378 protein-coding genes and 6 pseudogenes (2 of these 384 only partly in view) are annotated in these 461,373 nt (G+C 71.6%); 213 read left to right on the top strand and 171 right to left on the bottom strand.

The window, feature by feature from the left end; translation table 11 throughout:
- On the bottom strand, nucleotides 1-523 hold the beginning of the coding sequence (locus O1Q96_RS34655; protein ID WP_269251922.1) for a helix-turn-helix domain-containing protein. 1,007 nt of this gene lie to the left of the window's left edge; the window shows 523 of its 1,530 coding nt (coding positions 1-523); its start codon is at nucleotides 521-523; the stop codon falls past the left edge of the window.
- A gap of 63 nt (nucleotides 524-586) precedes the next feature.
- Nucleotides 587-793: a DUF4236 domain-containing protein gene (locus O1Q96_RS34650; protein ID WP_269251921.1), complete on the bottom strand. Its 207-nt coding sequence runs from the start codon at nucleotides 791-793 to the stop codon at nucleotides 587-589.
- Between the two features lie 369 nt (nucleotides 794-1,162).
- On the opposite strand from O1Q96_RS34650, the gene acnA reads away from it, so the two are divergent.
- On the top strand, nucleotides 1,163-3,880 hold the full coding sequence (gene acnA / locus O1Q96_RS34645) for an aconitate hydratase AcnA (protein ID WP_269251920.1): 2,718 nt from the start codon (nucleotides 1,163-1,165) through the stop codon (nucleotides 3,878-3,880).
- A 308-nt stretch (nucleotides 3,881-4,188) separates the two neighbouring features.
- Nucleotides 4,189-5,280 (top strand): lytic polysaccharide monooxygenase auxiliary activity family 9 protein, encoded by a 1,092-nt coding sequence (locus O1Q96_RS34640; RefSeq protein ID WP_269251919.1) that lies wholly within the window; start codon nucleotides 4,189-4,191, stop codon nucleotides 5,278-5,280.
- A 278-nt stretch (nucleotides 5,281-5,558) separates the two neighbouring features.
- Here O1Q96_RS34640 and O1Q96_RS34635 read toward each other — a convergent pair whose 3' ends face one another.
- A complete protein-coding gene (locus tag O1Q96_RS34635; RefSeq protein WP_419586997.1) occupies nucleotides 5,559-9,395 on the bottom strand; it encodes a GH92 family glycosyl hydrolase in 3,837 nt (1,278 codons plus the stop codon).
- Between the two features lie 594 nt (nucleotides 9,396-9,989).
- Here O1Q96_RS34635 and ngcE point away from each other — a divergent pair.
- The 9 genes from ngcE to O1Q96_RS34590 all read left to right on the top strand — a co-directional run bounded on the left by ngcE (nucleotide 9,990) and on the right by O1Q96_RS34590 (nucleotide 22,408).
- Complete coding sequence (ngcE, locus tag O1Q96_RS34630; protein ID WP_269251918.1) at nucleotides 9,990-11,438, top strand: N-acetylglucosamine/diacetylchitobiose ABC transporter substrate-binding protein; 1,449 nt, start codon at nucleotides 9,990-9,992, stop codon at nucleotides 11,436-11,438.
- 256 nt (nucleotides 11,439-11,694) lie between these two features.
- Nucleotides 11,695-12,624, top strand: a complete 930-nt coding sequence (locus O1Q96_RS34625; RefSeq protein ID WP_217453930.1) for a carbohydrate ABC transporter permease — start codon at nucleotides 11,695-11,697, stop codon at nucleotides 12,622-12,624.
- Nucleotides 12,625-12,661: 37 nt separating this feature from the next.
- Nucleotides 12,662-13,582: a carbohydrate ABC transporter permease gene (locus O1Q96_RS34620; protein ID WP_269251917.1), complete on the top strand. Its 921-nt coding sequence runs from the start codon at nucleotides 12,662-12,664 to the stop codon at nucleotides 13,580-13,582.
- A gap of 195 nt (nucleotides 13,583-13,777) precedes the next feature.
- The gene (locus O1Q96_RS34615; protein ID WP_217453928.1) at nucleotides 13,778-14,977 is read left to right on the top strand and encodes an ROK family transcriptional regulator; all 1,200 of its coding nucleotides are present in this window, start codon (nucleotides 13,778-13,780) and stop codon (nucleotides 14,975-14,977) included.
- 133 nt (nucleotides 14,978-15,110) lie between these two features.
- Nucleotides 15,111-16,217, top strand: coding sequence for a sugar ABC transporter substrate-binding protein (locus tag O1Q96_RS34610; RefSeq protein ID WP_269253850.1), 1,107 nt, complete (start codon nucleotides 15,111-15,113; stop codon nucleotides 16,215-16,217).
- Nucleotides 16,218-16,423: 206 nt separating this feature from the next.
- Complete coding sequence (locus O1Q96_RS34605; RefSeq protein WP_269251916.1) at nucleotides 16,424-17,215, top strand: ATP-binding cassette domain-containing protein; 792 nt, start codon at nucleotides 16,424-16,426, stop codon at nucleotides 17,213-17,215.
- Nucleotides 17,212-18,504, top strand: coding sequence for a sugar ABC transporter permease (locus tag O1Q96_RS34600; RefSeq protein WP_269251915.1), 1,293 nt, complete (start codon nucleotides 17,212-17,214; stop codon nucleotides 18,502-18,504). The genes O1Q96_RS34605 and O1Q96_RS34600 overlap by 4 nt, the downstream gene beginning before the upstream one ends.
- 323 nt (nucleotides 18,505-18,827) lie before the next feature.
- Nucleotides 18,828-20,747, top strand: coding sequence for a 1-deoxy-D-xylulose-5-phosphate synthase (dxs, locus tag O1Q96_RS34595; RefSeq protein ID WP_269251914.1), 1,920 nt, complete (start codon nucleotides 18,828-18,830; stop codon nucleotides 20,745-20,747).
- A 137-nt stretch (nucleotides 20,748-20,884) separates the two neighbouring features.
- Nucleotides 20,885-22,408, top strand: a complete 1,524-nt coding sequence (locus tag O1Q96_RS34590; RefSeq protein ID WP_269251913.1) for an amino acid permease — start codon at nucleotides 20,885-20,887, stop codon at nucleotides 22,406-22,408.
- 92 nt (nucleotides 22,409-22,500) lie between these two features.
- On the opposite strand, the gene O1Q96_RS34585 is transcribed toward O1Q96_RS34590, so the two are convergent.
- On the bottom strand, nucleotides 22,501-22,875 hold the full coding sequence (locus tag O1Q96_RS34585; RefSeq protein WP_269251912.1) for a PIN domain-containing protein: 375 nt from the start codon (nucleotides 22,873-22,875) through the stop codon (nucleotides 22,501-22,503).
- 69 nt (nucleotides 22,876-22,944) lie between these two features.
- Here O1Q96_RS34585 and O1Q96_RS34580 point away from each other — a divergent pair, with 69 nt between their 5' ends.
- Nucleotides 22,945-23,964, top strand: coding sequence for a PLL family lectin (locus O1Q96_RS34580; RefSeq protein ID WP_269253849.1), 1,020 nt, complete (start codon nucleotides 22,945-22,947; stop codon nucleotides 23,962-23,964).
- Between the two features lie 89 nt (nucleotides 23,965-24,053).
- On the opposite strand, the gene O1Q96_RS34575 is transcribed toward O1Q96_RS34580, so the two are convergent.
- The 4 genes from O1Q96_RS34575 to O1Q96_RS34560 all read right to left on the bottom strand — a co-directional run bounded on the left by O1Q96_RS34575 (nucleotide 24,054) and on the right by O1Q96_RS34560 (nucleotide 31,082).
- Nucleotides 24,054-26,180 (bottom strand): 3-hydroxyacyl-CoA dehydrogenase NAD-binding domain-containing protein, encoded by a 2,127-nt coding sequence (locus O1Q96_RS34575; protein ID WP_269251911.1) that lies wholly within the window; start codon nucleotides 26,178-26,180, stop codon nucleotides 24,054-24,056.
- Nucleotides 26,177-27,403, bottom strand: a complete 1,227-nt coding sequence (locus tag O1Q96_RS34570) for a thiolase family protein (RefSeq protein WP_269251910.1) — start codon at nucleotides 27,401-27,403, stop codon at nucleotides 26,177-26,179. The genes O1Q96_RS34575 and O1Q96_RS34570 overlap by 4 nt, the downstream gene beginning before the upstream one ends.
- 251 nt (nucleotides 27,404-27,654) lie before the next feature.
- The gene (locus tag O1Q96_RS34565; RefSeq protein WP_269251909.1) at nucleotides 27,655-28,689 is read right to left on the bottom strand and encodes a LacI family DNA-binding transcriptional regulator; all 1,035 of its coding nucleotides are present in this window, start codon (nucleotides 28,687-28,689) and stop codon (nucleotides 27,655-27,657) included.
- Nucleotides 28,686-31,082, bottom strand: a complete 2,397-nt coding sequence (locus O1Q96_RS34560; protein WP_269251908.1) for a glycoside hydrolase family 2 protein — start codon at nucleotides 31,080-31,082, stop codon at nucleotides 28,686-28,688. Before O1Q96_RS34560 ends, O1Q96_RS34565 begins: the two co-directional genes overlap by 4 nt.
- 158 nt (nucleotides 31,083-31,240) lie before the next feature.
- On the opposite strand from O1Q96_RS34560, the gene O1Q96_RS34555 reads away from it, so the two are divergent.
- Genes O1Q96_RS34555 through O1Q96_RS34545 form a run of 3 tightly spaced genes read left to right on the top strand, consistent with a single transcriptional unit; the run spans nucleotide 31,241 to nucleotide 34,364 of the window.
- Nucleotides 31,241-32,557 carry an ABC transporter substrate-binding protein gene (locus O1Q96_RS34555; RefSeq protein WP_269251907.1) on the top strand — a complete coding sequence of 439 codons (1,317 nt, stop codon included), beginning with the start codon at nucleotides 31,241-31,243 and terminating at the stop codon, nucleotides 32,555-32,557.
- Nucleotides 32,557-33,507: a carbohydrate ABC transporter permease gene (locus O1Q96_RS34550; protein WP_269251906.1), complete on the top strand. Its 951-nt coding sequence runs from the start codon at nucleotides 32,557-32,559 to the stop codon at nucleotides 33,505-33,507. The genes O1Q96_RS34555 and O1Q96_RS34550 overlap by 1 nt, the downstream gene beginning before the upstream one ends.
- Nucleotides 33,504-34,364, top strand: coding sequence for a carbohydrate ABC transporter permease (locus O1Q96_RS34545; protein WP_269251905.1), 861 nt, complete (start codon nucleotides 33,504-33,506; stop codon nucleotides 34,362-34,364). The genes O1Q96_RS34550 and O1Q96_RS34545 overlap by 4 nt, the downstream gene beginning before the upstream one ends.
- Nucleotides 34,365-34,433: 69 nt before the next feature.
- Here O1Q96_RS34545 and O1Q96_RS34540 read toward each other — a convergent pair whose 3' ends face one another.
- The 3 genes from O1Q96_RS34540 to O1Q96_RS34530 all read right to left on the bottom strand — a co-directional run bounded on the left by O1Q96_RS34540 (nucleotide 34,434) and on the right by O1Q96_RS34530 (nucleotide 37,685).
- Nucleotides 34,434-35,726: a ribonuclease D gene (locus O1Q96_RS34540; RefSeq protein WP_269251904.1), complete on the bottom strand. Its 1,293-nt coding sequence runs from the start codon at nucleotides 35,724-35,726 to the stop codon at nucleotides 34,434-34,436.
- 145 nt (nucleotides 35,727-35,871) lie between these two features.
- Entirely contained in the window at nucleotides 35,872-36,534 is a 663-nt protein-coding gene (locus O1Q96_RS34535) for a response regulator transcription factor (RefSeq protein ID WP_269251903.1), read from the bottom strand.
- 524 nt (nucleotides 36,535-37,058) lie between these two features.
- Complete coding sequence (locus O1Q96_RS34530) at nucleotides 37,059-37,685, bottom strand: DUF3000 domain-containing protein (protein ID WP_269253848.1); 627 nt, start codon at nucleotides 37,683-37,685, stop codon at nucleotides 37,059-37,061.
- Nucleotides 37,686-37,909: 224 nt separating this feature from the next.
- On the opposite strand from O1Q96_RS34530, the gene hemE reads away from it, so the two are divergent.
- On the top strand, nucleotides 37,910-38,977 hold the full coding sequence (hemE, locus tag O1Q96_RS34525) for a uroporphyrinogen decarboxylase (RefSeq protein ID WP_269251902.1): 1,068 nt from the start codon (nucleotides 37,910-37,912) through the stop codon (nucleotides 38,975-38,977).
- Nucleotides 38,978-39,076: 99 nt separating this feature from the next.
- Here hemE and O1Q96_RS34520 read toward each other — a convergent pair whose 3' ends face one another.
- A complete protein-coding gene (locus O1Q96_RS34520) occupies nucleotides 39,077-39,895 on the bottom strand; it encodes a rhomboid family intramembrane serine protease (RefSeq protein WP_269251901.1) in 819 nt (272 codons plus the stop codon).
- 102 nt (nucleotides 39,896-39,997) lie between these two features.
- On the opposite strand from O1Q96_RS34520, the gene O1Q96_RS34515 reads away from it, so the two are divergent.
- Nucleotides 39,998-40,339 carry a hypothetical protein gene (locus O1Q96_RS34515; RefSeq protein WP_269251900.1) on the top strand — a complete coding sequence of 114 codons (342 nt, stop codon included), beginning with the start codon at nucleotides 39,998-40,000 and terminating at the stop codon, nucleotides 40,337-40,339.
- Between the two features lie 113 nt (nucleotides 40,340-40,452).
- On the opposite strand, the gene O1Q96_RS34510 is transcribed toward O1Q96_RS34515, so the two are convergent.
- Together O1Q96_RS34510 and O1Q96_RS34505 are read right to left on the bottom strand one after the other, a co-directional pair.
- Nucleotides 40,453-41,850, bottom strand: coding sequence for an FAD-dependent oxidoreductase (locus tag O1Q96_RS34510; RefSeq protein WP_269251899.1), 1,398 nt, complete (start codon nucleotides 41,848-41,850; stop codon nucleotides 40,453-40,455).
- A gap of 47 nt (nucleotides 41,851-41,897) precedes the next feature.
- Nucleotides 41,898-42,905, bottom strand: a complete 1,008-nt coding sequence (locus O1Q96_RS34505; RefSeq protein ID WP_269251898.1) for a DUF4349 domain-containing protein — start codon at nucleotides 42,903-42,905, stop codon at nucleotides 41,898-41,900.
- Nucleotides 42,906-43,076: 171 nt separating this feature from the next.
- On the opposite strand from O1Q96_RS34505, the gene hemG reads away from it, so the two are divergent.
- A complete protein-coding gene (hemG, locus tag O1Q96_RS34500; protein ID WP_269251897.1) occupies nucleotides 43,077-44,603 on the top strand; it encodes a protoporphyrinogen oxidase in 1,527 nt (508 codons plus the stop codon).
- Between the two features lie 4 nt (nucleotides 44,604-44,607).
- Nucleotides 44,608-45,339, top strand: a complete 732-nt coding sequence (hemQ, locus tag O1Q96_RS34495) for a hydrogen peroxide-dependent heme synthase (protein WP_269251896.1) — start codon at nucleotides 44,608-44,610, stop codon at nucleotides 45,337-45,339.
- Nucleotides 45,340-45,379: 40 nt separating this feature from the next.
- Here hemQ and O1Q96_RS34490 read toward each other — a convergent pair whose 3' ends face one another.
- From O1Q96_RS34490 to zapE, 13 genes and pseudogenes are all read right to left on the bottom strand, one after another.
- Nucleotides 45,380-46,948, bottom strand: a complete 1,569-nt coding sequence (locus O1Q96_RS34490; protein WP_269251895.1) for an alpha/beta hydrolase — start codon at nucleotides 46,946-46,948, stop codon at nucleotides 45,380-45,382.
- A gap of 128 nt (nucleotides 46,949-47,076) precedes the next feature.
- Nucleotides 47,077-47,850 carry a TIGR04222 domain-containing membrane protein gene (locus O1Q96_RS34485; RefSeq protein WP_269251894.1) on the bottom strand — a complete coding sequence of 258 codons (774 nt, stop codon included), beginning with the start codon at nucleotides 47,848-47,850 and terminating at the stop codon, nucleotides 47,077-47,079.
- Nucleotides 47,851-48,118: 268 nt separating this feature from the next.
- Nucleotides 48,119-48,880 (bottom strand): annotated as a pseudogene (locus O1Q96_RS34480) (DUF4142 domain-containing protein); the annotation flags it as partial.
- Between the two features lie 376 nt (nucleotides 48,881-49,256).
- Entirely contained in the window at nucleotides 49,257-50,579 is a 1,323-nt protein-coding gene (locus tag O1Q96_RS34475; RefSeq protein ID WP_269251893.1) for an MbnB/TglH/ChrH family RiPP precursor modification enzyme, read from the bottom strand.
- A gap of 167 nt (nucleotides 50,580-50,746) precedes the next feature.
- Complete coding sequence (locus O1Q96_RS34470) at nucleotides 50,747-51,541, bottom strand: DUF4142 domain-containing protein (protein ID WP_269251892.1); 795 nt, start codon at nucleotides 51,539-51,541, stop codon at nucleotides 50,747-50,749.
- A gap of 241 nt (nucleotides 51,542-51,782) precedes the next feature.
- The gene (locus O1Q96_RS34465) at nucleotides 51,783-52,514 is read right to left on the bottom strand and encodes a peptidyl-tRNA hydrolase (RefSeq protein ID WP_269251891.1); all 732 of its coding nucleotides are present in this window, start codon (nucleotides 52,512-52,514) and stop codon (nucleotides 51,783-51,785) included.
- Nucleotides 52,511-53,473, bottom strand: coding sequence for an aldo/keto reductase (locus O1Q96_RS34460; protein WP_269251890.1), 963 nt, complete (start codon nucleotides 53,471-53,473; stop codon nucleotides 52,511-52,513). Before O1Q96_RS34460 ends, O1Q96_RS34465 begins: the two co-directional genes overlap by 4 nt.
- 291 nt (nucleotides 53,474-53,764) lie before the next feature.
- Complete coding sequence (locus O1Q96_RS34455; protein ID WP_269251889.1) at nucleotides 53,765-55,126, bottom strand: PhoX family protein; 1,362 nt, start codon at nucleotides 55,124-55,126, stop codon at nucleotides 53,765-53,767.
- A 95-nt stretch (nucleotides 55,127-55,221) separates the two neighbouring features.
- Entirely contained in the window at nucleotides 55,222-56,037 is an 816-nt protein-coding gene (locus O1Q96_RS34450) for a slipin family protein (protein WP_269251888.1), read from the bottom strand.
- 126 nt (nucleotides 56,038-56,163) lie between these two features.
- Entirely contained in the window at nucleotides 56,164-57,615 is a 1,452-nt protein-coding gene (locus tag O1Q96_RS34445; RefSeq protein ID WP_269251887.1) for a SulP family inorganic anion transporter, read from the bottom strand.
- 53 nt (nucleotides 57,616-57,668) lie between these two features.
- Nucleotides 57,669-58,259 carry a carbonic anhydrase gene (locus tag O1Q96_RS34440; protein ID WP_269251886.1) on the bottom strand — a complete coding sequence of 197 codons (591 nt, stop codon included), beginning with the start codon at nucleotides 58,257-58,259 and terminating at the stop codon, nucleotides 57,669-57,671.
- Nucleotides 58,260-58,409: 150 nt separating this feature from the next.
- Nucleotides 58,410-58,784: a hypothetical protein gene (locus O1Q96_RS34435; RefSeq protein WP_269251885.1), complete on the bottom strand. Its 375-nt coding sequence runs from the start codon at nucleotides 58,782-58,784 to the stop codon at nucleotides 58,410-58,412.
- Between the two features lie 216 nt (nucleotides 58,785-59,000).
- The gene (zapE, locus tag O1Q96_RS34430) at nucleotides 59,001-60,101 is read right to left on the bottom strand and encodes a cell division protein ZapE (RefSeq protein WP_269251884.1); all 1,101 of its coding nucleotides are present in this window, start codon (nucleotides 60,099-60,101) and stop codon (nucleotides 59,001-59,003) included.
- A gap of 37 nt (nucleotides 60,102-60,138) precedes the next feature.
- Here zapE and O1Q96_RS34425 point away from each other — a divergent pair, with 37 nt between their 5' ends.
- The 5 genes from O1Q96_RS34425 to O1Q96_RS34405 all read left to right on the top strand — a co-directional run bounded on the left by O1Q96_RS34425 (nucleotide 60,139) and on the right by O1Q96_RS34405 (nucleotide 63,977).
- Entirely contained in the window at nucleotides 60,139-60,951 is an 813-nt protein-coding gene (locus tag O1Q96_RS34425; RefSeq protein WP_269251883.1) for a pyrimidine reductase family protein, read from the top strand.
- A 133-nt stretch (nucleotides 60,952-61,084) separates the two neighbouring features.
- A complete protein-coding gene (locus tag O1Q96_RS34420; protein ID WP_269251882.1) occupies nucleotides 61,085-61,558 on the top strand; it encodes an indole-3-glycerol phosphate synthase in 474 nt (157 codons plus the stop codon).
- Between the two features lie 122 nt (nucleotides 61,559-61,680).
- Complete coding sequence (gene murC / locus O1Q96_RS34415) at nucleotides 61,681-63,069, top strand: UDP-N-acetylmuramate--L-alanine ligase (RefSeq protein ID WP_269251881.1); 1,389 nt, start codon at nucleotides 61,681-61,683, stop codon at nucleotides 63,067-63,069.
- A 28-nt stretch (nucleotides 63,070-63,097) separates the two neighbouring features.
- Nucleotides 63,098-63,511: a peptide-methionine (R)-S-oxide reductase MsrB gene (gene msrB, locus O1Q96_RS34410; protein ID WP_269251880.1), complete on the top strand. Its 414-nt coding sequence runs from the start codon at nucleotides 63,098-63,100 to the stop codon at nucleotides 63,509-63,511.
- Between the two features lie 10 nt (nucleotides 63,512-63,521).
- Nucleotides 63,522-63,977 (top strand): RpiB/LacA/LacB family sugar-phosphate isomerase, encoded by a 456-nt coding sequence (locus O1Q96_RS34405; RefSeq protein ID WP_269251879.1) that lies wholly within the window; start codon nucleotides 63,522-63,524, stop codon nucleotides 63,975-63,977.
- Nucleotides 63,978-64,020: 43 nt separating this feature from the next.
- Here the strand turns inward: O1Q96_RS34405 and O1Q96_RS34400 are convergent, their stop codons facing one another.
- From O1Q96_RS34400 to O1Q96_RS34365, 8 genes are all read right to left on the bottom strand, one after another.
- Nucleotides 64,021-64,635 (bottom strand): GTP-binding protein, encoded by a 615-nt coding sequence (locus O1Q96_RS34400; RefSeq protein WP_269251878.1) that lies wholly within the window; start codon nucleotides 64,633-64,635, stop codon nucleotides 64,021-64,023.
- Entirely contained in the window at nucleotides 64,622-64,978 is a 357-nt protein-coding gene (locus O1Q96_RS34395) for a DUF742 domain-containing protein (RefSeq protein WP_269251877.1), read from the bottom strand. Before O1Q96_RS34395 ends, O1Q96_RS34400 begins: the two co-directional genes overlap by 14 nt.
- Nucleotide 64,979: 1 nt before the next feature.
- The gene (locus tag O1Q96_RS34390) at nucleotides 64,980-65,408 is read right to left on the bottom strand and encodes a roadblock/LC7 domain-containing protein (RefSeq protein ID WP_217455787.1); all 429 of its coding nucleotides are present in this window, start codon (nucleotides 65,406-65,408) and stop codon (nucleotides 64,980-64,982) included.
- 11 nt (nucleotides 65,409-65,419) lie between these two features.
- Complete coding sequence (locus O1Q96_RS34385; RefSeq protein WP_269251876.1) at nucleotides 65,420-67,840, bottom strand: sensor histidine kinase; 2,421 nt, start codon at nucleotides 67,838-67,840, stop codon at nucleotides 65,420-65,422.
- 204 nt (nucleotides 67,841-68,044) lie between these two features.
- Nucleotides 68,045-69,064, bottom strand: coding sequence for a substrate-binding domain-containing protein (locus O1Q96_RS34380; RefSeq protein ID WP_269251875.1), 1,020 nt, complete (start codon nucleotides 69,062-69,064; stop codon nucleotides 68,045-68,047).
- A 491-nt stretch (nucleotides 69,065-69,555) separates the two neighbouring features.
- Nucleotides 69,556-70,371 carry an SAM-dependent methyltransferase gene (locus O1Q96_RS34375; protein WP_269251874.1) on the bottom strand — a complete coding sequence of 272 codons (816 nt, stop codon included), beginning with the start codon at nucleotides 70,369-70,371 and terminating at the stop codon, nucleotides 69,556-69,558.
- Nucleotides 70,372-70,443: 72 nt separating this feature from the next.
- Complete coding sequence (locus O1Q96_RS34370) at nucleotides 70,444-70,656, bottom strand: DUF397 domain-containing protein (protein WP_217455811.1); 213 nt, start codon at nucleotides 70,654-70,656, stop codon at nucleotides 70,444-70,446.
- Nucleotides 70,657-70,681: 25 nt separating this feature from the next.
- Entirely contained in the window at nucleotides 70,682-71,557 is an 876-nt protein-coding gene (locus tag O1Q96_RS34365) for a helix-turn-helix domain-containing protein (protein ID WP_269251873.1), read from the bottom strand.
- 307 nt (nucleotides 71,558-71,864) lie between these two features.
- On the opposite strand from O1Q96_RS34365, the gene O1Q96_RS34360 reads away from it, so the two are divergent.
- Both O1Q96_RS34360 and O1Q96_RS34355 read left to right on the top strand, forming a co-directional pair.
- A complete protein-coding gene (locus O1Q96_RS34360; RefSeq protein ID WP_269251872.1) occupies nucleotides 71,865-72,443 on the top strand; it encodes an ATP-binding protein in 579 nt (192 codons plus the stop codon).
- On the top strand, nucleotides 72,421-72,879 hold the full coding sequence (locus O1Q96_RS34355) for a hypothetical protein (protein ID WP_269251871.1): 459 nt from the start codon (nucleotides 72,421-72,423) through the stop codon (nucleotides 72,877-72,879). The genes O1Q96_RS34360 and O1Q96_RS34355 overlap by 23 nt, the downstream gene beginning before the upstream one ends.
- Before the next feature lie 156 nt (nucleotides 72,880-73,035).
- On the opposite strand, the gene O1Q96_RS34350 is transcribed toward O1Q96_RS34355, so the two are convergent.
- Together O1Q96_RS34350 and O1Q96_RS34345 are read right to left on the bottom strand one after the other, a co-directional pair.
- A complete protein-coding gene (locus O1Q96_RS34350; RefSeq protein WP_269251870.1) occupies nucleotides 73,036-73,488 on the bottom strand; it encodes a MarR family winged helix-turn-helix transcriptional regulator in 453 nt (150 codons plus the stop codon).
- Nucleotides 73,489-73,689: 201 nt separating this feature from the next.
- Nucleotides 73,690-74,733 (bottom strand): zinc-dependent alcohol dehydrogenase, encoded by a 1,044-nt coding sequence (locus O1Q96_RS34345; RefSeq protein WP_269251869.1) that lies wholly within the window; start codon nucleotides 74,731-74,733, stop codon nucleotides 73,690-73,692.
- Nucleotides 74,734-75,235: 502 nt separating this feature from the next.
- Between O1Q96_RS34345 and O1Q96_RS34340 the strand changes: the two genes are divergently transcribed.
- From O1Q96_RS34340 to O1Q96_RS34295, 10 genes are all read left to right on the top strand, one after another.
- Complete coding sequence (locus tag O1Q96_RS34340; protein ID WP_269251868.1) at nucleotides 75,236-75,778, top strand: MarR family winged helix-turn-helix transcriptional regulator; 543 nt, start codon at nucleotides 75,236-75,238, stop codon at nucleotides 75,776-75,778.
- Between the two features lie 169 nt (nucleotides 75,779-75,947).
- On the top strand, nucleotides 75,948-76,721 hold the full coding sequence (locus O1Q96_RS34335) for a response regulator transcription factor (protein WP_269251867.1): 774 nt from the start codon (nucleotides 75,948-75,950) through the stop codon (nucleotides 76,719-76,721).
- Nucleotides 76,722-76,926: 205 nt separating this feature from the next.
- Nucleotides 76,927-78,168 (top strand): cytochrome P450, encoded by a 1,242-nt coding sequence (locus O1Q96_RS34330; RefSeq protein ID WP_269251866.1) that lies wholly within the window; start codon nucleotides 76,927-76,929, stop codon nucleotides 78,166-78,168.
- Between the two features lie 51 nt (nucleotides 78,169-78,219).
- Complete coding sequence (locus O1Q96_RS34325) at nucleotides 78,220-78,417, top strand: ferredoxin (protein ID WP_269251865.1); 198 nt, start codon at nucleotides 78,220-78,222, stop codon at nucleotides 78,415-78,417.
- A complete protein-coding gene (locus O1Q96_RS34320) occupies nucleotides 78,414-79,592 on the top strand; it encodes an NAD(P)/FAD-dependent oxidoreductase (RefSeq protein WP_269251864.1) in 1,179 nt (392 codons plus the stop codon). The genes O1Q96_RS34325 and O1Q96_RS34320 overlap by 4 nt, the downstream gene beginning before the upstream one ends.
- A gap of 144 nt (nucleotides 79,593-79,736) precedes the next feature.
- The gene (locus O1Q96_RS34315; RefSeq protein ID WP_269251863.1) at nucleotides 79,737-81,566 is read left to right on the top strand and encodes a flavin-containing monooxygenase; all 1,830 of its coding nucleotides are present in this window, start codon (nucleotides 79,737-79,739) and stop codon (nucleotides 81,564-81,566) included.
- Complete coding sequence (locus tag O1Q96_RS34310) at nucleotides 81,563-81,712, top strand: hypothetical protein (protein WP_269251862.1); 150 nt, start codon at nucleotides 81,563-81,565, stop codon at nucleotides 81,710-81,712. Before O1Q96_RS34315 ends, O1Q96_RS34310 begins: the two co-directional genes overlap by 4 nt.
- Nucleotides 81,713-81,872: 160 nt before the next feature.
- Nucleotides 81,873-83,639 carry an ABC transporter ATP-binding protein gene (locus O1Q96_RS34305; protein WP_269251861.1) on the top strand — a complete coding sequence of 589 codons (1,767 nt, stop codon included), beginning with the start codon at nucleotides 81,873-81,875 and terminating at the stop codon, nucleotides 83,637-83,639.
- Between the two features lie 446 nt (nucleotides 83,640-84,085).
- Nucleotides 84,086-85,828, top strand: a complete 1,743-nt coding sequence (locus O1Q96_RS34300; RefSeq protein WP_269253847.1) for a S8 family peptidase — start codon at nucleotides 84,086-84,088, stop codon at nucleotides 85,826-85,828.
- Between the two features lie 224 nt (nucleotides 85,829-86,052).
- The gene (locus O1Q96_RS34295; RefSeq protein WP_269251860.1) at nucleotides 86,053-86,730 is read left to right on the top strand and encodes an AIM24 family protein; all 678 of its coding nucleotides are present in this window, start codon (nucleotides 86,053-86,055) and stop codon (nucleotides 86,728-86,730) included.
- 163 nt (nucleotides 86,731-86,893) lie between these two features.
- Here O1Q96_RS34295 and O1Q96_RS34290 read toward each other — a convergent pair whose 3' ends face one another.
- Nucleotides 86,894-88,366, bottom strand: a complete 1,473-nt coding sequence (locus O1Q96_RS34290; RefSeq protein WP_269251859.1) for an LPXTG cell wall anchor domain-containing protein — start codon at nucleotides 88,364-88,366, stop codon at nucleotides 86,894-86,896.
- A gap of 32 nt (nucleotides 88,367-88,398) precedes the next feature.
- Nucleotides 88,399-88,956: a hypothetical protein gene (locus O1Q96_RS34285; protein WP_269251858.1), complete on the bottom strand. Its 558-nt coding sequence runs from the start codon at nucleotides 88,954-88,956 to the stop codon at nucleotides 88,399-88,401.
- Nucleotides 88,957-89,185: 229 nt separating this feature from the next.
- Between O1Q96_RS34285 and cyc2 the strand changes: the two genes are divergently transcribed.
- Complete coding sequence (cyc2, locus tag O1Q96_RS34280; RefSeq protein WP_269251857.1) at nucleotides 89,186-91,372, top strand: germacradienol/geosmin synthase Cyc2; 2,187 nt, start codon at nucleotides 89,186-89,188, stop codon at nucleotides 91,370-91,372.
- 140 nt (nucleotides 91,373-91,512) lie between these two features.
- The gene (locus O1Q96_RS34275; protein WP_269251856.1) at nucleotides 91,513-92,217 is read left to right on the top strand and encodes a PDZ domain-containing protein; all 705 of its coding nucleotides are present in this window, start codon (nucleotides 91,513-91,515) and stop codon (nucleotides 92,215-92,217) included.
- Nucleotides 92,218-92,229: 12 nt separating this feature from the next.
- Here the strand turns inward: O1Q96_RS34275 and O1Q96_RS34270 are convergent, their stop codons facing one another.
- Complete coding sequence (locus O1Q96_RS34270) at nucleotides 92,230-93,021, bottom strand: metallophosphoesterase (protein ID WP_269251855.1); 792 nt, start codon at nucleotides 93,019-93,021, stop codon at nucleotides 92,230-92,232.
- A gap of 135 nt (nucleotides 93,022-93,156) precedes the next feature.
- On the opposite strand from O1Q96_RS34270, the gene O1Q96_RS34265 reads away from it, so the two are divergent.
- The 3 genes from O1Q96_RS34265 (at nucleotide 93,157) to O1Q96_RS34255 (ending at nucleotide 96,061) form a co-directional block, all read left to right on the top strand.
- Nucleotides 93,157-93,780, top strand: a complete 624-nt coding sequence (locus O1Q96_RS34265) for a LysE family translocator (RefSeq protein ID WP_269251854.1) — start codon at nucleotides 93,157-93,159, stop codon at nucleotides 93,778-93,780.
- Nucleotides 93,781-93,937: 157 nt separating this feature from the next.
- Nucleotides 93,938-95,062, top strand: a complete 1,125-nt coding sequence (locus O1Q96_RS34260; RefSeq protein WP_269251853.1) for an aminopeptidase P family protein — start codon at nucleotides 93,938-93,940, stop codon at nucleotides 95,060-95,062.
- A 69-nt stretch (nucleotides 95,063-95,131) separates the two neighbouring features.
- Nucleotides 95,132-96,061, top strand: coding sequence for a phosphotransferase family protein (locus tag O1Q96_RS34255; protein WP_269251852.1), 930 nt, complete (start codon nucleotides 95,132-95,134; stop codon nucleotides 96,059-96,061).
- Nucleotides 96,062-96,129: 68 nt separating this feature from the next.
- Here the strand turns inward: O1Q96_RS34255 and treZ are convergent, their stop codons facing one another.
- Nucleotides 96,130-97,875: a malto-oligosyltrehalose trehalohydrolase gene (treZ, locus tag O1Q96_RS34250; protein ID WP_269251851.1), complete on the bottom strand. Its 1,746-nt coding sequence runs from the start codon at nucleotides 97,873-97,875 to the stop codon at nucleotides 96,130-96,132.
- A gap of 180 nt (nucleotides 97,876-98,055) precedes the next feature.
- Here treZ and O1Q96_RS34245 point away from each other — a divergent pair, with 180 nt between their 5' ends.
- The 3 genes from O1Q96_RS34245 (at nucleotide 98,056) to O1Q96_RS34235 (ending at nucleotide 100,673) form a co-directional block, all read left to right on the top strand.
- Nucleotides 98,056-98,613: an FHA domain-containing protein gene (locus O1Q96_RS34245; RefSeq protein ID WP_269251850.1), complete on the top strand. Its 558-nt coding sequence runs from the start codon at nucleotides 98,056-98,058 to the stop codon at nucleotides 98,611-98,613.
- A gap of 275 nt (nucleotides 98,614-98,888) precedes the next feature.
- Complete coding sequence (locus tag O1Q96_RS34240) at nucleotides 98,889-100,196, top strand: M14 family zinc carboxypeptidase (RefSeq protein WP_269251849.1); 1,308 nt, start codon at nucleotides 98,889-98,891, stop codon at nucleotides 100,194-100,196.
- A 42-nt stretch (nucleotides 100,197-100,238) separates the two neighbouring features.
- The gene (locus tag O1Q96_RS34235) at nucleotides 100,239-100,673 is read left to right on the top strand and encodes an SSI family serine proteinase inhibitor (RefSeq protein WP_269251848.1); all 435 of its coding nucleotides are present in this window, start codon (nucleotides 100,239-100,241) and stop codon (nucleotides 100,671-100,673) included.
- A gap of 79 nt (nucleotides 100,674-100,752) precedes the next feature.
- Here the strand turns inward: O1Q96_RS34235 and O1Q96_RS34230 are convergent, their stop codons facing one another.
- The 3 genes from O1Q96_RS34230 to glgX form a co-directional block, all read right to left on the bottom strand.
- Nucleotides 100,753-102,003: a M14 family zinc carboxypeptidase gene (locus O1Q96_RS34230; protein WP_269251847.1), complete on the bottom strand. Its 1,251-nt coding sequence runs from the start codon at nucleotides 102,001-102,003 to the stop codon at nucleotides 100,753-100,755.
- Between the two features lie 172 nt (nucleotides 102,004-102,175).
- Nucleotides 102,176-104,575, bottom strand: a complete 2,400-nt coding sequence (treY, locus tag O1Q96_RS34225; protein ID WP_269251846.1) for a malto-oligosyltrehalose synthase — start codon at nucleotides 104,573-104,575, stop codon at nucleotides 102,176-102,178.
- Nucleotides 104,576-104,734: 159 nt separating this feature from the next.
- Nucleotides 104,735-106,843 (bottom strand): glycogen debranching protein GlgX, encoded by a 2,109-nt coding sequence (gene glgX / locus O1Q96_RS34220; protein WP_269251845.1) that lies wholly within the window; start codon nucleotides 106,841-106,843, stop codon nucleotides 104,735-104,737.
- 179 nt (nucleotides 106,844-107,022) lie between these two features.
- On the opposite strand from glgX, the gene O1Q96_RS34215 reads away from it, so the two are divergent.
- From O1Q96_RS34215 to O1Q96_RS34200, 4 genes are all read left to right on the top strand, one after another.
- Nucleotides 107,023-107,847, top strand: coding sequence for a Tat pathway signal sequence domain protein (locus O1Q96_RS34215; RefSeq protein WP_269251844.1), 825 nt, complete (start codon nucleotides 107,023-107,025; stop codon nucleotides 107,845-107,847).
- Nucleotides 107,848-107,930: 83 nt separating this feature from the next.
- Nucleotides 107,931-109,277 (top strand): copper amine oxidase, encoded by a 1,347-nt coding sequence (locus O1Q96_RS34210; protein WP_269251843.1) that lies wholly within the window; start codon nucleotides 107,931-107,933, stop codon nucleotides 109,275-109,277.
- A gap of 102 nt (nucleotides 109,278-109,379) precedes the next feature.
- Nucleotides 109,380-110,612: an SAV2148 family HEPN domain-containing protein gene (locus tag O1Q96_RS34205; RefSeq protein WP_269251842.1), complete on the top strand. Its 1,233-nt coding sequence runs from the start codon at nucleotides 109,380-109,382 to the stop codon at nucleotides 110,610-110,612.
- A 144-nt stretch (nucleotides 110,613-110,756) separates the two neighbouring features.
- On the top strand, nucleotides 110,757-111,479 hold the full coding sequence (locus O1Q96_RS34200) for a 3'-5' exonuclease (RefSeq protein WP_269253846.1): 723 nt from the start codon (nucleotides 110,757-110,759) through the stop codon (nucleotides 111,477-111,479).
- Nucleotides 111,480-111,494: 15 nt separating this feature from the next.
- Here the strand turns inward: O1Q96_RS34200 and O1Q96_RS34195 are convergent, their stop codons facing one another.
- Entirely contained in the window at nucleotides 111,495-112,007 is a 513-nt protein-coding gene (locus tag O1Q96_RS34195; RefSeq protein ID WP_269251841.1) for a YbaK/EbsC family protein, read from the bottom strand.
- A complete protein-coding gene (locus O1Q96_RS34190; protein ID WP_269251840.1) occupies nucleotides 111,962-112,966 on the bottom strand; it encodes a DMT family transporter in 1,005 nt (334 codons plus the stop codon). Before O1Q96_RS34190 ends, O1Q96_RS34195 begins: the two co-directional genes overlap by 46 nt.
- A 115-nt stretch (nucleotides 112,967-113,081) precedes the next feature.
- Here O1Q96_RS34190 and O1Q96_RS34185 point away from each other — a divergent pair, with 115 nt between their 5' ends.
- Both O1Q96_RS34185 and O1Q96_RS34180 read left to right on the top strand, forming a co-directional pair.
- On the top strand, nucleotides 113,082-113,978 hold the full coding sequence (locus O1Q96_RS34185) for a LysR family transcriptional regulator (protein ID WP_269251839.1): 897 nt from the start codon (nucleotides 113,082-113,084) through the stop codon (nucleotides 113,976-113,978).
- A gap of 688 nt (nucleotides 113,979-114,666) precedes the next feature.
- A complete protein-coding gene (locus O1Q96_RS34180; protein WP_269251838.1) occupies nucleotides 114,667-115,230 on the top strand; it encodes a peptidoglycan-binding domain-containing protein in 564 nt (187 codons plus the stop codon).
- A gap of 417 nt (nucleotides 115,231-115,647) precedes the next feature.
- On the opposite strand, the gene O1Q96_RS34175 is transcribed toward O1Q96_RS34180, so the two are convergent.
- A complete protein-coding gene (locus O1Q96_RS34175) occupies nucleotides 115,648-116,499 on the bottom strand; it encodes a phosphotransferase enzyme family protein (protein ID WP_269251837.1) in 852 nt (283 codons plus the stop codon).
- A gap of 239 nt (nucleotides 116,500-116,738) precedes the next feature.
- Between O1Q96_RS34175 and O1Q96_RS34170 the strand changes: the two genes are divergently transcribed.
- The 5 genes from O1Q96_RS34170 (at nucleotide 116,739) to O1Q96_RS34150 (ending at nucleotide 122,559) form a co-directional block, all read left to right on the top strand.
- On the top strand, nucleotides 116,739-117,674 hold the full coding sequence (locus tag O1Q96_RS34170) for a carbohydrate ABC transporter permease (protein ID WP_269251836.1): 936 nt from the start codon (nucleotides 116,739-116,741) through the stop codon (nucleotides 117,672-117,674).
- Nucleotides 117,671-118,504, top strand: coding sequence for a carbohydrate ABC transporter permease (locus tag O1Q96_RS34165; protein ID WP_269251835.1), 834 nt, complete (start codon nucleotides 117,671-117,673; stop codon nucleotides 118,502-118,504). The genes O1Q96_RS34170 and O1Q96_RS34165 overlap by 4 nt, the downstream gene beginning before the upstream one ends.
- Nucleotides 118,504-119,796 carry an ABC transporter substrate-binding protein gene (locus O1Q96_RS34160; protein WP_269251834.1) on the top strand — a complete coding sequence of 431 codons (1,293 nt, stop codon included), beginning with the start codon at nucleotides 118,504-118,506 and terminating at the stop codon, nucleotides 119,794-119,796. The genes O1Q96_RS34165 and O1Q96_RS34160 overlap by 1 nt, the downstream gene beginning before the upstream one ends.
- A 235-nt stretch (nucleotides 119,797-120,031) precedes the next feature.
- Entirely contained in the window at nucleotides 120,032-121,264 is a 1,233-nt protein-coding gene (mgt, locus tag O1Q96_RS34155) for a macrolide-inactivating glycosyltransferase (protein ID WP_269251833.1), read from the top strand.
- A 251-nt stretch (nucleotides 121,265-121,515) separates the two neighbouring features.
- Nucleotides 121,516-122,559 carry a CDP-alcohol phosphatidyltransferase family protein gene (locus O1Q96_RS34150; RefSeq protein WP_269251832.1) on the top strand — a complete coding sequence of 348 codons (1,044 nt, stop codon included), beginning with the start codon at nucleotides 121,516-121,518 and terminating at the stop codon, nucleotides 122,557-122,559.
- Between the two features lie 105 nt (nucleotides 122,560-122,664).
- Here O1Q96_RS34150 and O1Q96_RS34145 read toward each other — a convergent pair whose 3' ends face one another.
- Entirely contained in the window at nucleotides 122,665-124,944 is a 2,280-nt protein-coding gene (locus O1Q96_RS34145; RefSeq protein ID WP_269251831.1) for an MMPL family transporter, read from the bottom strand.
- Between the two features lie 409 nt (nucleotides 124,945-125,353).
- On the opposite strand from O1Q96_RS34145, the gene O1Q96_RS34140 reads away from it, so the two are divergent.
- On the top strand, nucleotides 125,354-125,911 hold the full coding sequence (locus tag O1Q96_RS34140; RefSeq protein WP_269251830.1) for a DUF1697 domain-containing protein: 558 nt from the start codon (nucleotides 125,354-125,356) through the stop codon (nucleotides 125,909-125,911).
- Entirely contained in the window at nucleotides 125,904-126,299 is a 396-nt protein-coding gene (locus O1Q96_RS34135; protein ID WP_269251829.1) for a nuclear transport factor 2 family protein, read from the top strand. The genes O1Q96_RS34140 and O1Q96_RS34135 overlap by 8 nt, the downstream gene beginning before the upstream one ends.
- Here O1Q96_RS34135 and O1Q96_RS34130 read toward each other — a convergent pair.
- Nucleotides 126,271-127,197 carry a transglutaminase-like domain-containing protein gene (locus tag O1Q96_RS34130; RefSeq protein WP_269251828.1) on the bottom strand — a complete coding sequence of 309 codons (927 nt, stop codon included), beginning with the start codon at nucleotides 127,195-127,197 and terminating at the stop codon, nucleotides 126,271-126,273. The genes O1Q96_RS34135 and O1Q96_RS34130 overlap by 29 nt on opposite strands.
- A gap of 164 nt (nucleotides 127,198-127,361) precedes the next feature.
- Here O1Q96_RS34130 and O1Q96_RS34125 point away from each other — a divergent pair, with 164 nt between their 5' ends.
- Entirely contained in the window at nucleotides 127,362-128,399 is a 1,038-nt protein-coding gene (locus O1Q96_RS34125; protein WP_269251827.1) for a ketopantoate reductase family protein, read from the top strand.
- Between the two features lie 10 nt (nucleotides 128,400-128,409).
- Nucleotides 128,410-129,024 (top strand): TIGR03086 family metal-binding protein, encoded by a 615-nt coding sequence (locus O1Q96_RS34120; RefSeq protein ID WP_269251826.1) that lies wholly within the window; start codon nucleotides 128,410-128,412, stop codon nucleotides 129,022-129,024.
- Nucleotides 129,025-129,120: 96 nt separating this feature from the next.
- Here the strand turns inward: O1Q96_RS34120 and O1Q96_RS34115 are convergent, their stop codons facing one another.
- The 20 genes from O1Q96_RS34115 to O1Q96_RS34025 all read right to left on the bottom strand — a co-directional run bounded on the left by O1Q96_RS34115 (nucleotide 129,121) and on the right by O1Q96_RS34025 (nucleotide 152,620).
- Nucleotides 129,121-129,861 (bottom strand): sirohydrochlorin chelatase, encoded by a 741-nt coding sequence (locus O1Q96_RS34115; protein WP_269251825.1) that lies wholly within the window; start codon nucleotides 129,859-129,861, stop codon nucleotides 129,121-129,123.
- 6 nt (nucleotides 129,862-129,867) lie between these two features.
- Entirely contained in the window at nucleotides 129,868-130,758 is an 891-nt protein-coding gene (locus O1Q96_RS34110; protein ID WP_269251824.1) for an ABC transporter permease, read from the bottom strand.
- Nucleotides 130,745-131,533 carry an ABC transporter ATP-binding protein gene (locus O1Q96_RS34105; RefSeq protein ID WP_269251823.1) on the bottom strand — a complete coding sequence of 263 codons (789 nt, stop codon included), beginning with the start codon at nucleotides 131,531-131,533 and terminating at the stop codon, nucleotides 130,745-130,747. Before O1Q96_RS34105 ends, O1Q96_RS34110 begins: the two co-directional genes overlap by 14 nt.
- Nucleotides 131,534-131,569: 36 nt before the next feature.
- A complete protein-coding gene (locus tag O1Q96_RS34100) occupies nucleotides 131,570-132,658 on the bottom strand; it encodes an ABC transporter substrate-binding protein (protein WP_269251822.1) in 1,089 nt (362 codons plus the stop codon).
- Nucleotides 132,659-132,941: 283 nt separating this feature from the next.
- Nucleotides 132,942-134,297 (bottom strand): sulfate adenylyltransferase subunit 1, encoded by a 1,356-nt coding sequence (locus O1Q96_RS34095; RefSeq protein ID WP_269251821.1) that lies wholly within the window; start codon nucleotides 134,295-134,297, stop codon nucleotides 132,942-132,944.
- Between the two features lie 2 nt (nucleotides 134,298-134,299).
- Nucleotides 134,300-135,241, bottom strand: a complete 942-nt coding sequence (gene cysD, locus O1Q96_RS34090; RefSeq protein ID WP_269251820.1) for a sulfate adenylyltransferase subunit CysD — start codon at nucleotides 135,239-135,241, stop codon at nucleotides 134,300-134,302.
- Nucleotides 135,238-135,789, bottom strand: a complete 552-nt coding sequence (gene cysC / locus O1Q96_RS34085; RefSeq protein WP_269253845.1) for an adenylyl-sulfate kinase — start codon at nucleotides 135,787-135,789, stop codon at nucleotides 135,238-135,240. The genes cysD and cysC overlap by 4 nt, the downstream gene beginning before the upstream one ends.
- Nucleotides 135,790-135,833: 44 nt before the next feature.
- Complete coding sequence (locus O1Q96_RS34080; RefSeq protein WP_269251819.1) at nucleotides 135,834-136,577, bottom strand: phosphoadenylyl-sulfate reductase; 744 nt, start codon at nucleotides 136,575-136,577, stop codon at nucleotides 135,834-135,836.
- The gene (locus tag O1Q96_RS34075) at nucleotides 136,574-136,753 is read right to left on the bottom strand and encodes a hypothetical protein (protein WP_269251818.1); all 180 of its coding nucleotides are present in this window, start codon (nucleotides 136,751-136,753) and stop codon (nucleotides 136,574-136,576) included. The genes O1Q96_RS34080 and O1Q96_RS34075 overlap by 4 nt, the downstream gene beginning before the upstream one ends.
- Complete coding sequence (locus O1Q96_RS34070) at nucleotides 136,750-138,447, bottom strand: nitrite/sulfite reductase (RefSeq protein ID WP_269251817.1); 1,698 nt, start codon at nucleotides 138,445-138,447, stop codon at nucleotides 136,750-136,752. Before O1Q96_RS34070 ends, O1Q96_RS34075 begins: the two co-directional genes overlap by 4 nt.
- A 150-nt stretch (nucleotides 138,448-138,597) precedes the next feature.
- Nucleotides 138,598-138,681, bottom strand: coding sequence for a putative leader peptide (locus O1Q96_RS44695; protein ID WP_349817346.1), 84 nt, complete (start codon nucleotides 138,679-138,681; stop codon nucleotides 138,598-138,600).
- Nucleotides 138,682-138,809: 128 nt separating this feature from the next.
- Nucleotides 138,810-139,379 (bottom strand): GNAT family N-acetyltransferase, encoded by a 570-nt coding sequence (locus tag O1Q96_RS34065; RefSeq protein WP_269251816.1) that lies wholly within the window; start codon nucleotides 139,377-139,379, stop codon nucleotides 138,810-138,812.
- Between the two features lie 94 nt (nucleotides 139,380-139,473).
- Nucleotides 139,474-140,880, bottom strand: a complete 1,407-nt coding sequence (locus tag O1Q96_RS34060) for a hypothetical protein (protein ID WP_269251815.1) — start codon at nucleotides 140,878-140,880, stop codon at nucleotides 139,474-139,476.
- A gap of 216 nt (nucleotides 140,881-141,096) precedes the next feature.
- Complete coding sequence (locus tag O1Q96_RS34055; protein WP_419587080.1) at nucleotides 141,097-142,413, bottom strand: GAF domain-containing protein; 1,317 nt, start codon at nucleotides 142,411-142,413, stop codon at nucleotides 141,097-141,099.
- A gap of 377 nt (nucleotides 142,414-142,790) precedes the next feature.
- Nucleotides 142,791-144,425, bottom strand: coding sequence for an acyl-CoA dehydrogenase family protein (locus tag O1Q96_RS34050; protein ID WP_269251813.1), 1,635 nt, complete (start codon nucleotides 144,423-144,425; stop codon nucleotides 142,791-142,793).
- A gap of 79 nt (nucleotides 144,426-144,504) precedes the next feature.
- Nucleotides 144,505-145,491, bottom strand: coding sequence for a 2,3-diaminopropionate biosynthesis protein SbnA (sbnA, locus tag O1Q96_RS34045; protein ID WP_269251812.1), 987 nt, complete (start codon nucleotides 145,489-145,491; stop codon nucleotides 144,505-144,507).
- A 60-nt stretch (nucleotides 145,492-145,551) separates the two neighbouring features.
- A complete protein-coding gene (gene sbnB, locus O1Q96_RS34040; RefSeq protein ID WP_269251811.1) occupies nucleotides 145,552-146,619 on the bottom strand; it encodes a 2,3-diaminopropionate biosynthesis protein SbnB in 1,068 nt (355 codons plus the stop codon).
- Nucleotides 146,616-147,620: a TauD/TfdA family dioxygenase gene (locus O1Q96_RS34035; RefSeq protein WP_269251810.1), complete on the bottom strand. Its 1,005-nt coding sequence runs from the start codon at nucleotides 147,618-147,620 to the stop codon at nucleotides 146,616-146,618. Before O1Q96_RS34035 ends, sbnB begins: the two co-directional genes overlap by 4 nt.
- 104 nt (nucleotides 147,621-147,724) lie before the next feature.
- Nucleotides 147,725-150,085, bottom strand: a complete 2,361-nt coding sequence (locus O1Q96_RS34030) for an amino acid adenylation domain-containing protein (protein WP_269251809.1) — start codon at nucleotides 150,083-150,085, stop codon at nucleotides 147,725-147,727.
- Between the two features lie 39 nt (nucleotides 150,086-150,124).
- Entirely contained in the window at nucleotides 150,125-152,620 is a 2,496-nt protein-coding gene (locus O1Q96_RS34025; RefSeq protein WP_419586996.1) for a Pls/PosA family non-ribosomal peptide synthetase, read from the bottom strand.
- A gap of 781 nt (nucleotides 152,621-153,401) precedes the next feature.
- On the opposite strand from O1Q96_RS34025, the gene O1Q96_RS34020 reads away from it, so the two are divergent.
- A complete protein-coding gene (locus tag O1Q96_RS34020; protein WP_269251808.1) occupies nucleotides 153,402-154,559 on the top strand; it encodes a YihY/virulence factor BrkB family protein in 1,158 nt (385 codons plus the stop codon).
- 193 nt (nucleotides 154,560-154,752) lie between these two features.
- Here the strand turns inward: O1Q96_RS34020 and O1Q96_RS34015 are convergent, their stop codons facing one another.
- A complete protein-coding gene (locus tag O1Q96_RS34015; protein WP_269251807.1) occupies nucleotides 154,753-155,589 on the bottom strand; it encodes an NmrA family NAD(P)-binding protein in 837 nt (278 codons plus the stop codon).
- 80 nt (nucleotides 155,590-155,669) lie between these two features.
- Here O1Q96_RS34015 and O1Q96_RS34010 point away from each other — a divergent pair, with 80 nt between their 5' ends.
- Complete coding sequence (locus O1Q96_RS34010) at nucleotides 155,670-156,605, top strand: AraC family transcriptional regulator (RefSeq protein ID WP_269251806.1); 936 nt, start codon at nucleotides 155,670-155,672, stop codon at nucleotides 156,603-156,605.
- 10 nt (nucleotides 156,606-156,615) lie between these two features.
- Complete coding sequence (locus O1Q96_RS34005) at nucleotides 156,616-157,338, top strand: helix-turn-helix transcriptional regulator (protein WP_269251805.1); 723 nt, start codon at nucleotides 156,616-156,618, stop codon at nucleotides 157,336-157,338.
- 4 nt (nucleotides 157,339-157,342) lie between these two features.
- Here O1Q96_RS34005 and O1Q96_RS34000 read toward each other — a convergent pair whose 3' ends face one another.
- Nucleotides 157,343-157,744, bottom strand: coding sequence for a VOC family protein (locus O1Q96_RS34000; protein ID WP_269251804.1), 402 nt, complete (start codon nucleotides 157,742-157,744; stop codon nucleotides 157,343-157,345).
- Between the two features lie 137 nt (nucleotides 157,745-157,881).
- Between O1Q96_RS34000 and O1Q96_RS33995 the strand changes: the two genes are divergently transcribed.
- Together O1Q96_RS33995 and O1Q96_RS33990 are read left to right on the top strand one after the other, a co-directional pair.
- On the top strand, nucleotides 157,882-158,568 hold the full coding sequence (locus O1Q96_RS33995) for a hypothetical protein (RefSeq protein ID WP_269251803.1): 687 nt from the start codon (nucleotides 157,882-157,884) through the stop codon (nucleotides 158,566-158,568).
- 106 nt (nucleotides 158,569-158,674) lie between these two features.
- Entirely contained in the window at nucleotides 158,675-159,373 is a 699-nt protein-coding gene (locus O1Q96_RS33990) for a ThuA domain-containing protein (protein WP_269251802.1), read from the top strand.
- A gap of 52 nt (nucleotides 159,374-159,425) precedes the next feature.
- Here the strand turns inward: O1Q96_RS33990 and O1Q96_RS33985 are convergent, their stop codons facing one another.
- Nucleotides 159,426-160,457: a LacI family DNA-binding transcriptional regulator gene (locus O1Q96_RS33985; RefSeq protein ID WP_269251801.1), complete on the bottom strand. Its 1,032-nt coding sequence runs from the start codon at nucleotides 160,455-160,457 to the stop codon at nucleotides 159,426-159,428.
- Nucleotides 160,458-160,869: 412 nt separating this feature from the next.
- Here O1Q96_RS33985 and O1Q96_RS33980 point away from each other — a divergent pair, with 412 nt between their 5' ends.
- The gene (locus O1Q96_RS33980) at nucleotides 160,870-162,429 is read left to right on the top strand and encodes a carboxylesterase/lipase family protein (protein ID WP_269251800.1); all 1,560 of its coding nucleotides are present in this window, start codon (nucleotides 160,870-160,872) and stop codon (nucleotides 162,427-162,429) included.
- A gap of 222 nt (nucleotides 162,430-162,651) precedes the next feature.
- Here the strand turns inward: O1Q96_RS33980 and mmuM are convergent, their stop codons facing one another.
- Nucleotides 162,652-163,590 (bottom strand): homocysteine S-methyltransferase, encoded by a 939-nt coding sequence (mmuM, locus tag O1Q96_RS33975; protein WP_269251799.1) that lies wholly within the window; start codon nucleotides 163,588-163,590, stop codon nucleotides 162,652-162,654.
- Nucleotides 163,591-163,715: 125 nt separating this feature from the next.
- Between mmuM and O1Q96_RS33970 the strand changes: the two genes are divergently transcribed.
- Nucleotides 163,716-165,143, top strand: a complete 1,428-nt coding sequence (locus O1Q96_RS33970; RefSeq protein WP_419586995.1) for an APC family permease — start codon at nucleotides 163,716-163,718, stop codon at nucleotides 165,141-165,143.
- A gap of 16 nt (nucleotides 165,144-165,159) precedes the next feature.
- Here O1Q96_RS33970 and O1Q96_RS33965 read toward each other — a convergent pair whose 3' ends face one another.
- Nucleotides 165,160-167,331 carry an autotransporter gene (locus O1Q96_RS33965; RefSeq protein WP_269251798.1) on the bottom strand — a complete coding sequence of 724 codons (2,172 nt, stop codon included), beginning with the start codon at nucleotides 167,329-167,331 and terminating at the stop codon, nucleotides 165,160-165,162.
- 283 nt (nucleotides 167,332-167,614) lie between these two features.
- Between O1Q96_RS33965 and O1Q96_RS33960 the strand changes: the two genes are divergently transcribed.
- The 4 genes from O1Q96_RS33960 (at nucleotide 167,615) to O1Q96_RS33945 (ending at nucleotide 173,191) form a co-directional block, all read left to right on the top strand.
- Nucleotides 167,615-168,715 carry a glycoside hydrolase family 43 protein gene (locus O1Q96_RS33960; RefSeq protein WP_269251797.1) on the top strand — a complete coding sequence of 367 codons (1,101 nt, stop codon included), beginning with the start codon at nucleotides 167,615-167,617 and terminating at the stop codon, nucleotides 168,713-168,715.
- Complete coding sequence (locus tag O1Q96_RS33955) at nucleotides 168,715-170,127, top strand: RICIN domain-containing protein (RefSeq protein ID WP_269251796.1); 1,413 nt, start codon at nucleotides 168,715-168,717, stop codon at nucleotides 170,125-170,127. Before O1Q96_RS33960 ends, O1Q96_RS33955 begins: the two co-directional genes overlap by 1 nt.
- Nucleotides 170,128-170,257: 130 nt before the next feature.
- Complete coding sequence (locus tag O1Q96_RS33950) at nucleotides 170,258-171,301, top strand: rhamnogalacturonan acetylesterase (RefSeq protein ID WP_269251795.1); 1,044 nt, start codon at nucleotides 170,258-170,260, stop codon at nucleotides 171,299-171,301.
- 162 nt (nucleotides 171,302-171,463) lie between these two features.
- The gene (locus O1Q96_RS33945; protein ID WP_269251794.1) at nucleotides 171,464-173,191 is read left to right on the top strand and encodes a DUF2264 domain-containing protein; all 1,728 of its coding nucleotides are present in this window, start codon (nucleotides 171,464-171,466) and stop codon (nucleotides 173,189-173,191) included.
- A 9-nt stretch (nucleotides 173,192-173,200) separates the two neighbouring features.
- Here O1Q96_RS33945 and O1Q96_RS33940 read toward each other — a convergent pair whose 3' ends face one another.
- A complete protein-coding gene (locus O1Q96_RS33940; RefSeq protein ID WP_269251793.1) occupies nucleotides 173,201-173,641 on the bottom strand; it encodes a hypothetical protein in 441 nt (146 codons plus the stop codon).
- 93 nt (nucleotides 173,642-173,734) lie between these two features.
- Nucleotides 173,735-175,174 (bottom strand): hypothetical protein, encoded by a 1,440-nt coding sequence (locus O1Q96_RS33935; protein ID WP_269251792.1) that lies wholly within the window; start codon nucleotides 175,172-175,174, stop codon nucleotides 173,735-173,737.
- A 312-nt stretch (nucleotides 175,175-175,486) separates the two neighbouring features.
- Here O1Q96_RS33935 and O1Q96_RS33930 point away from each other — a divergent pair, with 312 nt between their 5' ends.
- Together O1Q96_RS33930 and O1Q96_RS33925 are read left to right on the top strand one after the other, a co-directional pair.
- On the top strand, nucleotides 175,487-176,296 hold the full coding sequence (locus O1Q96_RS33930; RefSeq protein ID WP_269251791.1) for an isocitrate lyase/PEP mutase family protein: 810 nt from the start codon (nucleotides 175,487-175,489) through the stop codon (nucleotides 176,294-176,296).
- A 61-nt stretch (nucleotides 176,297-176,357) separates the two neighbouring features.
- Nucleotides 176,358-176,780 (top strand): NUDIX hydrolase, encoded by a 423-nt coding sequence (locus O1Q96_RS33925; RefSeq protein ID WP_269251790.1) that lies wholly within the window; start codon nucleotides 176,358-176,360, stop codon nucleotides 176,778-176,780.
- On the opposite strand, the gene O1Q96_RS33920 is transcribed toward O1Q96_RS33925, so the two are convergent.
- The 4 genes from O1Q96_RS33920 to O1Q96_RS33905 form a co-directional block, all read right to left on the bottom strand.
- The gene (locus O1Q96_RS33920; protein WP_269251789.1) at nucleotides 176,767-177,492 is read right to left on the bottom strand and encodes a hypothetical protein; all 726 of its coding nucleotides are present in this window, start codon (nucleotides 177,490-177,492) and stop codon (nucleotides 176,767-176,769) included. The genes O1Q96_RS33925 and O1Q96_RS33920 overlap by 14 nt on opposite strands.
- 16 nt (nucleotides 177,493-177,508) lie before the next feature.
- Nucleotides 177,509-178,897 (bottom strand): hypothetical protein, encoded by a 1,389-nt coding sequence (locus tag O1Q96_RS33915; protein ID WP_269251788.1) that lies wholly within the window; start codon nucleotides 178,895-178,897, stop codon nucleotides 177,509-177,511.
- Nucleotides 178,898-179,026: 129 nt separating this feature from the next.
- Complete coding sequence (locus tag O1Q96_RS33910; RefSeq protein ID WP_269251787.1) at nucleotides 179,027-179,608, bottom strand: TetR-like C-terminal domain-containing protein; 582 nt, start codon at nucleotides 179,606-179,608, stop codon at nucleotides 179,027-179,029.
- 255 nt (nucleotides 179,609-179,863) lie between these two features.
- Nucleotides 179,864-181,189, bottom strand: coding sequence for a jacalin-like lectin (locus tag O1Q96_RS33905; RefSeq protein ID WP_269251786.1), 1,326 nt, complete (start codon nucleotides 181,187-181,189; stop codon nucleotides 179,864-179,866).
- Between the two features lie 219 nt (nucleotides 181,190-181,408).
- Here O1Q96_RS33905 and O1Q96_RS33900 point away from each other — a divergent pair, with 219 nt between their 5' ends.
- The gene (locus tag O1Q96_RS33900; protein WP_269251785.1) at nucleotides 181,409-183,118 is read left to right on the top strand and encodes a PHP domain-containing protein; all 1,710 of its coding nucleotides are present in this window, start codon (nucleotides 181,409-181,411) and stop codon (nucleotides 183,116-183,118) included.
- The gene (locus O1Q96_RS33895) at nucleotides 183,115-183,633 is read left to right on the top strand and encodes a hypothetical protein (protein ID WP_269251784.1); all 519 of its coding nucleotides are present in this window, start codon (nucleotides 183,115-183,117) and stop codon (nucleotides 183,631-183,633) included. The genes O1Q96_RS33900 and O1Q96_RS33895 overlap by 4 nt, the downstream gene beginning before the upstream one ends.
- Nucleotides 183,634-183,751: 118 nt before the next feature.
- Here the strand turns inward: O1Q96_RS33895 and O1Q96_RS33890 are convergent.
- The 10 genes and pseudogenes from O1Q96_RS33890 to O1Q96_RS33845 form a co-directional block, all read right to left on the bottom strand.
- A pseudogene (locus tag O1Q96_RS33890) lies at nucleotides 183,752-187,008 on the bottom strand (RHS repeat-associated core domain-containing protein).
- A 373-nt stretch (nucleotides 187,009-187,381) separates the two neighbouring features.
- On the bottom strand, nucleotides 187,382-188,176 hold the full coding sequence (locus tag O1Q96_RS33885; RefSeq protein WP_269253842.1) for an ABC transporter permease: 795 nt from the start codon (nucleotides 188,174-188,176) through the stop codon (nucleotides 187,382-187,384).
- Nucleotides 188,177-188,247: 71 nt separating this feature from the next.
- Nucleotides 188,248-189,051 (bottom strand): ABC-2 family transporter protein, encoded by an 804-nt coding sequence (locus tag O1Q96_RS33880; RefSeq protein WP_269251783.1) that lies wholly within the window; start codon nucleotides 189,049-189,051, stop codon nucleotides 188,248-188,250.
- Nucleotides 189,052-189,053: 2 nt separating this feature from the next.
- Nucleotides 189,054-190,049, bottom strand: a complete 996-nt coding sequence (locus O1Q96_RS33875; protein WP_269251782.1) for an ABC transporter ATP-binding protein — start codon at nucleotides 190,047-190,049, stop codon at nucleotides 189,054-189,056.
- Nucleotides 190,050-190,133: 84 nt separating this feature from the next.
- Nucleotides 190,134-193,049 carry a glycoside hydrolase family 2 TIM barrel-domain containing protein gene (locus O1Q96_RS33870; RefSeq protein WP_269251781.1) on the bottom strand — a complete coding sequence of 972 codons (2,916 nt, stop codon included), beginning with the start codon at nucleotides 193,047-193,049 and terminating at the stop codon, nucleotides 190,134-190,136.
- Between the two features lie 12 nt (nucleotides 193,050-193,061).
- Nucleotides 193,062-193,961, bottom strand: coding sequence for a carbohydrate ABC transporter permease (locus O1Q96_RS33865; protein ID WP_419586994.1), 900 nt, complete (start codon nucleotides 193,959-193,961; stop codon nucleotides 193,062-193,064).
- Entirely contained in the window at nucleotides 193,958-194,923 is a 966-nt protein-coding gene (locus tag O1Q96_RS33860) for a carbohydrate ABC transporter permease (RefSeq protein ID WP_269251780.1), read from the bottom strand. The genes O1Q96_RS33865 and O1Q96_RS33860 overlap by 4 nt, the downstream gene beginning before the upstream one ends.
- A 20-nt stretch (nucleotides 194,924-194,943) precedes the next feature.
- The gene (locus tag O1Q96_RS33855; RefSeq protein ID WP_269251779.1) at nucleotides 194,944-196,209 is read right to left on the bottom strand and encodes an ABC transporter substrate-binding protein; all 1,266 of its coding nucleotides are present in this window, start codon (nucleotides 196,207-196,209) and stop codon (nucleotides 194,944-194,946) included.
- A gap of 262 nt (nucleotides 196,210-196,471) precedes the next feature.
- On the bottom strand, nucleotides 196,472-197,749 hold the full coding sequence (locus tag O1Q96_RS33850) for an ROK family transcriptional regulator (RefSeq protein ID WP_269251778.1): 1,278 nt from the start codon (nucleotides 197,747-197,749) through the stop codon (nucleotides 196,472-196,474).
- A 315-nt stretch (nucleotides 197,750-198,064) separates the two neighbouring features.
- The gene (locus tag O1Q96_RS33845; RefSeq protein WP_269251777.1) at nucleotides 198,065-199,306 is read right to left on the bottom strand and encodes an FAD-binding protein; all 1,242 of its coding nucleotides are present in this window, start codon (nucleotides 199,304-199,306) and stop codon (nucleotides 198,065-198,067) included.
- Nucleotides 199,307-199,546: 240 nt separating this feature from the next.
- On the opposite strand from O1Q96_RS33845, the gene O1Q96_RS33840 reads away from it, so the two are divergent.
- The 12 genes from O1Q96_RS33840 (at nucleotide 199,547) to O1Q96_RS33785 (ending at nucleotide 217,128) form a co-directional block, all read left to right on the top strand.
- The gene (locus O1Q96_RS33840) at nucleotides 199,547-200,554 is read left to right on the top strand and encodes a hydroxyacid dehydrogenase (protein ID WP_269251776.1); all 1,008 of its coding nucleotides are present in this window, start codon (nucleotides 199,547-199,549) and stop codon (nucleotides 200,552-200,554) included.
- Nucleotides 200,555-200,662: 108 nt separating this feature from the next.
- Entirely contained in the window at nucleotides 200,663-201,703 is a 1,041-nt protein-coding gene (locus O1Q96_RS33835) for a LacI family DNA-binding transcriptional regulator (RefSeq protein WP_269253840.1), read from the top strand.
- 374 nt (nucleotides 201,704-202,077) lie between these two features.
- On the top strand, nucleotides 202,078-203,421 hold the full coding sequence (locus O1Q96_RS33830; protein ID WP_269251775.1) for an ABC transporter substrate-binding protein: 1,344 nt from the start codon (nucleotides 202,078-202,080) through the stop codon (nucleotides 203,419-203,421).
- A 4-nt stretch (nucleotides 203,422-203,425) separates the two neighbouring features.
- On the top strand, nucleotides 203,426-204,358 hold the full coding sequence (locus O1Q96_RS33825) for a carbohydrate ABC transporter permease (protein ID WP_331276082.1): 933 nt from the start codon (nucleotides 203,426-203,428) through the stop codon (nucleotides 204,356-204,358).
- Nucleotides 204,355-204,489 carry a hypothetical protein gene (locus O1Q96_RS33820; RefSeq protein ID WP_269251774.1) on the top strand — a complete coding sequence of 45 codons (135 nt, stop codon included), beginning with the start codon at nucleotides 204,355-204,357 and terminating at the stop codon, nucleotides 204,487-204,489. Before O1Q96_RS33825 ends, O1Q96_RS33820 begins: the two co-directional genes overlap by 4 nt.
- Nucleotides 204,486-205,412 carry a carbohydrate ABC transporter permease gene (locus O1Q96_RS33815; RefSeq protein ID WP_269251773.1) on the top strand — a complete coding sequence of 309 codons (927 nt, stop codon included), beginning with the start codon at nucleotides 204,486-204,488 and terminating at the stop codon, nucleotides 205,410-205,412. The genes O1Q96_RS33820 and O1Q96_RS33815 overlap by 4 nt, the downstream gene beginning before the upstream one ends.
- Nucleotides 205,413-205,535: 123 nt before the next feature.
- On the top strand, nucleotides 205,536-210,017 hold the full coding sequence (locus O1Q96_RS33810; RefSeq protein ID WP_269251772.1) for a discoidin domain-containing protein: 4,482 nt from the start codon (nucleotides 205,536-205,538) through the stop codon (nucleotides 210,015-210,017).
- Between the two features lie 206 nt (nucleotides 210,018-210,223).
- Nucleotides 210,224-211,567 carry a radical SAM protein gene (locus O1Q96_RS33805; protein WP_269251771.1) on the top strand — a complete coding sequence of 448 codons (1,344 nt, stop codon included), beginning with the start codon at nucleotides 210,224-210,226 and terminating at the stop codon, nucleotides 211,565-211,567.
- A 222-nt stretch (nucleotides 211,568-211,789) separates the two neighbouring features.
- On the top strand, nucleotides 211,790-213,292 hold the full coding sequence (locus O1Q96_RS33800; protein ID WP_269251770.1) for a cellulose-binding domain-containing protein: 1,503 nt from the start codon (nucleotides 211,790-211,792) through the stop codon (nucleotides 213,290-213,292).
- A gap of 312 nt (nucleotides 213,293-213,604) precedes the next feature.
- On the top strand, nucleotides 213,605-214,738 hold the full coding sequence (gene rsgA / locus O1Q96_RS33795; protein WP_269251769.1) for a ribosome small subunit-dependent GTPase A: 1,134 nt from the start codon (nucleotides 213,605-213,607) through the stop codon (nucleotides 214,736-214,738).
- Nucleotides 214,739-215,251: 513 nt separating this feature from the next.
- Nucleotides 215,252-216,652 carry a DNA-3-methyladenine glycosylase 2 family protein gene (locus O1Q96_RS33790; RefSeq protein ID WP_269253838.1) on the top strand — a complete coding sequence of 467 codons (1,401 nt, stop codon included), beginning with the start codon at nucleotides 215,252-215,254 and terminating at the stop codon, nucleotides 216,650-216,652.
- A complete protein-coding gene (locus O1Q96_RS33785) occupies nucleotides 216,649-217,128 on the top strand; it encodes a methylated-DNA--[protein]-cysteine S-methyltransferase (RefSeq protein ID WP_269251768.1) in 480 nt (159 codons plus the stop codon). Before O1Q96_RS33790 ends, O1Q96_RS33785 begins: the two co-directional genes overlap by 4 nt.
- Before the next feature lie 21 nt (nucleotides 217,129-217,149).
- On the opposite strand, the gene O1Q96_RS33780 is transcribed toward O1Q96_RS33785, so the two are convergent.
- On the bottom strand, nucleotides 217,150-217,518 hold the full coding sequence (locus O1Q96_RS33780; protein ID WP_217457678.1) for a PPOX class F420-dependent oxidoreductase: 369 nt from the start codon (nucleotides 217,516-217,518) through the stop codon (nucleotides 217,150-217,152).
- Nucleotides 217,519-217,629: 111 nt separating this feature from the next.
- Between O1Q96_RS33780 and O1Q96_RS33775 the strand changes: the two genes are divergently transcribed.
- Nucleotides 217,630-218,889 carry an SGNH/GDSL hydrolase family protein gene (locus O1Q96_RS33775; RefSeq protein WP_269251767.1) on the top strand — a complete coding sequence of 420 codons (1,260 nt, stop codon included), beginning with the start codon at nucleotides 217,630-217,632 and terminating at the stop codon, nucleotides 218,887-218,889.
- 1 nt (nucleotide 218,890) lies between these two features.
- Here the strand turns inward: O1Q96_RS33775 and O1Q96_RS33770 are convergent, their stop codons facing one another.
- The 4 genes from O1Q96_RS33770 to O1Q96_RS33755 form a co-directional block, all read right to left on the bottom strand.
- A complete protein-coding gene (locus tag O1Q96_RS33770; RefSeq protein ID WP_269251766.1) occupies nucleotides 218,891-221,227 on the bottom strand; it encodes a glycosyl hydrolase family 95 catalytic domain-containing protein in 2,337 nt (778 codons plus the stop codon).
- A gap of 237 nt (nucleotides 221,228-221,464) precedes the next feature.
- Entirely contained in the window at nucleotides 221,465-221,947 is a 483-nt protein-coding gene (locus O1Q96_RS33765) for a DUF456 domain-containing protein (protein ID WP_269251765.1), read from the bottom strand.
- A gap of 36 nt (nucleotides 221,948-221,983) precedes the next feature.
- The gene (locus O1Q96_RS33760; protein WP_269251764.1) at nucleotides 221,984-222,991 is read right to left on the bottom strand and encodes a helix-turn-helix transcriptional regulator; all 1,008 of its coding nucleotides are present in this window, start codon (nucleotides 222,989-222,991) and stop codon (nucleotides 221,984-221,986) included.
- Between the two features lie 633 nt (nucleotides 222,992-223,624).
- Nucleotides 223,625-223,882 (bottom strand): hypothetical protein, encoded by a 258-nt coding sequence (locus O1Q96_RS33755; RefSeq protein WP_269253982.1) that lies wholly within the window; start codon nucleotides 223,880-223,882, stop codon nucleotides 223,625-223,627.
- 958 nt (nucleotides 223,883-224,840) lie between these two features.
- Between O1Q96_RS33755 and O1Q96_RS44360 the strand changes: the two genes are divergently transcribed.
- Together O1Q96_RS44360 and O1Q96_RS33745 are read left to right on the top strand one after the other, a co-directional pair.
- On the top strand, nucleotides 224,841-226,034 hold the full coding sequence (locus tag O1Q96_RS44360; protein ID WP_419587079.1) for a protein phosphatase 2C domain-containing protein: 1,194 nt from the start codon (nucleotides 224,841-224,843) through the stop codon (nucleotides 226,032-226,034).
- Between the two features lie 79 nt (nucleotides 226,035-226,113).
- A complete protein-coding gene (locus tag O1Q96_RS33745; protein WP_269251763.1) occupies nucleotides 226,114-227,856 on the top strand; it encodes a pyruvate dehydrogenase in 1,743 nt (580 codons plus the stop codon).
- 10 nt (nucleotides 227,857-227,866) lie between these two features.
- Here O1Q96_RS33745 and O1Q96_RS33740 read toward each other — a convergent pair whose 3' ends face one another.
- A complete protein-coding gene (locus tag O1Q96_RS33740; RefSeq protein WP_269251762.1) occupies nucleotides 227,867-229,537 on the bottom strand; it encodes a helix-turn-helix domain-containing protein in 1,671 nt (556 codons plus the stop codon).
- Between the two features lie 310 nt (nucleotides 229,538-229,847).
- Here O1Q96_RS33740 and O1Q96_RS33735 point away from each other — a divergent pair, with 310 nt between their 5' ends.
- The 3 genes from O1Q96_RS33735 (at nucleotide 229,848) to O1Q96_RS33725 (ending at nucleotide 231,988) form a co-directional block, all read left to right on the top strand.
- On the top strand, nucleotides 229,848-230,492 hold the full coding sequence (locus tag O1Q96_RS33735) for a hypothetical protein (protein WP_269251761.1): 645 nt from the start codon (nucleotides 229,848-229,850) through the stop codon (nucleotides 230,490-230,492).
- 124 nt (nucleotides 230,493-230,616) lie between these two features.
- Nucleotides 230,617-231,111, top strand: coding sequence for a hypothetical protein (locus tag O1Q96_RS33730; RefSeq protein WP_269251760.1), 495 nt, complete (start codon nucleotides 230,617-230,619; stop codon nucleotides 231,109-231,111).
- Between the two features lie 454 nt (nucleotides 231,112-231,565).
- Entirely contained in the window at nucleotides 231,566-231,988 is a 423-nt protein-coding gene (locus O1Q96_RS33725; RefSeq protein WP_269253836.1) for an ATP-binding protein, read from the top strand.
- Nucleotides 231,989-232,038: 50 nt separating this feature from the next.
- Here O1Q96_RS33725 and O1Q96_RS33720 read toward each other — a convergent pair whose 3' ends face one another.
- Together O1Q96_RS33720 and O1Q96_RS33715 are read right to left on the bottom strand one after the other, a co-directional pair.
- Nucleotides 232,039-233,070: a DUF2637 domain-containing protein gene (locus tag O1Q96_RS33720; protein WP_269251759.1), complete on the bottom strand. Its 1,032-nt coding sequence runs from the start codon at nucleotides 233,068-233,070 to the stop codon at nucleotides 232,039-232,041.
- Between the two features lie 360 nt (nucleotides 233,071-233,430).
- On the bottom strand, nucleotides 233,431-234,315 hold the full coding sequence (locus O1Q96_RS33715; RefSeq protein WP_419586993.1) for a (2Fe-2S)-binding protein: 885 nt from the start codon (nucleotides 234,313-234,315) through the stop codon (nucleotides 233,431-233,433).
- A 567-nt stretch (nucleotides 234,316-234,882) separates the two neighbouring features.
- On the opposite strand from O1Q96_RS33715, the gene O1Q96_RS33710 reads away from it, so the two are divergent.
- Nucleotides 234,883-235,698 (top strand): GntR family transcriptional regulator, encoded by an 816-nt coding sequence (locus tag O1Q96_RS33710; protein WP_269253834.1) that lies wholly within the window; start codon nucleotides 234,883-234,885, stop codon nucleotides 235,696-235,698.
- 246 nt (nucleotides 235,699-235,944) lie between these two features.
- Here O1Q96_RS33710 and O1Q96_RS33705 read toward each other — a convergent pair whose 3' ends face one another.
- Both O1Q96_RS33705 and O1Q96_RS33700 read right to left on the bottom strand, forming a co-directional pair.
- Nucleotides 235,945-236,718, bottom strand: coding sequence for a hypothetical protein (locus tag O1Q96_RS33705; protein WP_269251758.1), 774 nt, complete (start codon nucleotides 236,716-236,718; stop codon nucleotides 235,945-235,947).
- A gap of 190 nt (nucleotides 236,719-236,908) precedes the next feature.
- Nucleotides 236,909-238,630, bottom strand: a complete 1,722-nt coding sequence (locus O1Q96_RS33700; RefSeq protein WP_269251757.1) for a PucR family transcriptional regulator — start codon at nucleotides 238,628-238,630, stop codon at nucleotides 236,909-236,911.
- Between the two features lie 474 nt (nucleotides 238,631-239,104).
- Between O1Q96_RS33700 and O1Q96_RS33695 the strand changes: the two genes are divergently transcribed.
- The 5 genes from O1Q96_RS33695 (at nucleotide 239,105) to O1Q96_RS33675 (ending at nucleotide 245,933) form a co-directional block, all read left to right on the top strand.
- On the top strand, nucleotides 239,105-240,004 hold the full coding sequence (locus tag O1Q96_RS33695; RefSeq protein WP_217457691.1) for an FAD binding domain-containing protein: 900 nt from the start codon (nucleotides 239,105-239,107) through the stop codon (nucleotides 240,002-240,004).
- Nucleotides 240,004-240,597, top strand: a complete 594-nt coding sequence (locus O1Q96_RS33690; RefSeq protein WP_269251756.1) for a (2Fe-2S)-binding protein — start codon at nucleotides 240,004-240,006, stop codon at nucleotides 240,595-240,597. The genes O1Q96_RS33695 and O1Q96_RS33690 overlap by 1 nt, the downstream gene beginning before the upstream one ends.
- A 2-nt stretch (nucleotides 240,598-240,599) precedes the next feature.
- A complete protein-coding gene (locus O1Q96_RS33685; protein WP_269251755.1) occupies nucleotides 240,600-242,999 on the top strand; it encodes a xanthine dehydrogenase family protein molybdopterin-binding subunit in 2,400 nt (799 codons plus the stop codon).
- 155 nt (nucleotides 243,000-243,154) lie between these two features.
- On the top strand, nucleotides 243,155-244,612 hold the full coding sequence (locus O1Q96_RS33680; protein WP_269251754.1) for an NCS2 family permease: 1,458 nt from the start codon (nucleotides 243,155-243,157) through the stop codon (nucleotides 244,610-244,612).
- Between the two features lie 169 nt (nucleotides 244,613-244,781).
- Entirely contained in the window at nucleotides 244,782-245,933 is a 1,152-nt protein-coding gene (locus tag O1Q96_RS33675) for an XdhC family protein (protein ID WP_269251753.1), read from the top strand.
- Between the two features lie 123 nt (nucleotides 245,934-246,056).
- Here the strand turns inward: O1Q96_RS33675 and O1Q96_RS33670 are convergent, their stop codons facing one another.
- The 3 genes from O1Q96_RS33670 to O1Q96_RS33660 all read right to left on the bottom strand — a co-directional run bounded on the left by O1Q96_RS33670 (nucleotide 246,057) and on the right by O1Q96_RS33660 (nucleotide 248,690).
- Complete coding sequence (locus O1Q96_RS33670) at nucleotides 246,057-246,716, bottom strand: ATP-dependent endonuclease (protein ID WP_269251752.1); 660 nt, start codon at nucleotides 246,714-246,716, stop codon at nucleotides 246,057-246,059.
- Nucleotides 246,717-246,860: 144 nt separating this feature from the next.
- Nucleotides 246,861-247,301 carry an SRPBCC family protein gene (locus tag O1Q96_RS33665; protein ID WP_269251751.1) on the bottom strand — a complete coding sequence of 147 codons (441 nt, stop codon included), beginning with the start codon at nucleotides 247,299-247,301 and terminating at the stop codon, nucleotides 246,861-246,863.
- Between the two features lie 36 nt (nucleotides 247,302-247,337).
- On the bottom strand, nucleotides 247,338-248,690 hold the full coding sequence (locus tag O1Q96_RS33660; protein ID WP_269251750.1) for a Gfo/Idh/MocA family protein: 1,353 nt from the start codon (nucleotides 248,688-248,690) through the stop codon (nucleotides 247,338-247,340).
- A 65-nt stretch (nucleotides 248,691-248,755) separates the two neighbouring features.
- Here O1Q96_RS33660 and O1Q96_RS33655 point away from each other — a divergent pair, with 65 nt between their 5' ends.
- The 4 genes from O1Q96_RS33655 to O1Q96_RS33640 are packed head-to-tail and all read left to right on the top strand — an operon-like array spanning nucleotide 248,756 to nucleotide 252,490.
- Nucleotides 248,756-250,054, top strand: coding sequence for an ABC transporter substrate-binding protein (locus tag O1Q96_RS33655; RefSeq protein ID WP_269251749.1), 1,299 nt, complete (start codon nucleotides 248,756-248,758; stop codon nucleotides 250,052-250,054).
- Nucleotides 250,051-250,992 carry a carbohydrate ABC transporter permease gene (locus tag O1Q96_RS33650; protein ID WP_269251748.1) on the top strand — a complete coding sequence of 314 codons (942 nt, stop codon included), beginning with the start codon at nucleotides 250,051-250,053 and terminating at the stop codon, nucleotides 250,990-250,992. Before O1Q96_RS33655 ends, O1Q96_RS33650 begins: the two co-directional genes overlap by 4 nt.
- On the top strand, nucleotides 250,989-251,852 hold the full coding sequence (locus O1Q96_RS33645; protein ID WP_269251747.1) for a carbohydrate ABC transporter permease: 864 nt from the start codon (nucleotides 250,989-250,991) through the stop codon (nucleotides 251,850-251,852). Before O1Q96_RS33650 ends, O1Q96_RS33645 begins: the two co-directional genes overlap by 4 nt.
- Entirely contained in the window at nucleotides 251,849-252,490 is a 642-nt protein-coding gene (locus O1Q96_RS33640; RefSeq protein WP_269251746.1) for a hypothetical protein, read from the top strand. The genes O1Q96_RS33645 and O1Q96_RS33640 overlap by 4 nt, the downstream gene beginning before the upstream one ends.
- A gap of 142 nt (nucleotides 252,491-252,632) precedes the next feature.
- Here O1Q96_RS33640 and O1Q96_RS33635 read toward each other — a convergent pair whose 3' ends face one another.
- The 10 genes and pseudogenes from O1Q96_RS33635 to O1Q96_RS33590 all read right to left on the bottom strand — a co-directional run bounded on the left by O1Q96_RS33635 (nucleotide 252,633) and on the right by O1Q96_RS33590 (nucleotide 265,532).
- The gene (locus tag O1Q96_RS33635; protein ID WP_269253833.1) at nucleotides 252,633-254,381 is read right to left on the bottom strand and encodes an RICIN domain-containing protein; all 1,749 of its coding nucleotides are present in this window, start codon (nucleotides 254,379-254,381) and stop codon (nucleotides 252,633-252,635) included.
- Nucleotides 254,382-254,475: 94 nt separating this feature from the next.
- Nucleotides 254,476-256,656 (bottom strand): beta-galactosidase, encoded by a 2,181-nt coding sequence (locus O1Q96_RS33630; RefSeq protein WP_269251745.1) that lies wholly within the window; start codon nucleotides 256,654-256,656, stop codon nucleotides 254,476-254,478.
- Nucleotides 256,657-256,709: 53 nt separating this feature from the next.
- Nucleotides 256,710-257,651: a carbohydrate ABC transporter permease gene (locus O1Q96_RS33625; protein ID WP_269251744.1), complete on the bottom strand. Its 942-nt coding sequence runs from the start codon at nucleotides 257,649-257,651 to the stop codon at nucleotides 256,710-256,712.
- Entirely contained in the window at nucleotides 257,648-258,583 is a 936-nt protein-coding gene (locus tag O1Q96_RS33620; protein WP_419586992.1) for a carbohydrate ABC transporter permease, read from the bottom strand. Before O1Q96_RS33620 ends, O1Q96_RS33625 begins: the two co-directional genes overlap by 4 nt.
- Nucleotide 258,584: 1 nt before the next feature.
- Nucleotides 258,585-259,982, bottom strand: a complete 1,398-nt coding sequence (locus O1Q96_RS33615; RefSeq protein WP_269251743.1) for an ABC transporter substrate-binding protein — start codon at nucleotides 259,980-259,982, stop codon at nucleotides 258,585-258,587.
- Between the two features lie 370 nt (nucleotides 259,983-260,352).
- Complete coding sequence (locus O1Q96_RS33610) at nucleotides 260,353-261,507, bottom strand: LacI family DNA-binding transcriptional regulator (RefSeq protein WP_269251742.1); 1,155 nt, start codon at nucleotides 261,505-261,507, stop codon at nucleotides 260,353-260,355.
- Between the two features lie 400 nt (nucleotides 261,508-261,907).
- On the bottom strand, nucleotides 261,908-262,777 hold the full coding sequence (locus O1Q96_RS33605; RefSeq protein WP_269251741.1) for an alpha/beta fold hydrolase: 870 nt from the start codon (nucleotides 262,775-262,777) through the stop codon (nucleotides 261,908-261,910).
- 479 nt (nucleotides 262,778-263,256) lie between these two features.
- A complete protein-coding gene (locus O1Q96_RS33600) occupies nucleotides 263,257-263,826 on the bottom strand; it encodes a TetR/AcrR family transcriptional regulator (RefSeq protein ID WP_269251740.1) in 570 nt (189 codons plus the stop codon).
- Between the two features lie 236 nt (nucleotides 263,827-264,062).
- Nucleotides 264,063-264,260 (bottom strand): annotated as a pseudogene (locus O1Q96_RS33595) (ABC transporter); the annotation flags it as partial.
- A 105-nt stretch (nucleotides 264,261-264,365) separates the two neighbouring features.
- Nucleotides 264,366-265,532: a magnesium and cobalt transport protein CorA gene (locus tag O1Q96_RS33590; protein WP_269251739.1), complete on the bottom strand. Its 1,167-nt coding sequence runs from the start codon at nucleotides 265,530-265,532 to the stop codon at nucleotides 264,366-264,368.
- Nucleotides 265,533-265,685: 153 nt separating this feature from the next.
- On the opposite strand from O1Q96_RS33590, the gene O1Q96_RS33585 reads away from it, so the two are divergent.
- Complete coding sequence (locus O1Q96_RS33585; protein WP_269251738.1) at nucleotides 265,686-266,801, top strand: winged helix DNA-binding domain-containing protein; 1,116 nt, start codon at nucleotides 265,686-265,688, stop codon at nucleotides 266,799-266,801.
- A 153-nt stretch (nucleotides 266,802-266,954) separates the two neighbouring features.
- On the opposite strand, the gene O1Q96_RS33580 is transcribed toward O1Q96_RS33585, so the two are convergent.
- The 3 genes from O1Q96_RS33580 to O1Q96_RS33570 form a co-directional block, all read right to left on the bottom strand.
- On the bottom strand, nucleotides 266,955-267,743 hold the full coding sequence (locus tag O1Q96_RS33580) for a S1 family serine peptidase (RefSeq protein ID WP_269251737.1): 789 nt from the start codon (nucleotides 267,741-267,743) through the stop codon (nucleotides 266,955-266,957).
- A 562-nt stretch (nucleotides 267,744-268,305) separates the two neighbouring features.
- Nucleotides 268,306-271,176 carry a helix-turn-helix transcriptional regulator gene (locus tag O1Q96_RS33575; protein WP_269251736.1) on the bottom strand — a complete coding sequence of 957 codons (2,871 nt, stop codon included), beginning with the start codon at nucleotides 271,174-271,176 and terminating at the stop codon, nucleotides 268,306-268,308.
- Between the two features lie 136 nt (nucleotides 271,177-271,312).
- Complete coding sequence (locus O1Q96_RS33570; RefSeq protein WP_269253831.1) at nucleotides 271,313-272,131, bottom strand: helix-turn-helix transcriptional regulator; 819 nt, start codon at nucleotides 272,129-272,131, stop codon at nucleotides 271,313-271,315.
- 158 nt (nucleotides 272,132-272,289) lie between these two features.
- Here O1Q96_RS33570 and O1Q96_RS33565 point away from each other — a divergent pair, with 158 nt between their 5' ends.
- Both O1Q96_RS33565 and O1Q96_RS33560 read left to right on the top strand, forming a co-directional pair.
- Complete coding sequence (locus O1Q96_RS33565) at nucleotides 272,290-273,975, top strand: AMP-binding protein (protein WP_269251735.1); 1,686 nt, start codon at nucleotides 272,290-272,292, stop codon at nucleotides 273,973-273,975.
- A 5-nt stretch (nucleotides 273,976-273,980) separates the two neighbouring features.
- Nucleotides 273,981-275,600, top strand: a complete 1,620-nt coding sequence (locus O1Q96_RS33560) for an AMP-binding protein (RefSeq protein ID WP_269253830.1) — start codon at nucleotides 273,981-273,983, stop codon at nucleotides 275,598-275,600.
- Here O1Q96_RS33560 and O1Q96_RS33555 read toward each other — a convergent pair.
- Both O1Q96_RS33555 and O1Q96_RS33550 read right to left on the bottom strand, forming a co-directional pair.
- Complete coding sequence (locus tag O1Q96_RS33555; protein ID WP_269251734.1) at nucleotides 275,597-276,130, bottom strand: GNAT family N-acetyltransferase; 534 nt, start codon at nucleotides 276,128-276,130, stop codon at nucleotides 275,597-275,599. The two genes, O1Q96_RS33560 and O1Q96_RS33555, sit on opposite strands and share 4 nt — an antisense overlap.
- Nucleotides 276,131-276,168: 38 nt before the next feature.
- The gene (locus O1Q96_RS33550) at nucleotides 276,169-277,098 is read right to left on the bottom strand and encodes a hypothetical protein (protein WP_269251733.1); all 930 of its coding nucleotides are present in this window, start codon (nucleotides 277,096-277,098) and stop codon (nucleotides 276,169-276,171) included.
- 257 nt (nucleotides 277,099-277,355) lie between these two features.
- Between O1Q96_RS33550 and gcl the strand changes: the two genes are divergently transcribed.
- The gene (gcl, locus tag O1Q96_RS33545; RefSeq protein WP_269251732.1) at nucleotides 277,356-279,140 is read left to right on the top strand and encodes a glyoxylate carboligase; all 1,785 of its coding nucleotides are present in this window, start codon (nucleotides 277,356-277,358) and stop codon (nucleotides 279,138-279,140) included.
- Between the two features lie 1,015 nt (nucleotides 279,141-280,155).
- On the opposite strand, the gene O1Q96_RS33540 is transcribed toward gcl, so the two are convergent.
- Both O1Q96_RS33540 and O1Q96_RS33535 read right to left on the bottom strand, forming a co-directional pair.
- A complete protein-coding gene (locus O1Q96_RS33540) occupies nucleotides 280,156-281,070 on the bottom strand; it encodes a 2-hydroxy-3-oxopropionate reductase (protein ID WP_269251731.1) in 915 nt (304 codons plus the stop codon).
- Between the two features lie 67 nt (nucleotides 281,071-281,137).
- Nucleotides 281,138-281,995 carry a TIM barrel protein gene (locus O1Q96_RS33535; RefSeq protein ID WP_269251730.1) on the bottom strand — a complete coding sequence of 286 codons (858 nt, stop codon included), beginning with the start codon at nucleotides 281,993-281,995 and terminating at the stop codon, nucleotides 281,138-281,140.
- A 361-nt stretch (nucleotides 281,996-282,356) separates the two neighbouring features.
- Here O1Q96_RS33535 and O1Q96_RS33530 point away from each other — a divergent pair, with 361 nt between their 5' ends.
- The 7 genes from O1Q96_RS33530 (at nucleotide 282,357) to O1Q96_RS33500 (ending at nucleotide 288,312) form a co-directional block, all read left to right on the top strand.
- Nucleotides 282,357-282,608: a YkoF family thiamine-binding protein gene (locus O1Q96_RS33530; RefSeq protein WP_269251729.1), complete on the top strand. Its 252-nt coding sequence runs from the start codon at nucleotides 282,357-282,359 to the stop codon at nucleotides 282,606-282,608.
- On the top strand, nucleotides 282,605-282,973 hold the full coding sequence (locus O1Q96_RS33525) for a helix-turn-helix domain-containing protein (RefSeq protein WP_269251728.1): 369 nt from the start codon (nucleotides 282,605-282,607) through the stop codon (nucleotides 282,971-282,973). Before O1Q96_RS33530 ends, O1Q96_RS33525 begins: the two co-directional genes overlap by 4 nt.
- A 284-nt stretch (nucleotides 282,974-283,257) precedes the next feature.
- Complete coding sequence (uraD, locus tag O1Q96_RS33520; RefSeq protein WP_269251727.1) at nucleotides 283,258-283,776, top strand: 2-oxo-4-hydroxy-4-carboxy-5-ureidoimidazoline decarboxylase; 519 nt, start codon at nucleotides 283,258-283,260, stop codon at nucleotides 283,774-283,776.
- The gene (gene uraH / locus O1Q96_RS33515) at nucleotides 283,773-284,183 is read left to right on the top strand and encodes a hydroxyisourate hydrolase (RefSeq protein WP_269251726.1); all 411 of its coding nucleotides are present in this window, start codon (nucleotides 283,773-283,775) and stop codon (nucleotides 284,181-284,183) included. Before uraD ends, uraH begins: the two co-directional genes overlap by 4 nt.
- Before the next feature lie 5 nt (nucleotides 284,184-284,188).
- Entirely contained in the window at nucleotides 284,189-285,145 is a 957-nt protein-coding gene (gene pucL / locus O1Q96_RS33510; protein ID WP_269251725.1) for a factor-independent urate hydroxylase, read from the top strand.
- A gap of 129 nt (nucleotides 285,146-285,274) precedes the next feature.
- Nucleotides 285,275-286,654 (top strand): 8-oxoguanine deaminase, encoded by a 1,380-nt coding sequence (locus O1Q96_RS33505; protein WP_269251724.1) that lies wholly within the window; start codon nucleotides 285,275-285,277, stop codon nucleotides 286,652-286,654.
- 299 nt (nucleotides 286,655-286,953) lie between these two features.
- Nucleotides 286,954-288,312, top strand: coding sequence for a nucleobase:cation symporter-2 family protein (locus O1Q96_RS33500; RefSeq protein WP_269253829.1), 1,359 nt, complete (start codon nucleotides 286,954-286,956; stop codon nucleotides 288,310-288,312).
- 178 nt (nucleotides 288,313-288,490) lie between these two features.
- Here O1Q96_RS33500 and O1Q96_RS33495 read toward each other — a convergent pair whose 3' ends face one another.
- Nucleotides 288,491-289,306 carry a chitosanase gene (locus tag O1Q96_RS33495; RefSeq protein WP_269251723.1) on the bottom strand — a complete coding sequence of 272 codons (816 nt, stop codon included), beginning with the start codon at nucleotides 289,304-289,306 and terminating at the stop codon, nucleotides 288,491-288,493.
- Nucleotides 289,307-289,458: 152 nt separating this feature from the next.
- Complete coding sequence (locus O1Q96_RS33490) at nucleotides 289,459-290,268, bottom strand: AraC family transcriptional regulator (RefSeq protein WP_269251722.1); 810 nt, start codon at nucleotides 290,266-290,268, stop codon at nucleotides 289,459-289,461.
- Nucleotides 290,269-290,364: 96 nt separating this feature from the next.
- On the opposite strand from O1Q96_RS33490, the gene O1Q96_RS33485 reads away from it, so the two are divergent.
- Nucleotides 290,365-291,225, top strand: a complete 861-nt coding sequence (locus O1Q96_RS33485; RefSeq protein ID WP_419586991.1) for an SDR family oxidoreductase — start codon at nucleotides 290,365-290,367, stop codon at nucleotides 291,223-291,225.
- A gap of 233 nt (nucleotides 291,226-291,458) precedes the next feature.
- Here O1Q96_RS33485 and O1Q96_RS33480 read toward each other — a convergent pair whose 3' ends face one another.
- The 3 genes from O1Q96_RS33480 to O1Q96_RS33470 all read right to left on the bottom strand — a co-directional run bounded on the left by O1Q96_RS33480 (nucleotide 291,459) and on the right by O1Q96_RS33470 (nucleotide 294,027).
- A complete protein-coding gene (locus O1Q96_RS33480) occupies nucleotides 291,459-291,881 on the bottom strand; it encodes an acyl-CoA thioesterase (RefSeq protein ID WP_269251720.1) in 423 nt (140 codons plus the stop codon).
- Nucleotides 291,882-292,029: 148 nt separating this feature from the next.
- Entirely contained in the window at nucleotides 292,030-292,668 is a 639-nt protein-coding gene (locus O1Q96_RS33475) for a hypothetical protein (RefSeq protein WP_269251719.1), read from the bottom strand.
- 150 nt (nucleotides 292,669-292,818) lie between these two features.
- Nucleotides 292,819-294,027: a pyridoxal phosphate-dependent aminotransferase gene (locus O1Q96_RS33470; RefSeq protein ID WP_269251718.1), complete on the bottom strand. Its 1,209-nt coding sequence runs from the start codon at nucleotides 294,025-294,027 to the stop codon at nucleotides 292,819-292,821.
- A gap of 86 nt (nucleotides 294,028-294,113) precedes the next feature.
- Between O1Q96_RS33470 and O1Q96_RS33465 the strand changes: the two genes are divergently transcribed.
- Nucleotides 294,114-294,746, top strand: a complete 633-nt coding sequence (locus O1Q96_RS33465; protein ID WP_269251717.1) for a winged helix-turn-helix transcriptional regulator — start codon at nucleotides 294,114-294,116, stop codon at nucleotides 294,744-294,746.
- Nucleotides 294,747-294,901: 155 nt separating this feature from the next.
- Here the strand turns inward: O1Q96_RS33465 and O1Q96_RS33460 are convergent, their stop codons facing one another.
- From O1Q96_RS33460 to O1Q96_RS33450, 3 genes are all read right to left on the bottom strand, one after another.
- Complete coding sequence (locus O1Q96_RS33460) at nucleotides 294,902-295,741, bottom strand: hypothetical protein (protein WP_269251716.1); 840 nt, start codon at nucleotides 295,739-295,741, stop codon at nucleotides 294,902-294,904.
- Nucleotides 295,741-297,012, bottom strand: coding sequence for a VWA domain-containing protein (locus O1Q96_RS33455; protein ID WP_269251715.1), 1,272 nt, complete (start codon nucleotides 297,010-297,012; stop codon nucleotides 295,741-295,743). Before O1Q96_RS33455 ends, O1Q96_RS33460 begins: the two co-directional genes overlap by 1 nt.
- Before the next feature lie 76 nt (nucleotides 297,013-297,088).
- Nucleotides 297,089-298,684 carry an IucA/IucC family protein gene (locus O1Q96_RS33450; protein WP_419586990.1) on the bottom strand — a complete coding sequence of 532 codons (1,596 nt, stop codon included), beginning with the start codon at nucleotides 298,682-298,684 and terminating at the stop codon, nucleotides 297,089-297,091.
- A gap of 47 nt (nucleotides 298,685-298,731) precedes the next feature.
- On the opposite strand from O1Q96_RS33450, the gene O1Q96_RS33445 reads away from it, so the two are divergent.
- From O1Q96_RS33445 to O1Q96_RS33435, 3 genes are all read left to right on the top strand, one after another.
- On the top strand, nucleotides 298,732-300,312 hold the full coding sequence (locus tag O1Q96_RS33445) for an IucA/IucC family protein (RefSeq protein WP_269253828.1): 1,581 nt from the start codon (nucleotides 298,732-298,734) through the stop codon (nucleotides 300,310-300,312).
- An 83-nt stretch (nucleotides 300,313-300,395) separates the two neighbouring features.
- A complete protein-coding gene (locus tag O1Q96_RS33440; protein ID WP_269251713.1) occupies nucleotides 300,396-301,310 on the top strand; it encodes a HipA family kinase in 915 nt (304 codons plus the stop codon).
- Nucleotides 301,307-301,609 carry an Rdx family protein gene (locus tag O1Q96_RS33435; RefSeq protein WP_269251712.1) on the top strand — a complete coding sequence of 101 codons (303 nt, stop codon included), beginning with the start codon at nucleotides 301,307-301,309 and terminating at the stop codon, nucleotides 301,607-301,609. Before O1Q96_RS33440 ends, O1Q96_RS33435 begins: the two co-directional genes overlap by 4 nt.
- 19 nt (nucleotides 301,610-301,628) lie before the next feature.
- Here the strand turns inward: O1Q96_RS33435 and aceB are convergent, their stop codons facing one another.
- The gene (gene aceB / locus O1Q96_RS33430; RefSeq protein WP_269251711.1) at nucleotides 301,629-303,263 is read right to left on the bottom strand and encodes a malate synthase A; all 1,635 of its coding nucleotides are present in this window, start codon (nucleotides 303,261-303,263) and stop codon (nucleotides 301,629-301,631) included.
- Nucleotides 303,264-303,449: 186 nt separating this feature from the next.
- Nucleotides 303,450-304,061, bottom strand: coding sequence for a nucleotidyltransferase family protein (locus O1Q96_RS33425; RefSeq protein WP_269251710.1), 612 nt, complete (start codon nucleotides 304,059-304,061; stop codon nucleotides 303,450-303,452).
- A gap of 186 nt (nucleotides 304,062-304,247) precedes the next feature.
- Between O1Q96_RS33425 and O1Q96_RS33420 the strand changes: the two genes are divergently transcribed.
- Nucleotides 304,248-304,562 (top strand): DUF5955 family protein, encoded by a 315-nt coding sequence (locus O1Q96_RS33420; protein WP_269251709.1) that lies wholly within the window; start codon nucleotides 304,248-304,250, stop codon nucleotides 304,560-304,562.
- An 84-nt stretch (nucleotides 304,563-304,646) separates the two neighbouring features.
- Here the strand turns inward: O1Q96_RS33420 and O1Q96_RS33415 are convergent, their stop codons facing one another.
- The gene (locus tag O1Q96_RS33415; RefSeq protein WP_269251708.1) at nucleotides 304,647-305,453 is read right to left on the bottom strand and encodes an IclR family transcriptional regulator; all 807 of its coding nucleotides are present in this window, start codon (nucleotides 305,451-305,453) and stop codon (nucleotides 304,647-304,649) included.
- 236 nt (nucleotides 305,454-305,689) lie between these two features.
- Between O1Q96_RS33415 and allB the strand changes: the two genes are divergently transcribed.
- Nucleotides 305,690-307,078, top strand: coding sequence for an allantoinase AllB (gene allB / locus O1Q96_RS33410; protein WP_269251707.1), 1,389 nt, complete (start codon nucleotides 305,690-305,692; stop codon nucleotides 307,076-307,078).
- Nucleotides 307,079-307,160: 82 nt separating this feature from the next.
- Complete coding sequence (alc, locus tag O1Q96_RS33405; protein ID WP_269251706.1) at nucleotides 307,161-308,291, top strand: allantoicase; 1,131 nt, start codon at nucleotides 307,161-307,163, stop codon at nucleotides 308,289-308,291.
- 44 nt (nucleotides 308,292-308,335) lie between these two features.
- On the opposite strand, the gene O1Q96_RS33400 is transcribed toward alc, so the two are convergent.
- The gene (locus O1Q96_RS33400; protein WP_419586989.1) at nucleotides 308,336-309,097 is read right to left on the bottom strand and encodes an SDR family oxidoreductase; all 762 of its coding nucleotides are present in this window, start codon (nucleotides 309,095-309,097) and stop codon (nucleotides 308,336-308,338) included.
- 129 nt (nucleotides 309,098-309,226) lie between these two features.
- Here O1Q96_RS33400 and O1Q96_RS33395 point away from each other — a divergent pair, with 129 nt between their 5' ends.
- Nucleotides 309,227-309,856, top strand: coding sequence for a dihydrofolate reductase family protein (locus O1Q96_RS33395; protein WP_269251704.1), 630 nt, complete (start codon nucleotides 309,227-309,229; stop codon nucleotides 309,854-309,856).
- 33 nt (nucleotides 309,857-309,889) lie between these two features.
- Here O1Q96_RS33395 and O1Q96_RS33390 read toward each other — a convergent pair whose 3' ends face one another.
- The 3 genes from O1Q96_RS33390 to O1Q96_RS33380 form a co-directional block, all read right to left on the bottom strand.
- Nucleotides 309,890-311,122, bottom strand: a complete 1,233-nt coding sequence (locus O1Q96_RS33390; RefSeq protein WP_269251703.1) for a PP2C family protein-serine/threonine phosphatase — start codon at nucleotides 311,120-311,122, stop codon at nucleotides 309,890-309,892.
- Between the two features lie 355 nt (nucleotides 311,123-311,477).
- Complete coding sequence (locus O1Q96_RS33385) at nucleotides 311,478-311,873, bottom strand: guanyl-specific ribonuclease (RefSeq protein WP_269251702.1); 396 nt, start codon at nucleotides 311,871-311,873, stop codon at nucleotides 311,478-311,480.
- Between the two features lie 183 nt (nucleotides 311,874-312,056).
- Complete coding sequence (locus tag O1Q96_RS33380; protein ID WP_269251701.1) at nucleotides 312,057-312,263, bottom strand: hypothetical protein; 207 nt, start codon at nucleotides 312,261-312,263, stop codon at nucleotides 312,057-312,059.
- A 168-nt stretch (nucleotides 312,264-312,431) separates the two neighbouring features.
- Here O1Q96_RS33380 and O1Q96_RS33375 point away from each other — a divergent pair, with 168 nt between their 5' ends.
- Both O1Q96_RS33375 and O1Q96_RS33370 read left to right on the top strand, forming a co-directional pair.
- Nucleotides 312,432-313,697 carry a sensor histidine kinase gene (locus O1Q96_RS33375; protein ID WP_269251700.1) on the top strand — a complete coding sequence of 422 codons (1,266 nt, stop codon included), beginning with the start codon at nucleotides 312,432-312,434 and terminating at the stop codon, nucleotides 313,695-313,697.
- 151 nt (nucleotides 313,698-313,848) lie between these two features.
- Nucleotides 313,849-314,520 carry a response regulator transcription factor gene (locus O1Q96_RS33370; RefSeq protein WP_269251699.1) on the top strand — a complete coding sequence of 224 codons (672 nt, stop codon included), beginning with the start codon at nucleotides 313,849-313,851 and terminating at the stop codon, nucleotides 314,518-314,520.
- A gap of 103 nt (nucleotides 314,521-314,623) precedes the next feature.
- Here the strand turns inward: O1Q96_RS33370 and O1Q96_RS33365 are convergent, their stop codons facing one another.
- Nucleotides 314,624-315,637: a Gfo/Idh/MocA family protein gene (locus O1Q96_RS33365; protein ID WP_269251698.1), complete on the bottom strand. Its 1,014-nt coding sequence runs from the start codon at nucleotides 315,635-315,637 to the stop codon at nucleotides 314,624-314,626.
- A 117-nt stretch (nucleotides 315,638-315,754) separates the two neighbouring features.
- Between O1Q96_RS33365 and O1Q96_RS33360 the strand changes: the two genes are divergently transcribed.
- From O1Q96_RS33360 to O1Q96_RS33340, 5 genes are all read left to right on the top strand, one after another.
- Nucleotides 315,755-316,504 (top strand): GntR family transcriptional regulator, encoded by a 750-nt coding sequence (locus O1Q96_RS33360; protein WP_269253827.1) that lies wholly within the window; start codon nucleotides 315,755-315,757, stop codon nucleotides 316,502-316,504.
- Between the two features lie 471 nt (nucleotides 316,505-316,975).
- Complete coding sequence (locus tag O1Q96_RS33355; RefSeq protein ID WP_269251697.1) at nucleotides 316,976-318,160, top strand: ROK family glucokinase; 1,185 nt, start codon at nucleotides 316,976-316,978, stop codon at nucleotides 318,158-318,160.
- Complete coding sequence (locus O1Q96_RS33350) at nucleotides 318,157-318,738, top strand: sugar kinase (protein ID WP_269251696.1); 582 nt, start codon at nucleotides 318,157-318,159, stop codon at nucleotides 318,736-318,738. Before O1Q96_RS33355 ends, O1Q96_RS33350 begins: the two co-directional genes overlap by 4 nt.
- A 93-nt stretch (nucleotides 318,739-318,831) precedes the next feature.
- Entirely contained in the window at nucleotides 318,832-321,672 is a 2,841-nt protein-coding gene (locus tag O1Q96_RS33345) for a DEAD/DEAH box helicase (RefSeq protein ID WP_269251695.1), read from the top strand.
- A 1,184-nt stretch (nucleotides 321,673-322,856) separates the two neighbouring features.
- A complete protein-coding gene (locus O1Q96_RS33340; RefSeq protein ID WP_269251694.1) occupies nucleotides 322,857-325,043 on the top strand; it encodes an SWIM zinc finger family protein in 2,187 nt (728 codons plus the stop codon).
- 16 nt (nucleotides 325,044-325,059) lie between these two features.
- Here the strand turns inward: O1Q96_RS33340 and O1Q96_RS33335 are convergent, their stop codons facing one another.
- Both O1Q96_RS33335 and O1Q96_RS33330 read right to left on the bottom strand, forming a co-directional pair.
- A complete protein-coding gene (locus tag O1Q96_RS33335; protein WP_269251693.1) occupies nucleotides 325,060-325,650 on the bottom strand; it encodes a TetR/AcrR family transcriptional regulator in 591 nt (196 codons plus the stop codon).
- 280 nt (nucleotides 325,651-325,930) lie between these two features.
- On the bottom strand, nucleotides 325,931-326,617 hold the full coding sequence (locus O1Q96_RS33330) for an SDR family oxidoreductase (RefSeq protein WP_269251692.1): 687 nt from the start codon (nucleotides 326,615-326,617) through the stop codon (nucleotides 325,931-325,933).
- A 115-nt stretch (nucleotides 326,618-326,732) separates the two neighbouring features.
- Here O1Q96_RS33330 and O1Q96_RS33325 point away from each other — a divergent pair, with 115 nt between their 5' ends.
- The 4 genes from O1Q96_RS33325 (at nucleotide 326,733) to O1Q96_RS33310 (ending at nucleotide 330,319) form a co-directional block, all read left to right on the top strand.
- Nucleotides 326,733-327,326 (top strand): TetR/AcrR family transcriptional regulator, encoded by a 594-nt coding sequence (locus tag O1Q96_RS33325; RefSeq protein ID WP_269251691.1) that lies wholly within the window; start codon nucleotides 326,733-326,735, stop codon nucleotides 327,324-327,326.
- Nucleotides 327,327-327,522: 196 nt separating this feature from the next.
- The gene (pcaDC, locus tag O1Q96_RS33320) at nucleotides 327,523-328,824 is read left to right on the top strand and encodes a bifunctional 3-oxoadipate enol-lactonase/4-carboxymuconolactone decarboxylase PcaDC (protein WP_269251690.1); all 1,302 of its coding nucleotides are present in this window, start codon (nucleotides 327,523-327,525) and stop codon (nucleotides 328,822-328,824) included.
- 49 nt (nucleotides 328,825-328,873) lie between these two features.
- A complete protein-coding gene (locus O1Q96_RS33315; RefSeq protein ID WP_269251689.1) occupies nucleotides 328,874-329,509 on the top strand; it encodes an MBL fold metallo-hydrolase in 636 nt (211 codons plus the stop codon).
- Nucleotides 329,510-329,539: 30 nt separating this feature from the next.
- Complete coding sequence (locus O1Q96_RS33310; protein WP_269251688.1) at nucleotides 329,540-330,319, top strand: exodeoxyribonuclease III; 780 nt, start codon at nucleotides 329,540-329,542, stop codon at nucleotides 330,317-330,319.
- A 167-nt stretch (nucleotides 330,320-330,486) separates the two neighbouring features.
- On the opposite strand, the gene O1Q96_RS33305 is transcribed toward O1Q96_RS33310, so the two are convergent.
- Nucleotides 330,487-332,244: an SGNH/GDSL hydrolase family protein gene (locus tag O1Q96_RS33305; protein WP_269251687.1), complete on the bottom strand. Its 1,758-nt coding sequence runs from the start codon at nucleotides 332,242-332,244 to the stop codon at nucleotides 330,487-330,489.
- 176 nt (nucleotides 332,245-332,420) lie between these two features.
- Between O1Q96_RS33305 and O1Q96_RS33300 the strand changes: the two genes are divergently transcribed.
- On the top strand, nucleotides 332,421-332,861 hold the full coding sequence (locus O1Q96_RS33300) for a DUF6278 family protein (protein ID WP_269251686.1): 441 nt from the start codon (nucleotides 332,421-332,423) through the stop codon (nucleotides 332,859-332,861).
- Between the two features lie 127 nt (nucleotides 332,862-332,988).
- Entirely contained in the window at nucleotides 332,989-333,732 is a 744-nt protein-coding gene (locus O1Q96_RS33295; protein WP_269251685.1) for an amino acid ABC transporter ATP-binding protein, read from the top strand.
- A 306-nt stretch (nucleotides 333,733-334,038) separates the two neighbouring features.
- Here O1Q96_RS33295 and O1Q96_RS33290 read toward each other — a convergent pair whose 3' ends face one another.
- Entirely contained in the window at nucleotides 334,039-335,607 is a 1,569-nt protein-coding gene (locus O1Q96_RS33290) for an alpha/beta fold hydrolase (RefSeq protein ID WP_269251684.1), read from the bottom strand.
- 117 nt (nucleotides 335,608-335,724) lie between these two features.
- Entirely contained in the window at nucleotides 335,725-336,480 is a 756-nt protein-coding gene (locus tag O1Q96_RS33285) for a hypothetical protein (protein WP_269251683.1), read from the bottom strand.
- Nucleotides 336,481-336,584: 104 nt separating this feature from the next.
- Between O1Q96_RS33285 and ggt the strand changes: the two genes are divergently transcribed.
- The 10 genes from ggt (at nucleotide 336,585) to O1Q96_RS33235 (ending at nucleotide 350,578) form a co-directional block, all read left to right on the top strand.
- The gene (gene ggt, locus O1Q96_RS33280; protein ID WP_269251682.1) at nucleotides 336,585-338,396 is read left to right on the top strand and encodes a gamma-glutamyltransferase; all 1,812 of its coding nucleotides are present in this window, start codon (nucleotides 336,585-336,587) and stop codon (nucleotides 338,394-338,396) included.
- Between the two features lie 244 nt (nucleotides 338,397-338,640).
- Nucleotides 338,641-338,892 carry a helix-turn-helix domain-containing protein gene (locus tag O1Q96_RS33275; RefSeq protein ID WP_269251681.1) on the top strand — a complete coding sequence of 84 codons (252 nt, stop codon included), beginning with the start codon at nucleotides 338,641-338,643 and terminating at the stop codon, nucleotides 338,890-338,892.
- 167 nt (nucleotides 338,893-339,059) lie between these two features.
- On the top strand, nucleotides 339,060-341,135 hold the full coding sequence (locus O1Q96_RS33270) for a hypothetical protein (protein ID WP_419586988.1): 2,076 nt from the start codon (nucleotides 339,060-339,062) through the stop codon (nucleotides 341,133-341,135).
- Between the two features lie 293 nt (nucleotides 341,136-341,428).
- Nucleotides 341,429-342,271 (top strand): nitrilase-related carbon-nitrogen hydrolase, encoded by an 843-nt coding sequence (locus tag O1Q96_RS33265; RefSeq protein WP_217452960.1) that lies wholly within the window; start codon nucleotides 341,429-341,431, stop codon nucleotides 342,269-342,271.
- Nucleotides 342,268-343,554 carry an aspartate aminotransferase family protein gene (locus O1Q96_RS33260; RefSeq protein ID WP_269251679.1) on the top strand — a complete coding sequence of 429 codons (1,287 nt, stop codon included), beginning with the start codon at nucleotides 342,268-342,270 and terminating at the stop codon, nucleotides 343,552-343,554. Before O1Q96_RS33265 ends, O1Q96_RS33260 begins: the two co-directional genes overlap by 4 nt.
- Before the next feature lie 71 nt (nucleotides 343,555-343,625).
- Entirely contained in the window at nucleotides 343,626-345,200 is a 1,575-nt protein-coding gene (locus O1Q96_RS33255) for a PucR family transcriptional regulator (protein ID WP_269251678.1), read from the top strand.
- Between the two features lie 180 nt (nucleotides 345,201-345,380).
- Complete coding sequence (locus O1Q96_RS33250; protein WP_269251677.1) at nucleotides 345,381-346,223, top strand: nitrilase-related carbon-nitrogen hydrolase; 843 nt, start codon at nucleotides 345,381-345,383, stop codon at nucleotides 346,221-346,223.
- Nucleotides 346,224-346,350: 127 nt separating this feature from the next.
- Nucleotides 346,351-347,754, top strand: coding sequence for a dihydropyrimidinase (hydA, locus tag O1Q96_RS33245; protein ID WP_269251676.1), 1,404 nt, complete (start codon nucleotides 346,351-346,353; stop codon nucleotides 347,752-347,754).
- Nucleotides 347,755-347,765: 11 nt separating this feature from the next.
- Entirely contained in the window at nucleotides 347,766-348,785 is a 1,020-nt protein-coding gene (locus tag O1Q96_RS33240; RefSeq protein WP_269251675.1) for a TIGR03842 family LLM class F420-dependent oxidoreductase, read from the top strand.
- A 224-nt stretch (nucleotides 348,786-349,009) separates the two neighbouring features.
- A complete protein-coding gene (locus O1Q96_RS33235; protein WP_269251674.1) occupies nucleotides 349,010-350,578 on the top strand; it encodes an NCS1 family nucleobase:cation symporter-1 in 1,569 nt (522 codons plus the stop codon).
- Nucleotides 350,579-350,606: 28 nt separating this feature from the next.
- On the opposite strand, the gene O1Q96_RS33230 is transcribed toward O1Q96_RS33235, so the two are convergent.
- Together O1Q96_RS33230 and O1Q96_RS33225 are read right to left on the bottom strand one after the other, a co-directional pair.
- Entirely contained in the window at nucleotides 350,607-351,269 is a 663-nt protein-coding gene (locus O1Q96_RS33230) for a hypothetical protein (RefSeq protein WP_269253826.1), read from the bottom strand.
- Between the two features lie 126 nt (nucleotides 351,270-351,395).
- Nucleotides 351,396-352,421 carry a carboxymuconolactone decarboxylase family protein gene (locus O1Q96_RS33225; RefSeq protein ID WP_269253825.1) on the bottom strand — a complete coding sequence of 342 codons (1,026 nt, stop codon included), beginning with the start codon at nucleotides 352,419-352,421 and terminating at the stop codon, nucleotides 351,396-351,398.
- A 182-nt stretch (nucleotides 352,422-352,603) separates the two neighbouring features.
- Between O1Q96_RS33225 and O1Q96_RS33220 the strand changes: the two genes are divergently transcribed.
- The 11 genes from O1Q96_RS33220 (at nucleotide 352,604) to O1Q96_RS33170 (ending at nucleotide 375,279) form a co-directional block, all read left to right on the top strand.
- Nucleotides 352,604-353,704: a sensor histidine kinase gene (locus O1Q96_RS33220; RefSeq protein ID WP_269251673.1), complete on the top strand. Its 1,101-nt coding sequence runs from the start codon at nucleotides 352,604-352,606 to the stop codon at nucleotides 353,702-353,704.
- A complete protein-coding gene (locus tag O1Q96_RS33215; protein WP_269251672.1) occupies nucleotides 353,701-354,369 on the top strand; it encodes a response regulator in 669 nt (222 codons plus the stop codon). Before O1Q96_RS33220 ends, O1Q96_RS33215 begins: the two co-directional genes overlap by 4 nt.
- Before the next feature lie 107 nt (nucleotides 354,370-354,476).
- Nucleotides 354,477-355,109 (top strand): DUF4232 domain-containing protein, encoded by a 633-nt coding sequence (locus O1Q96_RS33210; RefSeq protein ID WP_269251671.1) that lies wholly within the window; start codon nucleotides 354,477-354,479, stop codon nucleotides 355,107-355,109.
- A gap of 73 nt (nucleotides 355,110-355,182) precedes the next feature.
- Nucleotides 355,183-357,129: a gamma-glutamyltransferase family protein gene (locus tag O1Q96_RS33205; RefSeq protein ID WP_269251670.1), complete on the top strand. Its 1,947-nt coding sequence runs from the start codon at nucleotides 355,183-355,185 to the stop codon at nucleotides 357,127-357,129.
- A gap of 185 nt (nucleotides 357,130-357,314) precedes the next feature.
- A complete protein-coding gene (locus O1Q96_RS33200; RefSeq protein ID WP_269251669.1) occupies nucleotides 357,315-358,160 on the top strand; it encodes an inositol monophosphatase family protein in 846 nt (281 codons plus the stop codon).
- Nucleotides 358,161-358,258: 98 nt separating this feature from the next.
- Entirely contained in the window at nucleotides 358,259-359,668 is a 1,410-nt protein-coding gene (locus tag O1Q96_RS33195) for a phytoene desaturase family protein (protein WP_269251668.1), read from the top strand.
- Nucleotides 359,665-360,174: an O-acetyl-ADP-ribose deacetylase gene (locus O1Q96_RS33190; protein WP_269251667.1), complete on the top strand. Its 510-nt coding sequence runs from the start codon at nucleotides 359,665-359,667 to the stop codon at nucleotides 360,172-360,174. Before O1Q96_RS33195 ends, O1Q96_RS33190 begins: the two co-directional genes overlap by 4 nt.
- Nucleotides 360,175-360,511: 337 nt before the next feature.
- A complete protein-coding gene (locus O1Q96_RS33185; protein ID WP_269251666.1) occupies nucleotides 360,512-364,447 on the top strand; it encodes a glycoside hydrolase family 2 TIM barrel-domain containing protein in 3,936 nt (1,311 codons plus the stop codon).
- A gap of 126 nt (nucleotides 364,448-364,573) precedes the next feature.
- Nucleotides 364,574-373,114, top strand: coding sequence for a type I polyketide synthase (locus tag O1Q96_RS33180; RefSeq protein ID WP_269251665.1), 8,541 nt, complete (start codon nucleotides 364,574-364,576; stop codon nucleotides 373,112-373,114).
- A 188-nt stretch (nucleotides 373,115-373,302) separates the two neighbouring features.
- Entirely contained in the window at nucleotides 373,303-374,778 is a 1,476-nt protein-coding gene (locus tag O1Q96_RS33175; protein WP_269251664.1) for an AlkA N-terminal domain-containing protein, read from the top strand.
- Nucleotides 374,779-374,787: 9 nt separating this feature from the next.
- Nucleotides 374,788-375,279: a methylated-DNA--[protein]-cysteine S-methyltransferase gene (locus tag O1Q96_RS33170; protein ID WP_269251663.1), complete on the top strand. Its 492-nt coding sequence runs from the start codon at nucleotides 374,788-374,790 to the stop codon at nucleotides 375,277-375,279.
- A gap of 40 nt (nucleotides 375,280-375,319) precedes the next feature.
- Here O1Q96_RS33170 and O1Q96_RS33165 read toward each other — a convergent pair whose 3' ends face one another.
- Nucleotides 375,320-376,045, bottom strand: coding sequence for an SIR2 family NAD-dependent protein deacylase (locus tag O1Q96_RS33165; protein ID WP_269251662.1), 726 nt, complete (start codon nucleotides 376,043-376,045; stop codon nucleotides 375,320-375,322).
- A gap of 305 nt (nucleotides 376,046-376,350) precedes the next feature.
- Here O1Q96_RS33165 and O1Q96_RS33160 point away from each other — a divergent pair, with 305 nt between their 5' ends.
- Complete coding sequence (locus tag O1Q96_RS33160) at nucleotides 376,351-377,472, top strand: hypothetical protein (protein WP_269251661.1); 1,122 nt, start codon at nucleotides 376,351-376,353, stop codon at nucleotides 377,470-377,472.
- Nucleotides 377,473-377,487: 15 nt separating this feature from the next.
- Here the strand turns inward: O1Q96_RS33160 and O1Q96_RS33155 are convergent, their stop codons facing one another.
- Nucleotides 377,488-377,979: an NUDIX domain-containing protein gene (locus O1Q96_RS33155; RefSeq protein ID WP_269251660.1), complete on the bottom strand. Its 492-nt coding sequence runs from the start codon at nucleotides 377,977-377,979 to the stop codon at nucleotides 377,488-377,490.
- The gene (locus O1Q96_RS33150; protein WP_269251659.1) at nucleotides 377,966-378,112 is read right to left on the bottom strand and encodes a hypothetical protein; all 147 of its coding nucleotides are present in this window, start codon (nucleotides 378,110-378,112) and stop codon (nucleotides 377,966-377,968) included. The genes O1Q96_RS33155 and O1Q96_RS33150 overlap by 14 nt, the downstream gene beginning before the upstream one ends.
- A gap of 109 nt (nucleotides 378,113-378,221) precedes the next feature.
- Here O1Q96_RS33150 and O1Q96_RS33145 point away from each other — a divergent pair, with 109 nt between their 5' ends.
- Together O1Q96_RS33145 and O1Q96_RS33140 are read left to right on the top strand one after the other, a co-directional pair.
- Entirely contained in the window at nucleotides 378,222-378,467 is a 246-nt protein-coding gene (locus O1Q96_RS33145; protein ID WP_269251658.1) for a hypothetical protein, read from the top strand.
- Nucleotides 378,468-378,665: 198 nt separating this feature from the next.
- On the top strand, nucleotides 378,666-379,787 hold the full coding sequence (locus O1Q96_RS33140; protein WP_269253824.1) for a glycerate kinase: 1,122 nt from the start codon (nucleotides 378,666-378,668) through the stop codon (nucleotides 379,785-379,787).
- A gap of 187 nt (nucleotides 379,788-379,974) precedes the next feature.
- Here O1Q96_RS33140 and O1Q96_RS33135 read toward each other — a convergent pair whose 3' ends face one another.
- Nucleotides 379,975-381,177 carry a PucR family transcriptional regulator gene (locus tag O1Q96_RS33135; protein WP_269251657.1) on the bottom strand — a complete coding sequence of 401 codons (1,203 nt, stop codon included), beginning with the start codon at nucleotides 381,175-381,177 and terminating at the stop codon, nucleotides 379,975-379,977.
- Nucleotides 381,178-381,391: 214 nt separating this feature from the next.
- On the opposite strand from O1Q96_RS33135, the gene O1Q96_RS33130 reads away from it, so the two are divergent.
- From O1Q96_RS33130 to O1Q96_RS33110, 5 genes are read left to right on the top strand one after another with little or no spacing between them, the layout of a single operon-like run.
- Nucleotides 381,392-382,198, top strand: coding sequence for an ABC transporter ATP-binding protein (locus O1Q96_RS33130; protein ID WP_269251656.1), 807 nt, complete (start codon nucleotides 381,392-381,394; stop codon nucleotides 382,196-382,198).
- Between the two features lie 8 nt (nucleotides 382,199-382,206).
- Entirely contained in the window at nucleotides 382,207-383,076 is an 870-nt protein-coding gene (locus tag O1Q96_RS33125) for an ABC transporter ATP-binding protein (RefSeq protein ID WP_269251655.1), read from the top strand.
- Nucleotides 383,073-383,963, top strand: coding sequence for a branched-chain amino acid ABC transporter permease (locus O1Q96_RS33120; RefSeq protein WP_269251654.1), 891 nt, complete (start codon nucleotides 383,073-383,075; stop codon nucleotides 383,961-383,963). Before O1Q96_RS33125 ends, O1Q96_RS33120 begins: the two co-directional genes overlap by 4 nt.
- A complete protein-coding gene (locus O1Q96_RS33115) occupies nucleotides 383,956-385,041 on the top strand; it encodes a branched-chain amino acid ABC transporter permease (protein ID WP_419586987.1) in 1,086 nt (361 codons plus the stop codon). The genes O1Q96_RS33120 and O1Q96_RS33115 overlap by 8 nt, the downstream gene beginning before the upstream one ends.
- Complete coding sequence (locus O1Q96_RS33110) at nucleotides 385,038-386,309, top strand: ABC transporter substrate-binding protein (protein WP_269251653.1); 1,272 nt, start codon at nucleotides 385,038-385,040, stop codon at nucleotides 386,307-386,309. Before O1Q96_RS33115 ends, O1Q96_RS33110 begins: the two co-directional genes overlap by 4 nt.
- Nucleotides 386,310-386,454: 145 nt before the next feature.
- Here O1Q96_RS33110 and pssA read toward each other — a convergent pair whose 3' ends face one another.
- The 9 genes from pssA to O1Q96_RS33065 form a co-directional block, all read right to left on the bottom strand.
- The gene (gene pssA, locus O1Q96_RS33105) at nucleotides 386,455-387,237 is read right to left on the bottom strand and encodes a CDP-diacylglycerol--serine O-phosphatidyltransferase (protein ID WP_217453021.1); all 783 of its coding nucleotides are present in this window, start codon (nucleotides 387,235-387,237) and stop codon (nucleotides 386,455-386,457) included.
- Between the two features lie 58 nt (nucleotides 387,238-387,295).
- Nucleotides 387,296-387,952: a phosphatidylserine decarboxylase gene (locus O1Q96_RS33100; protein ID WP_217452934.1), complete on the bottom strand. Its 657-nt coding sequence runs from the start codon at nucleotides 387,950-387,952 to the stop codon at nucleotides 387,296-387,298.
- 170 nt (nucleotides 387,953-388,122) lie between these two features.
- The gene (locus O1Q96_RS33095; RefSeq protein ID WP_269251652.1) at nucleotides 388,123-389,328 is read right to left on the bottom strand and encodes an acyl-CoA dehydrogenase family protein; all 1,206 of its coding nucleotides are present in this window, start codon (nucleotides 389,326-389,328) and stop codon (nucleotides 388,123-388,125) included.
- A 2-nt stretch (nucleotides 389,329-389,330) separates the two neighbouring features.
- Nucleotides 389,331-389,843: a MaoC family dehydratase gene (locus tag O1Q96_RS33090; protein WP_217452932.1), complete on the bottom strand. Its 513-nt coding sequence runs from the start codon at nucleotides 389,841-389,843 to the stop codon at nucleotides 389,331-389,333.
- Between the two features lie 4 nt (nucleotides 389,844-389,847).
- Nucleotides 389,848-390,813: an HpcH/HpaI aldolase/citrate lyase family protein gene (locus O1Q96_RS33085; protein WP_269251651.1), complete on the bottom strand. Its 966-nt coding sequence runs from the start codon at nucleotides 390,811-390,813 to the stop codon at nucleotides 389,848-389,850.
- Nucleotides 390,810-392,858: a protein meaA gene (locus tag O1Q96_RS33080; RefSeq protein ID WP_269251650.1), complete on the bottom strand. Its 2,049-nt coding sequence runs from the start codon at nucleotides 392,856-392,858 to the stop codon at nucleotides 390,810-390,812. Before O1Q96_RS33080 ends, O1Q96_RS33085 begins: the two co-directional genes overlap by 4 nt.
- A gap of 10 nt (nucleotides 392,859-392,868) precedes the next feature.
- Complete coding sequence (gene ccrA / locus O1Q96_RS33075; RefSeq protein WP_269251649.1) at nucleotides 392,869-394,206, bottom strand: crotonyl-CoA carboxylase/reductase; 1,338 nt, start codon at nucleotides 394,204-394,206, stop codon at nucleotides 392,869-392,871.
- Nucleotides 394,207-394,636: 430 nt separating this feature from the next.
- The gene (locus O1Q96_RS33070) at nucleotides 394,637-395,452 is read right to left on the bottom strand and encodes a TetR family transcriptional regulator (protein WP_269251648.1); all 816 of its coding nucleotides are present in this window, start codon (nucleotides 395,450-395,452) and stop codon (nucleotides 394,637-394,639) included.
- 241 nt (nucleotides 395,453-395,693) lie between these two features.
- Complete coding sequence (locus tag O1Q96_RS33065) at nucleotides 395,694-397,508, bottom strand: 3-hydroxyacyl-CoA dehydrogenase family protein (RefSeq protein ID WP_269251647.1); 1,815 nt, start codon at nucleotides 397,506-397,508, stop codon at nucleotides 395,694-395,696.
- Between the two features lie 372 nt (nucleotides 397,509-397,880).
- Between O1Q96_RS33065 and O1Q96_RS33060 the strand changes: the two genes are divergently transcribed.
- Nucleotides 397,881-398,474, top strand: a complete 594-nt coding sequence (locus tag O1Q96_RS33060) for an adenylosuccinate lyase (RefSeq protein WP_269251646.1) — start codon at nucleotides 397,881-397,883, stop codon at nucleotides 398,472-398,474.
- Between the two features lie 61 nt (nucleotides 398,475-398,535).
- Here the strand turns inward: O1Q96_RS33060 and O1Q96_RS33055 are convergent, their stop codons facing one another.
- The 4 genes from O1Q96_RS33055 to O1Q96_RS33040 form a co-directional block, all read right to left on the bottom strand.
- Nucleotides 398,536-399,099, bottom strand: a complete 564-nt coding sequence (locus O1Q96_RS33055) for a GNAT family N-acetyltransferase (protein WP_269251645.1) — start codon at nucleotides 399,097-399,099, stop codon at nucleotides 398,536-398,538.
- 56 nt (nucleotides 399,100-399,155) lie between these two features.
- Nucleotides 399,156-399,554, bottom strand: a complete 399-nt coding sequence (locus O1Q96_RS33050) for a RidA family protein (RefSeq protein WP_217452925.1) — start codon at nucleotides 399,552-399,554, stop codon at nucleotides 399,156-399,158.
- Nucleotides 399,555-399,620: 66 nt separating this feature from the next.
- Nucleotides 399,621-401,213, bottom strand: a complete 1,593-nt coding sequence (locus O1Q96_RS33045) for an alpha/beta hydrolase (protein ID WP_269251644.1) — start codon at nucleotides 401,211-401,213, stop codon at nucleotides 399,621-399,623.
- 261 nt (nucleotides 401,214-401,474) lie between these two features.
- Nucleotides 401,475-402,506, bottom strand: a complete 1,032-nt coding sequence (locus tag O1Q96_RS33040) for an Rv2578c family radical SAM protein (RefSeq protein ID WP_269251643.1) — start codon at nucleotides 402,504-402,506, stop codon at nucleotides 401,475-401,477.
- 207 nt (nucleotides 402,507-402,713) lie between these two features.
- On the opposite strand from O1Q96_RS33040, the gene O1Q96_RS33035 reads away from it, so the two are divergent.
- The 18 genes and pseudogenes from O1Q96_RS33035 to O1Q96_RS32950 all read left to right on the top strand — a co-directional run bounded on the left by O1Q96_RS33035 (nucleotide 402,714) and on the right by O1Q96_RS32950 (nucleotide 424,162).
- Nucleotides 402,714-403,157, top strand: coding sequence for an SRPBCC family protein (locus O1Q96_RS33035; RefSeq protein WP_269251642.1), 444 nt, complete (start codon nucleotides 402,714-402,716; stop codon nucleotides 403,155-403,157).
- Nucleotides 403,158-403,409: 252 nt separating this feature from the next.
- Complete coding sequence (locus tag O1Q96_RS33030) at nucleotides 403,410-405,803, top strand: MFS transporter (protein ID WP_269251641.1); 2,394 nt, start codon at nucleotides 403,410-403,412, stop codon at nucleotides 405,801-405,803.
- Nucleotides 405,804-405,981: 178 nt separating this feature from the next.
- On the top strand, nucleotides 405,982-408,459 hold the full coding sequence (locus tag O1Q96_RS33025; protein ID WP_269251640.1) for an ATP-binding SpoIIE family protein phosphatase: 2,478 nt from the start codon (nucleotides 405,982-405,984) through the stop codon (nucleotides 408,457-408,459).
- A gap of 156 nt (nucleotides 408,460-408,615) precedes the next feature.
- Nucleotides 408,616-409,338, top strand: a complete 723-nt coding sequence (locus O1Q96_RS33020; protein WP_269251639.1) for a class I SAM-dependent methyltransferase — start codon at nucleotides 408,616-408,618, stop codon at nucleotides 409,336-409,338.
- Between the two features lie 158 nt (nucleotides 409,339-409,496).
- Nucleotides 409,497-410,687 carry an NAD(P)/FAD-dependent oxidoreductase gene (locus O1Q96_RS33015; RefSeq protein ID WP_269251638.1) on the top strand — a complete coding sequence of 397 codons (1,191 nt, stop codon included), beginning with the start codon at nucleotides 409,497-409,499 and terminating at the stop codon, nucleotides 410,685-410,687.
- Nucleotides 410,687-410,992, top strand: coding sequence for a (2Fe-2S)-binding protein (locus O1Q96_RS33010; protein ID WP_269251637.1), 306 nt, complete (start codon nucleotides 410,687-410,689; stop codon nucleotides 410,990-410,992). The genes O1Q96_RS33015 and O1Q96_RS33010 overlap by 1 nt, the downstream gene beginning before the upstream one ends.
- The gene (locus tag O1Q96_RS33005; RefSeq protein ID WP_269251636.1) at nucleotides 410,985-412,379 is read left to right on the top strand and encodes an FAD-dependent oxidoreductase; all 1,395 of its coding nucleotides are present in this window, start codon (nucleotides 410,985-410,987) and stop codon (nucleotides 412,377-412,379) included. The genes O1Q96_RS33010 and O1Q96_RS33005 overlap by 8 nt, the downstream gene beginning before the upstream one ends.
- 64 nt (nucleotides 412,380-412,443) lie before the next feature.
- Entirely contained in the window at nucleotides 412,444-413,340 is an 897-nt protein-coding gene (locus O1Q96_RS33000) for a dihydrodipicolinate synthase family protein (RefSeq protein WP_269253822.1), read from the top strand.
- Between the two features lie 13 nt (nucleotides 413,341-413,353).
- On the top strand, nucleotides 413,354-414,355 hold the full coding sequence (locus tag O1Q96_RS32995) for a proline racemase family protein (RefSeq protein WP_269251635.1): 1,002 nt from the start codon (nucleotides 413,354-413,356) through the stop codon (nucleotides 414,353-414,355).
- A gap of 62 nt (nucleotides 414,356-414,417) precedes the next feature.
- On the top strand, nucleotides 414,418-415,095 hold the full coding sequence (locus O1Q96_RS32990) for a GntR family transcriptional regulator (protein WP_269251634.1): 678 nt from the start codon (nucleotides 414,418-414,420) through the stop codon (nucleotides 415,093-415,095).
- Between the two features lie 90 nt (nucleotides 415,096-415,185).
- Nucleotides 415,186-417,036, top strand: a complete 1,851-nt coding sequence (locus tag O1Q96_RS32985) for an immune inhibitor A domain-containing protein (RefSeq protein ID WP_269251633.1) — start codon at nucleotides 415,186-415,188, stop codon at nucleotides 417,034-417,036.
- A 46-nt stretch (nucleotides 417,037-417,082) separates the two neighbouring features.
- Nucleotides 417,083-417,919 carry a M55 family metallopeptidase gene (locus O1Q96_RS32980; protein ID WP_269251632.1) on the top strand — a complete coding sequence of 279 codons (837 nt, stop codon included), beginning with the start codon at nucleotides 417,083-417,085 and terminating at the stop codon, nucleotides 417,917-417,919.
- Nucleotides 417,912-419,255 (top strand): M20/M25/M40 family metallo-hydrolase, encoded by a 1,344-nt coding sequence (locus O1Q96_RS32975; protein WP_269251631.1) that lies wholly within the window; start codon nucleotides 417,912-417,914, stop codon nucleotides 419,253-419,255. The genes O1Q96_RS32980 and O1Q96_RS32975 overlap by 8 nt, the downstream gene beginning before the upstream one ends.
- 5 nt (nucleotides 419,256-419,260) lie before the next feature.
- On the top strand, nucleotides 419,261-421,258 hold the full coding sequence (locus O1Q96_RS32970) for a prolyl oligopeptidase family serine peptidase (protein ID WP_269251630.1): 1,998 nt from the start codon (nucleotides 419,261-419,263) through the stop codon (nucleotides 421,256-421,258).
- Entirely contained in the window at nucleotides 421,255-422,178 is a 924-nt protein-coding gene (locus O1Q96_RS32965; RefSeq protein WP_269251629.1) for a S66 peptidase family protein, read from the top strand. Before O1Q96_RS32970 ends, O1Q96_RS32965 begins: the two co-directional genes overlap by 4 nt.
- Nucleotides 422,179-422,328: 150 nt before the next feature.
- Nucleotides 422,329-422,559, top strand: a complete 231-nt coding sequence (locus O1Q96_RS32960) for a LapA family protein (RefSeq protein ID WP_269251628.1) — start codon at nucleotides 422,329-422,331, stop codon at nucleotides 422,557-422,559.
- A 120-nt stretch (nucleotides 422,560-422,679) separates the two neighbouring features.
- Entirely contained in the window at nucleotides 422,680-423,225 is a 546-nt protein-coding gene (locus O1Q96_RS32955; protein ID WP_269251627.1) for a GNAT family N-acetyltransferase, read from the top strand.
- Nucleotides 423,222-424,162: pseudogene (locus O1Q96_RS32950) on the top strand (arginase family protein). Before O1Q96_RS32955 ends, O1Q96_RS32950 begins: the two are co-directional and overlap by 4 nt.
- 135 nt (nucleotides 424,163-424,297) lie before the next feature.
- On the opposite strand, the gene O1Q96_RS32945 reads toward O1Q96_RS32950, so the two are convergent.
- The gene (locus O1Q96_RS32945) at nucleotides 424,298-424,651 is read right to left on the bottom strand and encodes a VOC family protein (protein WP_269251626.1); all 354 of its coding nucleotides are present in this window, start codon (nucleotides 424,649-424,651) and stop codon (nucleotides 424,298-424,300) included.
- A gap of 177 nt (nucleotides 424,652-424,828) precedes the next feature.
- Between O1Q96_RS32945 and O1Q96_RS32940 the strand changes: the two genes are divergently transcribed.
- A complete protein-coding gene (locus tag O1Q96_RS32940; RefSeq protein WP_269251625.1) occupies nucleotides 424,829-425,335 on the top strand; it encodes a phage holin family protein in 507 nt (168 codons plus the stop codon).
- Nucleotides 425,336-425,442: 107 nt separating this feature from the next.
- Here O1Q96_RS32940 and O1Q96_RS32935 read toward each other — a convergent pair whose 3' ends face one another.
- Nucleotides 425,443-426,408, bottom strand: coding sequence for a TIGR03557 family F420-dependent LLM class oxidoreductase (locus tag O1Q96_RS32935; protein WP_269251624.1), 966 nt, complete (start codon nucleotides 426,406-426,408; stop codon nucleotides 425,443-425,445).
- A gap of 153 nt (nucleotides 426,409-426,561) precedes the next feature.
- Here O1Q96_RS32935 and O1Q96_RS32930 point away from each other — a divergent pair, with 153 nt between their 5' ends.
- The 13 genes and pseudogenes from O1Q96_RS32930 to O1Q96_RS32870 all read left to right on the top strand — a co-directional run.
- Nucleotides 426,562-428,073, top strand: coding sequence for an NAD(P)/FAD-dependent oxidoreductase (locus O1Q96_RS32930; protein ID WP_269251623.1), 1,512 nt, complete (start codon nucleotides 426,562-426,564; stop codon nucleotides 428,071-428,073).
- Complete coding sequence (locus O1Q96_RS32925) at nucleotides 428,070-429,917, top strand: transketolase (RefSeq protein ID WP_269251622.1); 1,848 nt, start codon at nucleotides 428,070-428,072, stop codon at nucleotides 429,915-429,917. Before O1Q96_RS32930 ends, O1Q96_RS32925 begins: the two co-directional genes overlap by 4 nt.
- 74 nt (nucleotides 429,918-429,991) lie before the next feature.
- Nucleotides 429,992-430,912, top strand: a complete 921-nt coding sequence (gene ligD, locus O1Q96_RS32920; protein ID WP_269251621.1) for a non-homologous end-joining DNA ligase — start codon at nucleotides 429,992-429,994, stop codon at nucleotides 430,910-430,912.
- 59 nt (nucleotides 430,913-430,971) lie between these two features.
- Nucleotides 430,972-431,328 (top strand): gas vesicle protein GvpO, encoded by a 357-nt coding sequence (locus O1Q96_RS32915; RefSeq protein WP_269251620.1) that lies wholly within the window; start codon nucleotides 430,972-430,974, stop codon nucleotides 431,326-431,328.
- A gap of 48 nt (nucleotides 431,329-431,376) precedes the next feature.
- Entirely contained in the window at nucleotides 431,377-431,802 is a 426-nt protein-coding gene (locus O1Q96_RS32910; RefSeq protein ID WP_269251619.1) for a gas vesicle structural protein GvpA, read from the top strand.
- On the top strand, nucleotides 431,799-432,548 hold the full coding sequence (locus O1Q96_RS32905; RefSeq protein ID WP_269251618.1) for a GvpL/GvpF family gas vesicle protein: 750 nt from the start codon (nucleotides 431,799-431,801) through the stop codon (nucleotides 432,546-432,548). Before O1Q96_RS32910 ends, O1Q96_RS32905 begins: the two co-directional genes overlap by 4 nt.
- 25 nt (nucleotides 432,549-432,573) lie before the next feature.
- A complete protein-coding gene (locus O1Q96_RS32900) occupies nucleotides 432,574-432,840 on the top strand; it encodes a gas vesicle protein GvpG (RefSeq protein WP_217452897.1) in 267 nt (88 codons plus the stop codon).
- Nucleotides 432,837-433,559: a DNA primase gene (locus O1Q96_RS32895; protein WP_269251617.1), complete on the top strand. Its 723-nt coding sequence runs from the start codon at nucleotides 432,837-432,839 to the stop codon at nucleotides 433,557-433,559. Before O1Q96_RS32900 ends, O1Q96_RS32895 begins: the two co-directional genes overlap by 4 nt.
- Nucleotides 433,552-434,706 carry an SRPBCC family protein gene (locus tag O1Q96_RS32890; protein WP_269251616.1) on the top strand — a complete coding sequence of 385 codons (1,155 nt, stop codon included), beginning with the start codon at nucleotides 433,552-433,554 and terminating at the stop codon, nucleotides 434,704-434,706. Before O1Q96_RS32895 ends, O1Q96_RS32890 begins: the two co-directional genes overlap by 8 nt.
- On the top strand, nucleotides 434,703-435,062 hold the full coding sequence (locus O1Q96_RS32885) for a gas vesicle protein (RefSeq protein WP_217452894.1): 360 nt from the start codon (nucleotides 434,703-434,705) through the stop codon (nucleotides 435,060-435,062). Before O1Q96_RS32890 ends, O1Q96_RS32885 begins: the two co-directional genes overlap by 4 nt.
- On the top strand, nucleotides 435,059-435,868 hold the full coding sequence (locus tag O1Q96_RS32880) for a GvpL/GvpF family gas vesicle protein (protein WP_269251615.1): 810 nt from the start codon (nucleotides 435,059-435,061) through the stop codon (nucleotides 435,866-435,868). The genes O1Q96_RS32885 and O1Q96_RS32880 overlap by 4 nt, the downstream gene beginning before the upstream one ends.
- On the top strand, nucleotides 435,865-436,053 hold the full coding sequence (locus O1Q96_RS32875; protein WP_269251614.1) for a gas vesicle protein: 189 nt from the start codon (nucleotides 435,865-435,867) through the stop codon (nucleotides 436,051-436,053). Before O1Q96_RS32880 ends, O1Q96_RS32875 begins: the two co-directional genes overlap by 4 nt.
- Nucleotides 436,054-436,217: 164 nt before the next feature.
- Nucleotides 436,218-436,490: pseudogene (locus O1Q96_RS32870) on the top strand (gas vesicle protein K); the annotation flags it as partial.
- A gap of 60 nt (nucleotides 436,491-436,550) precedes the next feature.
- Here the strand turns inward: O1Q96_RS32870 and O1Q96_RS32865 are convergent.
- Both O1Q96_RS32865 and O1Q96_RS32860 read right to left on the bottom strand, forming a co-directional pair.
- Nucleotides 436,551-437,366 carry a class I SAM-dependent methyltransferase gene (locus O1Q96_RS32865; protein WP_269251613.1) on the bottom strand — a complete coding sequence of 272 codons (816 nt, stop codon included), beginning with the start codon at nucleotides 437,364-437,366 and terminating at the stop codon, nucleotides 436,551-436,553.
- Between the two features lie 163 nt (nucleotides 437,367-437,529).
- On the bottom strand, nucleotides 437,530-439,020 hold the full coding sequence (locus tag O1Q96_RS32860) for a bifunctional phosphatase PAP2/diacylglycerol kinase family protein (RefSeq protein ID WP_269251612.1): 1,491 nt from the start codon (nucleotides 439,018-439,020) through the stop codon (nucleotides 437,530-437,532).
- A gap of 81 nt (nucleotides 439,021-439,101) precedes the next feature.
- Between O1Q96_RS32860 and O1Q96_RS32855 the strand changes: the two genes are divergently transcribed.
- Nucleotides 439,102-440,721, top strand: coding sequence for an ABC-F family ATP-binding cassette domain-containing protein (locus O1Q96_RS32855; protein ID WP_269251611.1), 1,620 nt, complete (start codon nucleotides 439,102-439,104; stop codon nucleotides 440,719-440,721).
- Between the two features lie 177 nt (nucleotides 440,722-440,898).
- Nucleotides 440,899-441,135, top strand: a complete 237-nt coding sequence (locus O1Q96_RS32850) for a DUF6158 family protein (protein ID WP_269251610.1) — start codon at nucleotides 440,899-440,901, stop codon at nucleotides 441,133-441,135.
- Between the two features lie 191 nt (nucleotides 441,136-441,326).
- Here the strand turns inward: O1Q96_RS32850 and O1Q96_RS32845 are convergent, their stop codons facing one another.
- Both O1Q96_RS32845 and O1Q96_RS32840 read right to left on the bottom strand, forming a co-directional pair.
- Complete coding sequence (locus O1Q96_RS32845) at nucleotides 441,327-441,884, bottom strand: type 1 glutamine amidotransferase domain-containing protein (RefSeq protein WP_269251609.1); 558 nt, start codon at nucleotides 441,882-441,884, stop codon at nucleotides 441,327-441,329.
- Nucleotides 441,885-442,139: 255 nt separating this feature from the next.
- Nucleotides 442,140-442,559, bottom strand: coding sequence for a DUF2795 domain-containing protein (locus tag O1Q96_RS32840; protein ID WP_269251608.1), 420 nt, complete (start codon nucleotides 442,557-442,559; stop codon nucleotides 442,140-442,142).
- A gap of 207 nt (nucleotides 442,560-442,766) precedes the next feature.
- Between O1Q96_RS32840 and O1Q96_RS32835 the strand changes: the two genes are divergently transcribed.
- The 5 genes from O1Q96_RS32835 (at nucleotide 442,767) to O1Q96_RS32815 (ending at nucleotide 447,532) form a co-directional block, all read left to right on the top strand.
- Nucleotides 442,767-442,925 (top strand): hypothetical protein, encoded by a 159-nt coding sequence (locus O1Q96_RS32835; RefSeq protein ID WP_269251607.1) that lies wholly within the window; start codon nucleotides 442,767-442,769, stop codon nucleotides 442,923-442,925.
- 229 nt (nucleotides 442,926-443,154) lie between these two features.
- The gene (locus O1Q96_RS32830; protein ID WP_269251606.1) at nucleotides 443,155-443,949 is read left to right on the top strand and encodes an RNA polymerase sigma factor SigF; all 795 of its coding nucleotides are present in this window, start codon (nucleotides 443,155-443,157) and stop codon (nucleotides 443,947-443,949) included.
- Nucleotides 443,950-444,341: 392 nt separating this feature from the next.
- Nucleotides 444,342-444,971 carry a hypothetical protein gene (locus tag O1Q96_RS32825; protein ID WP_419586986.1) on the top strand — a complete coding sequence of 210 codons (630 nt, stop codon included), beginning with the start codon at nucleotides 444,342-444,344 and terminating at the stop codon, nucleotides 444,969-444,971.
- 159 nt (nucleotides 444,972-445,130) lie between these two features.
- Nucleotides 445,131-446,372 (top strand): aminotransferase class I/II-fold pyridoxal phosphate-dependent enzyme, encoded by a 1,242-nt coding sequence (locus O1Q96_RS32820; protein ID WP_269251605.1) that lies wholly within the window; start codon nucleotides 445,131-445,133, stop codon nucleotides 446,370-446,372.
- A complete protein-coding gene (locus O1Q96_RS32815) occupies nucleotides 446,369-447,532 on the top strand; it encodes an MBL fold metallo-hydrolase (protein ID WP_269251604.1) in 1,164 nt (387 codons plus the stop codon). Before O1Q96_RS32820 ends, O1Q96_RS32815 begins: the two co-directional genes overlap by 4 nt.
- Nucleotides 447,533-447,713: 181 nt before the next feature.
- On the opposite strand, the gene O1Q96_RS32810 is transcribed toward O1Q96_RS32815, so the two are convergent.
- The gene (locus O1Q96_RS32810; protein WP_419586985.1) at nucleotides 447,714-448,331 is read right to left on the bottom strand and encodes a DedA family protein; all 618 of its coding nucleotides are present in this window, start codon (nucleotides 448,329-448,331) and stop codon (nucleotides 447,714-447,716) included.
- A 77-nt stretch (nucleotides 448,332-448,408) separates the two neighbouring features.
- A pseudogene (locus tag O1Q96_RS32805) lies at nucleotides 448,409-449,176 on the bottom strand (MBL fold metallo-hydrolase); the annotation flags it as partial.
- A gap of 84 nt (nucleotides 449,177-449,260) precedes the next feature.
- Here O1Q96_RS32805 and O1Q96_RS32800 point away from each other — a divergent pair.
- The 6 genes from O1Q96_RS32800 to dnaK all read left to right on the top strand — a co-directional run bounded on the left by O1Q96_RS32800 (nucleotide 449,261) and on the right by dnaK (nucleotide 457,675).
- Nucleotides 449,261-449,686, top strand: coding sequence for a hypothetical protein (locus O1Q96_RS32800; RefSeq protein WP_269251602.1), 426 nt, complete (start codon nucleotides 449,261-449,263; stop codon nucleotides 449,684-449,686).
- Between the two features lie 217 nt (nucleotides 449,687-449,903).
- Nucleotides 449,904-451,910 (top strand): alkaline phosphatase family protein, encoded by a 2,007-nt coding sequence (locus O1Q96_RS32795; RefSeq protein ID WP_419587078.1) that lies wholly within the window; start codon nucleotides 449,904-449,906, stop codon nucleotides 451,908-451,910.
- Between the two features lie 169 nt (nucleotides 451,911-452,079).
- The gene (locus O1Q96_RS32790) at nucleotides 452,080-453,141 is read left to right on the top strand and encodes an ATP-binding protein (RefSeq protein ID WP_269251600.1); all 1,062 of its coding nucleotides are present in this window, start codon (nucleotides 452,080-452,082) and stop codon (nucleotides 453,139-453,141) included.
- A gap of 181 nt (nucleotides 453,142-453,322) precedes the next feature.
- A complete protein-coding gene (locus O1Q96_RS32785; RefSeq protein ID WP_269251599.1) occupies nucleotides 453,323-455,131 on the top strand; it encodes a vWA domain-containing protein in 1,809 nt (602 codons plus the stop codon).
- 65 nt (nucleotides 455,132-455,196) lie between these two features.
- Nucleotides 455,197-455,625, top strand: coding sequence for an OsmC family protein (locus O1Q96_RS32780; protein WP_217453824.1), 429 nt, complete (start codon nucleotides 455,197-455,199; stop codon nucleotides 455,623-455,625).
- 145 nt (nucleotides 455,626-455,770) lie between these two features.
- Nucleotides 455,771-457,675 (top strand): molecular chaperone DnaK, encoded by a 1,905-nt coding sequence (gene dnaK, locus O1Q96_RS32775; protein WP_269251598.1) that lies wholly within the window; start codon nucleotides 455,771-455,773, stop codon nucleotides 457,673-457,675.
- Between the two features lie 14 nt (nucleotides 457,676-457,689).
- Here dnaK and O1Q96_RS32770 read toward each other — a convergent pair whose 3' ends face one another.
- Entirely contained in the window at nucleotides 457,690-458,553 is an 864-nt protein-coding gene (locus O1Q96_RS32770; protein ID WP_269251597.1) for a helix-turn-helix domain-containing protein, read from the bottom strand.
- A 213-nt stretch (nucleotides 458,554-458,766) separates the two neighbouring features.
- Between O1Q96_RS32770 and O1Q96_RS32765 the strand changes: the two genes are divergently transcribed.
- Nucleotides 458,767-459,186, top strand: a complete 420-nt coding sequence (locus tag O1Q96_RS32765) for a hypothetical protein (RefSeq protein WP_269251596.1) — start codon at nucleotides 458,767-458,769, stop codon at nucleotides 459,184-459,186.
- 33 nt (nucleotides 459,187-459,219) lie between these two features.
- Here the strand turns inward: O1Q96_RS32765 and O1Q96_RS32760 are convergent, their stop codons facing one another.
- The gene (locus O1Q96_RS32760) at nucleotides 459,220-460,089 is read right to left on the bottom strand and encodes a helix-turn-helix domain-containing protein (protein WP_269251595.1); all 870 of its coding nucleotides are present in this window, start codon (nucleotides 460,087-460,089) and stop codon (nucleotides 459,220-459,222) included.
- Between the two features lie 213 nt (nucleotides 460,090-460,302).
- On the opposite strand from O1Q96_RS32760, the gene O1Q96_RS32755 reads away from it, so the two are divergent.
- Both O1Q96_RS32755 and O1Q96_RS32750 read left to right on the top strand, forming a co-directional pair.
- Nucleotides 460,303-460,608 carry a 4a-hydroxytetrahydrobiopterin dehydratase gene (locus tag O1Q96_RS32755; protein ID WP_269251594.1) on the top strand — a complete coding sequence of 102 codons (306 nt, stop codon included), beginning with the start codon at nucleotides 460,303-460,305 and terminating at the stop codon, nucleotides 460,606-460,608.
- The gene (locus O1Q96_RS32750; protein ID WP_269251593.1) at nucleotides 460,605-461,357 is read left to right on the top strand and encodes a class I SAM-dependent methyltransferase; all 753 of its coding nucleotides are present in this window, start codon (nucleotides 460,605-460,607) and stop codon (nucleotides 461,355-461,357) included. Before O1Q96_RS32755 ends, O1Q96_RS32750 begins: the two co-directional genes overlap by 4 nt.
- Here O1Q96_RS32750 and O1Q96_RS32745 read toward each other — a convergent pair.
- Nucleotides 461,314-461,373 carry the 3' end of a hypothetical protein gene (locus O1Q96_RS32745; protein WP_269251592.1) on the bottom strand. Its footprint extends 453 nt past the window's final position, so only the last 60 of its 513 coding nucleotides appear in the window; its start codon lies beyond the right edge, outside the window; its stop codon occupies nucleotides 461,314-461,316. The two genes, O1Q96_RS32750 and O1Q96_RS32745, sit on opposite strands and share 44 nt — an antisense overlap.

The following is a 461,373-nucleotide window of genomic DNA, read 5'->3' as shown; positions in this document are numbered from 1 at the left end:
GCGGGCCGAGGAACATGATGATCGAGCGGGTGCGGCGGGCCGCCGCCGCGTCGATGGCCGCCATCTCCAGCTCGGCCGGCGGCACGATCTCCAGATCCACGCCACCGTTGATCCACCGGGTGCGTACGCCGATGGAGCCGAGCACCTCCAGAAGGCGGTACACCTCCTCGATGCGCGCGACGCGGCGCAGCACCGTGCGGCCCCGGTTCAGGAGGGTCGCACAGAGCAGCGCCACGCACGCGTTCTTGCTGGTCTTCACGTCGATCGAGCCGGAGAGCCGGCGGCCGCCGACCACGCGCAGATGCATCGGGCCCGCGTAGCCGAGCGAGACGATCTCGCTGTCCAGCGCCTCACCGATTCGAGCGATCATCTCAAGGCTGATGTTTTGGTTGCCTCGCTCGATGCGGTTCACCGCACTCTGACTGGTGCCGAGCGCCTCGGCCAGCTGCGTCTGTGTCCAGCCCCGATGCTGACGGGCGTCACGGATGAGCTTGCCGATGCGTACGAGGTAGTCGTCTGCCATGGCGGCAGGCTATCTCACATATGAGATGCGGCATCTCGGGTGAGTCGTTGGAGTGACGGCGCCTCAGCGGCGCTTGGGGCGCTTGCTGGTGGTGGTGCGGCGCCAGCCGAAGGGGCCGGGCAGGTCCATCGACGTGGTCCGCCGTCCTGTGCTGCTGTGCGTCTGCCGGGGTCCGTTGCGGCCGCCCGTGGTGATGGACCAGGACTTCCTGTTGATGTTCAGTCGCACCCCGGGCAGGATCCGGAAGCTCTTGCGGAAGGTGAGGGCCATGAGTGCCTCCTTTCGTTCGCCCTCAGGTACCCCGAATGCCGGTCGGTACGCCGAACGGCCTTGCGCCCGGGCCCGGTTCGGCTCCGGAGTCGCCGGCGAGGGTCCGCGCGGAGTGTCCGCCGGGGCAGCATTCGTCCTGGAGGGGAACGGGTCCGCCCGGCCCCGATGCGTGACAGGACACACCCTCGGGGCATGACCGCCCAGCGGTCATGTACTAGAGTTATCTCGACATCGAGATATCTGCCGAGGTGTGCCGCAGCCGCCCGGGACCGGTAAGGGTTACCTAACTTAGCTTCACCTTAGCGGATCGGCCAAGAGGGCGTGGCGGCAGGATGCGGTGGTACGCGCACATGAATGAAGGAGACTGTCGTGTCGGCGAACAGCTTCGACGCCCGTAGCACGCTCAGCGTGGGCGACGAGTCGTACGAGATCTTCCGGCTGGACAAGGTGGAAGGCTCGGCCCGCCTTCCGTACAGCCTGAAGGTGCTGCTGGAGAACCTGCTCCGGACCGAGGACGGCGCGAACATCACCGCCGACCACATCCGGTCCATCGGCAACTGGGACTCCCAGGCCCAGCCCAGCCAGGAGATCCAGTTCACGCCCGCCCGCGTGATCATGCAGGACTTCACGGGTGTGCCCTGTGTCGTGGACCTCGCCACCATGCGTGAGGCCGTCAAGGAGCTCGGCGGCGACCCGGCGAAGGTCAACCCGCTCTCCCCGGCCGAGCTGGTCATCGACCACTCCGTCATCGCCGACAAGTTCGGCACCAGCGACGCCTTCGCGCAGAACGTCGAGCTGGAGTACGGCCGCAACAAGGAGCGCTACCAGTTCCTGCGCTGGGGCCAGACCGCGTTCGACGACTTCAAGGTCGTCCCGCCGGGCACCGGCATCGTCCACCAGGTGAACATCGAGCACCTGGCCCGTACCGTCATGGTCCGGGGCGGCCAGGCGTACCCCGACACCCTCGTCGGCACCGACTCGCACACCACCATGGTCAACGGCCTCGGTGTGCTCGGCTGGGGCGTCGGCGGCATCGAGGCCGAGGCCGCGATGCTCGGCCAGCCGGTCTCGATGCTCATCCCGCGCGTCGTCGGCTTCAAGCTGACCGGTGAGCTGCCGGCCGGCACCACCGCCACCGACCTCGTGCTCACCATCACCGAGATGCTCCGCAAGCACGGCGTCGTCGGCAAGTTCGTCGAGTTCTACGGCGAGGGTGTGGCCGCCACCTCGCTGGCCAACCGCGCCACCATCGGCAACATGTCGCCGGAGTTCGGCTCCACCGCCGCGATCTTCCCGATCGACGACGAGACCCTGAAGTACCTGCGCCTGACCGGCCGTGACGCCCAGCAGGTCGCGCTCGTCGAGGCGTACGCCAAGGAGCAGGGCCTCTGGCTCGACCCGGCCGCCGAGCCCGACTTCTCCGAGAAGCTGGAGCTCGACCTCTCGACGGTCGTCCCCTCCATCGCCGGCCCGAAGCGCCCGCAGGACCGCATCGTCCTCGCGAACGCCGCCGAGCAGTTCAAGACGGACGTCCGCAACTACGTCGACGACGTGGACGAGGCCGGCAAGGAGTCCTTCCCGGCCTCCGACTCCCCGGCCGTCGCCCTGAACGGCGCCCCGTCCAACCCGGTCACGGTGACCGCCCCCGACGGCTCGACCTACGAGATCGACCACGGTGCGGTGACGGTCGCGGCCATCACCTCCTGCACCAACACCTCGAACCCGTACGTCATGGTCGCCGCCGCGCTCGTCGCGAAGAAGGCCGTGGAGAGGGGCCTGACCCGCAAGCCGTGGGTCAAGACCACCCTCGCCCCGGGCTCCAAGGTCGTCACCGACTACTTCGACAAGGCGGGGCTCACCCCCTACCTCGACAAGGTCGGCTTCAACCTCGTCGGCTACGGCTGCACCACCTGCATCGGCAACTCCGGCCCGCTGCCGGAGGAGGTCTCCAAGGCCGTCAACGACCACGACCTGGCCGTGACCTCGGTGCTCTCCGGCAACCGCAACTTCGAGGGCCGGATCAACCCCGACGTCAAGATGAACTACCTGGCCTCCCCGCCGCTGGTCGTCGCGTACGCCCTCGCGGGCTCGATGAAGGTGGACATCACCAAGGACGCGCTCGGCGTCGACCAGGACGGCAAGCCCGTCTTCCTGGAAGACATCTGGCCGACCGAGGCCGAGGTCAACGACGTCGTGGCGAACGCCATCGGCGAGGACATGTTCAACAAGTCCTACCAGGACGTCTTCGCGGGCGACGCCCAGTGGCAGGCGCTGCCGATCCCGACCGGCAACACCTTCGAGTGGGACGCCCAGTCGACCTACGTGCGCAAGCCCCCGTACTTCGAGGGCATGACGATGGAGACCACCCCGGTCTCCGACATCACCGGCGCGCGCGTACTGGCCAAGCTGGGCGACTCGGTCACCACCGACCACATCTCCCCGGCCGGCGCGATCAAGGCCGACACCCCGGCCGGCAAGTACCTCACCGAGCACGGTGTGGAGCGTCGTGACTTCAACAGCTACGGCTCGCGCCGAGGCAACCACGAGGTCATGATCCGCGGCACGTTCGCCAACATCCGCCTGCGCAACCAGATCGCGCCGGGCACCGAGGGCGGCTACACCCGCGACTTCACCCAGCCGGACGCGCCGGTGTCGTTCATCTACGACGCCTCGCGCAACTACATCGAGCAGGGCACCCCGCTGGCCATCCTGGCCGGCAAGGAGTACGGCTCCGGCTCGTCCCGCGACTGGGCCGCCAAGGGCACCGCGCTCCTCGGCGTCAAGGCCGTCATCGCCGAGTCGTACGAGCGCATCCACCGCTCGAACCTCATCGGCATGGGCGTTCTCCCGCTCCAGTTCCCGGAGGGTGCCACGGCCGCCTCCCTCGGCCTCACCGGCGAGGAGACCTTCTCCTTCACCGGCGTCGAGGAGCTGAACAACGGCACCACCCCGCGCACGGTCAAGGTCACCACGGACACCGGCGTCGAGTTCGACGCGGTCGTCCGCATCGACACCCCCGGCGAGGCGGACTACTACCGCAACGGCGGCATCATGCAGTACGTCCTGCGCAGCCTGATCCGCAAGTAGGCGCACAGGCAGGCGCTACGGCACGGCAGTCGAGGGGCCGCATTCCCGAACGGGGGTGCGGCCCCTTGCCGTCGGCGACCGCAGGCCGCTTCGGCCACCCCGTCACCGCGCCCGCCGCCCCCACCCGGAGGCGACCCCCGCGCGCCAGACGTTTACAGCTGTACCGGTCCGCGCTAGCTTCGAAAGCACGTGGGGTGGGAGCGCTCCCACATTTGGTGGACCGGAACCCGCCCCGGGCGCGCTCCCACCTCGCGCATCCGCACACGCACCCCACACCGCGCGTGAACGAAGGGACGGACAGACCTGTCATGATCCTGACAACTTCATCAACTCCCCGCCCCCCACGGCGATTACCGCTTCCCGCCCGCGGCAGAGCCTTCCTCCTCATCCTGCTGGCCCTGGTCGTCACGTTCCCGGCTCTCGGCCTGGTCGTCTCGGCGGGTGGCGAGGCGGAAGCCCACGGCACCCCCATGAAGCCCGGCAGCCGCACCTTCCTGTGCTGGCAGGACGGACTCACCGACACCGGTGAGATCAAGCCGATCAACCCGGCCTGCAAGAAGGCACAGCAGACCAGCGGCACGACCCCGTTCTACAACTGGTTCTCGGTACTCCGTTCCGACGGGGCCGGCCGTACCCGCGGCTTCGTACCCGACGGCGAGCTGTGCAGCGGCGGCAACACCAACTTCACCGGCTTCAACACCCCCAGCGCCGACTGGCCGTTGACCCATCTGACCTCGGGCGCGACGGTCGACTTCTCGTACAACGCCTGGGCCGCACACCCCGGTTGGTTCTACGTCTACGTCACCAAGGACGGCTTCGACCCGACCAGGACGCTCACCTGGAACGACCTGGAGGAGCGGCCGTTCCTGAGCGTCGACCACCCGGCGCTCAACGGATCGCCGGGCTCGGTCGAGGCCAACTACTCCTGGTCCGGCAAACTCCCCGCCGGCAAGTCGGGCCGCCACCTGATCTACATGGTCTGGCAGCGCTCCGACAGCGCGGAGACCTTCTACTCCTGCTCCGACATCGTCTTCGACGGCGGCAACGGGGAGGTGACGGGCATCCACGAGCCGGGCAACCCGAGCGAGCCGGTACCCGGTGCCTGCTCCGCCACCCGCCGGACGACGGGCACCTGGTCCGGCGGCTACCAGTCCGAGGTGACGGTCACCAACTCCGGCGAGGTGCCGCTGCTCGGCTGGATGGTCGACTGGACACTGCCGGGCGGTCAGTCGGTCGCCAGTCTCTGGAGCGGCAACGCCACCTACACCGGCCAGAACGTGATGGTCCACAACGCCAACTGGAACGGGTCGCTCGATCCGGGAAAGAGCACCACGTTCGGGTACGTCGTCCAGGGGTCCGGAGGTGATACGGCGACCGCCCTCCCCTGCCGGCCGGGCTGAGCCGAGCCGACGGGCCCCAGGCGCCCGGACCCGGACGCCCTGACCCGACGAGCCTGAGCCCCCCACCGCTCAGGGCGGACCCGGTGGCTGCGCGCCACCGGGTCCGCGAGCCGGGCAGGCCAGGGGGAGGCCTGCCCGGGCGGAACGCGGCCCGGGGTGGCCGCGCAGTCACGACACCGTTGTGGAGAGGCAGCCGTCCCGGCGGCACGGCACCGGTCACCGTCCTGTCGTGACCGGTGCCGTGTGCCGCGCCGGGCGCCTCCTTGCGCGGCCGGGCGTCAGGCCAGCAGTTCCACCTCCGCCAGCGTGGCCTCACCGTCCAGGACCAGGCGGTACTTCGTGTACGCCCCGGGCGCCGCGACCGAGAACGCCCGCGTCTGCCGGTCCCAGGTGAACGACTCGCCGGACCGCTTGTCGAGGTCCTTCCACGTGGAGCCGTCGGACGAGCCCTGCAGCACCCAGCCCTTCGGAGCCTTGGCACGGTCGGACGACGTCAGCGTGTACTGGACGGCCTCCACCCGGCCGGCGGTCGGCAGATCCGCGGACGCGACGGCCGCGTTCGTCGCCGACGTGTCGTCGAACAGCGCCCCCTCACCCTTGACGACGTCGGCGCGCGGCGACGGCACCTTGTCGTCCTGCGTGATCGACGGGGGCGCCGCGTTCTTCCCGGTGCCCCACGAGGACGGCTTCGACCCCATGTCGAACTCCAGCACGCCACCCCGGGAGACGATCGAGTGGGGGAGTGAAGTCGACTTCCACGCCTTGCCGTTGACCCTGAGCCCCTGCACGTACACGTTCTTCGCGCTGTTCTTCGGAGCCTTCACCACCAGCTCCCGGCCGTTCTCCAGGTGCACGGTCGCCTTGGTGAACAGCGGTGAGCCGACGGCGTATTCGCCGCTTCCCATCACCAGGGGATAGAAGCCGAGCGAGGAGAAGAGGTACCAGGCCGACTGCTCGCCGTTGTCCTCGTCGCCGTGGTAGCCCTGCCCGATCTCGCTGCCCGTGTAGAGGCGGGAGAGCACCTCCCGCACGTTCTTCTGCGTCTTCCAGGGCTGACCGGCCGCGTCGTACATGTAGTTCACGTGGTGGGCCACCTGGTTGGAGTGCCCGTACATGCCCATCCGCACGTCACGCGCCTCGGTCATCTCGTGGATGACGCTCCCGTACGAGCCGACGAAGTCGGGCGAGGCGGTCTCGGGGGTCGCGAAGTACGTGTCGAGCTTCTTCGCGAGCCCGGAACGCCCGCCGTACAGGTTGGCGAGGCCGCGCGAGTCCTGGGGCGCGGTGAAGGCGTAGCCCCAGCCGTTCGTCTCGGTGTAGTCGTGACCCCACACCCGCGGGTCGAACTCGGACGACCCGACGCGCCAGTCGCCCTTGAGGTCACGGCCCTGGAAGAAGCCCGCCTTGTCGTCGAACAGCTTCACGTAGTCCTGGGCGCGGTTGAGGAAGTACTCCGACTCCTCCTTGTAGCGCTTGTCTCCCGTCTTCTTGTAGAGGGCCCGTCCCATCTTCGAGATGCCGAAGTCGTTGAGGTAGCCCTCCAGCGCCCACGACAGGCCCTCGTGCGTCTCGGTGCTCGTGTAGCCGATGAAGGGCGAGGTCGCCATCCCCTTGCGGCCGACGCCGGCCGAGGGCGGCACGACGGTCGCGTTCTTGACCGCCGCGTCGTACGCCGACTTCGCGTCGAAGTCGACGCCCTTCACGTACGCGTCGGCGAACGCCACGTCCGACGAGGTGCCGGTCATCAGGTCCGCGTAGCCGGGCGAGGACCAGCGCGACGTCCAGCCGCCGTCCTTGTACTGCTGCACGAACCCGTCGGCCATCTCACCCGCCTGACCGGGCGTCAGCAGTGAGTAGGCGGGCCAGGTCGTCCGGTAGGTGTCCCAGAATCCGTTGTTGACGTACACCTTGCCGTCGACGATCTTCGCGCCGGTGTGCGTCGGCGTGTCCGGGCCGGGCATCGGCGAGAACGGCGAGGCGTACTGGTACTTCGAACCGACCTTCTCGAAACCGGAGTTGGGGTACAGGTACAGCCGGTACAGGCTGGAGTACAGGGTCGTGAGCTGGTCCGGCGTCGCGCCCTCGACCTCGACCTTGCCGAGGATCCTGTCCCACTGCTTCTGGGCGCGCGACCTGACCGTGTCGAAGGACGTGCCGTCCGGGATCTCCTGACGGAGGTTGTCCTTGGCCTGGTCGACGCTGATCAGGGACGTGGCGATGCGGAGCGTGACCGTGCGGTCCTCACCCGCGTCGAACCGCAGATGCCCCTTCACACCGGAGGAGTCCCCCTCGACGACCGGCGCGTCGAACACCCCGTACACGAAGAGCCGGGTCGCGCCCGTCGACAGGCCGGACTTCACGTCCGAGTAGCCGGTGAACGTCCCGCTCTCCTTGTCGAGGGTGAGACCCGCCTGGTCCGTGACGTTGTCGAAGAGGACACTCGCCTCGTCACCGGGGTAGGTGAACCGCAGGGCCGCCGCGTGGTCCGTCGGCGTCATCTCCGTCCTCAGCCCGTTCTCGAACCGCACCCCGTAGTAGTACGGGCGCGCCGTCTCGTTCTCGTGCCTGAAGGGCAGCGCGCGGGCGGTGCGGCCAGTCGCCGGTGTGCCGGCGGCGGCCGACGGCATCACCTGGAAGGTCTGCCGGTCCCCCATCCAGGGGCTGGGCTCGTGGCTGGCGCTGAACGCCTGGATGGTGGGCAGGTTGTCCGCGTTGTTGGCGCGCGCGTAGTCGTACAGCCAGCTGAGCGAACCCGCGTTCGTCACCGGCGTCCAGAAGTTGAAGCCGTGCGGCACGGCCGTCGCCGGGAAGTTGTTCCCGCGGGAGAAGCCCCCGCTGGAGTTGGTGCCGCGTGTCGTCGACGCGTAGTCCGAGAGATGCGCCTTGGGCTTCTCGGGCTTCTCGACCCTCAGGCTCACGTCGTCCAGCCAGCCGCGGAACTTCGCCGGGCCCTTCGGTGAGTCGTACGCGACCAGGATCCGGTCGACCGTCCGGCCGGCCGCGACCGAGCCGATCCGCGAGACGACGTTGTTCCACTGGTTGACGTACAGCACCTTCGACGCGCCCTGCCCCTGGGGCGTCAGCGCGAACCCGTGCTGGTCCTGGGCGCGCAGGTCGCTCAGGTGGGTGCCGTCCGTGAAGGCCAGGTCCACCGACACGTTGGTGGCGTCGTAGTCCAGGTCGCCGTCCGCCATCGACGGAAAGATCCGGTAGGCCAGCTCGGTGTCGCGGCCCACGGCCACGTTCACGTCGAAGACCTTGTTGTACGAGTAGGCGCGGCCGTCGGTCTTGTGCGTGCCCGCGTACCGCAGGGCCCGCTTGCCGGTGAAGCCCGCGCCCGCCTTCGCGGTCGGGGAGCCGCTCGGGCCGCGGTCCACGAGGGAGATCATGTCCTTGGGCGTGGGGGCCTCGTCGCCACCCGTGGAGAACTGGACGTCGCCGAGCTGCGTGGCGCCGGCCCCGCCGTTGTTCCTGGTGATGTCGAGCCGGAAGTGCCGGTACTGCGCCGGCTCCGCGAGCTGGTACGACTTCGTCTGGAACCGCTCGCCGAAGGTCTGGCCGGTACGGCTGTCGAGGGTCTTCCAGTCCTTGCCGTCCGTGGAGCCCTGGAGGGTCCAGTCGGCCGGGTCGCGCTCGTCGTGGTCGTTGGCGGACGTGAGCGCGTACGTGACCAGCTCGACCGGGGCGTCCAGCTCGAACTCCACCCAGCCGGTGGGCGCGAAGGTCAGCCACTTCGTGCTGGGTTCCACGTCGACGAGGTTCTCCTTCACCTCGCCCCCGCCGGGGTTCTCGCCGCTCGCGCGGACGTCGGTGACATGGTCGGTCACGTTGCCCGGGATGCCGGTGCTGTAGCCGCCGTCGACACCCGACGACCGCTTCGTGCCGTCGGGCGAGGTGTCGACCGTGTTGAGCCAGTCGGGTGCGGGATCACCCGCCTCGAAGGAGGAACCGAACTCCCGCTCCGCAGCCGCCGCTTCACCTGGACGGGCTACGGCGGCGCCCTGCGAGGCCACCACCAGTGCGAAGGTGGCCGCTCCGAGAACCGCCGTGGAACCCCATCCGTGCCGTCTGAGCCGAGATCTGTGCAGAGACCCTTGCCGAGATCTGTGGTGCATGCGCCAGCACCCTCCCTGTCACGTGCGCCTGGACAACGTTGTCAGCTTCGCTGCGCAAGGTCCAGTAGGGAGTCAAGTGTCCAGCGATGTCAAGGGTGTTGGACGTGGCGTACGGGGGTAATCGCGACAGCTGCCCGAATGGTCCGTCCGGGGGTCCACCTGTCGGCTTCCTGTTCGGGCGCTGATCGTTCCCTGAGTGCTCGCTGTGCGGCGGGCCTGCGGGCAGTTCATATTTCCGCGAGGTCTCACTTCGGGAAAGAGTGTCGGCCAACTGTGCATTCGATCTTGCTCCGCTGGCGGGAAGTGGACTATACCTGTCGGCGTCCGCCCAGTCGTTCGACCGGTCGTGGACAGACACGGCCCGGGGAGACGAGGGGGTGCGGCGACGAGCGACAGCCGCGCATTCCCGCGGAACCCGGTATTCCACGCACGATCCAGCTCTACTGACGTCCCCTCGCGGAAGCGCCGGGCAACCTGTCCGACCTGATTTCCCGCCGGGGGCCGGGGGTTTCCCCCGGGTAATGCAGTACCAATCGCGGTGCCGGGGAGGGTCCGGTTCACCGCCTGAGTCCTGATGAAGGCGAGGACTTGAGCATGGGATCCACTTCCGCCCACAACAACCGCGAGGGTGTCGGCCGCCGAGACCTGATCAAGCGGTCCGCCGCGCTCGGTCTGATTTCCGTACCCACGATGAGTTTCCTGTCGGCGTGCGCAAGCGGCGACAGCGGCAGCGAGGACAAGGTCGAGAAGGGAAAGAAGAGCAAGGAGAACCCGCTCGCGGTCAACGAGAGCGCTCCGCTGGAGATCGTCATCTTCGACGGCGGTTTCGGCACCAAGTACGCCGAGGACGCCAAGGCGGTCTACGAGAAGAACTTCCCCAAGGCCAAGGTCAAGTTCTCCTCCACCCAGAAGATCCAGTCGGTCCTGCAGCCGCGCTTCAACCAGGGAACCCCGCCGGACCTGATCGACAACTCGGGTGCCGAGCAGATGGACATGGGCGTCCTCGTCGGCAAGAAGCAGCTCTCGGACCTCACCCCGCTGCTGGACGCGCCGTCCGTCGACGACCCGGGCAAGAAGGTCCGGGACACCCTGCGCCCCGGCATCGTCGAGATGGGCCAGTTCGACGGCGACCCGGTCTGGATCATGTACTACGCGTACACCGTCTACGGCGTGTGGTACTCCCAGAAGGCGCTGGAGTCCCTAGACGCGACGTACCCGGAGACCTGGGACGACATGCTCGCGGTCTGCGCGAAGGCGAAGAAGAAGGACATCGCGGGCTGGACGTACGCGGGCAAGCACCCGTACTACATCCCCTTCTCGCTCTATCCGATGATCGCCAAGGTCGGCGGCCGCGAGGTTCTCGACGCCATCGACAACCTGGAGCCGAACGCCTGGAAGCACCCTGCCGTCAAGACCTGCTTCGAGGCGTACTACGAGCTCTACAAGAAGGGCTACATCCTCAAGGGCACCCCGGGTCTGGACCACATCCAGTCCCAGACGGCCTGGACCGAGGGCAAGGCGCTCTTCATCCCGAACGGCTCCTGGGTGGAGAACGAGGCGGCGAAGACGATGCCGAAGGACTTCGACCTCGCGGTGAACGCGCCCAGCGGCATCGACGGCTCGGACAAGATGCCCTTCGGCACCATCTGGGCGTCGGGCGGCGAGCCCTTCATCGTGCCCGCCAAGGCCAAGAACACCGACGGCGGCATGGAGCAGCTGCGCATCATGCTCAGTGAGGCCTCGTCGAAGAACTTCACCGCGTCCGTCAAGTCGCTGACCGCGTTCAACGGCGGCACCGACGGCATCGAGCTGACGCCGGGTCTGAAGTCCGGTGTCGCGGCCCTGGAGAAGGCCGGCGACAACGTGGTCAACCCGCGTATCCAGGACTGGTACGTGGCGTTGCAGAAGGAGAAGATCGGCGTCGGCGGCCTCGGCGAGATGATGGCGGGGCGGCTCACGCCGGTCGAGGCCATCAAGAAGATCCAGGGATACGCCGACGAGGCGGCCAAGGACGACAACATCCAGCACTACAAGCACCAGTGAGCGCGGCCGGGGCCCCGGGCGGTGACCGGGGCCCCGGCTCCAGGCACTGTCTCCCCGGTCTTCGGGGGCGCACGACGTCTGGCACGGCACCTCGCCGCACGGCCGCATCACCCGAGTACGTCCCATGCGAGGGCGATGCGGCCGCACGCCGATGCGCCGCACCGGACGCCGCACGCCGATCCGCGAGGACCGGGGGGACAGGACCTGGATGTGCGGCGTCGACGGCAGCCCTCGCGGGAAGATCGGGTCGGTAGGAATGCAACACGGCAAATACCGTTTCATCGTGGGGTTCTTGACGGCCCCCCTGGCCATTTACGGCCTCTTCGTGATCTGGCCCTTCGTCCAGTCCATCTACTATTCGTTCACGGACTGGAGCGGTCTGAGCCCCGAGTTCAAGATGGTGGGCTTCAAGAACTACACGCGAATGCTCGACGACGAGGTCTTCTGGAAGTCGTTGCAGCACAGCGTGCTGTTCGTCCTGCTGCTGCCGTTGGTGACACTCACCATGGCGCTCTTCTTCGCCTTCATGCTCAATGTCGGCGGAATGCGCCGGAAGAATGCCGCCATCTCCGGAGTCCGCGGCTCGTCCTTCTACAAGGTGGTCTACTTCTTTCCCCAGGTGCTGTCGATCGCGATCGTCGCCCTGCTGTTCCAGTTCGCCTACAACCCCAACAGCGGTGCGATCAACTCCGCTTTGAAGGCGGTGGGTCTGGACAGCGTCCAGCCGGACTGGCTCGGTGACCCCGACCTCGCCCTGTGGTGCGTCTTCGCGGTCCTCGTCTGGTGCACCGTCGGATTCTTCGTGGTGCTCTTCTCCGCGGGAATGGCCTCCATTCCCAAGGACTACTACGAGGCCGCGCTGCTGGACGGCGCGAACCGCGTCACGACGTTCTTCAAGATCACCCTGCCGCTGCTCTGGGACACCGTGCAGTCCGGCTGGGCCTACGTGGGCATCCTGGCGCTCGGTGCCGAGTCCTTCGCGGTCGTGCAGATCATGACCGTGGGCCCGAACGGCGGCGGTCCCGACTACTCGACGACCGTCCTGCCGCTGTACGTCTACCAGAAGGCGTTCCGCGACGGTCAGGCCGCCTACGCGACGACGATCGGTGTCGCCCTGCTCGTCGTGACGCTGCTGTTCGTGGCGGTCGTGATGAAGCTGGGCCGGCGCGAGCGGCTGGAGTACTGATGCAGACCGAGCTCACCGAGCCGCGAGGAGGCCACGAGTGAAGACGACCGACACGCCTCCCCCCGCCGAGACCACCGGGGAGAGGGCGCCCGTCACCAAGTCGGTGTCCGTGTCCGCGCCGCGGGAGAAGGCCACCGGCAGGACCCTCAACATCTTCTCGCACGGCTTCCTCGTCCTCTGGGCGTTCATGGTCGTGCTGCCGCTGCTCTGGGCGGTGATGACCTCGTTCAAGACGGACAAGGACATCTTCAGTTCGCCGTGGGCGCTGCCCGACTCGCTCCACTTCGACAACTGGTCGCGCGCCTGGACCGAGGCGAACATGAGCGACTACTTCCTCAACACGATCATCGTGGTGGGGTTCTCGCTCCTCGGCACCATGCTGCTGGGCTCCATGGCCGCGTACGTCCTCGCGCGCTTCGAGTTCCCCGGGAACCGTTTCATCTACTTCCTGTTCATCGGAGGGATGAGCTTCCCGATCATCCTGGCGCTGGTCCCGCTCTTCTACGTCATGCAGAACCTCGCGCTGCTGAACACGCTGCCCGGCCTGATCCTGGTCTACATCGGCTACTCGTTGCCGTTCACCGTGTTCTTCATGACGTCCTTCTTCCGCACGCTGCCGACCTCGGTGGCCGAGGCGGCCTTCGTGGACGGCGCGTCGCACACCAGGACGTTCTTCCAGGTCATGCTGCCGATGGCCAAGCCCGGCCTGATCAGCATCACCATCTTCAACTTCCTGGGGCAGTGGAACCAGTACATGCTGCCGACGGTGCTCAACACCGAACCGGACAACAAGGTCCTCACCCAGGGACTCGTCCAGCTGGCCGTCAGCCAGGGCTACAAGGGTGACTGGTCCGGCCTCTTCGCCGGCCTCGTGATGGCCATGCTTCCGGTGCTCGCCGCGTACATCGTCTTCCAGCGCCAGGTCGTGCAGGGACTGACGGCGGGCGCGCTCAAGTAACGGTTCGGCCGTCGGTTCGGTTTGCGAGGGTGGTCCCGGATTGGAGCCGGGGCCACCCTGGTGTGTGCGGGCGTCGGCAGGCCCCTCTCTTGCTCAACCTCTTGACGGGAGGCAACCCAAACGGCTCAGCTTAGAGTTCACTAGTTGGACATAGACGGGGTCTCACCGAGGCGACCCCGTACGCAGGAGGTCGTCGTGGAGACTCCGGGGTCGCAGTCGTCGCTGCACCGAGCCAATCTCGAACGGGTCGTACGCGCGGTGCGCCTGGCCGGATCGCTCACGCAGGCGGAGATCGCGAGGACGACGGGGCTGTCCGCGGCCACGGTCTCCAACATCGTGCGCGAGCTGAAGGACGGCGGAACGGTCGAGGTCACACCCACCTCGGCAGGCGGCCGAAGGGCCCGCAGCGTCAGCCTCAGCGGTGACGCCGGCATCGTGATCGGGGTCGACTTCGGCCATACGCATCTACGGGTCGCGGTCGGGAACCTGGCGCACCAGGTGCTCGCCGAGGAATCCGAGCCGCTCGACGTGGACGCGTCCGCCGCACAGGGCTTCGACCGGGCGGAACAGCTGGTCAGCCGCCTGATCGCGGCCACCGGCGTGGACCGTACGAAGATCGCGGGGGTGGGCCTCGGCGTGCCCGGGCCGATCGACGTGGAGTCCGGGACGCTCGGCTCCACCGCGATCCTGCCGGGCTGGACCGGCACCAAGCCCGCCGAGGAGCTGGGCGGGCGGCTCGGCGTGCCGGTGCACGTGGACAACGACGCCAACCTGGGAGCCCTCGGTGAACTCGTCTGGGGGAGCGGCCGGGGCGTGCGCGACCTGGCGTACATCAAGGTCGCGAGCGGTGTCGGCGCCGGACTCGTGATCAGCGGCAAGATCTACCGCGGCCCGGGTGGCACAGCGGGAGAAATCGGGCATATTACTCTTGACGAGTCCGGCCCCGTCTGTCGCTGCGGCAACCGGGGCTGTCTGGAGACCTTCGCGGCGGCGCGCTATGTGCTGCCGCTCCTCCAGTCCAGCCACGGTACGGACCTGACCATGGAAGGTGTCGTACGGCTGGCACGGGACGGAGACCCTGGCTGCCGTCGGGTGATCGCCGACGTCGGCCGACACATCGGCAGTGGAGTGGCCAATCTCTGCAACTTGCTCAACCCGAGCCGTGTGGTGCTCGGCGGTGATCTCGCCGAGGCCGGAGAGCTCGTACTAGGACCCATAAGGGAGTCTGTCGGCCGCTATGCGATCCCCAGTGCGGCGCGTCAACTATCCGTTCTGCCAGGGGCACTTGGCGGTCGGGCGGAGGTCCTCGGGGCACTCGCCCTCGCACTCAGCGAGATGGGCGATTCAACCCTTTTGGACGGATCGCTCACTGCTGCCACGCCTGCCTTCACTTAGAGAACGGATGGCACCGTTGCCATCTCGTTAAGGATTTACTTCTTGACGTCGCACTTGCGGCCGAGTTGACTTCCAGCCACCTCGGCCGCAACGTCGCGGCCTCGTCAGGGAGGTTTCTGAAGTGAACACGCGTATGCGTCGCGCCGCCTTTGCCGTTGTCGCTGGTGCGATGGCCGTCTCGCTTGCTGCCTGTGGCAGCGCCGAGGAGTCCGGCGACAAGAGCGACTCCACCAAGTCCGCCGCCAAGGGTGACGACATCAAGGTCGGCCTCCTCCTTCCGGAGAACCAGACCGCGCGGTACGAGAAGTTCGACAAGCCCTTGATCGAGAAGAAGGTCAAGGAGCTCACGAACGGCAAGGGCGAGGTCGTCTACGCCAACGCCAAGCAGGACGCCACCACGCAGTCCCAGCAGGTCGACACGATGATCACCAACAAGGTGGACGTGCTGATCGTGGACGCGGTGGACTCCAAGGCCATCGCCAACGGCGTCAAGAAGGCCAAGGACGCCGGCATCCCCGTCGTCGCGTACGACCGTCTGGCCGAGGGCCCGATCGACGCCTACACCTCCTTCGACAACGAAGAGGTCGGCCGCGTCCAGGGCAAGGCACTCCTGGAGGCCCTGGGCGACAAGGCCAAGCCCTCCGCGAAGATCGTCATGATGAACGGCGCGGTCACCGACCCGAACGCCGCCCTCTTCAAGAAGGGTGCGCTGTCCGAGCTCGAGGGCAAGGTCGACATCGCGAAGTCGTACGACACCAAGGAGTGGAAGCCGGAGAACGCCAACGCCAACATGGAAGGCGCGATCTCCTCGATCGGCAAGGACAAGATCGTCGGCGTCTACTCCGCCAACGACGGCATGGCGGGCGGCATCATCACCGCCCTGAAGGCCGCGGGTGTCTCCCCGCTCCCGCCGGTCACCGGCCAGGACGCCGAGCTCGCGGGCGTGCAGCGCATCGTCTCGGGCGAGCAGTTCATGAGCGTCTACAAGCCCTACCCGCAGGAGGCGGACGTCGCCGCGGAGATGGCCGTCGCCCTCGCCAAGGGCGAGAAGCTCGACTCCATCGCCAAGGACTCGGTCGACAGCCCCACCACCAAGGGCGTCCCGTCGGTGCTCGTCCCGGTCATCTCGCTGACCAAGGACAACATCAACGACACCGTCATCAAGGACGGCATCTACACCGTCAACGAGATCTGCACCGCCAAGTTCAAGGCCGCCTGTGACAAGGCCGGCCTGAAGTAGGTACCGGCAAGTCCCTCACCCCGTACGGGAATGCGCGCCACTGGATTCCCGTACGGGGCGTGACGCACACGAGGGACGGTCGTACTCGAAGCCCATCCGGCGCCCCGCAACCACCAGCCCCGCAAGCTAGGGCGGGGCGCCGGACGGAACGCTTCATCCCCCAAACTCTTCTGCACAACCTCCCGCCGGGTCAGGCGGCGAAGGAGATGGTTCACGTGTCCGCTACGCCTGTTCTGGCGTTGCGCGGGGTCTCGAAGCGGTTCGGTGCCGTTCAGGCGCTCACCGACGTAGAGCTCGAGGTCCACGCCGGCGAGGTGGTCGCCCTGGTCGGCGACAACGGCGCCGGAAAGTCCACGCTGGTCAAAACGATCGCCGGCGTGCACCCCATCGATGAGGGTGTCATCGAATGGGACGGCAAGGCCGTCCAGATCAACAAGCCGCACGACGCCCAGAGCCTGGGAGTCGCGACCGTCTACCAGGACCTTGCGCTGTGCGACAACATCGACGTCGTCGGCAACCTCTACCTGGGACGCGAGCTGAAGAAGCGCGGCATCCTGGACGAGGTCGAGATGGAGCGACGCTCGCGCGAACTGCTCCAGACGCTGTCGATCCGCATCCCCAGCGTGCGCATCCCGATCGCCTCGCTGTCCGGCGGTCAGCGCCAGACCGTGGCCATCGCCCGCTCCATGCTCGGTGAGCCCAAGCTGGTCATCCTCGACGAGCCCACCGCGGCCCTCGGTGTCGAGCAGACCGCCCAGGTCCTCGACCTGGTCGAGCGGCTGCGCGAGCGCGGCCACGCCGTCCTCCTCATCAGCCACAACATGGCCGACGTGAAGGCCGTCGCCGACAAGGTGGCCGTGCTCCGGCTCGGCCGCAACAACGGCGTCTTCGAGGTCAAGGCCACCTCACAGGAAGAGATCATCTCCGCCATCACCGGCGCCACGGACAACGCCGTGACCCGTCGTGCGGCGCGCAGCAACGGGGAGGCTCAGAAGTGAGCACCGACAAGACCTCCGTCACGAAGGACGAGCACGTCGTCGCGAACCCCGAGGCCGCCGCCGACGCGGTGACCGTGGTCGACCCCCGGCTGCTCGTGCGCGAGCAGGGCCTGGCCGGCTACGTCGGCGAGTTCAAGCGCAAGATGCGGGCCGGCGACCTGGGATCCGTCCCGGTCGTCATCGGCCTGATCATCATCTGCATCATCTTCCAGAGCCTGAACTCGGCCTTCCTCTCCGCCGAGAACCTCAACAACATCGCCGTCGCGATGGTCGCCACCGGCATGATGTCCGTCGGCATCATCTTCGTGCTGCTGCTCGGCGAGATCGACCTGTCGGTCGGCTCGGTCAGCGGTGTGGCCGGTGCCATCACCGCCGTGCTCAGCGTCACCCACGGCGTGAACGAGTGGCTGGCCGTCCTCGTCGCCCTCGCGAGCGGCGCGCTCATCGGTGCGCTGCACGGCTTCTTCTTCGCCAGGATCGGTGCACCCGCGTTCGCGGTCACCCTGGCCGGCCTGCTGTTCTGGCTCGGCTTCATGCTCCAGATCCTGGGCGAGAACGGCACCATCAACATCGACGGCGACGGCGTGGTCGGCAAGCTGACCACGTACTACTTCTCGGACGTCGCCGCCGCCTACGGCCTCGCGACCGTCGCCGTGGTGCTCTTCTTCGTCACCAGCTTCCTGGACAGCCGCCGCCGCGAGGCCGCGGGCATCCCGTCCCGGCCGCTCGGCGACCTGATCCTGCGCACGGCCCTGCTCGCGATCGTCGCGTTCGCCGCAGCGATCATGTTCAACCAGTACAAGGGCCTCCCGCTGGCGCTGCTGCTGTTCGTCCTGGTCCTGGTCGTGACCGACTTCGTGCTGCGCCGCACGGGCTACGGCCGCAAGATCTTCGCGCTCGGCGGCAGCGTCGAGGCGTCCCGTCGTGCCGGCATCAACGTCACCGCGGTCCGGGTCTCGGTCTTCGCCCTGGCGGGCTTCTTCGCCGCCGTCGGTGGTCTGTTCTGGGCCTCGAAGATCGCCGCGGCCAACCAGAGCGCCGGCGCGGGCGACCTTCTCATGAACGTCATCGCGGCGGCGGTCATCGGCGGAACCAGCCTCTTCGGTGGCCGCGGACGCACGTGGAACGCGCTGCTCGGTGTCATGGTCATCACCTCGATCCAGTACGGCCTGGCCCTCGAGGGCATCGCCACGCCGGTCCAGTACATGATCACCGGTGGTGTGCTTCTCGCCACGGTCGTCATCGACTCGGTCACCCGCAAGACGCAGAAGACCGCCGGGCGCGCATAACGCTTCGCGGTTGCGCGGCTGGACCGCGGGGCTTGCCGGTCATGAAGTGCTGCGGGGCCGTCGTGGCTGGTCGCGCAGTTCCCCGCGCCCCTTACGGGCCACGCCCCCAGGGGCGTGGCCCTTCGGACAAGTGCCCGACACCAATGGCGGTGTCGGGCACTTTCGTGCGTCCGTACGCGTTTGGCGGCAGGGGCCATGGGCGAGATGTCCTACGGCCGATCGCGTGATGTATGACGCGCAGCCCGGGCGCCGCCGTGAAAGGCGGAACATTAGACTCGACAGGCCCGGCAAAGCTCGATCAGCTCTACTGCAAGGAGGCACGGGTGCCGCTGCTGACCCGCATCAAGGGACCGCGCGATCTGGACCGGCTCAGCCTGGAGCAGCTGGACCAGCTCGCCGAGGAGGTCAGGACCTTCCTCGTCGACGCGGTTTCCAAGACCGGCGGCCACCTCGGCCCCAACCTCGGCGTCGTCGAGCTCACCATCGCCCTGCACCGGGTCTTCGAGTCCCCGAAGGACCGCATCCTGTGGGACACGGGACACCAGTCCTACGTCCACAAGCTGCTCACGGGCCGCCAGGACTTCTCGAAGCTGAAGATGAAGGGCGGCCTGTCCGGCTACCCCTCGCAGGCCGAGTCCGAGCACGACGTCATCGAGAACTCGCACGCCTCCACGGTCCTCGGCTGGGCCGACGGCCTCGCCAAGGCCAACGAGGTCCTGCGCAAGGACGACCACGTGGTCGCCGTCATCGGCGACGGGGCGCTCACCGGCGGCATGGCCTGGGAGGCCCTCAACAACATCGCCGACGCCAAGGACCGCCCGCTCGTCATCGTCGTCAACGACAACGAGCGTTCGTACGCCCCCACCATCGGCGGCCTCGCCAACCACCTGGCGACCCTGCGCACCACCGACGGCTACGAGCGCTTCCTGGCCCGCGGCAAGGACCTCCTGGAGCGCACGCCCGTCGTCGGCAGACCCCTCTACGAAACCCTGCACGGGGCGAAGAAGGGCCTCAAGGACTTCATCGCCCCGCAGGGCATGTTCGAGGACCTCGGTCTGAAGTACGTCGGCCCGATCGACGGCCACGACATCGAGGCCCTGGAATCCGCGCTGGCCCGCGCCAAGCGCTTCGGCGGCCCGGTCATCGTGCACTGCCTCACCGAGAAGGGCCGCGGCTACCAGCCCGCCCTCCAGGACGAGGCGGACCGCTTCCACGGCATCGGCCCCATCCACCCCGACACGGGCCTGCCGATCAAGGCCTCGGGCGCCGACTGGACCTCCGTCTTCGGCGAGGAGATGGTCAAGCTCGGCAACGAGCGGGAGGACGTCGTCGCCATCACGGCGGCGATGCTGCAGCCGGTCGGCCTGAAGAAGTTCGCGGACGCCTTCCCGCACCGCATGTACGACGTCGGGATCGCCGAGCAGCACGGCGCGGTGTCGGCGGCGGGCCTCGCCACCGGCGGCCTGCACCCCGTCTTCGCGGTCTACGCGACCTTCCTCAACCGCGCCTTCGACCAGGTCCTGATGGACGTGGCCCTGCACAAGTGCGGGGTCACCTTCGTACTCGACCGGGCCGGCATCACGGGCACCGACGGCGCCTCCCACAACGGCATGTGGGACATGTCGATCCTCCAGGTCGTACCGGGGCTGCGGCTGGCCGCGCCGCGTGACGCCGACCAGGTCCGCGCCCAGCTGCGCGAGGCCGTCGACGTCACGGACGCGCCGACCGTGGTGCGCTTCTCCAAGGGCGCCGTCGGCCCCGCCGTACCCGCCGTGGGCCGCGTCGGCGGCATGGACGTCCTGCGGGAGCCCGGCACCGACGTCCCGGACGTGCTCCTCGTCTCGGTCGGCGCCCTCGCGCCGATGTGCCTGGAGATCGCCGGCCTCCTCGACAAGCAGGGCATCACCACCACCGTCGTCGACCCCCGCTGGGTCAAGCCCGTCGACGAGGCCATGGCCCCGCTCGCCGAGCAGCACCGCGTGGTCGTCACCGTCGAGGACAACTCCCGCGTCGGCGGTGTCGGTTCGGCGGTCGCCCAGGCCCTGCGCGACGCCGGTGTGGACGTCCCGCTGCGCGACTTCGGCATCCCGCCGCGCTTCCTCGACCACGCCTCCCGCAAGGAGGTCATGGCCGAGATCGGCCTGACCGCACCGGACATCGCCCGGCAGGTCACCGGCCTCGTCTCCAAGCTCGACGGACGGTTCGACCAGGCCCACGCCCCGGCGGAGTCCGTCCGCGACTGACACGGCCGAGTGGGCCGGTTTCCCCACCCTTTACGGTGGTGAGACCGGCCCATTCGCGTGAAAACCCACGTGCCGGGGCATACGGACTACGCCCCCTCTCGATCATGTCGAGGACGACAAGCGTGGGAGGTACGCCCGTGAGCAGCACCCTCTTCAGGACGAAGAAGGTCGAGCAGTCCATCCAGGACACAGAGGAACCGGAGCACGCGCTCAAGAAATCCCTGTCCGCCCTGGATCTGACCGTCTTCGGCGTCGGCGTCATCATCGGCACCGGCATCTTCGTCCTCACCGGCACGGTCGCCAAGAACAACGCCGGTCCTGCCGTCGCCCTGGCCTTCGTCGTGGCCGGGGTCGTCTGCGCGCTCGCCGCGCTCTGTTACGCCGAGTTCGCCTCGACGGTCCCGGTGGCCGGTTCCGCGTACACCTTCTCGTACGCCTCGCTCGGTGAGCTGCCCGCCTGGATCATCGGCTGGGACCTCGTGCTGGAGTTCGCTCTGGGCACCGCGGTGGTCGCGGTCGGCTGGTCCGGCTACATCGCCTCGCTGCTGGACAACGCGGGCTGGCAGCTGCCGGCGGCGCTCAGCGGGAGAGAAGGGGCCGACGGCTTCGGGTTCGACATCCTCGCCGCGGCCCTCGTGCTGGTGCTCACCGGCATCCTCGTGCTCGGCATGAAGCTCTCGGCGCGGGTCACCTCGGTCGTCGTCGCCATCAAGGTGACCGTCGTCCTGGTCGTGATCATCGCCGGTGCCTTCTTCATCAAGGGCGACAACTACGACCCGTTCATCCCGAAGGCGCAGGAGGTCGACGCGGGCGGCGGGATCCACTCCCCGCTCATCCAGCTGATGTTCGGCTGGGCGCCCTCCAACTTCGGAGTGATGGGCATCTTCACCGCCGCCTCCGTCGTCTTCTTCGCCTTCATCGGCTTCGACGTCGTGGCCACGGCCGCCGAGGAGACCAAGAACCCCCAGCGGGACATGCCCCGGGGCATCCTCGGCTCGCTGGTCATCTGCACCACGCTGTACGTCGCGGTGGCGATCGTGGTGACCGGAATGCAGCACTACAGCAAGCTGTCCGTGGACGCCCCGCTCGCCGACGCGTTCAAGGCCACCGGACATCCCTGGTTCGCGGGCTTCATCAGCTTCGGCGCCGCCGTCGGCCTGACGACCGTCTGCATGATCCTGCTCCTCGGCCAGACCCGGGTCTTCTTCGCGATGAGCCGCGACGGACTGCTGCCGCGCTTCTTCTCGCGCGTCCACCCGAAGTACAAGACCCCGCACCGGCCGACCATCCTGCTCGGCGTGATCATCGCGATCCTCGCGGGCTTCACCAGCCTCAGCGAGCTCGCCGAGCTGGTGAACATCGGCACGCTGTTCGCCTTCGTCGTCGTCGCGATCGGCGTGATCATCCTCCGTCGCACCCGGCCGGAGCTGCCCCGCTCCTTCCGCACGCCGCTGGTGCCGTTCCTGCCGATCGTGTCCGTCCTCGCCTCGCTGTGGCTGATGCTGAACCTGCCCGCCGAGACCTGGCTGCGGTTCGGCATCTGGATGGCGCTCGGCATCCTCGTCTACTTCGTGTACGGCCGCACGCACAGCCGTCTCGGACGGGACCAGGCTGCTGCCGCCGACCAGGCCGCGAAGCCGTCGGGACCGGACGCCCGATAGCCGACCCGCGTCATCGCCCGGCCCCGTGCGTCCCCGTTCACCGGGGGCTGCGGGGCCGGACGGCTCTCTCCCCGCGCGTTCACGGCGGAGGGCTACGGACGGACGGTCCGCGGGCCCGTGACCTCGGCGCCCAACTCCGCCACCCGGCGCCGCAGTTCACGGTCCGCCGTGACCACGAGGCGCGCCCGGTCCGGGTGCTCGGCGACCAGCTCCACGATGCGGTCGTCACCGCTGCCGGGCGCCGCGTCGACGCGCACCCCCGGGACGGACGCCACGTCGCGGGCGCTCCCCTCGACCACGAGGACCAGTTCCAGGGGACCCGGGAAGCCCGGGAGCCCTTCGGCGGCGTACGGGACGAGCCGGTCCCGTACCCGCTCCGCGGCGCCCCGGCGGTCGCGCCACCAGCCGTCGGGCACCGACCCGACCACGTTGGCGGCGTCGACGATCACAAGAGGAGGAGCGTCCATGAGGCCAGGGTCGCACGGAGAGGTCTCACGCGGCCCGATTAGAGTGGGGGAGTGTCAATGGTCCGCACAGTGAACGGCGACTGGCTCATACGCGGCCGGGACGGCAGGCTCAGCGCCTACGCTCCGCAGGAGGAAGCGGTGTGGTGCTGGGCCGAGCAGCACCCCGGCGGCCCCTGGACGGCACCCCGCACGGTCGGCGGCGACCAGCGCGTGAACCAGGTGCTCGCCGTGGGGCAGGGAACCGACGACTACGCCCACCTGGTCTCCTGGCGGCCCACCGGCGCGGGCGAGGCGGGGCTCGTCCACTCGACCCACTTCCGGCCGCAACTCGCCGCGCTCGACTGGAACCGGCTCGGGCACCCCAACGAGAAGGGCAAGCAGACCGGCGTACCGGCCGTCGCCGTGGACGCCGAGGGCCGTGCGCACGTCTTCGTACGCAACAAGGGCGGCGGGGTCAGCATGCGCGGCCAGAAGGAGCGCGGCGGCTGGGGGCCCTGGCGTGACCTCAAGGGCCGTGAGGTCGAGGGCGAACTCGCTGCCGTGACCCGGGCGTCCGGGCTCGTCGAGCTGTACGCGGCCTCGCCGGCCGGCATCCTGCGCTGGACCCAGGCGGGCCCGGGCCACGTTCCCGCGCTCGACGACGAGCCACTGAAGGCGGCGGTGCGGCCGGGTACGCTGCGGGCGCTGGCCACCTCCGACGAGCACGTGACCCTGTTCTTCACGGACGAGACCGACACCGTGTGCGCCTGGCGGCCCGGTGCGGAGCCCGTGGAGCTGGTCGGCTGCGCCGGACCGGGCCCGGTGTCCGCGATCCGCTGCACACTCGACGACATCGACTGCACCCTGCTCGCCCAGCGCTCCGCCAGTGGCCGGGTCGCCTTCGCCGCGTACCCCACCGAGCAGGAGTCCGCGGGCGCCTGGTGGACCGACTCGGGTCCCCAACTCCCCGCCGACGTCCAGGTTTCACTGGCCGAGGACAGCGAGGGCCGGGTCGTGGCGGCCACCCTCCAGCCGGACGTCGGCCGGCTCCTGCTGACCCGCCGAAAGGACGAGCCGGGCCTCGCGCTGGAAGCCTGGCGAACCGTTTAGCCGCCCCTGCTGCCCTGCTCGTCCTCGAACGCCGAGTGCCCCGCACACCGAGTCGGTGTACGGGGCACTCGCTTAGCCCGGTGAAACGCCTACGCGGGGACGGAAGCCACGCCCGGCGCCAGGAACGGCTTGCCGTTCACGCGCTGGGAGACACCCTCGCGGTCCAGGTACGGCGTGATGCCACCCAGGTGGAAGGGCCAGCCGGCACCGGTGATCAGGCACAGGTCGATGTCCTGGGCCTCGGCGACGACACCCTCGTCGAGCATGATCCCGATCTCCTGGGCGACGGCGTCGAGCACCCGCACCCGCACCTGCTCCTCGGTCAGGACGACATCGCCCTGCTTGAGGAGCGCCGCGACCTCGGGGTCCAGCTCCGGCTTGCCGCTGTCGTACACGTAGAAGCCGCGCTTGCCCGCCTTGACGACGGCCGCGAGGTTCGGGGAGACCGTGAAGCGGTCCGGGAAGGCCCGGTTGAGGGTCTCGGAGACGTGCAGACCGATCGCGGGACCGACCAGCTCCAGGAGGACCAGCGGCGACATCGGCAGGCCCAGCGGCTCGACCGCCTTCTCGGCGACCGCGACCGGTGTGCCCTCGTCGATGACGTTCTGGATCTCGCCCATGAAGCGGGTGAGGATGCGGTTCACGACGAACGCCGGGGCGTCCTTGACCAGGACCGCGGTCTTCCTCAGCTTCTTGGCGACGCCGAAGGCCGTGGCCAGGGAGGCGTCGTCCGTCGCCTCGCCCCGCACGATCTCCAGCAGCGGGAGGATCGCGACCGGGTTGAAGAAGTGGAAGCCCACGACCCGCTCGGGGTTCTTGAGCTTCGACGCCATCTCGGTGACCGACAGCGAGGAGGTGTTGGTGGCGAGGATGGCGTGCGCCGGGGCGACCGCCTCGACCTCCGCGAACACCTGCTGCTTGACGCCGATCTCCTCGAAGACGGCCTCGATGATGAAGTCGGCGTCGGAGAAGCCCTCCGCCTTGTCCAGGACACCGGTGACCAGGGCCTTGAGGCGGTTGGCCTTGTCCTGGTTGATGCGGCCCTTGCCGAGCAGCTTGTCGATCTCGGCGTGGACGTAGCCCACACCCTTGTCGACGCGCTCCTGGTCGATGTCGGTCAGCACGACCGGCACCTCCAGGCGGCGCAGGAAGAGCAGGGCGAGCTGCGAGGCCATCAGACCGGCGCCGACGACACCGACCTTGGTGACCGGGCGCGCGAGCGACTTGTCGGGGGCGCCGGCCGGACGCTTGCCGCGCTTCTGGACGAGGTTGAACGCGTAGATGCCGGAGCGCAGTTCACCGCCCATGATCAGGTCGGCGAGCGCCACGTCCTCGGCGTCGAAGCCCTGCTGGAGGTCGCCGTTCCTGGCGGCGGCGATGATGTCCAGCGCGCGGTACGCGGCCGGGGCCGCCCCGTGGACCTTGCTGTCCGCGATGAAGCGGCCCTTGGCGACGGCCTGGTCCCAGGCCTCGCCGCGGTCGACGGCCGGGCGGTCGACGACGATCTCGCCCCGCAGGACGGCCGCCGTCCAGTTCAGCGACTGCTCCAGGAAGTCCGCACCCTCGAACAGGGCGTCGGCGATACCCAGCTCGTAGACCTGGGCGCCCTTGAGCTGCTTGTTCTGGTTGAGCGAGTTCTCGATGATCACCGAGACGGCCTTGTCCGCGCCGATCAGGTTCGGCAGCAGGGTGCAGCCGCCCCAGCCGGGGACCAGGCCGAGGAAGACCTCGGGGAGCGAGAAGGCGGGGAGGGCCGCGGACACCGTGCGGTAGGTGCAGTGCAGACCGACCTCGACGCCACCGCCCATGGCCGCGCCGTTGTAGTACGCGAAGGTCGGTACGGTCAGCGCGGCGAGGCGCTTGAAGACCTCGTGGCCGCCCTTGCCGATGGCGAGCGCGTCCTTGTGGTCCTTGAGGAGCTCGACGCCCTTGAGGTCCGCGCCGACGGCGAAGATGAACGGCTTGCCGGTGACGCCGACGCCGACGATCTCGTCGGCCGCGGCCTCCCTCTCGACCTGGTCGACGGCGGCGTTGAGGTTCGCCAGCGAGGCCGGGCCGAAGGTGGTCGGCTTGGTGTGGTCGAGGCCGTTGTCGAGCGTGATGAGCGCGAAGCGCCCGGCTGCGAACGGCAGGTCGAGGTGGCGCACGTGCGCCGACGTCACGACCTCGTCGGGGAACAGCTGGGCCGCACCCTTCAGGAGTTCAGTGGTGCTCACTTGTCGCCTCCGGCGTCCTTGTGGTGCGGGTTCTCCCAGATCACCGTGGCGCCCATGCCGAAGCCGACGCACATGGTGGTGAGGCCGTAACGGACCTCCGGCTGCTCCTCGAACTGGCGGGCCAGCTGAGTCATCAGGCGGACGCCGGAGGAGGCCAGCGGGTGGCCGTACGCGATGGCGCCGCCGTACTGGTTGACGCGCGCGTCGTCGTCGGCGATGCCGTAGTGGTCGAGGAACGCGAGGACCTGGATGGCGAAGGCCTCGTTGATCTCGAACAGGTTGATGTCCTCGATGGAGAGGCCGGCCTTGGCGAGAGCCTTCTCCGTGGCCGGGATCGGGCCGTAGCCCATCACCTCGGGCTCGACACCCACGAAGGCGTACGAGACCAGGCGCATCTTGACCGGCAGGTCGTGCTCGCGGGCGAACTCCTCGGACGCGATGATCGAGGCGGTGGCGCCGTCGTTCAGACCGGCCGCGTTACCGGCGGTGACCCGGCCGTGCACGCGGAACGGGGTCTTGAGGCCGGAGAGGTTCTCCAGGGTCGTCCCCGGACGCATCGGCTCGTCGGCGGTGACCAGGCCCCAGCCCGTCTCGCCCGCTTCCGCGTTCGTGCGGCGTACGGAGATCGGGACCAGGTCGGCCTGGATCTTGCCGTTCGCGTAGGCCTTGGCGGCCTTCTCCTGCGAGCGCACGGCGTACTCGTCCGCGCGCAGCTTGGTGATGTGCGGGTAGCGGTCGTGCAGGTTCTCCGCGGTCATGCCCATGAACAGGGCGGACTCGTCGACCAGCTTCTCGCTGACGAACCGCGGGTTCGGGTCCACGCCCTCGCCCATGGGGTGGCGGCCCATGTGCTCGACGCCACCGGCGATGACGGCGTCGTACGCGCCGAAGGCGATGGAGCCGGCGGTCGCGGTGACCGCGGTCAGCGCACCGGCGCACATGCGGTCGATCGAGTAGCCGGGCACGGACTGCGGCAGCCCGGCCAGGATTCCGGCCGTGCGGCCCAGCGTCAGGCCCTGGTCGCCGATCTGCGTGGTCGCGGCGATGGCGACCTCGTCGATCTTCTTCGGGTCGAGACCGGGGTTGCGGCGCAGCAGCTCCCGGATCGCCTTCACGACGAGGTCGTCGGCACGGGTCTCGTGGTAGATGCCCTTCGGGCCCGCCTTGCCGAACGGGGTGCGGACGCCGTCGACGAAGACGACGTCCCTGACGGTACGAGGCACGATGGCTCTCCTCCAGATGCGGGATGGCACTGCTGCGCGACACACACGCCCTGAGCGCGCGCTCACCTCCCATGCTACTTACGAGTAACCAGCCTGCCCAGTCCCAGGGCGGGGAGCGGCGAAGGTCACATGCTCGTACCGGTCCACGCGGGCCTGGTGGGGGCCGGGCACGCAGGTCCCCGCGCCCCTGAAAGACGGGGCTGAGCCCCTGTCCTTCGTCGTCCTCGGGGCGGCAGCCCTGCTGCCGGGTGTCACTCCCCGGGCGGCGCCGTGGACCCCCGGGGGGTCAGCACGGGCGTGGGCACCGGGTGCGACCCCGCCCCCTCCTCCCCGGTGATCACTCCGAACAGCGTCCGTGCCACCTCCGCGCCGAACCCGTGCACGTCATGACTCATCGCGGACAGCGTCGGATGCGTCAGCCGGCACAGCTGGGAGTCGTCCCAGGCGAGCAGCGAGACGTCCCCGGGCACGCTCAGCCCCATCTCCGAGGCCACCGAGAGCCCGGCCACCGCCATGATGTCGTTGTCGTACACGATCGCGGTCGGCCGGTCCGGGGCGGCCGCGGTCAGCAGGGACCGCGTGGCCCGCGCCCCCGCGTCCCCCGAGAAGTCGGTGGCCACCTGCCGGGCCCCGGCCAGCCCCAGCACCCGCGCCGCCTCGTCGAAGGCGGCCGTACGGATCGACGTGTGCCCGAGAGCCGCGGCACCGCCGACCCGGGCGACACGCCGGTGCCCGAGCGCCGCGAGATACCGCACGGCCTCGGTGACGGCGGTGGCGTCGTCGGTCCACACCGAGGTGAGGCCGCCGGTGAGAGAGGGATGTCCGACGGCCACGACGGGCATGCCGAGCCGTTCGACGGCGGCCGTGCGCGGGTCGTCGGCCCGGAAGTCCACCAGGATCGACCCGCTGATCTGCCTGCCCCGCCACCAGGTGTCCTGGAGCCCGACCTCCTCCTCCACCGTGCGCACGAGCCGCAGCAGCAGGGAACAGGAGTGCTCGGTCAGTACGCTCTCCACGCCCGAGATGAACTCCATGTAGAACGGTTCGAGCCCGAGGAGCTTCGCCGGTCGGCAGATCGCGAGGCCGACGACGTCCACGCGCCGGCTGGACAGGGACCGGGCGGCGAGGTTCGGTGCCCAGCCCAGGGCGCGTGCCGCCTCGAAGATCCGGTCCCGGGTCGCGTCGGACAGCCCCGGTTTGTGGTTGAAGGCGAGTGACACGGCCCCCTTGGACACCCCGGCGCGGGCCGCGACGTCCTTGATCGTGACGCGGGGTGGTGTCGTCATCGTGCGGGCTCCACGCAGTACAGGGCGGATCGCGCGCTCGTCGCGTCCAGGTCGTCGGCAGTCTCCCAGCCGCGCACCCCGATGGTCACCTGTTCTCCCGGGAGCAGCGTGACGAGCCCCCGGTCGGCCGAGGCCGAGGGTGACAGCCGGTCGGCCTGCAGCAGCAGATCCCGTACGAGCGTGTGGGCCGTGACCGTCACCCTGCCGCCGGCGGCGACCGAGACGTCGAACCGCGGCCGGGGGTAGGGGACTTCACGGTCGGGCGCCGGGAAGTGCACGGCCCGCAGTCCGTCCGCGTCGGCCACCAGGAACTCCTTGGGCCCCACGGGCTGCAGCTCCCCGGGCACGCGCAGGTCGGCGACCGACCGTGCCCCGGCCGCCGCCACCGGACGGGATTCGGCCAGGAGTTCACCCTCCACCGACATCCGGCGCAGCGTCGGACGGCAGTTCCAGGGCTCGGCCGACTGGTTGACGGCCGCCAGCACGAGCCCTTCCGGCCGCGGCCGCAGCGTCAGCAGCCGGTCCGCGTACAGCCTCTTCAGCTCGTGGTAGAGCGGCTTCTCGCGGCCGTCCCCGTCGATCGCCGCCCAGGAGGTCACCGGCCAGCAGTCGTTGAGCTGCCACACGATCGTGCCCGCGCACACCGGCCAGTGCGAGCGCCAGTGCTCGATCCCGGTGGCGACCGCTCGTGCCTGGTTGACCTGGGTGAGGTAGTGCCAGCGGTCGAAGTCGCTCTCGGAGAAGCCCTGTTCGGGCACCGCGAAGTGACGGGCGAGCCCGCGGGCCAGCTTTCCGTTGCCGTCGTCGGCCTTCTGGTGGTGCAGCATGCCGGGGGAGTCGGGCGCGAGATCCTCACCGGGCAGGGCGCGCCGCAGTGTCGCGTGGGCGGGCGGTGCCTGCCAGCCGAACTCGGCCACGAACCGCGGCACTTCGAGCCGGTAGTCCGCGTAGTCCTGCCGGTTCCACACCTCCCACGAGTGGTGGGTGCCGTGTGCCGGGTCGTTCGGGTGGTGGTCCCACGAGCCGGACCACGGACTGCCCGCCGTGTACGGCCGGGTGGGGTCCGACTCGGCCACGATCCGTGGCAGCAGCCCCAGGTAGTAGCCCTCGCCCCACGAGTCCCCGGCCAGCCGCCGCTCCCAGCCCCAGTCCCTGAAGCCCCACAGGTTCTCGTTGTTGCCGTTCCACAACACCAGCGAGGGATGCGGCATCAGTCGTACGACGTTCTCGCGTGCCTCGGCCTCCACCTCGCCGCGCAGCGGTTGTTCCTCGGGGTAGGCGGCGCAGGCGAACGGGAAGTCCTGCCAGACCAGCAGGCCCAGCTCGTCGCAGGCGTCGTAGAAGTGCTCCCTCTCGTAGATGCCACCGCCCCAGACGCGTACGAGATCCACGCCCGCGTCGGCCGCCTGCGTCAGCCGGGTGCGGTAGCGCTCGCGGGTCATCCGGGACGGGAGGACGTCGTCCGGGATCCAGTTGACGCCCCGGGCGAAGAGCCGCTCGCCGTTGACGACGAAGGTGAAGCCGGAGCCGTGCTCGTCCTCGCGGCGGTCGAGCTCGACGGTCCTGAAGCCGATCCGGCGCCGCCAGACGTCGAGCAGCCCTTCGTGACTGAGCCACAACTCGACGTCGTACAACGGCTGTTCGCCGTAGCCGCGCGGCCACCACAGTTCGACGTCCGGGACTTCGAGACGTACGACCCCACTGCTGCCGTCGATCTCCGCGCGCGCCTCCACACCTCCGACGCGGGCGCAAAGCGCGAGCCCCGCCTCGACCCTGGTCCGCTCGACGTCGACGTGCAACTCGACGTGACCCACGCCCTGTTCGACCGTCACGACCGGGCGCACCCCGGCGATCCTCGCCGTGGTCCAGTGCTCCAGCCGCACGGGCTTCCAGATGCCCGCCGTCACCAGCGTCGGACCCCAGTCCCAGCCGAAGGAGCAGGCCATCTTGCGGATGTACTGGAACGGCTCCGGATAGGCGTTCGGCCGCTCGCCGAGCCGCCCGCGCACCGCCTCGGCCTCGCCGTAGGCCGACCTGAAGTGCACGGAGAGCAGGCCGCTGAGGCCCGTGACGTCGAAGCGGTGCGAGCGGTGCATGTTCCGTACGGAGCCGAGGAGCCGGCCGTCGAGCCGGATCTCCGCCGCGGTGTCGAGACCGTCGAACACGAGGTCCGTCTGCTCGTGCCCGCCCGGGACCGGGACGAGTGTCGTCTCGTACGTCCAGTCGCGCCGGCCCACCCACGCGACCTCGGCCTCGTTCCGCCCGAGGAACGGGTCCGGGATGATCCCCGCCGCCAGCAGATCCGTGTGCGCACAGCCCGGAACCGAGGCGGGGAGCGCGGCCCCGTCGTGCCGCAGGACCCATCCCTGGTGGATCGGCGTGACATCCAGCATGCGCACTCCTAAACCGGTATAGGCCATTGAAGGCCTGGGGTGGTAAAGGCTTCTGAATCCTTGGCGGAATAAGGACTTTACCGGTTTAGTAACGGCTGCCAGAGTGCGGAACCAGCCATCCCACTCGTGCTCATCCGTCCCGAACGGAGCTGGTGCAGATGAACCGCCGCACGAAACTCGCCGGAAGTCTCTTCGCCGCCGCGCTGCTGGCCGCGGGCTGTACCGGAAGCGGAGGCGCGTCGAAGGGCGCGGACGCCAAGGCCCCCGTCGATCCGGACAAGGTGTCCGGCACGATCACGGTCCTCACGCACCGGACCGACCTCGTGCAGGACGGCACGATGAAGAAGTACGCCGCCGAGTTCAACAAGACCTATCCGAAGGTCAAGGTCGAGTTCGACGCCCTCACGGACTACGAGGGCGAGGTCAAGATCCGGATGAACACCGAGAACTACGGCGATGTGCTGATGATCCCCGCCGTGATCAAGAAGAGCGACTACCCGAAGTTCTTCGCCTCCCTCGGCACCGAGACCGAGCGCTCGAAGAAGTACCTGTTCACCGACTTCACCGCGGTCGACGGCAAGGTCTACGGGCAGAGCCCGATGGGAGCGCTCCCGGGCTTCCTCTACAACAAGCGGGTCTGGAAGGAGGCGGGCATCACCGACTGGCCCACCTCACCGGCCCAGTTCATCGACGGTCTGAAGGCCATCAAGTCCAGGACCGACGCGATCCCGTACTACACGAACTTCAAGGACATGTGGCCGCTGACGAACTGGACGTACGCCGACGGAGCCGTCAGCTGTGACCCGAAGGCGACGAGCAGGCTCGCCGAGGGCGACCCGTGGGCGGAGGGCGAGGACCTGCGCGTCGGAGACAGCATGCTGTACGACATCGTGCGCGGCGGGCTGGCCGAGAAGGATCCGACGACCACCAACTGGGAAGGTTCCAAGCCCAAGCTGGCCAAGGGCGACATCGCCACGATGTGGCTCGGCTCCTGGGCGATCACCCAGTTCCGGGCGGCGGCGAAGCAGGCCGGCGCGAACCCGGACGACATCGGCTTCATGCCCTTCCCGGCCCAGAAGGACGGGAAGTACTGCGCGACCATGTCGCCCGACTACAACCAGGCCGTCAACATCAACTCGGACCACAAGGGGGCGGCCCGTGCCTGGGTCGACTGGTTCACCGACAAGTCCGGCTACGCGGCCGACAACCTGACCCTCTCGCCGGTCAAGGGCGCCCCGCTGCCCGAGGTGCTTCAGCCGTACGAGGACGCGGGCGTGAAGCTCATCGAGCTCGACGACGCGAAGGGCGCGGAGGTCAAGGAGATCGACAACCAGTCCGAGGTCGGCATCTACAAGCCCGACTACCGCCAGGATCTGGTGGACCTCGCCCGCGGCGCCAGGAAGGGCAGCCTCGACGACTTCCTGGCCGACCTGAGCAAGCGCTGGGAAGAGGCACGGAAGTCCTCGGGGTCCTGATGACGGACACGACCGAGAAGGCGGCGCGGCCGAAGGAGGCCGCGCCCGCCGCGACCACGGCACGCCCGAGGGCCCCGCGCGGCCTGCGCCTGAGGCGGGGCCTCACCCCGTGGCTCTTCCTCGCCGCCCCGCTGGTCCTGCTGATCACGTTCACGTACGCGCCGGTCGCCAACATGGTCGCGTACAGCTTCACCGACTGGGACGGCGTCAGCCCCGAGCTCAGCTACACGGGCGCCGAGAACTACGTCGAACTCTTCACCCGCCCCGAGCTGTTCGAGGTCTTCTTCGTCAGCGGCTACTACCTGGCCGCCTCCGTGGTGCAGATCGTCCTCGCGCTCCACTTCGCGACGGTCCTGAGCTTCAACGTGCGCTTCCGGAACTTCTTCAAGGGCGTGCTCTTCTTCCCGTACCTGATCAACGGTGTCGCGATCGGCTTCGTCTTCCTCTACTTCTTCCAGGACGGCGGCACTCTCGACTCCGTCCTGAGTCTCGTCGGCGTCCACTCGGACCGCGCCTGGCTGGGTACGCCCGAGTCCGCGAACGTGTCGCTGGCCGGAGTGTCCGTCTGGCGCTACACGGGCCTGAACTTCGTCCTGTTCCTCGGCGCGATCCAGTCCGTCCCGGGGGAGCTGTACGAGGCCGCAGAGCTGGACGGGGCCACCCGCTGGCACCAGTTCCGGTACATCATCGCGCCCGGCATCAGGCCCGTGCTCAGCCTGACCGTCATCCTCTCCGTGTCCGGCTCGCTGTCGGCCTTCGAGGTGCCGTTCATCATGACCGGCGGCGCGACCGGCACGGAGACCTTCGTGATCCAGACGGTGAAGCTGGCCTTCCAGTTCAACAAGACCGGGCTCGCCTCGGCGGCCGCGGTCGTACTGCTGCTGATCATCCTGGCGGTGACGTGGGTGCAGCGGCGCCTCGTCCCGGACGACAAGGTGGATCTCGTATGAGCCGCAGAGGCGTGTCCCGCGAAGGCGTGTCCCGCGAAGGTGTCGCCCGGAGCCTCACCCACCTGTCGCTGGTCGCCGCGAGCGTGGTCGTCCTGCTCCCCCTGCTCGTCGTCCTCCTCACCTCCCTCAAGTCCGAGAAGGAGATGGCGAACGACAGTGGGGCACTCCAACTCCCGGACGACCCGCTGAACTTCGACAACTACGTGACGGCGTTCCAGGACGGCGGGATGCTCTCGGCCTTCGGGAACACCGCCTTCATCCTGCTGTTCTCCGTCACCGGCACGGTGATCATCGGGTCGATGGCGGCGTACGCGATCGACCGCTACACCTTCCGCTTCAGGAAGCTGGTCGTCGCGCTCTTCCTGGTGGCCACGCTCGTACCCGGCGTGACCACCCAGGTCGCGACCTTCCAGATCGTCGACAGCTTCGGCATGTTCGACAGCCGCTGGGCACCGGTCGTGCTCTACATGGGCACGGACATCGTCTCGATCTACATCTTCCTGCAGTTCGTCCGGTCGATCCCGGTCTCCCTCGACGAGGCGGCGCGGCTCGACGGCGCGGGCGCCTTCACGATCTACCGGAAGATCATCTTCCCGCTGCTGAAGCCGGCGATCGCCACGGTGGTCATCGTGAAGGGGATCACCGTCTACAACGACTTCTACATCCCGTTCCTGTACATGCCGTCCGAAGATCTTGGCGTGATATCAACGTCCCTGTTCCGCTTCAAGGGCCCCTTCGGAGCGCACTGGGAGACGATCGCGGCGGGCGCGATCCTCGTGATCCTGCCGACCCTGATCGTCTTCCTGTTCCTGCAGCGCTACATCTACAACGGCTTTTCGAGGGGGGCCACGAAGTAGGGCGCCCCGCCGCGGCGCACGAGCAGCCGCCGTGAGTCCGAACCACTCACGGCGGCCGGCACCTCTCGTTCAGTCCTGCGTCGGGGCCTTGGCCCTGGCGGCCAGCGCGGCCACCAGCACCGGGGTGACCTGCTCGACCTGCCAGGGACGGGCCCCGAACCCGGCGAGCGAGGCCGCCACGGACGCGGCGTCCGGCGTCGAGGGCGGCTCCCAGCAGACCCGCCGGACCGTGTCCGGAGTGATCAGGTTCTCCTGCGGCATGTTCAGCGTCTCCGCCAGCGCGGACACGGCGGCGCGCGCCGCCGACAGCCGGGCGGCCGCCTCCGGGTCCTTCTCGGCCCAGGCGCGCGGCGGCGGGGGCCCCGCCAGCGGCTGCCCGGGCTGCGGCAGCTCGACGTCCGGCAGTTCCTTCGCCCGGTCCACGGCCGCCTGCCACTGCTCCAGCTGACGTCGGCCCATGCGGTGCCCGAAGCCGTTCAGCGCGGCGAGCGCGTGCACGTTGGCCGGCACGGCCAGCGCGGCCTCGACGATCGCGGCGTCGCCGAGGACCTTGCCCGGTGAGATGTCCCGGCGCTGCGCCACCCCGTCCCGGGTCTGCCACAGCTCCCGCACCACCGCCATCTGCCGGCGACGGCGCACCTTGTGCATGCCCGAGGTGCGGCGCCACGGGTCCTTGCGCGGCTCCGGCGGGGGCGCCGAGGCGATCGCGTCGAACTCCTCGCGGGCCCACTCCAGCTTGCCCTGCCGGTCGAGCTCCTTCTCCAGCGCGTCACGCAGGTCGACGAGCAGCTCCACGTCGAGCGCGGCGTAGCGCAGCCACGGCTCGGGCAGCGGCCGGGTCGACCAGTCGACGGCGGAGTGTCCTTTCTCCAGTACGAAGCCCAGGACCCCCTCGACCATCGCGCCGAGGCCGACCCGAGGGAAACCGGCGAGCCGGCCGGCCAGCTCGGTGTCGAACAGCCGGCTGGGGACCATACCTATCTCGCGCAGACACGGCAGATCCTGCGTGGCCGCGTGCAGCACCCACTCCACACCGGAGAGTGCTTCGCCGAGGCCCGACAGGTCGGGGCAGGCGACGGGGTCGATCAGCGCGGTGCCCGCGCCCTCGCGGCGCAGCTGCACCAGATACGCGCGCTGGCCGTAGCGGTAGCCGGACGCCCGCTCGGCGTCCACGGCGACGGGGCCGCTGCCGGCACCGAACTTGGCGATCACCTCGGCGAGCGCGTCCTCGTCGGTGATCACCGGCGGAATTCCGTCGCGGGGCTCCAGCAAGGGGATCGGCGCCGGTTCGACGTCGTCCGGAGGAGCGCCTCCGGTGGTTCGCAGTGAACTGTCTGCTGCGGTCTCTTGGGCGTCGGTCACCTGTCAAGGGTATCTGTGTATGCACGACACCCGTCGACGGAACGTTCCGTCGACGGGCGTCAGAGGGTCGTAAACCAGTCAGGTCAGTGAATCCTGAATCAGCGGCGCGTCCTGGTTCGTGTGAAGGGGCGGGTTCCGTGGGCGGTCAGTGGATGATTCCCGTGCGCAGGGCCACCGCCACCATGCCGGCGCGGTCGCCCGTGCCGAGCTTGCGGGCGATGCGGGCGAGGTGGCTCTTGACGGTCAGCGCGGACAGGCCCATCGAGACGCCGATGGCCTTGTTCGACTGGCCCTCCGCCACCAGCCGGAGCACCTCGACCTCACGGCCGGACAGCTCGCGGTAGCCGCCCGGGTGGTTCGGGGAACCCGGGGGGCGGCGGTGCATGCGGGCGGCGGCCGAGCCGATGGGAGCGACGCCCGGCCGGGTGGGAAGCCCGACGTTCGTACGGGTGCCGGTGACGACGTAGCCCTTGACGCCGCCCGCGAGGGCGTTGCGTACGGCGCCGATGTCGTCGGCGGCGGACAGGGCCAGGCCGTTCGGCCAGCCGGCGGCCCGGGTTTCGGACAGGAGGGTGAGGCCGGAGCCGTCGGGGAGATGGACGTCTGCGATACAGATGTCGCGGGGGTTGCCGATGCGGGGACGAGCCTCCGCGACGGACGAGGCCTCGATCACGTCGCGAACACCGAGCGCCCACAGGTGGCGGGTCACGGTGGAGCGCACGCGGGGGTCGGCCACGACCACCATCGCGGTGGGCTTGTTCGGGCGGTAGGCGACCAGGCTTGCGGGCTGCTCGAGGAGAACGGACACCAGGCCTCCTGGGGTGCGGGACGGGGGACCGGCTGTGGGGATGAAGCCGGGACGAACCGTGCTTTCAAGGTCACAGAGGTCTTCGGCATCAAACACGTCCGCCTTTAGAGAATGATCACGATTTGGTGAGTAATAACTCGTGCAATTCGGACGGGCGATCGATCATCCGAAGATCGAAACGAGTTCGCTCCGCTTCGTTACGCGGCTGAAAGTGGTCGTATCGATAAAGGGTCAGAGCGTGTTCGGGGCAGGGCCCGGTGTCGCGGGGGTGGGTCGGGACGTGTGGGGCGCGGGTCGTGTGTGGCTGGTCGCGCGGTTCCCCGCGCCCCTGAGGGGCGCGGGCAGGGGTCGGAGTGCGTCCGCGGGTGGGATGTGGCTGAGCACGCAGACGCCCCGGGACCGCCCCTGGTGGGGCGGTCCCGGGGCGTGGAAGCCGTGGCCCCGACAGGGAAAACCCCGCCGTGGCCCGAAGCCGGGCCACGGCGGGGAGTGCTGTGCGGTGTGGGAGGGCTTGGTGGGGTGGGTCAGCGGGGCTGGGGGCCCCGGCGCTGGGGGAGGGTGACGATCGAGGCGTCGCCGGGGGAGGCCGGGGGGAGGCCGGCGATCTGGGCGAGGAGGTCGCACCAGGAGGCCAGGTGGGAGGCCGTGTCGGGGACACCGCCCAGTCCTTCACGGGGGGTCCAGGAGGCGCGGATCTCGATCTGCGACGCCGAGGGGCGGTCCGCGAGACCGCCGAAGTAGTGGGAGCCGGCCCGGGTGACCGTGCCGCTGGGCTCGCCGTACGAGAGGCCGCGGTTCTGGAGGGCGCCGGTCAGCCAGGACCAGCAGACCTCGGGAAGCAGCGGGTCGGCGGCCATCTCCGGCTCCAGCTCCGCGCGGACCAGCGTCACCAGACGGAACGAGCCCTGCCAGGCGTCGTGCCCCGCCGGGTCGTGGAGCAGGATGAGGCGGCCGTCCGCCAGATCCTCGTCACCGTCGACGACCGTGGCCTCCAGCGCGTACGCGAACGGCGCGAGACGCCGCGGGGCCTTCGTCGGGTCGATCTCGATCTGCGGCCGCAACCGCGCGGCCCTCAGCGCATCGACGGCGGCTCGAAAAGGAAGCGGAGCCGCTTCCGTCGCATCCCGCTCCCCCTCCTTCGAGTCGTCCATTCCGCCAGCGCCGTCCGACAGTCGTCCCTGAGCCGCAGCCATGCGGGGAAGATTAAGGGGAACGGAGCCTCCGTGCAGGGAGAGACACCCGTGCGCCGGACCACTGTCCGGATCGTGTTGCCGAAAACGCCCCCGAACGCGCCGGTTCGCGGTGACCCGGGCCGGGACGTCCACGTGTCCGGCCCGGGCTTCCGGTGCCCCCGGGCCGTGCGAGACTTTTCGTCGTGAGTGCCATTGACCGCCCCAAGGGCCAGCAGCCGACCGCGACATACGACTCCGCCTTCCTCAAGGCGTGCAGGCGTGAACCCGTGCCGCACACGCCCGTGTGGTTCATGCGGCAGGCCGGGCGCTCACTGCCCGAGTACCTGAAGGTGCGCGAGGGCATCCCCATGCTGGAGTCCTGCATGCGGCCCGAGCTGGTCGCCGAGATCACCCTCCAGCCGGTCCGGCGGCACGACGTGGACGCGGCGATCTACTTCAGCGACATCGTCGTACCCCTGAAGGCCATCGGCATCGACCTGGACATCAAGCCCGGCGTGGGCCCTGTCGTCGAGAAGCCGATCCGCACCCGTGCCGACCTCGCCCAGCTGCGCGACCTGACGCCCGACGACGTCTCGTACGTCACCGAGGCGATCGGGCTGCTCACCCGTGAGCTCGGTCCGACGCCCCTCATCGGTTTCGCGGGCGCCCCGTTCACCCTCGCGAGCTACCTCGTGGAGGGCGGTCCGTCCCGCAACCACGAGCACACCAAGTCGCTCATGTACGGCGACCCGCAGCTCTGGGCCGACCTGCTCGACCGGCTCGCCGACATCACGGCCGCCTTCCTGAAGGTGCAGATCGAGGCGGGCGCCTCCGCCGTCCAGCTCTTCGACTCGTGGGTGGGCGCCCTCGCTCCCGCCGACTACCGGCGTTCCGTGATGCCCGCCTCCACCAAGGTGTTCAAGGCCGTCGAGGGATACGGCGTCCCGCGCATCCACTTCGGTGTCGGCACGGGCGAGCTGCTCGGGCTCATGGGCGAGGCGGGCGCGGACGTCGTCGGCGTCGACTGGCGGGTGCCGCTCGACGAGGCCACGCGGCGGGTCGGCCCCGGCCGGGCGCTCCAGGGCAACCTCGACCCCGCTGTCCTCTTCGCCCCGACCGAGGTCGTCGAGGAGAAGGCACAGGAGGTTCTCGACGCCGCCGCGGGGCTGGAAGGGCATGTGTTCAACCTCGGGCACGGTGTGCTGCCGTCGATGGATCCGGACGCGCTGACCCGGCTCGTCGAGTACGTCCACACGCGCACGGCGCGCTGACGCTTCGCGTGTGCCGTCCGTGACGGGCGGCCTGCTCGGGCCCGCGGGCCGCCGGCCGGTGAGCGTGGTTCCCCGGGCCCGTGACGGGGCGGGACCGGCTCACCAGCGGGGGCGGGCCCGTCTGCCCCACAGCAGGCCCCGGGGTTCGGGTGGGGGCGGCGTGCCCCGGCGCAGGGGCCAGGCGAGGAGCATGCCCGCCAGGAAGCCGACCACGTGGGCGACGTACGCGACGGTGCCGGCCGCCGAGACGCCGCCGCCGGACGAGTACACCGCCTGAAGGGCGAACCAGAAGCCCAGCACGATCCAGGCGGGCAGGCGCAGGGGCAGGAAGATCAGGAACGGGACCAGGACCCAGACCCTGGCCTTCGGATAGAGCACCAGATAGGCGCCCAGCACTCCGGCGATCGCGCCCGACGCGCCGATCAGCGGGTCGGCCGAGTCGGCGTTCACGAGGGCGAAGCCGTAGGCCGCCGCGTAACCGCAGGCCACGTAGAACAGCGTGTAGCGGATGTGGCCGAGACGGTCCTCGATGTTGTTCCCGAAGATCAGCAGGAAGAGCATGTTGCCGAGCAGGTGCACCCAGCCGCCGTGCAGGAACATCGCCGTGAGGACCGACAGTTGGGGCGACTTGTCGTAGCCGGGCGGGCCGACGACGCAGCCCGGGCCCTCCGGACCCACGCCCACGTCCCCGGTGGGGACCGTCGGCGGTGTCCGGCCGTGGATCAGCTCCTGCGGCACCGCCGCCCAGTGGTCCAGGAACGCCTGCAGATGGCACAGCTGGGCCAGACCGCTCTCGCCGGTGAGCGAGCTCGCCACCCCCGGAGTGGCCAGGAAGACCACGAAGTTGGCGGCGATGAGCGCGTACGTCACATACGGCGTGCGGCGTGCCGGGTTCACGTCATGAACGGGGATGACCACGGGGAAATCCTGCCCCCGTTCGAGGACTCTGAACGGGGGCGCGGATGTGTGCGTATGTTTCGGCAACCGCCCGTGATCCCAGCAATACGTGAGGAACAGGTCATGAACGACCGAGTCACTCAGCCGTTGATCGCCACGCCGGACGGCGAGGCGGAGCTCGCCGTCGTACTCCGGCTGTCGTGGGAGGACGTGGCCGCGCTCGGCCAGGAGGCCGGCCGGCTGGCCGTGAGCATGCAACGGCCTGTGTCCTTGGACGAGGCCGCGAGCCATCGGCTGCGGAGTCGGCAGGCCGGGTCGCACGCGCGTCCGCAGGCCGCCGCCGCGGCGATGCCGCCGCCCGCGGTGTCGGCGGTCTCTTCGCTGCAGCGGTCGCCGGGGGAGCAGGCGCGGCAGGCGATAGAGAAGATCAACGGCAACGGGGCGGGGGCGGCACAGGGGGCCTGAGGGGTGGCCCCCTCCTGCTGACCGGGGTGTCGGGCTGGGATCCGGCTCTCCGCCGGTGGGGGCTTGTCGCGCAGTTCCCCGCGCCCCTTTGGGCGCGGGTGGGGATTTGCGTGTTACGTGGTGCTTCTCACCGCTGCTGTCGCCTTGCGGGCTGCTACCAGGATGGGGTCCCAGACCGGGGAGAACGGTGGGGCGTAGCCGAGGTCCAGGGCTGTCATCTGTTCGACCGTCATGCGGGCGGTGAGGGCCACCGCGGCGATGTCGACGCGTTTGGCGGCGCCTTCCTGGCCGACGATCTGGACGCCGAGGAGGCGGCCGGTGCGGAGCTCGGCGAGCATCTTCACCGTCATGGGGTCGGCGTCCGGGTAGTAGCCCGCACGGCTCGTCGACTCGATGGTGACCGACTCGAACCGCAGGCCCGCCCGGTGCGCGTCCTTCTCGCGCAGGCCGGTACGGGCGATCTCCAGCTCGCAGACCTTGCTCACCGCCGTGCCGACGACACCGGGGAACGTGGCATAGCCCCCGCCGGCGTTCGAGCCGATCACCTGGCCGTGCTTGTTGGCGTGGGTGCCCAGCGCGATGTGGCGTTCGCGGCCCGAGACCAGGTCGAGGACCTCGACGCAGTCCCCGCCCGCCCAGATGTTCTCGTGGCCGCGCACCCGCATCGCCAGGTCCGTCAGCAGCCCGTCGTGGTCGCCGAGCGGCAGCCCCGCGGCCTCGGCGAGCGTGGTCTCCGGACGGACACCGATGCCGAGGACCACCACGTCCGCCGGGTACTCGGCGTCCTCCGTGACGACCGCGCGGACCCGCCCGTCCTCACCGGTCAGGATCTTGGTGACCTCGGCGTCGTTCACCATCGTGATGCCGAGGCCCTCCATCGCCTCGTGCACCAGACGCCCCATGTCCGGGTCGAGCGTGGACATGGGCTCCCGGCCACGGTTGACGACCGTCACCTCGTACCCCCGCTTGATCAGCGCCTCGGCCATCTCCACGCCGATGTAGCCCGCGCCGATCACGACCGCGCGGCGGCCCGCCGTACGGGACAGCGTGTCGATGAGGGCCTGCCCGTCGTCGAGGGTCTGCACCCCGTGCACCCCGGGGGCGTCGACGCCGGGCAGCGGCGGCCGCACCGGGCGGGCGCCCGTCGCGATCACGAGCTTGTCGTACGACGTCCACACCTCGGCCCCGGACTCCAGGTCCCGGGAGCGTACGCGGCCGCCCTCGACGTCGAGTTCCGTGACCTCCGTACGCATCCGAAGGTCGATGTCGCGGGCCCGGTGCTCCTGTGGCGACCTGGCGATCAGCTGGTCCCGGTCCGAGACGTCACCGCCCACCCAGTAAGGGATGCCGCACGCCGAGAAGGAGCTGAAGCTGCCCCGCTCGAAGGCGACGATCTCCAGCTCGTCGGGGCCCTTCAGACGGCGTGCCTGGGACGCGGCGGACATGCCCGCCGCGTCCCCTCCGACGACCACCAGACGTTCCTTCGTGCGGCTCGCGCGACTCATGCTCATGCGAACACGCTACGGCGGCCCCGCATTTCGCTCCCGCCGCGGCTTGCTCAGTCCTTGTCGTCGTGCTCCGGGCGGACGGGCGGCGCGACCGGCAGCGAACCCGTGCCGGTGCCCGCACCCGGGGTCGCCGCGACCGGGCGGCCCGGCGTCCGGCCGCGCAGGAAACGCACCCAGAGGAACAGCAGCAGCGCCGCGCCCACCAGGAAGGGCAGCACCGCGCCCAGCGCCAGCCCGATCCAGCGGAACATGGTGACGAACGCGTCCCAGCCGCCCCCGAGCGCGTCCGCGAAACCGGGATCGTCGTCCTCGGCGGCCTTCTTCACCGGGGTCTCCGACAACGACAGTGTGATCGTGGCCAGACTCGTACGGTCCTTCAGCGAGGCCTGCTGGGCCAGCAGCGACTCCAGGTCGGCCTGACGGGTGCTCAACTCGCCCTCGAGAGTGACCACATCGCTCAGCTTGGTCGCCCGGTCCATCAGCTCGCGGATCCGCGCCACGCTGGCACGCTGCGTCTTGACGCGGCTCTCCACGTCGACGACCTGCTCCGTGACGTCCTGCGCCTTCGCCTTGAGGTCGATGAGCCTGCCCGAGCCCTCCAGCTCCTTGCGCACCGCCTCGTACTCCTCCGCCGGGACCCGCAGGACGACCCGGGAGCGCTCGCGGCCCTTGGAGTCGCGGTCGGTGGTCTCGTTGCCGACCATGCCGCCCGCGTTCTCGACCACGGTGCGCGCCTCGGCGAGGGACTTCGGCACGTCCTTGACCTGCACGGTCAGGGTCGCGGTGTGGATGACGTGGGTGGTGAGCCTCGTCGGTGCGGAGGCCTGCTCTCCCTTGCCGCTGCTCGCGGCGCTGTCGGCGGCGCCGGCGCCCGCCTCCGCCTGCGCCTCGTTCGGCGCGGCGGCGTCGGCGTCCGATGCCGACTTCGCACCGCCGTCGCTGTCGTCTGCGCCGGTGCACCCGGTGAGCGCGAGGGCGCCGGCGAGCAGAAGCCCCGAAAGGATCCGGACAGGTCGTGCTGACCGGCGCCCGGTCGTACCACTGCCACGTGTCTGCATGTCTGCTCCCCCGAGGGTGTCGTGATGGCTTACGTTCCTTCGACGCCGGAGCCCCGCCAGACGTTGGGCGGATCCGGTCCCGAAGCGGTCACGGTCCGGACTCGGCATGGACACCCCCGGCCGGCACCGGGGCCCGCGGGACTGTCGGCGGGGTCTGGGACAGTTGGGGACATGCACGCAGACACACGTACGGGCACGGGTCACGTCGTCGTCGTCGGGGGTGGCATCGCCGGTCTGGCCGCCGCCCACCGGCTGCTGGACGGCGGCGCGCGCGTGACCGTCCTGGAAGCCTCGGACCGGCTCGGCGGAAAGCTGCTGCCGGGCCGGATCGCGGGCGCCCGCGTCGATCTCGGCGCCGAGTCGATGCTCGCGCGACGGCCCGAGGCGGTGGCGCTCGCCCGCGAGGTGGGCCTCGCGGACCGGCTCAGGACACCGGCGACGGCGGGCGCCTCCCTCTGGACGCGCGGGGCACTGCGGCCCATGCCCAAGGGCCATGTCATGGGCGTCCCCGGGGACGCGGCCGCCCTCTCCGGGGTCCTCTCCGACGAGGGCCTGCGCAGGATCGAGCGCGACCGCGACCTGCCGCGCACCGAGGTCGGCGACGACGTGGCGGTGGGGGAGTTCGTCGCGGAGCGCCTCGGCCGCGAGGTCGTCGACCGACTCATCGAGCCCCTGCTCGGCGGGGTCTACGCGGGCGACGCGTACCGCATCTCGATGCGCTCGGCCGTCCCCCAGCTCTTCGAGGCGGCCCGCACGCACACCTCGCTCACGGAGGCGGTCCGCGAGATCCAGGCGAAGGCGGCGCGCAGCCAGCAGACGGGCCCGGTCTTCATGGGCATCGAGGGCGGCATCGGGCAGCTGCCGCTCGCCGTCGCCGAGTCGGTGCGCGCCCGGGGCGGCGAGATCGTCACGGGGGCGCCGGTCACGGAGCTGCGGCGGACCGAGGACGACTCGGCCGGGTCCTCGGGCGGCCCTGGCCACGGCGGGGCCGGACCGGACGGCGCCGAGCGTCCCGGGCGCTGGCGGGTCGTCGCGGGCGGCCGCGTGCTGTCGGCCGACGCCGTCGTCGTGGCGGTGCCCGCCGGGGCCGCGGCCGCACTGCTCGGCGCCGAGGCCCCGGCCGCCGCGGCCGAGCTCGCGACGGTCGAGTACGCGTCCATGGCGTTGATCACCCTCGCCTACCGCCGCAGTGACGTCTCCCTTCCCGAAGGGAGCGGATTTTTGGTGCCGCCGGTCGACGGGCGCACGATCAAGGCGTCGACGTTCGCCTCCCAGAAGTGGGGCTGGATCGCCGACGGGAACCCGGACGTGGTGGTCCTGCGGACGTCCGTCGGGCGGTACGGCGAGACGGAGATCCTCGGCCGCGAGGACCGGGACCTCGTCGACGTGTCACGGCACGACCTGCGCGAGGCCACCGGCCTGGCCGCGAAGCCCCTGGAGACCCGGGTGACGCGCTGGGACGACGGACTGCCCCAGTACCCGGTCGGGCACCACGCGCGCGTGGCCCGCATCCGCGAGCACGTCGCCGGACTGCCGGGCCTCGCCGTCTGCGGAGCGGCGTACGACGGCGTCGGCATCCCGGCGTGCGTGGCGAGCGCGAACGCCGCCGTGGACAGGCTGACCGGCGGCCGCGCGGGACTCACGGACGCGCTGATCGCGAACCCGGTGCAGAGCCTTCACGGCGGAGCGGGAGAATAGCCCCATGAGCGACGACGCCCCCACCACCGGCCAGGCCAGGACTCCGAACGCCGGCAAGAAGGCCAAGGACCTCAACGAGGTCATCCGTTACACCCTCTGGTCCGTGTTCAAGCTGCGCGATGTCCTGCCCGTGGACCGCGCCGGCTACGCGGACGAGGTGCAGGAGCTGTTCGACCAGCTCGCCGCCAAGGACGTCACGATCCGTGGCACGTACGACGTCTCGGGGCTGCGCGCCGACGCCGACCTCATGGTCTGGTGGCACGCCGAGACCGCCGACCAGCTCCAGGAGGCGTACAACCTCTTCCGCCGTACGAAGCTGGGCCGCGCCCTGGAGCCGGTCTGGTCGAACATGGCGCTGCACCGGCCGGCGGAGTTCAACCGCTCGCACATCCCGGCGTTCCTCGCCGACGAGACGCCGCGGAACTACATCAGCGTGTACCCGTTCGTCCGCTCCTACGACTGGTACCTGCTGCCGGACGAGGACCGTCGCCGGATGCTCGCCGACCACGGCAAGATGGCCCGCGGCTACCCGGACGTGCGCGCCAACACGGTCGCCTCGTTCTCCCTCGGCGACTACGAATGGCTCCTCGCCTTCGAGGCGGACGAGCTGTACCGCATCGTGGACCTCATGCGGCACCTGCGTGCCTCCGAGGCGCGGATGCACGTCCGTGAGGAGGTTCCCTTCTACACCGGGCGCCGCAAGTCCGTGGCCGAGCTGGTCGAGGGCCTCGCCTGACGAGCTCCGTGAGGGCTCGTCGTGCCGGTTCCCCGCGCCGCTAACGGGCCGGGACCGGCTCCTTGTGCGGCGCGCACACCGCGCGCCGCACCGGATGCCTTCCCTCCAGCAGATACGCGTCCAGGTGGGCGTTGACGCACGCGTTGTCCCCGCCGCCGATCCCGTGCGAGCCCGCCGCCTGCTCGGTGACGAGGGCCGAGCCGGACAACCGCCGGTGCATCTCCAGCGCGCCGGCGTACGGCGTCGCCGCGTCCCGCTCGGCGGCAAGGATCAGCGTCGGCGGCAGTTCCCCGGGGGCCGTCCGCACGTCGAGCGGCCGCCGGCGCGGCAGCGGCCAGTACGCGCAGGGCAGGTTCATCCAGACGTTGCTCCAGGTCTCGAAGGGCGCCACGCGTGCGAGACGCGTGTTGTCCCGGTCCCAGGTGTGCCACGCGCGCGGCCAGGGCGCGTCGTTGCACTCGACGGCCGTGTAGACGGCCTTGCCGTTCTCCTGCTCCTCCAGCGCGTCCGGATGCGGACCGGCCAGCCGGACCAGCGGTTTCGGGTCGCCCTTCAGATACGCGGAGAGCGCCAGCGCGCGCTGCGGCCAGTAGTCGTCGTAGTACCCGGCCTGCAGGAACGCGCTCTGGAGCTGCCCCGGCCCGACAGTGCCGCCCGCGGGCTCCGCCGCGAGCCGTGCCCGCGCCCGCTCGTAACTGCGCAGCACCTCCTCGGGCGTGCGGCCCAGCCCGTACACCTTGTCGTGCTTGGCGATCCAGGCGCGGAAGTCGGCCCAGCGGCCCTCGAAGGCGACCGACTGGTCGAGGTTGTTGCGGTACCAGACCTTCTCCGGGTCCGGGTCGACGGCCGAGTCGAGGACCATCCGGCGCACGTGCGAGGGGAACAGCTCCGCGTACAGGGCTCCGAAGTACGTGCCGTAGGACGCCCCCATGAAGGTCAGCCTCCGCTCGCCCAGGGCGGCACGCAGGACGTCCAGGTCACGGGCGTTGTTGATCGAGGAGAAGTGCCTGATCCCGCGGCCCGACCGCTCGACGCAGCCACGCGCGTACGCCTTCGCCCGTGCGACACGCTCCTTCTTGTACGACTCCGAGGGGTGCGTCGGTGACTGCGAAGGGCCCTTGAGGAGCTGTTTCGGGTCCTGGCAGGACAGCGGCGCCGAGCGGCCCACCCCGCGCGGGGCGTACCCGACGAGGTCGTACGCTGCCGCGATGCGTTTCCACTGCGGGATCATGCCGATCAGTGGGAAGTACATGCCGGACGCGCCGGGACCGCCCGGGTTGAAGACGAGCGCGCCCTGCCGCGGCACGGACCGCTTCCCGTCCTTGCCGGTGGCCCTCACCCGGCTGACGGTCAGCTTGATCTGCTTGCCGTCGGGGTGCGCGTAGTCGAGCGGGACGCTCACCGTGCCGCACTGCAGGGTGGCCGGGCCGTCCTGGTCCTTCGAGCACGTCCCGAAGCGGATGCCGTCGTCGGCGGCGCGCTCGGCGGCGACCGCCGTGCCGTGCCGTTCGGCCCAGCCGGACGGCGTCTGGGCGCTGCCAGCGGGCGCGGCGACGACAGCGGTCAGGACCAGGGACCCGGCTGTTCCGTAGAGGACGGCAGCTCTCATCGCTTTCCCTTCAGTGCACGGCAGCAACAAAAGGGATGTTTCGTTCGGTACTTGGCGAAGTAAAGCACCGGCCCGTGGATGTCGGCCCAAGCACCCCGATGCGCGCCCCACGCGCGCCCGGAGCGCCCTCAGGCGTGCGGCTCGCGGTGCCCGAAGGCCGCCCGCAGATCCGGTTCGCCGACCGCGCGGATTCCGCGTACGGCCACGGTGGTGAGGTACGTACGGTCGTCACTGCCGGTGTCCGCGCGGCAGGTCAGGGAGCTCAGCAGGTGCTGTCCGGCCGGGGACGCCCAGCGGGTGTAGGGGTGGACCTCGATCCGGGCGATGGCGAGGCAGCTCAGGGTGAGGATCAGGGGGAGCGTGAACCAGACGGCCACCAGCGCCCGCTCCTCCTGGGCCTGAGCGGGCATCAGCAGCGCGATCGAGCCCAGCACCAGCACGGCCGCCGCGGCCGACCGGACCTGGCGCACCGCGTCCGCGACGGTGGTGCGCGTGCCGTCCGGCACGGCGAGGCCCGCCGCGACGAGACGGTCGGCGAGGACACGTACGGACTCCGCGGCGGCCGCGCTCGTACGGACCGGCGCTATCCGTGACTGCCCGTCGGGGCCTATCGCACCCAGCACCGAGCGCTCCATCTCGTCCCGGCCGCGCGGGTCCACGACGGTCGCCCAGCCCGTGTGGGCGAGCAGCAGCCGGCGCTGGCGGGCCATCGACACGAGTGTCAGGTCGGCGACCCGCGCGGGGCCGCCCGACAGGAACGCCGCCTCGTAGAGCGTCAGAGCGCGCTCGTGGGAGGCGTGCGGGTCGTCCGCGGCGGCGGCGCGGACGGAGGCCAGGCACAGGCGCGTACAGGTCGTACCGGCCGCGACCCAGGCCAGGAGAAGGAGGAGGACCCAGAGCATGCGGGATTTCTATGCGACGAGGGCCCGGCCGCGCCATGGCTTGTTCACATTTTGGACGAAGCGTCCTCGCTGTGTGACGTTTCGTTTCGGTGCCCTCCGGTTGCTAGGGCTTCTTGTCGCTGTCCTGCGCCCTGTCCTGCGCCGCGTCCTTCGGCTTCGCCGCGCTGTCGTCCTCCTCCTCCGCCTCCTCCTGCCGCGTCTTCTGCCCGTCCTTCGCCCCGTCCCCGGATTCGGGGTTCCGGGTCTCCTTCGGTCCCGCGGAGGAGACGTCCGTCGGCCGGCTGGTCGCGGCCGGCGGCAGGGAGTAGGTCGGCGAGGGGGAGGGCGAGGCCGGAACGGGCGGACTGGGTGAGGCCTGCGGCCCGGGCGGCGCGGGGGAACTGGTGAGCGGGGGCACGCTCGCGGAGGCCGCGTCTCGGGCCAGGGACTCGAAGTCGACGAGACCGGTGGCCTCCAGGACCGTGATGTGGTCCAGCACCGTGGTGTTCGCGTCGTCGGCCAGTTCACGGACGAGCGAGTTGCGGGTGTTCGCGCGCACCTGGGCGACCAGGCCGAACACCTTGCCGTGCGCGCTGCGGAGGATGTTCGCGAACTGCGTGTCGTACTCCCCGCCCCGTGCCGCGCTCAGCGTGTCGAGCCACGCCTGCTGCTGCTCGGTGGGCTGGTTGGGCAGTTCGAGGCCGAGCCGCGCGGCCACGGCACGTACGCGCTCGTCCAGGAACGTGTGGCCCTCGACGAGGTGTTCGCCCGCCGTCTTCACGGCCCGGGTGGTGCCGCGTTCCTCCGCCTGCTGGCCGGCGGGCAGCTCCCACAGGCCCGCGAGCCGGACCTTCGTGACGAAGTCGCGGTCCAGCGCGGACAGCGGGCCGTATCCCGTCGACACGGTCTCGGCGTTCAGCGTGTCCACGCCCGTGCCCGACCGGTCCGCGTACGACCAGATCGGGAAGACCAGCGCCACGAGGGTCGCCGTCAGACCGGCGACGATGAGCCCGGTGCCGCTGAACAGCCCGCGGCTGTTGATGGATCGCATGGTGCCTCCTGTTGCGGCACCGCACGTTAGTGCGCTTCTGGATGGGGGTTGGCATATTACTTCGTGGAGTACGCCAACTGCGGTACGGGTTCGGACGAAACGAGTACACGGCAGGACGGGGCGGCGGGAGCGGTGTTTTCGCTGGTGGGAAAGGCCCGAGGGGAGCTGTCCGGTGACCTTCGGGGCCTTGCCCGCGTCATGTGGGTGCGGGCGGTTCCGAAGGCCTGCTGGGTGCGCGCCCGCGCGGCCCGGCCCGCGCAGGGTGCCGCTGAGCAGGCACGAAACCCGCTTTCCTGTACGGAACCGGCATCCCTGTCACCCCGGGTGAGCGACATCACGCGTGACGAACGCCCCTACGCTCCCCGTCGACCGGTTCTCAACGCCTCAGCAGGACCCGTCGCGTGGCGCGTGCCAGCCGGGCCGCCGGGCGCTGCGACAGCGGGGCGGAGCCCGACCGCTCCAGCCACCAGTCGCTCAGCTTCCGGCGCACGTCCCCGTCCTCGACGTGTCCGGCGAACAGCAGGTGCTCGGCGAAGTCCAGGGCGTCCCGCCGGTAGCCGTCGGTCATCGGGTGGCCGTGCGCGTACGCCAGGAACGCCGTCCGGTAGCCGCCCGCCAGGATCTCCGGCAGTTCCGGGGCGACCTTGGCCACGACGTCCGCCCGCTTGCCCGCCAGCGCCCGGGCCTGCACGGCCAGCCGGGGCCGGTCGAACCCCTCGGGCACCGGCGTCCCCGCGACGAGCGCGGACAGCAGGGCGGCCTGCGTCAGGGCGAGGCGCTGGCGGGCCGGGTCGGTGGACGGCGCCTCCTTCGGGCCGTCCCGGAGGGCCTCTTGGGCGCTGCCGGACCTCGCGGGCGCGCCACCCAAGGCCACGGCCCCCTTCTCCACCGTCTCCCGTATCGCCGTCAGCTCGCGCTCCAGCTCGGCCGGCTCGGGGAAGTTCTCGTCACGCTCCAGGAGCACGCCCGGCGGGCGGACCCGGGAGGCCAGGTCGGCGAGGACGTCGAGGACCGCCGCAGGCACCGCGTGCGCGTGGCTGTCGTGCCAGACACCGTCGCGCTGGAAGCCGCCGGCGACGTGGACGTACGCGATGGCCTCGACGGGCAGTTCGTCCAGGGCCGCGGCGGGGTCCTCGCCGCGGTTGACGTGGTTGGTGTGGAGGTTGGCCACGTCGATGAGCAGCCGGACACCGGTCCGGTCGACCAGGTCGTACAGGAACTGGCCCTCGGTCATCTCCTCGCCGGGCCAGGAGATCAGCGCCGCGATGTTCTCCACCGCGAGCGGTACCGGCAGCGCGTCCTGGGCGATCCGGATGTTCTCGCACAGGACGTCGAGGGCGTCCCGGGTGCGGGGGACGGGCAGCAGGTGCCCGGCCTCCAGGAGGGGCGAGGCGGTGAGCGCCCCGCCCGCCCGGACGAACGCGATGTGCTCGGTGACCAGCGGGGCACCGAGGGCCTCGGCGCAGGCCGCCAGGTCGGCGAGTTTTGACTCGTCCGGCCGGTCCGCGCCGCCGAGCCCCAGTGACACCCCGTGCGGAACCACCGTGACGCCGCGCTCACGCAGCCGCACCAGCGATTCGGGGAGATGCCCCGGGCAGACGTTCTCGGCGACCGCCTCGACCCAGTCGATGCCGGGCATGCGCTCCACGGCGTCGGCGATCTCCGGCCGCCACCCGATTCCCGTACCCAAGTGCTGCATGGTCCCCCTCCTTCACCACGGTTTCACCAGGACCTGTGTGTCGTCTCCTTCGACGGACCTGTGTTCCGGCGTGACGGAGTCATGGCCCCGGCGAGCGGGGCCGAACCCATCGGTGGGGACGTTCAGAGCAACATTTGAGGTTCGGACGGACGGGTGGCGGCTCCCTGCTACTGCGGAGAGGCGGAGGCGTCCGGGTCCCCGGGATCGGGCCGGTTCGTGTTGACCGTGCCGGGCTCGCCGGGCGACGGGCTCGACGAGGTCTCGACGTTCCCGGTGGCCTCCGCGGGCGGAGCCGCGCCAGGGGTCACCCCGGCGACAGGCGGCGGCGGACCGCTCGGGCTGGCCGTCGCCCCGGCCACCGAGTCGTTCGCGATCGCCTCGAAGTCGACCGCTCCGGTCTTCTCCAGCACCGTGATGTGGTCGAGCACGGTCTGGTTGGCGTCCGAGGCGAGCTGCCGCACCAGCGAGTTGCGCGTCTGGTTCCGTACCGCCCCGATCGCCGGGAAGATCTTGCCGTGCGCGGAGCGAAGCAGGTTCGCCCACACCTTCTCGTAGTCCTTGCCGCTCGCGGCGGTCATCTGGTTCAGCCAGCCCTGCTGCTGTTCGGTGGGCTGGTTCGGCAGCTCGACGCCGAGGTCACGCGCGACCACCCGTACCCGCTTGTCGAGGTCGGTGTGGCCGACGATCAGGTGGTCGGCCGCCTCCCTCATCGCGCCACTGGGCGTCCGCTCCAGTGCCTGCTGGGCGGCGGGCAGTTCCCACAGCCCGGCCAGCCGCACACGGACGATCAGGTCGCGGTCCGTGGCGGTCAGCGGGCCCCAGCGTGTGGGCACGGTCCCGGCGGCGAGGTTCGCCGGCCCCGTGCCGGCGCGGTCGGCGTACGACCACACGGGGAACGCGAGCGCGCCGAGAGTTCCGACGAGTGCCACGATGACGAGGGCCGTGCCATTGATACGCCGCAAAGGTGCCTCCCGGGTTACACCAACTGGTCGTTGGGGATCTGTACTTGGCCAGCGCCAGAAGATACGTACGGGGCGGCGGAGGTGTTCAATGACCGGTGTCAGCTCCGTCACAGTCGCCGACGGGGTTCGGCCGGGCAGCGACCTGCCGGCCGGGCGCCGAACCTGCCGACCGGTGTGTACGGTGCCCGGCCCGTTCGGCGCCGCCGCCCAGCCGTGTCGTGGTCCGGCCTCCCGCGGAACGTCAGTGCGTCCGGGGCCGGTCGAGACGCAGGGCCGGATGGTCGGCGACCACCGTGCAGGAACCCGGCGCGATCTCCGTGAAGCCCGCGTCGCGCACCAGGGGCAGCCCGCTCGTGGTGAGCCCGTCCCACCGCTCGGCACCCGCCGTGCGGACGGCGAGCGGGAAGCCCGCCTCGCGCCAGGCCGTGCGGTCCTCCTGCGTCAGCTCCCACCAGGCGAGCTGGGCGCCGTGGCCCGCCTGGGCCATCGCCTTGCCGGCCGACATGTCCAGACCGGGGCTCAGCCACAGCACGGGCGTGGCCGCGTCGACGTCCGCCGGCGGCTCCGGGTCGTCGAGGTCCGTGCCCGACACCTGGAGGCGGGCCAGATCCTTGGGCCACCCGTCCAAGGGCACCGGGGGGAAGACGCGGACCTCGGCCGACTTGCCGGTGACGGTGATGCCGGGCAGCGCCTCCGCCCGGCGCCACTCGGCGCCGCGCGCCCGCCGGACGACCTTGCGGATCCGGGCGTCCTGCCAGTCCCGCACGGCCTGTGCCCACTCCCCGTCGCCGAACGACCGCTCGTCACTCAGGAGGACCAGGACGGCGCGGGCCGCGCTCTCCAGGGCGTCCGTCCGCGCGGGGGGTTCGTTGCGTTCGATACGGACGACCAGGGGCAGCACGAACTGCGGTGCCTCGTCGCGGGCGGTGCGTTCGTGCCGGAAGGGGCTGTCCTGTGTTCCGTCGCTGCTCACGTGCTCAGTCTGCCAGGAGGGGGGTGGGGGGCCGGGGGTGGTGACGTGCGGGTCCGGCGAGGCCGGTCGCGCCGTTCCCCGCCCCCGAGGACAAAGGACTGCGCCGCGTTCAGGCGGGACAGTTCCTCCGGGGACAGGTTCAGGCTCGCCGCGGCGGCCGAGTCGCGGATCGTCTCCGGGCGGGAGGACCCCGGAATCGGGATCGTCACAGGCGCCTTCGCGAGGATCCAGGCCAGGCACACCTGCTGCGGGCTCACCCCGCGCTCGCGCGCCACGTCCGCGAAGACGGCGAAACGCGAACCCAGCTCGCGGGCCTGCGAGATGCCGCCCAGCGGACTCCACGGCAGGAACGCGATGCCGAGTTCCGCGCACAGCTCCAACTCCGGCTCGCTGGAACGGAACGCGGGCGAGAACTGGTTCTGCACGCTGACCAGCCGGCCGCCGAGGATCTCGTTGGCCTGACGGATCTGATCGGGGTTCGCGTTGGAGATGCCCGCGAGACGGATCTTGCCCGCGTCCAGCAGATCGCGGATCGCGCCGACCGACTCCGCGTAGGGGACCTTCGGGTCCGGCCGGTGGAACTGGTAGAGACCGATGGCCTCGACACCGAGCCGCCCGAGCGAGGCGTCGCAGGCCTTCTTGAGGTACTCCGGCGAACCGTCCAGCGTCCAGGAGCCGTCTCCCGGGCGAAGATGACCGCCCTTCGTCGCGATCAGCACGTCCGAGGTGTCGCCGCCGTACCCGGCCACCGCGCGGGCTATCAGGGACTCGTTGTGACCGACCTCGTGGGCGTCCCGGTGGTAGGCGTCGGCGGTGTCGATCAGGGTGACACCCGCGTCGAGCGCCGCGTGGACGGCCGCGACCGAACGCTCGTCGTCCGGCCGCCCCTCGATGGACATCGGCATACCGCCCAGACCGATCGCTCCGACCTGGACGTCACCGAGGGTGCGTGTCTGCATGGAGGTTCCTCCTGGGGGTCGTTCGGTACGTCCCAGCCTCCACCGTGGATTTTGCGCCGTCCAACAGGAGAATCCGATCGCTCTGAGCAGTGGCGGTGATGAATCGGCTCGGACCGGCTCCGACACCGTCACGAACCGGTACCCGCGCTCGTGCGGCCCGGGAACGATCGTGCGCAGGGCCTTCTCACCACGTGACGCCGACCGGACACGTCGGAACACCCGGTCAACGTCACCATCGTGTCGAGAGGGGTGAGCCCCGCCGCCGCGCGCGGCGCGGCGGGGCACGGGGAGCTACCTGCGCCAGGGGCCCGTCACCGCGAACGTCGTCCCCGGGGCGTAGCAGTTCACGTACATCGTCCTGCCGTCGGGCGAGAAGGCGACGCCCGCGAACTCACCCCACTCCGGGGCGTCCGGTGTCCCGATGTTCTGCCGGTTGCGGGCCATCGGGTACACCTCGCCGCGCCGGGTCACGCCGTACACGTGCTGCACGCCCCCGCCGTCCTCGCACACCATGAGGCCGCCGCTCGGGGCGAGGCAGATGTTGTCGGGGGACTCACCGGGCATCTGCACGTCGGTGTCGGGGCCGAAGACGATCACCAGCGTGAGCCGGCGGGCCTCGGGGTCGTACCGCCAGATCTGGCCGAAGTGGTCGGCCGCCGACCCCTCGCTGCTGTGGGCGAACGACGAGACGAAGTAGACGGACCTCCCACCCCAGTAACAGCCCTCCAGCTTCTGGGCATGGGTGACGCCCTTGCGGCCGAAGTCCTGGAAGCGGATGGCGGTCTCGGCGGCGAGCGGATCCGGTACGTCCACCCACTCGACGCGGTCGAAGGTCGCCCCCGTCTCCTGGATCGAGGACAGGTCCGGTACGCCCGGCACACGCATCGCCTGGAGCCGGCCGCCCGCACGGAGTGAACCGCGGCCGCCCTCGGGCTTCTTGGGCAGGAAGCGGTAGAAGAGACCGAAGGGCTTCTCGAAGGCGTCCTCCGTCTCGTAGACGACACCGCGCTTCGGGTCGACGGCCACCGCCTCGTGCTGGAAACGGCCCATGGCGGTCAGCGGGACCGCTCCCGTGCGGCGCGGGTCCGACGGGTCGACCTCGAAGATGAAGCCGTGGTCCTTGGTGTAGCCGTTCGTGCCGGCCTTGTCCTCCGTCTCCTCGCAGGTCAGCCAGGTGCCCCAAGGGGTGGGTCCGCCCGCGCAGTTGACTGCCGTGCCGGCGATCGCCACCCGCTCGCCGACCACGCTCCCGTGCGCGTCGAGGGTCAGTGAGGTGCAGCCGCCCTTGCCCATCGGGTCGTAGGTGAGGCCCTCGACCGTGGGGACCGGGATCCTTCCGGTGGCGCGGTTCTCGTGGTTACGGACCAGGTGGACGCGGCCGTGTCTGCCGCCGAAGGCGGCCATGCCGTCGTGGTTGCTCGGCACCCGGCCCTCGCCGGAGAGGAGCGCGTCGCCCTCGCGGGACAGCACCCGGTAGCGGAAACCTTTCGGCAGATCCAGCAGGCCTTCCGGATCGGGGAGCAGGGGGCCGTATCCGGAGTGGCCCAGCGCGGCGGCCGTACCCGTGAAGAGCTCCGACACGGCTCCGGTGAAGGCGATGCCCACTCCCAGGGCACCGGAGCGGGCGAGCACCTCGCGTCGTGTTGCGGACATGGGGCAACCTTCCTGTTGGCGGACAGGAGAACGTGACCCGCCTGTGTGTATCACGCGGTCACCAGCGCGTGAACCACGCGCGTAGCGTGGCGTTCTCACGATGCGTCAGATGACCCGTATGGCGGGGGAGTTGGGCTCTGGGGCTGGTGGGGCTGCTGTGCCCGCTCCAGGAACCGCAGCAGTTCGACCGGGAAGGGCAGGACGAGCGTGGAGTTCTTCTCGGCCGCGACGGCCACCACCGTCTGCAGCAGCCGCAGTTGGAGCGCGGCCGGCTGCTCGGACATCACCCCGGCGGCCTCCGCCAGCTTCCTCGACGCCTGGAGTTCCGCGTCGGCGTTGATGATCCGGGCCCGCCGCTCGCGGTCGGCCTCCGCCTGGCGTGCCATGGACCGCTTCATCGTCTCCGGCAGCGACACGTCCTTGATCTCGACGCGGTCGATGGAGACGCCCCAGTCCACCGCCGGACTGTCGATCATCAGCTCCAGGCCCTGGTTGAGCTTCTCGCGGTTCGACAGGAGGTCGTCGAGATCGCTCTTGCCGATGATCGAGCGCAGTGACGTCTGCGCCATCTGCGAGACCGCGAAGCGGTAGTCCTCGACCCGGATGATCGCGTGCGACGCGTCGACCACCTTGAAGTAGACGACGGCGTCGACGCGCACGGTGACGTTGTCCCGGGTGATGCCCTCCTGCGCCGGCACGGGCATCGTCACGATCTGCATGTTCACCTTGTGCAGCCGGTCGACCCCGGGGACCACCAGGGTGAACCCCGGACCGCGCGGCTCCCCGCGCAGGCGCCCGAGCCTGAGGACCACGCCCCGCTCGTACTGCTTGACGACCCGGGCGGCCGCCGCGAGGTACACGGCACCGACGGACGCGGCCGTCGCTGCCGCGACCAGGAGTTCCTCGACCATGACGACCTCTTCCCGTCGTCCGAGCCGTCACGTGTGTGGTGGTTCCCACGATACGCCCGGGTGTGCACGACGGGACCGGCCCGGGACTCCGGTGAGCCTCGGGCCGGTCCTGTGCGCGCATGGCGGCTACGGGGCCGTGACCTTCACCGGCTCCGTCCCCTTCGCGCTGTGCCGCTCGGCCCAGTGCTCCAGGGCCGTCCGGCACGCGTGGTCCAGGTGGTGCAGCCCCGACAGGTTCAGCTCGACCGGCCGGTCCTGGGGCAGCGCCTCCAGGTTGTCGAGGATCTTCGGCAGCCGCAGGAAGGTGGCGTTGCCCGACAGGTACGCCTGCACCGGACCCGCCCCCTTGTCTATGACCTCCAGCTTGATGTGCGAGGCCTCCCACGCTGTCTTGGCCACCGCGAGGGCGAGCCCGATCAGGACACCCTCGAACATGCTCACCGCGACGATCGACACGGCCGTGACGACGAGGATCAGCGCCTCGCCCCGGTGCTCGCGCCACAGCGTCGCGATCCCGCGCAGCGGAATCAGCTTCCAGCCCGCGTGCACCAGGATGCCCGCGAGCGCCGGCAGCGGAATGTAGGCGAGCACGGCCGGCAGCAGCGCCGCGAACAGCAGCAGCCACACGCCGTGCATCACCCGGGACGCCTTCGTCCGAGCGCCCGCGGACACGTTCGCCGAGCTGCGCACGATCACGGCGGTCATCGGCAGCGCGCCGAGCAGCCCGCAGACCGTGTTGCCCGCGCCCTGCGCCATCAGTTCCTTGTCGTACTCGGTGCGGGGTCCGTCGTGCAGCCGGTCCACGGCGGCCGCGCTGAACAGCGACTCGGCCGAGGCGATCAGCACGAAGGCCAGGACCGTGCCGAGCACGGCCAGGTTCGCCAGCTGACCGACAGCGTCGAGCCCCGGCAGCTGGACCGAGTCCAGCAGGCCCTGCACCTCGACGGTCGCCACGGGCAGGTCGAACACCAGCGTCGCGAGCGTGGCGAGAGCCACCGCGGCGAGCGCCCCCGGCACCGTACGGACCTTCTTCGGCAGGTGCTTCCACAGCACGAGCACGGCGACGGTCGCGGCGCCGAGCCCGAAGGAGATCAGCGCCGTGGTGGACCCGGCGGAGTCGGCGACCAGCCCCGGCAGCCCGGCGAGCTTGCCCAGGCCCGAGGCGGGGGCTTCCATGCCGGCCACCGAGTAGAGCTGGCCCGCGATCAGGACCAGTCCGATACCCGCCAGCATGCCCTCGACGACGGCCACCGAGATGGCCCGGAAGTACCGCCCGAGCTTCATCGCGCCCATGGCGAGCTGGATCAGACCCGTGGCCAGCACGATGACCCCGAGCACGGCCAGTCCGTACTCGCGCACCGCCTCGAAGACGAGCACGGTCAGACCCGCGGCCGGGCCCGAGACCTGCAGGCTGCTGCCGGGCAGCAGTCCGGTGACGAGACCGCCCACGATCCCGGTGATCAGGCCGAGTTCGGCGGGCACGCCCGAGGCCACGGCCACGCCCACGCACAGCGGCAGAGCCACCAGGAAGACCACGAGTGACGCGGCGAAGTCCTGCCGCAGATGAGGGAACTTCATTCGCCTGCCCGTGCTCGTCCGGTCGGTGGTCGCGGGGGTGCTCGTCGTGCCGCTCACAGCGCCTCGAAGGAGTCGGAGCGGACGTCGTGCGCGAGCACGGAACCGGTGTGGACCTCGTAGAACCAGCCGTGCAGGCGGAGTTGACCACCGGCCAGCCTGCGTTCCACGCACGGGTACGAGCGCAGGCGCAGCAGTTGCGTCAGGACGTGGTTCTGTACGGCGTCGGCGACGGCCGGGTCCTCGACGGTGCCCTCGGGGCGGGGCGTCGAGTGGGTGAGCCAGTCGCGCACGGCCGGTACGGCGGTCAGGTCGTCGCCGCGTACCAGCGCGCCGACGGCGCCGCAGTGGGAGTGGCCGCAGACGACGATGTCCGCGACTCCGAGCACCTCCACCGCGTACTCGATGGTGGCAGCCTCACTGGTGGGCTGCGTGGAGGTGTGTGGGGGGACCACGTTGCCCGCGGTGCGCAGTTCGAAGAGCTCACCGGGCCGGGCTCCGGTGATCAGGGCCGGGACGACCCGCGAGTCGGAGCAGGTGATGAACAGGACCTGCGGGGACTGGCCTTCGGCGAGGCGGGCGAACTCCTCCGGGCGGTCCGCGGACTGCTGGTGGAAGGAGCGGGCGTGATCGATGAGGGGCTGCATGTGTCAGTTCCTCCTGGCGCGTGTGAGGACGCGTCGGCTTACAAAACGGAGCGCATGCGGGTACGGCGACATGACCCCACGTCGACGCGCTCGGCGGACGTGGCGTGGTGAGGGTGGGTCAGTCGGAGTCGCTTCGTCCCGATGGTGGGGTCAGCAGCGGAAAACCTGGAGTGCCGCTGTGGAGTGGCCTGCCGAGGATCTCGTGGCACGGTGGTGCGCCGCGGGCGCGGCGGTGTGCGACGGATCCTCGTGACCGGCCGTCAGGTCCCCGCAGAGCGGGGGACGGGCCGACGGCTGGGGTACGTGGTCCGCGACCCGGACGCGGTCGCGGGTGCGCAGGGGAGTGGCCGGGCCGTGCGAGTGCGCGGCCTTGCCACAGGTGACGAACTCGGCCCCGCCCTCGGAGCCCGTGAACTGCGTCGTGTGCGCGGATGCGAACGCCGTGGTGGGCGCGGAGAACTGGAGGGCCAGCAGGACGGCGGCGAGAACGGCGAACAGTGTCCGGGCCGTTGTACCTCGTCGCATGGTCCTCCTCTCGGCCGGGTCGGATCACGTACACCCACGTCGACACGTACGGTAACGCGGGAAGTTGTTTGCAGGGTTAACTTAACGTTTCACCCTGAAGAGAGCCTGAAGAGGGCTGAAGAGCGACTGCTGCGGGCCGAAATCGGTCCGAAAAACGGTGTTACCGGTCGGTCGGCGCCCCGCCGACGGCAGGCCGGTCCTTGAACGGGCGGCAGGTCAGCCCTTGACCAGAGGCTTTGCGTCCCGCGCCAGCGCCGTGAGCCGCGAGATCGCGCGGAAGTACTTCTTGCGGTAGCCGCCGGCCAGCATCTCCTCGCTGAACAGCCGGTCGAAGGGCATGCCCGAAGCCAGTACTGGCACTTCACGGTCGTACAGGCGGTCGGCGAGGACGACGAGCCGCAGCGCGGTCGACTGGTCCGGGACCGGCTGCACGTCCGTGAGGCAGACCGCCGCGATGCCGTCCGTCAGCGCGCCGTACCGGCTGGGGTGGACCCGAGCCAGATGGTCGAGCAGATGCGGGAAGTCGTCGAGCGAGGCGCCCGGCGTCGCGTACGCGGCCTTGGTGACCTGCTCGTCCGAGTACGGTCGCGGGGCCTCGGGCAGCCCGCGGTGGCGGTAGTCCTCGCCGTCGATGCGCAGCGACCGGAAGTGGGCCGACAGGCCCTGGATCTCGCGCAGGAAGTCGACCGAGGCGAACCGGCCCTCGCCGAGCTTGCCCGGCAGGGTGTTGGAGGTCGCAGCGAGCGCCACGCCCGCCTCGACCAGCCTGCCGAGGAGGCTGGAGACGAGGACGGTGTCGCCGGGGTCGTCGAGCTCGAACTCGTCGATGCAGAGCAGCCGGTGGCCGCTCAGCGTCTGCACGGTCTGCTGGAAACCGAGCGCGCCGACGAGGTTCGTCAGCTCCACGAACGTGCCGAAGGCCTTGAGCGAGGGCTCCGCCGGGGTCGCGTGCCAGAGGGAGGCGAGCAGGTGGGTCTTGCCGACGCCGTAACCGCCGTCGAGATAGACACCGCGGGGGCCCGCCGGGGCCTTCGCGGGTCTCCTGCCGAAGCCGAGGAAACCGCGCCGGCCGGAGGAGCCGGATCGTGCCCCCGCGAGACCCGCCGCGAACTCGTCCAAAACACGGACGGCTTCGGTCTGGCTCGGCCGGCCCGGATCCGGAATGTACGTGTCGAAGCGGACCGAGTCGAAGCGCGGCGGCGGCACCATCTCGGCGACCAGCCGCTCGGCGGGGACGCGCGGCTCGCGGGCGCACAGGGACGACGGGGTCGCGTCGGCTGTCGAGCCGAAACCGGAGGCGGTGGCGGAGGTTGACACGGTTGCCCACTCTACGTCTCGTGCCAGACTGCACGACATGCGACGCCTGTTCCCTGTGACCGACGAGACAGCAGCCCGGGCCGCGGGCGGGGTAGCCGGTTCGGAGGTGGTGGACCGGGAATGGAGGCTGGATGAGCTTGCCGAGGCGTACGCCTATCCTCCGGGCGTCACGGGCCCCGCGGGTCCCGAGCCCTGGCTGCGGGCCAACATGGTCTCCACGCTCGACGGGGCCGCCCAGCACGACGGGCGGTCGCAGCCCATCTCCAGCGCCGCCGACATGCGGATCTTCGGCACCCTGCGCGCACTCGCGGACGTCGTGGTGGTCGGTGCGGAAACGGTACGCCAGGAGGGGTACCGGCCCGCACGGGCACGCGAGGACTTCGCCGCGCTCCGGGCCGCGGCGGGACAGGGGCCGGCGCCCGCGATCGCCGTGGTGAGCGCGAGCCTCGACCTGGACTTCTCGCTCCCGCTCTTCACCTCGCCGCTGCTCCCCACGCTCGTGCTCACGGGGGCCGCGGCGGCGCCCGGCCGCGTGGCCGCCGCTGAGAAGGCCGGCGCGCAGGTCGTGATCGCGGGCGACGGCATGGGCGTGGACCCCGCACGGGCCGTGCGCGCGCTCGCCGACCTGGGCATGCACCGGCTCCTGACGGAGGGCGGGCCCCGGCTGCTCGGCCAGCTGGTCGCGGCGGGGGTCCTCGACGAGCTCTGCCTGACGGTGTCCCCGATGCTCACGGTGGGGGACGCCCAGCGCATCGCCGGCGGCCCGCAGGTGGCGGTGCCGAGCCGGTTCGATCTGACGTCCTTGCTGGAGGAGGCCGGCTTCCTCTTCGGCCGTTACCGTCGGACCTGATCAAAGAGGCGGAATAACCCGTTCCGGTTGGCTTTCACCGGGCACACTGGATTGCGCGGTACCCGTGGGATCACGGGGCAGGATGGTTTTTGCAGGGGCCTACGAACGGCCCAGGGATGAGAAGGGCGCTGTCGTGTTCACAAGCGTACTGATGATCGAGAAGGCCCTTACGTCCGCGGACGTGGAGTTCGTCACCACCTTGCACGGCGAAGAGAACGTCGCCTTCCACGTACTGCTCCAGCCCCGCGGCGACCAGGCCGACCGGCTGCTGCGGGCGATCGACGACGTGGCGCTCGGCGAGCTGGACGAGGCGACCCGCGAGCACGAGACGCCCGAGGGCGACGAGGCCGCCGGGCAGGGGCAGCAGGCCCTGGACGTGTCGCTGGTGGCACTGCGCGCGACCGGCAGCGAGGCCGAGGGGCGGCTGATCGAGGATCATCCGCTGGACGCGCTGAAGACCCTGGTCGACGAGATCGACGCGGACGAGGTCATCGTGCTGACCGATCCCCACTACGTGGAGGAGTTCTTCCACCGCGACTGGGCCTCGCGGGCGCGGCACAAGGTGGGAGTGCCGGTCCTGAAGCTGTTCTCGCACAGCAAGACATGAGGCAGGGGCTGCGCGCGCACCGGAGGAGCCGCCCGGTCCCCGTGGCCCCTGCGGGCGGCCGTCCCCGTACCGAATAAGCTGGGCGCGCTCACCGTCGTACCCGAATCCTGGGAGAAACCCGTATGGCACCCGGCCTTCCCACCGCCATGGACCGACCGCACTTCATCGGCATCGGCGGCGCCGGGATGTCGGGCATCGCGAAGATCCTCGCGCAGCGCGGGGCCGAGGTCGCGGGCAGTGACGCCAAGGAGTCCGCGACCGCCGAGGCCCTGCGCGCCCTGGGCGCGACGGTGCACATCGGCCACGCGGCCGGGCACCTCGCGACCGACGCCACCTGCGTGGTCGTCTCCTCCGCGATCCGCGCCGACAACCCCGAGCTGGCCCGCGCCGCCGAGCTGGGCATCCCGGTCGTCCACCGCTCGGACGCCCTCGCCCGCCTGATGGACGGACTGCGCCCGATCGCGGTCGCGGGCACCCACGGCAAGACGACCACGACGTCGATGCTGGCCGTCTCCCTGTCGACCCTCGGCCTGAACCCCTCGTACGCGATCGGCGGCGACCTCGACGTCCCCGGCTCGAACGCCCTGCACGGTGACGGCGAGATCTTCGTCGCCGAGGCCGACGAGTCGGACCGCAGCTTCCACAAGTACGCGCCCGAGGTGGCGATCGTGCTCAACGTGGAGCTGGACCACCACGCCAACTACGCGTCCATGGACGAGATCTACGAGTCCTTCGAGACCTTCGCGGGGAAGATCGTGCCCGGCGGCACGCTGGTGATCACCGCGGACCAAAAGGGCGCCCGCGAACTGACCCGGCGCCTGCCGGACGGCGTCCGCGTGGTGACGTACGGCGAGTCCCAGGACGCGGACGTACGCGTCCTGTCCGTGGTCCCCCAGGGCCTCAAGAGCGAGGTGACCGTCGAGCTGGACGGTTCCGTGCTCACCTTCACCGTCTCGGTCCCGGGCCGCCACTACGCGCACAACGCGGTGGCGGCGCTGGCGGCGGGCGCTGCGCTGGGCATCCCGGCGGCGGAGCTGGCCCCGGCCCTCGCCTCGTACACGGGAGTGAAGCGGCGCCTCCAGCTCAAGGGCGAGGAGGCGGGCGTGCAGGTCATCGACTCCTACGCGCACCACCCCACCGAGATGACGGCGGACCTGGAAGCGATGAGGGCGGCCGCCGGCGACGCCCGCATCCTGGTCGTCTTCCAGCCCCACCTCTTCTCGCGCACCCAGGAGCTGGGCAAGGAGATGGGCCGGGCACTGTCCCTCGCGGACGCCTCGGTCGTTCTCGACATCTACCCCGCCCGTGAGGACCCGATCCCGGGCGTGACGAGCGAGCTGATCATCGAGGCGGCCCGGGCGGCGGGCGCGGACGTGACGCCGGTGCACGACAAGGCGGAGGTGCCCGCGGTGGTGGCGGGAATGGCGAAGCCCGGTGATCTCGTTCTCACCATGGGCGCGGGTGACGTGACGGACCTCGGACCCGAGATCCTGACCCGCCTGTCGAAGTAGCCGGACCTGAGCCGAGGGGTTGAGCAACATGTCGTACGACGTCGAGAAGCCGGACGAGCAGTGGCGTGCGGAGCTGAGCCCGGCCGAGTACGCCGTGCTGCGCCAGGCCGGCACGGAGCCGGCGTTCCGCGGCGAGTACACGGACACCAAGACCAAGGGCGTGTACTCCTGCCGGGCCTGCGGCGCCGAACTCTTCACCTCCACGGAGAAGTTCGAGTCGCACTGCGGCTGGCCGTCCTTCTACGACCCGAAGGAGACCGAAGCGGTCGAGCTGATCGCGGACCGCTCGCACGGGATGACCCGCACCGAGGTGAGGTGCGCCCGCTGCGGCTCGCATCTGGGCCACGTCTTCGAGGGCGAGGGGTACCCGACCCCGACCGACCAGCGGTACTGCATCAACAGCATCTCGCTGCGGCTGACGCCCGTCGACCGAGCCGAGTAGTCTCCGGAACATGCGGATCTCCGTCTCCTCGGACATGGACGAACCCGTGGCCCGTGCGCTGGTCGCGCAGTTGCGTGAGCGCGGCCACGAGGTCCTCGCGCACGGAGCGCTGCGGCCCGGGGCTGACGCCCGGTGGGCGGTGTGCTCGGAGGCGGCGGCCCGTGACGTCGTCGCCGGGCGCGCGGACCGGGCGGTCGTGTGCTGCTGGACCGGCACGGGCGCGTCGATCGCCGCGAACAAGGTGCCGGGCGTGCGCGCCGCGCTGTGCACCGACGCGTACACGGCCCGGGGCGCCCGCCGCTGGAACGACGCGAACGTCCTGGCCCTCAGCCTGAGGCTGACCTCCGGACCGCTGCTCGAGGAGATCCTCGACGCCTGGTTCGACGCCGACGCCAGTGAGGACGCCGACGACCGCGAGAACGTCTCCCACATCGCGCACCTGGACGGCGGCGGCGCGGCCTCCTAGCCGGTCCCTCACGGTTCGCGGGACCCTGCGGGGCGGTGGCGGTTCAGTCCCGGTGGCCCGGGCGGCCGCTTCCGTTGCTTCGGGCCGAGGACGCTATCAACTGGTCTATCAGCGCGATCAGTACGTCCCGGCAGGACTCCCGGTCCCGGGCGTCGCACAGAAGCACGTGGGCGTGCTCCGGCAGGGCCAGGGCGTCCCGGATCTCCTCGGGCGCGTAGGGATGCTCCCCGTGGAAGCCGTTGACGCCGACGACGAAGGGGATGTCGCGCCGCTCGAAGAAGTCGATGGCGGCGAAGCTGGACTTCGGCCGCCGCACGTCCACCAGGACCACGGCGCCCAGGGCGCCGATGGCCAGGTCGTTCCACATGAACCAGAACCGCTGCTGCCCGGGTGTGCCGAAGAGATACAGCACGAGTTCCTGGCTGAGCGTGATCCGGCCGAAGTCCAGGGCCACGGTGGTGGCGTGCTTCTCCGGGATGCCGCCCAGGTCGTCGACGCCCAGGCCGGCCGCGGTGAGCGGTTCCTCGGTGCGCAACGGCACGATCTCACTGACCGAGCCGACCATGGTCGTCTTGCCGACGCCGAACCCTCCGGCTATCAGGATCTTGACCGTGTCGGGTGCTGAGGTCCCCTGGATGACGGGGTCAGAGCCGGCCAAGGCCGTCCCTCACTTTCTGCAGCAGGTCCATGTCGGACGTACGGGAGATCGTGCGCGGCGCGTGAGCGGTGATCCGGCCCGCCTCCAGCAGATCGCACAGCATGATGCAGACCACGCTCACCGGCAGATCGAGCTGGGCGGCGAGCTCCGCCACCACCACCGGCTTCGCGCACATCCGCAGGATGCGTGCGTGTTCGGGCTGCGGCCGGGCGGCCCGGTCGGGCGGCGGGTCCACCGTGGCGACCGACGTGATGAGGGTGAAGTCGGCGCGGCTGGGCCGGGTACGGCCGCCGGTCAGCGTGAACGGCCGTACGAGACGGCCCGCCGAGTCGCCTCCGTTCACCTCACTCGCCGTTGTCGGTGGCGACGACACCGGCACGCGGCGCCGCGCTGAGGTGCTCGCCGATCTTCTTCACCAGCATGTTCATCTGGTACGCGACCACACCGACGTCCGCACCCTTGCTGGTGAGCACGGCGAGGTGGGCGCCCGGGCCGGCCGTGGTGAGTATCAGGTAGCTGTTGGCCATCTCGATGAGTGCCTGGCGCACGGGTCCGCCGCGGAAGTCCATGCTGACGCCCTTGCTGAGGCTCATCAGGCCGGACGCGGTCGCCGCCAGCCGCTCGGCGTCGTCGCGCAGGAATCCCGTGGACCTGCTGACGACCAGCCCGTCCTCGGAGAGCACGACGGCCTGGTTCACCTCGGCGACCCGGTCCACCAGTCCGGTGAGCAGCTGGTCGAGCTGACTGTGCGTGGCGGGGATGGGGCGTGTCATTTCTCTGTCCTTCATGAGCGGTCTGCGGGCGGAGTCGAGGCGACGGATGCGCCTTCGGGCGCGGGTTCTTCCCCTAGGTCGTACGTCGTATCCGCGTCGTTGTCACGCGCCAGGAGCGTCCCGCGCTGGAATCCGGCGAGGGAGGAGGCGGCGCGCTCCGCGGTGAAGTCCTGCAAGGAGTCGTCGGCCTCGTCGGCGGAGGCGTCCTCGCGCAGCTCGGCGGCCAGGCTGGTCTGCGGAACCCGGCGCGGCAGCGGAGGGATCCCGCCCCGCGCCTCGGCGGCACCCGGACCGGGACGGGGGACGACAGCGGTGGCCCGCGCCGAGGACGCCTCGGCCGTCCGCGCCCGGGCGACGGGCTCCGCCTCCCGCGAGCGCTCGTGCGTGGGCCCGTCCGGCTCGGAGGCCGGGGCGCTCGCGCTCCTCGCGGCGGCCTGGACGGCCTGCCGCGACGGCGCCGGGGCCGCCGTGGCGCTCTCCGTGTCCCCGGCGGACTCCGGGAGCTCGCGCACCACGATCTCGTGCGGGATGAGCACGATCGCGGTCGTTCCCCCGTACGGCGAGGAGCGCAGCGTGACGGCGATCCCGTGCCGGGTGGCGAGCCGGGCCACCACGAACATGCCGAGCCGCAGGTCGTCGGCGAGCGCCACCACGTCGAACTGCGGGGGCAGCGCCAACTGGGCGTTGAACGACGTGTAGTCGTCCTCGGACATGCCCAGACCGCGGTCCTCGATCTCCACCGCCAGACCCTTGGCCACCAGCCCGGCCCGCACCCCGACCGGGCTGGGCGCGGGGGAGTACGTGGTCGCGTTGTCGATGAGTTCGGCCAGCAGATGGATGACGTCGGCGACCGCGGGCGGCGCGAGGAACACCTCCTCGTCGGTGTGCACCTCCACCCGCTGGTACTCGGCCACCTCGCCGACCGCGCTGCGCAGGATGTCGATCAGGGCGACCGGCTCGGTCCAGCTGCGCCCCGGCCGCTCGCCGCTGATGATGACGAGGTTCTCCTCGTACCGCCGCAACTGGCTGGCCGTGGAGTCGAGTTCGTACAGGCCCTTGAGGATGTTCGGGTCCTGGTGCTCGCGTTCCAGCGTGTCGAGCTTGGTGAGCTGGAGATTGACCAGGTTCTGGCTCTGGCGGGCGATGCCCAGGATGACCTTCTGGAAACCGCGCCGGGTGTCGGCGAGTTCCACCGCGGTGTTCACCGCCGTGCGCTGGGCGGTGTTGAACGCCTGGGCCACCTGCCCCAGTTCGTCGTCCCCGTAGTCCAGCTCGGGCGTGGCGGAGTCCACGTCGACCGTCTCGCCGCGGTCGAGCCGCGCGACCACGTCGGGCAGCCGCTCCTCGGCCAGGCTGAGGGTGGCGATCCGCAGTCCGCGCAGCCGGCGCGAGAGGGAGCGGGTGATGCGCCAGGACATGACGACGCACACCAGCAGGGCGACGAGGCCGCCGGCGCTCAGCGCGGCCGCTTTGATCAGCAGCCCCTGCGCCTGGTCGGCGCTGCGTTCCAGCAGCGCCGAGGTCTCCTGGCGGATCAGGCTCGTGTACTGGGCCGAGAGCTTGTCCAGCGCCGTGTTCCAGCGCTTCTGCGCGTCCGGCAGGTCGATCTTCCGGCCTTCGGATCCGCCCTTCGCGCGCGCCGCGAGCACCTGGTCCTCGACGGCTTCCAGGGACTTCCACTCCGGGCCCTGGAGGATCCGCTCGGTCTGCGCCTTCACCGTGCCGCGCAGCGACGGGACGAGCTGGTCCTCGACGAGCCAGCGCCGGGCGTTGACCAGCTGCGTGAAGTGGGTCCACGCCTTCTCGTCGAGTTCACCCGACGGCCAGGCCAGGTGGAGCTGGGCGTCCTCCTGGGAGACCAGCTCCGCCGCGTGTTCGAGGGCGACGAGCGGCCCGGCCTGCGAGGTGAGGTCACCGTCGTCGACCTGTGAGATCTCCTGGAAGGCGTGGATCTGGTCGTCGATGATCGAGGTGTACTGGTCGAGCGCCTGCTCGGGCGTGATGTCGGTGGGGTTGTCCACCTGCCCCCGGTAGTACTCGAGACTGCCCACGGAGGCGATGACCGAGTACATCCGGTCACCGATGCGCTCGGGGGCCTGCTGGATCGCCTCGGACCGGCCGACCAGTTTCGCGATCGCCTTGTCGGTACGGTCCCGCTGCTGGTCCAGGGCGGTTCGGGAGCTGCCGGGCGAGGCCAGCAGCACGGCCGACAGGCTGCGCTCCTGCTGCAGGGCGAGCGTCGCGTCGGTGCCCATGGCGCCGGTCGACCTGCTCAGCCCCGTCTGGTCCCGCAGCCGCAGACCCTCGGAGAACATCTGGATCGTCGTCACACCCCACATGGCGGCGAGGGTGACGCTGGGAAACAGTGCCAGCAGGATCAGTGAGAGACGTATGGAGCCGAGACGGCGGCGGGCACCTGTCCGTGGAGACATCGTCGTCCTAGAGCGATCAGCGGTGAGCGGAGGGGAGTGGCGGGAACGGGCGGGGGACGAACGCGGCGGGTGACCACGTGTCCGGTGCAGCACAGGGGGTGCGCAGGATGCTATCCGTACAAGTGACCGTACGCACCGTGAGTACCGGAACCTTGGCGTCGCCGTTACCTGACGGGGGCGGGTCCGAGGGTCACGGCGGGTGGTTCAGCGGGTTCCGTCGGCGGCGAACCGTGCGACCGCGGCGACGTTCTTCTTGGTGACGAACGCGGGTCCGGTGAGCACGGGAGCCACTCCGCCGCCGCTGACGTTGCCGTTGGTCTCGTAGAGCCAGAAGGAGTCCACCGCGAGATATCCCTGCAGATACGGCTGTTGGTCCACCGCGAACTGCACGTCCCCGCTCCGCACGGCCTTGACGAGGTCCTTGTCGAGGTCGAAGGTGGCGACCTCGGCCCCGCTGCCCGCCTCCTTCACCGCCTCCACGGCCGCGAGGGCGAACTGGGCGCCGTTCATGACGACTTCGTCGATGGCCGGGTCCTGTCGCAGCGCGGCGGCCACCGAGTCGGTCACGGCCTCCTTGTCGGTGCCGTTGACGTAGAGCATCTCGGTCCGGCCGCCGAAGGACTTCTTCACGCCGGCGCAGCGTGCCTCCACGGCGACGTTGCCCCGCTCGTGGATGACGCACAGCGCGTGCTTGGCCCCGAGGTCGTCCAGCTTGTCGCCGACGGCCCGGCCCGCGACGCTCTCGTCCTGGCCGAAGTACTGCATCAGACCGCCCGACTTCCAGGCGTCGATACCGGAGTTGAGGCCGACCACCGGGATGCCCGCCGCCCTGGCCGCGGCGACCGCGCCCTTCATGGCATCCGGTTTGGCCAGGGTCACCGCGATGCCGTCGACGCCCTCGGCGACCGCGTCCCGCACCAGTTCGGCCTGGCCGGCGGCGTCCGGGTCGTTCTCGTAGGACAGATCGATGCCGTCCTTGGCGGCCGCCGCCTGGGCGCCCTTGCGCACCAGTTCCCAGAAGGCGTCGCCGGGGGCGCTGTGGGTGATCAGCGCGACCTTGATCCCGGCCGCGCCCGCCTTGCCCGCCGGGGCGGTGTCTTTGCCCGTGTCCGATCCGTCCGAGCCGGTGCAGCCCGAGGCGAGAAGGCAGGCGGCGGCGAGGCCGGCCAGGGCGGTGCCGTGCGGGGAGTTGGCGGAAAGGCGGCGGGTGGGGGTCGGGTTCATGGAGATGCGGCACCTCGCTGTGCGGCCGGGCAAGCGGATGGGAGCGCGAAGTCGCCGCGACGGCCGGCGGGACGAGTGTGCCGACTGCCCGACTTTCGCTGGCCGGAGCCAATCGTGTGAGACACCTGATCGTCAAGTGAGCGCCCACATGGCCGGAGTTGTCGTTTTTGATCTTGGCGCGGGGTCGGGACGGCCAAATGTTACCGGTGGTAGCCGTTCCGGTGTCCGGCGGGTGCGGCCGGAGCCGGGCGGGGGCGCCGCGGGAACCGTACGGGGGCGGGGTGTGGCGCCGACCGTGACGGACGCGCCGTCGTGCCGGGACCGGACACCTCTGAGCGAGAGGTCACGCACGGGACTTCGGCGGCTCGGGAGACCACGGCCGCGGCCTGCCCCGCGCTCCCTGCGGAGCGCCGGGCAGGCCGCGAGACCGTCGAGGCGGCCGAGTGGTGCCGAACGCGCCGTGGCCGTGTCTCACGGCTCTTCGCGGGGCGTCACGCCTTGCGGGCCACCGCGCCGTACATGGCGATGTCCTCGTCGCGGATGCCCTCTTCGCCCGCGCCGTCCGGGTGCCACTTGTGGACCTGGACGATGCCCGGCTCGACGAGCTCCACGTTCTCGAAGAACTCCTCGGCCTCGTCGATCGTGCGCAGCCGCATGGGCATGTTCCGGGCCGCGTACTCACGGGCGACCCGGCCCACCTCCTCCGGCGCGAACTCGGCGGTGCCGATGGTCATCGCCAGGTAGCTGCCCGAGGGAAGCGGATCCAGGAGGCGGCGGACGATGCCGACCGCGTCGTCCTCGTCCAGGACGAAGTGGACGATCGCGATGACGGTCAGCGCGACGGGCTTGTCCAGGTCCAGGGTCTCGCGGAACTCGGCGGACCCGAGCACGGCCTCCGGGTGCTGGAAGTCCGCCTCGATGTACGCCGTCCTGCCCTCCGGCGTGCTGGAGAGCAGTCCCTGGGACAGGGTGAGGACGATCGGGTCGTTGTCCACGTAGACCACGCGGGACTCGGGGGCCACCGACTGGGCGATCTCGTGGAGGTTGGGCGAGGTGGGGATGCCCGTCCCGATGTCCAGGAACTGGCGTATCCCCGCCTCCTCGGCGAGCCAGCGCACGGCGCGGTTCATCCAGTCGCGGTTGGCACGCATGTGAACGGGCAGCGCGGGCCACTCCCGCGCCATGGCGTCGCCCGCCTCCTTGTCGGCGGGGTAGTAGTCCTTGCCTCCGAGGATGTAGTCGTAGATGCGCGCCGAGTGTGCGTTCTCGGTGTCGATCCGGTCGGCAGGCCATCCGTTTTCGGGCAACGCCGCTCTCCCATCATGTCGTCGGTTCACGGTGAACGCTCAAGCAGAAGCAGGAGTTTCGGAACAGGGAGGTCAGAGCAGGAAGTCGGCACGGCCGGCCTTCACACCTGCCAGAAAGCTCGTCATCTCGTACGGGGTGAACACCAGGGCCGGGCCGTCGGGGTCGGTGGACTGGCGCAGCGCGACCCGGCCGTCGCCGAGCTTCTTCGCCTCGACGCAGGCGCCGCCCGCGTCGTCGCTCCACGGCTTGTACCAGCCGCGTGTACCGAGTTCCCGGGACGGCATGCCGTTGCGTATGTGGTGGTGCACGTCAGAGCTCCTTGCGGATCGCACCGAGGAGGGCCTCGGTCTTTCTGGCGGGCGCCGCCTGGGCGCCCAGCCGGTCCAGGGCCTCGCGATAGACCACGACGTCGTCGTCCTTGTCCAGGTACACAGCGCCCACCAGGCCGCTGAGGTAGACGATGTCGGGCAGCTCGCGCGCCCGGAACCGGAAGAGATGGAACGCTCCGGCCCGCATGGCCGGATGCGGGCCGTTCCCGAACGGCATGATCTGCAGGGTCACCTGGGGCAGCGAGTTGACCGCGATCAGGTGGTCGATCTGGGCGCGCATCACCTCGGGACCGCCGACCGGCCACCGCAGCACCGTCTCGTCCATCACGATCCACACGCGCGGCGGCGAGGGCCGGGAGAGCAGCTCCTGACGCCGCATGCGCAGTGCCACTCTGCGATCCGTCGCCTCCGAGGAGGCGTGCGGGTTGCCCGCGCTCAGCAGGGCGCGCGCGTACTCCTCGGTCTGCAGCAGCCCGTGCACGAACTGCGCCTCGTAGGCGCGGATCTGCAGCGCCGCCTGCTCCAGGCTCAGATACGCGGCGAACCAGTCCGGCAGCACGTCACGGTACGTGTGCCACCAGCCGCGCTTGTTCGCCTCGCGGACCGACTTGAGGAAGGTGTCGATCTCCTGCTGGTCCGTCACGCCGTAGATCTGGAGCAGCTTCTCCGCGTCGGGAAGCCTGAGCCGCGCCACCTTGGCGGCCTCCATGCGGCGGATGGTGGAGTGACTGACCCCGATCGCCGCACCGGCCTGCTCGAACGTCAGCCCGGCCCGGGTGCGGAGGTCCTCCAGCTGCCTGCCGAGGATCATGCGCAGGACGGAGGGCGCGCCGCCCCAGCCGGTTTCCGCGGTCACGCCTTACCCCCTCACAGCGGGTTCGAGGTCGCAGTCTGTCACGATCACCCGTTCGACGGAGGAAGCATGCACGTGGCGAATTGCAATTTTCAACTTGTCGGTTGCGGGCTGTTGTTGGCAGGTGTCACAGTGGGGCGTACCGTCCCGGCCCGGTGAACGACGGCACGACGCGGCGCAGTTGGGGGAGAACGGCCCGCGCACCGTCACTGTCCGCAACGAGGTGCTCGCACCTCGCGGCGCGCCCGATCCGTGCGGTACCGGCGCCGGTCCGACCCCCGGTGCGAAGGCAGACGAAAGGCGAACGGCGATGGCTACGCCCTCCCTCCCCAAGCCATTGGGCCGACTGCCCGCGGACGAACACCCCGACAGAGCAGGGGTGTTCGGCCTGTCTCCGGCCCCCGCCTCGGTGGGCCTGGCCCGCCGCAACGTGCGCGAGCTCCTCGGCGAATGGGGCACGGACCCCGAGACGTGTGAGAACGCCGTCCTCGTGACCTCCGAGCTCGTCACCAACGCGCTCACGCACACGGCGAGCGAGTGGATCGTGTGCAGACTGCGCACCGACGGACACCGGCTCCATCTGGAGGTCGAGGACCAGAACCGCGGTCTGACCCTTCCCGCACAGCGCAGCGCCGGCCCCGACGACCAGGGCGGCCGCGGACTCATGCTGGTCGGCACGCTCAGCAGCGACTGGGGTGTCAGGGACGCCGCGTACGGCTCCGGTCGCGTCGTCTGGGCCGTCCTGCCGTCGCGGCGGATGCCGTCACTGCCGCCGTCGGCGCCACGGGAGCTCGCCGCCTCCGGGCTCGCGCCCACCCCGCACCTCACCCGGCCCGCCCCCCACTCGGCCGAAGGACTCCTGCCTCATGGAACTGCAGCACGCCCCTGACCCGTGGTCGCGTACGTCCGCGACGCCTCCGCCCGAGCACCCGGTCCGTCTCGTGATACCCGCACAACTGCGTACCGGTCTGGGGTGCGACGTGGTGGGCACCTCCAGAGAACACGGCGAACGCATCCTGGACTGTCTGCCCCGCGTCGGCTGCGTCTTCGCCGACGACTCGGCGGGCGGCGAGCGCTGGTGGTGGATCGTCCCCGCCGGTTCCCACATCGGCGTCACCTGGCCGTCCTCCGTCACCTACACCGCCGGCGCCCATCGCGCCGACCCGTCCTGGACCCGGATCCGTCGCGGCCTCCGTTCCGGGAGGCCGCGCCTGATCCACAGCCCGGCGGGCGACTCGCCGTACACCCCGCCGATCCCCCTGTACTTCCTCGCGTGCCGCCTCGCCGGCAGTGTCCCGCGGTGGTCCCTCGCCGCGGGGGGCTGAGCCGACGCCCGGCCCTTGGGGCTCGCGCCGCCCCTCGGGCCGGTTCAGCCGGATCCGGTACGGCCCCGGCGCGCGGAAGCCGTCACCTCACCGTCGGCCGGGGCAGCCGCACGGCCGGGACCGTGCTGTGCCGGCCCGGTCCGGATGACCCTCGTGTCAGGGGCGCGGCCACGGACGCTCGTCCAGGCTCTCGATGTCGGTGTTGAACCGCTTGAGGAACCCGGCGAAGGCGGCGACCTCCTCCGGGTCCCAGTTGGCCATCACCTTCTCCAGCGCGCGGACACTCTCCCCGCGGTGCGTGTCGAGCCGGCGCGCACCCTCGGCAGTGATACGGAACTTGCGGGCGATGCCGCCGTCGGGATCCGGGATGCGCTCGACGAGGCCGCCGCGCAGCATGGCCGCGGTCTGCCGGTTGAGCGTGGAGGCGTCCAGACCGAAGGCGTCGCTGAGCTGGCCGATGGACATCGGGCCTTCCATCCGGATCCGGCTGAGCAGGATGTACGCGCTGCGCTCCAGGCGGCCGCCGGCCCGGGCCCGGGGTGAGTTCAGATAGAGGTGCCGCCCGAGCAGCATCGTCTCGAACTCGATCAAATGCGTGGCCTTGTCCATGCCGCCGGTCCTTCCCCAGATCTGGGCGCTCGCCCCGGGTCCGGGTCGGGGTCCGGGGGCGGGCCCGAGGCCGGGGGCAGGAGACATGACATCAAATATGCATCCCACACGTATTGTGCATGATGCATATTCGAGGCGAGTCGTCCGGGGCACGGGCGCCGTACGCCCGGGAGCGGGGCCGGGGCCCGGTCGTGGTCGCCCTCAGTCCTGCTCGCCGAAGGTGACGACGACCTTCTCGGCGGCGCCCGGGGTGAGGGCGAGGTCGAAGGCGTGCCGTACGTCGGTGAACGGGACGCGGTGGCTGATGAGCCTGGCGAAGCGGTCGTGGTGTCGGACGAGTTCGGGGGTGACCTCGAAGATCTCGGTGGGGTACCCCTGCGAGGCGATGAGGGTGAGTTCGCTGCGCAGCATGCCGCCGAGGTCGATGGCGTCGGACTTCTTCTGGACGGCGACCATGACGAGCTTGGCGCCCCACCTGGCGTTGTCGACGGTGGCCTGGATGACGGCGGGGGCTCCGGCGGCGTCGATGTAGATGTCGGTCGCGGGGCGGGGTTGGCCCAGCGCGTTGGCCGCCTGGCCGTGCAACTCGGTGAGGCGGGCGGTGAGGTCGCCGTCGGTCGAGTCGATCACGGCGTCGGCACCGACGGCGAGGGCGGTTTCCAGTCGTTCGGGGATGACGTCCACGACGACGACGTGCCGGACTCCGCGGAGCTTGAGCCAGATGGCGGCGCCCAGGCCGATGGGCCCGGCGCCGAAGACGACGACCTTGTCGGTGGGTCCGGCTCCGGAGCGGTTCACGCAGTGCCGGGCGACGGCCATCGGCTCGTTGAGGGCGGCCACGGCGAAGGGCACGGAGTCGGGGAAGACGCTGAGGTTGGTGCCCGGCTCGGCGTTCTCGACCAGGAGGTACTCACTCATGGCGCCGTGCTCGCCGCCGCAGCCGATGATGCCGGAGGGCACGCCCTGCGGGTTGACGACGACGCGGTCGCCGACCTTGAGGCCGGTGACGGCGCTGCCCGTCTCGACGATCTCCCCGGCGGGTTCGTGACCGAGCGGGAGGGAGGTCATCGAGCCGTCCGGGCCCATGGGGGCGCCGCCGAGGTGGAGGAAGAAGGTGTCGGTGCCGCAGATGCCGCAGGCGCGGATTCTGAGCAGGACGTCGCGGGGGCCCGGTACCGGGCGCTCGATGTCGACGACGTCGATCCCGCCGACGGGACCGGTGCGGACGGACTTCATGGTGGCCATGGTGAGACTCGCTTTCCTTGCGGGTTCGAGGGCTTGAGGGTTCGAGGGTTTGATCGTTTGCGGGGCTCGTCGGGCCGGTCGCGTGTGAGCAGTGGTGGGCGACTGGTGAGGGGTGACTGGCGGCAGGTGACTGACGGCGCACGGCGGATGACGACCGGGAGGTGCTCGGCCGTGTTCCTGTCCGGGCCCGGCGGGAGGGCGGGGGAGTGCCCGTCCGCCGGACCCGGTGCCCGCGCCGGTCCCCGTCCCCACGGGGCCGGCGCGGGCGGACCGCCTCCGCTTCGGCGGTCCGTTCCGCGCGCCATGGCACGTGGTGCCGGGCGCTCGACCGAGGTGTCGCTCGCGGTGCGGTGCCGCGGGCGGTGCGGGAGGGCCCGGATGTGGGCCGTACCTGCGACGATCGGGTCTCACTTGAGTAAGGCAAACATATCTGCCTTACTTGAGTCAAGCAAGTGAATCGTGAATTTACTTGAGTCACGCAAGCAGCTGGTAAAGTGGCTCCATGTCCACGCCCTCACCCGCATCCGGCTCCGTCCCCGCTGCCGATCACGCATCCGCCCCCGCCTCGAAGGACGTCGTCGAGATCGAGCGGGCCCTCAACCGCATCGTGTATCTGACCGGCCGGGTCCGGCAGCACGAGCGCCTCATGGCCCTGGCCGGTGTGTCGTTGGACCGTGCGGCCGTGGCGCTGCTGCGGCAGATCGCCGACTCCGAGCCCATGCGCCCCGGCGAGCTGGCGGCCCGGCTGGCGGTGGAGGCCTCGCACGTCACCCGGCAGGTGCAGCAGTTGCAGAAGGGCGGTTACCTGACCCGGGTCCCGGACCCGGACGACCGCCGCGCCCAGCGCATCCAGCTCACCGCCGCCGGCCAGGAGGCGATCGACCGCATCCGTATGGCGAGCTGCCGGGGCATGGAGGTGGCGCTGGCCCACTGGTCGCCGGAGGAACTGCGGCAGCTCTCCACGCTGTTCCACCGGATGGTCGACGACTTCCTGCGCACCGACATCACGCTGGAGGGCGAGGGCGCCTCGTCGCAGCCCGCCTGACAGTCCGACAGCGCCACCGCCCGAGCGTGCGACACCCGCTCCCGCGCACCTCGCCCCTTTCGCTCCCGGCCGGGGCGGGTTCCGTCGGGCGGGCCGTCCGGCCGTGCGACGCGTCCCCGCCCGCGCCGTACGCCTGACGCGCGGGTCCCACGCGTCAGGCGGCCCAGCCATGAGCGAGGTGCGTGCGATGCACGGGATGGACGACGTGGGCCGGGTGTCAGGGCCCGGCGGCGCAGGCGGGGCGCGCGGAGGTGACGCCGACGTGTCCCTGCTCGCCCGTGGTGCCGGACGGCACGTCCTGGTCGTGGTCCACGACGAGGGGCTCACCGAACTGCTGTCGACCACGCTGGAGTTGGCGGACTACCGGGTGACCGCCGCCCGCACCGGCGCCCAGGGGCTGGCGCGGCTGGCGGAACGACGGTTCGACCTGGTCCTCTTCGACATGACGGTGCCGGACCTCGACGGCCTGGGGGAGGGCCGCAGGTTCCGTCCGGCCGACCGCCCTCCCGTGCTGTTCCTGGCCTCGTACGAGAGGCTGGGGAGCCTGGTGCCCGAACTGGGCCCGGGAGAGACCGACTACGTCACCCTGCCGTTCCGGATCTCCGAAGTCCTCGCCAGGGCCCATGTGTTACTGCGCGGCCGCAGTCCGGTGCGCCAAGGGCCGTGCTACGGCGATGTCGTGCTCGACGACGCCACCTGTCAGGCCTGGCGCGGCAGGCGGTCGCTCGACCTGACCCCCGCGGAGTACCGGCTGCTGCGGCATCTGCTGGTCAACGCCGAGCGCGTGCTGTCCAAACAGCAGATCTGCCGGCTTGTCTGGGGAGAGGCCCGGGCCGCAAACGCGATCGAGAAACTCGTCTCCCGTCTGCGCCACAAGGTGGATCAGGACCAGCCCCCGCTCATCCACACGCGCCGGGGCTTCGGCTACCGGCTCGGCCGCTGAACCCTGCTCCGGCCGCCCCCCTGCCCGGGGTCGGGCCCGCCGCCGACCCACCCCTCCGCTGGAATCGCGTATGTGATCCGGGTCACGTCAGCTTCCTGTCAGGCAACTGTCCGGGAGGTGTCAGACCGCTCCGCTTGCATGTGACCCAGAGGCCTCCAGCCCTTCCCCGTACTCCGCCCCGGCGGAGCCCCCACCGAGGAGACACATGGCCGAGACACTGGCCGGTGCCGCGTCCGACGCGGCGCGGGAGATGCCCGAGTTCCCGATGCCGAGGGCGGAGGGCTGTCCGTTCGCCCCGCCTCCGGCCGTGGAGGAACTCCGTGCGGACAACCCGATCAGCAGGATCCGCATCTGGGACGGCAGCACGCCCTGGATCATCACCGGCCACGAGGCGCAGCGGGCCCTCCTGACCGATCCCCGTGTGAGCGCGAACGACAGGAACCCCGGCTTCCCGTTCGTGACCGAGTACCGGCAGCAGATCGCGAAGTACACCCCGGAACTCGTCGTCAACACCGACGCCCCCGAGCACACCCGGCTGCGCCGGATGGTGAACGGGCCGTTCCTGGTCAAGCGGATCGAGGCCATGCGGGCCCCGGTCCAGAAGATCGTCGACGGTCTGATCGACGACCTGCTGGCCGGCCCCAATCCGGCCGACCTCGTGACGGCACTGGCGCTTCCCGTCCCCTCGCTGGTGATCAGCGAGCTGCTGGGAGTGCCGTACGCGGACCACGAGTTCTTCCAGGAGAACAGCACTCTCGCGCTCGACCGCGCCGCGGCACCGGAGGACTCCCGCGCGGCGAGCACGGCCCTGTCCTCCTACCTGGACGACCTGCTCGGCAGGAAGCTCACCGAGCCCGGCGAGGACGTCCTGTCCGAGATGGCGGCCCGCGTCACCGCTGGGGAGATGACCCGCGACGAGGCAGTCCACATGGGTGTCGCGATGCTCATCGCCGGCCACGAGACCACCGCGACGATGATCGGCCTCGGCACCCTGGTGCTGCTGCAGAACCCCGAACAGCTCGCCCTGGTACGGGACACACAGGACCCGAAGGTCGTCGCGGGCGCGGTGGAAGAGCTGCTGCGCTACCTGAGCATCGTCCAGGTCGGGCTGCGCCGGGTCGCCACCGAGGACATCGAGATCGGCGGGCAGGTCATCAGGGCCGGTGACGGCATCGTCGTCGACCTGCACGCCGCCAACTGGGACCCCGAGGCGTTCCCCGGCGCCGACCGGGTGGACGTCACCCGGCCCGCGCGCAAGCACAACGCGTTCGGCTACGGACCCCACCAGTGCCTGGGCCAGTCCCTCGCCCGGCTGGAACTCCAGGTCGTCCACGGCACGCTCTACCGGCGCGTCCCCACCCTGCGCCTGGCCGTCCCGGTGGAGGAGCTCCGGTTCGACCACACCGGCACCACGTACGGCGTGGACTCCCTGCCCGTCGCCTGGTGAGCGGCCACCGGCGAGATCACTGAACGTGCCTGAAGGACAAGGAAGATGCTCATGCGTGTGGAACTGGACGAACCGAAGTGCGTGGCGTCGGGTCAGTGCGTGATGGCCTCCCCGGAGGTCTTCGACCAGCGGGACGACGACGGAGTGGCGATCCTGCTGGAGGAGGTGCCCGGGGAGGGCCTCCTCGACGGCGTACGCGAAGCCGTGGCGATCTGTCCGGCAGCGGCGATCCGGCTGGTCGGCCAGTGAGGAGGATCGTCGTCGTCGGTGCTTCGGCGGCCGGGCTCGCGGCAGCCGAGACCCTGCGCCGGGAGGGGTACGACGGCACACTCACCCTCATCGGTGACGAGCCGCACGCACCGTACGACAGGCCGCCGCTGTCCAAGCAGATCCTGGCGTCCGAGTGGCACCACGACCGGCTCGCACTGCGTCCGCCGGACGATCTGGCCGCGCTGGACCTGGAGTTGAGGCTGGGCACCGCCGCGACGGGCCTCGATCCCGGCGGACGCGCGGTGCTGCTGGCCGACGGGACACGGGTGCCGTACGACGGACTGGTCGTCGCCACCGGTGTACGTCCGCGGCGGCTGCCCGGCGACGGGACCGCGCATGTGCTGCGCACCCTGGACGACGCGCTCGCCCTGCGGGACGGGCTGGGTGCGGGCCGGCGCCTGGTGGTGGTCGGCGCCGGGTTCCTGGGCGCCGAGGCCGCCGCCGTGGCCCGCCGGCTCGGCACCGCGGTCACGCTCCTGGAACCCGCGCCGGTACCGCTCGCCCACGCCGTCGGCGACGAGGTCGGGCGGGTGCTCGCCGCGGCCCACCTGGACCACGGGGTGGACCTGCGCACCGGGGTCCGGGTGGCCGCGGTGACCGAGGTCGGGGTACGGCTCGTCGGCGGCGAACTCGTCGAGGGCGACGAGGTGTTGGTGGCCGTCGGGTCGCTGCCCAACACCGAGTGGCTGGCGGGGAGCGGCCTGACGGTGGACGACGGGCTGGTGTGCGACCAGTACTGCGAGGCCGCACCAGGGGTGTACGCGGCCGGTGACGTCGCCCGCTGGTACAACCCGCTGTTCGGGACGCCGATGCGCGTCGAGCACCGTACGAACGCCGCCGAGCAGGGCATGGCGGCGGCCCGCAACCTGCTGCACCCGCAGGCGCGCAAACCGTTCGCACCGGTGCCGTACTTCTGGTCGGAACAGTACGGCCTGAAGGTCCAGGCGTACGGCCTGCTGCGCGGACACGACGAGGTCGCCGTGGTGGAGGGGGACCTCGACGAGCGCAGGTTCACGGTCGCCTACCGCACGGGCGACCGGCTGACCGGAGTCCTCGCGCTCGGCATGCCACCGAAGGCGGTCCGCGGCCGGCGGCAGGCCATCGCCGCACGCTCCCCGTGGCGTGATGCCGTCCCCGCCGCCCCGATGCCCTAGCCGTTGCGGTCAAGAGGTCGCAGGATGACGGCAGTTCGAGCCACCGAAAGGAAAGAGGACGGCCACGGCGGACGGTCCGCCGCCGGACCAGGCACAGCGCACTCGTCCCCACCCGACCGCAGGCCCCACAGCAGAAGGACAGGTATGCCCCCCACTCCCCACGCCTCGTCCGGCAGGTCCCCGTCAGGCCCGGACGGGCCCGGCTTCGACCCGGACGCCCTGCGTGCGCGATACCGGGCCGAGCGCGACCGCCGCATCCGGCCGGAAGGAAACGCGCAGTACCAGCGCATCGCGGGAGAGTTCGGCTACTACGCGGACGACCCGTACGTGGAGGAACCGGAGTTCACGCGGGAGCCGCTGCACGACCGGGTCGAGGCGGTGGTCGTCGGCGGCGGCTTCGGCGGTCTGCTCGCCGGGGCGCGGCTGCGGCAGGCGGGCGTGGAGTCGATCCGGATCATCGAGAAGGCGGGTGACTTCGGCGGGACCTGGTACTGGAACCGGTACCCGGGCATCCACTGCGACATCGAGTCGTACGTCTACATGCCGCTGCTCGAAGAGGTCGGCCACATCCCCGAGTGGAAATACGCGCCGGGCGAGGAGATCCGGCAGCACGCGCGGGCGATTGCGCGCCGGTTCGACCTGTACGACGGCGCCTGCTTCCGGACGCAGGCGACCGAACTGCGCTGGGACGACACCGAGTTGGAATGGGTGGTCGGCACCGACCGCGGCGACCGCGTACGGGCACGCTACGTGGTGGTCTCCAGCGGCACGCTCAGCCAGGCGAAGCTCCCGGGCATCCCCGGCATCGAGACCTTCAAGGGGCACACCTTCCACACCAGCCGCTGGGACTACGCGTACACGGGTGGCGACGCGAACGGGAACCTGCACCGGCTCTCCGACAAGCGCGTGGCCCTGATCGGCACCGGAGCGACCGCCGTCCAGGTCGTGCCGCATCTGGGCCGCGACGCACGGCAGTTGTACGTGTTCCAGCGCACCCCCTCCTCGGTCGACGTGCGGGGCCAGCGCCCCACCGACCCCCGCTGGGCCGCCTCGCTCGAACCGGGCTGGCAGCGCCGCCGCAGGGACAACTTCCTCAGGACCGTCACCGGCACCCGCACCGACGAGGACCTGGTGGACGACGGCTGGACCAGCAGCGCCCGGCTGCTGCAGAACCTCATCCCGACCAACAACTACGCCAACCTTCCGGCGGAGGAACGCGACCGCCTGAACGAGCTGGCCGACTTCCAGAAGATGAACGAGATCCGTGCCCGGGTCGACTCTCTCGTCGAGGACCCCGCGACCGCCGAGGCACTCAAGCCCTGGTACCGGTACATGTGCAAGCGGCCCACCTTCAGCGACCACTACCTGGACACGTTCAACCGGCCCGGCGTGACGCTGGTGGACACCGCCGACCACGGCGGCGTCGAGCGCATCACCGAGAACGCCGTCGTGGCCGGCGGCACGGAGTACGCGGTCGACTGCGTCATCTTCGCGACCGGCTTCGAGGTCGGCGTCTCGGGAATCCTGTCCGGCCGGCTCCCGGTGTACGGCCGCGACGGCGCCGAACTGCCCGCGTCCTGGCGGCAGGGGGTGAGAACGCTCCACGGCTTCTCCAGCAACGGATTCCCCAACCTCTTCCAGCTCGGTCCGCTGCAGAACGCCAGCGCCGTGAACTACGTCCACATCCTCGACGAACAGGCCACCCACGTCGCCGAGATCGTCGCCGAGGCACGCAGGCGCCGGGCCCGGTACGTCGAGCCGACCGTCGAGGCCGAGACCGCCTGGGTCGCCGCGATCCGGGAGAAGGCCGCGGACCTCTACGCGTTCCAGGCCGAGTGCACCCCCGGGTACTACAACAACGAGGGCAGGCCCAGGCGGCGCAGCGAGTCGTACGGCGACGGGCCGGTCGCCTTCCACGAACTGCTCAGGAACTGGCGCACCGACGGCGGCATGAGCGACGTCATCGTCGAGTGACCCGCCGACAGGCGACCGCCACCGGACACAGCGTCCTGCCGCTCCTGCCGCTCCCGCCGTCGAACGGCGAGGGCGAGGGCTGCGTGCTGCGGCCGACCGACACCGGTGAGGGCCGCACGGCGCGGCTGCCCGGCCCGCGCTCGTGAGCCGGGCACCGAAGGACGGCACCCGGACCCGGGGCCGCCCGGCGGAAATCCCCTACGGCACTGTCAGCGGCATCGGCGATACTTCATCGACCCCTTCCGGACCCCGGACGAGACTCCGGCCCGGAGGGGAAGGGGAGCCGACCGTCCGAGGGGGAGTACCGTGCCGCAGTCCCAGCCGTCCGGCCCAGCAGCCACACCGGCGTGGCGGCTGCTGCTCGCCTACGTGCGCCCCTACCGCTGGACGCTGCTGCTCGGAGCCGTGCTGTCGCTCCTGACCGGGGCGGCGGGGCTCGCGCTGCCGCTGGTGGCCAGGTCCCTGATCGACGACCTGGGCCACGACCGGGCGATCACCGGCGCGCTGCTGGCGATGTCGGCCCTGGTCGTCACGAACGCCGCGATCGGCGCGCTGGGTTCGTACGTGCTGCGGTACACCGCCGAGTCCGTCGTGCTCGGTGCACGGCGGGGCCTCGTCTCGCACCTGCTGCGCCTGCGCATAGCCTCCGTCGACCGGAGCGAGCCCGGGGACCTGATGGCCCGGATCACCTCGGACACCACCCTCCTGCGGGAGGTCACCACAGACTCGCTGGTGGGCCTCGGCACCGGCGGACTCACCCTCGTGGCCACGCTCGCCCTGATGGGGTTCGTCGATCCGGTGCTCACCGCCGTCACCCTGGGCGTGGTCCTGGCCGCGGGCACGGTGATCGGCGTGATCGTCCCGCGCATCAACCGGGCCAGCAGGCGGGCCCAGGACGCGGTCGGGGCGATGGGCGCGTCGCTGGAGCGGACCCTGGGCGCACTGCGGACGATCAAGGCGTCCGGCGCCGAGCACCGCGAGGAGCGGGCCGTGCACGCGGCGGCCGAGGAGTCCTGGCGCCAGAGCGTCCGGGCCGCCAAGTGGTCGGCACTGGCGGGGAACACGGCCGGTCTGTCGATGCAGGTCGCGTTCATCACCGTCCTCGCCGTGGGCGGCGCGCGCGTCGCGACCGGAGCCGTCGACATCGGCACCCTCGTCGCCTTCCTGCTGTACGTCTTCTACCTGATGTCGCCCATCCAGCAGGTCGTCGGAGCGGTCGCCCAGTACCAGAGCGGCTCGGCCGCCCTGGCCCGCATCGAGGAGGCCAGGCGGCTGCCCGCCGAGCCGGCCTCCGAGCCCGCCCCGCTGCCCGGCCCCGGCGCCGAGCCCGCCTCGATCACGTTCGAGGACGTCCGCTTCCGGTACGACGACGACCTGCCGTACGTCCACCACGGCGTGACCTTCGCCGTCCCTCCGCGCGGCATGACCGCCTTCGTGGGACCGTCGGGCGCAGGCAAGACCACCGTGTTCTCCCTCATCGAGCGGTTCTACGACCCCGAGGAGGGGACCATCACGCTGGACGGCCGGGACCTCACCGACTGGGAGGTGTCGGGGCTCCGGTCGGCCATCGGCTACGTCGAGCAGGACGCGCCCGTCCTGTCCGGCAGCCTCCGCGACAACCTCCTGCTCGGCAATCCCGACGCCGACGACGCCGAACTGCTCCGCGCGCTCAAGACCACCCGGCTCGACTCCCTCGTCGACCGGCTGCCGAAGGGCGTGGACACGCTCGTGGGCCACCGCGGCACCAAGCTCTCCGGCGGCGAGCGGCAGCGCGTCGCCATCGCCCGGGCCCTTCTGCGGCGGCCCCGGCTGCTGCTGCTCGACGAGGCCACCAGCCAGCTCGACGCGGTCAACGAAGCCGCGCTGCGCGACACGGTCGCCGATGTCGCCCGCACCACCACGGTCCTGGTCGTCGCCCACCGGCTGTCCACCGTCACCATGGCCGACCGCATCGTCGTCATGGACGCCGGGCGGGTACGGGCCGTGGGCACCCACCGCGAACTCGTCGCGGGCGACCCCCTGTACGCGGAACTCGCCGCCACGCAGTTCCTCGCGGCCACCGACGCCGCCTGAGGGCCGGCCGGACTGGGAACCGGCCGCCACTCGAGAACCGGCCTCCGCCCGAGAGCCGACCACCACTTGAGAACCGGCCGTCGCGCGAGGCCGGCCGAGACCGGGCCGAACGTGTGAAAAGGGTGCCCTTTCCCGTCAACCGCCTTTCTCCGTAGGGGGTTCCCGGCCATGGATCGAGGGTTTTCCCCGTATCCCCGGGTCAAAGGCGCGACCTATTGTTCGAGCCACAGTCGAACCACAGGTAACCCCTGATAGGTCGCTGCGCATGGCCGGCTGACGCGCTTTTCGCTCGCACCCCCCGCCGCTTCGACGACGAAGCGAATCGACCGATGCTCCGCACCGCTTTCGCGCGCTGTCCGGAGCCGGCCACGAAAGGCACTTCCTTGCGTACTCCACGACCCGCGAGACGGAAGCTGATATCCGTCGCCGCGATATCCGCGACGCTGATGGCCGGGACGGTCACGTCCCTCGCGCTGGCCGGCCCGGCCACCGCCACGGTCCCCTCCGACGAGGTCGCGAAGACCGCTGCCGCCGCCGTGACCGCCCCGGCCGAGCGGCTGATCGTCGGCTACAAGGCGGGCGCCACCGAGGCCAAGTCGAACAAGGCCGCCGCCGCGGACGCCGAGGCCAAGGGCGAGGAGGCCGGGGAGGACCTCGACTTCCAGCGCCGCCTCGGCACCGGTGCCGCGCTGGTCGACCTGGGTGACCGGCTGAGCAAGGCCGATGTGGCCGACGTCGTCGCCGAGTTCCGGGCAGACCCGCAGGTCGCGTACGCCGTGCCGGACCGCCTCAACAAGCCGCAGGCCGACCCGAACGACACCGAGTACAGCAAGCAGTGGGACCTCTTCGAGTCCACCGCGGGCATGCGTGTCCCCGGTGCCTGGACCACCGCGACCGGCACCGGCGTGACCGTCGCCGTCATCGACACCGGTTACGTCACCCACTCCGACCTCGCGGCCAACATCGTCGCGGGCTACGACTTCATCTCCGACACCGCGGTCTCGGTCGACGGCAACGGACGCGACAGCAACCCGGCCGACCCGGGCGACTGGTCCGCCGCGGGCGAGTGCCAGGCCGGCGCCCCGGCCAGTGACTCCTCCTGGCACGGCACGCACGTCGCGGGCACCATCGCCGCCGCCACCAACAACGGCAAGGGCGTCGCGGGCATCGCGTACAACGCGAAGATCTCCCCGCTGCGTGTCCTCGGCAAGTGCGGCGGCTACGACTCCGACATCATCGACGCCATCACCTGGGCGTCCGGCGGCACGGTCTCCGGCGTCCCGGCCAACGCCAACGTCGCCAAGGTCATCAACATGAGCCTCGGCGGTGGCGGCGCCTGCACCACGGCCACCCAGACCGCGATCAACAACGCCGTCGGCCGCGGTACGACGGTCGTCGTCGCGGCGGGCAACAGCAACGCCAACGCGGCCAACTACTCGCCGGCGAGCTGCAGCAACGTCATCTCGGTGGCGGCGCTGGGCCGCACCGGCTCCAAGGCCTACTACTCCAACTTCGGCTCGACCGTGGACATCGCGGCCCCCGGCGGCGAGACCAACTCCACCACCGCCAACGGCATCCTCTCCACGCTGAACGCGGGTACGAAGACGGCCGGTTCGGAGTCGTACGAGTACTACCAGGGCACCAGCATGGCCGCCCCGCACATCGCGGGCCTCGCCGCGCTCGCCAAGTCGGCGAACTCCGCGCTGACGCCGGCCCAGATCGAGTCGGCGATCAAGACCAACTCCCGTGCCCTGCCCGGCACCTGCTCGGGCGGCTGCGGCGCCGGTCTGGCCGACGCGGCCAAGACCGTGCAGGCCGTGAGCGGCTCCGGCGGCTCCACCGGCACGACCTTCTCCAGCACCGCCGCCGTCGCGATCCCCGACGCGGGCTCGGCCGTCGAGTCGCCGGTCGCGGTCAGCGGCCGCACCGGCAACGCCCCGTCCGCCCTCCAGGTCGGCGTCGACATCACCCACACCTTCCGCGGTGACCTGGTGATCGACCTGGTCGCCCCGGACGGCACGGCGTTCCGCCTGAAGCCGTCCAGCACCTCGGACTCGGCCGACAACGTCAGCGCCACCTACACCGTGGACGCCTCCGGCGAGACCGCCAACGGGACGTGGAAGCTGCGCGTCCAGGACGTGGCCTCGGCCGACACCGGCCGGATCAACAGCTGGAAGCTGACCTTCTGACCGTGCAACGGCGATCGCGAGACGATCGCCCGACCACCGGCCGACAGCGGGCCGGGCACTGAGAAACCACCCCCCACAGGGTGGGGCCGAAAGGCCCCGCGGGGCGGTCGACGCGAGCGGGCGTCGACCGCCCCGCCTTTCGTCGTGCCGCCCGATACCTTCGTCGCCGCCTTTCCTCCCCCGGCAGGATGGTGGAATCGCCGCCTCCGGGACAGGATGCCCGGATGAAGGGTGATCTGTTTTCCAGCGAGTACATGGTGCAGCCGGCCGCCACGGCGGGCATGAGCGTGCAGAACGCCAAGTCGATCAGGTACGCCGTCAACGGAGAGATGCTCGCCCGGCAGGGCGCGATGATCGCCTACCGCGGCAACCTGCAGTTCGAGCGCAAGGGCCAGGGCGTCGGCGGCATGCTCAAACGGGCCGTCACCGGAGAGGGCCTGCCCCTCATGGCGGTGCGCGGACAGGGGGAGGCCTGGTTCGCGCACGAGGCACAGAACTGCTTCATCATCGACATCGACCCCGGCGACGTCTTCACCGTCAACGGCCGCAACGTGCTGTGCTTCGACGCCTCACTCAAGTACGAGATCAAGACGGTGAAGGGCGCGGGCATGACCGGCGGAGGGCTGTTCAACAGCGTCTTCACCGGGCAGGGCAGGCTCGGTCTCGTCTGCGAGGGCAACCCGCTGGTCATCCCGGTCTCACCGCAGTGGCCCGTGTACGTCGACACGGACGCCATCGTCGGCTGGACGGCCAACCTGCAGACGTCGCTGCACCGTTCGCAGTCGATCGGCTCGATGCTCCGCGGCGGCTCGGGGGAGGCGGTGCAGCTGGTTCTCCAGGGAGAGGGGTACGTCGTCGTACGGCCGAGCGAGGCGACACCGCAGAGCGCCTCCCAGCACTGAGGCGGGCCCCTGCCGCGCCCGCACGGCCGCCGCGCCCGCACGGTTGCCCCGCTCGCACGGTTGCCGCGCCCGCACTGCTGTCCGTCCTGTCCCCGCGGCCGCGGGCCGCCGCGGAGGGAGCCGTCCGTGTCTCCCTCCGCGGTCCTTCGCGCCGGCGCGCTGCCTACGCCGTGGCCCGTCGGCGGCGCCACAGGACCGCCGCGGTGCCGGAGGCGATCAGTGCCGCCGTACCGGCCGCGGCGGGCAGGATCACGTCGGAGCCGGTCGAGGCGAGCGACCCGCCTCCGGCGGCGGTGAACGAGCCACCACCGGTGGTGGACTGCGCTCCACCGCCACCCGTGCCACCCGTGCCGTCCCCGTCGGCCGTCGGGCCGTCGACGGGGACCGTCGTGCCGGAGTCGGTCGGGCCGGCATCCGGGCCCGAGTCGCCGGGGGACGGATCGGGCGACCCGTCGGACGGACCGGGCGAGACCGGCACCGAGGGCGACGGCGACACCGGATCCGACGATGACGGCGAGGCGGAGGGCGTCGGCGGCGCCGGCGCCGTGAACACGGTGAGCGAGGCGTCGGAAGGGCTCGCGACGAACACCGAGCCGCCGCCCGGCGTCACCGCGACGGACGAGCTGCCCAACTGGCCGTTGTTCCCCGGAAGTTCGGCACCCTTGCCGGCATCCTTCAGCGTGGCGGTGTCGTACACCGTGAGCTGCCCGACGCCGTCCCCCTCCTCCGGCGGATTGCCGTAGTCCTGCCACACCGCGAAGGCCTGGTCGGAACGCGGGTCGACGGCGACGTCCGCGACCGAGTCCCCGGGCTTCGCCCGGAAGGCGGCGGCGAGTTCGCCCGAGGCGATGTCGTACGCCTCCAGCACGGCACCACGCCCCGCCCACACTGTCCCGTGCTCGACGTCCCACTCCAGGAAGGACACCGCGGCGCCCGGGCCGAGCGGGATGTCCTTGCCGTCCGGCGCGAAGGCGGCCGCATCGACCCCGCGCAGCAGGCTGTTGGCGTTGTCGGCCACCCAGATCCGTCCGCTCGCCGTGTCCACGGCGAGCGGACCGCCGGTGGCCGGGAGTGTGAGGGAGCGCTCGACGGTCACCGACGTCTCACCGACGGCGACCTCCTCCAGTTTCGTCCCGCGTACGACGACCACCGAGCCGGCCTTCGCGCCGGCCTTGGCCTGCGTGATCGTCGTGCCGGTGAGCCAGCCGCCGCGCCCCGCCGCGTCGCCGTCCTTCGCGGCGGCGACTCCGCGCAGTCCGACGAGGTAGTGCACTCCGTCACCGGGCAGTGGTCCGGCCAGCCGTTTCCCCGGGAGCTGGGCGGGCGCGCCCGTACTGCCGGGCGAGGTCCTCACCCAGCTCAGTACGTTCCCGGCCGCCGGGTCGACGGCGTAGACCCCGGCCAGACTTCCGCCCGTCGTACCGGCGACGGTGTCGGACCCGACGTACAGCTTCCCCGACTCGGGGTGCAGCAGCAGGTCGAGCGGTTTGCCGACGGTCGTGAGGCGGGCGGTCCGCTCGTAACCGCCGGTGGCGGGCGGGTCTTCGGCGCCGGTGGCGGGCGTGCCGACGACGACGGCGGTGAGGACCACCGCCGTGATTCCCGCCAGGGTGCCTGCCGCCCGGGGGCGGAGCACATCGCTCCGCCCCCGGGTTCTGAGAGGCGCGGTCACGAGAAGGTGACCGGGAGGTGGACGTCGTACGAGCGGTTGCCGCTGCCCGTATGGTCGGCGCGCGTCACGATGGCGCAGTCGACGTCCGTGCCGCAGACCGTGCCGGACGCGATGTTCGGGTTGACGTGCACGCTGACGCTGAAGGAGCCGCCGGCGCCGTACACGGAGCTGTTCGCGACCATACCGCCGCCGAAGTTCGACACCCAGTGCGAGGCGCCGGTGGTGCCCGACTGGTCCGCGCCGCCCAGGCAGGGGGTCGGACGGGAGGTGTACGTCGACGGATCGCCCGGTACGACGCCCTCGGGTATCACGCACAGGCCGACGTAGACACCCTGGACGGAGTTGTATCCGCTGCCGGCGACGGTGATGTTCTGCCCGGCCGAGGACAGGTTGTCGGGGGCCGTCAGCGACAGGTCGTACGTCGTGCCGCTCACTGTCACGGTCCGCGTGGCGGTGGCGGCCGAGGCGGAGCCGGCGAGCCCGACGGTCAGCGCGGTGGCGGTGACGCCGACGGCGGCGATGCGGGTGGCACGGGCGAACAGGGCGGATCTCATGGGTAGTTGGCCTTTCAGAGGCGAGAACCACTTAGGTAAGGCAAACCTAAGTTTCAGACGGTCGACCGTCAACCCGCCCCCCACCGGCCCCAGAAGGCCCGCTTGCGTCGGCGCGAGGAAACGCGGGCCCTTTCCCCGCGGAGGGTCCGTTCACTCATCGGTTCACGCGATGGTGCGATCATGTGCCGCCGTACGGATGCCCCCGGGGGGCCCCGGGTAGGGCCGGACCATGACGCAGCCCTTCGAACTGCCGCACTTCTACATGCCGTATCCCGCGCGGCTGAACCCACATGTCGACGAGGCGCGCGCCCACACGACCGAGTGGGCGCGCGGAATGGGCATGCTGGAGGGTTCCGGCATCTGGACGCAGGCCGACCTCGACGCACACGACTACGGACTGTTGTGCGCGTACACGCATCCCGAATGCGACGGCCCCGCCCTCTCGCTCATCACCGACTGGTACGTGTGGGTCTTCTTCTTCGACGACCACTTCCTGGAGACCTTCAAACGAAGCCAGGACCGCTCGGGCGGCAAGGCCTACCTCGACCGCCTCCCGCTCTTCATGCCGCTCGACCTCTCGACCCCCGTTCCGGAGCCGCAGAACCCGGTCGAAGCCGGTCTCGCCGACCTGTGGGCGCGCACGGTCCCCGCCATGTCGATGGGGTGGCGCAGGCGGTTCGCCGAGTCCACCGAGCATCTGCTCAACGAGTCGATGTGGGAGCTGTCCAACATCAACGAGGGGCGGGTCTCGAATCCCGTCGAGTACATCGAGATGCGCCGCAAGGTGGGCGGCGCCCCCTGGTCCGCGGGGCTCGTGGAGTACGCGACCGCGGAGGTCCCCGAGCAGGTCGCCCGCTCCCGGCCGCTGCGCGTGCTGATGGAGACCTTCTCCGACGGGGTCCACCTGCGCAACGACCTCTTCTCGTACCAGCGGGAGGTCGAGGAGGAGGGCGAGCTCAGCAACGGAGTGCTCGTCCTGGAGACCTTCTTCGGCTGCACGACGCAGCAGGCCGCAGAGACCGTCAACGACATCCTCACCTCGCGACTGCACCAGTTCGAGCACACGGCGCTCACCGAAGTGCCCGCGCTGGCCCTGGAGAAGGGCCTCGCCCCGGACGAGGTCCGTGCCGTCGCCGCGTACACCCAGGGGCTCCAGGACTGGCAGTCCGGGGGCCACGAGTGGCACATGCGGTCGAGCCGGTACATGAACGAAGGGGCCCTGCGGAGTTCGCCGTTGAGCGGACCGACCGGGCCGGGGACCTCCGCCGCCGACGTCGGGGCGCTGCTCGCCGCAGCCGGCGCCGAACGGCTGCGCGTCTACACGCATGTGCCGTTCCAGAAGGTGGGCCCGTCCCTGCTGCCCGACTTCTACATGCCGTTCAAGGTCCGGTTGAACGCCGACCTGGACGGGGCCCGGCGGCGCATCACCCCCTGGGCCCACAGCATGGGCATCCTGGAGGAGGGCGTCTGGGACGAGGACAAGCTCGCCGCCTACGACCTGCCGCTGTGCTCGGCGGGCCTCGACCCGGACGGCACCCCGGAGGCGCTGGACCTCAGTGCGGGGTGGCTCGTGTGGGGGACGTACGGCGACGACTACTACCCGATGGTGTTCGGGAACCGCAGGGATCTGGCCGCCGCGAAGCTGTGCACCGCGCGGCTGTCCGCCTGCATGCCCGTCGACGGCGAGGAGATCCCGCCCCCGGCCAACGCGATGGAGCGTGGTCTCGCCGATCTCTGGCGGCGCACGACGGCCACGATGAGCCCGGACGCACGCCGCACCATGCGGGCCTCGGTGGAGGTCATGACCGAGAGCTGGGTGTGGGAGCTGTCCAACCAGCTGCAGAACCGCATCCCCGACCCCGTCGACTACCTGGAGATGCGCCGCGCCACCTTCGGCTCCGACCTCACCATGAGCCTGTGCCGCCTGGGCCACGGCCCGAAGGTGCCACCGGAGGTCTACCGCAGCGGTCCCGTCCGGTCGCTGGAGAACGCCGCGATCGACTACGGGATGCTCATCAACGACGTCTTCTCGTACCAGAAGGAGATCGAGTACGAGGGAGAGGTGCACAACGCGATCCTCGTCGTGCAGAACTTCTTCGGCTGCGACTACCCGGCGGCGCTCGGCGTCATCCACGACCTCATGACCCAGCGCATGCATCAGTTCGAGCATGTCGCCGCCCATGAGTTCCCCGTCCTTTTCGAGGACTTCGGCCTCTCGGCCGAGGCCCGCGACATCATGGAGGGTTACGTGGTCGAGCTGCAGAACTGGATGGCGGGCATCCTGAAGTGGCACTACGACTGCCGTCGTTACGGGGCCGCCGACCTGGCCCGTCGCGCCCACGGCTTCGTACCGGGGCAGTTCCCGGCCGTGCCGTTCGCCACCACCCGGGGGGCCGCCTCGATCGCGGCCTTCTGACCCCGGCCCGGGGGCGTCCGGCCGGCGGAGGGGGGCGGCCGGTCCGGGGGCGGACGGCTCGAACGGGAAGGAGCCGCATCACCCGTTCGAGGATCGTCGCGGGCAGGTGCGGAGGGTAGAGCTCTGGCCGGAGGTGATCCATGGAACAGACCGCGTTGCGTCCCAAGCCGATGCCTGGTCAGGAGCCGGACGACGGCCGCCCGTCCGCACCGGTCCGCCGCCCGCACGCCGCACGGCGGCGCGGACGGCGGCTCACGACCCTGTTGTTCAGCCTGTTCGTCGGGGCCGTCCTCGTCCTGTCGGGGGTCGGCCTGGGCACCGTGGGCGCCACGGTGATCGGCATGAGCAAGCTCGCCGACTTCCAGCGACGGGCGGGCGCCCCCGGGGCGTCCACCCCGCCCGCGGGGGCCGGTGGCGCCGAGCCGGTCCCTGGCGCCGGCAGTTCGGCCTCGCTCACGCGAGCGCCCGAGCGCCCCCAGGCCCCGCCCGACGGCCGCCCCCAGGCCCCTTCCGGCGGCGGCCCCCGGACCCCTTCCGAGGGCCGGCCTCAGACCCCGCCCGACGGCCGGCCACGGGACCGGCCGACCCTCGGTGTGGAGGCCGTCGACGCCTCCGACGGCCCGGGCGCGCTCCTCGTCGGCGTGCACGTCCCCGGGCCCGGCCACACCGCGGGCCTCGTACGGGGCGACATCCTGCTCACCTTCGGCGGGACCCGCCTCGGCACGGCCGCCGACCTCGCCCGGGCCGTCGCCGCCGCCCGCCCCGGCACGGCCGTCAGGCTCACGCTGCGCCACGCGGGTGGCGGTCACCAGCAGCTGTCGGTGACCCCCGGTGTCATCACCTGACGGGCCCGCCCGTCACCCGGCCACCCTGAAGTGGCTCGTCAACCGCCCCTCGTCGTCCAGCACATGGAAGGCGAATCCGGGTGGCGCGTCCCGGTCCGCGGCACCCTCGCCCTCCCACGGCAGCCGCAGCGTCCACGTCACCCCGGGGCCCACGACCAGGGGCCGCCCGGCGAACGTCGTGGACGCGGGAGTGTGGGCGTGCCCCGTGATGATCCCGGCGATCTCGCTCCTGCGCTCCAGGAGCGCGGCCAGCGCATCAGGTGCGCGCAGCCGGTAGGCGTCCGGCAGGGGATGGTGCAGGGCCACCGGCGGGTGGTGGAAGGCGAGCAGCGCCCGCACGGAGCCGTCCAGCCCGTCGAGCGTCTCCTCGATCCAGGCGTACGTCCGCTCGTCCAGCTCTCCCTCGTCGCTGCCCGGCACGCTGGAGTCGCACATCAGGACGGCCGCGCCCGCGTCGTCGAAGACGCGCACGCTGTTGACCGGTTCGGGGTCCGCCGGTCCGGCCGGCGCCGGTCCGACGGCTTCCGGTTCGCCGAGCAGCGCCTTGCGCCAGGGGCCGCGGCTGTCGTGGTTGCCCGGGCACGTCAGTACGGGGAAGGGCGTGTCCGGATCGTGCAGGCCGAGGACACGCGCCGCCTCCTCGTACTCGGACTCCGTCCCGTGGTCCGCGATGTCGCCGGTGACCAGCAGGGCGTCCACCCGGCCCGGCAGCCCCCACAGCCGGTCCCGCACCCGTTCGGCGCGCTCCGTCGCCCGCCGGGTCCCGTCGAGATGCAGGTCGCTGATGTGTGCCAGCACGAGCATGGTGATGCCGCCTCCCCCTGGACGCTCAACTAATGACTCGACGCCATCTAAGCATTAGATTCAATGGCCCGGCAATCCATGGACGGCCACCGGAAATGCGTTGCCGCGCGCCGCGCGCGGGGACACGATGGCCCCATGCTGAGCACCCTCCTCGCCTTCCTCGGCGCCTGCACCCTCATCGCTGCCTCCCCCGGACCGAGCACGGTACTGATCATCAGGCAGTCGCTGCACAGCAGGCGATCGGGCTTCCTGACGGTGCTGGGCAACGAGACGGGTGTCTTCGTGTGGGGCGCCGTCGCCGCGTTCGGCCTGACCGCGCTGCTCACCGCCTCAGAAGTGGCGTACGACGTGATGCGCGTCGTCGGTGCCGTCGTGCTGGTCGTCTTCGGCGTCCAGACGCTGTGGCGGGCCCGCCGCGCCAGGGGCGCGGTGGACGACGGCGGAGCGGGGCAGGACGAGAAGAGCGGCTGGGCCTCCTACCGGAGCGGTCTGCTGATCAACCTGGCCAACCCCAAGGCGGCGATCTTCGCGATGTCCTTCCTCCCGCAGTTCGTGCCCCGGGGCGCCCCGCACCTGCCGGCCATGCTGGGACTCGCCGCCCTCTGGGCGGTCTACGAGATCGGCTACTACGGTCTCTACGTGTGGTTCGTCGGCCGGATGCGGACGCTGCTGTCCCGGGCCGGCGTGCGGCGGAGGCTGGAGCAGGTCTCCGGAGGAGTGCTGCTGCTCCTCGGCGCGCGGCTCGCCCTGGAGGGCTGATGCGGTCACCGGACGCCCCCGTGAGGGGAATCCGGTCCGGGGACGCGGTCCCGCCCGGAGAAGACCGCGTTCCGAAAGTGGCGCCGACCGGCTCGCGTCACCCCCGCTGTCCGGGCAGGATGCTGCCCGTAGGCCCTACTGAGTCACGGAGGCCCGGATGACCGGCACGCCCGCGCCCTTCACCACCGACGACTACCGGGCGCGGATGGAACGCGCCGCCCGGGCCGCCGCCGAGGCGGGGCTCGCCGGACTGCTGGTCGCGCCCGGACCGGACCTCGTGTGGCTCACCGGCTACGCGCCGCCCGCCGCCACCGAGCGCCTCACCCTCCTGGTGCTCGCCGCGGGGCGGGACCCCGTGCTCGTCGTGCCCACCCTGGAGGCCCCGGACGCCGAGAAGGCCGCGGGCGCGCCCGCGCTGACCCTGCGTGACTGGACCGACGGCAAGGACCCCTACGCCATGACGGCCCCCCTCCTCGACTCCGCGGGCCGCTTCGGCGTCAGCGACAACGCCTGGGCGCTGCACCTGCTGGGTCTCCAGAAGCAGCTGCCGGGCACGTCGTACGTCTCTCTCACCGAGGGGCTGCCGATGCTCCGGGCCGTCAAGGACGCCGCGGAGCTGGACCGCCTGGCGGCGGCCGGTGCGGCCGCCGACGCCACCTATGAGGAGATCCTCAAGGTGGCCTTCGCGGGCCGGCGCGAGTCGGACGTCGCGGGCGACCTCGCCGATCTGCTGCGGCGGTTCGGCCACGAGCAGGTGGACTTCACGGTCGTCGGCTCGGGCCCGAACGGCGCCAACCCGCACCACGAGGCGGGCGGACGTGTCATCGAGCACGGCGACACGGTCGTCCTCGACTTCGGCGGCCTGAAGCACGGCTACGGCTCCGACACCTCCCGCACGGTGCACGTCGGCGAGCCGAGCGCCGAGGAGCAGCGCGTCCACGACGTCGTACGCGCCGCCCAGGAGGCCGCGTGCGAGGCCGTACGGCCCGGTATCGCCTGCCAGGACGTCGACCGGGTGGCCCGCGCGTGCATCACCGAGGCCGGATACGGCGACCGTTTCATCCACCGCACCGGACACGGCATCGGCGTCACCACCCACGAGCCGCCGTACATGATCGAGGGCGAGGAACAGCCCCTCGTACCCGGAATGTGCTTCTCCGTGGAGCCCGGCATCTATCTGCCGGGCCGCTTCGGCGTACGCATCGAGGACATCGTGACGGTCACCGAGGACGGCGGCCGCCGCCTCAACGACACGCCCCGGGAGATGGCCGTCGTGAACTGAGCACCCCCCCAACGAGCCCCGAGCCCCGAGCCCCGAGCAACCGGACCCCGAACGGCAGACGGCGCGACCATGAACCAGGCAGCGACACCCACAGCGGACACCGTGCGACGCCTCGTCCGCTCCCTGCTCCCGGACGGCGGCGGGCCCCGGATCACGCCCGTCGCCGAGGGCGGCGGGCACGTCACCTGGTTCGTGGGCGCACGCCATGTGCTGCGGCTCGCCCCGGACCGCGAGGCCACCCTGCGCCAACGGCGCGAGCTGCGGCTGCGCGATCTGGTGCGGCCCCACGTCGGCGTCGCCGTCCCGGTGAGCATCGCCCACGGCGAATGGGCCAACGGGCTGACGTACACGCTCGACACCCTGATCCCCGGCGGCTCCGGCGAGCAGCAGGACGTCTCCGCCGTCGGCGAGGCCGACCTGGCGGGTCTGCTCACCGGACTGCGCGAGGTGCCGGGGCGCCAGGCCGAGGCTCTCGGTGTGCCCCGCGGCACGCCCCGGTCCCTCGAAACGCTCCGGGCCGCCGCCGAGCGGGCCGCCGAACGGCTCGCCGCCGCCGACGAGTTCGACGCCTCCCGGCTCCATCAGCTCACCGGGGCCGCCACCGTCCAGCTCGCCCCGCAGCCGGGCGCCGCCTTCCTCGTCCACCACGACCTCAGGGGCGAGCATCTCGTGGTCAGCGGCGACGGACGCGTCCGCGGTGTCCTCGGCTGGGCCGGCGCGGTGGTCGGCGACCCCACCGAGGACATCGCGGGCCTCGCCGTGGCCGTCGGCGCCCCGGCGGCCGTCCGCGCGGCCACCCTCGCCGGGTACGGCGCCCGGCCCTGCCTGCGCGGCCTGTGGCTCGCCCGCTGCGACACCCTGACCCGCCTCGCCGACCACCTCCACCGGTCGGACGACCGCCTCCTGGCGCTCCTGCGCGCCCAGCTGGGGCGCGCCTGGGAGCCGATCCTCCTGGAGCGGGTCACGGAGTTCCGCGACGGGACGGACGAGGCGCTCTAGGCCCTCCGGAGGGGCCGGGGCCCGCACGACCGCGGCGCTCGTCCCGCCGCCCTGCCCGCCCGGCCGCCTCACCCCTGCACGAGCACCACGCACGACTCGCCGGGCAGGCCGAGCAGACCGTCCGCGCCGGGCAGTTCCACCGGCTCCCACGCGGCCAGCACGCGCGCGTGCCGGGTGCCCAGGGGAATCGCCGCGGGCACCTTGCCGAGGTTCACGGCCACCCGGACGTCACCGCGGCGGAAGGCGAGCCAGCGGGCGTCCTCGTCGAACGCGACCTTGACGTCCGCGAGATCGGGGTCCGTGAGGTCCGGCTGGGCGTGCCTCAGCGCGATGAGTTCGCGGTACCAGGCGAGTACGCGCGCGTGCAGCCCGCCCTCCGGCTCCGACCAGTCGAGGCAGGACCGGTCCCGGGTGCCGTGGTCCTGCGGGTCCGGGATGTCCTCCTCGGCCCACCCGTGTGCCGCGAACTCCCGCCGCCTGCCCCGGCGTACGGCTTCCGCGAGCTCCTTGTCCGTGTGGTCCGTGAAGAACTGCCAGGGCGTGCCCGCCGCCCATTCCTCGCCCATGAACAGCATCGGCGTGAACGGCCCGGTGAGCGTCAGCACGGCCGCGCAGGCCAGCAGGCCGGGGGAGAGGGAGGCCGCGAGCCGGTCGCCCAGAGCGCGGTTGCCGACCTGGTCGTGGGTCTGCGCGTAGCCGAGCAGACGGTGTCCGGCGACCCGGTCGAGATCCAGCGGACGGCCGTGCCGCCGGCCACGGAAACTCGAGTACGTGCCGTCGTGGAAGTAGCCCGCCGTCAGCGTCTTCGCCACCGCCGCGAGCGGGGAGCGGCCGAAGTCCGCGTAGTAGCCCTGCACCTCACCCGTCAGGGCGGTGTGCAGCGCGTGGTGGAAGTCGTCGTTCCACTGGGCGTGCAGCCCCAGCCCGTTCTCCTTGCGGGGCGTGATCAGCCGCGGGTCGCCGAGGTCCGATTCGGCGATGAGGAACAGCGGCCGGTCCAGCTCCCCGGAGAGCGCGTCCACGGCGGCCGACAGTTCCTCCAGGAAATGGCACGCGCGCGTGTCGTACAGCGCGTGCACCGCGTCCAGGCGCAGCCCGTCGAGCCGGTAGTCGCGCAGCCACGACAGCGCGCTGCCGAGCAGGAACGCGCGCACCTCGTCCGAACCGGGCGCGTCCAGGTTCACGGCCGAGCCCCAGGGGGTGTGGTGCGTCTCGGTGAAATACGGGCCGAACGCGGGCAGGTAGTTGCCGGACGGCCCCAGGTGGTTGTGCACGACGTCCAGCACGACACCCAGTCCGAGCTCGTGCGCCCGGTCGACGAAGCGCTTCAGGGCCTCCGGGCCGCCGTACGGCTCGTGCACGGCCCACAGCGACACCCCCTCGTACCCCCAGCCGTGCCGCCCCGGGAACGGGCACAGGGGCATCAACTCGACGTGGGTGACGCCCAGTTCCGCCAGATGCCCGAGCCGCTCGGCGGCCGCGTCCAGTGTGCCCTCGGGGGTGTACGTGCCCACGTGCAGCTCGTACAGCACGGCGCCCGGCAGCCCCCGCCCCGCCCACGCGGCACGCCAGGTGTACCGCTCCTGGTCGACGACCGCGCTCAGCCCGTCGGGGCCGTCCGGCTGGCGGCGCGAGCGCGGGTCCGGCAGCACCGGGCCGTCGTCCACCGCGAAGCCGTACCGCGTCCCGTCCTGCGCCTCGGCCTCTCCCGTCCACCACCCCACCCGCTCCGGATCGGGCTCCAGCGCGCGCGTGATGTCCGCGCAGTGGAGCGTCATGCGGTCGGCCTGTGGTGCCCACACCTCGAACTGCACGGACGGTTCCCCTCGTCTGCTCACCGTGACCTCGCCGGTCCCATGGTGCGTCACACGAGATCAATTCACCGGTGAATCCTCCCGATGGAACGACCGGAAACGGCCGAACCCGAAGCGCGCACTCCTCTGAAGTGGTGCGTTTTCTGGACACTCCGGCCGTGCTGCCAGACAATCTCCAGCGTGACGTCGTCCTTTGAGTTCCACACGTATCCCGCTCCCGCGCGGTTGTCGGACGCCGAGCGGGACAGGACACTGAAGGCCCTGCGGGAGGGCGCCGCGCTGGGAAGGCTCTCGCACGACACGTTCGTCCTGCGGATGGAGCTCGCTTTCGCCGCCCGCACCCTCGACGAACTCGCCGCGCTCACCGCCGACCTGCGCACCGAGAGCCGCTGGTCCCGGCTGCTGTTCGGCACGGTCGAGGGGGTCTCCGGATTCACCGTACGACTGCGCCGGGCCTGGCAGGCGGAGCGGCTCCCCAAGCTGCTGCTGCCCCGGCCCGAGAGCCCCTACCCGCTGCGCATAGGCCGGGACCCGGCCAGCGGCCTGCGGCTCAGTCACGAGACGGTGTCCCGGGTGCACGCCGAACTCACCCGCCAGAGCGGCCTGTGGGTGCTGCGCGACCTCGGCTCCACCAACGGCACCTCCGTGAACGGACGCCGGGTGATCGGCGCCGCCGTCGTCCAGGTCGGCGACCAGGTCGGTTTCGGCCGGATGACGTTCCGGCTCGCGGCGGACTAGACCCACCTCGGCGCACGTCGGAGCCGTCCCTGCCCGTCTTCGGGCCGGGGCGGGGCGTCGTACGCGAGCGGAACCCACACCTCCGCCCGGTGGTCCCCGCTGACGTGAACATCCCGCCCGCGCACCGGTGTTGACGTACCCCCGCAGTCGTGACTCACTGTGCGTACATCGTGCACACGAAGTGAACGACGGCCACTCGCTGCGGAGGTAAGACCCTGCCGCCTCTCCTCCGCTACCCGTCCGTCGACGAACTGGGCCTCCGGGCGGCCGCGCTCGTGGACCGCCGCCCACGGGACGCCCGGCTGCGCCAAGTGGGCACGTCACGGGCCGGACTGCCGCTCCGGCTGCTGTCCGTCGGGCACGGCAGCCGCCAGGTCCTCGTCGTCGCCGGCCCCCACGCCAACGAACCGGTGGGCGGCGCCACCGTCCTGCGACTGGCCGAACGGGTCCTCGCCGACCCCCGGTTGTGCGACGGCGCCGACGTGACCTGGAACCTCCTGCTGTGCCTGGACCCCGACGGCTCACGCCGCAACGAGGGCTGGCTGTCGGGCCCGTACACACTCGGCCACCACTTCCGGCACTTCTTCCGGCCCGGCTTCATGGAGCAGCCGGAATGGCTGCCCGACGGCGCGGAGGGCGCCACTCTGCCGGAGACCCGCACCCTGCTCGCCCTCCAGGACGAGCTGCGCCCCTTCTTCCAGTGCTCCCTGCACGGCGTCGACGTGGGAGGCGGCTTCGTCGAGCTGACCCGCGACCTGCCGGGACTGGCGCCCCGCCTCGCGCACATCGCCACCCGTCTGGACATCCCGCTCGAACTCGGGCCGTACGACACGCTGTACTGGCCCACCCTGGGGCCGGCGGTCTACCGCATCCCGCCCCCGCGGCGCGGCGACCTGGCCGCGGCCATCACCGAGGCCGCCGTCGAGTCCACCTGGTTCCACCCGCACCCGTACGGCACGGTGACCGCGGTCGTCGAGGCCCCCATGTGGGGCGTGACGGCCGTGCAGGACGCCTCGGCGCCCGTCGACGCCGAGGAGACGCTGCGGGGCGTCAGCCGCACCCTGCGCCGCGACACGGCCCTCCTGGAGGAGCTGCTCGCCCGCATCCGCCCGTACCTGGGCACGGCCGGCGACGTGGACCGTCTCCTCGCGCCGGTCGACGACTACGTCCTGGTCTGCCCCGGTCTCGCCGACTCCTGGGACCCCGACACGGGCCCGGGCACGGACGCCGACGGCGGCGCCCGCCCGCTGCCGCCGCTCACCACGGCGCGGCTGACCGCGCTGCGCATCTCCGCGCGCCGGATAGCGCTGCGCACGGCCGGGCTCCTGCACCAGCTCGTGACCGCCTCCGGCCACGACCCGTCCGGCGCGACGGCGGATCTCGACCGGCTCATCGACGCGTGGTGCGCGGACTACCACGACGGCCACGGCGCACGCTGGATCCCGGTCGCGCGCCAGGCCGAGTACCAGGCGCGGGTGGTGCTCGCCGCGTTCGACCTGGCCCGCCGCCGGGGCCCCGCGTCCGGTCGCGGGGCGCGTCCGCTCGGCACGCCTCCGGTCAGGACCGAAGTGCCGTTCGAGTGAGTCGGGGTGGGCCCGGGGGCCTCGTGTGCCGATGCACAGGTCATGACGAACAAGCAGAAAGCGACAGCGGCGGTACGGGCCTGTCTGCTGGCCGCCTGCGCACTCCTCGTGGCGGGGCCGGTGCCGGCCCGGGCGGCGGCCCTCCCGGAGTCGGTCCCGGGCAACTGGCTCTACGTGACGGTCACCCGCGGCGACGCCCGCTCCTTTGACACCCGCGGCACGCTCCTGCTGTGCGACCCGCCCCAGGGACACGCGCAGGCCGTACGCGCCTGCGCGGAACTCGGGGCCGCGCACGGGGACGTCGGCCGGATCCCGCTCCGGGACGCCTACTGCCCGATGGTCCACGCACCGGTGGCGGCCTCCGCGCGCGGCGAGTGGGGCGGCCGCACGGTCACGTACGGGGAGACGTTCTCCAACTCGTGCGTGATGGCCGCGCGGACAGGGGCGGTGTTCGCGCTCCCGCACCGGTCCGGCTGACCCGACCGGTCCGGTCCGGCCCGACCGACCGACCGGCTTGAGGCAGCCGACTGGGCGGGCCGCCCGCCTCACGTCTGCCTCATGCCACCCGGTCCCGGGCGTGGCGGGCCGCGGCCACCACCGTGCGGCTCTGGTGCTCGACCTGATGCTCCAGCGGCACCCAGCGGGCCCGGAAGCGTTCGGCGAAGGCCTCGCTCCAGGACCCGACCAGGTGCTCCAGCCGGGGCACGGCGTGGTCGTCCGCCTCCTGGAGCACGCGCAGGAGCATCGCCGCGGCCCGCAGCGGGAGCCGGCGGCCGAACGCGTCCACGCTGCCCACGTGCGCCATCGTGGTGTCCACAGGCGGTGTCCGGACCCAGTCGCCGGCCAGCCCCGGCACCAGCTCCAGCGCCCACTTGGCGGCGCGCAGCAGCGGCCCGTCGGGTCCGTCGAGGCGTGGCAGCGCGTCGACGAGGACGGTTTCGACCTGGTGCGCGTCCCTGAGGAGACGGCGTGCCAGGCGCCGCATCGCCGCCGCCGGCGCCGGATGCGGCGCGGGGTCGTCCACCAGGTCGCTCGCCCACATCGGCACCTCGACGACCGCGGTCAGACCGCCGTACCGGTGGGCGCGGTACCAGGTGCTGTGCCGGGCGTCGTCCGGCATGCTCGGGTACACCGTGTCCGAGCCGGGCGCGGGCATCACATGCACCCCCGGTCCGGAGGCGGGCCAGCCCGCGGCGTCCGAGGCGCCCGTCTCGACCGGGATGTTCAGTTCCGCCGCGGACTTGGCGAACGGCTCGGCCAGGCCCGGGATGTCCTTGGTGAGCTGCACCCAGCTGCCGCCCAGGTCGGTGCCGTGGAGGGTGACCTGGAGATAGGGGCGCAGTTCGTCGATGACCCGGATGAGGGTGCGGGTCTCGGGCGGCAGCCGGTCCGGCGGCAGCACGGAGGGCGACCACTCGGGCTGCTCGGGTCCGGCGGGGCGGAAGAAGCCGAGGTGGTAGTCGAGCAGGGTGCGCGGCGCCGGCGTCACATGGAGGCTCGCGCCGTCCGGGTCCGCGCAGAGCAGGAAGTGCCAGGAGGTGTCCGCCCGCAACCGCTGCTCGCGCAGGACCCGCTCGGCCAGTGCCAGCAGGGTGGAGCCGCCGGTCGGCTCGTTGGCGTGAGCGCCGGCGACGACCAGCACCGAGCGCCGGGCGTGGCCCACGGACAGCAGGTGCAGGGGCCGGCCGGCCCGCGAGGCGCCGATCTGCCGGAGCGTGCACAGGCCCGGCCGATGGGCCGCCAGGCCCCCGGCGGAGTGGACGAGTTCGGTCACACTGGGGTACCGCTGCTCCGGCAGGAGACTCACCCCCGACTTGGTCCGCCCTGCGTCGCAATTCGCAGTACTCCACGGACTGGATGAACTGTCAAGGATGTCGAGGGGCGCCTCCGGGGAGCGCCCGGCAGCATTCACCGGCAGCCGGGGGACTTCGCTCCGGGCACCCGGATCCTGACCGGCACGGGCACTCCGGCGCCGCCGGTCAGGCGCCCTCGGCGGCACCCTCCGGCACCCGCTCCAGCAGCACCACGGGCAACCGGCCGAAAAGCGCGTCCACGCGCGCGTGCCCGGTGAACTCCCGCCCCGGGGTGAGCAGGTCGGCCCACCGACCCGAGGGCAGCGGCAGCACCGTGTCGCGCCAGCCGCCCTCCTCCAGCCGCAGGGACAGCCGGGTGACGGCCGTGACCACCTCTCCGGAGCGCGTGAACGCCAGACAGTGCGCGGCCCCCGGGCCCCGGGCGGGCAGCGGCGCGTACGCCGCCGCTTCGCCGAAGACCGCCGGGCGGCGCCGGCGCAGCCGCAGCGCGGCCGTCGTGAGGGCGGCCTTCTCGGCGGACAGGCCGCCCGGGTCCTTCGGCGGGAAGGGCGCGGGCCGCCGGTTGTCCGGGTCCACCAGGGCCCGGTACTCGGACTCCGTGCCCTGGTACAGGTCCGGCACGCCCGGCATCGTCAGGTGCACCAGGGCGGCCCCGAGGACGTTGGACCGCACGTACGGCTCCAGGGAGCTTCTGAACTCGGCGACGAGCCGCCCGGGCGCGCCGCACGGGCCCGCTTCGAGGAAGGCCTCCACGGCGTCCTCGTACGCGGGGTCCTGCTCGGTCCACGCGGTGGCGAGGCCCGCCTCCCGGACGTGCTTGAGCAGTGCGCCCTTGAGCCGCTCCCCGTCCGCGGGGCCCAGTCCGACCGCGGTCTGCCACGCGGCCCAGGCCACCTGCGGATCGGGCGCGCCCACTCCCTCGGCGGCCGTGCGCGCGGTCACTTCGGCGAGCAGGTCGGCCCAGCGCGAGGGGGCCTGTGTGAGGACGGAGACCGCGGCCCGTACGTCGGCGCTGCGCTTCGTGTCGTGCGTGGACAGCACGGTGCCGCTCAGGGGCCAGTCGCGCTGCACGCGCGCGCAGTACGCGTGGAAGACCTCGGGCGACACCGCCGGCGCCCCCGGCTCGCCGCCCACCTCGGTCGCCGACAGCAGCGGCACGTACCGGTAGAACGCCGTGTCCTCCACGGACTTGGCCCGCAGCGCCGACGAGGTCTGCGCGAACCGGGCCCGGAACGCCTCGTGCCCGGGCCCGTCGCCGGCGCGGCCCAGCACCAGGTCCCGTACGAGGTCCACGGCGTGGGCCTCCTCGGGCACCCTGAAGGCCTGCCTCGCCTCGTCCGCTGCCGCCTCGGTGACGACCGACGAGGCGTCCTGGGAGGCGTACGGGCGGTAGACCTCCATGCGGACGAGGAGCTCCCGCAGCGCGGTGCGCAGGGCCCAGGGGGCGCGGTCGCGCAGGGCCGGGTCGTCGGACGTGCGGCACAGCCGGTCCGCCTCGCGCGTGAGCCGCTCGACCTCGGCGGCCAGTTCGTGATGGACCACCTTGTACGCGGCCCGTCGCACGGTCGCCTCCCAGACGCCCCCACGGTCGGCCTGGGGGGCCGCGAACCGCCGGTACTGGCCCAGGAGCTCTCCGGCGCCCGCCGGGTCCGTGAAGAGGCCGTCCACGTGCCGCAGCGCGTCGTAGCCGGTGGTGCCCGCGACCGGCCAGGCGGCGGGCAGCGGTTCGCCGTCCGCGAGGATCTTCTCGACGACCGTCCAGCGCCCGCCCGTCGCCTCGTGGAGGCGTCGCAGATAGGCGTCCGGGTCGGCGAGGCCGTCCGGATGGTCGATCCGCAGCCCGTCGACCACCCCGTCGTCCAGCAGCTCCAGGATCTTGGCGTGCGTGGCCGCGAAGACCTCCGGGTCCTCGACGCGCACCCCGATGAGCTCCGAGATGCTGAAGAACCGCCGGTAGTTGAGCTCGGTGCGGGCCAGCCGCCACCACGCCGGTCGGTACCACTGCGCGTCCAGCAGTGCGGGCAGAGGCAGGTCCCCGGTGCCGGCCCGCAGGGGGAACGCGTGGTCGTGGTAGCGCAGCACGTCCCCGTCGACCACCAGGGCGTCCGTCTCCTCGCCGAGCGGCCCGCCGAGCACCGGCAGGAGTACGCGCCCGTCCTGCGCCTGCCAGTCGATGTCGAACCAGTGTGCGTACGGCGAGCCGGGGCCCTCGCGCAGCACCTCCCACAGGGCGCGGTTGTGGCGCGGGGCCATCGCCATGTGGTTCGGCACGATGTCCACCACCAGCCCGAGACCGTGCTCGCGCGCGGCGCGCGACAGGGACCGCAGCCCCTCCTCGCCGCCGAGCTCGTCCCGCACGCGCGCGTGGTCCACGACGTCGTAGCCGTGCCCGGAACCCGGGACCGACTCCAGGACCGGCGACAGATGCAGGTGCGAGACGCCGAGCGACGCCAGATACGGCACGGCCGCCTCGGCCGCCCCGAACGGGAACTCCGGTTGCAGCTGGAGCCGGTAGGTGGCGGTCGGCGCGGCGGGGGCCACCGGGTCGGGGCGCTCAGGTGTCATGGGAACCTACGTACCCGTCCTGCCGCGTTTCGTGTCACCGACACGCCAACGCGCCCGCGGGGCGCGCGGCGACGAGCCGCACGCCCCCCGGCGGAGCCGCATGACGGCGCGGACCCGCGCCCCCGGGGGCGCGGGGTGCACCGGATTTCGATGCTCCGCCTAGGTCGGGCGCTGCAGCACCATCATGCTGCGGTCCACCAGTGGCAGCCGGTCGCCCGCCCGCACCTTCTCGCCCGTCCCGGCCTCGACACCGCCGGCCCGGGCGGTGTCGACGACCACCTGCCACTGCTGCCCGTGGTTGACCGGCACCACGAACTCCAGCGTCTTGGGCGAGGCGTTGAACAGCAGCAGGAACGAGTCGTCGCTGATCCGCTCACCGCGCGGGCCCGGTTCCGAGATGGCGTTGCCATTGAGGAACACCGACAGCGCCCGCGCCTGCGTGGAGTCCCAGTCGTCCTGGGTCATCTCCTTGCCGGCCGGGGTGAACCAGGCGATGTCGGACAGCTCGTCGTGGGTGCCCTCCACCGGCCGCCCGTGGAAGAACCGGCGCCGCCGGAACACCGGGTGCTCGCGCCGCAGCCGCACCAGCGCGCGCGTGAACTCCAGCATCTCGCTGCCGTCCTCGGGCCACGGCACCCAGGACAGCTCCGTGTCCTGGCAGTACGCGTTGTTGTTGCCGTCCTGCGTACGCGCGAACTCGTCGCCGTGACTGAGCATCGGCACGCCCTGGGAGAGCAGCAGCGTGGCGGTGAAGTTGCGCATCTGGCGCCCGCGCAGCTCCAGGACCCGCGGATCGTCGGTGTCGCCCTCGGCCCCGCAGTTCCACGACCGGTTGTGGCTCTCGCCGTCGCGGTTGTCCTCGCCGTTCGCCTCGTTGTGCTTCTCGTTGTACGACACCAGGTCGTGCATCGTGAAGCCGTCGTGGCAGGTGACGAAGTTGATGGAGGCCAGCGGGCGCCGCCCGTCGTCCTGGTAGAGGTCCGAGGACCCCGTCAGCCGGGACGCGAACTCGGCGAGCGTCTGCGGCTCGCCCCGCCACATGTCCCGTACGGTGTCGCGGTACTTCCCGTTCCACTCGGTCCACAGCGGTGGGAAGTTGCCCACCTGGTAGCCGCCCTCGCCGACGTCCCAGGGTTCGGCGATCAGCTTCACCTGCGAGACCACCGGGTCCTGCTGCACGAGGTCGAAGAACGACGACAGCCGGTCCACCTCGTGGAACTGCCGGGCCAGCGTCGCCGCGAGGTCGAAGCGGAACCCGTCCACGTGCATCTCGGTGACCCAGTACCGCAACGAGTCCATGATCAGCTGGAGCACGTGCGGGGAGCGCATGAGCAGTGAGTTGCCCGTCCCCGTGGTGTCCATGTAGTAGCGGGGATCGTCGGTGAGGCGGTAGTACGAGGCGTTGTCGAGGCCCTTGAAGGAGAGCGTCGGCCCGAGGTGGTTGCCCTCGGCGGTGTGGTTGTAGACCACGTCGAGGATGACCTCGATGCCCGCCTCGTGCAGCGCCCGGACGGCCGACTTGAACTCCAGGACCTGCTGTCCGCGGTCGCCCCAGGACGCGTACGCGTTGTGGGGGGCGAAGAAGCCGATCGTGTTGTAGCCCCAGTAGTTGTTGAGGCCCATGTCGACCAGGCGGTGGTCGTTCACGAACTGGTGAACGGGCATCAGTTCCAGTGCCGTGACGCCCAGTTCGGTCAGGTGTTCGATGACGGCCGGATGGGCGAGCGCCGCGTACGTACCGCGCAGCTCGTCGGGCAGCCCCGGGTGCCGCATCGTCAGGCCCTTCACATGGGCCTCGTAGAGCAGCGTGTGGTGGTACTCCGTGCGCGGGCGCCGGTCGTCGCCCCAGTCGAAGTAGGGGTTGACCACCACCGAGCTCATCGTGTGGGGCGCCGAGTCCAGGTCGTTGCGCTTGCCCGGCGAGCCGAAGTGGTAGCCGTACACCTCCTCGCCCCACTCGATGCCACCGCTTATGGCCTTCGCGTAGGGGTCGAGGAGCAGCTTCGCGGAGTTGCAGCGCTGCCCGCGCTCCGGCGCGTACGGACCGTGCACGCGAAAGCCGTACCGCTGGCCCGGCATGATGCCGGGCAGGTACGCGTGCCGTACGAACGCGTCGGTCTCGCGCAGCTCTACCGCTGTCTCCGAGCCGTCGTCATGGAGCAGACACAGCTCGATCCGGTCCGCGGCCTCCGAGAAGACCGCGAAGTTCGTGCCGGCGCCGTCGTACGTGGCACCGAGTGGGTACGCCTGTCCAGGCCAGACCTGCATGGATGCAACTCTTCCAGTTGTGCGACGCCGCGGAGGGCGACTCCCGCCCGAGTGTCTCCGAAACTGATGGAACCACCTATGACTTACCTCCCTCTTACCGGTCGACCAGTGCATACGCGGTATGCCGAACCAGCGGGACTCGAGCGACTCCTAGAGATACAGGGGGAGTAGGGGGAAATGTGCGCACAATAGTGCACCGCCATCTGGGCAAGGTGGTGGCGGGCGCGGCCATAGCGGTCGCGGGAACCGCCGTGATGGTCGGAATCACCCTGCCGGGCTCGGCGGGCGCGGACGACTCCGGCGGCCAGGGCACCGGCCAGACCACCCAGCAGGCCGGTCAGGCCCAGGGGCAGGGCCAGGGTCAGGGTCAGGGCGCCGTGCAGCCGGGAGTCGTCGAGGACGTCCCGGCCGACGGTGAGAAGGGCAAGGGGCGCGACCCGCTCACCGGCGACGAGACCGAGCGTGTCGAGAAGCTCGCTCTGGACCGTCAGCTCCTGCGCTCCAGCGAGAACGTCGAGGGCGACAAGGGTCCGCAGCGGATCACCGTCGACCTCGCCGAGCCCGAGCTGGAAGAGCTGGACGACCCGAACGCGCCCCGGCGCGCCGAGGTGTCGTTCTACGACTACAAGGACGACTCGCTCGTCACGAAGACCGTCAACCTGGACACCGGCAAGGTCGAGGCGACCGACACCCAGCACGGTGTCCAGCCGCCGCTCAGCCGCGCCGAGACCGTCGAGGCCGCTCAGCTCCTGATCGCCGACCCGCTGGGCGCCGGCCTGAAGGCGGACTTCAAGGACGCGACCGGCAAGGCGCTGACCTCCCCCGACCAGCTGATGCTCAACAGCATGGTCTTCCGGGCGAACGCGGGCACGCCGGCCGCCCTCACCGACTGCGGCAAGCACCGCTGCCTGCGGCTCTTCGTGAAGGCGAAGAACGGGCCCTGGATCGACAGCCGTGACCTGGTGATCGATCTCAGCGCCCGGAAGGTCGCCAAGGTCGGCTGAGTCCTCTCGGTCCACCGGCCTCCTTCCGTCGGCCCCACTTCACCTTTCCCACTTTCCTGCTTGTGCAAGGGAGTCATTTCTTCATGCGCGTTAAGAACTCGCTCGGGGGCCTCCGGTCGCGGGGCATCAGCCGCGCCCGCAGGCGGACGGCGGTCGGCCTCTCGGTGGCCGCCCTGACCGTCGGCGCCACGACGGTCGCGGGACCGGCCGTCGCCCAGACCAGAGCCGCGCCGGCGGCCGCCGCCGACTGCAGCGCGGCGTACAAGATCGAGCAGAAGCTCGCCACCGGCACCACCTGGACGATGTGCTGGCACTACGAGAGCGAGGCCGGGCTCGTCCTGGAGAACGTCTCGTACCAGCCGAAGGGCGAAGCCGCCCCCATCCGCGTCCTGACGAGTGCGAAGCTCGCCCAGATCCACGTCCCGTACGACGACGGGTCGGTCGAGTACGACGACCTCACGGGCGCCGGATTCGGCCAGGGCCTGATGAACATGGCCCCCGGGGAGTGCCCCGGCGGCACCATCAAGACCGTCAAGGTCCCCGACTCCTGGGACCCGGACCAGCCCGACGTCAAGGGGCTGTGCACCACGACCCGCTCCCGCGGCCACGCCTACCGCATGCAGGGCGACTCGGCGAGCAAGGTCTTCCAGGAGCAGGGCAAGGACCTGCTCGTCTACACCGTCAACCAGGTCGGCTGGTACGAGTACATAACCGAGTGGCGCTTCCAGGACGACGGCACCATCAACATGAACGTCGGTGCCACCGGCAGCCTCTCGCCCGGTGACTACGACGCCGGCGACGGCCGCGGCTGGCCGATCGGCAAGGGCGCCAAGTCGTACGCCACCAGCCACAGCCACAACGTCTTCTGGCGGCTCAACTTCGGCCTCGACGGCAACTCCAAGAACAAGGTCGAGCAGTACGACTCCGTCGTCAGCCCGCCCGCGCAGGGCGGCCAGGCCCCGCGCAACAAGACCACCCGCAAGAAGATCACCAAGGAACTCGCGGGCGACGCCAAGAACATGCGCTGGTGGCGCGTCGTCAGCACGACGGGCAAGAACAAGGACAATCACGCCCGTTCGTACGAGTTCGTCCCGGGCGCCACCTCCAAGTACCCGGGCCGCAGCTACACCAAGCACGACGTCTACTTCACCCAGTACAAGAAGTGCGAGCAGTTCGCCAGCCACAACCTGCGCAACTGCGGTGCCGGAGCGGGCAAGTCCGTCGACAAGTGGGTCAACGGGCAGGCCCTCACACACCCCGTGGGCTGGGTGAACATCGGATTCCACCATGTCGCCCGGGACGAGGACCAGCAGCCCATGCCGGTCCACTGGCAGGGCTTCCAGCTCGCCCCGCGGGACGTCACCGCTATGAATCCGCTCACTCCGCCGGAGCTGGCCGATCAGAACGGCCAACCAGAAGACGGTAGTTGAGAAACGACCTGTCCATCCGGCTGCACCGCTCGCCGCTCCCGGAGTACCCTTCCTTGATCGTTGGCCGGGGGAGTGCTCGGGGGAGCGGAAGGCGGTGTGCGGGTGGGGTCCGGAGGGCTGGAGCTGCCCCCTGGTGACGGCGGTCACGAGGGGAGCTCCACGGATGCCCCACCCGGAGCGGTGTCCCTCGCGCGGCCGATGGAGATCGGCGCGGAGCTGGACTGGGGCACCGACGCCTGGCGTGAGGTGCGTACGCGCGCTCAGCGAGCCGGGCGCGCCTACATCTGGCTGAATCTCGTCGAACAGCGGCTGCGCGCGGTCGTGGCCGCTGTTCTGCGTCCGATCTACGAACCCGTTCACGGCGAGGACGACTGGGTGGTCGCCGCCGCCGGGCCCGCCGGCCAGGAATGGGTCCAGCGCGCTGTCGCCGTACGCGAAGTCAGCCGCCGCAAGGGCTACTTGCTCGACCCCGCCGACGACAACGTCCTGAGCTTCCTCACGTTGCCGCAGCTGCGCGAACTGATGGTGCAGCACTGGCCGTGCTTCGAGCCGTACTTCGACGAGCGCCGGGACGTCGAACTCGCCCTGGACGAACTGGAAGTCACCCGTAACGTCGTCTCGCGGAACAGGGCCCTGTCGGAGGCCGTCCTCGGACAGGCGGAGCGCGCCTCCGCCAAGCTCCTGGAGATACTCGGCGCGGGCAGTGACGTACCGTCCGCGCGCCGGCTGCCCGTCGACGCCGTCGAGGAACTGGTCGGTGACCGGTACGCGGACGTGGTGGGCGTGCACTCGGACCGGGTGCGGCTGCTGCGGCAGTTCCCCGCCGAGGACCTGTTCGGCGGGGCCCGCCGCCTCGACGCGACCGGCATCGGCCTGAACCTCCTCGTGCAGAACTTCTCGGGGCGACGGCTCGTGCGGCTGGCCGAGTCCGGCTGCCGGACGCGGCTGCTGTTCCTCAACCCGGCGTCCAGCGCGGTGAAGCGGCGTGAGCGTGAACTCGGTATCAAGCGGGGCGAGTTGAGCCGTTCTGTCGAGATGAACATCCTGCACATGCGCCGGGTCCGGGCCCGGCTGCGCGACCCCGGGGCCTTCGAGATCCAGGTCTACGACGAGACGCCCCGCTTCACGGCGTACCTCGTGGACGGGGACGGCTCGGACGGGGTCGCGGTCGTGCAGTCGTACCTGCGCCGGACGCGCGGGATGGAGGCGCCCGTGCTCGTGCTGCGGGGTGGAGGGCGAGTGCTCAAGCCGGACACGGCCGGTGAAGAAGGTCTTTTCGGGACGTACCGCGAGGAGTTCGAGGTGGCCTGGGCGGATTCGCGGCCTGTGTCCTGACCTTCCGCGACCGCGTCCCACGCGTCCGCCGCGGGCTTCCCGGGCGTGCGGCCGCCACGAAGCGGAATGCGGTCCTCGGATTGTCAGTGGCCCATGGGATCGTGGAGATCACTGGGGGAACGCACCACGAAGAAGGGGGCCGGCATGGGCTGGCACGGGGAGCTGCTGGTCGGCTTCGACCTGGAGACGACGGGGACTGATCCGCGCGAGGCGCGCATCGTCACCGGAGCGGTGATAGAGGTCCGGGGCGGAGAGCCGGCCGGGCACCGGGAGTGGCTCGCCGATCCGGGGGTGGAGATCCCGGCGGACGCGGTGGCGGTGCACGGGATCAGCAACGAGAGAGCGGCGGCCGAGGGCAGGCCCGCCGACCAGGTGGCGGACGCGATCGCCTCGGTGCTCGTCTCGTACTGGCAGACGGGCGTCCCGGTCGTGGCGTACAACGCGGCCTTCGACCTGACCCTGCTCTCCGCCGAACTGCGGCGGTACGGACTGCCGTCACTGCGCGAGCGGCTCGGCGGCACCGACCCCGCGCCGGTCATCGACCCGTACACCATCGACCGCTCCGTGGACCGCTACCGCCGCGGCAAGAGGAACCTCGAAGCGGTCTGCTCGGAGTACGGCGTCCGGCTCGAAGCGGCCCACGACGCCTCGGCGGACGCCCTGGCCGCGGCCCGGCTGGCCGCCGCGATAGCCGCCCGCCACCCCAAGGTGGCCGTCCTCGGCCCGGCGGAACTGCACCGCCGCCAGATCGAGTGGTACGCGCAATGGGCCGCCGACTTCCAGAGCTTCCTGCGCCGCAAGGGGGACGCGGCGGCCGTGGTGGACGGGACCTGGCCGGTGCGGGACCTGGCGGACGAGCGGGTCTGAGCCGGGCCTCCTCCGTCAGGCGGCGGCGGGGCTCGCGATGCGCTCGACGCGCGGCCCGGCCAGCCGGGCGTAGTCGGCACCCGAGACGACCAGGGAGCGGTCGAGACGGGCCGCGTTGAAGTAGAGGCGCGGCCGGGACACGACGTCCGGGTCCGCGACGACTTCGAGGTCCGCGTCGAAGCTGAACGGCAGGACGGTGCCGGGCACGGAGCGGGCGAGCCGCTCCGCGGTGGCCGCGTCGCTGAACCCGGCGTAGCGGGCGGCGTAGAGCGTCCGGACGGCGTCGAGGTCCACGCGCCGGTCCCCGGGGACGACCGCGAGGACGTTGCGGGTGGTTCTGCGGTCGACCTTGACCCGCAGGACGATGCACTTCGCGGCCTCGGACGCCGGGTGACCGCGCAGCGCGCAGACGGCCTCGGTGCTGCCCTCCGGCTCGTGGTCGATGAGTTCGTAGTCGACGGACGAGCTGTCCAGCAGGCTGATCAGACGCTCGTAGGTGTCGTGGGCGTGGTCGTCGTGGGCGGGCACGGGGTGTCCTCCAGGGAGTCGGTCCTGCTCGGCGGGTCGTTCGTGGCCGGTCGCGCGGTTCCCGGCGCCTTGGTGCGGACGGCGGCCCGGTGGGCGCGTTCCACGGACTGGCCCCAGTACGTTCCGGCGACCATCAGGGCCGCTCCGAGACCGGTCAGCGGCGTGAAGTGCTCGCCGGCGAGGCCGATTCCGATGGCCGCGGCCCAGATCGGCTCGGTCCCCAGCAGGAGGCTGGCCCGGCTGGCCGAGGTGCGCTGCACGGCCCAGGTCTGCGCGAGGAAGGCGAACACGCTGCAGAACAGCGCGAGATAGAGCAGCTGCGCCCAGCCCGCCGCGCCGACGTGGACGAGCGTGGGCAGTTCGCCGGCCGCGGGCACCAGGAACAGCCCCGTCCCGACGAGGGTCTGCACCGTGGTCAGCCGAAGCGGCCGGATCGCACGGCCCGCCGTGAGCCGGCCGACCAGCGCGACATGCCCCGCGCGTATCACCGCGGCGCCGAGCATCAGCAGGTCGCCGAGCCGGGGCGCGTGGAAGCCGTTGCCCGACATGAGGAGACCGACGGCCAGCAGACACACGCCGGCGGCCGCGTAGAAGGCCGGGGGCAGGCCGCCGCGGCCGCCGCCGCGGTCCAGAAGAGGGGTGATCACGATGGTCAGGCTGATGATGAGTCCCGCGTTGGCGGCGCTCGTGTGCGCGACACCGTACGTCTCCACGACCAGGACGGCCGCCTGGGTGACTCCCAGGGGAAGACCGATCCGGATCTCGTCGCGGGTCCACGGACCGGACCCGCGGTCGGCGGCGACCAGCCCGGCACAGGCGAGCGCGGACAGGGCGTACCGCGCGAACAGCACCACCAGGACGGGCAGCACGGCGGTCGCCGTCTGGGCCGAGAGATAGCTGGAACCCCAGACGAGGGCGACAAGGAGAAGTACCGCATCGGTACGGCGGGCATCAGGCACGCGCTCACCCTGCCCTCCACCGTCCCTGAAGCCCAGAGCCAACTTCTTAAACGATCCTTTAGCATCACTACATCGACTGCCGTGCCGGACCCAAGGCGATCCCGAGGCCGAGAACATGGACGAACGACAGCTGAGGATCCTGCGCGAGCTCGGCGAACTGGGCAGCGTCACGGCGGTCGCCGAGGCGCTGCTGGTCACGCCTTCGGCGATCTCCCAGCAATTGCGGCTGTTGCAGCGCGCGATTCCCGTACCACTCACCGAGCGCGTGGGACGGCGGCTGGCCCTCACGGACGCCGGGCAGGCGCTGGCAGGGGCCGCGATCGAGGTCGAGACGGCGCTGGAGCGGGCGCGGCACACCGTCGCGGAGTTCGTGGACCGGCCGGAGGGCGAGGTGTCGGTGGCGGCCTTCCACAGCGCGGCGTCGGCGTTCTTCCCCCTGCTGCTGCGGGCGCTGGCCGCACCCGGCGGGCCCCGGCTGTCCCTCGCCGACGCTGACGTGACGCAGGACGACTTCCCGCCGCTGACCAGGGAGTACGACCTCGTCCTCGCCCATCGCCTCGAACACACCCCGGGGTGGCCGCCCACCGTCACCGCCACGACGCTGCTGCGCGAACCGCTCGACGTGGCCATGCCCGCCGACCACCCGCTGGCCGTGAAACGGCGGCTCACCCCGCGCGACGTGGCCGACCAGCCCTGGATCACGGCGCACGACGGCTTCCCCGTCGTGGCCACCATCGACGCCATCGCCACGGCCGCGGGCCGTCCGCTGCGTCTCGCCCACCGCATCAACGAGTTCGCCGTGGTCGCCGAGGCCGTCGCCGCCGGCGGCGGCCTCGCCCTGATGCCCCGCTGGACGATGCGCCCGCATCCCGCGCTGGTCCTCAAGCCGCTCAGCGGTGTGCGGGCCCGCCGGCACATCGACGCGCTGCACCGCCCCGAGCGCACGGCCCGCAGGGCCGTCCGCACGGTGCTGGCCGAACTGCACCGGGCGGCCGGAACGATCCGCGGCTAGTGCTGGGACCGCATGGGTTCGCCGGTTTGCCGGTCGCGGCGGTTGGACGTGGGGTGACGTCCGGTCCGACCGCTGGAGGCGCGGTGGCTGAGCCCGTCCGTGTGCGCACCAGCACTCCGAGGTCCCCGACTACGGGCCCGCCCTGGAGCAGATGCGGACCGACGGCCGGCACGAGTGGCGCGAGCTCTCCGGCCGCGGCAGGATCAGCACCGCCGCCGGAACCGGCCACGACGACCACGTCGACCGCCCCGACCTCGCCATCAAGGCCATCCAGCGAGTCACCGCACAGGCCACGCCCCGCTGGTGGGCGCCGAGGAACTCCCACACGTATAACCCGCGCAACCCGCATGGCCCGTGCAACCTGCAACACGAAGGACCAGATCACCGATCTGGTCCTTCGTGCTTTGGCGGCCTGCCGTGATGCTCCCCTCCAGGGGGGAACGCGGGGTCCGGAGCCGCCGTCCGTCTCGGTTGCCGTGCCCAGGCAGTTGAGCAACGGCCTCTCGTCATAAGTCACTTGTGGGGCAAACGACCGACACACTCAGCGACCCGACCGGGCTACTGTCCCGTCGTACGGGGCTGACAGCGACCACAACAAAAGCCTCTTATCTCCTGCCGAGGTCGTAGACCAACTCGGCTTCATCCGTCCGAGCAAGCCCATTGGCCTGCTCTTTTGATCCGGAGACCCATGGCTTCCTCCAGCAAGATCCGCAGCGTCCTGCGCAAGACCGCGGTTCCCCTGACCGCCACACTCCTCGCCCTTGGCATCAGTGCCTCCATGACCACTCCCGCCTCGGCGTCCAACTCCTACAACGGCAACACCTACATCCAGGGCGCCGGAGTCTTCACGGACGACTGGACCGACGAGGGCATCGTCGCCGAGTTCGGGGGCTACAACCGGAATTCCAATGCCACGTGCCTGTGGCAGAAGATCGTCTTCTGGGCGGATTCTTCCACCGGGCACAGGGACCAGATCGACGGCTACTTCGGCCACAACACCACCCTTGCCACATATTCGTGGCAGGCCAACTACATGAGCCCCATTGACGCCGATGGCTCGGTAGGGAAGAACACCTGGGCCGCCGCGGGCAAGCGACTCAAGGACACGGACGGCGACGGGACGGTCGACAAGTACGACGGCCGGTACAGGGACATCGCGATCTCACGTGTCAACGGGGTCTACCACTTCGCCGACGCCGACGGCAACGACCGGAAGGCCAGCTACGACGCCCGAACCTGCACCATCGTCTAGTGCTGTGACCGCACGGGTTCGCCGGTTTGGTGGTCGCGGCGGTTGGATGTGGGGTGCCCTGCACGCCTACCTCAGGTGGCGCAACGCCAACGCCCGCCACCCAGGCGTCCTGGCCGCCGAACGCAAGGAACGCGCCCGAATCCGCAGAGAGAAGGGCGTCCGCTGGAGCGGACGCCCCCCTCGCCACCGCAGCCTGAACGCCCCGGCGAACCTATGCGGTCACAGCACCAGCGGCTCCGGCGAAGCCCAACGCGGTCGCGCGGCGCCCCGAAGGGGGCGCGGGGAACCGCGCGATCAGCCACGAGGCACCCGCGGACAACCCATCGGACGTGCGGTGGAACCCGCAGGACGGGTACCGGCGGACCGCTCAGCGCGCGTACCAGCAGGTCGGCTCAGCGCGCGTACCGGCGGATCGGCTCAGAACGGGTACCAGCGGACCGCTTCGTCGCCGTCCCGCAGGGAGGCCACCCGGCGCTCGAACTCCGCCAGGGCCTTCGGGTTGCTCGGCGCGTGCTGGGCGACCCAGGCGCAGCTGGCCGTCTCGCGCGCCCCGCGCAGCACCCCGCAGCCCTCCCACTCGCGCACGTCCCAGCCGTACGTCCCCGTGAACGTGTCGTACGCCTCGGCGGGCAGCCCGTACCGGTCCCGGGACAGGGCCATCACGACCAGGTCGTGCTCGCGCAGGTCGGCGGAGAACGTCTCCAGGTCGACCAGCACCGGGCCGTCCGGGCCGACGTGCACGTTGCGGGGCAGCGCGTCACCGTGGATCGGGCCGGGCGGCAGACGCGGCACGAGTGTGGCGGCGGCCGCGGCGAAGCCGTCACGCCGGTCCCGGAGGAACGCCGCGTCCGCCGGGTCGATCACGTCACCCGCGAGCCGCAGCCACCGCTCCACCCCGCCCAGCAGTTCGCGGCGAGGCAGCGCGAAGGCGGGGGAGGGCAGGGCGTGCACCACCCGCAGCAGCTCGGCGAGATCACGCGGTTCGGCGGGCCGTACGGGATCGGGCATCCGGTGCCACAACGTCACCGGGTGACCGGCCACGAACCGCGCCTCGGGCTCCGCGGGCCGCACCGCGGGGACCCCCGCCTCGGCGAGCCAGAGCGCGACGGCCAGCTCCCACCGCGCCCGGTCGAGGAGTTCGGCGTCGCGGCCCACCTTGACCACCAGGTCACCGGCTGCGAAGACGGCGTTCTCACCCAGCGCGAGCAGCACCGCGTACTCGCCGACCCCCGCCTCGGCGAGTACGTCCCGTGCCTGTGCCTCGTCCATCACTCGCCCTCCGTGAAGCCCCTGGCTCCCGCTGTTCCCGCGTACCGCGTCGGACGCCATTCTGCATCGGGCGTCGGCCGCCGAGATCGCGCCATACGTCGCTCAGTGTCACATTCGCCCTGGTGGGAGCCGCCACCAGGGCGCGCACGCCGTCTTGACGCCGTGTCAGTGGGTCAGCACGATGACGGGGGCCGTCGGAACCGCCAGATCCGTACGATCCGCCCGAAGGAGCCGATTCCGTGACCTTGGCGACCGTGAAGAAGCGGTCAACGAAGCCCGCGTCGAAGGCCGGCGGGCCGGGCCGGGCCGTCGACCATGGCGCCTGGTTCCTGGTGCTGCCCGCGCTCATCCCCATCCTGGTGCTCAGCGTCGGACCACTCCTCTACGGCATCGCCCTGGCGTTCACGGACTCCCAGGCGGGACGGACCGAACCCACCCAGTGGATCGGGACCCTCAACTTCCAGGACCTGCTGAACGACACACTGTTCTGGGACTCCTTCCGGATCGGCCTGCTGTGGGCGGTGGGCGTGACCGTCCCGCAGTTCCTGCTCGCGCTGGGTCTCGCCCTGCTGCTGAACGAGGAGCTGCGGCTGCGCTGGCTGGCGCGGGCCCTCGCGATCATCCCGTGGGCGATGCCCGAGGTCGTGGTCGGCATCATGTGGCGGCTCGTGTACAACCCGGACGCGGGCATCCTCAACGAGACGATCCGCGACCTGGGCCTGGGCGACGGACGGGACTGGCTGTCGGGCCTCGCGACCGCGCTGCCCGCGGTGATCGTCGTCGGCGTCTGGGCGGGCATGCCGCAGACGACGGTCGCGCTGCTCGCCGGACTGCAGAACACCCCACGCGAACTGCACGAGGCGGCCGAAATGGACGGCGCCGGAGCCTGGCGCCGCTTCCGCACGGTCACCTGGCCCGCCCTGAAGCCGGTCGCGCTCGCCATCACCGCGCTCAACTTCATCTGGAACTTCAACTCGTTCGCCCTGGTCTACGTGCTGACCAACGGCGGCCCGGGCGGCCGGACCCGGCTGCCGATGCTGTTCGCCTACGAAGAGGCCTTCCGCTACGGGCAGTTCGGCTACGCGGCGGCGATGGGGTGCGTGATGGTCGCGGTGATCTCGGTGCTCCTCGCCTTCCACCTGGTTGCCCGCCTGAGGGGAGATGAGGACGCGTGAGGACACGCAGAAGGACCCGCGCGGGCCAGTACGCGGCCCTCCTCGCGTATCTCGTCTTCCTCGCCTTCCCGTTCCTTTGGCTGGTCTCCACCGCCTTCAAACCGCCGCGCGAGCTGGGAAGTCTGCACCCGACCTGGATCCCCCGGAATCCCACGCTCGACAACTTCCGGCAGGCGTTCGACGAACAGCCGTTGCTGGACGCCGCGTTGAACTCCCTGGTCGCGGCCCTCGGGGCGGCGGTGATCGCCGTACTGATCGCCACCCCGATGGCGTACGTCATGGCCCGGCACCGCACCCGGCTGGCGAAGGCGGCGACCGGCTGGGTGGTGGTCAGCCAGGCGTTCCCCTTCGTGCTGGTGATCATTCCGCTGTTCCTGGTCCTCAAGAACCTGCGGCTGATCAACTCCGTGCCGGGGCTGGTCATGGTGTACGTGGTGTGGGCCCTGCCGTTCGCGCTGTGGATGCTCGTGGGGTACGTACGGGCGGTGCCGGCCGAGATGGAGGAGGCCGCGGCGGTGGACGGCGCCGGCAAGGTGCGGACGCTGGTCTCGATCACCGCGCCGCTCCTCGCGCCGGGCATCGTGGCGACGGCACTGTTCGCGTTCATCAGCGCGTGGAACGAGTTCTTCTTCGCCCTGGTGCTCCTCAAGACCCCGGAGAAACAGACGTTGCCCGTCGTCCTCACCCACTTCCTCGGCGCGGAGGGCGTGGCGGACCTCGGCCCCCTCGCCGCGGCCGCGTTCCTGGCGACCCTGCCGTCGCTGCTCGTCTTCGCGCTCATCCAGAAACGGATCACGGGCGGGATGCTCGCCGGGGCGGTGAAGAGCTGATGCGCACGAGATGGCTCACCGCGCTCGTCGCGGGACTGCTGTTCGCCGCGGCATCCGGCTGCTCCGGCGACGGGGGAGGCTCGGAGGACGGCCGGATCACGCTCCGCTTCCAGTCGCTGGCCTGGCAGAAGGAGTCCGTCGACGCCAACAAGGAACTGGTACGGGAGTGGAACGCCGCGCACCCGGACATCCATGTCGAGTACGTACAGGGTTCCTGGGACAGCGTCCATGACCAGTTGCTCACGTCCTTCGAGGGCGGTGAGGCGCCGGACATCATCCACGACGCCTCGGACGACCTCGCGGACTTCGCGTACGGCGGGTATCTCGCGGACCTGCGGGGTCTGCTGTCCGAGCGGCTCAAGTCCGACATCCCGCAGCGGAGCTGGGAGACGACGACCTTCGGTGACGGGGTCTACGGCGTGCCGTTCCTCCAGGAGCCGCGCGTCCTGATCGCCAACGCCGAGTGGCTCGAGAAGTCCGGAGTACGGATCCCCACTCCCGAAAAGCCGTGGAGCTGGGGCGAGTTCAGGACGATCACCGACGAACTGAGCGACGGGGACGGGAAGTACGGGGTGGCCTGGCCGCTCAAGGAGCCCGTCTCGGCGACCCTCAACCTGTCGCTCTCCACCGGCGGACAGCTGTTCCACCGCGGCGCCGACGGCAAGGTGCGGATCCGGTTCGACGAGGCCGACGCGGTGGTGCCGCGCACCATCCACGACCAGGTCAACACCGATGCGAGCGCGCCGGGTTCGACGCTCGGCAGTGGCGGCTCCGACACCCTCCCCGGATTCTTCGGCGGCAAGTACGCGATGGTCCCGCTCGGGTTCTCCTACCGGCAGCAGATCGTGCAGCAGGCGCCGAAGGGCTTCGACTGGCAGGTGCTGCCCGCGCCCGCCGGAGCCGACGGGCTCGCCCAGGGCGTGAGCCCGCAGACCCTGTCCGTCGCGCAGGACAGCCCGCACAAGAAGGAGGCCGCGGCCTTCGTCGACTTCCTGCTCCAGCCGCGGAACATGGTGCGGCTCGCCCTCGGCGACTGGATGCTGCCGACCGGGACGGAGGCGCTGCGGGATCCGGCGCTGCGCACCGACGAGCACGGGTGGGCGGTCGGTGCGGGGCTCGCCGGGCGGTTGCGGTCCGCTCCGGCGCAGTCCGTGCGGGGGTATCCCGAGTGGAAGGACAAGGTGGCTACGCCCGCGTTCCAGGAGTACTACAGCGGGGCCATCGGGGTGGGGGAGTTGCGGAAGCGGTTGGTCGAGGACGGGAATCTGGTGCTGGCCCGCTATCAGCGGTGACGCCTGTCGGAGTGGGGAGCGGTGGGCGGGGTGGTCGGTCGGGCGCGGGTGGGGTGTGGCTGGTCGCGCAGTTCCCCGCGCCCCTGAAGGACTGCGCCGTTCCCCGCGCACCCCAACAGGATTGCGCAGTTCCCCGCGCCCCCGGAAAGCTGCGCCGTTCCATGCGCCCCTGGAGAACCGGTGCCGGACGGGAAACCGGTTGTACGAGACGTCTCGTCTCGCTTATGGTCGGGGTATGACCACCTCACGCCCCGCGCACATCGCCATGTTCTCCATCGCCGCCCACGGGCATGTGAACCCGAGCCTCGAGGTGATCCGGGAGCTTGTCGCCCGTGGGCACCGGGTCACGTACGCGATTCCGCCGGTCTTCGCCGACAAGGTCGCGCAGGCGGGGGCCGAGCCGAAGCTGTGGAAGTCGATCCTGCCCTCGCCCGACGACGACCCCGACGCCTGGGGAACCACCCTCCTGGACAACGTGGAACCCTTCCTGGAGGACGCCGTCCAGGCACTCCCGCAGCTCATCGAGGCGTACGAGGGTGACGAGCCGGACCTCGTGCTGCACGACATCACCTCGTACCCGGCCCGGGTCCTCGCCCACCGCTGGGGCGTCCCGGCCGTCTCGCTCTCGCCGAACCTCGTCGCCTGGGACGGTTACGAGCAGGAGGTCGCCGAGCCCATGTGGGCGGAGCCGAAGAAGACCGAGCGGGGCAGGGCGTACTACGCCCGCTTCCAGGCCTGGCTCGACGAGAACGGCGTTCCCGAGGACCCCGACTCCTTCGGTGGCCGCCCCGCCCGCTCCCTGGTCCTCATCCCGAAGGCCCTCCAGCCCCACGCGGACCGGGTCGACGAGTCCGTGCACACCTTCGTCGGCGCCTGCCAGGGCGACCGCGCCGCCCAGGGGGAGTGGTGGCGGCCCGCCGGCGCCGAGCGTGTCCTCCTCGTGTCCCTGGGCTCCTCCTTCACCAAGCAGCCCGACTTCTACCGGGAGTGTGTGCGGGCCTTCGGCGGCCTGCCGGACTGGCACCTGGTGCTCCAGATCGGCAAGCACGTCGACCCGGCAGAGCTCGGCCGCATCCCGGACAACGTGGAAGTGCACGACTGGGTACCGCAGTTGTCGGTCCTCGGGCAGGCCGACGCCTTCGTCACGCACGCCGGAGCGGGCGGCAGCCAGGAGGGCATGGCGACCGCCACCCCGATGGTCTGCGTGCCCCAGGCCGTCGACCAGTTCGGCAACGCGGACGTGCTCCAGGCGCTCGGCGTCGCCCGCCACCTGCCCATGGAGGAAGCGACGGCCGACACCCTGCGCGAGGCCGTGCTCGCCGTCGCCGACGACCCCGGGATCGCAGAAAGGCTCAGGACGATCCAGGCGGAGATGGCGGCCGAGGGCGGTACATCCCGCGCGGCGGATCTGATCGAGGCGGAAATTTTCCGGGGGCGCGACCGGAGCCCGAAGGGCCGGATCGGGTGACCGTCAGCGAACCCGGAATTCCCGCGTGTCACGGTTGCGCGGGATTGGTGAAGCCATGGCGCACTTTGGATAACGGGACGGTCATTCGGTAACGCTCGGATAACGCGAGATCTGCCCGACCGGGGCATGGACCGGGTTGCAGGGGAAGACCGTTACCCCCCATGGAAGGTTGCACGCGCTTCTTCTTGTTCCTTGCCTGAACACCTTTCTAGCGTGAGGTGAACTCGTTTCGAACTTTGGGAAGTTGACCTATGCGCCGTGACATACCGCCCCTCGCCGAGGTGCGCCGCATCACCGAGAAGAAGCGCGACGCATGGTGGACCGTGCTGCTGGTCGATCCGGTCGCCACCCCACTGGTGAGGCTGACCGCCAGGTACACGAGGATCACGCCGAACCAGATCACCTGGGGAGCGTTCCTGCTCGGCCTGGTCTCGGCGGCGTGCTTCGCGTTCGGTGACTGGCGATGGCTGATCGCCGGCGCTTTCGTCTATCACCTGAGCTTCGTCCTCGACTGCATGGACGGGAAGGTCGCCCGCCTCACCGGCCAGGGCTCCGTCTTCGGCGCCTGGCTGGACTTCGTCTTCGACCGCATCCGGGTGGCGGTGTGCGGGGTCGCGCTGATGGCCGGACAGTACGACCGCACCGGCGAGACGATCTACATCTGGCTGGCCGCGGCCGTCGTCGGCCTCGACACGCTGCGGTACATCAACGGTCTGGAGATCTTCAAGATCCGCTACACCATGCGGAAGCAGATCAAGGCGCGGGTGCGGGAGGCCAGGCGCGCGGAGAATTCCGCGGAACTCGCCTTCATGGAGGACCTGCTGCGCAACAATCCCGAGGCGGACGTCGAACAGGACCTGCGTAAGGCGGCGACAGCCCCCCAGGCGGTTTCCGAGGTTGTTTCCGAGGCGGTTTCCGGGCCGGGGCCCGTACCTTCCACCGAACTCTCCGCCGAAGGCCGGCCGGAGACGCAGGAGCAGGCTCAGGGCCAGGAACAGGCCCGCGTGATCGACCTCCACGAGGAGTTCCGGCACCGCTTCCCGGTGTATCTGCGCGCTCGTTCCTTCCTCCTGCGCCACCGAATCCGTACGCACCTGGTGAGCGGAATCGAATTCCAGATGGGCGTCTTCATCGTCGGCCCGTTGTTCGACGTGGTCATCGAGGCGACCGTGATCTCCGGATCGCTGCTTCTCCTCTTCGAACTCGCCATCATCTACAAGCTGTTGCTCTCCACCCGCGACTTCACCCGCACGATCGACTCCTTCGAGCGCGACGAGGTGGCCACCGCGGCCTGAGCGACCGCGGGCGAGCGGCGGGCGGCGGGGAACGCGTGCGGAAACGGCGGTGTGGCCGGGGCTGGTGCCCCGGCCACACCGCCGTTTCCGATGGTGGTGAGGTCGTCAGACGCGGACCTTCTCACCCGTGACCGCCGGAGGCGGAAGGGTGGAGGCGGCTTCGGGCGACTCGTCGTGGCTGAGGTCCGGCAGCCGGTTCAGCCACTTCGGGAAGTACCAGTTGCGCTCGCCGAGGAGGGCCATGACCGCCGGGAGCAGCACACCGCGGATGATCGTCGCGTCGATCAGGACCGCCGCCGCGAGGCCGACACCCATCTGCTTCATGGACTGCATCGACAGCGTGCCGAAGATCGCGAAGACGGCGACCATGATGACGGCGGCGCTGGTGATGACACCGGCCGTCGTGACCACCCCGTGCTGGATGGCGTCCCGCGTCGTCAGCCCCCGCATGCGCGCCTCACGGATCCGGGAGACCACGAACACGTGGTAGTCCATCGAGAGTCCGAAGAGGATCACGAAGAGGAACAGCGGCAGCCAGGTGATGATGGCGCCCACGCCCTCGGCACCCACCAGCGACGCGCCCCAGCCGTGCTGGAAGACGGCGACCAGGATGCCGTAGGCGGCCCCGACGGACAGGAGGTTGAGGACGATCGAGGTGATCGCGATCGTCAGCGAGCGGAACGACAGGAGCATCAGCAGGAAGGCGAAGAGCACGACGAAGACGAAGACCGGGGCCACCGCGCTGCCGAGCTGGTCGTTGAAGTCCTTCGAGCCCGCCACCTGACCGGTCACCGGGGCCTCGACCCCGTCGACCTTGCCGAGCGTCGCGGGACGGACCTCGTCGCGGATGATCTCCAGGCTCTTCTCCGCCTTGTCGAGGTTCGAGCCGCCCACCAGCGGTACGTACACGAAGGCGATGTTCTGCGCGTCGTGCACCTTGACCTCGATCGGGCCGCGTGAGGCACCCGAACTGACCGCCTGCTCACGGAAGTCGGCGAGTGCGGACTTCACCTCGGCGGAGTTGATGTCGTCGGCCCTGACGACCACCTCGGCCGGGTCGGAACCGCCGGGGAAGGCCTCGTTCAGCCGGTCGTACGTCGCCACGATCGGCAGCGAGTCGCCGAACTCCTGGTCCAGCGTGAGGTTCTGGGTCTTCATGCCGAGCGCGGGGGCCGCGATGGCCACCAGTGCACCCGCCGCCACGACCAGCGAGATCGCCGGCTTGGCCAGCACCACGCGCAGCACGCTCGTCCAGAAGCGGCTGCCGTTGTCGGACCCGCCGTTGCCGGAACCGCTCGCGGACTTGCGGCGCTTGTCCGGGTGCAGGAACGGGATGCGGCCCGTCTCGACCCGCTTGCCGAGCAGCGAGAGCACCGCGGGCAGTACCGTCACGGAGCCGACCATGGCGACCGCCACGACCATCAGCGAGGCCAGGCCCATCGCCTTGAAGGTGGAGATCCCGGTGAACAGCATGCCCGCCATCGCCACGCACACCGTGACGCCGGAGACGATGATGGCGCGGCCGCTGGTCGCCGCGGCGATCCGCAGGGCGGTCTCGTGGTCCCGGCCCGCCGCGCGTTCCTCGCGCTCGCGCCGCAGATAGAACAGGCAGTAGTCGACGCCGACCGCAAGGCCCACGAGCAGCATCACGGAGCTCGACGTGTCGTCCATCGGCTGGATGTGGCTGACGATCATCATCAGGCCCATGGTGGCCACGATCGCGGTGATCGCGAGCAGCACCGGCACGAGCGCCGCGACCAGCGCGCCGAACGCGACCAGCAGGATGCCGAGGGCCACCGGCACCGCGGAGAACTCGGCCTGCTTGAAGTCGTCGCCGAACGCGTCGTCGAACGTCTTGTTCATACTGGCGCCGCCGATCTCCTCGATCCGCAGCGCCTCATGGTCCTTCTGGACCTCCTCGACGGCCTTCAGCACGGGCTCCACCCGCTCGCCCGCCGTGTCCGCGTCGCCGCGCATGTCGAACTGCACCAGCGCGCTGCGGCCGTCCTTCGAGATCGTCTCCGTCTCGTACGGCGAGGTCACGGCGGTCACCTTGCCGGTGGCCTCGACCGCCTTCATCACGGCGTCGACGGCGGCACGGAACTCCGTGTCGGTCGCCTTGAGGCCGGCGTCCCTGCCCTGGAGGAGCACGGACTCCCCGGCCGGCTCGTCGATCCCCGCCTTCTCCGCGATGGCCGCGGCCTGGCTCGTCTCACCCGTGAGCTGCTCGCTGTCCTTGAGCTCGACCGTGCCCGCCGCCGAGCCGAGTCCCATCGCCAGAACGACGAACAGCACCCAGATCCCGACGGCCGCCCAGCGGTGCCGGACGCTCCAGCCGCCGGCCCGGGCCGCTATGCCCCGTACCCGCGTGTCTCCGTTCCCCATGACGGGCTTGCCCCCTCGTGTTCGGCCCCGGCCCCCTGCCGGCACCTTCAGTTACGAAGGTATGGCGCGGATAAGGACCTCTCGTCGTGCTGTCCGGTGAGGTGTGGGGCGCCCGACTCCTCCCCTCGGACCCCGCGGCATCAGCACTGAGGAGGATGAAAGCCCCTTACATGTAAAGCCCAACCTTGGGGGTGGCGGTCAGGGGTGTCCGATCTGTCGACGCGGATCCCGTTTGTTATTACGAAAGCTTGTTGAACAAGTCACAGCTGTGCGCGGGTGTTGATTCCACGTGCGCCGATCAGTCATGGTTTCGAGCCAACCGGCCGGTTACCGGCGTCGCCCGGCGGTCGGTGCCCGCGGCCGTCGTGCCCACCCCCACGGGGCGCGACGGCCGCCTTATGGTGTGCGGATGACTGCGGGAACGACGACGTACGCGGCGCTGCTGCGCGGGATCAACGTGGGCGGCAACCGTAAGGTGCCGATGGCCGAGCTGCGCACGCTCCTGGAAGGCCTCGGGCACGGGGACGTACGCACGTACCTCCAGAGCGGGAACGCGGTGTTCTCCAGCGACCACGGCGACGAGGACTCGCTCGCCGGGGAACTGTCGCGGGCGCTGGCCGAGCACTTCGGGTTCACGGTCGACGTGCTGGTACGCGACCACGCGTACCTGCGGGCCGTCCTCGACGCCTGCCCGTTCCCGGCCGCCGAACTGGAGGCCAGGCAACTGCACGCCACGTACCTCTCGGCGCAGGCCGACCCCGAGCGCTACGCGCCGATCGACCAACAGGCCTTCCTGCCCGAGGAGTTCCGGATCGGCGACCGCGTGGTGTACCTGTACGCCCCGGACGGGCTCGGCCGGTCCAAGCTGGCGGAGAGCCTCTCGAAGCCCCGGCTGACGAAGGGGATCGTCGCCACCACGCGCAACTGGAACACCGTCGTCAAACTCGTGGAGCTGACCGGTGACTGACCACGACCCCGCGGTCGAAGCGGCCATCGAGGCCGAACTGCGTCTCCTCGACCCGGAGATCAGACGTTCACCCGCACGCGTCGGCGCGCTGCTGCACCCCGAGTTCCACGAGTTCGGCGTCTCCGGCCGGCACTGGGGCCGCGCCGCGATCATCGACGACCTGGCCACGACGGCCGAGCCGGGGTCCACCCCCGTCGTCACCTCCCGGATGAAGGGCGTCCGGATCTCCCGGGACGTCGTCCACCTCACCTACGACACGGAGAGCAACGGCCGTCACGCACACCGGAGTTCAGTGTGGCGGAGGTCGGACAGGCAAGCCGGCGAGGCGTGGCTTCTGTACTTCCACCAGGGGACGCCGTTCAGCCCCGAGGACTCCCCGGAAGGCTGACCTTCCGGACGCCGAGGTACGTCGTGTGCGAGGTGACCTCGGCCGGGACGGCGAGGCGGGGATCCGCGTAGAGGCGCCGGACCTCCGAGGCCGACACGGTCGGCGTGGCCGAAACTGCGGCCGAAGCCGGGGTCGCCACCGCGGCCGTGACCCCGGCGGCCTCGTCCAGCAGCGCGAGATCGTCCACGGTCACCTCCGCCTCTTCCTTCGCCGCCAGACCCCACGCGTCCCACGGCAGCACCTCCACCCCGTTGAGGGCCGCGAGGTCGCGTACGACGTTGCCGCGCACGAACCACAGCCCCCGCAGGTGCCCCTCGGGCAGGGCGACCCCGAAGGTGTCCGGATCCGCGTCGCCCGCCCGGCAGGCCCGCCAGCCCGCACCGGCGACGAGGAACCGGTCCCGCGGGACGTCCAGCGGGTCGAAGGGCACGTCGTACGGCCCGTCGGCCACCTGGGCGTCGGCGAGCCGCCAACCCCCGTCCCGAGGACGGTATTCGGTGACCCAGTGGTCCTCGTGGAACGACCCGTCGCCGAGGTACGTGGCGAAGCCGCACCGGACCCGGGCGGCCGTGCCCGTCGCCCGCAGGAACGCGCAGAGCAGCAGGGCGAAGTCCCGGCACGTGCCGGCGAACCGCTCGCCGAGCTCCCGGTGCACGGTGAGCGGCGCCGGCCCGCGCTCGCGCAGGACACGCAGTATCCCGCCGACGTACCTGGCCTCGGCGTCCTCGCGCCGCCGTTCCTCGGGCATGGCGTACCCGAAGCGCCCGCCCTCCTCCCGGTGGATGAGCAAGTGCCGCACGAGGGTGGCCAGTTCACGCGGGCCGGCGGGCAGACCGGCCGGTACGGCACCGGGGTCGCTGTACCGGCTCTGCCGGAGATGGAAGTCGTAGGAGTCCATGTGCCGGACCCTCGGCCCTGCCCCAGGGACAAGGTCAACGCATGGCGCGGAGGCGGGCCTTGACCCGCTGCCGGGGGGCGGCGCCCGGGAGGCCGTACCGGGCGGGCGCGAGCCGGCCCGGAACCTCCGAGGGGCCGGCCACACGACTGTGGCAGGCTCGGGGCATGCGCTACATCATCATCGGAGCAGGCGCCGTGGGCGGCGCCGTCGGCGGGCGTCTCGCCGAGTCGGGACACGACGTGGTACTCGTCGCGCGCGGCGCGCAGTACGAGGCCCTTCGGGAGCGGGGACTGCGCCTCGTGACGCCCGACGGACCGCGCACCCACCGGGTGCCCACGGTCGACGGGCCGGAGCCCCTCGGCGAACTGCGTGCGGACGACGTCCTCGTGCTCGCCGTCAAGACGCAGGACAGCGGGGCGGCGCTGGAGGCCTGGGGGCCCGCGCCCGTGGCGGGCGGCGGCACGGCGGCCGAGCGGCTGCCGCTGGTCTGCGCGCAGAACGGGGTGGAGAGCCAGCGTCTCGCGCTGCGCCGCTTCCGACAGGTGTACGGAATGTGCGTGTGGCTGCCCGCCACCTTCGTCGAGCCGGGAGTGGTGTCGGCGGCCGGCACGCCCCTGACCGGCATCCTGCACCTCGGGCGCTTCCCGCACGGCACGGACGACACCGCGCGGGCCGTCGCCGCCGACCTCGCGGCGTCCCGCTTCGAGGCGCCGGTCGTGGCCGACGTGACGCGCTGGCAGTACGCCAAACTGCTCGCCAACCTCGCCAACGCGATCGAGGCCGTCAGCGGGGTGATGGGCAGCGAGGAGGCCCTCGCGCTCTACAGCCGCGTGCGCGCGGAGGGCGAGGCCGTGCTCGCCGCCGCGGGCATCCCCCACACCTCGGAGGAGGAGCAGAAGGAGGCCCGCGCCGACAAGATGCGCCTCGTACCCCTCGACGGCGTGGAGCGCGGGGCCGGGTCGTCCTGGCAGTCGCTCGACCGGGGCACCGGCACCATCGAGGCCGACTACCTCAACGGGGAGATCACCCTGCTGGGCCGGCTGCACGGGGTGCCGACCCCGCTCAACGACCTGCTGCAACGGCTCGCGAACGACTTCGCGCGGCAACGGCGGGCGCCGGGTTCGCTGCCCGTGGCCGAGCTGGTGGAGCTGGCCGACGAGGCTGTCGCGTTTGTTCAAGAAGGCATCCGACAGCGTCCCTAGCGTGGAGCGCATGAACAAGGAGAAAGCGCCCTGCACACGCGTCACCCTGCACCCGGTCATGGCCGAATGCGCGGCCGAGGCGGCCCGTGTCGCCCGTGGGGTCGCGGCCGGGCGGCTCGCCGACCCCACGCACTGCCCGGACTGGGACGTCCGGGCCCTGGTCAACCACTGGGTCCTCTACACCTCCCACGGACTGGAGCACCGGGCGCTGCGCAAGCCGCTCCCGGAGGACCTCACCGCCCGTGACTTCACCGCCGACCCCGGATGGGCGTCGGCGTACGCCGCGCAGCTCGACCGGGCCGTCGCGGCATGGTCGGATCCGGCGGCGTGGGAGGGGGAGGTGGATCTCGGCGGGGGGTCCCTGCCGGCCGGCGAGCTCGCCTCCATGGTCGTCAAGGAGATGGCGGTGCACGGCTGGGACGTGGCCGTCACCACCGGTCAGGAGTACCGGATCTCCGACGCGGCCGCGCGCGTGGTCCTCGATGTCGTCGTCACGCACGGCGATCTGTACCGGCAGTACGACGGCTTCGCGGCTGCCGTGCCGGTGGCCGACGACGCACCGGTCCTCGACCGTGCGCTGGCCCTCAGCGGCCGCGCTCCGCGCGCCGCCGGGTCCGCGGGCTGAGGCGAACTTCCCCGCTCCACCGATACGCCGGAGGGCGGGAGACCCTGCCCGGCCGAGGGCGGAACACTCAGCCCGGCCGAGGGCGGGAGGAAGAACTCAGGCGCCGACGGCGGCGGTCAGCGCCGGGGCTCCGGCCTCGTCGTAGCGGGAGAGCAGCACCCGTGCCACCTCCGGCGCCGCCCCGAGCACGTCCGAGAGGACATCCGCCTCGGCCGCCCCCCGCGCGATCCGGTCCGGCAGGAAACCGGGAGCGAGGACGTACGGGGCGACCGCCACCCGTGCGCAGCCCAGCGAGCGCAGCTCCCGTACCGCGTCCTCCGTCCGGGGAAGGGATGCGGAGGCGAACGCAGGCCGCACGGCGCACCAACCGGTCCGCCGCCACTCCCGCGCGATTTCTGCGATCACTGCGATCGCCTCCGGGTCGGTGGACCCCGCCGAGGCCAGCACGACCCCGGTCGAGGACTTGTCGGCGGGCGACAACCCCGCCTCGTACAGACGCCGTTCGAGCGCGGCCGTCAGCAGCGGCGAAGGGCCGAGCACCTCGGCCTGCCGGATCCGCAGCCGGGCGGGCGCCTCGTGCAGCACCGCCGGGATGTCCGCCTTGGCGTGGAAGGCACGGTTCAGCAGCAGGGGAAGCGCCACCACGTCCCGTACGCCCTGTGCCGCCAGCGACTTCAACACCCCCGGAACCGAAGGGAGGTTGAAGTCCAGGAAGCCGGTCTCCACGCGCAGCCCGGGCCGCCGCGCCCGCACCCGGCGCACCAGGGCGTGCACGGTCGCGGCATGGCGCGGATCGCGGCTGCCGTGGGCGATGACGAGAAGTACCGGTCCTGGCATGGGAGTTCAGCTCTTCACGAGGAGACCGCGGCTGCGCAGGACCCACCGCTCCAGCGGGCTGAAGATCAGCAGGTCGATGGCGATACCGACGATCAGGATGAGGAGGATGGCGAGGAACACCATGGGCATGCTGTTGGCCGTACGGCCGTTCTCCAGCAACTGGCCGAGGCCGACGCCCAGGTCGGGCGAGGACGCGATGATCTCGGCGGCCATCAGCGAACGCCACGAGAACGCCCAGCCCTGCTTCAGTCCGGCGAGGTAACCGGGCAGGGCGGCGGGCACCACGATGTGCCAGGTGCCGCGCAGCCCCGTCGCGCCCATCGTGCGGCCCGCCCGCAGGAACAGCGGCGGCACCTGGTCGACACCGGAGACGAGCCCGTTGGCGATGGACGGGACCGCGCCGAGCAGGATGACGGCGTACATCATCGAGTCGTTCAGACCGAGCCACAGGACGGCCGGCGGCACCCACGCCACCGACGGCAGGGACTGGAGTCCGGACAGGATCGGGCCGATCGCCGCGCGCACGAACTTCACCCGGGCGACCAGCAGCCCCAGGGGCGTGCCGATGGCGAGGGCCAACAGGAAGCCCAGCAGGCCACGGGAGACGCTGGTCCAGATGTAGTCGAGGAGCGTGCCCTCCAGCCATGCTTCCTGGACCTCGTCCCAGACGGCGGAGGGAGTCGGCAGCTTGTAGCTGTCGGTGACCTTCGCCCATACCAGGACCTGCCAGACGACCAGGACCAGCGCCACGGCGACGATCGGGGGGAAGATCTTCTCCACGAACGTCCTGCGGAACGGAGTACGCCGCGTCTGGACCGTCTCCAGTGCGTCGAGACCCGCTTCGAGTCCGGCGAGATCGCTGCCGTCCTTGACGGTGCTCGTCTCAGTGCTGGCCATGACGGCGGATCTCCCCACGCAGTTGTTCGGTGATCTCGACGGACAGTTCCGCGACCGCGGAGTCCTCGATGCGGCGCGGCTGCGGGATGTCGACCGACCACTCCCGCGCGATACGTCCCGGGCGGGAGGACAGCAGCACCACGCGCTCGGCGAGCCGCACCGCCTCACGCACGTTGTGCGTCACGAACAGCACCGACACGTTCGTCTCGCGCCAGATGCGCGTCAGTTCGTCGTGCAGCACGTCACGCGTGATGGCGTCGAGCGCGGCGAACGGCTCGTCCATCAGCAGCAGCTTGCTGTCCTGTGCGAGCGCCCGCGCCAGCGCGACCCGCTGGCGCATACCGCCGGACAACTCGTGCACCCGCTTGCCGTACGCGCCCTTCAGCCGGACGAGCTCCAGGAGCTCCTCCGCCTTCTCGCGGCGCTCGGCCTTCGGCACGCCCCGCAGTTTCAGGGCGAGTTCGATGTTCTTGCCCGCGGTCAGCCACGGGAAGAGGGCGTGCTCCTGGAACATCAGGGCCGGACGGCCGTCGGTGCTGATGCCGCCCGCGGACGGCTTGTCGAGCCCGGCGACCAGGTTCAGCAGGGTCGACTTGCCACACCCGGAGGCTCCCAGGAGGGTGACGAACTCGCCGGGCGCGACATCGAGCGTGATGTCGTCCAGGACGAGCTGCTGCCCGGCCGGGCCGGCGAAGGACTTCGAGACGTGCTCGATGCGGGCGGCGTACTCCACCGACGTACCGGCGTCGGCGGCCTTGGCGAGGGCTGTTGCCATGGTCGTCACCTCCTGGGAACTCATGGGTGTCCGGGCTTACTTGACGCCGAGACCGGCGTCGTCGACCGTGCTCTTGCCCTCGGCCTTGAGGACCTTGTTCAGTGGTGCGAGGTCGTAGATGCCGTCGAGCTTCGGCTGCTCCAGCAGGCCCGCCTTGACCGCGTGCTCGGCCTCGGCGTCGAGGGTCGAGGCCAGCGGGTCGTCGATGAACTGGATCGACTTCCACGCGGGGTCGAGTACGTTGGCGGGCAGAGCCTTGTCGGTCAGCTCCTCGAGCTTGGTGTTGGCGGCGGCCTTCGCCTTGTCCGGGTTGGCGTTGATCCACGCGTTGGTCTTCACCGAGCCGCGCAGCACGGCCTCGACGACGTCCGGGTGCTCCTTGAGGAACTTCTGCGACACGATGATGTTCGTGATCACGAACTTCTTGTCCGGCCACAGGTCGGCCTCGTCGAGCAGCACCTTGCCGCCCTCGGCGACCAGCTTGGAAGCGGTCGGCTCCGGCACCCAGGCACCGTCGATGGAGCCCGACTTGTAGGCGTCCGGCGTGATCTTGTTGTCCGTGCGGACCACGGAGACATCGCCCTTGCCGCTCTCCGCCTCGACCTTCCAGCCCTGCTCGGAGATCCAGTTGAGGAACGCCACGTCCTGCGTGTTGCCCAGCTGCGGGGTCGCGATCTTCTTGCCCTTGACGTCCTTGAGGGACTTGATCCTGTCAGGGTTGACCACGAGCTTCACACCGCCGGAGGCGGAGCCGCTGATGATCCTCAGGCCCTTGCCATCGGTGGTGGAGTAGCCGTTGATGGCGGGGGAGGGGCCGATCCAGCCGATGTCGATCGAACCGGAGTTGAGCGCCTCGATCTCGGACGGACCCGCGTTGAACTGGGAGTAGGTGGCCTTCGTGCCCCCCAGCTCCTTCTGCAGCAGCCCCTCCTGGTCGCCCACGAGCGCGGTGGCGTGCGTCAGGTTCGGGAAGTAGCCGATCCGGACGGTGTCGGCGGAGAGCTTCTTGCCCTCGGCGGCGACCTTCGAGGTGTCGTCCTTGGCGTCGGAGCCGTAGCCGCAGGCGGCGAGGGTCAGGAGAGGCAGCGCGGCGATGGCCGCGAAGGTGCGCCGGTAGGCGGTCATGGGGGTGCCCCCATTCGAGCGAAGCCGAGAAAGGGGGAGGCTGGCAGGCACGGGAGGGGTTCCTCTCGTCGGCCCGGCGGTCACGCCTTCTTCAGGTCGTGGCCGGGAGGTCGGCAGGTCTTCGTCGTATCCGCGACGGCGGGCGGGGGGACGGGGCGCGCAGGCAGTGCGCGTACGTCATCGCGCACATCGCGCCACTCCGCCCTGCCCGGCGCCGAGGGCGCCGCTGCCGACGCGGCCGCCCTCTTTCGCGAACGTGGAGTAGAAGTCGGAGGGGGTCATGTCAGAAGTCCCACCCGTCGTCGTCCGCCTCGGCCTTGACCGGCTCCGGCGAGGCGAAGGACTCGCCGACCATGCCCGCGGTGAGCGTGGTGCCGTCGGAGGGGTCGATCAGGATGAACGAGCCGGTGCGCCGGGAGTCGGCGTACGAGTCCACCGGCAGCGGCTCGGCGGTACGGATCTTCACGCGGCCGATGTCGTTGGCGATCAGGTGGCCCGGGTGCGGGTGCAGGGACAGGTCGTCGAGGGTCAGCCGGGACGGGATGTCCTTGACGATCGCCTTGACCGTGCGGGTGCCGTGCTTGAGCAGCACCCGGTGGCCGATGGTCAGCGGCGCGTCGGCGACGTGGCAGACGGTCGCCTCGATGTCCTGCGTGGTCGCGGGCGCGTCCTTGCTCGGCACGATCAGGTCACCGCGCGAGATGTCGATGTCGTCCTCCAGGAGGACCGTCACCGACTGTGTCGTCCAGGCCAGGTCGACCGACTCGCCCAGCAGGTCGATCTTGGCGATGCGGGACGCGCGGCCGGAGGGCAGCACGGTGACCGGCTCGCCGACACGGAACGCGCCGGCCGCGATCTGACCCGCGTACCCGCGGTAGTCCGGGTGCTCGGCGGTCTGCGGACGGATCACGTACTGCACGGGCAGACGCGCGTGGCAGGTAGCGAGGTCGTGGCTGACCGGGAGGGTCTCCAGGTGCTCCAGGAAGGTCGGGCCGCCGTACCAGTCCATGTTCGCCGACGGGTCCACGACGTTGTCCCCGGCGAGCGCGGAGATGGGGATCGCGGTGATCTCGGGGACGCCCAGTTCGGAGGCGTACGCCGTGAACTCCTCGGCGATCGCCGCGAAGACGGGCTCCTGGTAGTCGACGAGGTCCATCTTGTTGACGGCGAGCACCACGTGCGGGACGCGCAGGAGAGCGGCGATGGCGGCGTGCCGGCGGGTCTGCTCGACGACGCCGTTGCGGGCGTCCACGAGGACCACCGTCAGCTCGGCCGTGGAGGCACCCGTCACCATGTTGCGGGTGTACTGCACGTGTCCGGGCGTGTCGGCGAGGATGAACCGGCGCCGGGCCGTGGCGAAGTAGCGGTACGCCACGTCGATCGTGATGCCCTGCTCCCGCTCGGCCCGCAGGCCGTCCGTGAGCAGCGCGAGGTCGGGTGTGTCCTGGCCGCGGTTGCGCGAGGCGTGCTCCACGGCCTCCAGCTGGTCGGTGAGGATCGACTTGGAGTCGTGCAGCAGCCTGCCGACGAGGGTGGACTTGCCGTCGTCGACGGAACCGGCGGTCGCGAACCGCAGCAGCGTCGTCTCGGACAGCTGCTCGACCGACAGCGGCTCGGTGGGCTCGATGGTGCTCGTCATGGCTAGAAGTACCCCTCGCGCTTGCGGTCTTCCATCGCGGCCTCGGACATCTTGTCGTCGGCGCGGGTGGCGCCCCGCTCGGTGAGCCGGGAGGCGGCGATCTCGGTGATCACGGCGTCCAGCGTGGTGGCGTCCGAGTCGACGGCGCCCGTGCAGGACATGTCGCCGACGGTCCGGTAGCGGACGAGGCGGGTCTCGACCGACTCGCTCCCCTTCGGGCCGCCCCACTCACCGGCGGTCAGCCACATGCCCGCGCGCTGGAACACCTCACGCTCGTGCGCGAAGTAGATCTCCGGAAGCTCGATGCCCTCGCGGGCGATGTACTGCCACACGTCCAGCTCGGTCCAGTTGGACAGCGGGAACACGCGGACGTGCTCTCCGGGCGCGTGCCGGCCGTTGTAGAGGTTCCACAGCTCGGGCCGCTGACGGCGCGGGTCCCACTGCGAGAACTCGTCCCGCAGCGAGAACACCCGCTCCTTGGCCCGGGCCTTCTCCTCGTCCCGGCGCCCGCCGCCGAACACGGCGTCGAACCGCTCGGCCTGGATCTTCTCCGTGAGCGGCACGGTCTGCAGCGGGTTGCGGGTGCCGTCCGGGCGCTCCTTGAGGGCGCCGCGGTCGATGTACTCCTGCACGGAGGCGACGTGCAGCCGCAGCCCGTGCTTCTTCACCGTGCGGTCGCGGTACTCCAGGACCTCCGGGAAGTTGTGCCCGGTGTCGACGTGCAGCAGCGAGAAGGGCACCGCCGCCGGGGCGAACGCCTTCAGCGCCAGGTGCAGCATGACGATGGAGTCCTTGCCGCCCGAGAAGAGGACCACCGGCCGCTCGAACTCGCCCGCCACCTCGCGGAAGATGTGCACCGCCTCGGACTCCAGAGCGTCCAGGTGGCTCAGCGCGTACGGGCTGCCGGTCTCCTCCTCGGAGACATCGGCGACGGTCGTCGTCATGCGAGACCCCTCTCTGCGAGCAGCGCGTGCAGCGCCGCCGCGGACTCCTGCACGGACTGGGTGTGCGACTCGATGCGAAGGTCGGGCGACTCGGGCTCCTCGTAGGGGTCGTCGACCCCGGTGAGCCCCGAGAGCTCGCCCGCCGCCTGCTTGGCGTACAGGCCCTTCACGTCCCGCTCGCTGCACACCTCGACGGGTGTCGCGACATGCACCTCGATGTACGCCGCCCCGCTCTTGTGGTGGAGCCCCCGGACCGCCTCACGGCTGTCCGCGTACGGAGCGATCACCGGGACGAGCGTCTTGACGCCGTTGCGGGCCAGGAGGTCGGCGACGAAGCCGATGCGCGAGACGTTCGTGTGCCGGTCCTCGCGGCTGAAGCCGAGGCCCGCCGTCAGGAACGTACGGATCTCGTCGCCGTCGAGCACCTCGACGCGGTGGCCCTCCTCGCGCAGCCGTCCTGCCAGCTCGTACGCGATGGTGGTCTTGCCGGCGCTCGGCAGACCCGTGAGCCAGATGGTGGCTCCGGTCACTTGGTTCTCCTGGTTCATCGAGTTCGGCGAGTTCGTCGGGTTCGTCGCGGTCGCGGTCATGGTCAGCCGTGCAGCCCGCACTCGGTCTTCGCGCTGCCCGACCAGCGGCCGGCGCGCGCGTCCTCGCCCTCCAGCACCCGGCGGGTGCAGGGGGCGCAGCCGACGGACGGGTAGCCGTCCATGAGCAACGGGTTGGTGAGGACCCCGTGCTCGCTCACGTACGCGTCCACGTCGTCCTGGGTCCACCGGGCGATCGGCGAGACCTTGACCTTGCGGCGCTTCTCGTCCCAGCCGACGACCGGGGTGCCGGCGCGGGTCGGGGACTCGTCGCGGCGCAGGCCCGTGGCCCAGGCGCGGTACTCGGTGAGTCCCTCTTCGAGGGGCTTGACCTTCCGCAGCGCGCAGCACAGGTCGGGATTGCGCTCGTGCAGCTTCGGCCCGTACTCGGCGTCCTGCTCGGCGACGGTCTGCCGCGGAGTGAGGGTGATGACGTTGACGTCCATCACGGCCTCGACCGCGTCCCGGGTGCCGATGGTCTCGGGGAAGTGGTAGCCCGTGTCGAGGAACACGACGTCCACGCCGGGGAAGGCGCGGGACGCGAGGTGGGCGACCACCGCGTCCTCCATCGAGGAGGTCACACAGAACTGCTTGCCGAAGGTGTCGGCGGCCCACCGGAGGATCTCCAGGGCGGAGGCGTCCTCCAGGTCACGGCCGGCCTGCTCGGCGAGTGCCTTGAGCTCGGCGTCCCGGTCGCTCTCAGGCTTTGAAGCGGTATCGCTATCGGTATGGGTCTGAACGGCTGTCATATCTCGTCCCCTCCACCGTCGTTGCGCTGAACCCCCCGGGCCAGCAGCCCGAGGAACTTCAGTTGGAAGGCTCGATTGCACGCTCCGCATTCCCACGCGCCGTGTCCCTGCTCGCCGGGACGCAGGTCCTCGTCGCCGCAGTAGGGGCAGTGGAAGGGCGCCGCACGCTCGCTCATGTCAGCGCCTCCTCGTCGGCACGCGTGGCCCACGCGGCGAAGCGCTCGCCGTCCTCGCGCTGCTCCTCGAAGCGCTTGAGGACGCGCTCGACGTAGTCCGGCAGTTCGTCGGCGGTGACCTTCAGACCGCGGACCTTGCGGCCGAAGCCGGCCTCCAGACCGAGGGCGCCGCCGAGGTGCACCTGGTAACCCTCGACCTGCTCGCCCGCGTCGTTCAGCATCAACTGGCCCTTGAGACCGATGTCCGCGACCTGGATACGGGCGCAGGCGTTCGGGCAGCCGTTGATGTTGATGGTGAGGGGCTCGTCGAACTCCGGGATGCGACGCTCGAGTTCGTCGATCAGCGAGGCACCGCGGGCCTTGGTCTCGACGATGGCGAGCTTGCAGTACTCGATGCCGGTGCAGGCCATCGTGCCGCGACGGAACGGGGAGGGCCTGGCGGTCAGGTCCAGCGCCTCCAGCGCCTCGACGAGCGACTCGACCTGCGGCTCCTCGACGTCGAGCACGATCATCTTCTGCTCGACGGTGGTGCGCACCCGGCCCGAGCCGTGCGCCTCGGCGAGTTCGGCGATCTTCGTGAGCGTGGCACCGTCCACCCGGCCCACCCGCGGGGCGAACCCGACGTAGAAGCGGCCGTCCTGCTGCCGGTGCACACCGACGTGGTCGCGCCAGCGCTGTACGGGCTGGGCGGGGGCCGGGCCGTCGACGAGCTCCCGCTCGAGATACTCGTCCTGGAGGATCTGGCGGAACTTCTCCGGACCCCAGTCGGCGACCAGGAACTTGAGGCGGGCCCTCGTGCGGAGCCGCCGGTAGCCGTAGTCGCGGAAGATGCCGATCACGCCCGCCCAGACCTCGGGGACCTCGTCGAGGGGCACCCAGGCGCCGAGACGGACACCGATCTTGGGGTTCGTGGACAGCCCGCCACCGACCCACAGGTCGAAGCCGGGGCCGTGCTCGGGGTGCTCGACGCCGACGAACGCGACGTCGTTGATCTCGTGGGCGACGTCGAGGAGCGGCGAGCCGGAGATCGCCGTCTTGAACTTGCGGGGCAGGTTGGAGAATTCCTTGCTGCCGATGAACCTGCTGCTGATCTCGTCGATGGCCGGGGTGCCGTCGATGATCTCGTCCTCGGCGATGCCGGCGACGGGCGAGCCGAGGATGACGCGGGGGGTGTCACCGCAGGCCTCCGTCGTGGACAGCCCGACGGCCTCCAGACGGTTCCAGATCTCCGGGACGTCCTCGATGCGGATCCAGTGGTACTGGACGTTCTGCCGGTCGGTGAGGTCGGCGGTCCCGCGCGCGAACTCCTGCGAGATCTCGCCGATGACGCGCAGCTGCTGGGTGGTGAGGCGTCCGCCGTCGATCCGCACCCGCAGCATGAAGTACTTGTCGTCCAGCTCCTCCGGCTCCAGGACCGCGGTCTTGCCACCGTCGATCCCGGGCTTGCGCTGGGTGTAGAGGCCCCACCAGCGCATCCGGCCGCGCAGGTCGTTGGGGTCGATCGAGTCGAAGCCCCGCTTGGAGTAGATCGTCTCAATGCGTGTCCGCACGTTGAGACCGTCGTCGTCCCTCTTGAACTGCTCGTTGCCGTTGAGCGGGGTGTAGTGGCCCACGGCCCACTGACCCTCGCCGCGGTGACGGCTCACCTTGCGGCGGGGCGCGGCGGCAGCGGGATCTTGTGGCGTGGCGGCCATGGTTTCTACGTCCTTCGAAACAGGCGGGACAGCGGCTCTGACCTGCGCATACGGGCGCATGCGGGCATACGTGCGCGTCGTTGCGCAAGTCGAGACAGGGGGAATGTCAGCGGTGCTGGGCAGGGGGCCATCAGGCCCGGATGCCGAGGGTCAGCGGACCGGACAGATGGCGCTGGACATGCGGCCGAGGTCGACGTGCCGCCGACTCACCAAGGCAATTCCAGTTCCAGACATGACGGAAGCGTGTCACGGCGATCTGGACACAGTCCAGCTTCGTCCATGATGCGGACACCCTGGTCCCGAGATGTGAGACAAGGGTGGTGTCGGTCACAAGGTCCGGCCCCGGGCCGAGTCGTGCCAGGTCAGCCTACGTGGGCCCCGGGCCAGGGTCCGGGCGCCGCCAGGTCCGGCTCCTCCTCCACCTTGGTGTCGAAGAGCTTGAAGCCGCGGCGCAGGTAGTTGTCCATCGCGTGCTCGCCGTCCTTGCTGCACGTGTGCAACCAGACGCGCTTCGTCTGCGCCCGCCCCGGCCAGCGGTCGGCCAGGTCCCAGGCCCGCGCGACACCGTGCGACAGGAGGTGCCCGCCGATGCGCCGGCCCCGGAAGGCCGGGATCAGCCCGAAGTAGACGATCTCGACCACGCCGTCGTCCTGCGGGTCCAGCTGTACGTACCCGGCGGGCGTCCCGCGGTCGTACGCGACCCAGGTCTCCGCGCCGGGGCGGTCCAGCTCCTCCTGCCACTGCGCGTACGTCCAGGCGAGCCGGTCCGTCCAGCGGATGTCCCCGCCCACGGAGGCGTACAGGAAGCGGCTGAACTCGGGGGAGGGGACCTCGGCGCGGACGACAGGGACGTCGCCGTCGGGGGCGGCGGCGGGCAGCAGGTCGGCCGGGGAGGTCTGCTCCAGGGACCAGGTGGTCACAGCGATGCTCATGCGGCTCAGCGAACCACGTTGGCGGGCTCCCCTCCAAAGCGGGAGCGCCTGCGTGGGACGCTCCCGGTTGACGCCCGACCCCGGGTCGCGCGGGTCACTGCACCGAGCTGTCGACCGCCGACAGCGGGACCGCGTACAGCACGCGCTCCGGGATCACCGGCGGCTTCCACTCGTTGTCCTTGTTCGCCGCCCACTCGGTGAGCGTCCACAACTCGCCGGTCTCCTGCCAGTACGACAGCGACTCGGTGTGCTGCCCCCAGCAGGCGTACGACGTGCCGCCCGACCCGCACTGCGCGGCCTTGGCGACGCTCTCGTTCTGGCGCCAGAGCGTGCCGTGCTTGTCGCGGCTGCCCGGGGCGTAGCCGGTGTACCAGTTGGCCTCGCTCGCCCCGCTCGGTTTGTGCGAGAGGACGCCCTGGAGCCCGACGGCCTTGGTCTCGTACGCCTCGTCGGCGTTCACGATGTCACTGGCGTTGCTGCCGAGCAGGCCCGTGCGGTCGCTTGCGGTGCTGTAGTAGTAGCGCCAGAGGCGGGCCGGTTCCGTGCCGCCCGAACTGAACCACTCGTTCGCGACCAGGCTGTCCGGTGTCGAGGTGCGGTCCAGGGAGACCGACGCGAAACAGGGGCGGGCGTTGTCGTTGCTCGCGCTGCACGCCCCGCCGGTGAGGTTGTACGAGCCGATCGCCGGCATCACGTACTGGTAGCCGCGCGCCGACCAGCCGCCGCTCACCTTGCCGACCTCGGTGCTGTTGACGTCGGCCTGGAGGATGCGGTTCATGTCGAACACGAACAGGGCGTTGTCGTGGTCGGCGCCGTTCTTCGCGGTGACGATCAGCTTGTCCTGGTACCAGACCATGCCGCCGACGTGGGAGCGGACGGCTCCGAAGTCCTTGCCGCCGGACAGTGGGGCGACCAGCAGGACCCAGCGGTACCTGAGGTTCTTCGGGTCGTTCGCGTCGATGAAGGCGACCCGGGCGAGGCCCTTGTCGGCGGCCGGTTCGCCCGCCTTGTGGTCGTTGTGCGTCCAGCCGGCCAGGATGACCCGGTCGGTGCCCCACCTGCCGTCGTTGTCGGCGTCCCCGGAGGTGGTGACGGACTGGGGCAGCCACTTCTGCGTCGTGGCGTCCCCGCTGTCCCAGCAGTAGGCGCGGGTGGCGGCCGGTTCGACGGGCAGGGCCGCCGCCTCGGTGCCGGCGCAGTCGGCCTTGTTCCGCATCGGGTGGTTGGCGCTCTTGAGGACGGCGCCCACCCCGACGTTCCCGCCCATGCCGCTCTGCAGCGTGTCGAGCGTCGACTCGGCGACCAGGTTCTCGTGCAGCTGGAGCTTGTTGATCTCGGACGACGAGGTGAGCCGGGTCAGCGGTCCCGGATTGTCACTCCCCGCGGCCTGCGAGGTGCTGATGATGGTGGCGGCGGCGGTGAGGGCGAGGGCGGCTCCGGAGAGGGTGGCCCGCAGGACACGCCCCTTGTTTCGGCGGCGGTGTCTGCCTCGATACGTCATTGGTCCTCCCGTCGTCGGCCAACTGCCTCCTGTGATCCGGCGGTTGGGCCGGAGGCGGCGGATGTGGGGGGCCGTGGGATGGATGGTACGGCAGAGGGTGGCGAGCCGGGTCGAATACCCCGTAATAGGTAGGGATCGCGCCTGTCGATCAAAGAGGGCCGACGGGGCTGCGCGGTGGAGCCGGGCACGTCAGGGCCCCGCGCCGCCGCGAGGCCCTCACCCCGCGCGGTGGGCCGTTCGGTCCCCCTGTACCGGCCAGGTCCCCGCGGCCGCGGCGCGGGACCTGAGCACCCCCGGAGCCGTCGAGTGCGGGAGCGCGCCGAGCGGGGCGTCCGGCAGGACCACCCGCACCTCCGCCTCCTCGCAGAAACGATACGGCCGGTGTTCCAGGACGGCCCCGAGGTAGCGTCGTACGCGGGACATCTCGGCCCTTACCGTCACCGTGCGCGCCGGGTCGCCGAACATGTCGTCGGCCAGGCCCGCGGCACTGCGGCCGGTGCGGTGCAGGGCCAGCAGGTAGAGCAGTTCGGCGTGACGCGGGCTCAGTTCGTGGGTCCAGGTGCCCGCTCCGCCCGCCACGGTCACCGACCAGCGGCGCGGCTGCGTCAGGTCCAGCTCGATGCGGGTGGCGCCGCGCGGCGCGGACCCCTCGTCCGAGGCCCGCACGAGCCAGCCGCCGGGCAGCGGCTCCACCGAGCACAGGCCGAGCGAGGGCAGCCAGATCCGGTCGGAGCCGATGGTCGCGGGCAGCGCGAGCCGCTCCAGGTAGGGCATACCGGTGATCGCGGCCGTCCAGCCGTCCCGGTCGACGGCCAGGGCACGGCCGCCGATCCGGGCGAGGACCGGCGCGGCCACCGAGCGCAGCCGGTCCAGCGAGGCGAGATGCCGCTCCCGCAGGCGTGCCTCCGCGAGCTTGGCGACCGAGTCGACCCACGCGAGGGTCGCCGGATGCATCGTCTCCCAGGGCCCGCTGATGTCCACGACGCCGATCAGCCGTCCGTCCCGCGGATCGGTGATCGGCGCGCCCGTGCACGTCCAGGTGGCGTGCGTGCGGACGAAGTGCTCGGCGGCGAACACCTGGACGGGGCGGCGGACGACCGCGGGGGTGCCGACCCCGTTCGTGCCGACCACGTTCTCGCCCCAGTCCGCGCCCAGTTCGAAACCGAATCCGTCGGCCTTGCGCAGCACCGGACGGCTGCCCTCGCGCCACAGCACCCGGCCCTCGCCGTCCGCCACGACCATGATGTGCTGGGCGAGGTCCGCGACCGACAGCAGCCCCTCGCGCAGCACCGGAAGCACGTGCCGCAGCGGGGAGTCGCGCCGGCGCCGCTCGACCTCGTCGCGGCCGAGCAGCCCGGCGCGGAAGTCGTGGTCGGGGTCGACACCGCTGCGGAGCATGCGCCCCCAGGACTCGCCGATGACCGGCCGGGGACCGAGCGGCGCCGGCTGGCCGGACAGTGTCGCGTCGCGCACCTCGTCGAGTACTCGCGCCGCCCTTGCTGTGTCGACGGCGGCCAGCCGCGTGACGTCCATCGGCGAATGCGCCACTGTGTCCTCCCGAAGGGCCTGAGCGGACAACCGGTCCCGGGCCTCGCGGCCAGGGGACCCAAGGCCCGTACCGACGGCACGTCTGCCGGTGCCGTCCGTCCGTTCATAGTGCCGTCTGTCCGTCGCGGAGGGCGACACTCCGGACACGAAGCGAAGATTTCACGCGGGGTGGGGAGAGGTTGCAACCCCCTGCAACTCTGGTGAACGGGCGCGGGCGGGCCAAGACTTGACGCGACGCCGCCGTGCGCGGCGTGCGTGCTCCGCTCAACGGGGCCGGGCACCGGGGGTGGTGCCGTGTCGGCGCAGCACCACCCCCGTGCCGTACGCCTGTTGACGGCACCGCTCACGGGTGGGACGGGCGGTCAGGAGACGGGGCGTGCCCGCTCCACGATCGCGGCCAGGTCGAGCGTGTGCGGCAGCGTCCCCAGCGACGACCCCCAGTCCCCGCCGAGGCGCGACGCACAGAACGCGTCGGCGACCTCGGGCGGCGCGAAGCGGACCAGCAGCGAACCCTGCAGCACCACGGCGATCCGCTCGACCAGCCGCCGGGCGCGCCCCTCGACGCCGCCCAGATCGGCCAGTTCGGTCAGCAGGTTCTTGATCGCGCCGTCCAGGCGGTGATCGGCGCCGCGGGCCCGGCCGACCTCCTGGAGATACGCGTTCAGCGCCTCCGGCTCCCGCTGGAGAGCCCGCAGCACGTCGAGGGCCTGGATGTTGCCCGCGCCCTCCCACACGGAGTTGAGCGGCGACTCGCGCAGCAGCCGCGGCATGCCGGACTCCTCCACGTACCCGTTGCCGCCCAGGCACTCCAGGGCCTCCGCCGCCACCGGGGTGCACCGCTTGGTCACCCAGTACTTCGCCGCCGGCACCGCGAGCCGCAGGAACGCCCGCTCCTGCTCGCCGCCGTCGTCGTACGCGGCGGCCAGACGCAGCGCGAGCGTCGTCGCCGCCTCGGACTCCAGGGCCAGGTCCGCCAGCACGTTCCTCATCAGCGGCTTGTCGACCAGCCTGCCGCCGAACGCCTCGCGGTACGTGCAGTGGTGCACGGCCTGCGCGACGGCCTGACGCATCAGCCCCGCCGAGCCGAACACACAGTCCAGCCGGGTCGCCGCCACCATCCCGATGATGGTGCGCACCCCCCGCCCCTCGTCGCCCACCCGGCGCGCCCAGGTCCCGTCGAACTCGACCTCGGCCGACGCGTTCGACCGGTTGCCCAGCTTGTCCTTGAGCCGCTGGATCAGGAACACGTTGCGTGTGCCGTCCTCCAGGATCCGCGGCACCAGGAAACACGTCGGACCGCCCGGAGCCTGCGCCAGCACCAGGAAACCGTCCGACATCGGCGCCGAGCAGAACCACTTGTGGCCCGTCAGCTCGTACGTCCCGTCCTGAGCCAGCGGCCGCGCCGCCGTCGTGTTCGCGCGGACGTCGCTGCCGCCCTGCTTCTCCGTCATGGCCATCCCGAAGAGCACCCCGGCCTTCCGGGCGGCCGGCCGCGGGTCCGGGTCGTAGACCAGGGACGTCAGCCGGGGCTCCCACTCGGCGGCGAGCGCCGGGTCGGCGCGCAGCGCGGGCACCGCCGCGTGCGTCATCGACAGCGGGCAGCCGTTGCCCGCCTCGACCTGGCTCCAGACCACGAAGCCGGCCGCGCGCCGCACATGCCCGCCGGGCCGCGTCCACGCCGCCGTCAGACCGGCCGACACGCCCTTGCCGAGGAGCCGGTGCCACGACGGATGGAACTCGACCTCGTCGAGGCGCTCCCCGTAGCGGTCGTGGGTGCGCAGCCTCGGCGGATTCTCGTTGGCCAGCTCCCCCCACTTCTGGACCTGCGCGGATCCGGAGGTCCGCCCGAGCGCCGACAGCTCGTCGCGGGCCTCGTCGAGCAGCGGGGCGTCGAGATGCCGGTCGACCGCCTCCACGAGGGCCCGGTCGGCACTGAAGAGGTCGTACGAGACCAGCGGCGGAGCCTGGTTGGTCACGGTGTGGGTGCTGGCTGCCATGTCAGCGAACCTACCCGCGGCGCGGCGATCGTCACCAAACTCCCGCGGCACCTCCCGTACGCCAGGGCCCGCCCCCTGGTCAGGCCGGGCGCGAGAGCGCGGCCAGCGTGTCGGAGCCGAGCGTGTCCTCGCCGCGGACGCCCGCCGTCCAGCCCGGGCTGTGCACGGTGTCGAGGTAGCGCTCGCCGAGGTCGGGGGCGATCGCCACCGACGTGAGGTCCCGGCGCCCGTGCCGGGCCATCCAGGTGGACGCCCCGCTCACCACCGTGCCGGTGGAGCCGCCGAACAGGAATCCCCGGGCGGCCAGCCGGCGGCAGACGCGCACGGTGTCCGGCTCCTCCACGTGCACCACGTCGTCCACGTACGACGCGTCGAGCAGCGGCGGCCGGATGCCCATGCCCAGGCCGGGGATCTTCCGGGGGCTCGGGGGCCCGCCGAAGGTCACCGAGCCGACGCTGTCCACCGCGACGATCCGCACCCGGCGCCGCCACTGCCAGAACCAGCGTGCGCAGCCCATCAGGGTGCCGGTCGTGCCGGCCCCGACGAACAGCACGTCCAGGTGCGGGAAGCGGCGGGCGATGGCCGGTGCCGTGGTGCGGTAGTGCGCCCGCCAGTTGCCCTCGTTGGCGTACTGGTTGAGCCAGACGTACCGGTCGTCCGAGGCGCACACCGCGCGCACGTACGCGATCCGGGCGCCCAGGAGGCCGCCGTGCAGGGCGGGTTCGCCCACCACGTGGACCAGGCTGCCCAGTGCCTCCATCATTCTCCGGGTCGCCGGATTGCAGCGCGCGTCGGTCACGCACAGGAACCCGTAGCCGCGGCTCGCGGCGATCACGCTCAGCGCCACGCCGAGGTTCCCGGACGACGACTCGACCAGGACCGAACCCGGCCGCAGGACGCCGTCGCGCTCGGCGGCGTCCACCATCTCGGTCGCCGCCTTCATCTTGATCGATCCCGCGAAATTGAACCCCTCGCACTTCAGGAAGAGCGGCAGCCCCAGCGTCGCCCGCAGGTCGACGTAGAGCTCGTCCTCGTTGAACTCCGAAGGATCGGAAATGACGGGCATGATGTCCCCCCTCTTTCATGCGGCGCCGTGCCGCTTCCCGTGCGGCACGGCGCCCGCCGGTCAGCCGTACCGGCGTAGCTCGTGGAAGAAACCGTCGATGACGTGCGGCTCGCCCCGCCGGGCCACCTCGTCGTGGACGAACTTGCCGACCGCGAGGTCCAGGACCCCGAGGCCGAAGGGCGAGAAGACCACCGTCCGGTCCGCCGGGACGCTCACCCGCCCGGCCAGCACGTCGTCCAGCGTGCCGTCGATGAAGTCCCGCCCGCCGGTGAGGCGTTCGGCCAGGTGCGGTGAGGTCTCCGCCTTCAGGCAGTGCTCGACGTCGTCCACGAAGTTGGCCGAGTCGAGCAGGATCCCGGGCGCCAGGTCGCGCAGCGACACGTGCAGCACCAGCGGGGCGTGGGCGAACCAGCCGGGGTCGTGGAGGTGCGGTTCGCCCGCGACGGTGGCGAAGACCAGCAGGTCACTGGAGCGGACCAGCGACTCGGCACCGTCGTGCACGGTGATCCGGCCCTTGGCGCCCGACCGTTCCAGATAGCCGCGGAAGCCGGCCGCGCTGTCCGGGTGCAGGTCGTACACCCCGGTCTCCTCGAACGACCAGCCGGTGGCGGCCAGATGGGTGTGGATGTAGCGGGCGATCAGACCCGTACCGACGAACCCGACGCGCACCGGCCGGCCGCGGCCGCGGCTGAGCCGGTCGGCGGCGAGGGCCGCGGAGGCGGCCGTCCGGGTGGCGCTGATGATCGAGCTCTCCAGGCAGGCGAACGGATAGCCCGTGTCGTGGTCGTTGAGGATCAGCACGGCCGAGGCGCGCGGCAGGCCGCTCGCCGTGTTCCCGGGGAAGCTGGAGACCCATTTCAGGCCGTCCACCCCCACCTGCCCGCCGATCGAGGCGGGCAGCGCGATGATGCGGGACGACGGGCGGTCCGGGAAGCGCAGGAAGTACGAGGGCGGGTTCACCGAGTCGCCCGCTCCGTGCAGCCGGTACACGGCCTCCACGAGGTCCACGATCTCGGACTCCCGCCCCTCCAGGGCCTGTTGGACCTGGGTGCCGGAGATGACGGAGAACGGGGGAGCCGTGAGCGCCCCGGGTGCCCCGGTGGGCTGTGCCGTCGCGTCGGTGGTCATGCGGTCCTCGCTTCGGTCGTCGCGGTGCAGTCGGTCAGCCGGACCGGGTCGGCCAGTGCGGCGAGCACCTCGCGCGGGCCCTCGAAGGGCTCCCTGCCGTGCGCGGTGCGGATGTTGTCGACGAGCATCAGGTCACCGGAGTGCCACGGCGCGCGCACGGTGTGGGCCTCGTACACCTCGTTGATCAGCCGGACGACGTCCTCGCCGATCGGATCGCCGTTGCCGTAGCGGGTGTTGAAGGGCAGTCCGTCCGGGCCGTAGACGTCCACCAGGTACTCCCGCACCTCGGGGTCCATCGTCCACTCGTTGAGGAAGGCGATCTGGTTGAACCAGCAGGGCCGTCCCGTGACGGGATGGCGGACCACCGCGCCGCGGCGCTGCCGGGTGCGCAGGGAGCCGTCGCCCTGCCAGGCGAAGTCGATCGCGCGGGTACGGCAGTAGCGCTCGACGGCGGCGCGGTCCTCGGTGCCGAAGGCCTCGGTGAGTGTCGCCCCTATCTCGTCGTTGTACGTCCGGGTCAGCAGCCACCCCTCCCGCGCGAACCGTTCCGTGAGCCGGGCGGGCAGCGCGTCGAGCACGGCGTGCGCGTCGGCGAGCGCGGTGGCTCCGCCGCCGGCCGGCGCGTCGAGGCACGCGAACAGCATGAGTCCGGGGAACTCCAGCGCGTAGCTCAGCTCGTGATGCATGCACATCTGCTGGTTCGGCGGCCACTTGGAGGAGGAGTACACCCCGTCCGCGTACGTGCGCCGGGGCGCGAAGGACTCCAGGTCGGGCATCAGGCCGGTGGCCAGCCGCCGGAAGACGGCCGCGGTCGTGTCCGGGTCGCGCAGGCCGAGCCCGCGGACCAGGACGCAGCCGTGCTCGGCGACCACGGCGCGCAGCGCGTCGCGATGTCCGGCCGCCCAGCCCGCCGTGTCCCCCGCCGCGTCGGTGCGCAGGATCGGAGGGCTTTCGGGACGCAGGTCGACGTCGCGCAGCAGCGTCGCGGATGAGAACGTCATCGTGTGGTTCCTCTCGGTCTTGCCGTGTTCAGGCCGTGCGGGGGTGCGTGTGTGGTCTTCGGTCCGCTGCCGGGCCGGGTCCTCGACCCGGCCCGCGGCCCGGCTCAGGAGGGCTCCCGGCCCGGGCCGTCGAGCAGCGCCGCCAAGTCCGCGAGGACCGGGTGGCGGGTGACGTCCTTGAGGGTGATCGCCCGGTCCAGGGCGACCGCCAGCTTCACCGCCGCGAGCGAGGTGCCGCCGCGGTCGAAGAAGTGGTCCCGGGGGCCGAGCCGGTCCCGGGGGATGCCCAGCACCTCGGCCCAGGCGGCCGCCATGCGCCGCTCGTTCGCCGTGGCGGGAGCGTGCGGGCGGTCCTCGGCGGGGGAGCCGCCCCCGGCGGCGCCGGTCTCCTCGGCGAGCACGGTCAAGGCCTTGCGGTCGGTCTTGCCGTTGGCGGTCAGCGGCAGGCCCTCGCGCCAGTGGACGGCCGAGGGGACCATGTACGCGGGCAGCGACGCGGCCAGCCGCTCCCGCACGGCCCCGGATCCGAGCGGCTCCGGCCCCGTGCAGAACGCCACCAGCCGTGTGCCCCCCACGACCACCACGGCGCCGTCCCGGACCCCGGGCACCCGAAGCAGGGCGTTCTCGATCTCGCCGATCTCGATGCGGAAGCCGCGGATCTTCACCTGGCTGTCCCGGCGGCCGAGGAACTCCAGCTTGCCGTCGGGCAGCCACCGCCCGTGGTCCCCGCTGCGATAGAGCCGCTCGCCAGGCCGGTACGGGTCGCCGGTGAACGCCGCCTTCGTGCGCTCCGGGTCGTTGACGTACCCCCGGCCGACACAGACCCCGGAGAAGACGATCTCGCCGGGCGCGCCGAGCGGTACGGGACGCAGGTCCTCGTCGACGACGTACACGCGCACGTTGGCGACCGGCCGCCCGAGCGGCACCCGGTCCTGGTCCGGCACCCGTGACATGACCTCGTGGTTGGTGTCGTCGGAGGTCTCCGTCAGCCCGTACGCGTTGACCAGCCGGATCGCCGGCTCGGCCGCGAACCAGCGCTGTACGAGTTCCTTCTTCACCGCCTCCCCGGTGACCGACACACAGTGCAGGTCCGGCAGTTCGCGCGGCCGCTGCTCCAACTCGGCCAGGACCGCTTCGAGATAGGACGGGACGACCTGGAGCACGTTGACCCGCCCCGCCGCGATCGTGTCCACGAACCGCGGGACGTCCAGGATCACCTCCTGTGCGACCAGCAGGGTCCGGCCGCCGACCAGGAGCGCGCAGACCAGCTGCCACAGCGAGATGTCGAAGCACTGGGGCGCGGTCTGCGCGACCACCTGCCCCTCGCCGACGCCGAGGTCGTCGAGCTTGGCGTGGACGTGGTTGAGGAAGCCCGCGTGCTCGCACATCGCGCCCTTGGGCTCGCCGGTGGAGCCGGAGGTGAAGTAGATGTAGGCGAGGCGGTCCGCCGCGACGGGGACCCCGAGGTCGTCGTCGGGGTGGTCCTCCGCGTAGGCGGTGTCGACGTGCAGCGTGCGGGCGCCGGTGCCGGACCGGTCCAGCGTGGCGGTGCTGCCGTGTTCGGTCAGGACGAGTCCGCAGTCGGCGCGTTCCAGCGTCGCCCTGATGCGGTCGGCCGGGAAGTGCGGCTCGACCGGCAGATAGACGCCGCCCGCCTTGAGGACCGCGAGGACGGCCGCCATCCAGTCCAGGTCGCGTTCCATGACCACGGCGACGACCCCTTCGGGGCGCAGTCCGCGGGCGAGCAGCGCCCGGCCGAGCCGGTTGGCGCGCGAGTTGAGTTCCCGGTAGGTCCACTGCCGGTCTCCCTGGACCGCGGCGACGGCGTCCGGGTGGGCGGCGGCCCGCTCCTCGAAGAGCTCGTGGACCCGGCGGTCCGGCAGCTCGCGGTGCGGACCGGCCAGCCCGTCGAGCTGGAACCGGAGTTCGTCGCCGCTCAGCAGACTCTGCCGGTCGTGCTCGGCGTCGGGGTCGGCGGTGAGCAGGGCGAGCGCGGTGAGGTGGTAGCCGGCGACCCGGGCGGCGGCGTCGGCGTCGAGGACGTCGGTGCGGTAGCGCAGACGCAGGGTGTGGTCCTCGACGCGCACGTGCAGCACGGTGTCCTCGGGGACATCGCCGCCGTACGGATCGAGCACGGCCGCGAAGGGGACCGGTCCGCCGCCCGCCTCCCGCTCGGGCGGGGCGCCGGCCGGCCGGTCGGCGGCCTCCCGCGCCGCCAGGTCCGCCCGGGTCAGCAGGTCGCGCCACGGGCCGGGGCCGACGGCCAGCCGGCGGAGCAGCGGCGGTACGCCCTTCGCGGCGACGTAACCGGTGACGACCTCGCGTTCACCGGACAGGGCCGCGAGGACCTTGGCGTGTGCGGCCAGGAGCGCGGGCGGCTCCGTCACCAGGCCGTCGGGCAGCGGTACTTCGTACTCCGCTGTGCCCGGTTCCGGAGCGAGCGTCCACCTCGGGATCGTGTCCATTGTTGTTCCCCCCTGTGCTTCGTGTGTGCTGTGCGTCCGTCAGCCGCGCCGCAGCGCGACCGCCGGATTTCCGCCCCAGTGCGCCCCCGGCGGTACCTCCTCTCCCTTCATCAGGAAGGAGTCGGCGGCGAGCACGGCGGCGTCCCCCACCGACGCGCCGTAGTGGACGAGCGCGCCGACGCCGAGCGTGACGCCGTCGCCGATCTCGATGTGGTCGGACTTGAAGGTGCCGTCCTCCTGGGAGTGCGCCTGCACCTTGGAGTGCGCGCCGAGCGTGGCGTCGCTCCCGACGGCGGTGAGCGTGCGCTCCGTGATGGAACAGCCGTCGTCGAAGACCCTGCGGCCGATACGGACCCCGAGCAGGCGCCAGACCAGGTTCTTGAACGGGGTGCCGTTGTAGACGCTGATGTGCCGGTCGGGGATCTTCCACAGCCGCTCCTGATGCCAGAAGAGCGGGTCGTAGATGGAGTGCAGCCGGGGCTCCAGGGGCCGGAACCGGCACAGCAGCCGCTCCACCAGCACGTAGTAGCCGGTGGTGAACAGCAGGCCGGCCATCATGGACGCGCCGATCAGCAGGCCGCCGACGGTGCCGTGCTCCCCGTACAGGTCGAAGGCGGCGAAGCCGAGCACCGTGAGCGCGAACCAGTCCAGCCACCGGATGAACAGGAACAGGGCGACCGTGCGGAGGTTGTGCCGGTTCTTCGCGCCGAGGCGCCGGCGCAGTTCGTCGCCCTCGCGGAGGTGGTCGAAGCGGGTGTCGCGCTCGACCGTCCTCGGGATCTCGAAAGGCGGTGAGCCCAGCAGGCCGACCCCTTCACGGATCTCGCCGTCCAGCGGAACCATGACCTTCGTGGCGAGCAGGCAGTTCTCGCCCGTGCGGCCCCCCGCCGGATAGGCGATGTGGTTGCCGAGGAAGTTGTGCGGCCCGATCGCGGTGCGGGAGACGCGGAACGACGTACCGGAGAACTCGGCGTTCATGATCGACAGTCCGTCGGCGACCATCGTGCCGCGGCCCACGGAGGACAGGTACGGCGTCTCGTGCGCCACCGCCGTACCGAAGTTCGAGCCGGTCTGCTCGACGTGCGAGAGGTCGTACCCGATGGCCCGCAGATAGTGGACGACGTACGAGCTGTCCCCGCACAGCCACAGGAAGAACTTGGCGTTGGTCAGGCGCGCCACGGCACGCTGCGCCGAGTAGTGGAGGCCGTAGAGCGGATAGACCCGGTCCGGCCGGACGACCAGGCCGAGCAGCCTCGGCAGCACCGTCACGGTGGCGAAGCCCACCAGGATGAAACCCACGAACAGCGCGAGCGACAGGCCGAGCGCCTCGACGTAGAACCGTCCCGTCGTCACGTGCCGGGCGTCCCGGTCGAGCAGCACGTCCAGTGCGGGCGCCAGCGTCAGCAGCATGTACGTGCCCCCGATGAGGAGCGGTACGCCGACGAAGAGCGTCTGGAGCACGGTGGCCAGGCCGTAGCCCACCCGGCGCGCGGTGCCGCACTCCGCCGCGGGCACCCGTACGTGGTCCACGTCCGTGCGCTGGGCCGGGGAGCCGTGCCACCGCTGCCCGGCGGGCACCGCCGCGCCGTCGTACAGCGCGGACGAGTGGCCGAGCTGCGATCCGTCGCCCATGGACGTGCCGATGTCGAGGACCGTCTTCTCGCCGACGAACACGTCCCGGCCGAGGGTGACCGGGCCGGTGCGTATCCGCCCCGCGTGTGCCTGGTAGCACAGGAAGTGGGAGTCCTTGCGGATCACCGTGCCCGCGCCGACGGTGAACAGGTCCGTGCAGACCGGGACGGACGGCGACAGGATCGTGACGCCCTTGCCGATGCGCGCGCCCAGAGCCCGCAGGTAGAGGACGTAGAGCGGATTGCCGACGAACAGGACCATCGGATTGGCGCGCAGCAGTGCCTTGACGGTCCAGAAGCGCAGGTACGTCAGGCTCCAGACCGGGAACTCGGTGGCGGTCCACCGGCCGACGAGCACCCACTTGGCCACGACCGGCACGGTGCACAGACCGACGAAGAGGGCGCCGCCGAAGCCGGCCGACCGCAGGTAGACGTCCAGGAGACCGTCCGCGCCGGAGACCCACTCGTACCCCCGCACGGAGACGAGTCCGGAGAGCAGGCAGTACGCCGCGAAGACCAGGAACTGGAGTGCCCCGCACAGGACGTACCGTGCGGTGCCGGCCCGCACGGGAGGCGCGGCCGGTTCGGGCGCGGTGCCGGGGATCTGGGCCGGGACCTCGGCGAGCGCCGCCGCCAGGCCGCGGATCGTCGGATGGCCGTAGACGTCCCGCATCGACACCGGCGGCAGGTCGGGCCGCTTCCTGACCCGGGCGCAGAAGTGCGCCATCACCAGGGAATTGGCCCCGAGGTCGTCGAAGAAATGGCTGTCGACCGGCACTTCGTCGACCCGGACGACGCCGGCGAGCACCTCGGCGAGGACGTGTTCGGTGCTGTTCACCGGGGCGCGGGCGGCCGGGGCGCCGGCCGGAGCGGCTGTCGTGACCTCGCCGGAATTTCCCACCACTTGATCTCCTTGCGACGATTGCCGTGCATGCGGACTGTTCGGAGTGTTCGAAGCTCCGGTGGGGAATACGAAGAAAATGCGCTCGCAGTTTCAAGGCGCAGCCGAAATAGGGACACGCGATGCGTGGATGACCAGAGTGGTTCCGGCGTGCCCTGAGGAAAGTCGGTGCCGGAAGAGAGAATGGTGCCCATGTGCGAGAGGAGAGATACGAGAAGAAGTTGTTTCCGGAGTGAGTGAAGTGGCCGCGTCGAATGGTGCAGTGCAGCACGGCATGATCCGCGTGGTTCCCACGCGGATCACGGGTTACGCGGCTGTGTTGGGCCCTGTTCAGGGCCTTCTGAGTCCCCCGTGTCGTGGTGCCACCGAGCCCTTCTCGCGGCGCTCAGCGTAATGCAATCCGAATTGTTTCGGTGTGCTCATGAACGGGTCAAGGGCGTTTCGGTCAATGGCTGCTTATCGCTGTTTGGCGCCTTGTCGGCCCTCATACCGAAGCGAGTCATCCGTCCGTATCACCGGGGAACTCACTTTATGGGCGGTGTATGTGCCGTCACCTCTTCCGCTTCTGGAACACCCATGATTCGGCCAACGAGGGCATGACAGAAAAAGGGTTCGATTTCTCTTTACGATTAATGTCGGGTTGCCGCTGCTTTTCCGTCGTGTGACGGAACCGGAGGGCGAACACGCCGGAACGTGAGGGGTGTCGTGCGGCCCGTGGGCACGTCCGCCCCGGCCGGGGCACCGGGGGATGAGTGCACCCGCGCCTGGCGGATACCTTTAGGACGTGCAGCCAGCAACAAGTGAACCCCCTCAGAGGACGTCCGGCCGTCTCCACCGGGCCCGTGCCCTCTACCGGAACGTCTCCAAGCGCAGGACCGCCTGGCTGCTGATCAAGGACACCGTGAACTCGTGCATCGAGTACCGGATCCTCGGACTCGCGGCGGAGGCGGCGTTCTTCACGCTGCTGTCCGTGCCACCGCTGCTGCTCAGCATGCTCGGCCTGCTGGTCTACGTCGACGACTGGACCGGCACCGACACCATCGTCAGCGTGGAGACCAACCTCCTGGAGGCGTCCCGCACGATCCTGACCGACAAGGGCGTCACGCAGATCGCCGAGCCCGTCCTCCACGACGTGATGGAGGGCGGCCGCCCCGACGTCATCTCACTGGGCTTCCTGTTCGCCCTGTGGTCGGGATCGCGCGCGGTGAACGTCTTCATCGACACCATCACCGTGATGTACGGCCTCGACGGGGTGCGGGGCATCGTCAAGACCCGGCTGGTGGCCTTCCTGCTGTTCATCGCGGCGCTGCTGATCGGCTCCGTCGCGCTGCCGCTGATGGTCGCGGGCCCCGACGCGGTGGTGAACATCGTGCCGTGGTCGACGACCGTCGTACAGGTGCTGTACTGGCCCGTCGTCATCGTGCTGTCCGTCGTCTTCCTGACGACGCTGTACCACGTGTCCGTGCCGGTGCGCTCGCCGTGGATCGAGGACGTGCCCGGTGCCCTCATGGCGCTCGGCATGTGGGTGCTGGGCAGCTTCCTGCTGCGCATCTATCTGACGAACACCGTGGAGGGCCCCACGATCTACGGCTCGCTGGCGGCGCCCGTCGCCGTACTCCTGTGGATCGGCGTCTCGGCCTTCGCCGTCCTTGTGGGCGCCGCCGTCAATGCCGCGATCGACCGTGTCTGGCCGGCCGCCGCCACCGCCGCCGCCCGTGCCGTCAACGAGCGGCTGCGCGCCGAGCAGGCCGCCGACCTCGTGGCCCGCGCCGCCGCGGCCCGGGCCGCCCACGCCGAGGACGACCCCGACGACCCGGACATGCCCTCCGAGTTCCCGGAGCGCTGGTCCCGCTTCCTGCCCCCGGAGGACGTGTCCTCCCGGCTGCGGACCCACGCCAAGACCACTCCGAAGAACGGCGACGAGACGCCCCCGCCGCAGTGACGGGGCGCTCGAGCCCGGGTGCCGGCGCGGCCGTCGCGCTGGCTGACGGAACGCGGCACACGGCACGGCGCATGGAACGCGGCGCACGGCGCGCGGCACACGTTCACGGAACGTCGTCGCGGACACGGGACACCCCCGCCGCGGTCACCGTGACGAGGGTGTCGGGAACTTCCCGGCAGTACGCCGCCGCGCGTCAGACCTTCCACACGCCGGCCGCGGCGTGCTCCCGCGCGAAGTCCGCGAAGTCACGGGGCGCGCGGCCGAGGACCTGGCGCACCACGTCCGTGGTCCGCGCGTTGTGGCCGTCGAGCAGTCCGTCGAAGACCTCCTCCATGAACGCCACCTCCTCGGCGGGCAGCCCGAACCCGGCCAGGGCGGCGCCGTACTCCTTCGTGGACACCGGCGTGTACCGGATCTCCCGGCCCGCCGCGGCGGAGATCTCCGCCATGGCCTCGCGGAAGGTCAGCAGCCGCGCCCCCGTGATCTCCAGGGTTCGCCCCACGTACGAGGAGTCGGTCAGCGCCTTCACCACGACCTCCGCGAGGTCGCGCGCGTCGATGAACGGCACCGGCACCTCGCCCGCCGGGAACACGAACTCGCCGCCGCGCACACCCTCCAGCAGCAGGCCCTCGCTGAAGTTCTGGAAGAACCAGTCGGCCTGCACGACGGTCCACTCGGCCCCCGACTCGCGCAGGGCCCGCTCGGTCGGCTCCGCCTGGCGCTCCCCGCGCGCCGACAACAGCACCAGGCGGCGTACGCCGAGATCCTGGGCCCGCCGGGCGAAGGCGGCGATGTTCTCGGCCGCCCCCGGCGCGCCGATGTCCGGCGTGTAGGCCAGATACGCCGCGTCGGCGCCGCGCAGCGCCTCGTCCCACGTCGAGGGGTCGTACCAGTCGAAGCGCACGTCGCCGCTGCGTGAAGCGGCCCGCACGCCGAGTCCCGCGGCCCTCGCCGCCTCAGCCACCTGACGCCCCGTCCTGCCCGAGGCCCCCGTCACCAACACCGTCTCGTTCCGCGTGTTCTGCGTCATGGGTCCAGTCAACGGCCGCGCGCCGCAAGGGAACATCCTGGAACCTCTCGTTCCCATAAGCGCGCGTCTACTCTGAGGTCATGGACGTACTCTCAGGCCTTCTGGAGGGTCCACGCGCGCGGGGGGCCTTCATGATCCGGGCGTGCTTCGAACCGCCCTGGTCGATCCGCATCGAGGACCACGCCCCGCTCACCGTCATGCTCATGATCCGCGGCGAGTCCTGGATCACGCCCGACTCGGGCGCGCCGGTGCGGCTGCGAGCCGGTGACCTCGCCATCGCGCGCGGCCCCGATCCGTACACCTGCGCCGACGACCCCGCGACCCCGCCGATCGCGGTCATCCTGCCCGGCCAGGAATGCATGTATCCGGACGGGCGTTCGATGCAGGGTTCGATGGATCTCGGCGTGCGCACCTGGGGCGAGCGGCTCGACGGCTCCATGGTGATGCTGATCGGGACGTACCCGGCGCAGGGCGAGGTCGGCGGGCGGCTGCTGGACGCCCTGCCGCCGGTGCTGACGCTCACCTCCGACGTGTGGCAGTGCCCGCTGACACCGCTGCTCACCGAGGAGATCGTGCGCGACGAGCCCGGCCAGGAGGTGGTCCTCGACCGGCTGCTCGACCTGCTGGTCATCGCCGCGCTCAGGGCCTGGTTCTCCCGCCCGGAGGCCGAGGCGCCCGCCTGGTACGAGGCGCTCGCCGATCCCGTCGTCGGCCGCGTCCTGCGACTCCTGCAGGACGACCCGGCGCACCCCTGGACGGTCGCGTCCCTCGCCGCGAAGGCCGGTGTCTCACGGGCCGCGCTCGCCCGCCGCTTCAGCGAACTCGTCGGCGAACCCCCGATGACGTATCTGACCGGCTGGCGTCTCGCCCTCGCCGCGGACCGGCTGCGCGACACCGGGGACACCCTGGAGGCGATCGCCCGCCAGGTCGGCTACGGCAGCGCTTTCGCCCTGTCCAGCGCCTTCAAGCGGGTGTACGGGGTCAGTCCGCAGGAGCACCGGACGAGGGCGGCGTAGCGTTCTGCCTGTGGCCGAGCCGTACGTGGAGATCTCGCCGACGCCGTACAGGGAACGGGCGTCGCGGCTGGCCGGTGCCCTCGTGTGGACCCGTACCGCCGTGCCGGGCGACGCCGCTCCGGTGCTGCCCGACGGGTGCATGGACCTGCTGTGGACCGAGGGCCGGCTGTTCGTCGCGGGCCCCGACACCCGCGCGTACCGGGGTGACCCGACCGGCGGTCCGAGGCGGTACGCGGGCGTCCGGTTCTTCCCCGGAACCGCGCCCTCCTACCTCGGCGCACCCGCCCATGAACTGCGCGACCGGCGCGTCGACCTCGCCGATCTGTGGAGCGGGGCGCAAGTGCGGCGGCTGACGGAGCGGGTCGACGCGGCGGCGGACCCGTCGGTGGCACTGGAAGCGATGGCTCTGGGCCGCGCGCGCGAGGCCGGGCCGCCCGATCCGCGGCTGCGGGCCGTGGTGGCCGCCCTGTCGGAGGGCCGCTCCGTCGCCTCCACCGCCGAGGAGCTCGGATGGAGCGAGCGCCAGCTGCACCGGCGGTCACTGGTGGCGTTCGGGTACGGGCCGAAGACCCTGGCCCGGGTCCTGCGTCTGCAGCGGGCCCTGGCGCTGGCCCGGAGCGGGCTGCCACAGGCGGACACGGCTGCTCGTGCGGGCTATGCCGACCAGGCCCATCTGGCCCGTGACGTACGGGAATTGGCGGGGGTTCCGCTGGGCGAGCTGCTGCGCCGCTGAGCTCCTACGCGGCGCCGTCCAGCCGGGCGAACAGGTCCACCCCGTTGCCGTCCGGGTCGAGGACGACCGCGTACCGCATGCCCCAGGGGGCGTCGAAGGGCTTCAGTTCCGTCTCGTGACCGGCGGCCACCATCTCCTCGTACGTGGCGTCGACGTCCGCGGGGCTGTCGCACACGAAGGCCAGTCCGATCCGGCCCGCGCCCGTCGGCGGCCGCCATTCGGGGTGGAAGGAACGGATCGTGTTTTCCGTGTCGAGCGCGAGCCGCAGCCCGCCGGGCAGCTCCGCCTCGACGTGCGGAGCGCTCTCGGCCCCCTCGGGGAACTCGAGTCCGAGCCGGCGGTAGAAGGCGAGCGACGCGGTCATGTCGGAGACGATGAGACCGATGAGATCGAATCGTGGAGTCATGGGTTCACCGTAGTGACGACGGCGGAGCCGGGTCTTGAAGGAATCGGACACGCGTGCCGAGCGTGACCATCGGGCGTACCCGGCGAACGTCCGCCTCGGGCACTCGCATCGAACGCCCATACGGCAGGATGGCGTCCATGATCCGTGCCGTGCGAGTGCTGCCGCTGCCGCTGTTGCTGCTGTCCCTGCTGCTCGTCTCCTGCGGTACGGAGAAGGCCGGGGCAGGGGCGGGGACCGGTGTCGAATCGAGTACGGGAAGCGTCGCCGATCCCGTCGAACTCGACGCTCGGGCCCGGGCGTTGGGGATCGCGCCGGAGCACGTCTACGTCACCGAGGCGCCCGGGTTCGCCGTGGCCCGGCAGTCGGTGGGGGTGTACGGCGGTGACGGGTTCTTCGCCGCGTACGTGTCGCAGGAGGCCCGCGCCACGTTCGAGATGTTCGTGGACCGCGGCACGATGACCGCGGAGAACTGCCCGACGGTACAAGTGAGTCAGGGCTCGGGGGGATCGGCGACAGCGGGAGGATCGCGGGACGAGGTCACCTGTGAACGCGACGGGGACGCCTGGTACCGGAAGGCCGGGAGCCGGCACGAGTACGCCGTGCCGCGCGACGGCCATGTGATCCGGCTCGCCGGTGACGTGAAGGGGCTGGATCGCGCCGTCCTGCGCGGGGCCGCGGAGGCGGCACACCACCCGGACGGCGACGAACTGACCGCCCTCCTTCCGCCGGCGCCCGACGGCGCCGCCACCGAACCGGTCGAGCGCGGCGATCTGCCGCCGGTGGGCGACGGGGCGCCCAACAACGAGGTGGGCGCGACGGGCTGAGTCCCGGGAGCACCGAAGAAGACCGTCGGCGGGGCTCGCTGATCGAAAATTTCGGACCTCGGCCGTCGCCGTGAACCGCCCAAACCGCGCATTAGAGTCGGCTGCCATGGCAGCGCAGCCCGAACCCCGCGTCCTCGTCTACACCCGCACCACGGACTACCGCCACGAGTCGATCCCGGACGGTGTCGCCGCCGTACGGTCACTCGGTGCCGAGCGCGGTTTCACCGTCCACGCGACGGAGGACCCCGCCTTCTTCGACGCGCCCGTCGGCCCGTACGCGGCGGTCGTCTTCCTCTCCACGAGCGGTGACGTCCTGACGCCCGCCGGCCGGGAGCACCTCGCCGCGTACGTCGAGGCGGGCGGCGGCTTCGTCGGGGTCCACGCGGCCGCCTGTACGGAGTACGACTGGCCCTACTACGGTGAACTGCTCGGGGCCCGCTTCGCCCGCCACCCCGACCACCAGCCGGGCCGGGCCGTCGTGGAGGACCACGATCATCCGGCCACCCGGCACCTGCCCGCCGTCTGGGCGTTCACCGACGAGTGGTACGACTTCCGCACCAGCCCGCGAGGTGCGGTGCGCGTGCTCGTCTCGGCCGACGAGGACTCGTACGAGGGAGGCGGAATGGGGGAGGACCATCCGCTCGCCTGGTGCCGCGAACAGGGCGCCGGCCGCGTCTTCTACACGGCGCTGGGCCATGCCACGGAGGCGTACGAGGACCCGGACTTCCGCCGGCACCTGCTGGGCGGAATCACCTGGGCGACGGGCGACGAAGAGAGCCCCTCGGGGACGCGGGGTGCTCCGTGACCGGTCGCGGGCGGCCCGCACCTCCCGCACCTCCCGCCCCGGACCGGCAGGATCAGCGTGGTGCAGCCGTGCTCGCCCGCACGACCAGCCGGGTCGACAACTCCGTCCGCGTCCCTTCGGGCTGCTCCCCGGCCATCATCCGCACGAGCAGGCGCATCGCCGTCGCCGCCATCTCGGACAGCGGCTGACGCACGGTCGTCAGGGCGGGCGAGGCCCAGTGCGCCTCGGGCAGATCGTCGAAGCCGACCACGCTCACGTCGTCCGGTACGGACAACCCCCGCTCGGCGAGCGCCCGATAGGCGCCGAGGGCCATCCGGTCCGAGCAGACGAAGACGGCCGTGGGCGGCTCCGGCAGATCGAGGAGCTCCAGCATCCTGCGGTGCGCGGCGCTCTCGTCGAAGCTGCCGTAACGCAGGTACTCGGGCCGGTGGCGCAGCCCGGCCCCCGCGAGCGCCGACCGGTAGCCGGCAACGCGTGCACTGCTGCACATCTTGCGGCGGTAGCCCGCGATGACGGCGATGCGTTCGTGGCCGAGCGACAGCAGGTGTTCGGTGGCGGTGACCCCGCCGTGCCAGTTGGCTGCGCCGACCGAGACGACACCCGGCGGCGGTTCGAGCACCGGGTCGATCAGCACGTAGGGGATGCGGTGCTGCTCCAGCCAGGCGTACTGGGACGCGGTCAGCTCGGCGAGGTTGAACAGCACTCCGGAGGAGCCGCGTGCGGAGAGCTTGTCCAGCCAGCCGCGCTCCGGACGGCCGCCCCGGGTCCGGGTCAGACCCGCCGAGACCACCACCTCCAGGCCCGCGTCGTGCGCCGCCTCCTCCACCCCGTGCAGGACGGCGCCCGACCAGGAGCTGTCCAGCGAGTGCACGACGAGATCGACCAGGCCCGGTGACTTCAGCGCGTCGAACCGGGGTCTGCGCACATAGCCCAGCCGGTCGAGCGCCTCCGTGACCCGGCGGCGGGTCTCCGGTGCCACGTCCTCACGGCCGTTGACCACCTTCGAGGCCGTGGGCACGGACACCCCCGCCTCGCGGGCCACGACCGCGAGGGTCGGCCCCGCCACGCTCCCGGTACGCACCATGGAAGCCCACCTCTCCGGCCCCGTCCCGAGGGCCCGCGAAAGTTTCGGGTAGAAAGCGCTTCCTAGATTAGGGGCGCTCGAACTCGCCGTGGAAGAGCGGGTACTCAGTGGAATTCCACAGCGCCGAAACTTTCGAAATGTCGAACACTCGGGTCGTGGGCGGCCCGCACGTGTCGCCCCGCCCCGGCGGAAGGCCTGCGGCACGGTGGATTCCGCCCCTCCGGAGCTGCGGGACTGGTGGGTTTCGTGATCCGCTGGAGGGGCGGCCTCCCGTACCGGACGAGCCGTACACGTGGGATCGTCCCCGTTCCGGGGGCTGTCCGCCGTGGTCCGGGGGCCGTCGCCGACGTCGGTTTCGGCCACGTCGTCACCACGGGCCGGTCGCGTTCCGTCGAGTGGAGGAGAGGGTCGAATGGCCGAGGGTCCTGTGGTCGGCACCCCCTACGGTGCTGTGCGAGGCCGGTACGAGAACGGTCTCGCGGTCTTCCGGGGCATCCCCTACGCGGCCCCGCCCTTCGGCCCCCGCCGCTTCCTGCCCCCCGTCCCGCCCGAACCCTGGACCGGTGTGCGCGACGCGGGCGCCTTCGGGCCGACGCCGCCCAAGCCGCCGTACTCGGAGGCGTTCGCGAAGCTGCTCTCCGACCCGGCCGTGCCGGGCGACGACTGCCTGAACCTGAACGTGTGGACGCCGGAGCCGGGCCCGGGCGCCCGGCTCCCGGTCATGGTGTGGATCCACGGAGGGGCACTGACCCGGGGCTCGTCGGCGATGCCCGTCTACGACGGCCGGTCCTTCGCCCGGGACGGTGTGGTGTTCGTGTCCCTCAACTACCGCCTGGGAGTGGAGGGGTTCGGGCTCTTCCCGGACGCCCCCGCGAACCCCGGCCTGCGCGACCAGCTCGCCGCGCTGGAGTGGGTACGGGACGCGATCACGGGCTTCGGCGGTGATCCGGACCGGGTGACCGTCTTCGGCGAGTCCGCCGGAGCGATCAGCGTCGGGGCGCTGCTGGCGAGCCCGCGCGCCCAGGGCCTGTTCCGGCGGGCCGCGCTGCAGAGCGGGCCGCCGGAGGCGACGGACCGGGAGAAGGTGCGGCGCGTGGTGCGGCGCATGGCCACCCGGCTGAAGGTCCCGGCCACCGCCCGGGCGTTCGCCGCGGTGGACCGCGCCGCCCTCGCCGGAGCGCAGGCCGAGGCCTCCCGCCGGGCGAGCCCGGTCCTCGGCGGGCCCGCCTTCGGCATCGTCGTCGACGGCGACCTGGTGCCGCGCGACCCGTTGGAGGCGCTGCTCGACGGCGGTGTCGCACGAGACGTGGAGCTGCTCCTGGGCTGGACCAGCGAGGAGTACCGGCTGTGGCTCGCGCCGACCGGTCTGCTGGAGCGCGTCGACCGGCTCGGGCCGCTCGCGCTGGCCGGGGCGATGGCCCGCTGCCGCTGCGGCCCCGAGGTGCCGCGCGGCTACCGGCTGGCCCACCCCCGGGCGAGCACCGGTGACCTGGTGGGGCAGATGGTCACCGACTTCCTGCTGCGCGTTCCGCTGCACCGGCTCGCCGACGCCCATCGGGCGCCCTCGTACGTCTACGAGTTCGGCTGGCCGTCGAACGTGCCGGGCCTCGGCGCCTGCCACGCGCTGGAGCTGGGCTTCGTCTTCGACACCGTGGGTGTGCCCGAGGCGGCCAGGCTCGCGGGGCCGGGGGCGCCCCAGGACCTCGCGGACGCGATGCACTCGGCGTGGGTGCGGTTCGCCGTCGACGGGGATCCGGGGTGGGCGGCGTGGGACGACACGCACCCGGTACGGGTGTTCGGGGCGGGGGAGCCGGAGGTTGTGCGGGGGCCGCGCGATCGGGAAGTCGGCCTGTGGGAGGCCGAGTTCGCCGCCGCGGGGATCGAGGGTGCCGCTGTGGCGCCGGCGCCGGGGGTGGTGCCGCAGGCGGTGGTACGGCGGCTTCGGAGGCCCCGGGGGGTGCGGAAGGTGTGACAGGTGCGGTGGGTCGTGCCGTTCCCCGCGCCCCTTCCAGGGGCGCGGGGAACGGCGCAATCCTTTAGAGGCGCGGGGAGCTGCGCGACCAGCCACCGACGGCCTGCGGACCACGGCGACGGGCGGCCCGCTCGGCGGCCCGCGGGCGCCGGTGCGCCGGGCCTGCCGACGGCCCATGGGCGTCGCGCGGCCGGACCTCCGTCGCGCGCCCGGCGCGAGCCGTCACGCCGGGGTGAGCGCCCGCGCGATCGCCGTGATCGCCCCGGGCCCCACCCGGCAGCATCCGCCGATCAGCCGCGCCCCGGCCCGCTCCCAGCCGGCGACCTGCTCGGAGGTGAAGGTGGCCCGGCCCTTCCAGGCGCGAGCCTGCGCGTCCCAGGTCTCGCCACTGTTCGGATAGACCACGACCGGCTTGCCGGTGACCCGCGCGGCGGTCGCCACCGCCGCGTCCACGTCCTCGGGGGCGCAGCAGTTGACGCCGACCGCGATCACCTCGTCGGCGTCGGCGGCCGGCGCGAAGGCCTCCTCCAACGGCTGTCCGGCCCGCGTCCGGTCACCGGCCACGCTGTACGACAGCCACGCCGGGACGCCGAGCCCCCGCACCGCCCGCAGCAGCGCCCGCGCCTCGTCCGCGTCGGGCACGGTCTCGAGGGCCAGGACGTCGGGGCCCGCCTGCGCCAGTACCTCCAGACGGGGCCGGTGGAAGCGCTCCAGCTCGGCGACGCTCAGCCCGTACCGTCCCCGGTACTCGGAGCCGTCCGCGAGCATCGCCCCGTACGGGCCCACCGACGCCGCCACCCACATCGGCGCGCGCACGCCCTTCGCCCCGGCCTGCCGGGCCGCCTCACGGGCGAGTTGGACACTGAGCCCGAGGAGTTCGGCCGCGCGCTCCGCGGAGAGGCCGCGCCGGGCGAAGCCCTCGAAGGTCGCCTGGTAGCTGGAGGTGATCGCCACGTTCGCGCCGGCCTCGAAGTAGGCGAGGTGCGCCTCGGTGATCGCCTCCGGCCGTTCGGCGAGCAGCCGCGCCGACCACAGCTCGTCGCTCAGGTCGTGCCCGGCCGAACCGAGCTGGTTGGACAGACCGCCGTCGAGGACGACCGTGCCGGCGGCGAGGGCCTCGGCGAGGGAGCGGGGGGCGTCGGGCGTGGGGTCGCTGGTCATGCCACGACGCTAGTCGAAGCGCGGGCGGGCACCCCCTCTGTGTCCAGTGTGTGAACAGATCGCCCACCATGTGGGACCGGAGGATACGATCAGCGCCCCCCTCCCTGAACAGACGGACCTCCGCCATGCCTGCCGCAGACACCACCGGCGCCACCGGCGCCGACGCCCTGGAACCCATACCGACGACCAAGGAAGCCCCGGCGTCGCAGGGCCCCAAGAAGGGCTTCGGCCTGGCCGCCGCCACCGCCCTCGTGATGGGCAACATCATCGGCGGCGGCATCTTCGCGCTGCCCGCCGCCGTCGCCCCGTACGGCACGGTCAGCCTGGTCGCCTTCCTCGTCCTGTCCATCGGCGCGGTGCTGCTCGCGCTGCTGTTCGGGAAGCTCGCGCGCCGCAGCCCGGTCACCGGCGGTCTGTACGTGTACCCGCGCGACGCGTTCGGTGAGTTCGCGGGCTTCCTGTCGGCCTGGTCGTACTGGACGATGACCTGGGTCAGCATCGCCGCCCTCGCCGTGGCGACCGTCGGATACGCCGACGTGCTGCTGCCGCTGGACGGCAACCGGGCCCTGGAGGCGAGCGTGGCCGTGGCCGCGCTCTGGCTCCCCGCCGCCGCGAACTTCGCGGGTACCCGCTGGGTCGGCGGGGTGCAGATCGTGTCCACGATCCTGAAGTTCGTGCCGCTGCTCCTCGTCGCCTGCGTCGGCCTCTTCTTCATCGACACCGACAACTTCGGGCCGTTCAACGCCTCCGGGGACAGCGTGCCGGGCGCGCTCGCCGCCTCGGCCGCCCTGCTCCTCTACAGCTTCCTCGGCGTCGAGTCGGCCGCCATGAGCGCGGGCGAGGTCCGTGATCCGGAGCGCACGGTGGGCCGGGCGAGCGTCCTCGGCACGGTCGCCTCCGCGGTCGTCTACCTCCTCGGCACGGTCGCGGTCTTCGGGCTCGTTCCGCACGGGCAACTCGCCGAGTCCGGGGCGCCGTTCGCCGACGCGGTCGACGCGATGACCGGCGGGCACTGGGGCGGCACGGTCATCGCGGCCGTCGCCGTCGCCTCGATGGTCGGCTGCCTCAACGGCTGGATCCTGATGAGCGCGCAGATGCCGTACGCGGCGGCGCGCGACGGGCTGTTCCCGGCGGCGTTCGCCCGCGTCGGCAGGGGCGGTGTCCCCGGCTTCGGTGTCCTCGCGTGCGCGGTGCTCGGCACGGCTCTCATCGGGCTCAACTACACGGCGGGGCCGGACACCACGTTCCGTGTGCTCGTCCTGATCACCACTTTCACCGGCTGTGTGCCGTACCTCCTGTCCGCCGCCGCGCAGTTGTACTGGCTGGCCCGCGGGACACGCGAGCGGGTCCGCCCCGCGGGCCTGGTCCGGGACCTGATCGTCGCCGCGCTCTCCTTCGCCTTCTCGTTCTGGCTGATCGCGGGAGCGGGGTACGCGGCGGTCTACCAGGGCGTGCTGTTCCTGTTCGCGGGCATCCCCGTGTACGTGTGGCTTCGGGGACGCCGGGAGGAGGACGCGGCCCGCTCGTCGCGCTCTTCTTCGGCGGTCACCTGATCACTGGTGTCCCGTGTCAGCGCGTGGAGGCGTGCCGACCGCCCTGCCGCCGGCCGCGGCGGCGTTCGGTCACCGTGACCAGCAGCGTCGCCAGCAGGCCCAGCGCGGCGGCCACCGGCCACCACGCGCCTGACAGGAAGCCCTGACCTGCGGCGTTCTGCGTGCGCGCGGCCTTCGGGCCGGACGGCTCCCCGGCCGCGCGGGCGCTCGCGGACGGGCTCGCGGTGGCCGGGGTGAGGACGACGTCGTTGCCGTCGCCGCCCCGGTAGCTGATCCGGTGTCCGGCCCCGCCCGTTTCGACCGTGGCGCCCTCCTTGAGCCCGCTGAAGGTGCCCGTCGTCCTTCCCCTGCCGACGTGGTCGATGAGTGTGACCGTCTCCGCCCCGGTCTCCGGCCTCGCCCCCGACCCCGCCTTCGGCTTCTCCCCGGTCTTCGGGGGAGTGGGCGAGCGGGGGGAGGCAACCGCGCGGGCGTCCAGTCTCCCCGCCAGCGCCACCTTGCCGCCGACCTTCAACGCCCCGTCCCCTGCGACGAGTCGGCCGCCCGCACGCTGCGCGTAGTCGCCGGTCACCGTCAGGCCTCCCGCCACCTTGCCCGTACTCGTCACCGAGCCGACGACCGTGCCCCTGCCGGACAGTGAGGTGGTCAGGTTCAGCGTTGCTCCGGGTGCGTCGCGGACGTCGAGCCGCGCGCCGGAGCCCGTGAGGCGGATCGCACGGCTGTGGACCAGGCCCGTCCCGTCCAGCGCGAGCGTGCCCTTCGTGACCGTCGTCGTCCCCGTGTACGTCACCGCCGCGCCCGTCAGTGTCGCCGTCGCCGTACCCGACTGGGTGAGAGATCCGCTGCCGCCGATCCTGGACAGGACGAGTGGCTCGGCCGTGTTGCGGAGTATCAGCGAGCCGTCGTTGACCACCTTGTAGAGGCGGCCCTCGGTGTGGAGCCCGCCGTCGCCGCCCTTGCGGCCACTGCCCAGCCGCAGGACCGCGCCCTTCTGGACGGTCGTCGAGCCGTCGTAGTACTGGACGGCGGCGAAGGTGACGTCGTTGCCCTTCGTCCCCTTGATGACGACGTCACCGGCGCCGGGCGCGGACAGCGTGTCGTGGAACCGGCCGCCGCCGATGGGTGCGCCGAGCGTCACCGGCCCGTCGTAGTCGAAGGTGAGCCGTGAACGGGCCCTTGCGGCAAGCAGGTTGATGTAGACGGTCTCCGCCGTCCCCGGCATGAAGATCTTGTCCGTGGTCCCGTCGCCCCACTGGACGTCGGCCCCCTTGATGTTGGTGCCGCGCTTGTTGACGTTCTTGCGTGCGGGCCGCCAGTTGAGGGCCGGGTCACTGAGCGAGGGGTGGGTGTCGCCGCCCTGGTCCGACCAGCTGTACTGGCCGGTCAGCACGACCTTGCTGCCGGGCCGCGACTGGACGTTTATGTCGCTGCCGTACTCCCGCTGGTAGAAGTCCTGCCGCAGGGTGACGGTCTGTCCGAGCGGGGTGTCGACGGTCCACGTGCCCTGGTTGAGGACGGCGCGGGCGTTCGGCAGGGACACCGGGTACTCGGACTTCCCCGCGTCCATCGCCGTGCCGTTGTCGATCACTCCGGAGAACGGGTGCGTGCCCGCGATGTCGAGCTTGCCCCACATGAACCGCGGCTGGCTGACCAGCCCCGAGCCGCTGATCGTGCCGAGGTTGAAGGTCCGCACGAGCGACAGCCGCAGCGTGCCGTCGACCTTGATGTTGAGCTGGTTCAGCCGGTAGCCCGGAGTGTCGTACGGGAAGTGCCCGATCAGGCCCGTCCCGCCGCCCGTGCCGTACTGGAGGGTCGCCCCGCGTTCGACGGTGATCGCGGGCGCGTCCGGGTTGCTCACGGTCGTGTACGGGTGGTTGCCGCCCTGGGTGGCGACCCGCTGCCGCTGCCGGGACTCGGGCAGCGTGAAGTCGCTGTCCTTGGTGAGGACCAGGGTGCCGGAGCCGCGCACGGTGAGCGTGCCCCGGCCCCGGAACACCCCGTCGTACGTGGTCCGCCCGGCCGGCACGGTCACCACGGTGTCGCCGCTCAGCGTCACGTCGTGCCCGGCGAGCACCGCCGCCGTGACGTCCTTCGCGCCTGCGGGTGCCGCCACCGCGCCCGGCGCCGCGACTCCCGTCACGACGACGACGCCGAGCGCCGCGGCCGCCCCCGAGACCCGTGTGCGCATGCCTGCCCTCCGTACACGAACGTCCGGCGTCCGTACCCGAATCCCTGCCGCCCGTACGCGGATGTTCTCGTTCACGTCCGTGGAGACGGGCGCACCCGTGCGTCGATAACAAAAACTTCGGCATCCGATGTTTGTCGGGCCAGTTCTTCTCGGTTCGCTCCCGACCCGTTGACCTGCCCGTAACACGCCCTTACCTTTTCGGCGATCGCCATGACAGATCTTGTGCGAAATCCCGAACATTTCTGTTTGTTTTTGTGTCCCCCCACCCTGAGAGGCAGTCAGCATGAGCCGCGACGACGACCTGCCCGAGACCCCGGGCCGCAGAAGGGTGCTGAAGGGGGCCCTGGCCGCGGGAGCCCTGCTGGCCGCTCCCGGTATGGCCCAGGCCCACGCCGCGGTCCCGACGGGTGCCCCCGGGGGCCCGGCGGGCGCCCGGTACGCCAACCCGCTCGTCCGTAACCGGGCCGACCCGTACATCCACCGTCACACCGACGGCTCCTACTACTTCACGGCCACCGCTCCCGAGTACGACCGGATCATCCTGCGCCGCTCGCGCACCATCCGCGGGATCGCGACCGCCCCCGAGTCCGTCATCTGGACGAAGCACGCGAGCGGTCCGATGGGCGCCCACATCTGGGCGCCCGAGATCCACCGCATCGACGGCAAGTGGTACATCTACTTCGCCTCGGCGCCCGCCGAGGACATCTGGGCGATCCGCATCTGGGTCCTGGAGAACTCCCACCGCGACCCCCTCAAGGGGACGTGGGTCGAGAGGGGGCAGCTCAGGACCGCCTGGGAGACCTTCTCCCTCGACGCCACGACCTTCACCCACCGGGGCAGCCGCTACCTCGCGTGGGCGCAGCACGAGCCCGGGATGGACAACAACACCGCGGTCTGGCTCTCGAAGATGGCCGACCCGCTCACGCTGACGGGCCCTCAGGTCCGGCTCACCACACCGGAGTACGACTGGGAACGCATCGGCTTCCGGGTCAACGAGGGCCCGTCGGTGATCAAGCGCAACGGCCGTCTCTTCATGTCGTACTCGGCGAGCGCCACCGACTTCAACTACTGCATGGGCCTGCTCACCGCGGACGCCGGCAGTGACCTCATGGACCCCGCGAACTGGGCCAAGTCACCCACCCCGGTCTTCACCAGCAACGACACGACCAAGCAGTACGGCCCCGGCCACAACTGCTTCACGGTCGCCGAGGACGGCCGCACCGACGTCCTCGTCTACCACGCCCGTCAGTACAAGGACATCGTCGGCGACCCGCTGAACGACCCCAACCGGCACACCCGCGTACAGCGGCTCGGCTGGAAGCGCGACGGCACCCCCGACTTCGGCATCCCCGTGGCCGACAACCCCCCGAAAGAGCGTGCCTGATGAGACGTGCGTACGCGGTACTCCTCGCCCTGTGTCTGGCACTGGCCGGCGCACTGGCCACGGCGGGCCCGGCCCAGGCCGCACCCCAGACGATCACCAACGGAACGCAGTTCACCGACACCGGCGGCAGCCCCCTGCACGCACACGGCGGGGGAGTCCTCAAGGTCGGCTCGTACTACTACTGGTTCGGCGAGAACCGGAACTCCGACAACACCTTCCGGTACGTGTCCGCCTACCGCTCCACGGACCTGAAGAACTGGGAGTTCCGCAACCACGTCCTGACCGAGGCCACCGACCCCGAACTGGCGACCGCCAACATCGAGCGGCCCAAGGTCATGTACAACGCGTCCACCGGCAAGTTCGTGATGTGGATGCACAAGGAGAACGGCGTCGACTACAGCGAGGCCCGCGCGGCCGTCGCGGTGTCGGACACGGTCGACGGCGACTACAGCTGGCAGGGCAGTTTCCGGCCGCTGGGCACGCACATGTCCCGTGACATCACGGTGTTCGTGGACTCGGACGGCGCGGGGTACATGGTCTCGGCCGCCCGCGAGAACTACGACCTGCAGATCTACCGGCTGACGGCCGACTACACCGGGATCGCCAGTCTGGTCGCGGACCCCTGGCACGGCGGTCACCGCGAGGCCCCGGCGCTGTTCAAGCGGGGAGGCGTCTACTTCATGCTCACCTCGGGCGCGACCGGCTGGAACCCCAACCAGCAGCAGTACGCCACGGCGACGTCGCTCGCGGGCCCCTGGACGGCGATGGCGAACGTCGGCGACTCGACGACGTACGGCTCGCAGACCGCCTACGTCCTTCCCGTGCAGGGGAGTTCGGGCACTTCCTACCTCTACATGGGCGACCGCTGGGGCAACGCCTTCGGCGGCACGGTCAACGACTCCCGTTACGTCTGGCTGCCGCTGACCTTCCCGAGCTCCACCACCATGTCCATGTCCTGGTCCCCCGAGGTCACCGTCGACACGGCCGCCGGGACCGTCACCGGGACGAGCGCCACGTACAACACGCTGATCGCCCGGAACTCCGCCAAGTGCGCCGACGTCACCAGCCAGTCGCTGTGGGCCGGCGCCCAGATCAAGCAGTACACCTGCAACGGCGGCAACAACCAGAAGTACTGGTTCAAGTCGGTCGGCAGCGGCTACTACCAGCTGGTGGCGCGGGGCAGCTCCCTGTGCGTGCAGGAGAACGCCAACACCGTCACGCAGGAGAACTGCAACGCCTCGGCGACCGGTCAGCAGTGGTCGCTCACCACCACCGGCTCCTACGTGAACATCAAGTCCCGCGCGAGCGGCGAGTGCCTGGACGTGAACGGCGGATCCACCGCGGACTCGGCCGCGATCATCACGTACACGTGCAACGGGGCGACCAACCAGCAGTGGACCAGGGGGACCTGAAACCTTTCACTCCCTCTAGAAAGCGCTTGCCATTCGAGATACGGTCCAGCCGCCAGGGCCTGTCCGGCATCATCCGCCGGACAGGCCCTCCAGGATCCGTCGCCCGGTTGGACCTGTTGAAGGAGTCGCGTTGAGACGCACGACGATCACCCTGCTGGCCGCGCTGACCGCCGCCTCGGCCCTGTCCGTCGTCCCGGCCGAGGCGCAGCCGCACGGCCGGGGCCAGGGGCTGGAGAACTGCACGGCGACCGCATGCCACTTCGACGTCGCGCCCGGCACGTACGACGTCCGGGTGCGGCTCGGCGGTGACACCGCGGCGAGCACCGGGATCAGCGGCGAGACCCGGCGCACGCTGCTCGCCGAGACGCCCACCGCGGCGGGCGAGCCCGTGACCCGCAGCTTCACCGTGAACGTCCGCACCCCCGAGGGCGAGCCCACCGCGGCCGACGGCACCCCCGGCCTGGACCTGGTCATCGGCGGCTCGGCGCCCGCTCTCGCCGACATCCGCGTCACCCCGGCCCGCCGGCACCAGACCCGCCAGATCTTCCTCGTCGGCGACTCCACGGTCTGCGACCAGCCCGGCGACCCCTACTCCGGCTGGGGCCAGCAGCTTCCGCAGTACCTCCGCAAGGGCGCCTCCGTCGCCAACTACGCGGACTCCGGGGAGAGTACGGTCACCTACCTCGCCGACCCGCGGCTCTTCGCGACCGTCCAGCCGCTCGTCCGCAAGGGCGACCTGGTCCTCATCCAGCTCGCCCACAACGACAAGCAGACCGACGCTGCGACGTACCGCGCGAACCTCGAGACGCTCGTCGCGGGCGTACGGGACAAGGGCGGGCGCCCGGTTCTGGTCACCCCCATCGTCCGCCGCTGGTTCAACGCCGACGGCACGCTCGACAACAACACGGCCCTCCTGGTGAACGGCCTCGGAGTCGACCACCCCGCCGTCACCCGCGCGGTCGCCGCCGACCGGCACGTCCCGCTCATCGACCTCACGGCCAGGACGAAGGCACTGGTGGAGTCGCTGGGTGTGGAGGGGTCCAAGACGCTGTACCTCTACAACGAGAAGCGCGACAACACCCACACCTCCGCAGTCGGCGCCACGGCGTACGCGGAACTCGTCCGTGACGAACTGCGTGCCCAACACCTGGTGCCCGGACGCCTGGTGAGGTGAGCTTGACCCCTGGGGCGTCCCGTCCGGAACCGGGGCGCCCCAGGCTCACGCGCGCACACCGTGCCGGCCCGCCCGCGCACACCGCACGACCCCGCCCGCGCACGCCGCGCACTTCCGCGGACGCACACCGCACGACCCCGAGCGAGACAGGAAGCCCGACCGATGCCCGCAGGCCCCGCAGGCGTTCCCGAGGACCGCACCCTCAGCCCGTACACCGGATACACGCGCGCCCACTGGGAGGCCGCCGCCGACACTCTGCTCGCGGCGGTCGAGCCGTACGCGTCCGGGGACCGGGCCCTCTACCATCTGCCCGGCGAGCACACGAGCTGGTCCGGCCGCCTCTCCGACGGGCTGGAGGGGTACGCCCGCACGCTGATGCTGGCGGCGTTCCGCCGTGACGAGAAGGCCCTGGAGCGGTACGCCGAAGGGCTCGCCGCCGGAACCGCGGGCGTCTGGCCGCGTATCGAGGACCGCAGCCAGCCCCTCGTGGAGGCCGCCTCGATCGCCCTCGCCCTGCGTCTGACCCGCCCCCTCCTCTGGGACCGCCTCGACGACGGCGTGCGGCAGCGGGCCGCGGCCTGGCTCGGGGACGCGCTGACGGCACAACCCTGGCCCTGCAACTGGGAGTTGTTCCCGGTGACGGTCGGCGGCTTCCTGGCCGAGGCCGGATACGAGCCCGAGCTGTCCCGGGCCGCCGTCGACCGGGGCCTCGACCGCATCGAGCAGTGGTACGTCGGCGACGGCTGGTACTCCGACGGCGACGGGCGGGCCTTCGACTACTACAACGGCTGGGCGATGCACCTGTATCCGGTGCTGCACGCGTGGCTCGCGGACGACGAGCGCCTGCTGGACCTCTACGGCGGCCGGCTGTCGGCCCATCTCGCCGACTACGCCCGGCTGTTCGGGGGCGACGGCGCGCCGATGCACCAGGGCCGCTCACTGACGTACCGCTTCGCGACGACGGCCCCCCTGTGGCTGGGCGCGCTCACCGGCCGTACACCGCTGCCGCCGGGGGAGACGCGGCGGCTGGCGTCCGGCGCGCTGAAGTACTTCCTCGACCGGGGAGCCGTGGACGACCGCGGCCTGCTCACGCCGGGCTGGCACGGCCCCGAACCGGCCGTCCTCCAGGGCTACTCGGGCCCGGCGTCCCCGTACTGGGCGAGCAAGGGATTCCTCGGGCTGCTGCTTCCGCCGGACCACGAGGTGTGGACCGCGGGCGAACGGCCCGGCCCGGCGGAGCGGGAGGACGCGGCCCGGCCGGTCGGACCGCCCAACTGGCTGCTTCAGTCGACGCGTTCGGACGGACTGGTGCGCCTGCACAATCACGGCAGCGAGGACGTCCGCTACGACCCGTACTACACGCGCCTCGCGTACTCGACGGTCACGGCGCCCACAGCGCTCGCGCGGCCCCCGGAGTCGTACGACAACAGCGTGGTCGTGGGCGGCGACGCGAGCCGTACCGGCATCGAGCCACTGGGTGCCGGCGAGGGCTGGGCGGCCTCCCGGCACACGGCGGCCCAGGGAGCCGCCGTCACGAGCCTCGTGCTCGCCGAGGGCGCGGTGGAGGTACGGGCGTTCTGTGTGTCGGGCGCGCCCGAAGGGACGTCGGTGCGGGTCACGGGCTGGGCGGCGGGGGAGGGCCTGCGTACCGAACTCCTGCCCGGGCACGGCCTGTTGGACTCGCCGGACGGTCCGACGGGCGTCACCACGTCCGCGGACAGCCTGTTCGTGGCCCTCGCCCGTCTCACCGCAGAGCCGGAGCCCGTTCCTCTGGAGGAGTCGGTGGAGGTGCGGACGGAGGGGACGGACGGGATCCACGTCCGCTGGAAGGGCGGGTCCGGGGTGCGGGCGAGGCTGCGGGACGGAGAGGTGACGGTCGTGCGCGAGTGAGCGCGCGGGTCACGGGTGCCGGTGCTGAGGCAGTCGCGTGACGCCGGTGAACGTCGCCAGAGCGAGGGCCGTCGCGCAGGCGAAGACCCCGAACTCGCCCCACAGGGAGTGCCCGGGGCCGGACAGGGCCACCTCGGACCGGACGAAGCCCCATGAGACCAGCGACCCCGCCGCGAGGGCCGGCCAGCGGTGCCGCACCCCCTCGATCACGTCGTCGAGCATGGCCAGCCACGCGGGGATCGCCATCAGCGCCGGCGACGCGTCCCCCTCGTCCCAGGTGAAGGCCGCGAGAAGAGCGCCCACGGCCAGACCGAACAGCCACACCCGCAGCATGGGCACGACCGGGGACGGGTGGCGTGGCATCTCCCGGGGGAGCCGGAAGAACCGCCGCACGCTTCGGAAGAACCGCCGCACGCTCCTGACGAACCCGTGCTTCCCCTCGCCGGTCATCACCCCGTCCTTCCCGTCCCCGTACGCGCACTCCTGGCGCCGGTTGAGACGTCCGGGCCCCGGCGGGGGTTGCACGGAAGCAGCAGATCCGCCTCAGGGCTCGAGCCGGCCGATCCGCAGGGAGGTCGCGGTGGGTGACGCACCGGTGAGGGCACTCGTGTAGGACGGCGTGACCGGGACGTACGCCCAGGTCAGCGTCCCGTCCTTGAGGACCGCGATGTCACCCGTGAACCGCGCAGGGACGACCTTGTCCGCGCCCTGGGCCTTGCCCTTCCAGTCCACCAGGCGCAGGTGGGTGCCGGTGAAGGTCCCGGTGCACGTCCCGTCCGCGCACTTGGCGTTCTTCAGGGACTCCCAGGAGACGAGAAGGCGGCTCTTGCCGTACGGGGCGACCCGGACGTTGACGTGCTCCGTGCCGGGCGCGTCGGTGAGGAGGACCGGCTTGCCCGAGGGGGTGTCGCGGTTCTTGAGGAAGGCGAGCGCCACCTGGTGCGTCTTCGTCCTCGGCTGCACGGTCCAGCCGCGGCCGCTGGCGTCGTCCGGGTTCCTGGCGGCGGAGGCGGCACCCCGGGAGGCGAAGGCGGTGGCGTAGCGGCCGGTGGACGACCTGACCAGGTCGCCCGAGCGGCTCGGATACGTACCGCCGCAGTAGCCCGCCCAGCACTGCTCGCGCTGCACGGCCGGAGCGTCGTCCGGTGCCCCGATGCCCGTCGAGACGAACAGGCCCGAGCGCCAGTCGTCGAAGCAGAGGGAGGTGAAGGCCCCGGAGGTTTCGGCATGCAGGGCGATGCCCTCGTTGTGGCTGCAGCCCCAGCCCCAGCCACCCTTCAGCGCGGCGCCCTTGGAGCTGACGTACGCGAGCTTGTCCCCGAAGTGGCCGTCCGCGAAGCCGCCCGCGCCGTGGACGACGAAGTACGCGCCGTACTTCGTGCCGTTCCAGGCGAGCCGGCCGTCGAGCAGCGGGGCCGTGTCGTGCGACGACGTACCGGTGAGCTTGGTGCGGAACGCCTGCTTGCCGTTCTTGTAGCGGATCAGCGCCGCCGCTGTCTCCTTCCACTTGTTGGTGTCGGAGACCCGGGTCAGCAGCGCGAACCCGTCGTTGTGCGAGACCAGCCCGCCGACCTCCTTCGTGCCCTTCACGACCGTGTCGGAGCCGGACCGCTTGCCCGCCGCGGTGAGCGTCGTGACGTGGACGCCGTCGGCGGCGGGCCAGGCGACGCGCAGGGTGCCGTTCGGCGCGACGGCGGTCGCGGTCCGGGTCCACTCACGGGTGTTGTTGTAACCCGCCGACAGATAGGGGAACTTGGCGGGCAGCTTCACGGTGGTGTTCGTGACGGTCAGGGGCGCGGCGGCCGCCCTGGGCGTCGGCTCCGTCGCCGTGGCGTACCAGGCCCCGGCGAGCAGGACGGTCGCCGCGAGGCTGCCCGCAAGGGGCTTGCGGGCGACGTGACGACGCCGGTGCGTGGCGGGAGCGGCGGCACCGGCAGCGGTGCCGGTGGCGCCGGTGGGACGGGTGTGTCGTGCGGAAGTCATGCCCGACAGTTGCCGCCGCCCGGCGGCAGGTTGCCCCGGTCGGTCGGAGGCCGCCGCGGGCGGCCGTTCCGGGTGCCTGAGCAGGGCCTCCGGAACGGTTCGGTACGGTTCGGCGGGCGCCGAACCGTACCGCCCCTAGCGTTGCCGTATGACCCCTCACGAAGCACACTCGGCTCCGGGCTCAGCACCCCCGGCGCCGGAAGAGGTGCCCGCCGCCCGCCCGGGGCCCCGGCGACGACTTCGCCGGCTCGCCTTCCACCACACGCGATCGGCCTACCGCGCCGACGCCGTCGCAGACCTGGGCGGAACCCCGTGACCGCGTTCGCCGCGCTCCACCACGCGGACACCCCACTGCTGCTCCCGAATGCCTGGGACCACGCCTCGGCGGCGGCCCTGGCCGCGCAGGGCTTCGCGGCGATCGGCACGACCAGCCTGGGAGTGGCCGCGGCCGCGGGCCTGCCAGACGGTGCGGCGGCGACCCGGGACGCGTCGCTCGCCCTGGCGCTGGCGCTGGGACACGGCCCGTTCCTCCTCTCGGTGGACGCCGAGGGAGGTTTCGGCGACGACCCGCAGGACGTCGCCGAGGTCGCCCTCGAACTGGCCGCCGTCGGCGTCGTGGGCATCAACCTGGAGGACGGCCGGCCCGACGGCACCCTGGTGCCCGCCGAACTCCACGCGGCGAAGATCGCGGCCGTGAAGTCCGCCGTACCCGGCCTGTTCGTGAACGCCCGCACGGACACCCACTGGCTGCGGGCCGGCGACGAACGCGAGACGTTCCGCCGCCTCGACGCCTACCAACAGGCGGGCGCCGACGGCGTGTTCGTCCCCGGGCTCTGTGACCCGCCCCGGATCGCCGCCCTGGTGGAGACCCTGGACGTCCCCCTCAACATCCTCTACTCACCCACGGGCCCGAGCGTCCCCGTCCTCGCAGACCTGGGCGTACGCCGGATCAGCCTCGGCTCCCTCCTCTACCGCCGGGCCCTGGGCGCGGCCCTGGAGACGGCCGCGCTGATCCGGGCGGGCCGCCCCGTCGAGGGGACCGCGCCCACATACGGCGAGGTCCAGGCCCTGGTCCAGCGGGGGCATCTCGATCGCCCCGGCCCGCGGACCGCTTCCTGGTAGCGTTGATGCTTTCGTGGGTATAGAACCCTGTGGACTCCGACCGGCGAGGGACCGAGGAACCATGGACATGGAAATCCCCGGCGACAAGCGACTGGCGGCCGCCGTCGTGATGCACGAAGGCCGCGTGCTGTTGGTGCGCCGCAGCAGGACCGAGCGGTTCCTTCCCGGGGTGTGGGGCGTGCCCTGCGGGAAGCTGGAGCCCGGCGAGAGTCCCGCGGACGGCGTGCTGCGGGAGCTCAAGGAGGAGACCGGGCTCCTCGGCGAGGTGATCCGCAAGGTCGGCGAATCGTCCTTCCTGAGCGAGTATCACGGGCACGAGATCAAGAACTGGCAGGACAACTTCCTCGTCAGGCCCCTCTCCCGGCACGTCACCCTCCCCGAACCGGACCAGGCGCACGACTGGCTGACCCCGGACCGACTGCACACCGTCGACATCGACGAGTACAACCTGGACATCGTGCGCCAGGCCCTCACGAGCTTCTGAGCAACTCCGCCAGCGCGTTGAGTTCTCCCAGGTAGTCGTCCACGTCCAGTGGCACCTTCGGTACGGTCCCCGGGTGCGGGCCGGCCGCCGTGAACACGTCCGTGTGCCGCCGTCGTCCGCTGCCCGTCTCCAGGAAGAGCGTCACCGTCGGCTCGGCCGTGTCGCACCACGCCCGGTGGAGGGTGTGCGCGGGCAGGGCGTAGGTACTGCCCGCCGTGTACTCCGCGACCTGCGTGAGATGCAGCCGCGCCGGGCCCGTGGGCTCCAGCAGCCAGTCGGCCGACCCGTCGGCCAGGGACTCCTGGTAGCTGTCCGCCTCGATCCCGCCGTCGCCCCGGGGCGCGTACAGCTCCATCGCCAGCCGTCCTCGTACGACCGAGGAGGCGAGGGGGGAGCGGTGGTTGTGGATGTCCTCCTTGCCGATCGCACCACGCCCGGCGTGCCACAGATGGGCGCGCAGCATGTGGTGCGGGCCGTCGTCGATGAGCAGCAGCTTGTCGAAGCCGAGGACGTGGCGGTACGAGAGCCGGGCGCAGCCGCGCGGATCCCCCTCGCCGGAGGCGAGTTCGGCCGTCAGCTCCAGCAGGCGGCCCGGGGTCCCCAGCTCGGCGACGACCGAGCGGGCCGCCAACAGCCGCTCGTGCTCGGGCAGTTCACCGTCCAGTGCCTCGGACAGCAGTCGCCGTGTCGCCAGAACCTGTGGTCCCCCCATGCACGCTCCCTCAGACTCAGCCATGCGGTTGGTATACCCACATGGCATGCGCCCGTAGCGCCGAAAGGCCTTGGTAGGTCATCCACATGGGGCGGCGCAGCTCACTGGTGTCGTCACGGACCCAGGTCCAGATGCCGTCGGTCTGCCCGGCCCACACGGCACTCACCGCACCGTTCAGCCGCTCACGCCAGTCCTCCTCGATGCCGTCCTCGCGTGCGATGTCGCGGGCGCCGGGGGTGAGCAGGGCGCGGACGACCCAGGAGGCCGTGAAGTGCCGGACGTTCAGGACCTCGTGGCGGGACGGGTCGTCGGTGCGTGGCCTGCGCACCTCCTCGCGGAGGTTGGACAGGTCGAGGCACGCGTCGTGCGGGGCGTCAGGGCAGGCCAGCAGCCAGCGCACGCCGTCCTCGCGGGCCGCACGCGCGTTGCCGCTCTCGCCGCCCAGGACGTGGGCCGCACGGTCCAGGGCGACCACCGCCTGGGCGGTGTGCAGCGGCGACGGCGGGCCGTGGAAGGACGCGAGCCGGTATCCCCAGCAGCGGCGGTGCCGGCGGCGCGGATCGGTGACCGCACCCTCGACGAGTACGTCGCGCAGCAGCGGCAGCGCGTCCGAACCGGGCGCCGCACGCAGCAGACCGCGCAGCACGGTCGTCACGACATGCGTCAACTCCCGCCCCGTGCGGTCGAGTTCCTGCGTGAAGCCCGCTTCGCAGCCCGCCACCTCGTCGGCGAGCCGCTCCCGCGGGGCCCCCGCCCGGGCCAGTGCGCCCAGGACCAGGGCCGTCACCTCGGGGCGGGCCTGGGAGCCTTGCGAGCGGGCCGACCAGCCGCCGTCCGGCAGGCGCAGCCGCCACAGCGTGTCCACCAGGTCGCCCGTGCCGATCCGTCCGTCGGGCACGCCCAGGTCGAGCATGGTGTGCAGGCCGTACGCGGTGCCCACGGAGGTGGGCCGGCCGGGGCCGCTCTCGCCGAGGGAGTGCGACCAGCCGGTGAGCCGGCCGCGCACGGGATCGTCGACGACGCAGATCTGTTCGGCGAGGGTGCCATAAGCGGCGGAGAAGAGCTCGGGGAGTGGCCCGGGCCCCGAAAGGGCGGCGCTGGAGGGAGGCAACTGCCCTGTGCCGACGGGAGAGTTGTCCTCGTGCCGGGCCCGGAGCAGGGCTGCCGAGAGCCAGGCCGCGACGGCCGTTCCGAGCCCGCTCACCGCGGCGATGGCGTACCGGGCGCTCTGCCCGCCCATGCCGTCCGGCAGAACGCCCACCAGTGACTGGAACACGGCGTAACCGGCGGCCAGGGAGCCGAATCCGCCCAGCCAGCGCACGAGCCGCGCGGGCCGTGGTCCGTGCGGTACGTGCGGCTCGGGGTCGGGTCTCAACGGACCGCGTCGGAGCTGCTGTTGGGACAAGGCCCGCTCCCCTCCCCCCAGGGCGGCACGTGGCACCGGCGAAGCTTCCAGTCTAAGTGGTCCGCGGGACGCCTGGGGCGCGGACCGGAGGCACTGTTTCCGCCGGGCGCCCCGCGAACTCGGCTGTGGTCACGCGTCCTTGGCCTCGCGCGGCCAGTTCTCCAGCAGCACGTGGAGGGCGTCGACGGCCCGGTTCCACGACGTCCGTACGTCACGGGAGGCGCCGAAGCCGCCGGTGGCCTCCAGCGCGCAGTATCCGTGGAAGGTGCTGCGCAACAGCCGGACCGCGTCGGTGAGGTCGGGCTCGTCGAGGCCGTACGCACGCAGCATCCCGTAGGTGACCTCGGCGGTCCGCCGGAAGGCGGGGGATTCGGACACGAGGCTCTGGTCGATACGGATCTGGGTGGCCGCGTACCGGCCCGGCCGCTCCAGGGCGTACTCCCGGTAGGCGTCGGCGAAGGCGGCCAGGGCGTCCTTGCCGGCGCGTCCGGCGACCGCCGCGGCGATCCGGTCGATCATCTCGCCGCCCGCGAGGAACGCCATCCGGGTGCGCAGATCGTGCAGGTTCTTGACGTGCGAGTACAGGCTCGCGTCCTTCACCCCGAACCGCCTGGCCAGCGCGGACAACGAGACGTTCTCGAAGCCGACCTCGTCCGCGAGGTCGGCGGCGGCCGCGACGACCCGGTCGGTCGTGAGCCCGGCACGGGCCATGATGATCAACCTCTCCCTAGGGTGTCTAGGCAACAGCCTGGAGAGGGTAGCAACTCGCCGCGGTGCCGGGGCGGCCTGCCGGCGCCGGACGGCTCCCGCGCGACCTGCGCGAACGCGGTTCCCTGTGGGGACGTGGTCGTCGAGGCGACCCGCCCGCCTCCGGTTTCGAGCCTGGACGGCCGGTCCGGCCGTGCGGGCCGGTCCTGCGCGGCCGTCCGGGCTCGGTGCCGTGAGGCACGGGTCGGGCCGGTGGGATCAGCCGATCGGCGCGTACAGCACCCCGAGCTTGTCGATCTCGGTGCCGGCGCGGCCGGTGAAGCCGACGATCTGCCAGCCGGCCGGAGCCGTGTACGTCACCGCGGCCGACGTGGCCGAACCGGCCGACAGCGTACGGGCCTTGTCGGTGGTGAGGGCCGCCGAGAAGATCCGGGTCCGGCCGTCCTTCTGGCCCTGGGTGAGCTTCACCGAAGTGAGGTGCTCGCCTGCGGCGAGGGTGAGGGAGGCGGCCGTACCGCCCGTGCCGCCGTGGGTGAGGGTGGTGCCGCCGTCGAGCGCGAGCGACACCCCGTCGAGGCGGGAGGCGCCGCGGAGCGTCACCGTCCGGGGCGCGGGCGTGGCCGGGAGGTCGTCCGCGTCGTTGAACGCCGTGCCGTGCGGGCCGCCGAAGAAGTCACTGGCCCGGAGCTTCGAGGGCAGCGTCCAGGAGAAGTCGACCGTGTGCGGGAAGTGGTCGGAGAGGTTGCCGCCGGCCGAGTCCAGGAACTTCGCCCACTCGTTGTTGTAGCGGGTCGCGGAGAGGTTCACCAGGTCGCTGCCGCGGTAGAGGACCTTGTCGACGACCTCGCAGTCGTTGCCCGGCGCGGTGGTGGGGCAGACGATCGCGTCACTGCCCTGCGCCGGGGCGTTGCCGCCGCGGACCAGCTGGACCCACGCGTCGGTCAGACCGTTCTCGCTCGTGAGCGTGCGGATGTTGTCGCCGGCGCGCGTGTAGCGGGTGTTGGTGTCGCCCATGACGATGACCGCGTTGCCCGCCGAGTTCGCCTGGACGAAGTCGGAGAGCTGATCGACGTTCTTGCGGCGGGCGGCGAGGGCGTCGTCCGTCGAGTCCGCGTTCGTGTGCACGTTGTAGACGTCGACGAACACACCCTCGGCAAGCCGCACGCGGGCCAGCGAGAAGCCCTTCGGGGTAAGGCAGTTGGTGCCGGTGCAGTCCTTCCACTTCACCCGCTCGAAGTCCTCGAAGGCGTAGTCCGAGAGGGTGTTCATGCCGTCGCCGAAGGGAACACCACCGCTGGTCGCCGTGCGGTGCGGGTGGTTGTCGCCCGCGTACAGCGCCGCGTGGTAGTTGAAGTCCTCCTGGACGTTCACTATGTCGTACGCGCCGAGCCGCGGGGAGATCAGCGGGGTGTTCGTCGCCGGCTTGCCGGAGCTCAGTCCCTCGGGGAGTCCCGCGACGTTGTACGTGAGGACGTTGAAGGCGCCGGAGGAGGGGGCGGCGGCGGTCGCGGGAGCCGCGGCTGCCGAGGTGAGCCCGGCGACGGCCAGCGCACCGGCCATCAGGGTGCCGATGAGTCTTCTCATGGGGGGTGTCTCCAGTGCGTCGGAGGAACCTGAACGCTGCTCAGGTTCAAGGCCAGTCAGTGTGACGGACAAGGGCTGTTGGGGGAACAGTGAAAGACGAGAAGACCCGCCGCGTCCGGGCCGCCCGGCGATCACCGTCGCGTCGCCCGAAGTTCATGTTTCACATCGAGTCTCCTCAAGCGGCCGGTGGGGCCGCCGCAGGACCGAGGAGAGGCCGACATGGGGCACGGGCACACGCACGGACACGGGCATCACCACCACCATGGCAACCACCACGAGGGTGCCGCGCCCCTTCCGGCGGCCTTCGACACCTCGGTACCCGACGAGGCACTGACCCCCGACCAGCGCTCGCGCCGCTCCATGCTGCGCCGCGCCGGCCTGCTCGGCGCGGGCCTGGCGACGGCGGGCGTACTCGGCGGCCAGGCGACCGGCACCGCCGCCGCGCAGACGCCCGCCCGGGGCCGCAAGGGCAAGGGCTTCCTCTGGCTGGCCGGCGACCACCACATCCACACGCAGTACAGCAGCGACGGCAAGTACCGCGTCGTCGACCAGGTCCGGCAGGGCGCCAGGCACGGCATGGACTGGCTGGTCATCACGGACCACGGCAGCACGACCCACGCCAAGATCGGCGTGGACAAGGTCAACCCGGACATCAAGGCCGCCCGCGACGCGTACGAGGACACCCTCGTCTTCCAGGGCCTGGAGTGGAACATCCCGGGCGCCGAGCACGGCACGGTCTTCGTGCACCCCGGCAGGAACGAGGTCTCCGTCCTCAAGCAGTTCGAGACCGACTACGACGGCAGCGTGAAGGGCGCCTCCGACTCGACGCCCGCCAACGAGGCCCTCGCCGTCGCCGGCCTCGCCTTCCTGGGCGAGCAGGTGCGCCGGCGCAAGGTCAAGGACGCGCTGATGCTCGCCAACCACCCGGCCCGGCGGGGCGTCGACTCGCCGCACGAGATCCGCGCCTGGCGCGACGCGACCCCCGCGAGCCACCAGATCGCCGTCGGTTTCGAGGGCGCCCCGGGCCACCAGGCCGCCGGCCTGCCCGCTCCCCTCGGCATGGGCAGGGCCCGGGGCATCTACGACAACAATCCGAGCGCCAACTCCTTCGCGGGCTACCCGCCGGAGAGCTACCGCACCTGGGGTGGCTTCGACTGGATGACCGCCACGGTCGGCGGCCTGTGGGACAGCCTGCTCGCCGAGGGTAAGGCCTGGTGGATCAGCGCCAACTCCGACTCGCACCAGGTCTACGCGGACACCGCCGTACGCGGCCCGGGCGGCGACTTCAACGCCAACGGCAGGTACGAGGACCCCGTCTACGGCGGCAGGATCGACATCACCCAGGGCGACTACTGGCCCGGCCAGTACAGCCGCACCCATGTCGGCGCCGAGGGCTTCTCGTACGCGGCCGTGATGGACGGCATCCGCGCCGGACGCGTCTGGGTCGACCACGGTCAGCTCATCGGCGGTCTCGACGTCCGCCTGTCGGGCGGCAGCCGCTGGGCCACGCTCGGCGGGGCGCTGCACGTCAAGAAGGGCACGAACGTCACCCTGACCGTCGACATCGCACTGGCCGACGGCCCCAACTGGGCGGGCTTCACGCCGAAGTTGGCCCGAGTGGACGTCATCCAGGGTGACGTCACCGGCCCGGTCGCAGACAAGGACACGTTCACCGCGCCGACGGCGAAGGTCGTCAAGTCGTACGAGGTGAACAAGTCCGCAGGCACGGCCCGGATCACGTACTCCCTCGGCCGCGTCGACCGCCCGCTCTACGTCCGTCTGCGCGGCAGCGACGGCAACCGGTCGGCCGTGGGGGCCATGGGTGCGACGGTCGACCCCGCGGGCCCGGCCATCGACGTCGTCGGCGACGCCGACCCGTGGAAGGACCTGTGGTTCTACTCGAACCCGGTGTGGGTCCTGCCCGCGTGAACCCGTACGACCTGGGCGACCTGTACGTCATCACGGTCGACGCCGACGTACGTGAGCTGCGCGCGGCCGACCACCTGCTGCTGGAGCTGGCAGCCGAACTTACCCTGCCAGAGGGCGCGTTCGGCTGCACGCACCTGGTACGCGGGGAGCGGCCGCGGGTGGTGCTCTCGTTCGCGACAGCGTCCGAGGAGACCGCGCGACGGCTCACGGGCAAGGGGTACGAGGTGACGGCCGGCGCACCCGACGGGGTGGGTCGGGCCGTCGTCTACCCGGGGGCCGCTGCCCTGACCGGCACGGTGACGGTCGCGGAGCTTCTGTCCGCCTCCGCGATCGACCGGGTCACGGTGCTGGGGTCGGCGGCTGAACCCCCGCCGGACCAAAGGGTGGTGACGAGGAATCACGTCCGCCCGCAGTGGCAGGACGGCGAACTCGTCCTGACCCTGATGCCCGCAGTGGGTGGTGTGCTGGTCCCGTTCGAGGTCCCGGACCCTACGCCGTGCTGCGCGGACCACTGATCAAGACGACTTGGCCATCTCTACGAGGTCAGTCCAGGCGGTGGGGGAGAGGGTGAGTACTGATCACCGTGCTGCCGCTACTTGCGCCGCCTGCTGCAGAGAACATCGTGCCGTCTCCCTAGCGTGTGATCAATTTGTTGGCCCCGTAGCCGAAACCGGCGATGTCCGCGCCGGCTGCTGCGACGCCGAGACCGATACCCAACGGTCCTGATGCTGCCAGTGCGCCGATCGTCAAGCCGATACCCACCCCTTCAAGTACTCCGCCCAGAGAGAGCAGTCCGTTGGGGTCGATGCGGTTGACGGGGTCGCCTTCGGCGTAGAGGTAGGGGTTCTTTTCCTGGCCGGAGGGGTCGGGCTGGGTGAAGCGGCCGATGTTGGGGTCGTAGTAGCGGGCCCCGAGGTGGTACATCCCGGTCGGGTCCTGGTGGCCGCCTGCGAACCGGTACGGCTGGCTCACGCCGGCCTTTTCGGTGGTGGCATCCCGGGTGGCGCCGCGGGGGCTGTAGGAATAGTTGTTGACCTTGGTGCCACTCTCGTCGGCGAGTGCGACGACGGAGCCGAGGGCGTCGGTGAGGTAGTAGTACGCCTTGCCGTCACGGGTCATGGAGTTCAGGGTGCCCTCGGGTTCGCGGACAAATCCCGTGTCGACACCGGCAGTTGTCTCGGCTGCGAGGCCGATGGGGCCGGGGTGGTAGTAGGTGTCGCCCAGGCGGTGGCGTTCGCTGGAGTCGGTGGAGCCGTACTCGCCGGCGTAGGTCTTGCCGCCGACCGTGAGGGAGGTGAGCTGGGAGAAGTCCGACCAGGTCTCGGCCGTGCGGGTGCCTTCGGGGGTGGAGGCGCCCGCGGTCTCGTTGCCTGCCTTGTCGTACGACCAGTTCGTGGCCGAACCGTTCTTCGCGGTCAGCTGCGAGGCGTCGTTGTACGTGTAGGTCGTGCCGCGGGGGCAGCCGGACTCGACGCCCTGGGAGGTGAGGTTCCCGGCCGCGTCGTAGCGGTACTGCCAGGAGGAGTTGAGGGTGGTGCCCTTCTCCTCCTTGGCGTAGGAGAAGCGGCCCGCGCTGTCGTAGGTGTAGGTCGTCTTCAGCCCCGTGACGGCGTCGGTGGAGGTGCGGATCTTCGTACCGTCCTCGGTCCCGCCGGTGCCGTACTTGTAGGTGTAGGCGAGGTTGACCAGGGTGCCCCTGGGCGAGGTGGTCTTGATGCTCTCAGGCCGGCCGGACTTGTCCGGGGTGACCGTCTGGACCGTGCCGCCGGGGTAGGTGGTCGTCTTGCGGAAGTCGTTCTCGTTGTAGGTGTACGTCGTGGTGCGGTCGGCGGGGTCCTTCAGTGTCTTGAGGTTGTTGGCCGCGTCCCAGGTGTAGTCGATGACGCCCTGGGGGTCGGTGTAGGTGTCGACGTTGCCGGCCGGGGTGTAGGCCAGGACGGTCTGGGAGCCGTCCTGGAGGGTGCGGACCGTCTCGCGGGAGAGCGGGTCGAAGTCGTACTTCACCGTGCCGATGTCGTCCGTGCGCTGCTTGAGGTTGCCGTCGCCGTCGTAGGTGTAGGTGACGGTGGTGTTGGTCGTCGAGACCGTCTTGATGCGGTCGCGGTGGTCGTAGACGTACACCGACTTGATGCCGCGCCCGTCCACGGCCGTCTCCGTCCGGCCCAGCGCGTCGTAGGTGTAGGTGGTGGGGGTGGCGTTCAACGGCGCCGGCGGGGTGACCTTCTTGAGGTTGCCCTTGGTGTCGTACTCCAGCGAGGTGGTCTTGCCGCGGGCGTCCTTCACCGTGCAGCGCTGGCCCTCGAAGCCGCTGCAGGTGGGGGTGGCCGGGTTGTAGGTGAAGGTCTGCGTGCCGCCGCCGGTGCCGGTGACGGCGACCGACATGGTGTTGCCGGCCGTGTCGTACTTGAGGTTCGCGGTGTCGCCGTCGGCGTTCTCCAGGGTGCCGGGCAGGTCGGCTCCGGAGATCGTCTGGTAGCCGGTGACGGACGAGGAGGCGCCGGTGGGCAGGGTGGCGCCGGTGGGGTTGTTGCGCGCGTCCCACCCGTACTTGGTGACGTTGCCACCCACACCCCCCACGCCCATGGCGTCGGTGGCCGAGTCGACGTTGTTGTTCGCGTCGTAGGTCCGCGGGCGCGAGTGCCCCAGCGGGTCGGTGACCTTGGAGACCTTGCCCTGGGCGTCGTGCTCGTACTTCGTGGCGTGCTGCTCGGGGTCGGTCACCGTCGTCGTCCCCGAAGCGTGCGGGTCGGTGGCGGTGTAGGCGTAGGTGTAGGTCGGGCCGGTGTGGCCCGTGCCGTTGAACTCCGTGGCGCGCAGCATGCTGGTGACGCGGTTGGCGCCGTCGTAGGTGAAGACCGTCACCCGGCCCTCGGGGGTGGTGATCTTCGTCAGGCGGCGGGAGGAGTCGTAGTCGAACGCGGTGGGCTTGCCCTCGGTGTCGGTGGTCTTGGCGAGGTCGCCTGCGGGGTTGAGGTCGAAGACGGCGGTGCGGCCGGTGTGGTCCTTGGCCTGCCACTGCGAGGCATCGGTCTTGACCAGGTCGATCCAGCGCCCGGAGCGGGTCTCGGTCAGTTTGAAGCCCTTGTGCTCGGCGCTCTCGTCGTGCTGGGTGACGGTGATCGTGCCGTTGTTGCGGTCGGTGACCTTCACCAGGGTGCCGTGCTCGTTGTAGGTGTCCTTCGTGCCCGACTTGCGGTCGGTGAGAGTGAACGTGCCGTCGGTGTTCTTCTTCAGGTCCTTGGAGTAGCCGGCCGGGTCTTGTAGCTGCCGTCCGTATTCTTCGTGAAGGTCAGTGAGTTGCCGGTCGCGTCGTAGACCACCACGTCGGTGTCACTGATCTGCGCGTACCGCTCATAGCCCTGCCACCACCGCTGGGACACCTTGCCCCAGGGTGCGTCCAGCGAGTTGTAGGTGCGGGTCAGCTGGAGCTTCTGGCCCACTCCCGCGACGTCGAAGTCCGTGCCCGCCAGCATCAGGTTGCCGGTGGAGTAGTTCACCCGGGCCACCAGCGAATCGGTGATGCGAAAGTCCGTGACCTGATGCCAGGGCACATCACCCTGCCCCTCGGGCACATACGCCGGCGCCGCAGCCGAAGCCCCGGCGCTTCGTGCGGCCGGTGCTGTGGCGCGCCTCTTCTGTGCGGCCCGCCACGCCGTGCGCTCAGCGGACAACCCGGCCTCGGCCACCGGGGCCTTGGGCCGGTTCGAGCCGACCTTCACCTCCGGCTTCTTCACCTCTGGAGCGTCCCTGCCCCACGCCGAAGAGGCGGCAGGCGCGGGATCCTCACCCGGCGCAGCCAGCGCAGGCACGGCCGAGGCACCCAGCCCCAACGCTGCCACAACCGCCACCAGAGACCGTCTTGTCCGTAAACGCGCACGCCCAGAAGGCATGCCAAAGGCACTTGAAGACATCAACTTCCCCCCACGGAAAGTCATCATCAGTGACCCCAGCGGTCACCGAGGGCCCACAACCTGTCATATGCCGAACACAAAACGTCAGGCCGTACCCCCAAGCCGCCTTCCTGGGCCTGGGAGAATCAGCCCCTCCCCTTCACCGGGCATAGCGGGATTTAAGAGGCCAGGAAATGCGGTGACTGGTACGGTCGTTCGGTTTGGGTATGCGCAATCTGGCCTGAACCAAAATGTCCCTGACCAGCTGCGGCAACGCGACTGGGATCTCCGGGGAGCAGCGGACAGGCGGGCAGGGGGCGCGGATCAGCTGCCCGTGGCCCCCGGCCGTCCTGACCGTCCAGAGCCAGTCCCGTCACCCGTTAACCCCGGCGTAGTGCCGCAGGCTCCACCGCCACAGCAGCCGCGAGCCCAGGTAGGCCGCCGCCCCGAGCAGCGGGGACACCGCCGCCAGCCAGTACGGGACCCCCGGGTCGTGCCCGGTCAGTACCGCCGCCGGGAAGTACGCGACGAAGGCCAGCGGCAGGCCGAACGTGAGGAATCCGGTCACCGCCCTCGGCAGCACGTTCAGCGGATAGCTGCCGAACGTGCCGAGCAGTTCCTCCAGCCAGCGTCCCCAGTAGTCGGCGGCCGGGAAACGCAGCGAGGCGCACGCCACCACGGTGAACAGGGCCGCCTCCAGGAGCATGCCGCCGAGGACGCAGAGGACGAGATACGTGATCCGGGTCGCCGTCCAGTCCAGGTCGCTGCGGCTCAGCGCGCCCACCATCAGGCCCGCCGCCACCGTCAGGTCGCCGATGGCGTTCGTGGGGAAGTAGGAGAGCTGGAGCTGGCGGTGGACCGGCATCGGACGCACCAGGTACGTGTCGATCATCCCCTCCTGGATGTGCCTGCCCAGTCCGTGCACCCGCCCGAGGAACAGCACGAACAGGCCGTGCGCCAGCATGCGCGTCGCCGGGATCAGCAGGACGTCCGAGCTGTCCCAGCCGCCCATCCCGGAGAACCGGGTGAGCAGCACGGTCGCGAACACGATCACCGACACCTGCCAGACCGCGCCGATCGCGATCATCATCAGGAACTCGGAGCGGTACTCCAGCTGGGCACGGAAGTTGAGCCGCGTGATGCGCCACGCGACCCGCAGGGGCTTCAGGGACCAGGAACTCGAAGGCCGTGCCGGGGAAGTCCCCGTCCTCGGAGGTCCCGCTTTCGCGTCGGACATCGTCAGCCTCCCTGCGAGATCACGCGCCGGGCGGCCCGCCGCCACAGCAACCGGGTGAGCAGGGCGAGTGCCACCACCCAGCAGGCCTGCAAAGCCAACTGCGGTACCGCGTCGGACAGTTCGATCCGGCCCACGTAGATCGACAGCGGCACACTCAGCGTCGCCTGGAACGGCAGGAAGGCGCTGAGCGTGATGAACCAGTCTGGGAAGAACCACAGCGGCGCGTACACCCCGGACAGCAGGTTCTGCGCGAAGATCAGGATCAGCATCGCCGCGCCGTTCTTGAGCGTCCAGAAGCACAACTGGTCGATGGCGAGCATCACGTAGTAGAGGACCCACTGCCCCAGGAGCGCGCTGAGCGCGAACACCCCCGCCACAGCGGCGGACCTGGGCGGGTCCACGATTCCCGCGGCCAGGCAGACGACGTATCCCGCGAGCACCCACACCAGCCCGTACAACTGCTCGCCGAGGGCCCGGAACGCGTAGTAGCGCTGAGGGGAGAGCGGGCGCAGATACCAGTAGACGATCGTGCCGAAGTGCATGTGCTGCAGCACGGTGTCCCGGCCCGCGTACTGGTCCAACTCCCGTATTCGGGTGGCCAGTACGGCGAGCACGGCGTACGTGACCGCCTGGTTCCTGGACAGGCCCGCCGTGGTGCCCGTCGACGCGTACAGGCCGTGCCACAGTGAGGCCACCAGCACGATCTGCACGGTGAGCCGGAGCAGCGCCGCGGTCATCCGGGGCGGGGTGTGCAGCTCACCGAGCGGGGTGACGCGGGCGGCCCGCCAGCCATGGAGGACGGCCATGGTCACACGCCCCCCGCCTGGACGTACGCGGCGCGCATCACGTCCTCCAGGTCGGCCTCGTCCAGGGCGATCTCGGTCACCTCGTAGCGCTCGATGACCTGTTTCAGGGCCTGGTGCATCGTCGGTGCGGTGGGTCCGTCGGGACCGAACACCGCCTGGGGCCCCTCCCGCCGCACCAGCGCGATCCCCGGCAACGGCTCGACGGACGCGTGCGCGTCGGCGAGCGTCACCCGCACCTGCCAGGTCGAGCCGAACTTCCGCCGGATCTCGTCCAGGGAGCCGTCCAGCACGAGCCGGCCGTGGTTGACCAGGACGACCCGCTCGGCGAGCCGCTCGACCTCCGTCATGTCGTGCGTGGTGAGGAGCACGGTCCGACCGCGTTCCTCCACCTGGTACCGGAGGAACTCGCGGACCTGCTCCTTGACCACCACGTCCATGCCGATGGTGGGCTCGTCGAGGAACACCACCGGCGGATCGTGCAGCAGGGCGGCGGCGAGATCGGAGCGCACGCGCTGGCCGAGCGAGAGATGCCGTACACGCGTGTCCCAGAAGGAGGACAGGTCGAGGAGGTCGTCGAACTCCCGTAGCCGCGCCCGGTGTTCGGCTTCGGGGACGTCGTAGATGTCGCGCAGGATCGCGAAGGACTCCCGCACCGGCAGGTCCCACCACAGCTGGGTGCGCTGCCCGAACACGGCCCCGATGTTGCGCGCGTTGCGCTCACGTTCCCGGTACGGCACGACACCGGCGACCCGGGCCTCGCCGGACGTGGGGGTGAGGATGCCGGTGAGCATCTTGATGGTGGTGGACTTGCCCGCGCCGTTCGGCCCGAGAAGGGCCAGGAGTTCGCCGGGGGAGACGTCGAAGGTGATGTCGGAGACGGCCTCCTTGGCGACCCGTTCCGGATTGACGAGAGACCTGACGGCGCCCGTGAAGCCGGGGCGGCGCACCGTGGTGTGAAAGGTCCGGGACAGGCCACGGACCTCGATGGAACCGATCACGCGAGGAACCTCCGGGGGAGCGGGGAACACACGAACACGGCCGTCCGGCTGGGGAGCCGGACGGCCATGTGACCGGTAACAGTGTCAGTCGTCGACCGTCGAGAAGACAAAGGAGAATTCAGCGGGCTGAACCCGCAGCTCGTACTGCGGCAGTACGCCGGGACCGCACGACTGAGAGCCGATGCCCTGCTGTCCGTGGTCGAGGTTGACCCACACGGTGTCGCCCGGCGTGAGATCCGTCCGGTGCCGGGCCGCGTCCAGCTGCTCGGACGTCCACCGCCGCGCGGTGAACCAGAACTCCGGGTCGCCCTCGATCCGCAGGTCTGCGAGCTCTACCCAGCGGACGTCGGCACGGGCCCCGTTCTCCTGCGGGCGCACGTACGGTGTCTGCAGGTCGTCGACGCTCTCGTCCCACAGGAGGTCCTTCGACGCCGCCCTGGTGTCCGGGTACGCCTCACCGCCCCCGCCGAACCACGTCGCCTGGTCCGCGGCGGCTCCCGGCAGCCCCATGCGGATGCCGAGCCTGGGCAGCGGCACCGTCCAGTCGCCCTCGGGAGTGACCGAGACGCGCAGACGCAACCGCGTCCCGTCGGACGTCCACCGGTACACGGTGCGCAGACCCACCTCCCGCGCGGCCGGTGCCACCCGGGTCCGTACGGTCAGCGCGTCGTCCGTCAACTCCACCGCGTCCAGACGGTGTTGCATACGGTGCAGGCCCAGCGTGCGCCACAGCACGCCGGTGCGTACGTCGTCCTGCCAGGACGCGCCCTCGTCGTTGTCGGTGGTGGCGCGCCACACGTCCAGGCGCAGACCTGTGACCTCCGTCGTGCCGACGGTCCGCAGCGCGCCGGTGCGGGCGTCGAAGGAGGCCGGGCCGAGTGTGATCCGGCCGCCTTCGGCCACCGGCCGCGCGCCGGTGGCCGACGGCAGGGGCCCGCGCGGCGTGACGGTCTCCTGCGTCCACGCCACCTCGTGGCCGCCGCCCGCCCAGGGGGTGTCCTCGGCGAGCAACGCGCGGGCCGTCCACTGGACCTCCTCGCCCTGACCGTCCGGCGCGGCCGCCGGCAGCTTGATCTCCGCCGACTCTCCCGGTGCGAGCGACGGCACGGCGAGCCAGTGCGCACCCGTGGGAAATCCGTCCACCTGGTACGAGAACTCGAACGCCAGGTGCGAGAGGTCGGAGAAGTCGTACGCGTTCGTCACCCGTACCGTGCCGTTCGCGCCGACGCCCTCGAACCGGACCGGCTCGATGACCTTCCTGTACTCGCGGAGCCCCGGCGAGGGGGTGCGGTCCGGGAAGAGCAGCCCGTCGCACACGAAGTTCCCGTCGTGCAACTCCTCCCCGAAGTCACCTCCGTACGCGAAGCCGTACCGCTCGTCCTTGATGCCGTGGTCGATCCACTCCCAGATGAAGCCGCCCTGGAGCCGGTCGTGGGCCTCGAAGAGCCGCTGGTAGTCGGCGATGCCACCGGGTCCGTTGCCCATGGCGTGCCCGTACTCGCACTGGATGAAGGGCAGTTGACGCCGTCCCTGCGGGCCGCCGTCCAGTCCCTTGCCGATCCGCTCGACCTCGGCGTGGTCCGCGTACATCCGCGAGTACACGTCCGTGTCACGGCAGTTCCAGTCGCCCTCGTAGTGGATGAGCCGTGAGGCGTCCCTGCCGCGGATCCACTCGGCCATGGCGGTGAGCCCGCGCCCGGTGCCCGCCTCGTTGCCCAGCGACCACATGACGACCGACGGGTGGTTCTTGTCGCGCTCGACCATGCGGGCGGCCCGGTCGAGGAGCGCCGGGGTCCAGCGCTCGTCGTCCACCGGGTTGTCACGCCAGGCCTGCTCGACGAAGCCGTGGGTCTCCAGGTCGCACTCGTCGACGACCCACAGCCCGTACTCGTCGCACAGGTCGAGGAAGGCCGGGTGCGGCGGGTAGTGGGAGGTGCGCACGGCGTTGATGTTGTACCGCTTCATCAGCAGCACGTCCTCGCGCATGGTCTCCAGATCCAGGGCGCGGCCCTTCTCCGGGTGCCACTCGTGCCGGTTGACGCCCTTGAGGAGGATCGCCTTGCCGTTGACCTTGATCAGGCCGTCCTCCAGCGCGACCGTACGGAAACCGATCCGCAGCGGAACCCGCTCGCCCGCCGTGACCAGCGTGGCGTCGTACAGGTGGGGCGTCTCGGCGGTCCACGGCCGGACCGGGACGGTGACGCTCCGCCCGGTCTCGACATCGATGTCCAAGCCGGGCACGGTGACCCGGCCGTCGACGTCGGAGTCGACGCGCAGGGTCCCGGTGCCTTCGAGATGGTCGTACGAGGCGTGCACGAAGAAGTCGAGCGCGCTGCCCGCCGGCCGGTGGAGCAGCGTGACGTCCCGGAAGATGCCGGGCAGCCACCACTGGTCCTGGTCCTCCAGGTACGAGCCCGCCGACCACTGGTGCACACGGACGGCGAGCACGTTCCCGGCGGGCTTCAGGAGGTGCCCGACCGCGAACTCGTGCGGCAGCCGGGACCCCTTGAACTCACCGATGTCCGTCCCGTTCAGCCACACCCGGGCACAGGACTCCACACCGTCGAAGCGGAGCACCGCCCCACCGTCCGCCGGCCACTCGTCCGGCAGGTCGAAGACCCGCAGATGGTCCCCGGTCGGGTTCTCGGTCGGCACCCGCGGCGGGTCGACCGGGAACGGGTAGACGACGTTGGTGTAGATCGGCGCACCGAACGCCCCGTCGCCCTGGAGGACCCAGTGCCCGGGAACCGCCACCTCCGCCCAGTCCCCGCAGTCGTACCCCTGCGCGGCGAACGAGTCGTCCTCGGCGTCGGCCGTCGGCGACAGCCGGAAGCGCCAGCTTCCGTTCAGCGAGAGGGAGTCGGCGTCCGAGGACGCGTACCACGCCCGGGGCGGCAGCGCGCCGCTCCCGGGCGAGACGTCCTCGACGTAGCCGGCGGACGGGGCTCCCCCCTGGCCGGGAGAGACCGAGGACGTGCGGGCGGTGGTGCGGACAGACATCGTTCTCCTAGATCAGCCCTTGATGCCGGTCTGCGCGACCCCCTGCACCAGCCAGCGCTGGAGGAACAGGAACACGAGCACCAGGGGCAGGATGGAAATTGCGGTGGCCATGAAGATCAGATGGAAGTTGACGGTCTGGTTCGTCATGTACGAGGAGAGGGCGACCTGCACCGTCCACGCCTCCTGATCCTGACCGATGACCAGGGGCCACAGGAAGGCGTTCCAGCCGCTGATGAAGGTGATGGTCGCGATCGCGGCGAAGAAGTTCAGCGAGTTGGGCACGACGATACGCCAGTACGAACCCCAGTAACTGAGCCCGTCCACCCGCGCCGCCTCCTCCAGTTCCTTGGGGAACCCCAGGAAGTACTGCCGGAAGAGGAAGCAGGTGAAACCACTGAAGAGCCCCGGAACGATGAGACCTTGCATACTCGACACCCAGCCGAGCGACGAGACCAGCACGAAGCTGGGCACGAAGGTGACGGCCGTGGGCACCATCAGCGTCACGAGGACCACGTAGAAGATCTTGTTGGCGTGCTTGTACGGGATACGGGCGAGACCGTAGCCCGCGAGCGAGCACACCAGCAGGGTGCCGACGGTGTGCAGGACGCCGACGACCGTGGAGTTCCACAGGGAACGGGCGAAGGGGACCGTCGGGTCGTCGAACAGCTCGGAGAAGTTGCCCCACTGGATGTCGGTGGGGAAGAACTTCCAGTTCTCGCCGGTGATCTCGACGTCCGTGGACAGGGCGTTGCGGACGATCAGGTAGAAGGGGACGAGGAACAGCAGGGCGCAGACGGCCGTCGCGAAGTAGAGGCCGACACTGCCCGCGGTGCCGGTCCGCTTCTTCACGGAGCGCGTGGTGGCGGCCGGTTCGGTCCTGGTGTCCTTGATGGGAGGCACGGTGGTGGTCACTTGGCCTGCTCCCCCTTTCCGAAGCCCATGAACTTGCCCTGGAGCAGGGTCACGCAGCAGATCAGCACGGTCAGGATCATCGCGCCCGCGCTGCCGGCGCCGTAGTCCTGGTTCTCACCGAGCGCCGTGTAGTACAGCTCGACCAGCGGCGGACGGCCCCAGGTGGTCTTGGCGAGGAGGTTGAAGAACTCGTCGAAGGCCTGGTAGGCGGCGACGAGCAGCAGCAGGATCACCGCTGTCGAGGTGGCACGCAGCTGGGGGAGCGTGATGTACCAGAAGGTCTGCCAGCCCGGCTTGGCGCCGTCGATCGCGGCGGCCTCGTACAGCTCCGGCGGGATGTTCTGCAGGGCCGCCAGGAACAGGATCATGTAGAAGCCGGCCTGGAGCCACAGGCGTACGGTGACGATGACCAGCCAGTACCAGGGCGGATTGGGGTTGGCCAGCCAGGCGATGTTCTCCACGCCGAACCAGCCGAGCACGGTGTTCGCCAGCCCGAAGCGGACTCCGCTGAAGATGGACATCTTCCAGATCAGGGACGCGGCCACGAAGCTGACGGCGGTCGGCAGGAAGAACACCGACCGGAAGAACGCCCGCATGAACCGCAGCCGGTTCACCATCATCGCGAGGCCGAGCGAGAACGCCCAGGTGACGGGCACGATGAACGCGGCGAAGACGGTGAAGGTGACGAGCGAGTCCGTGAACTTCTCGTTCGTCAGCATGTACGTGAAGTTGTCGAAGCCGACGAACGTGCTGGGAGTGACCGTGTAGCGCGCCTCGAAGAACGAGAGGTACGCGCTCCAGCCGATCGGGATGTAGACGAAGACCGCGAGCCCGATCAGGAACGGGCCGGTGAAGAGCCAGAAGTTGAGCGTGCGGCCGCGGACCCCGCGCCCCTGCTTGACCTTGGGGGTCCCGGCAGGGGCACGGTCCTTGGCGACACCGCTCGAGGTGGTGGTCGACATGTCGTGAATCCGTCCGTGACCTATCCGAACAGCTTCTTGAGTTCGCGGTTCACGATCTTGTCGGCCTTGTCGAGCGCGGCCTCCGGGTTGCCGCCCTTGCGCACGGTGTCGGCGACGACGTTCTCAAGCGCGACGATCATGGCCTGCGTCCAGGCCGGGTTGTCGAAGTGGCCGAACTCGTTGAAGAGCTTGACGCCCTCGGCGGGCAGACCCGACTTCAGCTTGGTCGCGGACTCGGCGAGCGAGGTGCGCGGCGGGATGTGGAAGCCGTACGAGAGGGACCAGTCCTCCTGGTACTTCTTCTGGTCGATCCACAGCCACTTCACGTACTCCTTGGCCAGGTCGACGTTCTTGCTCTTGGCGTTGACGAACATCGACCAGCCGCCGTTGGTGACCGCGGGCTTGCCGCCCTCCGCGGAGGTCGGGAAGGGGATGATGCCGACGTCGTCGCCGAGCGCCTTCTGGATCACCGGCATCGCCCACATGCCGCACCACTGGATCGCGACCAGGCCCTGGGTGATGGCCGACGGGTCCCACCAGTCCGCGGGGGCGTCCAGCAGCAGGTGGCCCGACTTGAACATCGTGCGGAGCTTCTTGAGGCCGGCCGCGACCTCGTCCGTGTGGTAGGCGATCTCGTTCTTGTCGGTGAGGGTGTTGGCGCCGGTCGACCAGATCAGCGGGTTCATCACCGGGGTGATCGAGTTGCCGAGGAAGACGCCCTTGACCTTGGACGTGGTGAGCTTCGCGGCGGCCTCGACGAGCTCGTCCAGCGTGGTGGGCGGCTCGACCCCCGCCTTCTCCAGCATCGACTTGCGGTAGTAGAAGAACTGCGGGTCGTCGATCATGCGGACGCCCCATATCTTCCCGTCGATCGTGTGCGAGGCGATGTCGGCCGGATTGAAGTCGTCCTTGACCGGCTCCATGATGTCGGACAGGTCCGCCACCTGACCGCTCTTGATCATCTGGATCTGTGGGTGGAACTCGAAGACGTCGGGCGCGTTCTTGGTGAGCAGCGCCGAGAACAGCTTGCTCTCGAAGTTGGTGCCGGTGATCCACTGGGTGGTCACGCGGGCCCCGTCGTAGGCAGCCGCGTACTTCTTGATGGCCTGCTCGGTGCCGGCCTCTCCGTACGCGTGGAAGTACTGCGTCAGGTTCTTGCCCGAACTGCCCCCGCCCTCACGGCCGGTGTTGCCGCCACAGGCGGCCAGCGGGCCGAGGGCGGCGAGGCCCGCGGCGGCTCGCAGTACGGATCGACGGTCCCAGTTGCTGTTGCTCAGTGCCGACATTCTGACGTCCTTGTCTCGAGTACGGCTACGGCTCGAAATCGCAGTGCGGTGGCGGGACGTTAACCTTCGGCTAAGGCTTCGGCAAGGGGTTGGACGAAGTCTGTTCGAAGCGTTGCGGGACGTCCGGGATACCGGACGGGAAGCGCTTGCGGACGGCCGGGCGGACGATCTGGGCGCCCGATCCCAATGCCCCGACCGGACCGGATTCGTACCGCGGTCGGGGCGCCGAAAGACTTCGGCCGGCCGTCGGACCGGCTGTCCCTCAGACCTTGGGGACGGCGGCGCGCCGCGGCGTCGTGGCCCTGCCGCCCGCGGGTCTCTGCGGGGCGGCCTTGGCACCGCCGGACTTCTGCCCCACCGAGGTCAGTGCCCCTTCGAGCGCGAACGTCGCGGCCCCCAGACACACCGGATCGGTGGGAATGGGGGAGAGGACGATCTCGGTGCTGGCCAGCGGCCGTCTCAGCGCGTGCCGCGCCACCGCCTCGCGCACCTCGTGCAGCAGCGGTTCGCCGAGCGTGGCCGCCACCCAGCTGCTGAGCACGACGACCTCGGGGTTGAGGAGGTTCACCAGGTCGGCCACGGCGGCGCCGAGATAGCGCGCGGTGTTCCGGACCACCTGGATGGCCACCGGGTCCTGCGCGGCGACGCCGCGCGCCAGCGCGTTGATCGTCGCCGTCTGGTCCTCGGGGTGCAGCAGCGGGCTCCCGGGGCTCAGCTCCCGCAGGTTCAGCATGATGCCGGGCGCTCCGACATACGTCTCCACACACCCGTGGTTGCCGCAGTGGCACGGCCGCCCGTCCAGCACGAGCGTGTTGTGCCCCCACTCCCCGGCGCTGTTGCTGACCCCCCGGTGCAGCCCGCCGCCGAGCGCGAGCCCGGCGCCGACACCCGTCCCGAGATTCACCACCACGGCGTCCCCGCGCCCGCGCGCGGCCCCGAACCACAACTCGGCGACCGCACAGGCCCGCAGCGGATTGTCCAGGTAGAGGGGGTACGCGATGTGCTCGGAGAGCAGGTCGAGCAGCGGCACGTCGTGCCAGTCCCAGTTCGGCGCGTACTCCGAGACGCCGGCCTCCCGGTCCACCTGCCCCGGCACACTGACACCGACGCCGAGGACACGGGCGCCTTCGACCCCGGCCTGCGCGACCACCGAGCCCACGGCCGAGGCGACATGCCCGACGACCTGCTCCGGGCGGATCTCACCGCGGCGCATGTCCTCGTCGGCACGGGCCAGCACGCCCAGCGCGAGATCGAACAGCTCGACCCGTACGTACGTCTCCGCGATGTCGACGCCGATCAGCGCACCGCCCGAAGCGTTGACCGCCACGAGCCCCCGCGGGCGGCCCCCCGCGGAGTCCTCGAATCCGACCTCCGTCAGCATCCCGAGGTCGAGCAGCTCACCGACGAGCGTGGCGACCGTGGCGAGGCTCAGCCCGGTCGCAGCGGCGAGCTCCTGCCGGGACGTGGGCGAATGGGCGATGATCTGGCGCAGCACCCCATAGCGGTTCGCGGTGCGGATGTCGCGAGATGTGCGCTTCACCAGAACGTGCCCCCTCGATCCCTCCAGGCCATGGCGGAGCCCGACGGCCCCGGCGCGGCGCAAGGCTATGACCGTTGGAGACTTTCGACAAGGGGTTAGGAAAGGGGCCATACAAAGTCCCTCGCGCCACCGCGGGGGGCGTGCCGATCAGGTCGGCCCGCCGCGGGCGGCGTCCGCCGGGAGCGTCCCCCGTGACCCTCCGGGCGCGTCCGCGGACAACCCGCCGGCCCGCCCGCCGCCGGCCCGCGCCCCTCGCGCGCCGCGCCCGAAGACGCCCGCTGTCACGCGAGCACCGCTGTCACGCGAGCACCGCCGTCACCCGAGCACCGCGCTCACGAAGCTGTTGCGGAACGTGCCCGCCGGGTCGAGCTCCTCGGCCAGAGCCCTGAAGTCACTCATCCGCGGATAGCGTTCGCGCAGCACCGGCGCCTCCACCGTGAACACCTTGCCCCAGTGCGGTCGCGGGTCGAAGGGCGCGAGCGCCGCCTCCACCCGCCGCACCACGGGCAGCACGGCCGCCGTGTCCTCGACCCAGGTGAAGTGGAAGGCCACGGTGTCCCGGCCGTACGCGGGACTCAGCCACTGACGGTCGGCGGCGACCGTGCGCACCTCGCAGATCTGCAGCACCGGCGCGACCGTCCCCCGGATCGAGTCGAGGGCACGCAGGGCGTCGACGGCGTACGGGCGCGGAAGCAGGTACTCCGACTGGAGCTCCGATCCGCTGCTCGGCGTGAACTCGGGCCGGAAGTGCGGCAACCGCTCGTGCCAGGGCCCGGGCACCCCGAACTGCTGGGTGCAGTTCACGGCGGGCATCCCCGGCACCGGGTGCATCGCCTCGGCGGCGGGCCCGGCCCACGGAAACCCGTCCCACGGCAGGTCGGTCCGCCGCTTGACCCATGCCTGCACGAAGCCCGACCGCCGCCAGTCGGTGAACAGGCTCACGCTGTACGCGGACGACGACACCACCTCGAAGTCCAGTTCGGCGAGCGGCAGTTGCCCGAACACGTGCTGGGCGACCTCGAAGCCGGGCTCCAGGTCGAGGGTGAGCGCCGTGACGACACCGAGCGCACCCAACGACGTCACCGCCCCCTCGAAGCGGGCGTCACCCCGGCCGATCGTCAGGACCGACCCGTCGGCGAGGACCAGCTCGACCTCCCGTACGGACGAGGCCAGCGAGCCGTTCGTGTTGCCCGAGCCGTGCGTGCCGGTCGCCACCGAACCCGCCACCGAGATGTGCGGCAGCGAAGCCATGTTGGGCAGCGCGAATCCGCGCCCGTGCACCGCCCGCGCCAGCTCCGCGTACCGCACCCCGCCCGCCACCCGGACCGTACGGGCCGCCGCGTCCACCTCGACCGACGGCGGCAGCGCGGTCAGTGAGAGCAGCACGCCCCCGATGCCCGGATCGGCGATCTCGTTGAACGAGTGCCCGCTGCCCAGTACGCGTACCGAGCCGCTCCGCGCGACCAGGGACCGGAGCGCGTCCAGCGAGTGCGGGCGCTGCAGCTCCTCGGCGGAGTACGTGATGTTCCCCGCCCAGTTGGTCAGGGGCTCTGCCATCCGACGTCCTTCCCGGAAGGGTTTCGTGGCCAGGCGGAAGAGCCGGCCACAGCTGGAAACTACCCCGCCCGAGCCCCGCCGGGGACGGGGGCCCGGTCGTCCGGGGGATCCGGGCCGGCCACCGCCGACCTGGCGTCTGACCACCGCGGCCGGGACCAGTCCATTGACCCTCTCACTTCACGCCGCCTACCGTAGAGACCGGTTGCTACAGACGCGTCACCCAGCCGGAAGGACACCCCCTTGCCCGAGCGCCCCCTGGCACTTTTCGCCATGACAGCCGAGAACGTGCCCCAGATCTTCCCGCCGGACATCCTGACCCGCCTGGGCAACGCGGTAGAAATCGATCCCACTCTGACCGTCGAGAACTTCTCCGACCCACGCGTACGGGCGACCCTCGCCGACACGGAGATCCTGATCACCGGCTGGGGCTGCCCCCGTATCGACGAGACGGTCCTGGACGCCGCGCCGAAACTGCGGGCGATCCTGCACGCGGCGGGCTCGGTCAAGGGAATGACCTCCCCCGCGGTCTGGGAGCGCGGCATCACCGTCTCCTCCGCGGCCGGCGCGAACGCCCTCCCCGTGGCCGAGTACACGCTCGCCATGATCCTGCTCGCGGGCAAGGACCTCTTCGCCCACCGCGACCGCTTCCGCGCCCGACGCGCCTTCCCCTACGGGGCGATCGTGCCGGGCATCGGCAACTTCGGCCGCCGCGTGGGCATCGTCGGAGCCTCCCGCATCGGCCGACGGCTCATCGAACTGCTGACCCCCTTCGACCTGGAGGTGAGCCTCGCCGACCCGTACGTCGACGCGACGCGGGCCGCCGATCTCGGCGTGCCCCTGCTCCCGCTCGACGACCTGCTGCGCTCCAGCGACATCGTCACCGTCCACGCCCCGCAGACCCCCGAGACCCACCACCTGATCGGACGCCGCGAACTCGCCCTGATGCCGGACGGATCCGTACTCATCAACACCGCGCGCGGCGCCCTCCTCGACCACGACGCCCTCATCGACGAACTGCGCGCGAACCGGCTCAGCGCGGTCCTCGACGTCACCGACCCCGAGCCGCTGCCCGCCGACTCGCCGCTCTTCGACCTGCCGAACGCCTTCGTCACCCCGCATCTCGCGGGCTCGCAGGGCAACGAGGTGGCCCGGCTCGGCCTCACCGTCACCCAGGAAGCCGAACGCCTGCTGTCCGGACAGGAGTTGGCCCACGAGATCGACCACGCCGTCCTGGCGCGCACCGCATGACGCCGAGCCCGTCCCACCACGGACGGCAGGGACCGGACCACCCCATAAGGTGACCGTTACACAGCAGGGGAGGAGTGCCGACCGGTGGCCAAGAAGACGGAGTCCGTGATGAGCAACGACGCCTCCACGGTCCGGGACGTCGCCGCGCGGGCCGGTGTCTCCGCCTCGACCGTCTCCCGGGTTCTCGGCGGCACCTACCCGGTGGCCGCGAGCACCCGCGCCAGGGTGCTCAAGGCGATGCGCGAACTGGACTACGTGGTCAACGCGCACGCCCGCGCGCTCGGCGGCTCCACCAACAAGACGGTGGCGTTCGTCGTCGACGACGTCACCGGCCCCTTCTACGCGCACATCGCCCGCGGCGTCGAGGAGCAGGCGTCGGCCGAGGGCAGACTCTGCATGCTCTGCACCACGCACGGCGATCCGCAGCGTGTCCTCGCCGTCGTCGAGACCATGCGCGAACAGCGGGCCGACGCCGTGATCGTCGTCGGCGGCGCCTGGGACGACAAGGCCTACCAGGACCGTATGACGCACTTCGCGCACGCCCTCGACCGGGTCGGCTCGCGGCTCGTGCTCGTCGGCAGGCCGCCGCTCGGCCCGGGGGTGCCCGCCACCGTCGTCGAGTACGACAACGAGGGCGGCGCCTTCGCGATGACCACCCACCTGCTCACCTCGGGCCACCAGCGCATCGCCTACCTGGGCCGGGTGACCGGCCTGTCGACCAGTGGCCAGCGCCTCGCCGGTTTCCGGCGCGCCCATGAACTGCTCGGGCTCGCACCCGACCCGGACCTGATCCTCGACGGCGCGTTCAGCCGCTCGCACGGCTACCGGGGCACCCGTGAACTCCTCGCGTCGGGCGCCGCTTTCACCGCGCTGTTCGCGGCCACCGACATGGTCGCGGCGGGGGCGCTGCAGGCGCTGCGCGAGGCAGGCGTGAGCGTCCCCGACGAGGTGTCCGTGGTCGGCTACGACGACGTGCCGCTGGCCCTGGACCTCTTCCCGGCCCTCACCACCGTCAACGTCCCGCACGAGGAACTGGGGCGCGCGGCGGTCCGGCTGGCCCTGCACCGCGATGAACTCCCCGGAAGCCAGCACCTGGTGCTCGGCACCCACATCGTGCTGCGGGACTCGACACGGCGACCGGGCCGCTGAATCCCCGGCCGCACCCCTGCCCCACCTCCCCGCCGCCCTCCGCCTCTTCCTTCGTCCCTCCCTCCTCTCCTCCTTCCTGCCATGCCCTCTCACGGCGGACTCGCGCCGCTCCGGACACCCGGTCTCCGGCGCATCGTGGACAACCGGTCTCTAGAGAGTCGGCTGTCCGGTAGGTGCCCAATTTCTGGTTACCGGTTCGAAATACCGTGCAGATGTGGGTGAGTTGGCCTGATCTCCCAGTTTTCTCGGCCCGATGTCTTGCCGACGTCCGGGACCGGTTCTAGCTTCCATAGAGACCGATTTCTATCGCGCCCTCGGACGATACGACCCGAGCGGCGGCCGGTCTCCCCTGCCTTCGTCCTTCAGGAGCCGCCATGCCCCACTCCCGTGCCCCGCGCCGCGCCGCAGCGTCCGCAGCCGCCCTCACGACCGTGCTCGCCCTCACCGCGACCGCCTGCGGAGGCGGCTCCGACGACTCCTCGGGCCAGTCGAAGGGGCCGGTCACGATCGAGTACTGGAGCTGGACGGAGACGAAGAACATCGACCCGGTGGTCGCGAAGTTCAACGCCACGCACACCGACATCAAGCTCAAGTTCGTCAAGCAGGCCGACAACCCCGGAACGGCGCAGAACGTGCGCAACGCGGTCGCCGCCAAAAAGGACGTCCCCTGCCTGGTGCAGAACTTCGGCGAGGTACCCAGCCTCGTCGGCGAGGGCCTGCTCAGCAGCGTCGACAAGGAACTGAAGCCGTACCTCGACCGGTTCAACCCGGCCGCGCTCCCCAGCGTGCAGGCAGGCGGCACCTACTACGCCGTACCGACCGGCTTCAACCCGACGTTCATGATGATCAACCGCTCGGTGTACGACCGGTACGGCGTCGAGGCCCCCAAGACCTGGGACGACGTGATCACCGCGGGCAAGGAACTGAAGAAGCACGGCGTGTACGTCATGAACCTGGCCGGCGAGGACCCGTCGACCCTGGTCAACCTGGTCCAGCAGGCGGGCGGCACCTGGTACGAGCAGAAGGGCGACAGCTGGCGGATCGACTTCCTGTCACCGGAGTCCCTCAAGGCCGCCGACATCGTCCAGCGGCTGGTGGACGGCGGTCTGGTCGCCAACCAGACCTACCAGGACCGGCCCGCCCTGATCAGCTACTTCGACTCCGGGAAGATGGTCTCGCTGCCCACCCAGACCTGGCAGCTGCAGAACTACGAGCTGAACTACAAGAAGTCCCTCGGTGACTGGCAGCCCATCGACCTGCCCCAGTTCTCCGACGCGAAGGAGTTCACCACCTCCTCGTACAGCGCCAACAACGGAGTGCTCGTCCCGAAGGGCTGCGAGCACGTCGAGGAGGCCGTCGAGGCGGCGGTGTGGATGAAGACCGACAAGGCCGGCATCGACTCCAGCTACCAGAAGGACACCAAGCAGTACGAGTGGCCGGGGGCCGTCAAGGACGTCACCCCCTGGGTCGACTCGGTGGTCACCGACAGGCTCTTCGGCACGCACAAGTCCGAGGCCCGCGGCGTGATCCTCAAATCCGTCGAGCACGCGAGGAGCGACTGGACGGTCGGCCCCAACTACACCGGTGTCTTCGCCGAGTTGCAGGACCAGTGGGCGAAGATCGTCACCAAGAAGATCACGGTGAAGCAGGCGCTGGAACACCTCCAGGAGTTCACGGTCGACGACCTGAAGTCCAAGAACATCAACGTCGAGGGCTGATCCCGTGGCAGCCGTCACCGAGTCGCCGTCCCGGGCCCCCCGCCTCGGATGGCGGCGGACCATGGCCCTCAAGGGCGCCTCCTTCACGGTGCCCTTCTTCCTCGGGTTCGTCCTGTTCACCGTGACCCCGCTCGTCATGGCCCTCAAGGAGAGCCTCTACAGCGAGAAGGGCTCCGGGCTCGGATTCGGCGAGAAGACCGTCGAGTTCGTCGGCCTCGACAACTTCGTCGAGGGCTTCGGCGACGGCCGCTTCTGGTCCTCGATGCTGCGCGTCGGCCTGTTCGCGCTGATCAGCATCCCGGTCATCCAGATCGCCAGCGTCGGGCTCGCACTGCTCCTCGACGCGGCCTCCCAGCGCGTCGCCGACCGCTTCCGTATCCCGCTGCTGATCCCGTACATGATCCCGGGCATCGTCGCCACCCTGATCTGGATCTACCTCTACAGCCCGGTGGTCGGACCGCTCACCCCGTTCTTCGACCTCTTCGGCATCGACGCGAACTTCTACGGCGGCGAACTCATCTGGGTGTCCATCGGCAACCTGATGGCGTGGAGCGGGATCGGCTTCAACATGCTGATCGTCTACTCGGCGCTGCGCTCGGTCGACGCGAACGTCTACGACGCGGCCCGCATCGACGGGGCCTCGGAGTGGCGGATCGCCTGGTCGATCAAGGTGCCGCTGGTCCGCCGCTCCCTGGTGCTCACCACCGTGCTCAGCATCATCGGCACCCTGCAGATCTTCAGCGACACGATGCTCTTCAAGTCCATGGCCCCGGAGACCGTCACCCGGGACTTCACCCCGATCATGGCGATCTACGACTGGGCCTTCCAGCAGGGCAACTTCAACTACGCCTCCGCCCTCTCGATCATTCTCGCCCTGGTCGTCGGCACCACGTCCGCGCTGTTCTACCGGCTCACGAACAAGGCGCCCACGTCATGACGGCCGCCGTCAGCAGTGCCGTGACCGCCGTACCGGCCGCGCAGGGCCACGTCGAGCGGCGCGAGTCCGTGGCGGCGGGCGTGGGCGATGTCTCCGTTCCTCGGCCGACAAGCGAGGTCTTCCCCGCATGACCGCAACCATCGACCGGTCCACGACCACACCTCCGCGCCCGAAGCGGGCCGCGACCGCACCCCGCGACGGCGCCGGCCCCGTCCGGCACAGCCGCCGGACCAGGGCCCTGGTCATCGGCGGAGTGGTGTTCTTCACGCTCTACTCGCTGGCCCCCGTGTGGTGGCTGATCGTCTCGGCGACCAAGAACCAGTCCGACCTCTACACGACCAACGGCCTGTGGTTCTCCGACCTGCACTTCACGGACAACCTGAAGGCGCTGTTCACCTACCAGGACGGCATCTTCCTCAAGTGGCTGTGGAACACGCTCTACTACGGCTTCCTCGGCACCGCCGGCATGACCCTGGTCTGCGTGGCCTGCGGCTACGGACTGGCGATGTACCGGTTCCGCGGCCGGGGCGTGCTGATGGGCTGCATCATCGGATCCTTCCTCGTCCCGCACGCGCTGCTCACCATCCCGTCCTTCCTGCTCTACACGGACCTGGGGATCGTCGACAGTCCGCTGGCGATCATCGTGCCGAGCCTGTTCAACGCCTTCTCCGTCTACCTCGCCAAGGTGTACGCGGAGGGCGCGATCCCGCCCGAACTCCTGGAGGCGGCCCGTATCGACGGGGCGGGTGAGTACCGCATCTTCTTCACGGTCGGCGCCCGTCTCATGTCCACGGGCGCGGCGACGATCTTCCTGCTCGGCTTCGTCGGTTCCTGGAACTCGTTCTTCGGACCCCTGGTGTTCCTGCGTACGCCGGAGAAGTGGACCGTGATGGTCGGTCTCTACTCCTGGCTGAAGGTCAAGGTCGACACGTCCGCCGACCTGACCGGGATGGTCGTCGTGGGCTCGCTGCTCTCCCTCGTCCCGATGGTGATCCTGATGATCTCGATGCAGCGCTTCTGGCGCTCGGGCGTCACGCTCGGCTCCCTGAAGTAGTCCACGGGACGCCTCGCGGCCGGGGCCCACCGACGAACACCCGCCGCCCTTCCTCCGTCTCCCCTCCTCCGCGCCTCTCCTCCGTCTCCCCTCCCGCTCCTTCCGTCGCTGTGAGGATCCCGCATGTCCGTCACCAGAAGATCCGTCCTGGCCGGTGCCACCGCCGGCACCGGTGCCCTCGCGCTGACCGGTCGGTCCTGGCCTGCCGCCGCGCACGCGTCCGCCGCCGGGGCAGGGGAGGCCGGGGGTGCGAGACGCCTCGACCTCGTCGACTTCGGGAACCCCGACTCCGAGGCCGCGCACGGCCTCGACGCCCCCGGCTCCGTGGTCGCCGACGGCAACGCGGGGGACCGGGCCCGTGTCGCCCAGCCCCTGCCCACCCCCGGAATCAAAACCGGCGATCTCCGCTTCACGGTGCGGGTCGACCCACTCCACCAGAACTACCTCACCGTCAAGTTCTGGGGCGGTGACTCCTCCCCGTACAAGACGATCGCGTACATCAACGGGGAGCAGATCGGCTACCGGCGCTCCGGTGACTACGAGGCGCTGAACACCGGCACCGTCCGGCCGCTGCCAGGACGCTTCTTCTACGCCACGGTGATGCTCCCGCTGGAACACACGAAGGGCCGCGAGCGGGCCGAGATCACCCTGCGCACCTACGACGCGGCGTTCAGCGCCAAGGTGACCACCGGCTCCCGGGGCTACTACCGGGCCTACACCCACACCGGCGCGTACCTCGACCTGAGCGACGACCCGCAGGCGGACTTCACACCGCCCACGGACACGGTCGCGGACGTGTCCGAGGAACAGAAGCAGGCGCTCGTCGACGGTTACGTGGCCGGCCAGGTGAAGCTCTTCGACGACTGCTCGGCGAGGGTCGACGCCTCGGCGACCGCCCGCCTCAGCATCGTCCGCTACCAGGACGAACTCCGCTTCTACGCAACCGCGTTGGCCCGGTCGAGCTGGTGCCCCGCACGGTCCGACGCCGACCGGAAAGCGGCCCTGCTACGGGTCTTCAAGTGCGTCGACAACCACACCAGGGACTACTACGCCGACACGAGACTCCTGGCGCGCGGCGGCCACCAGGGCGACTGGGGCGGCTACTACGGGGCGCTCGGCGAGGCCCTGTACGTGGTCGAGAACCTGATCGCCGACAACGATGTCCTCGGCCGGGAGGCCTTCGAGACGTTCCTGGACGAGCCCTTCACCACCGGGACCAGCGAGGGGGAGACCTCGCTCAAGGATGTCGACTTCGACGGCTCACCGCTCACGCGCCGGGCCGCCTGGGGTCGCGTCCTCAAGGCCAACTTCGACTACGCCCGCTCGCGGCTCTCGTACATCTACAACCAGGTCATGTACACGTACGAAGGTGCCTGGGAGGCCCACGAGGGGCTGCGGGTCGTCGGCTCGGAGTTCTACGAGGGCAGGGCGCGCAGCCACCGCATCGCGGGCGAGGCACTGGGCTGGCTGCCCTTCCTCGGCGAGGAGGTGCTCGTCGGTCCGGACGGCCAGGACCTGGACCTCTTCCACTCGCTCTTCCACCACGACACCACGGCCCGCTGGACGGACGACTACGTCAAGTACGTCATCAAGGGTCTCGCCAGGTCCAAGCGCGACAGGAACGGTGACGTGGTGCGCCGGCTGCCGTTCGGCAGGCACTTCACCACGATCACCGAGGCGGGCCACACCCGCGAGAACGGCTATGTCGCCAACTACGGCGAGGCCACCAACTACCTGCCCGAATGGTTCCACCGCACCTGGGGGCACCAGGGCGACGAGGCGCTGAACGACCGGATCCTGGAGATCGCGCTGCGCAACCTGCACGCCCGCTCCCTGGCCCGGGCGACCGACCTCGACGACAACCTCAAGCGCACCATGCGTATGGAGATGGTGATCGACGAGCGCAACACCAACTTCCCCGGCTTCCCCGGCTATGTGCTGCGGATCTCCGAGGGCCGCATCCTCAACTACGTCTCGCTGGCACGGCACATGGCCGAGCACGCCGACCGGTACACCGGGAACCGCTGGGCGACCACCCGCGCGTACGCCCGCGAGGCGGTCGGCTTCGCCCAGCAGCAGCTCGCCGACCACCAGTACTTCAGCTCCTTCGCGTCCGTCACCGGCAAGAACAAGTACGACCTCGCTCTCGGCGAGACGTACGCCTACCTGAAGGCGCAGAAGCCGACCGGCATCGTCCACCCGCACACGGACTTCGCCCACTACACGGCCGCGGAACTGGACGCGCTCGCGGTGGACCGGCGCGACTACGAGCGCTTCGCGTGGGTCGACGTGGACTGCATGTTCGTGTCGCTCAGGGACGGCGACCTCCACCTCTGGGGCCAGCTCAACGAACGCCAGCGGGGGTTCGCCCGCAACGGACGACTGCACGTCCGGCAGGCGGACCGCGACCACATCGTCCAGATCAACACCAACGGACGCTTCCGGTACGAGGACTACTGGGCCCGCATGGACAACATCGACGTCGACTTCATGGAGGACCAGCAGACCGGCGACTCCCCGGCGCCCCAGGCCCTTGCGGGTGAACTCGCGCCGATCACCTTCCAGCCGGGGGTCGGCACGGTCCGCCGCGAGAACTTCGAGGCCGACCACGCCTATTCGGGCTACCCGGACCTGCTGACCGCCCGCTACGGCCGCTACCTCTTCGTCTTCAACACGACACGGAAGGCCTACGGCAACGAGCGGGCGTACGAGGTGGACGTGCCGTCCGCCACCGGTTCGAAGGGCTCGACCGTCCTCGACCTGGTGAGCGGAAGGGAACTGCCGGTCCGTGGCGGCATGGTACGGGTGCCGCCGCAGTCCGGCCTGGTACTGAAGCTCCCGACCGCCCACGAAGCCGAACTGCCGCCCGCACACGTCGACTTCGTGCACACCCTGCCCGGCGACGGCGCGGTCACGGTCACCTGGCAGACCACCGCGGGCGCGGCACGCTACGAGGTGCGGCGTGCCACGCGCCGCCGGGGCCCCTACAAGATGCTCTCGGCGAAGGAGACCGGCCGCCACTTCACGGACACGTCCGCCCGCCCCGGCGAGACGTACTACTACACCGTCACGGCCGTCAACGCCCGCGGCCCCGGCTGGACTTCACACACCATCCGGACCGAACTGCCGAAGCCCGCCTCGCCCGGGACCGGCGACTCCGGCTGGCGCGACGACGCCCTGCGCGGCGCCCGGCCGGGCGGCACGACGGTGCGAGGCTCGACGATCCGGGTGCTCGGCGCACGCGGTGACGGTCTGGGAGAGGGCGACGACTACCAGGTGCCGTCCCGTGACATCGAAGACCAACTACACTATGTGAGCCGCCCGTTGACCGGAAGCTTCACCCTCACCGCACGTGTCCTTGGAGTGCGCGGCCCCCTCAACGGACTGATGCTCCGCGACCGCATCACCGCGGACACCCGCCACCTGTTCTTCGGCGCGGACAAGGACGGACAGCTCGTCTTCCACAACCGCACCCGCGACAGCCGCCACGACTGGCAGGACGACCTGCGCTCGCCCATCACCCGACGCCTGGACGGGCAGACCCTGGCCGCGACGCCGTACCTGCGGATCGTCCGCGACGCCGGTACACACCGCGTACACGGCCAGGTGTCGGCGGACGGCACCACCTGGGTGACCGTGGCGACACTCTTCACACCCTTCCCCTACGCGGTCCACGCGGGCTTCGCGGCGACGGGCGACGCGGAGTTCGCGAAGGTGGCGGTGGACGGCCTCGGCGCGAACGCGGTCCTGCTCGCCGTCGGGCGCGACGGCGACACCGCGACCGTCCACTGGAACAAGCCGGACGACGCTCTGACGTTCACGCTCTCCCGCTCGACTGACGGTGGGGAGTGGGAGGTTCTGGAGAAGGACACCCGTGCGTACAGGTACGAGGACAAGGGCCTGCGCCACGGCACCCGCTCCTACAAGGTGACGGCGGCACTCGTCGACGGCGGCACCCGCGAGTCCGCCGTGGCGGTGGCGGTCGCCGAGACCCTCACCCAGGTCCTCGCCCGGGCACGAAGGGCGAACGCCTCCGACTGGACGAAGAAGTCCTACGCCGCCTTCCGCACGGAACTCGACCGCATCGAGAAGGCGACCGGGGAGCCCGCGGACAAGCGCGTCGACGCCGTGTACGCGGCCCACGAACTCCTGGTGTCCATCGACTCGTTGCTGCGCAGGTTCGAGGTGACGCAGTCCATGGTGGCCGCCTCCACGACCCAGTGGCCCGGCACGGGAAGCAAGGCGGAAGCGGGCCGGCGGGCCTTCGACGGCGACACCGCCACCTACACCGACACCACCGCGGCCGAGAGCTGGATCGACATCGACGCCGGCGCCGCGGGGCCGATCACCGTCGACCGCATCCGCCTGCACCCCCGAGCCGATCAGCTGAGCCGGGCCAACGGCACGGTCTTCCGCGGCTCCGACGACGCCGGGGCCACCTGGACCGACTTCCACACGATCAGTGGGGTCGACACGGCTCAGTGGTACGAGTTCCGGCTCGCCGAGCGCGTCTCGTACCGGAGGATCCGCGTGTACGACGGGCACAACGGCCGCTGCAACCTCGCCGAGGTGGAGTTCTGGCACCAGCTGCCCGACGAGGAGTGAGAACCGCGCATCGCATGGGTCGGCTCGCGTGGCCCGACGGTGTGATCGGCGTGACACCTGGTGCGCGCCGGCCCCGAGCGCACCCTCCCGTCGCCGTCGCCGCCCGCCCGGGACCGCCCGCCCGAGAGGGACCCGGCACCACGTGCCGCGGAGGCGGGGCATACCGTGAGGAGTCGAACACCGCAGCTGGGAGCGAGGAGGACGGGATGGGCAGCCGTACCGCGCTGGTCGAGGACCTGATGGGAAGGTTTCCGCACGTACCGCGGGAGGCCGTCTTCAAGGAGGACCTCCTCCGCGGGGGCGTGGCCTTCGACGACTCCGCCCTCAGCGACAACGAGAGCGGCGACGTCAAGCCGAAGTCGTACTTCATCTTCTCCTTCGACCACGGCACGCTGCCCGAGCTGGGCGCCGCCGCGCTGCGCCGGCCGCCGGAGGAGATCATCCTCACCGGCGGCCCGTACGACCTGCGCCGCACCGTCGTGTCCGTCCGCGTCAACCCGTCCTCGCCCTACCGTGTCGCCGCCGGCGAGGACGGCCTGCTCGGGCTCTACCTCGACGGGAAGCGGATCTCCGACGTCGGGGTGCCGCCGATGCCCGAGTACTACCGGCACAAGCTCTCCAACGGGAAGTCCGTCATGGAGGTGGCCCCGACGATCCAGTGGGGCTACCTGATCTACCTCACGGTCTTCCGGGTCTGTCAGTACTTCGGCGCCAAGGAGGAGTGCCAGTACTGCGACATCAACCACAACTGGCGCCAGCACAAGGCGGCGGGCCGGCCCTACACCGGTGTGAAGGACGTCGACGAGGTCCTGGAAGCGCTGGAGATCATCGACCGGTACGACACGGCGAAGGTGTCCACCGCGTACACCCTCACCGGCGGCGCGATCACCTCCAAACTGCAGGGCCGCGACGAGGCCGACTTCTACGGCATGTACGCGAAAGCCATCGAGGAGCACTTCCCGGGCCGCTGGATCGGCAAGGTCGTTGCCCAGGCACTCCCGCGCGACGACGTGCAGCGCTTCAAGGACTACGGCGTGCAGATCTACCACCCCAACTACGAGGTGTGGGACCGCCGTCTCTTCGAGCTGTACTGCCCCGGCAAGGAGCGTTACGTAGGCCGCGACGAGTGGCACAAGCGCATCCTCGACTCCGCGGAGGTCTTCGGCGCGCGCAACGTCATCCCCAACTTCGTGGCGGGCGTGGAGATGGCGGAGCCCTTCGGTTTCACGACGGTCGACGAGGCCATCGCCTCGACCACCGAGGGCCTGCGGTTCTTCATGTCGCAGGGCATCACGCCCCGCTTCACCACCTGGTGCCCGGAGCCCACGACACCCCTCGGCAAGGCGAACCCGCAGGGCGCCCCGCTGGAGTACCACATCCGGCTCCTTGAGGCGTACCGCGCGACGATGGAGGACTTCGGCCTCGCCTCTCCTCCGGGATACGGCCCGCCCGGACCGGGCAACGCGGTCTTCTCGGTGAGCTCGTTCATGGACAGCCTGCCGGCGGTCGAGGTGCCGGAAGGGGACGCGGACGACGTGCCCGTGGGCTGAGGGACGGGGCGGATGACGAGGCCAGAGGGGCCGATGGGAACATACGTCTGAGGCGGCAGTGCCTGGTGGGGCATGCGACCGGCGGTAAGCGGATTTGCCGATGCCGCTTGTCAGTTGTGCAGGACCCGTGAAAAACTCGCCCCGTCGTGAGACGTCCCCTCCAACTCCCGTATTACCCAGGTGAGTTGACCCCCCTTGTGGATGCAGGTGAAGTCCCCACCCATGCCAGACCTGCCGACCCCTCAGGATGCCGCCGAGGCGACACTGTTCTCGGAGTGCTGGGACGCGGTCCTTTCCTACGCGGATCTCTGCACCGGCGGCTCCGCCGACGCCCGCCCGTTGGCCTCCGAGGCCTTCTCCCGCGGCATACGCGAAGCGCGTGCCGCGGAGGCCGAGACCGGCGGCAAGAGTTTCGGACGCCGGGCGCGCATTCCCCGGCTGCCCCGAATACCGCTTCTCCTGACCGCCGTACGCCAGACGACCGCCACCTGGGAGGCCAAGGGCCAGGGCGGTCGTCTCGACCCCGACCTACGTCTGTGGCTCAACTCCGAGAAGGCCGACCGCTTCTCGGGACCACCCCTGCACCGGCCGCTGGCCCTGCGCGGACTGCGGGACATGCAGGAACCGGACGCGGCGCTGCTCTGGCTGGCGGAGGTCGAGGCGCTGCCGCCGGCCGCCGTGGCCCGACGGCTCGGCCTCGACCCGGAGGGCATCACCGAGGAACTGCAGCAGGTCCGCGGCGTGTTCCGCGACCGCTGTCACCGCAACCACCTCGACACCCCGCTGGCCGAGGAGTGCCGCAGTTACGCGCGGCTGCTCGACGCGGTCACCCGCTCGCCCGCCGCCGACGTACCGGACGACCTGTCACGCCACCTGGCGTGCTGCGTCGAGTGCGCGGAGGCCGCCGCCTGTCTGAAGCTCGCCGGGGGCGGGCTGGCCGCGGCGCTCGCGGGCGGAGTGATCGGCTGGGGCGGGCTCGCCTACCTGGAGCGGCGGCGCCGGGCCGTCGAGTCGGGTCTCGCCCGGAGTGCCGCCGACGACGCGGACGAGCCGGCCGGCTGGGCGAGCGAGGACGGCAGGGCCCGGATCGGGCGCGCCGGCCTGATGGTCGCCGCTGTGGGTGTCTCGTTGCTGGCGCTCGTCGTCACGCTGGTCCCCTTGAGCTCGGACGACGGTTCCGGGGAGCTGGAGCAGTCGGCGGGAAGGCAGCCGGTGGGGCAGCAGGTGCCCTCGTACGACTCCGTGCCGTCGGGATCGGGCTCGGTGCGCGAATCCACGTCGTCCACGTCGTCCCCGCGGCCGACCGAGAAGTCGGATGCGGGTTCGGGGCCGGACAAGGAGGCCCAGGGGGACTCCTCACCCACCGCCGAACAAGACAAGGAGGCCGACCCCAATCCCAGTGAGCCCGCCGTCTGTCACGCCAGGTACGAGCTGGTCAACGAGTGGCCGGACGGCTTCCAGGCCACCGTCACCGTCAAGTCCGACTACGCCCTCGACACCTGGCGCGTCGGCTGGACCTTCCGCGACGGCCAGAAGGTGACCCAGATGTGGGACGGCAGCTTCGACCAGGACGGCTCGCGGGTGATCGCGAGCTCTGCCGACTACAACAAGACGGTCGTCTCGGGCGGATCGCTCGCCGTGGGCTTCCTGGGCTCGGGCGGCGACGGAGACTCCGCGCCGGTCCACTTCACGCTGAACGGACGGAGCTGTACGCACTCGAGCTGAGCGGGCGGAGCTGCACGGACTCCGGCCCAGCGGGGGACAACCCGGCAGCCGCCCCCCACCCTCGTCCGGGCCGGAAAACCGGTTGGCCCGGACGACAGGGCGGTCTAGGGTCGGGTTGTTCGCGCGGTGGACGTTCTCCACCGCGGATGTCGTGCTGGTGTGATCAAGGAGGTGCGAACGATGGCTGTCATGGCGATGGGCGCTGCCCACATCCGGAAGTTCATCGAATCCACCTCTGTGGTCGCCGGCTGACATCCTCTTTCTCCGCGCCCGAGCGCGCGCGGCCGGGGCCACCCTTCGAAGGGTCACCCCTTGTCTTCTGCTCCTCCTTCTTCCCCTTCCTCCCTCTCGACTTCCTCCCTCTCGTCCCATCCGCTCGAGCCCTACGGCTGGGACGAGGAGTGGGCGGTTGAATTCGCCCCCCATCTCGAACGCGGACTCGTGCCGGGGCGGGTCGTACGGGTCGACCGTGGCCAGTGCGACGTGATCACCGCCGCCGGACCCATGCGGGTCGACACCGAGTTCGTGACTCCGAACGACCCGCTCCGGGTCATCTGCACCGGGGACTGGGCCGCCGTGGACCCCGGCGGGGACCCCCGATACGTACAGGCGTATCTGCCGCGCCGTACCGCCTTCGTGCGGTCGACCTCGTCCAAGAGGTCGGAAGGGCAGATCCTCGCCGCCAACGTGGACTTCGCGATCATCGCGGTGTCCTTGGCGGTGGAGCTCGATCTCGGCAGGATCGAGCGGTTCCTGGCGCTGGCCTGGGAGTCCGGGGCGCAGCCGCTGGTCGTGCTGACCAAGGCGGATCTGGTGCCGGACCCGGTGGGGCTGGCGTATCTCGTGCAGGACGTGGAGACCGCCGCGCCGGGCGTCCAGGTGCTGCCGGTCAGTTCCACGGACGGGGACGGGCTGGACGTGCTCGGCGCCGTCGTGGCCGGCGGCACGTCCGTGCTGCTCGGGGTGTCGGGCGCCGGCAAGTCGACGCTCGCGAACGCCCTGCTCGGGGACGACGTGATGGAGGTCCAGGCAGCGCGTGACGTCGACGGCAAGGGACGGCACACGACGACGACCCGCAATCTGCTCGTGCTGCCCGGCGGCGGTGTCCTGATCGACACTCCCGGCCTGCGAGGAGTAGGGCTGTTCGACGCCGGCAACGGGGTCGGCCAGGTGTTCTCGGAGATCGAGGAGCTTGCCCAGGGGTGCCGGTTCCAGGACTGCGCGCATGTGGCCGAGCCGGGCTGCGCGGTGCTGGCCGCGCTGGACGCGGGGATCCTGCCCGAGAGGCGACTCGAGAGCTACCGGAAGCTCCTCAGGGAGAACCAGCGGATCGTGGCCAAGACGGATGCGCGCGTCCGGTCGGAACTGAGGAGGGAATGGAAGCGCAGGGGAGCCGAGGGCCGGGCAGCGATGGAGGCCAAGCGGGGTGACCGGGGCCGGCACTGACCAGCCCCACGACGGAGTGAGGGCCCTCGTTCCCTGCGGGCGGGGCGAGGGCCAGCGGACCGCCCGCGACCCCGGCAACCAGCCTGCCCACCACCGCGCCATCACATCAGCAGCGCCCTGCGGCCCTTCGGCCGTGGGGCGCTGCGCCCATCTTCCGCCCCCGTCTCCCGCCCCCCGTCTCCCGCCCCCCCCGGGACTCGCCCCCCGGGACCCGCACCCCCCGGGACCCGCACCCGCACCGGTGGCCGCGTATGCGTATGTGTATGTGTGTGCCGCAGACGCTGACGCGCCGGGGCGGGGCCGTGCCGGTATGTCAATGTTCGCGACGTAGGGCTCCCGCTGGAAACGCCCACCGATGGCACTCAGGGCAGTGTGCCCGGAGGTCGCGAACGTGACATACCGGCACGGCCCCGCCCCACCCACAGACGACGCAGGCGACACCCCGCCCCGGACGAGCGCCATGTCCGATATCCGCCAGCCGGACACGTGACGGCGGCGCACACTGGAGGGGTGATTGACGAGGAGACCGGATACGGAGCCGTACGCAGCCGGGACGCCCGGTTCGACGGCGCGTTCTTCTTCGCCGTGGAGACGACGGGGATCTACTGCCGACCGAGCTGTCCCGCGGTGACGCCGAAGCGGGAGAACGTGCGCTACTACGCCACCGCGGCGGCCGCGCAGGGCTCGGGATTCCGGGCATGCCGCAGATGCCGCCCGGACGCCGCCCCGGGATCCGCCGAGTGGAACGTACGCGCCGACGTCGTGGGACGCGCGATGCGGATGATCGGCGACGGGGTCGTGGACCGCGAGGGCGTCGCCGGGCTCGCCGTCCGGCTCGGGTACAGCGCCCGACAGGTCCAGAGGCAGCTCACCACGGAACTGGGCGCGGGACCGGTGGCCCTGGCACGGGCTCAGCGCGCCCACACCGCGCGGGTACTGCTGCAGACCACGGAACTACCGGTCACGGAGATCGCCTTCGCCGCCGGATTCGCGAGCGTGCGGCAGTTCAACGACACGATCCGGACGGTGTACGCGTCCACCCCGACCGAGCTGCGCGCCGCCAGAAACAGAGGCGGGACGCGCCGAACGCCGGCCACCCCCTCCGCGGCCACCCCCACCGCGGGGATACCGCTGCGCCTCGCGCACCGGGGCCCGTACCAGGCAGCCGCCGCCTTCGACCTGCTGAGCGCCGAGGCCGTGCCCGGCATCGAAGAGGTGGCCGGCGCCCCCGGGGCCCGCACCTACCGACGGACCCTGCGGCTGCCGTACGGCACGGGCATCGTCGCCGTGGGGGAGCGCCTGTCGGGCGCCTCCGCCCACAGCAGCGGCTGGCTCGACGCCCGGCTGCACCTCACCGACCTGCGGGATCTCACCACCGCCGTACAGCGGCTGCGTCGGCTCTTCGACCTCGACGCCGATCCGTACGCCGTGGACGAGCGGCTCGGCTCGGACAGCCGGCTGGCCCCGCTGGTGGCGGCCAGGCCGGGGCTGCGTTCGCCCGGCGCCGCCGATCCGGAGGAGCTGGCGGTACGCGCGCTGGTCGGTCCGCGCGAGGCCGAGAACCTGGTGCGGACCCACGGGAAGGCGCTGGACTCGCCCTGCGGGACGCTCACGCACGTCTTCCCCGAACCGGCAGCCCTCGCGGAGTCCGGCGGCACGCTGGGCGCCCTCGCCACCGCTCTCGCGGACGGCACCCTGCGGCTCGACCCCGGCGCCGACCGGGAGGCGGCGCAGGCCGCGCTGCTCGCCCTGCCCGGCCTGGACGAACACGTCGTGGCCGTCATCCGTACCCGCGCCCTCGGTGACCCCGACGTGGCCCCGCCCGGCGCACAGGTCCCCGAGACCTGGCGTCCGTGGCGTTCATACGCCCTGCGGCACCTGGCAGCCGCCGAGCCGGAAGGCGAAGAGAAGTGACCACGTACTACACGGCCCTGGACAGTCCTGTCGGTGAACTCCTGCTCACCGCTGACGAGTCGGGCGCGCTGACCTCCCTCTCCGTGCCCGGCCAGAAGGGCGGACGCACGGTCGAGGCGGACTGGCGACGCGCACCGGAACCCTTCCAGGAGGCCGAGCGGCAGCTGGCCGCCTACTTCGCCCGCGAACTCAAGGAGTTCCAGCTGGAGCTGAGGCCGAGCGGCACCGAGTTCCGGGAGCGGGTCTGGAGCGCCCTCGACTCCGTCCCCTACGGGACGACCATCACGTACGGGGAGATCGCCGCCCGGATCGGTGCGTCGCGCATCGCCGTGCGGGCCGTCGGCGGAGCGATCGGCGCCAATCCGCTGCTGATCGTCCGCCCGTGCCATCGTGTGATCGGCGCGGACGGATCGCTCACGGGGTACGCGGGAGGGCTGGAGCGCAAGCTCCGACTCCTCACCCTCGAAGGCCGATGAGACGATCCTTCGGCCGCCCGGCTATTCCTCGAGACCCCAGCTGTGGATGCGCCGGGGGTGGACGCGGATCAGCTCCTCGCTGAAGTGCGGTCCCAACTCGTGCGGCCCGGTCAGCAGTTCGGCGTCCCCACGGATGTCCACTCCGCGCACCTTCCAGGGGCGGAGGCTGACGATGTCGTCGATCACCAGGGCGACCTTGGGGTTCTTCTGCAGGTTGCGCCACTTCTTGGTGGTCCCCATGGCATAGCCGCCGATGAGGATGGTGCCGTCGTCCTGCGGATGGAAGCCGACGGGGTTCGCCTGCGGCTGGCCGTGCTGGTCGACGGTGGCGAGGCGGCCCAGCCGCTGGGACTTTAGGTACGCCCGTTCGGCTTCACTGAATGCGGTCATGTCAGCAGCCAAACACGGTTTTCGTGCTCTCCGCATCGGATCCTGGCCCCAGATCCGGAGACCCGCACCCGTCGGGCTCCGTCGGGCTCTGTCGGCGGAAGGCAGGAACGCATGGTCGGGTTCGGACGAAGAGACGCCGCACGGGCGGCGACCGCCCTGGCCGGTGCGCTGGCACTCACTCTGACGGGCACGGGCGTGGCCCACACAGGTTCCGGGGCGGCCCCCGACCGCACGGCCCTGCGAGCCACCCCCGCGTACTGGACCGGCACCTGGGAGGCCGCCGCCTCCGGCACCGCGCCGCCGCTCCCCGACGCCTCGATCCGTAACGTCGTCCACACGAGCGTCGGCGGCACGGCCGTCCGCGTACGGATCTCCAACCGGCTCGGCACCCGGCCGCTCGTCCTCGGCGGCGCCACCCTGGCCAGGCAGCAGCCGAAGGCGCCCGAGAGCCCGAACGCCCTGCGTGGCACGATGCGCACGCTCACCTTCGGCGGCAGGAAGAGGATCACCGTGCCGGCCGGCAGGGACGTCGTGAGCGACCCGGTCACGCTGACGGTGCCGGCCGCCGCCAACCTTCTCGTCACCCTCCACACCCCCGGCGACCCGGGGCCGGCGACCTACCATCGCGACGCGCGGCAGACCAACTTCCTTGCCAGGAAGGGCAATCGGGTCGCGGAGGCGAGCGGCGCGGCGTACACAACCACGACCGGCTCCTGGTACTACGTGACAGGTGTCGACGTGCGCCGTCCGCAGGCCGCGGGGAGCGTCGTCGCGTTCGGCGACTCGCTCACCGACGGCTCCGGTTCGACGCCGAACACCAACCGCCGCTGGCCCGACCGGCTCGCCGAGCGCCTGCGCGCCCTGCCGTCCCACCGCCGGCAGGGCGTACTGAACGCGGGAGTCGCCGGCAACCGGCTGCTGCTCGAAGGCCGGGGGCCCAGCGCTCTGGCCCGGTTCGACGCCGACGTGCTCTCCCGCACGGGGGTGCGCACGGTGATCGTGATGGAGGGCGTCAACGACATCAAGAGCCCGCCGAACCAGACCGACCCGGCCGCCCTCGGCGCCGCGTACCGCGAGATCGTCCGGCGCGCCCACGCCCGCGGGATCCGTGTCGTCGGCGCCACCCTCACGCCGTTCGGCGGCCACGGCAGCCACACGGAGGCACGCGAGCGCGTCCGCCGGTCGGTCAACCACCTCATCCGCACCGGCGGGCTGTTCGACGCGGTCGCGGACTTCGACGCCGTCGTCCGCGACCCGTCCCGGCCGCACCGCATGCTGCCCGCCTACGATCCCGGCGACCATCTCCATTTCAACGACGCCGGCATGCGGGCTCTGGCCGACAGCGTCGACCTGGCCGCTCTGGCCCGGTGACTCACGGGGTGGGCAGGCCCCAGCGCGGGGCTTCCCCGTTCGGCTCGACGGCGGTGACCCGCAGGTCGGGCCGGTCACCCCGGGCGGTGATCAGCGCCGACCCGCCCTTCCTCAGGGCGATCCGGATGCTCCCGTCACCCGCGTCCTCGTGGCGCAGCGGCCGCCCGCGTCCGTCACGTACGTCGATCGCTCCCGGCACCCCGTGCCGTACGACGCAGGGGGCGCCCGCCTCGCTGACGAGCCGGACCCACCGGGTCCGGCCGCCCCTGCGCACCGCGCTGAGCCGGAACGCCCCCTGCGTACGGAAGTCGTGCACGGTCAGGTCGGCCCAGGCGGCGGGCAGTGCCGGGAAGACCCGGACGACGCCGCCCCAGGACTGGCAGACCATGTCGTGCAGCGACTGGGCGGCGGAGAGCGGGGTCTCGATCACCGGCCCGGACTCCTTGTACATGGTGTTGGGCTGGATGAAGCGGGCCATGAGCTGGTCGAGGTAGGCGAGCGCGTCCTCACCCTTGCCGAGCAGGGCCGACATCGAGGCCGCACCCGTGAACGTGTAGCCCTGGAGCGCACCTTCGAAGCCGACCCAGTGGGCCAACGACTTCTCGATCAGGGCCCGTTCGTCGGGCGTGCGGCCCGTCAGCTCGTACAGGGGGTAGACGGCGAGCAGGTGCGAGTAGTGGCGGTGCGACTTGGCGAAGGGGATGTCCGCGCCGATCATGAAGCCGTTCGCGTCGGTCGGGTACGCGGCGCGCCGCTCCAGCACCTCCCGCCAGCGGGGCGCCGACTCGTCTCGGACGCCGAGGAGTTCGGCCGACTCCAGGAGGGTGCGGCAGCCCCAGGTCAGCAGCATCAGGTCGTAGTTGCAGTCCCGCGAGTTGCCGCCGTACTCGGGCGAGAACGTCGCCGGCAGGTGCAGTCTGCCGTCCGGGCCGGGCTCCAGGAAGTGCAGGTAGTAGGAGACAGCCTTGCGCAGGAGCGGGAAGAGGACGTCCCGGAGGATCGACTCGTCCATGGTGTGGCGGTAACTGAGCCAGACGTTGTGCAGCGCCCACACGAGGTTCCCCACCTCGGGCGTCGGCGGGTCCTGGCCGGGGATGCCGACCCCGTAGCCCTCGGCGTTGCTCGTGGCGCCGCCGTTGACCAGGTACGCGTCCGTGGTGCGCGGTATGCCGAGCGAGTCGGCGCGGTACGCCGGGGCCATCTCGGCCTTCAGATTGTCCCGGAACTCGCTCAACGCCCGCGTGACGGCGTCGAGTTCGAGATGGTTGGAGCCGTGGATCAGCCAGTACTCCAACTGCACGTTCAGGTTCCACCAGGTCGCCGGCCACGGGGTGGACTCCAGCCAGGGGCCGCTGGTGGCCATCACGGGGGCGTCTCGCCGGGCCGCGGACGCCGTCTTGTACAGCTGGATCCAGTAGAAACGCTGGAGGCGGGCGTCGGGGAGCGACAGGAAGCTCTTGCGGTAGAAGGCACGCCACCAGGACCGGTGCGTCGAAGCCAGTCCGTCGTAGGGCAGTCGGGCGGCCTTGCGGACCGCTGCCAGGGCCCGTCCCCGTGCCGCCGTCCCCGGGTACGAGTGCGCGACATGGACGTACAGGGTCCGCCGTGACCCGCGGGCCCGCTCCCGCCACGCGGTGACGTGCCGACCGCCGGCCAGGAGCGGCTGTACGGCCGCGAGGGCGCCGTCGTGCTCCTCGACCGCGGCGGGCGGGTTGCCGGTGTAGCCCTCCGGCAGCGGGCGGAACGCGGCGCGCGGGCTGATCGCCTCGGCCGGATGGAACACCCACCGGTGGTCGCGTTCGCCGCTGCTCGGTGTCACCTCGACGACGAGCACCGAGCGGGTGGTGTGCACCAGCGCGCGGATCGTGAGGGTGCCGCGGTCCGTGGTGAGCGTTCCGGTCAGCTCGGCGTCGCGGAGTCCGAGCCGCCAGTCCAGTGAGGTGATCGTGCCGACCGGTTCCAGGGTGAAGTGGCCGATCGGCAGCCGCGCGAGCCCGAAGAGCGACCCGAACCGCGGGCGGTGGTCCTGCACTTCGGAGTGCTGCACGTTGAAGCGGACGGCCTCGGTCTCCCGGCCGGGCTCGGCGTAGATGCCGGAACCGAGGAAGCCGTTGCCCAGGTACGGGCCCTCGTACCAGGTCTTCGGCATCCGCCGCCAGACGAGGTCGGCGTCGTCGAGGACGGTGCGCCAGGGGTCGGAACCGAGGTCGTCGGGCGGGGATGACGGGTCGTTCCGGCGGGTGTCCGCTCCAGCCTGGGCCGGCAGCCCGCCGGCGAGCAGGGCGCCGCCGGCGGCGGATCCGGTGGTGAGCACGGTACGTCTGGACGGGCGGGGCATCGCGACTCCTGGCGGTTTGTGCGGCTGCGTGCGGCTGCGTAAGCGAAAACCGGGCGATTCATCGGAGCTATCCCGGCACGCAACGTAGAGAAGGTGCGTGATGCCGTCAACAGCAAGTGAGAGATCCGATGTGTTGTCGTACGTAATGCGCCGTACCGCGACGCACCACGGCCCCGCACGACACCGAGCCGCTCAACCCCGTACGGCGGCCCCGCACCGCACCGGGGCGGTCGGCGCTCAGCCGAAGAGCACGGCGCCCAGCCACGCCCCCGTGATCAGCAGGCAGGTGAACAGCTCCACCAGCACGCTCGTCCCGCCGCGGCGCATCACCGAGCGCACCGAGGCCATCGCCTCCCCGTGGCCGCCCAGCCGCAGTCGTTCGGCGAGGTAGGCGCCGCCGACGTAGCCGGGTATCGCGCCGAGCACCGGCACGACGACGAAGCCGAGCAGGGCGCCGACGCCCGCGTACACCGCCATGCGGGGGGTGGCGCCGCTGGAGCGCAGCCTGCGTGGTGGCAGCCGCCAGCGGATCACCTGGGCGACGAAGAGGGCGGCGGTGGCACCGGCGAGCACGCCCCAGGAGAGGGCCTTGGGGTCCTCGAACGCCCACCACAGGACCGCGGCCCACACGAGCCACGACCCCGGCGCGCCGGGTACCAGCACTCCGCTCAGGCCGAGCAGCATCACCACGCCGACCAGCAGGAGTTCCCACGCTCCCATCTGCCCAGAGTGCCCCACAACGGGCGAAACCGCAGGTCAGTCCTGCTGCTCCCGGGCGACCCAGCCCTTCTCGTACGTGTGCCAGCCGAGCTGGAGCCGGGTCGTCACGCCCGTCAGCTCCATCAGCCGCTTCACCCGGCGCTGCACGGTCCGCAGGCCCAGGTCGAGCTGTTTGGCGACGCTCGCGTCGGTCAGCCCGGCGAGGAGCAGCGAGAGGATCTCCAGATCGGTGCCGTCCGGGCCTTCCCGCTCCTCCTCGGTCACCGTTCCGGGCGCGCCCAGGCGCAGCGGGAGCGCGTCCCGCCACACCGACTCGAACAGGCCCGACAGCGATTCGAGCAGACCGCTCGCGTGGACGACGAGCGCGGCGGGCTCCAGGGTCCGCGAGGTCAGCGGCACCATCGCGAGGGTCCGGTCGGCGATCACCAGCTTGGTCGGCACGGTGTCCACGACCCGGACCCGCTCGTCCCGGCCGAGTGCCGCGGACAGCTCCGTGATGCCGTCGGGCAGGTCCAGGACCGATCGCTCGACGACGACGCGGTAGCGGACACCCCGGTCGGCGGCCTGCTTCTCCGCGTCGTTGTCCGTCCCGGCGACGACGACGGGACGGCCCGTGACCAGGGCGCACACCTCCTCGCTCGCACCGAGCTGGAGCTGCAGGAACCGCTGGGCGACCGCGGCCGCGCCGGTCACCACCTCGACCAGGTCGTGCGCGGCGGGCTCGGCGGACCGCGCACGGAAGTCCTCGGCGAGCAGCGTCGCCGCCAGCTCGGCCTGGTCCAGCTCGTGGCGCCGCTGGGTGAGCAGCGCGCCGAGCGCGACGCCGGGCGGCGCCGCGACCCAGCGGCCGGGCCGGGCGGACGACTGGGCCGCGAGACCGTGCCGTTCCAGCCCGCGCAGCGCGCGCTCGGTGTCGTGCTCGCCGAGCGCGAGCCGCCGCGCGAGATCGGGCACGTCGGCGGCTCCCACGGACACCAGCGCCCGGTACGCCGACTCGTGTGTGCCGTCGAGCCCTATCGCTGCCAGCCCTGTCGCTCCGTGCATGCGGCTGTGCCCCTCCCCGAAGACCGGCCGTGGCGGAAAACGGCCACGGCGTAAACCCGCCTCGGCACATCATCGCCGTACCGTCCGGGTCTCTGCCAAGGTGGCGGTACGACAGCGTGACGCAGGGCCGGTCATGTCCGTCTCGAACGGCATCGGCCTGCGCGAACGTGCGGGGCCGGTCGGGGGGCGGGAGCGGCGGTGCGCACGGCACGGGGCGCGGCGGAGCCGCTGCCGGGGCCGCCTCGCCGACGGTGAGCCCGGGGGCGGCGACCGGCGAGGACCGGCCAATGATCGAAGGATCAGGGTCGGCATGGATGAACAGGGCCGCAGGTGGAACCCGCCCCGGGATCACAGCTCGGCCCCAGGGAAGCGGGGCACACTCCGGGCCGGACGGACCGCTTCGCGCGGAAGCCGGCCCACCAGAGCGTGACGCGGGCCTCGGCGGTACACCGGGGTCCGGTCACACCGGCGCCGCCGGGCGGTTCTCCCGTGGGGGGTGGGACCGCCCGGCGGCCCCGTACCGTTGTTCGACCCCGACCTCCCGGCCGGTTTTTCCGGATGCACCGTTTTCATCCGGCCTCAACGGTGGACAATCAGGGGCATGAGCCAGCAGGGGGAGAGGCCCACCGGTCATCAGGACGACTGGTGGGGGCAGCTGTACGACGACTCCACGGGGGACACCGGGCCCGCGCCCGCGGCGGACTCGCTCGACGACCGGTTCGCCTCGGCGACGGACACCCTGGGAGCGCATGCCGACGCGGCCCCGGTGCCCTCGGCCGAGGGGCCCGCCGTACCGCCGCCCCGCACGCCGACCGAGCGGCCCCGGCGTCTCCACGGCGCGTCCGGCCCTGCCGCGCCGGGCCACGGGTCGCGCGCCGACGACGGGTCCATGGAGTCGGATCCCCCGCCCTGGTGGCCGCCGAGCGGACCGGCCTCGCGCGTGCCGTCCGGCCCGGCCGCGGCCGGGCCTTCCGGCCTGTCCGGGACCTCCGGGGGCCGGGAAACGGGTACGCCCGGAGGGTCCGTGGCCGGGCGACCGGCCGGCGGTGGGTCCGGAGACGACGAGGCCGACGGAGACATCGGCAGCGCGGAGGCCGGAGCGGGGTGGCAGGCCCGCGGGGCGTGGACAGGCGACCCGCGTGGGCCCGTGGCCGGTTCACCGGGCCCCGCCGGGGGTGGCGTCCGCCCCGGCGAAGGCCCCCCGTCCGACGAGACGCACAACAGCGGGCTTCACCAGCGGCAGCGGGCCCCCTGGGAGGCCCCGCCCGCCGAAACCCCGGGTCCGGCCACCTTCCCACCCGGGCCCGGACCGACAGGACCCCGTGCGCCGACACCGCCCCCGGGCATGTCCCCGGAAGCCCCCAAGGCAGCGGCACCGACTCCACGGACGCCCACCTCGTCGACACCCGCCTCGTGGACGCCCACGGTTCCGCCCTCTCCGGAGCCCGTGGACGCGGTCCCGCCTTCGGCAGACCCGGCCGACGCGGTTCCGTCCCCGGCAGGTCCGGCTCCGAGGCATGCCGCCCCCTCCGACGCGGCTCCCCGGTCCTCTGCCTCTTCCTCCGACGCGGCTCCCCGGCACTCCGCGCCCCCCGGTGCGGCCCCGGCGGCCGGACCCGCAGCGTCCCGGTGGCCCCAGCCGCCGGGAGGACCGCCGACCATCGGCCCTCCGCCCACCGTGGGCACTCCCTCCATCGAGGAGCGCGAGACTCCGGCCCGTCCCGAGCCCCCAGCCCGTCGTCCCGACGCCCCGGCCCGTCCCGAGGCCGGTCCCGGCAGCTGGGCTCCGGCCGGTCCCGAGGCCCCCGCCGGCACGCCGTCCTCGGTGGCACCCGGTGCCTTGCCTCCGATGCCGGCGGGCGCCCCGCCTCCGATGCCGTCCGACGCACCCGCGACGGGCGCCTCCACCGGACGGCCCGAGGCGGCGGGCGGCGGCCCCTCCGTCCCGCCGGCCGAAGCCCCCGCCGGTGTCCCGGGCGTGCCGGACGCCCCTGACGCCCGGTCCGGCACCCTGGCCGACGTCCCCTCGGGCGGCCCGTCCGACCAGCCCGTCCTGCAGGTCCCCGACATCCCCGCCCCCCTCGGCCACGTGGGCTCCGGCCCGCCCACCTACGACTCCGAACCCACCGCACTGCCGCCCGCGGACCCGGACGACCTCGGCGACCTCGTGGCCGACACGGTGCTCGACGGGGCGTCCTACGGAACCTGCACCCTGCGGGCCGTGTCCGTGCGGGGGGACTCGGCGCGATACAGGGGCGAGCCGCGCAGGGACTCCCTGCTCACCGCCCGCTTCGGCGTCGGTGACGCGGCGCTCGTACTGGTGGCCATGGCGACCGGCGCCCGAGCCACCCCCGGCGCCCACCGGGCCGCGGCCGAGGCGTGCCAGTGGATCGGACGGGCCGTGGGCCGCAGCCACGCGCGGCTCGCCGAGGACATCAGGGCCGCCCGGCGCGGCGACCTGAAGTCGGGCCTGCACCGGCTCACCGACCGCAGCCTCGGCAAGCTGCGGGCCAGCGCCTCCGAACAGGGCGTGACTCCCGAGGAGTACACAGCGAGCCTGCGCTGCCTGCTGCTCCCCGCCGACCCCGAGTGCCGTACACGCGTCTTCTTCGGCGTCGGAGCGGGGGGTCTCTTCCGGCTGCGCGACGGCGAGTGGCAGGACATCGAACCGCGCGTCGCGGACACCGCCGGCGAGGCGGTCGTCGGCTTCGGATCACTGCCGCACGAGACGCCCGACGGCGACCGGCTCACCATGGATCTGGGCATCACCACGCCCCCGAGCCCGTACGAGCCCGCTCCCGAACCGCCGCCCCGCGACCCCTTCCGCTTCCGGGCCTCGGTCGCCCGCCCCGGCGACGCGCTCCTGCTGTGCACCAGCGGGCTCGCCGAACCCCTGCGCGGCGAACCGCGCCTGGTCGAGCACCTGACCTCCCGCTGGTCGGGAGGCGACCCGCCGGGCCTCGCCGCGTTCCTCGCGGACAGTGCGGTCCGGGTCAAGGGATACGCCGACGACCGGACCGCCGCCGCCGTCTGGGAGGCGTAACCGCGACCGCTGTGAATTCATGGGACATGCGAGGGAAGGGAACCCGGGACAGCGAACGACAGCAAGGGGCGCGTGAGTCATGGCCAAGCAGAACGTTGCCGAGCAGTTCGTCGACATCCTTGTCCGGGCGGGGGTGAAGCGCCTGTACGGAGTCGTCGGCGACAGCCTCAACCCGGTGGTCGACGCCATCCGGCGCAACTCGGCCATCGACTGGATCCACGTCCGGCACGAGGAGACGGCTGCCTTCGCGGCGGGCGCCGAGGCCCAGATCACCGGCGGGCTCGCCGCCTGCGCGGGCTCCTGCGGCCCCGGCAACCTCCACCTCATCAACGGCCTCTACGACGCCCACCGTTCCATGGCCCCGGTGCTCGCCCTCGCCTCGCACATCCCGTCCAGCGAGATCGGCCTCGGGTACTTCCAGGAGACCCATCCCGACCAGCTGTTCCGCGAGTGCAGCCACTACAGCGAGATGATCTCCAACCCGAAGCAGATGCCCCGCCTGCTCCAGACCGCCATCCAGCACGCGGTCGGACAGGGCGGAGTGAGCGTCGTGACGCTGCCGGGCGACATCGCCGACGAGCCGGCCCCGGACAAGGCCGTCGAGACCGCCCTCGTCACCTCACGGCCCAGCGTCCGGCCCGGTGACGCCGAGATCGACAAGCTCGCCGCGATGATCGACGAGGCCGACAGGGTCACCCTGTTCTGCGGCAGCGGCACCGCGGGCGCGCACGCCGAGGTCATGCAGTTCGCCGAGCGGATCAAATCCCCTGTCGGGCACGCCCTGCGCGGCAAGGAATGGATCCAGTACGACAACCCGTACGACGTCGGCATGAGCGGGCTCCTCGGATACGGAGCCGCCTACGAGGCCACCCACGAGTGCGACCTGCTGATCCTGCTGGGCACCGACTTCCCGTACAACGCGTTCCTCCCGGACGACGTGAAGATCGCCCAGGTCGACGTGCGGCCCGAACGGCTCGGCCGCCGCTCGAAGCTGGACCTCGCGGTGTGGGGCGACGTGAAGGAGACCCTGCGCTGTCTCACCCCCAAGGTGAGCCCCAAGAGCGACCGTCGCTTCCTCGACAAGATGCTCAAGAAGCACGCCGACGCGCTCGAAGGGGTCGTCAAGGCCTATACGCGAAAGGTCGACAAGCACGTCCCGATCCACCCCGAGTACGTCGCCTCCGTCCTCGACGAACTCGCCGACGACGACGCCGTGTTCACGGTCGACACCGGCATGTGCAACGTGTGGGCGGCCCGCTACCTCTCACCCAACGGCCGCCGCCGCATCATCGGGTCCTTCTCGCACGGTTCCATGGCGAACGCCCTGCCGCAGGCCATCGGCGCCCAGTTCACCGACCGCGGGCGCCAGGTCGTCTCGATGTCCGGCGACGGCGGATTCTCCATGCTGATGGGCGACTTCCTCACCCTCGTCCAGTACGACCTGCCGGTGAAGGTCGTCCTCTTCAACAACTCCTCCCTGGGGATGGTCGAGTTGGAGATGCTGGTCGCAGGGCTGCCCTCGTACGGGACCGCCAACAAGAACCCCGACTTCGCCGCCGTCGCGCGGGCCTGTGGTGCCTACGGCGTACGCGTCGAGAAGCCCAAGCAGTTGGCGGGCGCCCTCAAGGACGCCTTCCGGCACAAGGGCCCGGCCCTCGTCGACATCGTCACCGACCCGAACGCCCTGTCCATCCCGCCGAAGATCAGCAAGGAGATGGTCACGGGCTTCGCCCTGTCGGCCTCCAAGATCGTCCTCGAAGGGGGAGTGGGCCGCATGGCCCAGATGGCCCGCTCCAACCTCCGCAACGTGCCCCGGCCGTAGGGCGCGGGTGTCATTGGTCGTAGGGGACCCACTGACGCTCCGAACCCTCCGTGCCGTACCAGTAGCGCGGCAGACCCTTGATGCTGCTCGTGCGGAACGGACGGCCGTGGTCGTCGATGCGGACCGTGCCCGTGCGTCCCTCGGAGGACCAGTCGAGTTCGAGGTACCAGGAGCAGTCACAGGTCTGTGTCCGTGCGCTCACCAGGAGGACTTCCGGGTCCTCGGCTGACACCCGGTAGGGCATGCGCACCGCCGGGATCGGGTTTCCCTCGTCGCTGCCGGGGACCGCGCGGGCGATCGGGCGGTCCTTGTCCAGGTCGACGGCGAAGGAACGGGGGGTGATCGAGCCGCCGCAGCCCTGGTCCATGGCGTAGACGGTGCCGGGCACGGGGGCGGTACGGCCGACCACGCGGACCCGCAGCGCCGTCAGGACGACGGCGGTGGAACTCCGGCCCTGCACCGAGATCTCCACGTTGGTCTCCCGGCCGTGCACGGCTTTCTGGGTCGCCGCCCAGATCCCGGCGTCCTGCGCGGCCGGCGGCGGCGGAACCTGCTGCGGCTCCTTGCGGATGACGTAGTCGTGGCCGCAGCCGAGCGCCCAGGCCTGCGAGTTCGCGGTCCAGGTGAGCGGCACGGCGACGGATCCTCCACCGTTCGGCTTCGCCTTTCCCGACGGCGTGCCGTTCTTGGCCGAGGGTTCGGAGGTCTTCGGGGTGGCGCTCACCGAGGGGGAAGGGCCGGATCCGCTGGGGGAGGGGCTCGTGGACGGGCGGTGACGGGCGTCGGGAGCGGCCGTCGTCGGGGCCGGGCGGACGGCCCGGGAATCGTCGTCGTCGGAGGACCGGTCACCGGAGAGCGCCGACAGCCCGCCCAGGGAGGCGAGCAGCGCGGACACGACGGCCACGGTGACGGTGACCCGTCGCCGGTACCAGGCGCTGCGGGGGCGCGCACCGGAGGTGGACACGAGCCCGAGGGCGGAACTCGGGACAGGTGAGCCCGGTGCCTTCGCGGCGGCGGCGCCGGATGCCGGATTCCGGGACGGGGAAGAACTCGCGGTTCCCTCACCCGAGGGGCTGGGCACGGGCTTCCCGGGCGGGCTCGACCGGGGATCGTCCGCCCGGCTCGGGGAAGGACCGCTCGGCAGGCCCGACTCGGACCGGCCGGACCGGCCCGGCCGCGGCCCGTCGGGCTCGGCGGCGCCCGGGGTGGCGGGCTCGGGCTCAGTCGGTTCGGCGGTGTCCGGAGCTGAGGTGCGGGGCTGCGGCCGGGACTCGTCCGGCTCGGCGGCCGCCGATGCGCGCGGCTTCGACTCGCCGTTGCCTGCCGGCGATCCGTTGCTCTCCGGCGGTGCGTCGCCTTCCGGCGGTCCGTCGTCCACGGTCGTGTCCGGCTCCGGCTCCGCCGACGGGCCGGGCGTGCGAGGCCGTTGCCGCGCCGCCACCGCCAGGATCCACAGGCGGTGCAGTTCGAGGCGCTCGGCCGGCGTCGCCCCGCACAGCGTGGCGAACCGCTCCACCGGGGCGAAGTCCAGCGGCACCGCGTCACCGGCGCAGTAGCGGTGCAGCGTCGAGGTGTTCATGTTCACCCGGCGCGCCAGGGCGCCGTAACTGCGGTCCGTCCGCGCCTTCAGACGTCTCAGCAGTGCCGCGAACTCCTCGACGTCGTCGTCCCGAGTCGACACCGTTCCCCCGTACTCGTCGTCGCCCCCTGGTCGAAGGGGCGTGTCCCGGCCCGGGAGGTCATCCCAGGCACTCCATATACCTGCACGTCAGAAGGGATGGGATGGTTCCACCGTGGCGGATCCGGCGCCGTCTGTTGCGCAGAGGCCGAGTGACGGCTGATGCTTCTGGTGTCGCACCGACCGCCGCCGGACCGACCATCCGACGGCAGCCCGTGACGGGCCTTCGCGGCGGCACCCACCAACCAGGCACATACGCAGATCGTGCATGCGTTCAGATCGACCATGCACTCATACACAGGGGGACGAAACAATGGCCAAGCGCACTCGAGCCGTGGCACTCACCGCACTCGCCGCCGCGAGCCTCGCCGTCGGTACGGCACTCGCCGGCCCGGCCGGTGCCACGCCGAACGCCTCGGCACCCGTCAAGGTGGCGGCGAAGAGCACGCCCAAGTTCCTGTCGGCCTCCCAGCTGCCGCCGCACCCCTCGTCCGCCTGGACGGCGGGCAAGGTGACGCCCGGTGTGCCCGACGAGCTGTGGTTCTGCCTCCAGGACGCGCTGCCCGGCTACGACTCCTCGTACCGCGACTTCCGGACCGAGCTGGAGACCAGCGCTCAGCAGCTCACCATCGTCGTCGGCAGCAACGCCAAGGCCAAGGCCCTCGCCACGCGGCTGAACAAGGAGATCCGGTCGTGCGCGGCCCGGGCCGAGCAGGCGAACCCGGACGTCGAGGCCACGATGAAGGACTACGGCACGCTGCCGGTCGAGGAGGGCGCCCACGTCTACGGGATGCACACCAACACCTCCTGGGGCGCCACCGACATCAACCTCTCCTCGGTCGGCCGCGACGGGCGGACCGTCACCGTCGTGAACTGGGGGCAGATGGGCGACTTCTCCGACGCACCGGTGAAGGCCTTCAAGAAGACGACGACCACCGCGGTGAACAAGCTCTACTGACCCACCGGAAAAAGCCGGAGCCGCCCTCCCGCCACGGGGGTCGAGAGGGCGGCTCCATCCGGTGCGACGGACCATCGCACCGGACAGGACCGACCAGCAGCACGAAAACGGGGAGTACAGAACGATGAACAGCACCACCACCTCGCGCAGGCCGGGCCGTCGCGCCGCCCTGGTCGCCGGCCTCGTCGCCGCGACCGCCCTGCCGCTCGGACTCACCGCGTCGGCCGAAGCGACCGCCGGGGCAGCCGCGCCCCGGTCGGTCATCGGCAAGCCGTCGGACCCGGTGACCCGGATAGCCGACTTCTACGGCGCCTACATGGACGCGCAGAGCGGTCCGGGCAGCGGCGGCAAGCTGGTCACCGAGCTCCGGAAGTTCTACGTACACGCCGACTACCTCAAGGAGATCGAGGCCTGGGAGCGGCGGAACCACGCGGACGGTGTCCTGCGTGCCCAGAACGTGCCGGCGAAGTGGACGGTCACCGGCAAGGGCACGGCGGGCCCCAGGGAAGCGGTCGTGACGCTGACCTGGGGGGACGGGCCGGCGACCCGGCTGATCGTCGGCATGAACCGCAACCACAAGGTCATCCACATCGGCACCGAGGGCGAGGCCGACAAGTAGGCGCGTCCGGCCCCCTCCACCGGCTCGCGTACGGCCGGTGCGGCAGGCGGGTGTCGGTCGACGGGCCGAGTGCCGTCGGCCGACCCGTCGGCAGGAGACGTCGGCCGGCGGCGGCGCGGCACTGCCGGCTTCGCCGTCACCTTCCGCCACAGATGGACCGTGTCGCCCCGTTCGCCCGCTTTCCGATCGTCGTATACGGGGCTTTCCGGCGGGCGGGCGGGGCGGGCTCGTCCCTGGACCGCCCCAGCGCGGCGGGGAGAACGGCCGGTGTACGACAGGTCGTTCAAGATTCGACATGACTGCCGCGTTCCGGGTGGGGCATGCATTCCGTGAACGTGTTCGATCCGGAGGGGAATCGACAGCGGCGGCGGGGGTCATGAAGAGGCATGCACGAGGAGGCGGTCCCGCCATAGCCGGGGCCTCCTCGTCGAAGACGGTGAAGACGGCCACGACCATGGAGGACACCGCGGAGAGCACGCCCGACCAGCAGGGCTCTTCGCACCTCAGGCGCAGGCTCGGGCGCTGCGACCTGCGGGCGGTGCCCGAGGTCCGCAAGGCGCTGCGGGAACTGCTCGCCCACTGGGGGCGGCCCGGCGGGTCCGAGACGGCAGAACTGCTGACCAGCGAAATCGTGACCAACGCACTCATCCACACCGACCGGGAGGCACTGCTGACGGCCACCGTCGGCCCACGCGGACTACGGGTGGAGGTGCGGGACTTCGCGGCACGCAGGCCGAGGCTCCGGGCCCCGAACGCCGACGACGGCACACACGGCAGAGGCCTGGTCCTGGTGCAGGCGCTCGCGGACGCCTGGGGCGTGCGCATGCACGGGGTGGGGAAGGCGGTGTGGTTCGAACTGGATGGGGGCGCGGCATGAACTGCCGCGCCCCCATCCAGAGTTGAGGCCGCCGGGCGGCCAGGTCACGCTCAGCCGAACTGCTGCTCCAGATCCTTCAGCTTGCGCTCGAGGGAGTCGAGTCGCGGCAGCGCCATCGTGTCGTCCTCCGCGGTGAGGTCGACCGTCGGCGACTCACCGCCGCGGCGGACGGGCTGCAACGAGGGCCGGGCGCGTACGGGTAGTTCCGGCGCTGATATGGCAGGCTCCGCGGCGACCTGGGCGGCCGCCTGGGCCGACTGGAGTTCCGCCTGACGGCCACCGCGTCCGATCATTCCGCGGTGGCCGCGGGTGATCGCCTTGATGCGGGCACGGTCCAGCTTCTCCTGGTCGCGACGGCGCAGACGGTTCTGCTCCTTCTCCCGCTTGTCCTCACGCACTTCCTCGACGGCCTCGTCCAGGCTGCGCACGTTCTCGAGGAGCATCAGCGACCAGGCGCCGTAGGTCTCACGGGGAGCGCGCAGCCACCGTACGATCCGGATCTGCGGCAGCGGCCGGGGCACCAGGCCCTGCTCGCGCAGGGCGGCGCGGCGGGTCTGCTTCAGCGCGCGGTCGAAGAGGACGGCGGCCGACAGGGACATGCCGGCGAAGAAGTGCGGGGCGCCCGCGTGGCCGAGGCCCCTCGGGGCGTGCACCCAGTTGAACCAGGCGGCGGCGGCCGCGAACGTCCACACGAGTATCCGGGAGCCGAGCGCCGCGTCACCGTGGCTGGCCTCGCGCACCGCGAGTACGGAGCAGAACATGGCCGCGCCGTCCAGGCCGAACGGCACCAGGTACTGCCAGCCGCCGGAGAGGTTCAGGTTCTGCTCGCCGAAGCCGACCAGGCCGTGGAAGGAGAGGGCGGCGGCGACCGCGGCGCAGCAGAACAGGAGTAGGTAGGAGGCGGTGCCGTAGATGGCCTCCTTGCGCCTGCGGCGCTCTTCCGTGCGCTCCCACGAATCGTCGGCGTGGGTCTTCTCCCCGGCGCGTTTACCACGCGCGAGCACCGCAACCGCCGCCAGCAGGCCCAGGAGCAGCACGGCGCCGGGAAGCAGCCAGTTCAGCGATATGTCGGTCAGTCTCATCTGGGGTCCCTTGCATTGGGATAGGGCGTAACGCCCGTCATAGTGGCCCAATCCCGCGCGTCCTCAGGGGGTTTCGGGGCAAGAGGCCGCCAAGGGAGTGCAAGGGGATGCGCGAGGACGGCATTCTGCTCGAACTGCCGCTTGAGGAGCGGGAGTTGAGTTCGAGTTAGATTACCCGTACGAGTGGTTCCACGGAAAGTTCTTGCGCCAAGTGAGGATTTTGTGAAGCAGCTGTAACCCGGACGGCCGTCTCCGCGGCCAAGGCGCCGGATTCCGCGCCGAGTTGATCTTACGTGACGCCGGGTGCGGGCCTGCGCACGGGCGCGGACGCGGGACCGCACGGGGTGTGGGCGCGGGACATCAGCCCGTCGGCCCGGCCGCCTGTGCCGTCAGCTTCGCGACGCGGACCGCCTCGGAGTTGCGCGGGCAGTTGGCGCAGGTGTCCTCGGGGTCGAGGGTGTAGTAGAAGCAGCAGCTGGCCCGGTCCCGGGTGGGCAGGCACTCGCCGTTCGGGCCGGCCGTCTCGCGGAAGCCGGCGGAGCCGACGTACGGCCGGGTGGTTCCGGGGAACAGCCGCTCCAGCTCCTCCGTCGCCCGCCGCTGCTCGCCCAGGAGGCCGGCCACGTACCAGAGGCTCTCGACGACCTCGTCGGTCGCCATGGCCCACAGGGCGCGGTCGCGGCGCCGCATCCGCGGGCCGAATCCGCTCAGGACCGGCTCCAGGTGCTCGGCGACGGCGGAGCGCACCTCCGCCCGCAGGGCCTCCTCGTCCCGGACGACGCGCGCGCCGGTGAGCGCGGCCGCCGGGTCGTCCGGCAGGCAGGCGAACTCGCCCACGCGGACCGCGATACGGCCGGGCATGCGCTGGAAGGTGACGTGCTCCACGGGGAAGCGGGGGACGCGGCGCAGCAGGAACCACGGCACCGTGATCAGCAGGCAGGCGGGCCAGGCGTACCGGTGCAGGCCGAAGCTCGCGATGACGTCCGGGCGGGCCCGCCGCCCGTGGTCGGTCAGCACCTGCGCGTCGTCCCACGCCAGGAAGGAGTCGAGATCGGCGCCGCCCGCCGCGAGTCCGGCGACGGCGATCCGCCCGTCGCCCGTCGGGGCGGGTTCGCCGGGAGCGAGCTCCGTCACCCCCAGGGCCGGGAATGCCTCGGTCATCCGCGCGTACGCCTCGGTCAGGACCGAGCGGGCCGGGTGCGTGTCGGCACCGGGTGCGGTCTCGGCGAGGGCGGGAGCGGACATGCAAGGACCCCGTTTCACGATCGTTCGCAGGTAAGGCTTACCTTACCCGATACGATCGAGGTTTACCCTGTTCTGTCGGGGTCGCTCCGGACCCCGCCCGAAATACCCACCACACCGCCGACCCCGGAGGGGGATCCCGTGGAGAAGGCCGGTTCGCGCGAGGCGTACGGCCCTGCCGGAGACCCTTCGGACGCCCGCCCGGCGGAGGTCCGCCCCGGGCCGGCCGCCGTGCGGGTGCCTCCCCAGGCGCGGCCGGCGGACGGCACACGGGGACGCGGGGCGAGCCGGGAGGACGTTCCGCGGGACGGCGCCTCTCCCGCGGACACGGAAACCACCGCGGCTCCGGACGGCCGGTCGGCTCCGGCCGCCGCCCGGAGGGCCCCCGCCGAGCACGGGGCCCGCGGCGAGCACACCCACAGCGAGACACCGATTCCCCGTCCGCGGCTGACGCGGGAGGACGGCCGAGAGCCGCGGACCCCCGGTGAAGCGGACCGAGCCGCAGGGCGCGCGGGGCTCCCGGGCACCGGCGGGCCCGTGGCCCGCGAAGGGCTCCCGGGTGAGGGCGGGATCGAAGCGGGCAGCAACGACGCGCGCGGGGCGTTCACGGGCGTTCCCGGGATAGCGGCCCACGGTGCCGCGGACGGTGTCCGGGACTCCGGCACCCACGACACGTCGACGGCCGTGCCCGGCGCGGCGGGCCGGCGGACCTCCGCCCCCGCCGCCGCTTCAGGCTCCGCCTTCGCCTCCGCGGCCCGCCGTCCCGTGGTGCAGCGGGCCTCCGTCCGCGGCCAGATCCTCGACGCCCTCCGCGCCGCCCTGGTCGGCGGCGACCTCGCCCCGGGCGAGGTCTATTCCGCCCCGGCGCTCGGCGAACGCTTCGGCGTCTCGGCGACCCCCGTGCGCGAGGCCATGCAGCAACTCGCGAACGAGGGCGCGGTGGAGGTCGTACCGAACCGCGGTTTCCGCGTCGTGCGGCGCGGGGCACGGGAACTGGCCGAGCTCGCCGAGATCCGGTCCCTCGTCGAGATGCCGGTGATGCTCCGGCTGACCCGTACGGTCTCCGCCTCCTGCTGGGCCGAGCTGCGCCCGCTGGCCGACGCCACCGTGGCGGCGGCGTGCACCGGTGACCGCGCGCGCTACGCCGAGTCCGACCGGATCTTCCACGCCGCGGTCCTCGCCCTCTCGGGCAACCGCCAGCTGGTGCAGCTCGCGGACGACCTGCACCGCCGTGCCCAGTGGCCGATGGCCGGTGCGCCGGCCTGCCGCAGTCGCGCCGACCTGCTGGCGGACGCGACCCAGCACACTGCGATCCTCGACGCGCTGACCGCCCAGGACGTGCCGGCCGCGCAGTCCCTGCTGCGGGAACACTTCGCCGGCGCGTAGCGGGCAGGCACCGGCTGCCGTGCCGTGCCGTGCCGCGCCGCGACCGGGCTCCGGTGGTCAGCGCCCGGACCCGCCCCGCAACCTCCCCGCGAACGCCCCTGACCCGGCGGCGGACAGCGGAGGGCGGCCGGAGACGCCGACGGCCGGAGCCCGAACCGGGCCTCTGGGCAGGGGCGTTCGTTCAGCGGCTGGAGGCCGCGCCCGAACCCGGTGCGGACGTGGCCGACAGCGGCCGGCGCCGAGGCGTCAGGCCGTGGCGGCCGGTGGCGCCAACTGGCCGGCGAGCCAGGTGGGTACGCCCCCGAGCAGCCGGAACAGCCGCCCCGCCTCCGCCCGCAGCCGGGACGCCTCCGGTTCGCTCTCGGCATCGGCGAGGGAGGCCAGGGCCGGAGCCGTACCGACGAGGTAGCCCAACTCCTCGCGAATCCGCAGGGATTCGGCGAAACCGTGCCGAGCCTCCGCCAACTCGCCCTCGCGCAGGGCGAGTCCGGCGAGGTGACGCCAGGTGAAGGAGAGAAGCAGCGGGTCGTCGTGCGCGGTGGCGCCGGCGTGGGCCCGGCGGTAGGCGGCGCGCGCGGACTGCGGGGAACGGGCGAGGTTCTCGGCGAGCAGGCCACGCCGGAAGTCCAGCAGGGCCCGCCCCGGGGCGCCCGGCGCGATCAGGGCGGCCGCCCGGCCGAGCGCGGCCCGCGCCTCGTCGGCGCGGTCGCGCACCGCGAGCAGTGTCGACGCGTACGCGAGCTGCCCGCGCTCGCAGGCCGCCGCGCCCCGCTCGTCGTCGCTCTGGGCCAGCGCCTCCGCCGTCCGCAGCGCGTCCTCCGCCTCCGCCCAGCCCTGCTCGGTGTAGAGGCACCGCTCGACGAGGAGTGAGGCCCGCTGGAGCGCCGCCGAGGCCGTGCGTGGCTCGAGGAGCGCGGCCGCGTCGGCCCAGCAGGCGCGTGAGCGCAGCCGCCATACCGCGGTCTGGAGTGGATCGTCTCCGGCAGTCGTTCCGTAACCAGACATGGCGGGATACGCCACGTTGCCCTCCCCGAGCACGCCATTGAGCTGTTGAGTGGTGGCGGCATCTCAGCACGAATCGACGCGCCCGGCCAAGGGGGTGGGTGAAGGATTTCACAAAGTCGTGGAACAGAGAAGGCACTTGGTGCCTCTTCCTGGCCGCCCGCCCCGCCCGGACGACAGCGCCCTCCTCGCCCACGGGCCTGTGACCTCAGCTCATCCGCAACGCCAGGAAGAAGTCCAGCTTGTCCTCGAGCCGGGAAAGATCTCGGCCCGTCAACTGCTCGATACGCCCCACCCGGTAGCGCAGCGTGTTGACGTGCAGGTGCAGGCGGGCCGCGCAGCGGGTCCAGGAGCCGTCGCAGTCCAGGAACGCCTCCAGGGTCGGTATCAGCTCGGCCCGGTGGCGGCGGTCGTAGTCCCGGAGCGGGTCGAGGAGCCTCGCCGTGAAGGCGCGCCGCACGTCGTCCGGCACGAAGGGCAGCAGCAGCACGTGGGAGGCCAGCTCCTGGTGCCCCGCCGCGCACACCCGCCCGGGGCGGGCCGCGGCCACCCGGCGCGCGTGCCGGGCCTCCTCCAGGGCGCCGCGCAGCCCCTCCGCCGAGTGCACGGCGGCGCTGACCCCGAGGGTGAGCCGCCCGTCGCCGTCGAGGCCTGCCGACAGCGGGTCGCGCACGGCCTCCAGGAGCGTGTCGGCGAGCAGCCCGGCCTCCGAACCGTCGTGCTCCGAGGAAACGGCCGGCAGCGGTACGAGCGCGACGGCCTCGTCACCCGTGTGGGCGACCGCGATGCGGTCGGACGGCTCGGGCCCCGACGACAGCGGGTCGACCAGGATCTCCTCCAGCAGCGCCTGCGCCACCGGACCTCCCTCGATGCCGCCCGCGGGGCGCCCGCCCTCGGCCGGGGACCCGGCGGGCCCGCCCTTCGCGTCGTCCCACTCCACCCGGGCGACCACGACCTGCCAGTGCGGGGCCGCGCCGAGCCCCGGCAGCAGCACCGGTGCGGCCACCCGCAGCCGCGCCGCGATCTCCGCGGGCGCGGCACCGGTCTGCAGCAGCTCCAGGACCTCCTGCGCGAGCCTGCGCCGCACGGTCCGTGCCGCGTCCCGGCGGTCCCGCTCCACCGCGATCAGCTGCGTGACGCCCTCCAGCAGGTCGAGCCGCTCCTCCGGCCAGTCCCCGGCGTCCGCCTCGACCGCGAGCAGCCACTCCGACAGCACCGTCTCGCGTACGTCGCGCGCACCCGCCGCCCCGCGACCGCCGCTGCGGACCGGGAAGAGCGAATACGTCGTGGGGCCCACCGTCACCCGGTGCGGCCCCCGCCGCCCCGTGCGGACCGCTGCCAGGTGCTCGCCGGCCAGCGCCGCGCACACGCCCGCTGGCAGCCACTCCTGCGCGAGGTGCGAGCCCGCGATGAGGCGGCCCGCGGGGGAGAGCACCCAGGCCCGCAGGTCCAGGTCGGAACCGAGCAGGTCCAGGACCACGTCCGGGCCACCGCCGGCGGGGCCCGAGGTCATCATCCGGCGGTGCCGGTCCACCACGGCCGCCAGGTCCCCGGCACGCTCGCCCGACACCTGCCGCACGACGTACTCGGTGATCGTCGCGAAGGCCACCGACTCGTTGACGGCGAACAGCGGCAGCCGGTGTCTCGCACAGGCCGCCACCAGGTCGTCCGGGATCGCGCCCAGCTCCGCCTCTCCCGCGGCCAGCGCCGTGACGCCCGCGCCCGCGAGGATCCGTACGAAGGGCTCGGAGTCGGCGGCGCCGCGCCGCCAGGCGAGCCCCGTCAGCACCAGCTCGCCGCCCGAGAGGTAGCGGCTCGGGTCCCGCAGGTCCGTGGTCATCACGCCACGCACGGTGCGGTCCAGCTCGTCCTCGCCGCCGAGCAGCCGCAGGCCCAGCGCGTCCGTGTCCAGCAGTGCGCGCAGCCGCATCTCGTCGCCGCCGTTCTGTCTCGAAATCTACGATGGAAGTGCGGGAGCCGGGTCGGACCCGGGGCCGGAGGCCCGAAGCGCCGGGTGTCCGGCCTCCGCCGGGTGGACCCGCGGGCCCCGGCGGACGGTGGTCCCGGCCTCCGTGGGCCCTGTCCTGGGCTTTCGCGGACGGTGCTCGCTGTTTCCAGGACCGCGTCGGATGTCTTCAGGGGACTGCGTCGGATGTTTCCAAAGGTCTGCGTCGGATGTTTCCAAAGGAAAACGAGGAGGCTACTGATGACCTCCGTTCATACGAATCTACAAGATGGGCGCCCTGGCCAGCCAACTCCTTCATGGTTTCGGTGACTGACCCCGGTGGAGGACAGCGCTGTGTACTGGCTGCGATCCACGTGAACACCTCATGAACGAGCCGGGCCCGCCGCACACGATCTGGCTTGAACAGCACGATCCACGAGACGAAGAAGAGAGCCGGTCATGGACTTCCTTCGCCCCGCCAGCTGGGAGGAGGCGCTCGCCGCGAAGGCCGAGCACCCCACCGCTGTGCCGATTGCGGGTGGCACCGACGTGATGGTCGAGATCAACTTCGACCACCGCCGGCCCGAGTACCTGCTCGACCTGAACCGCATCGGCGAGCTGGGCGAGTGGGAGGTCGGCGAGGAGTCCGTCCGCCTGGGCGCCTCGGTCCCGTACACGGCGATCATGGACAACCTGCGCGGCGAACTGCCCGGCCTCGCCCTGGCCTCCCACACCGTGGCCTCCCCGCAGATCCGCAACCGCGGCGGCGTCGGCGGCAACCTCGGTACCGCCTCCCCGGCCGGTGACGCCCACCCCGCCCTCCTCGCGGCGGGCGCCGAGGTCGAGGCCGAGTCCGTACGCGGCTCCCGGCTCATCCCCATCGACGCGTTCTACACCGGCGTGAAGCGCAACGCGCTCGCCCCCGACGAGCTCATCCGGGCCGTCCACATCAAGAAGGCCGACGGACCCCAGCAGTACTCGAAGGTCGGCACCCGCAACGCGATGGTCATCGCGGTCTGCGCCTTCGGCCTGGCCCTGCACCCCGGCACCCGCACGGTGCGCACCGGCATCGGCTCGGCCGCGCCCACGCCCGTACGGGCCAAGGCCGCCGAGGAGTTCCTGAACGCGGCGCTCGACGAGGGCGGCTTCTGGGACAACGGGAAGATCATCACCCCGTCGGTCGCCAAGCAGTTCGCCGAGCTGTGCTCGGCCGCCTGCAACCCGATCGACGACGTCCGGGGCACGGCGAGCTACCGCCGCCACGCGGTGGGAATCATGGCCCGCCGCACGCTGACCTGGACCTGGGAGTCGTACCGCGGCACCGACGGCCGGACACATCAGAAGGGGAGTGTCGCGTAATGCGCGTCAATTTCACGGTCAACGGCCGCCCGCAGGAAGCCGACGACGTCTGGGAGGGCGAGAGCCTTCTCTACGTCCTGCGCGAGCGCATGGGCCTGCCCGGCTCCAAGAACGCCTGTGAGCAGGGCGAGTGCGGCTCCTGCACGGTCCGCCTCGACGGTGTGCCGGTGTGTTCGTGTCTGGTCGCGGCCGGGCAGGTGGAGGGCCGCGAGGTCGTCACGGTCGAGGGCCTCGCCGACTTCGCCAAACAGCGGGCGGAGCACGGCGGTTGCGCGGCCGGAGCCTGCGGTCCGTCGGGCACGTCCGTCCACGACGCCCGGCGCTGGGCCGCCGAGGGGCAGGACTCCCGCACCGGCGAGGGCACGGAACTCTCCCCGATCCAGCAGGCGTTCATCGACGCCGGCGCCGTCCAGTGCGGCTTCTGCACCCCCGGCCTGCTGGTCGCCGCCGACGAGATGCTCGAGCGCAACCCGACCCCGAGCGACGCGGACATCCGCGAGGCGCTGTCGGGCAACCTCTGCCGCTGCACCGGCTACGAGAAGATCATGGACGCGGTCCGCCTGGCGGCCGCCCGTCAGGGAGAGGCGGTCTGACGATGTCTTCCCCCATCAGCGCCCCCATCGGCACTCCCACCAAGGTCACCCAGGGTTCGCAGACCAAGGGCGGTGTCGGCGAGTCCACACTCCGCCCGGACGGCACCCTGAAGGTCACCGGGGAGTTCGCGTACTCCTCCGACATGTGGCACGAGGACATGCTCTGGGGCCAGATCCTGCGCTCCACGGTCGCGCACGCCGAGATCCTCTCCATCGACACCGGCGAGGCCCTCGCGACACCGGGCGTCTACGCCGTCATGACGTACGACGACCTGCCGACCGAGGTGAAGAACTACGGCCTGGAGATCCAGGACACCCCCGTTCTGGCCCACGGGCGCGTACGCCACCACGGCGAGCCCGTCGCGATCGTGGCCGCCGACCACCCGGAGACCGCCCGCCGCGCCGCCGCCAAGATCAAGGTGGAGTACAGGGAGCTGCCCGTCGTCACGGACGAGGCCTCGGCCACCGCGCCGGACGCCCCGTTGATCCACGAGGGCCGCGACGACCACCACATCGGGCACGTCCCGCACCCGAACATCGTGCACCGCCAGCCGATCGTCCGCGGTGACGTCGAGGCGGCCCGGCGGCGCGCCGACTTCGTCGTCGAGGGCGAGTACACCTTCGGCATGCAGGACCAGGCGTTCCTCGGTCCGGAGTCCGGCCTCGCCGTGCCCGCCGAGGACGGCGGGGTCGACCTCTACGTCGCCACCCAGTGGCTCCACTCCGACCTGCGGCAGATCGCCCCGGTGCTCGGCCTGCCCGAGGACAAGGTCCGGATGACGCTCTCCGGCGTCGGCGGCGCGTTCGGCGGCCGCGAGGACCTGTCCATGCAGATCCACGCCTGCCTGCTGGCCCTGCGCACGGGCAAACCGGTCAAGATCGTCTACAACCGGTTCGAGTCCTTCTTCGGGCACGTCCACCGCCACCCCGCGAAGCTCCACTACGAGCACGGGGCGACGAAGGACGGCAGGTTGACCCACATGAAGTGCCGGATCGTCCTCGACGGCGGCGCGTACGCCTCCGCGTCCCCGGCGGTCGTCGGCAACGCGGCGTCCCTGTCGGTCGGCCCGTACGTGCTCGACGACGTCGACATCGAGGCGATCGCCCTCTACTCCAACAACCCGCCCTGCGGTGCCATGCGCGGCTTCGGCGCGGTCCAGGCGTGCTTCGCCTACGAGGCGCAGATGGACAAGCTCGCCGACAAGGTGGGCATGGACCGGGTCGAGTTCCGTCAGCTCAACGCGATGTCGCAGGGCGCGATCATGCCGACCGGCCAGCCCGTCGACTCCCCGGCCCCCGTCGCCGAACTCCTGCGCCGCGTCAAGGCGATGCCGATGCCGCCGGAGCAGCAGTGGCTCGCGGCCGGCGAGGCGGCGGACGTCCGTCAGCTGCCCGGCGGCCTCTCCAACACCACCCACGGCGAAGGTGTCGTACGCGGTGTCGGCTACGCGGTCGGCATCAAGAACGTCGGCTTCTCCGAGGGCTTCGACGACTACTCGACCGCCCGGGTCCGTATGGAGGTCGTCGGCGGTGAGCCCGTCGCGACCGTCCACACCGCGATGGCGGAGGTCGGCCAGGGCGGTGTCACCGTCCACGCGCAGATCGCCCGCACCGAGCTGGGCGTCGCCCAGGTGACGATCCAGCCGGCCGACACCCGGGTGGGGTCCGCCGGTTCGACCTCGGCGTCGCGCCAGACGTACGTCACCGGTGGCGCCGTCAAGCACTCCTGCGAGCTCGTCCGCGAGAAGGTCCTGGAGATCGGCCGCCGCAAGTTCGGTACGTACCACCCGGCCTGGGCCACCGCCGAGCTGCTGCTGGAGGGCGGCAAGGTCGTCACCGACGGCGGCGAGGTGCTGGCCGACCTCGCGGACGTGCTGGAGGACGAGTCCGTCGAGGTCGAGGCGGAGTGGCGGCACCGGCCGACCGAGGCCTTCGACCTCCGTACCGGCCAGGGCTTCGGTCACGTCCAGTACTCGTTCGCCGCGCACCGCGCCGTCGTCGAGGTGGACACCGAGCTCGGTCTGGTGAAGGTCATCGAGCTGGCCTGCGCACAGGACGTCGGCAAGGCGCTCAACCCGCTGTCCGTCGTCGGCCAGATCCAGGGCGGCACGGCCCAGGGCCTCGGCATCGCGGTCATGGAGGAGATCATCGTCGACCCCGTCACGGCGAAGGTCAGGAACCCCTCCTTCACCGACTACCTCATCCCCACGATTCTCGACACGCCGACCATCCCCGTCGACGTGCTCGAACTCGCCGACGACCACGCGCCGTACGGGCTGCGTGGCATCGGCGAGGCCCCGACCCTGTCGTCGACCCCGGCCGTCCTCGCGGCGATCCGGAACGCGACGGGTCTGGAGCTGGACCGGACGCCGGTACGACCGGAACACCTCACCGGGACGTAGCCCTCCGGGGGTTGGAAAGAAGAGTTTCTCCGGGGGGCCGAGCCCCCCGGCCCCCCTGTTCGCCTCGGGCCGTCCCCCGGGTCGTGCACATCCCAAAGCCCGCCTACGCCGAAGGCACAGCGCGGGTGCCCCTATGAACCTTGGGAGACGGCACCATGACCCAGCAGTCACTGGAGCCCAGGACCACCGCCGACGACGCGGGTGAAGGAACCCGCGTCCCGGCCGGCCGGTCCTGGCTCGACCGCTACTTTCACATATCCCTGAGAGGCAGCTCGGTCGCGCGTGAGACGCGCGGCGGCGTCACCACCTTCATGGCGATGGCGTACATCCTCCTCCTCAACCCCCTCATCCTCTCCGGCAAGGACGCGGCGGGGAACACGCTCGGCCAGCAGGCCCTGATCACCGCGACGGCGTTCGCGGCGGCCCTCACCACGCTCCTGATGGGCTTCTTCGGCAAGGTGCCCCTCGCCCTCGCCGCCGGACTCTCCGTCTCGGGCGTCCTCGCCTCGCAGGTCGCGCCACAGATGACCTGGCCGCAGGCCATGGGCATGTGCGTGATGTACGGCGTGGTGATCATGCTCCTGGTGGTCACCGGGCTACGCGAGATGATCATGAATGCGATCCCCCTGGCGCTGAAGCACGCGATCACCATGGGCATCGGTCTGTTCGTCGCCCTCATCGGGCTGGTCAAGGCGGGCTTCGTCCACCCGGGCAAGGCGACCCCGGTCTCCCTCGGCCCCGCGGGCGAACTGGCCGGCTGGCCCGTGCTGCTCTTCGCCGCCACCCTGCTCGCCATCTTCATGCTCCAGGCGCGCGGCATCCCCGGCGCGATCCTGGTCGGCATCGTCGGCGGCACCGTACTCGCCGTCGTCCTCAACGCCCTCGGCGTCATCGACCCGAAGCAGTGGGCGAGCGGCGCGCCCGAACTGCACGGCAGCGCGGTGTCGATGCCGGACTTCTCGATCTTCGGCGACGTCGAGTTCGGCGGCTGGGGAGAGGTCGGCGCGATGACGGTCGGCATGATCGTCTTCACGCTCGTGCTGGCCGGCTTCTTCGACGCGATGGCCACCATCATCGGCGTCGGCACCGAGGCCGGGCTGGCCGACGACAAGGGCCGGATGCCGGGCCTGTCCAAGGCGCTGTTCATCGACGGCGCGGGCGGCGCGATCGGCGGCGTCTCGGGCGCCTCCGGCCAGACGGTGTTCGTCGAGTCCGCGACAGGGGTCGGCGAGGGCGCCCGGACAGGACTGTCCTCGGTCGTCACCGGCCTGTTCTTCGCGGCCTGTCTCTTCTTCACCCCGCTGACGGCGATCGTGCCCGGCGAGGTCGCGGCCGCCGCGCTGGTCGTCATCGGCGCCATGATGATGACGAACGCCCGCCATGTGGACTGGGCCGACCGCGCGACCGCGATCCCGGTGTTCCTGACCGTCGTGATCATGCCGTTCACGTACTCCATCACCGCCGGTGTGGCGGCCGGAGTCATCAGTTACGTCGCCATCAGGATCGCCCAGGGCAAGGCCCGGGAGATCGGGGCGTTCATGTGGGGCCTGACGGCGATCTTCCTCGTCTTCTTCGCCCTGAACCCGATCGAGAGCTGGATGGGCGTCCACTAGGCGCTCCGCGAGGTCGTTCCGCCGGGGTGCGGTGCTTCGTCCGCGGGTCCGTCGTGGCTGGTCGCGCCCACGCGGCGGAGCCGCATATGTCACAGCCCCGCGCCCCTTATGGGGGCGCGGGTTCGCCCCGACCGAACGGCCACCCCAACCACCGTGAGGAGAACGAGAGATGCTGGACATCGCCGAAGAGCTGCACCGCTGGGTGGAGCAGGGACGCGACTTCGCCGTGGCCACCGTGGTGGCCGTCGGCGGGAGTGCGCCCCGCCGGCCCGGCGCCGCCCTGGCGGTGGACGCCGACGGCACGGCGATCGGCTCGGTCTCCGGCGGCTGTGTGGAGGGCGCGGTCTACGAGCTGTGCCAACAGGCCTTGGAGAACGGGGAGTCGGTGCTCGAACGCTTCGGATACAGCGACGAGGACGCCTTCGCGGTGGGCCTGACATGCGGTGGGATCATCGACATCCTGGTGACCCCGGTACGCGCCTGTGCCCCCGTCCGCGAGGTGTTCGCGTCGGCGCTCTCCGCAGCCGCGGCAGGGGAGGCGGCGGCGGTGGCGCGGATCGTCTCCGGACCGCCGGAGCTGCTGGGCCGCGCCCTGCTGGTCCGCCCCGACGGATCGCACGAGGGCGGCTTCGGCGCCCACCCCGAACTGGACCGCACCGTCACGGGGGAGGCCCGCGCCTTCCTGGACGCCGGCCGCACCGGCACCCTGGAGATTGGAGAGCAGGGCTCGCGCTGCGGAGCACCGCTCACCGTGCTCGTCGAGTCATCGGTTCCGCCGCCCCGGATGATCGTCTTCGGCGCGATCGACTTCGCCTCCGCCCTGGTCCGCATCGGCAAGTTCCTGAACTACCACGTCACAGTGTGCGACGCACGCCCGGTCTTCGCGACTGCCGCGCGCTTCCCGGAGGCGGACGAGATCGTCGTCGAGTGGCCGCACACCTACCTGGAGCGCACGGAGGTCGACGCCCGCACGGTGCTGTGCGTCCTGACCCACGACGCCAAGTTCGACGTACCGCTCCTGCGGCTCGCGCTGCGGCTCCCGGTCGCGTACGTCGGTGCGATGGGCTCGCGCCGCACCCATCTCCACCGCAACGAGCGCCTTCGTGAAGTGGGCGTCACCGAAATGGAGTTGGCGCGGCTGAGGTCGCCCATCGGGCTGGACCTCGGTGCCCGTACGCCGGAGGAGACCGCCCTGTCCATCGCGTCGGAAATCGTCGCGAACCGGCGGGGCGGAAGCGGGGTGTCCCTCACCGGGGCGCACACGCCGATCCACCACGACGTGTCGTCGGTGCCGCCGCGCCGCATCGGATCGGTCGCCTGACGCGTCGGTTCGGGAAACCGAAGTCCCGGGTCGGCGGCCCGGCACCGCCCGGCACCTGCGACGCGGCCCGCAGTCCGCCGGGGCGAGCGGTCCGCGCTCGTCCTCGGCGCGTTACCGGCTCGCTCAGAGGTGGGCGAGGAGGCGTTCCAGCGGTCGCGGTGTCCGGTCGAGATCCAGGCTCGAGACGAGCTCCCGCGCGTACTGGGCCTTGCGGCCGCTGTGGGTGCCCAAGAACCGGTGCAGATGCTGCTCCACGGTCCGGTCCCGCTGGGCGGGCTGGTTCTGGAAGGTGCGGAACGCACGCAACTCGCCCTGCTCCTCCACGACGTGCTGAATCAGGTCGGCGCCCAGGGAACGGATCAGTTCGTCCTCCAGGTCCGCGTCGCACAGGTAGAACCCGAGCGATTCCAGCCCGTCGGGCGTGAGATCCGAGCCGATCCCGGCCCGCTCCAGCGCACGCCGGAAGAACCTCTCCTCCGCGACGTCGCACAGACCCGCCAGCCGCACGTCGAGGCCTTCGGGCCCGCACAGGTCCACGAACCTTCCGATGCTGGTCGCGCCCCCGAGGGGGACGACCGAGACACGCTCCTCGTCGAGGTCCCGGCCGTGCCGGGCGGCCAGCGCCTCCACGGCGACCCGGTCGCTGCCCCCTTCGACGAGTACGACCGTACGCAGCCCGGCGCCGGCCGCCAGCTCCCGCGCGGCCGCGCCCGCCCCTGATGCCCCCGCGCCGCCGGCCGCCCACTCGACGACCGCCTGACGGAACCGCCCCATGTCGTTCATGGGTCCCAGTCTCGCAACTCCGAGCGGACTCGTTCCACGGACTTCGGCATGGTGAACATCATGAGCCCCATGGACGAGCCGGTGGAACGCGTCACGAGCAGGACCGGGTGGTGGAGGTCGTCGCCCGGGGAGCGTCGTGTCGCCTCAGGGGTGGGACAGCAGGCGGTCCACCGCTCGTCCGAACATCCGACGGCCCGCCGACCCCAGCAGGGGGTCGAAGACCCGTGGCAGCCTCCGCACCCCCAGCTCCTCCCGCCACACCACCCGCGAACCGCCTCCGGCGGCCGGGCGCACCTCGATCTCGGCCCACCCGACGACGAGGCTGCCGCGTTTGACGAGCCGGCACAGGCCGGGGCCGCCGTCCAGGGGCGGACGCCAGACGACGACCTCCATACGGTCGTCGAACGCCACCGGCCCCACCCCGGACCGCGCCACGAACACGGTGCCCGCCCCGCGCGGCGGCACCGTGACGACCCGGACCCGCGTCAACGGCACCACCTCCGCATGCCGCTCCCACGCGGTGAGCCGCCGCCACGCCTCATCGGCGCTCAGGGAGGTGTCCCGGGACACGAGAAAGAGAACCACCCCCGGATCGTATGCACACACGGGCCGCGGCGGGCGTCACACGTCCAGCAGATCCCGTGTCCGGACCGGCAGCCCCGTCTCGAACGACTCGTTGGCCGCGAGCCCGGTCACCAGGGACTTCGCTCCGTCGACCGCGTCCGCCGCCCTGCCCAGGGGATCCGCGTCGGTCCGGGGACCGAACAGGTCTTCCAGCATCCGCACGTCGCCACCGCCGTGGCCGCCCTCCCCGCTCGCGACCGTCACCTCACGGGCCGGCTCCCAGAACCGCCGCAGCAGCAACTCCGTACGCCCGGCCTCGTCCCCGGCGGTGGAACCGTGCAGGACGGGACCGGCCTCTTCGGCCTCTGCCCCGGGCCGTACCCACGTCGACTCCTCGACGAGCAGTTCGAGCCGCCCCTCGCTTCCGTTGAACGCGACGCGATAGCCCTCCCACGGGGCGTACGCGGTGAGGTGGTAGGTCAGGGACGCCCCGGACGCGTACCGCACGAGGACCGCCATGTCGTCCTCGATGGTCACGCCCGGCCCGAACACGTTCTGGTCGCGGTGGTAGCCGTCTTCCGCCTCGGCGTCGAGGTACAGCGCGCTGAGCACCGCCGAGTCCGCCAGGTGTACGGCGAAGGGGTCGCCCTGGGCGGCGGGGGAGCCGTGGGCGCGGGCGTAGGGGCGGGCGAGTCCCCGGCGCCGGCCGGCCTCGTCGCCGTAGAAGAAGAGGCCGCCCTGCGCGAAGACCGTCCGGGGCTCGGTGTTCAGCCACCAGTTCACCAGGTCGAAGTGGTGGGTCGACTTGTGGACCATCAGGCCGCCGGAGTCGGCCTTGTTCCGGTGCCAGCGCCGGAAGTAGTCCGCGCCGTGCCGCAGGTCGAGCAGCCACTCGAAGTGCACCGAGCCGACCTCGCCGATCTCCCCGGCCGCGATCAGCTCCCGTACGGCCGAATGCACCGGGTTGTAGCGGTAGTTGAACGCCACCCGCACCTCGCGGCCGGAGCGGCGCCGGGCCTGAAGGATGCGGCGGGCGCGGTCGGCGTCGGTGGTCATCGGCTTCTCGGTGACCACGTCGCAGCCCGCCTCCAGCGCGCGCACGATGTAGTCGTCGTGGGTCCGGTCGACGCTGCACACCACGACCAGATCCACCCGCTCGCGCCGCAGCATCAGGTCGAAGTCCTCGGCGGCGTACGCCGGTACGGGCTCCCGGCCGGGGTGGTCGTCCGCGATCCAGCCGTTGTGGACGGCCACCCGGTGCGCGTTGACGTCGCAGAACCCGACGAGGTCGATGCGGTCCGCGTGCGGCCCGGCCAGCGCTTCGGTGAACAGCCGGGCACGGGCGCCCAGGCCCACCACGGCGCAGCGGCGACGCGAACCGGAACCGCTGCAGGGGTCTTGTTCTGACATCAGGACCTTCCCTAGGGTCGTGCCGGAGGGGGGAAGCGCTTTCTAGCGAATGAGGTGACCCACTCATGCCCGGAAACGGGACGAGGAAGTCCTGGAGGCCCCGCCTCGCGGCGGCCACGGCGATGCTGGTGTCCTGCTCGGTACTCGCCGGTTGCTCGGGGCCGGACGGGGTGAGCGGCACAGGCAAGGTGGTCCTGCGCTACACCTGGTGGGGCAACCCCGACAGAGCGGCCCGAACCCAGGAAGCCGTCGACCTCTTCGAGAAGAAGCATCCGGGCGTCGAGGTGCAGACGTCGTTCTCCGGCTACGACGCCTACAAGCAGAAGCTGGCCACCCAGGCGGCGGGCGGTGACGCCCCCGACGCGATGCAGCTCGACTACCGGATGATCGACCAGTACGCCTCCGGGGGAGTCCTGCTGGACTTCGCCGAGCAGCGCGCCACGCTGGACACCGGCGAGTTCGACGCGGGTCTCCTCGCCACCGGGAAGGTGGACGGCAAGCAGTACGCCATCCCCCAGGCCCGCGGCACCGAGACCGTGGTGTACGACGTCACCCGGTGGAAGAAGGCCGGGGTGGACCTGCCGCGCGAGGGCTGGACCTGGAGCGAATGGGCCGACGCCATGCGGGAGTTGGCCGAACGGACCGGCATGCCCGGCGCCACCGACCCGGGACAGAGCGAGGACGCCTTCGAGGTCTGGCTGCGCGGCCGGGGCAAGGCCCTCTACACCGAGGACCGCCGGCTCGGCTTCACGGTCGACGACCTGACCCGCTGGTGGACCTTCACCGACGGGCTCCGCCGGGAAGGCGCCGTCTCGCCCGCCGAGCAGACCACCCAGCTCGACGGCACCGTCGAGAACACCCCGCTGGGGCGGGGCAAGGCGATCTCCGACAGCAACTGGGACGCGCCGTCCAGCGGATTCGTCGCTCTCGTGCCGGACGGGATCACCCTCGCGCCGATGCCCTACGGCGAGGACGGCACACCGGGGCAGTACTTCAAGCCCTCGATGTTCATGGGGGTCGCCGCCGACACGAGTCACCCGAAGGAGTCCGTGCAGCTCGTCGACTTCATGCTGAACGACCCGGAGGCCGCGAAGATCCTCGGTGCCACCCGCGGCATCCCGGTCAACGAGACACTCCGCGAGGAGATCGCCCCCGGGCTCAAGGACTTCGACAGGACGGTCTTCGACTACCAGGCGTCCCTGGAAGGAAAGCTCAACGCCCCGCCCCAGGCGCCGCCTTCGGGGGACAGCGCACTGCAGACCACCTTCCAGCGCGACTACGACCAGGTGTCGTACGAGCGGATGTCGCCCCGTGAGGCGGCAGAGGACTACGTCACCGAGGCGAAGGCGGAGCTGAGGTCATGACCACCACCGAGATACCGGCGACCGCCCGCACCCGGCAGCCCGACCCGCCCGGCAAGCGGCCCCGCACACGGCGACGCGAGGGCGCCGCCTGGGTGTTCCTCTCCCCATGGGTGCTCGGCGCGGCCGTGCTGACCCTGCTCCCGATGGCCGTCTCGCTCTATCTGTCGTTCACCGACTACGACCTGTTCAACCCGCCCCGGTGGGTGGGCCTGCGCAACTACACGCAGATGTTCACCGAGGACCCGCGCTACTGGCGCTCGGTCGGCGCCACCCTCACGTACGTCGTCATCGCCGTGCCCCTCCAGCTCGGTCTCGCCCTCGTCGTCGCGCTCGCCCTGAAGTCCATGCGCCGCGGCCGGGGCTTCTACCGCTCGGCCTTCTACGCGCCCTCCCTGCTCGGCGCCTCCATGTCCATCGCGCTGGTGTGGCGGGCCGTCTTCAACGACGGCGGCACGGTCGACAACCTGCTGGGCACCGGCGGCTGGGTCAACCGGCCCGGCTGGGCGCTGTTCGCCGTCGCGCTGCTCACGGTCTGGCAGTTCGGCGCGCCCATGGTCATCTTCCTCGCCGGGCTCCAGCAGATACCGGCCGAGCTCTACGAGGCGGCGTCGGTGGACGGGGCGAGCCGCCGGCGGCAGTTCCTGTCCATCACCGTCCCCATGCTCTCCCCGGTGATCTTCTTCAACCTGGTGCTCCAGACCATCCAGGCGTTCCAGGTCTTCACCCCGGCGTTCGCGGTGAGCGCGGGCAAGGGCGGGCCCGCCGACTCGACGCTCTTCTACACCCTCTACCTCTACGACCGCGGTTTCGTCGCCTCGCACATGGGCTACGCCTCCGCGATGGCCTGGGTCCTGCTCCTCGCCATCGGCGCCGTCACCGCGGTGCTGTTCCGCACGTCCCGCAACTGGGTCTTCTACGCGTCCGAGGGGGACCGATGACCATCTCGACCGCCGCCGCGGGCAAGCCGGTCGCCTGGCGCCGCGTCGCCCTGCACGTGGGCTGTCTCGCCGCGCTGCTCGTGATGCTGTACCCGCTGGCGTGGCTGCTCGCGACCTCGCTCAAGCCCGCCGACGAGGTGATCGCCAGCCTCGACCTGCTGCCCGGCAGCCTGGAGTGGTCCAACTACAGGACCGCGCTGGACGGCGTGAACGACGTCTCCGTGTGGCGGCTGCTCGGCAACTCGCTGTTCATCGCGGGCGGCGCGGTCGTCGGCAACGTACTGAGCTGCTCGCTGGCCGCGTACGCCTTCGCCCGCCTGCGGTTCCGCTTCCGCGGACCGCTCTTCGCCTTCATGATCGCGACGATCATGCTGCCGCACCACGCCGTGCTGATCCCGCAGTACATCATCTTCAACCAGCTCGGCATGGTGAACACCTACTGGCCGCTGATCCTGCCCAAGTTTCTCGCCACGGAGGCGTTCTTCGTCTTCCTCGTCGTGCAGTTCATGCGGGGGCTGCCGCGCGAGCTGGAGGAGGCGGCACGGATCGACGGCTGCGGGCCGTTCCGCAGCTTCTTCAGCGTCATCCTGCCGCTCACCCGGCCCGCCCTCATCACCACGGCGATCTTCACCTTCATCTGGACCTGGAACGACTTCTTCACCCAGTTGATCTACCTCTTCTCGCCGGAGAAGTTCACGCTCACCCTGGCGCTCAGGTCGTTCGTGGACGCGTCGAGCACGTCGGCCTTCGGCCCGATGTTCGCGATGTCGGTGATCGCCCTGCTGCCGATCGTGCTGTTCTTCCTCGCCTTCCAGCGGTTCCTGGTCGAAGGCATGGCGAACTCCGGGATCAAGGGATGAGCGGCGGACAGGCCCGCGAGACGGGCGAGATCTTCGGGCCGCGCATGACGCTGTTCGCGGACGTACTGAGCGTGGGCGTGTGCACGGCGCTCGCCTCGCTGCCGGTCGTCACGTTGCCTGCGGCGCTGTCCACGGCGTGCGCGGTCCTGCGTGGCGCGCGCGAGGACCGGCCGGCGACGGCCGGACGGTATCTCGCGGTACTGCGACGGCGCCTGCGCACCAGGGACCTCGCTGCCGGAGTGGTGACCCTCGCCGGTGTCCTGCTCCTCTGGGCGGACCTGGCCCTGGCCCGCGCGGGACTGCCGGGCGCCCCGCTGTTCGCCGTCGTCTCGGCCGCCATCGGCGCGTGCGCGGCCGTGGTGGGTCTTCGTGCCTGCGGGCGACCCGAGTCGCTCACCGACTGGCGGGCCGCCGTCGCCGGCGCCGCCCGGGACTCCGTGAGGGACGTGGGCGGCAGCGGTCTCGTCCTGCTCGCGCTCGCGTCGGCCGTGCTGTGCGCGTGGATGCTGCTGCCGCTGGCGTTCCTGGCACCGGGACCACTGGCCCTGGCACTGACGGCGGTCGACGTCCGCATGCGGGACCGCGCGAACGCCCCCGAGGAGCCGACGGTCCGGTCAGGTGGGGGCCGCCGTCCGTGACCGGGCCCGGCCGGGCGCTCCGCGTCACGTGACCCCTGCCGATCGCGGGGCCGGGGGCAATTCCCGTACCTCACCACGACGCGCGGCGAACGCGAGGGGCGGACGGGTCACCGCCCGCCCCTCGCCGGTGAACTCCGTGGCCCTACGTGACGAGTTTCCACTCCTGCGAGCCGTCCGCGACCGCGTTCTGCAGGGTCAGCGGCGCCCCGGCGGAGGCACCGGTCAGATACAGGCTCGTGTTCCTGACCGCCTGCAACGTGTAGTGGCCGTCGGTGGTCCTGACCAGCTTCCAGCTGCCCGTCGGGCTGTCGTCGACCCACTGGCCGATCCGCTGGCCGACCGTCGCGTTGCCGGTCCAGATCGCTGCCGCGCGGCCACCGGACTTGTTCAGCAGGGTCGTGCCGCCGTTCGGCTCGGTCACCACGTGCCAGTACTGGGTGTCCCGGTTCGCCGCCGATCCGGGAGCCTCCAGACGTACGTCGGGAACGTCCCCGTTGCCGATGTTCGCGTCGTTGCTCCTGTTCCCGGTGCCGATCACCTGGCCGGTCCTCCGGTTCACCAGCCGGAAGTAGACGCCGTCCGAACGGCCCAGATCCACCTCGGCGTGGGCGATCGTCGATGTGCCCTGGTTGTTCAGGATCACGAGGCGTCCGGTGCCCTCGACGTACTGCAGGTTGCGGCTGTAACCGGCCCGCGACGTCGTCTGGTACTCCTTCCACGGGCCGTCGCTGCGCCCGCTCTCGTTGACCCAGACGTTGCCGCTGCCCGCGGCGTTGTAGACCAGGCGTCCGTCGGGAAGCCGGATGATCACCGGGCTGCCGCCGGTGGCGAGGGGGCGGGACCCGGCGTCGAGCGGCAGCGACGTGACGGGGGCGCCCGCGGAGCCGGCGTGGAACTTCAGCGGGTCGTCGGCGATCACGTACCTGGTGTTGGCTCCGCCACCCCAGTACTCGTAGGGGAGAAGCCACTTGCCGTCGGTCGTCCGGACGACGTTCGTCATGCCCGGGCGCCCGCCGCCGATCTCCGTCTTGCCGCCTCCCATGTCCTGGGTCAGCCCCGCGACGTCGACCACGGGAGCGCTCCACCGGTTGTCGCGCCCGTCCCAGGTCCTGTGGACGAGGATCTGGCCGTGCGAGTCGGTGGCGGTGTCGTTTGCGGGATCCAGTTCCGGGACGCCGGTGACGGGATCGAAGCCGAGGTAGTCGTTCTCGTCGGAGTAGTAGCAGACCAGCTTGCCCTTGTGGACCATCAGGTACGGCTCCCACAGGGGATCCACCTGCTTGTTCGTGTTGGCGGCGGCGATGTTCCGCCCGACCGCGCCCGCGCTGCCGCCCTGCCAGCCGCCCGTGGCGACGACGTTGAGGACCTTCCAGGTCCTGCCCTCGTCGGTGCTGGAGTACAGGGCGATCGCCATGTCCTTGCGGTCTCCGTCGTTGGACGGGACCCAGTTCGGGTCGGCCGCCTTGTGCTCCCGGTAGTACTCGTCGTCGCCCGACACGACACTCGCGAGGAGCAGCGCGCCCTTCTTCAGCTTCCCGACGCTCTGCGGAAGCGTGTAGAGATACGGGTTCGTCCAGTTGCTCGTGTACTCAGCGTACCTGGGGTCCTTGGACAGGTACGCCGGGGCCTCGACCTCGGACAGCGGTTGCCACGACGTGCCGTGGTCGTCGCTCTTGTGGACGGGGAGCGTCTGGCGGTCCGCGCTTCCCGTCTCCGGCACGACCGTGGACTTCTCGAACGACGCGACCAGGCGTCCGCCCGGCAGCTGGGCCGACTTCGGGTAGACCGCGCAGTTGCCCCGGCCCTTGAGACACGGCTCGTTCCCGAGCTGGTAGACGGTTCCGCCCGTCGGGTTGTACGCCTGCGCACTGCCCATGGGTATCGCCAGCATCGCGGACGCCGCCACGAACGTGCCCAGCGCCTGCGCTGCTCTTCTTCTCCGCACTACTCCTCCAATGGGTAAGACCACCGACGATGTTGGGGTGCTAGACGCGGCTGTCCGCGTCGGGTGCCGGAGCGCCGGCCGCGTCGGCGTGGACGAGGACGCGCACGTCCCAGACGCCGAGTTCCAGGGGGGTGCCCGCGGGTACGGACGTGCCGTCGAGGACGTCGGACAGGTCCACCGGCACGGGGACGCTCACGGGCTCCCAGCTCCAGTTGTGGACGACGTGGACACGGCGGCCGTCGGGGGAGGTGCCGGTCGTCGCCGTGACGGATGCCGGGAGGCCCTCCCACGCGCCGCGGGGGACCGGGGCCGCCCAGGCGGCCAGCGCCCTGGCGAGGTCACGGCCGGGGACGGTGCCGACGGTGGTGACGCGCCCCGCGCCGTGCCGGCGGGTGGTGACCGCCGGCCAACGGCCGAAGTGCGGGTGCTCGTACGTGACGAGCACGTCGGCGTCGGTGACCGTGAGGCCGTCCGCCCAGCGGGTCGCCGTCGCGCCCTCGGGCAGGTCGAGCGGTCCGCCGGACGCCGGGCGCACGGGAACCTCCTGTACGAGGTTGCTGAACTCGTCGTAGGTGACGCCCGCGGCGCCGGTGAGCCGCCCGGGGGCCGGCTCGTGGCGGGCCCGGGCCTCGTGGTCGGCGTAGCCGGTGCGCGGGCCGAGGACCAGGTGGCCGCCCGCCTCCGCGTAGGCCGCGAACCAGTCGAGCGCCGAGTCGGCCGCGACGTAGAACGCCGGGACGACGAGCACGGGGTGACGGCCGGCGGCCTTCTCGGGCGTCAGGCCCGCCCGTTCGCCGCGAGGGTCGTGCAACTGGCGGGCGTGCACGATGCGCACCTGGCGGCCCGCGTCGAAGGCGCCCTGGTAGAACGGGTCGAAGATCCGGTGGTAGGCCTCCGGGTCCGGCTCTCCGTCCGGCGTCGCGAGCGGCGGGTACTTCTTCATGAGCCACTTGCTCGGCGTCGAGTACACCATCGTGATGTCCGCGTCCGGTTCGAGCCCGGCGACGAGCGGACCAGCCGTCTCGAACTCGGCGCCCAGACGGGCGAGTTCGGCATAGGTGCGGCCGGGCTGCCCGGTGTGGGGCAGGATGCCGCCCCAGTAGGTCTCCGCACCGAAGTGCAGCGTGTGCCAGTGCCAGTACTCGATCATGCGGGCCCCGCGAGCGACCAGCGCCCAGGCCGCCTGGCGCCACTGACCGTCGTAGGCGGGGCGGTTGTCCCACGGGAAACCGATCGAGCCGGCGTTGGTCTCGGTGACCAGGAACGGCTCCTGGCGCGAGGAGAACATCCAGTCGGCGGTCTGGTACAGCGACCACACCCCGGTCGTCTTCCAGGTCTGCTCGTGGTCCTCGGGAGTGGGATCGGGCAGCAGGAGGCCGTCCTGCATCGTGTAGTACGGGTTGCCCGAGGCGATGTCGAGGCGGTCGGTCAGCTCGTCGTCCTCCACCGCGGGGCGCTTGTAGGAGATGCAGGTGGTGACGAACTGCTCGGGTGCGGCGTACTCGCGCACGATGTCCGCCTGCCAGCCGATGAACTCGGTGACCTGACGGGCCTGGAACTCCCGCCAGGCGACGTCGTACTGGGGCTGGACGTTGCCGTCCGGAGTCCACAGGTCGGCCCACGTCGACAGCCGGTGCGACCAGTAGACGAGGCCCCATTCGCGGTTGAGGGTCTCGACGTCGCCGTACCTGGCGCGCAGGTGGTCGGTGAAGCGCTGGAAGACGCCGTGGTTGTGGAGCAGTTCGTTGCCCGGTTCGTTGTCGACCTGGAAGCCGATGACCGCCGGGTGTCCGGCGTACCGGGCGACGATCCGGCGGATGACCCGCTCGGCGTGGAACCGGAACGCGGGGTGGGTGAAGTCGACCTCCTGGCGGGCGCCCCAGCCGATGCGCTCGCCGGTGTGCCGCTCGCCCGCGATCTCCGGGTACTGGCGGGCCAGCCACGGCGGTACGGCGTACGTGGGTGTGCCGAGGACGACGGAGATGCCGCGCTCGTGGGCGCCGTCCAGCACCGGCTGGAGCCAGTCGAGGTCGAAGCGTCCGTTCTCCGGCTCCCAGGTCGACCACACCGACTCGCCGACCCGGATGACGGACAGACGGGCGTCGGCCATCAGGTCGAGGTCGGTCTTGAGACGCTCGTCGGACTGTTCGGCGCTGTAGGGCGGCCGGTACTCGTGGTAGTAAGCGGCGCCGAAGAGGACGCGGGCAGGCAGAGCCGCCATGAAGGAAACCTCCGGGAGAACGTGAGTGATACGAAGACCGGGCGCCTTGGGCCCTACTGCTTGACGCCGCCGGTGGCCAGGCCGCTCTGCCAGTACCGCTGGAGCACGAGGAAGGCCACCACCAGGGGCAGGATCGAGATCAGGGAGCCCGTCACGACGAGCGCGAGCATGTCGCTGCTGGCTCCCGCCCCGCCGTTCTGCGCCTGCGCGGCCCAGGAGGAGAGACCCACCGTGATCGGGTACAGATCCGGGTCGTTGAGCATGATCAGCGGCAGGAAGTAGTTGTTCCAGGTAGCCACCAGGGTGAACAGCAGGACCGTCACCAGGCCGGGAGCCAGCAGCCGCAGTGCGATGCGGAAGAAGATCCGCGCCTCGCCCGCCCCGTCGATCCGGGCGGCCTCCAGGATGCTGTCCGGGACGGCGTCCTCCGCGTAGACGCGCATCAGATACAGGCCGAACGGGTTGACGAGCGAGGGCAGGATGATCGCCCAGGGTGTGTTGACCAGGCCCGCCTTCGCGAAGAGCAGGTAGGTCGGGATGGCGAGGGCGGTGGCCGGGACCATGACGGCGCCGAGGACCAGGTTGAAGGAGGCCCGGTCGCCGCGGAAGCGGAACTTGGCGAATCCGTATCCGGCCGCGGCCGCGAGCAGCGCGGCCCCGAGCGAGCTGGTGACGGCGTACATCAGCGTGTTGAGCAGCCAGTGCACGAACACCCCGTCGTCCTGGGTGAAGGTCGCCTGGATGTTCGCGAGCAGCTGCGGGGCGTCGGAGAACCACAGGCCGAAGCTGTTGAACAGGTCCTGGGTGCTCTTGGTCGAGGCGATCACCAGCCAGCACAGCGGCAGGAGGAAGTACGCCAGGGCCGCCAGCATGGCGATCGTCAGCGGGGTGCTGCGGCGACGGGAGGCGCGGGCGTTCCGACGGTGGCGGACCCCGGGGGCGGGCCCCTGGGCCGCCGGGGCGACGGCGGCCGGCGGGGTGGCGGTGGAGGTCATGGAGTCCTCCTGCGGTTCGCGGTGAGCAGGACGGCGTAGGACGCGATCACGATGACGAGGCCGAGGAGGAAGGACACCGTGGCCGCGTAGTTGACCTGCTGACCGGTGAAGGCGAGGGAGTAGGAGTAGAGGTTGGCGGTGTAGGAGCTGCTGATCACGTCCGGGGCGATCTTCATCAGCAGGTTGGGTTCGTTGAAGAGCTGGAAGCTGCCGATCACCGAGAACAGCAGGGTGAGCAGGAGCGCCGGCCGGAGCGCGGGCAGCTTGACCGACCAGGCGGTCCGCCAGGCGCCGGCGCCGTCCATCGCGGCCGCCTCGTACAGCTCCTGGGGGATGGTGCGCAGGGCGGCGTACAGGATGATCATGTTGTAGCCGACGAACTCCCAGGTCACGATGTTCGCCAGGCTGCCGAGCATCCAGCTCTCGCTGAGGAAGTCGGGCGCCGGCAGGCCCAGGTTCCGGCCGAGCTGGGCGAACGGGCCGAAGTCCGGCCCGTACAGGTAGCCCCACATGAGCGCGGCGACCACGCTCGGGACGGCGTAGGGGACGAAGATGCCCAGCCGGATCACCCGTGCCAGCCGCAGCAGGCCGCTGTCGAGCGCGAGGGCGAACAGCAGTGCCAGCAGCAGCATCACGGGGACCTGGATCACGAAGAACAGCGCGACCCGCGCGACGCCGTGCAGGAGGAGCGGATCGTCCAGGGCCTGGACGTAGTTGTCGAGCCCGACGAACGCCGTCCCGCCGACCAGGCGTTCCTGGAACAGGCTGAGGTAGGCGGCGTAGCCGAGCGGGGCGAGGAACAGCAGCAGGAAGAGCACCATGAACGGCGCGACGAACAGCGGTCCCGCGGTGCGGCGCCTGTCCCTGGCGCGGCCCGCCGTGGGCGAGGGCGCCCGCGGGCCGGGCGCGGCCGAGACCTCGGGGGCGGCCATCTCAGCTTCCCCTGACGGTGAAGCCTTGCTTCTTGGCGTACGTGGTCAGACGTGACTGCCAGGTGCCGAGCGCGCGGACCGTGTCGGTCCTGTCCGCGAGGGACTTGCCGACGGTCTCGGTCCAGTCGGTCGCCGCCTGGTCGAGGAACGGCGGCCACTGGAAGGAGGAGTTGACCGTGGAACTGACGTCGGCGAAGACCTGGTTGACCTTCTGGCCGCCGTAGAAGGCCGGGGCGTCCGCGACGAACTCGGCGTCCGCGAGCAGTGACGTGGTCGCCGGGAAGAAGAACTGCTCGGTGGCGAACATCTTCGCGCTGGCCGGGTCGCTGTTGAGGAACTGCGCGAACTGGGCCGCCGCGACAGGGTTCTTGCTCGAGCGGATGACCGCGGTGGTCGAGCCGCCCCAGTTGCCCGCGCTGGGCTTGGCGGCGTCCCACTGCGGCAGGGGGGCCGCCCGCCACTTGCCCGCGGTGGCCTTGGCCGAGCCGGAGAGGAAGGCCGGGCCCCAGGCGGCGGTGAGCCAGGTGGCGTACTTGCCCTTGTTGAGGGCGGCGTACCAGCCGTCGGTGAAGTCGGGCTCGACGCCGATGACGCCTTCCTTCGCGAGGCCGCCCCAGTACGCGCCGAGCTTCCGGGAGACGGCGTCGTCGACGCTGATGGTCATGTCGCTCTTGCCGGCGGTCGCGTAGGGCTTGCCGCCCGCCTGCCAGACGAGGCCGTGCCAGGCGGCGGGCTGGTTCGCGGCGAGGTTGGTGAGGTAGACGTCGGGGTCCGCCTTGTGGAGCTTTCGCGCCGCCTCGGCGAACTCGTCCCAGGTGCCCGGCACTTCGATGCCGTGCCGGTCGAAGATGTCCTTCCGGTACAGCATGCCCATCGGGCCGGTGTCCTGGGGGATCGCCCAGACCTCGCCGTCCGCGCCGCTGACCTGACCCCAGGTCCAGTCCACGAACCTGTCCTTGAGCGCGGAGGCGCCGTGGGGCCGCAGGTCCAGCAGGCTGTTGGTGATGGTGAAGGTCGGAATGGCCTGGTACTCCATCTGCACCATGTCCGGGGCGCCGCTGCCGGCCTTCAGGGCCGTCCGCAGCTTGGTGTACTGCGGGGTGCCCTGACCGGCGTTGACGACCTTGACCTTGATGGCCGGGTACTTCTTCTCGAAGAGCGCGATCTCCTTGGCGATGTTCGGGACCCACGTCCAGAACGTGAGCTCGGTCGGCGTCTTCATCGCCTTGTCGATGTCGGCCCGGGAGACCGGTTCGGCGGCGCCGGAGGAACCGCCGGAGTCACCGCCGCCGCAGGCCGTCAGGGCTGCTCCGAGGGCCACGGCGCCCGTCGCGGTGAGGAACAGCCGACGGCTCATCGGCGAAGGGCTGGACGAGGAGAGGAACGTGGATCTGGGCATGGTGAACTCCCGCCGGAGGCGAAGGTGGCGGCACGCCTGGCGAGGGCGTGCACTGGCGTGTCGGGAAAAGGCACGGACGCGACGACCGGGGGCCGGAAGGCCGGCATGTACGGGTCGTCCTCGTGGACAGGTACCGGCGAGCGTTCCGCGTACCGCGGAGGCGGAGATCGCGGCCGGAGAGGGTGAGGCGAAGAGGAGCGCCGGAGGCAGGTGTGGTGAACTCGGCTCGGGCGGTGCTCAGTTCGGGGGAGTGCTCAGTGTCGCCCGCGCGACGGGGTCGTTCGCGGGGGCGCGGGCCCGGCCGGTGTCGCGGCTCGTCCCGGGCGACGCGCCGGCCGTCGGTTCTGCCGACCGGGCCGGCCCGTGTGCGTCAGTCATGGCTTGAGTCGGAGTGGGGCGGCCCTCCGTTCGGGAGCGGCGGAGCGTGGGTGCCCCCGCGGGAACGGGAGGCGGTACGCCGACCGTCGGCCGGGGTCGTCCGGTCCGGCGGAGGGGCGGTGGAGGCGCGAACGACGAGGTCGACCGGTGGGCCGCTCGCCGGCAGGGGGTCCGCTCCCGGGTTCTCGATGGCGTGCACGAGACGTTTGAGTCCCTCCTGTGCCACGGCGTCGAAGGGCTGCCGGACCGTGGTGAGGGGGGGACTCACATAGGCGGCGACCGGGATGTCGTCGAAGCCGACGACGCTGACGTCCTCCGGCACTCGCCGCCCCGCCTCCGTCAGCGCGTGGATCAGACCGATCGCCATGTCGTCGTTGGCGGCGAAGACCGCGGTGACACCATGGTCCGCGGCCAGTTCGCATCCGGCGCGGTACCCGGACGCGGCCGACCAGTCGCCCTCGACGACCGGTGGTACGTCCCTGCCCTGCGCGGTCAGCGTCGCCTGCCAGCCCTCCAGGCGGTCCCGGGCGGCGTACCACCGATGCGGACCCGCCAGGTGATGGACCGTCATATGGCCCAGGTCCAGCAGGTGTTCGGTGGCGGTACGGGCCAGCAGGTCCGCGCCGTCCCCGGCGGTCAGCACCGTGGGCGCGGTGACGGCGGCCGGTGCGCCGAGGACGAGGACCGGTACGTCGACGCGGAGGGAGAGGTCTCCTCCGGCGCCCTCCTCGTCGATCGGCTCGGAGATGACGATGCCGTCCACGCCCTGGTCGAGCAGCGAGTCCACGGCGCCGGTGATGCCCGCCGGGTCGCCCTCCATCGTGTTGACCACGCGAAGCGCGTACCCCGTGTCCCGGACGACCCGCTCGACACCGATGAGCAGGGAGGCAGGTCCGTACAGGGCCGTGCCCAGCGACACCACGCCGATCGAGCGGGTGCGTCCCGAAGCCAGCGCCCGGGCGGCGTTGTTGCGCCGGTAGCCGAGCTGTTCGGCGGCTTCCAGGACGCGGGTGCGCACATCTGCGGAGACGTACGGCTCGTCGTTGAAGACCCTGGACACCGTCTTCTGCGAGACGCCCGCCAGGCGGGCGACATCCACACTGCGCGGCGCGGCGGAACTCCCGCCCCGCCCTGTCCCTCGCGTCATGGTGTCTCCCGGTGACCGCACGATCCAGCCCAATGATGCCAGACGCCGTCCGGATGACTGCGCTGTCATGTCTGCGCTGTCATGTCTACGCAGTCATAGGGCCGTCGTCAAGAGTCCGCGACGCATCTCTCTGTCGGACCCGAACCACGGGCAGCACGCCGGCAGGCAGCTCCGCGTTGCCACTGCTCGCCAGGCCGTCGTCGAGGGATCGGGCCCGACGGCCGTGATGGGAGTGCTGCCCGTACGGCAGCCGGCCCAGCGGCACCGGCCACGGTCCCGTGCCGCCGGGCCGGTAGACGTCCGCCCGCAGCACCGTGCCGTCACGCATCCGATCCGGAACTCGGCCTCGGTCCGGATCTCGGTCATCCGCTGTTCCTTTGTGCGCCAGGGCGTCGGGCGGTCACGCCACCGCGTTCAGCAGGTCGGCCAGTACGTCGGGCCGTTCCAGGGCGATGAAGTGGCCTGCTCCCGGCACCTGCGTGAAATCGGCGGCGGGCAGCAGCTCCTTGTTGGCTTGCCGGTCCGAGGGTCGGGACCAGTCCTTCTCCCCGTAGACGAGGTGCATGGGGGCCTTGACCTCGGGATAGCGCGAGCGGGCCGCGATGAGGCTGGGCAGGTTCTGGTACACGGCCCGGGCGACGGACGGATAACCGGGGCGGCTGCCCACCTGGAGGAGCTCGTTCACGTAGTCCTCCCGCAAAGCGGCTTTGTCTCCCAGCCCGCCCTGCAGAATCCTGCGCAGCACAGGCTTGGGCTCCTGCCGGGCGACCACGGGGCCCACGCCCGGAGTGAGAACACCGCCGACCACCACGCGGGCGAGGGCGCTGGACCGGGCGATCCCGTCACGGAAGTCGTACGTGTTCACCGCGACGACGCGCCGTACCCGCTCCGGCAGATCGGCCGCGGCGGTCAGGGCGAGCACCGCGCCCATCGACTCCCCGACCAACGTCACGTCATAGAGGTCGAGTTCGGTGAGGAGCCGTTCGACGCCCGCACGCATCGCCGGCTCGTCGTAGGACGCGCCGGGCACGATCTCGGAGTAGCCCATCCCCGGCAGATCCAGGGCGTACACGGTGTACTGATCCGAGATCATCGGAATGAGGAGGCGGAAGTGCTCGGCCTGCGTGCGCACCGTGTGCAGCAGGACCACGGGAGCACCGGTGCCGGCCCTGAGGTAGCGCAGCGTTCCCTCGCGGCTGCCGCGCGGGGCGATGGTGTGGCTGGTGGTCCCCGGAATGTGAATCGTCGGACGTGACTGTGGGCTGGGCATCTCGCCGGCTCCCCTTCGTTGCACTGCGGACAGGTGATTCGGGTGCGGCCCGCCCGAAAGGGTCATGACCGCGCCCAGTTCCCGGATCATTGAGAAACCGATCGGTTTCCACCATGGTAAACCGATCGGTTTTCGCGTGCAAGCTCAAGCCTCGATCCGATCCCGTCACGCGAAGGTCGGGCGGAGCGAGGTCGCCTGGCTTTCGAGAGGGCGGCCGAGGAGGTGGAAGACGGCGGGCAGGTCCTCCAGGTCATGACGAACGCCTGTGCGCGGCTGGTCTCGAAGCACCCGGAAACGCTCCAGGTGCAGGTGCAGGTGCAGGTGCAGATCAGGGATACGCCGTCGTGGTGGTCGTGGTGGCTGCCGAGGCTCAGGGTCATGACCGGATCGGCGAGCTCGTCCGGGCCGGCTGGATGAGGATCCGGCAGACCGTGCACCTGCCGCTGGGTGCCGATGCCCACGACGTGAACAGGGGTGTGTCAGCGCACGCCTGCCGCATCGAGCAAGGTGGTCACGGTGGGCGCGACGAGTCCGGTCAGCTTGTCGGCTCCGATCCCCGCGCGGGCGCTGGCGCCGTCGAAGACCAGGCTGAGCTGCCGGGCCAGCAGGTCGGGGTCGCTCGCCCCGCCCTGCTCGGCCTCGGAGCGCAAGAACGCCGTCAGGTTCGCCTTGACCCGGTGAGCCACTCGGCTGGCAGGGTGGTTCTGGTCCTTCAACTCGATCTGAACGGCGAGATACCGGCAGCCTTGGAACTCGGGCTCACCCGCCTGCGACTCCACCTGCTCGAAGACGTGCAGGATCCGCTCGCGGGGTGACCGGCCGTCGTCCGCCGCGGGCAGGAGCGTCGCCACGTAGGCGGAGGTGCGCTCCTCCAGGCTCGCCGCCAGCAGTTCGTCCTTGCTCTCGAACAGCTGGTACATGGAGCGCTTCGACACCCCTGCCGCCTTGCACAGCGCCTCGACGCCGATGCCGACACCGTCTCGGTAGGTGAGCGTGGCCGCCGCCTCCAGGAGTCGCTCTCTGGTACTTGGTTTCACGTCGGTGGTCATACTGCGAGGTTAACTCGATGCGGACCAAATAAAACCGATCGGTTTTCAGGGCTCGGCGACGACTCCGGGGGAAAAGTCGTCGCCGAGCCCTGAGGGTGTGCGCGCCTGCCGTCCCCACGGGGCGACGCACACCTGGGCCGCTCCGAGTTGTGGCCCGTCCGGGGTGAGTTGCGTTTCCGCTACGCCGAGACGGTGGTCTTCTCGGACTTCGACCGGACCGGGATGCGACGCAGCCCCTAGCGGTCGTACCAAGCGGTCATGCCGAAGCCGAACGGCGCGGCCGCTGCGAGGTCGACGGCCGTCATCACCCAGACGCGGGCCAGGCCCGCGTCGGCCTGGGCGTCGTAGTAGGGGATCGAGCGGAGTCCGCCGGTGAGCTGCCGCAGCGGTTCGAACTTTGCGAGGAAGCGGCAGAAGCCGGGCAGCGCTTCGACGGCCCGACGCCCGCCTCCTTCGCCACCGCCTCCAGAGGCGTGCCGATACCCCGTACGGGGTGCGCGAGCAGAGGGCGAACGGGGGCTGAGTGTCACCTCAGGGTTCTAGAGCCAGTCCCGCCGCTTGAAGATCACGTACAGGCTCCCGCACACCACGCCCATCAGGCCGATCGCGAAGGGGTACCCGAAGGTCCAGCCCAGCTCCGGCATGTGGTCGAAGTTCATGCCGTAGATCGTTCCGACAAGGGTCGGGGCGAAAAGGATGGCGGCCCACGAGGAGATCTTCTTGATCTCCTCGTTCTGTTCGAAGCCCGCCTCCGCCAACGCCCGCATCTCCGCGTTCTGCTGCTGGGTGACCAGCGTGGCGTTGACCGTGAGGATGTCCGTGAGGGCCTGACGGAAGCCGTCCACGCGCTCGCTGGTGTGGGTGACGTGGTCGGCGACGTCGCGCAGATAGCGCTGGAGTTCGTCGTCGGTGCCGTACTTGGCGAAACCCGCCATCAGACCGTGCAGCATGCCGACCAGTGGGCGGGTGGCGCGCTGGAACTCGACCATCTCGCGGGAGAGTTCGTAGATGCGGCGCGAGACCCACGGGTCGCCACCGAAGACCTCGGTCTCGATCTCGTCGATGTCGTTCTGGACACCGGCGACGACCGGGGCGTACCCGTCCACGACGGCGTCGAGGATGGCGTACAGGACCGCCTCGGGGCCGAGCTTCAGCAGCTCCGGGGTCTCCTCCATACGGCGCCGGACCGCGGAGAGGTCGGGAGCGGCACCGTGCCGGACCGTGATCAGGAAGTCGGGGCCGAGGAAGACGTGCAGCTCGCCGAAGTCGACCTCCTCCGACGCGTCGAGGTAGCGGGCGGCGCGCAGGACCACGAAGAGCGTGTCGCCGTACCGTTCCAGCTTCGGCCGCTGATGGGCCTCCATCGCGTCCTCGACGGCGAGCGGGTGAAGGTCGAACTCGGCGGCCAACGAGAGGATTTCCTCCTCCGTCGGACGGGCCAGGCCGATCCACGCCATGTCGTCCGGCTGCTCGCGCAGCTCACGGAAGGTGTCCGCCAGGGAGGCGGGGGTCGCGACGCGCACACCGTCGCGGTAGAGCGCCGCCTGCACGACACTGCCGGGCTCCACGGAGTTCACGTCGGCCGCAGCCGGCGGGGACGCCGGGGGATCCGCCGGCGGTGGCGGGGTCGGAGCCACGGCGCGTCGCCACACCGGCTTCCGGCCGCCGTTCGGGGCGGGTGCGGGGCGGGCTCGGCGCTCCGGCATCGCGGCTGCCTCCGTGTCGTACGCATCGAACGTCTGTCTTCCCGATCACGGAGCAGGATATACGGGTCAAATGGCCGGAGTGTCCGGGCGGAGTAGGGGAACGGCAAGGATCGCGGACAGAAGGTGTCCGCAAGTCCCGATAGCGTGCGGAGCATGACGAAGACCTCGACCGCCCCCGTGCTGAGTGCCCGTGAGCTGAACCGCGCGACCCTGGACCGGCAGCTGCTCCTGCGCCGGGCCGCGATGTCCGCGACGGACGCCGTCGAGCACCTCGTCGGCCTCCAGGCCCAGAACGTGAAGCCTCCCTACTACGCGCTCGCCGCCCGCCTGGAGGGCTTTGACCCCGAAGAGTTGTCCACGGCGATGGACGCGCGGGAGGTCGTGCGCATCGTCACCATGCGTTCCACCATCCACACCCACACCGCCGACGACTGCCTCACCCTGCGCCCGCTCGTGCAGGCCGCCCGCGAACGCGAGCTGTACGGCTTCCGCAAGGGCCTCGTCGGAGTGGACCTCGACCGGCTCGCCTCGATCAGCCGGGAGCTGGTCGAGGCCGAGCCGCGCACGATGAAGCAGTTGCGGGAGGCGCTGCTCGTCGAGTGGCCCGACGCCGATCCCCTGGCCCTCGCCGTCGCGGCCCGCTGCAGGCTGCCTCTCGTCCAGGTCACCCCGCGCGGGCTGTGGGGCCGCAGCGGACAGGTCGCGCTCACCACCGCCGAGCACTGGCTCGGCAGGCCCGCCGAACCGGTTCCCGCCCCCGACGCCACCGTCCTGCGCTATCTCGCCGCCTTCGGCCCCGCCTCCGTCATGGACATGCAGGCCTGGGCCGGCCTGACCCGGCTCCGCGAGGCCTTCGAACGGCTCCGGCCCCAGCTGGTCACCTTCGCCGACGAGCGCGGGGTCGAGCTCTTCGACCTGCCCGACGCGCCCCGGCCCGACGCGGACACCCCGGCGCCCGCGCGGCTGCTGCCCGAGTTCGACAATCTGCTCCTCTCGCACGCCGACCGCTCCCGCGTGGTGTCCCCCGAGTACAAGGGCCGTACCTGGCAGGGCAATCAGGCCCACCGCGCCCTGCTCGTCGACGGATTCCTGGAGGGGGTGTGGCGGCTGGAGGAGACCGGCGACCGGGCCGTGCTCACCATCGAGCCCTTCGGCACACTCACCCGGCGACAGCGCGAAGAGGCGGTCGAGGAGGCGGCACGGATGCTCACGGCGCTGCGTGGCTCGTCCTCGTACGACATCCGGTTCGGGACCGTCGTACGCGGCTGACGGTGGGCGGACGGGCCCAGATGGCGCCGGGCAGTGGAAAGGGGGCGTTGCGGGCCGCTCGTGGAGGCCCGCAACGCCCCCTGGCTCAACCTGAGTCGTGCTCAGGGAGTTTTCGGGACGGAAGCGATCAGCAGGACGATCGCCTGTCGGTTGCTAGGAGTTGACCTGCGTCGTCACCAGACTGGAGAAGGTCGTCAGGCGGGTGTAGACGCCCGGGTAGGCGGCGTCCGCGCAGCCGTAGCCCCACGAGGTGATGCCGGCGAGCTTGCCGCCGATGACGAGGGGGCCGCCGCTGTCGCCCTGGCAGGTGTCCACGCCGCCGGAGGTGTAGCCGGCGCAGACCATGTCGGAGGCGATGTAGGACGAGCCGTACGCCGAGGAGCAGTTGGCGTTGGACACGGTCGGAACGGTGGCGGTGCGCAGCTGGTTGGAGGAGGAGCCGCCCGAACTGGTCGTGCCCCAGCCGAGGATGCGGGCGGTGGCGCCGGCCGCGTACACGCCGGTCTCGGAGGAGGAGACGTAGCTGATGGGCGTGTACGGCATCGACGTCGACAGGGTCAGGACGGCGACGTCGTCACCGCTCTCGGCGTCCGAGTAGCTCGGGTGGATCCATATCTTGCTGACCTGGGCGACGGTGCCGTTGGTGCCGTTGCGGTAGGTACGGCCGCCGACCACACGGGTGTTGCTCGTGGTTCTGCCGACCATGCAGTGGGCCGCCGTGACGACCTTGGTGGCCGACACCAGGGTGCCGCCGCAGAACTGGCTCTGCGAGGCGTTGGTGATCTGCATGACGTACGGGTACGCGGACGCCGTGGTCGTCGAACCGCCGACGATGGGCTGGGGGGCGGCGCTCGCGGTGGTGGCGCCGAGCAGACAGGTCGTCGCGGCGGCGGCCGCCGCGGTGACAGCGGCGGCCTTCTTGGCAAAAGTGAGCCCGAACATGGATCTCCTCAGGAGTGCCGGTGGGGGGTGCACTGTGGGGGTGGAGCGACAGCCTGCGGGGCGGGTCCCACGCTAGAAGCGCACGGGGAGTACCCCCAATGAGGGAACTCCCTGCGGGAGTTGCCGAGGGATAACCCTCGGTCGCCGCCCGGTCGCTGCCCGGTGACCGCCCGGCCTTCGTCACATGCCCGGCCGTCCCGTCGCCGGCCGTTCCCCGTGTGGACGCCTTGATACCGGGGATCCTGCCGGGAGCCGGGAGCCGGGAGCCGGGAGCCGGGAGCCGGGAGCCGGGAGCCGGGAGCCGGGAGCCGGGAGCCGGGAGCCGGGCCGGCAGGAGCGGCATCGTCTCGGGCAGGGGGCCCGACGGCCGGACCGGCCTGCGGCCTCGCCCCGGCGCCGACACGCATCGGCTCAGGCCGTGGGCGTCCCCAGCGCCCCGAACGGCTGCGCCCCGAACGGCTGCGCCCCGTACGACTGCGCCCCGTACGACTGCGCCCCGCGCGAGGGAGCCGTCGCCCGGGGGAGGGCTCCGAAGGGCGCGGTGCCCGGCCGTGGGCGGGGTTCAGTCGCCCCGCTGTTGCCCCGCGGCCAGTCGTACGATGTCGACCCGGGACCGGATCCCCAGCTTCCGGTAGACGCGGGTGAGCGTCGCCTCGACCGTCTTCACGCTGATGTACAGGCGCGCGGCGATCTCGCGGTTCGTGGCGCCCTCCAGGACGAGCGCCGCGACCTGACGCTCCGTCGAGGCCAGCCGGTCCAGGTGTGGCAGCACGGACTCGGGAACGGTCGGAGCGGAGGCAGCCGGGGCGGTGCCGGCCAGGACCGCCGCGTCCAGCTGCCGAAGCCAGGGCACCGCCTTGCAGCGGCGGAACAGCCGCGCCGCCTCGTCGTACGAGCCCCGCCCCGACTGCTCGGCGCGCAGCCGGGCCAGCGCGAGGGCGGCACGCGCCTCCTCGAGCCCGTATCCGAGCTGCGCCAGCCGGTCCTGCGCCGAGGTCAACTGCTCCGCGGCCGCCTCGTGATGGCCTGCCGCGGCCTTCACGAGGGCCTCGGCCCGGTCCAGCACGGCCAGGACACTCGCCCGCCGCAACCGGACCGCGTGCTCGCGTGTGGCGGTGATGACGTCCTGCGCCTCCGCGGGCTCGCCGATGAGGACGAGCGCCTCGGCGAGATCGCCGTGCCAGCGGCCGCGTGCGGGGTCGAAGATGCCGATGCCCTGCTCCAACTCCCGTGCCCTGCGCAGGGACTCGACCGTCCCGGCGGCGTCCCCCGCCACCAGCCGGGCATGCCCCAGCGCGCCCAGGGCCCGGGAGAGGTAGATCAGGTCGCCGTCGTCCTCGGCCCGGCGCACCGCGTCCGCGGCCAGCGCGAGCGCCCGGTGCACATCGCCGCCCGCGGCCTCGGCGAGCGAGGTGAACATGTTGCCCGCGGCCTCGCCGATGCCGGTGTCCCGGGCGAGCCGCAGACTCTCGTGGGCGAGGTCGAGCGCCCGGCCGCAGTGCCCGGAGCGCAGCTCGGTCTCGGCGAGCCCGCGCAGGAAGTGCACCTCGCTCTCGACGATGCCGCGCCGGCGCACCTCGCCGAGCAGCCGGGTGATCGTGGCCCGGGCGTCGGTGAGCTGGTCGCTCATGATGAGCCAGCGGAAGCGGGTGGCGCCCGCGCCGTTGTGGTCGCAGGCCACCCGCAGGTCCTGCGGTTCCGCGAGGGCCTTCTCGAGCGTCGCCGGGGCCGCTGGATGGCCCATCAGGGTCTCCATCTGGGCCTGGAAGGACAGGGCGAGCAGCTCGGTGCTCCGGTCACCCGCGGTGGCGGCGAGCCGTGCCGCGTGGGCGGCCTCCTCGCGGCCCTTCGCCATCTCTCCCTCCACCAGCAGCGCCCGCCAGGCCAGTTGGTAGCGGACCAGCGCGAGCAGCCGCGGATCGTCGCCCGCGTCTGCGAGAGCCTGCGGGAACACCGCCTCGACATCGGCCATCGCCTGCCCGGCCGAGTCGATCACGACCATCCAGGCCCGTACCCGGACGGCCGCGTCCGTCGCCCGGTCCAGGACGTCACGGGCCACCTCTCGGGCCAGGTCGATCTGGCCCGAGGTCAGCGCGTCCTCGGCGGACCGCAGCCGGCGTTCGTCCGCACCGGGCCGGCCGTCCGCGGGGGTGTGCCGGGCGGCGAGCAGCCCGAGCTGGGCCGCCACCGAGGGGGCGCCGCGGTCCCGGGCCAGCGCCGCCGCCTCGGAGAGACGGGCGGCGACCTCCTCGTCGGTGCCGGTGGTGGCCAGCGCGAGATGCCGGGCCCGCTCGATCGGATCGGAGGCGGCCGTGGACAGGGCCGCGTGCGCGGCCCGCCGCTCCTGGGGTGTCGCCTGCGCGTACAGCGCGGCGGAGACGAGCGGATGCGCGAAACGCACCGCCCCCTCCTGGCCGTCCGGCCCGTGGCTGTCCGGGCCCAGGGCCGCCACGAGCCCGAGCGAGGCCGCTAGGGCGATCTCCGCCTCCACGTTCCTACGGCCCGCGGCCGCCAGCAGTGCCTGGGTGGGGCGGGCTCCCGCGCTCGCCACGAGAAGCGTCCGGCGGGCCTCGGCGGACAGCAGGTCCAGTCGGCTGAGTACGAGGGCGCGCAGCGAGGTGGGCACCGGCAGTGGCTCGCCGGGCCGGTGCGGCGTCGTGCTCTCGGCCAGCGCGCGGCCGAGCTCCAGCGCGAACAGCGGGTTGCCGCCGCTGGTGTGGTGGATGTCCCGCAGGGTCGAGCGGCGCAGGCCCGTGTGGCCGCGGTTGGTGAGCAGCTCGGCGATCTGCGGGTGGGACAGCGGGGTCAGCCGCAGGGCCAGCGTCTCCGGCGGATACGCGCGTAGATACGGGTCGTGCTCCTGTTCCTTCGGTTCGGTGCCGGTACGCACCGCGCCGAGCATCCGTACCGGCATTCCGCCGAGGCGACGGGCGGCGAACCCGAGCAGTTCGGCGCTGGGCGCGTCGAGCCACTGCAGGTCGTCGGCGACGAGGAGCACCGGCCCCTTGGCAGCCAGAGCGCGCAGCACCGACAGCACGGCGAGCCGCAGCGCCAGGCCGTCCTGGTGCAGGGACGATTCGGCGCGGCCGGTGAGGGCCGCCTCGAGCGCGGCCTGCTGCGGTGCGGGCAGGGCGTCGGCGACCTCGTCGGCGACAAGGCCGAGCAGATCGACCAGAGCCAGGAACGGGAGATGGGATTCCGACTCGGTGGCGGAGCAGCGCAACACAGTCCGGGCCGATTCGGCGTATTCCGCAGCCATTGCCCGCAGGACGGTCGACTTTCCTATTCCGGGCGGACCGTGCAAGAGGAGGCTGCCGCCTCGCGAGAGCTGCTCGCGTGCTCGTCCCAGCAGCTCGTCCCGCCCGACGACCTGCTCGGAAAGGGGTCTGACAGGCTCCTCGAAATCCCGTCGCACGCGCACCGCTCCCCTCATGTCGTGTTCGGATCAATATTATGCAAAGAGCTTCTGAATTTCGGGGGGTTGCGCCGTGAGGGAAATAACAGAGATTCGGTATACGGGATTTCAGGCTGCCTGTGCATGTATACGACGCGCGGGGAGGTACGGACCTTCACGGCAGCAGCCCCGCCGTCCGCGCCGCCACCACGGCCTCCAGCCTGGTGTGTGCGCCCAGCTTGCGCATCGCGGACCGTAGATAGGCCTTGACCGTCTCGGAGCGCAGCCCGAGCCGCTCCCCGGCGCCCGCATTGGTCGTACCGACGGCCACACAGGCGAGAACGTCCAGCTCACGAGGGGTGAGCCGGACTTCCGGGGCCGACGGCGTCCGACCGGGTGAGGCAGCCAGCGTCTCGCAGACCGAGAGAAGCTCGGCCCGCAGTACGGGGTCCACGAGGCGCGGGGCCAGCGCGCGCAGCGCCCCGTGCGCTTCCCGGAGCCGCTCCCACGCCGCGCCCTCCGGCCCTCCGGGCCCCACCGGCCCCCCGGCGACCCCCGGCGTGCGCGCCGCCGCCAGCAGTCCGTACGCCTCGTCCCGTACGACCAGCGACTGCTCCACGTCCCGCGCCGCCTCCACCGCCGCGGCCAGCGTCCGGTCGCCCAGCGGCTGGGCCGTGCGCAGGGCGCCGTACAGGACGCCGCGCACCCGGCGGCGTACGACGACCGGCACGGCGAGGACGGACCGCAGCCCCTCCGCGGCCACCGCGCTGTCGTACTCGTGGCTGATCCGACGCGAGGAGGAGTAGTCCGTGACGGCGCACGGCCGGGCGAGGGCGACCGCCTTGCCGCCCAGGCCGTTGCCCGACGACACGGCGAGCGCGCTCAGGGCCGCCGTCGCCGTGCCGTTCAGCTCGCTGATCCGCACCTGCCCGCGGCCCGGCTCCACCAGACCGCCGAAGGCGACGGGCAGCCCCGTCGCCCGGCGCAGGCGCATCAGCGCGCCGCGCAGTTCCACCGCTTCGGTCACGCCAGCCGCCACGTGCTCGTCCCTTCACCGCTGCGCACCCCCCGTTCGGGGGTAGTGAGACCCGCATCACGGATTACACGATGTGAGTGAGCCGCCCGGCAATGGTCCGGGTCCGAGGAGGACAGATGACTACGCCGCCGACGACGCCGACGGAGCGCTTCCGCAGCGCGCGGGACTTCCTTCTGGAACACCGCGAGGACTACGCCACGGCCTGCGCGGGCTTCTCCTGGCCCCGCCCGGAGTACTTCAACTGGGCACTCGACTGGTTCGACGCCATCGCGGACGGCAACGGCCGGACCGCGCTGCACATCGTCGAGGAGGACGGCAGCGAGACCAGGCTGTCCTTCGAGGAGCTGTCCGTGCTCTCCGGCCGGGCCGCGGGATGGCTGCGCGGGCTGGGCGTGCGTGCCGGGGACCGGATCCTGGTCATGCTGGGGAACCAGGCCGAGCTGTGGGTGACGGCGCTCGCCGCGATGAAGCTGCGCGCGGTCGTCATCCCCGCCACGCCGCTGCTGGGCCCGGCCGACCTGCGGGACCGCGTCGAACGGGGCCGGGTCCGCCATGTGATCGTGCGCGCCGAGGACACCGGCAAGTTCGACGAGGTGCCCGGCGGCTACACGCGCGTCGTGGTCGGCGGCGAGCAGCCGGGATGGCATCCCTACGAGGACGTCCACCGCCACGACCACGGCCCCTTCAGGCCGGACGGCCCGACCCGCGCCGACGACCCCCTGATGCTCTACTTCACCTCGGGCACCACCGCCCGCCCCAAACTCGTCGAGCACACCCATGTGTCGTACCCGGTCGGCCACTTGGCGACCATGTACTGGATCGGCCTCAAGCCCGGGGACGTGCACCTGAACATCTCCTCGCCCGGCTGGGCCAAGCACGCCTGGTCGAACCTCTTCGCCCCCTGGAACGCGGAGGCGACCGTCTTCCTCCACAACTACACGCGCTTCGACCCGGGCCGGCTGATGGCCGAGATGGACCGCGCGGGCGTGACGACCTTCTGTGCTCCTCCCACCGTCTGGCGCATGCTCATCCAGTCCGACCTCAGCCGACTGCGTACGCCGCCGCGGGAGGCCGTCGCCGCCGGTGAGCCGCTCAACCCCGAGGTCATCGAGCAGGTGCGCAGGGCGTGGGGCGTCACCATCAGGGACGGCTTCGGGCAGACCGAGACGGCCGTGCAGGTGTCCAACAGCCCTGGCCAGCCACTGAAGACAGGGTCGATGGGGCGGCCGAGCCCGGGCTTCGAGGTCGAGCTGCTCGACCCGGTGTCGGGCGCGCCGGGCGCAGCCGAGGGCGAGATCGCGCTCGACCTGTCCGCACGGCCCGTGGGCCTGATGACCGGCTATCACGGTGACCCGGACCGCACGGCCGAGGCCATGGCGGGCGGTTACTACCGCACCGGAGACATCGGCTCGCGCGACGAGGACGGTTACATCACGTACGTGGGGCGGGCCGACGACGTCTTCAAGGCCTCCGACTACAAGATCTCGCCGTTCGAGCTGGAGAGCGCGCTCCTGGAGCACGAGGCCGTCGCGGAGGCCGCCGTCGTGCCCGCGCCGGACGAGCTGCGGCTCGCGGTCCCGAAGGCGTACATCGTGCTGGCGGACGGCTGGGAGCCGGGACCCGACACCGCGAAGGTGCTCTTCGAGCACGCGCGCACGGTCCTCGCCCCGTACAAGCGGGTCCGCCGACTGGAGTTCGGCGAACTGCCCAAGACCGTGTCCGGGAAGATCAGGCGGATCGAGCTGCGCGAGGCCACGGCCGCGGGTTCGGACGCGGAGTACCGCGAGGAGGACTTCCGGTGAGTGAACTGTCGTACGCGCACGGAACGAGCGGCACGCCGCTGGCCGGCGCCACCATCGGCGCCGACCTGGACCGGGCGGTGGCGGCCTGGCCGGAACGGGAGGTGCTCGTCGACGTGCCGTCCGGGCGGCGCTGGACGTACGCCCGCTTCTCCGCGGACGTCGACCGGCTGGCCCGCGCGCTGCTCGCGAGCGGAGTCGCCAAGGGCGACCGGGTGGGCATCTGGGCCGTCAACTGCCCCGAGTGGGTCCTCGTCCAGTACGCCACCGCCCGCATCGGCGCGATCATGGTGAACATCAACCCGGCGTACCGCACCCACGAGGTCGAGTACGTCCTCAGGCAGGCCGGGATCTCCCTGCTCTTCGCCTCCCTCAGCCACAAGTCGAGCGACTACCGGGCCATGGTCGGTCAAGTGCAGGGCAACTGCCCCGAGTTGCGCGAGACCGTGTACATCGGGGATCCGAGCTGGGACGCGCTGGTCGGACGCGGGACACCCGAGCTGCGACAGGAACTGCTGGCACGTGCGGGTGAACTGTCCTGCGACGACCCGATCAACATCCAGTACACGTCGGGCACGACGGGATTCCCCAAGGGAGCGACGCTCTCCCACCACAACATCCTCAACAACGGATACTTCGTGGGGGAGTCGATCGCCTACACCGAGCAGGACCGGATCTGCGTTCCCGTGCCCTTCTACCACTGCTTCGGCATGGTGATGGGCAACCTCGCCGCCACCTCCCACGGCGCGTGCATCGTCGTCCCGGCGCCGTCCTTCGATCCCACGGCCACGCTCCGCGCGGTCCAGGAGGAGGGGTGCACCTCGCTGTACGGCGTACCGACGATGTTCATCGCGGAGCTGAACCTCCCGGACTTCGCGACGTACGACCTGTCCTCACTGCGGACCGGCATCATGGCGGGCTCGCCCTGCCCGGTCGAGGTGATGAAGCGGGTGGTCTCCGAGATGCACATGGCCGAGGTGTCCATCTGCTACGGCATGACCGAGACCTCGCCCGTGTCCCTCCAGACGCGCCGCGACGACGACCTGGAGCACCGCACCGGCACGGTCGGGCGCGTCCTGCCGCACATCGAGGTCAAGGTCGTCGACCCCGCGACCGGGGTGACCCTGCCGCGCGGCTCGGCGGGCGAACTGTGCACCCGGGGCTACAGCGTGATGCTCGGCTACTGGGACGAGCCCGAGAAGACCGCCGAAGCCGTCGACCCCGGGCGGTGGATGCACACCGGCGACCTGGCGGTGATGCTCGACGACGGATACGTACAGATCGTCGGCCGCATCAAGGACATGATCATCCGGGGTGGCGAGAACATCTACCCGCGCGAGATCGAGGAGTTCCTGTACGCGCATCCGAAGATCGCGGACGTGCAGGTGGTGGGCGTGGCCCATGAGCGGTACGGCGAGGAGGTGCTCGCCTGCGTCATCCCGCGCGACCCCGGCGACCCGCCGACGCCGGAGGAGCTGCGGGCCTTCTGCGAGGGCCGGCTGGCGCACTACAAGGTGCCCAGCCGGCTGCGGATCATGGAGTCCTTCCCGATGACGGTGTCCGGGAAGGTGCGGAAGATCGAGCTGCGGGAGAAGTTCGCGGACGCGGACGTCCGCGACACCCCCTAGGGAGTCGGCCGCTGTCCGGCCGGCTCCGTGGCCCGGTGCATGCACACCCGGGGCCAGCGGTCGAGACCGTGCTCGGCCTCCGCGGCCCGGATGCGCCGCAGCCCCGGGGTGAGTTCGGGTCCGGCCAGGACGCGGAAGCCGAGACGCTCGTAGTAGGGCGCGTTCCAGGGGACCTCCGCGAAGGTGGTCAGCGTGAGGGCGGCCAGGCCCTGTTCGCGAGCCCGGTCCGCGGCGTACGCGATCAGGGTCCGGCCCACGCCCCGGTGTGCGGCGTCGGGGTGGACGGAGACCTGCTCGATGTGGAAGGCGCCGTCCACCGGTTCGCCGATCAGGTAGGCGACGGGCCCGCCGGTGGCGTCCTCGGCGACCCAGGCATGGCCCGCCTGCGTGAAGCGCTCCAGGACGTCGAGCGGGGGCGGTTCGTCGTCGGCGACCTCCGGCATGCCGAAGAGGCGGAAGGGTTCGCCCGCGGCGCGTTCGATGTCCTGGAGCACTGGGAGGTCGGCGGTGGTGGCCACTCTGACGGTCATGAGACCAAGTATGTGGCTGGGCGGGGGAGTTGGAGGGGTCAGGCGCCGGTCGCGACGAGTTCGTCGGCGAGGCTGTTCGCTGCCTGCGGGGTGCCCGTGAGGTCCAGTACGAACAGGGGGATGCCCAGCGAGTCGGCGCACGCGCGGGCGTCGTCCTCGTATCCGGCCAGCGAGAAGTAGACGCAGCCCGCCGATTCCGTCATCGCCGTCAGCCAGAGGCACTCCACGTCCCGCAGGGAGGCCGGTCGCACGGTCGGATCCACCTGGGCGACGACCCCGCGGGCCGCGAGACCGATACCGGAGGGCGGCCGCTGGTCGGCCCGCCGGATGTCCCGGTAGCCGAGCCAGCGCAGGTACAGCGCGGCGGCCGTCACGGCGTCACGGGCCGTGCGGATGGTCACCGGCTGGAACGCAGGGCGGGGGGCCGGTTCGGTGCGGGGGAGCGGGATGGCCGCCGGGAGACGCCTGGGCCGGGGCTTCGGGGACTGGTGGCCCACGCCCTCCCGTGCGGTTTCCGGGGCGTCGCCGGTCTCCGTGCCGTCGCCTCCTTCCCCGCCGCTCCCGCGGCCCGGGCCGCCCGAGCCGTCCGTGGCGGAGGGGCGCGGTGCGTCATGGGCGGCCGGGACGTCCGTACCGGGGGCGCGGGGTGCGTCATGGGCGGCGGGTCGCGCAGCCGGGTCCGTCCCCTCGGCGCGCTCGCCGGGACCGGCCTCCGTCACCGGCACCCGCAGGACCGTCCCGCACGGGCAGCCGACCTCCGGGCGGGGCCACTGGTCCTCGCGTCCGCAGGACACGCAGCGGATCGTCACCCAGCCCTCGTCCCAGGTGTGGTGGGTGACGGACTCGGCGCGGGCCCGCCGGTCGAGGACGGGCGCGACCGGCGCACCGCACGCACACGGATACGTCGGCGCCGCATAGACGTGCTCGCGCCGGCAGGCCGGACACCGCACCGGCACGCTCTCGGACATGACCCTCTCCAGAACACCGTGACACCACATCGGGACAGCCCCTCCATCGTCCACCGGAACGCCGCGCTCCGGCAGTGAATCGATCGGAAGCGCCGCGATTGCGCCACCCCCGGGTCCGTCGTCGACCCTTGACGCCCTCCGGCCTCCCACCTACATTGCTTCCAGATAGTAGAAGTTAGTTTCCGTAATACGGAATTTGAAGCTCTCCGCGGGGCGCGACGGGAGCCCGAATCCGACGGCCGAAGCAGGAGTACGCAATGGCTCGTATGACCGCTGCCCGCGCGGCAGTTGAGATCCTCAAGCGCGAGGGCGTCACCAGTGCGTTCGGTGTCCCGGGCGCGGCGATCAACCCCTTCTACGCGGCGCTGCAGGCCTCCGGTGGCATCAGCCACACCCTCGCCAGGCACGTGGAGGGCGCCTCCCACATGGCGGAGGGCTACACCCGCACCGCCCCCGGCAACATCGGCGTCTGTATCGGCACGTCCGGCCCGGCCGGCACCGACATGATCACCGGCCTGTACTCCGCGACCGGCGACTCCGTCCCGATCCTGTGCATCACCGGCCAGGCCCCGACCGCCGTGATCCACAAGGAGGACTTCCAGGCCGTCGACATCGCGTCGATCGCCAGGCCGGTCGCCAAGATGGCGGTCACCGTCCTGGAGGCCGCGCAGGTCCCGGGCGTCTTCCAGCAGGCCTTCCATCTGATGCGCTCGGCCCGCCCGGGCCCCGTCCTGATCGACCTCCCGATCGACGTCCAGCTCACGGAGATCGAGTTCGACCCCGGGACGTACGAGCCGCTGCCGGTCTACAAGCCGGCCGCGACCCGCGCCCAGGTCGAGAAGGCGCTCACGCTCCTCAACGAGTCCGAGCGTCCCCTGATCGTCGCCGGCGGCGGCATCATCAACGCTGACGCCTCCGAACTCCTCGTCGAATTCGCCGAGTTGACCGGCGTCCCGGTGGTGCCGACCCTCATGGGCTGGGGTATCGTCCCCGACGACCACGAGCTCAACGCCGGCATGGTGGGTCTGCAGACCTCGCACCGCTACGGCAACGCGACCTTCCTGGAGTCCGACTTCGTGCTCGGCATCGGAAACCGCTGGGCCAACCGCCACACCGGGAAACTGGACGTCTACACCGCCGGCCGGAAGTTCGTGCACGTCGACATCGAGCCGACCCAGATCGGCCGGATCTTCGCCCCGGACTACGGCATCGCCTCCGACGCCGGGGCCGCGCTCGAACTGTTCGTCGAGGTGGCCCGGGAGCTGAAGGCCGCGGGCAGGCTGCCCGACCGGTCCGCGTGGGCCCGGTCCGCGCAGGAGAGGAAGGCGACCCTCCAGCGCCGTACGCACTTCGACGACATCCCGATCAAGCCGCAGCGGGTCTACGAGGAGATGAACAAGGCCTTCGGCCCGGAGACGCGGTACGTCACCACGATCGGCCTCTCGCAGATCGCCGGCGCGCAGATGCTGCACGTCTACCGGCCGCGGCACTGGATCAACTGCGGTCAGGCGGGCCCGCTCGGCTGGACCGTCCCGGCCGCACTCGGCGTCGCCAAGGCCGACCCCGAGGCGCAGGTGGTCGCGCTGTCCGGCGACTACGACTTCCAGTTCATGATCGAGGAACTGGCCGTCGGGGCGCAGCACCGGATCCCGTACGTCCACGTCCTGGTGAACAACGCGTACCTCGGCCTGATCCGCCAGGCCCAGCGGGCGTTCGACATCGACTTCCAGGTCAACCTGGAGTTCGAGAACGTCAACTCGCCCGAGCTGGGCGTGTACGGGGTCGATCACGTGAAGGTCGTCGAAGGGCTCGGCTGCAAGGCGATCCGCGTCACCGACCCGAGCGAGCTGGGCGCGGCCTTCGAGCAGGCGAAGAAGCTCGCCGTCGAATTCAGGGTCCCGGTGGTCGTCGAGGCCATCCTGGAGCGTGTCACCAACATCTCGATGTCCACCACCAACGACATCAGCAACGTCGTGGAGTTCGAGGAGATCGCGACCGAACCGGGCCACGCGCCCACGTCCATCAGGCCCCTGACGGTGTGACCCGACCCGACCCGACCCGACCCGACCTGACCCGACCCGACCCGACCGGATGATCTGACCTGAAGACTGCACGGCCCGTCCGAGCGGACCGGCCCGTGCGATGTGAACAGCCGTCCGACGTCGGCTCGTCGGGCCCGCGGGGAGGCCGAGGCCCCCGTCCTGTGAACCAGGACGGGGGCCTCGCGCCGTGCCCGGCCCGAGCAGCCCCCGCCGCCGCCCGAACCGAACCCGCCGCCCCCGTGTTGCCCCCGTGGTCCCACCCCTGCGGACCCGCCCCCGTGCCGGGCCCGGCCCGTGGTGGCCCACGGTGAGGCCCGCCGCCCCCGTGCCGGCGGGCCCCATGTGCTGAGAATGTGCCCTGGAACACAGTGAGTTGAAGCCCCTGGGCCATGTTCAGAGGTTCATTTGAGGGTTCCGTAGCCGGGGTACGCCCACCGGCGTACGTACGGGGCCGTGCGCGAGCGGGGCTCCGGCGGCCCGGCCGGACGGTCGGCGGGCCGGGGAGCCGAGGGGCGTCGCGGACGGCGAAGAGCGCCGAGTACGGGGTGTCCGTACTCGGCGCTCTCGGTTCGGGCGCGGGGCCCTGGTTCTCGGTCTTCGTTCTCGGCCGGGACCGCGGCGGCCACGACGGTCCCGGGGCCCCCTTCCCTCATGTCGAGAAGGGGGCCCCGGGGCCTTCACCACCGCACTGGCTCGCTCGCCGCCGCGGTCCTCGTCCTGCCCGCTCGTTCCGTGGACTACCCCTCATCCGGATCCACGGCTCTCGCGGGCGGTGCGCCCCGGGCCGGACCTCCCGTCAGATCCGGGGCGCAGCTCGGGAGTTGATCGAGGGGACCGGTTCACGCGCGGGGCGCGGACCTTCTCCTCACGGACCGGGGCCGGTGGCCCGCAGTCCGTGGTCCGGGCTCCCTGGCCGGGAGTCCGGGGCTCGATCTGGTGCCGGGCGGCGCCGCCGCTTGGGCGCGACAGGACAGGTGTCAGCGCCGGCGCCGCCCGGGGTCTGTGGGGTGGGCCGTCAGACCTGCGCGCCGGAGAGGCGCTCGACCGCGCGCAGCAGCGCGGAGTGGTCCAGGCCGCCGTCGCCCTGTGCGCGCAGCGAGGCCACGAGCTGCGCCACCACGGCACCGACCGGCAGTGCGGCGCCGACGTTGCGGGCGGCGTCCGTGACGATGCCCATGTCCTTGTGGTGCAGGTCGATACGGAAGCCCGGACGGAAGTCGCGCTGAAGGAAGTTGTCCTTCTTGCGCGTCAGCACGGTGGAGCCGGCGAGACCGCCGTTCAGGACGTCGAGGGCCGCCTTCAGGTCGACGCCCGACTTCTCCAGGAAGACCACGGCCTCGGCGCACGCCTGGATGTTGACGGCGACGATCAGCTGGTTGGCGGCCTTGACGGTCTGGCCGGAGCCGTGCGGCCCGCACAGCACGATGGTCCTGCCGAGCGCCTCGAAGATCGGCTCGGCCTGGTCGAAGTCGGCCTGCTCGCCGCCGACCATGATGGACAGGACGGCCTCGACGGCCCCGGCCTCGCCGCCGGACACCGGCGCGTCCAGGACCCGTATGCCCTTGTCCTTCGCCGCCCCTGCCAGGTCCACGGAGGTCTGCGGAGTGATGGAGGACATGTCGATCAGGAGCGCGCCGGACCGCGCGTTCTCGAGGATGCCGTCCGGCCCGTACGCGATGGCCTCGACCTGCGGGGAGGCGGGCACCATCGTGATCACGACGTCCGCGTTCCGCACGGCCTCGGCGATCGAACCGGCCGCCGTGCCGCCCGCGGCGGTCAGCCGGTCCAGCTTGTCCTGCTCCAGGGTGAACCCGGTGACGTCGTATCCGGCCTTGATCAGGTTCTCCGACATGGGGGAACCCATGATGCCGAGGCCGATCCAGGCGATCGTCGGGCGGGGCGGGCGGGGACCGCCGGCAAGGTTGCTCATGGTGAGGGTGCCTCTCTGACTGCTGTGCCGTGTCTGTGCCGTGTCTGTGTCGCGTCTCGGGGGCCGCTCAGCGGGCGGCGCGGGCCTCGCGCGGGAGCCATTCGAAGGCCGCCGCACTGGGCAGGTCGCCCGGCTTGTACTCCAGGCTGACCCAGCCCTCGTAGCCGTGCTTGCGCAGCAGGCCGAGCAGCTCCTCCAGTGGGAGCGAGCCGGTGCCGGGGGCGCCCCGGCCGGGGTTGTCGGCGATCTGGACGTGGCCGGTCCGCGCGGTGTAGCGCTCGATCACCGAGGGCAGGTCCTCGCCGTTCATGGACAGGTGGTAGAGGTCCATCAGGAACCTGGCGTTGCCGAGTCCCGTCGCCTCGTTGACCCTGTCGGCCACGGCGACCGCCGCGGGGGCGCTCACCAGCGGATAGAGCGGCGACTCCGGCTTGTTGAGGGCCTCGATCAGCAGGACCGCGCCGATGCGGTCGGCCGCGCGGGCCGCCAGCACCAGGTTCTCCAGGGCGAGTTCGTCCTGCACGGCCGGGTCGGCGCCCTCGACGCGGTTGCCGTACAGGGCGTTGAGCGCCGTGCAGCCCAGCGACCCCGCGAAGTCCGCGGCCACGTCGATGTTCGTGCGGAAGCGCGCCGACTCCTCGCCGGGGACCGACAGCGCGCCCCGGTCCGGGCCCGGGAGCCGGCCTGCGTAGAAGTTCAGGCCCGTGAGCTGTACGCCCGCGTCCTCGATCGCCTTCTTGAGGGCGTCGAGCTCCGCGCGCCCGGGGTCGGGGGAGTCGGTCCAGGGCCACCAGAGCTCGACCGCGGTGAAGCCCGCCGCGGCGGCGGCCGCGGGGCGCTCCAGGAGCGGGAGCTCCGTGAAGAGGATCGACAGGTTGACGTTGAAGCGCTGCTCTGCGGCTGCATCCATCGAGAAACCGGGCATGTGGGTCGGCGCTCCCTTCCGTGACGAGTAGTTCCGTATTGCGGAAGTTCGTTTCTGCTTGATGGAAAGGCTGCCTGGGTGGGGAGGCCTTGTCAAGAGGGGTCGGCGGGGTTCTCCCGTCCTGGAGTCGGGCGGCGGGCCGGGGCGTCCCGTCCGGGAACCGCTCTCGACGCGTTCCGCCGGGGCCGCGTCCCGGGTGGGCTAGGGTCGCTCTGCGGTCGGCCGCGCCGCGCCGTCCTGAGGCGGGTGGCCGGGCCGGCGGGCGGCGTGACGGCTGACCGGCCGCGCGATGTGCCCCGAGGTGCCCTCGATCCTGCGGGCCGGGGAGACGTACAGGCCGGAGCGATGCCTTGGGGGCACCATGCGATTGAGAGTGGAGTTCACGACCGAGCCCTTCGACCTCGACGAGGCGCCGCCGCACGCGCTGGTCGCCCGTGAGGTCATCGAGGCGGCGGAACTGGACGCGGTGGACGTCGGCCCGTTCGGCAACACCGCCGAGGGCGGGGCGGATTCGGTGCTCACCGCCGTCGACGAGCTGCTGCGCAAGGCGCTGGACGCGGGCGCCACCCGGGTCTCCCTCCAGGTCAACGTGATCGGGGAGGGGGGCCGGTGACCGGATCCGGGGACGACCCCTTCGTCTCGGCCGTCAAGCCGCTGGTCGACGCGATGGGCGCCGAGATGCTTCCGCCCGGGCAGGCCGGGCCCGACGACGTCGTTCTCTCCTGGGAGGGCGTGGACGTGGTCGCCGTCCGCCTGCCGCAGCTCGCCGACTCGCTGGACCACATCCTGGCCGCCCTGGAGCGCAAGCGCGGCAAGCCCCTGGCCGAGCTGGACCGCAAGGCCAAGCAGGAGGTCGTACGGATACTCGAGGCGCGCGGGGCCTTCTCCGTGCGGCACGGCGTGGAGACCGTCGCGGGCGCCCTCGGGGTCAGCCGGTTCACCGTCTACAACTATCTGAACCGCGAGAAGGACGCCTGACTCCGCGGGGCGGGCGCCCGGCGCCTGCTCGTTCACTCCGCCCCGGAGGGCCCCGCCCTGCGCGGCGGGTCCCGTCGACCGCCCCTTGCAGGCGGCTGAACAGGTGAAACGTCGCTCCGGGTGGCCGACTCGCGAAGTCCGCCCCCGGATGCCCTCCGGCATGCGGACTGTGGTTTCCGCTTCCTGGATTTGTTACCCGGACTTTTCAACAAAGTGTTGACGTCCGGTTTCGAAGGGCGTTAGCTGGCCGCAGCCCGTCCAGCACAAGGCCACGGAGGCTTCCCGTGACGTCGAGTACGACACCTGGCGGCCTCGCCCGGTTCAACGCCCTGGAGGAGCACGCGGCCTACGCCGCCCTCCACGAACTGTGCGCCTCGGCGACGTGGGCGCACAGCCTGCTCGCCCGGCGCCCGTACGCCACCGCGGCCGACCTCCTCGCGCGCAGCGACGCCGCCACGGCCGGCCTGACCGACGCCGACCTGGCGGAGGCGATGGCCGGACACCCGCCCATCGGACGCCCCAGACCGGGCGACCCGACCTCCTCCCGCGAACAGCGCGGCATGGCCGGCGCCTCCGACGAACTCAAGGCGGAGATGCTGGAACTGAACCTGGCGTACCAGGAGAGGTTCGGCCATGTCTTCCTGATCTGCGCGACCGGCCTGACCGGCGAGCAGATGCGCGACGCGGTCAGAGAGCGGATCGGCAACACGCCGCAGCGGGAGCGGGAGATCGTGCGCACCGAACTGGGCAGGATCAACCGCATCCGGCTCGCCCTACTCGTCGAAGAGGACGCACCCGCATGAGCACCAGCACCGCCGCCGCGCCGAGCAGTTCCGTGTCCACGCACATCCTGGACACCAGCGCCGGCCGCCCCGCCGAGGCGGTCTCCGTCCGCCTGGCCGCCCGCTGCGGCCGCGACGCGCCCTGGCAGGAACTCGGCGGCTCCGCGACCGACGCGGACGGGCGGTGCAAGGACCTGCCGGCCCTGCCGGAGGGCACCACACACGTACGGCTCGACTTCGAGGTCGAGGCGTATTTCGAGAAGAAGCAAGCCGATGCGCAGCAGGACGCCCCCGCGAATCGGGACAGCGGTGCCGCGGAAGTGTTCTTCCCCGAGGTGGCGATCACCTTCGCCGTCAGCCCCGGGGAGCACTATCACGTACCGCTGCTGCTCAACCCGTTCGGCTACTCCGTTTACCGAGGGAGCTAGCAGACATGACCCCCAACCCCCGTCCTGCCCGCCCGGCGGTTCTCGCCCAGAACCAGTACGGCAAGGCCGAGAACCGAGTCGTCAGGATCACGCGGGACGGCGCCACCCACCACATCAAGGACCTGAACGTCTCCGTGGCCCTGAGCGGTGACATGGAGGAGGTCCACTACTCGGGCTCCAACGCCAACGTCCTGCCGACGGACACCACCAAGAACACGGTGTACGCCTTCGCCAAGGAGCACGGCATCGAGTCCGCCGAGCAGTTCGGCATCCACCTCGCCCGCCACTTCGTGACGAGCCAGGAGCCGATCAGGACGGCGCGCGTCCGCATCGAGGAGTACGCCTGGGAGCGGATCGAGACCTCGGACGCCGGCCCGGAGACCGCCGCCGCCGACGAGCCCAGGCACTCCTTCGCCCGCAAGGGCCAGGAGACCCGCGTCACGCAGATCACCTACGACGGCTCGTCGTGGGAAATCGTCTCGGGGCTCAAGGACCTCGTCGTGATGAACTCGACCGACTCCGAGTTCTGGGGCTACGTCAAGGACAAGTACACGACGCTCCCGGAGGCGTACGACCGGATCCTCGCCACCGAGGTCTCCGCCCGCTGGCGGTTCAACTGGACCGACGACGAGCAGCGGATGCCCCACTGGGAGGAGTCCTACGAGCAGGTGCGCAAGCACATGCTGCGGGCGTTCGCGCAGACGTACTCCCTGTCGCTCCAGCAGACCCTGTACCAGATGGGCTCACGGATCATCGAACACCGCGACGAGATCGACGAGGTCCGCTTCTCGCTGCCGAACAAGCACCACTTCCTCGTCGACCTGGCGCCGTTCGGCCTCAAGAACGACACCGCCGAGGGAGCTGTGTACTTCGCCGCCGACCGCCCGTACGGCCTGATCGAGGCCACGGTCCTCCGCGACGGCTGCGAGGCCCGCATCCCGGTGGACCTCAGCAACCTCTGACCCACGCCCTCCCGCACTCCTCCTCCGACCGTCACCCTTCTCGGCACCCGCGGCCCGTCCACCGGGCCGCGGCACTCAAACCTCCCAGGGTCCTGCCGTGCCCACTCCCCACAGCGAAAAGGACGAACCATGGCAGCAGAGCGGCGCATCGTCATCGAGAACTGTTCGATCGCGACCGTGGACGCCGTCGACACCGAGTACCCGTCGGGCCACCTGGTCATCGCGGGGAACCGTATCGAGTCGCTCGGCGCGGGCAGGGCCCCCGAGGGACTGGAGAACGTCGTACGCCGGATCGACGCCACCGGCCACCTCGTCACCCCCGGCCTGGTCAACACCCACCACCACTTCTACCAGTGGATCACCCGCGGCCTCGCCACGGACCACAACCTCTTCAACTGGCTCGTCGCCCTCTACCCGACCTGGGCGCGCATCGACGAGCGGATGACGTACGCGGCGGCCCAGGGCTCCCTCGGCATGATGGCCCGCGGCGGTGTCACCACCGCCATGGACCACCACTACGTCTTCCCGAAGGGCTCCGGCGACCTGTCCGGCTCGATCATCCGGGCCGCGCGTGAGACGGGCGTGCGCTTCACCCTCGCCCGCGGCTCGATGGACCGCAGCGAGAAGGACGGCGGACTGCCGCCGGACTTCGCCGTCGAGACCCTCGACGGGGCCCTCGCCGCCACCGAGGCGACCGTCGACGAACACCACGACGCGTCCTTCGGCGCGATGACCCAGGTGGCCGTCGCCCCCTGCTCGCCGTTCTCGGTGTCGACCGAACTGATGAAGCAGGGCGCGGAGTTGGCGCGAAGGAAGGGCGTCCGCCTGCACACGCACGGCTCGGAGACCGTGGAGGAGGAGCAGTTCTGCAAGGAACTGTTCGGCATGGGCCCGACCGACTACTTCGAATCGACCGGCTGGCTCGGCGAGGACGTGTGGATGGCCCACTGCGTCCACATGAACGACTCCGACATCGCCGCCTTCGCCCGTACGGGGACGGGGGTGGCCCACTGCCCCTCGTCCAACGCCCGTCTGGCGGCCGGGATCGCGCGCGTCCCCGACATGCTCGCGGCCGGCGTCCCCGTCGGCCTCGGCGTCGACGGCACGGCGTCCAACGAGTCGGGCGAACTGCACACCGAACTGCGCAACGCGCTGCTCATCAACCGCCTCGGCGCCCACCGCGAGGCCGCCCTGACCGCCCGTCAGGCGCTGCGGCTCGGTACGTACGGAGGCGCCCAGGTCCTGGGCAGGGCGGGGGAGATCGGCTCGCTGGAGGCCGGCAAGCTGGCCGACCTGGTGCTGTGGAAGCTGGACACCCTGGCCCACGCGTCGATCGCCGACCCCGTCACCGCCCTCGTCCTCGGCGCGGCGGCGCCGGTCACCGCCTCCTTCGTCAACGGCGAGCAGATCGTCGAGAACAGCCGCCTGCTGCACGTCGACGAGGACGCCGTCGCCCGCTCCACCCGGGACGAGGCCCAGCGCCTGGCTCGAATCGCCGCGCAGGCCTGACCGTCAAGAACTCCGGCTGAGGGGGACGGCCCTCGACCGGTGGCCGCGGACTCCACCAGGGGTCCACGGCGACCGTCTCCGGGGCGCGTGCACGAAGCTGCCCGCGCCCCGGAACGGTCCCCCCGCCACGTCCCCTCCGTGACGGGCGTCGCCCCCACCTCCCTGACACCCACGTCGACGACGACGTGTAACCGACCGGAGGAGCCGCCGTGGTTGCCCAGCCCACGTCCAGCCGTACGGAAGCAAGCCCGACTGGCGGGAAGAAGCACCCAGTCGACGAGAAACTCCCCGCCCTGAAGATGGTGACCAGCGGTCTGCAGCACGTGGCCGCCATGTACGCGGGAGTGGTCGCCCCGCCCCTGATCGTCGGCGCGGCCGTCGGACTCTCCGCGACCGAACTGACCTTCCTCACCGGCGCCTGCCTGTTCACCGCCGGGCTCGCCACCTTCCTGCAGACCCTCGGTTTCTGGAAGATCGGTGCTCGCCTGCCGTTCGTCAACGGCGTCACCTTCGCCGGCGTCGCCCCGATGATCGCGGTCGTCGACTCCACCGACGACAAGCGGGACGCGCTGCCCGTCATCTTCGGCGCGGTCATCGTCGCGGGCGTACTCGGCTTCCTCGCCGCCCCGTTCTTCAGCAAGGCGGTCCGCTTCTTCCCGCCCGTCGTCACCGGCACGGTCATCACGCTCATCGGGATATCGCTGATGCCGGTCGCCTTCGGCTGGGCGCAGGGCCCCGACCCGGCGGCCGGCGACTACGGTTCGACGACCAACCTCGGCCTGGCGGGCGCGACCCTGGTCATCGTGCTGCTCCTGCGCCGCTTCACCCACGGCTTCGTCAAGCAGATCGCCGTACTGCTCGGCCTGGTCGTCGGCACGCTCGTCGCCATCCCGTTCGGAGCCACCGACTTCGCCCCGGTGGCCGACGCGGCCGTCGTGGGATTCCCGACGCCGTTCCACTTCGGAGCCCCGCAGTTCCAGCTCGCCGCGATCCTCTCGCTGTGTGTGGTGATGGTCGTCTCGATGACCGAATCGACCGCGGACATGCTGGCGTTGGGGGAGATCGTCGAGCGGCCGGCGGACGAGAGGACCATCGCCGCGGGCCTGCGCGCCGACACCCTCGGCTCGGCCGTCAGCCCGCTCTTCAACGGCTTCATGTGCAGCGCCTTCGCCCAGAACATCGGCCTGGTGGCGATGACCCGGATCCGCAGCCGGTACGTCGTGGCCACGGGCGGCGGCTTCCTCGTCCTGATGGGCCTGTGCCCCATGGCCGCCTCGCTGATCGCCGTGGTGCCGCGCCCCGTGCTCGGCGGGGCGGGTGTGGTGCTGTTCGGCTCGGTGGCCGCGAGCGGCATCCAGACCCTCGTCAAGGCGGGCCTGGAGAAGGACAACAACGTCCTGATCGTGGCGGTCTCGCTGGCCGTCGGCATCATCCCGATCACAGCGCCGGAGTTCTACCACGCGTTCCCGGAGACCGCGAAGATCATCCTGGACTCGGGGATCTCGACCGGGTGCGTGGCGGCCGTCGTCCTGAACCTGGTCTTCAACCACCTGGGAAGTCACCGGGAGGCCGACGAGGTGACGGCCCCGATGGAGCCGGGCGACGAGATCGCCGTGCAGCACACCGGGGCCGGGCCCCAGACGTCCCCGGGCCACTGACGGGTTCGTCGCTGCGGTACCGGCAGTACCGGCAGTACCGGCGGAGCCAGCAGCACCGGCCGTGACCGGCCCGGTTCTCAGCCTGTCTCGGCTCAGGTCCGCGCGCGGGGCCGTGGACCGAGGCGCCCGGGTCTCACCGGAGGGCCCGTGTCCACGGTGGAGCGTGAGGAGGGCACCCTCAGCCGATGTGGTAACTGTCCCCGTACACCTGCCAGTTCAGCGGCGGATTCAGGTTCAGGTTCCGGTTGCGGAGAAACACCCGCTGGGCGGTGTCCACGCGGCTGGTGTCCTCGTGGGCCTCCTCCTGCTTCATCGCCCACACGCGGGCGTCGAGGAAGGCGTGCAGGTACGTGACCTCGTCGCCGCCCTGGGCCGGGGGCCTCGCCCGGCCCAGGGCCCGCCTGCGGATGCTGCCGAAGCTCGCACTGTCGCCGCCGTCGCCGTGCATCACGATGGCGTCGTAGTACGCGAACTGGCCGAGCACACCGACGCCGTCGGCCTTGCCCTGCCGTACCGCGGGGTTGAAGTAGACGCGGTCCCGCTCGTCGTTCTGGGCCTGCCGGAACGCCGGGTCCTGGGCCGCCCGCCGCCAGGCGTCCGGGTAGCCGGGGTCGAGCCCCTCGTGCGAGTCGGTGCCGTCGACACGGCGCAGCGCGGGCAGGTAGCCGGCCAGCGCGTTGCCGGGCCTGCGCTGTGCGTACAGCTCGACGAGGTCGAGCATGTCGCCCGTGCCCGAGCAGAATCCGATGATCCCGGCGGTGTAGCCACGGCCGTCGCGGATGTCCTCGATGTACTTGTACTGCGCCTTCCAGTCCAGCGAGGAGTTCTCCGCGCTGGAGACCAGTTTCATGGCGATCTCCTTCTTCGCCGGGTCGTCGAGGCCCGCCGGTGCGGCGCTCGCGGACTGGGTGGCGATGGCCGGGCCTGCCACCAGGGATGCTCCGATCAGCGCGAGGAGGGTGCGTCGCGAGGAGCGGATGTGGGGGGTGTGCACGGGACCTCCAGTGGGGTGGGAGTCGCTCTTCCGTACTGTTAGGAAAGTTTCCTACCAGAGATTGCGAGTGACGTATACCCGTCAAGAAGGAGTCGTGCTTCAAGTTCGTGCCGGGGGCCTGCCCGGAGAGGGCCGGGTCTTCGCCCGGAGGATCAGAGCCGGCTCAGGGCCTGACAGGGCCGCGCGTCCGGGAGGCGGCCGGTGAAGAAGGACGTGGGCGGCACGCCCATCAGCGTCCGGAAGTCGGACGTCATGTGGGACTGGTCGTAGTACCCGGTGGACACGGCGAGCTCCGCCCACGACGTGGTCGCGCCGTGCGCGAGCAGGTGCCGTACCCGCCCGATCCGGGCGAAGTGCTTCGGCGACACCCCCACCCCGTCGGCGAAGAGGCTGCGCAACTGGCGCTCGCTGACCGAGAGCCGGCGCGCCAGGTCCCGCACCCGCGAGGGAACGCGCCCGGAGTCCGTCGACAGCTCCTCGACGGCGGCGCGCAGCAGCTCACGCCGCGAGCGGCCGGAGGTGCCGGAGAGCCGCGCCGGCAGCACCTCCGCCAGATGTGTCACCGCGTCCTCGCCCTCCAGCCACCGCAGCTCGCGCGCCAGTTGGCGGGCCGAGGTGCCGGGCAGGTCGCCGAGCCGCACCACCCGCCCCACGAGGTCACCGGCCGCAACGCCGAGCAACGGCCGTGCCGTGCCAGGTCCGAGCTCGACCCGTACACAGGAGGCCGGCCGTTTGCTCGCGTGATACGTGGCACGTGTACGCGGCCCGACGACGAGCGTGTCGCGACGTCCGCCCTCCTCGATCCGGAACACCAACTTCGTGGTCGCGTCCGGGACATGGGTGAACGGCTCGGGGGCCCCGCCGCCACCGGTCCCGATGCCGGTCCCCGTGTCGATCCCGGTGATCCAGGGCCGCAGCGCGTCGGGGGTGGGAAGGGTTCGCGCGGCAGGAGCGTTCGTCACCGCTCCACCGTAGACGCGGCGCGCGGCCGTACGGCGGCCACAACCGTGCCGGAATTTCCTAGAGTCGCCGGACCGCGCCTCGGCACGGTGGTTCCCATGATTCTCGTAACCGGTGCCACGGGCACCATCGGCAGTGAAGTCGTACGGCTCCTTGCGCGGCGCGGCGAGAAGGTCCGCGCCCTGACCCGCGATCCCTCCCGGGTGCGGCTGCCCGCGGATGTGGAGGTGGAGGTGGTACGCGGGGACTACCTCGACCCCGCGTCCGTGGACACCGCGATGTCCGGCGCCACGGCCGTCTTCCTCGTCGGCGTGCTCGGGCCCGATGACGCGGACCGCGACCGGGCCCTGGTCGAGCAGGCCCGCGCGGCCGGCGTGCACCGCGTCGTGAAGCTCTCCGCGATCGGCACCGGCGACCCCGCCGTCGGCAGGGTCGGCTCCTGGCACCTTCCGGGCGAACAGGCGGTCAGGGAGAGCGGGTCGCAGTGGACGGTCCTGCGGCCCTCGTCGTTCGCCTCGAACACCCTGAGCTGGGCCGAGGCCGTCCGGGCGGGTGAACCCGTGCCGAACATGACCGGCGACGGCCTTCAGGGCGTCATCGACCCGCGTGACGTGGCCGAGGTGGCCGTGGAGGCCCTGCTCTCCGCGCGGCACGCGGGCCACACCTACACGCTCACCGGCCCCGGGATGATCAGTGTCCCCGATCAGGCGGCCGTCCTCGCCGACGTGCTCGGCCGCCCGGTGGGGACTGTGGACCTCACCCCGGACCAGGCCCGCGCGAAGATGACCGAGTGGGGCATGGCCGCGGCGTACGTGGAGGGCGTCATGGCCGGCAGCGCGTACGTGCGCGCGGGCGGCAACGCCGTCGTCACGGGCGCGGTGCGGCAGGTGCTGGGCCGGCCGCCGCGTACGTACCGGACGTGGGCGCAGGACCACCGGGCGGCCTTCGAGGAGGCCTGACGCGTGACGTGCGGGCGGGCGTGAACGGGGCCTGGACGGGTCGGACCGCACCCGCGTTCACGTCCGGGCCCGCTCACCGGCCCCCGCTCATCGGCCCCCTCTCACCGCCCGTCCGCCCGCCGGCCGACCGTGGTGTCCGCCTCGGCCGCGCGCCTCCGCCGGTCCTCTCCCCGCTCCGGTCCGGATCGCACGCGCCCGCCCCGCGCGGTCCGGTCGGAGTTCGCGCAGCCCGGTCAGAGGCCGAACAGCTGTGGATCGGTGGCCAGCGCGCGGAAGTACTCCCGCGGGTCCGCGACCAGCCTCCGCTCCTTGAGGTCCATCAGACCGCCGACCGCCGTGATCTCGGCGGCGACGGCTCCGTCGGTCCTGCGGATCGTCTGCCGTATCCGGAAGGTCTTGCCCTCACCCCATTCGAAGACGCAGGTGACCTCGACCTCGTCGCCCGCCCGGAGTTCGCGCAGATAGCGGACGGTCATCTCCAGCGACACCGGGCCCACGCCCTTGGCCACCAGGCCGGCCTGGCTGATCCCGGCGGCCTGCAGTAACGACCAGCGGGCGTGCTCCGCGTAATTCACGTACACGGCCTGGTTCAGGTGTCCCTGGACATCGGTCTCGTACCCGCGCACGGTCACCGGGACGGCATACGGTTCGGCCACGACTTTCCCTTCAACGGCGAACAGAACGGGCGCCAGCGTACTGAGCAGTCGCTCACGGGCGTCAACCTCGCGCGGTCGTCCACGGGCCGGCCCCGAGCAGTTGCTCACGCGGCCTCCGTCCCGGGCGCCGCACGGCCTTCCGGGGCCGTCAGGACCGGCGGGGCGAGGCCAGCAGATAACGCGCCCCCGTGCGCGGCTCCGTGTGCTCGCTGACCTGCCAGCCCGCCTTCTCCAGTGTCGCCGCGCACTCCCGCAGGGCCGTCGCGTCCGGCTCGCGTACGGCCACGGCCTCCGGCTGGGGAGTCGCGCGCACCCGGTACCCCTCGGGGCCCGCCCCCGCCGGACGGAGTCCCGCCGCCTCCAGAGCGAGGGCGGCGGCCTGCACCAGATGCGTACGCTCCCAGGCGCACGGCCGGTCCATGGCGCCGCCCGTACCGGTCATCCGGCGCAGCTCCAGCAGTCCCTGCCAGGCGCTGTGCACCTCACGCACACGTGCTGGACCGGTGTCGGCGGCCTCCTCGCCGCCGACCCGGGCGGTGAACACCCCGGAGGACTCGCGGGCGGGAGCGGAAGCACCGGGGGCGGGGACCGTCGCCACGGTCGCCTCCTCGCGTGCCCGGTGCCCGGCCGGTGTCAGGAAGTGGTCGTGGGGCGGACGCGGGTGCCGGAAGGCCAGCCCGTGTCTGACCAGCGCCGCGAGCTGGCTCTCCGTGCCTCTGAGCCGCCCGGTCACGGGATCGGCGGCATCGATGACGCGCCGCTGCGCGGCGGTCGGCGGTCGGGTCACGGGATGCTCCTTCCTCCTCGGCACAGCGAGCCGCCCCGCTGCCGGAGATCGGCGAGCGGCGGGCCCGTTCGAAGAGTACGACCCGGGTCCGACATTCCTCCGGGCTCCGCCGGGCGCACCACGAGGGGCCCGGCGGCGGTGTACCGCCGCCTACTGCCGGTAGCCGCTCAGGAACCGGCCGATCCGGCTGATCGCCGCGTCGAGGTCGTCGGTGTGCGGGAGGGTGAGGATGCGGAAGTGGTCGGGCCGGGGCCAGTTGAAGCCGGTGCCCTGGACGACCTGGATCTTCTCGCGCAGCAGCAGGTCGAGCACGAGCTTCTCGTCGTCGTGGATCTTGTGCACCGAGGGGTCGATGCGCGGGAACGCGTACAGCGCGCCCTTCGGTTTCACGCAGGAGACGCCGGGGATCTCGTTCAGCTTCTCCCACGCACGGTCCCGCTGCTCGCGCAACCGGCCGCCGGGGGCGGTGAGTTCGTGGATGGACTGGCGGCCGCCGAGCGCTGCCTGGATCGCGTACTGGGCGGGGGCGTTGGCGCACAGCCGCATGGAGGCCAGCATGGTGAGGCCCTCCAGGTAGTTCTTCGCGTGCCGGCGCGGGCCCGTGACGACCAGCCAGCCGGAGCGGAAGCCCGCCACGCGGTACGTCTTCGACAGGCCGCAGAAGGTGAGGACCACCAGGTCGGGGGCGAGGGCCGCGGCCGAGTGGTGCACGGCGTCGTCGTACAGGATCTGGTCGTAGATCTCGTCCGCGAACACCATCAGGCCGTGCCGGCGGGCCAGGTCGAGAATGCCCTCGATGATCTCCCGGGGGTAGACCGCGCCGGTGGGGTTGTTCGGGTTGATGATGACGACGGCCCGGGTGCGGTCCGTGATCTTCGACGCCATGTCGTCCAGGTCCGGGTACCACTCGGCCTGTTCGTCGCACAGGTAGTGCACGGCCTTGCCGCCCGCGAGCGTCGTCACCGCCGTCCAGAGCGGGAAGTCCGGGGCGGGGATGAGGACTTCGTCCCCGTCCTCGACGAGTGCCTGGACGGCCATGGACACGAGCTCGGAGACCCCGTTGCCCAGGAAGACGTCGTCCACGTCGACTTCCAGGCCCCGCTCCTGGTAGCGCTGCGCCACGGCCCGGCGGGCCGAGAGGATGCCCCGCGAGTCCGTGTAGCCGTGCGCCTGGGGAAGCATCCGGATCATGTCCTGGAGGATCTCCGCCGGTGCCTCGAAGCCGAAGAGCGCGGGGTTGCCCGTGTTGAGGCGCAGCACGCTGTGGCCCGCCTCCTCCAGGGCGTTGGCCTGCTCGATGACCGGGCCCCGGATCTCGTAACAGACCTCGCTGAGCTTGCTCGACTGCCGGAACTCCATGCGGTGCGCACCTCCAGGTTGTGGTGTTGCTTGGTTTTACCAAGTAGGCGCTTGGAAAGTCCAACAAGTTGTCTAGACTGCGTCGCATGTCACCTCGCCGAAGCTACGACCAGTACTGTTCCGCGGCCCGGGCCCTCGACGCCGTCGGTGACCGCTGGACCCTTCTGATCGTCCGCGAGCTGCTCGCCGGTCCGCGTCGCTACACCGACCTGCACGCGGACCTGCCCGGTGTGAGTACCGACGTGCTCGCCTCCCGCCTCAAGGACATGGAGCGGGACGGCCTGGCGACCCGGCGCCGACTGCCCCCGCCGGCCGCGGCCTACGTGTACGAACTCAGCGTGCGTGGGCGCGCGTTGCTGCCCGTGCTGCAGGCCCTGGGGGAGTGGGGCGCGCCGCTGCTGGCGGAGCGGCGGCCCACCGACGCCGTGCGCGCGCACTGGTTCGCGCTGCCACTGATGCGGAGCCTGGCGGGACTTGGCGACGGCATCGTCCACGTGTGCCTGGACGAGGGTGAGTTCCACGTGCGGCTCGGCTCGGTGGACGGGCCGGTGTACGGGGAGGGTCCCGCCCCCGAGGAACCCGACGCCCGCCTCACGCTCGACACCGAGGCGTGCACGCTGCTCGGCCGGGGAGACCTGACACTGCCGGAGGCGGTACGGGGCGGACGGATCGCGGTGACGGGAGAGGGCCCCCTGGCCAAGGCGCTGCGGGAGGCCTGACCGTCCCTGGGCGGTCGGAGGCCCGCCGCACCGCGGAACCGGTGCGACGGGCCGAACGCCCCGAAGGAGCGCGGGGAACCGCGGACGAGTCATGACCGGTCCGCGGACGAGCGATGGCCGGTCCGCGGACACGACACGGCCGCGGAACGGGAGACTCAGGCGCCCGGCGGCACCCGTGAGGGCCGCCCGGGCCCCCGCGTCAGCGTGTACCCGCCGACTCCCGCGAGCGCGGCCAGCACGCCCCCGATCCCGGTCCACACCCAACGGTCGGACCACCACCCGGACGCCCACCCGTCATCGGGCTCGATGCTGGACAGCACGGCGGCAGGCGTGTCGGACTCCTCGTCCTCCTTCGCCGTCACCGCGATGCCCGGGACCAGTGGCTCGGCCAGCGAGCCGTCGACCGCCGCCGCCCCGCCCATGTCCTTCGAGTCGACCCGCACCTCGGCGTCCACCGGCAGTCCGAGGTCGGCCGCCTCCAGGCCGACGGTCGTCAGCCGGACGTAGTACGTGCCGGGCAGCGGGTCGTCGGCCCACGGCTCCGACCAGGCGCGGACCGTGCGCAGGGTGCAGGACAGGTCCACGGACGCGGCCTCCTGGGCGGCCGTCCGCGTCTGCGCCCCGTACTGGCACGCCTGTCGACGCCGCAGCCCGTCGTACACGTCGATCTGCCAGGTCGCGGAGGCGTGCGCGTCCGGCAGCTTCACCTTCGCCTTCACGGTGGGCCGCTGCCCGGCGTCGGCGGGGAACGACCAGTAGAGGTAGTCGCCCGTGGAGGCGCTCGCGGTCGCCCGCTGCCCCTGGTCGACCTCCGCCGCCGTACGGAAGGACGTACCCGCCGAGGTGGGCGCCGAGTCGTCGTCCGAAGGGCTCGCGGAGGGGGAGGAGTCGGCGGTCGCGGGGGTCACCGAGACCCCGAGCAGCAGCAACCCCGCACCGATCGCGCGGGCGACACCTCTGGCGCCGACGGCGCTCGACATACGGTTGGCACGCATCAGTTGGTCCTCCAGACCGTGATCCGCCAGCGCGAGACCCAGCCCCACAGCACACCCGCGAGGAAGCCGGTGAGCACCAGGGCGCCCAGCAGCCACCAGCCGCGCCCGAGGCCGAAGGAGGCCACGTCGCTCGATGTGCCGGGCCCGTCCACGACATCCACGGTCAGTTCGAGCGGCAGGCCGGGTGTGGTCTTCACTCCGGGGGCCGCTGAGAAGGAGTTGGCGACCTGGAGACACACGGTCTCCGTGGCGGCCTCGTCACCGGAGTCGTCGTCGCTCTCCGCACTGGGGTGGCGCAGTCCGGCCGACATGACGTCGGTCCGTCCGTCGCCGGTCGACTCGCCGCGTACGATCTCACGCCCGTGCGAGGTGACCGCCCGCAGCGTCACGCCGTAGTCCCGGTCGACCCGGCGGTCGGCCGCGACGCTCACCGAGGCGCGCAGTTCGGAGCCGGCCGGGACGTCCACGCGGTACCAGCGGTGCTGCCCGAACTCCTCACGGTCGGTGTAGAGCCCGGACTTGACCGCGGGAGCCTTCGCGCAGGCGTCGGCCCCTTCCACCGCGACCGGCGTCACCACCGGATCGGCGGCCCGGTCGACCAACTGGTTGACCTTGTCGGTGAGTTCGTCGGTGTGCTCGACCGACGTGTACGTTCCGCCGGTGGCCTCCGCGATGCAGCTGAGCTGCTGCCGCATCTTGGTGTTCGGCACCAGTCCGAGGGTGTCGATGGTGAGGCCGATCCCCTTGGCGGCGATCTCCCGCGCCACCTCGCACGGGTCCAGCGGGGCGCAGGTGTCCTCGCCGTCGCTGATGAGGACGATACGGCGGGAGCCCTCACCGCCCTCCAGGTCGTCGGCCGCCTTGAGGAGCGCGGGGCCGATCGGGGTCCAGCCGGTGGGCGACAGGGTCGCGACCGCCGTCTTCGCCTCGGTGCGGTCCAACGGCCCGACGGGGTAGAGCTGTTCGGTGTCCTTGCAGCCCGTTTTGCGGTCGTCGCCGCGGTAGTTGGCGCCGAGTGTCCGTATGCCCAGCCGGACCTCCTCGGGAGTCGCGTCGAGGACCTCGTTGAAGGCCTGCTTCGCCGCCGCCATCCGGGTCTGGCCGTCGATGTCCCGCGCCCGCATCGAACCGCTGACGTCGAGGACGAGGTTCACCTTGGGCGCGGCACCCGTGGGTTCGTCGGCGACGGCTCCGGCCGGCAGGGCGATCCCGGCCGTCAGGGCGGCGAGCAGGGCGCAGGTACCCGCCGCCAGCCGTTTTCTTGTGATCATCGCCGGATCCTACGGAGCAAAGGCGCCACGCTTCAAAACGAGTGCGCCGGATCCTGTCGATCACAGCTGCCGCACGTCAGAACGGCTGGCCCGAAGACCGACCCGTGGACCGGCCCGACGGTGGGTCGGCGAGCGGGTTGGGCAGCCGGGCCCAGATGTCGCCGGGCCGCTCGGGCGACAGCCGCATCAGGGTCAACGCCTTGGCGGGCAGGGGCTCTTCGAGGAGCGCCGTGAGGTCGGGGGTGCGCGGCAGGTCCCGTACCGCCGCGGACAGTGCCTCGCGCAGCGCGGACGCCGAACCGGCCGTGGCCGCGAGGGTGCCCGCGACGAGCGAGCCGAAGAGCTTGCTACGCAGGACGGACTCGTCGTCGGTGACGATACGGCCCGTCAGATCGGGTGCCGGGATGCCGTGTCGGGCCAGCCGGGCCGGGCTGATCCGGATGTCCGCCAGGTCGCGGTAGACCAGCCGCACCGGGGCACCGGCGGGGGAGAGCACCACGAGCAGGTTCTGGCCGTGCGCCTCCAGGGCCACCCCCAGATCGAGCAGACGCAGCCCCACCGTGAGCGCGAGCCGGCTGAACTGCGCCAGCCAGTCCGCGGACCGGGGACGGACGTCCGCGGCGAGCGACGCGACAGGGACGACCTGTTCGCCCGTCCGCGCGTACACATCCGGCGACTCACGCGAAACCGCGGCCAGATCAGGTGTGTTGGCGGTGACGGCCCCAAGAGTCCGGGTGATGTGGAGCAGGCCGTCCAGGCGCCCGGCCATCGACTCCATGAACGCCGACACCGTCGCCGCCGACGTGATCGAGTACACCGAGATGTCCCGCACGGACGAGGTCAGCCGGGCGCTGAGCGCGGTCTTGAGGTGCGGCCCGCCCGGCACGGCCAGGGTGCGCAGGGACATCAGGGGGTGCGCGGCCATACCGTCCCCGAGGGTCTTCTCGTCCTTCAGCACATGCCGCGCCTGCCACGGATGGACGGGGATGAGCACGCGCCCCGCCTCCCGGTACGGCCACTCGCCCGTCACCCGGCAGTCGTCCTCCCGGACGGCGACCGTCCGCAGCTCGACCACCGGCCGGTGCTCCGGCGCGTAGGCGAGCTGCTCGGCCACCGAGAACCCCGGCCTGGAGCGGCAGTTGGGGTGAAAGGGGTGACCGTCGACGACCCGCTGCTCCCACTCCCAGAGCGCACAGGGGTCCTCCGACGGGTGCTGGTTGGCGCGGGACAGGGCCAACGAGGCCGCGCTGTGGGCGAGTTCGGCGGCGAAGGGTCCGCCGTGCGGGAGCCCGAGCGCCGTCATCAGCGCGGCCGGGTGGTCGTACACCACACCGTCCAGCTCGACCTGCGTGACGGTCACGGCCGTCGCGTACGGGTCCGGTCGCGGGCCGCGCAGCCGACGGCCGTCGGCCAGCAGCAGCACCAGCCCGTCGAGGTCGCCCGCGCGGCGCGTGACCCACGGCAGCGGCTCGTGGGCGAGCCCCCGCCACAACCGGGACAGCACGGCAGCGCGCGCGCCGGGAAGCTCGGCCGTGTACGGGGACACCAGGGCGGGGCGTACGGTGCGCAGCTCGGCGGCGAGAGCGGTCTCGGTCTCGGCCGGGGTGCGGGCAGGGTGCACAGGGGCTCCTAGAGTGAGGGACTCATCGCGGCCGGGTACGACGCCGGACATACTGAGCGCCAGTGCACCGTATGCAACGAACGGATCGCGTGGATCTCATGCACCCCGTGCCACCCATGCACCCCGGTGACGGCGTCGCCGAAGCAGCCGACGCGTACGCGTCGGCGCCGCTGCTCAATTGTCTGCTGCGGGAGATCGGCGAACCCGTACCGGGGCCGCGGGAGCCGGGCGGACGGCGGGTGTACCGGCTGCCCGGCGGACGGCTCCTGCGGGTGCGTGACGGGCGCAGGCCGCGCGACCCGGAGCTGTTCACCGACGGCGCCTGGCAGCGGCTCGGCCATGCCGCGCTGGTCGAGCTCACCGCCGAGGAACTGCGCCGCCACACCGGCCTTTCCAACCCCGGGCTGCCCGCCGAGATGACCGACAGCCGGGACGTGGTGGCGGCGATCCTGGCGGCCCGCGCGGGTACGGCTCCGCCCACCGACCCATACCGGCGTTCCGAGCAGTCCCTGATCACGGGGCATCCCCACCACCCGGCGCCCAAGGCGCGCGGCGGCGGCCCGGTGACCGGCTGGCTCCCGTACGCCCCCGAGGCGTACGCCGCGTTTCCGCTGGTGCTGCTGGGCCTGCGGGAGGACGCCTGCGTGGAGGACGGCGACACGAGGGCCCTCGACGCCCTGGGCGAGGCCCCGCCCGGCTACCGCCTCCTGCCGGCCCACCCCTGGCAGCTCGACCTCGTCGGCGCCCGCCCGGAGATCCGCGCGGCCCTCGCCGACGGCCGCCTCGTACGACTGGGCCCCTCCGCCCGGCCCGCCTGGCCGACGGCCGCCGTCCGCACCCTGTACGTCCCCGGCGCCGACCTCTTCGTGAAGTTCAGCCTCGACGTCCGCATCACCAACGACATCCGCCGCCTGTGGCGTCACGACCTGCTCGCACTGCGCCGTACGGACACCGCGGTGACGTCGGCCTTCGCCGCCCTGGACGCCGGCCCGGCCTGGCTGAGCGACCGCGGCTACCGCACGGCGGACTTCGCCTTCGAGGAGCTGGCCGTCCTCGTACGTGACGGTCTGCGTGAGCATGTGACCCCCGGTTCGACTCCCCTGCTGGCGGCCGCGCTGACGGAGGGCGTACAGGGCACCCGCGACCCCCTCGATCCGGACGGCGTGCGGGACCTGGCGGGCTTCGACGGCAACCCCCTGGACACCCTCGCCGATCCGGCCGCCTGGTGGACGGCGTATCTGCGTCAAGTCGTCCCGCCGGTACTGGAGTTGTTCGCCCGGCACGGCGTCGTGCTCGAAGCGCATCTGCAGAACACGGTGGTGGCCGTGGACGGCGACGGCGTGCCGGTGCAGGCACTGTTCCGGGACGCCGAGGGCGTGAAGCTGCTGCCGGAGGTGACGCGGGAGGCCGGCTGGGAGCGGCTGGTGTACTGCCTGGTCGTGAACAACCTGCTGGAGATCGCGGGCGCCCTGCGGGAGCGGCACCCGGAGCTGGAGCCCTGGGAGCCCGTACGGCGGGAACTGGCACGGTACGAGCCTCGGCTGCCCGAGGTGACGGACCTCCTGCGGTCACCGGCCCTGCCCGGCAAGACGAACCTGCTGCTGCGCTGGACGGAGGCGGACGGCGCGGACGCACGCTACCGGCCCGTCCCGAACCCGCTGCGCGTGGCGGACGTCTGACGGGCGTGGTGTGCCGCGGTCGTCAGGACCGTGGCCCGGAAATTGCGATCAGTCGTGCGAGCGACTGAATTACAGTGGCGGATGTGCTGCGCGAAGTGACCGCCGATCGATACGTGACCCCGCTGCGGGCGGGCGGCTCCGTCCCCGGAATCGTCGAGGCCGATGACCTGGGCACCTACGTCGTGAAGTTCACCGGCTCGGCGCAGGGGCTGAAGGCGCTGGTCGCCGAGGTGATCGTGGGTGAGCTGGCGCGTGCGCTCGGACTGCGGTTCCCCGAGCTGGTGCTGGTGCACTTCGACCCGGCCGTCGCCGAGCACGAGCCGCACGCGGAGGTGCAGGACCTTCTCCGCTCCAGCGCCGGACTCAACCTCGGCATGGACTATCTTCCGGGCGCCCAGGACTTCACCCCGGAGGTCGCGAAGGCGTTCGAGGTCGACCCCCTGGAGGCCGGCCGGATCATCTGGCTGGACGCCCTCACGGTCAACGTCGACCGGACGACGCACAGCTCGAACCTGATGGTCTGGCCCACGCTCGGTGTCGCGCCCCCGAAGCTGTGGCTGATCGACCACGGCGCCGCGCTGGTCTTCCACCACCGTTGGGACGCCTCGTCGCCGGAGAAGGCGTACGACTTCCGGCGGCACGCGCTCGGCGGCCACACCCCCGACACGCGCGCGGCCGACGCCGAGCTGGCGCCCAGGGTGACGGAGGACCTGCTGCGCGCGATCACCGCGGAGGTGCCCGACGCCTGGCTCGCCGACGAGCCCGGCTTCACGACCCCCGACGAGGTCCGCGAGGCGTACGTCGGATACCTCCTGGCCCGGGTGAGGGCCTCCGAGGCCTGGCTTCCCACGGGCTTCCCCACCCGTGAACAGCTCGCGGACGAGGACGCCCACCGGGCGGCGAAGACCCGGCGGGGCCGCCCGGACTGGCTGAAGCGGGTCCCCGACCTGCACGGCAAACCGGCGGCGGAACAGGATTGGTCGGTACACCTCGGATGACACCGGAGAACACGCCCGCAGCGACGGTGCGGCCGCACCGCGTGCAGATCGAGTACTGCACCCAGTGCCGCTGGCTGCCCCGGGCCGCGTGGCTCGCCCAGGAGCTCCTCACCACCTTCGAGCAGGAGCTGACCGAGCTCGCGCTCAAGCCGGGCAGCGGCGGCGTCTTCGTCGTACGCGTCGACGACGAGGTGATCTGGGACCGCCGTGAGCAGGGTTTCCCCGAGCCGACGGCCGTGAAGCGCCTGGTACGCGACCGAGTGGCCCCGGGGAAGACCCTGGGCCACTCGGAGAGGTAGTACGCGCGGTGCGGCCCGCTCAGCCGGCCAGCTGTTCGTAGGCCGGCAGGGTGAGGAAGTCCGCGTAGTCCTCGTCGAGCGCGACTGTCAGCAGCAGGTCGTGGGCCTGCTGCCAGCGACCGGCCGCGTAGGCCTCCTCGCCGAGCTCCGCGCGGATGTCCGCCAGCTCCCGGGCCGCGATCTCCCGGGTCAGCTCGGGCGTCGCCTTCACGGTGTGCCCGTCGTGCTCGAACTCGACGCCCGCGTTGATCCACTGCCAGATCTGCGAGCGCGAGATCTCCGCGGTGGCCGCGTCCTCCATCAGGTTGAAGATCGCGACGGCGCCCATGCCGCGCAGCCAGGCCTCGATGTAGCGGATACCGACCTGGACGGCGTTGACCAGTCCGTCGTACGTGGGCCTGGCCTCCAGGGAGTCGACGGCGATCAGGTCGGCCGCCTTGACGTCGACGTCCTCGCGCAGCCGGTCCTTCTGGTTCGGCTTGTCGCCGAGCACGGCGTCGAAGGACGCCATCGCGATCGGGACCAGGTCGGGGTGGGCCACCCACGATCCGTCGAATCCGTCGCCCGCCTCGCGGTCCTTGTCGGCCTTGACCTTCTCGAAGGCGACCTTGTTGACCTCCTCGTCCCGCCGGGACGGGATGAACGCGGCCATGCCGCCGATCGCGTGCGCTCCCCGCTTGTGGCAGGTGCGGACGAGCAGTTCGGTGTACGCGCGCATGAACGGGGCCGTCATCGTCACCGCGTTGCGGTCGGGGAGGACGAACTTCTGCCCGCCGTCACGGAAGTTCTTGACGATGGAGAAGAGGTAGTCCCAGCGGCCCGCGTTCAACCCCGAGGCGTGGTCGCGGAGTTCGTAGAGGATCTCCTCCATCTCGTACGCCGCCGTGATCGTCTCGATCAGGACGGTCGCGCGGACGGTGCCCTGCGGGATGCCGACGTGGTCCTGCGCGAAGACGAACACCTCGTTCCAGAGGCGGGCCTCCAGGTGCGACTCCGTCTTCGGCAGGTAGAAGTACGGGCCCTTGCCGAGGTCCAGCAGCCGCTGGGCGTTGTGGAAGAAGTACAGGCCGAAGTCGACGAGGGCGCCGGGGACCGGGGTGCCGTCGGCGTCGACGAGGTGGCGCTCGTCCAGATGCCAGCCGCGCGGGCGCATCACGACCGTGGCCAGTTCCCCGGGTGCCTTCAGGGCGTACGACCTGCCGGTGCGCTCGTCCGTGAAATCGATGTTCCGGGTGTACGCGTCGGCCATGTTCACCTGGCCGAGGACCACGTTCTCCCAGGTCGGCGCGGAGGCGTCCTCGAAGTCCGCCAGCCAGATCCTGGCGCCCGAGTTGAGGGCGTTGATGGTCATCTTGCGGTCGGTGGGCCCGGTGATCTCGACGCGGCGGTCGTTCAGGGCCTCGGGCGACGGGGCCACTCGCCAGGAGTCGTCCGCGCGGATCGCGGCGGTCTCCGGGAGGAAGTCGAGCGTGGAGGTGCGGGCGATCTCGGCGCGGCGCCCGGCGCGCAGGGCGAGAAGCTCGTCACGCCGGGGCGTGAACCGCCGGTGCAACTCGGCCACGAAGGCGAGGGCCTCGTCGGTGAGGACCTCCTCCTGCCGGGGCAGGGGCTCGGCGTCGACGATGGCCAGCGGGGACGGCGCTGGTGCGGACATGAGCGGTCACTTCCTTCAGCGAGCGTGGCACCGGGTGCCAGTCGACCGGGTACGGCGGTGGATGCCCGTGGAGGGGCCGGGCGCTTCTGAGCAGTGGATACTAGTTTCCTCATGGTGGAAGTTCAATAATTTGTTGATGTCGAGATTCTCCGGGTCGAGGGAAGGTGGCGCTCGGTGCCACCCCGTTCACCCCGGGTGCTGTTCCAGGTGTGCGAGGTCCGCCACCGTGTCGATGTCGTACGGCTGTGCCACGTCCGCGCACTCGACGAGCGTGATCGCGTCCGCGTGCTCCTTCAGGTAGGCGCGTGCCCCCCGGTCGCCCGTCGCAGTCGCGGCGATCCCCGCCCAGTGGTCGGCGCCGAGGAGGACGGGGTGGCCGCGCCTGCCTTCGTAGGAGGCCGAGGCGAGCGTCGCGGGGGACCGGTGGGCGGCCAGGAGCCGGGCCACCGCCTCGGGGCCGATGCCGGGCTGGTCGACCAGCGACACGAGAGCGGCGCCCGCTCCGGTGCCCCGCAGGGACTCCAGTCCCGCCCGCAGCGAGGAGCCCATGCCCTCCTCCCAGTCCGGGTTGTCCACCAGTACGCACCCGGGCAGCTCCGCCCGCTCCCGTACGGTGTCGGCCCGGGCCCCCAGCACGACGTGGACCCGGGCGCAGCCGGCGGCGCGCAGCACTCCGACCGCGTGCTCCACCAGCGGGCGCCCCCGGTGTTCGAGGAGGGCCTTGGGGCGTCCGCCGAGGCGCCGGCCGCCGCCCGCGGCGAGGAGCAGCCCGGCGACCTGGTCCTGGTTGTGCGTCATTCCTCCTGCATACCTGACCGCGGGGCGAGAAGAGGATGTCCGGGGTCTGAATTTCGGTCCTCGCGGTGGCGTCCACCGCACCGGGTGGCGTTTACTGGCCCGCGTCCCCGGCGCCCGACCAGCGTCACGGGACGGTCGGCGGGAGCGAGGGCGTCTCGCGCGCGACGGCGTACGAAGGGGAGAGCTGTGTTGCGGAGCTTGGGACAGAGGTCAGTGACCGGCAGCGACGAGGACCCGAGAGTGACGGAGTTGCGGACCGCGGTGTCCAGGCTGCGTCGCGAACTCGCCGCGCTTCCGGCCGAGTTCCCGGACCGCGGCATCGCCGAGGACGAACTGGCGGCGCTCGCCGCGATGGCCGTCAGCGGCATCCCCGAGGCTCCGCGCCTGCGCCGATCGCTGCTCCTGGTCGCCGGTTCCATCGGCTCGGTCAGCGCACTGGCCGCGGGCCTCGCGGGCGTTCGCAGCGCGGTCGACCTCTTCGGAGAGCCGCCGCGCCGCTGAGCCCGACCGGGCGACGGCCTTCCCGGGCCGGTCAACTCCCTTGCCGGGCAGGCCCGTCGGGCGCAGTTCGCCGGCCGGGCCCGGTCAGGTTCCGGGGCCCGAACTCGCCAGCGCCGCCGACAGCTCCACCGCGACCTGCTGGAGCACGGGCACGATCCGCTCCGTGGCCGCCTCCGTGACGCGGCCGGCCGGTCCGGAGATCGAAATGGCCGCGGCGGTGGGCGAGTCGGGCACGGGGACGGCGAGGCAGCGGACCCCGATCTCCTGCTCGTTGTCGTCCACCGCGTAGCCGGAGCGCCGCACCTCCTCCAGGGCGTCGAGGAAGCCGTCCGGTGTCGTGATCGTCTTCTCGGTGGCGGCGGGCATGCCCGTACGGGACAGGAGGGCGCGCACCTCGTCGGCCGGTACGTGGGCGAGCAGGGCCTTGCCGACGCCGGTGGAGTGCGGCAGCACCCTGCGGCCCACCTCGGTGAACATCCGCATGGAGTGCTTGGACGGCACCTGGGCCACGTACACGATCTCGTCGCCGTCGAGCAGGGCCATGTTCGCCGTCTCGCCGGTCTCCTCGACCAGGCGGGCCAGATAGGGGCGCGCCCACGTGCCGAGCAGCCTGGACGCCGACTCGCCGAGACGGATCAGGCGCGGTCCGAGCGCGTACCGCCGGTTGGTCTGCTGGCGCACGTAACCGCAGGCCACGAGGGTGCGCATGAGGCGGTGGATGGTGGGCAGCGGCAGACCGCTGCTCGCGGAGAGCTCGCTCAGTCCGACCTCGCCGCCCGCGTCCGCCATCCGCTCCAGCAGGTCGAAGGCGCGCTCGAGGGACTGGACGCCACCGCCGCCGGCGGCTGGCTTGGCGGCGACATCGGCAGGGGCGTCGCTGGACGTCGGCACGGGCGCGGTCCTTTCAGACGGGCAGGCAGGTGGGAAGCCTACCCGGCAGTTGGTTGACTGTACGGCTCTGCGTGGCTAAGTTCTGCTCTACGGAAGTGTATTTCCGCTTTGTGGAAACGTCTAGGGGTTGACGCTCGCGACGACGGCCGGAAGGCCGACCCTTGACGGCATGGAGTGCGGAGTGAAGACTCCTTCAACAGAACGTTGAATTCCGTTACGTGGAAGTAAACAGCGGGATGAGACGTCCGGCATGGAAAGGGGTCCCGGTGTCCGACGACGCACTGGTCGAACTGGTCCTGCGCTCGACGCGCGTCATCACTCCCGAAGGGACGCGCGCCGCCTCGGTCGCCGTCGCCGCGGGAAAGATCACGGCGGTGCTCCCGCACGACGCCGAGGTGCCCGCCGGGGCCCGGCTGGAGGACTTCGGCGACGACGTCCTGCTGCCCGGGCTCGTGGACACCCACGTGCACGTCAACGACCCGGGCCGCACGGAGTGGGAGGGCTTCTGGACCGCCACGCGCGCCGCGGCGGCCGGTGGCATCACGACGCTCGTCGACATGCCCCTCAACTCGCTGCCTCCCACCACGACGGTCGACCACCTCCGCACCAAGAGGGATGTCGCCCGGCCCAAGGCGCACATCGACCTCGGGTTCTGGGGCGGCGCCCTGCCCGGCAACGTCAAGGATCTGCGGCCGCTGCACGACGCGGGCGTCTTCGGTTTCAAGGCGTTCCTGTCGCCCTCGGGGGTCGACGAGTTCCCCGAGCTGGACCAGGACCAACTCGCCCAGTCCCTCGCGGAGATCGCCGGATTCGACGGCCTTCTCATCGTGCACGCCGAGGACCCGCACCACCTGGCGGCCGCGCCCCAGCCGGGCCCGCGGGAGGCCGTCGCGTACGCGGCCTTCCTCGCCTCGCGGCCGCGCGACGCCGAGAACACCGCCGTCGCGAACCTCATCGCGCAGGCCAGGCGCCTCGACGCACGCGTCCACGTACTGCACCTGTCGTCCAGCGACGCGTTGCCGCAGATCGCGGCCGCCAAGCGCGAGGGCGTACGCCTCACGGTGGAGACCTGTCCGCACTACCTGACGCTCACCGCCGAGGAAGTCCCGGACGGGGCCAGCGAGTTCAAGTGCTGCCCGCCCATCCGCGAGGCCGCGAACCAGGATCTCCTGTGGCAGGCACTGGCCGACGGCACCATCGACTGCGTGGTCACCGACCACTCGCCGTCGACGGCCGACCTGAAGACCGACGACTTCGCGACCGCGTGGGGCGGCATCTCCGGGCTCCAGCTCAGCCTGTCCGCCGTCTGGACCGAGGCCCGCAAACGAGGACACGGCCTGGAGGACGTGGTCCGCTGGATGTCCTCGCGCACGGCCGAACTGGTCGGCCTCGACGACCGCAAGGGCGCCATCGAGGCCGGCCGCGACGCCGACTTCGCGGTGCTCGCACCCGACGAGACCTTCACCGTCGATCCGGCGGCCCTCCAGCACCGCAACCGGATCACCGCCTACGCCGGCCGGACCCTGCACGGTGTCGTCCGGTCCACCTGGCTGCGCGGCGAACGCATCGTGTCCGACGGCGAGTTCACCCAGCCGAGCGGGCAACTCCTGTCCCGGCGGCCGTAGTCCGTACCCGAAGCCCGACCCCGCAGTCCACGAACGCCCCCGCACCCGCAGTGGCCGTCCCCGAAAGGAAGACCTGATCACCGTGACCGAGCAGCATCGACCCGCTTTGGCTCGATTCACCGGCGACGCGAGCCCCTACGGAGGCGGCGACCCGTACGCGGACCACCGCACCGCCGACTTCCCCTTCGCCCGGTACGCCAACCTCGCCGACCGGCAGCTCGGCGCCGGGGTCGTCGCCGCCAACGACGAGTTCTTCGCCCAGCGCGAGAACCTGCTGCTGCCCGGGCGGGCGGAGTTCGACCCCGAGCACTTCGGGCACAAGGGCAAGATCATGGACGGCTGGGAGACCCGGCGCCGGCGCGGTGCGTCCGCCGGCCGTCCGTGGCCCACCGCCGACGACCACGACTGGGCGCTCGTACGCCTCGGCGCTCCCGGTGTCGTACGCGGCATCGTCGTCGACACCGCCCACTTCCGCGGCAACTACCCGCAGGCCGTGTCCGTCGAGGGGACGTCGGTACCGGGTTGCCCGTCCCCCGAGGAACTCCTCGCGGACGACGTCAAGTGGACAACTCTCGTACCCCGTACGGAGGTCGGCGGTCACGCGGCCAACGGCTTCGCCGTCGATGTCGAGCAGCGCATCACCCATCTCCGCGTCAACCAGCACCCCGACGGCGGCATCGCGCGCCTTCGCGTGTACGGCGAGGTCGTACCGGACCCGCGCTGGCTGGCGGTCCTCGGTACCTTCGACGTGGTCGCCCTGGAGAACGGCGGCCAGGTCGAGGACGCGTCCGACCGCTTCTACTCGCCCGCCACGAACACCATCCAGCCGGGGCGTTCCCGCAAGATGGACGACGGCTGGGAGACCCGGCGGCGCCGCGACCAGGGCAACGACTGGATCCGCTACCAGCTCGTCGCGCGGTCCGAGATCCGCGCGATCGAGATCGACACGGCCTACCTGAAGGGCAACTCGGCGGGCTGGGCGTCCGTTTCCGTGCGCGACGGCTCGGAGGGCGAGTGGACGGAGGTCCTGCCCCGGACCCGTCTCCAGCCCGACACGAACCACCGGTTCGTCCTCGCCGCCCCGGCCGTCGGCACGCACGCCCGCGTGGACATCTTCCCCGACGGCGGCATCTCCCGCCTCAGGCTGTTCGGCGCCCTGACGGAAGACGGCGCGACCCGCCTGACGGCCCGCCACCAGGAACTCGGCGGCTGAGCCCCGGCCCGTCCCGCGGGTGTCCTCCGTCCGTCCGGCCGGCGTCAGGCCGCATGCCCCCCGTCCACCGAGAACTCCGCTCCCGTGACGTACGCGGCCTCGGCGCCGGCCAGGTAGGCCACGGCGGACGCGACCTCGTCGGCCGTCCCGAACCGTCCCACCGCGGTCATCGCCGCCTGCCCCGCCGCATACGGACCGTCGGCCGGATTCATGTCCGTGTCGATCGGCCCGGGATGGACGATGTTCGCCGTGATCCCGCGCTCGCCCAGCTCCCTCGCGAGGGCCTTCGTCAGGCCGACGAGCGCCGACTTCCCGGTGGCGTACAGGGTGCCGCCGGGGCCCGGCACGCGCTGCGTCATGCACGTACCGATGGTGATGATCCGCCCGCCCGGTCCCATCCGGGCCGCCGCCGCCCGGGACGCGAGGAACACCCCTCGTACGTTCACGGCCAGGACCCGGTCGATGTCGGCGAGAGAGAGGCTCTCGATGGGGCCGAGCAGTCCGACGCCCGCGTTGTTCACCAGCACGTCGAGTCCGCCGAGGCCCTCGGCGGCGCGCTCCACGGCGGCCGACGCCTCGTCCGCGTCGGCGGAGTCCGCGCGGAGGGCGAGCGCCCGCCGCCCCAGCGCCCGGATCCGCCCGACGACGTCGTCCGCCGCGTCCTTGTCGCGCACATAGGTCAGGGCCACGTCGGCGCCCTCCCGGGCGAGCCGTACGGCCGTCGCCGCGCCGATCCCGCGGCTGCCGCCGGTCACCAGGGCCACTGTTCCGGTCATGCCTGCTTGTGTCGTCGTCTGTGAGGTCATGTGCCCATCCCAGCGGCCACGGCCCCGGGACGCTGGCGGCGAACGGACACCGAGTTCACCGATGAGTTGCGGGCGCCCCGAGGGTCTGAGCTGATGACAGGACATCCGGCGCGAAAGAAGGCACCCGTCATGGGCAAGCTCGTTCTCACCTCGTTCATCACCCTGGACGGCGTCCACCAGGCCCCCGGAGGCCCCACCGAGGACCCCAGCGGCGGCTTCACCCAGGGCGGCTGGAGCGTCCCCTACGGCGACGACGACTTCGGGCGGTTCGTCACCGAGGTCTTCTCCGACGTGGGCGCCTTCCTGCTCGGCCGCCGCACCTACGACATCTTCGCCGGGCACTGGCCGAGGATGACCGACCCGGCCGACCCGGTCGCCACGAAGCTCAACTCCCTGCCGAAGTACGTCGCCTCGTCGAGCCTCACGGACCCCGAGTGGGCCGGCACCACCGTGATCCGCGGCGACCTCGCCGAGGAGGTCACCGCCATCAAGGACAAGACCCGGGGCGAGGTGCAGGTCCACGGCAGCGGTGCCCTCGCGCGGTCCCTCCTGGCGCTCGACCTCGTCGACACCGTGCACCTGCTGTCGTTCCCCGTCGTCCTCGGCGCCGGACGCCGTCTCTTCGCCGACGGCGGCCTACCGACCGCGTTCAGGCACACCGCGGCGCGGGTCACGGGCGCGGGCGTGACCATCCACACGTACGACCTGGCAGGACGCCCCGAGTACGGCACGTACGAACTCCCGGACGCGGGCGCGTGACCCGCGCGGCCGGGCCGGGCGCGGCGGAGTCGGTCAGAGGCGGATGACGACCAGAGCGGTGTCGTCGGTGTTGCCGGTGGGGGACAGCAGGTCGGTGAGCAGGGCGTCGGCCAGGGCTTCGGGGCCGGACCGCCGGTGCCGGGTCAGGGCGGCGGCGAGGCGGGCCAGCCCGGCGTCGATGTCCTCGTCACGGCGTTCGATGAGGCCGTCGGTGTAGAGGACCAGGGTGGCGCCCTCGGTGAAGGGAATGCGGGCCTGCGGGCGCCGGTGGTGCTCGGGGCGGGCCGCGAGCGGGGGATCGGTGGCCTGGTCGAGGAAGGTGACGGTGCCGTCGGGGTGCAGCAGGGCCGGCGGGAGGTGGCCTGCGCAGCTGTAGGTGACGGTGTGGCTGTCCCAGTCGATGAAGGTGGTCACGACCGTGGTGGACTCGGCGCCCTCGACGAAACGGGCGTACAGGCCGAGTGCCTCCAGCGCCCGGGCCGGGCCGCCGGCGACACGGCACGCGGCGCTCAGGGCGCTGCGCAGCTGTCCCATGGCGCAGGCGGCCGCCAGGCCGTGGCCGACGACGTCACCGACCGCGACCGCGAGGTTCTCGCCGGGCAGGTCGACCAGGTCGTACCAGTCGCCGCAGACGTTCAGGGCGTCGATGGCCGGCTGGTAGCGCACGGCTGCCTCGTGCGGCCCGATCGGGACGGGTGCGGGCAGCATCGCCGACTGCAGGGCCAGAGCGACCTCGCGCTCCCGGGCGTGTGCCTGACGCAGCCGTTCGTTGACGTCCTGCAGTTCCCGGGCGCGGGTGTACAGCTCGGCCTCCAGCACGTGGGCGTCGCGGCTGTCGTGTCCGGGGCCGCCGCGGGCACGGATGAGTTCGGTGACCTCCTCGACCCGGTGCACGACGAGCACCACCTTCCCGTCGGCACCGAGGACGGGTGCGTTGACCGGGCTCCAGTAGTGCTCTCCCCAGTGGCCCGGGCGCGCGGGGTCCTCGATGTCGTAGCGGAGCAGCGCCATCGTGTCGCGCTCGCCGGTGGAGACGACCCGCAGCATCGACTCACGGGTCTCCCGCATGCCCGCGGCGGCCGGATCGTTCGGGTTCTCGGGGAAGACGTCGAAAATGTAGCGCCCGAGCAGTTGTTCGCGGGTGCGGCCTGCCAGCCGCAGGAAGTCCTCGTTGGCGTCGATGTACACCAGCTCGGGGGTGAGCAGTGCCACCATGCCGGGCAGGGCCCGGAAGACCGCCGCGTAGTCGATCTGCGGTTTCCTCATGTGCTGTCTGCCTCGACACGGGTCGTCATTGCGTGATTTTCCACGATAGACGTAACGCGGCACGGGCGGAGCACTGATCGCTCCGAAGCCCGGCCGTCGGCCCAGGCCGCCCTCGGGTTCCTGCCCGGCCCGTGCCGCCGGAGCGGCGACGGGACCGGCGAGAGGAAGGACCGCTCCGGCGACACCCGTGAGGCTGCGGGACGGGCGGCGGCGGTTGAACGGGACTCGCCCCGCGACAGGTGTGGGGGGTCGCGGGGCGAGGTCTTCGCGCGTGCTGTGCGCCGTCCGGCGGAGACCGGCGGCCCGGTTGAGCGCGTACCGGGCCGCCGGCGGTTCCGGCGGACGGAGTGGTGGTTCAGCAGCCGTAGTTGACCAGCCGGAACGAGGCGTAGTGGTCAGCCGTGTAGTAGTCCTCCTGGTGCTCCTCGCCGGTGACGATGCGGCGGGCGCCGCGCGTCGAGGAGCCCGGGGTCTTGACCGTGTACTCGTGGTAGTACCCGGAGGACTGGCCGGGAAGAATGCCTTCCCGGTTCTGGAAGACACTGCCGTCCTGCGAGTAGGGGTAGGGGCCGCCCTGCTCGATCAGGTCGAGCGTGTCGTGCGCCTGGGACGGCAGGCTGCCGTAACAGACGCTGCCGACCGCCGCGGCGGACGTGTCCGCGGCGTTGGCGGTGACGGTGCCGCCGATGAGGAGGGCGGACAGGACAGCGCCCGCGGCGCCGATGCGAGTGATCCGTGGGGGGAATCTCATGCCTTCATGATGACGCGCGTAGATGGTGGCATGTCAATGACAACTCTGTGGAGTTTCCCGACAAGTCCGATGAGTTTTCCGGGAGTTAACCTCGGGACCGGCGTCCCTGCGAAGGCCTCGCGGCGGTGCGGGCGATGCCTGTCCGGACACCGCCTATCCGGACACCGCCTATCCGGACACCGCCTATCCGGTCTTGCGGCTCTCGGCGGCCGCGAACAGCGCGAACGACAGCACCAGCAGCGCGACGCTCCCGTAGATCTCGCGGCCGTCGAGAAGGCCGAGCCGCTGTACGAGACCCCAGTCGCGCATCCACCCGGTGAACTCGTGCACCAGGCCGACCCCGCCCTGCAGCAGGGCGATCACGCCGAGAAACTCCAGAACCTGCTTCATACGAGGATCCTCGCCCCGCCGTCCCCCGCGTTCATCGGCCGCGGGGCGAGGCCCGGCCGACGGAAGTCCCCGGTGGCGCCGGGGGCCCCGCCGAAAGTCTGCCGCGTCTGCGACTTTGGTAGATGATCAGGCGTCCGGGGCAGTGCGAGCGGGCGCGGATGCGTAGATTTGTCGACCGTGAGTGATAGCGCGCCGCTGCCGAACCCCCCGACCACCTCGGTGCGCCGGTGGTTCCTGCCGTCGGCCGTCACCTCGGAACTGGACCCGGACCACACCGGTCGCAAGGGACGCCCGCGGCGCACCGCGCGGGACTGGGCCGTCGACTTCGCCTGTTTTCTGATCGCCGTCGGAGTGGGCCTGCTCGGCGCCGAGGAGGCGACGAAGGACCCCACCCTCCCGTACGCGGTGGAAGTCCTCGACCAGTGGCTCGGCGCGCTCGCCTGTGCGGCCGTCTGGCTCCGGCGGCGCTGGCCGGTCGGCCTGGCCGTGGCGATGGTGCCGGTCGGCTTCGTGTCGAACAGCGCGGGCGGCGCGGCGATGGTCGCCCTGTTCACGCTCGCCGTGCACAGGCCCTTCAGGTACGTCGCGTGGACGGCGGGCGCCAGTCTCGTGCTGCTGCCCGTCTTCTACTGGCTGCGCCCCGACTCGGAGCTCCCGTTCGTCGTGATCGTCGGCCTCGGCGGGCTGCTGACCGTCGCGGTGGTCGGCTGGGGCATGCTCGCGCGGGTCAAGCGGCAGCTCATGCTGAGCCTTCGCGACCGTGCGTGGCGGGCGGAGACCGAGGCGGAGCTGCGGGCCGAGCAGGCCCAGCGGCTGGCCCGGGAGGCCATCGCACGCGAGATGCACGACGTCCTCGCCCATCGGCTGACCCTGCTCAGCGTGCACGCCGGGGCGCTGGAGATCCGGCCGGACGCCCCCCGGGCGGAGGTGGCGCGGGCCGCCGGGGTGATCCGCGAGAGCGCGCACGAGGCCCTCCAGGACCTGCGGGAGATCATCGGGGTGCTCCGGGCCTCCGGCGACGACGGCGACGAGTCCGGGCGGCCGCAGCCGACGCTCGCCGCCCTGGAGGGGCTGGTCGCCGAGAGCCGCGAGGCCGACATGAAGGTCACACTCGACAGCAGGGTCGTGGACGCGGCCGACGTCCCCGCCTCGGTGGGCCGCACCACGTACCGCATCGCCCAGGAGTGCCTGACCAACGCCCGCAAGCACGCCCTGGGCGCGGAGGTCGCGGTCACCGTGGCCGGCGCCCGGGGCCCCGGCGTCACCGTCTCCGTGCACAATCCGCCGCCGCCCGGCGACGTCCCCCACGTCCCGGGCTCGGGGCAGGGCCTCATCGGTCTCACCGAACGGGCCACGCTCGCGGGCGGGCGGCTGGAGCACGGGCCCGCCGAGGACGGCGGTTTCCTCGTGCACGCGTGGCTGCCCTGGAGTTGAGGACGCGGTGTGAGCCGGTGCGCGACCGGGCGCGCGAGCCGGAGCGTGCGTCGTGCGCCCGGCCGCGGCGGCCCGCGCGAGGGGGCGCCGTCCCCGGACGAGCCCGGGAAAAGGGTGCGGTCCGGTGGGGCGGTGTCATTACGGTAGGCGCATGACTCCGATCCGTCTGCTCCTCGTCGACGACGACCCGCTGGTCAGAGCCGGCCTCTCCTTCATGCTGGGCGGCGCCGACGACCTCGAGATCGTGGGCGAGGCCGCCGACGGCGGCGAGGTCGAAGCGCTCGTCGACCGTACGCGCCCCGATGTCGTCCTCATGGACATCAGGATGCCGAGGATGGACGGCCTGGTCGCCACGGAACGGCTCCGGGGCCGCGAGGACGCCCCCCAGGTCATCGTCCTCACCACTTTCCACGCCGACGAGCAGGTGCTGCGCGCCCTGCGCGCGGGGGCCGCGGGCTTCGTCCTCAAGGACACCCCGCCCGCGGAGATCCTCCACGCCGTACGCCGGGTGGCGGCCGGCGATCCCGTGCTCTCGCCCACCGTCACCCGGCAGTTGATGGAGCACGCCGCGGGCGGCGCGCTGGACACCCGGCGCACGACGGCCCGTACGCGTGTCGCCGCCCTCAACGACCGTGAGCGCGAGGTCGCCGTGGCGGTCGGTCAGGGCTGCTCGAACGCCGAGATCGCGACCGGACTGTTCATGAGCGTGGCCACCGTGAAGACGCACGTCTCCCGCATCCTCGCCAAACTCGACCTCAACAACCGTGTGCAGATCGCCCTGTTGACGTACGACGCCGGACTTCTGGAGGAGGACGGGCGCTGAGGCCCGGGCGGTGCGGCCCAGCCGGTGCGGGCGGCGGGGCCGCCCGGCCCGGGCGCCCCGGCGGCATCCGTCCCTCGCCGGTGGCGCCGTCGCGGCACGGAAGTCAGTCCCGGCCGCCCGGGATCTCCGCGAGGTGGACCGCCCTGCGTCCGTGCCGGGACAGTTCGCACGCCTCCGCGATCCGCAGCGCGTGCAGCGCCTCGCGCCCGTCGCACGGGTTGGCCCGCTCGCCGCGCACCACCTCGACGAACGCGTGCAGCTCCGCCTCGTACGCGGGCCCGAACCGCTCCAGGAATCCCGTCCACGGCTTGGTCGCGGCCGGCGGCCCCGCCGCTTCCGTGGAGGCGATGGGTGTGCGGTCGTCGAGCCCGACCCCGATCTGGTCCAGCTCTCCGGCCAGCTCCATCCGTACGTCGTAGCCGGCGCCGTTCAGGCGGGTCGCCGTCGCCGAGGCGAGCGTGCCGTCGTCCAGTGTGAGGACGGCCGCCGCCGTGTCGATGTCGCCCGCCTCGCGGAACATCGAGGGTCCGGTGTCCGACCCCATCGCGTACACCTCGGTGACCTCGTGCCCGGTCACCCACCGCAGCATGTCGAAGTCGTGCACCAGGGTGTCCCGGTACAGCCCGCCGGAGAGCGGCAGGTACGCGGGCGACGGCGGTGACTGGTCGGAGGTCATGGCCCGTACGGTGTGCAGCCGGCCGAGCCGGCCGGAGCGCACCGCCTCGCGCGCGGCCGTGTAGCCCAGGTCGAAGCGCCGCTGGAACCCCATCTGCAGGATCGTTCCGGCGGCTTCGACCTCCGCGATGGCCGTCAGTGTGCCCGCCAGGTCGAGGGCTATGGGCTTCTCGCAGAAGACGGGAAGCCCGGCCCTTGCTGCCCGACCGATCAGTTCGCCGTGGGCCGATGTGGCCGCGGTGATGACCACGGCGTCCACGCCCCAGGTGAAGATCTCGTCCACGCCGGGCGCCGCCGTGGCGCCTAAGCGGTCCGCGAGCCGGCGTGCCCGTGCGGGGTCCGCGTCCGTGACGATGAGGGAGCCGCCCACCTCGCGGTGACGACTGAGGGCGGTCGCATGAAATGTACCGATACGACCCGTCCCGATGAGTCCGATGCGCATGGGACCAAACTGAGGGCGGACCCTACACCCTGTCAACGCTTTGTCCGGACAACCGAACTTCACAACTTCCCGTCATCATTCACCGGAGCTACGCTCGGGCCCGTGCCGAAACCAGATGTGGACCCGACCGCGCCGCTCCAGCTCAGCGTCGACCGGAACAGCCCGGTGCCGCTCTACTTCCAGCTGGCCCAGCAGCTCGAAGCGGCGATCGAGCACGGCGCCCTGACCCCTGGCAGCCTGCTGGGCAACGAGATCGAGCTCGCCGGACGCCTCGGCCTGTCCCGCCCCACGGTCCGCCAGGCGATCCAGTCCCTGGTCGACAAGGGCCTCCTCGTGCGCCGCCGGGGCGTGGGCACGCAGGTCGTGCACAGCCAGGTCAAACGCCCGCTGGAGCTCAGCAGCCTCTACGACGACCTGGAGGCGGCGGGCCAGCGCCCGGCGACCCGCGTCCTCGTCAACACCGTCGTCCCGGCGTCGGCCGAGGTGGCGGCCGCCCTGGCGGTGGCGGAGGGCAGCGACGTGCACCGGGTGGAGCGGCTGCGCCTGGCCCACGGCGAGCCGATGGCGTACCTCGGCAACTACCTGCCACCCGGCCTCCTCGACCTCGACAGCTCGCAGCTGGAGGCCACCGGCCTGTACCGGATGATGCGCGGCGCGGGCATCACCCTGCACAGCGCCCGCCAGTCCGTCGGCGCCCGTGCCGCCACGCTCGTGGAGGCCGAGCGCCTCGACGAGTCCGAGGGCGCCCCGCTGCTCACCATGCAGCGCACCACCTTCGACGACACGGGCCGCGCCGTCGAGTTCGGCTCCCACACCTACCGCGCCTCGCGCTACTCCTTCGAGTTCCAGCTGCTCGTACGCCCCTGACCTGGTACGACTCCTCGGCTGCGGGGGCGCCGAGCGTATTCCCCACCGGGTTCACCGGTGCGGGCGGAGCGCGTCCAGGACGCCCGCGAGCCAGTGCCGGCCAGGCACAGGGCCGCGGCGGACCCACTCGCCGAACCGGCGCCAAAATCACCCACTCGGGTGATGGAGACACCGTCCGGGGCATCACCTGGAACGGCGCGGAGCGGACGCGTCCGAGAAAAACATCTCCGCGGACGACCCGATCCGCCGATTGGCGGGTGGCGGCGAGCCGGACGACCTCCGCCCCGGAGCTGGAAGCCGCCTGCCCCGACAGTGGGATTCCCGGGGGCGCGGGCGACGGTGCGACCAGCCACGACGAACCCGCGCCCCACGGACGACCGGCGGCTCACCGGGCCGCCCCGGGCGTTCCCGGTGCGGAGCGAGGGGGCGCCGCCGTGCAGTCCGGCCGCGGCGTGCGGCAGAATCGGCGCGATGAGCACCTACCGCGACCTCGCACTCCCCAAGGCGCTCGGCTCCGCCAGAGCCGCGGGCGCCCCCATCGGCTCCCGCCGGTCCACCGTCCTGCGCACCGTGGGCACGCGTGAGCGCCGTTCCCACCTGACGGCACCGCGCGTACCCACCGTCGGCATCGACATCGGCGGTACGAAGGTGATGGCGGGAGTCGTCGACGCGGACGGCAACATCCTGGAGAAGGTCCGCACCGAGACCCCCGACAAGTCCAAGAGCCCCAGGGTCGTCGAGGACACCATCGTCGAACTGGTCCTGGACCTCTCCGACCGGCACGACGTGCACGCGGTCGGCATCGGCGCGGCCGGCTGGGTCGACGCGGAACGCAACCGCGTCCTGTTCGCGCCCCACCTGTCGTGGCGCAACGAGCCCCTGCGGGACCGTATCGCCGGACGCCTCGCCGTTCCCGTACTGGTCGACAACGACGCCAACACGGCCGCCTGGGCGGAATGGCGCTTCGGCGCGGGCAGCGGCGAGGACCACCTCGTCATGATCACGCTCGGCACCGGAATCGGCGGTGCCATCCTGGAGGACGGGCAGGTCAAGCGCGGCAAGTTCGGTGTGGCCGGCGAGTTCGGCCACATGCAGGTCGTACCCGGCGGCCACCGCTGCCCGTGCGGCAACCGCGGCTGCTGGGAGCAGTACAGCTCCGGCAACGCGCTGGTCCGCGAGGCCCGCGAACTCGCCGCCGCCGACTCCCCGGTGGCCTACGGGATCATCGAGCACGTCAAGGGCAACATCTCCGAGATCACCGGCCCGATGATCACCGAGCTGGCCCGCGAGGGCGACGCGATGTGCATCGAGCTGCTCCAGGACATCGGCCAGTGGCTCGGCGTCGGCATCGCGAACCTCGCGGCCGCCCTCGACCCCTCCTGCTTCGTCATCGGCGGGGGCGTCAGCGCCGCCGACGACCTGCTGATCGGCCCCGCGAGGGACGCCTTCCGACGCCACCTGACCGGCCGCGGATACCGCCCCGAGGCCCGGATCGCCCGCGCCCAGCTCGGCCCCGAGGCCGGCATGGTCGGCGCCGCCGACCTCGCACGCCTGGTCGCCCGCCGCTTCCGGCGCGCCAACCGCCGCCGCGTCGAGCGCTACGAGCGGTACGAGCGGTACGCCGAGTCCCGCCGCTCGGCGCAGGAGACGCTGTGACGGCCTCGCTGCCGCGCCAGGCCTCGCCCCCGGACGAGCCACCGCGGCCGCCCGAGGACCGGGGCCGCACGATCCGCCGCCGTGCCCTGACACTGCTGATCATCGTGCTGCTCATCGGCGTCCCGGCCGGCTACCTGGTGATCTCCGCCAACCAGAGCCGCGACAGCGGCAAGGACAAGGAGGCGAAGTACTCGGCGACCGGCCTCACCCCGGGCTGGCCCTCCCGTGTCCAGCGCCGCCTGTACCAGGTGCCCATCCCGGGCTACTCGGCCGAGGTGGCGTACTACGAGACGAACAACTGGAAGACCAGCCGCCTCTACGTCCAGTTCCTCACCAGCGACGAGGCCCTCGACCACTTCCTCAAGACCATCGGCACCAGCCGTGCCGCCCTGAAGAAGGACGACCTCGCCATCGGCGCCCGTGACCAGCGGGTCGTCGGCTGGGAGTTCACGGGACCCGGCCCCTGGTCGGGCCTCAGCCACGCCAGGAAGAACCCGACACCCACGCAGGACATCGTCGTGAACTGGTCGAAGCCCGGCCACCCCATGGTCTACGTGGTCTCCAGAACGACGCCCTGACCGCCCCGCTCCGCCGCCGAGCCGCATTGTCGGACCCGGCCCGTAGAGTCGAGGACGAGTGATCCGTCCGGGGCGAGGGAGGTGGCCGGGAGCATGAATGCGGGGGAGACGCGTGCCGATTCCGGCGCCGCGACCGAGGTGTCCGTCCGGCTGGCCGCCGTGTTCCTGCCCGCCGCGCTGCCCCGCGACGGGCGGATGGCCTTCTGGGACGCGGACGGCGAAACACCGGTCTCCGCCCCGGACACCGAGCTCACGGTCGTACGGCGGCACGGGACCGGTGCCCGACGATGGCCGGCCCCCGCACTGACCCTGCCCGTCGCTCAAGCGCTGCCCCTGCTCGTCCGGGCCAGGCGTGACCTTGCCGCACACCCCGCCACGGCCTGCTGGGGCGCCGCCGCACTGCACGCGCTGCGGCTCGTCGCGCGTGGTCGCCTGCTCCCGGGTCTGACAGCCGACGGATACGACGCCTGGCGGGCCGGCCCCCTGGACCCGGACGACATCGCCCACCTGCGGGCCGTCGCCGCGGCCCTCCCGTTCGAGGGGTACGCCGTCCCCCTGTCGGGCAGTGGCCCGCTCCGGCTGCCCGACCCGGAAGCACTGACACGTGCCTTCCTGGACGCGGTCGCCGACGCCCTGCCCCGTACCCCGGCCGCTCCGTACGCCGCCGGGAAGCCCTTCGCGGCCGGCGGGCCCCAGCGACTGCCGGGTGCCCAGGACTGGGCGGCGGAGGTCGCCGCGGGCATGGACGCGGGCGTCCGGATCTCCCTGCGCCTGGACCTGTCGGCGTACGAGCTCTTCGACGACAGCGAGGGCGCGCGGCGGGCGGGCGCGGCCGTCGTCCAGGTGCACAGTCTTGCCGACCCCACCCTCGTCGTCGACGCCGCGAGCCTGTGGGCGGGCGCCGCCGACACCACGTTCGGCCCGCGCGCCCGTGTCGACGCAGCCCTCGCCGTGCGGCGCGCCGCCCGTGTCTGGGCGCCCCTGGACCGGCTGTCCGGGCAGGACGTGCCGGACGTACTGGCGCTGTCCGAGGGTGAGTTGTCGGACCTGCTGGGTGTCGCGGCGACCCGCCTCGGTGCGGCCGGGGTCGCCGTGCACTGGCCCCGTGACCTTGCCCAGGACCTGAGCGCGGCGGCGGTCGTCCGCACCGCGCCGGGCTCGGCCACGGACGGTACGGGCTTCTTCGAGAGTGAGGAACTGCTCCAGTTCCGCTGGCAGTTGGCGCTGGGCGGTGATCCGCTCAGCGAGGCGGAGATGGACGCCCTGGCCGAGGCCCACCGCCCCGTCGTCCGGCTGCGGGACCAGTGGGTGCTCGTCGACCCGGCCCTGGTCCGCAAGGCCCGCAAGCGCGAACTGGGTCTGCTCGACCCGGTCGACGCCCTCTCCGTCGCGCTCACCGGCAGCGTGGAGGTCGACGGCGAGACGGTCGAGGCGGTGCCCGTCGGCGCGATCGCCGCACTGCGCGACCGTCTGACGGCGGGACTGCTGCCCGCCGAACCACCCCCCGCCCTCAAGGCGACCCTCCGGGACTACCAACTCCGCGGACTGGCCTGGCTCGACCTCATGACGTCGCTCGGTCTCGGCGGCTGCCTCGCCGACGACATGGGGCTCGGCAAGACCGTCACGGTCATCGCCCTCCACCTGAAGCGGGCACGCACCGAGCCGACCCTCGTCGTGTGCCCCGCCTCGCTGCTCGGCAACTGGCAGCGGGAGATCGAGCGGTTCGCCCCCGGGGTGCCCGTGCGCCGCTTCCACGGACCGGAGCGCTCCCTGGCCGACATGGACGGCGGTTTCGTCCTGACCACCTACGGCACGATGCGGTCGACGGCGCCGCGGCTCGCCCAGCAGGCGTGGGGCATGGTCGTCGCGGACGAGGCCCAGCACGTCAAGAACCCGTACTCGGCGACGGCCAAGGCCCTGCGGACGATCCCCGCACCGGCCAGGGTCGCCCTGAGCGGCACACCGGTGGAGAACAACCTCTCCGAGCTGTGGGCCCTGCTCGACTGGACCACGCCGGGGCTTCTCGGCCCGCTGAAGTCCTTCCGCGCCCGGCACGCACGCGCCGTGGAGAACGGCGAGGACGAGGAGGCCGTGGCCCGCCTGTCCCGCCTGATCCGGCCCTTCCTGCTCCGGCGCAAGAAGTCCGACCCGGGCATCGTCCCCGAGCTGCCGCCCAAGACGGAGACGGACCATCCCGTCCCCCTCAGCCGCGAACAGGCGTCCCTGTACGAGGCCGTGGTCCGCGAGTCGATGCTGGCCATCGAGACGACGGAGGGCATCGCCCGGCGCGGCCTCGTCCTGAAGCTCCTCACCGCGCTCAAGCAGATCTGCGATCACCCCGCGCTGTACCTGAAGGAGGAACCGGACGGGCGTCCCAGCGGCTCCGGGGCGGCTCGGCAGGCCGCCCGTTCCGGGAAACTGGCCCTGCTCGACGAGCTGTTGGACACGTTGCTCGCGGAGGACGGCTCGGCGCTCGTCTTCACGCAGTACGTGGGAATGGCCCGGTTGATCACGAACCATCTGGCGGCGCGGGCGGTCCCTGTCGAGCTCCTTCACGGGGGCACGCCGGTGGCGGAGCGCGAACGGATGGTGGACCGTTTCCAGAGCGGAGCGACGCCGGTCCTGATCCTGTCCCTCAAGGCGGCCGGGACAGGCCTCAACCTCACGCGCGCGGGGCATGTCATCCACTTCGACCGCTGGTGGAACCCCGCAGTCGAGGAACAGGCCACCGACCGCGCCTACCGCATCGGCCAGACCCAGCCCGTCCAGGTGCACCGCCTCATCACCGAGGGCACCGTCGAGGACCGCATCGCCGACATGCTGGCTTCCAAGCGGGCCCTGGCGGACGCGATCCTCGGCTCGGGCGAGGCGTCCCTGACGGAGCTGACCGACCGCGACCTGTCCGACCTGGTGTCGCTCCGGAGGTCCGCGTGATGGCTCCGAGGGATCGACGGGACAAGGCGGACGGGCCGCACGAGCATCCACCGGGCGGGCCGGACGTGCCGACGGACGAGCGTCCGCCGACCGGGCTGGGAGTGCCGAAGGAGGGGCGCCCACCGACCGAGGCCGAGGTGCCGACGGACGAGGGCCCGCCGACTGTGCCGGGTGCGTCGCACGACGAGCCTTCGCCGTATGACGCGGGCGTGTCGCCGGACGGGACGAGTCGGGAAGAGCCCCGCCTGGTGAGGGGAACCGACTCGGCCGCAGGGGCCGGCCGGACGCAGGAAGGCTCCGAGACGGAGGAAGGCTCCGAGACGGAGGAAGGCTTCGAGACGGGGGAGGCGCCGCAGGGCGATGGAGTGCCGCCGGACGAGGGGGCGCCCGAGGCCGACCGGGTGCGGCAGGAAGAGGGGATGTCCAAGGCCGCCGACACGGTGCCTCCGGCCCACGACTCTGGCCCCGCGGGCTCTCGCCCGGTAGAGGGGACGAGGCCCGCCGACGCCGCCCGCCGTGCCCTGCGTGCGGCCCGGCGTGGGGATGCCGGTATCGCGGGTTCGGGCCCGGCGGGGATGTCTCCCGCCCCGTCGGGGGCGCGCCCCGCGTCCGTGGCGCACCCGGCGTCGGGCAAGGGCTTCGGGCCGGGCGCGCGCCCGGCGTCGGGCGAGCGCTCCGGGGTTGCCGGGCGGGGCAGGGGAGTCGCTGAGGGGGCCCCGGCGCCAGGGCCTCGGCCTGGCGATGTCGCGCGCGAGGCACTGCGGCGGGCCGTGGGCCGGACCGGGGGTGGCGCCGCTGTCGCGGGGACCGAGGGCGCACAGGGGACCCCGGATCCCGGACACACCACGGGACCGGATGCCGAGAAGCCGGGCGCCCCGGGCTCGCGTCCGGCCCCGGCCGCCGACTCGACGGCGACAGGCCGACCGGACACGGCCGCCGAGCCGTGGGCGGGCGGTCGACGCGGGACGACTCCCGAGTCACCGTCCGTCAGTCGGGCCGACGCGGGCCCCGAGTCGCCGCCGAGCGGTCGGCCCTCGGCGGCCTCCGAGTCACCGCGGACCAGCCGGCCCCCCGCGCGCTTCGGTTCGACGGCGGCCGGTCCCGCTGACGCCGCCCCCGAGCCGTCGGGAGGCGGTCTCCCCGAAGCGGTCTCCGAGCCTGCGCCGAGTGCTCGGCCCGATGAGGTGTCCGGGGCGCCGGAGAGTGGTCCGCCCGGCGCCGCTTCCGCCGCGGCGCGCCCCGGCGACGTGGCCCGTGAGGCCCTGCGTGCCGCGCGAGCCGAGGCAGAGCGGGAGCGAACCGCCGCGCACGGCAAGGGAGTCGGGGCCCGAAGGCGACGTGGCGGCGCCGAGCCGGCCGCTCCCGGACCGCGTCCGGCCACGTCGAACCGCGAGGCCGCGGCCAAGGTCCGCGAACTGGCCGAGAGGCTGGGCGGCATCTTCGAGCTGTCGTCCCGACTGGAGAGGGAGGACGGGACGGACGGGCCCGACACCGATCCGGGCATCGCGCATCGAGCGGTGCCACCCGGCGCCGACGGAGACGGCCGGCCGGCCGGCACGGCCACCGACCTCGGGCCCCGGCCTGGCGGCGCCGACGTGCGCGGCCGGTGCGGCGACGCCGAGGCAGGGCCCCGTTCTGACGACGCCCCGCCCCGGGTGGCCGACGCCGACGCCCAGTCCGCCGCCGGCCGGGAGCCCGACCGCGCCTCGGCTCCGGGCTCCCGCACCATGCCCACCGACGATGGCGCCTCGGCGCACGGCCGGACGGGACGCGATGCCCTGTCCGAGTCGGTGTCCGACGACGACCTCTCGCATCTCGCCGAGGGTGCACCCGACACCGAGTCGGGCGCCGCCCCCAGAGCTGACAGCGCCATCGATACCGGTCCCACTGTCGACACTGGCTCCACCGTAGGCATCCACTCCGGCAGAAGCCCCGGCACGACCCCCGACTCCGGCCCCGGCAACACGCCGGTCCCCCCCTCCGGCACCGGCCCCGCACCCGCGCACCGACCCCGGCCCACGCGCCCCCCGGGACCGGCCGACTCCGACGAATCGTGGCCCGAGCCGCACTCCCGCCCCGCGCAGAGCCTCCCGGCGGCCGCGCGTTCCATGGCCGCCCCGGCCCGTGACGGTGAGCTGCGGCGTACCTTTCCCGCGCTGCCGCCGCGACCGCAGGGCGCCGACGGGTTCGCCGGGACATGGTGGGGCAACGCGTGGGTCGCCGCGTTGGAGGAGATGGCGCTGGACGCGGCGCGGCTCGGACGGGGCAAGACGTACGCGGGACAGGGGCACGTGGACGCCATCACTGTCACACCCGGGCTCGTGCTCGCCTACGTGCACGGAAGCCGTCCGCGACCGTACCGCGTGCAGATCCGGATGCGTACGCTCCCGGACGACGACTGGGAGCGCTTCCTCGACACCGCTGCCGAACACCCGGGCCACATCGCGGCGTTGCTCGACAAGGACCTTCCCCAGTCGCTCGCGGACAGCGGAGTGGGTCTGCTCCCCGGCCCCGGCGACCTCGTACCGCGCTGCAGCTGCCCCGACTCCGGCCACCCCTGCAAGCACGCGGCCGCTCTCTGCTACCAGACCGCACGGCTGCTGGACGAAGACCCGTTCGTCCTCCTCCTGATGCGCGGCCGGAGCGAGCGCGAACTGCTGGACGAGCTGTCCCGGCGCAACGCGACCCTGGCCGCCCGTTCGGCCCGTTCCACCAGGGAACCGGCACTCCCCGGCGTACTTGCCCGTGACGCCGTCGAGCCCCGTACGCTGCCACCCCTGCCGGCTCCGCTGCCCCCGCCGCCGCATCCGGAGCAGCCCCCGGCCTACCCGGCGTCCCCCGGCGGCCCCGACCCGTTCGCACTGGACCAGCTGGCCACCGACGCGGCCGCCCGCGCGCACGCCCTGCTCACCACGGGCCGCGACCCCCTCGCGGAGCTGACGCTCTGGCAGGACGCCGTCCGGCTCGCCGCCAACCGCCCGGGCTCCGGCCTCACCGCCACCACCCGCGCCCTCTACGCGTCCCTGGCCACCGCAGCGGGCCGTACCCCCGCCGATCTGGCTCGTGCGGTCGCCGCCTGGCGCCAGGGCGGACTGGAAGGGCTCGCCGTCCTGGAAGAACCCTGGGACCCTCCGGCGGGTCGATTCGACCGGGCCCGGCCACTCCTCCTCGCGGCGGACTTCCCCGCCTTCCGCCCGTGGCACAACCACCTCACGCACCCTCGTGGCCACATACAGCTCCGCCTCGGCCACGACGGCCTCTGGTACGCCTACGAGTCGGAACCGGGCCACGACGACTGGTGGCCCCGGGGCACCCCCGACCTCGACCCGGTCGGCGCTCTCACCGGCCTGGGCTCACCCACCGACGTCTGAACCGTGCTGCCGCGAGTCAGCGGGACTCCGCGATGCCGAACGCGGTCAGGGCATGGTGGACGCCCTCTTCGAGGAGCGCGTCGGAGAGCCGGCGGTCGGTCAGTGCCCGGGAGAGCTGCAGGGTCCCGATCATCATGGCGTAGACGCTGAGGGTCTTCGTGCGGGCCGACCGCGGATCGGCGGGCGCGAGCCGCTCGGCGATACCGTCGATGACCATCAGCACGCCGTCGGTGTACGCCTGCTTGGTCGCGTCAGCGCAACGCCCGATCTCGTCGAGGAGCGCGGCGGAAGGGCAGCCGTCCTCGGGGCTGTCGCGGTGCCGGGGCGACAGGTACCACCGCACGATCTGCTCGAGCCCGGCGATGCCCGGTGCGGCCTGCGCGACGACGTTCGCGTTCAGCGTGCTCAGCTGGTCGGCGACCGCGGTGGCGACGAGGTCGTCCTTGGAGTCGAAGTGGGAGTAGAAGGCGCCGTTGGTCAGTGCGGCGTCCGCCATGAGCGTCGAGATGCCCGAGCCGTCGATGCCGTCCCGCTTGAACCGGCGGCCGGCGGTCTCGATGATCCGCTGCCGCGTCACCTGCTTGTGCTCTTTGCTGTATCGGACCACTTGTTTCTCCATGCGCCGACGGAAGAGCCGCCCGCCCTCGTCGGCCCCTTCCCTGTGTGGTATTACGAACGTACTCCAATACTGGAACGCGGGCCGGCGGGGCGCTCCCCATGCTGCCCCGGAAGTATTCGGCCTCGCGCCGGCCCACCGTGCTCCCTGACTCCGGCCCCGATCCTGACCCTGGTCGCGACTTGGGCCCGCCCCCGATCGTCCGGGGCGGGTCGACCGTTCACGTCATCGTGACGACCACCTTGCCGGCCTTCGCCCGCCCAAGCGGGCTTCACGCCAGGTCCGGGACGGCGGCCAGGCCCTGCTTGACGTACCGGGTGGTGTCGTCGGCGAGGACTTCGAGCCGGCCCTCCTCGAGACCTGCGAGTGCCTGGGCGGCGACATCGGCGGGGTCGGCCTTCTGGTCGGCGGGGACGCTCGCGGCCATCTCGGTGTCCATGTATCCGACGTGCAGTGCCGACACGCTGATGCCTCGAGGTGCCAGCTCCTCCCGGCTCGCGTTGGTCAGCGCCCATCCGGCGGCCTTCGCCGCCGCGTAGGCCCCGAGGCCGGCGGGGTGTAGCCAGGAGAGCACCGACAGGACGTTGAGGACGGCGCCGCCGCCGTTGCCCTCGATGACCGGGGCGAACGCCCGGGTCACGGCGAGCGGCCCGAAGAAGTTCGTCTCCATCTCCAGCCGCACCGCGTCAGGGTCGCCGGCGATCAGAGGGGTGGCGGTGGAGATGCCAACGTTGTTCACCAGCAGTGTCGCGTCGGACGCGACGCGAACCGCGGCCCGGATCGACTCCTCGTCCGTTATGTCCAGGCGCAGCGGGATCACACCCGCCAGGTCGACGGTCTCGGGGCGCCGCGCCGCCCCGTACACCTTCGCGCCGCGCTCCAGGAGCTGGGCGGCCAGATGGCGGCCCAGTCCCCGGTTGGCGCCCGTGACCACCGCGACAGTGTTCTTCAGTTCCATGGCTGCTCCCAGTGCTGCGGGGTCCGGCAAGCCGGCCCGCCCAATTAGATTACGATCGCAATCTAAAGTCGAGCATAGAATAGATTGCGATCGACATTCAACTGGGAGGTGGCCGATGGGTCGTGCATCACAGGCGCAGGCGCAGGAGAACCGCGAGCGGGTCGTGAGGACCGCCTCCCGGCTGTTCCGCGAGCAGGGCACACACGTCAGCGTCGCCGACCTGATGAAGGCGGCCGGCCTGACCCACGGCGGCTTCTACAAGCAGTTCCCCTCCAAGGAGGCGCTGATCGACGAGGCCACCGCACACGCCTTCGGTGAACTCGCCCACCGCCGCGCAGCCGCACTGGAGCAGACCGCCGTCGAGCAGGGCGCCGAACTTGAGCAGCGCTCCGGTCGGCGTGCGGCCGCCCAGCAGGCGCTGATCGACGCCTACCTCTCCGTCGAGCACCGCGACAATCCGGCGGAGGGCTGCCCCGCCGCCGCACTCGCCCACGACATGGCCCGCGAGCCCGGCAGCCGTGAGGCCCACCGCGTCTACGCCGAGGGTGTGAGCGACTTCGCCGAGTTCCTCGCGACCGAGGACCAGGACGGCGTCACCCGGCTCTGCACCATGCTCGGCGCACTCGTCCTGGCCCGCGCCACCAGGGACGCCCCGCTCTCCGACGACATCCTCGCCGCCGCGCGCACGGCGTTGACGGAAACCGGCTGACACGGCGCACGAGGCGGAGGCCGGTGCCCTGCCGGCCTGCCACGTCGGCGTGCCGCAGGCCGACGTGGCGACCACCGGGGGGTGAGGTGAAGCCCGATGTGGAGGATCTTCGCGAGGTCACCACAAGAGGGGACGGACTGCACGGAGTTCCGACCCGGGCACGTGAGAAATCGTGAGATGTGGGAGTGTGAGCCGGGTGAGTGAGAGTACGCCCGGCATCCTGCAATACCGCTTCGACGGCCCTGAAGAGGCGCCGGTCCTGATCCTGGGCCCTTCGCTCGGTACCACCTGGCACATGTGGGACCGGCAGGTCCCGGAGCTCGTGAAGCAGTGGCGCGTCTTCCGCTACGACCTGCCCGGGCACGGCGGCGCGCCCGCGCATCCGACCGGGTCGGTCACCGAGCTCGCCGAGCGGCTGCTCGCCACCCTCGACGGGCTCGGCGTCCAGCGGTTCGGGTACGCGGGCTGCGCGCTCGGCGGTGCCGTCGGAGCCGAGCTCGCGCTGCGCCACCCGGAGCGCCTCGCGTCGCTCACGCTGATCGCGGCGTCCCCGCGCTTCGGTACGGCGGACGAGTTCCGGCAGCGGGGCGTGATCGTACGGACGAACGGACTGGACCCCATCGCGCGGACGTCCCCCGAGCGCTGGTTCACCGGCGGTTTCGCCGCCGCGCAGCCCGCGATCACCGAGTGGGCCGTGCAGATGGTGCGCACCACGGATCCCGGCTGCTACATCGCGGCGTGCGAGGCGCTGGCTGCGTTCGACATCCGTGCCGAGCTCGGCAGGATCGGTGTGCCGACGCTCGTCCTGGTCGGCTCGGACGACCAGGTGACCGGTCCCGCCGAGGCCCGCAACCTCGTCGCCGGAATACCGGACGCCCGCCTCGCGGTCGTCCCGGGCGCCTCCCACCTGGTTCCCGTCGAGCAGCCGGCCGCGGTCACTGATCTCCTCGTACGGCACTTCTCCACCGCCTGGCAGCAGCCGGCCTACGACACGTCGACCGGTCAGATGGCGATCGTGGTCCCGCAGGCGAGTCCGGTGCAGGTCGTGCCGCAGCAGATGATGTCGCCCGTCGCCGAGATCGCCCCCGCCCCCCAGCCCGAGGCGGTGCTGGGCAGACCCGACCCGTACGACGCCGGCATCAAGGTCCGCCGTGAGGTGCTCGGCGACGCGCATGTGGACCAGGCGCTGGCGCAGGCCGACGATTTCTCCGGGGACTTCCAGGAGTTCGTCACCCGTTACGAGTGGGGCGAGATCTGGGACCGGCCGGGTCTGGACCGGCGCTCGCGCAGCTGTGTCGCGCTCACCGCGCTGGTCGCGGGCGGGCATTTCGACGAGCTCGCCTTCCACATCCGGGCCGCCCTCCGGAACGGCCTCACCCCGGCCGAGATCAAGGAAGTGCTCCTCCAGGCGGCCGTCTACTGCGGCATGCCGGCCGCGAACAGCGCCTTCAAGGTGGCTCAGCAGGTCATCCGCGAGGAGACCACCCCCCAGGAGTGAGTGCCGGGCGACGCGCGCCGCGCGTGCGCCCGGAGGCAGGATGGGAGTCATGAAGCTCACGAAGAAGTCGCACGCCTGTGTCCGCCTGGAGAAGGACGGGCGCACGCTCGTCATCGACCCCGGGGCCTTCAGCGAGATGGACGCCGCGGTCGGAGTGGACGCGGTCCTCGTCACGCACGAGCACCCCGACCACTTCAGTGAGGCACACCTGCGGGCCGGTCTGGAGGCCAGCCCCGGTGCGGAGATCTGGACCCTGAAATCCGTCGCCGAACAGCTCTCGGCCGCGTTCCCGGGCCGTGTGCACACGGTCGGCCACGGCGACACGTTCACCGCCGCGGGCTTCGAGGTACAGGTCCACGGCGAACTGCACGCCGTGATCCACCCGGACATCCCGCGCATCACGAACGTCGGCTACCTCGTCGACGGCGGGCGCGTCTTCCACCCCGGCGACGCCCTCACCGTCCCCGACCGGCCCGTCGAGACGCTGATGCTCCCCGTCATGGCCCCCTGGAGCAAGATCTCCGAGGTCATCGACTACGTCCGGGAGGTGAGGCCCCAGCGCGCGTACGACATCCACGACGCCCTGCTCACCGACCTCGCGCGCCCCATCTACGACCGCCAGATCGGCACCCTGGGCGGCTCCGAGCACCTGCGGCTGGCACCGGGCGAGACCGCCGACCTCTGAGTGTCGGAGGCGCCCGGTAGGTTGTGGGGCATGCGTATCGCCACCTGGAACGTGAACTCGATCACCGCCCGTCTCCCGAGGCTGCTGGCCTGGCTGGAGAGCAGCGGCACGGACGTGCTGTGCATCCAGGAGACGAAGACCACCGCCGAGCAGTTCCCGTCCGAGCAGCTCCGGGAGCTGGGCTACGAGTCGGCGGTGCACGCGACAGGACGGTGGAACGGCGTCGCGGTGGTGTCCCGCGTGGGCCTGGAAGACGTCGTCAAGGGCCTGCCCGGCGACCCGGGCTACGACGCCGTCGAGGAACCCCGCGCCGTCTCCGCGACCTGCGGCCCGCTCCGCGTCTGGTCGGTCTACGTGCCGAACGGCCGCGAGGTGGACCACCCGCACTACGCGTACAAGCTCCAGTGGTTCGAGGCCCTGAAGGCGGCCGTCGCGGGCGACGCGGGCGGCAGCCGCCCGTTCGCGGTGCTGGGCGACTACAACGTGGCGCCGACGGACGACGACGTGTACGACGTGGCCGCCTTCGAAGGCCTCACCCACGTCACTCCGCCGGAGCGCGCCGCCCTCACCGCACTCCGTGAAACCGGCCTTTCGGACGTGGTCCCGCGCCCCCTCAAGTACGACCACCCGTACACGTACTGGGACTACCGCCAGCTCTGCTTCCCCAAGAACCGCGGCATGCGCATCGACCTCGTCTACGGCAACGAACCCTTCGCGAAGGCCGTCACCGACGCCTATGTGGACCGCGAGGAGCGCAAGGGCAAGGGCGCCTCGGACCACGCCCCGGTCGTGGTCGACCTGGACGTGTGACCGGCCCCGGCCAGTAAGGGGCGTGGCAACGGCGCGATCGGCCACGACGCGCCCGCGGCCGGGTACGGCGAGACCCCTTCAGACGCGCGGGAATCCGCGTGCCCGGCCGCGGACGGCCCCGCGCCCATGGACGCCCGGACCCGACCCGCCCCACAAGCGCGCGGCGCCTACAGCAGTTTCAGGTCCACCGACTCGGCCAGCGCGGCGAGCCCCGCTTCTCCTGGGTGCAGATGATCCCCGCTGTCGTAGGCGGGCAGCATCCGCGCCGGATGCCCGGGATCCCGCAGCACCGCGTCGAAGTCGAGCACCCCGTCGAAACCGGAGCCGGACCGGATCCACCGGTTCACCGCGACGCGCTGCGCGTCAGCCGCCGCCGTGCACCGCGCCTCGCCCTCGCAGGGCGCGATCGTCGCGACCAGCACCCGCAGCCCGCGGTCATGAGCCCGGTCCGTGATCTCCCGCAGCCCGGCCACGACCTGCTCCGCGCTCGCTCCCCAGCGGACGTCGTTGACCCCCTGGAAGACGACGGCCGTGCGGGCCGACGTCTGGGCGAGGACGTCCCGGTCGAGGCGGTGCAGCGCGCTCACCCCGCCCGTGTCGGTGGAGACACCGTCCCCGGGGTAGCGGTCCGTGACCACACGGTTCGCCGAGATGCCATGGTTGAGCACGCCATAGCGCGGGACCACGCTCTGATTCAGCAGCCGCGTGGCGAGCACGTTGGGCCAGCGCCGGTTCGCGTCCCGCGTCGACTTCTCGCCGTCCGTGATCGAGTCGCCGAGCAGCACGACGGACCCGGGCCCGTCACCCACGTCGACACCCGTCAGCAGCGGCCAGTTGGTGATCGTCGAGGTGTACGCGTCCGGGGCGGCGTCCGCCGCGTGGTCGCCCGGTGTGCTGACGTACGACTGCTGGACGGCCAGACTGTGCACCGGGGCCGCCGTCACCGTCCCCGGCAGGTGGAAGCTCACCAGCAGATTGCTGTCCGCGGGCACGTCGAACCCCAGCGGATCGCTGAACACCTGTGCCCCGGCCGGGATCGCGGCCCCCTCGGAACCCCGGAAGGAAAGCGGCACGGGAGCGCTGCGCGGGCTCGCCCCGGACGCCTGCACCGCCACACTCGCGCTGCCGATCCGTACGGGTGCGGCCGCGAAGGTGTTGTCGAGCCGGATCCGTACCCGCGGCCCGCCCGCCGAGGTGTGCACCACCAGACGCAGGGTCCGGTCCGTCCACGGCCCGACCGCCGTGTACCCGGAGGTCGACGCTGCCCAACTGCCGGTCCAGCCACGGGTTTCGGAGCGCACCGACAGGGCGAACACATGCAGGTCGCTGTTGTGCGGCAGCTCCACCGAGTCCACCGAGCGCCCTCGGACGAGCGGCACGGTCACGACGTACAGCCGTGCCTTCTCGGTGAGTTGGCCGCCGGGAGTGTTGACGTGGGGGAGGGCCACGGCCTTGGTGGCGAGCGGTCCGCCGCGCCAGTCCGACGCCGTCAGCCGGTACGAGGAGCGTGAGCCGTCGCGGTAGCGCACCGTGCCCGTGCCGCTCTCGTCTCCGCCGCCCGTGCCCGCCACGAGGAAGGCCAGCGCGTCACCGTGACCGCGTACCCGTACGGACTGGCCGTCGGCGCGTACGTTGTCGGGCCTGCCCGGCACCCGGCGGGGCCAGGTCAGGCGGGCGCCCTGAACTGTCAGCGAGCGCCCCGGTGTCCACCCGGCGGCGGTCAGGTCCTGGGCGGACAGGGAGCCGCCCGAGCCGTCGAAGTCCGCCTCGCCGGGCCGCGTGTCGTCGCTGACGGCCGTGTTGTCGAAGAGCCGCTCCAGTGGCAGCGGTCTGTCCTCGGCCCCCGGCGCGGCCGCCGCCGGAACCGTCACCGCCGCCGGCAGCAGAGCCAGAGCGACGGCGGTACCCCAGACACGTCGGCGCACACCGACTCCTCCCACTCACGGACGGATCACTGACGAGGTGACAGATGCACCGTGAAGCTAAGGAGACGACAGGGACTCGTCAATGAGCCAGGGCGAACTGCGTGCGAACTCCCTGGGAACAGGTGTTCCGCGCGCCCTGTGGTGCGCCGGGGCGATACGGATGAAAGGCTGGGTGTATGAACATCCCTTTCCTGGGCAACTGGCGCAAGAAGCGGGGCCCCGCCAGGGGAGTCGCGGTCTTCTCGGACAGCGAGAGCGACCGAGAGGGGGTGGCGGAACTGCTCTCCGAATGCGAACTGCTGCGCTCCCAGGCGCACCAGGCGGGGATCGAACTCGACGACTCCGCGGCCTCGTTGGAGGCACTGGACCAACTGCTGCCACGCTGGCGCGACGACGAGGAGAGCCTGCCGTGGCTCGGCAACGACGCGGGCCTCTATCTGGGCACGGTCATCGTCCGCACGGTTCCCGGCGCGGTCTGGGAGGTCTGGCCGAACGGCCGGCCGGTGGTGCGTCTCGTGTCGGGCCGTGAGATCGACGTGGTCGTCTCGGGCCATGACTGGGCGGCCAGCGGGGTCCCCGAACTCTCGCAGCTGTACGCCGAGGTCGCCGAATCGTGAGGCTGTGGCCTGGACTGACGGCGTAAATACGGCTAATGCCCGAAAAGTGCGTGTCGTGCGGTGGCTCCACTCCTGGATGGATAGTTTGCGGCCATCGCGACACAGCTGAGAGTGGGTAGGGCTGAGCATGTCCGTCGATCCGTTGATCGAGCTGCGTGACGTCAACAAGTACTTCGGGGAGCTGCACGTCCTGCGGGACATCAACCTCACCGTCGGCAAGGGGGAGGTGGTCGTCGTCATCGGCCCGTCGGGATCGGGCAAGTCGACTCTCTGCAGAGCGGTCAACCGTCTGGAGCCCATCCAGTCGGGGGAGATCGAGCTGGACGGACAGCCGCTGCCGGAGGAGGGCAAGGAACTCGCGAAACTCCGCGCCGAGGTCGGGATGGTCTTCCAGTCCTTCAACCTCTTCGCGCACAAGACGGTCCTCCAGAACGTCTCGCTGGCGCAGATGAAGGTGCGCGGCCGGAAGAAGGACCAGGCCGACAAGCGCTCGCTCGAACTCCTCGACCGGGTGGGCCTCGTCTCACAGGCGCCGAAGTACCCGGCGCAGCTCTCCGGCGGTCAGCAGCAGCGCGTGGCCATCGCCCGCGCCCTGGCCATGGATCCCAAGGTGCTCCTCTTCGACGAGCCGACCTCCGCGCTCGACCCGGAGATGATCAACGAGGTTCTGGAGGTCATGCAGCAGCTCGCACGCGACGGCATGACGATGGTCGTCGTCACCCACGAGATGGGCTTCGCGCGCTCGGCGGCCAACCGCGTCGTCTTCATGGCCGACGGCAGCATCGTCGAGGACCGCACCCCCGAGGAGTTCTTCACCAACCCGCGCAGCGACCGCGCCAAGGACTTCCTCTCCAAGATCCTCAAGCACTGAGAGGGGGAGCGCGACCATGATCCGTACGGCATGCGTACGTCCTGCCCCGGCGCCCCGCGCGGTCGCCGCCCATGGTTCGGCCGGTAGGCTCAACTCGCCCTCCAGGCAGGGGAGTCGAGGCCTGCTCATGTCTCCCGTGAGGAGATCCGCCATGCCGGGCGGCCGGCCTGCCCGGACCTCGACTACGCTGTGCCGTTCATCCCCGCGGTGACGGAGGCCGTCGACGACGCCTCGGCCGTACCAGGGACGCTGCTGCCGGGCACGCGGTGGCGAAGGGGCAATGGCCCGCCCGGCAGCAGCCGGTGATCACTGCTCGCGCAGCGGGACCGACACGTACGACGGGTCGGCCTCGGGCGAGGAGAAGGTCAGCTGCGCGCCGGTCGGGTTGTGCTCGATGTAGAGCGGGTCGACCGTGTCGACGACCAGAGCGAGCCGATGCCCTGCCGGGACGTCGTAGGCCGTGGAGAACAGCTCCAGGTCGACGCCGAACGGCTTGCCGGGCGTCTGCCCGTGGAAGGTGAACGGCGCGTTGCTGACCAGCTTGCCGAGGCCGAGCGGGCCCACGTCGTACAGGTACGCGACGAGGGTGCCGCTCTCCTTGGTGCCGGTGAGGGTGGTGTGCAGTTTCGCCGTGCCGCGTACGCGCTGGGCGCTCGCGTACTTCTCCGACTGCCACACGGCGGCGTACCGGCGCGGCAGCAGCGGGATCGACGCCACCGGGGGCACCCGGGTGAGCTGGTCGAGGATGCTGGAGAGCAGGACGATCCCGCCGTCCGCGCCCGAGTTGACGTTCGCGCGGATCGTGGTGGAGCCGGAGAGCGTGATCTTCTTCCGTGTCGCGCCGACCGACTTCCAGTCCGGATAGCCCTCGTAGCCGCCGGTGGAACGGGACATGAGCCGTACGGGCGGCTCGCGGTCGATGCCGTTGTCCTCGCCCTTGAGGTATCGGTCGAACCAGCGCCGGGTGTCCGTCCATACGTCGTTGGGGAGCCCGAACAGGCCGGTCAGCTCGGCGGTGGCGTGGTCGCCGGGCCGGTATTCGAGCCTCTTCGGGCCGGTGAGCCGCTCGTAGAAGTCGGCGTACTGGTTCGGGGAGAAGACCGTGTCGCCCCAGGTGTTGGCGAGCAGGACCGCCGTGCCGTTCTGGTTGATCCGGTCGGCGTAGGTCGCGGGGGAACGTTTCTTCCCCCAGGCGACGAGCTCCGGTTCCTTGGCGAGGTTCGAGGCGAAGAAGTCCTCGAAGGTCTGCCGGACCTCGGCGCTGGGGCGGCCGGTGAGCCGGCCGACGCCGTTCAGCAGGGCGGCCGCCTGGGAGTGCTGGGTGCGTCCCGAGTAGATCGAGCCGATGAGGTCGGCCCAGCCGCTGAGTGAGGCGACGGCCTTGACGCGCTTGTCGTGCGCGGCGGCCAGCAGGCTGATGCCGGCGCCGTAGGAGACGCCCGCCATGCCGATGTGCCGGGCGTCGGCCGGGGTGTGGGCCAGAGCCCAGTCGATCACCTTCGAGGCGTCCGCCACGTCGGGCGGGCCGGCCACTTCTATCTCCCCGCCGGACTGCCAGAAGCCGCGGACGTTGTAAGTGACCACGACATAGCCGGAGTCGGCGAGTTTCCTGGCCTGGGCGAGGTACTCGACCTGTGGCAGGCCCCAGCTCGTGGGCAGCACGACGAGCGGGTACGTGCGCGAGCCGTCGGCGCTCGCGGGCGTGACGACGTTGGCCTTGAGGACCGTGCCGCCGTCACCGGCGATGTCGACGAACCGGATGCCGGCCGGCGCCGCCTCGGCCGCGGGGGCGAGCCCCAGGGCCGTGCCGGCGATCAGGGCAGCCGAGACGGCGCCCACGGCGGTCGTACGCAGGGCCTTGCGCGGGTGTCCCACAGGTCACTCCTCACTCGTGTAAGTGCAAAAGTGACCCGACGGTAACCTCGCCTGCTTACCGCAAGTAACCCGCCGGTAAGTTACGTGCGAGTAACGATCGTTGAAGAGTGGAGGAGGTCAGGAGGCGCGGTGGGAATTGCGTGCGGGCGCCGCCGGAAGTGGGGTCTGGGCGGCACGCGTGACGTCGGCGACCAGCTCGACGACGTCCGGCCCGTACGCCTGCGAGTTCACGACCTTCAGGAGCAGGGCGAAGGAGCTGTCGCCGTGCTTGCGGTACAGCCGTTCGTGGTTGCGGGCCAGATAGCGTGTCGCCGCCTGGTTGGTGATCGCGCGCTGGCCGCAGAAGAGGAACACGGGCCTGCTCGGACCGGGCTGGCCGGCCGTGAGCCGCGCGAGCAGCACGTACTCGGCCAGGCCGGCCTCCATGCGGTGGCGCTCGGTGCCTATCTGGAACGCGAGACGGTCCGGACCCGGTTCCGGGTCGATGTTCACGCGCACACCCGGCAGCATGGCCTGCATGTGGGCGGCCATGCGGCGGTTCGAGCCCGGGCCGCCGACGCAGAACTCGGTGCGTTCCCCGAAGCCCTGCCGGGCCGCGTCCTGGGTGATCACGTCGGCGTGCGCGTTGCAGTCCTTGATCAGGGCCGCGAGTTCCAGGAGCGCGAACACGTCGTAGCGGTGCACCGCCAGGTCGGGGCTGCCGGCGTCACGGTTGACCACGAGCAGCGACTCGGAGTGCTCGGGCAGCCCGAAGAAGGCCTGCTTGCGGCGGAGTTTGCGCTTCCACAGGTAGGTCCGGGCGATCCAGCCCAGCGAGGCGCTGAGGCCCGCCGCGATCACTCCGAGGACGATGTTGCGCACGTCGTCATTCATGGGCGCGCATGCTAGCGGGAGGGCGCACCGGTGTTCGAGAGGGTCCTGACGCGGTCATGGTTACGGGGTTACGCTGCGCGGACGGTCGCTGACTGGAGGTACTGATGGGGCGCTCGGCCGCGCGCAGACTTGCTGTACTGGCGGTTTCGGCCGCTGTGGTGTCGGTGGGGGCGGCGCCGCCCCCGTCGGGAACCGCCGGGGGCACCCCCGGACCGGTGGAGAAGGTCCCGGTCGCCGTCGGATACGGCGGGGCCGTCTCCAGCGTCGACGCGGACGCCTCGGCCGCCGGAATCGAGATCCTCCGCAAGGGCGGCAACGCGGTGGACGCGGCCGTCGCCACCGCGGCGGCCCTCGGCGTCACCGAGCCCTATTCGTCGGGCATCGGCGGAGGCGGCTACTTCGTCTACTACAACGCCAAGTCCCGTACGGTGCACACGGTCGACGGACGCGAGACCGCGCCCCTGACGGCCGACTCGGGACTCTTCCTGGAGAACGGCAGGCCGATCCCGTTCGCGGACGCCGTGACCAGCGGCCTGGGTGTGGGCACGCCCGGCACGCCCGCCACCTGGCAGACAGCACTGGACAGTTGGGGCAGCAAGAGGCTCGGATCGCTGCTGAAACCCGCGGAGCGGCTCGCGCGGGACGGCTTCACCGTCGACGCCACGTTCCGCTCGCAGACCGCGTCCAACGAGGCGCGGTTCAGGAACTTCCCCGACACGGCCGAGCTGTTCCTGCCGGGCGGCGCGCTGCCGGTGGTCGGCTCGACGTTCAGGAACCCCGATCTGGCCCGTACGTACCAGGAGCTGGGCCGGGGCGGCGCGGGCGCGCTGTACCGCGGCAAACTCGCCGAGGACATCGTCGACACGGTGAACAAGCCGCCGGTCGACCCGGCTTCGGGATACGACGCCCGCCCGGGCGACCTGTCCCTGAAGGACCTCGCGAAGTACCGGGCGAAGCGGCAGGCGCCCACGAAGACCTCGTACCGCGGCCTGGACGTCTACTCCATCGCGCCGTCCTCCTCCGGCGGCACGACCGTCGGCGAGGCCCTCAACATCCTTGAGAACACCGACCTTTCGAAGGCCACGGACGACCAGTACCTGCACCGCTTCATCGAGGCGAGCCGGATCGCCTTCGCGGACCGGGGACGCTGGGTGGGCGACCCCGCGTTCGAGGACGTACCGACGAAGGAACTGCTCTCGCAGAAGTACGCCGACTCGCGCGAGTGCCTGATCAAGGACGACGCGGTGCTCACCAGCCCGCTCGCGCCGGGCGACCCCCGCAACCCGGCGGCCTGCGCGGCCGGCGGCAAGGCCGCGCCGACGACGTACGAGGGCGAGAACACCACCCATCTGACGGCGGCCGACAAGTGGGGCAACGTCGTCGCGTACACCCTCACCATCGAGCAGACCGGCGGCAGCGGGATCACCGTCCCGAACCGCGGGTTCATCCTCAACAACGAGCTGACCGACTTCTCCTTCGCCCCGGCGAGCCCGGCCGTGCACGACCCGAACCTGCCCGGGCCCGGCAAGCGTCCGCGCTCGTCCATCTCGCCGACGATCGTGCTCGACCGCCACGCCCGGCCCGTGGTGGCGCTGGGCTCGCCCGGGGGCGCGACCATCGTCACGACGGTCCTCCAGACGCTGACCGGCTTCCTCGACCGGGGCCTTCCGCTCGTCGACGCGATCGCCGCGCCGCGCGCCAGTCAGCGGAACCAGGCGACCACCGAGCTCGAACCGGGCCTGTGGGACAGCCCGTTGCGGACCCGGCTGGAAGCGCTCGGGCACGGGTTCCGGCAGAATCCGGAGATCGGAGCGGCGACGGGTGTCCAGCGTCTGCCGAACGGCAAGTGGCTGGCGGCCGCGGAGACCGTGCGGAGGGGTGGTGGCTCGGCCATGGTGGTACGGCCGGCACCGTAGCCGTCGGCGGTTTGTTGCGCAGTTCCCCGCGCCCCTGGGGGGTGGGGCTCGGGGACTGTTCGCATGTGCCGGCCGTCTTGGGCTTGTCGCGCAGTTCCTCGCCCCCCTGAGCGGGGCGTGCCTGAGGTCGGTTTGCGCGGGGGGCTTGTCCTGTGGGTTTCGTGCCGCCGGGCCAATTGACACACCCGTCGGCGGGCTGATCGGTGCCTGTTCGAGGGGCGGTGGGCGGTATTAGAGTGACGGCATGGTGCGAACCCCGCTGACCCCCGAAGAGCACGAACGCGGCGAGCGGCTCGGGCGGCTGCTGCGCGAGGCCAGAGGCCGCCGCAGCATGGCGGAGGTCGCCATGAGCGCCGGCCTCTCGGCGGAGACCCTCCGCAAGATCGAGACCGGGCGCGCCCCGACCCCGGCCTTCTTCACGGTCGCGGCGCTGGCGCGCGTACTGGGACTCTCGATGGACGAGATCGCCGGCAGATGCGCGCTCGCCGCCGTGTGACGCGCGAGGCGACGGCGCGTCACCACCCGCCGTCTCACGTCACGTTCCGGGTGGGTAACCGCACTCTGCGTTCAGGTCGAAAACTCGTTGTAGCGATTCCGTAACACGAATGGTGTTTTCTACCGGACCGGAGTACTCCAGTCTGGCGTGGGGTGAAGGTAATGGCGGTGGAACAACTCCCGGGCCAGGTGCGGGAGTTCGCGAGGTATTTCGGTGGCCTGCTGTCCCGGCTCGACCAGGGCGGCGGCTGGTGCGGTGTGTTCTGGCAGCGTGACCCCGAGGGGATGCGGGCCTGCCTGGACGGCTGGGAGGTGCCGCCCTGGGACGTCGTACAGGCCATCCTCCAGGACCTCGCCGGCCAGTACGGTGACCGGGCAGCCGCGCAGGAGGCCGAGCGGGCCCGGACGCTGCACGACGCCTCCCTCGCCGCGTACGACGGACGGCCCGGCGGCCGTGACGCCCTCGGTGACCGGCTCGACGTCATGCTGCGCGAACAGCGCTACGCCGCCGAACGGCTCTCGGAGCTCGGCCGGTCGCTCCACGCGGCCACCTCCCAGGCGGAGGCCGACTCCCTGCGCCTCGATCTCGCCTGGGCCCGTGACGACCACGACCGCGCGACGGCCCGCTGCGCCGAACTCCATTCCCGCATGGGTGAGTTGGACCAGCGGACGAAGTACGGGTACGCGCAGGGGGCCCGTACGGGGCCATCCGGCGGTGGCGAAGACCGAGACCGCGGCGAAGGCCAGAACCGCGGTGACGGCCAGGGCCCAGGGCCCGGCGAGGGTGTCTTCTGGGTTGATGAGCCCCGGGACGGTCGTCGCGGTCACGACGGCTCAGGCGGCCCTGGCGATCAGGGCGGGCACGACGGTCGTGACCGGCGCCATGACGGTCACGACGGGCCCGGTGGTGCTGACGGGCGCCGCGGCGGTCCCGAGGGCCCCGGCGGGCGCAGCAGCACCGGCGAGGGCGGAGGTCCCGGCCACGACGGCCGTGACGGTGCTGGCGGACACGGTGGTCGGGACGGGCGCCGCAGCGACTTCGAGGGTCCCGGCGGGCGCGGCGATTCCGGTGAGAGCCGGGAGCGTGGCGGTGACGGGCGCGACGACGCCGGCAGCCACAGCGGTCGCGACGACGGCGGACGCGGTGGCCGTGACGGTCCCGGCGGTCACGACGGCGAGGGGTACGGCCGCCTCGGTGGACGCACGGGCCACGGCGGGGCCGGCATCCGGGGTGACGCCGGCGAGGCTGGTGGCGGCGGATCCGGCCGGCCGGCCGCCCCGCGCGTGGGCGCGCAGCGGCCGGCGCCGGACGAGGACGACTGGCCGGACCTGTGGCGCGACGCCTCCGCCGAGCGGGCCGCCCGGCAGGGCGCCGGACCCGGGCCCGGCACCGCCCCGGCCCACGACCCTGCCGCTTCGCGCAGCGCGGCGACGCCGGCGCCCGCGCCCGGCCGCTCGCCGGCCGAGGCGGCACCCGCCGAAGCCGCCGAGCCCCCCGCTCCCAGGCAACGCTCCAAGCGCCGCGCCCGAGGCGGTGCCCGGGGCGGCGCGCGAGGAGGCGCCCGCTTCGCCGGTATGACGGAGGAGGAGGCCGGCGGCGCCGCTCCCGCCATGCCCGTGCCGCCCGCCGCTGAGCGCACCCTGCGGGGAGCCCGATTCGCGCGCGGCTCCGAGGAGGCCGAGCCGCCGAAGCCGCGGCGCGAGCCGCTCGACGACGAGGCACGGCGGACCACGGTCGAGACGGTCGCGCGGCTCGTGCGGCTGCGGAGCGAGGGCCACAGCGGCGAGGCGCACGTCCTGCTGGTCGAGGCCGCGTACTGGCCCGCGGCCCGCTTCCCGCTCCTCGCCGCCGAGCTGCACCGCGCCGGGCTGGGCGCCGACTGGGCCACCCTCCTCTGGGAGGCGGCCTCCCTGCCCGCCGACCGGCTGGTCGCCGCGGCCGACGCGCTCGCGGCGGCCGGGCGCACGGACGACGGTCAGCAGATGCTGCGCCAGGGCGTCGTGCGCCCCGCTGCCGAGATAGGTGACGCCCTCCTGGGCCTCGTCGAGGGGGACCGGCACCGCGAGGTCCGCGCCCTGCTGGACGCGTACGTCCGCATCCGGACCCCCGAAGAAGCCGTCCGCAGTGTCGAGGCGGCCCCGCAGGTCCTCGCGCCGCTCCTCCTGGAAGCGGCCCGCCATGTCTCGGAGCAGCGCTACTGGGACCTGGTCCACGCCCTCCGGGTGGCGGGCTACACGGCCTGAGGCGATCGACACCGGGGAAGGCCACTGCCGGTGTGCTGCTCCGGCGCTCCGGCCCGCCTGTCCAGCCAGGGGCGCGGGGCCGGTATCGCGCGTCCCCGCCGACCCGTCCCCACGCACCGAGGGCGCCCCCGCCGGCGCGTCGGGGCTAACCCACAGGGGTAGGAAACATGATCGACTCCGCCGGTTAACGACGATGGTCTTGCCCAGCGCAGCGCCGCGGCTTACTTTCAGGGCTCTACGCCCAGTGTCTACGGGCGTAGAGGCTCTCTGACGTCACGTCGAAGGAGCAGCTCATGGCCAACGTCGTACGCGCCGCTCTGGTCCAGGCCACCTGGACCGGCGACACCGCATCCATGGTCGCCAAGCACGAGGAGCACGCCCGCGAGGCGGCCCGTCAGGGCGCGAAGATCATCGGATTCCAGGAGGTCTTCAACGCCCCCTATTTCTGCCAGGTCCAGGAGCCGGAGCACTACCGCTGGGCGGAGCCGGTACCGGACGGCCCGACCGTCACCCGTATGCGGGAGCTCGCACGCGAGACCGGCATGGTCGTCGTGGTCCCGGTGTTCGAGGTCGAGCAGTCCGGCTTCTACTACAACACCGCCGCGGTCATCGACGCCGACGGCACCTACCTCGGCAAGTACCGCAAGCACCACATCCCCCAGGTCAAGGGCTTCTGGGAGAAGTACTACTTCAAGCCGGGCAACCTCGGCTGGCCCGTCTTCGACACCGCGGTCGGCAAGGTCGGCGTCTACATCTGCTACGACCGCCACTTCCCGGAGGGCTGGCGCCAGCTCGGCCTGAACGGCGCGCAGATCGTCTACAACCCGTCGGCGACCTCCCGGGGCCTGTCCGCCCACCTGTGGCAGCTGGAGCAGCCGGCCGCCGCCGTCGCCAACGAGTACTTCGTCGCCGCGATCAACCGTGTCGGCGAGGAGGAGTACGGGGACAACGACTTCTACGGGACGTCGTACTTCGTCGACCCGCGAGGGCAGTTCGTCGGTGAGCGGGCGAGCGACAAGGGTGAGGAACTCGTCGTCCGCGACCTCGACTTCGACCTGATCGAGGAGGTCCGCCGGCAGTGGGCCTTCTACCGGGACCGCCGCCCCGACGCGTACGAAGGACTGGTCCAGCCGTGAGCAACGAACTCCATCAGCGCCATCAGGCCGTCCTGCCCGACTGGCTGGCCCTCTACTACGCCGATCCCGTCGAGCTCACCCACGGCGAGGGCCGCCACGTCTGGGACGCCGAGGGCAACAAGTACCTCGACTTCTTCGGCGGCATCCTCACCACGATGACCGCGCACGCCCTGCCCGAGGTGACGAAGGCCGTCAGTGAGCAGGCAGGCCGGATCAACCACTCCTCCACGCTCTACCTGAACCGGCCGATGGTCGACCTGGCCGAGCGGATCGCCAAGCTGTCGGGCATCCCGGACGCGCGCGTGTTCTTCACGACCTCGGGCACCGAGGCCAACGACACCGCACTGATGCTGGCCACCGCGTACCGCCGCAGCAACCAGATCCTGGCGATGCGCAACAGCTACCACGGCCGCTCGTTCAGCGCGGTCGGCATCACCGGCAACAAGGGCTGGTCCCCGACCAGCCTCTCGCCCCTCCAGACGCTGTACGTGCACGGCGGCGTCCGCACCCGGGGCCCGTTCGCCGACCTCGACGACGCCGGCTTCGTCGCGGCCTGCGTCGCCGACCTGGAGGACCTGCTCGGGCATGTCCGCCCGCCCGCGGCCCTGATCGCCGAGCCCGTTCAGGGCGTCGGCGGCTTCACCTCACCGCCCGACGGCCTGTACGCGGCGTTCCGTGAGGTCCTCCAGGAGCGCGGCATCCTGTGGATCGCCGACGAGGTGCAGACCGGCTGGGGCAGGACCGGCGACAACTTCTGGGGCTGGCAGGCACACGGCCAGAACGGCCCGCCGGACATCCTCACCTTCGCGAAGGGCATCGGGAACGGCATGTCCATCGGCGGGGTCGTGGCCCGCGCCGAGATCATGAACTGCCTGGACTCCAACTCCATCTCGACCTTCGGCGGCACCCAGGTCACGATGGCCGCCGGCCTCGCCAACCTCACGTACCTCCTGGAACACGACCTCCAGGGCAATGCCCGCAGGGTCGGCGGTCTCCTCATCGAACGGCTGCGGGCCATCACCGCCCAACTGCCGGGCGTACGGGAGGTCCGGGGCCGGGGCCTCATGATCGGCGTCGAGCTGGTGCGGCCCGGTACGGACCGGGCCGACCCGGACGCGGCCGCCGCCGTACTCGAAGCGGCCCGTGAGGAAGGCCTGTTGATCGGCAAGGGCGGCGGTCACAGCACCAGCGTCCTGCGCATCGCCCCGCCGCTGTCGCTCACCGTCGCCGAGGCCGAGGAGGGCGCCGGGATCCTGGAGCGCGCTCTGCGGAGCAGGCTCTGAGGGAGCGCGGGCTCCGACGGGGCGTCGCCTCCGAGGAGTGTTCAGCAACGCAAGATTGAAGGTTCGCCGCCATGACCACCTCCTTGGAACCCGCCCTGTCCGTCCGGCAGGTCCTCGCCCTGGAGCGGGTGCTCGCCGGGGAGCCCGAGGTGGTGGCCGGCGCGGGCCAGCTCGACCGGCCCGTGCGCTGGGTGCACGTCGCCGAGGCCGCCGACGTCGGTGTGATGCTCAGCGGCGGCGAGATGGTCCTCACCACAGGTGTGCTCCTCGCGGGCGACCCGGAGGCCCAGGCCGAGTACATCCGCTCGCTGCACCGCGCGGAGGCCGCGGCCGTCGTCCTCGGACTCGGCCGGGCCTTCCCCGCGCCGCCCGAGGTGATGCGCCGGGCGGCCGAGCGGTGCGGGCTGCCCATGGTGGTCCTGCACCGCCCGTTCCCCTTCGCCGAACTCACCGAAGAGGTGCAGTCGCGCCTCGTCCGGCGGAAGTTCGCGGCCGTCAGCCTCTCGGAGGCCGTACGGACGGCGCTGACCGGACTGATCACGGCGGGCGCTCCGCTGCAGCGGATGCTCGACGAGATCGCGGGTCACAGCGCCTGCCCGGTGGTGGTCACCAACCTCGCCCACCGCGTCCTCGCCACGGCGGGGGAGCGGTCCGCGGTCGACGACGTCCTGCGCGACTGGGAGCGCATCGCGCGGCAGGCCGGCGCGAGCGAGGGCGACGGCTGGGTCCGCGCCGAGCTGGGCGGGCGCGGTGAGCGCTGGGGCCGCATCGTGCTGTGCGGCTACCGCGGCGACGCCGCCACAGGACGGCTGCTCGCCGACCGCGCCGCCGAGGCCCTGGTCCTGCACCGCATGCTCGGCGGCCCCGCGCCCTCCTGGGAGGAGCAGTCCGCGCAGAGCCTGCTCACCGACCTGGTCTCCGGAGTCGTCCCGGCCAGGCAACTGCTGCCCCGGGCCCGCGCGGCCGGCCTGCCCGTCAACCGCCGGACGTTCGTACCCCTGGCCGTACGAGGCGCCGAGGCGGCCCAACTCGACCGCGTACTACGCCTGTTGGGGCTGCCCGGACTGGTCGCCGAACTGGCTGACGGGGTCACCGCCGTACTGCTGAGCCTCGCCAGGGACCAGGACGCCGAAGCCCTCGCCGCACACTTCGCCACCCGGCTGCGTACGGAGTCGGGGGGCGACAGGGCGGAGGCCGGCAAAGCCGTCGTCGCCGCCGCGGACGCGCGGACCGGGTGGGACGACCTGCCCGCCGGACTGCGCGAGGCCAGGCACGTGGCCGACGCCGTCGCAGAGAGCCCGACCGACCTCGACCTGCCGGCCGTGGTGCGACTGAAGGACGTACACCTGCGCGGGCTGGTCCGGCTGCTGCGGGACGACCCGCACGTCCAGTCCTTCGCGGAACGTGAACTGGACGGGCTGCTGTGCGGCGCCGACGCCGAGTCGGAGCTGCTGCCGGTGCTGCGCACGTATCTCGCCACGGGCCGCAACAAGTCGCGCACCGCGCAGCTCCACCATGTCTCCCGACCCGCCCTCTACCGGCGGCTGGAGGCCATAGAGGCGCGGCTCGGCGTCGACCTCGACGACTTCGAACAGGCCACGTCCGTACACATCGCCCTCCTCGCGCACGACGCGCAACAGAGCTGAGACCGAAGGCGCGCAACAGGACCGCAACACCCGAAGACCTGGGAAAACGGTGGTGAAACATGGGGCTGCGCAAGGGTGACACCGTGGAACGCCATACGCCCGCAGACGTGACACGCTGCAACTCAAACCGGCTCGCCGGCCTTCCTAAGCTCGCCGCACACCGAGTGACCGGAGGTCCCGATGAGCAGAGTGATCCGCGCCGCCGTCTTCCAGACCGCATGGACGGGCGACAAGGAATCGATGATCCAGGTCCACGAGCAGGCGGCCCGCGACGCGGCCGCGCAGGGTGCTCAGGTCCTGTGCTTCCAGGAACTGTTCTACGGGCCCTACTTCTGCCAGGTCCAGGACAAGGCGTTCTACGAGTACGCCGAGCAGATCCCCGAGGGCCCGATCGTGCGGCGCTTCCAGGCGCTGGCGAAGGAGCTGGGCATCGTCCTCGTACTGCCCATGTACGAGGAGGAGCAGCCCGGCGTCCTCTACAACACCGCGGCGGTGATCGACGCCGACGGCTCGTACCTCGGCAAGTACCGCAAGCACCACATCCCGCAGGTCGAGGGCTTCTGGGAGAAGTTCTACTTCCGTCCCGGCAACGCCGGCTGGCCGGTCTTCGACACCGCCGTCGGCAGGATCGGCGTCTACATCTGCTACGACCGGCACTTCCCGGAGGGTTGGCGTGCCCTCGGCCTCGCCGGAGCCGAGATCGTCTTCAACCCGTCGGCCACCTCGCGCGGACTGTCCTCCTACCTCTGGCAGTTGGAGCAGCCCGCGGCGGCCGTCGCCAACGAGTACTTCGTGGGTGCCATCAACCGCGTGGGCGTCGAGGAACTGGGCCCCAACGACTTCTACGGGACCTCGTACTTCGTGGACCCCGAGGCCCAGTTCGCCGGAGAGGTGGCGAGCGACAAGGAGACCGAACTCGTCGTCCGCGACCTGGACATGGCCAAGCTGCGGACCGTGCGCGACCGCTGGCAGTTCTACCGCGACCGCCGTCCGGACGCGTACGAGCCGCTGACGGCCCCCTGACCGGGGCTCTGTCGGGGTTACCGGTGCCCGTGCCCCGTGAGGGGCGCGGGGAACGGCGCGACCAGCCACGAACCACCCGTACGTTCCGACCGCCCTCCACCGGGGTGCCCACGACAGGAGAGGGAACATGAGCAGCCGAACCGTCATCCGCGGTGGCCTCGTCATCACCGCGTCCGACGAACTGCACGCGGACGTCCTCGTCGAGGACGGCCGCATCGCCGCCCTCGCCGCAGCCGGCACGTCCGCCGCCGAGTCCTGGACGGCCGAGCGGACCATCGACGCCACCGGGAAGTACGTGATTCCGGGCGGCGTCGACGCACACACCCACATGGAGCTGCCGTTCGGCGGCACCTTCGCCTCCGACTCCTTCGAGACCGGCACCCGGGCCGCGGCCTGGGGCGGTACGACCACGATCATCGACTTCGCCGTCCAGAGCGTCGGCCGCTCGCTGCGCGAGGGCCTCGACGCCTGGAACGCCAAGGCCGACGGCAAGTGCGCCATCGACTACGGCTTCCACATGATCGTCTCCGACGTGAACCAGGAGACGCTCAAGGAGATGGACCTGCTGGTGGGGGAGGGCGTGACCTCCTTCAAGCAGTTCATGGCCTACCCCGGCGTCTTCTACAGCGACGACGGACAGATCCTGCGCGCGATGCAGCGCTCCGCCGAGAACGGCGGCCTGATCATGATGCACGCGGAGAACGGCATCGCGATCGACGTCCTGGTGGAACAGGCGCTCGCCCGGGGCGAGACCGACCCCAGGTACCACGGCGAGGTCCGCAAGGCCCTCCTCGAAGCCGAGGCCACCCACCGTGCCATCAAGCTCGCGCAGGTCGCCGGAGCGCCGCTGTACGTCGTCCACGTCTCGGCGCAGGAGGCCGTCGCCGAGCTGGCCCGGGCACGCGACGAGGGCCTGAACGTCTTCGGCGAGACCTGCCCGCAGTACCTGTTCCTGTCCACGGACAACCTCGCGGAACCGGACTTCGAGGGCGCGAAGTACGTGTGCTCGACACCGCTGCGGCCCAAGGAGCACCAGGCCGCCCTGTGGCGGGGGCTGCGCACGAACGACCTCCAGGTGGTCTCCACCGACCACTGCCCCTTCTGCTTCGTGGGCCAGAAGGACCTCGGCCGGGGCGACTTCTCGAAGATCCCCAACGGTCTGCCGGGCGTCGAGAACCGCATGGACCTGCTCCACCAGGCCGTCGTCGACGGACACATCTCGCGCCGCCGCTGGATCGAGATCGCCTGCGCCACCCCGGCCCGGATGTTCGGCCTGTACCCGAAGAAGGGGACGATCGCGCCGGGCGCCGACGCGGACGTCGTCATCTACGACCCGCACGCCGAACAGATCATGTCCGCCGAGACCCACCACATGAACGTCGACTACTCGGCGTACGAGGGCAGGCGCACCACCGGCCGCGTCGAGACGGTTCTGTCGCGGGGCGAACTCGTCATCAACGAGCGGGAGTTCACCGGACGCGCCGGACACGGCGTCTACACCCCCCGCTCCACCTGTCAGTACCTGAACTAGGAGTGGCGCAGATGGACTTCGGACTCGTCCTGCAGACCGACCCCCCTGCCTCCCGCGTCATCAGCCTGATGAAGCGGGCCGAGCGCAACGGCTTCACGTACGGCTGGACCTTCGACTCCGCCGTGCTCTGGCAGGAGCCGTTCGTCATCTACAGCCAGATCCTCTCCAACACCACGAAGCTGACGGTCGGTCCGATGGTCACCAACCCGGGCACCCGCACCTGGGAGGTCACCGCCTCGACCTTCGCCACGCTCAACGACATGTTCGGCAACCGCACCGTCTGCGGCATCGGACGCGGCGACTCCGCGATGCGGGTGGCCGGCCGCAAACCCAACACCCTCGCGCGGATCAGCGAGGCCATGAAGGTGATCCGCGCGCTCGGCCGGGGCGAGGAGGCCGACCTCGGCGGCACGGTCGTCAGGTTCCCGTGGATCAGGCCGGGCGCCGAACTCCCGGTGTGGATGGCCGCGTACGGCCCGAAGGCCCTGAAGATGACCGGTGAGGAGGCCGACGGCTTCATCCTCCAGCTGGCCGACCTGTACCTCACCGAGTACATGGTCAAGGCCGTGAAGACCGCGGCGGCCGAGGCCGGACGCGACCCGGACGACGTCAAGATCTGTGTCGCGGCGCCCGCCTACGTCACCGAGGACGACTCGCCCGAGGCACTCGCCCACGCACGTGAGCAGTGCCGCTGGTTCGGCGGCATGGTCGGCAACCACGTGGCCGACCTCGTCTCCAAGTACGGCGAGCACTCCGCCGCCGTCCCCGACGAACTCACCGAGTACATCAAGTCCCGCGAGGGCTACGACTACTCCCACCACGGACGCAGCGGAAACCCCGACACGCAGTTCGTGCCCGACGAGATCGTCGACCGGTTCTGCCTGATCGGCACGGCCGAGCAGCACATCGCGAAACTGAACGCCCTCCGCGCGCTGGGCGTCGACCAGTTCGCCCTGTACGACATGCATGACGCCCAAGAAGCGGTCATCGAGGCGTACGGATCGACGGTCATTCCCGCCGTCAACAGTTGACGGCCTGCCCCGACGGGCTCGACGACCTCATCGGTCGCCGGCCGGTCCGGCCATCGACGGCCGGTCCGTCCGTCCACCGGTGACAATCCCCGCTTCCTCCGGTCCACCCGCTCCCTCCACACAAGTCGTCCCCTTCCCACCTCCCCGGGAAGGGGACCGCACCACCTCCCCCACGGCGCCACCCGCACGGCCTTTCCCGTCCCACCTCATCGATTGGCCTGCCCATGACCGAAACCGTCCCCACGGGGCCGCCGATATCCCAGTCCGCCGACGCCGACGGCCGGATCGAACTCGGCCCCGGGGCCTTCCCCTCCGACAGTCCCTTCGCCAACGAGGACCTGCGTCCCGTCCCGCTCTCCGAGCGCAAGTGGACGACGTACAACTTCGCGGCGCTGTGGATCTCCATGGCCCACTGCATTCCCAGCTGGACCCTCGCCTCGGGCCTGGTGGCCCTCGGCATGGACTGGAAGCAGGCCGTCTTCACCATCGCGCTGGCCAACATCATCGTGCTGCTGCCGATGCTGGCCACCGGTCACGCGGGTCCCAAGTACGGCATCCCGTTCCCCGTCCTCGCCCGGGCCTCCTTCGGTCTGCGCGGGGCCAACATCCCGGCGCTGATCCGCGCCGCCGTGGCCTGCGGCTGGTTCGGCATCCAGACCTGGATCGGCGGCAGCGGCATCTTCGTCCTGGGTTCCAAGCTGACCGGCGGTGAATGGGAGAACGCGGGGAAGATCGCGGGTCACCCGTGGCCCCTGTGGCTCTGCTTCCTGCTGTTCTGGGCGCTGCAGATCGCCATCATCTACCGCGGTATGGACTTCCTCCGGCACTTCGAGAACTGGGCCGCTCCCGTCGTGATTATCGGCGCGTTCGTGCTGCTGATCTGGATCGCGGTCAAGGCCGACGGCTTCGGCGCGCTGCTGTCCCAGCCCTCGAAGCTCGGCTGGGGAGCGGACTTCTGGCCGGTCTTCTTCCCCTCCCTGATGGGCATGATCGGATTCTGGGCGACCCTTTCGCTCAACATCCCCGACTTCACCCGCTTCGGCGCCAGCCAGAAGGCCCAGACCTGGGGGCAGACCCTCGGCCTGCCCACGACGATGACCCTCTTCGCGATCCTCGCCGTGCTGGTCACCTCCGGCTCCGAGGTCGTCTACGGCGAGGCGGTCTGGGACCCGGTCGCCCTCGCGGCCAAGACCGACAACGCCTTCGGTCTGCTCTTCGCGCTCTTCATCGTGCTGATCGCCACGGTCTCCGTGAACATCGCGGCGAACGTGGTCTCACCCGCGTACGACCTGTCCAACCTGGCGCCGAAGTTCATCAACTTCCGCACGGGCGCGCTGATCACGGGCGTCATCGGCATCCTGATCTTCCCGTGGAAGCTGATCTCCACCCCCGAGTTCTACATCTTCACCTGGCTCGGTGTGGTCGGAGGACTGCTCGGCACGGTCGCGGGCATCCTGATCGCCGACTACTGGATCATCCGCCGTACGGTCCTGCACCTCGTCGACCTCTACACACCCGGCGGACGCTACTGGTACACGAACGGCTGGAACTGGCGGGCGGTGCTGGCCTTCGCGGTCGGCGGTGTCCTGGCCGTCGGCGGCTCGTACTCGAACGTCGACGCCGAGGGGGCGAAGCTCGGCCCGTTCCCGGTCGACGGACTCATCCCGTTCCTCAAGCCGCTCGCGGACTACGGATGGGCGGTCGGCCTCGCCTCGTCGCTCGTCCTGTACGTCGCGCTGATGGCACCACTGGCACGGGCCGAACGGGAGGAGCCCGCGGGCAGGACCGGCTGACAACGGCCGGCCGCGCCGGAGGCCCGCTCTACTGAGCGGCCTCCAGCGCGGCCATCCCCTCCTTGGCGGCCTTGATGGCGCCCTTGTTGATCTCGTCCGTGGCGGGCGCCTTCTTGGACTCGAAGTCACTGCCGTTGTACGTGACGACCACCAGGGCGTTGGACGCGCGGACGATCACCATGCCCTCGCGCGTCTGCTGCTTGTCGGCGGTGGTGAGGTTCACCACCGAATAGGCCTCGTCCCCGACCCCGGGGACCACGCCGCCGCCGCTCTTCTCCGTCGTGCGCTGCTTGTAGGCGGCCAGAGCGGTCTGGTCGGACTTCTTGATCTCGTACGAGATGTCGAGCCAGCGGTAGTCGAAGCCCTTGAGCGCGTTCCAGGAACAGGTGCGGCGCAGCGACTCGTCGGTCGAGGGGATCTCCTTGCCGGCCGCCTTGGCGCCGGGCACCAGCGAGGACACCGTCTTCTTCGTCACGCCCTCGCAGGGCGCCGGAGAGGTGCGGTACGTGCGGCTCGCCGCCGCGGTCGACGGCGCCGACGGTGAAACCCCGCCGTCGGGAGCCGCCTTGTTCTCCGCGGCCGGAGTCGCGGCGAACGGTCCGGACGACAGCGCCCAGCCGGCCGCGGCGAGCACGACGACCGGCGCCAGACGCGCGGTGAGAGCGAGAGGAAGAGAACGCACGGCGCACATTTCGTGGGAGACGGTGCGGAGGAGTCCGCACAGCGGACGGGACGCCAGTGTCACATGCGTGGCTGTGGGGCGAAAGGGCGAACTCGCTCCGTGCCCGCCCGGTGACAGGGACTCGGTCTCAGGGGCTCACTCCCGGCGGCCGGGGACGTTTTGCGGTACGCCGGTGTCCAGGGGCAGCGCCCGCTCGATGCGGTCCACGGCGGCGAACGCGCCGTAGGCGACCAGCTGGACCAGACAGTGGTCCGTGTACGGCGGCCGCTTCCAGGCGGCCACGTCCTCGTCGGTGATCCGGTACGGGGCCAGCGCGGCCAGCATCGCCAGCCGCGCTCCGGGCCGGTCCGCCCGGTCCGGCAGGGCGTCCCACACCAGCGGCTGATGCGTACCGTCCCAGGCCGCGACCGTGTCCTGTACGAGGGTCCGGTCGGCCTCGGTCAGCAGCCCGGCGCCGGCCATGGCCGCCGCCCGCAGGGCCGCGTAGGCCGGTCCGACCGCCGTGCCGGCCGCCCAGGACGGGCCGGGACCCGCGTCACCCTCGAGCAGCGCGAGGCTCGTGCCCGGGGTGAGACGCCTGCGCAGGGTCTTCGCCACGGAACGGCCGACGAGGCTGCGGACCGGCCTGAACCGCTGGACGTTGCCCGGCAGCAGGTTCTCGGTCAGCAGGGCCGAGACGATCCGGTTGATGAAATGGAAGGACAGGGCGGTACCCACGTACGCCGCGGTGTGACCGGCGAAGAACGGCAGCGGGGTGAGGTCCGCACTGCCCGGGATCCGGGTCGCCTCGCCCCAGGCGAGCATGCGCGCCTGCACCTCCTTCTCCGGACGCTCGCCGCGGGCCACACGCTCCGCGAGCGCGTGGTCGCCGGTGGCGTGCAGCAGGACGGTGTGCGCGTCCACACAGAACGGGCACCTGTTGGCGCGCGACACCCCGAGGGCGGCCAGCTCCTTGCCGGTGCGGCTGCCGTCGCCCGCGAGCAGCGACTCCCGCATCAGGGCCCAGGCGGCGGCGAGCAGTTCGGGCGCGGAGGACAGGACGACGAAGGTGGAGGCGCCGTCGATGCCGAAGTCCTCCGCGATCTGGCGGTGGATGTCGGCGGTGCGGCCGGTGGCCGACCTGGGCGGCAGGGGCTCGGTGTAGCGGAACGGCGCGGTCAGGATGGGTGGCGTCATGTGCAGAACCCTGGCTTCCCGGGGCGCCGTCACGCGTCGTACGGCCGGAGGCAGTCGGGGATGCGCCGACGCGACCGGCCCGCGCGTCCCACTACTGCGCCGGGAGTAGTCCCGGGCCCGTCCACAGGGCTGACGCTCTTGTCGGCACGGCGGTCTACGGTACGGACATGAGCGCGGACCAGGTCACTCTCAAGCGGCTCGCCGACGTGGCACTGGCCGTCGTGATCGGCGCCCTCGTGGTGTCCGCGGCGGCCTTCGACGACGGCACCACGGCGGTCGACCTCGCGCTGATCGGGACCGGCTCGCTCGCGCTGTGCGCCTACCGTGCGGCGCCCCGCGCGGTGCTCGCCGTCACCACGGCGGCCCTGACCGTCCATGTGCTGCACGCCGACCCCGGCCCGGTGTCCGCCCTCCCTGTGGTGGCCGCCGTCCACACCGCCGCGCAGGCGGGGCACCGGGCCGTGGGCGCGGCCGCGAGCGTGGTGTTCCTGGGTGCGTACCTCGCGGCGGGTCCCGTGTCGCAGGGCACCGTCGAGCGGACCGCACTGCTGGCCGGCTGGTTCCTGTGCGCCGTCGTGACCGGTCTCGCCGGGCGCAACTGGCAGGCGTATCTGCGCCAGACGGAACAGCGCGCCCTGGAGGCCGAGCGCACCCGCGAGGAGGCGGCGCTGCGCCGGGCAGGTGAGGAACGCCTGCGCATCGCCCGCGAGTTGCACGATTCCCTGACCCACAGCATCTCCATCGTCAAGCTCCAGGCGGGCGTCGCCGTCCACCTCGCGCGCAAGCGGGGCGAAGAGATACCCCCGGCCCTGCTCGCCATCCAGGAGGCCGGCGGGGAGGCCATGCGCGAACTGCGCGCCACCCTTGAGGTGTTGCGCACCGACGAGCCGACCGGCACCCCGGCACTGCTCGTGGAGCGGGCCCGGGCGGCGGGCCTCGCCGTCGCGCTGACCGTGACGGGCCGCGAGCGTCCGCTGGCGGCGACCGTGGACCGCGCCGCGTACCGCATCGTCCAGGAAGCACTCACGAACGCCGCACGGCACGCGGGGCCCGCCAAGGTCGCCGTCGAACTTGCATACGGGGAAGGGGAGTTGACGATTCGCGTCGATGACGACGGCGCCGCCGAAGCGTCCCGCCCGCCCGCCGAGGGCATCGGCCTCACCGGTATGCGCGAGCGGGTCACGGCGCTCGGCGGCACCCTGCACGCCGCGCCCCGCGCGGAAGGCGGCTTCTCGGTGCGGGCCGGCCTGCCGCTGGAGCACGTGTGATCCGGGTCGCGCTCATCGACGACCAGGCCCTCATGCGGGCCGGGTTCCGGGCCCTCCTGGAGGCCGAGGACGGCATCGAGGTGGTCGGTGAGGCCGCCGACGGTGAGCAGGGCGTGGCGCTGGTGCGCGCCCAGATGCCGGACATCGCCCTGGTCGACGTCCAGATGCCGGTGATGACGGGCATCGAGGCGACCCGCCGCATCGCCGCCGACCCGCGGCTGTCCGGCGTCCGCGTGGTGATGCTGACCAACTACGGCCTCGACGAGTACGTCTTCGAGGCGCTGCGGGCCGGTGCCAGCGGCTTCCTGCTCAAGGACACCGAGCCGGCCGACCTGCTGCAGGCCATCGAGGTCGTCACGCGCGGCGAGGCCCTGCTGTCGCCGTCCGTCACCCGCACGCTGATCGGCGAGTTCGTGGCCCGGCCGCCGGACCGGGCGAAGGCACCCGGCCTGGAGTGCCTGACCCGCCGCGAGCGCGAGGTCACCGCGCTCGCCGCCCGCGGCCTCACCAATGAGGAGATAGCCGCCCACATGGTCATCAGCCCCTTCACCGCCAAGACCCACATCAGCCGTGCGATGACCAAGCTCGGCGCACGTGACCGTGCCCAACTGGTCGTGTTCGCCTACGAGTCGGGGCTGGTCACGGCACGCGGGCAGGCTCACTGACGGAAGACGGGACGACGACGGACGGAGAGACGGCAGGCGGCCGGACCGGACAGCGGCCCGAGGAAGGTGGAGGGACGCCCACGCAGGTCCCGTGTGATGATCGGCGCGTGATCGCGATACGCCCTGGACCGTTGCGCAACGCCGCCCTCGTCTGCCTGCTGACGCTGGCCGCGAGCGGCTGCGGGCTCTCCGCCGAACTGGACCGTGAGAGCAACCCCGAACGCGAGCCCACACCGACGCGGACCCTGACGGTGGAGCCGCCCCCGCGCCCGTCCGCGCCCCCCGAGCCGTCTCCGGCCGTCTCCGGCCTGCAGGCGCAGGACTGCCCGGCGTCCGGTCTGCGCTTCCACGCCGACCGGGGCGACGGAGCCATGGGACTGCGTGCCATGGGCCTCGACGTCACCAACTGCGGCAAGAAGCCTCACGAGTTGAACGGTTATCCGGCCATCACCGTCCTCGACTCGAGGGGTGTGCCCATCGTCGGCGTACGGACCGTCCAGGGCACGGACGAGGTGTCCATGGCGCCGGAGGACCCCGGACCCCGGCCGCTGACCCTCGAACCGGGCGAGTCGGCGCACGCGAGCCTTTACTGGCGCATGCACCACCAGGACGGCGTGTACCTCCGCGTCGCCCCGGAGAAGGGGGAGGACACCGTGACCGTACGGCCCCCGTACCCGCTCGACATCGGTCCCGAGAACATTCTGGGGACGACGGCCTGGCGGCCCTCGGAGCCCCGGTAGCGCAGGCGTGCGTACGATCGCCGGACGCCCGGCCCGCAGTCCTCGGGCCCGCCCCGCAGCGAGGAGTTCGCCCGTGTTCACGACCCGACCCACGCTCCAGGGCACCTTCGGGATGGTGTCCTCCACGCACTGGCTCGCCTCGCAGTCGGCGATGGCCGTGCTGGAGGACGGCGGCAACGCGTTCGACGCCGCCGTGGCCGCCGGTTTCGTCCTGCACGTCGTGGAGCCGCACCTCAACGGGCCCGCCGGTGAGGTACCGGTCATCGTCGCCCCGGTGGGCGGGGAGGTACGGGTGCTGTGCGGACAGGGCGTGGCACCGGCCGGCGCCACGATCGCCCACTACCGGGCGCTGGGACTGGACCTCGTCCCCGGCACCGGGCCCCTCGCGGCCGCCGTGCCCGGCGCCTTCGACGCGTGGATGCTGCTCCTGCGCGACCACGGCACGAAGTCCCTGGCGGACGTGCTGAAGTACGCCGTCGGATACGCCGAGGACGGGCACGCGCCCGTGGAGCGCGTCGCCGAGACCGTCGAGACGGTCCGGGCGCTCTTCGAGACCGAGTGGACGTCCTCGGCCGAGGTGTACCTGCCGGGCGGCCGGCCCCCGCGGCCGGGAGAGCTGTTCCGCAATCCCGCGCTGGCCGCGACCTGGCGGCGGCTCCTCGCGGAGGCGGCTCTCGCAGGCGACGACCGGATCGCGCAGATCGAGGAGGCGCGGCGGATCTGGCGCGAGGGCTTCATCGCCGAGGCCCTGGTGCGCCAGGCGGGCCGCCCCACGACGGACACCAGCGGCGAGCGGCACACGGGCACGCTGACGGCGGCCGATCTGGCCGGCTGGTCGGCGTCGTACGAGGCCCCGGCCAGGTACGACTGGCGGGGCTGGACCCTGTGCAAGGCGGGCCCCTGGAGCCAGGGCCCGGTGTTCCTCCAGCAGCTGGCCCTGCTGCCGCCGGAGCTGCCGCGGTACGGCTCCGCCGAGTACGTGCACCTGCTGGTCGAGGGCTGCAAGCTCGCGATGGCCGACCGGGAGGCGTGGTACGGCGACGCGGGGGAGGTGCCCCTGGAGGAGCTGCTGTCGGCGCGGTACAACGCCGGGCGGCGGGCGCTGATCGGCGAGAAGGCCTCCTACGAGCTACGGCCGGGAAGCCCGGGCGGACGGCTTCCGCGGCTCAGCGAGCACGCGCGCAGGGTGGCCTCGGGAGAGACCGGGGCCGAGGAGTCCGGGGTGCCCGGAGCGGGGGAGCCGACGGTGGCGCGGGTGGGCGGCGCGGCGGGGAACCGGTATGTGGGGACGCCGTACGGCACAGGTACGGAGGGCGCGGTGGACGGGGGCCGGGCCGGCGAGGGAGGACCGGCCGCCACCGGGCGGACGGCATCTCCGGTGCCCGGTGAGCCGGACGTCTCGGCGGACGGCGGTACCAGGGGCGACACCTGCCACCTCGACATCGTCGACCGCTGGGGCAACATGGTCGCGGCCACGCCCAGCGGCGGCTGGCTGCAGTCCAACCCGGTCGTTCCCGAGCTGGGCTTCCCGCTCGGCACGCGCCTCCAGATGGCCTGGTTGGAGGAGGGCCTGCCCAACTCCCTCACGCCGGGCCGCCGTCCCCGTACGACGCTCACACCGTCGCTCGCGCTGCGGGACGGGGTTCCCGTCATGGCGTTCGGTACGCCCGGCGGTGACCAGCAGGACCAGTGGCAGCTGCACTTCTTCCTGGCCGTCGCCCTGCGCGCCGAGGTACGCGGCGGCCCGGACCTCCAGGGCGCGATCGACGCCCCGAACTGGCACAACGACAGCTTCCCCGGCTCCTTCCACCCGCGCGGGATGCGCCCCGGCAGCGTGACCGTCGAGTCCCGCACGGACCCCGGGGTCGTCGAGGAGCTGCGCCGCCGCGGCCACGACGTCCAGGTCGGCGACGCCTGGTCCGAGGGGAGGCTGTGCGCGGTGGCGAGGGATCCGCGGACCGGTGTGCTGTCGGCGGCGGCGAACCCGCGCGGGATGCAGGGGTACGCCGTCGGACGCTGACCCGTAGGGCCGGGGCGGCCCGGCCCTACGGAACCCACCGCGCAGACGTCCGCGCGGCCCGCCCGCGAAGGTCTCCCGAACCGGTGGAACGCCGCTGGGCTGCGAGCTCCCGTTGTTCATGGCGATTCCACCCGTGATGCACCCTCCCGGCGGGGATTGTCAGTGGCGCGTGCTCTCATGGAGGCATGATCGAGCACATGGAAACCATCGACGAGTTTCTCGCCCACCGCACCGCCGATGTCGAGGAGGCCGTCCGCCGGGCGGCCGCCGCCGAGATCATGCCGCGCTTCCGGCAGCTCGCGGCGCACGAGGTGGACCAGAAGAGCGGCCCGCACGACCTGGTCACGGACGCCGACCGCAAGGCCGAGGAGTATCTCACCGAGGTGCTCGTCAAGATGCTGCCCGGGTCGGTCGTGGTCGGGGAGGAAGCGGTCCACGCCAACCCGATGACATACGAGGCGCTCCAGGGCGAAGCGCCCGTCTGGATCGTCGACCCGGTCGACGGCACACGCCAGTTCGTCCACGGCGACCCCGGTTTCTGCACGCTGGTCGCGCTCGCCCGGGGCGGCGTCCTGCTGGCCTCCTGGACCTACGCCCCGGTCCGTGACCAGCTCGCCGTCGCCGTCCGGGGCCGGGGCGCCCTGCTCGACGGCGAACCGCTCCGGGCCGGCGCACCCGCCCCCGGCCGCGACCTCGAAGTCGCCACGTCCCACCCCGACTACACGACGGACGACCAGAAGCGCGCGCTGCTGGGCCTGCGCACGGAGGGTGTCAGCCCGCGGCCCTGCGGTTCGGCCGGGCTGGAGTACCTCGCCGTCGCCCGCGGCGAGCTGGACGCCACGGCGTTCTCCTGGGAGGCCGCCTGGGACCACGCGGCGGGACTCCTGCTCGTCGAGGAGGCGGGTGGCGCGCACCTGACGCTCGCGGGAGAGCCGTTCCGGATAACCGGCGGCAACACCCTTCCCTTCACGGCGGCGCGGGACGCGGCCACGGCCCGCCGGGTGGTGGGACTGCTGTCGGACGGCGCCTGATCCGGGGCGGCGCGGGGCCGGGACGGGGCCGCCGGAGGCCCGGCATATCCTGACCCCCAGTGGCCATCGGCTGACAAAGGAGTCCGAAGGTGCCGTCGATGCTCGATGCCGTCGTGGTGGGTGCGGGACCGAACGGACTGACGGCTGCCGTGGAGCTGGCCCGCCGAGGCTTCTCCGTGGCCGTCTTCGAAGCGCGCGACACCGTCGGGGGAGGCGCGCGCACCGAGGAGCTGACCCTGCCCGGCTTCCGGCACGACCCGTGTTCGGCCGCGCATCCCCTGGGCGCCGGCTCTCCCGCCTTCCGGGCGATGCCCCTCGGACGGTACGGCCTGGAATGGCTCCAGCCCGAACTGCCCATGGCCCATCCCTTCCTGGACGGCACGGCGGCCGTGCTGTCGCGGTCCGTGGCCGAGACGGCGGCCTCGTTCGGACCGCGCGACGCGGGCACGTACCGCAGGCTCGTCGAGCCCTTCCTCCCGCAATGGGACACGCTCGTACGGGACTTCATGTCCCTGCCGCTCAGCGCGCTGCCGCGCGACCCGGTCACCCTCGCCCGCTTCGGCCTGGTCGGACTGCCGCCCTCGACCTGGCTGATGCGCAGGTTCCGCGACGAGCGGGCCAAAGCGCTGTTCGCCGGGCTCGTCGCGCACGTCATGTCCCCGCTCGACGGCCTCGCCACCGGCGCCGTCGGCCTCGTCTTCGCGCTGGCCGCGCACGCCCGGGGCTGGCCCGTCGCCCGCGGCGGATCCCAGGCGATCTCCGACGCGCTCGCCGCGTACCTCAAGGACCTGGGCGGCACCGTCCACACCGACTACGAGGTCAAGCGCCTCGACGACCTGCCTCCCGCGCGCGCGTACGTCTTCGACACCTCGCCCACCGCGCTGAGCCGGATCGCGGGCTTCGGGCGCTACTACGAGAGGTACCGGTACGGGGCGGGCGTCTTCAAGATCGACTACGCCCTCGACGGGCCGGTGCCGTGGACCGCGAAGGAGCCCCGCACGGCCGGCACGGTGCAGGTCGGCGCGGACAGCGCCGAGATCCGGGGTGCCCTGCGCGCGGCCTCCCGCGAGGGCCGGGCCCCGGACGCGCCGTTCCTGATCACCGTGCAGCCCAGTGTCGTCGACCCGTCCCGGGCGCCGGACGGCAAGCACGTGTTCTGGGCGTACGGCCATGTCCCGAGCGGCTGGAACGGCGACCTCACGGACGTGATCGAGCGCCAGCTGGAGCGGTTCGCGCCCGGCTTCCGCGACCGCGTCCTCGCCCGGGCCACGGCGGGCCCGCCCGAACTCGCCGCCCGCAACGCCAACTACGTGGGCGGTGACATCGGCTGCGGCGCCGCCTCCGGCCTGCAGCTTCTGCTGCGCCCCAAGCTGTCGCTGTTCCCGTACGGCACCCCGCACCCGGCGATCTACATCTGCTCCTCGGCCACGCCGCCCGGCCCGGGCGTGCACGGCATGTCCGGGCACAACGCCGCCAAGGCCGTGTGGAAGCGGCTGCGCCAGACATGACCGCCGTCGAACTCGTCCTGGGCGACATCACGCGGCAGAGCGTGGACGCGATCGTCAACGCCGCGAACTCCTCCCTGCTCGGCGGCGGAGGTGTGGACGGCGCCATCCACCGGCGCGGCGGCCCCGAGATCCTCGCCGAGTGCCGCAGGCTCCGCGCCGCTCAGTACGGCAAGGGCCTGCGGACGGGCCAGGCAGTCGCCACCACCGCCGGAAGGCTGGACGCTCGCTGGGTGATCCACACGGTCGGTCCCGTGTTCAGCCGGAGCGAGGACCGCTCCGGGCTGCTGGCCTCCTGCTACCGGGAGTCGCTGCGTGTCGCCGGTGAACTGGGCGCGCGGACCGTCGCGTTCCCGGCCGTCTCCGCGGGCATCTACGGATGGCCGATGGACGACGCCGCCCGTATCGCGGTCCGGACGGTGCGGGACACGGAGACGGCGGTGGCCGAGGTCAGGTTCGTCCTCTTCGACGAGCAGGCGTACGAGGCGTTCGCCGCGCAGGTGCGCTGACCGGACGGGGAGAGCCTCGCGGGAGAGGACCGGGGCGGGTGCCCCGTGTCTCGCGCTCCGGATGTCCTGCACCCTCGCGCCGGATGCCCCGCACCCCACCGCTTCTGGTACCCCGCACCCACCGGTCCTCAGGAACACACAAAGTCCGACAGGGATCTTGCTCCGATTGTGTTCGGGTCTTAGGGTTTTCCGTGGCTCACCAGGTGCCTTTGTCCTCAGCAGTCGCATTCTGACCTGACATCAACTCCCGTATGTCAACTGCTTCGACCAGTCTCGACAAGACCTGACGCTCCCTCAGTTCGTGCACCCCGCTGTCGTACCGAGGAAGGCCACAGCCATGCCGCACCCGCACATGTCTCCTGTCAGCCGCCGTCGACTTCTCGAGGGAGGGGCCGCCGCTCTCGGCGTGCTCGCCCTGCCCGCCTCGGCCTCCGCCACCCATGCGACCTCCACCACCCACGCGGCCGGCCGGCCCGGCGCGGCGGACGGCTCCCCGGAGTGGAACGGCGTCATCGACCTCTTCGAGGTGGGGACCGAGCCCCCGCACACCACGCTCACGCCGTACGCGAACGTCGATCAGGCGCTGGCAGGAGACCGCACGCGCTCGCCGTACCGGATGAGCCTGGACGGGAAGTGGAAGTTCGCCTACGTCGACCGCCCCGACGACCGGGACACCGACTTCCACCGAACCGACCTCGACGACAGCTCCTGGGACACCGTCCCCGTCCCCTCCGCCTGGCAGCTGCACGGCTACGACTTCCCGATCTACATCAACATCACGTACCCCTACTGGGGTCCCAACGGCCTGGGCGAGGAGCCGCAGCCGCCGGCCGCCCCGACCCGCTACAACCCCGTGGGCCAGTACAGACGGACCTTCACCGTCCCCGAGGGGTGGTCGGGGCGGCGGACGTTCCTGCACTTCGAAGGAGTCAAGTCCGCCCACTACGTGTGGATCAACGGCGAGCTGGTGGGCTACAGCGAGGACTCGTACGTCCCCGCCGAGTACGACATCACCCCGCACCTCAAGCGCGGCACCAACCAGATCGCGGTGGAGGTGTACCGCTACTCCGACGGCGACTGGCTGGAGGACCAGGACATGATCCGGCTGAGCGGCATCTTCCGCTCGGTCCACCTGTACTCCACCCCGGCCGTGCACCTGCGCGACTTCAAGCTGGACACCCCGCTGAGCGACGGCTACAAGGCCGCCGAGCTGTCGGTCACCGCGAGCGTGCGCGACTACGGCCGCAAGGTCGGTGACGGCAAGGGCGGCGGGAAGTACTCCGTCGAGACCCAGCTCTACGACGCGCGCGGGCACGCCGTCTGGCCGCGACCGCTGCACCAGGCCGTCGACCTCGGCTCCGCCCCGGCCGGCGAGGACGTGACCGTACAGGCCGCCCGCGCCGTGCCCGCGCCGAAACTGTGGTCGGCCGAGGACCCGTACCTCTACACGGCCGTGCTGCGGCTGCGGGACCCGGCGGGCAAGGTCGTCGAGACGCTCTCGCACCGGGTCGGCCTGCGCGAGTTCGCGCTCAAGGACGGGCTGATGCGCATCAACGGCCAACCCGTGTCCTTCCGCGGCACCAACCGCCACGAGATGCACCCCGACCGAGGCACCGCGCTCACCCGCGCGGACATGATCCGGGACATCGAGATCGTCAAACGGACGAACATCAACACCGTCCGCACCTCGCACTACCCCAACAACACGCTCTGGTACGAGCTCGCCGACGAGTACGGCCTGTACCTCGTGGACGAGACCAACCTCGAAACCCACGGCATCCGCGACGAGTACCCGGGCGACCATCCCGACTGGAGCAGAGCGTGCGTGGCCAGGGCCCGGAACATGGTCCACCGCGACAAGAACCACGCCTCCGTCGTCATCTGGTCGCTCGGCAACGAGGCCGGCGGCGGCAGCACGTTCGTCGCCATGCGCGACTGGATCCGCTCGTACGACCCGACCCGCGTCATCCAGTACGAGGGCGACGACCGGCCGGAGATCAGCGACATCCGCTCCGAGATGTACGAGAGCCCGGCGCGCGTCGAGGCCCGCGCCAAGGACACCTCGGACACCCGGCCGTACGTCATGATCGAGTACTCCCACGCGATGGGGAACTCGACCGGCAACTTCAAGAAGTACTGGGACGTCATCCGCCGCCACGACGTGCTGCAGGGCGGATGGATCTGGGACTTCGTCGACCAGTCCCTCAGCTGGCCGACCCCGACGCGCGACGTGTTCACCGAGGCCGGGCCCGGCTCGGTGCGCGGGGAGATCCAGGCCGGCAGCGCGACCTTCGACCGGGCGAAGGGCGTGTCCGGCAGCACCGTCTTCGCCCGCCACCCCGGTCTCGACATCACCGGCTCCCTGACACTGGAGGCCTGGGTCACCCCGCACGTGACCGGCTACCACCAGCCGCTCATCGCCAAGGGCGACACCCAGTACGCCCTCAAGCAGACGAACAGAACCCTGGAGTTCTTCATCCACGGCGGCGGCCAGTGGATCACCGCGAGCTGGGCGCTCCCCGACGACTGGACCGGCAAGGAGCACCACGTCGCGGGCGTCTTCGACGCGGAGGCGGGCACGCTGACCCTTCACGTCGACGGCATGGTCAGGGCCACCCGGACCACCACCCGGCGGCCGGACAACAACACCGCGCCGCTGTCGCTCGCCACCGACGTCGACAACCCGACCCGGGAGTTCAGCGGCACGATCCGGCGCGCGCGCGTCTACGCCCGCGCCCTGACCGGCGCCGAACTCGCGGCGGGCGGACGCGGCCCCGGCGACGAGGGAGTGCGGTTCTGGTTCGACGCCGCCACCGTGAAGGTCACCGAGAAACGCCCGAAGGAGCGCACGTTCTTCGCGTACGGTGGCGACTGGGGCGACCACCCCAACGACGGTGCCTTCGTCGCGGACGGCATCGTCACCGCCGACCGCGGCCACACCGGCAAGGCCGCGGAGGTCAAACAGGTCTACCAGGCGATCACCGCCGCACCGGCGTCCGGCCACTCCCTCACCGTCGGCGCCGCGATCACCCTCACCAACGAAAACCTGTTCACCAACCTCCGTGAGTTCGACGGCAGTTGGACGCTCGTCGCCGACGGTGAGATCGTCCGGCGCGGAAAGCTGAGCCGCGCCCAACTGGACGTTCCGCCGCTCAGCAGCAAGGACATCACCGTGACCTTCAGGCCGCCGGCCCGCCCGGCGCCCGGCACGGAGTACTTCCTGCAGCTGTCCTTCACCACCAAGGAACGCACCAAGTGGGCGAAGGCAGGCTTCGAGGTCGCCAGGCAGCAGCTCACGGTCGACGCAGGCAGTCCGGACGTACGGCCGGTGCCACTGGAGCGCGTGCCGGCGCTGCGCCACCAGGACGGCGAACGGTCCGTCACCGTGAAGGGCAAGGGCTTCTCCGTCACCGTCGACAAGAACACCGGCGTCATCACCTCGTACGAGGCCCGGGGCACCCGGCTGATCACCTCCGGGCCCGTACCCAACTTCTGGCGCGCGCCGACCGACAACGACCGGGGCAACGGCCAGCACCTGCGCAACCAGACCTGGCGTGACGCCGGGGCCCGGCGGAAGGTCACGGACGTGAGCGTGCGCGCCCAGCGGGACCGGGCCGTCGAGATCAAGGTCGGCGGGACCCTGCCCACCACCACCGAGTCGACGTACACCACCACCTACACGGTGTTCGGCAACGGGGAGATCAGGGTCGACAACACCCTGCACCCGGGCGCGGCCGGCCTGCCCTACATCCCGGAGGTCGGCACCCTGCTGTTCCTGCCGGGCCGCCTGGAGCGCCTGCACTACTACGGCCGCGGCCCCGAGGAGAACCACTGGGACCGCAACAACGGCACCGACGTGGGCCTCTACTCCGGGACCGTCTCCGAGCAGTGGACGCGCTACATCCGCCCGCAGGAGAACGGCAACAAGACCGACGTCCGCTGGGCCGCCCTGACCGACCGCGGCGGCGCGGGGCTGCTCGTCTCCGGCGAACCCCTCCTGGAGGTCAACGCTTCGCACTTCACCCCCGAGGACCTGTCGGTCGGGACGCGCCACGACTACCAGCTGACCCCGCGGGACGAGGTCGTACTCCGCCTGAACCACCGGCAGATGGGCGTGGGCGGCGACAACAGCTGGGGCGCGCACACCCACGACGAGTACAAACTCTTCGCCAACAGGGACTACTCGTACACCTACCGTCTGCGTCCCCTGACCGACGTCGGCAGGGCGACGGAGGCCTCCCGGCGGCCCACCGCGGGGGAGTTCACCGCCTAGGGCACGCCCGCCGGGCGGCGACACGCCCACCGTCCGGGCCCCGCGTCTTTCGATCTTGCGTTCGGTGCGACGTAGGCTCGCCCCCGTCGGGGGACGACAGCGCGGGGACCGTACGGGTGGGGGGACATGGTGCACGACGAACTGATCCGGCCGCTGCCGGAGTTGCTGAAGCGACATGCCGAAGCGGCGGCGGACCGGATCGCGTTCTCGGACTCCGCGCGAGGCGTGACCTACGCCGAACTGGAGCGCCGCACAGGCAGGCTGGCCGGACATCTGGCCGGTGCGGGGCTCCTGCGGGGCGAACGGGTCGCCGTCCTCCTCGGCAACTGCGTCGAGCTGGTGGAGAGTTGCCTCGCGATCACCCGGGCGAGCGGGACAGGTGTACTGCTGAACCCCCGCTCGTCCGACGCCGAGCTCACCCACCTGCTCACGGACAGCGGCGCTTCGGCGGTCATCACGGACCAGGCCCACGCCGACCAACTGGCCCGGCCCGGCGCCGCATTCAGTCATCTGCGGGTGATGTTCACCGGGCCCGGTCCGGTACCGGTGGACGCGCCCGCCGGAACCGTACTCTTCGACGCCGCCGTCGAGGGCGCGGTCGAGGGCGTGGACGTGCGACCGGCTCGCGACGACCTCGGACTCGACGAGCCGGCCTGGCTGCTCTACACCTCCGGAACCACCCACCGGCCCAAGGGGGTTGTGTCCACGCAGCGCGCCGCACTCTGGTCGGTGCAGGCCTGCTATGCGCCGATCTTCGGGCTGTCGGCGGGGGACAGGCTGCTGTGGCCGCTCCCGCTGTTCCACAGTTTCGGGCACTCGCTCGCCGTGCTGGGCGTCGTCGCCACCGGGGCGAGCGCACACATCACCGGCGAACTCCTCCCGTCCGGTGGGCTGTTGCGCGTACTGGACGAGGCGTACGAACAGCCGGAAGGGCCGTTAACGATGCTGGCCGGTGTCCCCGCCACCTACCACCGGCTGGTGGCGGCGGCGGGCGAGACCGCCCGTTCCCCGCGGTCCGGGCCGCGGCGGTGCGTGGTCGCGGGCGCGCCGAGTCCGCCCTCGTTGCGCCGGGCCGTCGAGGAGGTGCTCGGAGCGCCCCTGCTGGACGCGTACGGCTCCACCGAGACCTGCGGCATGATCGCCGTGAACCGGCCGGGCGGGCCACGGGCGGACGGTTCGTGCGGAACGCCGGTGCCCGGGGTGGACGTACGGCTGGTCGACCCGCACTCCGGGCACGACGTCCCCGACGGCGACGAGGGCGAGGTGTGGGTCCGCGGGCCGGGGCTCATGACCGGCTACCACAACCAGCCCGAGGCGACCGCGGCCGCGCTGAAGGACGGCTGGTACCGCACGGGAGACCTGGCCCGGCGGGCCGAGCACGGCCTGCTCACCCTCACCGGCCGGGTCAGCGAACTGATCATCAGGGGCGGCGAGAACATCCACCCCACGGAGATCGAACAGGCCCTGCTGAGCTGCCCCGGAGTGGCCGACGCCGTCGTGGTGGGTGCCCCGCACGACATCCTCGGCGAGATCCCGGTGGCCTTCGTGGTGCCCGGGCCCGGCGGACTCGACCCGCGCCGCGTCCTGCGGACCTGCCGCACGCTCCTGTCCGACCACAAGGTCCCCGCGGAGATCCACGAGATCGCCGCGGTGCCCCGTACGCCCTCCGGGAAGATCGTCCGGCACGCCGTCGTGACGGGCCTGGCCCGGCCGGCGCCCGACCTCCGTTTCACGCGCTGGACGCCCGGCGCGGCCGACCCCGCCAGGGCGTCCGTGACCCCTGCCATGCCGTCGATGGCCACTGGTGCGGCGGCTTCTGACGCGGCGGTCTCCGGTGCGGCGGGCTCCGACATGGCGGGCCGCGGTCCCACGGGGGCCCACGCGCTGCGTGAGCGGCTGGCCTCCCTCCCGCCGGAGGAGAGCGAGCGCCTGCTCCGGGAGACCGTGCTGTCCGTGACCGCGGAGGCCGGCGGAGACCGGCCGTACGAACGGCGTGACGCGGACCGCCCCTTCACCGACCTGGGACTCACCTCCCTCGGTGCCGTCACGCTGATCGAGCGGCTGAGCGAGGCCACCGGACTGAGGCTGCCGACGACCCTCGTCTTCGACCACCCCACTCCCGCCGACGTGGCCCGCCACCTGCGGAGCGCACTCCTCGCCGTCGAGCACGGAGGCCCGCCCGCCCCCGACGGCCGGCGCGCCGAGGCCGGACGCACAGCAGGGACCGGACGGGCCGACGAGGAGGACGACCCGGTGGTCGTGGTCTCGATGGCCTGCCGCTACCCCGGAGACGTCCAGTCCCCCGAGGACCTGTGGCGGCTGGTCTCCGAAGGCCGGGACGCCGTCTCTGACTTCCCGGCCGACCGGGGCTGGGACCTGGACGCCCTGTACGACCCGGATCCGGACCACCTGGGCACGTCGTACGCCCGCAGCGGTGGATTCCTGCACGGGGCGGCCGAGTTCGACGCGGGCCTGTTCGGTATCTCGCCGCGCGAGGCGCTGGCCATGGACCCGCAGCAGCGCCTGTTGCTGGAGACCTCCTGGGAGGTCTGGGAGCGCGCAGGCATCGATCCGGCGTCCCTGCGCGACAGCGACACGGGCGTGTTCGTCGGGGTGATGTACGCCGACTACGCGGACCGATTCGGCACCGGGCCCCACGAGTTGGAGGCGCACCTCGGCCTCGGCTCGGCCGGCAGCGTGGCGTCCGGCCGGATCGCGTACACGTACGGGCTTCGCGGTCCGGCCATCACCGTCGACACCGCGTGCTCGTCCTCACTGGTGTCGCTGCACTGGGCGGCGCGGGCGCTGCGCGCGGGCGAGTGCTCGATGGCCGTTGCCGGTGGCGTCACCGTGATGGCGACCCCACGGTCGTTCACCATGTTCAGCAGACAACGCGGTCTGTCGCCCGACGGCCGCTGCAAGTCGTTCTCGGCGTCGGCGGACGGCACCGGCTGGGGGGAGGGAGCGGGGCTCGTCCTCCTCGAGCGGCTGTCCGACGCCCGGCGCAACGGCCACCCGGTGCTCGCGGTCCTGCGCGGTTCCGCGGTCAACTCCGACGGGGCCTCCAACGGACTCACCGCGCCCAACGGCCAGGCTCAACAGCGCCTCATCGAAGGGGCGTTGGCGGATGCGGGCCTTCGCGGCAGCGACGTCGACGCGGTGGAGGGGCACGGGACCGGCACCATGCTGGGCGACCCGATCGAGGCGACCGCCCTGCTGGCCACGTACGGACAGGGGCGGCCCCCGGAGAGGCAGCCGCTCTGGCTGGGCTCGGTGAAGTCCAACCTCGGGCACACCCAGGCGGCCGCGGGAGTCGCCGGTGTCATCAAGATGGTGCAGGCCATGCGGCACGGGCGACTGCCCGCGACGCTGCACGCCGACACACCGTCACCCCACGTGGGATGGTCCTCCGGCCGGGTGGAACTGCTGACCGAGGCCCGGCCCTGGCCGTCGTCGGACCGACCGCGCCGGGCGGGCGTGTCGGCGTTCGGCATCGGCGGGACCAACGCCCACGTGATCCTGGAAGAGGCTCCCGCCCACCCGACGCACCCCCGGCCGACCGTGGACACGGAGCTGCCCTGGCTGCTCTCCGGAGCCGACGAGCCCGCCCTGCGTGCCCAGGCCCGACGGCTGGCGGCCCGGATCACGGGCCGGCCCGGCCTCTCGCCCGCGGACTCGGCCGACATCGCCTTCTCGCTCGCCGTGACGAGGCCGGCCCTCACGCACCGCGCTTCGGTGCCGGCCGGTGAACACGTACTGCCCGCGCTCCGGGCGCTCGCCCGGGGCGACCATGCCGGGGACACTGTGACGGGCCTCGCCGACACCGGCCTCCGCACGGCGTTCCTGTTCGCGGGTCAGGGCGCCCAACGCCTGGGCATGGGCGCGGACTTGAGTACCGCCCACCCGGCATTCGCCGCCGCCTTCGACGACGTGTGCCAGGCGCTCGACAGCCGCTTCGAACGTCCGTTGCGGTCCGTGGTGTTCGCGCGGGACGGCTCACCCGAAGCCGCGCTGCTCGACCGCACCGACTTCACACAGGCCGCGTTGTTCGCCTTCGAGGTCGCGCTGTTCCGGCTGCTCGAATCCTGGGGCGTACGGCCCCACTTCCTGGCCGGACACTCCGTCGGGGAGCTGGCGGCGGCACACGTCGTCGGGGTGCTGGACCTGCCCGACGCGGCCGAACTGGTCGCTGCCCGCGGCCGGTTGATGCAGGCCCTGCCGGACGGTGGCGCGATGGTCGCGCTGCCCGCGGCCGAAGCCGAGGCGGCCGCCGTGCTGGCCGACCTGGGTGTCCTGGACCGGGTCGCCATCGCCTCGGTGAACGGGCCGCGGTCCGTGGTGGTGTCCGGCGCCCGGGACGCCGTCCTCGCCGTCGCGGACACGTTCGCGGCACGCGGACTCAGGCCCGTGCGGCTGCGGGTGAGCCATGCCTTCCACTCGCCGCTGGTCGAACCGATGCTGGACGAATTCCACCGCGTCGCAAGCGGGTTGACGTACCGGACACCTCACCTCCCGGTGATCTCGACCGTGTCGGGCCGACCGGCCGACCCGGCGGCCGGGGAACTCTGCTCTGCCGAGTACTGGGTACGGCACGCCCGGCAGCCGGTGCGCTTCGCGGACGCCGTGCGGTGGCTGCGGGAGAAGGAGGACACCGGGGCCTTCCTGGAACTCGGCCCCGGACCCGTACTCACCGCCGCGGCGGCGGACGTCCTGTCGCTGTCGCCCGGCGCCGACGGCGGGTCCGCCGAGTGCGTCGCGGCCGTCGAGCGGGCGTCGGCCGCGGCCGGCCCACGGGAATCCGCGTCACTGCTCCGAGCCGTGGCCCGGCTGCATGTACGCGGTGCCGCCGTCGACTGGGCCGCGGCGCTCGCGGACACCGGGGCGCGGCGCGTCGATCTGCCCACGTACGCCTTCCAGCGTCGTCGGTACTGGCTGGACGCGACCCGCAAGGACACCAGGGCCTCGGCCGACGCGCAGGGGCATCCGCTGCTCGGCCCGGCGTTCACGGTGCCGGACACGGACCGGACGGTGCTGTCCGGGCGGCTCTCCACGGACGCACAGCCCTGGCTCGGCGACCATGTGATCGCCGGGAGGGTACTGGTCCCCGCGACGGCCCTCGTGGAGATGGCCGTCCACGCCGGTGACGAGGTCGGCTGCGGCCTCCTGGACGAACTGGTCGTCGTGGCACCGCTCGTGCTGTCCGGCAGCACCGGAGCACGGGTCCAGGTCGTCGTCGGGCCGGGGAGCGACTCCGGCAGGCGGTCCGTCGACATCTACGCCCGACCCGACGATATGACGGGGGAGCAAGCGACGGAGGAGGAGACGGAAGGGGCGGAAGAGTCGGCGGAGCCGGGCGGGTCGAAGACGGGCTGGACCCGGCACGCGACGGGAGCCCTCAGCGCACCGCCCCCGGCGGCGGACGCACCGGAGAGCGACCTGAGCGTGTGGCCGCCCGAAGGAGCGGTCGAAGTAGAACTCACCGACGCGTACGAGACGTTGGCCGACGCCGACATCAGTTACGGGCCCGCCTTCCAGGGCGCCGATGCCCTCTGGCGGAGGGGAACGGAACTCTTCGCCGAGGTCGCACTCCCGGAGGGACAGGTCCCGGGCGCCGCACGTTTCGGCATTCATCCGGCACTGCTGGACGCGGCCGTGCACATCGGGCTCCTCGCCGAGCCCGCGCCCGAGCCCGGTGCCCGTTCCGTACGGTTGCCGTTCGCGTGGAGCGGTGTGCGGCTGTACGCCCAAGGGGCAACCGCGACGAGGGTGCGGCTGACGCCGACGGGACCGGGAGCTGTCACGGTGACGCTCGCCGACACGGCGGGGCGTCCGGTGGCCGTGGTCGAGTCGCTGGTCACCCGGGAACTCCCGGCCGGAAGGCCGGACACCGCCGACGAAGTGGTGCGGCGCGCCCTGCTGCGGCTCGACTGGAACCCGGTCACCGTGCCCGTCGACCCGCCCGACGATCCGGACAGCGAGGGCTGGACGGTACTCGGCCCGGACGAACTGGACCTCCGCGCGTACATCCCGGCAGTGAGCAACCGGCTCACGCCCGCCGTCGTGGTCCTCACGGCCGTCACCCCCGCGGACGAACCCGATCCGGTGGCGGCCGCGCACCGACTGACCGGCAGGGTCCTGGAGGCACTGCAGAACTGGCAGCGCGAGCAGGGCACGGCGCCGTCACGGCTGCTCGTGGTCACGCGGGAGGCCACCGCCCCGGTCCCGGACCTCGCGGGCGCCGCCGTGTGGGGACTGGTGCGTGCGGCCCAGTCGGAGATGCCCGGCCGCGTCGTCCTGGCCGACGTGGACGGGCGGCCCGAGTCGCTGCGGCTGCTCCCCGCGGCGACGGCCTCCGGCGAACCCCAAGTGGCCATCCGGAAGGGACGGTTGACGGTACCCCGACTGGCCAGGGCCATCGCGAAACCGCACGGGAGAGGCACGTTCGGTCAGGACGGCACCGTACTCATCACCGGAGGCACGGGCGCGCTGGGCGCCGAACTGGCCCGGCATCTGGTCACCGAGCACGGCGTACGGGACCTGCTGCTCACCGGACGACGGGGCCCGCAGGCACCGGGCGCCGAGCAACTACGCGCTCAGCTGGGAGAGTTGGGTGCCGATGTGCGTGTTGTCGCGTGCGACGCGGCGGACCGTCCAGCGCTGGCCGCGCTGATCGCACACTGCGAGCCCCCCTTGAGCGCCGTGGTGCACGCGGCAGGGGTGCTCGACGACGGCGTACTCGACTCGCTGACCCCGGACAGGATGGCGGCGGTGCTGCGGCCGAAGGTGGACGCGGCCTGGCACCTTCACGAGCTGACCCGCGAGCTGGATCTCTCGGCGTTCGTCCTGTTCTCCTCGGCGTCGGGACTGCTCGGCCGGCCCGGCCAGGGCAACTACGCGGCGGCGAACACCTTCCTGGACGCGCTCGCCCACCACCGCACCTCCCTCGGCCTGCCCGCGGTCTCCCTGGCGTGGGGGCTGTGGGAGCACGGCGACGGGATGGCGGCCCGGCTCCGCGAGGCCGGACCGAAACGGCCGGGCGCGCAGGCCCCCGACCTGGTGCGGGCGCTCTCCCCGGCACAGGGCATGGCCCTGTTCGACGCGGCGCTGCGCACCGGCGAGCCCTTGCTGGCGCCGCTCCTCCTCGACCGGGCCGCTCTGCGGTCCGGCGACGGGCTCGTCCCCCCGCTGCTGCGGCAGTTGGTGCGCGGAGGCCGCCCGGCCGCCGGATCCGGAGCCGGAACCCGGGCACGAGCGCGGGAGGCGGCGGAGCAGGGAGCCTGGCGCGACCTGATGGCCGAACTGCCCGACGAGGAACGGGAGTCCGCGCTCGCGAAGCTGGTGCGTGGATCGGTGGCCGTGGCCCTCGGATACCCCGACGGCGACGCGCTCCCGGCCGGGAAGCCCCTCGCCGACCTGGGCTTCGACTCCCTGATGGCGGTCCAGCTCCGCAACGCTCTGACCACGGCCACGGGGTTGTGGCTGCCCGCGTCGGTGGTGTTCGAGCACCCCACGACGCACGCGCTCGCCCGGCATCTGCTCGACCTGCTCACCGCCGACGTGGCCGAGGGCGAGGGCGAGGGCGACGGGGACGGGGACGGCCACGGCCTTGGCACAACCACCGCCACCGCCACTGTCGCCGAGACCGCTGCCGTCACCGGCCGCGGCGACGGCACGGGCGAAGCCGGGTCCCGGACGCAGACCCCGATGACGGCCCAGGCCCAGGGTCAGTCACTGGCGCAGGCGCAGGCGCAGGCGCAGGCGCAGGCGCAGGCACCGGCAACGCCTCGCGGTCACGAGGCCTCCGTGCGGCCCCCGCAGACGCTCGCCGCGCTCTACCGCGCGCTCTGCGCGAAGGGCGAGGTGGCCGCCGGCATGCACATGCTGGTCTCCGCCTCCCTGGCCCTCCCGACGTTCACGGCGGCGGAGAGCCGGGCCCACGCCCTGCCCCCGGTCCGCCGGGCCGAGGGCCCCCGCGACCGGCCGGTGGTCGTCTTCCTCGCCGGGCACCATCCGCCCTTCCCGGTCCCCGGCGGGGAGTTCGCCGGCTTCCACCGCTGTCTCGACGGTGAGCTGGACGTCCTGGAGCTGCCGCACCCGGGCCTCGGCGCGGGCGGAGCAGTCCCGGCCGACCGGGAAGCACTGGCCCGCACGCACGCAGAGACCGTGCTGCGGCAGGTCGGCGATCGGCCCTTCGCGCTCGTCGGGGCGTCCACGGGCGGCGCCCTCGCCCACGCGGTGACCCGGCAGCTCGAAGCGCTCGGGACGCCACCGGCGGGCCAGATCCTGCTGGACACCTACCTGATCGACGACTCCAACAGCCGCAAGGACTGGCTGCTGGCCCTGCCCGCCGCCGTCGCGCCCCGCCTGTACGAGGACACCGGTGCCGCGGCCATGGGGGCGTACACCCGGATCTTCATGGACTGGCACCCGGAACCGGTCGACACCCCCACCCTGCTGATACGCGCCACCCGGCCCACCCCTCGGATGGCGGCGGACCCCGACGCCGACGACTGGCGCACCTCCTGGCCGCTGCCGCACGAGCTCGTGGACGTGCCGGGCGACCACCTGACACTGCTTCAGGAGCACGCCGGCACGACGGCATCCGCAGTCCGTGCCTGGATCGAATCCCTGAGCCGCGCGGATCATGGTGAGCCGGGCGGATCATGATCGGTGAGTCGGTGAGTCGGTGAGTCGGTGAGTCGGTGGCGACGGGGCGGGCGGGGCGCCTCGTCAGCCTCCGCGGCGACCTCCGGCAGGCGGGGCGGCGGGGGCGGGGCGGCCACCGCAGGTAGATGTCGGATTCTCGCCAGCCATCGCCGTGACCATGGCCGATGCTGGGACACATGCAGAACGGGATGCACACCGATACAGAGGGCTGCGTGCGCGCCGTCCGGTCGAAGGACGCCCGCTTCGACGGCTGGTTCTTCACGGCGGTCCTGACCACGCGGATCTACTGCCGGCCCAGCTGTCCTGTGGTGCCGCCGAAGCCGGAGAACATGACGTTCTACCCGAGCGCCGCCGCCTGCCAGCAGGCCGGGTTCCGGGCGTGCAAGCGCTGCCGCCCCGACACCAGCCCCGGCTCGCCCGAGTGGAACCAGCGGGCCGACCTGGTGGCCCGCGCGATGCGGCTGATCGGCGACGGGATCGTGGACCGCGAGGGCGTGCCGGGGCTCGCCACACGCCTCGGCTACAGCACCCGGCAGGTCGAACGCCAGCTCCTCGCCGAACTGGGCGCCGGGCCACTCGCCCTCGCCCGCGCCCAGCGCGCCCAGACCGCACGCCTGCTCATCGAGACGACACCGCTCCCGATGGCCGAGATCGCCTTCGCGGCGGGCTTCTCCTCGATCCGCACCTTCAACGACACGGTCCGCGAGGTCTTCGCCCTCGCCCCGAGCGAACTGCGCACCAGAACCCTCAGGAACCGCGCCGGCTCCACGCCCACACCGGGCGTGCTGGCCCTCCGCCTCCCTTTCCGGGCCCCGCTCAACCCCGACAACCTCTTCGGCCACCTCGCCGCCACCGCCGTACCCGGAGTCGAGGAGTGGCGCGACGGCGCGTACCGGCGCACGATGCGTCTGCCGTACGGCCACGGTGTCGTCGCGCTCACTCCGGAGCCCGATCACATCGGCTGCCGGCTCACCCTCAGCGACCTGCGCGATCTGGCCGTCGCCATCAGCCGCTGCCGCCGCATGCTCGACCTGGACGCCGACCCGGTCGCGGTCGACGGCCAACTGCGTACGGACCCGGTGCTCAAGCCCCTCGTCGACAAGGCGCCGGGCCGCCGAGTGCCCCGTACGGTCGACGAGGCCGAGTTCGCCGTACGGGCCGTGCTGGGCCAGCAGGTGTCCACGGCCGCGGCCCGTACCCACGCGGCACGTCTGGTCGCGGCCCACGGCGAAGCGGTCGAGGATCCCGAGGGCGGTCTCACGCACCTCTTCCCGTCCGCGGAGTCACTGGCCGCACTCGACCCCGAGGCCCTCGCCATGCCGGCCAGCCGCCGCGGCACGCTGACCACACTCGTGGGCCAACTCGCCGACGGCACCCTCAACCTGGGTGTCGAGGGCGACTGGGCGCAGACGAGGGCCCGGCTGCTCGCCCTGCCCGGGTTCGGACCCTGGACCGTGGAGATCATCGCCATGCGTGCCCTCGGCGACCCCGACGCCTTCCTGCCCACGGACCTCGGAGTCAGGCGCGCCGCACAGGAGTTGGACCTGCCGTCCACTCCCGCCGCGCTGACGGCACGCGCCACGGACTGGCGGCCCTGGCGCGCGTACGCCGTCCAGTACCTGTGGGCGACGGACAACCACCCGATCAACTTCCTTCCCGCTTAAGGACGTTCAGTGAAGCAGCACACCGTCATCGACAGTCCGTACGGCCCGCTCACACTGGTCGCCACCGACGGCGTCCTCTCCGGGCTCTACATGACAGACCAACGCCACCGTCCGCCGGAGGAGACCTTCGGCCGACCGGACGACACACCCTTCGCCGAGGTGGCCGAGGAGCTGCGGGCCTACTTCGGGGGAGAGTTGAAGGACTTCTCCGTGCGACTCAGGCTGGACGGCACCCCATTCCAGCGCTCGGTCTGGGAACAGCTCCGGAAGATCCCGTACGGCGAGACCCGCTCGTACGGTCAACTCGCGGACGCCCTGGGCAATCCGAAGGCGTCACGCGCGGTGGGCCTCGCCAACGGCAAGAACCCGCTCGGGATCATCGTGCCCTGCCATCGCGTGGTGGGCGCGGACGGCAGCCTGACGGGATACGGCGGCGGCCTGCAGCGCAAACAGCGTCTGCTGGACTTCGAACGGGGAGCGGAGGACACCGCCCTCTTCTGACACCGGCGTGACACCGGCACAGGCTCGGACCCCGCGCCGCTCAGCCGGCCAGGCCCCGCAGCAGCTCAGGCAGGGCGGTGCCGATCGGCTCCCGGATCACCTCGTCCGCCCGGTCGTCGTACGGGGTCGGCTCGGCGTTGACGATGACGAGCCGGGCCCCGTGCTCGGCGGCCACACCGGCGAGCCCGGCGGCGGGCTGCACCTGGAGAGTGGTACCGACCGCGACGAACACCTGGCACGCCTTGGTGATCGCGAGCGCCTCGCCCAGCACGACCGGGTCGAGCCGCTCGCCGAACATCACCGTCGCCGACTTGAGAATCCCCCCGCACGTCAGGCACGGCGGATCCGCCTCCCCGGCCTCGACCCGGGCGAGGGCGTCCTCCATCGGCCCGCGCGCGTGGCACTTCGTACACACCACACCGCGTGCGCTGCCGTGCAGTTCCAGCACCTTGCGGGCGGGCATTCCGGCGAGCTGGTGCAGTCCGTCGACGTTCTGCGTGATGACCCGCACCGGCACCCCGGCCTGCTCCAGCTCGGCCACCGCCCGATGCGCGGCGTTCGGTTCCGCCTGGAGAGTCCGGTTCTTTCGCCGCATCTGCCAGGACCGGCGCCGGATCTGCGGATCACCCATGTAGTACTCGTACGTCACGAGTTTCTGGGCTTCCGGATCCCGCCGCCACACACCGTTCGGACCGCGATAGTCGGGAATTCCGGAATCGGTGGAAATACCTGCGCCACTGAGGACGGCGACGAGAGGCCTGCTCATGTCCCGAGCGTAGAACGCCGGCCCGCGCGAGGGCGAACCGGTTTCCGTCGTACCCCGCTGGGAATTGCGCATTCGACGCCTCTGCGCCCGCTGTCCTCGGACACCCGAACACGCCGGGCGACGAAGCCCTCCGGGTTGCGAACGTGTCACCGGAGCGGACACTGGAAAGCAGGGGAGAACCGAGGACGGAGTCGGGGACTGGACGGGGAGACAATTCCCGACGTTCTCGATGCCGCTCAATGCCGCTCAGGGCCCGAATCCCGGACACACGTGTGTGAAGGAGCAGGTCGGCGGAGGACCGAACCATGGCGGAAAGACTTGAAGCATCCTTCCCGGACGAAGACGGAGACGTCGCGGGACGGAACAGATCCTCATGGCATCAACGCGCCTCCGCCTATGTCGCGGAACTCCAGGCGGAGTTGGACATCATCGAAGTCCGCTGCGAACTGTCGGACGACAAGAAGAGGCTGCTGAAGAAGACGAACGTGCAGCTCGAAGCCGCTCGTCAGGCCCTCAACAGCAGGGACACACCCTTCTCGTCCATCTCCGGTTCCGCGGTGGACCGGACCTGGGCCAACATCCACCGGGCCGAAGTGAGTGTCCTGAAGCTCGCCGTCGACAACGACCTCACCTGGTGGGGGACCGAGGTCCTCGCGAGAACCAAGCAGCACCTGGGCGCGGAGGACCCCCTGCGGAGCGAGCTGGAGGCGCAGGTCGCCGGTTCCAAGGGCCAAAGGCTCAACGCCCAGTTCAGGGATCTGGCCGTCAGGGCGCTGCGTGCGGCGAACGACGCTCAGGACCTGGAAAGGTCGAGGCTGCGAAGCTTCCGCAACATACTCCTGACATCGTTTCTCCTGACGAGCCTGATCGCGGCCCTCCTTGTGGTGTGGGGATACGTCGAGCCATCGGCCATAGCGGCCAAGCTGTGCTTCGAGGCGCAGCCGTCGCCCCCGCCTCCGGCCGCGCTGTCCAAGCAGTTCTGTCCCATCGGCAGTGTCCCGGGGGGCGGCGATGTCCTCATCGTGGAGTTCTTCGGCCTGTGCGGAGCGGCCCTGGCGGGAGCCCTGTCGCTGCGGCACATGCAGGGCACCGCCACGCCGTTCATGGTGCCCATCTGCCTGTTGTTGCTGCGGCTGCCCATCGGCGCCCTGGCAGCCGTGTTCGGCATGCTGATCATCAAGGGTGATTTCGTGCCGGGACTGTCGAATTTGGACAGCGACGCGCAAATACTCGCCTGGGCACTCGTGTTCGGTGTCGCGCAGGAGTCGGTGACCCGCCTCGTCGATCAGCAGGGCGCGAAGGTTCTGGACAGCGTCAGGGGACCGTCACGCGGCATCGACGACGAGGACGAGCCGGAGTACAGGCCGCAGGCGCCGCCGTCGACGAACGGTGCCAGGAGGCGCGTCCGGCACCGCGTCCTGCGCTGAGCACCGCCCCTCTCGTCAGTCGGTTCGCCGGCCGTTCTCCAGCTCGGCCGTCCCCGCGTTCTCCACGAGCACGTCCAGCGCGGCGAGCACGCGGCGGCCCAGGGCGCCCACCACGTACTGGCCGAGCTCCTCGAGGGGGACCAGCCGCCAGGACAGCAGCTCCGACTCCTGCAGGCGGATCGACTTGAACTGCTCCTCCGTCAGCACCCCGCCGTCGTACAGGTATGCCACGACGGGAGGCCGCGCGGCGCCGGGCACCCAGTCCACCGCGAGCAGCCGTCCGACCGGGAGGTCCAGGCCGATCTCCTCCAGAGTCTCCCGGCGGGCCCCCTGCCTCGGGGTCTCGCCGGCGTCCGACTCGACGGTTCCGCCCGGCAGCGCCCAGCCCTCGCGGTAGTTGGGCTCGACAAGCAGCACACGGCCCTCGGTGTCACGGAAGAGCGCAGCGGCACCGACAAGCACACGAGGGAGACCCGCGATGTACGTGGCGTAGTCAGGAGTCGTCATCGGGCCAGCCTAGCGAGACCAACCGCACGGTCCGCTCGGCCAGGAACAGGCCGAGGATCGCGGAGTCCACGTCGGCGTCGCGGCAAATACCGAGAACGCGGTCCGCAAGATCGTCAACGCCCGCAGCCGTCATACACCCGGTGTACCGAATTCCTGCCGGTCCCGCCCGCTTTACGTACATCCGGCCCCGCACCACATGAGAAGGTCGTCGGGTTTTATTCGTATTGCGGATTTGGAGTCCCATGAAGTCGTCGAGTCGTACGAGGGTCCTGGCGGTCGGTGCCGCCGCAGTCGTCGCGGTCCTGTCCGCCACCGGTGCGGCCCAGGCCGCGCCCGCGGAGCCCGTGGTCACCACCGGGGACGTCGGTGTGCGGACGGGGGACCTCGATCTCCTGGAGGACGTGCTGGAGCACATCAGCGTGCCGTTCGGGGGTAGCGGCACACTGACGCACCAGCTCTACGACTCGCGCGGGACCGACGCCGGCTGACCGGCGACCGCGGTCCGACTGTCCCGCGACCGCTGTCGGGCCGCTGTCCGGCACCTGAGAACCGCCCTGGGCAGCGGCCCCCTCCTGCGGTTAGGGTCGCAGCGGCGCGACTGCCTTGACGTGTGCAAGGCCCGATAAGCAAGGGGAACACAGGTGGCGGACGCTGCAGTGAATCGGACCCGGAACCAGACCCAGCGGGTGCTCATCGCCGCGGACAAGTTCAAGGGCTCGCTCACGGCCGTGCAGGTGGCCGAGCGGGTGACGGCAGGACTGCACCGGGTCGCACCGCTGGTCGAGGTCGAGGCGCTGCCGGTGGCCGACGGCGGCGACGGCACGGTCGCCGCCGCGGTCGCCGCCGGCTTCGAGCGCCGTGAGGTACGGGTCGCCGGGCCCCTCGGCGACGAGGTCACCGCCGCCTTCGCGCTGCGCGACGGGACCGCGGTCGTGGAGATGGCCGAGGCCAGCGGACTGCAGCGGCTGCCCGCCGGGGTCCTCGCGCCGCTCACCTCGTCCACGTACGGGTCCGGGGAACTGCTGCGGGCCGCGCTCGACGCCGGGGCGCGGACGATCGTGTTCGGCGTCGGCGGCAGCGCGAGCACCGACGGCGGAGCAGGGATGCTGACCGCGCTCGGGGCGCGCTTCCTCGACGAGGACGGCGAGCCGGTGCCGCCCGGCGGCGGCTCCCTCGGGGACCTCGCCACGGCGGACCTGACCGGCCTCGACCCCCGGCTCTCCTCCGTCGACGTCGTCCTCGCCAGTGACGTGGACAATCCGCTGACCGGGCCGAAGGGCGCGCCGGCGGTGTACGGACCACAGAAGGGTGCCTCTCCCGACGACGTGGCGGTGCTCGACGCGGCGCTCGCCCACTTCGCCGCCGTCCTGGAGAAGACGATCGGGGGCAGGGCGGCGGAGTACGCCGCTGCGCCCGGTGCGGGCGCCGCCGGCGGCATCGGGTACGGGGCTCTCGTGGGGCTCGGCGCGAGCTTCCGGCCCGGCATCGACGTCATGCTCGACGTGCTGGGCTTCGCGTCCGCGCTGGAACGGGCGACGCTGGTCATCACCGGTGAGGGCTCGCTGGACGAGCAGACCCTGCACGGGAAGGCCCCCGCCGGGGTCGCCGCCGCCGCGCGTGCCGCCGGGAAGGAGGTCATCGCCGTCTGCGGGCGGCTGGCCCTTCCTCCGGAGGCCCTCGGAAGGGCCGGGATCCGGCGGGTCTATCCGCTCACGGACGTCGAGCCGGACGTGAACCGGTGCATCGCCGAGGCGGGCCCGATCCTCGAGGAACTCGCGGAGCGCATCGCCCAGGACTTCCTCACCTGACAGGCCTTTTCCCGCCTCCGCCGCCCCTGCCCGACCCGTCTCGGGGGACGGCCCCCGAACCCCCGCTCCTGATCTTTCAGTCCGTCCGGCGTCCGAGGACGAGCGCACCGGCGCGATACGGGGGTCTGGGGGGCGCAGCCCCAGACGGGACGGGAATGGGTAGGGGGCGGCGGGGGCGAAAAACCCCTCACCCACCCCCCGGCGTCCCCGCCAACCGGTACGCGTCCAGCGCCAGCGTCATCTCGATCAGGTCCCGCGGCCGCGCCAGCGACCGCGAGGTCAGCTGTTCCAACCGCCGCAGCCGGTTGAACACCGTGTTCCGATGACAGTAGAGGCGCCCCGCGGCCCGCCCCGCGGACCCCTCGCAGCACAGCCACATGTCGAGCGTCTCCAGCAGGACGGCCCGGTCCGCCGGTTCGAGGTCCAGCAGCGACCCGAACACGTCCGACACGAGCCGCCCGGCCAGCTCGGGCTGGCTGACGACGAGCGCCGTCGGCATCCGCTGGTCGAGCCGCACGACGGCGCTCGCGTCGGGCGGACATGTACGCAGCGCCAGCTCCGCCAGCCGCCGGGCCCGCCCCAGCTCGGCGAGGCCGGGGACGACGGGACTGATCCCGCCGGGACCGGAACAGCGCCCGTCGAGCGCCCGCGCGACCCCGTCGAGGCCCTGACCGGCCGCGAGAGCCACCACCCCGACCTCGCAGTCCGCGCGCATCCGCCAGACGAACCGCAGCCCCTCACCCTCCACCGGCCGCCGGAAGGGCTCCCGCCGCTCGGACCGCAGCACGACCACGGCGTACGGCCCCCGCTCGGGAAGATCGAGCCCGGCGGCGGCCCGCGCCGCGAGCCCGGGCGCCTCCTGCCCTTCGAGGAGCGCGTCGAGCAGCGCCTGAAGCCGCTCGTCGGTACGCCGCCGGAGCTCCATCTCGGTGGCCCGGTACGCCTCCGTCGCCACCGTGGCCTGCGCGTCCACGGCGGACCACACCATGGTCGCCGACCGCATCAGCGCCCCCAGCCGCTCCGGTTCCCGCCCGGCCGCCCCCTCCATCAGGGCGTCCCACACCAGATACCCCGCGGCACGGTAGGCGTGCACCAGCAGCTCCAACGGCAGCCCCTGCTGGGCCCGCCGCCGCCCCGCGTCCTCCGCGTACTCCAGATCACGGCGAGGCGAGTCCCGGGGCGCGGAGATCGTCTCGATCCCGATCCGCATCGCCTCCTGCGCCTCCCGCCACTGCTGGTCGTACGGCAGGAACTCCCCGTACACCGGGGAATGCTCGGCAAGTTGTCGCATGTGCTCGTCGACCAGCTCCGGCAGGCGCTCCAGCAGCGCCGCGCAGGACTCGGTGAGCAGCTTCCAGTCATGACCGGTACGCCTTCTGCGGGCTCCCATGGCCGGAGGATGCCACCGGTGGACGGCCGCGCACAGGCCCCTGACACGCGGTGTTGTGCGCGCGCACAACGCGCGCCCGCACCCGCTGGTCACCCGCAGCGATTCGCCCGCGCCCCGTGGACGGACGCCCCCACCGGTGCTGTCGTGAGCGCCACACCGGCCGTGAACACGCCGGGTGCACGGTGATCAACAGCGCGATGACAGGGGGAATGCCATGGGTGGTTCCGGGCTGGCCGTACGGGACCTGTCGGTCGGATACGGTCCCGTACGAGCACTGCGCCAGGTGTCCCTCGAGGTGCCGGAAGGAGCCGTGGTCACGGTTCTCGGCGGCAACGGCGCGGGCAAGTCGACCCTGCTGCGGGCCATCTGCCGGACCCTGTCCTTCCACGGCGGCGCGGTCACCGGCGGCACGGTGAGCCTCGACGGCCGCCGCATCGACGGACTCCCGCCGGACCGCGTGGTCGCCGCCGGGATCTCGCAGATCCCGGAAGGGCGCCGGGTGTTCGCGCGGATGACCGTCGCCGACAACCTGCGTGCCGGGGCGCTCGGCGCCACCGGCGGACGCGCGGACCGGGCCACCGCCCTGCGCCGCGTCCACGAACTGTTCCCCGTCCTCGCCGACCGCGCCCAGCAGCGCGCCGGCCTCCTGTCGGGCGGAGAGCAGCAGATGCTCGCGGTCGGCCGCGCCCTGATGGCCGCCCCGAGGATGCTCCTCCTCGACGAACCCTCGCTCGGGCTCGCCCCGCTGATGGCCGAGCGGATCGCCGAGACGGTCCGGGAGATCAACACCCAGGGCACCTCGATCCTGCTCGTCGAACAGAACGCCGCCCTGGCGCTGCGGCTCGCCTCCCGCGCGTACGTCCTGGAGGTCGGCGAAGTCACCCTGTCGGGGCCGGCGGACGAGCTGGCCGCCTCCGACGAGGTGCGCCGCCGCTACCTGGGCGTGGTCGACGAGGACGCGGCGGCCGACGCCGGGCGGGCACGAGCCTCGCACCCGGCGCTGACCCGATGGAAGGGGTGAGCACCACCATGACGAACGACACGCCGCAGCAGGCGACTTCGCCCGCCTCCGATGCTGATCCCGACGTACCACCGCTCCACGTCAGGGAGTTGACCGTGCGCTTCGCGGGTCTGACCGCCCTGGACTCCGTGGACTTCACGGTGCGTCCCGGCACCGTCCACGCCCTCATCGGCCCCAACGGCGCCGGAAAGTCCACCTGCTTCAACGTGCTGTCCGGCGTCTACCGCGCCACCGCCGGCAGCGTCCGCTTCGGCGAACACGAACTGACCGGCATGCCTCCGCACCGCATCGCCGATCTGGGCGTCGCCCGCATCTTCCAGAACCTCGCCCTGCCACCGCTCGCCACGGTCGAGGACAGCCTTCTGCTGGGCCGCCACCGGCTGACCCGCACCGGCTTCCTCTCCGCAGGCCTGAGGCTCCCCGCAGCGGCCCGTGAGGAGAACCGTCATCGCGAACGCGTCCGTGAGATCGCCGAGTTCGTCGGCATCTCGTCCTATCTCGACCGCCCGGCGGGCTCGCTCCCGTACGGGCAGCAGAAACTCGCCGAACTCGCCCGCGCCCTGTGCATGGAGCCCCGCCTGCTGCTCCTGGACGAGCCGGTGGCGGGCATGACCGCCGACGAGCGGCGGCGAACGGCCGCCGTGATCGCGGGAGTCCGCGACAGCCTCGGCATCTCGATCGTCCTGGTGGAACACGACATGGGGGTGGTGATGCGGCTCGCCGACGCGGTGACCGTACTCGACTTCGGGCGCCGGATCGCGGACGGCGCCCCGGCCGACGTACAGAACGACCCGGCGGTCGTCCGCGCCTACCTGGGGGAGCGCCCCGAGGAACCCGACGGGCCCGGGCACCCCGGGGGAGAGGAGAACGCGTCGTGAGCACCTTCGCCGAACTCCTCCTCAACGGCGTCTCCATGGGGTCGGTCTACGCCCTCATCGCCCTCGGTTTCGTGGTCATCTTCCGGGCCACCGAGGTCGTCAACTTCGCCCACGCGTCCCTGCTGCTGGCGGGCGGGTACGTCACCGCGACCCTCCACGACGACATCGGCTTCTGGCCCGCGCTGCTGGTCGGGATCGCCGGTGCCGCGGTGGTCGGGTCGGCCGTCGAGTTCCTGGTGATGCGCCGCTACCGGGGCTCCGACCACAGCGTCCTCGCCATCGTCACGATCGGTGTGGACATCCTGCTCACCACGGAACTGACCCGCCGGATCGGCACGGACGTCCTGGCGCTCGGCGACCCGTGGGGCGACGCGGTGCTCACCCTCGGCCCCATCTCGCTGGCCCACACGCGCATCGCCGCGTTCGTCGCCGCGGCCCTGCTCATCACGGTCTTCCTGCTCGCGTTCCGGTACACCTCCTGGGGCGTCGCGATGCGGGCCGCCGCCGAGAGCGCGGAGACGGCCGCGCTGATGGGCGTACGGCTCGGCCGGGTGTCCCTCGGCGCCTGGGCCGTGGCGGGCGGACTCGCCGCCGTGGCGGCCCTGTTCCTGACGGTCTTCCCCACACCGGGCCTGGAGAGAGCCACCTCGCTCGCCGCTCTCAAGGCGTTCCCGGCGGCGATCCTCGGCGGCCTCGACTCGACGACCGGAGCGCTCGTCGGCGGACTGCTCGTAGGCATCACGGAATCCCTCGCCACCGGCTACCAGAGCGAACTGACCTTCCTCGGCCGGGGACTGGGCGACCTGGCGCCCTACCTCGTGATGACCGTGATCCTGCTCATCCGGCCCGCCGGGCTGTTCGGCACGAAGGAGCTCGCCCGTGTCTGAAGCCCTCAGCGGACATCTGCGGTTCCCCGTCCGCACGCGCACGTACGTCTGGGCCGCCGGCGCTCTGCTCCTGCTCGCGCTGCCCTTCTACCTGGACCGGTTCTGGCTGCAGGCCGGGCTGTTCGCGATGGCCGCCGCCATCGGCGCGATCGGGATCAACCTGCTCACCGGCTCCACCGGCCAGCTCTCCATGGGCCACGCCTTCTTCCTCGCGGTCGGGGCATACGGCTACTGCGTGTTCGCCGCGGAGGGCGGCGACGGGCTGACCGGTCTCGGCCTGCCGACCTGGCTCGCGGCGGTCCTCGCCGTCCTGGTCTCGGGTCTGGCGGGCGGCCTCTTCAGCCCCATCGCGGGACGCCTGCGCGGCGCCTACCTGGGCATCGCCACGCTCGCGCTGATCTTCATCGGCCAGCACGTGCTGTTCAACGCCCGCGACCTCACCGGCGGCTTCAACGGGCGGGACGTACCGCCCCTGAGTCTGTTCGGGCTCACCTTCGACGACAGCGAACTCCTCGTCGCCTCCGTCCCGTTCGGCTCTGCGGAGAAGCTCTGGTACGCGGGGCTCGTACTGCTCCTCGGCTGCGGGCTGTTCGCCCGCGGGGTGCTGCGCGGCCGCCCCGGACGTGCCATGAACGCGATCCGCGACCACCGGATCGCGGCCGGTGTCATCGGCGTGCCCGTGGCCCGCTACCGAGCCGCCGTCTTCGTCCTGTCCTCGATGTACGCGGGCCTCGCGGGCGTCCTGCTCGCCCTGGTCTTCCAGCGGACGGTGCCGGACTACTTCGGCATCACGCTGTCGCTCGAATACCTCGCCATGATCGTCATCGGTGGGCTCGGCTCGGTCTCGGGGGCGGTGGTCGGGGCGGTGTTCGTGTCCCTGCTCCCGCAACTGCTGACCCGCTACAGCGATGCGCTGCCCCTGGTCTCCGCTCCCGGTACGGGCGGGATCGCACCGGGCGAGGCATCCCGGTACCTCTACGGAGCCGCCATCGTCGCGGTGGTGCTCTTCCTGCCCGGCGGCCTGGTCAGGGTGGCCGCCGGACGACGCTTCAGGACCGAACAAGGGGAGGAACGATGAGTACGACCCACACGGCCAAGGTGGCCGCCGGAGCACTCGCAGCGCTGCTGGTGCTGGCCGGGTGCAGCTCCAAGGCCAAGAACGACGACGAGAACGGCAAGGGCGACACCGCCGCGGGAGGGGTGAAGACCGGCCAGGGCATCTCCGGCAAGACCATCTCGCTGGGCGTCCTCACCGACATGACGGGGGTCTACGCGACCCTCGGCAAGAGCGTCACCCAGGCCCAGCAGCTCTATGTGAAGCAGCTGAACGCCGACGGGGGCGTGTGCGGCTACAAGGTCGAGCTCAGCATCCGCGACCACGGCTACGACCCGCAGAAGGCCGTCTCCGGGTACACGGAGCTGGCGCCGAAGGTGCTCGGGTTCGCCCAGTTCATCGGCTCCCCGTTCGTCGCCGCGGTCAAGCAGCGCATCGACGGACAGGACAAGGGCCTGGTCCTGCCGCAGGCATGGTCGTCGTCTCTGCTCGGCAGCCCCTACATCCGGGTCATCGGGTCCACGTACGACATCGAGACGATCAACGCCATCGACTTCCTGATGAAGGAGAAGGGCCTCAAGAAGGGCGACAAGATCGGGCACGTCTACTTCGAGGGCGACTACGGCGAGAGCGCCCTGGCCGGCTCCAAGCACATCGCGAAGGAAGCCGGGCTGACCGTCGTCGAGCAGAAGATCAAGCCGACCGACAACGACATGACCGCGCAGGTCGCCGCCCTGAAGAAGGCCGGCGTCAAGGCCGTCGTGATCAGCGCGGGCCCGCGCCAGGCCGCCTCCCTGGTCGGCGTCGCCGCGGCCGGTGGCTTCGACGTCCCGATCATCGGCAACAACTCGGCCTTCGCGCCGCAGCTCCTGGCCACCCAGGCGGGTCCGGCGCTGATGAAGAACTACTACGTGGCCTCGCCGTCGCTCCCGATCGGCGCGGACACCCCGGAGGCCGAGAAGCTGGTGGCCGACTACAAGAAGGCGTACCCGAAGGACTCCCTGGACAACGGCGTCGTCGCCGGCTGGACGGCCGCCTCCGCGTTCGGCGAGGCCCTGAAGAAGGCCTGCGAGACCAAGGACCTGACCCGTGAGGGCGTGGACAAGGCCCTCCTCACCATCAACGCCCTGGACACGGGCTTCGGTATCCCCCAGGACTTCACCGACCCCAAGTCCCCCTCCTCCAAGCAGAGCGTCATCCTCCAGCCCGACAAGAGCGTCACGGGCGGCATGAAGGTGGTCCAGGAGGCGGAGGCCTCAACGGTGGCGGAGTCGTACACGCCGAGCGAGTAGGAGCCCTGCGGGGTCTCCAGGGGCGCCCCGCCAGGGGCGCGGGGGAACTGCGCGACCAGCCCCCACACACCCGCACTGCGACGCACAGGGGAAGGGCCCCGGACCAATAGGTCCGGGGCCCTTCCCCTGTATCAGGAGGCAAGAACTAGGGCAGCTGCGCCGCCCGGGCTTCCCGCCGGTTGCCCCGGAAGTTGTTCACCCTCCGAGCGGTGGCGAAGAGGGGGATCACCGCCCCCATCACCAGCTGCAGCGCACAGCCGGTCTGGAGCAGGAGCTGGCCGCCGGGGGCGTCGAAGGCCCAGGCCGCCAGCAGGGCCATGCTGAGGACGATCCAGGAGAGCATCGCCACCGCGAGGCGGCCCCGCGGCTTCGGGTACTCGACCCGGCTCACCATCAGCCACGCGGTGCCGAGGATCGCCATGAGCGTGGCGACGAACGGCAGCTCGAGCAGCACGATCGAGACGACCGTCAGCGCGCCGAACGGTGACGGCATGCCCTGGAACGTGCCGTCCTTGACCGTGACACACGAGAATCTCGCGAGCCGCAGTACGACCGCCAGCAGGACCACGATCGCCCCCACCGCCGCCACCCGCTGGTGCGCGTCGTCGGCGACCATGCCGTAGACGAGCACGAAGTACGCCGGCGCCAGGCCGAAGCTGATGAGGTCGGAGAGGTTGTCCAGCTCCGCGCCCATGGGGGAGGAGCGCAGCTTGCGGGCGACCAGACCGTCGAACAGGTCGAAGACCGCCGCGCAGAGCATCAGGATGACCGCAGTGGCCGCGCTGTGGCGGGTCATGCCGGTCTCCTGGCTGCCCGTGAGGTCCGGGATCAGGATGCCGGTGGTGGTGAAGTACACCGCCATGAAGCCACACGTGGCGTTACCGAGGGTGAGCGTGTCCGCTATCGAGAGGCGGAGAGAAAGGGGCATCTCCTCCTCGTCGTCCACCTCGTCGGCCTCCGGGACCCATCCGGCCTGTGTCTCTGGATCAGTCACGGTCAATGCGAGTCACCCCCGCCACGGTCTTCTGACCGACCTCCACGTCGACGTCCACGCCCTCGGGGAGGTAGATGTCGACGCGCGACCCGAAGCGGATCAGCCCGATGCGGTCACCCTGCTCGACCTTCGTGCCCTGCGGGATGTACGGCACGATGCGCCGCGCGACCGCACCGGCGATCTGGATCATCTCGATGTCGCCGAGCTCGGTGTCGAAGTGCCAGACAACGCGTTCGTTGTTCTCGCTCTCCTTGTTGAACGCCGGAACGAACCCACCGGGGATGTGCTCGACCGATGTCACCGTGCCGGAAAGGGGCGCGCGGTTGACGTGGACGTTCAGCGGGCTCATGAAGATCGCGACGCGGGTACGCCCGTCCTTCCACGGCATGATGCTCTGCACCACACCGTCGGCAGGCGAGATGACCCGGCCCGGGGCGATCTCGCGCTCGGGGTCGCGGAAGAACCACAGCATGCCCGCCGCGAGCGCGGTGGCGGGTACGGCCACGGCCTTGGCGGCGCCGGACTTGCGCGCGCGTACCAGGCTGAGGGCTGCGGTGGCGACGGTCGGGACGAGCCACGGCGATGCTCCGCGCGCGAGACGTACGCCGACCAGGCTGTCGCGTGGTGCGGAGGTTTGGCTGTCGGGCATGGATGACCTTCGTAGCGGATGATGCCGCGCTGTGACTGGGGACGGCGGCTTTCCCGGAATCGTACCGGTCGCGGGCCACAACTGGGCAAGCCAGGAAGCCGAGTCGACGTCCGAAGAGTGTTGACGGGGTGTGATCTTCTTCTCGATGAAAACACCCCGAATCGGTAGATCTAGCCTTGGAACCGATACTCTTCGAGCAGCCTGCGTCCGATGATCATTTTCTGGATCTCGGCGGTACCTTCACCGATGAGCAGCATCGGAGCCTCACGGTAGAGGCGCTCGATCTCGTACTCCTTGGAGAAGCCGTAGCCGCCGTGGATCCGGAAGGCGTCCTCGACGACCTCTTTGCAGTACTCGGAGGCGAGGTACTTCGCCATCCCTGCTTCGAGGTCGTTTCGCTCCCCGGAGTCCTTTTTGCGTGCTGCGTTAACCATCATCGCATGGGCGGCCTCGACCTTGGTAGCCATCTCGGCCAGCTTGAACTGGATCGCCTGGTGCTGGGCGATCGGCTTGCCGAAGGTGTGTCGCTGCTGGGCATAGGAAACACCCAGCTCAAACGCACGCTGAGCAACACCGCAGCCACGGGCGGCCACGTTGACCCGGCCCACCTCGACGCCGTCCATCATGTGATAGAAGCCTCGTCCGGTGGCGCCGCCGAGCACACGATTGGCCGGAATGCGTAGGCCATCCATGATCAGCTCGGTGGTGTCGACGCCCTTGTAGCCCATCTTGTCGATCTTCCCGGGGATGGTCAGGCCGGGGCGCACCTCACCGAAGCCGGGTTCCTTCTCCACGAGGAAGGTCGTCATCGACTTGTGCGCCGGGGTGCCCTCCGGGTGGCCTTCGTCACTCTTCACGAGGACGGCCACGAGCGTCGACGTCCCGCCGTTCGTCAGCCACATCTTCTGACCGTTCAGGACGTAGTCGTCGCCGTCCTTCACCGCCTTCGACGTGATGGCCGACACGTCGGAGCCGAGCGCCGGCTCGGACATGGAGAACGCGCCGCGCACCTCGCCCGCCGCCATGCGCGGCAGGAAGTACTCCTTCTGCTCCTGCGTACCGTGCTGCTTGAGCATGTAGGCCACGATGAAGTGGGTGTTGATGATGCCGGACACCGACATCCAGCCGCGCGCGATCTCCTCCACGCACAGCGCGTAGGTGAGGAGCGACTCACCCAGGCCCCCGTACTCCTCGGGGATCATCAGGCCGAAGAGGCCCAACTCCTTGAGCCCGTCGACGATCTGCTGCGGGTACTCGTCGCGGTGCTCCAGCCCGGTCGCGACCGGGATGATCTCCTTGTCCACGAAGTCCCGGACGGTGGACAGGATCTCCTGCTGGATGTCGGTCAGACCTGCGGTCTGGGCGAGTCGCGCCATGGCTACTTCTCCTGCTCCTTCAGCTGGGGCCGGCCGGGCTGCTCGCCGCCGCGCTCCTTGATGTACGTCTCGGTGGGGACCATCACCTTGCGGCGGAACACGCAGACCAGGGTGCCGTCCTGCTTGTAGCCCTTCGTCTCGACGTAGACGATTCCGCGGTCGTTCTTCGACCGGGAGGGCGTCTTGTCGAGGACCGTCGTCTCGCCGTAGATCGTGTCGCCGTGGAAGGTCGGCGCGACGTGGCGCAGCGACTCGATCTCCAGGTTGGCGATCGCCTTGCCGGACACGTCGGGCACGGACATGCCGAGCAGCAGGGAGTAGATGTAGTTCCCCACGACGACGTTCTTGCCGAAGTCGGTCGTGTTCTCCGCATAGTTGGTGTCCATGTGGAGCGGGTGGTGGTTCATGGTCAGGAGACAGAAGAGGTGGTCGTCGTACTCGGTGACCGTCTTGCCGGGCCAGTGCTTGTAGACCGCGCCGACCTCGAACTCCTCGTAGGTGCGTCCGAACTGCATGTGCTCAGGCCTCCGGCGCTTCGAACTTGGACGTGCGCTGCAGGCCGGCGGCCCGGCCCTTGCCCGAGATGACCAGCGCCATCTTGCGGCTGGCCTCGTCGATCATCTCGTCGCCGATCATCGCGGAGCCCTTCTTGCCGCCCGCCTCGGACGTGTAGTACTCGTACGCGTCCAGGATCAGCTCGGCGTGGTCGAAGTCCTCCTGCGAGGGCGAGAAGATCTCGTTGGACGCCGCGACCTGACCCGGGTGCAGCACCCACTTGCCGTCGAAGCCGAGGGCCGCGGCGCGCTGGGCGACCTCGCGGTAGCCGTCGACGTTGCGGATCTGCAGGTAGGGCCCGTCGATCGCCTGGAGGTTGTTGGCGCGGGCGGCCATCAGGATCTTCATCAGGATGTAGTGGTAGGCGTCCGCCGGGTAGCCGGGCGGCTGCTCGCCCACGACCAGCGACTTCATGTTGATCGACGCCATGAAGTCGGCCGGGCCGAAGATGATCGTCTCGACGCGCTGGGAGGCCGTCGCGATCTCGTTGACGTTGTTCAGACCCTGGGCGTTCTCGATCTGCGCCTCGATGCCGATCTTGCCGACCTCGAAGCCCATCGTCTTCTCGATCTGCGTCAGGAGCAGGTCCAGCGCGACCACCTGCTGGGCGTCCTGGACCTTCGGCAGCATGATGCAGTCGAGGTTCTGGCCCGCGCCCTCGACGACGGTGACGACATCGCGGTACGTCCACTCCGTCGTCCAGTCGTTGACGCGCACGACCCGCGTCTTGCCCGTCCAGTCACCCTCGTTGAGGAACTTGACGATGGTGTGCCGGGCCTCGGGCTTGGCCAGCGGCGCGCACGCGTCCTCCAGGTCCAGGAAGACCTGGTCGGCCGGGAGGCCCTGCGCCTTCTCCAGGAAGCGGGGGTTGCTCCCCGGCACGGCGAGGCAGGAGCGCCGCGGACGAAGGCGGTTGACGGGGCTGGTCATGCGGGGACCTCCAGTGGGTCGAGCTTGTTCGCTTTCCGGATCTCGTCGACGATCCGGCCGATGATTCCGGTGATGTCGAAATCCTTCGGAGTGAAGACCGCGGCCACTCCCGCGGCCCGCAGGTCTTCGGCGTCACCGTTCGGGATGATGCCACCGGCGATCACCGGGATGTCTGTGGCACCGGCCACACGAAGCCGTTCCAGTACGTCCGGCACCAGCTGGGCGTGCGAGCCGGAGAGGATCGACAGGCCCACCGCGTGCACGTCCTCGGCGACGGCCGCGTCCACGATCTGCTCGGGTGTGAGCCTGATGCCCTGGTAGACGACCTCGAAGCCGGCGTCGCGGGCCCGCACGGCGATCTGCTCGGCGCCGTTGGAGTGTCCGTCCAGGCCCGGCTTGCCCACCAGGAAGCGGAGCTTGCCGACGCCCATGTCCTTCGCGGTCAGTTCCACCTTGCGGCGGACCAGCGCCATCGCGGTGCCCTCCTCGGCGGTCACCGCGACGGGCGCGGACGAGACACCGGTGGGGGCGCGGAACTCGCCGAAGACCTCGCGCAGGGCACCGGCCCACTCGCCGGTCGTGACCCCGGCACGGGCGCACTCCAGGGTGGCCTCCATGAGGTTGCCGGTGCCCTTCGCGGCCTCCTTCAGCCTCTCCAGCGCCTTGCAGGGGCGCGGGTGGTTGAAGGGGGGCTGGTAGCGGGTGTCCCGCCAGTCCTTGAGGGCGGCGGTCACGCCGGCCTCGACCGCCGGGTCGACCGTCATGATCGCGGCGTCCAGATCGGCCGTGAGCGGGTTCGGCTCGGTCGACTCGAAGATGTTGACGCCGACGATCTTCTCGTCGCCGGACTCGATACGGGCCCGGCGCTCGGCGTGCGAGGAGACGAGCTGCGACTTCAGGTAGCCCGACTCGACGGCGGCCATCGCGCCGCCCATCTCCTGGATCCGGTCGATCTCGGCGAACGAGTCCTCGACCAGCTGCGCGACCTTCGCCTCGACGACGTGCGAGCCCTCGAAGATGTCCGCGTACTCCAGCAGGTCGCTCTCGTACGCGAGCACCTGCTGCATGCGCAGGGACCACTGCTGGTCCCAGGGCCGGGGCAGCCCCAACGCCTCGTTCCAGGCGGGGAGTTGGACAGCCCGTGCGCGGGCGTCCTTCGAGAGGGTCACGGCCAGCATCTCCAGCACGATCCGCTGGATGTTGTTCTCCGGCTGGGCCTCGGTCAGACCGAGCGAGTTGACCTGGACCCCGTACCGGAAGCGGCGCTGCTTGGGGTTCTCGATCCCGTACCGCTCGCGCGTGATCCTGTCCCAGATGCGGCCGAACGCCCGCATCTTGCACATCTCCTCGACGAAGCGGACACCCGCGTTGACGAAGAAGGAGATCCGCGCGACCACGTCGCCCTTCTGGTCCTCGCGGATCTGCCCGGACGCGAACACCGCGTCCAGGACGGCGATCGCGGTGGACATCGCGTACGAGATCTCCTGGACCGGAGTGGCTCCCGCCTCCTGCAGGTGGTAGCTGCAGATGTTGATCGGGTTCCACTTGGGGATGTTGTTGACCGTGTAGCAGATCATGTCCGTCGTCAGACGGAGCGAGGGCACCGGCGGGAAGACGTGCGTCCCCCGTGACAGGTACTCCTTCACGATGTCGTTCTGGGTCGTCCCCTGGAGCTGGGTGATGTCGGCGCCCTGCTCCTCGGCGACGACCTGGTAGAGCGCCAGCAGCCACATGGCGGTGGCGTTGATGGTCATCGAGGTGTTCATCTGCTCCAGGGGGATGTCCTGGAACAGCCGGCGCATGTCACCGAGGTGCGACACCGGCACGCCGACCCGGCCGACCTCGCCGCGGGCGAGGATGTGGTCGGGGTCGTACCCGGTCTGGGTCGGCAGGTCGAACGCGACCGACAGACCCGTCTGGCCCTTGGCGAGGTTGCGCCGGTACAGCTCGTTGGACGCCTCGGCCGTGGAGTGACCGGCGTACGTCCGCATCAGCCACGGCCGGTCCCGTTCCTTTTTCGCCTGCGGCGTCTGGCGCTCAGTCATGGGATGGCCCTCAGATGTTCCGGAAGCGGTTGATGGCGTCGACGTGCTGGGCGCGCTTCTCCTCGTCCCGCACGCCGAGGCCCTCGGAGGGTGCCAGCGCGAGCACACCGACCTTGCCCTGGTGAAGGTTGCGGTGCACGTCGTACGCGGCCTGCCCGGTCTCCTCCAGTGAGTACACCTTGGACAGCGTCGGGTGGATCTTGCCCTTCGCGATGAGCCGGTTGGCCTCCCAGGCCTCGCGGTAGTTGGCGAAGTGCGAGCCGATGATCCGCTTCAGGGACATCCACAGGTAGCGGTTGTCGTACTCGTGGTTGAAGCCCGACGTCGAGGCGCAGGTGACGATCGTGCCGCCCTTGCGCGTGACGTAGACGGAGGCGCCGAACGTCTCGCGGCCCGGGTGCTCGAAGACGATGTCGACGTCCTCGCCGCCGGTGAGCTCACGGATGCGCTTGCCGAAGCGCTTCCACTCGCGCGGGTCCTGGTTGTGCTCGTCCTTCCAGAACTTGTAGTCCTCGGCGTTGCGGTCGATGATCGCCTCTGCGCCCATCGCGCGGCAGATGTCCGCCTTCTGCGGGCTGCTCACCACACAGATGGGGTTGGCGCCGCCGGCGAGGGCGAACTGGGTGGCGTACGAGCCGAGACCGCCGCTCGCGCCCCAGATGAGGACGTTGTCGCCCTGCTTCATGCCGGCGCCGTTGCGGGAGACCAGCTGCCGGTAGGCCGTGGAGTTCACGAGCCCCGGAGCGGCGGCCTCCTCCCAGCTCAGGTGGTCGGGCTTGGGCATCAGCTGGTTGGACTTGACGAGCGCGATCTCGGCGAGGCCGCCGAAGTTCGTCTCGAAGCCCCAGATGCGCTGCTCGGGGTCGAGCATGGTGTCGTTGTGGCCGTCGCTGGACTCCAGCTCGACGGACAGGCAGTGCGCGACGACCTCGTCGCCGGGGTGCCAGGCGTTCACGCCGGGACCGGTGCGCAGCACGACGCCCGCCAGGTCGGAACCGATGACGTGGTACGGCAGGTCGTGGCGCTTGGTGAGCTCGCTGAGCCTGCCGTAGCGCTCCAGGAACCCGAAGGTCGACATGGGCTCGAAGATCGAGGTCCACACCGAGTTGTAGTTGACCGAGGAGGCCATGACGGCCACCAGGGCCTCGCCGGGGCCGAGCTCCGGCACCGGCACGTCGTCCAGGTGGATCGACTTGCGGGGGTCCTTGTCACGGGTGCTGAGCCCGGCGAACATCTCCGTCTCGTCCTTGTGCACGGTGATCGCGCGGTAGGACTCGGGGAGCGGCAGTGCGGCGAAGTCGGCGGACGTGGCCGTCCGCGACTGAATCGCGTCCAGGATTTCCTTCACGGTGTTGCCTCCGGCGAGAGCGTCTGAGGGGAACGCTGAGGGTTACGTCGGGGTGGGTGCTGCTGGTGTGAGGCGTGCCGTCGGTTCGGCGGGGTGGTGCTCGGCAGCGCGTTGTGGCGCGGAAGGTTGCCTGTGACGCAGGCGTCCGGGCGCGCAGACCAGTCGGTTTGCGGGGACAGCCGGCGTACGAAGGATCTCTGCACGCCGGCCGCCCGGACTCCTTCAACGTATGGCACGCCGTGTCACCCCGCAAGGCACGCAGTGCCAGAAATTACGCTCAGGTGAAATCTTTACGCGACACGTGAGCGATGATCGATCAGGCGGGGCCGCAAAACGCCTGAATGCGGGCAAAAAGAAGCCGGACGCGCTCTTGTCGAGCTCGTCCGGCGAGGGGCGGGACCAGCGGCGGAGCCGCGGTTCCGCGCAGGGGTTACGACCGTTCCTTGAGTGCCTGCTCGATGGTGCGCATCACCTGGTGCAGCGGGGCGTCGACCCGGGCGACGGTCACCAGCACCTCTCCCTCCACCGAGGCCGCGGACGCGGGCGCCGCGTGCGCGGCGGTCTCCCGCCCGGCCCCGATCCCCGTCCCGAAGGTCTTCCGCACGATCGCGAAGGCGTGGTCGAGCTGCGCCTCGACGTCCCCCTGGGCGCCCGCCCGCAGCCACCTGCGCAGTACGTGGTTGTGGGCGGTGACCACGGCGGACGCGGCGACCTCCGCGAGCAGCGGGTCGTCGTTGGCGTCGTCGTCGTGGGCGTGCTCGTCGAAGTGCCCCAGCAGATAGCGGGTGAACAGCCGCTCGTACCGGGCCACGGACGCGATCTCCGCCTCCCGCAGCGTCGGCACCTCGCGGGTGAGCTTGTAGCGCGACACCGAGATCTCCGGCCGGGCCGCGTACATCTTCATGACTTCCTTGATCCCGCGGCACACCGTGTCCAGCGGATGCTCGTGCGCCGGCGCGGCGTTGAGCACCGCCTCGGCCCGGATCAGGGTGTCGTCGTGGTCCGGGAAGATCGCCTCTTCCTTGGAGCGGAAGTGCCGGAAGAAGGTGCGCCGGGCGACCCCGGCCGCGGCCGCGATCTCGTCGACGGTCGTCGCCTCGTACCCCTTCGTCGCGAACAGCTCCATCGCGGCGGCCGCCAGTTCTCGGCGCATCTTGAGCCGCTGGACGGCCGCGCGACCGCCCACGGCACTTTCGGGTGCGTCGGACGTGGCCGGTGTACGGGGGGACTTGGCGGGCTGGGACATGCCCCGAACGTACTGCATGTGCGCGGCGGAGCGCTCATGACCGGGTCTTTCGCCGGCCGGGGCCGGGGGAGGGGCGCCGACCGGGCCGAGCAGCCCGCCCCAGTCCGCGCGACCGGTGAACCAGTCACCGGACCGGTCCTGCGGCCGCGCCCCGGATCCGTCCGCGGGCCCGCCCCGGGGCCGGTCCCCGGGGCCCGGAGCGGGCCTGGCGGACCGGCCCCGCGGCCCGTCCTCGTGTGCCTCAGCGCCGCGCATATTCGCGGAAGCCGCGGCCCGTCTTGCGGCCGAGGCAGCCCGCGGCCACCAGGTGCTCCAGCAGCGGCGCGGGAGCGAGCCCCGGGTCGCGGAACTCGCGGTGGAGCACCTTCTCGATGGCCAGGGAGACATCCAGGCCGACCACGTCGAGGAGCTCGAACGGGCCCATCGGGTAGCCGCCGCCGAGCTTCATCGCGGCGTCGATGTCGTCGAGCGTCGCGTAGTGCTCCTCGACCATCTTGATCGCGTTGTTGAGGTACGGGAACAGCAGCGCGTTCACGATGAAGCCGGCCCGGTCGCCGCAGTCCACCGGGTGCTTGCGGACCTTCGCGCAGACCTCGCGGACCGTGGCGTGCACGTCGTCGGCCGTCAGGACCGTACGCACGACCTCGACGAGCTTCATCGCGGGCGCCGGGTTGAAGAAGTGCATGCCGATCACGTCCTGCGGCCGCGAGGTGGCGCGGGCGCAGGCGACGACGGGCAGTGAGGAGGTCGTGGTGGCCAGGATCGCGCCCGGCTTGCAGACCTTGTCGAACACGGCGAAGAGCTGCTGCTTGATCTCCAGGTCCTCGGCGACGGCCTCCAGTGCCAGGTCGACCTCGGCGAAGGCGTCGTACGAGCCCGCCGGGGTGATCCGCTCCAGCGTCTCGGCGGCCGCCTCGGCGGTCATCCGTCCCTTGTCGACGGAACGCGCGAGCGACTTGCCGATACGGGCCCTGGCGGTCTGCGCCTTCTCCTCGCTGCGGGCGGCGAGGACGACCTCGTACCCGGCCTTGGCGAAGACCTCGGCGATGCCGGACGCCATCGTCCCGGACCCCGCGACGCCCACCGAGCGGACGGGCCGGCCGGCCGTGCCGGACCCTTCGTCGAGCGGTGTCAGCGCGTCCCGGACGACGGTCGCGCTGCCCGGGGCGTCGTACGTGTAGAAGCCGCGGCCCGTCTTGCGGCCGGTCAGGCCCGCCTCGCTGAGCTGCTTGAGGACGGGCGCCGGCGCGTGCAGCCGGTCGTGCGACTCCGCGTACATGGCCTCCAGGACGGTACGCGCGGTGTCGACGCCGATCAGGTCGAGCAGGGCGAGCGGGCCCATGGGCAGACCGCAGCCCAGCCGCATCGCGGCGTCGATGTCCTCGCGGCTGGCGTACTTCGCCTCGTACATCGCGGCGGCCTGGTTGAGGTAGCCGAAGAGCAGACCGTCGGCGACGAAGCCGGGACGGTCGCCCACCGCGACGGGCTCCTTGCCCAGTTCGAGGGCGAGGTCGGTGACGGCGGCCACGGCGCCCGGCGAGGTCAGCACGGACGAGACGACCTCGACGAGCTTCATCGCCGGTGCCGGGTTGAAGAAGTGCAGGCCCAGAACCCGCTCGGGGCGGGCCGAGTCGGCGGCCAGCCGCGTCACGGACAGGGCGTTCGTGCCGGTCGCCAGGATCGTCTCCGGGCGCACGACTCCGTCCAGCTCGCGGAAGATCTGGTGCTTGATCTCGTACGACTCCGGAGCCACCTCGATCACCAGGTCGGCGTCGGCCGCGGCCCGCAGATCGGTGAACGTACGGAAGCGGGCGAGGGTGTCGTCGCGTTCCTGCTCCGTGAGACGCCCGCGCTGCACGGCACGGGCGGTCGCGGATTCGAGCGCGGTGACGGCCTGGGCCGCGGCGGCCTCGCTGACGTCGATGCCGACGACCTCGCGGCCGGCCCGGGCGAGGATCTCGGCGATACCGGTGCCCATCGTGCCGAGGCCGACGACGGCGACGGTCTTGAGGGGCGACGCGCAGGACGGGGAGGGGTCGGACTGGGGAGTGGCCATCGCGGGACTCCAGGAATGAGTGACGACTGAGGGACGCACCGGGATACGCCGACGGGCGCACGGAGTGCGGAGGGAGTTGCGGGTGATGCCGGGCTGCGATGCGCACACGCCCGGTGCCGATCGCAGGTCGTGGAGCACGCACCCGCGAAGCGGTGAGGAGAATCCGACCGGCCCTGTCCCGGAGCCGTGTCGCACTGAGGTACCTGAGGTACCGAACCGACCAGCACCCGCGGCGGCTGCGTCACCAGGCCACCACGGGAAAGACCACGAGTGGGTAACTCGCTCGATTGAGCTTAACCGGTGGGTAACGAGCGCGCCAGCCCGTCGTCAGGTCCGGTCACTGTGACGTATGTCGCCGATAGTCTCTGCCTCATGGACGAAGAGTTGCGATCGCTCACCCAGCGCTTACGGCACGAGGCGGGCGCGGCGGCCTCGTTCTCGTACGAGCGGCTGGCCTCGGCCGGGGACCCCGACGAGCTGGCAGCCGTGCTCATCGCTCCCGAACAGCCGCTCTGGGCGCGGGAACTGGCCGCCTTCCGGCTCGGGCTCGACGGTGACCGGCGGGCCTTCGAAGCCCTTGTCCTGCTGCTCAACCACCGTGATCCGCAGCGCTGTGCGTCCGCCTCGTACGCCCTGGCCCGGCTCGGTGACCCGCGCACCGCCCGGGCGGCGGCCGCCCTCGCCACCAACGAGCTGCGCGTCGCCTACGCCCTGTATCCGGTACGGCTCCTCGTCGAACTCCGCGCGCCCGAGTCCGTCCCCGCCCTGATCACCACCCTGGCCCGCAGATTCCGCCCGCACGATCCGTACCGCCGGGTCGCCCTCGCCTGCGTGGAGGGCCTGGGAGCCCTGGGTGACGAGCGGGCCAGGCCCGTCCTGAACGAGGCTCTCGCCCACCCGGAACTGGCCCAGGCCGCGGCCGGTGCGCTGAAGCGGCTGCCGGCACAGCGCGCGCCCGGGCCCTGAGCCCGCCGGGAAGGCTCCCGGGCCGTGTTCTGTGTGAGCCCGCCCCGGGGACGAGGCCTCCTCAGGCGGAGGCGCGTTCCTCTCGGACCCCGCCCAGCACCCGGACGTAACGCACCTCGGGCACTTCGACGCCCTCCATCTCGAAGGGCTCCTCGGCGCCGTCCGCGGTGAAACCGGCCCTCTCGTAGAAGCGGCGCGCGCCGGCGTTCTCCCGGAGCACCCAGAGCAGCATCCGGCCGTGCCCCGCGGCGGCGCAGCGCGCGGTGGACTCCCGCAGCAGGGCCCGGCCCACACCGCTCGCGATCCGGTCGGGGGCCACGTAGATCGCGTACAACTCGGCGTCCCCGGTGGGCTGTCCGCCGTCGCGGTACGGACCGTGGCAGGCCCAGCCGACGACCTCGCCGCCCCGCTCCGCGACGAGGTTCACCACGCCCTCGCCCGCCTGCTCGAAGTGGGTCCGCCTGCGGGTCGTCTCGGCCGCCACGTCGAGCCCGTCGAGGTACGACCGGGGCATCAGCCCCTCGTACGCGCTCTGCCAGCCGCGCACCCGGATCTCCGCCACGCGCGGGCAGTCGGCCAGAGCCATCTCACGGACATGGAGGGGGAGGCGGGAGCGGTCGTCCATGGCGGCACCCTAGGCGGCCGCGTGCGAGGACGCCCGGAATTCACGGCGGCCCCGCATCAGCCGGGGAGTACCGCGAACGCCTCTATCTCCATCAGGAACTCCGGGCGCACGAGGGCGGCGACCTGCACGGCCGAGGCGGCCGGAAGGCGGTCCGGCGCCATGTGCTCGTCCCGGGCCGCGCGGACGGCCGGCATGTGGGCCATGTCCGTGACGAAGAAGGTCATCTTGACCACGTCGTCGAAACCGGCGCCGGCCGAGGCCAGACAGCGCCGCAGGTTCTCGAAGACCTGGCGGGCCTGTGCCGCCGGGTCGCCCTCGCCGACGAGCCCGCCGTCCTCGTCGAGCGGCAGTTGGCCCGAGACCGCCACGAAGCGGCCGGTGCCCACGACGACATGCGAGTACGCGGCGGCGGGGGCGACCCCGTCGGGGGCGGCGATACGGATCGGTCCGGTCATGGATCAATCCTGCACCACCGCACCGACAACGCCCCCGACGGGCGGTCGCCGTTCACCTGCCGGGGCTCAGCCGCGGAAGCCGAGCAGTCCGTGCAGCGCCGCGCCGCGGGTTCCCGGGGCCGCCTTCGTCTTCAGGGGCTTCGGGGCGGGCAGCGCCTCGCACACCGCGTCGGCCTCGCCGCCGCCGCGCGGCACCCTGCCGTCGGTCAGATAGGCGGCCAGGTGCTTGTCCAGGCAGGCGTTCCCGCTCAGCGTGATGCCGTGGTTGCCGCCGCCCTGCTCGACCACCAGGCTGGAGCCGCCCAGCAGGTGATGGAGTGTCACGCCGCCCTCGTACGGAGTGGCCGCGTCGCCCGTCGCCTGGAACAGCAGAACCGGCGGCACCGAGTCGTTCGAGACGTCCACGGGCTCGGCCGGATCCGTCGGCCAGAACGCGCACGGCGCGTTGTACCAGGCGTTGCTCCAGGTCATGAACGGCGCCTTCCGGTTCACCGCCCAGTTGTCGTCGCGCCACTCGTCCCAGTCGCGCGGCCAGCGCGCGTCCCGGCACTGCACCGAGGTGTAGACGCTGTAGCTGTTGTCGCCCGCGGCGTCGACCGCGCCGAAGTTCTCGTACGCCTCGACCAGCGGGTCGTCGTCCCCGTCGTTCACGAAGGCCGCGAACGCGGCGGCGAGATACGGCCAGTAGCCGTCGTAGTAGCTGCCGGGGGAGAAGGTGTCCTCCAGTTCGGAGGCACCGACCTTCTTGTCCGCGGGCTTCTTCGCCAGGGCCGTCCGCATCGCGTACCAGGCGGTCTCGATGCTCTCCGGATCGGTGCCGAGCCCGTACGTCGCGTCGTGCTCGGCGACCCAGGCCATGAAGGCCCGGTGACGGTCGTTGAACGCGCGGTCCTGGGCGATGTTGTCCTCGTACCAGACACCGGTGGGGTCGACGACGGAGTCGAGCACCATGCGCCGTACCCGCCCGGGGTGGAGCTTCGCGTAGACGGCACCGAGGTAGGTGCCGTACGAGTACCCGAAGTAGTTGATCCGCTCGGCGCCGAGGGCGTGGCGGATCGCGTCCATGTCGCGGACCGCGCTCACGGTGTCGATGTACGGCAGCAGGTCCGCGTGCTTGGCCGCGCAGGCCTTCGCGAAGGCCTTGACCCGGTCGAGGTTGGCCTTCTCGGTCGCGTCGCCGGTCGGCAGCGAGTCGGGGCGCACCGGCGCGAAGTGCCCCGGCCTGCAGTTCAGGGCGGGCCTGCTGGCACCGACCCCGCGCGGATCGAAGCCGATGACGTCGTACTGCGCCGCCACCTTCTTCGGAAGGGAGGCCGCGACGAACCCGGCGAGGGTGAGGCCGCTGCCGCCGGGGCCGCCCGGGTTCACCAGCAGGGGCCCCTGGTACGTCTTCTTCGAGGTGTGCGGCACCCGTGACAGCGCCAGCGTGATGCGCCGGCTCTTCGGGTTCGCGTGGTCGAGCGGCACTTTCAGGGACGCGCACTGGAGCGTCGGGTGGTTCCGGGTGCCGCACTTCTTCCAGGCGGGCTTCGCCGCACCGGTGGGCGGGGTGGTGTGCGGGGCGGCCGCGGGGTCCGAGGTCGCGCCGGCCGGGAGGGCGGTGATCAGTCCGGCCACCACGGCAGCGGCGCCGCACAGGGCGGCTGCGCGTCGGTTCACGATGAATCGCCTCACATTGCTGTACGGGGCAGGGATTCAGTCCTGTTCCTCGGGCCGGGGCCGGGAGTCGTCCCTGTGGAGACGCGGCACCGGACCTCCCGGCCGGAGGGCAGGGGACCGTGAACGCCACGGCCTTGGCCTTATCGTTCCGGGACGGATGTCCCGAAGGACCGCTTCCGCCGAGAGTTGACCCCATCGGGCCGCGCGATGCGGCCGGATGCCGGGCAGGCGGACACCGGCCGGTGTCCGCGGGACCACCGGTCACAGGAGGGTGAGCTGGGTCGGCCCCGGAGCGGCCGGCGCGGGCGCCGGAATCCTGCGGGGCATCGCCGCGCGCGTGGGGCCTATCCCGTACTCCTCGGCCAGTTCGTGCACCTGCCGGGTGATCCGGCGCTGGTACCACTTCGGGGCGTACGCGCCCTCCGCGTACAGCCGCTCGTACCGGCGCACGAGGTGCGGGTGGTGGTGCCCCAGCCAGGCCATGAACCACTCGCGTGCCCCGGGCCGCAGATGCAGCACGAGCGGGGTCACCGAGGTCGCGCCGGACGCGGCGATCGCCCGTACCGTCGCGCGCAGTTGGGACGGATCGTCTCCCAGGAAGGGGATCACCGGGGCCATCAGGACCCCGCAGTCGATGCCGTGCCCGCTCAGCGTGCGCACGACGTCGAGGCGGCGCTCGGGGGCCGGTGTCCCCGGCTCCACGGTCCGCCACAGCTCCTGGTCGGTGAAGCCCACGGAGACGGAGATCCCGACCTCGGTGACGGCCGCCGCCTGCTTCAGGAGATCGAGGTCGCGCAGGATCAGCGTGCCCTTCGTGAGGATCGAGAAGGGGTTCGCGTGGTCGCGCAGGGCCGCGATGATGCCGGGCATCAGCTGGTAGCGGCCCTCGGCGCGCTGGTAACAGTCCACGTTCGTGCCCATCGCGATGTGCTCGCCGAGCCAGCGCCTCGAACCCAGCTGGCGCCGCAGCAGCTCCGGGGCGTTCACCTTCACCACGATCTGGCTGTCGAAGCCGAGACCGGTGTCGAGGTCCAGATAGCTGTGGGTCCTGCGGGCGAAACAGTAGACACACGCGTGCGTGCATCCCCGGTAGGGGTTGACGGTCCACTCGAAGGGCATGCGCGAAGCCCCCGGCACGCGGTTGACGATCGACCGGGCCCGGATCTCGTGGAAGGTGATTCCGCGGAACTCCGGCGTGTCGAACGTTCGGGTGGTCACCGCGTCCGCGCCGAACAGCGCGGCGTCCCGCGGCGGGTTGCCGCCGGACTCCACTGTGAGGTTCTCCCAGCGCATGACGCCTCCTCGATAGCACTGGCCACAGAATAGAACACATGTTCCCTTGATCGTGCGAACTCGTTTTCGAGTGCCGTGTCCGTCGAGGTGCTCGCGGTCGTGCGCGGATCGTCGGCGCCTCCTCGGGGGACCCCGATTTGGGCGGCTCGGCCGCCTGATGGTTGGCTGAGCGCTCACGCCCGAGATCCCGAGTGCTGGAGGAACGCAATGGCGCAGGTCGAGGCCACCACGGAGCGAGTCGTAGCGGGTAAGCCGGACGACGTGTTCGATGCGCTGGCCGACTACAACGGCACGCGTGCGAAGCTCCTGACCGAGCACTTCAGCGAGTACGAGGTCCGCGAGGGCGGCGACGGCGAGGGAACCCTCGTCCACTGGAAGCTCCAGGCCACCAGCAAGCGGGTCCGTGACTGCCTGCTCGAGGTGAGCGAACCCACCGACGGCGAACTCGTGGAGAAGGACCGCAACTCCTCGATGGTGACCACCTGGCGGGTCACCCCGGCCGGCGAGGGCAAGGCCCGGGTCGTCGTGACCTCCGTGTGGAACGGCGCCGGTGGCATCGGCGGCTTCTTCGAGCGGACGTTCGCGCCCAAGGGGCTCGGCCGGATCTACGACGAGGTGCTGGCGAAGCTCGCCACCGAGATGGAGAAGTAGCTCCTCCCACGTTTCGCGGAGCCGGAGGGGCAACCCCTCCGGCTCCTTTCGTACGGCGCGCGCGGATGCTCCCGCGCGGTGGTCGGGCTCACCGTTTCGAGTGGTTCTCGGTACGGCCCGGCCGTACGCCGTAGGGCTCCGACCGGCGGATACGTCCGCCCGGGCCCGCCGCAGGGCGACTCGTCGCGCTTGCTCCCAGATGTCGCGTAATGCGAAAAATGGGCCGCGCAGGCGCGACGAGGGGAGCGGCACGTGGGCGGCACGACGCTGGCGAAAAGCGGGCGGGACGTTTCGGCTCCGGCGTCGGACACGCCGCAAGTGCCCAGAGAACCCTCACAGTTGGAGACGCTCAGCCCCGGCCGCGTACGCATGGTGTTCTGCGCGCTGCTGCTGGCGCTGCTGCTCGCGGCGCTGGAGCAGATGATCGTCGCCACCGCACTCCCGGAGATCGTCGGAGAACTGCACGGCCTGGACCGGATGTCCTGGCCGATCACCGCGTATCTCCTCACGGCGACCGTGGGACTGCCCGTCTACGGCCAACTCGGTGCTCTCTACGGCCGTAAGGGCGTCTTCCAGTTCGCGACCGTCGTCTTCGTGACCGGCTCCGCGCTCGCCGGACGGTCGCACACCATGGACCAGTTGATCGCCTTCCGCGCACTCCAGGGCGTCGGCGCCGGCGGTCTCCTGGTCGGCGTACAGGCGATCATCGCGGACATCGTGCCGCCCCGCAGCCGCGGTTGCTTCATGGGAGTGATCGGCGCCGTGTTCGGCCTCGCCTCGGTCGCCGGCCCGCTGCTCGGCGGCTACCTCACCGATCACCTCTCCTGGCGCTGGTGCTTCTACGTCAACGTGCCCTTCGGCCTCATCGCGCTGGCCGTGGTGGCCCTCGCCCTCGAACGGCCCAGACCCACCGTCAGGCCGCGCCCGGACATCCTCGGCGCCCTGCTGCTCGCCGCCGCCTCGACCTGCCTCGTGTTGCTGACCAGTTGGGGTGGTACGGAGTACGTCTGGGGTTCTCGCGTCATCCTCGGGCTCGGCGGCGGAGCCGTCGCCTCGACCGTCCTCTTCCTGTTCGCCGAGCGCTTCGCGGCCCAACCCCTCATCCCGCTGCGGCTGTTCCGCGACGGGGTCTTCGACGTCACAGGGCTCGTGGGCGTGGCCGTAGGGGTCGCCCTGTTCGGCGCGGCCGGCTACCTGCCGACGTACCTGCAGATGGCCGGCGGTGCCACCGCCACCGAGTCCGGCCTGCTCATGGTCCCGATGATGGCCGGGATCGTCGGCGCCTCGGTCGTCTCGGGCCAACTCGCCGGCCGCAGCGGCCACCACAAGATCTACCCGATCCTCGGCGTCGCCCTGTCCGTCGTCGGCATGTGGCTCCTGTCGCGGCTCGAAGCCGACACGTCCCGGCTCCACTTCGGTGTCTGGACGGCCCTCCTCGGCGCGGGCATCGGCCTGGTCATGCCCGTCCTCGTCCTCGCCCTGCAGAACTCCGTGCAGGCGCACGATGTCGGCGCCGCGACCGGCGCCAACAACTACTTCCGGCAGATCGGCGGCTGCGTCGGCGCGGCGGTCCTCGGCACGCTCCTCGCCGAACGGCTCGCGGACTCCCTCACCGAACGGCTGCCCGCCCGGGCCGGTGCGCCAGGCCTCGAGTCCCTCACTCCGCAACTCGTCCACGCGCTGCCCGCCGAGCTGCGGGAGGGCTACGTCGCGGCGTACGCCGAAGTGATGCCGCGGCTCTTCCTCCACCTCGTGCCGGTGCTCGTCCTGGGCCTGCTCGTCGCCTTCTTCCTCAAGGAGAAACCACCGGTGTCCCACCACACCTCCGCCGCGGGCGAGACCGCGGTCCCCGACACCACGATCCCGGGGGCCCGTTCCTCGTACGCCGCCGGGATCCCCGTCTGCGGCACCGTGCAGCACTCCGACGGCACCGTCGTGCCCCGCGCCGCCCTCACCCTCATCGACGTCGTGGGGCGGCAGATCGGGCGGGGCGCGAGCGGCGAGGACGGACGGTACGCCCTGTCGACGCCCGGACCGGGGTCGTACGTCCTGATCGCCGCGGCCGGCGGACACCAGCCACAGGCGGTCGGCGTCACCGTCGGGGAGCGGTCCGTGGAACTGGACGTGGTGCTCGGCGGTGCGGGCCGGCTGGCCGGCAGTGTGACGACGGCGGACGGAACACCGGTCCGGGACGCCACCGTCACCCTCACCGACGTGCACGGTGAGGTGGTCGCCACGACACGCAGCGGACGGGAAGGCGACTACGACATCACGGAGTTGGTGGCGGGGGAGTACACCCTGGCGGCGAGCGCCCCGGCCTTCCGGCCGGCCGCCCTGCCCGTGAGCGTGCAGGCCGCCCGGGAGACCCGGCAGGACGTCGAACTCGCGGGCGGGGCGGTGCTGCGGGGAACCGTGCACGCCACCGGCGGGCGGCCCGTCGAGGACGCGCGGGTGACCCTGCTCGACGCCGCGGGGAACGTGGTGGACACCCTGACCACCGGGGGCGACGGAACGTTCCGGTTCGTCGACCTGTCGTCGGGGGAGTACACGGTGATCGCGGCCGGCTACCCGCCGGTCGCCACCGTGCTGCAGGTGGCCGGGGGCGGGAGGACCGAGCGGGATCTCCAGCTGGGGCACGAGGACTGACAGTGGTCCCGGGCCGGGCGCGGGTGCCGCAGGGGCGTCCCCAGCCGGGGCGCGGGCAGCCGTGTGGTGTGCGCCGGTGCTATTTCGCCGATTGCCACACATGGCTACCGGGCGTGGACGTACCGTGGTTGTCGTGGCGGCATAGATCTTGCGGACCGTGGGAGAGAGGGCCTGGGCCATGGACCGTGGCACTGACCGTGGCACCGACCGTGGCACCGAGACGGGCGCACCTCCCGGCCGTGCGGCCGGTGACGCGGTCGCCGGGGCGGGGCGGATTCCGCTGGCGGTGGTCGTGGTGGACCGTGAGGGCCTGGTCTCGCACTGGAGCCGGGGCGCCCGGCGGCTGTTCGGGGCGGACAGGGGTGAGGCGGTCGGCCGTCCCGCCGTCGACCTGCTGCCCGTTTCCGGAGCCCTGCCCGAGGACGACGAGAGCGCGCCCTTCGGGGCGTACGCCGTGTACGACGACGGTCTGGGACCCGGCCTGGAGTCCTCCCTCGACGGGCGGCTGTCCTACCCGGCCGCGGGACGGGCGCGGCTGACGGCGGCGAGCAGCGACCGGATCGACGTCCTGTGGTGGGCGTACCCACTGGTCGGGCCGGGCCCGGAGCGGCTGTTGGTCCTCGCCGCCGACGCGGGCGCGCTGGGGCGCGAGGGCACCGGCGCGGGTGCGGCCGTGGAGCGCATCGTGCCCGGGTTCGCCCTGCACACCGACTTCCCCGGCGCCGAGGAACTGGCGCGCAGGCTGCCCGAGATCCTGCCGAGCATGAGCGTCGGCGAGAGTGCCCGCATCGTCGCCCAGGTCCTCGAACTGGGCTATCCCGTCCTGGAGTTCAGTCAGAACGACCGTGTGCCGGTCACCCCCGACTGGGGCGTGCCCCGGCGCGCCGAGCGCAGGGCACGAAAGGAGCGGGCGGCCGCGGCGGCCGCGACCGGCGAGCCTCTGCCGCAGGACGCGGAGGCCGAGCGGGAAGACCTCGAATACGTGGCCGTACGGGAGCGGCTGGAGTTCCTGAACGAGGTCAGCGGACGCATCGGCACCTCCCTCGATCTGTCCCGGACCATCGTCGAGGTCAGCCGGGCCGTCGTCCCGCGCTTCACGGACGTGGCCGGGACCTATCTGCGGGAACAGGTCGTCGCGGGTGAGGGCTTCCCCGAAGGCGTGCCCGACACGACCACGATGTGGCACCGGGTCGCGCTGGAGCACACCGACGAGCCGGGCCGCTGGGACGACGTCGTACCGGTCGGCGAGGCCATGCCCTTCCCGGCGCAGACCCCGTTCTTCCAGTGCATGACGAGCGGCGAGCCCGTCCTCGTGCCGCGCATCAGCGAGCAGATGGGCCACATGATCGCCGCGCAGTTCGAGAAGCGCGACATCCGGCCCCTCATCACGGGCCGCTCCATGCTGGTCGTGCCCCTCAAGGCCCGGCACGTGGTCCTCGGCTTCATGATCCTGCTCCGCCATCCGGAGCGCGTCGAGTTCAACGACATGGACCGCGTCACCGGCGCCGAACTCGCCGCCCGGGCCGGGCTCGTACTCGACAACGCGCGCATGTACACGTACCAGGAGAGTGTCGCCGAGACCCTCCAGGACAGCATGCTGCCGCACATCGCCCCGAGGATGTCCGGCTGCGACATCGCGACCCGCTATCTGCCGGGCACGCTGCTCGGCCGGGTCGGCGGCGACTGGTTCGACTCGGTGAAGCTGCCCGGGTCGCGCACCGCGCTCGTCGTCGGCGACGTGATGGGCCACGGCCTCAACTCGGCGGCGATGATGGGGCAGTTGCGCACCGCCGTGCAGACCATGGCGGCCCTCGACCTGCCGCCCGAACAACTCCTGCGCAACCTCGACGACTTGGCGCAGCGCCTCGGCGAGCACTACCTCGCGACCTGCCTGTACGCGGTATACGACCCCATCGCGAGCGAGCTGCTGATCGCCAACGCGGGCCACATCCCACCGGTGGTGGTCCGCGCCGAGGACGGCCGAAGCGACCTGCTCGACCTGCCGACGGGCGCACCCATCGGCGTCGGCGGAGTGCCCTTCGAGTCCGTACGCGTGCGGGTGGCGCCCGGCGACCGGCTCGTGATGTGCACCGACGGCCTGGTCGAGGTGCGCGGCGAGGACATCGGTGTCGGCCTCGCCACTCTCTGCGAGTCCGCCGCCCACCCGGCAGCGTCCATGGACGACGCCTGCGACACCATCATCCGCGCCCTCAACACCCGCGGCGGCCGCAAGGACGACGTGGCGCTCCTGATGGCCAGGCTCAACGGCATCGACCCGGAGGACGTCGCCGAGTGGCGCATCGGCCACGACCGGCTGGAGGTCCGCAGGGCACGCGGCGCGGTCCGTGAGCAGCTCCACGAGTGGGGACTCGACTCCCAGGCGGCCGTGACGGAGTTGCTGGTCAGTGAACTCGTCACCAACGCCGTACGGCACTCCCACAGCCGGCCGATCGAACTGAGACTCGTCCGGGGCGACACCCTGTTGTGCGAGGTGAGCGACGACGACCACACCCTGCCGACGCTGCTCAGCGTGGGTCCGCTCGACGAGGCCGGGCGCGGGATGCGCGTGGTCAGCACCCTGGCGCGCGAGTGGGGGACCAGCCGGACGGGCTCCGGCAAGACGGTGTGGTTCGAACTGACCCTGCCACGTCGCTGAGCGCCCCGCCCAGCCCCGAGGGGCGCGCATCGGCGCACGGCTGTCGAATGAGCCGTGGAAGGTACGCACCGTGTTCTTGTCGCCGCACGCCGGGCGCGATAGACCGGACTGTCCGTCACTTTTGGGCGGTTAGCGGTCGCACCCTGGGGAGCTGGCATGAGCGTGACTACTCGGTACAGGCAGGCCTGGGAGGGTTTTTGGAGCGAGGCTCCGGGCGAGCCGGGAGCCGTCTTCTGGGACGCCGAGCCGGCGCTGACCGCGCGCGTCCATCTCGCCCTGTTCGAACCGCACCTGACCGCCCCGGGGCTGCCTCTCGTGGATCTCGGCTGCGGCAACGGCACCCAGACGCGGTTCCTCGCCGACCGCTTTCCGCGGGTCGTCGGCGCCGACCTGTCGGCCGCCGCCCTCGACCACGCCCGGCTCGCCGATCCCGCGGGTCAGGCCTCCTACCGGCTGTTCGACGCGGCGGACAAGGCCGAGGCCGAGATGCTGCACGCCGAACTCGGTGACGCCAACGTCTATATGCGTGGCGTGCTGCACCAGTGCGAACCGGCCGACCGGCAGCCGCTCGTCGACGGGTTGGCCAGGCTGGTCGGCGACCGGGGGTGCGCGTTCCTCGTCGAGCTCGCCGAGGCCGCCGGGGTCGTGCTGCGCGGTCTCGCCCAGAGTCCCGACGGGCCACCGGCGAAACTCGCGCCCGTCTTCCGGCACGGGATCGCCCCCGGCGAGGTGGCCGACGCCGCCGTCCCCGAGTACCTGCGCGCGGCGGGGCTCGCCGTGCGGGCGAGCGGGGAGCTGCCGCTCGTCACCACGGAGTGCCGTGCCGACGGCTCGCGGATCGAGCTCCCGTCGAAGTGGATGGTCGTGGGGCGCGACTGAGAGCGGGGCGCCGGGCGCCGCGGGGTGGGTGCGGGCGCGTGGGGACTGGTCGCGCAGTTCCCCGCGCCCCTCGGCGGGGCGCCGGCCGGCCCACTCCTGACGGGGGCCGGGCCCGTCGCCCTCTTGGCCGAGTCTGCGGTATGTGACATAGTACAGGCGTGAATAACTCGCTGACCTGCGATGTTGTGGTCGTCGGGGCCGGGATGGTCGGAGCGGCGAGCGCCCTGTACGCGGCCCGGGCCGGACTGAGCGTCGTCCTCGTGGACCGCGGTCCGGTGGCCGGCGGTACGACCGGCGCGGGCGAGGGCAACCTGCTCGTCTCCGACAAGGAGCCGGGACCCGAACTCGACCTCGCGCTGCTCTCCGGACGGCTGTGGGCCGGCCTCGCGGCCGAGCCCGGCGTGGCGGAGTCGGTCGAGTACGAGGCGAAGGGCGGCCTCGTCGTCGCCTCCGCGCCCGAGGGGCTCACGGCGCTGGAGGACCTCTCCGCCGCACAGCGCGCGGCCGGAGTGCGGACCACGAGCGTCGCTCCGGAGCAACTCCACGACCTCGAACCGTACTTGGCGAAGGGGCTCGCGGGCGGTGTGCTGTACCCACAGGACGCCCAGGTGATGCCGACGCTCGCGGCCGCCCGCCTGGTACGGCTCGCCCGGACGGCCGGTGCCTCGCTGCGGACCGGCTGGACGGTCACGGAGGTGCTGCGCACGCGATCGGGGGCGGTACGCGGCGTACGCACCTCGCACGGAGACATCAGCACTCCCGCGGTCGTCAACGCGGCCGGAACCTGGGGCGGGGAACTGGCCGCCCTGGCCGGGGTGTTCCTGCCGGTGCTGCCCCGGCGCGGCTTCGTCCTCGTCACCGAGCCGCTGCCGCGCAGGGTGCGCCACAAGGTGTACGCCGCGGACTACGTGGCCGACGTGGCCAGCGACTCTGCGGCGCTGCAGACCTCCCCGGTGGTCGAGGGCACGGCGGCGGGACCGGTACTGATCGGGGCCAGCCGGGAGCGGGTCGGCTTCGACCGCTCCTTCTCGCTGCCCGTCGCCCGGTCGCTGGCGGCGGGGGCGACCCGGCTGTTCCCCTTCCTGTCGGGCGTGCGGGCCATGCGCTCCTACCTCGGCTTCCGGCCGTACATGCCCGACCACCTCCCCGCCGTCGGGCCCGACGCGCGCGTACCCGGCCTCTTCCACGCGTGCGGGCACGAGGGCGCGGGGATCGGACTCGCCACGGGGACAGGGCACTTGATCGCGCAGGTACTGACGGACCGGTCACCCGACCTGGATCTCGCGCCGTTCTGCCCCGACCGCTTTCCCGAGCCGTCAGCCCAGCCGTCGACCGAGGGAGCCCTGTGATGCCGCGTACTCCCATGAGGCTGGTCCGGGCCCGGACGGAACCCCCCTTCACCGTCACGTTCGACGACCGTGAGATCGCCGTCCTCCCCGGCCGGACGATCGCGGCCGCCCTGTGGTCGGCGGGCGTCCTGTCCTGGCGCACGACCCGGGGGAGCGGCGAGCCGCGCGGTGTCTTCTGCGGGATCGGGGTGTGCTTCGACTGTCTGCTGACCGTCAACGGGCGCCCCAACCAACGGGCTTGCCTGGTGCGTGCGCAGCCCGGTGACGTGATCCGCACACAGGAAGGGACCGGGCACGATGACTGACCGACCCCGTCTCGCGGTGATCGGCGCGGGTCCCGCCGGGCTCGCCGCCGCCCTCGCCGCCGCCGCGCGGGGCGTCCGGGTGACCCTCGTGGACGCCGGTGCGGAAGCGGGCGGGCAGTTCTACCGGCAGCCCGCCGCAGGCCTCGGTGCCCGCCGCCCGCAGGCCCTGCACCACCAGTGGCGTACCTGGGAACGACTGCGCGACGGACTCGCGGCGCATGTCGCGGCGGGGCGCGTCAGCCACCTGACGGACCATCATGTCTGGTGCGTCGAGGGGGCGTCCGGCGCTTTCGCCGTGCACGCCCTGCGCGGGCCCGAGCAGGAGGAGTCCGTCACGGTCCGCGCCGACGCCGTACTCCTCGCGACCGGCGGCTACGAGAAGGTGCTGCCCTTTCCCGGCTGGACCCTGCCCGGGGTCGTCACCGCGGGAGGGGCGCAGGCCATGCTCAAGAGCGGACTCGTACTGCCGGGCCGTACCGCCGTGGTCGCCGGGACCGGGCCGCTGCTGATGCCCGTCGCCGTCGGGCTGGCCGCGGCCGGGGCGAAGGTGGCCGCCCTGGTGGAGTCCGCCGATCCCAGAGCCTTCGTCCGGCACGCCCGGGTCCTGGCCGCTCATCCGGACAAGCTCGCCGAAGGCGCCCGGTACGCCGCCGGGCTGGCGCGGCACCGGGTCCCGGTCCACGTCCGTCACATCGTCGTCGAGGCGCACGGCACCGGCCGGCTCGAAGCCGTGACCGTGGCCGCGCTCGGCACCGACGGACGGGTCGAGGCCGGCAGCGAGTGGCGCGTGCCCTGCGACAGCCTCGCCGTCGGCCACGGCATGCTCCCGCACACCGACCTCGCCGAGACGCTCGGCTGCCGTCTCGACGGGCTGAGCGTCGCCGTGGACGACGAGCAGCGCACCGACGTGCCGGGTGTCTGGGCCGCCGGCGAGACCACCGGGATCGGCGGCGCGGCACTCTCGCTGGCCGAGGGCCGGATCGCGGGCCTGTCCGTCGCGGCTCGGCTCGACTCCCGGACGCCCGCGCCGAGTTCCTACGCACAGGCCGCCAAGGCACGCGCCGGACTGCGGGAGTTCTTCGCCGTCGTCGACAGCGTCTGCGCACCGCCCACCCGTTGGGCCGAACGGATCGGTGACGACACCCTTGTGTGCCGCTGCGAGGACGTGCCCGCCTCCGCGGTGCGGGAGGCCGTCGACGAGCTGGGAGCCGCGGACGTACGCACCGTGAAACTGCTGACCCGCGCCGGGATGGGCTGGTGCCAGGGCCGGATGTGCGGTGCCGCGGTGGCGGGGCTCGCCGGATGCCCGCCGACACCCTCGCGACGGCCGTTCGCCCGGCCCGTACCCCTCGGTGTGCTCGCGCGCGAGCCCGGCGAATCCCCCTGACCTGCCAGACCCCACGAACTTGCCAGACCCCACGAACCTGCCAGACCCGACGAACCGGACGGGAATCCCCATGACCGACAACCGACCCTGGCGCGGCGTCCTCGTCGCCACCGCCCTCCCGCTCAAGGACGACCTGTCCGTCGACTTCGACGCCTACGCCGACCACTGCGCGTGGCTCGTCGAGAACGGCTGCGACGGCGTCGTGCCCAACGGCTCGCTCGGCGAGTACCAGGTGCTGACGCCCGAGGAGCGCGCCAGGGTCGTGGAGACGGCCGTGGCGGCGATCGGCGGCTCCCGCGTCATGCCCGGCGTCGCCGCGTACGGCTCCGCCGAGGCCCGGCGCTGGGCCGAGCAGGCACGCGACGCGGGCTGCGCCTCCGTGATGCTGCTGCCCCCGAACGCCTACCGGGCCGACGAGCGCTCGGTCCTCGCCCACTACGCGGAGGTCGCCGCGGCGGGCCTGCCGATCGTGGCCTACAACAACCCGATCGACACCAAGGTCGACCTGGTGCCCGAGCTCCTGGCCGAACTGCACGCCGAGGGACACATCCACGGCGTCAAAGAGTTCTCCGGTGACGTACGCCGGGCCTACCGCATCGCCGAACTCGCCCCGGAACTGGACCTGTTGATCGGCGCCGACGACGTCCTGCTGGAGCTGGCCGTCGCGGGCGCCAAGGGCTGGGTCGCCGGCTACCCGAACGCGCTGCCCGCCGCGTCCGTGGAGCTGTACCGCGCCGCAGTCCGGGGCGACCTCGACACCGCGCTGCCGCTCTACCGGCAACTGCACCCGCTGCTGCGCTGGGACTCCCAGGTGGAGTTCGTCCAGGCCATCAAGCTGTCGATGGACATCGTCGGCCGGCCCGGCGGTCCGGTACGCCCGCCCCGCGCGGCGCTGCGGGCCGACCAGGAGGCCGCCGTCCGGGCCGCCACGGAGAAGGCCGTGGCGGCAGGGCTCGTCTGAGGGAGACAGGACCATGCGCAGCAAACTCGTCCTGCACGCCGTCGACTCGCACACCGAGGGCATGCCGACCCGCGTGATCACCGGCGGCATCGGCACGGTCCCCGGCGCGACCATGAACGAGCGGCGACTCCACTTCCGCGAACACCGCGACGACATCAAGCAGTTGCTGATGAACGAGCCGCGCGGCCACGCGGCGATGAGCGGCGCGGTCCTCCAGCCGTCCACCCGCCCCGACTGCGACTACGGCGTCATCTACATCGAGGTGTCCGGCTACCTGCCCATGTGCGGACACGGCACCATCGGGGTCGCGACCGTCCTCGTCGAGACGGGCATGGTCGAGGTCGTCGAACCGGTGACCACCATCCGCCTCGACACCCCGGCCGGACCCGTCGTCGCCGAGGTCGCCGTGCAGGACGGATCCGCGAAGTCGGTCACCCTCCGGAACGTGCCGTCCTTCTCCGTCGCCCACGACCGCACGATCGAACTCGCCGACGGGCGGACGGTGACCTACGACCTCGCCTACGGCGGCAACTTCTACGCGATCCTGCCGCTCGACCAGTTCGGGCTGCCCTTCGACCGGGCCCGCAAGGACGACATCCTCGCCGCCGGGCTCTCCCTGATGGACGCCATCAACGCCGAGGGGGAGCCCGTCCACCCCGAGGACCCCTCCATCAGCGGCTGCCACCACGTGCAGCTGACCGCCCCCGGCTCGACGGCCCGGCATTCGCGGCACGCGATGGCCATCCACCCCGGCTGGTTCGACCGCTCGCCCTGCGGCACGGGCACCAGCGCGCGCATGGCACAACTGCACGCGCGCGGCGAACTCCCCCTGCACACCGAGTTCGTGAACGAGTCCTTCATCGGCACACACTTCACCGGCCGTCTCCTCGGCACCACCGAGGTCGCCGGAATCCCCGCCGTCCTGCCCAGCTTCACCGGACGCGCCTGGGTGACCGGCACCGCCCAGTACCTGCTCGACCCCGGCGACCCGTTCCCGGCCGGCTTCGTCCTCTAGAGCCTGCTGTCCCGCGCCGTCGCACACATCGTGTCCACCGCCCGTTCCGAGGAGACCGCCAGATGCCCGCCCAGCGCCCCGGTGCCCCCGTCCTGCCCACGCTGGGCGGCAAGAAGCCCAGCTATCGCGAGCGTGTCGCGGACGCTCTGCGGGCCGCCCTCATCGCCGGGGAACTGCGTCCCGGCGAGGTGCACTCCGCGCCGGCCCTCGCCGCCCGCTTCGGTGTCTCGGCCACCCCGGTCCGGGAGGCCATGCTCGACCTCGCCAAGGAGGGCCTGGTCGACACCGTGCCCAACAAGGGCTTCCGGGTCACCGCGGTCTCGGAGAAGCAGCTCGACGAGTACACGCACATCCGCTCGCTCATCGAGATCCCCACCACCGCGGGCCTGGCCGCCTGTGCCGAACCCGCCGCACTGGAGGCGCTGCGCCCCGTCGCACGGGAGATCGTCACGGCCGCGGCGGCCGGTGACCTCATCGCGTACGTCGAGGCGGACATCCGTTTCCACCTCGGTCTGCTCGCCCTCGCGGGCAACGAGCACCTGGTCGAGGTCGTCGGCGGCCTCCGGGGGCGCTCCCGCCTCTACGGCCTGCACGCCCTGGTCGAGGCGGGCCGCCTGGAGGCCTCCGCCGAGGAGCACCTGGAGATCCTGGACGCCCTCGCCGCCCGCGACGAGGAGGCGGTTCGCGCCGTCATGACCCGGCATCTCGGGCACGTACGGGGGCTGTGGGCGGCCGAGTGACCCCGAGGGCGACACGCTGCCCGGCAGCCCGCCCCGGCCGCCCCGGCATGCTCTCCTGAGTGCGCCCCAGGAGCCCGAGGAGGACGCACGGTGAGCAAGCGCATCCGCGGATCGGTGGCCGCTGTCGCCGCCCTCGCCGTACACGCCCTGGCCTTCCACGTCCCGGGCGCCGTCGCGGAGTCCCGTGAACCCGCGGGGGCACCGGGACTCGCGCGAGCGGCCGCGGCGGGCCCGCACCCGACGAGGGGTGCCCCCGGCCACGATCTGCTGAGCGCGGCCGGGGCGCGCACCGAACGGGCCCGCACCGTGGCCGTCGCCAAACTCGTCACCGGCGCCGCGGTCCCCGAGACCCGCGGCTCCTCGCAGCGCATCGAGTACCGCGAGGACAGGTATGCGGAGACGGCCCGCACCACGGACCGGATCTTCGTGCTGCCGGTGGAGTTCGCCGACTACGGGCACAACCGGATTCCCCGGCCCGACCGCGCCACCGACAACGCCACGGTGTGGACCGCCGACTACAGCCGGGCCTACTACCAGCGGCAGATCTTCGGCACGGCCGACAGTGCGGGCGGCTCCGGTCCCGGTTCCGGCGACACGCTCAGGTCGTACCTCCAACGGCAGTCCAGCGGTGCCTACTCGATCACCGGCAGCGTCCACGGCTGGACGCGCGTGCACCGCCCACTGGCGCACTACGGCACCGACACCTGCAAGAAGGACGGGGCGCCGGTCTCGACGTACTACTGCAACAAGCAGCTCGTCACCGACGGCCTCGACCAGTGGTACGAGGACCAGCGCGCCACCGGCCGGACCGCCGCCTCACTGGCCAAGTACCTTGCCACGTACGACATCTGGGACCGCAACGACCACGACCGGGACGGGATCTTCAACGAACCCGACGGCTACCTCGACCGCGTGATGCTGATGTTCGCGGGGGAGTCGCAGGCCAACGGCGGTGGCGCAGGCGGAAAGGACGCCATCGGCTCGCACCGCGGCACCGTCAGCCACCTGCAGACCGGCGCCGGCCGGCTGGGCCCGGCGGGCGGCGCCCGGGACGGCGGCAGCAGGGTCGGCGACTCCGGTGTCTGGGTCAACGACTACACGATGACCAACGAGAACAGAGGGCTCGGCACCCTCGCCCACGAGTACGGCCACGACCTGGGCCTGCCCGACCTGTACGACACCTCGGGCGGCGAGAACTCCACCGGATTCTGGTCGGTCATGGCGCAGGGCTCACTCCTCTCGGACGAGAACGAACTGGCCGCCCACCCGGCGGACCTGGGCGCCTGGGCGAGGCTCCAACTGGGCTGGCTCGACTACGCGTCCGTCAGGGCGGGCGCCGCCGCCACGGTCACCCTCAACCCGCTGTCCGTACCCGCCTCGACCGCCGGCAGGGAAGCACTCCTGGTGAACCTGCCCGCCGACGCGGACGGCAACGCCCGCCACTACGTCGTCGAGAACAGGCAGTACGTCGGCGCGGACGCGTTCCTCAAGTCGGGTCCCTTCCAGCTGGGTTGGACACCGCAACGGCCCAAGCTCAAGGAGCGGCTGCACTACGAGAACGGCATCCTCATCTGGTACTGGAACACCAAGTACCGCGACAACAGGACCGGGGCGAACGGCGGACACGGCCGGATCCTGCCCGTCGACGCCCACCCCGAGCCGGCCCGGTCCGCCTCCGGAGCGGTGATCCGCAACCGCCTCCAGACCTACGACTCGCCCTTCGGACTGCGGCCCACCACCGAACTGGTCTTCCACCTCGGCGGAGTGCGGACGGTCGTCCCGTCCCGTCCGGCGGTCCCGGTCTTCGACGACCTCGACGGCGTCCACCGCGACGCCGCGGCCCACGGTCCCAGCCGCGACGCCGACTCCGGCACCACCGTCACGGTGGACCAGGAACACACCGACGGCCGAGTGAAGGTTTCGGTGGGTTCGTCCAGCTGACCGCCCGGACCTGTGGGGCGCCGCACGACTGCGATACAACTGGAGCATGGTAAAGATCCTCATCAGCGCCGACATGGAGGGCGCCACCGGGGTGACCTGGCCGGCCGACGTACTGCCCGGCACACCGCAGTGGGAGCGGTGCCGGTCGATGTTCACCTCGGACGTGAACGCCGCGGTCCTCGGCTTCCTCGACGGCGGCGCCGACGAGGTCCTCGTCAACGAGGCCCACTGGACGATGCGCAACCTGCTCCTGGAGCAGCTGGACGAACGCGCGCAGATGCTCACCGGGCGCCACAAGTCGCTGTCCATGGTGGAGGGCGTGCAGCACGGGGACGTCGACGGCATCGCCTTCGTCGGCTACCACGCGGGCGCCGGCATGGAGGGCGTCCTCGCCCACACCTATCTCGCCAACTCGATCACCGGCGTGTGGGTCGACGGCGAACGGGCCAGCGAGGGCCTGCTCAACGCGCTCGTCGTCGCCGAGTACGGAGTGCCCGTCGTCCTGGTCACCGGTGACGACGTGGCCTGCGAGGACGCCCTCGGCTACGCCCCCCAGGCGCTGAAGGTCGCCGTCAAGGACCATGTCTCGCGGTACGCGGCGGTGTGCCGCACACCGGCGCGCACGGCGTCCGACATCCGCTCGGCGGCCAAGGAGGCGACGCGCCTCGCGGTGCGGCACGAGCCCGCCCAGGCGGGCCCCCACACCGTGCAGTTGGAGTTCGACGCCGAGCACCTGTCGATGGCGGCCACGGTCGTCCCGGGCGTCGAGCGGACCGGGGAACGGAAGGTGGCGTACACCAGCGCGACCATGTACGAGGGCATCCGGACCTTCAAGGCGGTCACCACGATCGTCTCGGCTGCCGTGGAGGAGACCTATGGCTGAGAAGAGCACGACCGGCGAGCGCGCGGTCGACGAGCTGTCCCTGGACGAGGTCGTCCGGTTCACCTCCGACCTCATCCGGATCGACACGACGAACCGCGGCGGCGGCGACTGCCAGGAGAGGCCGGCCGCCGAGTACGCCGCCGCTCGGCTCGCCGAGGCAGGCCTGGAGCCGACGCTCCTGGAGCGCACCAAGGGGCGTACGAACGTCGTCGCGCGCCTGGAGGGCACCGACCCGTCCGCCGACGCCCTGCTCGTCCACGGTCACCTCGACGTCGTACCGGCCCAGGCGGAGGACTGGAGCGTCCACCCGTTCTCCGGCGAGATCCGCGACGGCGTCGTCTGGGGTCGGGGCGCCGTCGACATGAAGAACATGGACGCGATGATCCTCGCGGTCGTCAGGCAGTGGGCGCGCGCCGGTGTACGCCCCCGTCGCGACCTTGTGATCGCGTTCACCGCGGACGAGGAGGCGAGCGCCGAGGACGGCTCGGGCTTCCTCGCGGACCAGCACCCGGGGCTCTTCGAGGGGTGTACCGAGGGCATCAGCGAGTCCGGCGCGTTCACCTTCCACGACGGCAGCGGCCGCGAGCTGTATCCGGTCGCGGCCGGCGAGCGCGGCACCGGCTGGATGAAGCTCACCGCCCGCGGCCGGGCGGGCCACGGCTCCAAGGTAAACCGGGCCAACGCGGTGACCAGGCTCGCCGCCGCCATCGCGCGGATCGGCGCCCACCAGTGGCCCGTACGGCTCACCCCGACGGTCCGCGCGGCCCTCACCGAACTCGCCGCCCTGTACGGGGTCGAGCCCGATCTCGACGACCCGGACGGTGTCGACCGGCTGATGGAGAAGCTCGGTACCGCCGCCTCCCTCGTCGAGGCGACCGTGCGCAACAGCACCAACCCGACCATGCTGAACGCCGGTTACAAGGTCAACGTGATTCCCGGAGAGGCCCTCGCTCACGTCGACGGTCGCTATCTGGCCGGCACGGCAGACGAGTTCCGTGCCACCCTCGACGAGCTCACCGGACCGGACGTGGACTGGGAGTTCCTCCACCACGAGGTCGCCCTCCAGGCCCCGCTGGACTCGACGACGTACGCCCGGATGCGGGCCGCCGTGGAGGAGTTCGCACCCGAGGGGCATGTCGTGCCGTACTGCATGTCGGGCGGCACGGACGCCAAGCAGTTCTCGCGCCTCGGCATCACCGGCTACGGGTTCACGCCGCTGAAGCTTCCGCAGGGCTTCGACTACCAGGCCCTCTTCCACGGGGTCGACGAACGTGTGCCCGTCGAAGCACTGCACTTCGGAGTCCGGGTACTCGACCGCTTCCTGCGCACGGCTTAGGGAAAATGGGGGACACAGTGCAGACGCTGGCCTACGGTTCCTGGCCCTCGCCCATCGACGCGTCGCTCGCCGCCGCGCACGACGGGCACCCCGATTACGTCGGCTTCGTCGGGGACGAGGCCTGGTGGACCGAACCCCGGCCCACCGAGGGCGGCCGCCGCGCCCTGGTGCGCCGCCGCGCCGACGGCACCGAGGAGACGGTGCTGCCCGCCCCGTGGAACGTCCGCAGCCGCGTCATCGAGTACGGCGGACATCCGTGGGCCGGCGCGGTCCGCGAGGAGGGCCCGCTCGTCGTCTTCGTCGACTTCGCCGACCAGCGGCTGTACGCGTACGAGCCCGCCGACCCCACAAGCGGGCCGCGCCCCCTGACACCCGTGTCCCCGGTGGGCGACGGACTGCGGTGGGTGGACCCGCAGATGCACCTGGAGTCCGGCGAAGTCTGGTGCGTGCTCGAAGAGTTCACGGGTGAGGGACCCGCCGACGTACGCCGGCTCGTCGCCGCGGTCCCGCTGGACGGCTCCGCCGCCCAGGACCGGGGCGCCGTACGCGAACTCACCGACGGGCCGCACCGGTTCGTCACCGGGCCGCGGGTCTCACCCGACGGGCGGCACGCGGCCTGGCTGGCCTGGGACCACCCGCGCATGCCGTGGGACGGGTCCGAACTCATGGTGGCCGAGGTGTCGTCCGACGGGACGCTGCGGGCGGCCCGGAGAGCCGCGGGCGGACCGGACGAGTCGATCGCCCAGGCCGACTGGGGCCGGGACGGCTCCCTCCTGTACTCCAGCGACCGCACCGGCTGGTGGAACCTCTACCGGCGGGCCGTCGGCGGCGAGGTGTCCGAACCCCTGTGCACGCGCGAGGAGGAGTTCGGCGGACCGCTGTGGACCATCGGCCGGCGCTGGTTCGCGCCGCTGGAGAGCGGACTGATCGCCGTCGTGCACGGCCGGGGCGCCACCGCGCTCGGCATCCTGGACCCGGAGACCGGCGAGGTCGTCGACACGGCCGGTCCCTGGACCGAGTACGCGGCCACCCTCGCCGTCGACGGCAGCCGCGTCGTCGCCGTCGCCGCGAGCCCGCGCAGCGCGTACGAGGTCATCGAGCTGGACGCCCGCACGGGCCGCGCCCGCGTCGTGGGAGCCCCGCACGACGACCCGGTGGACCCCGCCTACTACCCGGAACCGCAGATCCGTACGTTCACCGGGCCCGCCGGACGCGAGATCCACGCGCACATCTACCCGCCCCACCATCCCGGCCACGTCGCTCCCGGCGACGGGCCCCCGCCCTACGTCGTCCGGGCGCACGGCGGCCCCACCGGCCGTGCCCCGCTCGTCCTCGACCTGCAGATCGCGTACTTCACCTCGCGCGGCATCGGAGTCGCCGAGGTGAACTACGGCGGCTCCACCGGGTACGGACGCGAGTACCGCAACCGGCTGCGCGAGCAGTGGGGTGTCGTGGACGTCGAGGACTGCGCGGCCGTCGCGCTCGCCCTCGCCGAGGAGGGCACCGCCGACCGCGGCAGACTGGCGGTCCGGGGCGGCAGCGCGGGCGGCTGGACCACGGCCGCGTCCCTGGTGAGCACCGACGTGTACGCCTGCGGGACGATCCTCTACCCCATCCTCGACCTCGTGGGCTGGGGCGCGGGCGAGACCCACGACTTCGAGTCGCAGTACCTGGAGACCCTGGTCGGACCGCTCGCCGAGGTCCCCGCCCGCTACGCGGAGCGTTCGCCCACCGAGCACGCCGACCAGGTCACCGCGCCCTTCCTGCTCCTCCAGGGCCTCGACGACGTCATCTGTCCGCCGGCCCAGTGCGAGCGTTTCCTGGCCAGGCTGGAGGAGCGGGCGCGGCCCGTGCCGCACGCCTACATCGCCTTCGAGGGCGAGGGCCACGGCTTCCGGCGCGCCGACACCATGGTGCGGGTCCTGGAGGCCGAACTCTCCCTGTACGCCCAGGTGTTCGGCCTGAACCCGCCCGGCGTTCCCACCTTGGAGCTCGGCAAGTGAAGGACCTCACCAGACCCCCGCGGCTGACCGCCGGCGCCCGGGTCGCCGTCGTCGCGCCCAGCGGTCCGGTGCCCGAGGAACGGCTCCAGGCGGGACTCGACCTCCTGCGCGGCTGGGACCTGGACCCGTTCGTGGCGCCCCATGTCCTCGACCGGCACGCGCGGTTCGGCTACCTGGCGGGCACGGACGCCGACAGGGCCGCGGATTTCCTGTCCGCCTGGTGCGACCCCTCCGTGGACGCGGTGCTGTGCGCCCGCGGCGGGTACGGCGCCCAGCGCATGGCCGACCTGCTCGACTGGGACGCCCTGCGCGCCGCCGGGCCCAAGGTGTTCCTCGGCTTCAGCGACATCACGGCCCTCCACGAGGCCTTCGCGACCCGGCTCGGACTCGTGACACTGCACGGGCCGATGGTCGCGGGCATCGACTTCGTCAAGAACGCGCGGGCCCAGGAACACCTCCGGGCGACCCTCTTCGATCCGGAGTCCGTGCGGACCATCGCGTCGGCGGGCCGGGCCCTGGTGCCGGGACGCGCCGGGGGTGTCCTCCTCGGCGGCTGTCTGAGCCTGCTGGCCGCCGAGCTCGGCACACCGCACGCCCGGCCCTCCGCACGCGGCGGGCTGCTCTGCCTGGAGGACGTGGGCGAGGAGACGTACCGTCTGGACCGCTGTCTCACCCAGCTCCTGCGCGCCGGCTGGCTCGACGGAGTCGCCGGGATCCTCCTCGGCTCCTGGGCGCGGTGCGACCCGTACGACCAGGTGCGGGACCTGGTCCTCGACCGGCTGGGCGGGCTGGGGGTGCCGATCGCCGAGGAGTTCGGGTTCGGGCACGGCGAAGGGGCGCTGACGATTCCGTTCGGGGTGCGGGGAGAGCTGGACGCGGGGACGGGGACCCTCACCCTCGACGCGCCCGCCCTGGCCTGACGCCCCAGCTCGCCCCGGGGGCCCCGCCTCGCGCCCGGGCGTTCCGGATCCCACTCCGTGGGCCCAGGAGCTCGCCCCGAGGGCGCGGACTCTCACCCGGAGGAACCCCTCGCCGCGCGTGGGCCCCGCTCCTGCGCCCATGCTGACCACATGAGCCCGAAGACTTCGCAGAGCGCCGGCGGCGGGAACCTGCTGACCCCCGGCCGGGTGGCCGTCGTCGTGCTGGCCGTTCTCGCCCTGGTCTTCATCTTCGAGAACACCCGGGCCACCAAGATCCGCCTGCTGGTTCCCGAGGTGACCATGCCCCTGTGGATGGCGCTGCTCGGCACCGCGCTGGTCGGCGCGCTGTGCGGGGCCCACTTCTCGGGGCGCCGGAGATAGGCGGCCGGGTGCCCCTCGAAGGGCGCCCCCTCGGCGGCGCGGACAACCTCGCGACCGGCCCCCGCAGGCCCGCGGCGTCGCACCATGCGCAGGGCGGAGCGTCCGGCGTACCGTTGCCGGATGTCCGCCACCAGCGAGTACCTCGCCGAAGGCCCCCGTGTGGGCATACGCCCCTTCACCCTGGAGGACGGCGCCGAGTTCACCGCCCGGGTGCGGGAGAGCAAGGCCCTGCACCAGCCGTGGCTGTTCCCGCCCGCCACCCCCACCGCCTACACCTCGTACGCGGGGCGGCTGATCGACGACCCGACGAAGGCCGGGTTCTTCGTCTGCGAGAAGGACGGCGGGGGGATCGCCGGGTTCGTCAACATCAACAACATCGTCGAGGGCGCCTTCCAGTGCGGGGCGCTCGGATACGGGGCCTTCGCGCACGCGGCCGGACGCGGGCTCATGAGCGAGGGACTCGGCCTGGTCGTGCGGTACGCGTTCGACAGACTCGGCCTGCACCGGCTGGAGATCAACGTGCAGCCGGACAACGCGGCCTCGATCGCGCTCGCCCGGAGCTGCGGGTTCCGGCTGGAGGGATTCTCGCCGGAGTTCCTCTTCATCGACGGGGCCTGGCGGGACCACGAGCGCTGGGCCCTCACCGCCGATAGGGTTCGAACATGAGTGCCCTTCGGAATCTCGTCGTTCTGGACGCCCCGTCGAACCTGGGGCTCCGCCCGCCCGCCCCGGGCACCGTGCCCGGCTGCTACAAGCTCGCCGGAGCCCTGCGCGAACAGCGGATCGTGGTGGGGGTCCCCCCGCGCCCTTAAGGCAGTGGGGGAGGCTGAACGCACTGGAGGGCAAAGTGGTCGTACCGCCGCGTTACGACCGGGGTGACTGGCAGGAGGGCGACGGCGTCTTCAACGCCGCCGCGCTCGCCGCGTACACGCGCACGCTCGCCGACCGCATCGAGGGACATGTGCGGGCCGGTGACCTGCCCGTCGTCCTCGGCGGCGACTGCTCCATCCAGCTCGGCGCCTCACTCGCGCTGCGCCGCGTCGGACGCTACGGACTCGCGGCGGTGGACGCCTCGCACGACTTCCGGCACCCGGGCAACTCCGACCGGATCGGCGCGGCAGGCGGCGAGGAAGTGGCCCTGGCGACCGGCCGGGGCCAGGACGACCTGACGGACCTGGAGGGGCTCAAGCCCTACCTGCGGGACGAGGACGCACGGTTCTTCGGGATCCGTGACGCCTTCGAGGACGACCGGGCCGAACTGGCCGCACTGAAGATCCCCACCGTGACGGTCGGCGACATCCGGGAGTGGGGCGCCGACGCCCTGGCCACGGCCACCGCGCAGGCCTTCGACGTGCCGGACCTGGACGGCTTCTGGGTGCATCTCGACGCCGACGTGCTCGACCCGTCCGTGATGCCCGCCGTGGACAGCCCCGACCCCGACGGACTGCTGCCCGAGGAACTCGTCGCGCTGCTGCGGCCGTTGGTGCGCTCCCCGCACTGCGCCGGCTTCAACGTCACCATCTACGACCCCGACCTGGACCCCGGTCAGGCCGCGGGCGCCCTCCTCGCCGACGTCGTCGTCGCGGCCTTTGCGCAATCCTGACCGGGAGGGCCCCTGGTCGGCTCGTCGTCCCCGCTGCTCCGTGGTCGACGTGACGACCCGGATCACCGACGAACCCCTGCCGGAGCGCCACGACTTCCGGATGCGGGCGCCGGCCCCCGACGGCGCCGGGTGAACCTACTCCGGCGTGCGGCGGTCCACGTACTCGTACACGTAGCCGTCCGGGTGCATCGCGATCAGGTTGCGGCCCGCCGGTGTCGCCACCGGGCCCGCGAGGACGTGGGCCCCCGACTCGGTGAGTACCCGGTGGGCTTCGTCGACGTCCTGCACGGCGATGGTCGCCGAGACCTTGCGGAGCACGTCGAGCTCCGACTTCGGCCCGCTCATCAGCAGGAAGCAGCCGACCGCGGCGACCGAGACGCCGCCGCGCTCGAAGCGGAGCGCCGGGCCGCCCGCCAGCTTCTCGTAGAAGGGGACCGCGGTCTCCAGGTCGTCGACGCAGATACGCAGCGTGGCTCCCAGAATGTCCATGCGGACGAGCCTAGTTGGGGCCGACCCCGGGCGAGATCGTTTCGTACGGATCCCGCGCGTCGGCCGCGTCCACCGCGCCGCCCGGGCATTTCCGCACGCGGCGCACGGCTCGCGCACGGAGGCGTGGGCGCCCTGAGGGAGGCGTTACGGGCCGGGGGCCGCGGGTACCCGGCGGCCATGGATCGAATCGAACATCTGGACAAGCGTCTGGCCGACGAGCTGGCACAGGTGGCCCGTGAGGCCATACGCGAGGAGCTGCGGGAGCAGACCCGCAAGCAGCGTCGTACGGCCGCGCTGTACGCCGCGTCCGGTGCTCTCGCCCTGTACGCGGGCGCGGCCCTCGCGCTCGCGGCCGGCCTCGCCCTCGCGCTCGGTCTGCCCGACTGGGCGGCCGCGCTGATCATCGCGGCCGTGCTCGGCGCGCTGGCGTACGTGCTGCGCAACGCGGCGCGGCCGTCGGCCTCCCGGCCCACGCCGGAACAGGCCGCTCAGCGGCCCGGCGAGGGCGTCACCGGCCGTGCGGCCCCCGGGATGCCGGCCGGCGGGCCCGCCGTTCCGCCGATGCCGCCCGTCGCGCCCGACGCCGTGAGCGGGTCGGCGGGAGCACCCGGCACGAGCACACCCCCGGCGCCCGGCGCGGGCGGGGCCACCGGTCCCGCCGCCCCGCACCACCGCGCGGAGTGAACCGCGCGTACGAAACGGCGGGTCCGCCCGGTCCGGGCGGACCCGCCTGCCTGCCGGAGAGCCGCTGATTCCGCCGGAGTCGGCGGCTTTCTGCCGTCCGGGGTGTCTCAGCGGGTCCCCTCCTGGAGTTGCGGCAGCACCTTCGTGCGGTAGAAGTCGAAGAAGCCGCGCTGGTCGGGGCCGATCTGGTTGACGTAGACACGGTCGAAGCCCGCGTCGGCGAAAGCGGCGAGCGCGGCGACATGCTCGTCGACGTCGTCCCCGCACACCGTGTTCTCGCTGACCATCTCCTCCGTCACCAGCGGCTCCAGCTGCTCGAAGTGCTTCGGCGAGGGGAGGACCTGACCCATCTCGCCGGGCAGCAGCTGGTTGGACCAGAGCCGGCGGACCGTACGCACGGCCTCGTCGCGGTCCTGGCCGTAGCAGACCTTCGTGCCGCCGCCGGCGGGTTTGGCGCCCCCGCCGCCCCGCCGGAACTGCTCCACCATGGGCTCGTCCGGAGCCATGGTGACGAAGCCGTCCCCGATCCGCGCCGCGAGGGCCGTCGCCTGGGGGCCGAAGCCCGAGATGTCGATGGGCACGGGCTCGTCGGGGACCGTGTAGAGCCGGGCGTTGTGGACCGTGTAGTGGGGCCCGGAGTGGTTGACCTCCTCGCCGGTGAAGAGCTTGCGCATCACCTGGACCGCCTCCTCCAGCATCTCCAGCCGGATGTGCGCGGGCGGCCAGGCATCACCGAGGACGTGCTCGTTCAGGGCCTCACCGGACCCCACACCGAGCCGGAAGCGGCCCTCCGTCATCACCGCGCTCGTGGCCGCCGCCTGCGCCACCACCGCCGGGTGGATCCGGACGGTCGGACAGGTCACCGCCGTCGCGATCGGCAGGGACACGGCCTCCGACAGGGCGCCGATCACCGACCAGACGAAGGGGCTCTGGCCCTGCGCGTCGTTCCACGGGTGGTAGTGGTCCGAGATCCACAGCGACTGGAACCCGGCCTGCTCGGCCATTCTGGCCTGCTCGACGAGGTCCTGGGGAGCGAACTCCTCGGTGGACAGGAAATAGCCGTATTCGGGCATGGTGCACCTCCGTGACGGCCCTGGTGGGGGCCGATCTGCGGGTAACCCCGGGGCCCGGCGCGAAACGCCGTGGGCCGGGGCCCGCGACGTTTGGGCACTCGGGCCAGGGGGACGCGGAAGGCCCCGCACGAGCGACCCCGCCGGAGGCGACCCATGAGCCGACCCCGTGTCGTGATAGTCGGAGCAGGATTCGCCGGGTACCGGACGGCGCAGACCCTGTCCCGGCTGACCCGGCACAGGGCCGACATCGTCCTGCTGAATCCGACGGACTACTTCCTGTACCTGCCTCTGCTGCCACAGGTCGCCTCCGGGGTCCTGGAGCCCCGTCGCGTCACTGTCTCCCTGACCGGCACCCTGCCGGGGGTACGCCTCGTGCTCGGTGAGGCGGACGGCATCGACCTCGACGGGCGCACGGTCCACTACACCGGCCCCGAGGGCGGCGAGGGCACGCTCTCCTACGACCGGCTCGTGCTCGCCGCCGGCAGCGTCAACAAGCTGCTGCCCGTCCCGGGCGTGGCCGAGCACGCGCACGGCTTCCGGGGACTGCCCGAGGCGCTGTACCTGCGCGACCACGTGATCCGGCAGGTGGAGCTCGCGGCCACCACCGAGGATCCCGGGATCCGCGCCGCGCGGTGCACCTTCGTCGTCGTGGGAGCCGGCTACACCGGCACCGAGGTGGCCGCGCACGGGCAGCTGTTCACCGACGCACTGGTGCGCAGGCGGCCCCTTCGCGGAGGCTCACGGCCACGCTGGATGCTGATCGACATCGCCTCGCGTGTGCTGCCGGAGATGGACGAGCGGCTGTCGCGGACCGCCGACCGCGTGCTGCGGCAGCGAGGCGTCGACGTCCGTACCGGAACGTCCGTGAAGGAGGCCACCCCGGACGGGGTGCTGCTCAGCGACGGTGACTTCGTCAGCACACGGTCCCTGGTCTGGTGCGTCGGCGTCCGTCCCGATCCGCTGGCCGAGCAGCTCGGGCTGCCCATGGAACGCGGCCGGCTGCTCGTCGAGCCGAACCTCCGGGTGCCGGGCCGGCCCGAGGTGTTCGCCTGCGGTGACGCGGCCGCCGTGCCCGATCTGGAGAAGCCGGGCCAGTACACGCCGATGACCGCACAGCACGCCTGGCGGCAGGGGAGGACGGCCGGGCGGAACGTCGCCGCCTCGCTCGGCGTCGGCGACCCCGCCCCCTACCGGCACCGCGACCTGGGCTTCGTCGTCGACCTCGGCGGCGTGAAGGCCGCCGCCAACCCGCTCGGCGTGCCGCTCTCCGGGCCCCTCGCCGGAGCCGTCACCCGCGGCTACCACCTGGCCGCGATGCCCGGCAACCGCATCCGGGTCGCCGCGGACTGGCTCCTGGACGCCGCACTGCCACGGCAGGCCGTCCAGCTGGGCCTCGTCCGCTCCTGGTCGGTACCGCTGGACACGACTTCCCCCGAGCTGCCCCGGATGCCGGGCCGGCCTCACGGAGGAACGGCCCCCGACGGCGAGCACCCGCCGACGCCGGGACGCGCGGCCCCCGTGTCCGGGGCCCCCGTGTCCGGGGCATCCGCGGCAGCCGGTCCCGGGGGTCGCCCGGCGTATGCCGAGCCCGCGGTGCCGGGATCCGCCCGCCCCGACGAGCCGGCCGCACCCCGACCCGAACACCCTGTGGAAGGAATCTCATGAGCACCCCCCGACTCACCGAACTGGGGCAGCAGTTGCGCGTCGACAGTGTGCGCGCGGCCGCCGCGGCGGGCTCCGGGCACCCCACCTCCTCGATGTCCTCCGCCGACCTCATGGCGGTCCTGCTCGCCCGGCGGCTGCGCTACGACTTCGACCGGCCCTCCCATCCGGGCAACGACCGCTTCGTCCTCTCCAAGGGGCACGCCTCGCCGCTGCTGTACGCCGCCTACAAGGCCGCCGGGGCGATCGACGACAGCGAGCTCCTGACCTTCCGCACCCTGGGCAGCAGGCTCGAAGGGCACCCGACGCCCCGTCGGCTGCCATGGGTGGAGACGGCCACCGGATCGCTGGGCCAGGGCCTGCCGGTCGGGGTGGGCATCGCCCTGTCGGGCAAGCGGCTCGACCGGGTCGGCTACCGGGTGTGGGTGTTGTGCGGCGACAGCGAGCTGGCCGAGGGCTCCGTCTGGGAGGCGGCCGAGCACGCCGCACACGAGCACCTCGACAACCTCACCGCGATCGTGGACGTCAACCGGCTGGGCCAGCGCGGCCCGACCCGCCACGGCCACGACCTCGACGCGTACGCCCGCCGCTTCCAGGCCTTCGGCTGGCACACCGTCGAGGTGGACGGCCACGACGTCGACGCCATCGACCGGGCGTACGGCGAGGCGGCCTCCACGGCCGGACAGCCGACCGTGATCCTGGCCCGCACCCTCAAGGGCAAGGGCGTCGCGGCCGTCGAGGACCGCGAGGGCCTGCACGGCAAGCCGCTGCCCGACGCCGACGAGGCGATCGGGGAACTCGGCGGGGTGCGCGACCTGCGGGTCGAGGTCCAGCAGCCGCCCGCCGCACGGATGCTGCACGCCGTCCGGGCCGGACACCTGGAGCTGCCACGCTGGGACGCCGGCGACGAGGTCGCCACCCGTGACGCCTACGGCCAGGCCCTCGCCGCGCTCGGCACCGCCCACGGAAACGTCGTCGCCCTCGACGGCGAGGTCAGCGACTCGACACGCGCCGAGGCCTTCGCGAAGGAGCACCCGGACCGGTTCTTCGAGTGCTACATCGCCGAGCAGCAACTCGTCGCGGCGGCCGTGGGGCTCGCCTCGCGCGGCTGGGTGCCGTACGCGTCGAGCTTCGCCGCGTTCCTCACCCGCGCCCACGACTTCGTCCGGATGGCAGCGATCAGCGGGACCGGCCTCAACCTCGTCGGCTCGCACGCCGGCGTCGCGATCGGCGAGGACGGGCCCTCCCAGATGGGCGTCGAGGACCTGGCGATGTTCCGGGCGGTGTACGGCTCGACCGTGCTCTACCCGTGCGACGCCAACCAGACGGCCGGGCTCGTCGCCACGATGGCGGGCCTGGAGGGGATCCGCTACCTGCGGACCTCACGCGGCGCGATGCCCGTCGTGTACGGCCCGGACGAGGAGTTCCCGGTCGGCGGCAGCAAGGTGCTGCGGTCCTCCCCGGAGGACCGGCTGACCGTCGTCGCCGCCGGGGTGACCGTGCACGAGGCGCTGAAGGCCGCGGACGCGCTCGCCGACGACGGCATTCCCGTGCGGGTCGTCGACCTGTACTCCGTCAAGCCGGTCGACCGCCAGACCCTGCGCGAGGCCGCCGAACAGACCGGCTGCCTGGTCACCGTGGAGGACCACCACGAGGAGGGCGGCATCGGGGACGCCGTTCTCGACGCGTTCCTCGACGGCCGCCCCACCCCGCGTCTGGTCCGTCTCGCCGTACGCGCCATGCCCGGCTCGGCCACCCCCGCCGAACAGCTGCGAGCGGCCGGTATCGATGCCGAGTCGATCGCCGCGGCGGTGAAGCTGCTGGTGGAGAACGCGGTGGTGCGGTGACCGCCGACGGCGCGCGAGCGCAGGGACGCTCGCGGAAGGAACCGGACCGGAAGGAACGACCGGAGGGAACCGCCGTGCGGACCGTACGCGCGGGCCGGCGCACCGTCGAGGTGCACCGGCCGGACAAGGTGCTGTTCCCCGGCGGCGGAGGGGCGAAGGAGTACACGAAGGCCGACCTCGTCGAGTACTACCGGGAGATCGCCCCGTTCATGCTGCCGCACCTGCGGGGACGGCCGCTGATGCTGGAGCGGTACCCGGACGGGCTCGACGGGCCGAGGTTCATGCAGAAGAACGTCCCGGACCACTGTCCGGACTGGATCAGGCGCGTCGAGGTGCCCAAGGAGGGCGGCACGGTCCTGCACCCCGTCTGCGAGGACACCGCGACCCTCGTCTACCTCGCCGACCAGGCCGCCCTGACCCTGCACCGGTGGCTGGCCCGGGCCCCGTCCGACGGCCCGGTCGACCGGCCGGACCGGATGGTCTTCGACCTGGACCCCGCGACCGACGACTTCGAGCCGGTACGCGACACCGCCCGGCTCCTCGGTGAACTCCTCGACGAACTCAGGCTGCCCTCCGCCCTGATGACCACCGGCTCACGCGGCCTGCACGTCGTCGTACCGCTCAACGGGCACCACGACTTCGACGAGGTGCGCCGCTTCGCCAAGGACACCGCCGACGCGCTCACCGAGGCCCACCCCGACCGGCTCACCACCAAGGCCCGCAAGAAGGACCGCGGCGACCGGCTCTACTTGGACATCCAGCGCAACGCCTACGCCCAGACCGCGGTCGCCCCGTTCACCGTCCGCGCCACACCCGGCGCCCCCGTCGCCGTACCCGTCACCTGGGATCAACTCGACGATCCGGAACTCGGCGCACGCCGCTGGACCATCGCGGACGCCGCCGACCAGGCACGCACCAACCCCTGGTCAGGCCTGCTGCGAAGCGGGCGGGCGCTCGGGCCCGCCCGGCGCCGGCTGAACGCCCTGCGCGGCTGATCACCGAAGCTCATAGGTTTGGCCGACGATCGCCGGGCCACTCGATGAACGAGGTGGCCATGTCGAACACATCCAACACATCAGATTCACAGAGTTCATCGAACTCGTCCAAGGGCAAGCAGCAGGACGCGGCGGAGGACGACGAGTTGGGGCCCATGGAGGTGCTGCGCCAGGCGCGCGCCCAACTCGCGGAGCTGACCGGCATGGAGGCCGAGTCGGTGTCGTCCTTCGAGCGGACCGACGACGGCTGGACGCTGGAGATCGAGGTCCTGGAACTCGTCCGGGTCCCCGACACCATGAGCCTGCTCGCGACGTACGAGGTGAGCCTCGATCCGCGGGGCGGGCTCACCGGCTATCGCCGCGTCCGACGCTACGAACGCGGGAGGGCCGATGCGCGCAAGCCCGGCGGCCGGTAGACGGCCCGTCCGCTCACACACCCCCACTCACCAGGAGGTCCGGTAGGTATGACCGTTGTTCCGGCACAGCAATCCGGCGGCGGAGGCGGCTCCAGCGGCCTCTACGACGTGCTCGAGCTCGTTCTCGACCGGGGGCTCGTCATCGACGCCTTCATTCGGGTCTCTCTCGTCGGCATCGAGATCCTGAAGATCGACATCCGTGTCGTCATCGCCAGCGTGGACACCTACCTGCGCTTCGCGGAGGCGTGCAACCGGCTCGACCTGGAGGCCGGGTCCAAGCGCAGTCCCGGGCTCCCCGACCTGGTCGGCGACATCACCGAGTCCGGTGCGCGCGGCAAGTCCAAGGGGGCGCTGTCGGGTGCGGCCGAGACCATCTCGGACGCGTTCAAGCAGTCCCGTGAGGAGAGCCAGACCGAGTCGCGGCCGCGTGCCCGTAAGTCGACCGCCTCGCGCCGGAAGGAGGAGCAGGAGTGAGCACGTACGTCTACGGCATCACGTCCAGTTCGCAGCCCACGCTCCCGGACGGCACGGAAGGCGTCGGCGAGCCGCCCCTGCCGGTGCGCGTCATCAAGGAGGGCGACCTCGCCGCGGTCGTCAGTGACGCGCCCGAGGGGCTGCGGCCCAAGCGCAGGGACCTGCTCGCCCACCAGAACGTGCTGGCCGAGGCCGGCGCCGCCGGACCGGTGCTGCCCATGCGGTTCGGCAGTGTGTCGCCCGACGACGCGGCCGTGACCAGCGTCCTGGCCGAGCGCGCCGACCACTTCAAGGAGCGCCTCGAAGCGCTGGCGGGCAAGGTCGAGTACAACGTCAAGGCCACGCACGACGAAGAGGCCGTACTGCACCGGGTGATGTCCGAGAACCCCGAGGTCAGGGCGCTCACGGAGGCCAACCGAAGCGCGGGCGGCGGCAGTTACGACGACAAGCTGCGGCTGGGCGAGATGGTGGTCGCCGCGGTGAAGCACCGCGAGGTGGAGGACGCCGCGCAGATCCAGCAGCTCCTGGAGCCGGTCGCCGCCGCGGTGAGCGCGGGCCCCGAGTCCACTGGCTGGCTGGCCAACCTCTCGTTCCTCGTGGACCGGGACGAGGCCGAGACGTTCATCGCCACCGTCGAGGAGGTCCGCAAGGGACACCCGCACCTGGACCTGCGCGTCCACGGACCGCTGCCCCCCTACAGCTTCGTCGAGCCAGGTCCGTCCCAGCCCGCCGAGGCGAGCAACTGAGCGCCTGACCACAGGAGTTGATGGCATGGGGCTGATCGGAGAAGTCCTGATGCTGCCGTTCGCCCCCGTGCGCGGCAGCCTCTGGGCCATGGAGCAGGTGGTGAACGAGGCCGAGCGCCAGTACTACGACCCGGCGGCGGTCCGCGCCGAGCTCGGCAAACTCGAGGAACGCCTCGAGGCCGGCGAGATCGACGAAGCGGAGTTCGACCGCATGGAGGACGAGCTCCTCGACAGGCTGGAGATAGCCATGAGCAGGGGCACCGGAGCAGGCAACAACGGGACGACACGATGAACCGACTAGGGCTTGGCCTCGCCGTAGGGGCCGGATACGTCCTCGGACGTACCAAGAAGATGAAACTGGCGTTCGCCGTCGGCACGATGGTCGCCGGCAAGCGGATGCAGCTCAGCCCGCGTGCGCTCGCGGACCTGGTCTCCCAGCAGCTGCAGAACAACCCGCAGTTCAAGGAGATCGGCGACCAGCTGCGTCAGGACCTGCGCGGTGTGGGCAAGGCCGCCTCCGGAGCGCTCGTCGAGCGGCAGATCACGGGTCTCGCCGACCGGCTGCACGGACGGACCAGCCAGGTGCAGGACCAGCTCGCGGGCGTGGTCCCGGACGCGGTCCCGGACGTCCCCGGGGCGCGAAAGAAGAAGCGCCGCCAGGACGAAGAGCCGGAAGACGAGTACGACGAGGACGAGTACGACGAGGACGAGCGGTACGACGACTCGGACGACGCGCCTCGCACCACGGATGACGTGGACGACGACGAGGCGGCGGACCGCGGGTCGGCCGACGACGGGTCCGACGACGGAGCCGAGGACAGTCCGCCGCCTCGCAAGCGGGCTCCGGCGAAGAAGACCGCGAAGAAGGCCGCGGAGAAGCGGAGCCCCGCCAAGGAGGCTCCGGCGAAGAAGACGGCGGCGAAGGCCGCGAAGAAGGCTCCGGCGAAGAAGACGGCCGCGCGCCGCACCACCCGGGCCCGTACGACGAGGGGAGGCGGCGACGATGACTGACACCCTCGGGTCCGCGACCAAGCAGGCCAAGAGCAACCCGTTGACCTCCGTCGCCCAGAGCGAGGCGGTCGACCGGCTCAAGGAAGAGGCCCAGGCGTACCTGGCCGCCCAGACCCAGCGGCTGCTGGTCGGCTTCGGGCACAAGCTCGGTGCGACGACGGGCAAGCTCAACGACATCGCCTCGGGCGAGAGCCCCGGCTTCGCCAGGCTCGCAGTCGACGGCGGCCGCAAGCTGTCCGAGGGCAAGGGGCCGATGAGGACCGCGCTGGAGCTCGGTGCGGGCCGCGCCAAGGACAGCGTGGTCGGCGCCTTCAAGAACCTGACCGGCGGCAAGGGCAAGCGCAAGGGCGGCTCGGGTCAGAAGCCGACCGTCATCATCGAGTTCATCGATGTCGGCGTGCCGCTGCGCACGGCGTACGACCAGTGGACCCAGTACCAGGACTTCAGCACCTTCGCCAAGGGCGTCAAGAGCGCGAGCGGTGCCGACGACACGACGTCCGACTGGCAGATGAAGATCTTCTGGTCCAGCCGCAGCTGGAAGGCGCACACCACCGAGCAGGTGGCGGACCAGCGGATCAGCTGGACGTCGGAGGGCGCCAAGGGCACCACGAAGGGCGTCGTCACCTTCCACTCGCTCGCCGAGAACCTCACCCGCGTCCTGCTGGTCATCGAGTACTACCCCAAGGGGCTGTTCGAGAAGACCGGCAACATCTGGCGCGCCCAGGGCCGCAGGGCCCGCCTCGACCTCAAGAACTTCGCCCGGTTCATCACGATCAAGGGTGAGGCCGACGACGGCTGGCGCGGTGAGATCCGCGACGGCGAGGTGGTCACGAGCCACGAGGACGCTGTCGCCGAGGAGGAGTCCGAGCAGACTTCGGAGGACGCGGAGGACGCGGAAGCCTCGGCCGACGAGGAGGCCCTGGAGGACGAGGAGTCCGCCGAGTACGAAGAGGTCCCCGAGGACGAGGAGGTCCTTGAGGACGAGGACCAGCCCGAGTCCGAGTACGAGGAGGAGGACGAGGAGGCGTACGAGGACGAGGACGCCCCGGAGTCCGAGTACGAGGACGAACCGGAGGAAGAGGAAGCCGTCGAGGAAGAGACGGACGAGCGCGATCGTGAGCCCGCCGGTACCCGGAGCCGTCGATGACCACGGCTCAGCGCCTGCCCGACCCCTACGGGAGCGGTGGCGGTGCCAACCTCGCGGACATCCTCGAACGGGTGCTGGACAAGGGCATCGTGATCGCGGGCGACATCCGCATCAATCTGCTCGACATCGAACTGCTCACCATTAAGCTGCGCCTCATCGTCGCCTCCGTCGACAAGGCCAAGGAGATGGGCATCGACTGGTGGGAGACCGATCCACAGCTCTCCTCCCGTGCAGGGCGCGACGAACTCGCCCGTGAGAACGCCGAGTTGCGCGCCCAGGTCGCGGAGCTGGAGAACACGCGCGCCGCGGTGCCCGCGCGCGAGCGTGAACCCTCGGAGGAGGAGGCCCAAGGATGAGTGGTCTGCGCTACGTCTACGCCGTGTGCCGCCCGTTCGGTACGTCCCTGCCGCGTCAGCTGACGGGGGTCGGTGGTGTGCCGCCCAAGCAACTGGTCCACCACGGGCTGGTCGCCGTCGTCGGCCAGGTGCCGGAGGAGGATTTCGCCGAGCAGCCGCTGCGGGCCCATCTGGAGGACCTGGACTGGCTCGGCACGACCGCGCGGGCCCACCAGAACGTGATCGACGCGCTCACCGTCGTCACCTCGCCGCTGCCGCTCCGGCTCGCCACCGTGTTCCGGGACGACAGCGGCGTCCGGACGATGATGGAGCAGCGGGAGGAGACCTTCCTGCGGACCCTCGACCGGCTCGACGGGCGGGTCGAATGGGGAGTGAAGGTGTACGCGGAATCCGCGGAGGGCTCCGGGGACGCGGAATCCGCCGGGACCCCGGCTGCCTCCGCGGACACCGGTGCCCGGGCGGCTTCCTCCGCCGGGAAATCCGTGTCGGGGCGCGACTATCTGAGGCAACGGCGCAGTCAGCGCAAGGCCAGCGAGGAGAAGTGGGAGCACGCCGAGGAGTTCGCGCGGCGGCTGCACGGCTCCCTTTCCGGGTACGCGGAGGACACCCGGATCCACGCCCCGCAGAACGCGGCGCTCTCCCGCGCATCCGGCCAGAACATCCTGAACGCCGCCTATCTGGTGCCGCGTTCGGAGTCCGAGGCGTTCGTGGAGATGGTGGACCGCACCAAGGACGACGCTCCCGGCCTGCGTGTCGAGCTCACCGGTCCCTGGGCGGCCTACTCGTTCAGCGGGGAGGACGCGTGACTGTCGTGGAACGCCGGGAGATCGCCCTCGTCGATCTGCTCGACCGGCTGCTCGCGGGCGGTGTCGTCATCACCGGTGATCTCACGCTGCGGATCGCCGACGTCGATCTCGTGCGCATCGACCTGAACGCGCTCATCAGCTCGGTGAACGAAAAGGTCCCCGCACCCTGGGGGGACCTGTCGTGAGCGGGGAAACGGCCGGCAGGACCTACGCGCAGAGCGGCGGGGAGGTTCCCGGGAGGGCAGGCGGCGAGCCGGCCCTCGTCGGCAGGGCCGGCGCCGAGGCCGCGGGGAAGGCCGGTGAGGGGTCGTCCCGGGGGGCCGGCGCGGGACCTGCCGGGAAGACCGGGCGGAACCGCCTCGACCTCGAACCGGACACCGTGGAGCGGGATCTGGTCAAGCTCGTGCTGACCGTGGTCGAACTGCTGCGGCAGTTGATGGAGCGGCAGGCCATACGCCGGTTCGACACGGGCGAGCTGACGGAGGAGCAGGAGGAGCGGATCGGTCTCACCCTGATGCTTCTGGACGACCGGATGGCCGAGCTGCGTGATCGCTACGGACTGCGGCCCGAGGACCTGAATCTGGACCTGGGGCCGCTCGGACCGCTGCTCCCCAGGGAGTAGGGCTGCCGACAGGCACCTACCACCGGCACCAGCGGCCCCCGGGTTTCCCGAAACGGGAGATCAGGCCGGTTTCCGGCACAGAATCTCCCCGTGCAGGACGGAGAACCACGCGTCCTCCTGCCGGCCCCACTCCCGCCAGGCCTCCGCCACCGCGTGCAGTTGCTCCGCGGTGGCGTGGCCGCCCTCCGTGGCGCGGTCCGCGTAGGCGGAGGCGACCGTGCGGTCCGCCCACAGGCCGCTCCACCAGGCGCGCTCCTCGGCCGTGGAGTAGCACCAGGTGCTCGAGGAGGCGGTGACGTCCTCGAAGCCGGCCTCCAGGGCCCAGGACTTCAGGCGTCGCCCGGCATCCGGCTCACCGCCGTTGGCGCGGGCCACCCGGCGGTACAGGTCCAGCCAGTCGTCCATGCCGCGGGACGGGGGGTACCAGGTCATCGCCGCGTAGTCCGAGTCGCGGACGGCGACGAACCCACCCGGCTTCGTGACCCGGTACATCTCCCGCAGCGCCTGAACCGGGTCGCCGACGTGCTGCAGCACCTGGTGGGCGTGGACCACGCAGAAGGTGTTGTCCGGCCGGTCCAGCGCGTGGACGTCCGCCACCGCGAACTCGACGTTCCGCAGGCCGCGTTCGGCCGCGGTGGCGCGGGCCAGGTCCAGGATGCCCGGCGCGTGGTCGACGCCGGTGACGTGACCGTCCGGGACCAGCTCGGCCAGGTCGGCGGTGATGGTGCCCGGCCCGCAGCCGATGTCCAGGATCCGCATGTGGGGCTTCAGCGAGCCGAGGAGGTAGGCCGCCGAGTTCTCGGCCGTGCGCCAGGTGTGGGAGCGCAGTACGGACTCGTGGTGGCCGTGCGTGTAGACGGCGGTCTCCTTCGGCATGGCGGCGTCCCCATTCCCTCGTACGAGCCCGCGGAGCGACTCCGCGGGCTCGTGTCACGTTACGCCGCCATTTCGGATTGTGAGACCCGCGTCTTATCATGTGGACGAGCGGGGTGTCGGCGGCGGAGCCGGTGGACGGTGACGACGGGTGACGAGGCGGAGGTCAGCGGTTTCGGGCCGGACGGTAGACCGTCAGCGCCTCCGGGAGCTTCTGGAGCGTCACATCGCCCTCCACCGTGGTGACTTCGCCGTCGAAGGCCAGCAGGGTGCCCGGCTCGACGCCCTGCACGCGCAGGCCGCCGACCCGTACCGCCGCGTGCGCGGGGGAGCGGGTCAGCGGTCCGGCGACGGCCGCGGCGAAGAGGCGCACGGCCGGGAAGCGGCCCCCGTGCACCACACGCACGTCGAGCCGGCCGTCCGCGAGGTCGTACCGGCGGGCGGGCAGCGGCCCCATCCGGTGATAGGTGCCGTTCCCGGCGAACAGGAGCCACAGCGGCCTTTCCCTGCCGTCGAACTCGGCCCGCAGGGGGTGACGTTCGTGGCGCAGGACGCGCAGGGCCGCGACGACTCCGGCCGGCCAGCCGCCGATCCGCCCGGACCAGCGGTCCCGCTCGCGGACCAGCTCGGGATAGACGCCCAGGCTGCACGTGTTGAGGAAGAAGCCCTCCTGGTCACCGGCGGAGAACCGGCCCACGTCCACCCGTACGGCGTCCCCCGCCGTCAGCGCACTGCTCAGGCCGCGAACGTCCTCCACGCCCAGGTCCTGCGCGAAGTGGTTGAGGGTGCCGCCCGGCAGCACCGCGAGCGGGAGCCCGCGGCGCAGCGCCACGGTCGCCGCCGTGTTCACCGTGCCGTCGCCGCCGCACACCCCCAGCACCGTGGCGCGACTCGCCGCCTTCTCCAGCTCGGCCTGCAGATCGGCCGGTTCGCACTCCACGATCTCCGCGAGCGGCAGGGCGTCACCGATGGCGCGCATGCGTTCCCAGGTGCCCGCCGCCTTGTTGGCCACGAGCACCAGCCCCTCTCCGTCCGGCAGCGCGGGCGCGTCCGCGCGCGGGCGCCCCGGGGGCGGCAGCTGGTCACGGGTCGGCACGAGACGGCGTACGGCGAACGCGGCGGCCGCGCCGAAGGCGGCCCCGGCGAGCACGTCGCTCGGGTAGTGAGCGCCCGTGTAGATGCGGGACAGGCACACCGCCGCGGCCACCGGGGCGACGACGGCGCCGAGCGGGCGGGACTCCAGGGCGACGCCCGTCGCGAAGGCCGCCGCCGACGCCGAGTGCCCCGAGGGGAAGGAGGTGGTGATCGGCTGCCGCTTCAGCTGCCGCATCACCGGCACGCCGTCCAGCAGGGGGCGCGGACGGCGTACCGAGCGCTTGCCCAGCGTGTTGATCGTGGCCGAGGCCAGGGCCAGCGAGGCGACACCGCGGGCGGCCGCACGGCGCGCCCGCGGGGAGCGTGTCGCCGCCAGAGCCGCCGCCGCGCCGAACCACAGCACCCCGTGGTTGGCGCTGCGGCTCAGCCTCGGCAGCAGCGGGTCGGCACCCGGCCAGTGCCGGGCCGCGACGGCCTGGAAGAGGCGACAGTCCAGGGCCAGCAGCCGGTCGCGCACGGCATGGCCGGCTCGGGTGGCGGTGAGGTCTACGTCTGCGGTCATGCTCCATCGTCTACCCCGGCGGCCCCGTACCTCGCATATCCGTTTGCTCCGTCCCCCGTCCGCCCCGGACAATGCGCGACCATGGGACATCTCGAAGCCGCGCACCTTGAGTACTACCTCCCCGACGGGAGGGCGCTGCTCGGCGATGTGTCCTTCCGGGTGGGCGAAGGGGCGGTGGTCGCGCTCGTGGGGCCCAACGGCGCAGGGAAGACGACGCTGCTCCGGCTGATCTCGGGGGAGCTGAAACCGCACGGCGGCACCGTCACGGTGAGCGGCGGGCTCGGCGTGATGCGCCAGTTCGTGGGATCGGTCCGGGACGAGACGACCGTGCGCGATCTGCTCGTGTCGGTCGCCCAGCCCCGGATCCGGGAGGCCGCCCGGGCCGTCGACCGCGCCGAGCACGCCATCATGACGGTCGACGACGAGGCCGCGCAGATGAGTTACGCGCAGGCGCTCTCGGACTGGGCGGAGGTCCAGGGGTACGAGGCGGAGACGCTCTGGGACATCTGCACCACGGCCGCCCTCGGCGTGCCGTACGACAAGGCGCAGTTCCGCGAGGTGCGGACCCTGTCGGGCGGTGAGCAGAAGCGGCTCGTGCTGGAGGCGCTGCTGCGCGGCACCGACGAGGTGCTCCTGCTCGACGAACCGGACAACTACCTCGACGTCCCCGGCAAGCGCTGGCTCGAGGAGCGGCTGCGGGAGACCCGCAAGACGGTCCTGTTCGTCTCCCACGACCGGGAGCTGCTCGCGCGGTCAGCCGAGAAGATCGTCAGCGTGGAGCCGGGGCCCGCGGGCGCCGACGCCTGGGTGCACGGCGGTGGCTTCGCCACGTACCACGAGGCCCGCCGCGAGCGCTTCGCGCGCTTCGAGGAGCTGCGGCGGCGCTGGGACGAGAAGCACGCCCAGCTGAAGAAGCTGGTGCTGAGCCTGCGCCAGGCGGCCTCCATCAGCCATGAACTGGCCTCGCGCTATCAGGCCGCCCAGACCCGGCTGCGGAAGTTCGAGGAGGCCGGTCCGCCGCCGGAGCCGCCCCGCGAGCAGGACATCACGATGCGCCTGCACGGCGGACGCACCGGCGTACGGGCCGTGACGTGCGAGGGGCTCGAACTCACCGGGCTGATGAAACCCTTCGACCTGGAGGTCTTCTACGGCGAGCGGGTCGCGGTGCTCGGCTCGAACGGCTCGGGCAAGTCGCACTTCCTGCGCCTGCTCGCGGGCGGCGACGTGAAGCACACGGGGGAGTGGAAGCTCGGCGCGCGGGTCGTGCCCGGTCACTTCGCGCAGACCCACGCGCATCCCGAACTGGTAGGGCGCCCGCTGCTCGACATCCTGTGGACCGAGCACGCCCAGGACCGCGGCGCCGCGATGTCCCGGCTGCGGCGGTACGAGCTGACGGCTCAGGCGGAGCAGCGGTTCGACCGGCTCTCGGGCGGTCAGCAGGCCCGTTTCCAGATCCTCCTGCTCGAACTGGAGGGCTCCACGGCCCTGCTCCTCGACGAGCCCACCGACAACCTCGACCTGGAGTCGGCCGAAGCCCTTCAGGAAGGGCTGGAGGCCTATCAGGGAACGGTGCTGGCCGTCACCCACGACCGGTGGTTCGCTCGTTCGTTCGACCGATATCTGGTGTTCGGCAGCGACGGACGGGTGCGGGAGACGCCGGAGCCGGTATGGGACGAGCGCCGGGTGGAGCGGGCCCGCTAGCCGCTCGCCCCGTTCCCCGCGCCCCTGCGGGAGCGTGCGGGCCCGAGGTGTTCGTAAAGTGGGGAGTGGCAGGCGGGATCCGTTGCTCCTCCCCCTCCCGGGTGCCGCCCGGGACATGGCCGACCCGGTGGGGGTACCCGGACCGTGCCGACGGACAAGACGATCGGGGTTACCACCATGACCGGAGTCGACCCGGGCCTTCTGGACGACCAGCAGCTGATGAGAGAGCTGGAGACGATCCACCGCACCCGTCACGACACGCTGCTGCACGGCTCGAACGACGCCCTGCGCACGCACAACGTCCGGATGGCCGAGCTGGAGGGCGAGTACCTGCGTCGCAACCCGCGCCGACCGGTCACCCCGGGCAGAACCCGCACGGGAGCACGGGAGCGCCGGCCGGACGCCGGTGTGTGACCCCTGCCCGGCCCCACGCCGGCACGGCCGGCCCCGGCGACGCCCGCCGCAGAGCCTCACCCGTTCCGGAGGCGGCGCTGCTCCGGACACGCAACGGCCCCCGCTCGGTGAGCGGGAGCCGTCGGGGCCGAGCCGTACGTCCGGAGCCGGAGTGGCCGGACGGCCAGAATCCCGGCGTACGAGACCGGGCGTCAGCCCTGCTTCGTCGACCTGCTGTGCTTCTGGAACTCCGGTACGAACGCCTCGCAGAACGCCTTGAGGTCGTCCGGCTTGCGGCTGGTGACGAGCGTCGCGGGCCCCGCCTCGCAGACCGACACCTGCTCGTCGACCCAGGTGCCGCCCGCGTTGCGGATGTCCGTGCACAGGCTCGGCCACGAGGTCAGGGTGCGGCCGCGGACCACGTCGGCCTCGATGAGCGTCCACGGGGCGTGACAGATCGCGGCGACCGGGCGCCCCTGCTCGAAGAAGTCACGGACGAACGCCACGGCCTGCCCGTCGGTGCGCAGCGCGTCCGGGTTGGCCACGCCGCCCGGCAGCACCAGGCCGTCGAAGGAGTCGGCCGTGGCCTCACCCACGACCTGCTGCACGGGGAACACGTCCGCCTTGTCGAGATGGTTGAACGCCTGGATCTGCCCCGGCTCCGTCGACAGCAGCACGGGCTCGCCACCCGCGTCGACGACGGCGTGCCAGGGGTCGGTGAGTTCGATCTGCTCGACGCCCTCCGGCGCCATCAGAAACGCGATACGCATGTGGGTTTCCAGTCCTTTCTCCGCGGATTCGTGCGGCGTCACCCGGTGTCTTTCCGGACGACCGGGTCGAGCCCGGGTTCTCGGAGACGGTGAGGAGCGCCCGGGTCGGCGACGCCGACCGCGCGGACGCCCTCGACGGCGCGCGGGTGTCGTCCCGGCCTGTCGGAACGCCGGCGATCCCGCCGTCGTCCCCGGCCACCAGGACATCGCCGATGCCCCGCCGTCACGTCGCCGCAGTACCCCTGAGGCGGCGGGCTATGCCTCCGGCGCCGGTTCGCCGGGCGCGACGGCACCGCCGGACCCGGTGCGGACGACGGCCTCGGCCAGCTCCCGCGCGTTGGCGTAGCGCGCCTCCTCCGGCAGGTGCTCCAGTGGTTCCACGAGAGCGTCCGGCACGTACTGACTCCGCAGGACGTCGGCCAGTTCGCGGGGGCCCGCGGGGAACGACGTACGGCCCAGATGCCGGGCCAGTTCGAGACGGACGGCCGCCACGGGCGCGTGGTCCGTGCCCGGCCGCACCGGTCCTCCGGCGATCGGCGGATCGTCGTCGGCGACCGGTTCCGGGTCGTTCCACTCCTCCACCCGGGTCGGATGGCCCGACCGCAGCAGACCCTGCAATTCGTGCTTCATCTCCTCGTCACGGTGGGCGCTGAGGCGGTTGCTGCCTCGCTCCATGTGTCCCTCCAGATGTTCGGGGTCGGCCGCCCGTGTACCCGAGCCCCGGACGTCGACACGGAGGGGTTCGGACCGACTGGGTCCGAGGAGGTTCGCGGGTGGCTCGAGGAGGCTTCGCGAAGGGTCCGCACGAGGGGTTTGTCCGTCAGGGACAGGGAGACCCGGCCTGCGCTCCTCACCGCGATCCCCCTGGGGAAGGACAGGATCATGGCGGTTCTCGCCGTGCTCATCCCGATAGTGATGCTGGGCGTGGTCCTGGCACTCGGCCGCTACGAGGAATGGCTGCTCCCGGACGAGGACTGGCTGCTCCCGGGTCCACCCGTCCACCAGCCCATGGAGGCGGAGGGCACCGCGCTGAGCCACTGACCGGACGGAACGCCTCCCGTACGGCATGTGCCCAAACCTTCCGAACTCCGGCGAACCCACCCGTGTTTGCCCCGCATGACGCGGGGCAGGCGCGTAAGCAGTGCTTCGGACAGGAGGCACGTCCGTGGGAGTAGTGAATGCCCGCCCACGGGTGTGCCCGTCCGGCTCAGGGTGCGCTCTCACGGTTGACCGTCCAACCAGAGCACCCCTCAAGGGAGTTGCACGCATCATGCGAACTCACGCGAGCGCCCGGCACCACCCGCACGACGACGCCCCCGACACCGCGGAGGACTTCCGCAAGCTCGCTTCGCTTCCTCCGGGCGGCCCGCGCGACGCCCTCCGCGACCAGATCATCGAGGCCTGGCTCCCCATGGCCGAGCGGCTGGCCGGCCGATTCCGGAGCCGGGGCGAGAGCTTCGACGACCTGCGGCAGGTCGCGGCGCTCGGCCTGGTCAAGGCCGTCGACCGCTACGACCCCGAGCGCGGCAACGCCTTCGAGAGCTATGCCGTTCCGACCGTCACCGGTGAGATCAAGCGTCACTTCCGTGACCACATGTGGACCCTGCACGTACCGCGCCGGGTCCAGGACCTGCGCAACCGTGTCCGCTTCGCGCGTCAGGACCTGTCCCAGACGATCCCCGGCCGCCAGCCCACCATCGCCGAGATCGCCCAGCACGCGCAGATGAGCGAGGACGACGTACGCACCGGTCTGGAGGCTCTGGAGAGCTTCACGGCGCTCTCGCTCGACGCCGAACTGCCGGGCAGCCAGGACGGATACTCGCTGAGCGACGCCCTGGGCTCGGCCGATCCTGCCCTCGACGTGGTGATCGACCGCGAGGCGGTCAAGCCCCGTCTGGAGGCCCTGCCCGAACGCGAACGGGCCATCCTCTACATGCGGTTCTTCGGTGACATGACCCAGAGCCGCATCGCCGAACAGCTCGGTATCTCCCAGATGCACGTCTCCCGGCTGATCAGCCGGTGCTGCAACCGACTGCGGGACCAGGTGATGCAGGACATCGCGTGACACCGCCTCCCGCGGTGCGGCCCCGCGGCGCTCCGACGGCGGCGCGGGGTGCCAGGGCCCCGCGGGCCGCCGTCGCCCCGCCCCTGGGCGTTCCCGGGGGCAGCCGGGGTCCGGCGCCGGCCGCCGGACCGTAGCGGCCCGGGCCCACCCGACGGCACCGTGCGCGCCGCATTTCCGCGCACCCTTCGGGTCGGGGCCGGACGCCGGTCGTGGCCGGCGTTCCCGGCCTTCGCGTCACCCGCTCGGGTGCCCCCATGGCACGAATGGTGTCCGGCGGCGCGCGCCCCGGCCGAGTGGGGGCTCTGATGGACTGCGGGGCATGCCGGTCGTGCCCCGCCTCCGCCGCCGCACACGGGTGTGAGGTCCCCAGTCGGCCGGAGGAGACCGAGTCCATGCGCCTGCGCCGTACCGCCCGCGTCCTGTCCGCCACCGCCCTCACCGCCCTCTCACTCGGCACCGCCGCGGCGGCCGCGGCGGCGAACCCGGCCGCCGAGGTCAGCCCGCGCACCGTGGCTCCCGGCGGCACCGTCACCGTCTCCGTGTCCTGCGAACCGACCGGCGGGCCACCGCCCGAGACCATCGACGCCACCTCGCAGGCCTTCGAGCACGGCACCGTCCAGCTGCACGAGGCCCAGGGCGGCGCCGACGGCGGTCCCGAGGGCGGCCCCGAGGGCAAGGGCGGTCCCGCGGGCGGCCCCGCCTACAGCGGCACCGCCCGGATCGCGCCCGCCGCGAACTTCGAGGACGGCGGACCCGAGAGCGCCGGGAAGACCTCCGAGTGGAGCGCGGAAGGCGTCTGCCCGGCCGCGCCCGGCGGCGAGGGCAAGCAGTGGAGCGCGTCCTTCACGGTGTCCCGCGAGAGCTCCCGCGGCACCGGGATGCAGCACGGGGTACACGCCGGTGAGGGCGGAGCCTTCACCGACTCCACGATCGCGCTGGTCACCGGCGGTGTCCTGATCGCCGGCGCGTTCGGCGCCGCGGTGCACAAACTGCGCCACCGGGAGTCGTCCGCCGACAGCTGAGTTGGCGGCGCGGATCACTGGGTACTCAGACCTCAGGTGCACAACCAGCACCGTGGGAATCACGACGGTCCACGGACGGGCGGTCCGGGGACCGGCATGTCCGAGGCCCGGCCGGCCCGGGAACCGGCGGGCCCGGGACGACTGCGCGGAGGTACACAGATGCGGCGGACCGATCCGGAAGGGCACGGGCCTGTCCGTTACGGCCCGTCCCCGCCGGGCCACGGCCTGCCGCTGCCGCCCGGACTCGCCGCCGCCGCGACGGGCGCGCACACCGAACCGACCGGCGGCAGCCCTGCCCTCCTGGACGCGGCCCGCGGCTACTGGGCCCGGCGCGGACTGTCCGCCGACCGTGCCCGCGCGGTCGCGGCTCCCGGCGCCCCCGCCCTGCTCCTCGCCCTGACCGCAGCGCTCGGCGGGGACGTGCTGGTGCCCCGCCCCTGCGCGGCCTGGTGGGCGCCGCAGGCCCGCCTGCTGGGCAGCTCCGTGTTCCCGGTGGGGACGCCCGTCGAGTGCGGCGGGGTCCCCGACCCGTACGCCCTGCTGGAGACCGTCCGCCGGGTGCGTGCCGAGGGCGGCGACCCGCGGCTGCTCGTACTGTCCGTGGCCGACGACCCCGCCGCCACCGTGGCGCCGCCCGAAGTCGTGCACGAGACCATCGAGGCCGCCGCGGGCGAGGGCCTGCACGTGGTCAGCGACGAGACCTGGCGCGACACCCTGCACGACCCGCACGACACCGTGCTGCTCAGCCCCGCCGAGATGCTGCCCGAGCGGGTCACGGTCCTCACCGACCTCTGCGGCCCGTTCCTCCCGTCGGGCTGGCCCGCCGCGATCGCCCGCTTCCCCGACAACGACACCGGCACCCTGCTGCGCGACCGTGTCCTCGACGTCCTCACCGCGCTCGGTGCCCGCATCGCCGCACCGGTCGCCGCGGCCGCCGTGTACGCCCTCGACGAACCCGACGAGATCACGCACCGCCTCGCCGCGTCCGTACGGCTGCACGCGAGCGTGGCCGCCGCCGCCCACCGGTCGCTCGTCGCGGCGGGAGCCCACGTCCGGCCCCCGCGGGCGGGCCGCCACCTGTACGCCGACCTCGGACCGCTGCGGTCCGCGCTCACCGCGCACGACGTCGGCGACGCGCAGGAGCTGGAGGACTTCCTCACCGCCCGTCTCGGCATGCCGGCGCCCGGCGGCCACCGCTTCGGCGACGACCTCGGCGCCCTGCGCGTCCGCCTGGCCACCGGACCGTTCCTCGGCTCAACCGACGAGGAGCGCATGGCGTCTCTCATGTCACCCGAACCTCTGGAATTGCCGCATGTGGAAAGCGCGTTGAGTCTCCTGGGATCGACCTTCGACGATCTCCGCGACGATGACGACGCTCGGCGACGGGAGTCCCCTCGATGACGCAGCAGTCCGAGTCGACCACGACCACCACGACCACCCTCACGACCACGGCGCCCTCGTCCCGGCCCGCCTCCCCCTCCTCGTCCTCGGCCTCGTCATCCGGCCCTTCCTCGTCCGGCTCCACACCCCCGGAAGCCCACGACCGGGCTTCCGTCCCGGTCTCCGCCTCCGCCTCCGCACCCGACACCGGAACACCGCTCTCCGAGCCACGTCCGCTCCGCGAACGGCGTGTCTGGCCCCGCTCGTTCGCCGGCCGGCTCACGGCGCCGCTGCCGGGGATCAGCGGCTTCGCGCGGTTCGCCCGCGAGGGGGCGCTCCGGCCGGGGCCCGAGGGGCTCGCCGACGTGTCCCGACTGCCGTACGAGCCGGGCCCGCTGCCCCGCGTGGACGCGGACACGGTCGCCGTCTCCTGGGCGGGACACGCCAGTTGGGTGGTCCGGATCGGTGGACTCACCGTGCTCACCGACCCGGTCTGGTCCCGCAAGATCCTCGGAACCCCCGCCCGGATCACCCCTGTCGGTGTGCCCTGGAGCGCGCTGCCGCGCGTCGACGCGGTCGTCATCAGCCACAACCACTACGACCACCTGGACGCCCCCACCCTGCGCCGGCTCCCGCGCGACACCCCGGTGTTCGTCCCGGCCGGGCTCGGCCGCTGGTTCAGGCGCCGCCGCTTCACGCACGTCACCGAGCTCGACTGGTGGGAGGCGGCCGAACTCGGCGGTGTCCGCCTGGACTTCGTGCCGGCCCACCACTGGTCCAAGCGCAGCCTGCATGACACCTGCCGCACGCTGTGGGGCGGCTGGATGCTGACCGCGCCCGACGGCCGGCGGGTGTACTTCGCGGGTGACACGGGATACGGGCACTGGTTCTCCCGGATCGGCGCCCGCTACCCGGGCATCGACCTGGCGCTCCTGCCGATCGGCGCGTACGAGCCCCGCTGGTGGCTGAGCGACGTGCACTGCGATCCGGAGGACGCGGTACGCGCGGCCCAGGACCTCGGCGCCCGGCGGATGGCCCCCATGCACTGGGGCACCTTCATCCTGTCGGCCGAGCCCGTCATGGAGCCGCTCACCCGCGTACGCGCGGCCTGGGAGAAGGCAGGCCTGCCCCGCGAAGACCTGTGGGACCTCCCGGTCGGGGCCTCCCGCACCCTCCCCTGACCGTCCCCTCCGGTCCCGCGCCCGGAGCCCTTGTCAGCAGCCCGCTCCGGTCGCGAACGCGCCCACCAGCTCCGCGCCCATCAGGAACACATCCCGTCAGGAGCGCGGGGAACGGCCCGCCCGGCCACGACGGACCCGCGGCCCGAATTCGACACAGGCCCCCACGACCGAACCCGGAGCGCTATCGCGGAGCGCTCCGCACCCGGCGCCAGAGGCCGGGCGCCACGCTGATCACCACGGTCAGGACCACGGCCGCGGCCACCCCCTCCCACGGCTCCTTGAACAGGGAGCCGCCGAGCACTCCGATGAGCTGGTACGTCGCGGCCCACGCGAGACAGGCCGGCGCGTTCCCGTGGGCGAAGCGCCGCATCGGCCACTTCGCCATCAGACAGGCGAGCATCACCGGGATGCGCCCCGCGGGCACCAGCCGGGACAGCACCAGCACCGCGACGCCGTGGTCGGCGAGCTTCTCCTGGGCCTGGGCGAGCCGGTCCTCGGGAGCCCGGTCGCGGATCGCCGCGAGCCAGCGCGAGCCGTTCTTCGACTTCATGCCGCGACGTCCGAGCCAGTACAGGGACATGTCCCCGAGGAACGCCGCCAGGGACGCCACCGCGAAGACCATCAGCATCGAGAAGGGCGCCGTCCGGTGGAAGGCCACCACCGCCGCCGAACTCACCAGCGCCCCCGTCGGGACCACCGGCACCAGCGCGCCGATCAGCACCAGCAGGAACAGCGACGGATAGCCGAGCGCCTGCTGGGTGAACTCCGTCGGCACGCTCGTGACCGTGGTGGCGAGCACCTGTCTCACCGTGCTTCGCCCTCCCGCTCGTCGTCGCCCCGGCCGCCCGGCGCGTCCCCCGGGGAAGAGCGGTACCCCGCGACCCGCGGTCGCACACGCTCGCCGTGGTCGAGCCGGTGCACCGTCACGTCGGGCGCACGCTCGGCGGCCAGGCGCACGAACTCGACACCGGGCGCATGGAATTCATGGGGGCGCACGGCGTCCATCCCGATCGGCCAGTACGTGCCGTAGTGCACCGGCACCGCACTCCCGGGCCGCAACCGCCCGAGCGCCTCGGCGGCCCGGCCGGCGTCCAGGTGTCCCTCGCCCAGATACGGTCCCCAGCCGCCGACGGGCAGCAGCGCCACGTCGACCGGCCCGACCTCCTTCGCCATGTCCTCGAACAGACCCGTGTCCCCGGCGAAGTAGGTCCGGGCCTCGCCCTCGACGACGTAGCCGAGGGCGGGTGCGCGATGCGGCCCGACCGGCAGTCGCCGCCCGTCGTGCCGTGCGGAGACGACCCGTACGTCCAGGTCACCGACCTGGACGCGGTCGCCGGGCGCCACCTCGGTGAGCCGCAGATGGCCGAGCCTGCGCAGCCCGGTCACCGCCCGCGGGGCGCCGCGCGGTACCAGCAGCCGGGTGCCCGGAGCGAGCCGGGCCAGCGAGGGGACGTGCAGATGGTCGGCGTGCAGATGCGAGACGAGCGCCACGTCCGCGACGGTCGCCTCGGCCGGGGGCGGCGCCCCCCGGCGCCTGCGCAGATGTGCGAGCCGGCGCGCGAAGAGCGGGTCGGTGAGCACGCGTGTGCCCGAGTCCTCGACCGTGCAGGTGGCGTGACCCCACCAAGTGATCTCCACCGGCACTCCTTTGCCTCCTTCGCGCGACTCCCCCCGAGCCTACGGGCAGGAGTAGGGTCGGCGACGAAACCCGGAGGTGAGGGGGACGCCATGGGAGACACGCGCCGTGCCTCCGGCATGCTTCGCGTGACGACGATCGCCAGTCTGACGCCGTTGGAGGAGCTGGACGCGGACCCCTTCCTGGTGGACTCGCGCAGTCAGCACGCCATGTGTGCGCGCTGGGCGGCCGAGCGGGGTTACGTGGTCACCCGCGAACTGCTCTTACGGGGGCTGCGGCCCGACCACTGCGCGCTCTGGGAGGACGCCGAGGCGGGCCTCGTGGACCTGTTCGTCGCACCCAGCCGCCGGGTTCTGGAGCGGGCCCTCGCCTCGGTCGACGAGTTCACCGCGGAGTGCGCCAGGCGCGGTGTGCGGGTCGAGACGGTCGGGCACGCGGAACCCGCCTACGACGCGCAGATGAAGGCCCGGGTCCACCGCCGGCTGTCGATGCCGACGGCCGGGTACGACGGCCGCTGAGCGTCACCCCGTGCCGACGGTGCCCTCCCCGGGCGACCGTCACGCTCTCGTGCGCCGCCGGAGCACCTCGCCGCGTGTGACAGGGTTGGGCCCGTGTCCGCCGGCGGGAGGGCGGACGTGGACGTGAGGCGGGCGTGACGTGGGCAGGGAACGATGGCGAAGCCTTGGCAGCGCGGTCTGGCGGAGCGTCGCCGTATGGGCCGTGTCCACGGTCACCATGCTGGCCCTCGCCGGGATCCTGCCGGACTTCAGGCTCCAGTCCGCAGACGGTGACAGCGCCACCCGTATCGCCGCCACCGCCGCGCTCGGCGCCGGCGCCTTCGGTGTCCTCTCCTCCGTCGTGTGGCCCCTTCTCGTGCGGGCCCTGCTCCTCGTCCCCGCCCTCGTCCTCGGGCTGCTCGTCTTCTTCCTGAACGGCTCGCTCCTGCTCCTCGCCCTGCGTCTCGACCCGTCGGGACAGAGCGAGGCCGCCCCGGAGACCGCCGTGGTGGTCGCCGCGGTGATGTCGGCGGTCGCCTCGGCCACCGGCGGAGCCCTGGCCGTGCGGGACGACGACGCGTACCGACGCAGGCTGTACCGGCTGTTCGACCGCCGACGCCGGGGGAGGACACCGCCCGCCGAGGGCCCGCCGACGCCCGGCACCGTCTTCCTGCAACTGGACGGGGTGGGGCACGACGTGCTCCTGGACGCGGTCGGACGCGGTCTCATGCCCACCGTGGCCGCCTGGCTCGGCGAGAACCAGGATTCCCGCGGCACCCACCGGATAATTCCCTGGCGCACCGACTGGTCGAGCCAGACCGGTGCCAGCCAGCTCGGCATCCTGCACGGTTCCAACCACGACGTCCCCGCCTTCCGCTGGTACGAGAAGGACAGCCAGGAGATCGTGGTCTGCAACCGGCCCACCAGCGCCGCGGAACTCCAGCGCCGGGCCATCGGGCACACCGGCGACGGCGGCCTGCTCACCGTGGACGGCGCGAGCCGCGGCAACCTCTTCAGCGGCGGTGCCGAGCAACTCGCCCTGGTGCTCTCCGTGGCCGCCAGGAGAGGCAGGGAGAACCGCTCCCGGGCGGGCTACTTCGTGTATTTCTCCGACCCCGCCAACGCCGTCCGTACCGCCCTGTCCTTCGTCGCCGACGTCGGCCGTGAGATCGGCGAGTCGACCCGGGCCCGGCTCGGCAAGAAGCGCCCCCGGGTCGGCCGCGGCGGCCTGTACCCGTTCATCCGCGCCTTCGCGACCGTCGTCGAACGGGACGTCGTCGTCACGGCGGTGATCGGGGACATGCTCGCCGGACGTTCCTCGGTGTACGCGGACCTCGTCGCGTACGACGAGGTGGCGCACCACTCCGGCCCGCGCAGCCGAGACGCGGAGAAGGTCCTCCAGCGGCTGGACCGCTCGCTGGCCCTGATCGCGCAGGTCGCCGAGCACGCCCCGCGCGCGTACCGCGTGGTCCTGCTGTCCGACCACGGCCAGAGCCCCGGCGAGACGTTCCGGGCCCGCTACGGACTGGGGCTCGGCGAGCTGGTCCGGGCCGGCTGCGGACTGCCCGTGCCCCGCAAGGCCCGGCGTACCCACAGCGGCGCCGAGGCCAGGGCGGCCGTACGGGCCGCGCTGCGCAGGCCCGTGGAGGAGGGCGGCGAACAGTACCGCCCGACCGGCCCCGCCTCGGAGCCCCTCGTGCTGGCCTCCGGCAACCTCGGCCTGGTGTCCTTCCCGGACGTGCCGCACCGGATGAGCCGCGAGGAGATCGACGCCCGGCATCCGGCCCTGCTCACCACCCTGGCCAACCATCCGGGCGTCGGCTTCGTGCTCGTGCGCAGCGAGGAGCACGGAGGCCTCGTGCTCGGCGCGCACGGCGCCGCGATCCCCCTGGACGAACTCGACGACGACCCGGGCCCGCTGGCCGACTTCGGCCCGGGAGCCGCCGACGCCGTGCGCCGCACGCACACGTTCCCGCACACCGCGGACATCATGGTCAACTCCTGGTACGACCCCGAGGAGGGCGAGGTGCTCGCGTTCGAGGAGCAGATCGGCTCGCACGGCGGTCTCGGGGGCGCCCAGGGCCGCCCTTTCCTGATGTCGCCGCTCACGTTCTCCGCGCCCGTCCAGGCCGGGGAGGAACTGGTCGGTGCCGAGCAGGTGCACCGCGTACTGCGCCGCTGGCTGCGTGAGTGCGACGGCCCGCAGGTGCCCATCGAGGTCCGTCCCGGGCGGAAGGCCGCCTGACCGGGCGGGCGGCGGGCGGTCCCGGTGCGCCGGGCGGCTCCGGTGGTACGGGAAGGCGCCGGGCTCCGGAAAATGGGCTGCGGGCCGGCACCGGAACCGCCCACACTGTCCGTATCGGACATCGCGCAGCGGTGCGCCCTCCCCTCGAACACACTCCAGGAGCCGTTGCGTGCAGGCTGCCGTCACCGTCACCCCCGCCCGTATACCGGAGCTGCTGCTCGGTCTCGCGACCGTGCGGCCGGTCTTCCTCTGGGGCGCCCCTGGCATCGGAAAGTCCTCCCTGGTGCGGGAGTTCGCCGAGTCCCTGGGCCTGGAGTGCGTGAGCCTGCTGGGTACGCAGCTGGCGCCGGAGGACCTGATCGGCGTACCCCAGATCCGTGACGGCCGCTCGGTCTTCTGCCCGCCGGAGGCCATCGCCCGCGACGAGCCCTACTGCCTGTTCCTGGACGAGCTGAACGCGGCGACCCCGGACGTCCAGAAGGCCTTCTACTCGCTGATCCTCGACCGCCGCATCGGCACCTACGAACTGCCGGCCGGCTCGATCGTGATCGGCGCGGGCAACCGCTCGACGGACAACGCACTGGCCCGCCCGATCGCGTCGGCGCTGGTCAACCGCCTCACGCATGTGCATCTGGAGGCCTCGTCGAAGGACTGGCTGGTGTGGGCGGCGTTGAACGACATCCACCCGTGGGTGCTCGACCACCTCACCGACCGGCCCGACCACCTGTGGTCCAGGCCGCCGAAGACCGAGGAGCCGTTCTCCACCCCCCGCTCCTGGCACATGCTCTCCGACGCGCTGCGTTCCTTCGGCCCGACGCTCGACGAGCCGACGCTCAAGGTGATCGCGCACGGCACGCTGACACCCGCGCACGCGGTCGCCTTCTGCGGCTATGTGAAGATCGTCCGCAGCCGGTTCGGCATCGAGGCGATCATCAAGGGCGAGGCCCGCTGGCCGAACCGCGTCGAGGACCGCGACCTGCTGTACTACCTCGCCGAGTCCTTCCGCGGCCGCCTCGTCAAGGAGCTGCCCGCCAGCAAGGAGCACGCCTCGGCGAACGGTCGGCAGACCGCCTACCGCGCCAAGTCGCTGCTCGTGCAGCTCGCCGAGATCTCGGTGGAGGTCGCGCAGAGCGTGATCGCCTCGGACGAGGACGGCAACCCGGTGCTGCCCGCGTGGTTCCTGGTGGAGGCGGCCCGCGACATGCCGCGGCTGGTCGAGGCGCGCCGGTGAACACCGCGCGCGAGCAGGCGGCCACCGGGCCCCGCACGGTAACGGCGCGTTCGTCAGGGCCGCTGCGGGCGGAAGGCCCCCGGCGCGTCCCCGGTGCGCGGCGAAGGCCTGCCACGAGCGGCCCGGCGGCCCGCCGCGTGCCGGCGTCCGCCGCGTCCGCCCGGCGGCAGGAGGCCGAGCGATGAGCCGTACGAACAAGCAGGCGCAGCCCAAGAAGGACCTGGCCGCCGAGGCGTTCGCCGAAGGGATGCGGCTGGTGCGGGCCAACCGCGCACTGGCCGCCATCGGCTTCAGCGTCTGCCGTCAGGAGGACTGCGAGGAGTCGCCCCGCGAAGGGCTCGTCCGCGTCGACTCCGACGGCGTGCTGCATGTGCACCCGGGGCGCCGGGCCGACCCCGCCGAGTGGGCCTGGGCGGTCGCGCACGGCGCCCTCCACCTCGGTTTCGGTCACGTCCCGGCGTACACGACCCGGCGTGAGCAGCCCGACCGCTTCGACCTCGCCGCCCGCTGTGTCGTCGTCAACCGCTTCCTCCTGGGCTTCCCCATCGGCCTGACGCCCGCGGACCTGCCGATGTCGTACCCCGACGGCGACGAGGAGCAGCTCGCCGCGCGCTGGCGCCGCGACGGCGCCGGCGTCCCGGCCGTGTACGAGCGCTGCGGCACCGCGGGGAGCGAACCGGACCAGCTGCTCGTGCCGTGGGACAGCTGGCGGGGAGGCACCGCACCGGACTGGCAGCTCGCCTTCGCCCACGCGCTGACGCGCACCGTTGCCACCGCGATGGACCTGGCGGGCGGCCGCCGCGACTCGATGCGCGGGGGCCTCACCCCGCTGCAGCCGTGGGAGCGGGCGCTGAGCTGGTTCGTGTCCTCCTACCCCCTCCTCGGCGGCATCGCGGCCGGCATCACCGTCGTCGCGGACGCCGAACTCGCCCGCGCACACGGCATCTCCGTGGCTGCGGTCGACCCCGAGGCGGCCGAGATCTACATCAACCCGCTGCGTCAGTTCGAGGACGAGGAATGGCGGTTCGTCCTCGCCCACGAGATGCTGCACGCCGCGCTGCGCCACGGCGACCGCTGCGGCACCCGCGACCCGTACCTCTTCAACGTCGCCTGCGACTACGTCATCAACGCCTGGCTGGTCGAGATGCGCGTCGGCACGATGCCCGAAGGGCTGCTGTACGAGAAGGAGTTGAAGGACCTCTCCGCCGAGGAGGTCTACGACCGGATCGCCACCGACCTGCGCCGCCACCGCCGGCTCGCCACCCTGCGGGGCAAGGGCGTGGGAGACATCCTCGGCGGCCCGCTCGGCTCGCCCCGCGACTACGTCGACCTCGACGAGTTCTACCGCCGCGGCCTCGCCCAGGGCCTGGACCTGCACGAGCGCCAGGAGCGCGGCTTCCTGCCCGGCGGCCTCGTCGAGGAGATCCGCGCCCTCAGCCATCCGCCGCTGCCCTGGGACGCCCAACTCGCCCGCTGGTTCGACGAGTTCGTACCGCGCCCCGAGCCCCTGCGCACGTACGCGCGCCCGTCCCGCCGGCAGGCCGCCACTCCCGACATCCCGCGCGCCGGACGGTACTTCCCGCCCGAGGAGATCGCCCGCTGCACCTTCGGCGTCGTCCTCGACACCTCCGGCTCCATGGACCGCACCCTGCTGGGCAAGGCACTGGGCGCCATCGCCTCGTACGCGCAGGCCCGTGACGTACCGGCCGCGCGCGTCGTCTTCTGTGACGCGGCCCCGCACGACGCGGGCTTCCTGCCGGTCACCGAGATCGCCGGCCGGGTGCGGGTCCGCGGCCGCGGCGGCACGGTCCTCCAGCCCGGCATCGACCTCCTCCACCGCGCGAAGGACTTCCCGCCGGGTGCCCCGGTTCTGGTCATCACGGACGGCTACTGCGATGTCCTGCGCGTCCGCCGCGAGCACGCCTACCTGATCCCGCAGGGCTCCTCCCTGCCGTTCTCCGCACGGGGACCGGTCTTCCGCGTGCGCTGAGCGCGAGTGTGATCGGATGGTGCCACGGACCCCCGGAACCGGGACCACATCGAAAGGGAATCACCGTGGCAACAACGCGCTCCGCACACACCGTCTGGGAAGGCAACCTGCTCGAGGGCAACGGAGTCGTCAGCTTCGACTCCTCCGGCAGCATCGAGCAGCAGCCCGTGACCTGGGCGTCGCGCGCCCAGGACGCGAACGGCAAGACCAGCCCCGAGGAGCTGATCGCCGCCGCGCACTCCAGCTGCTTCTCCATGGCGTTCTCGCACGCCCTGGCCGGGGCCGGCACCCCGCCCACCAAGCTCACCACCTCCGCCGACGTCAGCTTCCAGCCCGGCGAGGGAATCACGGGCATCCACCTCACGGTGGAGGGCACGGTGCCGGGTATCGACGAGGACGCCTTCGTCGCGGCCGCCGAGGACGCCAAGAAGAACTGCCCGGTCAGCCAGGCACTGACGGGTACCACCATCACGCTGACGGCGAAGCTCGCCTGACACCCGCCTGCTTCCCGGTGCCGCGCCCCGCGAGTGGGCGCGGCATCGTCATGTCCGGGGTTGTCCGGGGTACCCGCCCCATTGACGGGGCGGCACTCAAGTTTTCTGATGGAACGCGAGAAGGCCCGGGCGGAAGGGGACGGACATGGCACGTGCGGTCGGGATCGACCTCGGTACCACGAACTCGGTGGTGGCCGTACTCGAAGGGGGTGAACCCACGGTCGTGGCCAACGCCGAGGGTGCGCGCACCACTCCCTCGGTGGTGGCCTTCGCCAAGAACAACGAGGTTCTCGTGGGCGAGGTCGCCAAACGGCAGGCCGTGACGAACGTCGAGCGCACCGCGCGCTCCGTCAAACGCCATATGGGTGACCAGGGTTGGCGGTTCCCCGACAGCGGCACGGTCGACGGCACCCGCTACCGCGCGCAGGAACTGTCCGCGCGCGTACTGCAGAAGCTCAAGCGGGACGCCGAGGCGTACCTCGGCGAGGACGTCACCGATGCGGTGATCACCGTGCCCGCCCACTTCGACGACACCCAGCGCCAGGCCACCAAGGAGGCCGGTGAGATCGCGGGCCTGAAGGTCCTGCGGATCATCAACGAACCGACGGCCGCGGCTCTCGCGTACGGTCTCGACCGGGGCGAGGAGCAGACCGTCCTCGTCTTCGACCTGGGCGGCGGCACCTTCGACGTCTCTCTCCTGGAGATCGGCGACGGCGTCATCGAGGTGAAGGCCACCAACGGCGACACCCAACTGGGCGGTGACGACTGGGACCACCGGATCGTCGAGTACCTCGTCAAACGGTTCAAGGGCGCGTACGGCATCGACCTCGGCCAGGACAAGATGGCGCTGCAGCGGCTGCGCGAGGGAGCCGAGAAGGCCAAGATCGAGCTGTCCTCGGCCACCGAGACGACCGTCAACCTGCCCTACATCACCGCCACCGGCGACGGCCCGCTGCACCTGGACGAGAAGCTGACGCGAGCTCAGTTCCAGGAACTCACCGCCGACTTGCTCGACCGCTGCAAGAACCCTTTCCACCAGGCGGTCAAGGACGCCGCAGTGAAGCTCTCGGCGGTCGACCACGTCATCCTCGTCGGCGGCTCCACCCGGATGCCCGCGGTGGCCGAGCTGGTCAGGGAACTCACCGGCAAGGCCCCGCACAAGGGAGTCAACCCGGATGAGGTCGTGGCCCTCGGCGCGGCGCTCCAGGCGGGTGTCATCCGAGGTGACGTGAAGGACGTGCTGCTCCTCGACGTGACCCCGCTGTCCCTCGGCATCGAGACCAAGGGCGGCATCATGACCAAGATGATCGAGCGCAACACGACGATCCCCACGAGGCGTTCGGAGATCTTCACCACCGCTACGGACAACCAGCCGTCCGTCGGGATCCAGGTTTTCCAGGGCGAGCGGGAGATCGCCGCCTACAACAAGAAGCTGGGTGTCTTCGACCTCACCGGACTGCCGCCCGCGCCGCGCGGACTCCCGCAGATCGAGGTCGCCTTCGACATCGACGCCGACGGCATCATGCACGTCTCGGCGAAGGACCTCGCCACCGGCCGCGAGCAGAAGATGACTGTCACGGGCGGCTCCGCGCTCCCCAAGGACGACATCGACCGCATGATGCGTGAGGCGGAGCAGTACGCCGACGAGGACCGGGGCCGCCGGGAAGCCGCCGAGACCCGCAACCAGGGCGAGCAACTCGTGTACCAGACCGAGAAGTTCATCCGGGAGAACGACGAGCAGGTCCCCGCCGACGTCAAGACGGAGGTGGAGGCCGCGATCACCGAGCTGCAGGCGCTGCTGAACGACCGGGACGGCACCGACACGAACACCCTGCGGACCGGCGTCGAGAAACTCGCCACCGTCAGCCAGAAGATGGGCCAGGCCATGTACGCGCAGGCCCAGCAGTCGCCACCGCAGGACCGGCCGGGTACCGAGCAGGCCCCGCCGGGTGACGAGGAGGGCGTGGTCGACGCGGAGATCGTCGACGAGGAGCGTCAGGAGGACAAACCCGGCGGGACGGCGGGCGGCACGACCGGCGGCCCGGCCTGAGGGACCGGTGCCGGTCAGAAATCAGCCCGGCGCTCCAGGATCATCTCCCTGGTGCGCCGGGCGTCGGCCGCGCCGGTCGTCATGTGGTCCAGCACCTCCAGGTGCGCGGCCACTTCCTTGCGGGAGTCGAGGTAGAGCGCCCCGGTCAGGTACTCGGTGTAGACCATGTCCGGCAGTTCGGGCTCCGCGAACCGGAACAGCACGAAGGGCGCGTACGTTCCCGGGTGCGGGCCGGACGCGAACTCGGCTATCTGCAGGGTGATGTGGTCGTTCTCGACGGCCGCCAGGAGATGGTCCAGCTGGTCCGCCATCACTTCGGAGCGGATACTGACCGGCCGTTGCAGGACCGTTTCCTCCATGATCACCCACAGATGGGGCGCGTGATCCCCGGTGAGCAGCTTCTGCCGGGCCATCCGCAGTGACACATGACGGTCGATCTCCTCGGGCCCCGTCTGCCCGACCGTGCCGGCCTCCAGGACGGCCCGGGCGTAGTCCTCGGTCTGCAGCAGCCCGGGTACGAAGTGCGGCTCGTACGACCGGATGATCGAGGCCGCGCCCTCCAGGCTCACATGGAGGCTGAACCACTCCGGCAGGACGTCGTGGTAGCGCTGCCACCAGCCGGGCTGGTTCGCCTCCTCGACCAGCCGGACGAACGCCGCGATCTCGTCGTCGGGGACGCCGTACGTCGACAGGAGCACCTGGACGTACGGAATCTTGAGAGTGACCTCGGCCATCTCCATCCGGCGCACGGTCGCACCGGCGACCCGCAGGATCTGCCCCGCCTCGTCCCGCTTCAGACCGGACGCCTCGCGCAGTTCCTGCAGCCGTCTCCCCAGCACCACCTGACCCACGGTCGGCGCAGGACGCCTTTCACTCACGCCACGCCTCCCCAAGCGCCGAGCATGGCGAGAAGTGTGCCACGTTCCGGCGAAAGCCTCACCTGATCCGGGAGGTCGTCATTACCTCGCTGGTAATCGACCGCCACCGGTGGCGCGCGGCATGGTGTGCGTACTGGTTCCCGGGCCGGCGCACTCCGGTCCGGGAACCAGGTCCGACCAGCCGAAACCGACCTCGACGGAGGGTGATCCGCCATGTCCGCAGCCCAGCTCACCGCCCTGGCCCGCACCACCGACCCGCAGACCATGCTGCGCCGCTTCCTGGCGCTCGACGCCGTGGTGACCGGCGCGAACGGCGTCGCCTACCTCGTCGCGTCCGGCCCGCTGGGGCGGCTGCTCGGCGTCGACCCGGAGCTGCTGCTCGTCCTCGGCGTCCCGCTCACCGTGTACGGGGCCGCAGTCGCCCTCCTGGCCTCACGCCGGCGGCCTCCCGTACTGCCCGTGCGCGCCGTGATCGAGATCAACCTCGCCTGGGCGGCCCTGAGTTTCGTGGCGCTCGCCCTCTGGCTGTCGCCCAGCACCGCCGGAGCGGTGTGGACGCCGGTGCAGGCGCTGACCGTGGCGGGGTTCGCGCTGGTTCAGTACGCGGCACTGCGGGCGATGCGGAAAAGCTGACGGCCCGCGGGTGCAGCAATGGCTGATCGCACGTCAGGACATCAGCGACTGCAGGTACTTGACCGTCGCCGGGTCGGCCGGGAGCAGCGTCTCGATGGCCAGCTCGGCGACCGTCACGTCCATGGGCGTGTTGAACGTGGAGATGGACGAGATGAAGGACAGCAGCCGTCCGTCGTGCTCGATCTGCATCGGCAGCGCGAAGTAGGGGACCGGCTCCGCCGGTTCCTCGTCGGGAAAGAGGGAGGACTCCTCCGAGGAGGGGTGCGGATAGGCCGCCACCTCCTCGTACAGGGCCCGCAGCGCATCCGAGCGGCGCAGGGCGATGTCCCGCTCCATCTGGGCCAGCAGATGGCCGCGCCACTCACGCAGGTTGCGGATCCTGGGCGCCAGGCCCTCGGGGTGCAGCGTCAGGCGCATCGCGTTCAGCGGAGGGGCGAGCAGCCGCTCGGGGAGGCCGTCGAGGAGCATCGCGATGCCCCGGTTGGCGGCGACCACGTGGTACGTGGCGTCCACGACCAGCGCCGGATAGGGCTCGTAACCCTGGATCAGCCGCTCCACCCCCTCGCGCAGCGCGTCCAGCGCCGGATCGTCCAGCGGGGTCTCCGGATAGCGGGGCGCGTAACCGGCCGCGAGCAGAAGGGCGTTGCGGTCCCGCACCGGTACGTCCAGGTGCTCGGCGAGGCGCAGCACCATCTCCTCGCTCGGCCGGGAGCGGCCCGTCTCGACGAAGCTGATGTGCCGCGCCGACGATCCGGCCCGCAGCGCCAGCTCCAGCTGACTCACCCGGCGCTGCTCCCGCCAGCCGCGCAGCAGCGGCCCGACCCCCTGGTCGGCCGCGGAGGTGCCGCCCGGGGCGCCGGCGGACGTGCTGACGGATCCGGAGGCGGACGCGGAGGTGGTCATACCCCGACCGTAGTCGATGTGTCACTCACGGGTCACCCATGGGCCGACGCGCCGCCGGGCGGCCGAATGCGGACCTCGCCGCGCTGCGGGGACCCGTCTGACCAGGGACGGGAGAGCCCGACTGTGGGACGCTGAGGAGATCCAGGGCGTGGTGACGCGGCTCGGTTCGCTCACCGGCCCCAAGGAAGCCGACATCACGGAAGGAGCGAGACCGTGCCCCTCGAACCGCTTTCGCAGAAGGAGATCGAGGACCGCCTCGCGGAGCTGCCCGGCTGGTCCCTGGACGGCGACAGGATCGCCCGGTCCTACCGGCTGGGCTCGCACTTCGCCGCGGCCGCCCTGGTCGTGCACATCGCCCAGGTGCAGGACGAGCTGGACCACCACTGCGACCTCACGCTCGGCTACGACACCGTCTCCCTCACGGTGAACACGCACAGCGTGGGCGGCGCCGTCACCGAGAAGGACTTCGAACTGGCCCACCGGGTCGAGGAACTCTCCGCCGGGCACGGCGCGAGTTGAGCGCGCCGGCGTTCGACTACGACAAGGAGGCCGAGCGCTACGACGCGTCACGGGGCGGCGAACGCCGTGCCGCCGCGGCCGCGAGCGCCGTGCTCGGACTGATCCCCGGCAACGCCGGCACCCTCCTGGACGCCGCCTGCGGCACCGGCAGCGTCACCCGCCGGCTCGTGGCGGCCGGTCTCGACGTGACGGGCGCCGACGCGGCGACCGGCATGCTGCGACGGGCCGCCGACCGGGTACCGGGCCGTGTCGTGCTGGCCGACACCCGCCAACTCCCCTTCCCCACAGCGACGTTCGACGCCGTCTCGGCGATCTGGCTGCTGCACCTCCTGGACGACGCGGAGCAGGTCGTGGCCGAGGCGGCCCGGGTGCTGCGCCCCGGCGGCGTCTTCGTCACGACCGTCGACAAGGCCGCCTCGCACGACGTGCGCAGCGACATCGACGCGGTGATGGCCCCGCGCCCCCGTCGCACCGCCCGCGACCGGTGCGACCTCGTCGCCTCGTACGCCGGCCGGCACGCACTGCTTCCGGCGGGGCGGGCCTCCTTCCGCGGCTGCGGCCAGGGGCGGACACCCGCGCGGACCGCGGCCGACGTGCGCCGCGGCTGGTACACCCTGCTGCCGCCGGGCACGCCCCTCGCCGAGAAGCTCGCGTACCGCCTGGAGCAGCTGCCGGACCAGCATGTCCCGCGCGCGGAACCGGAGTTCAGCCTGCGGGCGTTCCGCAAGCCGGGGCCTGCCGACGCGTGAACTCCATGACCCAGTT

The sequence above is a fragment of the Streptomyces aurantiacus genome, assembly GCF_027107535.1.
GTDB lineage: Bacteria > Actinomycetota > Actinomycetes > Streptomycetales > Streptomycetaceae > Streptomyces.
This window is presented reverse-complemented; position numbering and strand designations above follow the sequence as displayed.

Coding starts and splice junctions, on each gene's coding strand:
- O1Q96_RS34650 (WP_269251921.1), bottom strand. CDS start 793: ATGGCCCTCACCTTCCGCAAGAGCTTCCGGATCCTGCCCGGGGTGCGA.
- O1Q96_RS34640 (WP_269251919.1), top strand. CDS start 4,189: ATGATCCTGACAACTTCATCAACTCCCCGCCCCCCACGGCGATTACCG.
- O1Q96_RS34635 (WP_419586997.1), bottom strand. CDS start 9,395: ATGCACCACAGATCTCGGCAAGGGTCTCTGCACAGATCTCGGCTCAGA.
- ngcE (WP_269251918.1), top strand. CDS start 9,990: ATGGGATCCACTTCCGCCCACAACAACCGCGAGGGTGTCGGCCGCCGA.
- O1Q96_RS34625 (WP_217453930.1), top strand. CDS start 11,695: ATGCAACACGGCAAATACCGTTTCATCGTGGGGTTCTTGACGGCCCCC.
- O1Q96_RS34610 (WP_269253850.1), top strand. CDS start 15,111: ATGCGTCGCGCCGCCTTTGCCGTTGTCGCTGGTGCGATGGCCGTCTCG.
- O1Q96_RS34605 (WP_269251916.1), top strand. CDS start 16,424: ATGGTTCACGTGTCCGCTACGCCTGTTCTGGCGTTGCGCGGGGTCTCG.
- O1Q96_RS34585 (WP_269251912.1), bottom strand. CDS start 22,875: ATGGACGCTCCTCCTCTTGTGATCGTCGACGCCGCCAACGTGGTCGGG.
- O1Q96_RS34565 (WP_269251909.1), bottom strand. CDS start 28,689: ATGACGACACCACCCCGCGTCACGATCAAGGACGTCGCGGCCCGCGCC.
- O1Q96_RS34560 (WP_269251908.1), bottom strand. CDS start 31,082: ATGCTGGATGTCACGCCGATCCACCAGGGATGGGTCCTGCGGCACGAC.
- O1Q96_RS34555 (WP_269251907.1), top strand. CDS start 31,241: ATGAACCGCCGCACGAAACTCGCCGGAAGTCTCTTCGCCGCCGCGCTG.
- O1Q96_RS34550 (WP_269251906.1), top strand. CDS start 32,557: ATGACGGACACGACCGAGAAGGCGGCGCGGCCGAAGGAGGCCGCGCCC.
- O1Q96_RS34545 (WP_269251905.1), top strand. CDS start 33,504: ATGAGCCGCAGAGGCGTGTCCCGCGAAGGCGTGTCCCGCGAAGGTGTC.
- O1Q96_RS34530 (WP_269253848.1), bottom strand. CDS start 37,685: ATGGACGACTCGAAGGAGGGGGAGCGGGATGCGACGGAAGCGGCTCCG.
- O1Q96_RS34515 (WP_269251900.1), top strand. CDS start 39,998: ATGAACGACCGAGTCACTCAGCCGTTGATCGCCACGCCGGACGGCGAG.
- O1Q96_RS34510 (WP_269251899.1), bottom strand. CDS start 41,850: ATGAGCATGAGTCGCGCGAGCCGCACGAAGGAACGTCTGGTGGTCGTC.
- O1Q96_RS34505 (WP_269251898.1), bottom strand. CDS start 42,905: ATGCAGACACGTGGCAGTGGTACGACCGGGCGCCGGTCAGCACGACCT.
- hemG (WP_269251897.1), top strand. CDS start 43,077: ATGCACGCAGACACACGTACGGGCACGGGTCACGTCGTCGTCGTCGGG.
- hemQ (WP_269251896.1), top strand. CDS start 44,608: ATGAGCGACGACGCCCCCACCACCGGCCAGGCCAGGACTCCGAACGCC.
- O1Q96_RS34490 (WP_269251895.1), bottom strand. CDS start 46,948: ATGAGAGCTGCCGTCCTCTACGGAACAGCCGGGTCCCTGGTCCTGACC.
- O1Q96_RS34485 (WP_269251894.1), bottom strand. CDS start 47,850: ATGCTCTGGGTCCTCCTCCTTCTCCTGGCCTGGGTCGCGGCCGGTACG.
- O1Q96_RS34475 (WP_269251893.1), bottom strand. CDS start 50,579: ATGCAGCACTTGGGTACGGGAATCGGGTGGCGGCCGGAGATCGCCGAC.
- O1Q96_RS34460 (WP_269251890.1), bottom strand. CDS start 53,473: ATGCAGACACGCACCCTCGGTGACGTCCAGGTCGGAGCGATCGGTCTG.
- O1Q96_RS34455 (WP_269251889.1), bottom strand. CDS start 55,126: ATGTCCGCAACACGACGCGAGGTGCTCGCCCGCTCCGGTGCCCTGGGA.
- O1Q96_RS34450 (WP_269251888.1), bottom strand. CDS start 56,037: ATGGTCGAGGAACTCCTGGTCGCGGCAGCGACGGCCGCGTCCGTCGGT.
- O1Q96_RS34445 (WP_269251887.1), bottom strand. CDS start 57,615: ATGAAGTTCCCTCATCTGCGGCAGGACTTCGCCGCGTCACTCGTGGTC.
- O1Q96_RS34440 (WP_269251886.1), bottom strand. CDS start 58,259: ATGCAGCCCCTCATCGATCACGCCCGCTCCTTCCACCAGCAGTCCGCG.
- O1Q96_RS34435 (WP_269251885.1), bottom strand. CDS start 58,784: ATGCGACGAGGTACAACGGCCCGGACACTGTTCGCCGTTCTCGCCGCC.
- O1Q96_RS34425 (WP_269251883.1), top strand. CDS start 60,139: ATGCGACGCCTGTTCCCTGTGACCGACGAGACAGCAGCCCGGGCCGCG.
- murC (WP_269251881.1), top strand. CDS start 61,681: ATGGCACCCGGCCTTCCCACCGCCATGGACCGACCGCACTTCATCGGC.
- msrB (WP_269251880.1), top strand. CDS start 63,098: ATGTCGTACGACGTCGAGAAGCCGGACGAGCAGTGGCGTGCGGAGCTG.
- O1Q96_RS34405 (WP_269251879.1), top strand. CDS start 63,522: ATGCGGATCTCCGTCTCCTCGGACATGGACGAACCCGTGGCCCGTGCG.
- O1Q96_RS34390 (WP_217455787.1), bottom strand. CDS start 65,408: ATGACACGCCCCATCCCCGCCACGCACAGTCAGCTCGACCAGCTGCTC.
- O1Q96_RS34385 (WP_269251876.1), bottom strand. CDS start 67,840: ATGTCTCCACGGACAGGTGCCCGCCGCCGTCTCGGCTCCATACGTCTC.
- O1Q96_RS34380 (WP_269251875.1), bottom strand. CDS start 69,064: ATGAACCCGACCCCCACCCGCCGCCTTTCCGCCAACTCCCCGCACGGC.
- O1Q96_RS34370 (WP_217455811.1), bottom strand. CDS start 70,656: ATGCCGTCCCGGGAACTCGGTACACGCGGCTGGTACAAGCCGTGGAGC.
- O1Q96_RS34360 (WP_269251872.1), top strand. CDS start 71,865: ATGGCTACGCCCTCCCTCCCCAAGCCATTGGGCCGACTGCCCGCGGAC.
- O1Q96_RS34355 (WP_269251871.1), top strand. CDS start 72,421: ATGGAACTGCAGCACGCCCCTGACCCGTGGTCGCGTACGTCCGCGACG.
- O1Q96_RS34350 (WP_269251870.1), bottom strand. CDS start 73,488: ATGGACAAGGCCACGCATTTGATCGAGTTCGAGACGATGCTGCTCGGG.
- O1Q96_RS34345 (WP_269251869.1), bottom strand. CDS start 74,733: ATGGCCACCATGAAGTCCGTCCGCACCGGTCCCGTCGGCGGGATCGAC.
- O1Q96_RS34340 (WP_269251868.1), top strand. CDS start 75,236: ATGTCCACGCCCTCACCCGCATCCGGCTCCGTCCCCGCTGCCGATCAC.
- O1Q96_RS34335 (WP_269251867.1), top strand. CDS start 75,948: ATGAGCGAGGTGCGTGCGATGCACGGGATGGACGACGTGGGCCGGGTG.
- O1Q96_RS34330 (WP_269251866.1), top strand. CDS start 76,927: ATGGCCGAGACACTGGCCGGTGCCGCGTCCGACGCGGCGCGGGAGATG.
- O1Q96_RS34325 (WP_269251865.1), top strand. CDS start 78,220: ATGCGTGTGGAACTGGACGAACCGAAGTGCGTGGCGTCGGGTCAGTGC.
- O1Q96_RS34315 (WP_269251863.1), top strand. CDS start 79,737: ATGCCCCCCACTCCCCACGCCTCGTCCGGCAGGTCCCCGTCAGGCCCG.
- O1Q96_RS34300 (WP_269253847.1), top strand. CDS start 84,086: ATGGCCGGGACGGTCACGTCCCTCGCGCTGGCCGGCCCGGCCACCGCC.
- O1Q96_RS34295 (WP_269251860.1), top strand. CDS start 86,053: ATGAAGGGTGATCTGTTTTCCAGCGAGTACATGGTGCAGCCGGCCGCC.
- O1Q96_RS34285 (WP_269251858.1), bottom strand. CDS start 88,956: ATGAGATCCGCCCTGTTCGCCCGTGCCACCCGCATCGCCGCCGTCGGC.
- cyc2 (WP_269251857.1), top strand. CDS start 89,186: ATGACGCAGCCCTTCGAACTGCCGCACTTCTACATGCCGTATCCCGCG.
- O1Q96_RS34275 (WP_269251856.1), top strand. CDS start 91,513: ATGGAACAGACCGCGTTGCGTCCCAAGCCGATGCCTGGTCAGGAGCCG.
- O1Q96_RS34270 (WP_269251855.1), bottom strand. CDS start 93,021: ATGCTCGTGCTGGCACACATCAGCGACCTGCATCTCGACGGGACCCGG.
- O1Q96_RS34265 (WP_269251854.1), top strand. CDS start 93,157: ATGCTGAGCACCCTCCTCGCCTTCCTCGGCGCCTGCACCCTCATCGCT.
- O1Q96_RS34260 (WP_269251853.1), top strand. CDS start 93,938: ATGACCGGCACGCCCGCGCCCTTCACCACCGACGACTACCGGGCGCGG.
- O1Q96_RS34255 (WP_269251852.1), top strand. CDS start 95,132: ATGAACCAGGCAGCGACACCCACAGCGGACACCGTGCGACGCCTCGTC.
- O1Q96_RS34235 (WP_269251848.1), top strand. CDS start 100,239: ATGACGAACAAGCAGAAAGCGACAGCGGCGGTACGGGCCTGTCTGCTG.
- treY (WP_269251846.1), bottom strand. CDS start 104,575: ATGACACCTGAGCGCCCCGACCCGGTGGCCCCCGCCGCGCCGACCGCC.
- glgX (WP_269251845.1), bottom strand. CDS start 106,843: ATGCAGGTCTGGCCTGGACAGGCGTACCCACTCGGTGCCACGTACGAC.
- O1Q96_RS34210 (WP_269251843.1), top strand. CDS start 107,931: ATGCGCGTTAAGAACTCGCTCGGGGGCCTCCGGTCGCGGGGCATCAGC.
- O1Q96_RS34200 (WP_269253846.1), top strand. CDS start 110,757: ATGGGCTGGCACGGGGAGCTGCTGGTCGGCTTCGACCTGGAGACGACG.
- O1Q96_RS34185 (WP_269251839.1), top strand. CDS start 113,082: ATGGACGAACGACAGCTGAGGATCCTGCGCGAGCTCGGCGAACTGGGC.
- O1Q96_RS34180 (WP_269251838.1), top strand. CDS start 114,667: ATGGCTTCCTCCAGCAAGATCCGCAGCGTCCTGCGCAAGACCGCGGTT.
- O1Q96_RS34175 (WP_269251837.1), bottom strand. CDS start 116,499: ATGGACGAGGCACAGGCACGGGACGTACTCGCCGAGGCGGGGGTCGGC.
- O1Q96_RS34160 (WP_269251834.1), top strand. CDS start 118,504: ATGCGCACGAGATGGCTCACCGCGCTCGTCGCGGGACTGCTGTTCGCC.
- mgt (WP_269251833.1), top strand. CDS start 120,032: ATGACCACCTCACGCCCCGCGCACATCGCCATGTTCTCCATCGCCGCC.
- O1Q96_RS34150 (WP_269251832.1), top strand. CDS start 121,516: ATGCGCCGTGACATACCGCCCCTCGCCGAGGTGCGCCGCATCACCGAG.
- O1Q96_RS34145 (WP_269251831.1), bottom strand. CDS start 124,944: ATGGGGAACGGAGACACGCGGGTACGGGGCATAGCGGCCCGGGCCGGC.
- O1Q96_RS34140 (WP_269251830.1), top strand. CDS start 125,354: ATGACTGCGGGAACGACGACGTACGCGGCGCTGCTGCGCGGGATCAAC.
- O1Q96_RS34130 (WP_269251828.1), bottom strand. CDS start 127,197: ATGGACTCCTACGACTTCCATCTCCGGCAGAGCCGGTACAGCGACCCC.
- O1Q96_RS34125 (WP_269251827.1), top strand. CDS start 127,362: ATGCGCTACATCATCATCGGAGCAGGCGCCGTGGGCGGCGCCGTCGGC.
- O1Q96_RS34120 (WP_269251826.1), top strand. CDS start 128,410: ATGAACAAGGAGAAAGCGCCCTGCACACGCGTCACCCTGCACCCGGTC.
- O1Q96_RS34115 (WP_269251825.1), bottom strand. CDS start 129,861: ATGCCAGGACCGGTACTTCTCGTCATCGCCCACGGCAGCCGCGATCCG.
- O1Q96_RS34110 (WP_269251824.1), bottom strand. CDS start 130,758: ATGGCCAGCACTGAGACGAGCACCGTCAAGGACGGCAGCGATCTCGCC.
- O1Q96_RS34105 (WP_269251823.1), bottom strand. CDS start 131,533: ATGGCAACAGCCCTCGCCAAGGCCGCCGACGCCGGTACGTCGGTGGAG.
- O1Q96_RS34100 (WP_269251822.1), bottom strand. CDS start 132,658: ATGACCGCCTACCGGCGCACCTTCGCGGCCATCGCCGCGCTGCCTCTC.
- O1Q96_RS34095 (WP_269251821.1), bottom strand. CDS start 134,297: ATGACGAGCACCATCGAGCCCACCGAGCCGCTGTCGGTCGAGCAGCTG.
- cysD (WP_269251820.1), bottom strand. CDS start 135,241: ATGACGACGACCGTCGCCGATGTCTCCGAGGAGGAGACCGGCAGCCCG.
- cysC (WP_269253845.1), bottom strand. CDS start 135,789: ATGAACCAGGAGAACCAAGTGACCGGAGCCACCATCTGGCTCACGGGT.
- O1Q96_RS34080 (WP_269251819.1), bottom strand. CDS start 136,577: ATGACAGCCGTTCAGACCCATACCGATAGCGATACCGCTTCAAAGCCT.
- O1Q96_RS34075 (WP_269251818.1), bottom strand. CDS start 136,753: ATGAGCGAGCGTGCGGCGCCCTTCCACTGCCCCTACTGCGGCGACGAG.
- O1Q96_RS34070 (WP_269251817.1), bottom strand. CDS start 138,447: ATGGCCGCCACGCCACAAGATCCCGCTGCCGCCGCGCCCCGCCGCAAG.
- O1Q96_RS44695 (WP_349817346.1), bottom strand. CDS start 138,681: ATGTCTGGAACTGGAATTGCCTTGGTGAGTCGGCGGCACGTCGACCTC.
- O1Q96_RS34065 (WP_269251816.1), bottom strand. CDS start 139,379: ATGAGCATCGCTGTGACCACCTGGTCCCTGGAGCAGACCTCCCCGGCC.
- O1Q96_RS34060 (WP_269251815.1), bottom strand. CDS start 140,880: ATGACGTATCGAGGCAGACACCGCCGCCGAAACAAGGGGCGTGTCCTG.
- O1Q96_RS34055 (WP_419587080.1), bottom strand. CDS start 142,413: ATGGACGTCACGCGGCTGGCCGCCGTCGACACAGCAAGGGCGGCGCGA.
- O1Q96_RS34050 (WP_269251813.1), bottom strand. CDS start 144,425: ATGGCAGCCAGCACCCACACCGTGACCAACCAGGCTCCGCCGCTGGTC.
- sbnA (WP_269251812.1), bottom strand. CDS start 145,491: ATGCCCGTCATTTCCGATCCTTCGGAGTTCAACGAGGACGAGCTCTAC.
- sbnB (WP_269251811.1), bottom strand. CDS start 146,619: ATGACCACCGACGCGACGGCACAGCCCACCGGGGCACCCGGGGCGCTC.
- O1Q96_RS34035 (WP_269251810.1), bottom strand. CDS start 147,620: ATGACGTTCTCATCCGCGACGCTGCTGCGCGACGTCGACCTGCGTCCC.
- O1Q96_RS34030 (WP_269251809.1), bottom strand. CDS start 150,085: ATGGACACGATCCCGAGGTGGACGCTCGCTCCGGAACCGGGCACAGCG.
- O1Q96_RS34015 (WP_269251807.1), bottom strand. CDS start 155,589: ATGACGCAGAACACGCGGAACGAGACGGTGTTGGTGACGGGGGCCTCG.
- O1Q96_RS34010 (WP_269251806.1), top strand. CDS start 155,670: ATGGACGTACTCTCAGGCCTTCTGGAGGGTCCACGCGCGCGGGGGGCC.
- O1Q96_RS34000 (WP_269251804.1), bottom strand. CDS start 157,744: ATGACTCCACGATTCGATCTCATCGGTCTCATCGTCTCCGACATGACC.
- O1Q96_RS33995 (WP_269251803.1), top strand. CDS start 157,882: ATGATCCGTGCCGTGCGAGTGCTGCCGCTGCCGCTGTTGCTGCTGTCC.
- O1Q96_RS33990 (WP_269251802.1), top strand. CDS start 158,675: ATGGCAGCGCAGCCCGAACCCCGCGTCCTCGTCTACACCCGCACCACG.
- O1Q96_RS33985 (WP_269251801.1), bottom strand. CDS start 160,457: ATGGTGCGTACCGGGAGCGTGGCGGGGCCGACCCTCGCGGTCGTGGCC.
- O1Q96_RS33980 (WP_269251800.1), top strand. CDS start 160,870: ATGGCCGAGGGTCCTGTGGTCGGCACCCCCTACGGTGCTGTGCGAGGC.
- mmuM (WP_269251799.1), bottom strand. CDS start 163,590: ATGACCAGCGACCCCACGCCCGACGCCCCCCGCTCCCTCGCCGAGGCC.
- O1Q96_RS33970 (WP_419586995.1), top strand. CDS start 163,716: ATGCCTGCCGCAGACACCACCGGCGCCACCGGCGCCGACGCCCTGGAA.
- O1Q96_RS33965 (WP_269251798.1), bottom strand. CDS start 167,331: ATGCGCACACGGGTCTCGGGGGCGGCCGCGGCGCTCGGCGTCGTCGTC.
- O1Q96_RS33960 (WP_269251797.1), top strand. CDS start 167,615: ATGAGCCGCGACGACGACCTGCCCGAGACCCCGGGCCGCAGAAGGGTG.
- O1Q96_RS33955 (WP_269251796.1), top strand. CDS start 168,715: ATGAGACGTGCGTACGCGGTACTCCTCGCCCTGTGTCTGGCACTGGCC.
- O1Q96_RS33945 (WP_269251794.1), top strand. CDS start 171,464: ATGCCCGCAGGCCCCGCAGGCGTTCCCGAGGACCGCACCCTCAGCCCG.
- O1Q96_RS33940 (WP_269251793.1), bottom strand. CDS start 173,641: ATGACCGGCGAGGGGAAGCACGGGTTCGTCAGGAGCGTGCGGCGGTTC.
- O1Q96_RS33935 (WP_269251792.1), bottom strand. CDS start 175,174: ATGACTTCCGCACGACACACCCGTCCCACCGGCGCCACCGGCACCGCT.
- O1Q96_RS33925 (WP_269251790.1), top strand. CDS start 176,358: ATGGACATGGAAATCCCCGGCGACAAGCGACTGGCGGCCGCCGTCGTG.
- O1Q96_RS33920 (WP_269251789.1), bottom strand. CDS start 177,492: ATGGGGGGACCACAGGTTCTGGCGACACGGCGACTGCTGTCCGAGGCA.
- O1Q96_RS33910 (WP_269251787.1), bottom strand. CDS start 179,608: ATGGCCCGTGCCGGGCTCACGACCGACCGGGTCGTCGCGGCCGCCGCC.
- O1Q96_RS33905 (WP_269251786.1), bottom strand. CDS start 181,189: ATGAGAAGACTCATCGGCACCCTGATGGCCGGTGCGCTGGCCGTCGCC.
- O1Q96_RS33900 (WP_269251785.1), top strand. CDS start 181,409: ATGGGGCACGGGCACACGCACGGACACGGGCATCACCACCACCATGGC.
- O1Q96_RS33880 (WP_269251783.1), bottom strand. CDS start 189,051: ATGGCCGTCCTCCATGGCTGGCGGGCCGCCCGCGTCACCCCGCTCGGT.
- O1Q96_RS33870 (WP_269251781.1), bottom strand. CDS start 193,049: ATGTCTGTCCGCACCACCGCCCGCACGTCCTCGGTCTCTCCCGGCCAG.
- O1Q96_RS33860 (WP_269251780.1), bottom strand. CDS start 194,923: ATGTCGACCACCACCTCGAGCGGTGTCGCCAAGGACCGTGCCCCTGCC.
- O1Q96_RS33855 (WP_269251779.1), bottom strand. CDS start 196,209: ATGTCGGCACTGAGCAACAGCAACTGGGACCGTCGATCCGTACTGCGA.
- O1Q96_RS33845 (WP_269251777.1), bottom strand. CDS start 199,306: ATGGCAGAGCCCCTGACCAACTGGGCGGGGAACATCACGTACTCCGCC.
- O1Q96_RS33835 (WP_269253840.1), top strand. CDS start 200,663: ATGAGCAACGACGCCTCCACGGTCCGGGACGTCGCCGCGCGGGCCGGT.
- O1Q96_RS33830 (WP_269251775.1), top strand. CDS start 202,078: ATGCCCCACTCCCGTGCCCCGCGCCGCGCCGCAGCGTCCGCAGCCGCC.
- O1Q96_RS33820 (WP_269251774.1), top strand. CDS start 204,355: ATGACGGCCGCCGTCAGCAGTGCCGTGACCGCCGTACCGGCCGCGCAG.
- O1Q96_RS33815 (WP_269251773.1), top strand. CDS start 204,486: ATGACCGCAACCATCGACCGGTCCACGACCACACCTCCGCGCCCGAAG.
- O1Q96_RS33810 (WP_269251772.1), top strand. CDS start 205,536: ATGTCCGTCACCAGAAGATCCGTCCTGGCCGGTGCCACCGCCGGCACC.
- O1Q96_RS33805 (WP_269251771.1), top strand. CDS start 210,224: ATGGGCAGCCGTACCGCGCTGGTCGAGGACCTGATGGGAAGGTTTCCG.
- O1Q96_RS33800 (WP_269251770.1), top strand. CDS start 211,790: ATGCCAGACCTGCCGACCCCTCAGGATGCCGCCGAGGCGACACTGTTC.
- O1Q96_RS33780 (WP_217457678.1), bottom strand. CDS start 217,518: ATGACCGCATTCAGTGAAGCCGAACGGGCGTACCTAAAGTCCCAGCGG.
- O1Q96_RS33775 (WP_269251767.1), top strand. CDS start 217,630: ATGGTCGGGTTCGGACGAAGAGACGCCGCACGGGCGGCGACCGCCCTG.
- O1Q96_RS33770 (WP_269251766.1), bottom strand. CDS start 221,227: ATGCCCCGCCCGTCCAGACGTACCGTGCTCACCACCGGATCCGCCGCC.
- O1Q96_RS33765 (WP_269251765.1), bottom strand. CDS start 221,947: ATGGGAGCGTGGGAACTCCTGCTGGTCGGCGTGGTGATGCTGCTCGGC.
- O1Q96_RS33760 (WP_269251764.1), bottom strand. CDS start 222,991: ATGCACGGAGCGACAGGGCTGGCAGCGATAGGGCTCGACGGCACACAC.
- O1Q96_RS33755 (WP_269253982.1), bottom strand. CDS start 223,882: ATGGACCCGTCGTCGGCGCGCGACCCGTGGCCCGGCGCGGCAGGGCCG.
- O1Q96_RS44360 (WP_419587079.1), top strand. CDS start 224,841: ATGCCGGCGGGCGCCCCGCCTCCGATGCCGTCCGACGCACCCGCGACG.
- O1Q96_RS33745 (WP_269251763.1), top strand. CDS start 226,114: ATGGCCAAGCAGAACGTTGCCGAGCAGTTCGTCGACATCCTTGTCCGG.
- O1Q96_RS33735 (WP_269251761.1), top strand. CDS start 229,848: ATGGCCAAGCGCACTCGAGCCGTGGCACTCACCGCACTCGCCGCCGCG.
- O1Q96_RS33730 (WP_269251760.1), top strand. CDS start 230,617: ATGAACAGCACCACCACCTCGCGCAGGCCGGGCCGTCGCGCCGCCCTG.
- O1Q96_RS33725 (WP_269253836.1), top strand. CDS start 231,566: ATGGAGGACACCGCGGAGAGCACGCCCGACCAGCAGGGCTCTTCGCAC.
- O1Q96_RS33720 (WP_269251759.1), bottom strand. CDS start 233,070: ATGAGACTGACCGACATATCGCTGAACTGGCTGCTTCCCGGCGCCGTG.
- O1Q96_RS33715 (WP_419586993.1), bottom strand. CDS start 234,315: ATGTCCGCTCCCGCCCTCGCCGAGACCGCACCCGGTGCCGACACGCAC.
- O1Q96_RS33700 (WP_269251757.1), bottom strand. CDS start 238,630: ATGCGGCTGCGCGCACTGCTGGACACGGACGCGCTGGGCCTGCGGCTG.
- O1Q96_RS33695 (WP_217457691.1), top strand. CDS start 239,105: ATGGACTTCCTTCGCCCCGCCAGCTGGGAGGAGGCGCTCGCCGCGAAG.
- O1Q96_RS33690 (WP_269251756.1), top strand. CDS start 240,004: ATGCGCGTCAATTTCACGGTCAACGGCCGCCCGCAGGAAGCCGACGAC.
- O1Q96_RS33685 (WP_269251755.1), top strand. CDS start 240,600: ATGTCTTCCCCCATCAGCGCCCCCATCGGCACTCCCACCAAGGTCACC.
- O1Q96_RS33680 (WP_269251754.1), top strand. CDS start 243,155: ATGACCCAGCAGTCACTGGAGCCCAGGACCACCGCCGACGACGCGGGT.
- O1Q96_RS33675 (WP_269251753.1), top strand. CDS start 244,782: ATGCTGGACATCGCCGAAGAGCTGCACCGCTGGGTGGAGCAGGGACGC.
- O1Q96_RS33670 (WP_269251752.1), bottom strand. CDS start 246,716: ATGAACGACATGGGGCGGTTCCGTCAGGCGGTCGTCGAGTGGGCGGCC.
- O1Q96_RS33660 (WP_269251750.1), bottom strand. CDS start 248,690: ATGTCAGAACAAGACCCCTGCAGCGGTTCCGGTTCGCGTCGCCGCTGC.
- O1Q96_RS33655 (WP_269251749.1), top strand. CDS start 248,756: ATGCCCGGAAACGGGACGAGGAAGTCCTGGAGGCCCCGCCTCGCGGCG.
- O1Q96_RS33650 (WP_269251748.1), top strand. CDS start 250,051: ATGACCACCACCGAGATACCGGCGACCGCCCGCACCCGGCAGCCCGAC.
- O1Q96_RS33645 (WP_269251747.1), top strand. CDS start 250,989: ATGACCATCTCGACCGCCGCCGCGGGCAAGCCGGTCGCCTGGCGCCGC.
- O1Q96_RS33640 (WP_269251746.1), top strand. CDS start 251,849: ATGAGCGGCGGACAGGCCCGCGAGACGGGCGAGATCTTCGGGCCGCGC.
- O1Q96_RS33635 (WP_269253833.1), bottom strand. CDS start 254,381: ATGCTGGCGATACCCATGGGCAGTGCGCAGGCGTACAACCCGACGGGC.
- O1Q96_RS33630 (WP_269251745.1), bottom strand. CDS start 256,656: ATGGCGGCTCTGCCTGCCCGCGTCCTCTTCGGCGCCGCTTACTACCAC.
- O1Q96_RS33625 (WP_269251744.1), bottom strand. CDS start 257,651: ATGACCTCCACCGCCACCCCGCCGGCCGCCGTCGCCCCGGCGGCCCAG.
- O1Q96_RS33620 (WP_419586992.1), bottom strand. CDS start 258,583: ATGGCCGCCCCCGAGGTCTCGGCCGCGCCCGGCCCGCGGGCGCCCTCG.
- O1Q96_RS33615 (WP_269251743.1), bottom strand. CDS start 259,982: ATGCCCAGATCCACGTTCCTCTCCTCGTCCAGCCCTTCGCCGATGAGC.
- O1Q96_RS33610 (WP_269251742.1), bottom strand. CDS start 261,507: ATGACGCGAGGGACAGGGCGGGGCGGGAGTTCCGCCGCGCCGCGCAGT.
- O1Q96_RS33605 (WP_269251741.1), bottom strand. CDS start 262,777: ATGCCCAGCCCACAGTCACGTCCGACGATTCACATTCCGGGGACCACC.
- O1Q96_RS33600 (WP_269251740.1), bottom strand. CDS start 263,826: ATGACCACCGACGTGAAACCAAGTACCAGAGAGCGACTCCTGGAGGCG.
- O1Q96_RS33590 (WP_269251739.1), bottom strand. CDS start 265,532: ATGCCGGAGCGCCGAGCCCGCCCCGCACCCGCCCCGAACGGCGGCCGG.
- O1Q96_RS33585 (WP_269251738.1), top strand. CDS start 265,686: ATGACGAAGACCTCGACCGCCCCCGTGCTGAGTGCCCGTGAGCTGAAC.
- O1Q96_RS33580 (WP_269251737.1), bottom strand. CDS start 267,743: ATGTTCGGGCTCACTTTTGCCAAGAAGGCCGCCGCTGTCACCGCGGCG.
- O1Q96_RS33575 (WP_269251736.1), bottom strand. CDS start 271,176: ATGAGGGGAGCGGTGCGCGTGCGACGGGATTTCGAGGAGCCTGTCAGA.
- O1Q96_RS33570 (WP_269253831.1), bottom strand. CDS start 272,131: ATGCGCCTGCGCCGGGCGACGGGGCTGCCCGTCGCCTTCGGCGGTCTG.
- O1Q96_RS33565 (WP_269251735.1), top strand. CDS start 272,290: ATGACTACGCCGCCGACGACGCCGACGGAGCGCTTCCGCAGCGCGCGG.
- O1Q96_RS33555 (WP_269251734.1), bottom strand. CDS start 276,130: ATGACCGTCAGAGTGGCCACCACCGCCGACCTCCCAGTGCTCCAGGAC.
- O1Q96_RS33550 (WP_269251733.1), bottom strand. CDS start 277,098: ATGTCCGAGAGCGTGCCGGTGCGGTGTCCGGCCTGCCGGCGCGAGCAC.
- gcl (WP_269251732.1), top strand. CDS start 277,356: ATGGCTCGTATGACCGCTGCCCGCGCGGCAGTTGAGATCCTCAAGCGC.
- O1Q96_RS33540 (WP_269251731.1), bottom strand. CDS start 281,070: ATGAGCAACCTTGCCGGCGGTCCCCGCCCGCCCCGCCCGACGATCGCC.
- O1Q96_RS33535 (WP_269251730.1), bottom strand. CDS start 281,995: ATGCCCGGTTTCTCGATGGATGCAGCCGCAGAGCAGCGCTTCAACGTC.
- O1Q96_RS33530 (WP_269251729.1), top strand. CDS start 282,357: ATGCGATTGAGAGTGGAGTTCACGACCGAGCCCTTCGACCTCGACGAG.
- uraH (WP_269251726.1), top strand. CDS start 283,773: ATGAGCACCAGCACCGCCGCCGCGCCGAGCAGTTCCGTGTCCACGCAC.
- pucL (WP_269251725.1), top strand. CDS start 284,189: ATGACCCCCAACCCCCGTCCTGCCCGCCCGGCGGTTCTCGCCCAGAAC.
- O1Q96_RS33505 (WP_269251724.1), top strand. CDS start 285,275: ATGGCAGCAGAGCGGCGCATCGTCATCGAGAACTGTTCGATCGCGACC.
- O1Q96_RS33500 (WP_269253829.1), top strand. CDS start 286,954: ATGGTGACCAGCGGTCTGCAGCACGTGGCCGCCATGTACGCGGGAGTG.
- O1Q96_RS33485 (WP_419586991.1), top strand. CDS start 290,365: ATGATTCTCGTAACCGGTGCCACGGGCACCATCGGCAGTGAAGTCGTA.
- O1Q96_RS33470 (WP_269251718.1), bottom strand. CDS start 294,027: ATGGAGTTCCGGCAGTCGAGCAAGCTCAGCGAGGTCTGTTACGAGATC.
- O1Q96_RS33465 (WP_269251717.1), top strand. CDS start 294,114: ATGTCACCTCGCCGAAGCTACGACCAGTACTGTTCCGCGGCCCGGGCC.
- O1Q96_RS33460 (WP_269251716.1), bottom strand. CDS start 295,741: ATGCGTGCCAACCGTATGTCGAGCGCCGTCGGCGCCAGAGGTGTCGCC.
- O1Q96_RS33455 (WP_269251715.1), bottom strand. CDS start 297,012: ATGATCACAAGAAAACGGCTGGCGGCGGGTACCTGCGCCCTGCTCGCC.
- O1Q96_RS33450 (WP_419586990.1), bottom strand. CDS start 298,684: ATGTCCGGCGTCGTACCCGGCCGCGATGAGTCCCTCACTCTAGGAGCC.
- O1Q96_RS33445 (WP_269253828.1), top strand. CDS start 298,732: ATGCACCCCGTGCCACCCATGCACCCCGGTGACGGCGTCGCCGAAGCA.
- O1Q96_RS33435 (WP_269251712.1), top strand. CDS start 301,307: ATGACACCGGAGAACACGCCCGCAGCGACGGTGCGGCCGCACCGCGTG.
- aceB (WP_269251711.1), bottom strand. CDS start 303,263: ATGTCCGCACCAGCGCCGTCCCCGCTGGCCATCGTCGACGCCGAGCCC.
- O1Q96_RS33425 (WP_269251710.1), bottom strand. CDS start 304,061: ATGACGCACAACCAGGACCAGGTCGCCGGGCTGCTCCTCGCCGCGGGC.
- allB (WP_269251707.1), top strand. CDS start 305,690: ATGAGACGTCCGGCATGGAAAGGGGTCCCGGTGTCCGACGACGCACTG.
- O1Q96_RS33400 (WP_419586989.1), bottom strand. CDS start 309,097: ATGACCTCACAGACGACGACACAAGCAGGCATGACCGGAACAGTGGCC.
- O1Q96_RS33395 (WP_269251704.1), top strand. CDS start 309,227: ATGGGCAAGCTCGTTCTCACCTCGTTCATCACCCTGGACGGCGTCCAC.
- O1Q96_RS33390 (WP_269251703.1), bottom strand. CDS start 311,122: ATGAGGAAACCGCAGATCGACTACGCGGCGGTCTTCCGGGCCCTGCCC.
- O1Q96_RS33385 (WP_269251702.1), bottom strand. CDS start 311,873: ATGAGATTCCCCCCACGGATCACTCGCATCGGCGCCGCGGGCGCTGTC.
- O1Q96_RS33380 (WP_269251701.1), bottom strand. CDS start 312,263: ATGAAGCAGGTTCTGGAGTTTCTCGGCGTGATCGCCCTGCTGCAGGGC.
- O1Q96_RS33370 (WP_269251699.1), top strand. CDS start 313,849: ATGACTCCGATCCGTCTGCTCCTCGTCGACGACGACCCGCTGGTCAGA.
- O1Q96_RS33365 (WP_269251698.1), bottom strand. CDS start 315,637: ATGCGCATCGGACTCATCGGGACGGGTCGTATCGGTACATTTCATGCG.
- O1Q96_RS33355 (WP_269251697.1), top strand. CDS start 316,976: ATGAGCACCTACCGCGACCTCGCACTCCCCAAGGCGCTCGGCTCCGCC.
- O1Q96_RS33345 (WP_269251695.1), top strand. CDS start 318,832: ATGAATGCGGGGGAGACGCGTGCCGATTCCGGCGCCGCGACCGAGGTG.
- O1Q96_RS33330 (WP_269251692.1), bottom strand. CDS start 326,617: ATGGAACTGAAGAACACTGTCGCGGTGGTCACGGGCGCCAACCGGGGA.
- O1Q96_RS33325 (WP_269251691.1), top strand. CDS start 326,733: ATGGGTCGTGCATCACAGGCGCAGGCGCAGGAGAACCGCGAGCGGGTC.
- O1Q96_RS33315 (WP_269251689.1), top strand. CDS start 328,874: ATGAAGCTCACGAAGAAGTCGCACGCCTGTGTCCGCCTGGAGAAGGAC.
- O1Q96_RS33310 (WP_269251688.1), top strand. CDS start 329,540: ATGCGTATCGCCACCTGGAACGTGAACTCGATCACCGCCCGTCTCCCG.
- O1Q96_RS33300 (WP_269251686.1), top strand. CDS start 332,421: ATGAACATCCCTTTCCTGGGCAACTGGCGCAAGAAGCGGGGCCCCGCC.
- O1Q96_RS33295 (WP_269251685.1), top strand. CDS start 332,989: ATGTCCGTCGATCCGTTGATCGAGCTGCGTGACGTCAACAAGTACTTC.
- O1Q96_RS33285 (WP_269251683.1), bottom strand. CDS start 336,480: ATGAATGACGACGTGCGCAACATCGTCCTCGGAGTGATCGCGGCGGGC.
- ggt (WP_269251682.1), top strand. CDS start 336,585: ATGGGGCGCTCGGCCGCGCGCAGACTTGCTGTACTGGCGGTTTCGGCC.
- O1Q96_RS33275 (WP_269251681.1), top strand. CDS start 338,641: ATGGTGCGAACCCCGCTGACCCCCGAAGAGCACGAACGCGGCGAGCGG.
- O1Q96_RS33265 (WP_217452960.1), top strand. CDS start 341,429: ATGGCCAACGTCGTACGCGCCGCTCTGGTCCAGGCCACCTGGACCGGC.
- O1Q96_RS33255 (WP_269251678.1), top strand. CDS start 343,626: ATGACCACCTCCTTGGAACCCGCCCTGTCCGTCCGGCAGGTCCTCGCC.
- O1Q96_RS33250 (WP_269251677.1), top strand. CDS start 345,381: ATGAGCAGAGTGATCCGCGCCGCCGTCTTCCAGACCGCATGGACGGGC.
- hydA (WP_269251676.1), top strand. CDS start 346,351: ATGAGCAGCCGAACCGTCATCCGCGGTGGCCTCGTCATCACCGCGTCC.
- O1Q96_RS33240 (WP_269251675.1), top strand. CDS start 347,766: ATGGACTTCGGACTCGTCCTGCAGACCGACCCCCCTGCCTCCCGCGTC.
- O1Q96_RS33235 (WP_269251674.1), top strand. CDS start 349,010: ATGACCGAAACCGTCCCCACGGGGCCGCCGATATCCCAGTCCGCCGAC.
- O1Q96_RS33230 (WP_269253826.1), bottom strand. CDS start 351,269: ATGTGCGCCGTGCGTTCTCTTCCTCTCGCTCTCACCGCGCGTCTGGCG.
- O1Q96_RS33220 (WP_269251673.1), top strand. CDS start 352,604: ATGAGCGCGGACCAGGTCACTCTCAAGCGGCTCGCCGACGTGGCACTG.
- O1Q96_RS33200 (WP_269251669.1), top strand. CDS start 357,315: ATGATCGAGCACATGGAAACCATCGACGAGTTTCTCGCCCACCGCACC.
- O1Q96_RS33195 (WP_269251668.1), top strand. CDS start 358,259: ATGCTCGATGCCGTCGTGGTGGGTGCGGGACCGAACGGACTGACGGCT.
- O1Q96_RS33190 (WP_269251667.1), top strand. CDS start 359,665: ATGACCGCCGTCGAACTCGTCCTGGGCGACATCACGCGGCAGAGCGTG.
- O1Q96_RS33185 (WP_269251666.1), top strand. CDS start 360,512: ATGCCGCACCCGCACATGTCTCCTGTCAGCCGCCGTCGACTTCTCGAG.
- O1Q96_RS33180 (WP_269251665.1), top strand. CDS start 364,574: ATGGTGCACGACGAACTGATCCGGCCGCTGCCGGAGTTGCTGAAGCGA.
- O1Q96_RS33175 (WP_269251664.1), top strand. CDS start 373,303: ATGCACACCGATACAGAGGGCTGCGTGCGCGCCGTCCGGTCGAAGGAC.
- O1Q96_RS33165 (WP_269251662.1), bottom strand. CDS start 376,045: ATGAGCAGGCCTCTCGTCGCCGTCCTCAGTGGCGCAGGTATTTCCACC.
- O1Q96_RS33160 (WP_269251661.1), top strand. CDS start 376,351: ATGGCGGAAAGACTTGAAGCATCCTTCCCGGACGAAGACGGAGACGTC.
- O1Q96_RS33155 (WP_269251660.1), bottom strand. CDS start 377,979: ATGACGACTCCTGACTACGCCACGTACATCGCGGGTCTCCCTCGTGTG.
- O1Q96_RS33150 (WP_269251659.1), bottom strand. CDS start 378,112: ATGACGGCTGCGGGCGTTGACGATCTTGCGGACCGCGTTCTCGGTATT.
- O1Q96_RS33145 (WP_269251658.1), top strand. CDS start 378,222: ATGAAGTCGTCGAGTCGTACGAGGGTCCTGGCGGTCGGTGCCGCCGCA.
- O1Q96_RS33135 (WP_269251657.1), bottom strand. CDS start 381,177: ATGGGAGCCCGCAGAAGGCGTACCGGTCATGACTGGAAGCTGCTCACC.
- O1Q96_RS33130 (WP_269251656.1), top strand. CDS start 381,392: ATGGGTGGTTCCGGGCTGGCCGTACGGGACCTGTCGGTCGGATACGGT.
- O1Q96_RS33125 (WP_269251655.1), top strand. CDS start 382,207: ATGACGAACGACACGCCGCAGCAGGCGACTTCGCCCGCCTCCGATGCT.
- O1Q96_RS33110 (WP_269251653.1), top strand. CDS start 385,038: ATGAGTACGACCCACACGGCCAAGGTGGCCGCCGGAGCACTCGCAGCG.
- pssA (WP_217453021.1), bottom strand. CDS start 387,237: ATGCCCCTTTCTCTCCGCCTCTCGATAGCGGACACGCTCACCCTCGGT.
- O1Q96_RS33100 (WP_217452934.1), bottom strand. CDS start 387,952: ATGCCCGACAGCCAAACCTCCGCACCACGCGACAGCCTGGTCGGCGTA.
- O1Q96_RS33095 (WP_269251652.1), bottom strand. CDS start 389,328: ATGGCGCGACTCGCCCAGACCGCAGGTCTGACCGACATCCAGCAGGAG.
- O1Q96_RS33090 (WP_217452932.1), bottom strand. CDS start 389,843: ATGCAGTTCGGACGCACCTACGAGGAGTTCGAGGTCGGCGCGGTCTAC.
- O1Q96_RS33085 (WP_269251651.1), bottom strand. CDS start 390,813: ATGACCAGCCCCGTCAACCGCCTTCGTCCGCGGCGCTCCTGCCTCGCC.
- O1Q96_RS33080 (WP_269251650.1), bottom strand. CDS start 392,858: ATGACTGAGCGCCAGACGCCGCAGGCGAAAAAGGAACGGGACCGGCCG.
- O1Q96_RS33070 (WP_269251648.1), bottom strand. CDS start 395,452: ATGTCCCAGCCCGCCAAGTCCCCCCGTACACCGGCCACGTCCGACGCA.
- O1Q96_RS33065 (WP_269251647.1), bottom strand. CDS start 397,508: ATGGCCACTCCCCAGTCCGACCCCTCCCCGTCCTGCGCGTCGCCCCTC.
- O1Q96_RS33060 (WP_269251646.1), top strand. CDS start 397,881: ATGGACGAAGAGTTGCGATCGCTCACCCAGCGCTTACGGCACGAGGCG.
- O1Q96_RS33055 (WP_269251645.1), bottom strand. CDS start 399,099: ATGGACGACCGCTCCCGCCTCCCCCTCCATGTCCGTGAGATGGCTCTG.
- O1Q96_RS33050 (WP_217452925.1), bottom strand. CDS start 399,554: ATGACCGGACCGATCCGTATCGCCGCCCCCGACGGGGTCGCCCCCGCC.
- O1Q96_RS33040 (WP_269251643.1), bottom strand. CDS start 402,506: ATGCGCTGGGAGAACCTCACAGTGGAGTCCGGCGGCAACCCGCCGCGG.
- O1Q96_RS33035 (WP_269251642.1), top strand. CDS start 402,714: ATGGCGCAGGTCGAGGCCACCACGGAGCGAGTCGTAGCGGGTAAGCCG.
- O1Q96_RS33025 (WP_269251640.1), top strand. CDS start 405,982: ATGGACCGTGGCACTGACCGTGGCACCGACCGTGGCACCGAGACGGGC.
- O1Q96_RS33020 (WP_269251639.1), top strand. CDS start 408,616: ATGAGCGTGACTACTCGGTACAGGCAGGCCTGGGAGGGTTTTTGGAGC.
- O1Q96_RS33010 (WP_269251637.1), top strand. CDS start 410,687: ATGCCGCGTACTCCCATGAGGCTGGTCCGGGCCCGGACGGAACCCCCC.
- O1Q96_RS33005 (WP_269251636.1), top strand. CDS start 410,985: ATGACTGACCGACCCCGTCTCGCGGTGATCGGCGCGGGTCCCGCCGGG.
- O1Q96_RS32995 (WP_269251635.1), top strand. CDS start 413,354: ATGCGCAGCAAACTCGTCCTGCACGCCGTCGACTCGCACACCGAGGGC.
- O1Q96_RS32990 (WP_269251634.1), top strand. CDS start 414,418: ATGCCCGCCCAGCGCCCCGGTGCCCCCGTCCTGCCCACGCTGGGCGGC.
- O1Q96_RS32980 (WP_269251632.1), top strand. CDS start 417,083: ATGGTAAAGATCCTCATCAGCGCCGACATGGAGGGCGCCACCGGGGTG.
- O1Q96_RS32975 (WP_269251631.1), top strand. CDS start 417,912: ATGGCTGAGAAGAGCACGACCGGCGAGCGCGCGGTCGACGAGCTGTCC.
- O1Q96_RS32970 (WP_269251630.1), top strand. CDS start 419,261: ATGGGGGACACAGTGCAGACGCTGGCCTACGGTTCCTGGCCCTCGCCC.
- O1Q96_RS32960 (WP_269251628.1), top strand. CDS start 422,329: ATGAGCCCGAAGACTTCGCAGAGCGCCGGCGGCGGGAACCTGCTGACC.
- O1Q96_RS32955 (WP_269251627.1), top strand. CDS start 422,680: ATGTCCGCCACCAGCGAGTACCTCGCCGAAGGCCCCCGTGTGGGCATA.
- O1Q96_RS32945 (WP_269251626.1), bottom strand. CDS start 424,651: ATGGACATTCTGGGAGCCACGCTGCGTATCTGCGTCGACGACCTGGAG.
- O1Q96_RS32940 (WP_269251625.1), top strand. CDS start 424,829: ATGGATCGAATCGAACATCTGGACAAGCGTCTGGCCGACGAGCTGGCA.
- O1Q96_RS32935 (WP_269251624.1), bottom strand. CDS start 426,408: ATGCCCGAATACGGCTATTTCCTGTCCACCGAGGAGTTCGCTCCCCAG.
- O1Q96_RS32930 (WP_269251623.1), top strand. CDS start 426,562: ATGAGCCGACCCCGTGTCGTGATAGTCGGAGCAGGATTCGCCGGGTAC.
- O1Q96_RS32925 (WP_269251622.1), top strand. CDS start 428,070: ATGAGCACCCCCCGACTCACCGAACTGGGGCAGCAGTTGCGCGTCGAC.
- O1Q96_RS32915 (WP_269251620.1), top strand. CDS start 430,972: ATGTCGAACACATCCAACACATCAGATTCACAGAGTTCATCGAACTCG.
- O1Q96_RS32910 (WP_269251619.1), top strand. CDS start 431,377: ATGACCGTTGTTCCGGCACAGCAATCCGGCGGCGGAGGCGGCTCCAGC.
- O1Q96_RS32900 (WP_217452897.1), top strand. CDS start 432,574: ATGGGGCTGATCGGAGAAGTCCTGATGCTGCCGTTCGCCCCCGTGCGC.
- O1Q96_RS32895 (WP_269251617.1), top strand. CDS start 432,837: ATGAACCGACTAGGGCTTGGCCTCGCCGTAGGGGCCGGATACGTCCTC.
- O1Q96_RS32890 (WP_269251616.1), top strand. CDS start 433,552: ATGACTGACACCCTCGGGTCCGCGACCAAGCAGGCCAAGAGCAACCCG.
- O1Q96_RS32885 (WP_217452894.1), top strand. CDS start 434,703: ATGACCACGGCTCAGCGCCTGCCCGACCCCTACGGGAGCGGTGGCGGT.
- O1Q96_RS32880 (WP_269251615.1), top strand. CDS start 435,059: ATGAGTGGTCTGCGCTACGTCTACGCCGTGTGCCGCCCGTTCGGTACG.
- O1Q96_RS32865 (WP_269251613.1), bottom strand. CDS start 437,366: ATGCCGAAGGAGACCGCCGTCTACACGCACGGCCACCACGAGTCCGTA.
- O1Q96_RS32860 (WP_269251612.1), bottom strand. CDS start 439,020: ATGACCGCAGACGTAGACCTCACCGCCACCCGAGCCGGCCATGCCGTG.
- O1Q96_RS32855 (WP_269251611.1), top strand. CDS start 439,102: ATGGGACATCTCGAAGCCGCGCACCTTGAGTACTACCTCCCCGACGGG.
- O1Q96_RS32850 (WP_269251610.1), top strand. CDS start 440,899: ATGACCGGAGTCGACCCGGGCCTTCTGGACGACCAGCAGCTGATGAGA.
- O1Q96_RS32845 (WP_269251609.1), bottom strand. CDS start 441,884: ATGCGTATCGCGTTTCTGATGGCGCCGGAGGGCGTCGAGCAGATCGAA.
- O1Q96_RS32840 (WP_269251608.1), bottom strand. CDS start 442,559: ATGGAGCGAGGCAGCAACCGCCTCAGCGCCCACCGTGACGAGGAGATG.
- O1Q96_RS32835 (WP_269251607.1), top strand. CDS start 442,767: ATGGCGGTTCTCGCCGTGCTCATCCCGATAGTGATGCTGGGCGTGGTC.
- O1Q96_RS32830 (WP_269251606.1), top strand. CDS start 443,155: ATGCGAACTCACGCGAGCGCCCGGCACCACCCGCACGACGACGCCCCC.
- O1Q96_RS32825 (WP_419586986.1), top strand. CDS start 444,342: ATGCGCCTGCGCCGTACCGCCCGCGTCCTGTCCGCCACCGCCCTCACC.
- O1Q96_RS32820 (WP_269251605.1), top strand. CDS start 445,131: ATGCGGCGGACCGATCCGGAAGGGCACGGGCCTGTCCGTTACGGCCCG.
- O1Q96_RS32815 (WP_269251604.1), top strand. CDS start 446,369: ATGACGCAGCAGTCCGAGTCGACCACGACCACCACGACCACCCTCACG.
- O1Q96_RS32800 (WP_269251602.1), top strand. CDS start 449,261: ATGGGAGACACGCGCCGTGCCTCCGGCATGCTTCGCGTGACGACGATC.
- O1Q96_RS32795 (WP_419587078.1), top strand. CDS start 449,904: ATGCTGGCCCTCGCCGGGATCCTGCCGGACTTCAGGCTCCAGTCCGCA.
- O1Q96_RS32785 (WP_269251599.1), top strand. CDS start 453,323: ATGAGCCGTACGAACAAGCAGGCGCAGCCCAAGAAGGACCTGGCCGCC.
- dnaK (WP_269251598.1), top strand. CDS start 455,771: ATGGCACGTGCGGTCGGGATCGACCTCGGTACCACGAACTCGGTGGTG.
- O1Q96_RS32765 (WP_269251596.1), top strand. CDS start 458,767: ATGTCCGCAGCCCAGCTCACCGCCCTGGCCCGCACCACCGACCCGCAG.
- O1Q96_RS32760 (WP_269251595.1), bottom strand. CDS start 460,089: ATGACCACCTCCGCGTCCGCCTCCGGATCCGTCAGCACGTCCGCCGGC.